Source organism: Pedobacter sp. FW305-3-2-15-E-R2A2 (assembly GCF_038446955.1).
Classification (GTDB): Bacteria; Bacteroidota; Bacteroidia; order Sphingobacteriales; family Sphingobacteriaceae; genus Pedobacter.
This window is the reverse complement of sequence record NZ_CP151803.1, coordinates 4,497,602-4,958,974: the sequence shown is the minus strand read 5'-3', so window position 1 is coordinate 4,958,974 and position 461,373 is coordinate 4,497,602. Positions and strand designations below refer to the sequence as shown.

Genomic DNA, 461,373 nt, shown 5'->3' with positions numbered 1-461,373 from the left:
CGGCCAGCTGTTTCCCAATGCCATTACTTTTGCGGACCTGACCGCAGTGAGTATGGAATCCTCGCTGATTACCCCTTATGTGGACCTGGTGGCGAACAACATGATCACGCCCAATGGGGATGGGGTGAACGATACCTGGGTGGTTAAAAATATAAAACTCTATCCCAATAATGAACTGAAGATTTTCGACAGAGAGGGAAGGGTGGTCTTCAGCATGTTCGGATATGACAACTCCTGGGATGGAATGTTTAACGGCAATCCACTAAAAGAAGACACTTACTATTATATCCTGACCATTGATTCCGGGAAATCCAGAAAAACAGGATTTATCTCCATCGTAAAAGACAAATAATTAGCTAAAAGAATTGATAATGACAAAATTAACAAGGCACAAGGTTTTGCTTACCGGCTTTCTGATGATCAGCCTGCTTACCACCACCATTTCCTTAAAGGCGCAGATTAGGCCAATGGGAAACCAGTACTACGAAAACCAATACCTCAGCAATCCGGCGTTTGCGGGAATCAACCAGGGACTGAACATCAATATCGGATACCGCAATCAATGGAGGTCCATTCCCGGCTCTCCGGTAACTATGGTGGCGACTGCGGATTACCAATACGATAAAGTAGGTGTGGGGCTGTCTGTCTATAATGATAAGGCCGGTCTGATTGGCCGGACGCGTGTGATGGGAACTTATGCCTATCACCTTCCATTGAATGGCGACAGCAGGAACCTGCATTTCGGAATTTCCCTGGGCGTGATGAAAGAGCGCCTGGACATGCAGAACATTATCGCTACTCCTGACGACATGCCGGCAGAGCGCTTTAACCAGCGCAAGGCTTTTGTAGATGGAGATTTCGGGATCGCTTATACCGATCAGCGCTTCACCCTGCAGGCCGCATTGCCCAACTTAAAGAAATTCCTGCAAAAGGACGATCAGAATTCTGTAGATGGATCTACTTACTTTATGGCGGTTTCCTACAAAATAGGAACGGCACTGGATGTGGTATCGATAGAACCAAAGATCAGTTTCAGGGGGGCTAAAGACATTGATAACATCTGGGACCTGGGAACGAACCTTAAACTGGAAAACAACATTCTTTCTTTTATGGGCATGTATCATAGCGACAAGAGCAGCACTTTTGGCATTGGCCTCAGCTATGATAAGTTTCTGATCCAGGGCCTTTATACGAGTCAGCTTGCCGGAGAACGCCAGCGGACAGGAGCTGATTTTGAACTCAATTTAAAGATCAATCTGTTCAACAACCAGAAATAAGAATGCCCTGATAAATTAACCGTAGCCAAAGCTTACCTGTATTGAAAAGTTTCCTTTATTCCGTGTTTTTATGTTTACTGTTTATCGGAAATGCTGCCTCCGGACAACGTCATTTTAGTGTTTTAAATGGAATTCCGACTTTGGCCGTGCTGGATCAAACCAGTATTTCGCAGCCTAAAACGGGGATGCTCATTTACAGTACGGTACAGGAAAAACCATTGATCTATACCGGGATTGCCTGGGAAAGTTTGTGTACGAATACGATCGGAACGGTGACTGCCGGGGATTATTTTATGGTGAAAGAAGGGATTTCCTATTTACCGGTACTGAGTAGTCATCCTGATCAGGCCAGAGAACAAGGGGTCATTTATTATTCCTCCACGAATAAAGCGGCCATGATATATGATGGAGCGGGTTGGACGAAGATTCAGGATCTTCAAAAGAGTAATTTATCAGAAAATAAAGGTTTTGCAGCAGGGAAAGACCTGAAAGCGTTCAAACTTCCGGTGCTGGGCAATGAACCGGCAGCAGCTACGGTAAGTAAAGGTTCGTTTTACATCAATGCGGTATCGCGCTTGATCCGTTATTATGATGGAACCGCCTGGCAGGATTTAAGGTGTGCGGCAGAGGTGCTTACACTTGCCGTAACAGACATTAAGGGGACTACGGCTACGGGAAATGGAAATGCCCTCAGTAATGCGGGTTCAGATTTTAGCATTGTTGGTCTTTGCTGGAGCACGAATGCCAATCCGGATGTTTCACTGGGTACAAAAACAAGTACGGCAGTAACAGGTAGCGGTCTGGGTGTTTTTACCGGAACGATGAAAGACCTGATGCCAAATACGGTTTACCATGTCCGGGCATATGCCACGAATAGCCAGGGAACCGTGTATGGTGAAGACCTGATTTTTAAAACTGTCTTTGATCTTCCAACGATCATTACCCTTCCGATAACGGAGATTTCCAGCATCACTGCTTTCAGTGGCGGAGACATTACGAACGATGGGGGAAGTCCGGTTTCTGCACGTGGAATCCGCTGGAGCGTAAAAGGAGATCCGCTGGATGATAAGGACGCTGTGATGACGAATGATGGTTATGGTGTAGGCCTCTTCCCGAGTTCAATTGTAGGACTGCTGGGAAATACAACTTATTATGTCAGGGCTTATGCGGTAAATACCCAGGGGATTGCTTACGGTAATTTATTGCAATTTACGACACCTCCGGCAGTACCTCCTTTATTGAGTTCTGCTACGGTCAGCGTGACCGATGTAACCAATAACTCGGCAAAAGGAAGTGTAAATATCCTGAATAACGGTGGTGCAGTGGTTACCAGCAAAGGTTTTGCCTGGAGTACTGACCGCATCAGCTGGATTCATGGAACATCGGCCACAGTAAATCCAACGGATGTAGGAGTCTTTATCGCGGATTTGACCAATCTGATACCGGGAACAACGTACTATGCCAAAGGCTATGCCACAAATAGTGCCGGAACTTCTTATACAAGTGAAACGAGTTTTATCACGAATTCCTTAGCGAGAATTACGACAGAAAAAGTGAACTCGGTTACCGGAATCACCGCCTTCGGCGGCGGACTGATCATTCATAATGGAGGTTCGTCGATTAGCCTGCGCGGAATTTGCTGGAGTAAGGAAGCGTTGCCAACGATGGACCTTCCGACAAAAAATGAACAGGTCATGTCGGGAGATGGAATTGGCTATTTTAGTCTTCCAATGACGGGCCTTGTTCCCGGAACAACCTATTATGTCCGCGCTTATGCGGTAAATGATGTGGGCATATCTTACGGAAACCAGGAAGTTTTCAGCACTGCGGATTATCCGGTAGTGCGGACTCTATCTGCAGGTTCTTTCTTTAACAATACCGCAAAAGCAGGAGGTCAGGTGCTTCAGGATGGCGCATCACAGGTGGTAGCCCGTGGAATCTGCTGGAGCACAGAACCGAATCCTTCGATTGGAAATGGCTCGGTGAGTACCAATGGAAATGGTACAGGGATTTTTAGTACGGTATTGACTGGATTGTTACCGAATACGGTCTATCACATGAGGGCTTATGCGACGAATATAGTCGGCACGGCTTATGGAGAGGACAAGACCTTTAGCCTGATTCCCGAGCTGCCTATAGTGAGCACACAAGCGGTTACCGCGATTACCAATATGACGGCAACCGGTGGTGGTATTGTTTCCGCCAACGGCATCGCAGATATTACGGCCAGAGGGATTCATTGGAGCATCACCGGAGATCCGGCAGATGATCCTGCGGCAGGAATGACCAATGATGGTGCTGCCACCGGAACATTCCAGAGTTTCATGAAAAACTTAATGGGAAATACCACCTATTATGTCCGTGCTTATGCAACAAACAGGTTTGGAACTGCCTATGGGGATTTACTGGAATTCCATACCTCAGCACCTCAGCCACCTGTTCTGGCTTCTTCCTCACTTGCTGTTTACAATATTACCTATACCCAGGCTACGGGAGATGTCACGATGCTCAACAATGGAGGGGCAAAGATCCTTTCCAAAGGGATTGCTTACAGTATCGACCGGATCAGTTACCTGAATGCAGAATCGGTTACGGTAAATCCAAATGACATTGGAAACTTCAGAACACAGCTGAGCGGCTTAACACCGGGAACAGTATATTATGCAAAAGGATACGCAACGAATAGCGAAGGCACAGCTTATACCGTGGAAAGAAGTTTCATCACGCCATTAAACATCAGCCTGATGACGCTTCCGGTGACACTCGTTACCAACAGTACTGCAGAGAGTGGCGGTGCCATCCTTGTTTCGGGAAGTGCGGGCGTTACGCATCGTGGTCTGTGCTGGAGTACCAGTCCAAATCCGACTACCTCAGATTTCTTCATCAGTAGCGGATCTGCTTCGGAAAATTTTGTGATCAGAATGACCGGATTAACAGGAAGTACCAAATATTATGTCCGTGCTTATGCAGGCAATAATTCGGTGACCGTTTACGGGAATACAGAAACGTTTGTCACCCCGCCTCCGGGACTGGCAACGGTAAACACAGTGTCGATAGATCAGATTGGCGGCGTAACGGCAATGGGTACCGGAGAACTCTCTGATGAAGGGGGAAGCCCGGTAAGTTCAAGAGGGATTTGCTGGAATACCAGTGCTGATCCAACGATTACCGACGGCGCTAAGGAAAGCGGTTCCGGAAGAGGGACTTTCTCTGCTTTCATGACGGGCTTAACGCCACTTACTAAATACCATGTCCGTGCTTATGCGGTAAATGAGATCGGGGTGGTTTATGGAAATGAACTGATCTTTACAACGGCCACTACAGCGACGCTGACCACTTTACCTGCAACAGCAATTACGGCAAATACGGCAAACAGTGGCGGTAACATCAGCAGTGATGGTGGTACCGCAGTAACCGCGAGCGGGATTTGCTGGAGTACCGCAGGCTTACCGACAATCGAAGATCCGCATACGAGCAGCGGACCTGGAATCGGGAACTTTATTCATGCTTTAAAAGACTTACTTGGAAGTACCAAATATTATATCCGCGCCTATGCGACCAATAGCGCAGGGACCGTTTATGGACAGGTAGAGTCATTTGTAACCGCGCCTCCGGTATTGGCAAGGCTCAACACAACTCCTGCCAGAAGTGGTTTGAAAGGCATTACCGGAATCAGTGGCGGAACGATTCTGCACAATGGAGGAGCGGCAATTACGGACCGTGGTTTGGTATGGAGTACCAGCAGTGGTTTTGATCCTGAAGCCGTAGCTACCCGCAGGATCACAGAACTTGGAAACCAGAGTTTTGCCATGACCATGGAGGATCTTTTACCTGGAATGACGTATTATGTCCGGGCTTTTGCAACGAATAGCGCCGGCATTTCTTATGCCCCTAATGAAGAGCGTTTTACGACTTTTAATCTGCCTTTAGTCAGCACCGCCGCCATTCCACAGGGAACGGTGACGAGTACAGAAGCGTTTGGTGGTGGAAATATTTCTGATAACGGCGGAACTGAAGTTCTGGCGAGCGGTCTTTGCTGGAATACCTCCGTAAATCCGATCCTGACGAATGACCATACTTCAAATGCAATTGGCATGGGCAGCTTTGCCAATAAAATCGGCGAATTGCTGGGAAGTACAAGATATTATGTCCGCGCTTATGCGACAAATGCAGTGGGAACTGCTTACGGAGAAACCGAAAGCTTTACCACACTTCCTCCCGTTCTGGCAACGGTAATTACCGAGGCGGCGGAAGCGACCTCTACCACAACGGCTAAAAGCGGAGGTACGATTTTAACCCATGGTGGTGCGGTTGTAACCACAAGAGGGGTATATTGGAGCGTACAGCCTGATTTTAACCCGGATACCATCAGCCTGAATAAAACGGCAGAAACGGGTTATTTTACGGGAAGCTTTACTGCCCGGTTAAATGGTTTAAAACAACATACCACTTATTATGTACGTGCCTATGTGGTCAATAGTGCCGGCATCGCCTATGGCAATACGGTAAGTTTCATTACCCCTCAGCTTCCGGTATTGACTACCGTATTTGCCCGTCCCACCGGAAGTACTTCAGGCCTTAGCGGTGGTGATATAGCTGATGAGGGCGGTTCAAATGTCTACAACCGGGGTGTGGTATGGTCTGAGTTGCCGGTCTTTAATCCGGATACGGTTTCTGTCAACAGAACGAGCAATGGCAGCAGAGGAGGTGTGTATTCGAGCACACTCAAAAATTTAAAAGCCAATACCACCTATTATGTTCAGGCTTATGCCACCAATGTAGCCGGAACGAATTATGGGAACCTGCTCAGTTTCATCACTGATCCTCCGGTACTGGCTACTTTAAGCACAAGAGCAGCTACCGGAATCGGAGGGATTACGGCATGGTCGGGAGGAGATATTTCCGATAATGGCGGTGCAGCGGTAACGACAAGAGGATTGGTATGGAGTACACAGTCAGGATTCAGACCAGATACTTTAATCGGAAATAAAACCATGCTGCCGGGAACAGGCAATGGAGGTTTTAGCAGCAATATGACTGATTTACAACCTGGCACAACCTATTATGTGAGGGCTTATGCCTTGAACAGTGTAGGTGTAGCCTATGGAAATGAACAGTCCTTTACCACCTTGATCATTCCAACAGTAAGCACCACTGCAGTGGCTGTTTCTTCTGCAGGGATTACGGCAACAGGCGGAGGAACTGTCCTGAGTAACGGAGGGACCCTGGTAACCAATCAGGGAGTGGTATGGAGTACCAGTCCAAATCCTACATTAGGAACACCTCAGCAGACGAGTCATGATAGTGGCACAGAAAACAGCTTCAGAAGTTCCATCACGAAACTGGAGCCGGTAACTTTATATTATGTGCGGGCTTATGCAACCAATAACCAGGGAACGGCGTATGGAAATGAACTGACCTTTACCACACCTGCGATCTTGCCTGCACTGACCACAACTTATATTACCCCTTCTTCGAAATCTTCGGCCACCACAGGTGGAAACATCAGTAAAGATGGGGGCGCAGCGATCACTTCAAGAGGTGTGGTATGGAGTCTGGACCGTAATTTTAATCCGGATGCCGAAACGCAGAAGAGAACAAGCAACGGTACCGGAACAGGAATTTTTACCAGCGAAGTGACCGGCTTAAACTTAAGTATGGCTTACTATGTCCGTGCTTATGCCAGCAATAGCGTCGGAACGGCTTACGGGAATCAGGTTACCGTAACCTTATTCCCAACCGCACCGATCCTGAGCACAAATGAAGCGACTGAGCTGACCGGAACCACAGCTAAAAGCGGTGGGGTCATTACCAGCGATGGAGGTGCCGATGTAACGCTGAAAGGACTCTGCTGGAGTATCCGGACCAATCCTACCATTAATGACAGCAAGACCAATAACGGGATTGGACTGGATCCGTTCAGCGGAACGATGACAGGCCTGTTACCGAATACTTTATACTATGTAAGGGCATACGCACAGAACAAAATCGGGGTTGCCTATGGACTGGAACAACGCTTTCTAACCAATGCCTATCCAACACTGACAGTGACGACAATGGCAACTGATATCAAAGCAACCACTGCAACCAGCGGGGGCGATATTACCGATGATGGAAGAACGCCGATCCTCAGCAGAGGAGTAACCTGGAATACCACAGGCAGTCCGACCATTGCGCTGAGCACCAAGACTGTCGACAATACGACCACCGGCATCGGTAAGTTTGTGGCGCAACTTAAAGGATTGACTGATAAAACTACCTATTATGTACGGGCTTATGCGACAAATGCGGTAGGTACCACTTATGGTAGTGAAGTGGCCTTCAGTAGTCTGGAAGTGATGTTGCCAACGATCCTTACCAATACGGTAAGCGGGATCAGCAGCGTTGCAGCTATAGCTGGCGGTGATATTACTGACGATGGCGGCATGCCGGTAACGGCACGCGGAATTTGCTGGAGCCTGAATCCGAATCCGGTGATACAGGCCGGATCATATCTGCAGCATGCTGCAGGTGGGATCGGGAATTTCTCTATTCCTTTTTCCGGATTAACACCGGGCACCAAATATTATGTCCGTGCTTATGCGACCAATCTGAAGGGAACAATTTATGGGAATGAACTGAGCTTTGTGACTCTTGCTGCGCTTCCTACGGTAAGCATGGTGACGCTGAGCAAACCGACAATGACAGGTACAGACGGATCGGCAAGCGTAACGAAAAACGGAGGAGATGAAGTCACTGACCGTGGTTTCTATTGGAGCAAGCTGGCCAAAACACCGGTCTTGCCTTTGCATCCGGATAGTTTGGTTTCGGTAGGAACAACGGCGCCTTTTAGCATGAGCATCAATGGCCTGACGGAAGGCACGAGGTATTATTTCTGGGCTTATGCCGTCAATGTCGCAGGTACAGGGTTTAGTCCGGCACCTGCCAGCTTTACCACACCAACCTTGCCAACGGTAACAACAAATAAACCAACTTCCATTCTGAGCAATGCTGCCGTTTCCGGTGGTTTTGTAGGTAGTGATGGTGGGATGCCAGTCACCGCAAGAGGGCTTTGCTGGAGTACCGAAACGAATCCGACAACTGCAGTATCCACAAAATCTGTTGATGGTGCGGGGCTTTCCGGATTCACGACGAACATCCAGGGATTGCTTACCGGTACGAAATATTATATCCGCGCCTATGCAACAAATAGCCTGGGTACCAGCTATGGAAACCTGGATAGCTTAACGACATTAGATCTTCCCAAGCTGACGACCAGTCCTGCGACGGAGATTTTAACCGCTTCCGCGGTAAGTGGAGGAGAGATCACTAGTGATGGAGGGGCAGCGGTTACCTCCCGTGGGATTTGCTGGAGTCTGTTGAAAGATCCAACCATCCTGCTGGCAACCAAAACGAACAATGGTGCCGGGAAAGGTGCTTTTGTAAGTAACATGACCGGATTGACCATTGCGACGAAATATTACTTCAGGGCCTATGCGACAAATAGTGTGGGTACTGCCTACGGGGCACTGGATAGTTTAAATACACCTGCAATCCCACCTTCAGTAAGTAATGTCAGGATCGCCAACATGACGGATATTACAGCAGAAGGTTCTGCCGAAGTGACTTCCGATGGAAAGGCTGATGTGATGGAACGCGGCTTGGTTTGGAGTACAAAAAATCCGGTTCCGACGATCAATGATCTGAAGGTGATTGATGCGGGAACAGGGACAGGTAGTTTTACATTGCCGATGAAGGAACTGATAGAGGGCCCAACGTATTATGTCCGTGCTTATGCGACCAATAGTGCGGGTACAGGATATAGCCCGGTTGTGACGAGCTTCAAGATTTGTCTTCCATTTACGATGATCCATAAAGCCGGATTCAATGGCGCACCGGTAGATAAAACAATCAGCTATAAAACGGTAAGCACAAACATTTCAGGAGCTGCACGTTGCTGGATTGCCCAGAATCTGGGTGCTGATCAGCAGGCAACAGCGGTATCCGATGCCAGTCCGGCTGCAGCAGGATGGTACTGGCAGTTTAACCGTTCACAGGGATATGAAATAGAGGGTGCTGTCAGGATTCCTGCGGCAAATGCCTGGACCCCATGGAGAACAGACATTCCTGAAAATTCAGACTGGACTTTAGCGAATGACCCATGTAACCTGCTTTTAGGTGGAGGATGGCGGATTCCCACGCTTACAGAATGGACAACAGCAGATGCAGCTCCTCAAAACTGGGTAAAAGATACAGATGCCTATAACTCTGAACTGAAATTACACGATGCAGGATGGCTGGTCAATACCACTGGTTTACTGGCAGAGGTACGGGGTAAAAGTGGTGCTTACTGGAGCAGTAATCAGATTAGCGCGTCAGGTGCCAGTTCAATGGGCTATTCCTTCCAGATGAACAGTTCAAGCAGTGCAGCGGTAACTGGAAACTATTCCAGCAATTATAAGGCAAATGCCATGACATTACGTTGTCTTCGTGATACCATTGTTTTATCTAAACCCGTATTGAGCGAGGTTAGCATTCCTGTTTCAGAAATGAAGGAAAGTTCTGCTGAAGCGTTTGCTACCGTGGTTTCTGATGGAGGTACAGCGGCAACAGTACGTGGTTTAGTATGGAGTACCACCAATCCACTTCCCACAATCAACGACCAGGTATTGAGTAATGGACAGGGGGTGGGGAGTTTTACCAGCACACTTAGCAGTTTGTCGGAAGGACCAACTTACTATGTTCGTGCTTATGCAACCAATAAAAACGGAACGGGTTATAGTACTGTGGCAACCAGTTTTAAGATTTGTAATCCATTTACGGTACTCCATCAGGCAGGCTTGAACGGGGCACCTGTTAGTAAAACGGTCACTTATGGAACGGTTAGCAGTAACCTTTCCGGAGCAGCGCGTTGCTGGATCACCCAGAACCTGGGTGCTGACCGGCAGGCGATCAGTGTCACTGATGCTACGGAGGCGAGTGCGGGCTGGTATTGGCAGTTTAACAGGCTTCAGGGCTATCAGCATGATGGAACGACACGGACACCATCCAATGCATGGACGCCATGGATTACGCCGATTAGCGAGAACCTGAATTGGCTTCCTGCACAGGACCCTTGTATCTTGTTGCTGGGCTCCGGCTGGAGACTGCCAACAGGATTGGAACTGATCACAGCAGAGGGGGTTCCACAGAACTGGGATACACAGGCCGATACCTATAAGTCTGCATTGAAAATACATGGCGCAGGATATCTCTCTTATTCAGGGGGAGGCACTTTAACCGGGCGCGGTACAAGTGGTTACTATTGGAGCAGTACCATGGGCAATAATGCATCCGTTGGGAAGGGACTTTACAACAATGGTGCGGTAAACGCAGGTGATATCGACAAATCACAGGGACTGGCGGTCCGTTGTATCCGTGATGAGGTGACCTCCACATTGCCATCTGTGAGCAATGTAGACATCCCGGTTTCCGGAATGTCCAGTGCGACTGCGGCAGGAACAGCGACGGTAGCTCCGGAAGGCAGTTCCCCTGTGACGGAACGTGGTTTGGTCTGGAGCAGCAGCGAAATCCTTCCAACGGTAACCAGCAATAAAATTATAGATAGCGGCAAAGGAACAGGAGCGTTTACCGGAGTCATTTCCGGTTTAACGGAAGGACCAACCTATTATGTCCGTGCTTATGCCATCAGCGCTGTGGGAATTGCTTACAGTGCGATAACGAGCAGTTTTAAGATTTGTAATCCATTTACAGCGATTCATAAGGCCGGACTGAACGGAGCTCCGGTCGACAAAACGATTACTTATAAAACGGTAAGCAGCAGTATTACCGGCGCTCCACGTTGCTGGATTACCCAGAATCTGGGGGCATCCGAGCAGGCAGTTTCAGCGACGGATGCCAATCCGGCTGCGGCAGGCTGGTACTGGCAGTTTAACCGCGCTCAGGGTTATGACGTACAGGGGACAGTAAGGACTCCTGCAGCAAATGCCTGGACACCATGGAGAACAGACATTCCTGAAAATTCAGACTGGACCTTAGCGAATGATCCATGTAACCTGCTTTTAGGCGGGGGATGGCGGATTCCAACGCTTACAGAATGGACAACAGCAGATGCTGTTCCTCAATACTGGCTGAAAGATGCAGACGCTTACAATTCGGTATTGAAACTCCACAATGCAGGATGGCTGGTGAATACCACTGGTTTGCTGGCAGAGGTACGGGGTAAAAGTGGATTTTATTGGAGCAGTAATCAGATTGCACCCTCATCAGGACTTAGCTCCCTGGCCAATTCTTTCCAGATGAACAGTTCCAGCAGTGCAGTGGTAACCGGAAACTATTCCACTAATTATAAGGCAAATGGAATGCCTCTGCGCTGTCTTCGCGATGCGGTGGTATTGTCTAAACCGGTATTGACTAATGTGAGCATTCCGGTTTCAGGAATGAAAGAAAGTTCTGCTGAAGGATCTGCTACCGTGGTTTCTGACGGAGGGGCAAGCTTGACTGCTCGTGGTTTGGTATGGAGCACCAGCAACTCCCTGCCTTCACTTAGTGATCAGGTGCTGAGCAATGGTTTAGATACGGGAAGCTTTAAAATTACCCTGATGGGCCTGGCTGAAGGGCCAACTTATTATGTACGTGCTTATGCTACAAACAGCCAGGGTACGGCTTACAGTCCGCAGGTGAATAGTTTTAAGATTTGTAATCCATTTACGGTGATCCATCAGGCAGGCTTGAACGGGGCACCTGTGAGTAAAACGGTCACTTATGGAACGGTTAGCAGTAACCTTTCCGGAGCAGCGCGTTGCTGGATCACCCAGAACCTGGGAGCCGACCGTCAGGCAAGCGGTGCCACTGATGCTACGGAGGCGAGTGCGGGCTGGTATTGGCAGTTTAACAGGCTTCAGGGCTATCAGCATGATGGAACGACACGGACACCATCCAATGCCTGGACGCCATGGATTACGCCGATTAGTGAGAACCTGAATTGGCTTCCTGCACAGGACCCTTGTATCTTGTTGCTGGGTTCCGGCTGGAGACTGCCAACAGGATTGGAATTGATCGCGGCAGAAGCACCTCCACAGAACTGGGATACGCAGGCCGATACGTACAACTCGGCATTGAAAATACATGGTGCAGGATATCTCTCTTATTCAGGGGGAGGCACTTTAACCGGGCGCGGTACAAGTGGTTACTATTGGAGCAGTACCATGGGCAATAATGCATCTGTTGGGAAGGGACTTTACAACAATGGTGCGGTAAACGCAGGTGATATCGACAAATCACAGGGACTGGCGGTCCGTTGTATCCGTGATGAGGTGACCTCCACATTGCCATCTGTGAGCAATGTAGACATCCCGGTTTCCGGAATGTCCAGTGCGACTGCTGCAGGAACAGCGACGGTAGCTCCGGAAGGCAGTTCCCCTGTGACGGAACGTGGTTTGGTCTGGAGCAGCAGCGAAATCCTTCCAACGGTAACCAGCAATAAAATTATAGATAGCGGCAAAGGAACAGGAGCATTTACCGGTGTCATTTCAGGTTTAACGGAAGGACCAACCTATTATGTCCGTGCTTATGCCATCAGCGCTGTGGGAATTGCTTACAGTGCCATAACGAGCAGTTTCAAGATTTGTAATCCATTTACAGCGATTCATAAGGCCGGACTGAACGGAGCTCCGGTCGACAAAACGATTACTTATAAAACGGTAAGCAGCAGCATTACCGGCGCTCCACGTTGCTGGATTACCCAGAATCTGGGGGCATCCGAGCAAGCAGTTTCAGCGACGGATGCCAATCCGGCTGCGGCAGGCTGGTACTGGCAGTTTAACCGCGCTCAGGGTTATGACGTACAGGGGACAGTAAGGACTCCTGCAGCAAATGCCTGGACACCATGGAGAACAGACATTCCTGAAAATTCAGACTGGACCTTAGCGAATGATCCATGTAACCTGCTTTTAGGCGGGGGATGGAGGATTCCAACGCTTACAGAATGGACAACAGCAGATGCTGTTCCTCAATACTGGCTGAAAGATGCAGATGCTTACAATTCGGTATTGAAACTCCACAATGCAGGATGGCTGGTGAATACCACTGGTTTACTGGCAGAGGTACGGGGTAAAAGTGGATTTTATTGGAGCAGTAATCAGATTGCACCCTCATCAGGACTTAGCTCCCTGGCCAATTCTTTCCAGATGAACAGTTCCAGCAGTGCAGTGGTAACCGGAAATTATTCTACTAATTATAAGGCAAATGGAATGCCTCTGCGCTGTCTTCGCGATGCGGTGGTATTGTCTAAACCGGTATTGACCAATGTGAGCATTCCGGTTTCAGGAATGAAGGAAAGTTCTGCTGAAGGATCTGCTACCGTGGTTTCTGACGGAGGGGCAAGCTTGACTGCTCGTGGTTTGGTATGGAGCACCAGCAACTCCCTGCCTTCACTTAGTGATCAGGTGCTGAGCAATGGTTTAGATACGGGAAGCTTTAAAATTACCCTGATGGGCCTGGCTGAAGGGCCAACTTATTATGTACGTGCTTATGCTACAAACAGCCAGGGTACGGCTTACAGTCCACAGGTGAACAGCTTTAAAGTTTGTAATCCTGTTACCGCGATACATGTGGCAGGATTGAACGGGGCACCGGTAAGTAAGACTGTTACTTATGGTGCGGTAAGCAGCAATATTTCCGGAGCCGCGCGCTGCTGGATCACGCAGAACCTGGGTGCTGACCGGCAGGCAAGCAGTGCCACTGATGCTACGGAGGCTAGTGCGGGTTGGTATTGGCAGTTTAACAGGCTTCAGGGCTATCAGCATGATGGAACGACACGTACGCCATCTGCTATCATGGCACCATGGCTTACGCCGATTAGTGAGAACCTGAATTGGCTTCCTGCAAAAGATCCTTGTGTATTGCTGCTAGGGTCCGGTTGGAGGCTGCCAACAGGATTTGAATTGACCACTGCAGAGGCTGTTCCTCAGAACTGGGATACACAGGCAGATACCTACAACTCGGCATTGAAAATACATGGCGCAGGATACCTGGCAGGAGGTACTTTAACCGGGCGTGGTGCGACTGGTTATTATTGGAGCAGTACCATGGGGAACAGCGTATCGGTTGGAAAAGGGCTTTACAACAATGGTGCGGTAAACGCCGGTGATATCGACAAAGCATTAGGAATGGCTGTTCGCTGTGTTCGTGATGAAGTAATCGAAACATTGCCATCGGTGAGCAATGTAGACCTCCCGGTTTCGGGAATGACCAGTGCGACTGCGGCAGGAACTGCTACAGTAAGTCTGGCGGGAACTTCCCCTGTGACGGAACATGGTTTGGTCTGGAGCAGCAGCGAAATCCTTCCAACGGTAACCAGCAATAAAAATATAGATAACGGTAAAGGAACAGGCGAATTTACGGGTGTCCTTTCCGGCTTGGAAGAAGGACCAATCTATTATGTCCGTGCTTATGCCATCAGTGCGGTGGGTACTGTTTACAGTCCTGTAACGAGTAGTTTCAAGATTTGTAATCCATTGACAGTGGTTCATCAGGCAGGTGTAAACGGAGCGGCGGTCGACAAAACGATTACCTATAAAACAGTGAGCAGTAGCATTACCGGATCTCCGCGCTGCTGGATCACCCAGAACCTGGGGGCATCCGAACAGGCAATTTCAGCGACAGACCCGAATCCGGCTGCGGCAGGCTGGTATTGGCAGTTTAACCGTTCGCAAGGTTATGAGTATAATAACGGGACGAAGATTCCTGCAACGACTGGGACGATGCCATGGAAGACGGATATTTCAGACAATTCAGACTGGACAACAGCGAAAGATCCATGTACCTTATTGCTGGGGTCCGGATGGAGAATTCCTACGGCTGCGGAATGGACAGCTGCAGATGCTTCGCCTCAATTCTGGGCGAAAGATGTGGATGTTTACAATTCGGTATTGAAACTGCACAATGCAGGATACCTGAACAATACGGCAGGGGCCTTGATGGATACGCGTGGTAAAACCGGTCTTTACTGGAGTACAAACCAGATGAGCCAAGCTAGCTATGGGCCCTTTGCCCAGCCTTTCGTGATGACCGATATTTCGAGTTTGTTGATGACCACAAATTATGCGCAGACCTATAAATCGAACGGGGGGTCTTTACGCTGTTTGAAATGATAGGAGAATTGGGTCAGGAGCTAAAAGTGATGGACTTATAGGGATCTTCTACCTGCCCTTGTTTGATCACATAAATCCGGTCTGCGAGTCTGGTGGTTTCGGTTTTGTGGGTGATGAGGATGATGGCCATATTGCTTTTAAAACGGGCAAGGAGTTCCAGTGTGAATTTTTCAGTGTTGGTATCCATAAAAGCAGTTGCCTCATCGAGTAACAACAATTGTGGCCTCCGGTAAAGTGCTCTTGCAAGGCCAACAAGTTGTCGCTGACCGGCAGAAAGCTTCAGTTTTCCTTCTCCGATCGGGGTCAGGTAACCTTGGGGCAGGGAATCAAAAAAACGATCCAGGCCTGTATGGATGCAGAATTCTATGATGGAGGAAGGGCTTTGGTGAGGACTGCCCAGTGCAATGTTGTCCATTAGTGTTCCGTTGAAGATTTTCACCTCCTGGGGGACCGTTGCGATGATGTTCCTTAAGGAAGGGGTAGAGATGTGTTTGATGGATTGCTCATTTAAGGCAATCAATCCGGATTGTGGGGTGTAAAGCTTTTGTAATATCGAGAATATCGTGCTTTTTCCAGCGCCACATTCGCCGAGTAAGGCGATGCTTTCCCCTGCCTTTAGACGGAATGATACGTCCCGGAGCAGCGGAGGGCAGCCTGGAAAGGAAAAATTTAGGTTTTTGACCTGAAGTGACTGGAAGTTGATGCTTTGTAATTCGGCCTTCTCCTCTTGTGGATATTCCTGCTTCAGACCGGAAAAATCGTAAATATTTTCTACGATCAGGTTCAGTTGATTGAGCTTCATTCCGATTTGTGAAGAGCGGCAGATTGCGGGGATCAGAGAAATGCTCATGATGATGATCGCGACCATCTCGCCGGTTTTTAGCTCTTGTCTGACCACCAATAAATAAGAAAGTCCAGTGAGTAGGAGGGTAAAAGCGACCGACAGTAATTCTGTGAACATCATGGATTTATTTTCCGATTGCCATAAGTGTTCTTTTTTGTGCTGAAGGCTGTTCTGGAGCGTTTCGGTTTTGGCCAGGAAATGATCTTCTGCATTGTGGCTCTTTATCGCTTCAATGCTCTGAAACATGCTGAGGTATTGTTCTCGCTGAGCTTCATTGGTCCGGCTGAGCTCCGATTGTTTCAGCTTTCCTTTTTTGAAGTTAAAGCCAACAAACAGGAGGAAGGAAAAGCTTATAAAAAGTAGGGCGGCAGCTGCAGTGGAATACCAGGCGAGAAGAATGGTCGTTGATAAGATGAAAAGCAGGTCCATGAAAAGGCGATCTGTCAGGTAAGAAATGATTTTTTGAAGGCCTTTATGTTCAAGGAGACGGGAGAGTAATTCCGGGGTATTGTGGGTATCAAAAAATGATTTTGGCAGATGTAAGACCAGGCGGAGAAATGAGGGCAACACTTTACTGCTGATTCGTTTGTTTTGAGAAAACAACAGTTTTCTGCGGAAATATGCCAGGCCCGAGCGGAGTGTCAGGCTCAGAAATAAAAGTATAAAACCAATAATGAGTTGCTTGTGGTTTCCTGTTGGCAACAGGTCGTCAATTAATATTTGTGAAAAGATGACGATAGAGAACCCGAGTATGGTGATGCATAAGCCAATGAGCATATTGCCAATAATGAGGCTGATTTCAGTTTTTATTAATTTGCTGAGCCATATCCATTTATTTAGATTTTTTCTGGGAAAAGAAAAAAAACCGGTAGGTATTCCGGCAGGGATTGAGGGCGTATTTCTGCTCATGATTCTTACAAAATTCTATCAATCACGATCAAAACACTAAACCACATTGTTTTAATTTAGAGCTATAGGTTTTAAATTAGAAGTTATTTTTTTGTCATTATTGTCCTATGTTATCAGACCTTAGCGCTTCGCTCTGTCCAGCACCGGGAATCATCCTTATCCTCGTGTTTACTGCATTGGTTAGTATCTATGCCTTCTATCACCAAAGGGTCTATTTCTCTTTCATTCTGCATCCTTACAGCATCGCGAGGGGGCGGAAATTTTATACGCTGGTTACCGCTGCCCTGGTTCATAACAACTGGTTTCATTTGACATTTAACCTGGCCATTGTTTACATTCTTGGCGCAATGGTAGAGCGCGAATTTAGCCGTATGGGTGCCTTTGGTCCTGTTAACTTTTTAGCCCTCTATTTCTTTGGTACACTGATCGGTAACCTGGGATCAGTCCTGGTTCACCGGAAAGATTTTTTCTTCCGTAGTGCAGGCGCCTCAACAGGAGCATTGGCCATTTTAGGGAGCTTCTGTATCGTAAATGCCAATGAGAGCTACATTAACCTTCCTTACCTGGGAGAGGTCCTGAATGTTCATTTTATCATCGTCTTCGTTCTGGGTTTAATGTATGAGATCAGGTTCGGGAAAAAAGACCATATTGATCAGTATGCCCATTTATTCGGAGTGTTCTCCGGCATCACCATTACCCTCTTATTTTACCCTGACCTCCTTAAAATTATCAGGGTATTTTAAGGCTAAAGGGTTATCCCTGTTTATGGGTATCATTAGGCGATAATTTTCCAGTTGGAATATATTTACTTCATTATTTATTTTACATTTTATAAAATTAACAGTAATTATTTTGTTTAAATAAACTGAAGATTTGAGGGTAGGCAGTTTTTTTTATATCTGGTCTGATATGATTAGCGTAATTCTTGTTATATTCGTGAAGATTGAAATAAATATGCAGTTTGGTAACGCGATAAGGATACAGAGAGTGATAAAAGGTTACAGTCAGGAATATATGGCGTCGAGGCTTAATATTTCCCAAAATGCCTATTCTAAATTAGAAAGGGAGGAGACGGAATTGAGCGTTCGGAGGATTTATGAAATCGCAGAAATCTTAGAAGTTTCTGTTTATCAATTACTTCCTGATGTAAGGTCGAGCAGTGTAGTGAACCTTTCGGGCCTTGGGAGATTGGTTACAAAAAGCCGCACATTCTTTAACGGTTTATTCGGTTAATCGGTCAATTATTTCATTTACTGGATTTGTTCTTCTGCTCACCATGAGGATTAAGGGCCCGTTATGCTTAAAGGTTAAAATCTTTAATTGCATATCTGAAGGGTTAATTGCCTGAATATATTTCTCTTTATAATTTATATTAAACGTTTAGGCTATAACTTAAAACCAAAAGTTTTAATGGATTAATAAATTACGATTTAATTTTACGGGAATTCCAGTTATGACTTAACGCCAGCATTAAAGAATGGTTGTTGTTACGAAATGTGGAAGGTCATCTTATTAACCCTCAATCATTAACCTCTTGCCATGAAAAATAATATGCTAAACGCCGTCTTTAAGGATTTCAATGACAGTTCAGGTTTTAACCTAACAATGGAATAGAAAGTTAGCCATTAAATTGTCCGTTAAATGAAAACCTAATACGTTGTTTCAATGAATAATTATAAGGAAACCGAAAAGTTGAGAGATAGTCGCAGGACTAAACGTAAACTTTATGATGCAGTTGGAGATATTTTAAAAAACGAGGGCTACAATGGGTTAGGCCCTAATAACATAGCAAGGTACGCCGATGTTCACAAAAAACTGATTTACAGATATTTTGTCGGACCTCAGGAATTGATTGAATCTTATATCCTGGAGAAAGATTACTGGACAAGATCTTATAAAAAGCTTCCTGAAATTGTGGAGGCCAACCGCCATGATTTTGGAAGAAACCTTGCCGGAAATATGCTGGCTGAGAACCTGGAATATTTTTCTGACAGTCCTGAGTTACAAAACATCATTCTATGGGAGATCAATGGAAAAAGTCAGATGATGAGTAAGATCGCCAGGTTCCGGGAAAGTATTAAATCCGAATTGTTTGAGCTGACAGATCCTCATTTTGAGGGTTCATCGGTGAATTTCAGGGCAATAGAGGCGGTGTTGATTTCCGGAATCAATTATCTGGTACTGCATTCAAAGAATAGTGATAGTAATTTCTGCGACCTGGATGTAAGGAAGGAATCCGACAGGAGGGAAGTTGTTAAAGCATTAAAGCAACTTGTCGGATGGGCATTTGATGCCGCTGATAAAAAAGGGTAATATTATTATTATTATTATTATTTTCTGGAGGTTTTAATCTTGATGCGCTCCAGATGCCGTCGGGTGACATTCATATAGGAAGCCAAGGTGTCGTCCTTTACATTCTGGTGGACAACAGGCATAAGCTTGACCATACTCAAATATCGTTTTTCCGCATTTGGAATTCGAAGCATTCGCTCTCTGGAATCCGACAGGAGTTGTTTCTCTTCGAGTAATTTGAAGAAGATCTTGGCGATGTCATTCGATTCCAGTGACATTTTTAAGCAGGAGTGATGGCTAATGGACAACAGCGAACAATCTTCCAGCGATTGGATGTATTCGTTACATGATTCCTGCGAAAAGAAATTATTGGGAATGATAAACTGATCTGGTCCCGCGAACCAGGTGGTAATGGTTTCTTTCTCTCCCATATAATATCCCCTCAACAAGCCTTTTTGAATAAAGAAGATGCGGTCCGGAACTTGTTCTGCACTAATTAGAATTTGATTCACTGATAAACTTAAGGGATTAAAGTCCCTGTTTAACGTCTGAAAGATTTCGTCCGTGACCGGACATAGTGACCCTATCTTTCTTCTCAGTGCAGTATGTATCATAGGGGTTTTTGTTTTATGCAATAACTGTTCTGCGATTTGTAAATCAATATGTGGAAATGTTGTCTTTGTGTACAACATGTCGCCGAAGTAGGGTACCTGTTCTTTCATAATAATTTCAATTCTTTAAGTCTACATACTCAAACTTAAATATCGGTTTTGTGGAAAGTGGTGACATAAAGAATTATTTTTTTAATCTCTTAAGATTACCTTCTCATTGCTTCGTCGACTGCTCAGTGCTAATACCATGTAGCAGATCACATCGTAGTCTATATAAGGATAAATATCTCCCGATGTAAAAATGGCACAAATGGTCCGGCTTCCTGAACAACCAGGTTCGGTATGCCTGACTTTATAATGAGTCGGATTTAAGGAATCCGTTCCTATAAATGAATACCATTGCATAATATCTGTTTTTTTAATCGCCTTTACACTATAATTAACACAGGAGGACCCCTCCTGTGTCAGTTCCCAAAGTTTTAATGTTTGTAATAGTGAGTATGGTTCTTAAATTAAAATTATACTTACTCTTTTCAGGGTTTTCAGCATTTCCCCTTTGCCTGCTTTTGTGGGTGTCCGGCATCTCCCTTAATAAATACCAAGTTAATTAGGAAATGCAGCCTATTGCCGGACAATTGTCACTTTTTTTCTGGACAATTGTCACAATTTTTCCCGACAATTGTCCAAATCGTTAAAAAACCAATAGGAAAGATGTGACGGAAATTAAGCGGTAACTGTTTTGTTAAACAGATAGTTATGACATACGATGTTAACCGACTCCTGTTCACGACCGGAATAGTGTAACCGGACATTGGGGGTTTCCCTGTTGTTCCATAAGGCAGAAATCATTTCAAATTTTAGCTGTTCGGAAATCAGGGGATGGTTATGGCCATCGTCAAAAGCCCGGATGGCACAGATGGCTTCTGTTCCACAACAGGTAGGTTGGGCATAAACTTTTTCATAGTTGTATTTCGTAGTAGGGTCATTGCCCAGGCTTAAGATGTACCAGGATAGCATAGTCATTTGATTTAGTTGGTCCCAAATTCCATTAAGAGTATACCTGCAACTGAGATACAGGTCAGGATGAAGTTTACTTTGAAATGGGTGTTCCACTTCATTCCTCTGAAGATGCCCCCGCAGGGACAAGGATAGCGATCGTAGAAGCCATATACGGCACCGCCAATGTAGATCGTAAACGTAAGCATCAGCAGGGCCGAAAGATACATGCCCAATAAACGGGTATCCGGCAACCACAAAAGTACGATCAGCGCTAACTCTGTAACCGGCAGTGTCCAGAATACTATTTTTCCAATCCATTTGGGAAAAGCCTGACTTCTTAATCCCCGTCTGAACCTTGGTAGATCCCGGAATTTAGAAATGGCCGAATATGCCCATAAGAGAATCAGAATCGCAGTAATGACAAGAATAAAAAAAGGAATAATGTTCATCATCGTATTCAGTTTTCGTATGAATACTAAGTTACGTGTGGAAGGGGGGCATTGATTTGGACAATTGTCACATATTTTGCAGACAATTGTCACATCTTTTACGGACAATTGTCCAGATAAAGCATTAAATAAAGCGGTCTTTTGCTACCTTATTTAATGCTTGATGTGTTTAATTCAGGTCGAGGACGATCTTTCCAAAATGTTTTCCGGCAGCAAGGTATTCAAAGGCTTGCCGGGCTTCCGAAAAAGGAAATACCTGATCTATTACCGGACGAAGGTTTGCTTTTTCAATCGTCTGGTTCATTTGAGAGAAGGTGCTTTTCGATCCGACCAAAACGCCTTTGACCGTGAGTTTTTTCTGTAAAAAGTCAAAGATGCTCAGACTGGTTTCTGCGCCATTTAAAAAACCGATGATGATGATGCGTCCACCAAACCTACAGGCTTGTATCGCATCTTTAAATCCGGTTCCAACCACTTCCAGCACAAGATCTACCCCTCCGAGTGCTTTTACCTTTTCCGGCCAGTCTGGCTGTGTTTTATAATTGAAAACATGGTCGGCACCCATTGATTTTGCCCGCTCGAGTTTCTCCTCTGAACTGGAAGTGATGATGACCCTGGCACCAGCGAGTTTCGCAAACTGCAGGGCAAATATGGAGACACCACCGGTTCCCTGAAGCAGAACGGTTTCACCTCGTTGAAGTCCGCCGGCCTGGTGAAGGGCTTCCCATGCTGTTAAGGCAGCGATAGGGAGGGTTGCGGCTTCCTGAGCAGTTAAGTTAACCGGGCTTTTCACCAGCGCTGTTTCCGGCAGGCAGATATAAGTGGCAAAGACGCCTGAAGTGCCAATTCCCAGCCGGTTTTCCAGGCCTTCAGGCGTTAAATTCCCGGATTGCCATCCTGGGGTAAAATGGGTAGAAACGGTATCTCCCGGGAGAAAGCTGCTGACTGCAGAGCCGATGCGTATTACCGTGCCAGCAGCATCAGAGCCGGGGATATGAGGGAGTTGGTGGCCGAAATCTCCTTTGATCACCATGAGGTCAAGATAATTCAGGGAAATGGCAGTCACTTTAACCAGCACTTCATTTGCTGCTGGTTCCGGCACCTGAGCGGCGGTGATATTCAGGTGATCAATTCCATATTTTTCATTTACAATCAGTGTTTTCATCCTTTTTGATCTTTAATTTCTTCAAAGCTAGGATAGTAATATCTTTGTGTCAAGTATGCACCTTTTGGTATCCTACAGACTAAAAACATACTAATGCTGATTATCAGGTATAAAAATAACTAAAATGACAAAAAAGCTCAATTCAGATCCGGTTTGTCCCGTAGATTATGCTTTTCAGAGGATCGGCGGGAAGTATAAAGGCAGGATCATCTGGTATATCCATACGTTTACTGTTCTTCGTTACGGGGAGCTAAAGAGACGCATTGTGGGGATTACACCGAAGATGCTGACGCAAACCCTGCGCGAACTGGAAGAGGACGGCCTGCTGATCCGGAAGGTGTACAGCGAAGTACCACCAAAGGTCGAATATACATTAACGGAATCGGCAAAGGAACTGATTCCGTTTATAGATCATCTGCGGGAATGGGGTGATAAGCGGATGGGGAATTACAAGGTCATCTGCCAGTAACTGACATCGATCCACTTGTTGAATTTGTATCCAATCTGGCTCAGGTGGGCAACTTTACTGAATCCCAGTCTTTCATGCATCCTTGTACTCTTTTCGTTTGGCATTAAAATTCCTGCCACGATAGAGTGCATTTTCATTTCCCGGAGTTCATCGATCAGCTTACGGTATAAAGCGGTTCCTGTGCCTTTATCCAGGGCTTCAGGATGAAGATAGATGGAGCTGCTCACTGTAAAACGATAGGCGGGGTTTTCTTTCCATTCTGTTGCATAGGCAAAGCCCAGCAGCTTTCCTTCTTTTTCATACACCATGCAAGGGAATTTAGAAAGAACCGGACTAAGTTTATCCGAAAATTCGGTTGCCGTCAATGCCGCTTCGTCGAAAGTGAGGAGCGTGTTTTCCGCATAGTGATTATAGATCTCCCTCATCGGGTTAAGATCGGATGGTGTAAACTGCCGGATCATTTTAAGGAAATTGTTTATTTGATGTTGAGCTCAAAGGTACATAATTTATTTTACTGCTGCCTCTTCATTGATCTGATGAATGATAAGATCCAGATCCATAGTGCTTTGATGTAGGTATTTGACCAGTTCTTTTTGCTCTTCCTGACCGGTTTCCTCTAAAATCAATTCTGTGAGCGCCATAATTGAGGCAACAGGTTTCCGGATTTCATGTGAATTTAGCCAGGAAACAGCCTTTAATTTCTGGTGTTGCTGTACAATAAGATCTTCTTTATGTTTGCTGTCGTCGATGTTGTTTTCTATAGACATATAACCTTCCAGGCCACCTTTTGCATTAAACATGGGAGAAAGATTAAACTGCGACCAGTATTCTTTACCGCCTTTTGCATAGTTGACAAGTTCCCCGCTAAAGAACTCTTTGTTTTTGATCGCTTTACTCAGTGTCTTTACGACTTCCAGATCTGTTTTAGGGCCATATAATAAGGCGCCATGTGTTTTTCCTAAAGCCTCCTGCATGGTATAACCGGTTACCTTTACAAATGCATGGTTTACCCAGGTAATGTTCCCTTCAATATCTGAAACAATAACCAGGTTGTTCATCTTGTCGATGATTTCTGTCATTCGTTTGTTATTGCCCTCCGCCAGTTTTTTTTTCTCCCTTTTTAAAAGGAAGTACAATAAGAAGCCTGTAGCAATCACATAAAAGATGCCTTTTAGGGAAGCGGTATATCTTGCTATTTCAGGAGTAAAATAAGACTCCATAGTTTTTAAGAAGCTATCGCTAAGTGTGATCCATAAAACACCTAATACGATATAAATGATAGGGATTCTATAGTCTCTTGCCTTCAAATTTTTGCTGTTTCATCGAATAAATCGGGATATCCCGCTAAGCTGCAAATGTATTAAAAAAATGAAATTCAGCTTAATTTCTATAAATCTTATTGACAGACGGTTATTGACAAGCGGAAAATCTGCTTTTTGTCAACACAGGACGACCAGTGGTCAATAATATTTCCGGCGGGGCTGGAACATCCGGTAATTCGCCGAAAAATATATTTAATCATTGATTTATAAAAACTATGAAAATTTCAACGTACTGCCTTATCGTTCTGGCAGCATTTTTCACCTTAAATAGCAAAGCACAAATGGAACCGGGAATAAGGCTGAAAGGCGAATATATTCCTTTCTCCAATTATAATCCAAACGGTAATGGCGATTCCAATACCGGGAAGAGTGACATGAGAAGAATTGAAGGTGGGATTGGAATTCCTTTATCGGTAAAGCTGGATTCCCTGGGCAGACCTAAGATCTGGGCGGTGTCGCTTGACGGGTCTTATGCTTCCATCAAAAATCGTGATTTTGAAAAGAGTCTTTTTCCGGATGAGCTGTTAAATGCAAGTATCGGCCTGATGCACCTTCGGCCATTGGGTAAAACCTGGAACATTATGTTCATGGCTTCAGCAGGGGTGTACACGAATATGAAAAAAATAAACTCCTCTGATGTTTTAGCAATGGGAGGGGTGATCTTTATCAAACAATTCAATCCGAGAACGGCTTTAGGATTCGGGCCAATGGTGTCGAATAGTTTTGGTGTACCTATGATCTTACCTGCTATATATTTTACCTGGAAGACAGAGGGGAAATTCCAGGTACTCGTGAATTTCCCTCAGCGGGTTGAGGTAGGAATGAAGGTAAATGAGGCCATCAATCTGAAAGCAGTTGGGGAGATCAGCTCCATGACCGCTGATGTGGACCGTGAAGATAAATTTATGTTGTCTTACCTGCAGGTGGTTACCGGTTTAAGGCCAGAATTTAAAATCGGTAAATCGCTGAGTGTTGAATTGACCGCAGGTTATTCTGTATACCGCTCCATGACTTTTACCAGCAGGAAATTGTCAGACTTTTTTAAAGATAAATCCGACGAAAAAATATCTTATTTTAAGCCTGCACCTTATGGAGCAATAGGTCTAAAATGGAATTTTGGAAAGAAATAATCAAAGGTAATGCCCTCAATTGAAATCAACAGTTCAATTGAGGCATCATTTTTTTATAAAAGCTCAGCAGGATTACACTTATTGCTCCTCTTAAAGCGACAGCAAAAACTACTTTCGGATCCGCAGGAACTCCGCTAAATCCATCTGTATGATCATGATCCTATACCTGGGTAAATGTGTATCGGGAATTCAGAGGGTATATACCGAACAGTATCACCATTATACCAGTCATCCAGACCGGTTATGTTTAGTAATATGTGGTATACATAGTTCTCCGTTTCCTTTTGATAAATGCCAAAATCAGGTAAGTCCTTTTGTATCGCGTCCATTTCTTCTACATAAGAATCGTGAATACGTTCAGTTTCCTGTATAGCTTCTTCTAAGGATAATTTATTCTGATACATCAATACCAGGACGTGGTTACACACTTCAAACTGGTCGTCGGCCATCTCCTTTTCCAATGTGTACCAATCGTTCTGGATAGACATAATCCTACACAATAATGTTCTCAGACGCATGATGACAGGATGTTCTATAATAATCTTTGGTAGCATAAAATTGGTACCGGCTTCAATCATATCTCCGTAAACATACATCGCAATAGTATATTCTCTCAGAAATTGCAATCGTAGCAAACTAGGATAGCGACCTTCGAGACGATAAGGAGCTTCTTCCATTATACCATAAGTTGTGTAGCGGTACAAATTTTTAGCCAGTCGCTCCATCCATTCAGAAGGCATATAAGTCAGGAACTCGTCCCTACATTTTGCAATCTGCCGGTACAGACCAATGTCCATTGGCTTAGGAGTATCCCCCAGCATCACTCCCATGATACGATCTCTTTCTATGGCCATTTTATCTACAGGCCAGCGCTCATAATAATCATCATATAGAGTGAGCCAGGTAAAGAAACGGGCGATCGGCCGGAGATGATCAACGTTGGTAGTGGTAGGCGACATCCATGATGCGCCGTTCGCCAAATTATGCCCTTTGATCTTTTCTGATGCATCCTTTATCATAAAGGTCTTGTAATCCTCAACCAACCACTGCCTTTCTTCTTCGGTAAAATAGTCAGGATGTGCCGGAGCGACATGTGGCCACGGATACTTGAGGCGTGACATATTTAATTTTCGTTTCATATCTTCTATATTGATAGGATTAATTCGTTTTATAAGATTCCATTATGATAGCTTCATGAAGATAAGTTATTGTTGGTTAGGGTGATAGAATCATTTTGTTCATTTTTTTTAGCTGTTTTTCATTCCCGTTCGTTCAGGATTTATGGATTGTGGCAACAAGACCTCGCACCTATGGTGGCAAGCCGCAATAATGATGTTAAGTTTATTGTATTATTGGCTGGTGATGGCATCCCTTTATATGAGGTTGGTCTTCAACAATCAGCAGATAGGAGTCGGGTTGAAGGTGTATCAGAGACAGTTATTGCCCAAAACCTTGCTCTGGACAAAAAAATCTGTGACCCCATCCTTCAGGACTCAATCCTATCCATTGGACAATTAAGAAATGATATCGATAGTTTATTCCAGCAGGAAATGCTTAGCCGGCATTGGGATAAGCCAAAACAGGTAGTATGACGGGGGTTGCTCAAATTTCAGAAACTGTAAATCCTATAGCGCTGACAACCGTGTCTAACTGGATAAATACCTTATAAACTATAATAAAAAAGTCCCTAAATGGAACTTTGCAATAACAGGATGAATAAGAATTATAATTTTAAGTCGTAGCACCTTCATGAATGTTCCTGTTCAATTGCTTATCGGCTGATGAGTTTATTATATACTACTTCTTTCAACAGCTCTTCTCTGCGGTGCCTGGAGATCGGTAACTCATGGCCATCAATGAATATCCGTCCACCGGATACCACATCTATATGCGCAATATTGACCAGGTAAGATTTATGGATCCTGAAAAACTGATCAGCAGGTAAGATCTCTTCCAGGGAGACTAATGTTTGGTGAATAATAAGTTCCTGATCTTTGAATTTTAGCTTTGCATAGTTCTGCATGCCTTCTACATATAGAATATCAGCCCATAGAATTTTCTTAAAGCTGTCTTTCTGGCGAACAAAAAGAAAAGGATCTATGGTAGGTGCCTGTTTTGACAGGCGCTGCATCTGGTGTAGTTGCCTCGCTTTGGTAGCCGCCTGATGAAAGCGCTGAAAGGTGATAGGCTTTAACAGGTAATCGACAATCTGCAACCGGTATCCTTCCAGTGCATGCTCTGAATAAGCCGTAGTAAGAATGGTTAATGGAGGGTTTTCCATGGATTCCAATAGCTCCAGACCCGTGAGGTAAGGCATGTTAATGTCCAGAAACAACAAATCCACAGGGTTACTGTGGATGAAGTCTGATGCTTCCATGGCGGTTGAGCAGGAGCCGGCCACCTGAAGAAAATCCACCTGATCAATAAAATCTATGATCCCTGCTCTTGCGATAGGTTCGTCATCAATGACCAGACATTGCAGGGGTAATTCTGTAGTGGTTTTATTGCTCTGCATAGTTTGCTTTCTTTTCTAAATTAATATGGAGTACAACTTTAAAAATAGTGCCAGTGTTTGTAATTTTCAGTTCGTGATGTTCAGGATAAAGAATCTCCAGGCGTTGACGGACATTTTCCAGGCCAAGTCCGCTATTGCTGCTATTCTTTCTTGTTGGTTGTGTGGAATTTGAATTCTCAATGGTTAAGCTGAGGTTTTCCTCCTCTTGGTTTAATTCCAGGTGCACATAACCTTTTGAAGATGGTAAACGGGACACATGCTTAAATGCATTTTCTACAAATGGAACCAATAAAAGAGGGACAATATCCCTCTTTCCGTTTGCTATATTCCAATCGCATTTGACTTCCAGTTCCTCTCCCCATCGGATTTTCTCTACCGAAACCAGGTCCTTAAGGTACTTTACATCTTTTTCCAGTGTTACCGTTTCCCTGTTACATTCATAGATCTGGTATCTGAGAATATCCGAAAACCTGACGAGCAACACTGAGGCTAAATCCACATCTTTTTTCATCAGGATATGGATATGGTTCAGCACATTAAACATGAGGTGCGGATTGATCTGATCTTGTAAAATCCGGACATGCGCTTCCATGTGTGCCTGTTTTAATAAATTATGCTGCTGTTCGATCTGGTTGTGCCTCTGATAAAATTTGAACCCGCAAACTGATCCTAAAATCAATAAGGAGGCTGGGGAACTTGTGAAAAATAAAAACCAAAAAGAGTTTTGTGATTTTATTAAAGACAAGTCGCTGGGTGTATAATTGGCTCCGTACTTCAGAAATGTCATGTAGTTTACAGCTGCAATGACAAAGGTGAGCAATACAATAACACTGAAACTCTGCATCGCGAACAAAGGTGTTTTCCCCTTTATAAAAGCATTTGGAAGAATCCTGTTACTGAAAATATAAGAAATCAGCATCGCACATCCAATGATTAGCAAGCAAGGGAAAACGACATAAGCTGTAGGATAATCCCGGCTGATTTGTGCAATCAGAGTAATGGTAAGCAGGATCCAGAATCCTGCTATAAAAAAGAAATGTTTGTCAAATACGGGTTTCTTCATGCTGATGAAATAAGCTAGATCAAAGGGTTTAGAAAATCATAAATCCTACACTTGCCTGAAAGGAGTTAGGGCGGGATTTAAATTGTTTACTAACGCTTGATAATCCACCTTCATATCTGAGGTCAAAAGTAAGCTTTCCTACATCAATTCCTGCACCAACCTGGTAACCGATATTTGATTTATCGAATTTCCTGAAAGAATTATCTACCTGTTTGAAAATGGAAGCTTTATCGCTGATGGTATAAGAATAAACACCACCACCAAAGATTCTAACATTTAGCAAATCCATATTGAGTAGCTTGTAACCTACCAATACCGGTACGTCAACGCTCGACCAGCTTACTTTTTTATCGCCACCGAAGAGGTCAGATTCATATTTACTGGATTTTTTAGTGAACAAAAGTTCCCCCTGAACATAAACTTTAGAGATGTCTATCCTGGTGAATGCACCTGCTGAAAAACCTGTCGCATATTTCGAAGAAATACCGGAAGAAGAAATAGGTAATTTACTGAAATTAGCACCTCCTTTAAGACCAATATGAATAGGGCTTTTTTGGGCGGATGCAGCAGTAGCCATCATTGTAAATGCAATCAGAGGTAAAAGAAATTGTTTTTTCATTTTTTTAATGTTTTTGGTGATTCCCTGGAACTACCATTTGTTGAGTAATTTTTATTTGTTGACTGCAAAGGGGCGAATAATCCTTGTTGATGGAAAAAGTATTTGACGAAGGGCATGATCCCGTTGACAGCTGGTAAAATGAAAATGGAAAAATGAGTGTTAAATTCCGGATCCATTTCATGTTAAAAGATTAGAATGGTAGATTGCGGTCGTGACAATGAAAATACATAAACCATTATGGGCAGAAAGGCTGATTCTGTTCTTGATGTTTGCTGCTCTGGTTATTACTCAGGGTTGCAAAAATGAAGCAGCATATCAGACTTATCAATCGCGTACGGGACACCGGTTAAGTATCAAACTTCAGGATGGTTCCAGTGTGATACTGAATTCAAACAGTATCCTTAAAGTTCCTCATGGTGTTCATAAAGACAGTAGAAAGGTCATTTTACTTGGTGCTGCTTTTTTTACTGTTGTGCCAGGTTCCAGATTGCCATTTGTGGTTGAATCCGCTGACTTTAAGGCAAGCACAATGGGGGGCTCTTTTTTTGCAAGGGCTTATCCCCACGAATCCGGCCGGCAAATAGAGGTTACAGCCGGTAAACTGAAAGTGGAGAAATCCTATCACTCCGATACAGATAATAAAGCAGAATTGCTTTTGCCGGGAGAAATGGTGATGCTGAACAGAACCGTAGATCTCATGGAAAAAGAGACATATCCTATTGAAGAACGTCAATCATGGCTGATGGGCAGGCTCAAATTCAATAATGCGGGTTTAAGTAAAGTGATTGAGATCCTTGAAGATTGGTATGGGGTTCCTTTTGAAGTAACTGAGGGAATGAAACTACAGCACAGCTTTTCAGCAGATTTCAGGAACGAACCTCTGGAACGTGTATTAAAAGTATTTTGTTTAAGTGCCCATTGCGATTTTAAACTTGAAGATGGAATGGTTATTCTTGAAGCAAACTGATTTTATTCATGCTTTAGGGAGACCCTGTAAATTTCTACCTCCCCATAAGCATCACAGGATTCCCCGATTACTTTTCTCTTCCCCTGACAGGAAGACTGTACATAGGCCCCGGCTTTAAAATAAGCATTGCGAAATGCCTTTGGATAGCTGAATCTAAGCTGGCCATTGTAATAACAATCGGTTTGGTCTTGCTTCACTTTAAAGGATACCGTAAACCGGGTTCCCAGCTGATAGTTTTCCTCCAGTACCGGGCCTTTTTCGTTGCCCATCTTCACAAATAACTTGTTTTTTTCTAACCTGAAAACGATCACGTCGTCCAGATCATCGTGAATCTGCCCAACCACCATGTGCGGCTTTTTGAGGGGAAGATGAGTGATGCGCTGGTCAATAAACAGGGTGTGCGTACCTATGGAAGAAGACCAGGAAGCATTTTTCTTTCCATCCTCTTTCATCTCTCTTAATTCCGATCTTGGATAGCCAGAGCCGGAGGTCGTTGTTCCTCCTGTATTGGCCCGAAACACGACCGCATCTCCGGAAGCGTTGGTATGAAACCATTGCGGATGCTGGTAAGTATGCAGTTCCGGCTGTTTATATTCGTCAGATCTGCCCGGGGGTTTAATCCCTTCGGGAACGTTTAATTTCCAGTTATTCAGGTTTAATATTTCGGAAGGCAGCTGCTGTGCAAGGGCTGGGGTTGCTGAGCTCAATGCTAAAATCAGTATTAATTTATTTATGTTCATATGCTGTAATTCCAATAACAGATTGATCGTTAGCTGCCGGAGTATCGCCCTGCAATTCAAAGTTTAATTTTTCCGGGTTTTTATAGCTTGGTTTAACCTGGTAAATATGGGTGCCCAAAGCTTTATTGTAAAAAGATTCTACTTTTCCTGACTCGTGGAAATTGCAGTAATCGACCAGGATATTGTCCCAGCGGTATTCCTGAAAGAGAACCGCCCGTCCGCCCTGTCCGGAATAAGAAAAATTGCTGTTGGTCAGGGAGGCCTGTTGCGCACCGATCAGTCTGACTACCGTTCCCTGCTCTCTGTTTTCCACTTCGTTAAAAGTGCAGTGGTCTATTGTTACAAAAGGACCTAAAGTGCTCTCATCATTTCCTCCACGGTAAATATTGATGGCGGCGCCCAGCAGATTCGTGAAAGTACAGTTTTTAATAATGGTATATTCTGCATTGTACATCCCTTTGTCGTCCTTCTCTGCTGCCAGGTCAATGCCTGCGCCCGACATATGGTGGAAGATAGAATTGGTGATCACAAGACTGTCTGCCAGCGTACTTTTGGAGGCTTTGAAACCCGCATTTGTACTTTCATTATAATCGTAAAACTCACAGTCGTCAATGTACAAACGGTAAGGCCTGTTCATGGGCAGGTCTGTAGACCTGATTCCGGCATCAGCGGCAGAGAAACTTTCGTAGGTACCTTTAAAAGCAATACCCTTTGCAATAAGGTCGCCTCCGTTTTCAATACTGATCAGGGCAGACATCGGTTTATACGAAGCATTGACTAAAACAGGTCTGTTTTTCAAACCCGCTGCGGCTATGATGACCAGGGGCTTTGTGATCGAAAGTTCTTCCTGCATCTGATAAAAACCAGGTTCAGTAAGGACAATGGTGTCGCCCGAAATGGCTTGTCTAACCAGCGCCGGCAAAGTATTACACGCATTGGCTTTAACCTGGAAATTCATAGGCTTCCTCTGCATTTTCCCCTGTTCAGGACGATACCAGGAAGCCCCTGTGTTTTCTCTTTTGATCAAAGGCAGTTTCTTTAAGTCGGCTCCATAGTTTTTGTCGTAAGGCAGTTGGAAACCATTGACCTTTATGCTGTTTGTTTTTATTTTTTTGAAGCCCGGGGGCACCTTTCCTTCGAAATGATCATCCAATCCATTTTCGGAAAAGATGATTCCATTTCCGGTATTCGCGTTGCTGTAAATGTCTGATCCTGAACTCAGGATCAGGTTGTTTTTGAAAAGCACGTTTTCAGGGGCAAGTGTTCGCTCTGCGTCTTTACCGGCTCCGAATAAAATGCTGGCACTATTGATAAAAGTATTGCGCTCAATTAACGCATCTTTCACCTGATAATACCTGTTGATCAATGAATTGGGGACGCCATTCAATACGGCAAGCGCGGCCCTGAAATTTGTACCCTGAAGTTCAGAAAATACGTTGTTAAAGACCTTTTGGTTGGGATTGATTACCCGGACACCTCCGGTATAGGGTTTGTTGTTTCCAATGAAGAAATTACCTTCCACCACATTTCCTGAACCATGTCTCAGCACCAGTCCGCCTTCACATTCCAGGAAAGTATTGAAGCTGACGTTATTTTCTCCCGATTTGATCGAGACGATCTCTACTTCTCCATTACATCTTTCAAAAAAATTGCGGACAATATTTGTTCTGGAAGCCGTTAAAGAATATCTGGAAACGCCGATCCGGATCGTCTCTCCGCCATTAGATCCGAAACGCTGACGGCCTTTGAAATAATTGCTATCGATGCGGTGTTCATTTTGCTGACTGCGTTCGTCATCCAGTTCTGCAATAATGACCGGTCCGGCATTGAGTTTATTGACAAAAGTGGAATGATCAATGCGGTTGTGTTTTCCATACAAAGTGAGCCAGCTGTCCGATTTAAACCTTTCCGGCTGACTATAATTCTCGATTACGATTCCGCTGACCCGGCAATTATTGGCCAGAACCTCATTGTTGATGCGGAAGGAAATGACTTCTCTTTTCGGACTATAACCATTCCTGAAATGAAAACCTTTAAATACCAGATAAGATCCGCCCAATTGTACAAATGACCGGCCGGTAAAGGCAACGCCGCCAGGAGTCTCGGGCATAATGAAGATCGGCTTTTTGGCAGTTCCTTTTCCCTGAAGCCGGAGTGCTGCATTGTGCCATTCCTTATTCTTCAATAGGATGATGTCTCCGGGATTTGCTTTAGCTACTGCTGCATTTAAGGCTTCCGGGCTTTCCACGAGTATAGGATTGATGCCCGATTGCAACGCCTTGCCGCTCAGGGGAGCAGCTGCCCATGCTTTCCCCGGGTCAGGAAAAATGCTTAAACTACAGAGCAGAAGAAAAGATAAACTAAGTGTCTTCATTATTTGGAAACTAAAATGTCAAACTTCATGGTGGATAGTGCAGGGGTTGATCCGATGGTTACTTCTTTTGCCCTCATCAACTGGTTCACAAAGCTGCCATCGGCTTTAGGTACGCGAATCCAAATGAGATAAGCGGTACTCAGATTAAAGGTATTGGCGGCCTGATTGGCAACTATGGCATCGAACTTCGCCGTACTGCTTCCGGGAACGAGAATTCCTTCAAAGAATTTATCATCCAGTTCTGTAATGGTATCGCCGGTATAGGCAGCATAGATTTTGTCGGTGGCAGCTGTTCCGGGAATCAACACCCTGAACCGCGTGGCTTTGAGGTCTGCAACATTTGGTTCCCAGATTAAAGCAGCACATTTATAGTTTTTAGCAATGGTCGTTGTATTCCCCGGACTATAAAGAGTAAAGACTGGCGTAGTGCTGGAGCAATAGGTCACAAAATCCAGTTTCTGTTCCTGTCCGCTGATGTTACAACTGCCCAGAATGGTACCACTTTCCCCGATAAAGAAGCTACCTGAAGAAGGAGTGGATGCTGTTCCGTTGGCCATCATGCTCAGGTCCTGGTACAGGGTGTATGCTCTTAATGGAATGGTAATGGTCGCTTCGGCTTTTAATCCGAAATTATCTGTAGCGACGACTTTTAGCTTACCTGCATTTTTACGATAGGTATACTCATAATTCAGTGCATACACTTTTTCATTCTGTGTCAGATCTATCTTAGACACCAATGCAAATGTTCCTTCATAGTCATCATAGATCTCGATCAGTTTTAAGCCGTTTTCGGAACTTGCCTTTCCGGTAATGCTCATTTTTCCGTTATTGTCGGGCAGCAGGCTTAAAGGTGTGTTTTCTAATTTAGGAAGGGGAGGTGTAAAAGCGGTTACTTTAATGAAACTTTCAAAAGAAGTGTTATCCAGGTGTTTCACCATCAGCTTTATGCCCGAGACCATTGTCATTTTTGCATTTCCGAAACTGAGGGTAGGGACATTGAATTTATGGTCATTCCTGCTTTCCGCAGAAGGTGTTCCGATATAAATCAGGGAATCAGGAACGTTGTTCCGGACCAGGTAATAATAAATCAGTTTGATCCCTGCAGGCGATTTCAGTTCCCCGTTGATTTCTGTATCAGGGCTGATCTGTTTGGTCGCCATGTTATAACTGAAATCCTTAGTGCTTAGTGCATCCGGACTGCTGCCCGTCGTTTTATCTTTTTTGCAGCCTTGAAGCAGAATGCCGGTCAAAAGCGCAATGGTTAAAAAGGTATTCTTCATCGTGATTTTGTTAAGGATTAATACCCTGGGTTCTGAATGATTTTTATCTGATCGTTGGCATCCAGTTCCCGTTGAGGAATGGGCAGTAACAATTTTTCTTCGGTCAGGTTGGCCTGCAATTCTGCAAGGGTAAATGCCGGACGGTAGGCTTTATAGTGGGAATCAAACTCTAATGCGTAATGATTTTTGATCACTTTTATTGCCTGTCCGGTTCTCAAAAGATCAAAGAACCGCTGATTTTCAAATGCAAATTCAAATCTTCTTTCGTTTAGCAAAGCCGATAAAAAACGAGGCTCATCTGAGAGTGCATTCGGATTACTTCCATCAAGCGGATATTTATAAAACCCGGTGTTAAAATCGCCGGAAGTATAATCAACAGCACCGGCCCTTTCCCTTACCTGATTGATCAGCATGGTCGCCGCATTTCCAAAGCCTAAGGCTTCCGCTTTCATTAACAGCACATCTGAGAACCGGATAATCGGAAAATCATTCTCTGCGTCGAATTTGACCAGCACCGGAGAGATGAATTTTTTGACGTATAATTTGGAAGAATATTTGGCCATGGTGACTGCCTTTCTACTATCTGCGGCTCCTGTAGCAGGGATTTTATAAGCCAGGTCCAATTCATTGGTTGGGAAATTATAACCGCTTCCATCGCCATTTACGATCGCACTGCCACTGGAGGTTGGGGCAAAATTATTTGCCATCAGATTGCCCAGACCAAAGCCACCGGCTTTAAACCTCACTGCAAAGAGAATCTCTTTATTCATCTCATTATTGATGGAAAAGACATCTGCAAAAGAGGGGAGTAAAGCATGTCCGCTATTGCTGATCACTTCATCCAGTAAAGGGAGCGCTGCAGCGGGTTGTTTAGTACTCAGATATACTTTTGCCAGGAGCGCTTTTGCTGCCCATGAAGTGGCGCGTCCAACCTCAGTATTGCTGGCAGGGGAATAGGATGCCGGGGAAAGCAACTCTTTCGCAGCCATCAGATCTGCGATGATCAATTGATAACATTCTGCTACTGGTGTCCTGGTAATTCTCTTTGATTGTTCCGGATCTACAGGCTCAGTAACGAGGAATACATCGCCATATAGCCTGACGAGGTTAAAATAATGGTAGGCACGTAAAAACAGTGCCTCACCCGCAAGCTGGTTTTTCTGCGGCATACTCATCACCGCTGTTCCTTCTCCCAAACTTGTTTTTCCGGCCGCATAGCTGGCGCCAAGACTTTTCAATACATAATTGACCGACCTGATGTTTTTATAGGTTTGCAGCCAATATTGGTAAACTTTATCATGTGCCGAGTTCAGCGTAAACATGTCCAGTTCATTGAATTCGAAATTGATAGCTGCAGAACTATTGGCTACCCCTTGCTTGGAATTGTCCGTTCTGAGGTCGGTTAACATCCACTCATATTCCAGTGGCTTTTGTAATCCGTAATAACAGCCGGTTAATCCTGCTTTAGTTTCCTCATAATTTCTATAAAAGGCATTCACCCCGATGTTGGAAATGGGATCAATGTTGATGATCTTTTTGCAACCCATTGTGCTCATGATCAGTAAAATTCCTGTTCCGATAGGTATCAGCTTTTTCATCTTAAATGTGCTTAGATTTTTCATAATTAGAAGTTAACATCTATCCCAAAAGTGTAGGTCCTGGAAATCGGGAACGCACCGCGCTGGTATCCGTCCACAAGAGGAGAGGAGTATTGCGAAGAAGTGGCTCTGGCTTCCGGGTTTATGCCCCGGTAGGATTTGCCCATCAGGTACAGTAAATTATCTGCGGAGCTGTATACCCGGATTCCGGTAACCCCTAATTTTTTAGTGAATTTAGAAGGGATGGTATAACCGAGGATCACATTTCTGATGGCGGCATAAGAACCATCTTCGATCACATAATCCGTTAACAGCCAGTTTTCTCCGTTCGTGTAATAAGGGGTTTTGCCATCGCCCGGATTTGCGGCACTGATCCACCTGTTTTTGTTAAAGTTTTCATTGTACCTTCTGGATTCGTTATAATTCGCATCTCCATTGATCAGCTTTACCCCCTGAACGCCCTGAATCAAAATGTTCAGGTCAAAACCTTTGTATTTGAAGGTATTATTGATGCCCCAGGTGAAATCCGGAAAAGGACTTCCCAATGAGGTCCGGTCATTGACATCAATCTTATTATCGCCATTTACATCTACAAATTTCAAACCTCCCGGTGCATAATATTTTGCCAGGGTAGAGGTTTGTCCGCCTGCTTTTGCCTCATCAATTTGTGCCTGCGAAGTCCAGACCCCATTTGTTTTATATCCGAAAAACTGAATCGCCGGCTGTCCGACAATGGCAGCATAGATCTCATTCCTTTCGCCATAGTTGTATTGGAAGGGCTCTCCTCCAAGTTCCAGTAATTTGTTTCTGTTGGCAGAAAAATTCAAAGAAGTAGACCATTGAAAATGATCATTTTTAATGTTATGGGAGCTCAGTTCGATTTCCAGACCCTGGTTTCTGATTCTGCCGGAGTTGTCAAAGTATTCGAAAGATCCGCTGAAAGATTGCGTAGAGCGTTTGTATAGTAGTTTATCGGTGTTTGAATTGTAGTATTCCAGCGTCAGTCCGAAGCGGTCTTTCATAAAGCCAAGGTCTAGTCCTGCGTTGAATTCAAAAGTACGTTCCCAGGTGATGTTTGGATTGGCCAATACATCAGAATTTGGGGCAAGGCCAAGGTTGACTGATCCCGTGCCGCTCCCGAAAGAATAGTTGCCCGGATACAGCAGGTTCTGGAAGGCAAAGCTCTGGATCTTATTGTTTCCGGTAGCTCCGTAACTGGCCCTGATTTTCATGTTGCTGATCCAGGAAATGTTTTTCATAAAGTCTTCTTTTCCGATTCCCCATCCGGCAGATACCGCAGGAAAGGAACCGAATTTTTGTCCTTCTGCGAAATAGGAACTGCCATCCATCCTGAAGCTAACTGCCAGAAGGTATTTGTTCTTATAATCGTAAGTGAAACGACCCAGGTAAGAGATCAGGCCGATGCGGTCTTTTAGTGTATTGGTTAAAGCCTGGTCAATTTGCGCGGCTTGATTCAACGTCTCAAAATTGTCGGTAGGGAAGTTTCTTCCGACCATATTTGATTCTTTAATCTGGGTTTGCTGAGTGGTAAAACCCAATAATCCGCTGAAGCTATGGTTCCCTTTAGTCAGGTTATAGTTCAGTGTGTTTTCCAGCAGGAGGTCAAGATAGGTCCTGGTATACAGTGTGGCTTCATTCACATCGCCATCTTTTCGGGCACTGGATTTGGTGAAAGTATTGTTTTCCTGTTGAGAATAATAACCACCTATTGAACTTTTAAAGATCAGGTTTGGCAGGAATTTGATGCTGATATCGCCTCCGCCAAGCATCCTGTAAGTTTGTTGGTCGCGGTTTTCCCGGGCTGCGATAGACACTGGGGTATTGTTACTCGTGGCAAAAGGCTCCACCGGGCCGGTACTCGTCCAGCTGCTTCCATCGGGCATGGTCCCTGAATATTGCAATCCGTTAAAATGGCGCGCCTGTACAAAATCTCCGGGAAGTATATTTGCCCATTGTGAGTTCTGGCGTACATAAGCCGCCGTAAAGTCATTGTGACGAACGGGGAGGAAGGAGCCAAACCTGAAATAATCTGTGAAATTTACCGCAGGTCTTTGTGTTTTAATATAGGAAGGATTAAAATTGATGCTGAAATCTATTTTCTTGCTCAATGCACCATCGACTTTTGCTTTGACATTGATCCTGCTGTTGTCGCTGTATTTCAGCACCGCTTCATCTTTTTGTCCACTTGCAGAAATGTAATACCGGAGGTCTTTTTTACCGCCGGAAATGCCCAGCTGAATATTTTTGATGCCTGCACTTTGCAGTGCTTCCTGTTGCCAGTCTGTAGGAATGCCACTAATCTGGTCTTCGATGATATATGCCGCTCTTTCCGGACCAGTGATCAGATTTTTTGCATTGGCGGGTACTGTCGGGTCATTTTCCCTCAGGGCAGCCTCGGCAAAAAGCATTTTTGTATAGTCAGTAATGCTCATGATCGGGTTGAGTGCATAGGGTTTTTTAAAGCCATAATAGGACTTCAGGCTATACCTTGGCTTGTCTGAATTTCCGCTTTTAGTGGTGATCAGAATGACCCCATTGGCTGCTCTTGAGCCGTAAATAGCTGCGGAAGCGGCATCCTTCAGTACTTCTATAGATTCCACATCCTGTGGATTTACAAAGGATAAACCATCAGGAACGGGATAACCATCTACCACGACCAAGGGCTGTGAGCCGGCGCTGACCGAGCTAAATCCACGCACCCTGACAATGGGTTCTGCACCGGATTCGGAGCTGACATTCTGGATGGTTACTCCTGCAATTTTTCCGATCAGGGCATTGTCCAGACGGGCGGTTGGGATTTCATCCAGATTTTCATTTTTCAATTTACTCACTGCACCGGTTACTGCCGATTTTTTCTGTGTACCATATCCGATCACGACGACCTCGTTCATGGTGTTTGGAATTTCCTGAAGGATGATCGTGATGCTTTCCTCCTTTTTGACGAGGTAAGCCTGGGGTTGAAAACCGAGGAAGTTAAATAGCAATAGCTTTCCCGTTTCGGCGGTGATGCTAAAGGCTCCTTTGTTATCGGTTACGGCACCTTGTTTGGTGTCTTTTACCGTCACAGATGCACCTGGTAAAGTTTCGCCCGTTGCGGATTTCACCACACCTTGTACTTTTACCTTGCTTTGTGACCATCCTGTGTTTGCGAACAGGAAACAGGAGATCATCAGCATCCCTATGCTTCGTAACAAAACTTTAAAATTCATATTTGGTTAATTTATATTTGGTTCAGGTTGCTCGTTTTATGGACTAATTATAGCCGGTATTCTGTGTCAGATTGCCTTTGCTCAGGTCTATTTCTGTCTGGGGAATAGGAAAGACCAGACGGAAAGCCGGAACGGTGATCGTCGGATTTCCGGTCGCCGATAGGTAAGCATTGAGGATGGAAATGGTATTCGCTTCCTCCATTCTGATCAGGTCATACCAGCGTTGGTTTTCAAAACCAAATTCCAGTTTTCTCTCTTTCAGGATCGCTGCTCTGGCGGTTTCCTTACTATTGAGGACCGTGGCATGATAAGCACTGGCTGAGGCCCTGTTTCTAACTTCATTTAAAGGATCGATCACTTCGTTGTTAGGGGCAGGAAGCAATTCATTAGAGACTTCCGCATACATCAGCAATACATCCGCAAAACGAAGTACTGGAAAATCATTTCCTGCATCTCTTTGAGGAGCGGTAGGATCGAGAAATTTGGTACATAGCCCGTTGGTCGCATTGAAGGTGCTTACTTTCCGGACATCTGTACTTTCAAACAGGGCCTGGTAAGGGGCGGAGGCTTTTACATTTCGGGCATCTCCGTTATTGGAATATTCATAAGAAAATGAATTTCCTTCTCCATTGGCACTTGCTTTATAGCGTACTGCAAAAAGAATCTCTTTGCTCATTTCCGAGGTGTTGCTGAAGATGGCTGCATAAGAAGGATTTAGCTGATAAGTATTGCCTTTGAAATTAACACCTACTAAAGGATCCAGTTGTAACTTCGCGTTTGGATAATCTTTTAAGGTCAGGTACACTTTGGCCAGTAATGCCTGCGATGCGCCTTTAGTTGCTCTGGCCAGTTGATTGTTTGGCCAGGAAACGGGGCAGGAAGCTACTGCAGTCTGCAGGTCTGTTTTCAGCTGATGATAGATTTCCGTTTTAGGAATGCGTTTAAACTTCCCGAAATCATCGTACTTTATGGAGGCAGTCAGTAGTGGAACATCACCATATAACCTCACCAGGTTGAAATACATCAGGGAGCGGATAAATTTAGCTTCCCCTTCAAAGGATTTCTTTTTTGCAGGATCGGTTACGTTGTCCAGGTATTTCAGCACCAGGTTGCAGCGTGCAATCGTATTGTAAGTTCGCTGCCAGTAATCCAGCACAAAGAAATTGGAAGGTGCATCCCTGAAAAACTTGATGGCACCCCAATCGCCCTCCAGGGAAACACCTGAAGTATTGTCGGCCCTGATTTCAGTGAGCTTAAATTCAATGTCGTATACTTTTTGCAGTCCGTCGTAACAGGCGATTACACCTGCTTCTACCTCTTCCGTGTTCCGATAATAATTTTGTTCGGTCAGATTGGAAATTGGTTTTTCATCGAGGAATTTTTTGCAGCTGGTAAAACTTAAAGTCAGGACAACTGCGAGGAATATTTGAGCTCTCATTGGAGTAGGTTTTAATTTAAAAATTAGCGTTAATACCAAAAGTGATGTTTCTTGTAATGGGTGCAGAACCTCTCTGGTAGCCATTTTTTAGTGGATCATCGGTATATTCGTTGACCCCTTCCGGATTGTAGCTGGAATATCCTTTGGCAAATTTGTACCATAGATTTGCAGCGGAAGCATAGATTCTCAGGTTGCTCGCTTTTATCGCGTTCAGCCATTTTGCATTTAGAGTATACCCCAGATTCAGACTGCGCAGGGCGATGAAGGAAGCATCTTCAATGGAATACCTGCTTTCCGTTTTGTACCTGGTCTTTGCCTGTAAATCTGCAGGCAGCGTCAGGTAGGCTGAAGTACCCGTAGCTGAAAACTGTGTTTCATAATAGTTGGGATCTGCATTGAATACACTTGCGCCATGGGAGCCCTGTAACACAAAACTCAGGTCGAAATCTTTGTATTTGACGTTACTGGTTAACCCCCAGGTAAATTTAGGTGTAGGCTGTCCAAGTATCACCCGATCCTGTTCATTTACCACACCGTCTCCGTTCATATCCCTGGCAATGACCCGGTCTGAATGCACATTAGTAGGCCAGAAATTTCCGGCTACCTCAATGTCGCGATCATATTCATAACCATAGAACTGAACCAATGGCTGGCCTACCTGAGCAAGAAAATAATTGAGTCTTTTTGGATCTCCGATACTGATGATGGAATTGCTGTTTCCCAAAGCTTTAACCTTGTTTTTATTGGTCGCTGCATTGGCACTCAGGCTCCATTTAAAATGCTCATTGTCGATGATTTTGGCGCCTAATTCTATCTCTAATCCCTGGTTTTGTACTTCTCCGATATTGGTCCATACTCCGTTACTGCCGGTAATCGTGTTGATGGGCAGAAAGAAAAGCAGGTCTTTGGTGGTAGAACGGTAAGCATCAACAGTTAAGGTAAACCTGTTTTTGAAAAAGGCCATGTCTACTCCGGCATTTAAGCTGAAGCTGCGTTCCCATCCCAGATCCGGATTGTCGTAAAAGCTGGAATTAAAACCCAGGCTTGTCGCATCGCCAAGAATGGCGCCTACGGTATTTACATTGGCAAATGCCCGGTAGTTTCCGATATTGTTATTTCCTGTAGCCCCGTAGCTTGTTCTGATTTTCAGGTCGTTTACAAAAGCCTCTTTATCATAAAAATCTTCATTGCTGACTCTCCAGCCCAGGGACGCAGAGGGGAAATATCCCCATCGGTTATTTGCCCCAAATCTGGAACTGCCATCCCATCTGGAACCTACGGAGATCAGGTATTTGTTGTCGTAAGCATAATTCGCTCTGAAAAGAACGGAAGCCAATGCACTTCTTTCCTCATTAGAGGTTAAGGAGCTCATGGTCCCCGCATTTAAGGTGGGGATTTCATCCGTTGAGAAATTGGTCGCCGCTGCATTGCTGCTGGTTATTTTTGTCGTTTGCGCTGTGAAACCAGCGATCACACTCAGGTCATGTTTACCAAAGCTTTTGGTATAGTTCAGGATGTTTTCATTTAATAAATCAATGGTCTGACTATTGGCAAGACTGCCTTTGGTAGAGGCTTGCGCTACCGCTGCTCCCTGTAAAAAGGGATCTCTTGTGGCCCATGATTTTTGAAAAAAGTCGTTCCGGGAATTGCTGATAAAAGCGCCTCCGGATACTTTTAAAAAAAGGTCTTCTGTGAAGTTATACTGGACATTGGCATTGGCCAGTGTTTTGGAAACGGAAGTGGTATTGTTGATGCCATACAGGTTACTGTATCCGTTGTTATTTGCGGTAGCTGATAAATTAATCCCTTTATAGCGGGGATTGGTTGCGGGGTCGAAAGCCCTTTGATGAACGATATTGCCAACTGGTAGTCCCGTTGCATCAGAAATATTTTGTGTCGCATAAAGCGGAAGCCAGGTTGCGAAGCTTCTCAGCAGGTCATGAACCTTATATACCGGTGCATCCTGTACGGTGTAAGAAGGGGTCAGGCTCAGGCCGATCTTCCATTTTTTATTCGGTGTAATGTCAATGTTCGCTTGTCCGCCGTAGCGTTTGTAATTGTTGGTGGCGATGACTCCTTTATCAAAGAGTGCTTCACCGGAAATGTAATATTTAACCTTCTCTGTTCCTCCGCTGACATTCACCTGTGCATTTTGAAAGGATCCATTTCTGAATACAATATCTTGTGGGTCGGTAGGAACATCGTATTGTTGTGCCGCCAGAAGTTCCGGAGATAAGACGCCGTTGTTAACCGACTTTACATGGTCCGACCATTCGGAAAGGCTGGGGAAGTTTAACCTTCTGTACACCTCTTTGAAACCTGCCGAAGTATTCAGGCCGACTATAGTTTTTCCGTTTTTACCTGATTTGGAGGTGATCAGAATCACGCCATTTGCTCCTCTGGAACCATAAATGGCAGCAGAAGCTGCATCTTTTAAGACCTCAATACTTTCCACGTTATTCATGTCTACGGAGGAAAGGTCGGTTGGAACCGGATAGCCATCAATTACGATGAGTGGATTTGTCCCGGCGGTGATGGAGGCCGCGCCACGGATACGGATTACCGGTGCTGCACCTGCGGTGGCATCGGTAGTTTGGATTTGTACACCTGCCAGTTTCCCCGCCAATGCCTGATCTGCCCTGGATACCGGGATCTGGTTCAGGTTGTCATTACTGAGCCTGGCCACTGCACCGGTGACTGATGATTTCTTTTGTGTTCCATAGCCAATAACCACAACGGTATTCATCGTGTTTTCCTGAGCGGCAAGAACAACCGTAATGGTTTCGTTTTTGCTAACGGGATAAGTTTTTGACTGATAGCCGAGGTAATTGATCAGGAGGTTTTTTCCGGCATCTACGGTAATTGAAAAGGCACCTTTATCATCGGTCACTGTCCCTTGTTTACTATCGGCAACTGTAACGGATGCGCCAGGTAGTATTCCACCCTGTTCATCTTTTACGATGCCCTGGATCGTTACTTTAGTCTGAGAAAATGCCGGTTTCAAAATCAGAAAACAGGAAATGACAAGGAGGAGCATACCTCGTAAGTAAACTTTCGAATTCATATTTAGTCGATTTATATTTGGTTCAGGTTGTCTCTACTTGGTAAAATCCCCATTTACGGTAGAAAACAGATTTTTAGGCATTGTTTAATTACGGGAGGCCGGAGCCTCCCGTATGGTTATTCCGGTTTAAGAAAAGTTTAAACCGCCATTGATGTCGATATTTGTTCCGGTGATGTAACTCGCCTGGTCTGATGCGAGGTATACAATCAGGTCTGCGACTTCCGAAGCTTGTCCTTCTCTTTTCAGTAAGGTTGCATTGGCCACATTTACCCGCACTTCAGGCTTGCTGAAAGTATCATGAAAAGTGGTCGCGATCATTCCTGGTAAAACTGCATTTACGCGGATGTTTTTTGGTCCGAGTTCCTTTGCGAGTGCCCTGGTATAGGTGGTTACCCCACCTTTAGCGGTAGCGTAAGCACTTGCGCCCGGTCCGCCGCCATCTCTTCCGGCAAGGGAAGATAGGTTAATTATGGATGCACCGGAGCCCATGTAAGGGATGGTGGCTTTACTCACCAGGTAAACACTTTTCAGGTTGAGGTCCATCACTGCATCCCAGAAATCTTCATCCAGTTCTGCGGTTGGTTTTCTGGCCACCATTCCTCCTGCAACGTTCACCAGGATATGGATCTCCTCACCGAAGGCAGCCCTTGCCTGTTCGATCAGTTGGGTCACCTCTGCAGATTTCGTCACATCCCCTTTTACGATGATGGCTTCGCCGCCATTTTCTTTGATCAGATTTAAAGTTTCCTCTGCATTGGCCAGGTTGCTCAGGTAATTGATCACCACTTTAGCTCCTTCTGCTGCCAGCTGTAAGGAAACAGCTCTTCCGATATCTCTTGAACCACCGGTTACAATTGCTACTTTATTTTTTAAACGCATATTAAAATATTTATGAATGAATGATTTTTTTAGAAGTAATGTATTTGATGCAGATCCAGGTAATCGGAACCAGAACTGCGGCCAGCACGAAGAAAGAGACATAGCTCGTTTTCGTCATTGCAGGCACTGCCCAGGTTGTGATCAGGGTGCCAACTACTGCTGCGGTACCTCCCATGCCGGCTACCGTGCCTACATTTTTTCCATTGAAATAATCGCTGGGTAAGGTTTGCAGGTTGCCGATCAGGAATTGAAAACCGAAAAGGGTGGTTCCAATTAATACCATCGCCAGTGATGGGTTTGCTTTCAGTCCGTCCAGGTTATAGACGATGGCAATTAGGGAAACCAGCATTATGCCACAGCCCAGCGCCACAGAATTTTTTCTTGCTTTGACCGCCTCGACTCCCCGTTTTACCTGCCAGGAAGAATGGTAACCGCCCAACAGACTGCCGATCGCAGCAAACAGGTAGGGCAGCCAGGTAAAGGCACCGATCTGTTTGATGTCAAAGAGAAACTGCTCTTTCAGGAAAGTCGGCAGCCAGGTCACAAACAGCCACCATACCGGGTCAATAAAGAACCGGGCCATAATGATGCCCCAGGTATTCCTGAATTTCAACAATTCTCTCCAGCTCAGGACTGGAGCCACTTCTACAGAACTGTTGCTTTCCGGATCTGTATCGAGGATATAGTTTCTTTCTTTTTCTGTCAGCCATGGATGTTTTTCGGGAGCTGCTTTATTGATGATCAACCAGGGGATGATCCAGATCAGACCTAAAGCTGCGATGAGGACAAAAGTCATCTTCCAGCCAAAAACGATGTACAGAAAAGCAATGATGGGGGCGGAGACCACCGATCCCAGCGATGCACCTGCGCCAAAGATCCCTTGTGCAATGGCCCTTTCTTTTGCCGGAAACCATTCTGCATTGCTCTTGGTGGCTCCGGGCCAGTTGCCCGCCTCGGAAAAGCCCAGCATAAACCGGAAGATGTTAAAAGACATCAGCGATCTTGCAAAAGAATGCAGGGCAATGGAAATACTCCAACCGATGATCGAAATCGTCATTCCCAATCTGGTTCCTACTGCATCCATCAGTTTACCGGTAAAGGTCTGGCCTAATGCATAAGCGATCATAAAGAAGGTCGTGATCAGTGCGAGTGCATTTTTATTGTCTGCATCCGCAATCCCAAATTCTTTGTAAATGTAGGGCCACATGATATTGATGGCACTTCTGTCGATATAGTTGATCACTGTTGCCAGGGCAATCAGCGCAACGATGTACCACCGTAATCCTTTGATCTTCATAGCCCCAGTCCTTTCAGAAATTCCATGATCTTCGCATTGACCATTGCATGTTCCTCTGCAGGAAATTTCCCATGTAAGCCACCTTTTACGGTGATGAATTCATTTTTTACACCCATTTCGTCGAGTTTCGCCTTCAGGGCGACAGATTGCTCATAGGGAACGATCGGATCGGCATCGCCATGTACGATAAATACAGGCGGACTGCTTTTTTTTACCTGATAAAGGGGAGATACTGATTTAGCAAAGTCTGTATCTTCTGCTTTTGCACCCAGCCAGCTGGTGGCTGACTTACTGGTTTTCAATTTACCATAACCCCAGTCCCAAACATCCGTGATGCCATATTTATCGATAATGGCAGCCACTTTGATGTTTTCTATTCCTTTGCAATTGCCATCAAAAAGATGATCATTTTCCATTAAACCTCCCATCAATGCCAGGTGCCCGCCAGCGGAAGCACCCATGATGACAATTTTGCTGACATCAATATTGAGCGTCTTTGCATGGCTGATCAGGTAAATCAAAGCACAGCGTGTGTCTTCTATAGCTGCAGGAGCGGTGGCAGCAGCGGTCAGCCGATATTCAATATTCGCTACGGCGTAGCCTTTTTTAAAGAAAGGACTGAAGCCGCCCTGAGATTCTTTAGTTCCTTTATTCCAGCCTCCACCATGAATGTTGATGACCAAAGGCGAAGCTGCTCCCCCTGTTGGTGGCAGGTATAAATCCAGTTTTCCTTCCCAGCCGTTTACTTTGGTGTATACGACATTGAGCTGTTCGCTGAATCCTTTAGGATATTGTACTTTCTTAACGGTGGCTGTGTCTTGTGCACTGAGGCTAAATGTGGTCCATAGCAGCGTGCATAGTATCATGAGTTTTTTCATTTGATCAAGGTTTTAGGTTTACAAGAAATCTTCCCGGTGAGGGGAGAATACGTCAATGAGGATTCCCGGTTCAAGGCATACACATCCGTGGATTTCGTGTGGAGGAGCGTAAAAGCCATCTCCCTTTTTCAGAATTCTTTTCTCTTCACCGATCCTCATTTCAAACACACCGCTATCTACATAGGTGACCTGCGAATGGTGGTGCTCATGCAGGACTCCGATGGCTTCTGCTTCAAATTTGGCTTTCACCAACATGATCTTATCGTCGTATCCGTAAACTTGCCTTTTGACCCCGTTCTTTAGGTCCTGCCATTCCACCTGTTCTTCTATTTGAAATAAATTGCTCTGTATCATATTGATTAGTTGATTTTTATGAAGTTTTCTTTGTTGTTGTAATTGATCTGATACTGGTAGGTTTTTCCTTTGACTTTAAAAGAAAGGGAAGCCTGGTTTGGGTTGCTTGTAATGATCTTCAGATCGCTGACCAGACTGTTTGCCCCGGTAGTGGTTTCGCTCACCGGATTGATTTGCCCATGGCTCTCGGTGATGCTGAAAAAGAGCTGATCTTTGCTGTCTGTAGAAGAAAGTATAAAGGCTTTGCTTTCCAGTAGATTGGAGTCCGGATCATTGGCCCCAAGCGATACCAGTTTTAAATTCAGAGGAGCATCTGTAGCAAAATGAACCGTGTAAAAGCGTTTGTTGTTTAAGATGCTGAGGTATCCGCTTTTTTCAGGAACAGCTTGTTCTGCATTGAGCCAGAGGTGTTCATATCCATACTTACTGCCCAGTGGTTTTAACTGATCGGTATGGTTCTTCGTTTTTGGGGAGACATCTACCAGATGTCCTTTATACCAAAAGGGAAGGTCATATTGATGTGCTTTCTCTGAATTCACGCGAAAGATGTCGATCAGCAGGGGCTTTTTAAGCTCCTGAACTTTTAACAAAGCAGTGGTTCTGCTCATTTCCACTCCCGGGTAGGCATGACTTTCTTTGGCACTAAAGACCTGCAGGTCTTTATCGCTTTTAAAATAGCTGACCTGCCCTGAGCTTTGTTGGGCAAGGTCTGCATTGGCTTTGAAGTTGGAGGTCTGGTCTACGGTTAAGGTATTGTGGGCAATGGTTTGTTTGGCCCATGTTTTATTTTCAGGAAGGTAATCACCACCTTTTTTAGATTCTATGTTGATGAACCTTGCAGAACCATAATCAGGGAATATTTCGACGCCATTGTCATAATATAAAAGATTCAGGCGGTCGAAATGTCCATGTCCCATTCCTTGCGAAGCTGCTTTAACGAGTACGGCCTGCTGGTCTTCATTGTTGCCGAACCTCAGGATTCCCAATCCTCCTTCATCTCCGGAAGCACCGTCTTTGATCAGCTGACTTTGGTAGACAAACGGTTTCGATTTTCCTTCGCTAAGGTCTTTGGCAATTTTTAGGCCTGCATCGGAAACGATTACTTCGCCTTGTTGCTCTGCAATGTCTAAAAGCTCTGCTGAAGCTTTGATGTCCGCATAAGCGATGTCTACCCCATATATCAGCTCGGAAGACTCATAGGTTTTACCTTTGATGGCATCGTTGATCGGAAAGAATGTCCCGTCGGTATAGGTGAGCTGTAGTGAGGTTTGAATGGCTTTTGCGAGTAGCTGGTCACGGTATTGGAATATTTTTAATTCCGGTTGATAGTTGTTGATGGTTTTAGCAAAGATGACAAAAGGGAGCAGCGCATATCTTTGGTAATAAGGACCTTCTGTGTAATACCCGTCAGGAGAAAAGAGTTGGTCAATTTGTGCGAGGTAACCTGTTTTTCCGTCTTTTGCAGAACCTTTCAAAGCCATCTGTACATAGTCCGGTTTATTGATGACGTATCCGGTCATACCTACTGCAGCCACATCCCAGGTGGCATGGTTATGGATTTTGTTGAAAGTTTCCGCACAATCTACCGTGAAAAACTTAAGAATAGGTTCAAATAGTTTTGATTCAATGGTTTTTCTATTGCTGACAGATAAGGCGTCATGAACCAGGTCGTAACTTTGAATGGTGTAGACCTGCCAGACAAAATCATTGAGGCTCTGCCAGAAAATTCTTCCTCCCTGGTGGCCTTCTTTTCTCTTTGGGTGCAGAGGCCACTTTTCATATTCTGCAGCGTATTTTAAGAGCATCTGTTCTACGTAGGTGGCATATTTTTTATCTGCGCTGATCTGATAAGCAATTCCGCAATTCAGCATATTGGTATAGTTCTTTTTATGCTGCTCATGACTTTTTCCGCCTCCGGCATCCTTAGGTGTAGGTACTTCAATAGGTTCCAGGATGGCTTTATCGGCATCAGATTTTACTTTCTTCCAGGACTTTTTAAGCAGGGGATAGGTCTGTATACCTTTTCTTAGCGCTTCTGTATTTTGCTTGCTGAGCATGATAGAAGGATGCTCCTGCGAGAAGGAAGGAAGGGTGAAAAAAAGGCAAATAGCGCCCCATACCAACTTTTTTAAGTAGTTCATAATGATTTTAAGAAGATTAAAATTTAAGGCTTATGCCATTTTTTTGAGGGCGTTTTTATTTAGTTACCATGTACAATTTTTTGTGCGGCAAAGCCCGCTTTACTAATCTGGAACATATCATTTAAATGTGCTGCAACTGCATTTTCTGCCGCATCAATATCCTGGTCCTGTATTGCTTTTAAGATTTTGCGATGTTCTTCAATAGCAAGGATGCCACGGTTATCTCCACAGATCTTATTTTCTACGATGCTTTTGATCAGGTCAGGAATAAGAATGAGGATCATCGATTCGATGACCGAATTCTTGGAAGCCTTAGCGATGCAGATGTGAAAGATCATGTCTTCTTCTACAGCATTCTGGCTGGCATTTACTTTTGCCTCATAATCCAGTAAAGCTTCGTTCAGGTTAATCAGGTCCTGCGCTGTTCTTCGCTCTGCGGCAAGCTTTACGGCATCCAGTTCCAGGTAATACCTGGCCTCCAGAAGCGCATTAAAATCTTCTTTATTGAATTTAATGATGTCAGTAATGATGCTGTCCAGGACTTTGATACTTAAGCCGGAAACATAAGTGCCACTTTGAGGGTTGGTTTTCAGGAGTCCATAGAACTCGAGTTTTAAAATGGCTTCACGAACATAACTGCGACCTACACCAAACTTCTCTGCAAGCAGTCTTTCGGCAGGAAGGCGATCTCCGGGCTGAAGTTGTCCGGAAGTAATGAGTTGTTTCAGCTGCCCGATGATCTTATCTACGGGAGTCTCCACCTCTATAGATCTGATCGTTTCTATAAATGATTTCATACGATATATTTGGTTTACCAATTATTGGTTTACCAAATCTATAAAATAAAACCATTAATCAAAAATTATTTGAAGTTCTGGGGGAAAGCGGGGCGTTGGGGATGGCAAAAGTGGAGAGCGGAAGTTTTATGTATGTTTAAAGCTCGGCCTTTTCGGGGATAGGTATGACAATGTTCTTCACCAGAGAATAGTCTTTTTCTTCATAATTCCATTCCAGGGTCATCTTCCATTTTCCTTTTTTTATTCCATCTAATGGAATCTCTAAAATGCCTTCAGGATCGCTCCTGAGGTATTTTATGATTGCAGGATCCTTTATATTATCTCTGTTCACAAAGAAAGCTTTCACTGCAACCTGATGCTCAAAACACATATTAATCTTTGTCATAGAATTGGTAATTAGCACTGGCAGAATTTCAATAGAAAAGCGTAATTAATAAACCATTGAAAGCCCTAAAATGTTTGGAGATTTGATTAATTATCAGTTTGTTATAAGGAGATGTGTAACGTTGTTTTTACCGGATTTGTTTTTAATCGGACTGACATTGGTCGGATAGTGTTATGATAGTGTTGTGATACTGGTCGACTCTTCTCTATGTTTCGTTCGACTCTTCTTCGAGTCGGAGTCGAAGAACACTTGCAAAGACTTCGCACCATATTCGGCCGGAACACAGAGAACGATACAACACTACCATAACACTATCCGACCAGTGTCCTGTCTTCCTTCGTTCCTTGTTCGACTACAACAGTTAACTGAAACGTCCCATGAATGTATCCGGAACGTACCAGGAACGTCTTTTTGCATGAAAAGATGTTACTGGTATATATCCAGGGTATTTCCAGGACGTCTCAGTTAACTGTTATGATCGAAGGAGAATCCTACCGGTTCTTTTGTTGGTTTCGCTGATATTATGTAAATCTTTCCCGAAATGATATAAAATAGTTCCCCGCTCGGGGAGGTACCTTTGTCTTAGAATCTAAACAAGATACGTCATGAAAGAAAATATAGAAACCCTTACCTTGCCCGTTTTAGGAATGACCTGTGCCTCCTGTGCTACGAGTGTCCAATCCATGATTGCTGCGCAGGAAGGGGTGGATCATGCGGAAGTGAATTATGCCACTCAATCTGTCAAAGTAACTTTTCACCCGGATCAGGTACAGCCTGCTGCCTTTCAGAAAGTAGTACAATCTATCGGCTATGACCTGATTCTGGAAAGCGAGGGAGCTAAAGAAAAACAAGAAGAACTGCAAAAGAACAATTATGAATCTTTAAAAAAGAGAATGATTGCTTCTTCGATCCTGGCACTGCCGGTGGTCATTATTGGAATGTTCTTTATGGATATGCCTAATGGCAATTATTATATGCTGGCATTGACCACGCCAATCCTTTTTATTTTTGGACGAAACTTCTTCATCAATGCCTGGAAACAGGCACAGCATGGAAAAGCCAATATGGATACATTGGTGGCCCTAAGTACAGGGATTGCCTATATTTTTAGCGTGTTCAATACTTTTTACCCTGAATTCTGGCATTCCAGAGGACTCCATCCTCACGTATACTTTGAAGCCGCTGCCGTGGTGATTGTCTTTATCATGCTGGGGAAACTGCTCGAAGAAAAAGCAAAATCGAATACTTCTTCCGCCATTAAAAAGCTGGTTGGCTTACAGCCGAAAACAGTGTATCTGGTTACGGAAGATGGAGAAAAGGAAATTCCGGTGTCAGATGTGCGCATCGGGGATCAGCTGATGGTGCGTTCAGGAGAAAAGATTCCTGTGGATGGGATCGTCTACTCGGGCAGTTCATTTGTGGATGAAAGTATGATTACCGGCGAGCCTGTAGCAGTTTCCAAAACGGAGGGCGATAAAGTATTTGCGGGAACGATCAATCAAAAAGGTACGTTCCGTTTTAAAGCAGAAAAGGTAGGCGGGGAAACCATGCTTGCCCAGATTATAAAACTGGTTCAGGATGCACAGGGTTCCAAAGCACCTGTACAAAAACTGGTCGATAAGATTGCTGGGATCTTTGTCCCTATAGTCATGCTGATTGCCGTTTTGACTTTAGGTGCCTGGTTGGTTTTTGGAGGAGAACATGCCTTTACTCATGGTCTTTTAGCAATGGTGACTGTACTCGTGATTGCCTGTCCTTGTGCGTTAGGGCTGGCAACACCTACAGCCATTATGGTCGGAATAGGGAAGGGTGCCGAAAGTGGAATCCTGATCAAAGATGCGGAAGCATTGGAACTGGGATATAAAGTAAATGCAGTGATCCTGGATAAAACAGGGACCATCACAGCAGGGAAACCAGAAGTAACCGCGGTAGAATGGGCTGCAAAACTGCCGGTAGAGAAATCGCAATTGTCGGAAATCCTGATGGCACTGGAGTATGCTTCGGAGCATCCACTTGCCGAAGCCATTGTAAGTCACTTAAAAGAAGCGGGCGTAAAACCGGCACTGATCAGTGACTTTGAAAGCTTAACAGGTAAAGGAGTAGAAGGGATATTCAATGGCAATAAATACTGGGCAGGAAGCCATAAAATTTTAAAGGAGCAAAAGATTGCTGTTGCTAAAGAAATAGAAAGTAAAGTCCTCGCTTTGCAGGAACAGGCACAAACGGTGATTTACCTGGCCAATGCGACACAAGTGTTGGCGATTGTGGCCATCGCAGATCAGATCAAAGCTGGTTCGGCTAAAGCGGTTGCCGCCTTAAAAGATCAGGGCATAACCGTATACATGCTTACCGGCGACAACCAGCAGACCGCGGCCTCTGTGGCTAAACAGGCCGGAATTGAGCATTTCAAAGCCGAAGTTCTGCCTTCAGACAAAGCCGATTTTGTAAAGGAATTGCAAGCGCAGGGGAAAGTCGTTGCCATGGTAGGTGATGGAATCAATGACAGTCAGGCTTTAGCCCAGGCAGACGTTTCAATTGCCATGGGGAAAGGTTCTGATATTGCCATCGATGTGGCGAAAATCACCCTGGTTTCCTCAGACCTGCAGCAGGTTCCTAAAGCATTAAGACTTTCTAAACTAACGGTACGTACGATTCGCCAGAACCTTTTCTGGGCATTTATCTATAACCTGATCGGCATTCCTATTGCTGCGGGTCTGCTTTATCCTTTCAACGGGTTCCTGTTAAACCCAATGATTGCAGGAGCTGCCATGGCTTTGAGTTCTGTATCTGTAGTCGGAAACAGTCTGAGGCTAAAACTCTCAAAATTAAGTTAATCAATCATAATTAAATAATTCAAATGGAAACGTTAAAATTCAAAACTACGATCAAATGTGAAGGCTGTATCGCAACCGTTACCCCGCATTTAAACAACCTTTCTGCAATCTCTAAATGGGAAGTGGACACGACCAGTCCAGACAAAATCCTTACCGTAGAAGGGGATGAATCATTGGATGCCCAGGTGATTAAAGACACCTTGAGCAAAGCCGGGTACGCATCTGAGAAAATATAAGCCATTGACAATTAGTGGTATAATGTCGTAAATTTAAATGGAGAAACCTGAACTTCAGGTTTCTCCTGATTTATTTAGCATCTTTGCAGGGAACACAATAGCCATTTGTTATTCCTAAAATGAAAAGAATTGGAGCTTTAAGTTTTGCCGCATTTTACCTGATGTTAACCACAGGTCTGTTTGTGTGTATGCTCCATTGCTCCGGTCAATCCTTATTTGTTCATAAAAAGACACACCATGCCGCGGCTGAAAACACCGCAGGACATCACGCAAAATCAGGGACATCTGCCAAATCTTGTGCTCAGGATAAGGATTGCAAATGCTGTGATGAACATGGGGAATATGTGATCAAAGAAAACATCAAAAGAACGGCATCAGTACAATTAACTGCGCCTAGTATTTTGCTTAGCCTTATTCAAACTTCTTTTCCTGGTTTAGTTCTTTCGGAAAAGCTGATCAACGCTAAAAAATGGCACCTGGACACCGGGCCGCCACTTTATGTAAAAACACCGCTTTACATTTCGAACAGGGTATTGCTGATTTGATTCAAATCCGATTTTCAGGGAGCTGGGGCCGTTTGCGCGCTGCTGCCATATCTGAATTGAATTTTTAATCAAGCTTGAATACTCATGTTATTACACGTAAAAAATATGGTTTGCGGCCGTTGTATCGTTGCAGTCCGCCAACAAATGGAAAAATTAAATTTCCTGGTTTCTGACATTACTCTGGGAACGGTAGAGATTCATCCCACTCCGGAAGGAATACAGCTGGAAAATATTGGAACCTCATTGAAATTGCTGGGCTTTGAACTGATCGATAAAGAAAAAGATCAGCTCGTAGAGCGGGTAAAAAATGTCATCATTGAGCTCGTTCATCATTCTGATCTTTCCAATCTAGATCAAAGCATGGTCAGTATGATCGCCTCTGGCGTAAACAGGGATTATACCTATCTCAGTCGCCTGTTTTCCGATTCCGAAGGACTGACCATAGAAAAGTTTATCATCTATCAGAAAATTGAAAAAGTGAAGGAGCTGATCGGATATGGAGAAATGAACCTCAATGAGATTTCAGTGAAAATGGGCTATAGCAGTAGTTCGCATCTCTCTGCGCAATTCAAAGCTATTACCGGACTTTCCCCAAGCAAGTTTAAAGCTGCAGGGAGCCTGGGGCGGACGGCGATCGACAAAATTTAAAAAGATATTTTAAGAAAAGAGATGAGAGCAGAAAAAGCACGGGAAAGATCATTCTGATTCCCTGAGTTCAGAATTTTATAAAATAATCCCATAATTATATAAAAATATAAGCTGTTAATTTTCAAACTTTGAACCTTAAATGAAAAGAACTCTGTTAACCATACTTGCTGTCTTCTACCTGGGTGTTTCCAGTGGGGCGACGCTGCACTTCCATTATTGCATGGGGGAGTTGGTGAGCTGGGGTTTAGATCAGCAAAATAAAGACACCTGTGGTCTTTGCGGAATGCCTAAAGGAACACCAAAAGCCAAGGCAAAATCCTGCTGTGAGGATGAAAAACAACAGCCAAAAGTGGATAAATCTCAGAAAGCCAATGTTCCGGTTTATGAGTTTAATGCGGCCTTATCGGCGGTGATCCTACCTGCGTTATTTGTAAATTACCAACCACAGGTTCCGCTTAAAATTACCAGGGAAGCATTGAGCAATGCACCCCCGGACGGCAATAAAATTCCCGTCTTCCTGAAAAACTGTACCTACAGAATATAATACCCTTTTCTTTTGTTTCCTGACGCGTTCGCGTCCTGGTTATGATGTAATCGTAGCCCATTTTTTATTAAATCCATTTTCTTAAATAACCATTATTATGAAATCATTAAGATTCCTATCGGCGGTCGTATTGACCTTCCTGAGCATTGCTGTATTTGCGCAATCTAAAATAGACAGTATTAAAGTGCGTGGTAACTGTACCATGTGTAAAAAGAAGATAGAAACTGCCCTGAAAGTGCCTGGTGTAAGTGCGGCAAACTGGAGCCCGGAAACAAAAGTGTTAAAGGTAAGCTATGATTCTTCTGTCATCACCAATGACCAGATACAACAAAAGGTAGCGGCTACAGGTTACGATACCCAGAAGTTTAAAGCCAGCGATGAAGCGTATAACAAGCTTCATGGATGTTGCCAATATGAGCGTGAAGGAGAAGAAAAACTTCCCGTTAAAGGCCAGAAAAAACACTAGTTCCTGATTGTTGATCTCAGCATCATTAAAATAAAAAAATGGTACATAAAATTATAGAATGGTCAATGCGCAATCGGTTTATTGTGCTGGTGCTTTCTTTGGGGCTTTTTGTCTGGGGCATTTATGCCGTTAAGAAAAATCCCATAGATGCGATTCCTGACCTGTCAGAAAACCAGGTGATTGTATTTACAGAATGGATGGGCCGCTCACCGCAACTGATCGAAGATCAGGTCACCTATCCGCTGGTCACCAATTTGCAGGGGATTCCTAAGATCAAGTATGTTCGTGGTTCCTCCATGTTCGGAATGAGTTTTATCTATGTCATCTTTGAAGACGATGTGGATGTCTATTGGGCAAGAGAAAGGGTATTGGAGCGGATCAGTACGATCTCGAAGACCCTGCCCGATGGTGTTGCCCCTCAGCTGGGGCCGGATGGAACAGGGGTAGGTCATGTGTTGTGGTATACTCTGGATGCCCCGGATATGGACCTTGGAGAACAAAGGGCCATCCAGGACTGGTATGTGAAGTTTGCTTTACAAACGGTTCCCGGAGTGAGTGAAATCGCTTCTTTTGGAGGGTTTCAGAAACAATATCAGATCTCTATAGATCCGAATAAACTGCTTTATTATAAGTTATCTGCCCCGGAGGTGATTGCAGCGGTACGAAGCAATAACAATGAATCCGGAGGGAGGAAGTTTGAGATGAGTGATATGGGCTATATCATTAAAACTTCCGGATACCTCAAATCCATTAAAGAAATCTCAGACATTCCCGTGAAAAACCAGAACGGAACGCCGATCCGGATTTCGGATCTGGCTACGGTCCAGATGACCGGAGAAACGAGGTTGGGAATTTTCGACCAGAACGGAGAAGGAGAACGTGCAGGTGGGATTGTTGTGATGCGTTATGGTGAGAATGCTGCGGAGGTGATAGAGAAGGTAAAAGAAAAAATGAAAGAAGTGTCGAAAGGATTGCCTAAAGGCGTTAAATTCGACATTGTCTACGACCGTGGAGAGTTGATTAGTGAGGCGGTAGATTCCATCACCCATACCCTGATTGAAGAAATGATCGTCGTTTCGATCATTGTCATCATTTTTCTTTTCCACTGGAGAAGTGCATTGAGCATTATCATTCAGATTCCAATTACCATTGCAGCGAGTTTCATCCTGCTGAATGCTTTTGATATTTCCTCCAACATCATGTCGCTGACCGGGATTGCCCTGGCCATTGGTGTCATCGTCGACAATGGGATTATCATGAGTGAAAACGCTTACAAACATCTTGCAGAACGCTATGCGATCTGGGAACAGGATCAACAAAAAACAACTGAATCATGATCAAGTGGATAAAAAATAGATTCCGTAAATCTCCGGATTGGATTACGGAAGAAGATCGCCTTGCGGTGATCACCAAATCCAGTAAACAGGTGTCCAGGGGCGTGTTCTTTGCCACGGTTATCATCATCACCTCTTTCCTTCCGGTGTTTATGCTGACAGGGCAGGAGGGGAAATTATTCCACCCACTGGCCTTCACCAAGACTTTCATCATGATTGTCGATGCCTTACTGGTAATTACCCTTGCACCGGTGCTGATTTCCTTTTTTATGAAGGGCAAATTCAGACCGGACCATGCGAATCCCGTAAACAGGGGCCTGGAAAAGGTGTATGAGCCGGTAATCAGGGTGGTTTTAAATTGGAGAAAAACAACTTTGGCAGTGAATATCATTGCCTTATTGATCACCATTCCTTTATTGAAAAACCTGGGAACAGAATTTATTCCTCCTTTGGATGAACAAAGTATTCTTTTTATGCCGGTCACCTTACCTGATGTTTCCAATGCGGAAGCGAAGCGGATCCTGCAGGTTCAGGATAAGATCATTAAATCGGTTCCGGAAGTGGATAAGGTTTTGGGAAAAGCAGGGCGCGCTAATACCGCAACCGATAATTCCCCGATCAGTATGATCGAAACGATCATTACCCTGAAGCCCAAAAAAGAATGGAGGGAAGGGATCACGAAAAAAGACATCATCAATGAGCTGGATGCCAAACTGCAAATCCCGGGAGTGGTGAATGGCTGGACACAACCGATCATCAACAGGATCAATATGTTGGCTACCGGAATCCGGACAGATGTGGGGATTAAAGTCTTTGGACAAAATCTGGATACCATTGCTTCCGTTTCTGAACGTGTAAAGGCAGCATTGGAAGGTACTGCAGGGGTAAGTGACCTTTTTGTAGAACCCATTACAGGAGGTAAATACCTTTCTATCGATGTGAAACGCGAGGAACTGGCCCGTTATGGATTGAATGTAGATGATGTAAACCAGATCGTGGAAACGGCATTGGGTGGGGCTACGATTGGCAATACGATTGAAGGGCGTCAGCGCTTTTCGATCAGTGTCCGCCTGGCTCAGGAATACAGAAATAGTGTAGAAAGAATCAAGCGGATTCCGGTACAATCCAAAGGATTTGGCGAAGTACCACTTTCGGCAGTTGCTGATGTGAAGTTCGAAGATGGTCCGCCAATGATCAGTTCAGACAATGCCATCCTTCGCGGTGCAGTGATGTTTAATGTGAGGGACAGAGATTTGGGAAGTACTGTTCAGGACGCAATGGAGAAGCTGAACAAAGAAAAAGGGATCCTTCCTGAAGGTTATTTCCTGGAGTGGAGCGGACAGTATGAGAACCTGATCAGGGGTAAACAAACCCTGATGTGGATTGCGCCGGTAGTGCTGGTGATCATTTTCTTCTCTTTATATTTTGCTTTTCATTCCATCAGGGAAGCTTTCCTGAGTCTGATCACCGTTCCTTTTGCCTTAATCGGCGGAGCGTATATGATCTGGTTCTGGGATGTTAACCTTTCCGTTGGGGTCGCAGTGGGCTTTATTGCCCTGTTTGGGATCGCCGTCGAGACGGGAATTGTGATGGTCATCTATCTCAATGATGCCATGCAGCAGCTGATCAAATTAAAAGGAAATTCCAGCGAAACGATTACCAAAGCAGATTTAAGAGAATATGTGATTTTCGGTGCGGCAAGAAGGTTAAGGCCAAAGCTGATGACAGTTTGTGTGTCGCTCTTTGGATTGGTGCCGGTATTATGGGCCACAGGAGTCGGGGTAGACGTGATGCAACCCATCGTATTGCCGATGATTGGAGGGGTATTGACTTCTTCTACACACATCCTGTTGGTGACGCCACTGATCTTTCTGATGTCTAAAGAATACGAATTGAGAAAATATGGAAAATTGGAGGTGCATGATGTACAACATTAAAAGAATCGTATGGCTGATTTGCCTGCTTCCCTTTTATTCGGTGGCGCAGCAAAAACCAGTCCTTTCACTGGATACCATCCTGAACAGGATCAATCAGAATAATTTACTGTTACAGTCTTACGGACTGAAAGCAGAAAGCTATAAACACCTCGGTAAAGCAGCCACCGCATGGATGGCGCCAATGGTTGGGGTAGGGACATTTATGACCCCTTATCCTGGACAGGTGATGATGGACGACCGCGACAAAGGGTCGGTCATGGTTCAGTTTGAGCAGGACATCCCGAATCCGGTGAAGCTAAATGCCAACCGCAAGTTCATCGAGTCTAAAGGCAATGTAGAAAATGCAACGAGGGGAGTCACGCTGAACGAATATAAAGCACAGGCCAAACGACTGTACTTTACCTGGCTTGTTGCCCTTCAAAAGATCTCCATTTTGCAGAAAAATGAGAAGATCATGCAGACGATGAAAAAGATCGAGGAGATCAGGTATCCTTATAACCAGTCGAAATTGGGAAGCGTTTACAAAGCTTCAGCAAAGATTGAAGAAAACAGGAACATGATCCGGATGCAGGAAGGCGATATGGCCAAATCCCGCGCCTGGTTAAACAGCCTGATGAACAATCCCGGAAATATGGACTTTGCCATAGACTCCACTTATCAGCCTCAATATGTACCTGCTGCAATGATTGATACAGGAAGTCTGGCGATGGTAAGAAAGGACATCAAAAAAATGGATTACAGCATTTATTCGATGAAACTGAACATCGAGGCGATGAAGAAACAAAGTCGCCCGGACTTTAAACTCCGCTTCGACCATATGTCGCCATTGACTAAAATGATGCCCAAGGCTTTCAGCATTATGGGGATGGTGAGCATTCCTATTGCGCCATGGTCTTCAAAGATGTATAAATCTGAAGCCAAGGGGATGGCCTATGAGGTGCTGGCGATGGAAAAGGAAAAATCAGCCATGCTGCAGGAAACCCAGGGCATGCTTTATGGGATGCAGTTTGAAATCCAGTCCATGCAAAAGCGGATCGAAGCGATGGAAGACAAGATCATTCCTACGCTTCAGAAAACAATGGATGTAAGTTTCCTCAGCTACCGGGAGAACAAAATGGAGCTGCCGGAGGTGATCGGTACCTGGGAAGCATTGACCATGATGCAGACCAGTGTATTGGACGAGAAACTTAAACTTTATTTAATGATCGTAGATTATGAGAAAGAATTATATCGTTAGGCGCGGAGCTTCGGCCTTCCGGGGGTTTATGATATTGGGAACAGCCGGAATCCTATTGATCAGTGCCTGCAAAGAGAAAAAAGGAGTGCATCATGATCCGGGTGTTGTGAAAATCGACAGCAACCTTTCTCATTTACTGAAGCCTTCCAACGAGCAGGTGGTCTCTGCTTTGCCGGTAATTAAGGCAGAATACGGAGCGAAAATCTTTACCGAAGAAGTTCAGGGAGTCATGAATTATGACGCAAGAAACCAGAACAACATCTCCAGTAAGGTGAGCGGAAGGATAGAGCGTTTATGGGTCAAATACAATTACCAGCCCGTTAAAAAGGGGCAGCTGATCATGGAGATTTATTCGCCGGACCTGGCTGCGGCACAACAGGAACTGCTGTTCATCCACCGGAGCGGGAACGATCCGATGATGCTTGCACAGGGAAAACAGCGCCTGATCCTTTTAGGAATGACCCCTTCAGGGATTAGCAATTTATTAAAAACAGGTAAACCAAGTTACCGGATTCCGGTATACAGCAATACCTCAGGATATATCCTGGAGAAAACAGCAGCAGCTACCGCCTCTTCCCCCTCGGCTCCTTCGGCTGCTGCGTCTTCAGGTGGTGATGGGATGACTGAAATGGGAGGGGCTTCTGCTGCGGCAGCAGCCAGTCCTGCGGCGGTACCTGTGGCTTCACCGGTGTTGTTAAGGGAAGGTCAATATGTAAGTGCAGGTGCTTCATTGTTTACCATTTACAGTTCAGATCGACTGGTGGCAGAGTTTTCACTGAAAGCGGCCTTTGCGGCACATATCAAAAAGGGTAAAAAGTTCATCTTTTACAAAACTGCGGATAAATCGGAAAGTCAGGCTGCAGAGATTGGCCTTATTCAGCCGACTTTTAAAAACGGAGAAAATTTTACCATTGCCAGGGCCTACCTGCTAAATCCGACGATTAAGCCAGGGCAACTGCTGACGGCCAGGATTCCGGTATTATTAAAGGCCTCCTGGTGGCTACCGGAGGCTGCAGTGCTTTCGGTGGGAAATAAACAGGTGGTCTTTAAGAAAGAGGGCAATGTGTTCCTTCCTAAAGTAGTGGATGCCGGCATCACCATCGGGGGAATGGTCCAGATCAATGAAGACATCAGTACCTGGAACATCAGTAAAAATGCCGCTTATCTGGTAGACAGTGAGAGCTTTATTAAAATGACAGAAAACATTCAGCATTAAGGATATGGAACGGAAACTATTTATACAAAAATTCGCCCTGCTTGCCCTGGTTCCATCGGTATTTATTGCCGCCTGCAGCAGTGAAGAAAAGAAAACCGGAGACGGAAAAGCAGCAAAGAAACAGACTTTTACCTGTCCGATGCACCCACAGGTGGTTAAGGACGAAATGTCGACCTGTCCGATTTGTGGGATGGATTTGGTGCCTTTCGAAAAGAACAGCAATGAAAAAGCATTGACAGTAGATGAGAAACGTCAGGCCTTAGCTAATATCACGACCATGGTGATTGGCGTAAATAACCTATCTGGCGCAAAACAACTCAATGGCCGTTTAACCGTAGACCCGGAGCAGAGCAGTTATATCTCCAGTCGCATTGCAGGCCGCATAGAACAGTTATATATCAGGGAAACCGGAGTAGCCGTTAAAAAAGGACAGCCTTTATATCAATTGTACTCTGAACAACTGGCTACTTTACAACAGGAATACCTGATGGCGGTTGCTCAGGAAAAGCAATTTCCAGGAGAAAAGATAGAACAACAGATTGTAGCATCTGCAAAGCAAAAGTTGTTGCTTTATGGGCAGTCTGCCGCGCAGGTACAGCAATTGCAGCAGACACAGAAAAAAAAACCATACATCACCTTCTTTGCTCCTGAAGGTGGCGTGGTAGCAGAACTTTCCGTAAATCAGGGGCAATATGTGACCGAAGGAGGTCCGATTCTTCGACTGGAGGGTTATGGGAATTTATGGGTGGAAGCCGATGTATATCCCAACGAAGCAAAAGGAATCAAAGAAGGGCAGCGGGTAAAGGTGGTGATCCCCGGCTGGGAGGATCAGCCTCAGGAGATGACCATCAGTTTCATCACCCCTGCCTTGCAATCCGGAACACAGCTGACCCAGATTCGCGGGAGCATTCCAAATCCAAATCTTCAATGGCAGCCTGGGGCTCAGGCTAACGTATTTCTACCTTCCGGCAGCAAAAGCGAGGTCCTGACTTTACCGGTAGACGCCGTGATCAGAGATGGAAAAGGAATGCATGTCTGGATTAAAAAAGGAAAGGACAGCTTTGAACCCAAACTGGTGCATACCGGACAGGAGAATTACAATCAGGTGGAAATCACTGCCGGCTTGCAGAATGGCGAGCAGGTGGTGGTTACGGGAGCTTACCTATTGTATAGCGAATACATCCTGAAGAAAGGTAAAAACCCTGTTGAAGGTCTTAAAATAAGTACATAAGTATAAACCATTAAACAAATAAAAATGAAAACAGTTAGAAATTTAGCCTTTACGTTCGCCACAGTAACGCTATTTGCCGCATGTGGAAATACGCAGAAACCTGCAGAAGAATCTCATGAAGGTCATCATCATGAAGCAGAGAAAACGGAAGAGCCTAAAACTGCGATGGGTAGTGTGAGCTTAAAAGACGATAAATTAAATGCAGTTTATCCGCATTATTTAAAGCTGAGTACGGCATTGATCGCAGCTGATGTGGCAGAGGCAAAAGTTGCTGCTCAGGCGGTAGAACTTGGGGTAAAAGCGCTTGAAAATGGAGCTGCTTTACAGGCTTTGACCGCCAAAATCAGCAATGCTGCGGATATTGAAGTTCAGAGAACCGCTTTTGCCGCATTGAGTGCTGATTTTATTGAAAGAGTGAAAGCCTCAGGCGTTAATGCCGGTGAAATATATGTAGAGTATTGTCCGATGGCGATGAACGATAAAGGTGCTTCCTGGTTGAGCAATGAGAAAGACATTAAAAATCCTTATTACGGGGAATCAATGTTGACTTGCGGAGAAGTGAAAGAAACCATTAAATAAGAGGATTGGTAATATTGCGGTCCTAAGGACCGCAATATTATAAAAACAAGGCTTTGTTATCCATCAGGTATTGCAAAGATTCTACAACGATTTGTCTCGGCGGTTTTGGATCAAAGCCCAATTCTTTACGGGCCTTACTGATGTCGAAATTCTGCTGTAAACCAGAGAACATGGAAAGGTCAGTGACCGATAACAGCGGGGCCTGTCCTTTAATTTTACCGTTGATTTCCATCATCCAGGCAATCAGATACAATAAACTTTTTGGAACGGATGCCGGCATTTTGATCTTCAGTTCCGGGTACAATTCTTTAGCAATGGCAGTCACCTCCTGAATGCCCATACATTGTTCATTTGCCAGGATGTAACGTTCTCCGTTTCTTCCTTTTTGTGCGGCCTGATAAAGTCCTTCGGCCACATCTTTAACGTCTACCCAGTTCAGGGTAATTTTGGTGTCTACCGGGATTTCTTTGTTCAGAACGAGTTTTAAAATGCCGTAGGAAACACTTAATGGCGGAAAAGCGGTCTGACCGATCATGGCAGAAGGCATCACCGAAACCAATTCTATACCATGTTTTGCTGACAGTTCAAAGGCCAGTTTTTCTCCGTCATTTTTTGAATTGTAATACCAGTTCCGGCGGTCGGGATTGTAGCCATTGCTTTCCCGGGTCGGAAGCCGGGTATAGTCCAATGCTGCAATAGAACTTACATAGACGATTTTTTTGACGCCTGCTTCTTTTGCCGCCTCAATGCAAAGCCGGGTTCCGTCCATATTCACATTATAGATTTCTTTTACCGGATCTTTAGCCCAGAGTTTAAAAGAAGCACCTACGGAATAAAAGGTATGGACCCCTTCTAGGGCATTGACCATAGATTTTTTATCGGTAATGTCGGCCTTTACCAATTCTGCTTTTAATCCATTAAAAGGAAGGGTATTGGACAAGTCACGCACAGAAGCGCGAACGTTAATTCCTTTATTTAACAGGGTCCTGACCAGGTTATTTCCCAAATGCCCGTTGGCACCGGTAACCAAAGAAAGAGGTGTATTTTCCATTTGTTTATTTTTTATGAAACAAAGGTCGGGCACCCGATTTCTAATCTACTTAACCTGGGTTAGGAAATGAGCTGTCTTCTGATTCTGCTTAAACTTTCCGGCTTGATGCCGATAAAGGAAGCGATAATTTGCAGGGGAACCTGCTGGATCAGTTCAGGAGATTCATTCAAGAGCTTTAAATACCGCTGATCTGCAGGGAGGGTCAGGATATCCCTGGTACGTTGTTCATTGTAAACGATAGACTGGTCATAGATCTTACGGCCGGCCTCTGCCCATTTAGGACTCAGCTGATATAAAAGATCCAGGTCCTTTTTGCTGATCTGAAGCAGGGAGCATGCGGTAATACACTCTACAATTTCCGTAGACCTCGTTTCTGACATAAAGCTGCCAAAAGAAGTGATAAAGCCATTTGGACAGTTAAGGTGACAAGTGATGGCTTCCCCATCATGGTAGTAATAGACCCTGACAAAGCCGGTATTGATAAAATATAAATATTGTGGAATGGTGTTTTCTTCAACCAGCAAGCTTCCTTTTTTTAGCGCTACCGGATGAAAAAGCCGTTCTATCAGCGCCTTGTCTGCATTTTCTGCATTTGCATACTCGGGAAATAGATTTAATATTTTGTGGTAAGGATCTTTCATCTGCTGGTCGGAATTGGTTGATGTGTGTTGCCCCAGGCGGAAAGACTATTGATCACAGGTTCCAGGCTTCTGCCCAGGGGGGATAAGCTGTAGATGGGTAAATGTCCGGAAGTATCATCTGAAATTTTCAGCAGCAGCTGATCTTCTTCCAGCGCTTTCAGCTGCAAAGCTAAAACACGCTCTGTAATACTGGGAATGGCATGTTTTAATTCGCCGTACCGGAGGTCCCTTTCCATTAATTTAACCAGAATCGTGAGTTTCCACCTGCCACTGATCACAGATAAGGTAAAGGCGGCGCTGCAAAATTCATGCAGTGTCTGTTCATTCTCATAGTTCGTGGAACTGGTCTTTCTCATTTGCTTACAATTTTGTAAGTGTCGCTTTCTGCAGTATACAGGGTGTAAATTTGGTTAAAAATATCATGATTTATGACAAATAGCAGTAAAATTAAAGGCTTGCACCATTTGGCGATCCGCGCGAAAGATTTTGATCAGACCTTAAAATTCTATACCGGCGCCCTTGATTTTTCGATTAGCCACACCTGGTCTTTACCGGAGTTTAACATCCGGCAGGCGGCAATGCTGAAATCATCGGATGGAAATACCTTCATCGAGATTTTTGATGGACAGGCGAATGCACCAAGAGAAGGACGGGGGGCTAATGAAGGAGAGGAGGTTCGTACAGGCGCTTTGCTACACCTGGCGATGAGTGTGGAAAATGCGAAGGCAGCCTATGATCGTTGTCTGAATGCAGGGGCAATATCCTGTATTGAACCGATGAGCCTTTCGCTGGGAAATCCTCCGGTAATCGTCAACAACTCCCTGATTTATAGCCCTAATGGAGAGGTGATCGAGTTTATAGAAGGGGCTCCTTTTTAGGGCTTTACATGAAGATTTCTTCATCTTTTTTATACGGAGAAGGCGTACCTTTATCTCAAATCAGGTACTGGTTATTCTATAAAAATAATGAAGCGATTTAAATTCTTTGTGCCTTTCCTCCGGGAAAATGGAAAAATTATATCCAGCTATGTGTTCAGTCTTTTTTTTATTGGATTGATCATTTGGTTCATTAAGCAGCAACGGGGAGAAATACATCAGGTCAAGCAATTGCTGCTGACTGCCCAATGGCTTTGGTTATCCATCGGGATTGCCCTGAGTGTGGTCTATGTTTTTGTCCATGGCATGATGTACCGCTCCTCATTTGCGGCGGTATCGAGTAAGATTTCTATCGCAGATGGTACCCTGCTTTATTTAAAACGTAATTTTGTCAGCGTCTTTTTACCTGCCGGAGGAGTTTCTTCTCTGGCATTCTTTAGCGGGCCCATAGAACAAAAGGGGGTAAGCAAGTCTCAAATTAATTTTGCTTCTTCTATTTACGGTTTTGTAGGCATCTTATCGGTTCTGGTGATCGCCATCCCGGTCTTTATCTATGCAATTTTACAGGGAAGCATCGGATATGGAGAGTGGTTTGGACTGATTGCGGCCATTTTACTCATTGCCGGGATCTATTTTCTTTACCGTTCCGTGATCCATAAAGGAAACCTTTACCGTTTTATCGTTAAATATATTCCGGTCATTGAAGTCTATGCTGCTGAATTCAGGAGCAATAAGATTGAGCGGAAACATTTCATCTCTACCTTTCTTTACAGCAGCCTGATTGAAGTCGTAGGCATTGTTCATATTTACATTGCCATGCTGGCTTTGAACATTCCGGCTTCCTGGATCATAGCCATCATTAGTTACATTGTAGCGGTGGTATTTCTGATCATTTCCCCTTTTTTAAGAGGACTGGGAGCAGTGGAAGCTTCTATGACCTTTATCCTTACCCGTATGGGCTACTCTGCACCGGAAGCGGTATCCATTACTTTTCTTTACCGTTTCATGGAGTTCTGGATTCCGATGGTACTGGGAGCAATGAGTTTTCTTTTCAGAATTAATAAACTGCTAATGCGGGTGGTTCCCGCCTTGTTTCTCCTGCTGCTTGGGGTGGTCAATGTGGTGTCTGTACTTACCCCGGCGATTCATGCAAGGTTAAGGTTTCTAAAAGATTTCATTCCTATGGAAGCGATTACGGCCTCCAATTATTTTGTCCTGGTGGCAGGGCTATTCCTGCTGGTTACCGCGGCATTTATGCTGAAAGGATTGCGGATGGCCTGGTATTTCGGCTTAGCACTCTGTCTGCTTTCCTTTATCGGACACATCACCAAAGCGATAGATTATGAAGAAGCGGGATTTTCCCTGATGGTGATCCTGATCCTTATTGGCTCCAGAAAAGAGTATTATGTGAAACACAATTCGAGGTTAAGGTCTTTTGGTATCCAAACCACCTTGCTGAGTATTTTGGGGATTCTCATTTATGGAACCTTAGGTTTTTATTTTCTGGATAGAAACCATTTCGGGATTGACTTCAGTTGGTCGCAATCCATCCGTTATACTTTAGAGAATTTTGTCCTGATCGGAAGTAATGACCTGGAGCCTTTGGACCACTTTGCCCGGGGTTTTCTGTATTCGATCAACATCAGCGGTTTCCTATCCATCGCCTTTTTAATCTATACCCTCATCCGCCCATACATGCTGAAAAGCGATACGGAAGAAGCTGAATTTGAGCAGGCGAAGCAGCTGTTAAATCAATACGGGAATTCGGCGGTCGACTATTTTAAGACTTATCGGGATAAGCTGATTTATACGAGCGAGACGCTGGAAGGTTTCGTTGCTTACCGCATTGCAGGTAATTTTGCCGTAGTTCTGGAATGTCCGGTATGTGATCCCGCCATCAGAACGGCTTTTATCAAAGATTTTGACCGTTATTGTTTGGAAAGCGGAATGAAAAGCCTGTATTATCGTGTTCCCGAGGAAAGCCTGGAAGATTTTATGGCTACCGGAAAGAAAAAGCTCTTCCTCGGACAGGAGGGCGTCTTAGACCTGACTGGGTTTTCTCTGGATGGAGGAAGTAAAAAATCAATTCGCAATGCGCTGAAGAAAGTGTCAGATCAGGGTTTCCAGAGTCGGATATACAATGCGCCAATTAAGGATGGCCTATTGCAAAAGTTAAAATCTGTTTCAGATGAGTGGCTGGAGGGGACAGAAAGAGAAGAAATTGTCTTTTCCCAGGGCATGTTTAGCTGGGAAGAGCTGAAAGAACAAACGATCATTACGGTAGAAAATGCCGAAGAAAAGATCGTGGCTTTCCTGAATGTCATTCCCGATTATGTCAAAGATGAAAGCACTTACGACCTGATCCGAAAAACTACTGATGCCCCGAACGGAATCATCGATTTCATTATGGTGGCCTTATTTAAACACCTTAAAGAAAATGGATATGCTGCGGTAAACCTGGGTTTTGCGCCGATGTCTGGTTTGATTGATCCTCATAATTTTCCCGAAAGATCTATGAAATTCGCTTATGAAAAGATCCGGTCATTTTCTCATTATAAGGGAATGCGCGCCGCCAAGGAAAAGTTCTCTCCGGAATGGCACAACAGGTACCTGATTTACGACCATGATTTTGATTTATTACAGGTACCTGCGGCATTAACAAAGGTCATTAAACCCTAAAAAGATGAGACGATTTACGACAATATTCCTGTTGCTGCTTCTTTTTTGTGCTCCTGCCTTTTCTAATGAGGTGATTGATCATATTTCTTATGGGAAGTTTGGCAAGATTACAGTCTACCATCCTGAAAATACGCCGACTTCGGTGGTGTTGTTTGTTTCCGGTGATGGGGGCTGGAAAGATGCAGTAGTGGTGATGGCCAAAGATATGGCTGCCGAGGGGGCATTGGTGCTTGGGATTGATGCCCGGCACTATAGTTATTATTTGTCTAAAGTCCCGGCTGCATGTCTTTATCCTGCGGCCGACTTTGAAGAGTTGAGTTTATCCGTTCAGAAGAAATATAAACTGGTTAACTATCACAAACCTGTTTTAATGGGCTATTCTTATGGAGCTGTTCTCGTCTACGGGAGTCTGGTGCAAGCGCCACCCGATACTTTCCGGGGAGCAATAGCCCTGGGTTTTTCTCCGGATATCAATCTTAAAAAAACAATGTGCAAAGGGAACGGGTTGACACAGCATGTGTTAAAAAAAGGATTTTCCTATTATCTGGAAAGTACAAAAAGCCTGACTGCTCCTTTTATCGTCTTAAACGGTGAAAAAGACCTGGCCTGTCCATTTGATGCCTCGGCGACTTTCCTGAAAGGGATGCCGATGACCGAGCTGATTCCCTTACCTAATGTGGGGCATGGCTTTTTAAATCATGCAGACTGGCAACCAGAATTGAAAACTGCTTTTAAAAAAATACTGGCCGCTCCGACATTTACTGAACAAAAGTCCATGGCGCATAAAGCAATGTCGGATAAACAGCTTAAACCTTACACCGGGAACCTGCCTTTAATCTTGATCCCTGCTGCAAAAAAGAACAACCTGCCGTTGGTATTTATGATTTCCGGGGATGGAGGCTGGACGGGATTCGATCAGTCGCTGGCCGAATCTCTGGCGGCTAAAGGGCTTGCCGTACTTGGACTGGATGCACAGAAATATTTCTGGAATGCAAAAACTCCTGAAACCAGTACCCTCGAAATTGCGAAGGCGATACAACATTATAAGGAGGAACTGGGAAAAGAAAGTTTTATTCTGGCAGGTTATTCCTTTGGTGCTTCCATTGTTCCTTTTGTGGCCAATAGGTTATCCCCGGAATTGAAAGCTGATCTGAAAGCCGTGATTTCCCTTTCTCCGGACGTAACGGCCGACTTTGAGATTCACCTGATCGACCTGCTCAATTTTGGCAGTTCGAAAAATAAGTATGATGTTATTGCCGAAATAAAGAAAATAAAACCGGCGGATCAGGTTTCTATCTTCGGAACAGGGGAAGGAAATGCAATCAAAAACAAATTCATAAAGAGCGGATTAAAGGTGCTGACCATTGCCGGAGATCATCATTTCAATAAAGATTACCTTCGCATTTCCAGTGCTTTCTTAAAACAGGTTCCCGAGTAATCCCCCGAAAACCTGTCCTGGTTTTATTTTGACTCTAGTCTGTTGAGCTTTTCACAGATTTCTTCCAGCAGCAAAAATTGTTTGGACTGCGTATCGTAAATCGTTTTGATCTGTTCTTCCAGTAAAAGGTCCATCTTTAAATGGAGCTTGCGAATCTCCATCTCCGCTTTCAGATTGATCAGGTAATCATTTTCTCCTCTCATCCGGTCTTTTTCTTCCTGTCTGTTCTGGCTCATCATAATGATGGGCGCCTGCAAGGCGGCAATGCAGGAAAGGATGAGGTTCATCAGGATGAAAGGATAGGGATCAAAGGCGGCTTTTCCAGAGGCTGAAGAATTATAAATGATCCAGAAGACCAGTACTATTAAAAACCAGATGATGAACACCCAGCTTCCACCGAAACGGGCTACCTTATCTGAAATTTTTTGTCCTTTGCTGATCATTTCCTCAGGGGGATTCAGCAGGTTATTCACAATAAGCTGTTCCTCCTCGATGGTGTCTTTTACGATCTGATGAAGCTTTTTCAGGTGGTCATTTTCATCAGACATGAGCTGATTGATTTCTTTGTTTTCCATTGATGAATAATTATTGTTATTGTCTTTCAACTTTTGATGTTCAAGCTGTGATTTAAAGATAGAGAATGTCAAATTCTTTCGGTAGTGCTGTTAATTTTTTTATTCTCTATTGCATTTTTCATGTTAACTGCTTAATTTTGAGGTAAGAGAGGGTTAATTATAGGAACAGCAAAATTGTTGTCATAATCTTACTCTGCCATTCGCCCGGATGGTAACCTAAATTTTAGAGATCAACGTTGTTTAAACCACCGTGTAACTGATATGCGGCCTGGCCATAGCCGAGTACGGGGTTTATTATAGGGTTTTTTTAGATCGTAGTTTAATTAACCATAAAAAAACTAACGTATGAAAAAAAAATGTGCATTAAAATCTTCTTCGTTCACTTTAAATCAGGATTATGGACAAGTATAAGATTAATGAATGTATGGAAAAGCTAACTTATAATCAGCATAAGCTAATTAAGCGGCTTATTCCCGAAATTATCAAAGCTTCTATCAATACTTTTCACAATTATAGGAAGCTTCAGTTGGGCGATGATAAGGATATTCCTTATGAAACGGTACGGATTCTTGAAGTATTGTTTGGCCTGGAGGTTGGCGAACTTGCGAATTTCGAGGTAAAAGGTAAATCCTGCCGAGCGCTGTTTAAAGAACATCATATTGCTTTGGTACAGCCTCAGGATAGTTATGAGGTAGAGTCTTAGTGAAAACAAAAAAAGGTATCCCCGATAAAGGATACCTTTTTTTGTTTTAATAGGAGCCGCCCTTACTCATCCTTTACGCGCTCATCCGTAAATTCTTAATTTTTTTGATGCTGTCATCCGCTTTGTTATAGCCCTGGGGGAAGTTCTAATTGGTTCAGTATGACAGATGGGGTTGAAAATGAGGTCCGGACAGCTCCAGTATTTTTAGCCTTATTTATTGGCCATTACTGCAAGCGCTAATGCATTAGCTGCAGGAGCAGTTTTCAAACCTTTAGCCCAGATGGTATAGATCTTTCCTTTTTCGATTTTTACTTTTGGAAGGGTCGCTAAAGCGGTTGCAGTACCATTTGCTCTGATCTCAAAATTGATCTCTGCACCTGGTTCAGCAGCGATGAAAGGACTGAACTCTTTAAAGTCTTTCTTCGCAATCAGTGCTTCCGCTTTTCCGGTAATCGCAAGGTCAAGAAGTCCGGCATCAGCACTTAGGTTGATGAAACGAATCTTTGCTTTATCAGCAGCAGGAGCACTAAGGTCATCCTCCACAAAAACAATTGTACTTGCTGTTTTGTCGGTCACAAAAGCAGAATAAGCTTTGTCTTCTTTAAATTCAACCGGAAGTTTTACCAGGATATCTGCTACGCCTTTTTTAGTCACGCTTAATTCTTTTTTACCAGGTTTCGCGATTTTTAGATCAAGTATTGTCGTATTGTAAGCAAATGACGCTGCATTTGCTTTGTCTTTGTCAACGTAAAAATCAAGCTCAGCAACACCAGCCGCGGCATGAACCAAGGTAAGAACTGCTGGTTTTACCACTGGAGGGTAAACTACATCTTTGTCTTTTTTACATGAACTGAAAATCGAGGTTAATGTTAAGGCGCATACTAACGTTTTGGCTATTGGAGAAAAATAATTAGTCATTGTTTTCATTTTTAAGGTTTTTATAAAAATTAGTAATTGGTTAATGGCCATTAACACTTTCTCTATTAAAACGATGCTCTGTAGTAAAACGCAACAGCAGGAATGAAAATAATTTACAAATGCTGAGATCATTGATAATCCAGCCAATATTGGCAACTGATCATTTCCATGAAATCCACAAATTGGCGGATCAGCTCATGAACAATGAAAATAAATTGTTTCTAACCGCAAAATGCCGATTTATAACTAAGATTTATGAAAAAATACCACTGCGTTTTTGTTGTTCTACTTTTTGTTAATAGTCTGACTGCTGTAGCTGGCACTGCTCAGCAATTGCTGATTGAAACGAAAAATAGTTTACTTGTTTTTACCGTCGGCACCAATGGGAAGCTCTATCAAAGCTATTTCGGACAAAAGCCGAGTCACGCTACAGACGCTGAATTGCTGCAGTCTACGCGACATGAGGCTTATATTGGTGCCGGAATGGGCGACCTTTTTGAACCGGCCATCCGCATGGTTCATGCTGATGGAAACCCCTCCCTGGATTTACGCTATGCCGGCCATAAAACAGAGAAGAAAGGAGATGATCTTAACCTTACCACGATTACGCTTAAAGATCCGAAATATCCGGTAGAGGTGGTCCTTCATTTTTCTGCCTATTTCAAAGATGATGTGCTGAAAACCTGGACAGAAATTAAACATCAGGAAAAGAAAGCGGTCATCCTCAGCAATTATGCGTCTTCCATGCTTCATTTTGAAGCTTCAAAATATTGGCTCAGCCAGTTTGACGGAGATTATATGACGGAAATGAGAATGAAAGAAAGTCTGCTGACCAGCGGAATAAAGGTGTTGGATAGCAAATTGGGAACAAGGGCTCATATGTACCGTGCACCAGCTTTTTTCTTGTCTTTCAATAAGCCTTCAGATGAAAATAACGGAGAACTGATCGCTGGTACGCTGGCCTGGTCAGGGAATTTTCAATGTTCCTTTGAAATTGATCAGCAGAATTCTCTAAGGATGATCAATGGCATGAATCCCTGGGCTTCCGAGTATAAATTGCCAGCAGGAAAGCGCTTTGAAACCCCTGCTTTTATTTTTACCTATAGCAATAAAGGAAAAGGCCAGGCCAGTAGAAATCTGCACCGGTGGGCGAGGAAATATGAGATTCCTGGTGGAGAACAACCGCGTTTAACCCTATTGAATAACTGGGAAGCGACCCATATGGATTTTAATCAGGAGGTCCTGGTGGAACTGTTCGATGGTGCAAAACAGCTTGGAGTTGATCTGTTTTTATTGGACGACGGTTGGTTTGGCAACAAGTACCCCAGAGATGCGGATAAAACGGCGTTAGGCGATTGGCAGGTAGATCAAAAGAAACTTCCTGCAGGCTTGGGGCATTTGATTAAAGCTGCGGGAAGCCGGGATCTGAAATTCGGTATCTGGCTGGAACCGGAGATGATCAGTCCTAAAAGTGAGCTGTATGAGCAGCATCCCGAATGGATTTTGAAGCTGCCAAACCGGGAAGAGTCCTATTCCAGAAATCAGCTGGTGCTGGACCTGATCAACCCCAAAGTGCAGGATTTTGTTTTCAATACGGTCAATGACCTGATGCTGAAGAATCCAGACATTGCCTTCATAAAATGGGATTGTAACCGGATGCTGACCAATACCTATTCTCCTTTTCTGAAGGAAAATCAGGGAAATCTGTTTATCGATTATACGAAAAGCCTGTATGCCATTATGGAACGTCTAAGAAAAAAATACCCTCATCTGCCCATCATGCTTTGTGCCGGAGGAGGGGGACGTGTAGATTATGGCGGATTAAAATATTTCACGGAATTCTGGCCCAGCGACAATACCGATGGCCTGGAAAGGGTATTTATTCAATGGGGATACCTGAACTTTTTTCCTTCACTTACCGTATCCAGTCATGTCACTTCAATGGGGAAACAATCGCTGAAGTTCCGTACAGATGTGGCGATGATGGGGAAATTGGGTTATGACATCCGGGTGAAGAACCTGAGTCCGGAAGAAATCCGGTTTAGTGCCTCGGCCGTGAAAAATTATAAAAGAATCAGCGAGGTCATTTGGTTTGGTGATTTATACCGCCTGGTTTCGCCTTATGAAGAAAACAGAGCGGTGTTAATGTACGTAAATGAAGAAAAAAGTAAAGCTGTACTGTTCAGTTACCTCCTCAATTTCAGAAGAAAAGAATACATGGGAAAGGTCCTGTTATCTGGCCTGGACCCGGAAAAAAAATATAAAATCAAGGAGATCAATCTCTTGCCTGATGCAGTCTCCGTACATCCGGATGATGGGAAATCTTATACCGGTGATTACCTCATGAAAATCGGTTTGAACCTGTCTGCGGGAAAGATTATTCCTTTAAGTAGCGCTGTATTTGAACTGATTGCAGAATAAAAAAATATGAAAAAACTCATCAGCTGTTGGTTGATCTCCCTCGCTTTCTCGGGTATCGGAAAAGGGGCCGATGTCAGCATTGTTAAATATGGTGCAACCGGTGATGGAAACACCTTAAACACGGTCGCTATTCAAAAAGCAATCGACGTATGTCATCAGACCGGTGGAGGCAAAGTGCTTTTTCCTGAGGGAAGGTTTCTCTCCGGAACGATTGTCTTAAAAGACAATGTGACCCTTCATCTGGAGAAAAATGCCGTATTGCTGGGCAGTACAGACCTGGCAGATTACAGAAATATGGACCCTTTTACCGAAGGATTAGGGATTGAGGTCGGCTGGGCTTTACTGGTTGCAGTAGATGCGCGGAATATAGGTATTGAAGGCGCGGGAACGATTGACGGGCAGGGCTCAGCCATCAAAGCAAAACACATTTTAACCGATATCCGCCCTGAAGGACAACGCTGGGGCCTGCGGCCTTTTCTAATTCGTATGGTCCGTTGTACCGGACTAAAGGTTACAGGAGTGACGCTTAAGTCTGCAGGCGCCTGGACTTCCCACTATTTTCAAAGTAAAGAGATCCTCATTGAGGGCATTAAGATCGAGAGTATTGGCGTGGCCCATAATGATGGAATCGGGATCGACGGTTGTCAGGAAGTCAGCATTAAAGATTGTGACATTATCAGTGGTGATGATGCATTGGTCTTTAAAACCACTTCCAGCAAAATGGCTTGCAGGAATATTGTCGTTTCTGGCCTGCGTTTAAAGAGTAACCAGGCAGGAATTAAGATCGGAACAGAGTCTATGGCTGCTTTCGAAAACATCAAAATCTCCGGATGCCATATTTACGATACAAAAAATGGAGGGATAAAACTACTATCGGTAGATGGCGCCAGGATCAGTAATGTCGAAATCTCAGACATCAGTATGGAGAACGTGAGGACACCCATGTTGTTTAGGTTGGGGTCCAGGCTCAATGTATTCCGAAAAGGGGAAGTCAGGCAGCAAACAGGCAGTCTTGATCAGGTGACGATCAGGAATGTAAAAGCAATAGCCGCCGATGATGCACAGCTGATGCCACCAACAGGAATTCTGATCACGGGTGTCCCTGGTCATGACATTACCAATCTAACATTAGCGCATATAGAAATTACCCTCGCCGGAGGTGGAACCACAGAAGACGCTAAACAAGTGGTTCCCGAGGCCATCGATCAATATCCGGAGATCAAAACTTTTGGTCCAAAAATCCCTGCCTATGGCTTATGGGCCAGACATGTAAAGGGGCTGAAGGTCATTAACCTGAAGTTTAACCTTAAAAGTAAAGACCTGCGGCCGGCATGTGTTTATGAAGATGTAAAAGGATTGCTTACTCCATAGGAGGCATTCCGAAAGCCACCCATTCTTCTTTGGAAGGACCATAGATTCCGGGAACGGGCAAACCAAGCATCCGCATGATCACTGACATCTGACTGCGATGGTGACTTTCATGGGCAATCAGGACAGAAAGAATTTTTCCTTTTTTCCATTCTTCACCATACATGTTCACCAGGTCGTCAAGATTGGAATCTGTCCATTTTAATCTTACTGTACGCATCAATAAGGTATTGTAATTGATGTAAGTCTCAATCAGCTCAGGAAGGGTTGCCGGAATGGGAAGCTCATGGAGCAGATCGGTCTCAAATAAGCCTGCATTTTTACCCATTTCCGTAAGTGTTTGGGTTATATGCCAGGCCAGACGCTCCAGAGAACGTACATTTTCATGAATTTTAACTGATTTGGTCTCTTCGGTAAGATTGGAAAATATTTTAACGGTACTTGACTCTTCTTCTTTACGCGTGGTCAGGAAATCTTCAATACTGCGGTACATAATTCTCAGGTTTGGTGTGATACGAAGGTGCGAAGATTTCCTCAAACACTCAAATAAGAATTGAATTCTTATGATAAATTCTGCTTTCGTCCCCAAATATCTGCGCTCCTGTACTTTTTATTTTATACGGTATCCGGATTGGTATATTTGTTTAAGAATTATGGAAAAGCAAGGGAAAAATCAGCCTCAAATTAGTCTTTATTGGAAGTGTCAGCTCATCGGCTGGTCGCTGACTTCCTTTTATTGGCTGATCCCAGCGATGTTAAGTAGCCAGTTTTTCAGTCCTTTGGCAGGGCTGATTCATTTTGTGTTTGATGTATGGATTGGAATAGGACTGACTCATGTTTACCGTAACATCTCGAAAAAGAACAAATGGAATCAGCTCCAGACGGGTCAGCTGATCTGGCGCATCGTTCCGGCAGTTGCGCTGATGGCCATCTTGTACATGACCTTAATCTGCGCTAAAATTTCCCTGATCAACAATTACTTTTTCCTGGTAGATGGACTGAATATAGAGAGATCTCTTCCGGAAATGTTCGCTGCATATCGGCAGTTTTTAGCGGATAACGGGCTCACGGTATTCATGACCGGTCTTCGCCTGATCTCCATCTGGGTATTGGCCTATCACCTTTACTTATATGCGCAAAGGGAGATCCAGGCGACAAAAGAAAATGCCCGCCTTGTATTGGCTGCCAAGGAGGTACAACTCAGCAACCTGTCTGCACAACTCAATCCACACTTTTTATTCAACTCTTTAAATAATATCAAAGCATTGGTGATCGATAATCCCAACGCGGCAAGAAGAGGAATTGATCTTTTATCGGAACTCTTACGGACCTCCCTTTATCGGAATCAGGAGCTGTTAATCTCCATAAAAGATGAACTTGGCCTGGTCAAAGATTACCTGGAACTGGAAAAACTCAGGTTTGGAGAACGGATGGAAAGCCAGATCGAACTGGATCCGAAACTGGCAGAAATCCTTATTCCACCACTCTCTATTCATACACTGGTTGAAAATGCGATCAAGCACGGTATTGCAATGGAGAAAAATGGTGGAATAATCCGAATAGGGATCAATGAAACTGATGGGGAACTCCGGATTAGTGTTTTAAATCCGGGAATGCTGGACCCTCAAAAAGGAAGGAAAGGATTGGGACTTCGGAACCTGGAAGAGCGGCTAAGCCTTCAGTATGAAGGAAAAGCGAGCATTGCTTTGATGCCTTTCGACCACAATATTATATTGGCTACCATCTTAATTCCGCTCGCATGAAAACAATGACAGTGCTGGTTATCGACGATGAACGATCTGCAAGAGAAGAGGTTAAACGGGCATTATCCGCTTATCCCTTGTTTAAAATTGTAGGAGAAGCGCAAAATGCAGAGGAAGCAAGACTGGAAATTCAGCTTAAAAAGCCGGACCTGATTTTTTTAGACATCCAGATGCCTGGAGAATCCGGATTTGAATTGCTGGCTTCTTTAGCGGAAGTGCCGGAAGTGATCTTTACCACCGCCTTTGATCAGTATGCGGTTAAAGCTTTTGAGATCAATGCACTGGATTACCTGATGAAGCCAATTCGCGATGAACGTTTTGCGATGGCCATAGCGCGGGTCACTGAAAAAGGGAAAAAACAGGAAGCGGAAAAGCAGACTTTAACCGCAGACCGGACCATTTTTATCAAAGATGGAGAACGCTGTCATTTTGTGAAATTAAGCGAGGTTCATCTCATAGAATCTATGGATAATTATGCCAGACTTTATTTTGGCGCTCAGAAAGCATTCTTAAAAACCTCTTTGAACCAATTGACAGAAAAACTGGAGGAAACGATGTTTTTCAGGATCAGCAGAACCCATATCGTTAACCTGAATTACATTAAAGAAATCTTTCCAATGTCTAAAGGGAAGCTTCGAATTGCTTTGAAAACCGGTGAGCTGCTGGAGGTATCCGACAGACAGTCCGTTAAATTTAAACTGATCAACGGGATTTAATTCACCCCCCGAAACTATAAATTTTATTGTATCAAGATGAAAACAACAATCCATTTAATTTTGGTTTGCATAGGGCTTTTTGCCTATGCTTTCGCGCAGCAGCCTAAGCCTGCTGTTCAAAATAGGGCAAGCGGAGCAGCTGCTCAAGTGTATGACATTCAGGATAGTGTCCTGATCGAGACAAAGGAAGGAATGCAGCTTACTGCCATGGTGGTCCGTAAAAAAGGGGCTGGAAAGCTACAGCCTGCGGCTTTATTTTTTACCATTTATGCCAATCATGATGGCAATCTCGCAGAGGCAAAACGTTCTGCAGATCATGGTTATGTTGGCGTGGTCGTGAATTCCAGGGGTAAAGCCCTGAGTCCGGACGAGATTAATCCTTATGAAAAGGAATCTACAGATGTGAATGGGGCGGTCGACTGGGTCAGTAAACACCCCTGGACCGATGGGCGGGTAGCGATATATGGCGGAAGTTATTCCGGATTTGCGGCATGGGCGGCTACAAAACGTCTGCACCCGGCACTAAAAACAATAGTTCCTTATGTGGCGGCCATCCCTGGGTTTGGCTTGCCAATGGAAAATAATATATTTCTCAACGCCAATTACGGCTGGGGTTTTTATGTCAGCAATAATAAGTACCTGGATGAACACCTTTACTATGATCAGCAACACTGGAGAAATATGCAGCTCAACTGGTACAATAGTGGAGTGGCTTACCGGAAGATTGACAGCATCGAGGGACGGCCAAACCTTTTGCTGCAACGCTGGATTCAACACCCTTCCTATGATGAATACTGGCAGAATATGGTGCCCTGGCAGGAGGAATTCGCGAAAATAAATATTCCGGTCTTGTCGGTTACCGGTTATTATGACGACGGCCAAATCTCGGCATTGCGTTATTTTAAAGAACATTATAAATACAATAAACAGGCAGATCATTACCTCATCATCGGCCCTTATGATCATTTCGGCGCGCAGAAGGGAGGGGTTCCGGTATTGAGGGATTATAAAGTCGATCAGGTAGCCTTGATCAATACCGTTCAGATCACTTACGACTGGTTGGATTATGTACTGAAAGGCGGACCTAAACCCGCTTTGTTAAAGGATAAAATTAATTATGAAGTCATGGGGGCAAACCGATGGAAACATGCCCCATCAATAGAAAAAATGAACAATCAGGTACTCAGGCTCTATTTGAGTACCGAAAAATCGGGAGAAAACCAGTTGCTCCTCCCTGAAAAACCAGGGCAACTGACTTTCTCCGCCCAGACGGTAGATTTTGCAGACCGGAAGCATAGTCATAATAACAATTATTATCCTTACCCTATTGTTGGTAATGAACTGGACAGGAGTACAGGTCTTTATTTTATCTCGGCCCCTTTTAATGAACAGGTTTCTATAGATGGCATATGGAGCGGGATCCTGAAAGCAAGTATCAATAAGAAAGACATGGATATCGGTATGACCTTGTTTGAAGTCATGCCAAACGGAGAATGTTTTCATTTGTCTTACTTTTTAGGGCGGGCCAGCTATGCAAAAGATATGACGCGCAGGAGCCTGCTCAAGGAAGGGGGAATCAACAGCATCCCTTTCTCCAGTGCCCGTATGTTTAGCCGTCATTTAAGTAAAGGAAGTCGCTTGCTCCTGGTACTTGACATCAATAAAAATCCCTTTGCCCAGATCAATTACGGTACAGGCAAGGACGTCAGTGCCGAAAGCATCGCTGATGCAAAGGTTCCTTTAAATATCAAATGGTATAACGATAGTTACGTTGATATTCCCGTCTGGAAATATTAACTGTCCTTGATCTTCAGGTGATCCTGAACCTGATCTAACAGGGGTTGAATGGTCTCTATCGGGAAATCGCCCCTTTTTCCATACGTGATCAGCCGGAGGTACTCTCCCAGAACCAGGCTCTGTCCATACTTGGATTGGGACCAAAGTTGCCTGTTGACCGGGAATTCTGGCTGATCTGATGGCAATGGAAAAGGAATACAATACAGCTTCACATCAGGGAAGAACCGTTTTAAGGACAAAGCGGCCCTGGTAGAAGCATAAGAGTGAGAAATGAAAGTCATGCTTTTCACCTGATCAAAAGCAAATATTTTTCTGGCTTCAGTGACATTTTCAAGGGTGTTTTTAGACTGTATTTCCAGGACAATCTCTTTGTCCGCATATTTCTTTTGAGGAATAAAAGAGAAAATGCTTTCTGATTCCGGTTTATGATGGTAATAGGAGCCTCCGAAGTTAGCCACACCACCTGTGATCAATACTTTATTGACAATCCCGGTGTCGAGAAGATCACAGATCAGATCTGCAATTTCTTTGTGTTTCACATTGGACCCGAAAACAAAAAGAAGGTCTGAAGGAACGATGTCTTCTTTTTGAAAACAAAGGTCGGTTAATACCGATACCAATTCGAGGTCCATAACTGGACAATGTGGGGTTTTTAAAATCTCCCTGTGTAGTTCATTTGGTTCCATATCCTGAATTATTGGTGCGTCAATATGACAAAGGATACCCCCTCCCTATTCCATTTAATGCCTATAAAAATGATTTGTCCCTACAAATTCTGAGTTCCCCCGAACTCCATGTTAATATACCTATGTTTAAGTAAATAAACAAGGAGGCTGCCCATTTCTTTCTTGCGGCTTAACGCTTATTCCTATTGGTACTCAATATCGCGAGATCTGCTGAAGGTTCCGTCATTTTTTTTGTTCATTATTAAACCGGAATATTTCATCCATGAATATTAATAACAAATTGCTATATTTCTTATCACATGTTAATGCGGCTTAATAACTTTATGGAGTACCTTTATACGGCATTAAAGGATTAATAAAGGAGGATAATAAAATGCAATGGATCATCGCTGTCTGGATCTCCAGACAATTTAAAAAGGTATAAAATGAATAAGTACATGCTCTTTCCTGCTTTATTGCTATGGGGTCTGGGCCTTCAGGCTCAGGACTCCCTGAAAATCAGGATCTACCCGGATTATGATAAAGTAGGTAAATTTCATCGTTTCCTCTTTGGAGAGAATTACAGGAAGGAATATGCGCAGGAAACCAAGGTTCCTGTGATTCGTCTTTCACAGATTAAAGGAGGCTTAACGCCGATAAAAAGGGGGGGAGGAAATCAGACACATTCTTTACGCCTGGAGGATAAACAAGGAAAAGAATGGGTGCTGAGAACAGTAGAGAAATATCCGGAAGTCCTTTTACCTGTGGAACTCAGACAGACTTTTGCAAAAGACATTATTAAAGACAATATGTCTGCACAACAACCTTTCTCTGCATTGGTGGTGCCTGTTTTTGCAGATGCAGCAGGAATTCCACATAGCAAGCCCATGATCGGATGGGTGGTTCCGGATGAAGTGCTTGGAGAATATGCAGAAGTCTTCGAAAATAGCTTATGCCTTTTAGAAGAAAGGGAACCCGAAGGGGATACGGACAATACCGAGAAAATGCTGAAGAAGTTAAATGACCATAACGACAACAGTGTAAATGCGGCTTTGTTATTAAAGGCAAAAGCTTTAGATGCCTTGCTTGGCGACTGGGACAGACATGAAGACCAGTGGAGGTGGATTCCTCAAAAGACAGATACGGGACTAAAATATATCGTCGTTCCCAGAGACCGGGATCAGGTATTCTATTTATCCCAGGGATTGATCCCTAAATTTGCACAGGCCTCCTGGTTATTGCCAATGATTCAGGGGTATGAACGGAACCTGCAAAACATCAATTGGTTTTTCTGGGAAGGAAGAAGTACCTATAACCGGATCTTCGGACAGCTTGACGAAGCGCAATGGAATGCAATTGTAAAAGAATTCTGTGCTTCCATGACCGATGAGGTTTTTGAAAAGGCATTGAAAAGATTGCCGGAGCCGGGCTATTCGCTTCGCCATGATCAATTACTGGCTCAATTGAAAGAAAGAAGAACACACCTGCCTGAAATGATGAACACTTATTATCATTTTATCAATAGGATTGTAGACATTCAGGGCAGCAATAAAAATGAACTGGTCAATGTGACGGATAACGGAGAAAAAGGGTTGACCGTTACCATGCATAAGCTGGCTAAAGATGGAAAACAGAAAGATTTGTTTTTCAGCAGGTCATACGATCCGGAGGTGACGAAAGAAATCCGCTTGTATGTGAGGGATGGAAATGATAGCCTGACACTAAACAACAAAAGCTCGGATATTAAACTTCGCATCATCAATGGGGAAGGAAATAAGCATTACAACATCCTGAACTCGAAACGCCGCGTTCCATTTTATGGAATGGAAGAAGGGCTTAGCTATTCGGGAGCGGAGTCGAGATTGAGCAAACACATCAGCAATGATACCAATAATACCCATTACGTAGCCACAGATCTGTATACGAGAAAGATGACTTTACTGAATGCAGGTTTTAATGCAGACGATGGGCTTTCTCTGGGGCTTTCTTTTAAAATGATGAGCCCGGGCTTCAGAAAACTGCCTTTTGGAAATATCCATTCTTTTTCCTTCCTGCATTCTTTTAAAAGTAATGCTTTTAGCTTTAGGTATTCCGGCGAATGGTTCCAGGCATTAGGTAAGGCGGATATCGTTTTACAGGCGACTGCTTTTGCACCTGAAAATTCTCAGAACTTCTTTGGCCTTGGAAATGAAAGTCCTTACCGCAAGGATGGGGAATACATTAAATATTACAGAGCAAGGTTCAGCTTGTATGAACTCGATCCGGCATTGCGCTGGAGGGTAAATAAGAATGTCTGGACCTTTGGCCCTTCATTTCAATATTACCGCTTCAACAAACACGACAATGCAGACCGCTTTATCAGCAACAGCAATTTGCTGCATTCGCCTGACAGTGCGATCATCGATGAAGATAAATTGTATGCCGGTTTGGCGCTGGGCTTTACCCGCAACACGAGAAATAACGATGTCTTGCCTTCTTCGGGTAATTTTATCGAAGCAAGGTTACGCGGTTATACTGGTTTGAACAGTGCTGCGGAATCTTCTGTCCAGCTTCAGGCGAGTTATGCTTTCTATCACCGCATAGGTGGGGGCAGACGCTTTGTTCTGACCGATAGGCTGGGCGGTGGGCTAACCTTTGGTAAGCAAGCCTTTTATCAGTCCAACTTTCTTGGCGGACAAGGGAATATGCTCGGTTTCCGTTCCTTCCGTTATGGCGGACAACATATGTTGTACAATAATCTGGAGCTCAGGGCGAAGGTGGCGAACATTGGTGGCTATATTTTGCCAGGTCAATTCGGCCTGACCGCCTTCTTTGATACAGGAAGAGTCTGGGAAAAGAACGATCATTCCGATGTTTGGCATTACAGTTACGGGGGAGGACTTTACTATGCTCCGGCCATTCTAACCGTCATACAGGCACAATTGGCACATTCAAAAGAGGGATATTACCCTTATATAACGATGAAATTCAGGTACTAAGAAAATTATATTTTATGAAATAACTGAAATGCAATTATTTATAATTACATTTGTACTTTAATTATAATAAAAAATACAATGCAAGAAGGAGTAGTAAAATTTTTTAATGAAACTAAAGGTTTCGGATTCATCGTTCCAAACTCGGGCGAAAGTGAAATCTTTGTTCATTCAACTGGCTTATTAGCCGACATCCGTGAGAACGATAAAGTTTCTTATGATGTTGAAGAAGGCCGTAAAGGTCTTAATGCAGTAAATGTTAAGGTGATTTAAATTTCCTCAATATAAATTGTGAAAACTGCCTTTTTTAAAAAGGCAGTTTTTTTTTGCCCTTTATTTTCCTGGCCCCTTCTAGAAAGGGCCAGGAAACCTGACTTTAAATACCATGCTTATTTTGATTTAAGTTGCGCGATTGCAGGTGCCTTAGCCAGTCCTTTGCTGGAAGACAGGAACATTTGTTCGGCCATTTTCTGATCATGGCCATAAATGTCGTCCCTGAAGTTTAAACGTCCGTTCTGATCTACCCAGGCCGTGAAATAGGTAATGAACACCGGAACCGGTTTTTTCACCCCCACCCAAATTTCTTTGGTAGACTTCATCGCCTTTGCGATTCTGTCTGCGGTCCATTCTTTCTGATCTGTTAAAAGATATTCTGCCAGTTTCACCGGTTGCGACAAACGGATACAACCATGGCTAAATGCCCGCTTCTCTTCTGCGAAGAGTGATTTTGCAGGAGTATCATGGAAATAGATGTCGTAACTGTTGGGGAAGAGGAACTTTACCCGGCCCAAAGAATTGTTATCTCCGGGCTTTTGACGAACCTGAGGTAATCCGTTACTGGTTCCGGTCTGTTCCATGTTTTTACTCGCCAGGTAGCGGCGGTTCCTTTTCATGGCTGGAAGAATTTCCGCTTTTACAATGCTGGCAGGAACATTCCAGTAAGGACTGAATACAATATTTCTCAGCTTATTGCTGAAAATCACCGTTTTATTGGCCGCTTTGCCAACCACAATTCCCATGCTCAGGGCGATTTCTTTATCTTCAAAAACGTGTAGCTGATAATCAGGGATATTGACCAGGATCCGTCTGCCAGCTGGCATTGCCGGCATCCAGCGCATGCGCTCCAGATTGATGAGCAATTTTTCTATGCGTTGTTGAACAGGGACGTTGAGTTCCTTGATCACAGCAGCGTCGATGTTTCCGGTCGCACGGTATCCAAATTGTTGTTGTGCCTGTTTAACGGCGGTCTTTAAGGCCAGATCGAACTCAGGAAGGGTATCACTTAAGCTGGTATCTCCAAGTTCAATGAGCCGTTGTCTGACCAATCTCACCGTCAGACCGGTATCTCCGGCTTTATACTTTTTCTGCTTTCCCAGCTCTATTTTTTCCCATTCTCCTTTTTTCTGCAGGGTATAATAGCGGAGTAATTCCTTTTTAAGGAGTTTATATTGCTGGTTTACAGGTTCCCAATCGTCTATTTTAGTGTCTTTATTTGCCATTAGGGAATCCAGCAGGAGGGTAGCATTCAGCTTTTTCCTTGGAATATGCCATTGTATCACTTCCGGATCTACTTTTCCGGCATAAGCATTGGCCACATAATTGAAAAAATGACGGGTCAACTGCAGATCCAGGCTCGCCAGGCTGCTATCTGCAGTTTTGAAAATGGTATCCTGTTTCATCAGCAATTCCATTTTCTGATGTAGGGCAGAATCGAGCATAGAGCTGTCCTGAAAATCGGCAACATAGTCCTTATTCAGGGTATAGAAAACCCTGGCCTGCTCTGTTAATCCTTTTTCTCCGACCCAGGCAAACTGGAAATTCCTGCTATTGTAAAAGTTTCTGAGGTATTGCGCGGCACTGTCTCCGAGCTGCTGACCGGAGATATAGCGTTCCATCTGCATACTGTCCAGTTCCAGCCTCGTCACGGCATTCTTTGGGGTAATGGTAATGTCTCTCTCTACTTTAGGTATTTTCTTTCTGTTGCAAGCTATAAATGCAATTGGAACGATGAGGAATAACAAAAGCCATTTTTTCATATCACAGCAGTTTTTCTAATTGTTTTTCTGTTTGTTTGTCAATGCTGAGCAGAAATTCGTCGATTCTGATCTTTAATAACTTGGTCATGTTGGCTGTTGGCATTCTTTTCAGAATCATTTTCGCTTTATCACTGCTGTTCAGGTAAGTGCCTTCCTGCTCATTGAAGAATAAGGTGCCTTGTTTAAACACACGTTCCTGACCTAAAAGGTCGTCTTTCATCGAAATAAACTGTAGCGGGTAGATTCTATGGGTTTTCTTTTCGTAAAGAATCCAGAAAAATACTTTGGAAAGATCGGTTTCAAAGTCAAAATTACGTCGTTTAATCTCGACGAGGGAGTTATAAGGGGTATTGAAGAAATATAGTATTTCAAATGTTTCGGACATATTTCTGGGAAATAGCTTTAAGGTAAATTGATTCCAGGCGAATATAGCTTTAAATATTCGGTCTTAAAATCGGATGTCTTCTGTTTTTATTTGTAATAATTTTCATTCCTTTACAATTTCAAACAAAACAGTAACAAAACCAAAGATGAGCGAAGAATTTTATCTTCATATTTTTAATAAACAAAAGGGTGTGGAAGCGGTTCCTTCCAACCAGGTGGTGGCTTCCTGGGCCATTAACCTGATGGACCTGATATATCCGGAACGTTCCACCGCTACGAAATATACGATTGCCGAAATTCAAGGGTTGTTTTCCGGTCTGGAAAGAGAACTGACGCAAATTTTAAATGCCACAAAGGCTTGTAAGAACTGTAATAATGAATTGATTTCCAAAGCTTTTTTTCAAGGTTTGCCGGAGTTGTACCGTAAAATGAATACCGATATCGCTTCCATCTTAAGTGGCGATCCGGCAGCAAAAAGTGAATTTGAAATCATTCGTACTTATCCGGGCTTCCTGGCGATTTCCATGTATCGCATTGCAAATGTTTTGCAGAAGTCTGATGTTCCTTTGATTCCCAGGATTCTTACGGAATATGCGCATTCCCAAACCGGAATAGACATCCATCCGGGAGCGGAAATCGGAGAGTATTTATATATAGATCATGGGACCGGAATCGTAATCGGAGAGACGACGGTGATTGGAGACCATGTTAAATTATATCAGGGCGTTACTTTAGGAGCGCTAAGTGTAGAAAAATACATGGCCAATACCAAGCGTCACCCTACGATAGAAGACCATGTGATCATCTATTCCGGAGCAACGATCCTGGGTGGAGAAACCATTATCGGCGACAATTCCATCATCGGTGGAAACGTATGGCTGACTAAAAGTGTGCCTCCACACTCCACAGTATACCACCAGTCGGCCATTAAAGTGATTGAAACAAAACATAAAGATTAATTATGGGAAATATTATAGAATTCGTCGGAAATACCCCTTTAGTAGAGATTCAGAAGTTACATTCCAATCCTGATGTTAAGATTTATGCGAAGCTGGAAGGCAACAACCCCGGCGGAAGTGTGAAAGACAGAGCTGCTTTAAACATGATCCGTTCTGCGATGGAACGTGGTGATGTTAAAAAAGGAACAAAGTTGATTGAAGCGACGAGTGGAAATACAGGAATCGCATTGGCGATGATTGCCAGCATCTATGACCTGGAAATTGAACTGGTGATGCCTTCAAATTCCACACGGGAACGCACCCTGACGATGGAAGCCTATGGTGCAAAAGTAACCTTACTGGAATCTATAGAGGTTTGTCGCGATTATGCCGAAGAAAAAGGAACACATGAAGGATATTTTCTTTTGAACCAGTTTGCAAACCCTGACAATTACCTGGCACACTATAAAACTACAGGTCCTGAGATCTGGAGAGATACCGATCAGAAAATTACCCATTTTGTGAGTTCTATGGGAACTACGGGAAGTATCATGGGCAATTCCATGTTTCTGAAAGAACAAAATCCGGAGATTCAGATTGTCGGTTGTCAGCCTACAGAAGAATCTTCGATCCCAGGAATCCGCAGGTGGCCAATTGAATACCTTCCTAAAATATTTGACCCTTCAAGAGTAGACCGTGTAATGGATGTTTCTCAAAAAGAGGCGACAGAAATGACCCGTAAACTGGCAAAAACAGAAGGCATTTTTGCTGGAATGAGCAGTGGTGGTGCATTGGCCTGTTCTCTGAAACTGGCTGCAGAGTTGAGTTCCGGAGTGATTGTATTCATTGCCTGTGATAGAGGAGACCGTTACCTGAGCAGCGAATTGTTCGGTTAATCGGCTTAAAAAATTAAGATTGGGCAGCGAGTCCTCACTCCCTATGTGTTGAATTACAATTCCCTCTCTCAAAAATTATAATTACTGCCCAATCTTATCTGTTCCTAAAATTAAACCATCCCTTTTGATGTTTAATGTTAGTACGGCCACATATTGATGTGGTCATATCCTATTAAACGTAATTTTTTTTCCGATATTTCTTGACTGCTCAAATTATAGCTTTTTGTTACACAATGATGAAGCCTGGTAAATGGGTATTTTACTGGTCCCACCACACCCTTGAGGTGAGTGCATCGCCTCCCGGAAGTCTCGAGACCGCTGCTTTATATTGGTCTGGGTTGTTTAAAATCTCTGTAGATAAATAGATCATTCTGCGCGGAATCGTACCATTGGTTACGTTTCCGGGATAGTTGACAGGAGTGAGGCGTGGATATCCTGATCTTTTCCAGTTGAGCCAGGCCTCAATGAAGTTAAAGGTCGTACCTGTGCTGATCCAATACTGCATATTGATCATTTCCAGTGATTTTTCTGTAGAAGACTGATCCAATTTCTGGGCCTTGACATAAGCGTTGACCTTTTCCATCGTAATATTTGCCTGAGGATCTACCTGTGCCAATGATTGCAGTGCCGCTTTAACGCCATTGCTAAAGTGTTCGGTTGCGCTGCCTTTGACCTTCCAGTTTCTTACTGCCGCTTCTGCAAGGAGCAATTCTGTCTCCCCATAAGTCATTAAAAATACCGGCCCCCCGAGTTTTAAATATACGGAAGTTCTGGGGCGGGAATATTTCCCTAAGGGAGCAAGATCAGTCCCATTGCCAGTTCCCCCCGGATATTCCGGATGGTTGCGGATGTCTGTTGTTCCGCCTAAAAGGTCATAACCATTTGGCAGACCTTTCTGAATCAGCGGGTCCGGGTTGCCGGAGAGATTTTGATTGTTGTTATTCGCAAAACCCTCGGCTGGAATCTCTCCTATGACAGATAACCTGGGGTCAGCTGTGTTTCTAAGCTGATCGATCAGCGTCTTGCTCCAGCGCACCTCTCTGTAATCGGAAAGTGTGCGCAAAGCAAGGGAAGTCCCATTCTGACTGTTAAAACTGGAAGCATCCATGCTGATAAAGGTATTGTCGTTGTTGTCCGTAAAAGTACCTCCGGCAGCCGCTTTTTCTGCCCATATTCTGGCTTTCTCCGGATCAACTTTCGTTAGCCTCATGGCGATTCTCAACATTAGGGAGTAGCCAAATTTGCGCCATTTCGTAAGGTCACCTTTGTAAAAGAGATCGGCAGTTACCCCAGGTGCTGCGGGGTCGAGGTTCTTGATTGCGGTTTCCAGGTCTGTTAACATGGAATTGTAAATGTCTTCCTGAGTATCGTAAACAGGATATTTTATCCCCTCTCTTGCTTTTCCTGCCTGGTGATAAGGAACATCACCATAGGTATCGGTAATGCGTTGCAAAATCATAACAAACACAATGTCTCCGATATTAATCAGGTTTTTATAAGCATTGGGATCTTTTTCTCTAGCCAGCCGCTGCATTTCGCGGATGCCGGAAGCTTCCGCATATCCTTCATCAAAAATCCTCCCCTGATAATCTGTGAAATTGGCCACATTGATGTATTTATCCCCGTTATTGTAGTAATAATAGGTAGAGGACAGCAGCTGCATCATGGTGCTCTGGTAAAGCAGCTGATAATATCCCTTATTGGCAAATTTTAGCTGTGCCGTAGGCAGCAGGAAGTTCGGATCAAAATTCTCCGGAGTGGATTTTGTCGGATCGGTATTGATGCGATCCAGTTCTCCTTTGGTACAGCCATAGAAACAACCGATGAAGCAACTTAAGCAAAGAAGAAAGGTCTTTTTCATTTGATCTTTATTTAAATTTAAAATTCAGGTTGATGCCAAAGGTTCTGGTAGAGGGCAATGATGCACCTTCAATCCCCGCATAATTGAGTTTTGGGGAAAACTCAGATTCAGGGTCTATATTTTTAGTGTACTTCAGCAAGGTAAACAGATTTCTTCCGACAAGGTCGATGTTGATCCCGCTAAAGGGCGTATTTCTGATCAGTTTTGCCGGCAGGGCATAACCTAGTGTAGCCTGTCTGAATTTTATAAAACTGCCATTTAAGACAGAAAGTGCAGAGATATTGGTGGCCAGCTGCGGGTAATAATTGTAAGCAGGAACATTGATGGTATTCACACTGCCATCTTCCATCACCCCATCTGCAATGACGCCGGTTTCCCTTCCGGGAAGGGTCGCCTTATTTAGGCCGGAGACATAGGAATAGTTTTCTGTAGCAGAGAGGATTTTATTACCAAATTTAAAGTCGACCAGAAAGGACAGGCTAAAGTTTTTATAAAAGAAGCTATTGCTGAATCCCCCGTAAATCCGGGGAAGGGTAGCGCCCATTGGCTTTAGTTCCCCTCGTTTCGGAACGCCGTCACTTCCAATAATGACCTTCCCGTTCGGGTCTCTTTTATAGTCGTAGGCCATAATCTGTGTAATGGATTTGCCCACCACCATAGCGGTATTGGCATTTAGGGGGCGATAGGTTCCGGTAAGGGAATAGCGGCTGCTGCCATCTATGGATAAAAGTACATTGTGAATGTGACTGAGGTTAAAGCCGGATTTCCATTTAAAGTTTTCTCCGGCAACCGGAATCCCCTGAATGGTGATTTCTGTACCTTCATTTTTCGTTTTCCCCAAGTTGACATAAGCGGAAGTAAATCCGGTAGTGACCGACTGAATCGCACTTACAATCTCATTATGTGTGCTTCTTTGAAACCAGGTCAGGTCCAGATCTAACCGATTGTTAAAGAAGCGGAGGTTGACTCCCGTTTCAAACTCATTTAAGGTAAAGGGCCTTAAATTATAGTTCGGAAGACTGCGGTCGTAATCTCCAAGCGGGGTTCCGTTTACGGAACTTTGTGTCGTATAATAGGTTTGTGTGATATAAGGCTGTGCAGGTTCACCACTGGTTTTGGCAAAGCTGGCCCTGATCTTCCCATAACTCAGCGCTTTCGATTTGAGGAGGTCTGAGAAGATGAAACTTCCGGAAACACCGGGAACAAAAAGCCCTCTGTTATTGCCAGGTAGGGTGGAGTAGACATCGTATCTTCCTGTGGAGGAAAGGTTCAGCAACCTTTTATAGTTCAGGTCAAAGGTATAATAGGCCGATTGTGTGACGAGTCTGGCCAGGGTATAGGTGTCGGTCCTGGTCACAAGGTTAGAAGGAGTATACAGATAAGGGGTATTAAACTGATTCCCCTTGGAGTCAGATAATTCACCTTCCCGGTTCCGGTAATTTGCTCCGACAGAAACGTCCAGGTTCAGGTCTTTCAGGATGTCTTTGTTGACTGCAAGAAGAATGTCACTGTTCAATTCTGAAGTCTGAATCTTCTGAAAAGCGTTCAGCCCACCCTGTCCGTTAATGGAAAATGATGCTCCGGTGGGGATGATGCTCACAATCTGATCATTGCTGATGTCGTAACCTAACCTTCCCTGCAGGTACAGCCAATCTGTAAATTTATACTTCAGGGAAGTAGAGGTAATGAAGCGGTTCCGCTTCGAAAGGTCTCTTCCTCTATTCAGTATAAAGTAAGGATTGGTCTTATACTCATCATCGTTCCACCTCATTTCTCTTCCTGTTATCGGATCATAACCTGGAGATAAGGCAATTTGGTTTGCGCTATTCGCCAGGCTGGCGATTCCATAATTGGGATTTAAGGTTCCGTCGCTCAGGTAAGACCTGTTTTTATTGTTCTCATTGATGTAATTTCCATTGAAAGCAACAGTCAGGTGTTTATTAAGGTCGTAGGAGGTAAAGAGGTTTACTGTTTTCCTGTTCAGGTGTCCGTTTTTCAAAATAGATTGATAATCCAGATTGGCGGCCGACAACCGGAACATGCTTTTTTCGTTTGCCCCGCTCAGGGAAACGGTATTGGTAAAAGCCGGAGCAGTACGGTAGAATTTTTCTATGTTGTCTTTTACCGCACTGTAAGGATATGTTTTCCCGTCAAACTGGATCGTAGGGGCGCCATCGAGTTTTTCGCCCCAACTGGAAGATCCGGAAGCGATGGCTGCAGCAATGTTTCCCGGTCTTCTGTTTTGTGTTCCTTGTCCATAGACGTATTGGAAGTCGGTATTTTTATAGGGGCTGTCGAAAGAAAGATTGGTGTTGTATTCAATACTGCCTGAATTTTTAACTCCTTTTTTTATCGTGATGATGATGACCCCATTTGCCGCACGTGCACCATAGAGTGCAGAGGCGGCTGAGCCTTTTAATACGGTGATCGTTTCTACATCATCGGGATTAATGTTGCTGATTCCATCGCCGTAATCGGCACCACCATACTCATTGACATTCCCTCTTTGTGTGTTGTCTATCGGCACACCATTGACCACAAATAAAGGAGAACCTGCATTCATGCTCGCTGCACCACGCAGTAAAATTCTGGCAGAAGAAGAGGGGCCACCATACACACCGCTGATATTTAATCCTGCAATTTGTCCTTCTAAGCTATAGATCAGATTGGATTCCCTGGCTTTGCTCAGCTCTGCGCCGGAAATGGTAGAAATGGCATAACCGATCTTTCGTTCTTCTTTCCTGATGTCAAGGGCCGTAACCACGACTTCATCCAGTTCATTTGTCTTAGCGATCAGGTTAACCTGAAGTTGAGTTTGCACACCGACAGGGATTTCCTTCTTAAAATAACCGACCTGAGAGGCCTGGACAATGGTGTTGGGGAACACGGGAATGGTAAATTCTCCTTTTGCATCGCTGGTGGTAGAGAAATCACTCCCTTTTACCTTTATGGAGGTGCCGGGAAGCACTTGTCCGCTTTCATTCAGCACTGTTCCTTTAAGCATTCGGGTATTTACCTCAGCATTACGTGGGCGTATGACGATTAAATTGTTGGGCAGAACTTTATAAGTGTAGTTGGAATTGGCCAGGATCTGATCCAGAACCTTTAAAGCATTTTCGTTTTTAACCTGGATGTTAATCTTGTTTACAGGAATTTTGCGTTCACTAAAAATAAAGTGATAAGACGTTTGCTTTTGTATGGCATCAATCACCTTTTTGAAATCCGCTGATTTAAAGCTGAGGCTTACTTTATGCTGTGCTGCGTCTTCAGATTGTGAATAGCCGGATAAAGAGCCAACAAGCGTCAAGAAAATGACCATCCACCCAATTAGCTTCATTATAAATTTATATTTGATATCCCTGGTTCCCGGAACGTATTCCGCTTGCCAAATTAGTAAATATAAACAGTTTTGTCTTGTATTTTATAACGAAATGGTTCAATAAGTTGCAGCGCTTTCAAAGCTTGAGAGATATTTTCCTTTTCAAAGAATCCTGTGAACCTGCTGTTTTTTAAACTTTCATTTTTAAAGACGATCTGCAGGCCATACCATCTGGAAAGGCTGTTAGCGAGCAGGTCAAAAGTTTCATTCTTAAAAACCAGTTTATGGTTCATCCATGAAGTTTCGGTATCATTTAAAGGGATAATGCTGTACAGTGGGGAATCAGCCGCGTTCTTTGCCTGATGCTGAAGGCTGAACTTTTCCGAAGGTTTCAGCAGGATTTGTTTTTCAGGCAGGTCATTTATGCTGACCTGAATGGCGCCTGTGATTAAGGTTGCTTCTGTATGCGGATCATTTTTATAGGCCTTTACGTCGAAAGTCGTTCCGAGGACTTTGATGTTTATCTTTTCCGTATGGATGATAAAAGGATGTTCTGCATCTTTTTTAACGTCAAAGAAGGCTTCTCCGCTCAGGTAAACTTCTCTGTGATCTCCTTTGAATTCGGCAGGGTACTTCAACTGCGTTTCCGAGTTTAAAGTCACGATTGTTCCGTCTGCGAGGGTGATTTTTGAGGTCAGGCGGCTTGGGGTATTTATTTCTTTCCAGACCAATACGGATTCAGCCTGACTGCTTATTTTTTTCGTGTAAAGCTGATATCCTCCAAAGGAGCAGATGCATAAGGCTAAAACGGCTGCAATGCGATACCAATTGCCAAACCTGTTTTTTGAAACCGGGATTTCCAGGGATTCCGGATTTTCTATTCTTGCTTTGATCTTTTCAAAAAGAGGCATTGCATCTTCTTCCTCCACTTCATCGGATTGGAAATAACTGCTTAAAGACTCATATTCCTGCCTGTAGGCTGCATTTCCTTCCAGCAAAAGCATAAATTCTTTATGTTCTTCCATGGAAATCTCATCTGCCAGTTTTTTGCCAAGCAATTCTGTAAATCTTTGATCAGTCATTTTTGTACTGTATTATCTGTGTTGTTTGTATGTTAAATATAAGGTTCCTGTTTTTTCTAAAATTGCCTACAATGGACTAAAAAATAGTGTATTATCCCCAAAAGCATAACCAGATTAACCAGGTCATTGCTGCTGCTTTTTCTGTGATCCAGTTCATGATAGGCAGCAAGAATAATCCGTAGTTTGGTAATTGCCCGGAAAAGCTGGGTTTGTACCGTTCGTGGTGAGATCTTCAGAATTTCAGCGACCTCTTTATACTTCATCCCATTTTCTTTGATCAGCTTGAACACCATTCTAGCCTGAGCAGGAAGGGTATCAATGGCGGTATTCAGTTTTATGTGCAGCTCTTTCCTTTCCAATTCCTTTGAAGGATCGGTATGGTCCTGAAATTGGAATTCCTGCTGCGCTTCGATCTCTACCAGATGAACATTGCTGTATTTTCTGAGGTGCTTTAAAGATTGATTTTTTACGGCAACAAAGAGATAGGTTTCCGGATTAAGAACATGGGTGCTTTCCTTCCGGTTTTGCCAGCATTTCACAAATACTTCTGAAACAATCTCTTCGGCTACTTCTTTCTGCGATACATAATAGACTGAAAACTTCAGCAGCTTAGCTCCTAAGGCGCGGTACAAAGCCTCGAAAGATTTCAGATCATCTTCGACGCAAATCTTTGTCCACAGACCAGATAAGTCAGGCTTTACGATTTTCAAGTGCTTTATTTTAGGCTAATTATCCATCGCAAGATAGGGATTAAAAATAATCTTCAAAAAAAATGAATTCCTTGTAGGCATTTTATTTCCAAATGGGGTCTCTACCATTATACCACCTTATTATGTATTAAGGTAAAACGGTATAGCTAACCAATTATTAAACCTAACCGTATCAATGGAGATGAGAAAACCATTACAACTGACGTGTTTATTACTTTACGCATCGGCCAATCTTTTTGCTGGTGTAAAGTCGGATAAATTAAAGAGCTTCCCGACGCTCAGAATTTCCTCTGATCATGAAATGGCATTCAGATCACATTTTCAGGAAACCATTAAAGGAACTGTAAAAGACGAGGCCGGGGTGACCTTGCCAGGCGTATCGGTAAAGGTCAAAGGATCGCAGCTGGCCACACAAACGAATGTTTCCGGACAATATGGAATCACCGCCAAAGCAGGCGATGTATTGGTGTTTTCTTATGTGGGATATGCGGTGAAAGAAATTACCGTAGGCACTCAGGGAACGATTGACGTGATCCTGAACAGCAATTCGCAAAACCTGGAGACGGTGGTGGTCACCGCCCTGGGTATTAAAAAATCAAGTAGGGCAACAACTTATGCCACACAACAGGTAGAAGGCAGCGAGCTGACCAAGTCCAAAGAAACCAATTTGGTGAACTCTTTGAATGGTAAAGTTGCCGGTCTGACCATTTCCCGCAGTTCATCAGGAGTAGGTGGTTCTGCAAAGGTGATTCTAAGAGGAAACAAATCTGCCGCAGGCAGCAATCAGGCCTTGTATGTGATTGATGGAGTTCCAATGAACAACAATACTTCAGGTGAGCCTATTTCCAATACCGGAGGTGCTTCTACAGGGCAGCCTAACTCTGCGTTTGGAGGAAGTAATTCCTATGATGGAGGCGACCCGATTTCCAATATGAATCCAGAGGATATCGCCAGCGTTTCTATCCTTAAAGGTGCTTCTGCTGCTGCCTTGTATGGTAGCCAGGCTGCAAATGGAGTGATCATTATCACCACTAAATCAGGAGAAGCAGGGAAAGCAAAAGTCAATTTCTCCTCTTCTTTCAGCTTAGATGAGGTGGCTTATACGCCGGAATTTCAAACCACTTACGGACAGAGCACGGCAGGTGCTGCCCAGAGCTGGGGGCCGGCAGTGTCAGGTGTCTCCAACAATAAGAAAGGTTATTTTCAAACTGGAAAGAACTGGACCAATGCGATCAGTCTATCTGCCGGATCTGAAAAGTTGCAGACTTATTTTTCTTATGCAAACACAACGGCTACCGGAATTCAGCCAAAGAATGAGTTGAGCCGTCATAATGTGAATTTAAAAGAAACAGGGAGTTTCTTTGATGATAAGCTAACCGTAACCGGGAACGTAAACTACGTGAAGCAACAGATCAACAACTCTCCAAATGCGGGTCTTTATTTTAACCCATTAACAGGCTTATACCTGTTTCCACAGGGATTAGATCTGGCATCCTACAAAAACAATTTTGAAACATTTGATCCGGGAAGGAACTTAAATACGCAAAACTGGCCTTTTAAAGATGACATTCAGCAAAACCCATGGTGGATTGGAAACAGAAACCAAAATGTACTGAACAGAGATCGCTTAATGTTAAGTGTGAGTGCCAAGTATAAAGTAAATCCCTGGTTAGATGTTCAGGCACGTGGAAGTATGGATAACTATACAGACAAGTATGAACAACGCCTTTATGCAGGAACGTCAACGGTGTTAACCGGTGCAAACGGAGGATTGAACTTTAGAAACAACACCTCTAAACAACAATATGCAGACGTGATTGCCAATATTAATGTTCCTTTGGAAAAGTTTAAAATTTCAGGTACAATAGGTAGCAGTATCCAGGATTTTAATGATCAGGGAACAATCTTTAACTCCGGATCTACAGGACTTAACATTCCAAATAAGTTTGCAATCCAGAATTTTGCAGTATTTGATCCCCTGAGTTCAGGCAATACTGCCAAGCATAAACAACTACGTTCCGTATTTGCCAGTGCAAGTTTTGCGTTCGACAACTGGATCAATTTAGACCTGACAGCCCGTAACGACTGGTCTTCTGCTTTAGCGTTCACCAATAAAATGTCTTTCTTCTATCCATCAGCGGGGATTAACTTCATTATCAATGAGAAATTGGGCTTACCAGAATGGGTGAGTTTTGCCAAGGTTCGCGGTTCTTATGCTGAAGTGGGAAATGATGTGCCGGAATATGTAACCAATATCATGAATTCTTATGGTGCAGGTGGCGCAGTGAATACACCAACTTCATCTTCATTCAATACTTTAAAACCAGAAAACACCAAATCGATTGAATTGGGTACAGAATGGAGGTTTTTAAACAATAGGTTGAATTTTGATTTTACCTATTATAAAACAAATACCAAAAACCAATTCCTGATTGCAAACGCATCACAGGTGTCTTTATTTGATAAATATTACTTTAATGCCGGAGATATCCAAAACCAGGGTGTGGAGGTGATTTTAGGTTATGATGTATTGGGCGAATCTGAACTGAAGTGGAAAACAGGAATCAATTATTCCATGAACAGGAACAAGGTATTGAAACTGGCGCCGAACATTACTGAATTTACTTTAAGTGGTTCTTCAGGAGCAAGTTTTGTATCTAAATTTAAAGAAGGCGGATCTTATGGAGATATCTATGGTTCTTCGTTACAACATGATGCCCAGGGAAGGGTAATGATTGATGCAGGAGGAAATCCAATTGTAAAAGAAGGTGGAAATTCTACTTACCTGGGAAATGCCAATCCAAGATGGCAGCTGGGATGGAACAACAGTTTCAATTATAAGGATTTCTCTTTGAGCTTCCTGTTTGATGGTAAGTTCGGTGGTAAAGTGATGTCTGTAACAGAATCTACAATGGAAGGTTATGGCGTAGCTAAAGTTACCGGAACTGCACGTGATCAGGGCGGCGTTAATGTAAATGGAGTAGATCCTTCAGGAAATCCTGTTTCCAAAGTAGATGCTGCCAAATGGTATAATAAAGTAGGTGGCAGAGATGGTGTTTCGAGTGAGCACATGTACAATGCAACGGTGGTTCGTTTGAGAGAATTGTCTTTCGGCTATACTGTGCCTATGAAACAAGGCTTTATTAAAAGCTTAAAGTTATCCCTTACCGGTAGAAATCTCTTCTATGTGTATAAGAAAGCCCCTTTCGATCCGGAGTTGAGCATGTCTACTGCTAACGGTCTAGCTGGTGTGGATGTTTTCATGCCACCGGCAACAAGAAACTATGGCTTCTCTCTAAATGCTAACTTTTAATCACCTTCTAAGATCAAGAAAATGAAAACGAAATTCAATAGATCAATTCATACCAATAAACTGCGTTTGCTTGGAGCAGTATGCCTGGCCGTCCTGACGACCAGCTCCTGCAAGAAGAACTTTGAGGACATCAATACCAATCCGATCGGAGTTTCCGACAAAGACCTTATTTCTGATTATAATGACCTTAAATTTTTCTTTCAACAGGAACAACGCGCCATTATCAATTTCTCTGGCGGAGGGGACCCCAACTCTTATCAGCTTCAGCAAAACCTGAATGCGGATATTTTCTCCGGCTATTTTATGGCACCAAATGCATTTGGTGGTGGTGGAAATAATACCAATTATTTCATGAAAACAGGTTGGAATGGGGAAGCTTTCAAAGTAGCTTACCTGAATGTAATGGCCAACGTCGTTAAATTGAAAAATAATGGAATAGACCAGGCTTATCCTTCTGTATGGGCGGTATCTCAATTGATAAAGGTGACTGCTATGAGCAGGTTGACCGATATTTATGGCCCCATTCCATACAGCACTGTAGGGTTAAAAACAGATAATCCGTATGATAGCCAAAAGGATATTTATAACAAATTCTTTGCTGAACTTGACGATGCCCAGGCTAAAATTAAAGCTTTCGTTGATGCAGGTAAGCCACTGCCTTTCAAGTTTAATGAATTTGACCTGGTTTATGGCGGCAATTTCGACTCCTGGTTGAAATTCTCCAATTCCCTGCGCCTTCGTCTGGCCCTGCGTATTGTGAAAATTGATGCAGCAAAAGCACGGTTAGAAGCAGAAAAAGCAATGAACCCTACAAATGGAGGTTTGTTGAGTACGCCTTCACAGAATATGTCTGTGAAAGTTACTGGCGCTGGATTCACAAACCCATTGGTGTACATCTCTTCGAAATGGAATGACATCAGAATGGGGGCTGCAATAGAATCTTATTTGTCTGGTTATGCAGATCCAAGATTGCCGAAATACTTTGATAAAGCGACAGGTGCAACTGTAGCTGGTACTTATAAAGGTATTCGCATAGGTTCTGATATGTCCGACAGAGAAACGTATCAAGGCTATTCCGTCATCAATGTAAGTGACGGTTCCAGCCCTTCTTTTTCACTAAGCAGCCCGGTTCAGCTGATGACAGCTGCTGAGGTGTATTTTCTTTGTGCGGAAGCCGCATTAAGGGGATGGTCGGCAGGAGGTTCTGCTCAGAGTTTTTATGAATCCGGAATTAAAACTTCATTTGAACAATGGAAAGCAGGTGATGCAAGCAGCTATATTGGCAATAATACCAATAAGCCTGCCGGATATACCGATCCAAGAAATGCCGCAAACAATGCAACTGCAATTGCAACCACTACTGTAAAATGGAACGAGGCAGCTTCGAATGAAGAGAAACTGGAGAAAATCATTACTCAGAAATGGCTGGCCGTTTTTCCTGAAGGACTGGAAGCCTGGTCTGAATACCGTCGTACCGGTTATCCTAAACTATTTCCTGTAGTAACAAATAGCAGTGGTGGAACCATTGATACAGATATCCAGATTCGCAGACTTCCATATCCTCAGAATGAGTATGATACGAATGCTGCTGAATTGAACAAAGGAATCCAGCTATTGGGAGGCCAGGACAATGGAGGTACCCGATTGTGGTGGGATGTGAAGAAAGGAAATTTTTAGATAACGATTAAAATACTTGTCATGCAGCGTGTACACCATCTGTACCCTTCATCCCCCGTTGTTGGTGCTGCATGACTTGTGTTAAATTTTTGAGCCGTATCCGTACCTTAGGTGCCAATAATGAAACCCATATTTAAAAATCTAATGAAGCTTAAACACCTTTTATGCCTCGGCATTCTGTTTTCTGTGGAGCAAGTCCTTGCTCAAAACCAACTTACCAAATATGTAGACCCATATATTGGTTCTGCTGCACATGGCCATGTCTTTGTAGGGGCCAACGTTCCCTTTGGAGCCGTTCAGCTGGGACCAACCAATGTCTTTGAAGGTTGGGACTGGTGCAGTGGTTATAACTATGCCAGCAACACAATTATTGGTTTTACCCACACCCATTTGAGTGGAACAGGAATCGGGGACCTGAACGATATTCTTGTGATGCCTGCAACAGGGCCTTCACAACTGGATTATGTGTCCACTTTTTCTCATGATAAAGAAGTCGTAAAAGCAGGATATTACCGTGTTATCCTTGATAAATATAAAATTAAAGCGGAGCTGACGAGTTCAGAAAGAGTAGGCTTCCACCGCTATACCTTTCCTAAGCAACAGGAAAATCCACATGTCATGCTGGACCTGAATGCCGGAGTAGGATGGGACAGCCCGGTAGATACTTACGTGAAACAAGTCGATGCCACGACTTTAGTGGGCTACCGCCATTCCAAAGGATGGTCAAATGACCAGCGCCTTTATTTTGCAGTTAAACTTTCTCAGCCCTTAAACAGCCTTTCGCTTTCTGACAGCAGCAGCCTGAGCACAAATGGAAAAGAACTGAAAGGCAAACGGATCAAAGCGGTATTAGGCTTCAAATCCATCAACCAGGAGGTCTTAAAACTTAAAGTAGGTCTTTCTCCGGTGAGTTATGAAAATGCGCTTGCAAACATTACGGCAGAGCTTCCGGGATGGGATTTTGACAAAACAGTTGCCCTTGCAGATCGGAAATGGGAAAAAGAATTGTCCAAAGTGAAAATCAATGCGGATGAGGAAACCAAGAAGACCTTTTATACCGCCATGTACCATACCATGATCGCTCCATCTGTATTTGATGATGCCAATGGCGATTACAGAGGTACCGATAAAAAGATATACCGTAAACCGGGATTTACCAATTATACCACCTTCTCCCTATGGGATACCTACCGCGCTTTTCACCCTTTGTTTACTTTCCTGCATCAGGATAAAGTATCAGATGTAGTCAATTCATTTTTGGCGATCTATAAACAACAAGGCAAACTTCCGGTATGGCACCTGATGGGCAGTGAAACGAATACCATGATCGGTTACCATGCCGTTCCGATTATCGTGGATGCCTACCTGAAAGGGTTCAAAGGCTTTGATGCGAACCTTGCGTATGAAGCGATGAAACATTCTGCGATGCAAAAAGTAGAAGGCATTGAATACGCGCAAAAAATACAATATATCCCATCTGATAAAGTGATTGAATCCGTAGCAAAAGGGCTGGAATATGCCATTGACGACTGGTGTATCGCCCAGATGGCTAAAAAAATGAACAAAACGGAAGACTATAAATATTTTAGTAAAAGAGCAAAACTATACCGTGAATATTTCGACAAACAGAGCCACTTTATGAGGGGTAAACTGGAGAATGGAAACTGGAGGACACCTTTTAACCCAATCGCTTCAAAACACCGTGAGGATGATTACACCGAAGGCAATGCCTGGCAGTATACCTGGCTGGTTCCTCAGGATCCGGAGGGACTGATCGGCCTGTTTGGTGGCGATGCCCCTTTCACGAAAAAACTGGATACCCTGTTTAGCATGAGTTCAGCAATGGATGCGGGCAGTTCCCCGGACATCAGCGGCCTGGTAGGTCAATATGCACAAGGAAATGAGCCGAACCACCATATTCCTTACTTGTATGCTTATGCGGGACAACCCTGGAAAACAGCCAACCTCGTTCGTCAGATTACCGATTCCCTTTATACCAATAAACCGGATGGCTTGTGTGGCAATGAAGATTTAGGACAGATGTCGTCCTGGTATGTGTTTTCTGCGATGGGATTCTATCCGGTTAATCCGGCCAATGGAACTTATGTATTCGGTTCTCCTTTGATCAATGATGCGGTTATCTCCCTTCCGGGAAATAAGAAATTCCACATCAAAGTACAGGGAAACAGCAAAGAAAATAAATACATCCAGAAGGCCCTGTTAAACGGAAAGCCTTATACAAAATCTTATTTACGCCATAAAGACCTGGTAGCAGGAGGGGAGCTGACCCTGTTTATGGGAATTAAACCTTCAGCAACCTGGGGAGTAAACCCGGCAGACCGTCCTCGTTCGGTAGCCATTGAATGATGAATTAATCCTTATTACATAAACCCTATCTAACCAAAAACCTATGAAAATCAACAAAAAAAACATGTTAAACGGCCTTGTAGGCTTAATGACAGCAGGCCTGCTTTTGTCGGCCTGTAAAAAAGACGGACCTGTGGATGGAACAGATGTAACTGCTCCATCTGCAGCAGTCGCCAAAAGCGGCCCGATTAGCGTTTGCTATGTGGAAGTCAACAACAACAACATTCTCAATGTCGGGGCTTACACCCTCAAAACCGGCGGTCAGCAACTCTTTGACCTGGCCATCATCTTTGCGGCAAACATCAATTACGATGCAACGACCAAAAAAGCAGTCTTGTTTAACAATGATAAAGTCACAAAAGTACTGAGCAACAAAGCAACCTATATCAAACCTTTACAGGATAAAGGGATTAAGGTATTGTTGTCCATCCTGGGTAACCATCAGGGCGCAGGCTTCTGTAATTTTACCAGTCGCGCTTCCGCAAAAGATTTTGCACAGCAACTGAGCAATGCCGTAACCACTTATAACCTGGACGGAATTGACTTTGATGATGAATATGCAGAGTACGGCAAAAACGGAACGACTCAGCCCAACGACAGCTCTTTTGTGATGCTGGTGCAGGAGCTTAGAAAACTGATGCCAACAAAACTGATTACTTTTTACTACTATGGACCTGCGGCTTCAAGGGTACAATGGAACGGACAAAGGGTAGGCGATAATGTGAACTATAGCTGGAATGCAAATTATGGCAGTTTCTCTGTTCCTAATGTTCCTCCAATGGGTAAAAACCTGTTAAGTCCTGCTGCAGTATGGATCAATAATACCAGCGCAAGTACTGCCAAATCATTGGCGCAATCTACCAAAAATCAGGGCTACGGGGTTTACCTCACCTATGATCTTCCCGGAACAAATATGGCCACCTACCTATCTTCATTCTCTACGGTACTATACGGGGATAGTGTGAAATTAAGCTCGCCATTACAAAGCTGGCCTTAAAATCATTTGAAAAACTAAATCAACCCTATATCCCTGAGAAATGAAAAACTTAAAAATTTGTTTAATTGGCCTGGCCTTAATGGGCTTTGCAACAGCTTGCAAGAAGAATCCACCTGTAAGCGGTACCGAAGTCGTAACCACCGGAAGTTTAATTGATTACAAGAACAGCAAGCATCAGCTGAGTGTTGGTTATTACCGCACCTGGCGTGATAGTGTAACCGAAAGTGGAAATAAAACGAGCATGCGCCGTTTGCCGGACAGTCTGGATATGGTCATGGTATTTCCGGATTATACTCCGCCAGAAAATGCTTACTGGAATGTGTTGAAAACCAATTATGTCCCTTATTTACATACTAAAGGAACAAAAGTAATCATCACAATCGGAGACCTGAATAGCGCCACCACTACCGGCGGACAAGACTCTACAGGTTATGCTGCATGGGCGAAAACCATCAATGATAAATGGGTAACGGAATACAACCTGGATGGAATCGACATCGACGTAGAGAGCAATCCAACCGGAACTACTTTAGCCAAAAAGGTAGCCGCAGTGAAAGCTTTGTCTAAGTATTTTGGTCCGAGATCAGGTACGGGTAAAAAGTTCATCTATGATACGAACCAAAACCCGACTACTTTCTTCACTTCTATCTATAAGCTGATCGATTATACCTTCCTACAGGCTTATGGAAGAAGTACCAGTAATCTAACCAGCACGTTCAATTTATATGCTCTTTACATCACGCCTGATAAGTTCTTACCTGGATTTTCATTCTACGAAGAGAACGGTGCAAACTGGGGAGATGTATTGTATCCGGATCCAAACTTAACGGGCAGGTGTTATAACTATGCACGCTGGCAACCTACACAGGGGACCAAAGGCGGAGTGTTCTCTTATGCGATAGATCGCGATATTCCATCTAAAACGGACAATATCATTGCTGCGGATTATGCAGTGACAAAACGCTTGATTAAGATCATGAATCCTTAATCAAAATAATTCAGTCAGACCATTATTATGGTCTGACTGAATTTATTACGCTATTGTTTAAAAGGATTCATAATTTGAATGCTTTCTCTGCTGACTTTGAAATGTGGCGTATGGTTATAATCCCTGCTCATCCGATAAGCACCGACACCTTGTGTATCGTTGTCTTTAGTCCATTTAGAAATGTCCAATAACCATTGCGTTGCTTTTGTATCCCCGTCCGGCGGACTATCCTGACCGCCATTCTGATACTTCCATTCATCCCCATTGGTCATGACAATTAATTTATCCTTGCCAAAGGCAGAAAGCAGAGGAGTGAGCTCAGAAACCTTGGAACCTTTCCAGCGACGCGCACCACCTACATAACATTGAAACAAAGCGTAATCATAATTACTTTTGTAAGGCGTATAGATCCGTCCATAGCTCAATGGTTCGCTATCTTTCGTATCCACATCCGTATCAAAAAGAAAAAGAGGTTTTAGGCCTGCATTTGTCAAGTTTCCTGCTTCCGCATTCGGCCCGAAATATCTGGCCACGGCCGTTAATACAGCTACTGCATTTGATGCAGGTGCATCATTGCCAAAAGTGCCTCTTTCAATGTCTACATCTATTCCGTCCCAGCCCATTTGCTGAATGTATTTGTGGTACATCGCCTTTGCCCAATGGTGATAAGTGCTGTTGGCATTGGGCTTGGTGTTGTCAAAGTTTGGAGGAGCAACATAGCCCGGTTCTTTCGTTGCAGGGTCCTTGATCGATCCGTCAAAATAAGCATCGTTTTTAGGGAAAGAACAGTAGACAATTCTTGTACCTTTTGCCTGTAAAGCGCGCCAGTGATCCGGGTTCTGATCATATCCGGCAAAGCCCTCTATAATATCCACACTGTCGGGAACATTGAGCATATTAAAGGAGGCGTCAGGGTCGTTTCCATCCCCAACCAGGTAACCGATAAACAATTTGTGCGGGCTTTTTTTATAAGCCAGTAAGCTGGCGAGTTCCTCCCTGGAAAGTTTTTTTGGACTTTGTCCGACACTGGTTATTTTGCAGGAAAGGAGGCAGATCAAGAGGAATACAGCCGCTGAGAAAGGGCTGAATAGAGGACTTTTCATAAGAGAGTAATTTTGTGTGTTGATTCCTGAAAATTACAGGTTTATCTTCTTTAATCCAAAGATTAAATTGATTTAGCTGAGGTTGTTGAGAGAAGAATAGAAGTAGGCCTACGCTTTGTAAGTTCCAAATAACCGATCCCAGATGCTCGTGTAAAAACCGAAGTTATGGTCAATATCCTGATGGTGCTGGTGATGGAAACTGGAGGTTCCCAGATATTTTAACAGCGGTTTATTACGCAAAGTGGCATTTAAGGGTTCCATCCCCAAATGGCCAATCATACCAAACAGCACATTGATCATCAGGTAAATGATGATCGCATAAAGGTTGAAGGTCCATAATAATAACAACAGGAGCCAGAGGGCTCCAAAGCTGATGGTTTCCAGGGGATGTAAAACAAATAGGTCTATAGGCTTGGGATTTACAGCCTCATGGTGCAATCCGTGTATGGCCTTGTACAACCAGGTTTTATGGATGATATAATGAAAAACATACATCAGGAGGTCCATCGCCAGGAACAGGATCAGGAAATCAATTAAAATGAAGACGGAAACTTCCGTGCTGATCCCAATAAAGGCATTTTTCCATAACCAGTAACCGATATAAGTAACCACGGTATTCAGGAGATTGGTGAGCCCGCAGATCAGCCATTCTTTGCGGCTATAGGTATAAGCAGGAATCGCCAGAGGAGAAAACCTCTGCTGGATGACCCTTCCAGACCATAAAACCAATACCGTAATCAACACGTTTTCCAACAAAAATACCGGCCATAAATAAATGGCCGGTAATTCCAGTAAATAAGTTAATCCATCATTTGTCATCATCCTCAGTTTCCTCCAGTTTTCCTTCTTTATTCCTTTTCAAGGCAACTTTAGGATTGTCCTGGGTTCCGGTAATGCTCAATGGAATTCCAATCAGGCCAAATGGAGGCAAACCGAGTCTGCCACTGATGTTCAGACGGCCATCAAAACTCACCTGACCTTCAAAACGCGGACGGAATCCTGCCACACGCATTTTAAACCTTTCGATGGTAATGATGTTATTTTTGATGGTACTCCTGATGTTGACTTCAGAAAGATCCGGATTGTTTAAACTATCACGACGGGTCGCTTTACTCACGGCATTCATGAATTTAAAGCCCATGAGGCTAATCTTTTTAAGAGAAAGGGTTCCTCCACCTTTTAAGGTTGGGAAAACAGGGAACATGTCTTTATTCAATTTACCTGAAAGCTGATAATCCAGTCCTACAATACCTTTCACTTTGGAGGCCGAAGTAGCGAGTTCACGGAAGAGTTTGATCTCTTTATAAGCCTTGGAAATGTCGAACTCCTTAGCCGAGATATGGTAGTCGAAAATGGCAGACTTAGGACTTAAACTCTTATAGGTAGCATCCATCGTCATTGGGGCATCTACCAGGTTAAAGCTCGTCTGACTCAGGGTCATGGTTCCGTTATTTAATGCCAGTGTTCCTTTTGCATCTTTAACTTTCAATCCATTATAATATACGGCAGCTGCATCCGCTACGACAGATACATTTAAGTTATTCGGAATAATGATGACGCCGCTTCCAGCCGCTGTTTTTCCCGGCTGTGCAGGAGCTGCATTATACACCATGAACTCATCCGCAAAAAGCTGTTTCGTTTGCAGGTTGAAGTTTCCGGTAAGCATGGCCTTGTCCGACAATACATAATTGATAATGTTGCCTAAATGACCATTCATCGTGAAATCTGATTTGCCATAGCTGGCAGTAAAACGCTCAAATTTCATTTTATCCTGAGCAAAAGAGAACAAGCCGTTTTTGATGAAGAAAGATTTAGGAAAGAGGTCTGATTCCAGGGTAAGTTCTTTAACCACCACACGTCCCTTGTTGTTTAGCTTTTGATACCTGCCATTAAGCGCATCGCTTTGCAGGCCTTTAAAGGAGACATCACTAAATACAGAACCTTTAACGTTATACCCTTTGATCGCAAATAACTGATACATTTTTCCGATATCTATCGTGCCTTTAGAGCTGACATTATAGCTCATGTTGTCGAAATTTTTAAGATCTGCTTTTAACATAAAAGGCTGACCCGCCATTTGAAAGGAGATGGGTTTGATGTTCAGTTGCGTCCCTCTCAGGCTTCCGTCTTTGTTAACCAGCGTTCCGTCTACCACAATTTGTTCCAGTGCCTGCTCAAAATGAGCGGTTTTAATCCTTCCGTTTGCCAGCTTAATTGTAGCAGAAGTTACCGGGAACAGTTTTTTAATTTTATTGTAACCACCTTTACTTTGTACGTCCAGGTTCAGTTCTCCACTCAGTTCCAGGTCTTTCAGCGGGTAGAAGTTTTTGATCTCCGCAAAGTTGATCATGGATTTTAACTGTACATCTATAGGGTTGTTTTCTGCGGTCTGCAATTTTGCAAAACCACGGATGTAATTGCTCAGTGCCTGTATGTTAATGTCGCTGATTTCCAGTTTGGTGTTCTTGTAATTGCCGTCCGGATTATGGCCATTCATGCTGAAATTGATCTTATCGATCGCAGCCGGAAGGGAGGCATATTTGAAATAGCCGTTACTTACCGAAGATTTTAAATTGAATTTGGGAATGGTAGCGATCACCGTATCTATTTGTCTGATGCCACTGCGGACTACTTTTTTGGTATACTTGCCATCTGCATCCAGGTCGAGGTTATAATGCCCTCTGATCTGATCTACACCAAAAATCTTTCCCCATTTGCCAAGATCAATTGATGCGCGTGTTTTGATAAAGATTTCCGGTTCTTTGAGTCCGTTTAATTTTACAACCGAGCTGACATGGTCTTTTCCCATATTAAAATACAGGCTATCCATGTTGATCGATAAGCTGTCCATATTTAAACTGGGTAATTTCGTTTGCAGGTTCAGGTATAAATTGCTGATGGACTCTGGCGCCTTTGGATTCGAAATTTGTCCTTCACGGATTTTCATGTTAAAGGACAAGGTGGGCATGGCCTTACTTTTTGCCAGGTATTTTCCAATTAAAGAAGCATTAATCTCTGCATATCCTTTAATATTGGTTTTTTCCATGCGACTTGCAAGGGCAGGAGGCATGGCCGAGAAAATATTGTGCAGGTCTGTTTCTTTTGCCCTGGTTTTAAAGTTGATGTCGTAGCCATCTTTTAGAAAAGAGAAACGGCCGACAAATTCGATGGGCAGGGAGTTGATCTTTAAATCATTTTCATCAAACATCAGATCCAGGGAGCTGGTGTTGATTTTAGTCAGGAGCTTGGCATTGACTTTTTTGTTCAGCAGGTAAGGCGTACCATTATAGTAAAGATTCAGGGTATCGATTGCGGCCTGGCTTTTTAAGTCGAAAATCGCCTTGCTTAAATCTCCTTGTCCGGAATAGTTCAATCCTTTGGCGCTGACCATCATCGGCACAGAGCGGTCGTTATAGGTCAGGTTACTTTTGTTAATGAAGATACCTTCGATCTTTATTCCCGTAGCGCTGCTGTCTGCTTTTTTTGTGGTATCTGTTTTACTTTCATATACATTGTAATTGGCATTTCCTTTTTCATCTACTTCAATATTGATATTGGCCTGGTCGATGAACACCTGATCAATCTTGATCTGATCGGAAAAAACGGTGCGTAAATCTACCCGGAAGGACAATTCTTTGGTAAAGAGCAAGGTGTCCTGCTGAAATGGTACCGCGCCCTTTAACGAAAAGTTATGAAGGCTAAAAGTTAAGGATGGAAAATGCTTAAAAAAGGACAAACTGCTGCTGTCGAATTTAACTTCACCTTTGATGTTTCCATTCACCCATTTTTCCACTTCTTTAGAGATGGTGTTTGGCAGCAGGTAAGGCGTGATAAATAAGAGCAGTACAATAGACGCAATTGTTATTCCGGTAATTTTAAGAACTTTTTTCAAAAGATAATGATGTTAATATTTATAAGGAGCAAAGGTAATTTTTTAAAAGCTAAAAATGCACAGTTATAAAAACGGGAGTGTTACTTCTGTTGGCGGAGACAACTACCTGAACATTTGAATTGTTTTACGGAAACTAAAACCCGATTATTGTATTTATAAAAAGGGCATTCTCAGAATGCCTGAGAACTTAAAGATCAGATCATGAACGAAGACGAAATAAACGGAGCTTTTCCTGAGCTTTCCAATGAAGTGTTGACAAAAATTGATGCGCTTTCAGAAAGTGGAAACGACTGTATGGATGAAGAAGATTTTGATGGCGCTGTAGCCAGCTGGGAAGAGGCATTGGCCCTGATTCCTGAACCACAAAATCATTATATTCAAAGTGTTTGGCTGAATGCCTCGATAGGAGATGCTTATTTCCTGCAAGACGATTTTGAAACTGCATTAACGTACTTTCTGACCGCAAAAAGCAATGTTGAGGAAAACGTATATTCTAACCCTTTTATCATGTTGAGATTAGGAGAATGTTACCTGGAGCAAGCCAACGAGGAGAAAGCAAAAGAGTTCCTTCTTAGGGCTTATCTGCTGGATCCTGAAGAGATCTTTGAAGGGGAAGACGATAAATACCTGGATTTCTTAAGTTCCAATGTAAACCTGAAAGAACAACCTTAAGCTTTTTCTACACCCGGCATCGCTCCCTGTTCAATAAGGCAACTCCTGTTGTTCATGGCCTGATGCCGGGTTCAGGCTGGTGTTTCCAGCGTTTATGGCTCCATAACCAGTAGGAAGGTGCGGCATTCAGGGTTTTTTCCAATATCGCCGCATATCGGTCCGTAATGGTTCCGGATGGGCTTTCCTCAGGTTTTAAATCAATCGGAATAAATTCTATTTCATAATAACCTTTTTTAATAATTTTCATCAAGCCATAAAACACTGGTCTTCCGGTCTTTTGTGCAATTTTTTCTACCCCTAAATGAAAAGAGGTGGGCTGATGGAGGAAATTGACCCAATAATGTGATTCTTCCTTTGGGGGTGCCTGATCATTTGCAAAACAAAATATACTGGTTTCGGCTTCAGTGCTTTTTATAGCACGGAGGGTATTTCTCATTGGAACCATGGTATTTCCATACCTATTTCTCATCTGATAGAACCATTTGTCAAATATCGCATTGCTTAGCGGCTTATAAATGGTGTAAATATGCGACTTTACATGCAGTCCGAGTGCCATCACGGACCATTCCCAATTTCCATAATGCGGGGAACAGAGCACGATGCTTTTGCCCTGATCGAGATAAACATTGATGTTGCTCAGATTTTTAAACTGAACACGTTCAGAAAGTTCCTTTGCAGAAATGGTCCTCATCTTAAAGATCTCTACCATAATTCTGGACAGATGTCTGAAGTAGCCCTTTTCTATGGTTTTTAACCCGGCAACAGTTTTGTCTGGAAATGCATTACGTAAATTCGCGCTGACTACTTTTTTCCGGTAACCAAGTACATGGTAAATGAGGAAATAAACAAAACCTGCAAAAAAATAGAGGATGGAAAGTGGAAGTCTGGATAAACTATTCAGCACAAATATGCCAGCTTTTGAAGCCATTCGGGAGAAGAAATGAAGACGGTCAGGAGCCGTTTCCGGAGATTTACCTTGCTGCTGAATCATGATCTGAAAATTTAACCAGGACTTATCGCTGTTGTGTTGACATGGTAAAAATAAAAAGAGGAGATTTTTTTTACAACAAAACAGCTTCATTATAGCGTCATATTCAGCTTCGGAACAAGTAAATACCTGCTTGAGAACCGCTTGTCCCTATACGCGCTCTAACCAGGCTCTATACACGCTCTATACTCGGTGCAAGCCCGCTTGAAAGCGTGTTAAAGGCGGGTAAGCAGCGACTATAAATCGAGTCATTTTCGGGTATTTCCCTACGCTGCTCCCAACTTGTTATGGAGCAGGAATTTGAAAGACAAAACGGTTATAAGGAGATGATGAAACTGGAACCCAAACCTTCCACAGAATGGAACTGGATTTGCCCATGGTGGAGCATTACAATTTGTTTACATAATGGAAGGCCGATCCCACCACCTGATTTTTTGGTACTGAAGAAAGGGACAAATATACTGTCGGTCATTTCCGTGGGAATTCCACAACCATTATCGGTCACCCTGATGGCTACTTTACCCTTCTCATTGTTTTCGGCAGAGAGTATGATTTTCGGATTGGCCTGATCTTTCAAGGCATCCACCGCATTTAGCAAAAGGTTAATGAGCACCTGCTCCATTAAAGCATGATCTGCTTTGATCAAAAGTTTGGCATCTGCAAGAATCAATTCCAGTTCAATGTTTTTCTGTTGCAGGGTGGGTTGCATCAGCTGATAGATGTTTTCCAGCAACGGTCTCACCTGCAACTGTTCCATAACCGGAGCCGTTGTTTTATTCAGATTTCTATAGGTTTCTGCAAACCTCAATAAGCCCTCACTTCTTCTCTGTATCGTTTCAATTCCCATTTCCAGGTCTTCAAAAACAGCGGTATAAGGTGCGGTTCTTTCTAAAGCGGAAAGCCGGTTTTTAAGCGTTCCGGCCAAAGAGGAGATGGGTGCAATAGAGTTCATGAGCTCATGGGTCAATACACTCAATAATTTTTGCCATGCCTTTGCTTCTGTTTCATCCAACACTTCATTGAGGTTCTGAAAGGCAATCACCTGAAATTTTAAAGATCCGGTTTGAAAGGCCGTCGCAGAAAGCAATACTTTTAAGGTCTGGTCCCCATTTTGAATTCCGGCAATTTTAGACTCCCCGGATTTTAAAGAAATGATCTCCTGATGTAATTTTTCATCCCTCTGACCAAGAGAAGTAATGGTTTTCAAATAAGGAATTTGAAGCATCTCTTTTAGAGATTCATTCATCCAGATCACTTCTCCATTCTCTGTCTGATAGGATAAAATGCCGGTATCGATCAATTCCAGGATCTTCTTTAAATATTGATATTGTGTTTCTTTTTCTCTTGAAAGCTGTTTAAAAGCAGCGTTAATGTCGTTAAACCCTTTTCTGAGCGGTTTCAGTTCCGGGGGAGCATGTTTCACCTCAAAATGAAGGGAAAAATCCTGGTATCGGACAGCTTCTATAAAATGTTCAAATTCCCGGTACATTTTCAATTGTGACCTATAGCCTGATACCATGAGGTAAATGATCAGGATGGACAAAGGGATGAGCCAGGAAAACCATCCTTGTACGAGACAATAAGATGCGGCAGCAAGGGGGATAAACAGGAGTGTGATGCTCCGGATTGTTCGCCAGATCAGGTGCTTAAATATCATATTTGCTCAGCCTGCGGTATAATGCGTTCCTGGTAATGCCAAGTTCTTTTGCTGCCCAGGTAATGTTCCCGCGGTTTTTCTCAATGACCTGCAGGATGGCATTCTTCTCTAATGATTTCAAACTCAGGTCTTCATTGATGGGGATTGCCGTTTCTATAGGAGAGAAGACGAGGTCACTGTCCTTCAATATCGGGCCTTCCGCCATAATGACCGCACGCTCTATGGTATATTGTAGTTCTCTTACATTTCCGGGGAAGGAGTATTGTAAGAGCTTATCCATTGCAGAGGCCTCAAAGTCCATCGCGGATTTAAAGTATTTCTCTGCATAAACCTTACTGAAATGCCTGGCCAGCAGCAATACATCTTTTCCCCGTTTCCTTAGCGGAGGAACAATAATTTCTACGGTATTGATTCTATATATCAGGTCTTTACGGAAACGGTTCTCCATTGCCAGCTCCCGGATCTCTACATTGGTGGCACAGATGAGCCTGATGTCTACAGGAACGGCGTCGTTGCTGCCTATCTTGATCACCTGCCTGTTTTGCAGCACGCTCAATAATTTGGCCTGTTGCTGTAAACTGATGTTCCCGATTTCGTCCAGAAATAAGGTCCCGGTATCTGCAGCTTCGAACCGGCCTGTCCGGTCTTCTCTGGCATCGGTATAGGCGCCCTTTTTATGTCCGAATAGCTCGCTTTCAAAAAGGCCTTCCGTAAGGGAACCGATGTCTACTTTGACGAACGGCTTTTGTGCCCTTAAAGATTGCTGGTAGATGGCCTTCGCAATCAGATCTTTGCCCGTTCCGTTTTCTCCAAGGATGAGAATATTCGCATCGGTGGGGGCAACACGGCTGATTTTATAAAAGATCTCCTGCATGACATCCGATGTGCCGATTAAATCACCGTTGATGCCCTGGCTGTTGTCTATACCTTTTGCTTTGGTTTTTTCTTTTTTATCCAGCGCTTCGGCGATGGTATTCAGTAATTTTTCATTGTACCATGGCTTAACGACAAAGTCGGCAGCCCCGTTTTTTAAAGATTGGATCGCCAGGTCAATGTCTCCGTAAGCAGTAATCATGATGACCTTGGTATCGGCTGCCATCGCCTTTATTTTATTCAGCCAGAAAAAACCTTCATTCCCATTGTGAATGGCGCTTTTGAAATTCATGTCCAAAAGGATGAGGTCGAAGCGCTTTGCAGAGAGTAGAGAAGGAAGTTGCTCTGGGTTCTTTTCCGTGACCACTTCTCCGACTTCGGTATTCAATAAAAGTCTTACTGCGGTGAGCACATCGGGATCATCATCAACCACTAAAATAGATCTGTTTTTCAGCTGCATAAATAAAAATGAATTGCTTTAAAATGGGCGATTACAAGTATAGGATTTAATGGGAGTCTTAGCAATGTTATTTTTTGAAAAAAGAAGCTTTACTACTGTACCGAAACCGAACGGTAATTGTTCGGATGCGAACGGCTAATTCTTATAGCTTTTTGTTTAATTGGCTGATGAACAGTTGTTTGTTTTGTTGGTATGGCTTTTATGAAGGAATTGGAGTAGATTTTTTCTTCTTAAAATAATAACATCTTGGATACAGTTTTACAAAAAAAGCGCTGGAGTTTTAAACGGATTGCCCTCCTGGCAGGAGCCCTTCTGATGGTCGGATTAATGGCTTCAGGATACCTGTTGGGTTCAGGTAAAAGCCGGGTGAAAGTGGAGCTTTCTAACCTGGTCATTGCCGACATCAGGAAAGGCGCCTTTCAGGAGTTTATTCCCGTGAATGGAGTGGTGATGCCCATCACTTCCATTTACCTGGATGCTGCCGAAGGAGGGAGACTGGAAGAGAAGTTTGTCGAAGATGGCGCTTTTCTAAAAAAAGGAGATCCCATTTTAAAACTGTCAAATACGGACCTCGAGCTCAGCCTGGCAAACCAGGAGACGGCGGTATTCAACCTGCTGACTCAAATGCAGATCTCCAGAAACGCCGCGCAACAGAATACGATCGGGAAATTAAACCAGATGGCCGATGTAGAGAGCTCCTGGGAGGAAGCAGAAAGGACTTACCTGATGAACAAAAAGCTATTTGATCAGAAGATGATTGCTGCGCAGGAATTTAAACAAAGTCAGATTGCCTACAATTACCAGGTGAAAAAGAAAAAGCTGACCACACAGATTTTGAAACAGGATTCGACATTGACGAAACAGGAGCTGTATCAAAGTGCACAGTCTTTCCAGCGCACACAAAATGCCCTTGCCGTGATGCGTAAGAAAGTAGAAGACCTCACCGTAAGGGCACCGGTATCGGGACAACTGACTTCCCTGGATGCTGAGATCGGTCAGAATAAAAATAAGGGGGAAAGGCTTGGGCAGATCGATGTGATCAGCGGATTTAAAGTTCGCGCGGAGATTGATGAACATTACATTTCCAGAATCTTCCCGGGTTTACAGGCAGAATTTAGTTTCAACAACAAAAAGACCATGCTAAAGGTGAAGAAGATCTTTACCCAGGTACTCCAGGGGAAGTTTCAGGTAGATATGGAATTTGTTGGGGAAACGCCGGATGGCATTAGAAGAGGACAGACCCTGCAGGTTCGCCTGGCATTGAGCGACGCTACAAACGCACTGTTGCTACCCCGGGGTGGCTTCTACCAGAAAACAGGAGGAAACTGGATTTTCAAATTGAGTAAGGATGGCAAAACTGCCCATCGGACCGACCTTAGGATCGGTCGGCAGAATCCGGATTTTTATGAGTTGAAAGCTGGTCTTGTTTCTGGCGACCGGGTGATTATTTCCGGTTATGAAGCCTATGGCGATATGCAGGAATTAGTCCTGAAAGGAGATTAATACAAGGAAATGAACAAACTGAGTTAAAAAAATATAAAATTGCATAAGCAAGGAAACCACACAAAGAAAGCTGAACCGTGATTAAAATAACTGAACTTAAAAAGATCTATCGCTCTGAGGAGCTGGAAACCACTGCTTTAAATGACCTTTCATTTGAAGTGAAAAAAGGAGAGTTTGTTGCCGTAATGGGACCATCCGGCTGCGGGAAATCCACTTTGCTGAATATTCTCGGCCTGCTGGACGACCTGGATGGAGGTAGCTTTCTCTTCAACGGCACGGAAGTCGCGAAATTTAACGACTATAAACGTTCTGACCTGAGGACAGAAAACATTGGCTTCGTATTCCAAAGTTTCAACCTGATTGATGAACTCACGGTGTTTGAAAACGTAGAGCTGCCCTTGATTTATACCAAGCTGAAAGAGAAAGAAAGAAAAAAGAGAGTAGATGAGGTTTTAGAGCGAATGCAATTGATGCACAGAAGAAATCACTTTCCTCAGCAATTGTCCGGCGGACAGCAGCAAAGGGTTGCCGTAGCACGTGCAGTAGTCAATGAACCCAAGTTGATCCTTGCGGATGAGCCAACGGGAAACCTGGACTCGGTGAATGGCAATGAAGTGATGCAACTGATGACTGACCTGAATGCGCAGGGGACAACCATCATCATGGTGACGCATTCAGAACACGATGCGAAATACAGTCACCGGATCATTAGAATGCTGGACGGACAAGTGGTTACAGAAAACATATTGGCATAAGATGATAAAGCATTATATAAAAATAGCCTTCCGTAACCTTCGGAAAAACATCTTTTATACCTTAATCAGTCTGATCGGTCTGGTGATCTCTATGGGGGCTTTTGTGATCCTGATGAACTATGTAGATTTTGAAAGCCATTATGATGACTTCCATAAAGATAGTGATAAAATATACCGTGCAGAATCCTATTTTACGCTGAATGGGACCGTAGCGGATTCCTGGGCAACAAGTTCTTTCGGCTATGCAGGTGCCATGAAAGCTGAATTTTCTGAGGTAAAGGCGATCACAAGGATCAACTTTAAAGATAATGAACGGATCGTTCGCTATCAGGATAAGATTTACAGGGAACGAATGGTCGTGATTGCAGACAGTAATTTCCTCTCTTTCTTTTCTTTCCCCTTGTTAAAAGGTGATCCTCATAAAGTATTGCTGGAACCGAATACCATTGCCATCTCCGCATCAGCTGCAAAAAAATATTTTGGCGATGCAGACCCTATTGGAAAGGTACTGGACATTACGACGCGAAAAGTAGTATACCACTGTGCCGTTAGTGGTGTTTTTGAAGATTTTCCGCCTCAGTCTCACCTGAAGCTGGACATGATCATTTCTTATGCGAGTACCAGTCAGTTTGAAAGGGATTTCTGGTATATGCATTCTGCTTATACCTATGTAAAAACAGACAGTGAAGCGGATGCCCGGATGATTGAAAAGAAATTCCCGGCCCTCGCAGAAAAGTTCAAGACAGAAGATGCGATGAGGGATAAGCGCTGGGAAATCCATATGGTACCGCTGGCTGATATCCACCTGAACCCTTTAAAGCCAATGGAATTTGAGCTGAAAGGAAGCAAACAGAATGTCCGTTTCATCTTTGTATTTGCCTTGATTATTCTGATTGTAGGATGGGTGAATTTCATCAATATCATGACTTCCAAATCTATAGAACGAGCCGGGGAAATCGGGCTGAGGAAACTGGTGGGCAGCAAAACGAAGCACATGATGATCCAGTTCTTTATAGCGTCTTTTATCATCAATTTCCTGGCGGTTTCGATTTTTCTGATCCTGATGGTCATTGCACTTCCCTTTTTAACGCATTTGTATTATTCCCCAATGTTTAGTCAGTTCTGGCAGCGCCCAATGGTGTGGGGTCTGCTGGTCCTGATTTTCCTGCTGAGTACCCTGATTACCGGTGCAGTTCCGATTCTTGTGCTGAGGAACATCAAGATTGCAGTGGTCTTAAAAAACAGGATGTCTTTCCGGGTGGGAATGGGCAAAGGCCTGCGCCATGGGCTGATCATTTTCCAGTTTACCGCGGCAATTGTACTGGTGGTCTCTACGGTGACCATTAAAAGACAAATGGATTATATGCAGGGGAAAGACCTGGGAGCGGATGTGGCGCAAACCTTGGTTTTTAAAACACCGGCAAAGACGGATAATTATGAAGAGAAGCTGGAAATGATTACCGAGAAGATGAAAACCATTGGAGGCGTAAAGTCGGTCAGCAGATCGAGTGCTGTTCCGGGAGAAATGGTGGATTTCTTTATTGCCAATCAACGGGACAATGACCCGGAAAAGGTTTCGGTGCTGACCGAAATGTTCCGGGTAGATTATGATTTTATCGATGCTTATCAATTGAAAATTGTCAAAGGGCGGAATTTCTCGAAAACTTTTGGGGCGGATAAAGACAATTCCCTGATCCTGACGCAAAGTGCGATGAAGATTTTTGGATTTAAAAACGAAGAAGAGGCTGTGGGTGGTTTTATAAACCTGGAAGGGCAGGGGAACAAGAAGTATCAGGTGATTGGTGTGCTCAAAGATTACCACCACCTCTCCCTGAAGGAAAACTTCCGTCCGGTAGTGTTCCTGATGTTTAGTCCATGGAATTTGCTGGATTTCCAGTATGTATCGGTAAAGGTTCAGGGAGCCAATGCAAAAGCGATTGCCGGAATGCTGGAACAGGAGTATAAGAGCGTTTTTCCGGATTCCTCTTTTGATTCCTTTTTCCTGGATGAATTTTTCAACCGGCAGTATAAGGAAGATGTGACCTATGGGTTGATCATCATGATTTTTACCTGGCTGACGATCTTTATAGTTTGTCTGGGGATCTTAGGCATAGCGAGTCTGATGTTGCTGCGGAGAACAAAAGAAATTGCCATCCGCAAGATTTCGGGTGCAAAGCCATGGCAGATTCTGAAGCTGATCAATATGGAATTTATCCGATGGGTAGGCTTGGCAATTGTGATTGGAACGCCTTTATCCTGGTGGATCATGCACAACTGGCTGGAGAATTTTCCTTACCGTACCGAAGTTGAATGGTGGATATTTGTGCTTGCAGGATTGCTAACGGTGCTCGTTACCGGAATTACCGTGAGCATTCAAACGGTAAAGAGTGCTTTGGAAAACCCGGTGAAAAGCTTAAGGAATGAATAACAGGAATTTAACGGTTGAATTTGTACCTTGTAGGATATAATTCTCACCTATAAAAAAAACAGTTATGAATCAAAAAGAAGTAAACGATGAATACATTAATGCCGTAAATAAAATTGAAACGATTTTAAAATTTGATAAAAGTTTTTATCCCAATGCTACTGATTTTATCAGTCATTTGCTGGCACTGGCCAAAGAAAATCATTTCCAGGTCCTGACTAAAGATGGTTCCAGTCTGGAAGATGCGATCAAAGGATAAAAAGAAATTTGAAAATTTATGGTAAGGATTTCAGTTTACCTCCGACAAGGAGGTAAACAAATCTTTACAAATGAAAAATTATTCAAAATTTGGCTACGGCCTTAGTGTCATCGGAGTTGCCCTTGTCCTGATTTGGATCGGGATCTTTAAATTCACCCATACAGAAGCAGATGCAATTAAAGGGCTTGTAGAGCATAGTTTCCTGATGAGCTGGATGCTGAACATCTCCTCCCTTCAGGGGGTGTCTAATTTTATCGGCGTCTTTGAAATCGGGACCGGACTCTTGTTGATCGGTTCCTTCTGGAATAAAACCCTGGGGAAAATCGGAGGCAGCTTGTCTATCCTCATCTTTCTGACCACAATTTCCTTCCTGTTTACCACACCCGGAGTTTGGCGTTCGGTGGAAGGGGTGCCGATTACGGATTTCTTCATCCTGAAAGACCTGACCCTATTGGGGGTTTCGTTACAGGTGCTGGATCAAAGTCTCTCTAATACCTAAACTATTCACCTGCATAAAAAAATATTTATATAAATAAGTTATAAGTAAATGAATATTCATTTATATTTGAACATTCAATTATAAGGCGATGCGTATCAGAGATGTAAATAAAGTAGAGTTGGTGAAGGAAAAGGCGATCGAGTTGCTCGTTAAGGTCGGTTTCGAGGGATTCACCATGGGTAAATTAGCCAAAGAATGTGGCATTTCAGTAGCGACACTTTACATTTATTACAAAGATAAGGACGACCTGATCCTCCAGGTAGGGATGGAAGAAACGGAACGAATGAGCGCCATGATGCTGGAAGATTTCGACCCCGAAGCCCCTTTTGCCGTTGGCTTGCGGCAACAATGGAAAAACAGGGCAAAATGTATGTTGGGAAATCCGCTGTCCGTGCAGATGATGGAACAACTGCGAACCTCCACCTATCAGGAAAAGATTTTTGAGCGCCTGATTGAAACCTTTAAATCCACTTTGGGCAAATTCATGCACAATGCCGTACAAAGAGGAGAGATAGAAGCAATGCCATTGGAAACCTACTGGTCTGTAGCCTTCGCCCCTTTGTATAACCTGATCCGGTTCCACAATGAAGGACGAAGCATGGGCGGCAGACCATTCGTATTAACCGATGACGTGCTTTGGGGAACCTTTGATCTCGTATTAAAAGCTTTAAAAAAATAACCTAAAATCTAAAACCTATGGAACTGAATATGAACGATATCCTGCTCTTCAAGACAGACATCCGTACCGAAGGAGATAAGCGATTGATCGCTAAAGTGATGCAGGAATATAAAATTGCCAATTGGACCGTAGACCAGGATGATATCGACTGTGTCCTGAGGATCGTCTCCTCCCAATGGAAGCTACATGATGTCATCGACCTGGTAGTCCATAACGGATACCAGTGCGAAGAATTAACTTAATTAAAATTATCCTAATGGAAAAAACACTCCCTAACCCCAATATTAATATAGCTGCCCCTTTTTCGGGCTATCAAAAGCTGGTGATCGCCCTGTTGGCTTTCCTCCAGTTTACCATCGTGCTCGACTTTATGGTCCTGGCACCCCTGGGCGATTTTCTAATGAAATCATTGTCCATCACCCCGAAAGGTTTCGGCCTGGTGGTTTCTGCTTATGCGTTTAGCGCCGGTGCATCGGGAATCCTTGCCGCGGGTTTTGCAGATAAATTTGACCGTAAACAGCTTCTGTTATTCTTTTATACCGGATTCATTATTGGTACTTTATGCTGTGCCATGTCTACTACTTATGAAATGTTGCTTGGTGCAAGAATTGTAACGGGTTTATTCGGTGGCGTAATCGGAGCGATCTCCATGACCATCGTAACCGATCTTTTTGCCGTTCATCAACGTGGTCGTGTGATGGGCTTTGTACAAATGGCCTTTGCAGCCAGTCAGATTCTGGGAATTCCGGTAGGACTTTACCTGGCCAATATCTGGGGATGGCATGCCGCCTTCTTCATGATTGTAGGGCTGGCCATTCTGATCGGCCTGACGATTCTGATTAAGGTGAAACCAATTGACCAGCACCTTGCTGTTCAATCGGATAAAAATGCCTTTTTACACCTATGGCATGCCGTTTCTAACCGATCTTATCAAACCGGTTTTTTGGCTACAGCTTTTCTAAGTGTCGGCGGATTTATGCTGATGCCATTTGGAAGTGCTTACCTGATCAATAACATTAAAATTACCCAGACTGAATTGCCAATGGTATTCATGCTGACCGGAGTGGCCTCTATCATTATGATGCCCCTGATTGGTAAGCTGAGTGATAAAGTAGATAAGTTTATGATCTTTTCTGCAGGATCGGTCCTTGCCGTGGTATTGATCCTGATCTACACCAATCTGAGTCCTGTTCCGCTCTGGGAAGTGGTGGTCTTGAACATGATCCTTTTTATGGGCATCATGAGCCGGATGATTCCGGCAACCACGCTAACGATGAGTATTCCGGACATGAAAGACCGGGGTGCCTTTATGAGTGTGAATGCTTCTTTACAGCAGGTAGCAGGTGGAATAGCTGCCTTATGTGCCGGATTGATCGTTACTCAGGAAACAAAAAGCAGTCCCCTGCAACATTATGACACCCTTGGTCTGGTCGTTTCTGTCATGGTTTTAATCTGTGGAATTTTCGTATACAAAGTGAGTGTAATGGTTAAAAAGAAAGAGCAGCAAAGCTAATTGGAAAGCGTTCAATATGGAACAACGAATGTTCGATATTGAACGCTTTTTTCATAGGACACCCACCTGTTGATGGATTTAGGGATCGTTTAAGGATTTGGCATTGAAATGGTTTTAAAAGGGCTGCTGACCAGTTTACCCATAAATACTTCACCCGATGTTTAAACTCAACTTAAAGATTGCCTTCCGTAATATCTGGAAAAACAGGAGCGCTTCATTTATCAATATTGCCGGATTGGCGTTTGGCCTGGCCGGTTTTATTCTGATTCTATTGTACCTGAATTATGAAACAGGCTATGATAAATGGTCTCCAAAACTGAAGAACGTTTATAAAGTAGGTGTACATTTTCGCGTAGGTGCTGCAGATGAATGGTGGGAAACGATGCCCGCAAGTTTTATTTCTCTGATCAGGGAGAAATCTCCGGATGTGGAGAGCGCGAGCATTACCGGCTGGGGAAATGAAGTCGTTGAACATGATCGTCAGTTTTATTATGAACTCAATGCCAGACAGGCAGACAGTACCTTTTTCAGCACTTTTCCATTTACTTTCCTTCAGGGAGATATCAATACGGTACTCAATCAGCCAAAGAGTGTGGTCGTCAACAAGAAAACCGCATTGCTGTTATTTGGAACGGAGCAGGTATTGGGGAAAACCATAAAGCTGGGTTTAAAGAAAGAAGTTCATACCATTACCGGGGTTTGGGACAATGAAAAGAACCGGACCCATTTCTGGGCAGATGTCATTACCCCCATGTCTATGCCGAAAGACGAGCATTGGGGCAATTTCAGCTACAATTCTTACATCCGGTTAAAAGATGGGGTAGATCCGGATATAGCGCTTCCTAAACTTACCCGATTATTTATGGATGCAAAGGCACGCTGGACGGCCAGGAATGCAAATAAGGTCATAAATACAAAAGGATTACTAACTATAGCTGAAGCACAGGCAATTCTGAATGAAGGAAGGGACAGTAAAACAGAGCTGATCTATGAGCCGGTCGGCAGCGTTTATACGAGTTCTGTTTTCTATGGCAAAAGCAAAACCACCATGATGTATGTTTTGTCGGCACTGGCTATATTTTTGCTCGTTATCGCCTGTATCAATTTCACCAATCTGGCCATTGCCCATGCCGGGAAACGTGCCCGTGAAATTGGGGTAAAGAAAGTATTGGGTGTAGAAAAAAGAATGCTGGTGGTTCAGTTTCTGTTCGAGACTTTTTTACAGACCACCTGTGCTTTTTTATTAGGATTAACACTGGTGGAGTTGCTGCTGCCTTATTTCAATAGCTTATTAGGTACCCAGCTCAGTTTCTTTGCTGCCGGGAATGCATTCATCTTGTTTCTGCAAGTAAGTGTGGTTTTTATTCTGGTGACCCTTTGTGCCGGTTTGTATCCGGCAGTTTATTTTTCCGGATTTTTGCCGGTTAAGGTGTTGAAGGGAAATTTTGACCGTAGTGCCAGAGGGGTGCTCATCAGAAAGGTGCTCGTAGTGACCCAGTTTGTGATTACCTGTACTTTTATCATCTGTTTTGCTGTTATGTTTAGTCAGCTTAAGTTTATGCGAAGCAAAGATGTTGGTTTACAAAGGGCTCAGGTCTTGTCTGTTAATGTACAAACGGATCGGATCAAAGAGATGCCTGCAGATAAATTTGAACAAATCCGCCAAAGGCTGAAACGTATTGAAGGGGTAAAGCAGGTTACGCTTTCCAGTCGTTCTCCCTGGGGCAATGGTGGCAGTTCGGGGGATTTAAATTACCTTGGGCAAAACCTGATGGTACAGGATTATTATGTTGGTTTTGATTATTTTGAAACGCTGGGTGCTGTTTTAAAGAGTGGCAGAGCCTTTTCCAATGCAAATTTTCGGGCAGATACGACTAATGTCGGCTCAGTGGTAAATGAAGCGATGGTAAAAGCGCTGGGCCTCAAAAAACCTATTGGAACCGTTTACGAACGTGGAGGGGTAAACTACCGGATTCTTGGTGTCGTGAAAGATTTTAATGATCAGGGCTTTGAGACTGAAGTAAAACCGTCACATTTTATTGTGAGTGCACGCTGGTATCAATATGGAAACCTGCTGTTAAGTATTCATGCTGAAAATCCTCAGGAAACTTTAAAAAAGATCAGCGAAGAGTGGGCAAAGATCGAACCTGGCTTACCAATAAGATCTCAGTGGCTCGACGATTCTTTTGCTAAAAATATGAAGGATTACCAGCGTCAGGGTGTCTTGATGCAGGTGTTTAGCATCGCCACACTTTGTATTGCCTTACTTGGGCTCTTTGCTTTGGCCACTTATAATGCCAAGGTCAGAACCCGGGAAATTGCAGTCCGAAGGGTTTTGGGCGCTTCTACTTCCGGAATTCTAAAGCTCCTGAATAAAGAGTTTGTAGGATTGGTTGCGCTGGCAAATATGATTGCCTTCGTGATTGCCTATATTTTGATGAACAAATGGCTGAATGGTTTTGCCTACCGCATAGAGGTGCCTGTTCTGTTGTTTGTGCTGACCGGATTCTTATCGCTGTCGCTCACCATCCTTACGGTAAGCTGGCAGGCCTATAAAGCAACGATGACCAATCCTGTCGATGCCCTGAAATATGAATAATTAGAATAACTGGATCGTAGTTGCATTTTGAGCAGCTGTGGGTGTACTCATTTTCTTTTTCAGCAGTTCATTCAGTTTTTTCATCAGCAAATGCGGATCTTCCCAATTGCTGGCTTCTGCAGCAATTTCTGTCGCAGTACGCATTTTATACAGTTTGTTGTCCGCTGATAAACGATGCTGCTGGAACAAGCGGACCAGTTGCTGATCGGATTTACTCTTGGGTTTGCTGCGGATCAGTTTATTCAGGGGATTGATGACCTGCAGACTGATCTCTTTTGCAAAGTAATTGAAGGCGGCTTCAATTCTCGCATGAATGGCTTTATGGTCTCTTAAGCCGCTGTCTTTCTGCAATTGACGAAGTTGAGACTGGAAGCGTAAAGAAAGGTCCTGGAGCGCTTCTTCAGACCTGTTGAGGTTCCCGATCATTGACCTGAGTTCAGCGTCGTTAGACTTCATGATTTCATGGTCTGAGGTCACCGTATTCAAAGACTCGATGACTTCCTGAAAAGAGAACACATTACTGAATAAATAAATGATATACTTTTCTTGTGAGGAAGACAGCAATTCGCTCAGTGCGTCTTCATTGCCTGTATTCATGTAGTTCAGTACTTCAATGTTAGAACGCAGGCTTTCTTTATTGATTTTGGAACGGAGGATGAGTCCGTTTAGGGTACGTACCCTGCTTAAAGCGACATAAACCTGTCCCGAAACAAAAGAGTTTCCGGCATCGATGATGGCGCTGTCAAAGGTTAAACCCTGACTTTTATGGATCGTTACTGCCCAGGCCAGCTTAATCGGGAACTGGTAAAATTCACCTACCTGCTGTTGAACGATGGCCTGATTTTCATTGGCCTTGTATTCAAATGATTGCCAGGAAGCCCTTTCCAAGAGCAGGTCTTCTTCGTCAGGAAAAGAAATGTAGATCTCTTCGCCCGCGATAGATTTCACTTTTCCAATCTTCCCATTATAGAACTTTCTGTTTTCTCCCGTATCGTTTTTAATGAACATCACCTGAGCACCTATTTTTAGTCGCAGGGACTGTTCTACGGGAAGGGTTTGAATATTGAGTGTTCCGTCTACCTGTCCTTCAAAAATATAATCCTGTCCTTCCAGCTCATCCAGTTTCTCATTGTTCACCGCATTGGCTTCCGCATTATGAGAAGTAATGATAATGTGGTTGGATCCTTCTACCTGTTTAAAATCAGGATCAAAGCGCTGGTTCAGGATGGCCAGTCTCGCATCACCGATCTGGTTGTTCCTGATGTCGTTCAGAATGTCTACAAATTCAGGTTCTGTTTGCCGGAAGACCTTTTTAAGTTCGACCTGCAGCAAAGGGTGTTGTTTCACTACAGTGGCTTCGAAGAAATAAGGGGAGGGGTATACTTTACTCAATAGGTCCCAGTCTTCTCTTTTGGTTACCGGAGGCAGCTGGAATAAATCGCCAATCAGCAGGAGTTGCACGCCGCCAAAAGGCGCATCATTTTTTCTAACCATCCTCAGGATGGCATCTACTGCATCAATCACGTCACAGCGGACCATGGATACCTCATCGATGATCATCAGTTCCAGTTCTGTCAGCAGGCTTTTTCTTTCTCTGGAATAATTGAGTTCGGTGAGCAGGGTTTTGATCGAGACCACTCCGGCCTTTAAGTTCGCAAGGTTGACATCCCCCGGGAAAAAGGAACCTGGAGGAAGCTGGAACAGTGAGTTGATCGTTACGCCTTTGGCATTCATCGCTGCTACTCCTGTCGGGGCAACGATAACGGTCTTCTTTGCAGTCGTTTCTTTGATTTTTCTGAGTAAAGTCGTCTTTCCTGTTCCGGCTTTTCCGGTCAGAAAGATGCTTTGATTGGTATATTCAATAAAAGATATGACTTTATCAAAAATTTCAGTAGAAGGGTCCACAGTGCTCATATCTGCAAATTTAGCCTAAATTTTCTAATCAGTAAGGAAGTTATCGCAATGATTTCCCACATTCTGACACAATTGTTTGACTGGCAGGGAATTCATAATGATGGTCGCCGGGAAGGAGCGTAATTTTAAAATTTTTAAGCTTCAGTTCATTTAGTGGTTTAGGGTTTTCATCCATTCCGTAATAACAAAAGATGGGAATATTGATCTTTTCCACTTCGGGGATCACCTTGTATGCCTTATCGTCTCCGGCGAGATTGAGGAGGTCTGCGGTATGGACTTTAAAGGCGCTGCTGGCAAAGGGGGAGAGCAGTTGCAGGGACATGACCCTTCTTTTCGCAGGGAAAGGAAGGCGGTTATATATAAAGGGGACGACATCAGCGCCGAAGGAATAACCGCAGAGGTAGATTTCTGATGCTTTATATTTTCTTCTATACGTTCTTAGCAAGAGCAGGATGTCTTTACTGAGTTGCTGGGGTGTTCTTTGTATCCAGAAGTAGTTTCTGGAATTGAACCCCACTGTATGAAAACCCTTTTCTGAAAATTGCCGGGCCAGCTCATCTTCGAAGTCCAGCCAGCCTCCGTCGCCGGAAAGAATAAAGATCAGTTTTTTTGACGCAGGCTCGGCAGAAGGGTATAGGATGATGGGGAGATCGTAGTCATATCGCTCGAGTCCGGAATGGTTTATTTTTCTATTCCGGAGAAATATCCCGCAACCGGAAAATAAAAACGCTATAACCAAAACGATACCAATTTTCCAGTGCCCCATTCCCTTTTTATCGATTATTTTTTTGCTGCTGCTGATCTCAGATTAAAAATGTAAATTACGAAAAAAACGCCCGAACTCCCGCTGACGAATTCCACATTTTTTGAGTTATCCACAGCAAGTAAAAGTTATCCAGTCCGTATGATTTTAGGAATGAGCGAGTTACGAAAAAGGTGAGATTTTCCATCCGAATGTTGGTAAATTTTATGATCTTCGCACTCCCAAAACGACGGGCCCATCCGCAGTTTTAATTATTATAAACCGTAAAAATTAAAGAAGAACTATGCAAAACACTTGTACTCAAGTATGGAATAACTGTCTCCAAATCATAAAGGATAATATCCCGGCCCAGAGTTACAAGACCTGGTTCGAACCGATATCTGCCCTTAAACTGGATGGAAGCGTTTTAACTGTACAGGTACCTAGTTTATTCTTTTATGAATGGCTTGAGGAGCACTATGTAGCGTTATTGCGCAAAACCGTTAAGCAGCAGCTTGGCACAGAAGGAAGACTGGAGTATAATATTGTGGTGGATAAGTCTACCAATGGGGCTTTACCGTACACCACTAATATGCCATCAAACGGAAGCATGTCTTCCACGAACAGGAAGCAGTCAATGCCTGTTCCGGTAAATGTAAACAGAGATATTAAGAACCCATTTGTGATTCCGGGATTGAAGAAGATGAATGTAGACCCACAACTGAATTCGAACTATACCTTTGATACTTTTGTTGAGGGTGACTGTAACCGCCTTGCCCGTTCGGCAGGACATGCGGTAGCCGCAAAACCAGGAGCCACCTCCTTTAACCCGCTAATGATCTATGGAGCTTCAGGTCTTGGCAAAACTCACCTTGCACAGGCGATCGGAAATGAGATCCGACAGAACCTACCTGATAAGCTGGTGATCTACCTTTCCTGCGAGAAGTTCTGTCAGCAGTTTGTGGAATCATTGAAAAACAATACGATCAATGATTTCGTGAATTTCTACCAGGCTATGGACGTCATCATCATGGATGATATTCACAACTTCGCCGGTAAAGAAAAAACACAGGATATTTTCTTCCACATCTTTAACCATTTACACCAATCAGGCAAGCAGATTATCATTACTTCAGATAAGTCGCCGAAAGACCTTACCGGTCTGGAAGAGCGTTTGCTGAGCCGTTTCAAATGGGGACTTTCTGCGGATCTTCAGATCCCTGAACTGGAAACAAGAATTGCGATCCTTAGAAAGAAAATGTATGCTGACGGAATCGACCTTCCTGATGAGGTGGTGGAATACGTAGCAAACAACATTGACAACAACGTTCGTGAGCTGGAAGGTGCAATGGTTTCCCTATTGGCACAATCCACAATGAACAAAAAAGAAATTGATTTGCAACTGGCTAAATCAATGCTGAAGAACTTCATTAAAAACACAAGTAAAGAAGTTTCTATGGATTATATCCAGAAACTGGTTTGTGATTACTTCGAGGTTCCGGTACACTTATTAAAAGCGCCTACCCGTAAAAGGGAAATCGTTCAGGCCCGCCAGATCTCGATGTATTTGTCGAAAGGGATGACCAAATCTTCCTTGAAAACGATCGGTGCATTCTTTGGGGGTAGAGATCACTCTACAGTGATTTATGCTTGTCAGACGGTAGAAGATCTGATCCAGACAGATAAGACGTTCAGAGCTTATGTAAATGACATTGAGAAGAAACTGAAAATGAGTTAGTCAACTTATCAAAATAACTATAAAAAAGAGGGAATTTCCGATCTGGAAATTCCCTCTTTTTGTTGATGCAGAATATCGGTTTTATGATATTCGAGCTTTTATCGGGATAATTTCTATATTTAACAGATGTCTACATTTGCCGAAAGGATCATCTCATTTAATGAAAGTCTGGAGTTTACCGGAACTTTGCCTGAGGGAATCAGAATCATGAACCCCTTTAAAGAAAGCCCTGTTGCCTTACAATCTTCTTCCACATTTTACCGTAAGTATTACGATGATGAGTTACCCAGGCATCTTATTCTGGGGATTAATCCCGGACGTTTTGGTTCAGGGCTCACCGGGATTTCCTTTACCGATCCTAAGCGGCTGGTGGCCAATTGTCAGATTGATTTTCCAGGACCGATGACCCATGAGCCTTCTTCCGAGTACATTTATGACATGATCAAAGCTTTTGGTGGGGTAGAGGAGTTCTATCAGCAATTCTATATTCATTCCATCTGCCCTTTAGGCTTTACCATTATGGGAGAGAATGGTAAGGAGACCAATTACAACTATTACGACAACAAGGCTTTGCAACAGGCAGTCTATCCTTTTATCGTGAAGAACATTCAGACGCAAATTGCGATGGGCTTTGAAACGGATGTTTGCTTTTGTTTTGGAACGGGAAAAAATGAAGCCTTTTTCAGAAAGCTAAATGAGGAGCATCAGTTTTTTAAGAAAATTGTTGCCCTGGAGCATCCACGATACATCATGCAGTATAAATCTAAGCTGAAACAGGAGTATATTGAAAAATATCTTCAGGCTTTCAGGGAGCTTTAACGAAGTTTAAGACTTTTATTGCTGTAACTCGAGATTTCAGCCAGCATTCTGATGTCTGTAATCATGATCTTCCGGCCTTCGGTATACAGGATGCCCAGTGTTTTAAACTCCTTTAAAATCCGGACCAGGTTCTCTTTGGCGATCCCTGCCATATTGGAAAGGTCACTTCTGGAGATGTTAATCGTGTCTTCACTGCCTTCCTCATTCTTGTATTTTTCCCTCAGTACGATCAGGGTGATGGCCACCCTTTCCCGGGCTGTTCTTTGCGTAAACACAGCGATGTTATTCGTTAAAACGGCATATTCATGGCTCATGTTCTTTAATAAGCGCTGAGACAGGATCACGGAATTGTGCAGTACTTCCAGAAAATCTTCTTTTGGGATAAAGGCGATGATGCAGTCTTCTATGGCTGTAGCAGAATCCGGATAACGGTCTTCAGCGAGGATGGCGTGATATCCAATCAGCTCGGTACTACCCGCTACATAAATGATCTGTTCCCTGCCATCACGGTCTACTTTATACTTTTTTACAATCCCTTTTTGAATGTAAAATATCCCCGAAGGAACGGCGCCTTCTTTAAAGATCACATCGCCCTTATTATAACTTTCTACCGTCATATTGACACAAAGACGGTCATGGTCTTCTGAGGGGATACTTTTCAGGATAGATTGTGATTTAAAGTTCCATTGATCAATTGGAAAAATTCCGGATAGGCTCATATTCTCGTTCTCGGTCCAAAGTTACTTCTATTTTTTTTGCATTCTTCAACTATTAAAGGTCATGTTGCGGTAATAACTTTCTAAAATAATTGATATTTATCAGTTTTTCGATTGACACTAATGCGTGTTTTTTATTTCCGGCGATCTTAAATTTGCAGTCGTAAACTTTAAATGAGTTATGGCAAAATTTCAGATTATAAAAGACTTTGACAACAAGTACCATTTTAACCTAAAGTTGAAATCGGGCGAGATCGTATTGCGGAGTTCGGATCGTACGACTGCAAAAATCGCTTGCGAAAAGCAAATTGACCTGGTTAAGGCAAATTCAAAATTCGCACACCGTTTCAGCCGTCAGTCAGACGAACAGGGTTCTTATTTTATTTTGAAGGATGCGGATAACCAGGTGCTGGGGCGTAGCGGTTATTATACGTATTGGTTGGATATGGAACGTAGCATTGCTGCAATTAGAAGCTATACCCACGATGCAGAGCTGGAAGACTTAAGCAGTCTGACAGTAAAAGAGTCCGATCTGGATCTTGTAGCAGAATAACACCTCAAAACACGATTAAAAAATCATCACTATATTCAAAGCAATACCTGGGCTAATCGCCGAAGTATTGCTTTGTTTTTTTTAAGCCTGTCCTTCTTTTTGTAACTTCTTTGATAGCGATCCTGCTCAAAAACCTGTCTATATGCCCGGTTTGATAACCTGCCCTTTTAGTTGATTAACTGTTGCTATCCCGGATTGTTCGGAACAACCTGTACGGCCTGTGCTTCTGATAAAATATTTATACTTCAGATTTAAGGAATTAATATTTTAAAGGTTTTTTGCGCTTAACTGGTTTTAGAGCAGTAGTTTATGTTTGCCGTCTGAGGCCGGAAAGGGGAAAAGTATGTTTCTTGTTACGCAGGTTTAATCGCTATAAAAATTATTGTTTTTATGGTATTATTGATTATATGAAAGTACTTCAATTCACCGTTCCCGTTGCAAATGAATACTCAATCGTAGTACAGGAGGATATATTGCCTTATTTTTACAACTACCTGCATCGCCATAAAGAAGTACAGATTACATTAATTATAAAAGGGGAAGGAACATTGATTGCAGGAAATTATACACAACCCTGTAAGCCCGGCGACATCTATTTTATAGGCAGTGACCAGCCCCATCTTTTCCGTTCCAATGCCAGTCATTTTGGAGAAAGCTACCGCAATAACATTCATGCCATTCATATCTTTTTTGACCATAAACATAACCTGGCCAGTTTGCTGGAACTTCCGGAGCTGGAACCTGTTAAAAGATTTATAGAGGGGACGGTATTTGGTTTACAGGTGCCTTCGTCGCATGTTTTGCAGGTTTCAGGAATGGTGAAGGAGGTCAGAGACTCAGAAGGACTGGACCGTTTGCTGAACCTGATTAAATTGCTGCAGTCCTGTGCCAGCCATATCAAAGAATGGAAATCCCTGTCTACCGGGTTTTCTAACCACTCTTTTACAGATTCAGAGGGATTGCGGATGAATGATGTATACCAATATACGATTGACCATTATTCCGAAGACATCTCCCTCAATAAGATTGCTTCCATAGCCTGCATTACACCCCATGCATTTTGCAAGTATTTTAAACGACATACCAGAAAAACCTATTTGTCTTTCTTACATGAGATCCGGGTAAATGAAGCTTGTAAAAAGATCATTAGCGGCGATTTTGACTGCATTTCTTCCGTGGCCTATACCACCGGGTTTAACAGCATCATCACTTTTAACCGGGTCTTTAAGAAGATCACTTCTATGGCCCCAAAAGATTACATCAAAAAATATAAGTTTAAAAGTGAGGAAGTGCCGATTAACAAAGCGATAGGTTCTCTGTTCGTCTCTTTTTATATGCTCATCAATAATGATTTGCTCTCTTTGATGTATCTGCTGTAGTCTACATTTGACCATTTCTCAGCTGTCCTCCGGCCTAAGCATGCCCATCTGTTAAATTTCCTTTTTTTATAGAAAAACAGGTATTCCGTATTTGTTTCATTTTTTATCTGATAATAGACAATTTTTGATAAGTAGTAGACAATAATAGCCTATGATTTGTTGGCTTGCAGCACTAAATTTGGTTAACCAGGAAGGCGAACCTCCTTCTAAAGAACCTATTAACTAACCCTAAGCAAGCCGAATTATGAAAAAAGTATTACTTCTTTTTTCTGTGATTTTATTGTGCTATTCCGTAGCCGATGCACAGAACAAAACGATTACCGGAACTGTAACTGCCAAGGAAGACAGGCAGCCTATTCCCGGTGCCTCCATCAAGGTAGAAGGTACAACTATTGGCACAGTAACCAGTGGCAATGGTAAATTTAGTCTCCAGGCACCCGCAAATTCAACGCTTCTCATTAGTTTTATCGGTTACACGGCCCAAAAGGTAAAGGTCGGTACAGAAAATGATTACCAGATCGTTCTGGTAGAAGATTCCAAAAATCTGGAAGAGGTGGTAGTCACCTCATTTGGAATTCAACGGGACAAGAAAACCCTGGGTTATGGCGTCAGTAAGGTCAGTTCGGAAAGTCTGACTAAAGCCCCGACGCCAGATATTACCAATGCACTGGCAGGTAAAGTGGCAGGGGTGCAGATTTCGGGATCCGGTGGAGGATTTACGAGTTCCAACGTCACCATCCGGGGCTTTTCCAGTATCACCAGAAGCAACCAACCTTTATATGTGATTGATGGTGTTCCAATCGATAATGGTGGTGGCGCGAATTCGGTGAACGCTGGTGTGGCGAGTTCCAGCAGGGCTTCAGATGTGAATCCGGAAGATATCGAAAGTATAAGCGTATTGAAAGGAGCAGCAGCAACGGTGCTGTATGGTTCCAGAGCGGCTTCAGGTGTAATCCTCATCACCACTAAAAAAGGAAAACAGGGCAGCAGGAGTGAGGTTTCTTTTACCTCTAATACTTCCTGGGGTACGATCAACAGGTTTCCTGACTATCAGAACGAATATGCACAGGGATCGAAAGGGATTTATGGAAAGGATGCCACACCAGCGCTGATTTATAAATGGGACCCTAAATCCACTTCCTGGGGACCAAGGATTGCCGGGCAGCAGGTGACCGATATCCTCGGAAATACCGTGGCCTTACAGGCCTATCCGGACAATGTCAGAGATATCCTCCAGACACAGCTCGCGCTCGACAATACCATTAACTTTTCCGGAGCCAGCGACAAGTATAATTACCGGGTTTCTTATGGCAACAATACTCAGGATGCACTTGTTCCGGGAAATAAACTTTATAAAAATACCTTCAGTGGAAATCTCGGTGCAACCATCTCCGATAAACTGAAGATGAACACTTCTTTTTCTTATATCAATAATAAATCGAACCGGACGCAGGCTGGAAATCAGGGAGCGAATCCATTGTGGCGTGCCATTTATGCGCCCCGCAGTTATGACATTTCCGGTTTACCGGTAACCGATGCTACGGGTGGACAGATCTGGTATTCCAGTTCGGAAGAAAATCCCTACTGGTCGATAGACCACATCACGACCAGCCAGGAGCTGAACCGCTTTTTCGGAAACCTGAACCTTAAATATGATTTTACCAGCTGGTTACAGGCAGATTTAAAGGTAGGCGTCGATGTATTCAACAATAATTTCACGGGATTTGACGACAAAGGAGTGAGGAGTAATGGAAATACAGCTTCTGCAGGAGCCGGTGGGATCATTGAACGTCAGGACATGACAAGAAACCTCAGCAGCTATTTTACCTTAACGGCAAACAAGACCTTTGGTGATTTTAACCTTTCGGGAACCCTGGGAAATGAGATCCTTTCCAATTATGACAAAACAATCATCGCTACGGGAAAGAGCATTACCATTCCCGGATTTGCCAATCTTAAAAACTTCACCACTTTTAGTGCGGAAGACCGTTTTTTCAAGACCAGGTTAATGGGCTTCTTCGGCGATCTTTCTGTGGGTTATAAATCCTACCTGAACCTGAATGTGAAGGCCCGTAATGACTTCTCGTCTACCTTAAGCAAAAAGAACAGGTCCATTTTTTATCCGGCCGTAGCGGTCAGTTTTGTGCCTACAGAGGCCTTTCCGGAATTAAAAGGAAAAGTCCTGACTTCTGCCAAGATCCGGGCGAATGTTGGGGAGGTGGGAAAAGGCGCAAATGCATATGATGCCTCAACGGTATATGGTACTGCCGGAGCAGCGGATGGATTTAGCTCTACCGCGGTAAATTTCCCTTTTAACAACATGGCGGGATATACCTATGCAAACGCTTCCGGAAATGAAGATATCCTTCCTGAATTTACCAGGGAAATAGAGTTGGGAACAGAGCTGAGCTTTTTCGACAACCGGTTGTCATTGGATTTCTCGGTTTATAAAAGAGATTCCAGAAACCTGATCTTCAATGTGCCTATACCCCCAAGTTCTGGCTTTACCAGTCAGGTTAAAAATGCTGGAAAGCTGTCTACAAAAGGGTTGGAATTCCTGCTAAGTGGGACACCGGTAAAGACCGCAAGTTTTAGCTGGGAGGCCATGCTGAATTTTACCACTTTCAAATCTGTGGTTAAGGAGCTCGCCCCGGGTGTTGCCCTGATCTCTCTGGGAGGTTTTACTTCGCCAAATGTTCAGGCGGTGGCCGGACAACCTTATGGTTTGATCTATTCGAATATGTACCAGCGGGATGCACAGGGCCGCATGATCATTAAAGCCAATGGCTTGCCACAGGCAACAAATGAAGTTGGCGCAGTAGGAAATCCCAACCCTAAATTTACTGCGGGATTAACCAACACCTTCACTTATAAGGATTTTAGCTTCTCCTTCCTGCTCGACTTCAAATACAAAGGGGATGTGCTTTCCAGAACGGTAGGCGATTTAAGAATCAATGGTGTAGCTAAGGAAACTGCCGAATTTGATCGCTTTAATGCGGATGGAACGGTTTCTACACCTTATCTGTTTGAAGGGGTACATGCAGATGGAAGCCCGAATACCACCCGAGTTTCTGCGCAGGATTACTGGGGTTTACAGGGAAAATATGTGGCATGGGAAGGTTATGTGCTCGATGCAACTTTCCTCAAATTGAGAGAAGCGACTTTCAGTTATTCTCTTCCTAAGGCATTACTGGCCAGAACCAAATTCATCAGCCGTTTACAACTGTCTGTTTACGGACGGAACCTGCTCACTTATGCGCCTAATTTCCCACACCTTGATCCGGAACAAAACGTATTGGGAGTTGGAAATGCGAGAGGCCTGGAGTTTGGGATCCAGCCGGTAGCCAGAATTTTTGGGGCCACCTTAAGGGCTACATTTTAATTAACTGATTTTAAGAAATTTTTAAGTAAAAGCCATGAAACTGAATAAAACCATCATATGCACAAGTCTGTTGCTCTTTGGAAGCTTGTTCCATTCCTGTAAAAAATTCTATGATGTAAATGACGATCCTAACAATGTGATTGATGTTCCGGTTGCTCAGTTATTGCCCTCCATTACGGTAAATGTGGGCTACCTGGGTACAAGTGATCTTTTCCGGTATAGCGGTCTGATGATGCAGCAATTTTCGGGTCAGACCACCAATACCTCTCAAACCTTTAAAGAGTATGAACGCTATAACATCAACAATTCGGATGTGAACAATCAGTGGAGCTCGATATTTGCGACACTGCTTGCCGACATTGCAAAAATTATCCCCAAAGCAGAGAAAGAGGGAAGCCCACATTATGCGGGTGTCGCCAAAATATTAAAGGCCTATGTTTATCAGGTCACTGTAGACGGCTGGGGAGATGTCCCTTATAGTGAGGCATCGAAGTTCGCAGAGAACTTATACCCTAAGTACGATGACGATGAGGCCATTTATAAAGACCTGATCAGCACCCTGGATGCAGGTATTGCAGACATTAATGCTCCTGCATCTGTCTTTGAACCAGATAAAAATACCACCATTTATCCCGGCGTATGGGCTACGGTAAAGAACAACTGGATCAAATTTGCCAATACCTTAAAGCTACGTATCTATTTGCATTACAGTCAGAAGGATCCCACTTTTGCCTCCAGTCAGATGACAGCGCTCATCAATAGCGGAGCCCAGTTTATGACTTCAAATTCGGATAATTTTCAAATGAAATTCCTGGCAGAATCGGGACGCCAGAATCCGATTACGAGTATAGAGGGAGGACAGTTCAGAAATGCTTTTTTCCCTAACAGAACGATCGTAGACATGATGAACGTTAAAGCCGATCCACGCAGGCCATCTTATTTTGTTTCTTTTCCTTACAATAGCGGCAATTACAAGGGTGCTTCTGCATTGGACAATTCTTCCGTTGCTTACTCCAGACTGAACACTTTTCTGAAAGGCGATGCGAGTTTGAATTCCATCGTGATCAACCCTGATGGAACGATTACTGACGGTTCGATCACCTGGTCTGGCAACTCACCGGCAAGGCTGCTTACTTTTTCTGAATACAATTTTATCAGAGCCGAGGCTGCGCTGACCTTAAGTGCACCGGGAAGCGCCCAAACCTTTTTTGAAGCAGGGATTCGTTCTTCGATGGCCGAATCGGGCGTAAGTGCTGTCGCCATCGACGCCTATGTTACAGCGAATGGGACATTAACAGGAACGAACGCGCAAAAACTGGAACAAATCATCAATGAGAAGTATGTCGCCAATTTTGGGGTATTGATGGAACCATGGAACGATTGGAGGAGAACCGGTTATCCGGCCATTACTCCGTTACCTATTTCAGTAGCGGTCTATGACAAGATTCCAAGGGTGCTGATCTATCCGCTTTCTGAAAGAAGCAGTAATCCGAATACACCTGCCAGGGCCGATATGTTACAACGAGTGTTCTGGGATACCCGTCCATAATTTTTATCAATGCGAACAGAAATGAAAAGAGTATTCTTATTTATACTGGCAATGGGTATTCAGTTATCCATTGCCCAAACGAAACCAGCATCCCCGGCAGCTGCGGCTTCCGAATCGAGGGCAAAACCTGAAGAAGGAGAAACGGTGAAAACTAAAGGGTCAGTAACGGTGAATGGAAAGGTCATCAATTATACCGCGACGACCGGTTATATGCCCCTTAAAACGGAAGAAGGAAAGCTGAGGGCCAATATCTTCTACATTGCCTATACGAAGGATGATGGAGGGGACCTGACCAGGAGACCGGTCACTTATACCTTTAACGGGGGACCAGGATCGGCTTCTGTCTGGTTACATATGGGGGTAATCGGGCCAAAGAGAATTGTGATGTCGGATAAAGGAGCGGCCCTGACTCCCCCTTATGCTTATACCAATAATGAGTATTCCTGGCTGGATCAAAGTGACCTTGTGTTTATCGATCCGGTAGGAACAGGATTTAGCCGGGCAGCACCAGGCGTGGATAAAAGCGAATTTCAAGGCTATAATGAAGATATCCAGTCGGTGGGAGAGTTTATTAAGCTGTACACCACCCAGAATAAACGCTGGGGTTCTCCTAAATTTCTGGCGGGGGAAAGTTATGGCACAACAAGGGCTGCCGGTTTATCCAGTTACCTGCAAAGTGCGTTTAAAATGTATGTGAATGGAATTGTGCTCATCTCTGCAGTGTTGAACTTTCAGACGATCAATTTCGCCATTGGCAACGACCTTCCTTACCCGCTCTACCTTCCGAGTTATGCGGCAACCTCCTGGTATTACCAGCAGCTGAGTCCGGAAATGCAGGCAAAAGATTTGAAAACGCTGACTGCCGAAGCGGAGGCTTTTGCACTTAATGAATACAGTACGGCATTGATGAAGGGCGACAGGCTGACGGAAGCCGAATATACGTCCGTTGTGCAGAAGCTGAGCAGGTATACCGGTTTGTCGGAAAGCTTTATCAGGCAAACGAATCTTCGGATCAATCTTCCACAATACAATAAAGAGCTGCTTCGTAAAGATGGAAAAACGGTTGGGCGACTGGATTCCCGCTTTACCGGAATTGATTACGACGATACCGGTTCTTCTACCGAATATGATCCGAGCAATACAGGGACGATCTCCGGTCCTTATACCGCCGGAGTATTGAGCTATTTCGGTAAGGAGCTCAATTATACGAACAACCTGACCTATTACATTCTTGGTGGTGGTGTTGGGCGCTGGAACTATAGCAATGTGCAGAATAAATACCTGAACGTTGCGGAATATATGAGACAGGCAATGTCGGTAAATCCATCGATGAAGGTCTGGGTATTGGGCGGTTATTATGATTTTGCAACGCCCTATTTTGCTTCCAAATATGTGATCAACCATATGGGATTGAGACCTGAGCAGGCGAAAAACATCAATTTCACCTATTATGAAGCGGGCCACATGTTGTATATCCATATGCCTTCTTTGAAACAGATGAAAGTGGATGCGGATTCTTTTTATAAAAACACTTTACAAGAAATTAAATAGTTATGAAGATGAGAGAATCTATTCGATGCGCTATTTTAGCCGGATGGTTTGCCGCGACCGCGTTATACAGCAATGCCCAAGGCAGAGGAGGTAGGGAAGCTGCTGCTGTAGCCCCTCCGGTAGTCCCTTCAACAGAAAGTAAAGGAGCTCCCGTTGTGGCGCTTCCACTGGACCCTTCGGGATACATCATTTCGAATTCCCCCAATATCCCTGCGCCGGTATCCACCAAACACAGCATTACCATTAAAGGACAGCTGATCAGTTATACCGCGACTACAGGCTATTTGCAACTGGCTACAGAAGAGGGAAAACCTAAAGCCAATATTTTCTTTGTCGCCTATACTAAAGATGGGGTGGCAGATCAAAGGAAAAGACCGATGACCTACACTTTTAACGGTGGGCCAGGTTCTTCTTCCGTATGGTTGCATATGGGGATCATTGGACCTAAGCGGGTGCTGATGTCGGATAAAGGAGATGTCCTTCCTCCGCCGTATCGGTATGTAGACAATGAATATTCCTGGCTGGACAAAACGGACATGGTTTTTTTGGATCCGGTTACTACAGGATACAGCAGGGCCGTAACAGGAGAAAATGACAAGCAGTTTCATGGTTATGAAGAAGACATTCAAAGTATGGGAGAGGCCATCCGTTTGTATGCGACCAGGTACGACAGGTGGCAGTCGCCGAAATTCCTTGCCGGAGAAAGTTACGGGACAACCCGGGCCGCAGGATTGTCGGAATACCTGCAAAGCAAATATAAGTTTTACCTGAACGGAGTGGTCCTGATCAGCTCGATCCTGAACATGCAAACCGCACGTTTTGATATCGGCAATGACCTGCCTTTTCCGCTGTTCCTGCCTACTTATACCGCAACGGCCTGGTATCATAAAAAATTAGATGCCGACTTGCAGCGGGACCTGAAAACTACGCTGAAAGAAGTAGAGGCATTTGCACTTGGGGAATACCATACGGCACTCATGAAAGGCAGTGAGCTGAGCGAGGCGGAGTACACCGGGATTGTGAATAAACTGAGCCGCTATACCGGGCTCTCCAAAGCTTATATCCGCCAGACCAATCTGCGGATCGACATTCATAAATTTAATAAAGAACTCCGCCGGGGGGATGGGCTCACTGTGGGCCGTCTGGACAGCCGCTTTACAGGTCGCGATTACAATGATGTAGGTGTCGGCCCAGAGTTTGATCCCAGCAATGATGGCACGATCTCCGGTCCATACAGTGCCGCCCTGAATCACTATGTGCGGGCAGAACTGAAATTTAAAAATGACCTGCCTTATGAAATTCTCGGGGGAAGGGTACAGCCATGGAATTATAATAACGTTCAAAACCGCTATTTAAACGTGGCGGAATCGTTAAGGAAAGCCATGGCAGTAAACCCTTACCTGAAAGTGTGGGTGCTCTGTGGTTATTATGACCTTGCCACGCCTTATTTCGCGGCCGGGTATACTTTTAGTACCATGGGATTGCGTCCGGAACAAAAGAAAAATGTAAATTTTACTTTTTATGAAGCGGGGCACATGTTATACGTACATAAACCATCATTAGTGCAGGTAAAGAAAGATGCAGACCGGTTATATGATGAAGTGATGAAAGAAATTAATGCCGCCCCCTTAAATTAGTATTGCTATGAAAAGAACCCATTTTTATTTGTCTTGTCTGCTTTGCCTGAATGTGAGCGGTCTTTCTGCACAAAACATAAGTCCGGATAGTGCCGGAAAAGCTTTAAAAGATTTATCAGCCTTGAAAGCCAAAGTCTTAAAGGAATTCTCTTTTTCCGGGAAACCGGTCGAAGGGATTCAAAGAATGTTACAGCTGGGGATGTGGAAGGAAGCGACCCGGGCAATTGCGGCACATCCAAAACCTTCGGTAGCTTATCAATTGTTGTCGGCAGATTACCTGATCCTGACCAATGAGTTGAAAAAAGCAGAACTGCTGGTAAATGAAGTACACAAGGCACAGCCTAAAAATGAAAAGGCGATTCTTTTAAAAGCATTTCTGGAAATACAGGCCTGGCGATTGCCGCAGGCAGCCGCCTTATGTGAACAGGCGTTAAAAAGTCAGCCTTCAGAGAAACTATGGCTGATGCTGGGCAGAACAAGGTTATTGCAAAAGAATTATAAGGAAGCGATGGAAATCGCGAAAAAGGTGATGACTGCTCATCCTAAAAGTGCAGGTGCTTATTTGCTGGAGGCCGATGTGTATTTCTGGGATCAGCAGCCTGACCTTGCGGTGGCTCCATTAAAGAAATCTCTGGAAATTGATCCTTACAATGCAGATGCCCGGTTTAGCTATGGTTATGCCATCTGGAGAAGGGTAGATGCGAGACAATTGAATGCGATGGCCGCGCAATGGGAGCTGGCGCTGGCCATTAATCCTTTGCATTTTCAAACACATTGGCATTGGGGCAACGGACATACCAATCTGACCTATGCGGATTATGCGGAAAAAGACGATGATATGGTCAGGAAAGCATTGGAAAAAGCAGACGATCAGGTGCGGGGAAATCAGGTGAAAGATGCCATTGAAACCACCAGGGCGGTAGGCAAGCAATATCCAGGTTCTGTGCTGCCATTGATGCACAGGGCTTCGATCTATTATATCGCATTTGATATGAACCGTAAAACCAGACTGGATTCTGCGGAGTCGATTTTCAGAAGCATTTTGTCCAGGAAAAAGCACTATGGACCAGCACACAATGGATTGTCTGCGGTGATTAAGTCTAAACGGATTCCATACCTCGCAGTCTATGATTCGATTTCGAATCAATTGAATACGACAAAGATTACAGATCTTACGAATTTTCAAAAGGTGTTTCCTGATGTGAATTATTATCCGGGAGAAACCGTAAAAGCGATGGCCTGGAACCAGTTGTTTACCGCGGTGGTCTATTTTCCTTTTCTATCTAAACAGGAGAATGCCTTTCGGATTCCGCCATTGCACAATGACCTCGCCATCACGATGAATTCGCCTTCTTTTCGTTACATGACCACTTTTGATAACCGTCAGTGGATGGACATCAGGGGGGTAGGAAGTGGTGCTGCGGCGATAGAATACGTAGAACGCGGCGCCTTTCTGGAGCGAAATGTGATCCTCCATGAATATGTCCACCTTTTTCATGGACGTGTGCTGACAGATGCCGAAAACCGGAAGATCAGGTCGCTGTATTATCAGGCAATGAAAGAGAAAAGAACCCTGGATTATTATTCTCAGAACAATGAGAGCGAATATTTTGCACAAACCTATCCTGCGTATTTTGAACCTGTAAAAGTGCATCCACTGGATTTTAAATCTATGAATACGACCTCTGACCTCAAATCTAAAGATCCTGAAATGTACCGGTTTCTGGATGGGCTGGTGAAAAAGGAGCGGGCTTACCTGGCCGGGGATCAACAGGCGATGGCCAGCAACTGGTCGGAGGTGTACCTGAACCTGAGTACTAAAGTGAAACAACGTAATCCGGTGCTGGCCGCTGCTTACATCGATACGGCATTGGTCTATGACCAGAAATACCTGCCTGCCTATCTGGATTATGCCCAGCTCAGGATAGAGCAAAAAGATTTTAAAGGAGCAGAGGAATGGGTTAAAAAAGCAGAACAGATTGATCCGAAATATGCGCCCATCTATTCTGCTTATGCGGGTTTGGTTGCAGCGAAATTTGCAGCGAATGAAACAGATCAGAAAACTGCGGTTGAGGAACAGGCGGTTTACCTTAAAAAATCCTTCCAGCTGGAAGATGATTATCAGGAACTGGCAAGAGTGAACATGCAATTGCGGGAAATGTATAAACGAAACGGGATGATTCCGGAAGCGATAGCAACTGCTCAGGAATATGGAAAAAGCGGAGCCACGGTCTCCACTTATTTGAGAGACAGGAGGGATGATGCATTGGCTTATGCAGCGGTACTGCAATCCGGATTGGGGTATAAAGAGCCTGTTCTGGTGTTGAAGGAGCTCGTGGAACAAAAGCCCCAGAACTTTGAATACCGGAATATGTATGCAGATGCATTGGCCGTTAACAAACAATATGATGCCGCCATTCAGACGTTGAAAGAGGCACAGCGCATCCTTGCTGCTTCCGGAAATGCCAGGGCAGATTACAACCTCCGGATCGCTGCATTTTATGCCGCTCAGGGTAATAAGACGGACGCTGAAGAATACCTTCAGCCATTTTTAACGGGCAAGACTCCGGTCAGAGATGGGGATAAATTAAGGTATGTGACGCTGCTTGCCGCTACAGGACATCAACAGGAGGGGGAATCGGTATTTAAGGAAATCTCCGCCAAGGGAGAACCTTTTTATATGGCCGATTATTTTTATACCAAAGGCAGGCTGATGGCTGCCGGAGGACAAAAAGCGGAAGCCATCGCTGCCTATGAGCAAGCCATTTCGCTCAATTCTTATCTGTTCCTGGCTTATGCGGAACTGATTCCTGCGTACATCGCCGGAGGTCAGCAGGCAAAAGCCGATGCATTGAAAACAAGCCTTTCCGGATTGAAGATCAAATCAGGTCCGGCTTTTGAAAACCAACACTAACCTTTAACAGCTTAACCAGCTATAGCAATAATGGAAAACCAAACTGAAAATCATGAAATGAAGCGGGAGCTCGGTCTGCTGGATGCCACCATGTTGGTGGTTGGCTCTATGATCGGCTCCGGAATCTTTATCGTTAGTGCCGATATTACCAGAAATGTAGGAAGTGCAGGATGGCTCATCATCATCTGGGGCCTGACGGGAGTAATTACGCTGATGGCCGCGTTGAGCTATGGTGAGCTTTCTGCGATGTACCCAAAAGCGGGGGGACAATATATTTACCTGAGAGAATCCTACAATAAACTGGTGGCTTTTTTATATGGCTGGTCGTTTTTTATGGTCATCCAGACTGGAACGATTGCAGCGGTGGGTGTGGCTTTTGCCAAATTCGCTGCGTATTTATATGAACCGCTTGGAGATCAGCATATTTTATATGAGCTCGGCAGCTTTAAGATCAATGCGGCACAGCTGGTGGCGATTGTGACGATCATATTGTTGACCTGGATCAATAGCAGGGGGGTGAAAAATGGGAAGATTATTCAAACCCTGTTAACGGTGATCAAAATCCTGTCCCTCTTCGGACTGATCATTATGGGTTTACTTTTTGCCTTCAGGTCTGAAGTCTGGAACGCAAACTGGGCGCAGGTATTTACGCCCTTTAACTGGAATCCGGAAACGCAAACTGCAGTCAATATTGGTGGTGCAACGTTGTTCGCTGCCGTGGTTTCTGCAATGGTTGGCTCTTTGTTTTCCAGCGATGCCTGGAACAACGTGACCTTTATTGCAGGAGAAATCCGTAATCCCCGTAAGAATATCGGCCTTAGTCTTTTTCTTGGAACGCTCATCGTTACAGTGATCTATGTGTCTACAAATATCATGTATACGGCAGTATTGTCTATGCAGGAAATTGCAGGGGCTCCCGCAGATCGTGTTGCCGTTGCCGCATCTCAATATATTTTTGGAACCGCAGGGACATTGGTGATCGCGGTGATGATCATGATTTCTACTTTTGGCTGTAACAACGGGTTGATCCTCTCCGGTGCAAGGGTATATTATACGATGGCCCAGGACGGGTTGTTCTTTAAGCAGGCCGCTAAACTCAATAAATTTGAGGTACCCGGCTGGGGCTTATGGGCACAATGCATCTGGGCCTCCGTTTTATGCCTGACAGGCAGGTATGGTGACCTGCTGGACTATGTGATCTTTGTGGTCCTGATTTTTTACATCCTGACCATTGGAGGAATCTTTATTTTAAGACGTAAGTATCCGGATGCGGAGCGTCCTTACAAAGCTTTCGGTTATCCGGTAATTCCTGCTTTATATATGATTTGTGCCGCAGTTTTAAGCGGAGGTCTGTTGTATTATAAAACAAGTACCTGCGGCTGGGGACTGGTGCTGGTACTGATTGGCATTCCTGTTTATTACCTATCCGGAAATGATCGTAAATCTTAATTGATCACACATGAAAACGAGTTTGAAATTGTTAGTGGTTCTGCTGTTGCTTCAGCTGAATGGTTTTGGACAACCTCAAAAAGCCAGCGCCAGAAAGGAAGGAGAAGGACCATGGACCCAACTGATCATTAGAGGGGTAACCCTCATCAACAGTACAGGCGCCCCGGCAATGGGGCCGGTAGACATCGTGGTGGAGGGAAACAAGATTACCGCAATACGTCCTGTAGGTGCTCCGGGACTACCCATTGACCCTGCCAGACGACCAAAGTTAAAAGCTGGAGGGAAGGAATTGCAGGCAGAAGGGATGTACCTGATGCCCGGGTTTATCGACATGCACGCCCATATCGGGGGAGCAGAGAAAGGTTCGGATGCGGACTATGTTTTTAAACTTTGGATGGCACATGGCGTAACGACCATCCGGGAGCCGGGTTGCATGAGCGGACTGGATTGGGTGCTGGACGAAAAGGCCAAAAGTGCGAAGAATGAAATTACTGCTCCGCGGATCATGGCTTATACGGTTTTCGGACAAGGCAGTAAAATGGCCATCTCTACCGCTGCTGAAGCCAGGGCATGGGCCCGCGAAAACGCGAAAAAAGGTGCCGATGGGATCAAGTTCTTTGGCGCTTCCCCGGAGGTGATGTTTGCAGCGATTGACGAAAATAAAAAACTGGGATTAAGGTCGATGGCCCATCATGCACAAACAGATGTGGGACGCTGGAATGCCTTGCATAGCGCGAAGGCAGGGATGACTTCTTTAGAGCATTGGTATGGTTTGCCCGAAGCGATGTTTACGGACCGGACGGTGCAAAACTACTCCCCTGATTATAATTACCAGAATGAACAAGATCGTTTTGGAGAAGCCGGAACTTTATGGAGACAGGCGGCGGCTCCTTTTTCGGAGCGCTGGAAACAGGTAATGAATGAATTGCTGGCCCTGGATTTTACCTTAGATCCTACCTTTAACATTTATGAAGCCAACAGAGACCTGATGCGGGCGAGGACAGTGGAATGGCATGCGGATTATACCATGCCCAAACTCTGGGAGTTTTATAGTCCGAGCCGGAATTCACATGGTTCTTACTGGCATTCCTGGGGAACGGAACAAGAGAACGACTGGAAGGAAAATTACCGGCTCTGGATGTCTTTTATCAATGAGTATAAAAACAAAGGTGGAAGGGTGACCGTAGGAACTGATGCAGGCTTTATCTATGAATTGTTTGGCTTTGCCTATGTCCGGGAAATGGAATTGCTTCGGGAAGCAGGTTTCCACCCGTTGGAAGTGATAAAAGCAGCAACGATGAACGGCGCGCAGGCATTGGGACTGGAGAAAGAGCTCGGAAGTGTAGAGATCGGTAAGCTTGCAGATTTTGTCATTGTGGAAGAAAATCCTTTAAAAAACCTTCAGGTTCTGTATGGCACCGGAGCGATTAAACTGAATGCTAAAAATGAAGTGGTCAGGGTAGGTGGAGTAAAGTATACGATAAAGGATGGAATTGTATACGATGCCAGGAAACTGCTGGAAGAAGTTAAAGGAATGGTAAAAAAAGAGAAAGCGAAGACCGGTTATATTTTCAGTCAGCCTGGGGTACATGTGCATTGATTTTAGTGTTAGTACTTCGATTTAGCATTGGTATTTCCCATTTCCTGAACTTAACATCTTGTTTACATTGGTTCTCTACTTTTGGGGTATGCTTCAAGGTAGTGGAAATAACGAGGAACTTGTCCGGCAGCTAAAGCTGGGCAATGAGGTAGCTTATGATCTTTTATATGAACAATATTGGAAAAAACTCTATATCCATGTCCTGAGCCGGGTTAAAGATGAAGACGCTGCCAAGGATATTGTGCAGAATGTTTTCATCAGCATCTGGGAGCGGAAAGATACTCTGGAGATCAGTACCTCCCTTGAACAGTTTTTATTCGGTGCCGTAAAACTAAAGGTGCTCAATTATTTCAGAACAGAAAAGATAGAAGAGCGGGTAATGGAGTATACGCTTCAAAAACTGGAGCGGGCAACTGTTTCTATTCATGAAATGTCTGATTATCTGGCATTGGAGAAGCTGATTGAAATTGAAATAGAAGAGCTTCCCGAAAAAATGCGGCATGCCTACCTGATGAGACACGCCCATTTGTCTACTGCAGAAATTGCGAAGAAGCTGAACCTTGCTGAGCAAACGGTATCCAATCATATTTCCGAAGCGATGCGGAGACTCCGGAAAAAACTGGGGGATAAATTTCCGGAACGTCTGATTAGTTAACATAAGCTTAACGATTTCTAAAAGTAGTTTCCGGGTTCTGTTGGTACTTGTAATAAAGAAAGCAGGAACTTGGAACCAGATCAGTTTAAAAAATTATTAACGCGTTATGCCGATGGCCTGGCAAATGAGGAGGAAAAACAACTCATCGCTGCCTGGTATGATTCCTATGACCGGGAAAATGAGGTAGATGCATTTTCTGACGCGGCGGAAGAGGAACTGGTCAGGAAAGAAATGCAGCAGGCGATTTTAAATCATAGAAAGCCTCCTGTGATCAGGAAATTTTCTTTCCGGCAATATTATAAATATGCTGCGGTATTGGCCATCGCCATAGCTGCGGTTTTTTTAGGAAAGCCTTTTCTTAAAAAGTCAGTTAAGCCCAATTCAGAACAAGACTTCAAGGTGATCGAGACCTATGCCGGTGAATATAAAAAGGTGACACTGGAAGATTTAACCGTCATTCAGATGAATCCGGGAACACGTTTAAGGATTCCATCGCAATTTGCTAAACTAAAAGACAGAACGGTCTATATGGACCAGGGGCTTGCTTTTTTTGAAGTGGCAAAAGACCCACATCATCCCTTTGTGGTCCATAGCGGAACGATCAAAACCTTGGTACTGGGCACAAAGTTCGCCCTGAGTACCCAAAAGGCGGCGCTTACTGAAGTCAGTGTCAGCGAGGGAAAGGTGAGGGTGAGCAATGGAACTAAAGTTCTGGACGACCTGATTCCGGGGAGAAAGCTCCGTTACAATTCAAAAAATGAACAATGGAAGGTCAGTGATTTTGCCACCAGGGAGCACAATGCCTGGTTTCAGAAAGTCATCAGCCTGAACCATGCTTCCTTTAATGAGCTCGCTAAAATCATACAAATCAATTACGGTGTAAAAATTAGAAGTGGCAATAAAAATACCGCCACTTATGTCTATAACCTGCAAATCAGGTCGACCCGTTCACTAACGGAAACATTGAAGATCATTTGTTCCGTACACCAGAATAAATATAGGAGGACAGGAAATGAAATAGTGATCTACTAAGCCATAAAAAACCGGATCTGAAGCAGATCCGGAGCGATAAATTCAACAGCATAAGCTTGAGACCCTCTGTCTGTTGGATCTTAAAAAGAATCTTATTTATCAATAATGTATCAAATATATGAAAAAACATTTACTGCTATTGCGGAAAATTATGCGTCATACTCTTCTTGTTTACTGCGCTATTATCGCCTGTTCGCAACTGCTATTTGCAGAAAGTTCCAATGGACAGGCTTTAGATAAAAGAATCAATATCTCTTTCAAAAGAGAGAACCTGCTGAACGTTATTGAGCAACTGAGGTTGAAAAGTGGAGTCGACTTTGCTTATGATCCGGCCTACCTCAACCTTCGGAAAATCAAAGTCGGAGAAATGGACTTTGATCAGAAGAAAATCTCTTCCATCCTGATGAGCATTTTCCAGGAAACGGACATTGTTTTTAGAGAAGAAGTGCCCGGCATGATCACTTTGCTCCGCAACCAGGAGCCAGGAAAGATCAGTGGTAAAATTGTGGATGAAAAAGGAGGGCCTTTGCCCGGAGCAACGATCAAAGTTCTGGAGCTGAATGCGGTAGTCCAGAGTAATGTAGACGGGACTTATAGCATTAGCGCGGCCCCTGGGATTTACACACTGGTAGTGAGTTATATTTCTTATGGAAGTGTGACACAGACCAAAGTAAATGTAAAAGCCGGGGAAACGACCAATTTAAATGTTTCTTTAACGGCAGAGCCGGGCACTTTAAATGAAGTGATGGTGGTGGGTTATGGTACTCAGAAAAGAGAAAATCTGACCGGTGCCGTAGATCAGGTGACTTCAAAGATGCTGGAAAACCGTGCGGTTCCAAACCTCGCTCAGGGTTTGCAGGGGATGATCCCGAATTTAAACCTCAGTATTGGTGACGGAAAGCCGATCCAGTCGCCGGCCTATAACATCAGAGGGACTACTTCTATTGGTCAGGGAGGTAATGCCTTGGTACTCATCGATGGCGTCGAAGGAGATCCTTCAAGAATCAACCCCAATGATATTGCCAGTGTTACGGTATTAAAGGATGCGGCTTCCGCTTCAATTTATGGTGCCAGAGGATCTTTTGGTGTTGTTTTAATCACCACAAAAACTCCGGCGAAAGAAAGAACATCCATCAGCTATACCATCTCGCAATCGATCAAGAAGCCGACGACTGTTCCTGACTATGTAACCGATGGTTACACCTTTGCCAGCATGTTTAACGAGTCCTGGTCGGCCTGGAATGATTACTCCCAAACGCCTCAGAACATCAATAAGACCGTAAAATTCTCTCCGGCTTATCTGGAAGAGTTAAAACGCAGGTCGCAGGACCCGAGTTTACCGAAGTATGAAGTAAACAGTAACGGAGAATATGTGTATTATGGCAGTACCGACTGGTATGAGCAATTGTACAAGAGCCATAATATGGCTACAGATCAGAATGTTTCGCTATCCGGTGGAAGTGGAAAGACGGACTTTTACGTTTCAGGAAGGTCATTTACCCAATCGGGACTGTTCCGCTATAATTCCGACGACTACCAGTCTTATAACCTCAGGGCTAAGGGATCGGTCGAGTTATATCCCTGGTTAAAAGTATATAACAACGCGGATTATTCTGCGATTAAATACCACAATCCTGTCAACGTAGGAGAAGGTGGAGGAATCTGGAGAAATATTGCCGATGAAGGGCACAATGTAGCCCCGATGTTTAATCCGGATGGAACCTTAACTTATTCTGCTGCCTATGGTGTAGGAGATATGTATTACGGCAAAAATGGAATAGACATGGACCGGAAAGTATTTCGCAATACCACTGGATTCAGCAGTAATTTCTTTGACAATAAATTCAGGGTAAAGGGTGATTTTACCATTCAGAATACAAACAATAATGAAAGCCGCAGACGTGTTCCGGTTCCTTATAGCAGAAAACCAGGGGTAATCGAATATGTAGGAACCAATTTCAATGACCTTCAGGAGTTGTACAGAACAACGCAATACCTGGCTACCAACATTTACGGAGAGTACGAACCTAAAATAGGAAAGGATCATTATGTGAAAGTCCTTGCGGGTTATAATTATGAGCAATCTACTTATAAGCGTCTGGAGACCGTTCGTAATGGTTTAATCTTTGAAGATGCGAAAGACATCAGCCTTGCATTGGGGCAGTCGATTACTACAGATGGAGGTTATGATCAATGGGCAATCTTAGGCGGTTTTTACCGGTTGAATTATGCGTTTAAGGACCGCTATCTGGTAGAGATGAATGGGCGTTATGATGGTTCTTCCAAGTTTCCATCCAATCAGCGGTATGCATTCTTTCCTTCAGTTTCTGCGGGATGGAGACTAAGTAAGGAGCCTTTCTGGAAAGTAAATCCTAATGCAATTACCGACGTAAAGATCCGCGCATCCTACGGTTCCTTAGGGAACGGTAATATTGGTTCTTATGCTTTTATGGAGAAATTTGGGATCTCGCAATCGGATAGGGTTTTAGGCGGTGTGCGCCCTCAGCAAACGAGCCAACCTGGAGTGCTCCCTGATGGGTTAACCTGGGAAACTTCTACCACACAGAATCTTGGATTGGACATTGCTTTACTGAGCAACCGTTTAAACTTTAGCGGAGATGCTTACATCCGTAAAACAACGGATATGTTTACCGTAGGAATGACCCTTCCTGCAGTATTTGGAATCGGGGTTCCCAGGGGAAACTACGCGGATCTGAAGACAAAAGGTTGGGAAGCGAGTGTTTCCTGGAATGATAAATTTGAGGCTGGGGGTAAACCACTCAATTATTCTGTTCGTTTGACATTATCTGACTATACCGCAAAGATCCTGAAATTCAATAACCCGGAAAGAAGACTGGACGACTATTATGCAGGGCAAACGGTAGGAGAAATCTGGGGATTTGTAACCGATGGCTATTATACCGCCGAGAACATTGCCACTTCACCTAACCAGGTCTTGTATAAATCTTCCAATACCGGAAAGATCCTTCCTGGTGACATCAGATTTGCAGACCTGAACGGAGATGGGGTCATTAATAACGGAGGCAATACGGTCGGAACTCCGGGGGATCGGAAGATCATCGGTAATTCTACGCCACGTTATACTTATGGGATTTCTCTTGGCGCCGATTGGAGTGGTTTTTTCTTCAGTACTTTTTTTCAGGGTGTAGGAAAGATGGACTGGTATCCAGGGTCAGAAAACGGAACTTTCTGGGGACAATACAACCGTCCGTATAATAAAGTACCAAAATCTCAGCTCGGCAATATCTGGTCGCCGGAAAATCCGGATGCTTACTTCCCAAGGTATAGAGGTTATATCGCTCAGAATGGTTCGGCAACACTTACACAGGTGCAAACCAAATACCTTCAGAATGCGGCTTATATCAGGATGAAGAACCTGCAGGTCGGCTATAATGTACCGCCGACATTTATTAAAAGAATAGGGTTGAGCAATTTAAAGATCTTCTTTACGGGAGAAAATCTTTGGTCATGGTCGCCTTTATATAAAATTACCAAAGACCTTGATGTGGAGAATATTGGAAAATCAGACCGCGTATTAGAACCGGATGAGACTAAAAGTTCCGGTAACGGGAACAATTACCCAATTCTGAAAAGCTTCAGTCTGGGCTTATCTGCAACTTTTTAATCAGGACAAATGAACAATATTTTAAAAAATATAGATATGAAAAAATTCTTATTGTGGTTTATTACAGCCGGAATCCTATTTTCAGGGTGTAAAAAATTAGACCAGGTACCAGCATCTACGGCAACCAATGCTGCTGTATTTGGAAATGAGAAAGGTCTGGAATTATACGCAAATTCATTTTATAAGGCGTTACCGAGAGCCTCTGACGCTCATAAAGGAGACGCCATGTCTGATTATGCAGCACGTAGTCAGGCACCCAATTTTTTATTAGAGGGTGCTTTTGGTTCGAGGCAGAGCGATGGCTGGAAATGGGAAAACCTGAGAAACATTAATTTTTTTCTGGAGAATAACAAGGATCCCAAAGTACCTCTTGCGGTAAGAACCCAATACAATGCATTAGCGAGATTTTTCAGGGCCTACTTTTATTACGATAAGGTCAGAAGATTTGGCGACGTACCCTGGATCAACAAAACATTTAAAGTAGATGATCCGGACCTTTATAAGGGAAGGGATACCCGTAGCTTAGTGATGGATTCTGTGTTGGCAGATTTGAATTATGCCTGTGATAACCTGACCAGGGTAACTGATAATTCCCGTTCACTGATCACTAAATATGTCGCCCTGGGTTTTAAATCAAGAATCTGTTTATATGAAGGAACTTACCGTAAATACCATACGGAAGCAGCATTAACAGGGACTGCAAATCAATGGTTAACGGAAGCGGCCGATGCGGCAAAAAAGGTAATCAGCTCAGGCAGCTTTAGCTTGAATACTGCGGGTGGAACGGATATGGCTTATAGAAATCTTTTTATCAGTACTGTGCCGGTAGCGACAGAGGTAATGCTGGCTTCGGTAACCGATGCAAACCTGGCGGTTTACAATGATGCAAACTGGTGGTGGACCAGTGCAACCTATGGTTCCAGAATCAGCTTTACAAGAATGTTCGTGAACACTTACCTTAATATTGATGGTACACCTTTTACGGGCCGTTCGGGATATCAGACGCTTCCATTTAAGGAGGAGGTAAAGGGCAGAGATAAGCGATTGCAGCAAACCATCAGAATGGGGAATTACAAGCGCTTAAACGGTGGTACACCTGAAGCTGCTCCGCCAATATTTTCTTACACTTATACGGGTTATCAGCCGATCAAATGGGTGCTTGATGAGACCGGGTATGATGGTGGTGAAAAGAACATCAATTCTATTTCTTTAATGCGCTATGCAGAAATATTGTTAAACTATGCGGAGGCAAAAGCGGAGTTAGGGGGATTGGATGATGCAGATTGGTTTACAACGATTGGTGCCCTGCGTCAAAGAGCGGGTATTACCGGAGGTTTGGCCTCAAAACCTGTCATTGCAGATACTTATCTGAGGGAGAATTATTTCCCCGATATTTTCGATGCAACGCTTTTGGAGATTCGCAGAGAGCGGGGGATTGAACTTTCCCTGGAAGGGCTTCGTTTTGATGACATTGTGAGGTGGAAAAGAGGGGAACTGATGACTAAGGTCTGGAATGGTTTTTATGTTCCGGCATTGAACGTGCCGATGGACCTCAACGAAGACGGGGTAATGGATGTTTGTTTCTATCAGGTCATGCCTGAGACAAAGGTTAAGGGAGTTACTTATATCAATGTTGCCGCAAAGGTAAACGGACAGGACAATCCTCAACGTTTGTCGAATGATACTTATGGAGAACTCACCTGGCTGGCGGGCACTACACGTATTTTTAAGCAGAGACATTATGTATATCCTATTCCTGAAGCGGATGTATTGTTCAATCCCAACCTTAAGCAGCATCCGGATTGGCTGGGCTTATAATTTATCATCCAATAACATTTCTACAAAAATCACAGATCATGAACATCAAACATTTAATACTATCTACCTTTTTTATAGGGTTGAGCCTGATTGCTTCTGCCCAGCAACTAACCGTTGGCTCCTTTAACCTGCGTTATGACAATGCAGGAGATGAAGGCAACCGCTGGGAAAAGAGGGGCCCTGTAGCGGCCAACCTGATTCGCTTTCATCAGTTCGATATTTTTGGCACCCAGGAGGGATTGAAGAACCAGATCAGCGATCTGGACGGCTTGCTTCCTGAGTTTGTACATTATGGATCCGGGCGTGATGATGGTAAGGATGGCGGAGAACATTCTGCTATTTTCTATCGTAAGGATAAGTTTAAGCTGTTGAATAAAGGCGATTTCTGGCTGTCGGAAACACCAGATAAACCGGGACTGGGTTGGGATGCGACCTGCTGCAACAGGATCTGCAGCTGGGTATACCTGGAGGATGTGAAAAGCAAAAAGAAGTTCTACTATTTTAATGCGCATTTTGACCATCAGGGGAAAATTGCAAGGATAGAAAGCGGAAAGTTGATGCTGAAGAAGATCAAAGAAATCGCAGGTAACAGCCCTGCAATTTTTACAGGAGACTTAAACGGCGGACAAAAAAGTGCCTGGTACCTGACCTTGGCGAATTCTGGCTTGCTAACGGATACCTACACGCAGGTGAAATACCCTTATGTCAATAATTCCTCTTTTAATTCCTGGGGAAAAGATGTTGGAGGGTATGAAATTATTGATCATGTATTCGTGACCAAAGGCATCACTGCAAAGCGATGGGGAATACTGACAGATACCTATCATGGCAAATTTGTTTCGGATCATTTCCCTATTTTGGTGGATGTGAACCTGAAGTAATTCGTCATTCTTTTATAGATTTAGCGGGGTTTTCTGTCGGAGCAGAAAACCCCGTTTTTGTAGAAAGCGTTTGTGGAGAAGTTTAGGACAATTCGCATAACCAATCAATAGAACTTGTTTATGGTAATATACGGGAATATTTTAGCTTAGAATGAATTGTTTTATATGTTTTGTACTGATTAGTAAAAAACTATATCTTTGAGGCTTAGTTTTAAGAAATATGTCTGGAAGGCCAAAAATATTTGAGGAAGAAGAAGTCATCAGTAAAGCTGCGGCCTTGTTCTGGTTAAAAGGATATGAAGCCAGTTCTACAGAGGAATTGCTGTTGGCTATGGGAATCGGAAAGGGGAGTTTTTACCTGGCTTTTAAAGGCGGTAAAAGAGAACTTTTTGAAAAGGTCTTAACGGCGGTAAGCAAACAGGAACTGAAACAGCTCAGGAACAAGCTGGCCATTGCGGAGAATCAGGTAGAGGTGATTAGAAACCTTTTCAGGAGTATCGGCCTTGCCTCAAAAGAAACCAATGAAAAAGGTTGTCTGTTCGGTCATACCATCGCCGACTTTTCCGCCAGAGATCTGGCCTTGACCAATATCGCCGCACAGCATTTACAGCAATTGGAAGAAATCTTTCATCAGGTCATTTTCCAGGCCCGCGAAAAGAACCAGCTAAAGACCAGCGAAGATCCGATGTTGTTGGCCAGCTACCTGATCACGATGTGGAATGGTCTGGGAATTTCCAGAAGGATAGCTTCCCAATCCGGCGCGCTAAGTCCTTTAATTGAAATGCAACTGAAAGTGTTGCTGTAGTTTTTTTATCCTATTGTGTACTAAATGGTACATAATATATTTATCTCCCTGAACCTTATAAATCCAATTCAAAATGATCACTGAAAAAGAAGAAATGCCGCTCCCTCGTTTAATGGTTTTATTATTTGCCGTTGCAGCCGGATTAGCCGTTGCTAATGTATATTATGCACAACCAATGCTCCACCTGATGGCTGCCGAATTTGGGATTCCGAAAGGTTCAGCTGGAATAATTGTAACGGTTACTCAAATCGGATATGGCCTTGGACTGTTGCTGATTGTCCCTTTGGGAGATGTGTTGAACCGACGGAAGCTGATTTCCGGACAAATGCTGCTGTCAGTACTGGCATTGATGATCATTGGTTTTGCTCATGATCGTTTTGTTTTCTTTACCGGAATGGCATTATTGGGTTTGTTTGCAGTAGTGACACAGGTGCTGGTGGCTTATTCGGCTACTTTAGCCGCTCCCTCTGAACGCGGGCGTGTGGTTGGATTGGTGACGAGCGGAATCGTAATCGGCATATTACTGGCGCGTACGGTGTCTGGAACAATGGCCGATCTTGGCGGTTGGCGTTCTGTTTATTTGCTCTCCGCAGGCCTGACTTTAATTTTAACAGGGATACTGATGAAGGTCTTGCCAATAGCCGATCAGAACAAAACATTGACCTCTTATCCGAAATTGCTGATTTCCATGTTCAGGCTATTTGCTACTGAACCTTTGCTGCTGATTCGCTCGCTGATTGCCATGTTTCTTTTTGCTGCTTTTAGCACACTTTGGACAGCCCTGGTATTTCCTTTGAGCGCCCCGCCATTTTCGCTTTCTTCCACCGAAATCGGTTTATTTGGCCTGGTAGGGGTGCTCGGCACACTAGGGGCAACAAAAGCCGGGCAACTTGCGGATCGTGGAAAAGCACAATGGACAACAGGTATGGCGTTATTGCTCTTGCTGCTGTCCTGGCTTTCGATTGGCTTTACAGCGTCCTCCCTCTGGGCATTGGTGCTGGGAATCATTATACTTGACCTTGCTGTTCAGGCCGTTCATGTGACCAATCAGAGTATGATTTATACTTTGCAGCCGGAAGCAAGGAGCAGGATCGTTGCAGGATACATGATCTTTTATTCCATTGGCAGCGGACTGGGCTCCATCACGGCGACTAAAATATTTGCGGCCTCAGGCTGGACCGGAGTCTGTGTTTTGGGTGCAGGCTTTAGTCTCCTGGCATTGTTTTTTTGGTGGCTAACGCGGAAGTATGGTAAGGCTAAGCTTTAGAAAATTCAATATGGTCATGTTCTTCAATAATCCTGACGAGCTTGTCGGCCAGCTTTTTTCCTAAGTCCAGTTTGCTCTTTGAAAAATCTTTCCAGATGAGCTTTATGGGTTCTTTATATTCATGAACGCCAAAGCCGCCTTCCAGAAGGTCGCTGAAAGCGTCCAGATTATGACCGGTTTGCCAGTCCAGATCTTTACTCAATACCTTATCTGTTTCTAAGTAAAATGTAGCTAATTCTGAAAAGTTCTCCCCGTTGATAATGATTGTTTTCTTATCCATTTGATACTGCTGTTAGACCGAACTCAATTGTTTCCTGTCGGAAATACATTTGGGCTTAACAATCCTGATCAGGAAATAGTTTTAGATTTGAATACATTTGTTATTTAATTAATATTTTGTCACCAGCACATGAAATACGAGATCGATACTGTTCATCCATCAGAATATCAAAAGCTAACGGAACTTTGGGAAGCATCTGTTCGGGCAACACATCATTTTCTTAAAGAAGAAGAGATCCTTTTCTTCAAACCACTTATTTTAAATGAATATTTAGCAGCAGTCGAGCTCAGTTGTATCAGAGACAACAGTGGCAAAATTCTGGGTTTTGCAGGGATTTCAGCAGACAAACTGGAAATGCTTTTTATTCATCCTGATGCCCGGGGTATGGGGATTGGAAAAGCGATTTTGAAACATGCAATTGAGGCGTTGAACGTGAGGAAAGTGGATGTGAATGAAGACAATCCCCAAGCGGTCGGATTTTATGAACACCTGCATTTTCAGACCATTAGCCGCTCTGAAATGGATGGGATGGGAAAACCATTTCCAATACTACATATGGAACTGAAATTCCCTTCCTGATTTTACTTCATTTTGTAATGACATGACCATAAGAAAAACACTGCGCCTGCTGCTGACTTTTTATTCCGGCTTCTTTCCGGCAACATTTCTGATTTCTCTGGCCTGCACCGGTCTTTTTATGTATCTGGGGTTGGCTTCACTAACGGTGTTGATCTGGTTTAAGCTTTTTACACTTGGCATCATCATTTATTATATCAGCAGCTATAAGTATAAAGAATTCCTTTACTTTCAAAATCTGGGTATTTCTAAAGTTTTTCTTTGGACCTGTGCGCTGAGTGCTGATCTGCTGATCTTTGCCATGCTCTTCATCTTATCTTTAAAACTGAACTGATGAATAAACTTGAAGTAGACAGCATTCTTCTTGAATATGGCTCCAGAAGAATCTTATCTGATGTTTACCTGAAATGTGAAACGGGAAAGATCAGTGGTTTGCTGGGAAGAAACGGAAATGGGAAAACCAGCCTGATGAACATTATTTTCGGAAGCCTCATTCCCAATAGCAAATCGGTTCGTTTCAACGGAGTGTCCGTTCCAAAGGCTTATGCAACTCCCGGACTGCTGGCCTATCTTCCTCAGTTTAATTTTATTCCTGCGAGTTTAACGTTAAAAAGGGTGTTTGCTGATTTTGATATAGATTACCGCACTTTTGAAACGCATTTTCCAGAATTCAAATCAAGCTACCACAATCGGGTACTCGGGTTATCAGGCGGACAAAGACGCCTGCTTGAGCTGTATGTGATTCTGAAGTCCAAATCGAAATTCCTCCTGTTGGATGAACCTTTTTCTCATTTAAGCCCTTTGATGATCGACGTGATCAAGGAACAACTGGAAGAAGAAAAGAAAAACAAAGGCATCCTGATCACGGATCACTTGTACCGCCATGTGATTGATGCTGCTGATGATCTTTATTTATTGGCAGAAGAAAATGTCCATCTCGTTAAACAAATGGCCGATATCGAACGCTTGGGATATGCTCATTTAGACCGTTAATTCAAATTAATTTTCAGTAGAATTTAAATACCTTAGTGGCATAGTTTATATAGAGATGAATAAAGCCGGCTTATTTCTTATTGTTTTTCTTGGTCTTGCCTCAGGAACATTCGCACAACGATAAAATCAGTATTTTTTTAAAAATAACGGAGTCCGGGTAAAGCTTCGTGACAGTGCTGATTACCTGCGTATTGTGCAGGAACCCGAGCAGGGAAGTAAGTTGTATAAAGTAAATGAATACTATCTGGATGGAACGGACAAGAGCTCGGGCTTTTCTAAGACGATAAATCCGGTGACGTATGAAGGTGCTTACGTTTCCTATCATAAAAACGGAAATGGGGAGGTAATTTTTGAACTATGGATATTTCTAAATTAATTCCATCTGCTGAGGACTTATGTGTTAAATGGAATTATCCGTAAGCTTACAAAGAAAACATAAATAGCATTTTGCTTTTTTAAGAACCATTGGATTTCATAAATAAAAAATGAACCTTTGACCGCATAAAATTCCCTGAAGAAAAGAAAATATGGCAATAGGATTTACCCCGAAATACCTGGAAGAAATTCCTTTAAATGATGGAGGCAGAGCGGCCTTTCTGGTTCGTACGGTTGAAGTGGTTCATAAATTAGGCTGGAAAATCCTCCAGCTTAGTGAGTCGGGAGTCATTGCTTATACAGATAAAGGCGCATTTTCCTGGAATGCAGAGCTAAGGGTAACGATTGAAGAGGAATCCGTACTGCTCGAAAGTGTATCCGTAGGAAGCGAAATGGTAGACTGGGGAAGAAATAAAAAGACCGTAGGACAGTTTTTAGCTGCTTATCATGAACTGGAATCTTTTTCTCCGGAACAACTTGCTCTAAAGTATGAAAGCCTGAAACCTGATTTCGTTGCTCCGGAAGATGATCTTTTAAAGCTGCCCCCGGCAACAACTGCAGAAAGTATTAAAGAGTTCCTGTATGTTTTCAGACCGGTAAAAGGATATGTGGTGACTCCGGTTTTAATGTACCTGAATATTCTGGTCTTTATAATGATGGCCATTGCAGGGGTTAATATTTTTGAACCTGCTACCGAGAGTTTACTCAGCTGGGGTGCTAATTTTCGTCCCTTAACCTTAGGAGGACAATCCTGGAGACTGCTGACAAATTGCTTCCTGCACATCGGGATTTTACACTTGCTGATGAACATGTACGCATTGGTCTATATCGGACTTCTTCTGGAACCTTATCTGGGTAAAGTCCGGTTTATTTCGGCTTATCTGCTCACGGGCATCACGGCAAGTATTGCCAGTTTATGGTGGAATGACTTGACAGTCAGTGCGGGTGCCTCCGGTGCGATTTTTGGAATGTATGGTGTGTTTCTGGCCATGTTGACCACAAACCATATCGAAAAAACAGCACGTAAAGCATTGCTGACCAGTATTGCGGTCTTCGTTGCCTTTAACCTTTTAAATGGGGTTCGGGGAGGAATAGACAATGCAGCTCATATCGGCGGACTGATTGGTGGGTTAATCATTGGTTACGCCTTCCTTCCAAGCCTGAAAAAAGAAGATGATTCCCGGTTGAAATTTGGCACGATTGCATTGATGAGCTTTTTAATATTGACCAGCTCATTTGCTGTTTATAAAAAGATGCCCAATGACTACGGTGCTTATGACCAGAAATTTGCCGTATTTACAGCCCTGGAAGCTAAAGCGCTGGCAGTATATCAATTGCCAACAGATGCACCAAAGGAACAGCTACTGAAAGGACTGAAAGAAAATGGTGTTGACAACTGGCGCAAAAGTTTAAGCATCCTTAAGGAACTGGACGAATTGAATCTTCCTCCGGTATTTCAGGAGCGGAACGTGATGCTTAAAAAATATTGTGAACTGAGGATTAAAAGCTATGATCTCGCTTATAAGGCTATAGCCGAAAATACCGAAAAGTATAAAGACGAAATGATAGGATATAATGTAGAAATCCAAAACCTTTTAAATGAGCTGACTGCTCAGAAATAAAGTCAAAGGGTCGGAATGGAAATTGAGGTTAGATAACTGTTCAGGCTTTGGAGGTTCCTGATTGCATCACCAATGGTATTGTTAAAATAAACATATACCGTTTTTCCCGCTTCATTCCAGTCTTTGATATAACCGGCGTATTCCATTAGAAAATCATCCGTATACCCGCCTTTATAATCTCCGTCTGGCCCATGAAAACGGAGGTACACAAAATCCTGCTCCTGTTCAATCATAGGACTTGCAGCGCCTGGTTTATCATGAAGGACAATGGCCATCCGAAATTTGCGCAACAAGTCGTTGGTTTCTTCCTGATACCAGGAAGGATGACGGAATTCCAGGGCAATTTTCCATTGCTGTTCCGGATCGCCAAGCCGGACATGCTGTAATAAATGCTCCAGTTGAGCCTTCCGGTCGCTTTTGAGACTGGGAGGGAATTGAAGGAGCAGACAGCCTTTCTTCTGGCCTGTTGCTGCAATACATTCCATGAACCGGCTGACCGCCTCAGGATCAAAGGCCAGGTCTTTGCGATGGGTAATTTCTCTCCAGAGCTTAAAGGTAAATATGAAATCATCCGGAACACTTTCTGCCCATTTTCGTACGGTAGCCGCCATCGGGATCTTATAAAAAGAACTGTTAATCTCTATGCTGTTGAATAAAGTTCCGTAAAAGGTTAACCTGCTTTTATCGCGGAATTCTGCAGGATAATGCTGCTTATTGGGGAAAGGAAGGAGCAGGCCACTGGTTCCTGAGAAGTAGCGATTTTGATTCGGAATTCTTGTTGCTTTCATATGGCATATAACAGTTTAAGAGTAGATTGGGTTTTAAAACGTTGTTTTGCAATAAATGTTTAATTTTGGAGTCATGATCCAAAGGAAAAACGAACATTGGTTTAGCATGCTTTTTATATGGAAAGGTTCTGTCTTACCACAACTCCTCCCAAGGTTGCTCATGCTGTTCCTGATGTCAGTAGGAATTGTATGGCTTAAGGGGACCTTGTTTCATTTTAAAATTCCGCTGAGCCCGGCGCCATTTACCCTTTTTGGGATTGCACTGGCCTTATTTCTGGGCTTCAGAAACAATGCGAGCTACGACCGTTTTTGGGAAGCGCGCAAGCTCTGGGGTGCTTTATTGAACGATACCCGCTCGCTTGCCAGACAAGCCATTACCTTTAGCGGTTATCACCGCGATGGTAAAGAGGTGGATACTTTTCTTCGCTATCTGATTGCTTTTACTTATGCTTTAAAACATCAGTTAAGGGGAACAGATGCTGGCGAAGACCTCAGGGAAAGACTCGATCCGGCACTTGCAAAAAGATTAAGCACGGCGATATATAAACCCATTATGTTGATGAAGGAAATGGGACTTTGGGTTCAACAGGCTAAGGAAAGCGGAAAAATTGATACGATCCTTCAGGCCGCGTTCGATGAAAACCTGAATAAACTATCGGATATTGTAGGAGGTTGCGAACGGATTGCTTCTACACCGATTCCTTATACTTATCATATCCTGCTGCACCGCACGGTCTATATTTATTGTTTTCTTTTACCTTTTGGATTTGTAGATAGCCTCAGCTGGTTCACCCCTTTCATTGTCATTTTTATCGCCTATACTTTTGTCGCACTGGAGGCGATTGCAGATGAAATAGAAGAACCTTTTGGGACTGCACCCAATGATCTGGCTTTAAATGCGATGGCGCAAATGATCGAAACAACCTTGCTGGAAATGGGGGGGAAGCACCTTCCTGATTATAGGAAAAAGAGTATTGATGAGATTCTTGACTAAGTTAGTTTTCTGCCGGTTGGATGATCACAAAACGTATAAACGGGAATTCCTTTTTAATGATTTCACGGATGCGTGTGATGGCACCGGTAATGTCTTCCGTGTCCATTTCCGGTTTAAAAACGACCATAATCATCAGTAGAACTTCTTCCGGTGATTGATAAGTGGACATTACATTGGAAACACTGACCACAGTCTGGTCTTGTTCGGTTAACAACCTGATTTTCTCTTTTGTTTCCGGAGCAATGCCTTCACCCATCAGTAAGCTCCGGCTTTCTCTGGCAAGAATTGCAGATACAAAAACCAATAACAGCCCCACCAGAACAGAGGCCAATCCATCCATATAATCCAGATCAAAATTGTGGCCAATCAGCATAAAGACCAAGACGATCAGTAAACCCATAACAGCCGCACCATCTTCAAAGAGCACAAGGAAGCTGGATGGATCTTTACTTTTTATGATGGTCTGCCACCAGTTCATTCCATTTCTGACCTTGTTAAACTCTTTGATCGCAACAGAAAGAGACCAACCCTCAAAAACAATACATAAACCCAGTACGGCATAGTTTACCAATGGATTACTGATGGGTTCCGGTTCGATCATGTGTTGTATTCCCTGGTAAATGGAAATGCCTCCGCCAAGACCAAAAATCAGAATTGACACAATAAAAGACCAAAAGTAAAGCTCTTTCCCGTAGCCAAAGGGCCTGCTGCTATCCGGTGCTTTTTTACTTCTTTTGAGACCATATAACAGTAAAACCTGATTGATCGTATCTACCATGGAATGGATTCCCTCAGAAATCATTGCGGAGCTGTTCGTGAATCCGCCGGCAATAAATTTAGTCACTGCAATGAGCAGGTTCGCAGCCAGGGCACTGTAAATAGAGGCATTGTTTTTAGTCATGGGTAGCTTCCTCCTCAAAATTGTTGAAGTTGCTTAAAGCGGATAATATCGGATCCGCATCACACCGTCTGGTGGTCAGCATGATCACGCCGGCAATTTCCACCAGAAGGTACAGGGCAGTAAAACCAAGAACAAGCTTTAGCTTCTTTTCATGCTTTCCTGAAGAAGAGACCGGAATTGAAGTCATTGATGATGAACAAGGTAAATATGGCGATGATTAGTTCATTAACAAAAAATCTTTTCAATAGTTTAATATTTTTTAGGGAATGACCATCTGCAATATATGCCGGGCAATAACTGAAACTGATGTAATAAAATTTAGCCGCTGATTTGAAGCGGCTAAATTTTATCCAAACCGAATAATTATCGGTTGATTTGTGTAATGACTACCCCAAACTCTTTCAAACGGGCAAACGCTATGGGAGTAGAGATGATGGTTTCTGGAAGGTACAAACCTCCTTTTTCCACTGCATGATATCCTTCCAGTCCTAAAACAGCTTCAGTGGCAAGTAATACCCCCAAAGCAGTCAGGTGAGACTGCCCTTCAGGATCCGAAACTATGGTCCTGATCTTTCCGTGTTCTCCGGATAATAAAGTCCCTTCTATATCAATATAAAGATCGTGAGATGCTTTTTCTCCTTTATTCATTCCTATTGATTTTCCTATAGAAATGTCAAACCTGACGTTTGGTGAATCTGAGATTGCTGCCAGGCTGGGTACATCTAAGGTTCCCATAGGATAAGCATCTATGGAGCTGCCATCACTTAGTTGTAATGATCTCGCATTTTGCGTGGCATCCAGCCATTCCCACTTTCTGTTTCTACGCAGCAGCGCCCTTCCCACAAAGCTGTCCAGTTGGGCTGCAATCATTGGGCCGATCGGATCTTCCGTATCATAAAGACAAGCGGTTTCCATATGATCAATTTTGCTGAATTGCGTTGCAGCTTCCTTGGCAACCAGGGTCAATATTCCTGCCTGCCAGTGATCGGCCAGCACAATCCTGGACTTAGATGCCCTTTGCTGGAGCAGAAAAACGATAGGAGCAAGTTCATCAGCAAGTTTTGTGATGCTGATGTGTGCAATGCCATGAGCAATAGCAGCTTCTATCAACGCATTTTTTGGATCCTGAAGTGCAGCAATGACGAGGTCAATGTCTCCAAAACTGCCCAAATCAAAATCTGTAGTTAAATCCAGATATTTACTTTCTGCATGGCCTAGTCCGATCGCCAGTTGTTCTCCTTTTTCAGGATGCCTTCCGCAAAGTATAAGTTCTATGTTTGCGTATTTCTTTCTGATATGCCCTGCAATATTGCTTCCGACATGTCCGTATCCGCCGGCAATTAAAATTCTTAGTCTCTTTGGTGATTCCATGGGTGTTCTCTTTATGTGTCTTAAACTTTTGTTGAAGTTTATGGTAATTTAAATTAGGTCATTCGACCTATTTTGTCAAATATAGGTCGAATGACCTAATTGTTCGAAAGAATAAAATTACTTTTAGATTTGCATGACAAATGAAGAAAAGAGAAGACAAAATCAATAGCATTGTACAGAACACGATTTCCTTGCTGCAAGAAGAAGGGGCTGGGAATTTATCGATGAGAAAGGTCGCAGAACGTTCAGTGATCACGTTGAGTAATCTTCAATATTATTATAAGGACAAGGATGATCTTTTACTTGCAACGGCGGAGTACTATTTTAAGCGTTGCGAAGAAGAAGTTATAAAGACCTGGGAATCACTAAAAACATCTGAAGCTTTTCCGGAGCAGAAATTTATCCGGCAAATCCTTTCTGTTATTCTGGTAGAAGAAGACCGGAATGACTTTGCAATGTTTCGGGAAATCTGGGCACTTTCCCTGAGAAATAAAGCGCTTGGAGAGGCGGTTCATCGATATTACCACAAGTATGGTGTCTGGCTTGTAGAATTGATCAGCTCTTTCTCTAAACATCCTGAAAAGGTAGTTACGTTATTGCTTCCCTATGTAGAAGGATATTCAATTATGGGAAACGCACTTCCTTTAGATAAAAAAGCGACCATTGATTTATTATCCGGATTGATCGATCAACTAAACAAGGCAACTGATTAATTCGGGGAAGCCGTTTTGATCATTTCAATCTTCACGCCCACTCTTTGCGTAGGCGTGGTTCCATCCTGACGAAGCCATAAAGCGGCAAGGCTTCACATCCCAGGAAAGGTAAAGCAAGAAGAAAAAATATATAGGTAATTCTTATGTGAAATGCTTTTAAGGTATTTAAATTTAAATACACGAATGTTCAGTGTTAAAAAACTGACATCTCCGGGTTAGGGAAATTAAGTTTTTATACCGGCAGAAAAACACGTATAATAGGAGTGATACAATTAGCGTTAGTTATTTTAACATAGAGCATTATTCATGAAAAGATGTTTACCACTGTTCCTTTTAATGATCCTTTTCCCTGGCCTGGCCATTTGTCAGGATGTTTTTAAGGGTGGATCCAAAGAGAAGTTTGAAGAGTCGAGAAAGAAGATAGAGGCTGGAATAACTGAAAAGGAAAAAGACAAACTGGAGGTCGCCATGAGGGTTCTGGCCCTTGCTGTGATTTATGAAAGGGGGGATAAGCCCGCAAACCAAAAGCGGTCTTTTGATGAGGTGGTACGAAAAAGAGTCAACGGAAAATCCCTGTCTGAGGTGTTCAGTCTGGCTGAAAACTTCGTAAAAGAAGACCACCAGCGCAAAATAGAAAAAATGGAGGCTGAAGTAAAAGCGGAAGACCTTAAAAAGCAGAAAACAGATCAGCTAAAAGCTCAGTTAAATGTGTTGCAGGCGAAACCTGTAAAAGCAGATCTTTTGAATGGTCAGTTGATCATTTATTGTGCTTTTACCAATCAGGGCGATCGGGCAATCCTTAATTATACTACCGTAATCGGGTATTCTTCTACAGCAGATGAGAATGATGGCTGGAGTTGCAGCAAAGGATCTTCCGGGACAGATATCTTTAAACCTCAGGAAACGAAAATGTTTAGCTGCAGCTACCCCTTTGAGGCTGCTAAGAAAAACTCTACCGCCATAAAATGGGATCAGATGACTTTCCCCATCACAGATTTCTCTGCCTATAACCTGGTAATGGATTGTTATACCGAAAAGCTGGAGATTGCCGGAACAAGTTATGCTTTGAGCAAGAATGAATTTACAAAAGAAGAAGAGCGGGCCTTAGCAAAAAGTAAACTGGAATTGGATAAACTAAAAGCTGAACAGGTCAGCCTTGATGATTTTATGATCGTCAGGAAGAAATAAATATGACAGATACCGTGATCAATTATCAGTACGCACAGCCCTCTGCGTTACTGAAATCAGCACAACATGAAAGCTTATTGCTTTCCAACTTTAGCGAAGTCCAGAAAGGTTTAGTCGCACCTTGCTTTTTCTGGGGGAAGCTACGTAAACCTTTCCTGGTATCCCGCTGTTTGATTACGCTATCGAATGTCGTACAGTCGGGTTTCAACCTCTCGCCGGCAGAATCGGCTAAGCTTAAAGATCCGATTGTAACTGCCGGAAATGGAAAATTGCGCTTTGAGGGCTTTTCGCATTGCGCAGGCGTTTATGCCCGTGTAGATGTTTTACCTGATGGTTTGGACGGGGAGTTTATTGAAAATGGGACAACCAATGTCGATTTTAATCAACCGATGATCTCGGCATTAGGCGGAATCAGACCGGAAGAACAGGTCATGCTTTCTGTTGGAAGTCAGGACCTGTCTCTACATAAAGAAGGGAATACAGTAGTGGAAAAAAAAGTACCGCTTCCATTGAAATGGATTAAGGGGCTTACGACCGTACAAATTTTTCTGTCTGAATCCGCCATATCACATACCTTTAACAAATTACAGGCGTTACAGTTATTTCAGGGCATTCCTAAAGGTGTGTTGAAAAATGATTATTACCTCGTTAACCGGGGGAACCGTCCTTTGTTTTCTCCTTTGAAATCACCGGGAGCAGTTTGTATCGGTGGCCTTCACCGGTTGCGCTTACTGGAACCATTGTTGCCTTATATAGATAAACTCTGTGTATTTCCTCATCCGGGGATGCAATCGACTACCTGGCAACTTTATTTCGGGCCATTGCGATTCAGTCTCTCTTTATCGAGGGAATCCTGGCGTGGGTTTTCGGGGGAAGGAGCTGCGCTTGAAGCTTTAATTGAAGATGTTCCGGACAGCTGGGTGGATGCAATGGATAAATACAGTTACACCAATCAGGAGTTTAATCCTTCTTTATTGGCGGTAGAAGAAGACCTGGATTTCAGGGAGGTCGGGAACCTGACCGGAAGACTGGCCGCGATGGGATTACTGGGTTTTGATTTGGACGACAATCGTTTTTTTTACCGTCGGCTGCCCTATCGTTTGGATCGGATCATGAGCCTCAATCCGCGAATGAGAGATGCGGAGAAACTGATTCTTGAAGGTAAGGTTCAGATCATCAGTCGCAATGAAGGTAAGGTCGATGCCAGGGTGGAAGGGTCAGGCCTGAAACACACCATCGTCCTTGAAGGAGAGAAAGCAAGATGTACCTGCACCTGGTTTAGCAAGTACCAGGGAGATCGGGGGGCATGTAAACACGTACTTGCCGTTAAAAAAATGATTACGAATATTTAAATTGATAATGATAGAAGCGTACCTCGATATATTGGAAGAAGGCAGGAAAGATTTGCTGATTCCCTTTTTAAAATCATATACTGCTAAAGAAAGACATGCACTTGTTCCGGTCATCAAAAAGGAAGAGCGCCGTTTAGATAAATATGAATTCAGGGGCAATGGTAAATATTCCAGAATAGCCACTGATGAACAGCTCTGGATCTTGTCGGTGAGCACATTTGCCTGCTTTGGATCTGAAGATAGAAAGGCACTGCAGGGCTGGACCTGGCGGGCTTACCAGGATATGGACGAAATTCTGGAATGGCATTGCCCTTCCTGGTTTTCTTCTTTTATTCATGGTTTAAAGGATGAGGAGTTTCTTCCCGTTCCTTATTTGTATGTATTGGATTGGCAGGTAAAAGGATACCTGTCTGCAAGTCCGGAATTACTGGCGGCGATCCTGCCGATGTCGATCTATGTAAAGGACGATAAAATAGCGCATTCTTTTAATTTCCGTCCGCAGGAACTGGAGAAAAATCCCGTTACACTGGAACAGCACATCTGGCATCTTTTCGAATATCCGACCATTGTAAATCGTGTAGAACGCTTTTTAAGCGTGATAGCAGGAGAAAAGGAACAGGAGAAATGGATGGGGGTAATTCAGAGGCTGACTGAAAACCGGCAGATGGACAGAATGCGGGTGTTAAAAGAGAGTTTGCTGACGGTTAACCGCAATTTTAATAAAACGCTGACTGCCTGGTTTGTAGATCTTTTTTTGTTGTTGGATCCGGTAGAAGAAGAATTGATCAGGTTGCAGGATCAGCTTTTCTCTGCATTGTCCAGCGTACAGTCTAAAGCAGTAGGAGCGGTGTTGACTCTTTTTAAAAAGTTATATGCTCATCCTGATTTTCGTACCGCTGATTTTATCGCACAGCTTTCTGTATTGTTTTCTTCTGAAGTGAAATCTGTGGCGAAAACAGCGCTTTCTATTGCAGAGAAGATTGCAGAATCTGCGCCTGATACAAGACAGGATATTTGTATCCAGGCCATAAATATCTTTTTGAGTAAAGATGAAGCCTTACAATTACAGTCCGCGAAATTGATCAGGAAATATGGGGATATGGACAGTGCTGAATTAAAAGAAGCACTTTTTCCTTATACAGAGGCCGTCCTTATGTCGGTCAAGCCTTTATTGCATCCCTGGTTAACAACAGCTGAATCCGGGCTGGTTGATGAGCGGGGAGCGTTAGGGCTTTTGGAGGAGGAGGATCCTTTGCAGTTTCGCCTCATTAGTGCAGATAACCGCATTCCGGAACTGAAAGATATCGAAGACCTTATTTTTCTTGCCGGACAATCGTTGGACAATAATGAACCTTATCATTTTGACCTTTTACCAGCAGCAATACTACAATTTAGTAAGGAAATTACCGGAGAAACCATCGCACAATTGGAGCCGGCCTTTTTGCGTGCTTACAAGGCGAACAGTCAATGGTCTTCCGGATTAGGTTTGTTTGATCGTTTGCTGGCCGCTTTTCTGATCAGCTATAGCGGCTACCTGACCGTACAATTCCCAGAGCATGCTTCCGGACTGACGAAATTAAAGAAGCAGTATTCGATAGGAGATCTTGATCTGGATTCCTGGAACCGTCAGATCGATTGCCATCTGTTTGATCCTTTTAAGATGATCTTCGATTCCGTTTTGGAACAAATAAAAAAAGGTACTTCAATTCCCTTGTTGTCTACTTCTACCCATAGTCCTTCTTATATTGATCCAAAAATACTGGTACAACGGTTCAAAGCCTATCAGGAAGCCGGAGCCGAACCCCATACCATGGATGTGCAGCTGGCCTTGCAACGATGTGCACTAGATGATACTGAGGAGGCTTTAGGAATGGCACAGTCTGAACTGCGCGGAGAGTATAAGGACCTGATGATTTACTTTTTAGATAAAGGAGCCCCCCTTTCCGGGGAGGTTATTCATCCCAACTGGTGGTTAACTGCGACCATACTCCGTAAAGAGGGGCAGTTCCCTCAGGCCCTGAAGGTTAACGCGGAACAGGAAGTTCTTCAGACTTTGGTTAAGGGGGAGTTCGAATGGAAGGCTTCTTTGAATGAATACCTGGCTTATGGAGAATATAATTACGAAACAGGTAAATCTGAGCGTTATAAAGCCTGGAGTCCGGAGATTTTAGTGAAATATCCGGTCCATGCGACCAAAAAAAGAGCGCAATATCTTTTTGTGGAGTATTTCTTTGAGAAAGAACTTCAGGAAGCCTGGGAAACGGATGTCCCGAGGCTGATATTTGCATTTCCCAACCATCCTGACCTCATCCTAAGCAGCCGGATTAATCAATATCTGAAAATCTCTTATGCGGAGAGTGATGGATTGAGGGCGCTGACCAAAATGTTGATGTCGCTCCGTCAGTTGAATGGAGAATTGTCGCCTTTAGGGAATTTAATTGTCGCTGCGGGAATGCTTCATTCCGATAAAACGGTTCGTGGGTATGCCGCGGAACTTTGGTCAGAAAGGGTTGGAGAAAGAAGGATTGCAAGCACGGAAACAGGAAGGATACTTGGATTGCTGCAGCGAATAGAATGGGCACCACTGAAAAGATTAACGGATTTAATGATGAGCAATATGATGGGACTGAGTACTGCACATCATATGGCATTAGAAGAGTTGATTGTGGCTTTACTTTCCCAATTGGAAACAGAACCGATAAAGAACCTTAAAAAGCTATTGGAAATTTACCATGAACTGATTGCTTTAAATGGTTCGACTGCAGATCTGGAGAAGATCCCTCAACTCAAGACCTGGCACATCACCGGCAGTCTGAAAAAAGTAGTCGGAGAGTTACTTAGTAAAAACTAACCGTTAAGAAAGGCCATAGAAAAAGTATCGCTTCTTTTCTATGGCCTTTCTGATGATCATTACCTTTAGCAGCACTGAAGAATCAGCCAGCTGTTTTCAAACTTTTCTTCCTTTAAATCTGCTTCTTTAATCCAGAAGTATAACCTGCCTGAATCTCCCCACATCATTCCACAGTCGTCTTCATTGCTGTCTATCTGCAATAGTAGATTCCAGTTTCCGGAATTGTCCTTTAAGGCTTGTGCTTTGGGGTCCTCATAAGCGGTGGCATCACCACAATAGAATCCATTACTGACGAGTTCGCACTCATATTCCATTCCACCCTGGATGTTGTTGGAATGTCCCAGTACCTTATTGACGTTTCCTTCATTCAGATCTTCATTCAAATTGTAGTAACTGTCATACTCCTCATCACTTAGGTTGACCTCTTCCATAAGGCTGCTTTGGTAGTCAGGCACGTCGGAGGCCGCGCTGTAAGTCAGGGATGCGGAATCAAAAAATGCCCAGTCTTCCAGTTGCTCAGGTTTTTCTTTTCTCTCCAGAGTGCTGACCGGGCCTTTATAGTAGTATACTTTAGACTTGTCTTTATCCTCGGGATCATAACCCCAGGTTTCCTGACTGGAATCATAAAAAAAGTACAGTATGCCTGTTGCAGGTAGTTTACCTTCCAGATCCAGATGATGCAGTTCTTCCAGGTTGATTTGGGCAATAAAAGACATTGGAATGTCTTCACTGGCAAACCAACTGATGTTTTCTGGTAAATCGGGTGATCCTCCGATTTTGGATTGCCCTAAATGGATTTGCGACTCACTTTTTTTATTTAAAGTAATATGAATGCCGTTTTTTATTTTCGGCTCTGCAATTTTCCATATTCTGGATAGGTGATTTTCTTCAAATAGTTGCTTTAACTGTTCTTTATTCATATTGGAGCTGATTGATCTACTAAAAATAAATTTATATAATTTTATCTATAAAAACGATATAGATAAATCGATAAAAAATTTCTGGATAACCAGCATTCCAATTGAGGGTTGGGGAAGGGGAGGGCCGGTTGAACCGGAGAAATTAACGTATCGAAGCATTGATAACATGCTTCGATACTGAATAATTGATGACCTGGATGAGGTCTATAAGTAGAGTTTTACGCCTCAGTAACGGCAGTACTTGATTTTATTTTTAAGTTCTTGAATTGGTATTCAGAAATGATATGTTTCTTTTCACTGATCTGAGTAAATTCAAATTGTTGTTCTTCTTGCAGGGAAAGGTAGGCTTCTTTGGCTTTAAGGTAAGCACAACGGTATAATTCTCCTCCATTTTGTAGTTTTCCGCTCTTCTCATGTTGGTAAGCTGCTTTATATTCGCTCAGCTTATCCTGGAACATGCGTTCTACTCTTCCTAAGGTTGTGGTTTTTGCACTGAATAATAGTTCCCAGTCATCATAACCACCATCTCTTGCTGTGGTTAAATTTAAGGTTAGTGTTTTACTTTTTCCTTCATTGGAAGAACCAATTTTTATTAAACCACCTCTTTTTGATCCGGAGATATAGATATAGCCTGGTTTTAGCTCTCTTAAGGCAGCAGCAATTTTAGTCGTATCGCATTGTGGACAAAAGCCTCCGATAGTTTTTAAGGTATGCGTATCATTTTCGCTGCAGGCAGCAGTGTTACAGGCGATCACCTTGTCCGCCTCAGTCATACTTTTCTGTAGATCTTCTGTGATATCTCCCCCCTCGGCATCGAACAATAGTTCTGATGAGATCTTGTGCTTCTTTAGAAAGGTTTCCTGTTCCTTTGTTAATAGGTGCTTAATTGTCATTTCCAAAATTAGTCATATTTATTGGCTTTAAATTGATTTAGCTTAATCGGGTTTTATTTGGACAATTAATTATTCTTTTGTGTCTTGATTGTCTTATGGAAATATCTGTTGTGATTATGGATTAAGTATGTTGCTGTTGACGTAATATATAAAATAATCTGACCTGGTATTGTTTATGTAAAATAATGTGCCAATATTTGAGCGTAAAGAAAAAACAAATCAATACATATGGCTATTAACTTACAAAAAGGGCAGAGGGAGAATTTAAGTGCCCCAAAATTTACTGTTGGACTTGGATGGGATACGAATAGTTCAAACGGGCATGATTTCGATTTGGATGCTTCAGTTTTTATGCTTGGCGAAGATAAAAGGCTGGTTTCAGATGGACACTTTATCTTTTATAACAATTTGAATTCTCCGGATGGTGCGGTAGAACATACTGGCGATAACCTTACAGGTGCGGGAGATGGTGATGATGAGGCGATTAAGGTTGACCTTACTAAAATAGATGCCAAAGTTTCGGAGCTTTGTATTGTCGTGACGATACATGAAGCACAAGCCCGCAAGCAGAATTTTGGTCAAGTGAAGAATTCATTTGTCCGTATCATTGATCACAATGGTGTTGAGCTGATGAAGTATGAGCTCGAGGAAGATTTCTCTATTGAGACTGCTGTAGAGTTTGGCAGGATTTACCGCAGAAACGGAGAATGGAAATTTGAAGCAGTAGGTGTGGGTATGAATGGTGGATTACAAGACTATCTGAATAAATACCAGTAATCAAAACTGGAATAGAACAAAGGCTGTCCGCTTTTTGAAATACATTTCATTGGCGGACAGTCTTTTTGTTAAATCTTTAGTCCTCCGAACATACTGAATAAGATGATCGAAAGGACAATCACTGTGATCAACACATAAAGTTTATCTTTTTCCAATATAAAGGCGATCAGAGAAAATCCGATCCTCAAAATGGGGGTTGCAATCAAAATGACGACGCCAAGTTGGATAATCTCTTTGGCGCTTCCCTGTCCCAAGCCTTTTAAAATGCCGGTTAAACTGGTATAACCCGCAGGTTCTCCATTAAAAACGGTATAGTGGGGTATACCTGATCCATGTTGGTATAAATACCAGATCCCACCAATTATGGCTACTATTCCGGAAACCAGGACGCCATATCGCAAAACCTGACCGATGAGTTGCTGCATGTCGTAATCGGTCACTCTTTTAATCTTTTCTATCTTCATTTTATTAAAATTTATGATGAATACCATTGTAAATCATGTTGATGGCAATCAGGGTGATGGCGCTGCAAAAGATGATTTTCAGCCATTTTACATTAATTTTCATGAGTAGTTTAGAACCGGTAAAAGCGCCTGCAAGTACACCAATGATTACCGGAAAAGCGATACCAGGGTCGATATATCCTCTTTGAAGATAGACTACAGCACTGGCAGCAGCGGTTACACCTACCATAAAATTACTGGTGGTGGTACTTACCCGAAAGGGGACCCGCATGGCACTATCCATGGCAAGGACTTTTAAGGCACCAGAACCAATTCCCAATAGACCAGAAAGAACTCCCGCTACAGTCATGATAGAAAATCCGCCTGCAACATTCTTTAGTTTATACTCGACGATACCCTCTTTTGTCGGATAGCTGCTATTTAATTTCAACGCATAGGAAAGTTTGCTGCCTTCGGAAAGGGCTGTTTCATGTTTTTTTCGTAGTGTCATGGCCGCGGAAAAAATAAGCATCACACCAAACAGGATGGCTACCATGTTTACAGGCGTATAAATTGCCAGAATAGCGCCAATTACTGCACCGGAGGTCGTGGCAATTTCCAGGAACATCCCAAGTCTGATATTGGTGATGCCTTCTTTTACATAGGCACTGGCTGAGCCTGAAGAGGTCGCTATAGAAGCCACCAGTGCCGCACCAATTGCATAACGGATATCTACATGGAAGCCTAGTGTTAAAAGAGGGATGATGACCACACCTCCGCCCAGACCCGTTAAGGAACCTGCAAGGCCTGCAAGATAAGCACCCAATAAAAGGATGAGGGTAAAGAATAAAATATTCATGATGTTAGTAGTTATTGTCTAAAATGGTTAAAACCAGTTGTTCCGCGAGCTGAGGATTCTTTTGTGCAATGGCTGCAGCCAAAGACTCATGTAAATGCTGACTGCCGGCAAAATTTTTAATGTCTTCGGCATCCCGGAGAGAGAAGAAGTTACGCATCACTGTGCTGAAATTTTCATACAGATCAGAAAGGACATGATTGCCGGAAGACTTTGCAATGCTGATGTGGAAAGCAATGTCTGCTTCTGCGCACTTCTTTTGCTGATTGCCTTCAATGGCTTTCTTGCGTTGCTGTAAATGTTCCTGCATCGTCAGGATGTCCTGATCACTACGATGTTGACAAGCCAGCCGGACGATTTCCTTCTCCAATAAGGAACGTACGCTGTTGATCTCTTCAAAATCTGCCCGTTTTAAACGTTGAGAAAGTGTTTCATCTTTGATTTTCGAGGCAACAAAAGTGCCCGAACCCTGCTGTACCTTCAGAATTCCGGAGATGGCCAGTGTTTTTATCGCTTCACGGATACTGGAGCGTCCGACACCGTAAAATGCCATGAGTTCCGGTTCTGCAGGGATCTTTTCTCCTTTTTTCAATTTCCCGGAAGCGATATCTTTCTGGATTCCAATAATGACTTTATCGGAAAGTTTTATGGTTGTTTTCATATTTAAACATCAGATGTTTCAAAGGTAAGCGATAGATCTTAAACATCTGATGTTTGTGTTGATTTTATGACGTTTTTATTTCAGTGATGGAAAGACTGGTTGCTTTTGCGATGTTATGAATCGGTAAGCTTTTAGAAATACGAAAAGCTGAGTTAAAACGGAGAGTTCAGTTCTTCTTCTCTGACTACGCGGGTGCTCTTTCTCATTTTTCCTTTGATCATCTTATCATGTGTTTCAGCGATCCGATCGTCATCCAGGTATCTGATTTCGTAGTACTCTACCAGCGTTAGCTTATGATTGATCCATTTGTATTTTTCAGAACCCCAGTTTCCAGCACCATTGCGCCAGGCGGCGGAAATGGTTTTGCTTTTTACATCAACAGTAGGTTGTGATAAATCGGATAGTTTTTGATGATAATCAAACTGTTTTGTTTTAGGGTTATACAGGTAGTAATTATTACCATAGTTCGGGCCGGCGCCTCCGGAATGCGAATAAAATTGCAAATCAGGATAACCATCAAAGTTGACATCTATGGGATGAATGATCTGAGTCGTATCGTTAACCAGACCGGGCTCTTTAATCACCTGTATCAGTTTCTTGTCTTTATAGATCTTTATCCCTAAAATAGGTCCTAAAGCATTAGGGAAGGATTGGTCTTCCGGATAGGAACTATGTTTTATCCGGAACTGCAGGCCGTTTATAATTTGAAGTTTTCGCTGTCCGATCCATAAATCATCAATGTATATCCTTCCTGAAGTTACCTGGCCATCAATTGAGATGTGTTCCCCCCAATACCATTCGTCAGTTTCCTTCGTAATGGCGATAAAATCACCTGCATGGAGGTTTTTAAAATGATCGCTCCCAATGGTTCCGGTATGGAATTTCACGTCAACCGGAAGGTATAAGAAAGATTGATATGCTTTTGCTTCCTTCAGTTTAAATGCGCTGAAAGCCTGTTTGTAGCTCAGGTATTTTTTTGCGGTTCTATAACCAAAATCTCCTAAAGGATAACTGTAATAGGTACTTGAATCCACCTTTACAGAATCAGATACCAGTTCAAATTTCTTTGATTTGAGTATAAAGAGGTTTTTACCTGAGTAGAAATTGCTGTCACTTAGTTTATACCTGTAGCTGTCGTCTGAGGAGTAATTGTCAAATGCCTGATTCCATATAAAACCATTGTTGAAATAGGGTCGGACAGGGTTCCAATAGTTTCTTTGCTTTCCTATGTAGAGCTCCATTCCTACAAATTTTCTGACCAATGAGTCACTGTAAGTGATGTGGAAATTATCAGGGGAGTTTTTATTTAGCCAAACCATCTGGATTGGATAATATTCCTTATTATTCGGGTCATTTTTACTGATGACCACTACATATCTGACACCGGTTGTGCTGTCTAAAAGTGGCTTATACTGGTAATTGTAAAAGGTACTGATGTTTAAATCCGGATTGGTGTTTTGTTGATCATAGGGCTTAAAGTAAGCGTTTATAAAAGCACTATCTGTTCGGTAATCAACCTTATAAATTCCGCTCTTTACCTGTGCGCTTACTATAGAACTGAAGAAGAGGAGGGAAATTAACGCTAAACTAATTTTACCATTGAAAACCGGAAAGGAGGATTTAAGCAGAAGCATAGAAAGGGAACAGTATCAAATTTGAAACTGCGAAGATCATCATAATAGAAGAATTACAAGCATCCTATCGGTTACTTCTTTTTGTCTTTCTCTTCCTGGTCCTTTTTAGGAGCAATTCCTCTATCTACATTTAAGGTATATGCGGATTCCGAAGCATCAAAAGCCTGTTTCAATATCTGGGTATTGGGCTGCTCATTTCCTTCGGGAAGGTCAAAGTTTTCATCGAAGCCATTGGAATGGATATCTTTTTGACTTTGCTGATCATCCGATTCTGAGTTTATAGCATCATCTAGCGGGACATTGTCTTCTGGGTTTATAGGCGTAGTCATGGTTTTTTGCTTTAAGTATATTAGAGATAACAAATCATTGCGCTTCTTGTTTCAGAAATAAACAGGATACTGAGCTGCTTATTCAGACTCAGGCCAATGGAATACGAGCAGGAAACCATCAGGATCTCTGACGTATAATGCTTTAAAGCCATAAGAAGTTGTGGATGGCTCCTGCACGTCAACCCCATTTGAGGACAGATAAGTGTATACCTTATCGAGTTCTTTACAGCCAAAATAGATCGACATGTCGTGGCGGTCAAGCCAGGCATTTGCAGTAATCGGTTTCGGACAGCTCTTTTCCCCCCTGGGCTCCAACATAAGTTCAATTCCATTTAACCGAAGTAAAGCCCATTGGAAATCATCTTTTCGCTCCGGTTTATCATCAGTTTGTACGAGATCAAAACCCAGTAGATCGCGGTAAAAGCGAACCGATGCAGGCATATTAAAAACAGACAATAAAGGGGCCGATCCCTCAAGGTTAATCGGTTTGGTTGAGTGGTTGGTATTTGACATAGTAATTCTCCTTATATCTTAATCATCTTGGTGAGCATAAGTTAGTTGAATATTTATAAATTACGAAACAGTAATAAGAAATTCACCTTAATACCTGTCTGTGACATAGCTGTAAAGGAATATTCCTAATTTAGGCCTCCGATAGGAATACGATAAACCCAGAAGAATCATGAGAATTAAAGAATTACATCTGCTGACAAATAATTTAAAAGATACCGCTCAGTTTTATACTCAGGTGCTTGGCGCTACAGTAAAAGCAGAAAATGAGCTGGAGCTTTCTCTGTCATTGGGAGAAACGCTGATTTCTTTTCAAAATTCCTCAGAAGAAAACCCCGTTTATCATCTTGCTTTTGATATTCCAGGAAATAAACTGGAGGAAGCCTATCACTGGTTAAAACAGAGAACAGCGATCTTGCCGGTCACTGCAGAGACAGAATTTGCCGATTTCCAGCTATGGAATGCAAAGTCTTTCTATTTCTATGACAACAATGGAAATCTCCTGGAACTGATCTGTCGTTATGATCTTGACAATGATTCAGATCTTATTTTTGATAGTTCTTCCATTCTATATGTCAGTGAAATCGGATTGGTTTCTGATGATGTTCCCTTTTTAGCGGAAACTCTGATGAACAAATATGGATTAGAGGTCTATTCAAAACAACCTGCCCAAGATAATTTTACGGCATTGGGAGATGAAAACGGCTTGTTAATCATTGTAAATGCAGACAGAAACTGGTTCCCTACGGAAACAAAAGCCAAATCATTCCGGACTAAAATCGTTTTCAATACGGGAACTGATGAAGACCAGGAACTGAGTATAGCTTAATGGTTAAAGAACTTCGCCCTCCAGGGGGAGCGCTACATAAAAGGTAGTTCCGATGCCTACCTGACTTTCAAACCAGATCTTTCCACCCTGAGCCTGTGTATATTCCCTGCAAAGGAAGAGTCCCAGTCCAATCCCTTTCTCATTGGCAGTCCCGTAAGTAGACTGCGCTTTCAGAGAGAAAATTTCCGCTTTGCTTTCTTTGGGAATCCCATTGCCGTTATCCTGAACTTTAATCAGGCAATGCTGATCTGATTTGCTGACACTGAGTTGGATGAGTCCCTCTTCTGGCGTGAATTTAATGGCATTTCCTATGATGTTCCGGACAATCAGCTGAAGCATGTGAACGTCTGACATCACGGCCAATAAAGGGTCAATCTGGTGGGTCAGTCTGATTTTTTTCTCTTTTGATGCCGCTTTCTGAATGCTGATCACCGGTGCAAGCGCTTCGCTCAGGTTGTTGACTTCCAGGTTTACCTTTCCGTCGTTGAGCTGAGCCTTAGACCAGGAAAGCATATTGTCCAGCATTTCCTGAGTGCTGCTCACCGCATTGGTCAGCTTCCTTTCCATCATTTCTTTCTCTTCTTCAGTAAGAATGTCCATTCTGAACAACTCCATATAGCTTTGAATAGAAGCGAGCGGCGAACGTAGATCATGTGAAATGATAGAGAAGAATTTTGTTTTCTCATGGTTCATCTTTTCCAGCATCTGTGCCTTCGCTTCAGCAGATCTTTTTTCCTTATAATAAGCGGTCTTCAGATAATACAGACCTACAAAGATGACGAGGATGTTAATGATATAGGTGGAGGCCATGTCAATAAACATGGCGGCATTGTTGGTATAGGTGCTCTGAATGTCTTCCGGATTTTTATATTCAAAAAAAAGCAAGCCGAGCCCGGTACCTAAAGAGAGGACAGACCATAACCAATATTGTTTCCTGGGGGAAATGATCATAATCAGGAAAAAAGCAAGCGTAAAGGAGAGTAAGGAAGGTCCCCTGACGCCGGCATTAAAGAAATAATTCGTACCCAGCATCAACAAAACCATGACCGAAGAAATGATGACGCTGAATTTGAGCTGCCTCTTGAAACGGGCAAGGTAATAGGTGATACAGAAACCAAGGAATAAAATGGCAAATATCGCTGTTGCTACTTTTAACCCGGTATAATAACTGAAAGGGACATTATATCCAACAATAATAATGGCGATGATACAGATCGAATTAAAGACCTGATTCTCCAGTTTGAATTGCCCTGGGGCGCCAATGAGAAAGTAGATCGCTCTTTTTAAAAGGTTAAGGAAAGTAGGGGTGCCTTCTGGTAGTAGCATGGCGTAAAAATAAGGAAAGTATTGTAGAAAAGAATTCAGCTGAGAGTTAATGATTGAGAAATGAGCAGTAATCTGATATAAATGGTATGAGTCTTGTACCATTAAATCCAGAAGATATGAAAGAAAAAAATGTACCCGCAGTTGAACGCTTAAGCGCATACGAGACCGTACCAGGAATGTTTCTCGTTCTTTCAGAGCAGCTCATGATCCTGACCGCCAGTAATGCTTATTTAAAAGCAAGGGGGGGGAGCAGGGCTGAAATTACCGGGCAGTTTGTCTTTGACGTCTTTCCGCCTGACCCCGCAATTCCTTATGAGTTGGGCTTTGCAGGCTCTCTTCAGGAAGTACTCAGTACGGGTAAACCGCATCAGCTGCCGTTAATACGGCAGGAATTACCCGATCAGGGAAATAAAAACGTTGGAAAGCAACGGTATTGGGATGTCACCCATACGCCCTTTTTTAATGAAGAAGGGGAAATTCAATATATTATTCAACATTGCTTTGACGTTACGGATCTGGTTCAGGCGAAAAAAGGACTGGAACAAGGCGAAAAAGAGCGTTGGGCAAGTGAGAAGCACCTTGGTTTTCTTTTAAATGCCATGCCTCAACAGGTTTGGACAGCTACTGCGGATGGTGTGATCAATTATGTGAATCAGATCTGTTGTTTTGATTTTGGCAAAACGGAGGAGGAACTTAAAAGACTTGGCTGGGAAAGTTTCGTGCACCCGGAAGACCTTCCCGGTTGTTTGAAAGCCTGGAAAAAAGCATTGCAGAGCCAACTGGAATATATGGTAGAATTTCGTCTGCTGATGTGGGACGGACAATATAAATGGTTCCTGGGGAAAGCCATCCCGCTGATGGAAGATGGAAAACTGAGGTTATGGATGGGGACCAATACCAATATTGACCATCAAAAAAGCAATGAACAGAAAAAAGATGAATTTCTGTCTATTGCCAGTCATGAACTTAAAACGCCATTAACCACTATTAAGGCGTTTAACCAGCTCATGAAACGGACCAACGATATCGATAAATTACAGGGTTTCGTGGAAAAGTCTGCCAGTAACATCTTCCGCCTGGAAAAACTCATCAGTGATCTGCTGGATGTGACCAAAATCAATGCGGGTAAAATGAGCTATACGATAAAAGAATTTGACTTCGGTCAAATGCTGCAGGAAAGTGTAGAAAGCGTACAGTATACCTCTCCGAATCATGAATTGATATTGGCGGGAATAGAAAATGTCCTTTATACCGGCGATCGTTTTAGAATTGAGCAGGTGCTGAATAATTTTTTAACCAATGCCGTTAAATACTCTCCGGGAGGAGGGAAGGTCCTGATCAATAGCAAAGTTCAAATGGACAACATCATTGTTTCTGTGCAGGATTTTGGGATTGGAATTGCCAGCAACGATCTTCAGCGGTTATTTGAACGGTACTATAGGGTGGACAATTCTGCTTTGAGGTTTGAAGGTCTTGGTCTGGGGCTGTTTATCTCTTCGGAGATCTTAAAAGGTCATCAAGGCAGTTTTTGGTTAGAGAGTAAACCGGGAGAGGGTTCAACCTTTTATTTCAGGCTTCCGCTGTCGACCACCTCGTCCTTACAACCGATTATTGAAAAACATCTTTTTTATAAGGACGACAGCATAACCGTTTCCTATAATAAACAATACCACCGGCTGGACGTCGACTGGATTGGTTTTCAAAGCTTTGAATCTGTACAGCGTGGCGGAATGCTACTATTGGAAATGTTGAGGGAAAATCAATGCAATAAGATCCTGAATGATAACCGAAATGTTTTGGGCACCTGGTCTGAAGCTTCCGACTGGGCCGGCGAAGTCTGGTTTCCCATGATTGAAAAAGCAGGACTTGAATACTTTGCCTGGATCTATTCGCCAAGTGTATTCAGTCAGCTGTCTGCCAAAAAAAGTGTAGACATTGCCGTTGGGAATGTCGTTACACAATTTTTTACAGATATCAGTTTCGCCGAAGACTGGCTCAATAATAAGTAATTTACTCTCCGGCCAGGGATGGACTTTGAACGGAAACATGCTTTTTTGTATAAGAAGCCAACCAAATTAATGCGGCAAGGGCATAGATACAAAGGACAATGATCGCAGAATTGCTGACTGAATTTCCAGGTCCTTTGGCGATGATGAACAGGGAAAGGATGGACAAACCGATTCCTCCACCCAGAAAGTAAGAGGTGGATGCCAGACTGGAGGCCAGGCCATAATGCTTTGCCGGAATTCCCTGTACCGAAATTACAGACAGGCTGGTATAACAAATGGTCATTCCAAGTCCCGAAACGCAGGCTGCAGAGCACAATAGTAAAATCAGGTTATGGTTCATCAATACAGAGCCAAGAAGGAAGCCTGCTCCACCCACCATCAGCGTCATTCCAAAAACTCCGGTTTGCCATACATTTAGCCTTTTCATCACTGATGGCAGGGCAAACTTAGCAAAGAGCGCAGATAAGAGACTAAAAGGAACAAGCGTCACCCCGGCTTTGGCTGCCGTAAAATGCATGTCTTTTTGTATCAATAAGGACAGGATGAACATATATCCTGTAAAGTAAGCTCCGAGAAGAAGGAATACACCTATGCCGGTAACTGTAGCTTTAGAGCGGAAAAGAGACATATCTATTAAAGGTTCTTTTTGTACTTTTAAGCGGTGCAGGATAATCTTTGTGCCAACAATTACGGCTGTAGCCAGTGCAATCAGCATACCGTAATGTTCGCGTATTGCACCAAGCTCATGAACACTATAGCTTAGCATCAGCAACACAACAACCAATAAGAAACCGGAAATAAGGTCGGGTTTGGATTTGGATTCCTTTACCGGATCAGCCGACAAATAATACCAGGCGAGGATAATGATTGCAGTTAAAACGGGTACGTTAATAAAAAATATCCAATGCCAGCCCCAAAAAGTAGTGATAATTCCACCAAGAGCGAGTCCGCTTCCTGATCCGATCGCCGCAAATGAACTGAATATTCCGATGGCTTTTGCGCGTTCACGAGGTTCTGTAAAAGTATGGGTAACGATAGAAAATGCAGAAGGCATGATTAAAGCAGCACCGATTCCCTGAGCCGCCCGGAAAAAGGCAAGCAGCTCAAAAGATGGAGATAATCCGGCGCCTAAAGAAGTCAGCATAAATAATACCGAACCGGCAATAAAGATATTCTTTTTGCCGATCAGGTCAGAAAGCTTTCCTCCAATGATTAGAAAACCTCCATATAATAGTACATAGAGCGTCTGTAACCATTGTACCTTATCACTGCTTAAGCCATAATCCGATTGTATAGATGGAATCGCCAGGTTGACAATTGCAATGTCAAGGGCTTCTACAAATATACCAACAGAGGCAATGGCGAGGATGAGGTTCTTTCTTTGAATCATATAGTATAATTTTCTTACAAAGGTAAGTGAGGGGAAACAGAGTAAAAATAAGTTCTAATTATTTAGAACAAATGATCATTATTTGTTATTTTCACAGAACAAACGTAATTTTTGATCTTAAATATGGCACTTCAAACAGAACAAGTCGGACAAGCACCTATTGTATTAGACGATAAAGACTATGAAATCCTCAGGCTACTCCAGGAAAATTCGAAGTTAACCATTCGTGAAATTGCCTCAAAAGTACACCTGAGCCCAACGCCAACGCATGAACGGATCAAACGACTTGAAAGGGAAGGGGTGATCAGAAAATATGTAGCCCTGCTCGACAACCGGAAAATCAACAAAGGAATTACTGTTATTGTGCAGATTTCTCTGAAAGAACACAATAAAAGAGCTGCTCAGGAATTTATTGACGCAGTCCTAGATTTTAAGGAAGTCACGGAATGTTATAACATTTCCGGAGATTTTGATTTTATGCTCAAAATTGTAGTAGAAAGCATGGGAAGCTTCCACTATTTTTCTGTAAATAAACTGAGCGAAATCTCCGGAATTGCACAGACCAAAAGCATTTTTGTGATGGATACGATTAAAGAAACGCCACTATTGTTGTAAAATGTGACGCTTTTTAGCTTGCAATTTTATTTGTATTTAATATCTGCGGTCTGCATCAGTGTCTGACCATAATTGGCTAACAGATCGATCACCGGAAGTGCTTGCATTCCTTTTTCACTAAGCTGATAATCTACCCGTGGAGGTTTCTCCCGATAAATGGTCCGGCTAATCATACCCTTTTCTTCCAACTCGCGGAGCTGAGTAATGAGCATCTTATCTGAAATGTGCGCAATGCGGTCTTTTAGTTCCCCATAGCGCAAGGCCTGGGTCCGCAATGATACAATGATCGGAATCTTCCAGACGCCACCAATATGAGCCATGGCAAATTCAACCGGACTATAGTATACTTTGTTTTGGTGGATGAAGTCCTTCATGTGGTAGTGGTTTGTTGTTGTTTTCTTTATAGACGAAAAAGTATATAAAGGCAAAATAAAGAAAAAAAGAGGCAGGTTTGCTTTCAGATAAAACTTAAATTATGAAAACAATTTATGCAGAAAGTTCCATTCATGCCATCGGTGCATTCATTCAGGAACACATAGAACAAAATTGGAAAGTAATCCTTCGAAATCACCCTCTGAAATTACTAAAGGCTTACGAGGAGCTGTCGGAAGCCGCTTATGGGGTATATTTTCAATTGCTACTGGAACCTGTTATCAAAGAGTTGAGAAAGAAAGGCTTCCGAATGCGGCCTAAACTTCCCGGAGATTTAAATATTTCCCGGGAATGGGGGGAAGAAAATTATAGAGAGCGCTGGATATGGACGGCGATCAAATATGCAGATGGTAGAGATTGCGGTACAATTGTAACGGCGATCTTTCATGACCATACGGATTTTCGGATTCCGGAGATGCCCCTGATCCGAACCCTGATGTCAACGGCAAAGAAAGAGGTGATCGATGAGCTTTCTGCTATTTCTCCAGACTTTGCCCGGGCAAAAGATACAAAAACCGAGTACGCAGAGTATCTGGAATATCTTGCCGGGCAATCTGTTCAGGAAAATCTGTCCTGAAATTGATGTTCGGTCGGCTCAGCTAAAAATTCATTGTTGTCTGACTATAAATTGAGGGGTGTTTGGTGTAACAAGAGCGCTGCAAATCAATCTTATAACAGAACCAAACCCCCTGAATTATGAAATTATCAATTACCTTTTTATTGCTTTTAACCGTTTCCGTCTTAAGTGCTCAGGATAAGCTCATCCCCTCGAAAAAGAATGGGACAGAGAAATGGATTAAAAATGAGCAATTTCAAATGAAATGGTACGTCCTGAAAGATACCTCGAAATTTGAAATCGGATCAGTCGACACCAAAATTGCCCTCGGTAAAGAGAAGGTGACCGTGACGACAGCCGTAGCAATGAAACAAATGAAAGGGCAATGGGCAGATACTACCATCGCCTTGCGCAAAAATCTAAAACCCTTATACCATTCTTCTTTTAATGCACAACGTGATATGGCGCTTAATTTCAACGAAGTGGTGACCGGATTTTATAACGATAAAATAAAAAAAACAAAGAACGATATCAATGAGGCAACGGCAGCAGCCTATTTTGATAGCAATTTGTACCCCACGCTTGTCCGTTGGTTACCCTTAAAGGAAGGATATGAACAGGAGATCTCCATTTTTGAATATAATCCATCGGGCAAAAAAGGAGTCATTAGTGCTTTTGTTAAGGAAGTGAAAAGAGGAACCTTTCAGACCCGGAAATCAGGAGTAAGAAAGGTCTGGGTGGTTAGCGTAGCTGATGAGATCTCCAATAATACGTTGAGTACGTATTATATTGATGAACAGGACAGGAAGCTCTGGAAACACGATATCAATGCCGGTCCAAGAAAGATGAGTATGGAAAGGGTGGAGTAATATGACATTCTAAGGGTAATAAATGCGGCAAACTCCTTGGGATTACCAGCTATGGGTGATAATTTTGCTTCATTACAAATCCTATAGAAATGTTAAATTTTGAATTTAAAAACCCAACCAAGATCATTTTTGGAAAAGGTGAAATAGAAAAGATAAGTAGAGAAATTCCAACCGGAGCTAAAGTAATGATGCTTTATGGGGGTGGAAGCATCAAAACCAATGGTGTATATAATCAGGTAATCGATGCATTAAAAGCCTTTGAAGTGATCGAGTTTGCCGGAATCCCTGCAAATCCGGAATATGAAGTATTGATGCAGGCCTTGAAAGTGATTAAAGAAGAAAAGATCACTTATATGCTCGCTGTTGGTGGTGGATCCGTAATTGATGGGGTGAAATTCCTTTCTGCTGCGGCCGTGTATCAGGGAGAACATCCATGGGATATCTTAACAAAGAGCATCAGAACTGAAGTCGGATTGCCTTTTGGTTCGGTGCTGACCTTACCTGCAACAGGTTCAGAAATGAATTCCGGTGCCGTAATCACCCGTGCAGAAACCCAGGAAAAGCTGGCTATGGGTGGACCAGGTTTATTTCCTGAGTTCTCTATCCTTGATCCTGAGGTGGTGAAATCCATTCCGAAACGTCAATTGGTAAATGGCGTAACCGATGCTTTTACCCATGTGTTGGAACAATATATGACTTATCCTGCAGGAGCACATTTGCAGGATCGTTTTTCAGAAAGTATTCTGCAGACGCTGATAGAAGTGGGCCCGAAGGTGATAGAAAACCCTGCAGACTATGAAGCTGCGGCTAATTTTATGTGGAGCTGTACGATGGCGCTGAATGGCCTGATTCAAAAAGGAGTACCTACGGACTGGGCAGTACATGCTATGGGGCATGAGTTGACCGCTTTATTTGGTATTGACCATGCGAGAACACTGGCAATCATTGCGCCAAGTCATTACCGTTATAACTTTGAAGCGAAGAAAGAAAAACTTGCGCAATATGGTCGTCGCGTATGGGGAATCCAGGAAGGTACAGTAGAGGAGATCGCAACGGTTGCCATCGCAAAAACTGAAGATTTTTTCCATGCGATGGAGATTAAAACAACGCTTGGGGAATATACTGATGATTATGAAGGAACGGCAGAGAAAATCTCTAAACGCTTCACAGAAAGAGGATGGTTAGGATTAGGTGAGCATAAAACACTTTCTCCTTCAGATGTAGAAAAAATCGTAGCAATGAGCTATTAATATATTCTGTTAAACAGGGGCACCAGTTCCGGATCTTAATTTTAGGATCTGGAACCGGTGCTTTTTTTTGCCCATGCTATCCGAGGGCTTATCTGTACTTCGGATGTCGGAATCCGAAATAATTCTGGATATTTGCCGGAACAAGCCTTTTTTAATTTATCAATATGGAGTTGTTATTAGTGGAAGATGATCTTCGTGTTTCTGAACTCATTAAACGAGGGCTGGAGGAACAGGGCTACCTGGTTACACTGGCTTACGACGGATTGATGGGAAAGAAATTAATGACCTCCAACCGTTACGATCTGATCATTACGGACATTGTGCTTCCACAGATGAATGGGATTGAGCTGTGTAAAGAAATCAGAATGATCTGGCCTGAAATTCCGGTCATCATGCTCACTGCCCTCGGTACCACAGATGATAAAATCGATGGTTTTGATGCCGGTGCCGATGACTATCTGGTGAAACCTTTTGACTTCCGTGAGCTTCATGCAAGAATAAAAGCCCTGTTGAACCGTTCACAAAGCACTTTGCACGCTCCGGTAGCGAGCGTATTAAAATATGCAGACCTGGAAATGAACCTGCAAACAAATGTAGTGAGCAGGATGGGAATGGAAATCAGCCTTACTCCTAAAGAATTTAAGCTCCTGGAGTATATGCTGCGGAATAAAGAGCGGATTCTGACACGGACGGAGATTGCAGAAAAAGTATGGGATACTCATTTTGATACCGGAACGAACTTCATCGACGTCTATATGAACTACCTTAGAAAGAAAATCGATAAGAACTTTGATCATAAACTAATTCATACCAAAACCGGAATGGGCTTCATTTTCAAAGAAAGCTGATCCTGTAAAACATAAGACCTTGAAAATCCGCTATAAACTCAGCCTTTTATTTACCCTGCTTTTTGCGGTGATCATCTCGGGATTTGCCTTTTTTATTTATTTCTCCTCTGCAGAAAACAGGGAGGAGGAGTATTATAAGCGCCTGAGACAATTGGCGGTGACTAAAACCAATCTGTTGCTGGATGCTAAAGTAGCACCAGGTGTTTTACAAACGATCTATAAAAATTCGCCCGGTTCTTTATTTCAGGAAGAAGTGGCGGTTTATGATACGGATTTTCATCTGTTGTACCATGATGCGGTAAATATTGATAAGATTAAGGAAACCAGGGAGATGATTGCCGAGATTGTCAGCAGGGGAGAGATTCAGTTTAACCAGGGACAACTTCAGGCAGTCGGCTTTTTATATCGGTATAAAGGAGCAGATTATGTGATCACTGCCGCCGCAAAAGACGAATATGGGTTGATAAAGTTGGGTAACCTTCGTTTTATCCTGATTTTATCTGCGATTGGAAGCATGACTCTGACGGTTTTTGCAGGTTACTTTTTTGCAAAACATGCCCTGAAGCCAGTGGCAGAGATGGTTGATGAAGTAGAAGAAATTACGGCTAAAAATCTTGACCTGAGGCTTAAAGTGGAGAACAGTAAAGACGAAGTCGGAGAGCTGGCCATTACGTTTAACCGGATGCTCGACAGAATTGAGAACTCCTTTGATGCCCAGAAAGAATTTGTCTCCCATATCTCTCATGAGCTCAGAACTCCATTGGCTACCGTAATTGCGGAACTGGAAATCTCTCAGAATAAAGAACGAAGTACAGCCGAATACAAAAAAGCGATCGAACTGGCCTTAACGGATGCCCGTAAACTGGCCCGTTTAAGTACTAATTTGCTGAACCTCGCCAATGCGAGCTATGATCCGGCAGAGATCAGCTTTAAGGAAATCCGTCTGGATGAAGTGCTGCTGGACGCAAGAACGGAGGTGATGCACAACCAGCCTGGATACCAGGTGAACATCATCTTTGATCAGGAAGCGGAAGACGATGATTTTATCTCGATCCAGGGGAACGAGCACCTGTTAAAGGTTGCCTTTATCAACCTGATGGAGAACAATTGCAAGTTTTCTGAAAACCAGGAATCTGTGGTCTCCATTTCCTATTATAAAGAAAAAACGATCCTGCGCTTTTCGGATCAGGGGATCGGCATTGCCGAAAAAGACATTGAAAACCTCTTTAAACCTTTTTACAGAGGGAATAATAAAGAATATGCAGAAGGGAATGGCATCGGCCTTGCCCTGACTAAAAAAATTGTTGACCTCCACAACGGAGAAATTCTGCTGACCTCCAAAGAGAAGGAAGGAACTACCTTTATCCTCATTCTAAACCACGTTTAGTAAAATCCAGCCTTTTTCTAATGACTTTCTAATGTCATTCTAATGGTTCCCTAACGGGGATCCGTCAGGGCCTGCCTTACTTTTGCATCACAATAAAAAAACAAACCCTATGGATAAGCCTCCGTGTGATAAGCCATTATTTTTTCAACTTCCCTCCTCAGAATAGTGCTTTGTTGCTGTACCTGAATTGGGACAACAACAAAAGCCATGTTAACTACATTAGACTTCACAACCCGCCTGTTGCTGGCGCTTACTTTGGGCGCAGGAATCGGCATAGAACGCCAATGGCGTCAACGCATTGCAGGTTTACGCACCAATACGCTGGTGTCCCTGGGTGCTGCAATCTTCATTACGCTCGCTGTAAAAATCGGTGGGGATGCCAGTGGCAGAGTTGCCTCCTATATTGTTAGCGGCATCGGATTTCTAGGTGCAGGCGTCATCATGAAGGATGGAACGAATGTGCGCGGACTCAATACCGCAGCCACACTCTGGTGTTCTGCCGCCATCGGCGCGTTGTGTGGAATGGGCTTTATTTCGGAAGCAGCCATCGGCGCCGTCTTTATCGTGATGGCACATCTAATGTTGCGCCCATTGGGCCTGAAGCTTGGTAAAATCTCCATTTTTCATAAAAGCGAATCCTCAGACACAGAATACCTGATCTCCATCAAGTGTAAAGAAACTGTAGAAAATCACATTCGTGTCCTCTTGCTGCAACACTTGGGCAACCATGATAAATTAATGCTGAGGGCATTGACCAGCAGCGATAATGGTGATCCCGCAAATGCGGTCATCACTGCAGAGATCATTGCTGCGGGTAATCAGGACGAGTTGATGGAGAAAATGGTGAGCAGACTAACGATAGAGAGCGAGGTGATGCGGGTGAGCTGGGAATTAACAGGACAACAATCAGAGTTATGAAAACACTAAAAATGAACCATCAGAAAGCGGTCTCAGGCTTCGATGATGTCGCAGTAACCAAATTGAGAAATGCTTCAAGGGGAAATCAGGATTTCTTTTATGCCATGCTGAGCAGCAATAAAGAAGGACTCGGGCCATCCCAAGTTGCAGAAAAGAGAAAGATGTTCGGATTAAATGAAATTCAACATGAAAAAGCACCGGCCTGGTATGTTCAGCTATTTCAAGCCTTTTTAAACCCTTTTATTGCGGTGTTGATGTCTTTGGCCGTCATTTCATTTATCATGGATGTATGGTTGGTTAAAACGCCCGAGCGGGACTATAAAACGGTGATTGTAGTAGGTCTGATGGTGGTGTTAAGTTCATTATTGCGCTTCTGGCAGGAATACAGCAGCAACCGTGCGGCAGAACAATTGAAAAGCATGGTGAAAACTACAGTCAATGTGCTCCGTAAAATAGGGGGGAGGAAGGAGATTGATATTAAAAATATCGTTCCGGGAGATGTGATCTTTTTGAGTGCAGGAGATATGATCCCGGCGGATATCCGCATCATTCAGTCAAAAGATCTGTTTGTAAGTCAGGCGATGCTGACCGGGGAATCTCTTCCTCTGGAAAAGAACGGAGAACTCATCCCGGATGCCGATCATAAGTCTCCTTTGGAATTGGATAACATCTGTTTTATGGGGACCAATGTGCTGAGTGGAACGGCAACGGCTATTGTCGTAACGACCGGCAATCTGACCTATTTCGGTTCTATTGGGAAAGCGATAACCGGAAAACGTGCGGAAACAAGCTTTGATAAAGGAGTCAACAAAGTGAGCTGGCTGCTGATTCGCTTTATGCTGGTGATGGTGCCGCTTATTTTCCTGCTGAACGGATTGAGCAAGGGCGATTGGTTTGAGGCTTTATTGTTCGGAATTGCGGTTGCAGTAGGCCTCACTCCGGAAATGCTGCCTATGATTGTGACGGCAAACCTGGCCAAAGGAGCAAAGAACATGAGCAAACGCAAAGTGATTGTGAAACGGCTGAATGCCATTCAGAATATCGGGGCGATGGATGTGCTTTGTACAGATAAAACAGGGACGCTGACGATGGATAAGATCATTCTGGAAAGGCACTTGAACGTATTTGGTGAAGAAGATGATGAGGTGCTGAAATGGGCCTATTTCAATAGTTTCCATCAGACCGGATTGAAAAATCTGCTTGATCTGGCTGTTTTGGAGCATGTAGAACTCCATGATTACCTGAAGGTGGAAGAAGACTATCTGAAGGTAGATGAGATTCCGTTTGACTTTCAGCGGAGACGCATGAGTGTGATCCTGGAGCAGAAAAACGGAAAACAGCTGCTGATCTGTAAAGGAGCAGTAGAAGAAATGCTTGACCTCTGTTCGCATGCATTCGATCCGGGAGAAGATCGCCGGCTTCACATCGAAAAAGATGGCATTGTCCCTATGGATGAAACCATGAGGAATACCGTGCTCCGCATTTCCCGTAAACTCAATGCAGATGGGCTAAGGGTGCTGCTGGTTGCGATAAAAGAACATGAAGAACGCCCGGCAAACTATACGGTAGGGGATGAGCAAAATATGATCTTAACGGGCTTTATCGGCTTTCTTGATCCGGCAAAGCCCTCCGCTAAACCTGCAATTGAAGGATTGCAGAAACTGGGCGTCAGCATAAAAGTCCTGACTGGTGATAATGATATCGTGACAAGGAAAATCTGCAGGGATGTAGGAATTCCCTTTCAGCAGGTCTTATTGGGCAATGAACTGGAACAGATGAATGATGAGGAGCTTTCTGCCCGGCTTGCGGAGACCAGTATTTTTGCCAAGCTCAGTCCGATTCAGAAATCAAGGATTGTGAAATTGCTGCAGCTGAAAGGTCATACCGTTGGTTTTATGGGCGATGGGATCAATAATGCTGCCGCGCTAAGAGATGCAGATGTGGGCATTTCAGTAGATACGGCTGTAGATATTGCCAAGGAAAGTGCCGATATCATTTTGCTGGAAAAGGACCTGATGGTACTCCGCACAGGGGTGATTTATGGACGCAGGACCTTTGGAAACATCATCAAATACATCAAAATGACTGCCAGTAGCAATTTTGGAAACATGTTCAGCATGCTGGGGGCCAGTGCATTTCTTCCCTTTTTACCCATGTTGCCAATCCACCTGTTGATTCAGAATCTCTTGTACGACATCTCACAGATTTCTATCCCCTGGGACAGAATGGATGAGGATTTCCTGGAGAAACCTCAAAAATGGGATGCCGCAGGAATCAGCCGGTTTATGATGTACATCGGGCCGATCAGCTCCATCTTCGATTATGCCACATTTGCAGTGCTGTTCTTCGTTTTTAAAGCCAATGCCCCGGAACACCAGACCCTGTTCCAGACCGGCTGGTTTGTAGAAGGACTGCTGTCACAAACGCTGATCGTACACCTGATCCGGACCCGGAAAATACCTTTTATTCAAAGCTGGGCAACGACGCCGGTAGTTGCATCAACGACCTTGATTATGCTGGTTGGAATCGCAATTCCTTTTAGTCCTTTTGCCGGAATATTGAAGCTGCAAGCCTTGCCGCTTACCTATTTTCCATGGCTCATTGGCATCCTGACTGGCTATTGTTTACTAACTCAGTATGTGAAAACTTTGTTCATTAAAAAGTTTAATCAGTGGCTATAAGTATTTGAATAAGAATTATTTAAAAATTGTTAAAATAGAGAGTTTAGTCCTTGTAAACATCGATTTATCAGATTTTGCGCTGGAAATTTTCTCTTTCAAACGTAAAAAAACAATACCAATGAAACAGATTTTACTGACCAGCAGTTTCGTGCTGCTCCTGGCTTCCTGTGCCCAAAAAAAAGAGAAAGAACAAGCTGCAAATTATCAGCTCGCTGGTGATACTATACTCCTCTCAGCCAATTCAAACCTGCAGCATAAACTAAAACTGGATACGGTTGCAGAAATCGCCTACCGCATGACACTCAGTAGTGCAGGAACGGTAAAGGCCATTCCAAACTTCTTCGCAGACATCGCAGCGCCATTCTCCGGAAGGGTGGTCAAAGTGTTTCTGAAACTGGGAATGAAGATCGATCCCGGAACTCCGCTTTTTGAAATGGTATCCGCCGAATTTATAGAAACTCAGAAGAATTATTTCGCCGCAAAGTCTGAATTAAAGAAGGCGTTATTGAATTTAAAGCGTCAGCAGGATCTCAAAAAAAATGAGGTGGGTTCAGTTAAAGACTTAGAAGAGGCAGAAGCTTCTTATGAGTTGATTTTAAAGGAATATGAAAATGTAAAAGCTATCCTCCGGATCTACCAGACTGACCCGGATAAATTGGTTCTCGGACAACCATTGATCATCCGTTCTCCCATCAGAGGTGAGGTCATTCAGAATGACCTGGTGACCGGCCATTACCTGAAAAGCGACGAGGCTCCTCATGCAAAAATTGCTGAACTGAACAAAGTCTGGATCGCTGGCCAGGTGAAAGAAAAGGACATCCGGTTTATACATCAGGGCGACGAAACGACGATAGCAGTGGCGGCCTATCCGGGACGAAAGATCAGAGGCAGGGTCTATCGCGTAGAAGATTTGATCGACGAAGAGACAAGAAGCGTGAAGGTCCTGATCGAATGTGAAAATAAGGATTATGCCCTTAAACCGGGGATGTACGTGACGGTTAATTTCAAGGATAGTCCTCAAAATACCGCTGCGGTGCCTGTTAAGTCTGTTTTCCAGATGAACGAAAACAGTTTTGTGTTTCTGCAGACTGCTCCGGGGAAATTTGTGCGCCGGAAAGTCGAAACAGCCGCTGTTGATCAGGGGAAAATGATGATTACATCCGGGCTTAAACCGGGGGAAACGATCGTCACTGAAGGTGGTTTTTACCTGCTGGAAGCGAAATAAAAGCCGAATTAATACAAGTCATAACCATTAAGCGACAAATATATTCTGATGAAAAATATTGTACTTACCGCCATACAAAAACGCTGGCTGATGCTGGCCCTATTCCTCCTCCTGGGAGTCTTTGGTTATTATTCATGGACAAAGCTTGCCCTGGAAGCCTATCCTGATATTGCCGATGTGACTTCCCAGGTCGTGACCCAGGTTCCCGGCCTGGCCGCGGAAGAAGTGGAACAACAAATTACCATCCCCGTGGAAAGAGCTTTGAACGGAATGCCTGGGATGCACGTGATGCGAAGCAAAAGTACTTTTGGACTGTCTATCATCACCATTGTGTTTAACGACGGCACAGACGATTATTTTGCGCGTACGCGTATTCAGGAACGGCTTACCGAAGTACAGCTTCCCTACGGTGCTGCGCCTGGCCTGGACCCGCTGACCTCACCAACAGGCGAAATCTACCGGTATGTGATTGAAAGTAAGGGGCATGATCTCCGGGAGTTGACTGATCTTCAAAACTGGCTGATCATCCCAAAGATCAAACAGGTGTCGGGCGTTGCTGATGTGACCAATTTTGGGGGCATTACGACCCAATATCAGATTGAACTTGATCCTGCAAAGTTGGAACAATACCGGCTGAACATTGATGACGTCGAAGAAACGATTGCTAAAAACAATGCAAATGTGGGGGGTAGCATCCTGAACAGGGGCGAGCAGGGCTATGTGGTTCGTGGAATCGGCCTGCTGAGAAACCTGGAAGACATTGGCCGCATCGTGGTCAGCTCACAAAAGGGAGTTCCTATTCTGCTGAGAGACCTTGGGGAATTAAAATATGGAAAACTGGAACGCAAAGGTGTCCTTGGCTATACCGATCGCAGTCGTGATTATAGTGAAAGCATCCAGGGGATCGTATTGCTTTTGAAAGGAGAAAACCCCTCAGATGTCCTTGCCGGAATCAATAAATCTGTAGATGAACTCAACCATGGTTTGCTTCCTGAAGGCGTAAAGATCCATACTTTTCTGGACCGTACAGATCTGGTCGATACCACGCTGAAGACGGTATCCCATACGCTGATCGAAGGAATGGCGTTGGTGATCATTGTTCTGATCGTTTTCCTGGGCAGCTGGAGAGGTGCATTACTGGTAGCGATTACCATTCCCATTTCATTGCTCATTGCTTTTATCCTGATGAAACTGACGAATATTCCAGCAAATTTGCTTTCTCTGGGGGCGATAGATTTTGGGATCATCGTGGATGGGGCCATCGTGATGATGGAAACGATTCTCAAGAAAAGAGAGGAACATCCGGAGGAGATGCTGGAGGAGCAGTCCATTGCCGATCGCGCTTTTAGCGTCGCAAAACCGATCTTCTTTGCCACCCTGATCATCATCACTGCGTACCTGCCTTTATTTGCTTTTGAGCGGGTAGAAAAGAAGCTGTTTACACCGATGGCATTTACGGTTGGCTATGCTTTGTTTGGCGCACTGGCCGTTGCATTGTTGTTAATTCCCGGCCTCGCATACCTGACTTACCGTAAGCCTAAAAAGTTATATCATAACAAATGGCTGGAGAAATTGAGCCTCGCTTATCACCGCAGAACCAGCAAAATCATGGCGCGGCCGGGCAAGGTTTTTCTCCCTTTGGCATTGGTGCTCGTATCTGGTGTTGTTTTAAGTGTTACTGTAGGAAAGGATTTCTTACCGACTCTTGACGAGGGTTCTATATGGTTGCAGGTTCAGCTTCCTCCGGGGATCACAGTGGAGAAATCCAGGGAGATGAGTGATACGCTTCGTCATCGGACGATGAAACATAAAGAGGTGACCTACATGATGATTCAGGCCGGAAGAAACGACGATGGAACTGACCCATTTACCGCTGCTCACTTTGAATGTTCCGTTGGGATTTTGCCTTATAGCGAGTGGCCCATGGGAAAAACTAAGACAGACCTGATCGCTGAATTGTCTAAAGAATATGAAAGCATGCCCGGCTATACTGTGGGTTTTGCACAGCCGATGATTGATGGGGTGATGGATAAGATTTCGGGGGCACATAGTGAACTGGTCGTAAAGGTTTATGGCGATGACTTTAAGGAAAGCAGGAGAATTGCAGAGGACATCCGGCGAACGCTGAAAACCGTCAAAGGAGCGGTAGACATTGCGATCGATCAGGAACCGCCATTGCCTCAATTGCAGATTCGGGCAGATAGGGAGAAGATCGCTCAGTATGGATTAAATGTAGCCGATGTCGGAAACCTGATCGAGGTGGCAATAGGTGGAAAAGCAATTTCGCAGGTATTCATGGGCAATAAGGTTTATGAACTGACCTGCCGCTATAAAGAAGACAGCCGGGATAGCCCTGAAAAAATCGGGAATCTGATGCTAACAAACAATGAAGGTGCTAAAATTCCTTTGTCACAGGTCGCAGACATCAGGCTGAGTACCGGAGAAAGTACGATCACCAGAGAGACGAACCGTAGGCATCTTACGGTAAAGCTTAACATGAGGGGGACGGATCTATCTTCCTTACTTAAAGAATCTAAGGTGAAAATTGAAAAGAACATTGCGTATGATCATCAGAAATACAGCATCCAGTGGGGCGGGCAGTTTGAAAATCAGAATCGTGCCTATTCCAGGTTGCTGATGATCGTTCCCCTCGCCCTGGCGATCATGTTTTTACTGCTCTATGTCGCCTTCGGGAAGTTTAATCAGGCCGCACTAATTCTGACCATCGTTCCCCTCGCCTTGTTTGGAGGAATGCTGGCTTTAAACCTGAGGGGGATGACGCTCAATGTTTCTTCTGCTGTTGGCTTCATTGCGCTTTTTGGTGTGGCCATACAGAACGGGGTTATCATGATTTCGCATATCAATAGCCTTCGAAAGCGGGGGATGGCGTTGAAAAACGCGGTAATTGAAGGTGCAAAACATCGTTTCCGGCCGGTATTGATGACAGCCACCGTCGCGGTTCTGGGCTTGTTGCCTGCTTCATTGGCTACAGGGATCGGTTCAGATGTGCAACGGCCCCTGGCAACCGTCATCGTTTATGGTTTACTTTTCTCTACGGCCATCACTTTGTATGCCCTTCCAGCGCTTTATTACCTGTTGGAGCGTAAGGCTGAAGCGGATGCTTCATCTGTTAAAATCCAATTATTAACTACTAATTCCAACACCGATGAACTTACTTAATGAATATAAAAATGGGTTTTTAATGCTGCTGTTAACAATTTTTGGCAGCACTGTTCATGCTCAGGTGGACACTGGTTTTTATCAATTAAAACTCTCTTTTCCGGCTTATTTGAAAATGGTAGGGCAAAATAATCTGGGGTATGCTGCTGAGAAGTTTAAAGTGAGTATTGCGGAGGCAGATGCATTGAGTGCAAGAGTTTTTCCTGATCCTGAGTTGAGCTTTGGAGCAGGAGATCATGGACAACGCCGTATGAAAATGGGATACGAAATCAGTTCGGGGCTGAGCTATACGCTGGAAATGGGCGGTAAACGAAAGGCCAGAATTAACCTTGCCAAGAGGGAAGCGGAACTGGCTCAGCTTTTACTCGACGACTATTTCCGAAACCTGAGGACTGATGCGGCTGTGGCTTACCTGAATGCAGTAAAGGAAAAGGCATTGCTGCGGCTAAAAATGAGTTCTTATGGCATGATGAAAAAGCTGAGCAGTTCGGATAGCATTCGCTTAAAGCTGGGTGCCATATCAGGAGTTGACGCCAGACAATCCAGATTGGAGGCCGCATCACAGCTGAACGAAGTTTTTCAACAGGAGGCAGATTGGAAAGCAGCTCTGGCGAACCTGAACATGTGGAGCGGGTCAAAACAACAGGACACCTTTTACGAGCCCGATGTTGATCTGAAAAAGCTCGAAAGGATTTTCAACTTGCAAGAGCTGATCCTGAATGCTCAGAATCGACGTACGGACCTGTTGGTTGCATTAAAAGGTACTGAGGTGTCTAAATGGATGCTTAATCTGGCTAAAGCCAGCAGAACGCTTGATTTGGGCTTGTCTCTTGGTGTCGCTTCAAATTCAGTGGTGGCCAATGCCGTGGCACCTACGCCTTCCTCAACGAATGTCACGATAGGGTTCAGCATTCCTTTGAAGTTTTCCAACCAGAATCCCGGAGCATTGAGGGCTGCCAGGTTTGGCGTTTTGCAGAGCGAAGCCTTATACCGGCAAACGGAACTGCAGATTCAAACTGAGGTGACACAGGCCTATTACAATTACCAGGCCAGCCGAAAGCAGGTCGCACAGTTTTCAGGAGGGATGCTACAGGATGCGCAGAAAGTACTGGATGGCAAGGTATACAACTATAAGCGGGGGGAAACTTCTCTTCTGGAAGTGCTCAATGCCCAGCGAACATTTAATGAGGTTCAGCAGAGTTATCTGGAGATATGGAATGCCTATGGAAATGCTTTGTTGGAACTGGAAAAGGTTGCAGGGATCTGGGATATCGAGTTTTAAATAGGGTTAACGGTAAAAAATAAGAAATGAAAAAGATAAGTATGGTGTGGTTGGGGGTATTCCTGGCCAATGTAGGAATGGCTCAGACAGTTGTAAGACCAGCGCAGGCAGCAGCTGTGGAAGACCTGATAGAAAATAAGAAATCAATAGAACCAGGAAAACTAAGCTTCGGCCTGAAAGCTGGATATTCCCGCTTTACGATTGCCGGGGCAGGAGTAAACGAGTTTTCAACCGGAGGGAAGCCTACTTCTTTAAGTGGCGGATATTACCTGGGGATAGAACTGAGTACAAAAATAAGCCAGCATTGGGGCTTTAAACATGAGCTTTCCCTCCTGCAAAAGGGGGGAGTGTTAAAGATGGAGGAAGAAGCCTACCCGGATTTCGATAGCAAATATCGAAATGTATACCTTGATATTGCCCCTTTTAACCTGACTTTTCAGATGGAAGGATTGCAGTTTTTTTTAGGTCCCTATGCCGGCGTATTATTATCGTCCTCCATTCAGCGAAAAAACGAATCAGGAGAGATTTATACGGATAAAAGCATTTTTGGTGATGCAAAACAGACCGGCGATTACACACAGAAACTGGATGCAGGACTGCTAACCGGACTGGGGTACGAGTTTAAAAATGGCATTAACATACAGGCCAAATATACTCAGGGCCTTGCTCCTTTAATAGAGCATACCGAGAGAAATGAAGGTCAATGGAAGATTTATAACCGGGGCTTTTCAGTTACCCTTGGTTATACACTTTTCGGAAAAAGGTAAGGTCGGCTTTACAAATTACCTGATGCTATATCATGAAAACAATTTCGTTTTATGGCATCAGGTAATTTTTGTTCATTTCTTCAGACGATTTTTTTTGATCACAGCCTGGCGCTTTTTTTTAACAAAAGCAATGGTTACCCCCGCCAATACCGCGATGACCTCATTGGTATAGTCTGTACCCAGAATTAACCTTTCTGCAAATTCAGACGAAGCCTTGATTCTTTCCTTTTCTGCCCCTTTTTTGAAGCCTTTGATGTAATAAGGATCTTTCTCTTCTTTGAAAAATGTGTTTGCTAGCTCCATAACATGATTAAATTAGTCAGGCCTCCCTTGGCCTTTGCTTTTATTCCTGCAATTATTTTCCTTAAAACGACCTCCGGAGCTTCAAAATTGAAATCTCCAGGTACCGCCAGTATTTTCTGTTCCGGTTTTTCGGAAGTCAGAAACACCTTATGATCTATTCTGTTTGATAATCTTATCCTATTGACTGGCTTGAACAGTAGGATTCGGCATCATAAAATCTTTTACATGTCTAATATTTGTAATTAATATTACTTTAACAACATTTAATTAAAAATAAGTATTGTTTTTAATGTTTTATTTGATCCATACATAGCAGTATCTTTGAAGCCATGTTTCATATCTTTTTACATTTTTTGGTACCCGCGATTGTTGCTGTTATTTTTTATAGGAAAACCCTGCTGAAAGCATGGTTGATTATGATGGCTACGATGGCGGTAGACCTGGACCATTTATTGGCCGTACCGATCTATGACCCTAACCGATGCAGCATTGGTTTTCATCCTTTGCATTCTTATTATGCAATAGGAGTGTACGTGATTTTGTTATTCTTCCCTAAGACCAGGTTAGTTGGAATAGGACTGGTGATCCACATGATTCTGGATTACATCGATTGCTTTATGTAAGCTAAATCATAATAACGGAGAAAGCAAACGGGCAATTTTTTCGGGGAACTGCACTCTTGCAGATCTTGCTGCCCAGCTTTTTGGATCAATCGGAACCGAGAAAGTCAGGTCTTCTTCAAAAGCATTTTTTAGCTGTTTGGCAATCCCGCTATCATAAATCACAGTATTCACTTCAAAATTAAGTTCAAAACTGCGTTCGTCCATATTTGCAGTTCCTATAAAGGATAGCTGTTCATCAATGACCATTGTTTTTGCATGAATAAAACCTTTCTGGTATTGGAAAATCTCTACACCGACATCCAGCAATTCCTGATAATAGGAGCGCGCGGCCGCAGCTACCCAGATGGAATCAGACTCAAAAGGAACGAGAAGTTTTACTTTGATCCCGCTTAAAGCTGCTACAAATAAGGCATCCAGGAGACTGATTCCGGGAATGAAATATGGGCTGGTAATTAGAATTTCCTGATCTGCCATTCCTATAGCCTGAATCAGGTTTAGCAGAATGGTGGGGTGGTCGGAGTCCGGTCCACTCGCTGCAATTTGTACTTCTACCTCTCCCTTGAGCTTTTCATGCGTATTAAAAAATGCTTCCTGGATCTCTAAAGTCTCTTCAGAACAGAAATTCCAGTCGGAAATAAACAAATGCTGCAGGTAATGTACACCGGGGCCCATAATTTTTACATGGGTATCCCTCCAAAACAAAGATTTAGGATCATTTGCATCGTTGATATAGCGATCACTGATGTTAATGCCACCCGTAAACCCAATGTTCCCATCCACAATGATGATTTTCCTGTGGTTTCGGTAATTGAGGCGGTTGGCCAGTGCAATAAAAATGATCTGGTAAAAAGGAAAGGCCTGTACACCTGCTGCCTTGAGCTCCGGAACCAACTTTTTCCTGATCGAACGACTTCCAAAATCATCATAAATAAAACGCACCTGTACCCCTTGTTTTGCTTTCTCAATGAGAATATCTTTGATCTCATTTCCGATCTTCTCATCCTCGAAAATGTAATACTCCATGTGAATGTGGTGTTTGGCGTTCCGCAATGCCTGTAATACTTCCGGGAATTTTTGCTCGCCATTTAACAGCAGCTGGACTTCATTTCTTCCTGACAGGCCACTCATATTACTATTCAATAGCAGTTGGGCGAGCTTTCTGTACTTTTTAAGCTCCGGATTCATCTGGTCAATTGTTTTCTCTGAATTCAAGATAATCCTTGCATTGACCCTTTGAGAAATGATGTCGTCAGAAATGATCTTTTTGTTATAAATCTTCCTTACCCGGTAATTGATCCCAAAAGAAAAGTAAATGATCACGCCCACTACCGGCAGAAATACAGCCAGCATCAGGTAGGCCAGGGTCTTGCTCACAGATCGGGTATCGTAGATGATGCGCAGGCAAACTGCGATAATGAAGAGTACATAAACAATTTCAAGGATAAGGATCCATTTCATATCAGCTGCTTTATCTTTTGTTGACCGGGGTTACTTCTACTGTCCATTCATTACCGCTTGCTATCCGATGCTCAGCAGCAAAATTGCCCTGATTAATTGCAAACGACAATTCCAGAAGGCTGTTCAGATAAGCCAAAGGCTTTCCCTGATTTACCGCGCCAAATGTAGCACTATAAGGCATCGTTCCTTCATAAACTTTTTTATCCAGGTGATAAACTGCAATATGAATCAAATCTCCATATTTAATGTCCAGCAGACCGAGCAATTCTGATCCGATATTTGTCCATATGTTTCCATATTGAACATCTAAAACAGGGATATTTCCTTTGATCCTGCCATTTTCCAATAAGGCTTTTTGATAAGAAATAAGAACCACCTGATTTGACAACTGTTTTCCGACCTGTTTAAAACTGATGGTTCCGGCCGCCAGGCGCGCTGCGGTGTAGGCATATACATCTCTGCCATGAAAGGTATAGGATTTTCCGGAATCTTTACGTCTGTTGACCGCCTCATCGATTTCTCTTACCGCTTCAATCCCCAAAGATTCAGCCACCAGCGTAAGTGTTCCATTATCCGGGCTGACAATATAATGTCCGCTTTTTGTTTGCAGGACTACCGATTTTCGTTCGGTTCCCACCCCTGGATCAACTACAGAAACGAAAACCGTACCTTTCGGGTAATAAGGGACGGTTTGCAGCAAACGGTAACTGGCTTCCCATATATTGTATGCGGGGATCTCATGACTGAGGTCGTATAATTTTAAATCTGTAGAAACACCCATTGCCACGCCCTTCATTGCCGAAACGGCACCGTCTTTTAATCCAAAATCGGATTGAAAGACGACGATCTTATTTTGTGCAGAGGCAGTATGACAGAAACTGAGGGCAAATAGTAAATAAACCAGAGGTAGTAATTTGATCTTCATTCCATTTTGTATAACCTGGAATAAATTTACTCGATTTAGGGGAATAAAACCTGGAATAATATGATTATGTCCTGAAATAATCGGTATAAAATACATTTCAGGACATAGATACTTCCGGAACAAACCGGAATGAAGGGTGGTTAATCGTTGATCAGGACGGCTGTTGCGTCAATCTCAATCTGCATCCCATCCAAGGCGAGTCTGGAAACCGGAATGAGGGTGTTTACCGGATATTTCCCGTCAGGCCATACTTTTTTACTTTCCTCGATGAGCACTTTGTGCTTTTCTGAATCATAATTGACGACAAGTGTAGTTAGCTTAACAATATGCTGGTATGCCAATCCCTTACTTTTAAGTGCGATGTCGATGTTTTTGAGGGTATACTTTACCTGAGTCCTGAAATCCGAAGAGAGATTTCCTTTTTCGTCAGTTCCTGCCTGCCCGGCAACAAAGACCAATGTGCTGTTGGCGGGAACAGTGGCTACATGTGAGTATCCATGCGGACGAGGATCGTAAAGTCCCTTCGGGTTGCTGATTTCCTGTGATTTAACCTGAGTTGCCATAATGCTTAAGGTGATGATAAATAGTGCTGATTTGAATTTTTTCATGACTGACTAAAATAATGATGAATGAAAAGGAGCTGAAAGGCAGAAGCTTTTGACCAATACGTATTGTCGTGCACACCTGGACGTTCGATATAATCATGGTCAATTTTCAGGGCCATCAGTTTCTGATGTAAGGCTCTGTTGACTTCCAGAAGAGGATCTTGTAGCCCGCAATCTATGATCAGTTTTAATTCCTGATTTTTGAGCATGTTTACATTATAGTTTACGGTATGTTCCTCCCAGCTTTTTTCATGACCTGCATAGTCTCCAAGACTTTTTTCAATGTCGTAACCTTTTGTCGCTGCTCTGAAATCTACGGCTCCACAAATACTGCCCGCTGCCCCATATAATTCTTTATGACGTATAGCGAGATACAAAGCGCCATGTCCGCCCATGCTCCAGCCATAGATGGCCCTTTTCGTTCTATCTGCAATGGTAGGGTAGGTCTTGTCCGTAAATTGAACGAGTTCTTTGGTAATAAAGCTTTCGTATCTGATTTTTTCATTCAGCGGACTGTCGAAATACCAGCTGTTGTATCCGCCATCGGCAAGGACAATGATCATTTGAAGGGCATCTGCCTGAGCTTTCAGGTCTGGGATATCCAGTTTTAAAGTTCTTTTTGCATCTCCGGTGTAACCGTGCAACAGGTACACTGTAGGGTAGTGCTTCTTTTCTTTAGGCTTTTTAGCTCCCTGCGGACTGATAAAAAGGCAAGTGATGTCTTTCTTCATCGTTTCGCTATACACCTTTAGTGTATCAACTTTTGCGGCAAAAACTGCGTCTGCAAAGAAAATTGCAGTTAAAATAAACAGTAGTCGTTTCATATTCTTTTTGTTTTATGAAACAAAGTACCGCCTCCTTTAACTGCCAAACATGTACATATGTTGAGGAAGGGAAAAAGCTAATTGATTTTAGCCTCATCAAGATCCAGTTGGCTTTCCTGTTTCCTGATTTCTTCGTCGCTGTAACGGTTTTCTTTACGTAATAGGTGTAACTCTTTGCGTTGTACCATATATAAGTCCATTAAAATGGAATTGTAGAATTCCAGTTCTTCCTTTCTTATGGAATCGCATTCCAAAGATTCCAGTCGCTGGTTCTCAATAGAGCGGTCGCTTTCCATTTGTTCCTTCAGGAAACCGACAAGCTCATTCTCCCTGACTTCCTTTGCAAACTTTTCTTCCAGCCTTTTGAGTGAAACCTGTATCAGTCGCAGGCGAATTCCCGCTTCCTGTTCTCCTTCCGGTGGAAAATCATCAATCTCTTTAATCCTGGTCCACTTGATCACTAAAGGTAAAGTCAGCCCCTGAAATACCAGAGTTACCAGGATCACCACGAAGGTGATAAAGAGGATGAGACTCCGATGAGGGAAAGCTGCTCCATTGTTCATTAACAAAGGGATAGAAAGGGCAGAAGCGAGGGATACTACGCCCCTCATACCGGCCCAGCCTACAATAACCGGTCCTTTCCAGAGCGGATTTACCGGGTCAGCTCTTTTCCGGTTGCCCAGCCATGCCGGAACATAAGCGATGAGCATCACATATAATAAGCGGATTACAATGATGACGACGCTAATGATCAATCCATAATTGATGGCCTGACCGATGGAGTAATCACCCAGACTTTCCATAATCACAGGTAGTTCTAAGCCAATCAGAATAAAGACCAGACCATTTAAAACAAATGCGAGCGTTGCCCAGACCCCGACTGCCTGTATCCTGGAATTGCTATGGGCAAAAATTTCATGAGACCTGTAGGAGAGGAATAATCCTCCGCTAACTACCGCCATTACTCCCGAAAAATGGAAGTGTTCTGCTCCGATGTACATAAAATATGGAGTCATAATTGTCAATGCGGCATCAATACTAGGGGTAGTAGGTAGAAAGCGATGCACCACATAGACAAGATGGGCAATCGCCAGTCCGATAACGATCCCCATTCCAGCAGCAAGGAAAAACTGTCCGACTGCCTGCTGCATGGAAAACTGTCCGGAAAGTATTGCTGCAAGCGCAAAGCGGAAGACAATTAAACTGGAAGCGTCATTAATCAGGCTTTCTCCTTCCAGCACAGTGGTCAGCCGTTTTGGGATTTTAATATTTTTCAATACCGAATTTGCAGCGACTGCATCGGGTGGAGAAATGATTCCTCCCAATAAAAAGCCCATGGCCAGGGTAAAACCTGGAATCATCGAGCTGGAGATATAGGCGACGAGGATCGAAGTAAAGAATACAAGGCCAAAAGCCAGCATTCCAATAGGCCTTTTCCATTTCCAAAAGTCATTCCAGGAAGTATACCAGGCAGATTCATAGAGTAGAGGTGGAAGGAAAATCAGAAATATCATTTCCGGTTCAATCTCCACCTTTGGGATCCCCGGAATAAAGCTGATGCCCAATCCGGCGATCACCAGAAATATAGGATAAGATATTTTTAACTTCTGTGCCAGCATAGTGAGCATAAACACTGCAAAAAGAAGGACCAGCACAAGAAAAAGGGTTTCAGTAAACATAGGCATCGGATAAATCAGCCTTGAATATAAGAAAAAATGCGAAGGACCTAAGTCAGTGCGTCATGAAAAATGATGCCTAAAGTATGCCTTTGTCCGCTGTGTAAAGGACTTACGCCGTGTTTCATGTTTACCCTGTAATAACCTTTACTTCCTTTTGCAGGCCGGAAATTGGTGCTGAAGATGAGCATGTCACCTCTTTTTGGGCGAAGCACATTTGCCTTGGACTGCGCTCTTGGAATTTGTTCGGTCAGCACAAACTCACCTCCCGTATAATCTTTCCCGGGTTCATTTAAAAAGAGAACCAGCTGCATAGGGAAATAAATTTCTCCATATAAATCCTGATGAAGGGTGTTAAAACCTCCGGGGCCATATTTAAGAATCAGAACGGTAGGTTTCGTTTGCCCATTTTCATGGCAGGTTTTTTTTAGCTCCTCATGACTTATGGGGAAGGATTTGTCGAGGTGAAGCACTTGCATCCACTGATTGGCAATTGGGGCAAGAAATGGATAAATGCTTTCCCGGATTTCTGTGATCAGGTCGGGGAGCGGATACTGGAAATATTTATATTCACCAAGTCCGAAACGGTAACGTTCCATCGTGATGGTCTTTCTATAAGTATGGTCCGCCTGATATGCCTGAATCAGTTGGTCACATTCTTCTTTAGTCAACATGTTTTTCAAGGTCGTATGACCTTGATCATGCAGTTCATTTGTGGCTTTATCCCAATTGGTGTCTTTCAGTCTTTCTATGATTTTGTTCATGGCCTTTAGTATTGTATATAAGGTATGACAAAAATAGAGTGGGGCATCTTTCCGCAGAACCCGTTTCTTGCGGAAACGTTAAACTGAATACATTTCGGGTAAATCCATCCATCCGCTCACCTTCAGACAAGGACTTAGATTTTCTTCTTCCTGCAATTCCCATTCTTGTAGATAAGTGTTGAATCTGGCGATCTGATATCCATATTCTAACTCCGGGTTTATTACAGTAATCAACTTATACTCATGGTCTTCGGGTAATCTCTCGTTCGTTGAAATCCATTCTTTCATTGTTGTATAATTTATGTAAACCTTTAATGATCAATTGCCTATATAACAACGTGGTATTTATTTTTGTTTGAGAAAATGAATTAAAACTTTAACAAAATGAGTGGTCCTGACTATTTTGTTATGTATTCCAAAGATACTCACAGGCAGTCTCCTGAACCAGATTCAATAGGATTGAAGCGTCACCATCGCTTCATGATAGGCGTTTCTGTATCAGGATTTTTTTTTCGGGACTTTTGCTCCATCTTTTCTGGCTTCAGAAAGGCCAATGGCTACCGCTTGTTCTTTAGAGGTTACCTTTTTTCCGCTACCGGATTTAAGTTTGCCTTCTTTCATTTCATGCATGGCTTTTTCAACTTTTTCTCCGGCTTTTTTTGAATACTTTGCCATGGTTTTTTGAATTTGATTCCTAAAGCTAAAAAACAAATGGGAAAGAAAATGGTTTTTTTACGCCCCCATTTTTTTGATTTTACTTCATGTAACTTGTTTTAAATCAATCTTTTTTGTTGTTTTTTATGAATTATTTCACGAAATTTAATCTGAATTTTTTTTGAATTGAATAGAAATCTGACTATGATAGATGAACCTAAAATAATGGGACTGCAGGATTTCTTCATCGATGGCTTAGAAGAGATATATGACGCAGAAAGAAAATTTACAAAGTGTTCCGCAGCACTTGGTATAGCCGCAGTGAACGAGGAGCTTAAAAGTCTCCTTACTTCACATGCTGTAATTACAGAAAAACACCTTGGGCACCTGGATGCCATTTTAACCAGATTGGCGCATCAGGCAGGAGCTGGAAATTGTGCATTGATTGGCTGTTTAAGTGATAAAGCATCAGAAATGATGCGGCGTACAGAGACAGGTACCGCCTTGAGGGATGTCGCCGTTTTAAACCTCGTTCAGGTCATTCAACACTATAAGATTGCTACTTATGGTAATCTCGTCACTTTAGCCATAGAAACGAAGCATCAGAAAATAACGACTTTGCTGGAAGAATGTCTAAATGATGAAATACAGACAAAGGCCGATTTAACTGAGATCGGAAGACGCTTTATTTATCCAGCTGCTAAAGCCGAAGATTTAAAATAAAAATTTTTCCCGAAAATGATGTAGACATGCAGTTGAAATGTTCTGCATTTCCGTTTTGGTGCAATAGAACGTTTCTTAATCTTCAACAGGTGGTTGATAGGTCCCTGATTGGTCTTCCAGACCTTTTAACAATGTTTTTGAGGCCAATTGACGGCTAACATGAGGTAAACGCATATCAACATGATCTGAAGGGCATTCCGTAATTTGTTGTTAATCAATCCGGCGGGCGCGTATCATACTGACCGCGCCATGCCGGTGATCTATTTTTCAGATTTAAAAGAGACCTGTTCTCGACTGATCGGAGCAAAAAGAATCGAAGGTAAAGATATGATTGTGATTAAAGCCGTTTATAATAGCATACATGTAGGGCGTTTAAATACAGCGCTACCATCGGAAACGAAAATGAACAGGGACGAGTTCTGGGACATCGCATGATCTTTATACTCCAACCTGAGGCTAAAATCTGCTATTTTTTTAGAAGCCCTTTACTAAACATGTCCTGAATCAGGATGTTGGTGAAATCTGTTGCCAAAATCTGGGGGCTATCCGGAGCAGATGTTTTAGTTTGTGCAGAATAAATGAGCTGATCTGCCCCTAATTTGTAAAAATTGGCTTCCAGTATGAAATTGGTGCTGACTGTATAATAGCCAGGCTCGTAAATTCTTCCATAAACGTGTCTGTAATATCCCCAGAATCCGTAATATGGGTATGGTGCAAAGCCAAAAGAAGGAGGGGTGTATTTTTTTTCTTTTCTCCTGTCCAGCAGGGCAATGGTAAAAGTACCATCGTATCCTTTGTCGCTTATTTTTTTCAGGGCTTCCTGTTCGCTTAATCCTTGAAATGCTTTAGGTCCATATTCTGCGTAAGCAGAACCCGCGTTTATTCCATGTGCATTCAGGGCCTTCATCATTGAATTCTCGACTTCTTCCTGCAGAGGCCTGTCCTTCGATCCCATTAATCCAATAACGAGCACTTTCTGATATTGTACAGAAGTTACATCGGGCTTGGTCCAGGAAGAAACAATACTCGTTCTTGGGCTACAGGAACTGAGTAAAATGGCCAATAGAAAAAATATTCCTATTGTGCCAACAGACATTGACTTTTTCATGATTTAAGCTACGTTTTTTTCAAAACAATTCAAAATGCGTTTAGTTCTCATTGTTCATAAAAAAGATAAACCAGATGGTTAACTTAATTGTTTAAACCAACATAGAATTCCCATCGGATATGAACAGGTACCAATCTACTATTGAAACGTTAATATCGCCCGCAGGAATACACCTGAACGGTACAGATGATTTTGATATCCATGTTTACGATGATCGTTTTTACCATCATGTGCTGCGTTATGGGTCTTTAGGCCTTGGAGAATCGTACATGAATGCATGGTGGGACTGTAAAGCGCTGGACACCTTTTTGTATCGGTTATTGACCGTTAACCTGGAGAAACGCATCAAATATCATTTGCTGTGGCAAAGCTTCAAAGCAAAGATTTTCAACCTGCAATCGATTACCAGAGCGGTAGAGGTGGCAAAGAGGCATTATAACATTGGAAATGAGTTGTTCGAAAACATGCTGGACAAATATATGATCTATTCCTGCGCTTATTGGAGCAAAGCAACGACACTGGAGCAAGCTCAGGAACATAAGCTTGACCTGATCTGCAGGAAGTTAAAGCTATCTCCAGGAATGGAAATTCTGGATATTGGATGTGGATGGGGAGGATTTGCGCAGTTTGCTGCCGAAAGATACCAGGTGAAGGTGACCGGCGTCACGATTTCTTCTGAGCAGGCCATGTTAGCTAAAGAACGTTGTAAAGGCCTTCCCGTTCGTATTTTACTGGAAGACTACCGACTGCTGAAAGGAAGTTACGACCGTATTGTGTCCATTGGGATGTTCGAACATGTAGGCTATAAAAATTATGATGCTTTTATGAAGGTGGTAAAACAATGCCTGAGAAAGGAAGGCTTGTTTTTACTTCATTGTATTGGCAATAATGAGAGTGGTGTCCATACGGACCCCTGGATTGACCGGTATATTTTTCCAAATGGAATGATGCCTTCCCCTACACAAATCAGTAAAGCCGCAGAACCTTATTTCGCTTTGCAGGACTGGCATAATTTCGGCCTGGACTATGACCTGACCCTGATGGAATGGTTGAAAAGATTTAAGGCTTCCTGGAATAAGATCAAACACCATTATGATGAGCAATTTTATCGGATGTGGGAATACTACTTATGCATCAGTGCAGCTTCTTTCAGGGCACATAAAAACCATCTTTGGCAAATCATTTATACCCATCCGGATTACCCGGAACGCTATTCAGGGATCCGCTAGAGGCTAATCCAGGAACTGCGTTTTTTTGACGAAGAGTAAGGGGATATGACTGTGATAGGCAAGCTTTTCAGTCAAACTTCTATGAAATAGGCTCTGAAAGAAACTATGTTTTCTTGGAATGGCGATGACGAGCTGAATGTCTTTTTCTTCGGCAAAAGCTGCAATACCTGCCGCGCAATCTTTGTTATTGGTAAAGTGATATTCAGGGTTTTCGTCGTCCCATAATTTATGTAAGGCCTTTTGCTGCGCAATGATATCCGGGCTATAGTGCTCACTTTCATTGTAGTCTACATTGAGGATGAATAGTTTAGCCTGCAAAGCATGAATCAAATTTTTAATGGTCATTACCGGACTGATTTCCGCGACTTCTTTTAAGTCTGTGGCCAGAACAATACGTTTGATGCGCTGTACAGGAGCCTCATAAGGAACTAACAATAAAGGTACTGTACATTCTTTTGCCAGAGACTGACAATTACTGCCAAGCAGTATTTTTTCGATTTTGCGTTTACCGGTAGTCCCCATGACTACCAGTTGAATGTCTTCTTCTTGTACAAAAGTCTCAATGGCGAGCAGCAGAGGGCTTTCATTGGTATGGATGTCTATGGTAATTTGCTGGCCGGCAACGGTCGTCAGGTCATTTTTCAGGTATTCCAGAAAGGCCACACTTTTCTCATGCAGTTGCTGGATGTTGTCGGGTTCGGGAAGTGGAATATCGGAGCTGGCATAGGGAATGTCGTAGGAGTGGTAAAGCATAATTCTTGGAAATCCAATTTGCATCGCCATTGAAACTGCGTAATAGGCGGCATGACTTGCAGTTTCTGAAAAATCCGTCGCCACTAATATGGTTTTCATGATTGCTGGTTTTTAAAACAATACCTATTCGTTTTACAAATCAGGGTATACGCTATAAACAATCAAAACTTCCCGCTGTTTTAAGTATTTACAGTTTGCAACTGCTTTTTTATCAGGTTTTTATTTTTGTTTTATCGAAATCCTCTGAAACAATAGAAATGGTCTGGTGTTATAATGTTTACATCGTTATCTATTTATGTTAAAGCCTGTTGGTTGTTGTTGGATTCCGAGATTGGTTAACATTCTGTTGTGGTCAGCATTCCTCTTTTTCTCTGCCTGCACCGTAAAAAGACCAGTTGTTCCTTCAGAGGTGCCTGGACATACTATGGGCTCAGTTCCCGGGGAAGGACAGACAAAAAGTTTAAAAATCGTCAAGCTTAAAGAAAGTTTAATCAGTAGGGCATTCCAACGTGCATTGAAACTGAGGAAGGAGGATCTGGCAATGGCAGATTGGCTGGACGGTTATTATAAGGATCATGATTACGAACTTATTCTTCAGGACCGCTACTTTCCCGGAAAGCAATTGGGGATCCTGGTGACCTGTCTGGACAGTGTAGTGCGCCATGGCCTGAATCCCGAAATATTCTATACTGCCGAAATTCGAAATTTATGGCAGAAAATGGAAGATATGAAGCCTGAAAATGTCAGGGACGCTTACCTGGACAAAGCAAGAATGGAAGTGCTTCTGGCAGCTTCTCTAATAAAATATAGCCGGGCAATGCAATATGGCATGGTAAAACCGGATAGCCTCTATGCCAATTATTTCATTGCTACAGCAGCCCCCGACAGCAGTATGGCTATTAAAATATTTGCCATCACTAATCTCAAAACTTACCTGGACAGCATTCAGCCCAAATCGCCGCAATACCTTGCTTTACAGAAAGCCCTGCAAATGGGTGCCGGCAATAAAGTGATGAGTAAAGTAGAAGCTGATCTTGTGATCAAAATAAATCTGGAACGTTTAAGGTGGAAAAATAAGCCGATAGCCAAAAAATATGTGTCGGTTAATATTCCCGATTTTACGCTTGATGTGATCGATCAGGGTAAATCAATCCTACAAATGAAAGTTTGCGTGGGAGAGGGGCGAAATAAAGACTATAAAAACCTGCTCAGCAATGATCCGGATACCGGTTTGGTCAAAGATCAGCCCATTGCGAGGGAAACACCTCAGTTGAGTAGCATCATCCATAGTGTTCAGGTAAATCCTATATGGAATATTCCCGCGAGTATCGCCAGAGGGGAAATCTCTAAATATGTCGCATCAGATCCGGATTATCTGAGTGACAATGATATGGACGTTTATAAAGATGGTAAACTCATTTCTGCGGATGCAATAGATTGGGAGCAGGTAGACCATTATTCTTTTAAACAACGACCTGGCGAGCAGAATTCATTGGGAAAGATCAAATTCCTTTTTAATAACAACAGCAGCGTTTATTTGCATGATACTCCTGTTAAGTCTGCTTTTAAAAAAACAAACAGGGCGATCAGTCATGGCTGCGTTCGAGTAGAAAAGCCATTGGAACTCGCATTGGCACTATTTGGAAAAGGAAAAACCTATGATCAGATAAAAAGGGCGATGCAAAACGCCTATCCAAGAGCAAAAAACATCTCTTTACCGGCAAAAATACCAGTTTACCTCCATTACCTCACTGCCTGGGCTGATGCGAAAGGTAATTTACAGCTGAGGAAAGACGTATATGGGCTCGATCGGGTCTTATATAGTTATATGAAAAATCATCAGCTGATTCCCCTGGAAGATCTCAGTTCAGCTAATAACTAACCCCGGCATTGATATCGCCTGCCTCTTTAAAATGACGTTCCAGTGTACGCAAGGTTTTTGACGCGAAGTTTCTTATTTTCACATCTCCGGATACGGCAGCAGATTTAAACAGGTCCAATGCTTTTACGTGATCTTTTACCATCATTTCCATGTAATGCTTGTCGAACGGAGCTCCGGTCATTTTTTTCATTTCTTCCACATGGTTGTTGTCGGCAGTAGGGAGTGAGGTTGGCAGACTCACTTTTTTACTATCAGCAAGTACTTTTAAATCTGCAGCAATCTTGGTATGGTCTTTTACCATCTTTTCTCCAAACTTTTTGATCCTGCTACTGCTGGCATTCTGTTGTGCAATTTTTCCAAGTTCGACTTCCATGATCCCTGCCAGGGCAGCCGTTTTCATAAAGTCATCCGCATCGGCCCCCCTGTTGATTGCCGTGGTATCCGTCATGGTTTGCTCAATGCTGGAATCTGTGACTCCCGAATTGACCTTGTCTGTGTTCCTGCAAGCACTAAAAGCAAGTGCAACCAATGATAAAGAGGTGATTAAGTGTTTCGTTTTCATGGCCTTAGGTTTGTTGTTTAACTGTGCTATAGTACAAATCAGAAACTGAAATGTTTTAAAATTGTTTCCTCTGCTGTTCTTTTTTCAATTGAATAGGAGCAGGAAGTTGCCTCCGCAACGTAATGGCCTGAGGAATGAGGAATTTGGCTCCTGAGTTCAAACTTTTAAATAGGGCAGGTGTTATTAGGGAAACTAAAGGCAAATGAAGAACGGACAAAAAAAGTATTCTTTTTTCTATCGTAATGGCTTAACTATTGTGTTTTTGTCATTGTTTCTGGTTACCCTCTTTGCACAGGCTTTAACTGGTTGGAAAGCACACAATAGAGATCTGGCCGAAAACCATGGCGACCTTTTACCCCTGACAACTTATCTGAAAAGTGGTCATTTCATCTCCGCCACTTTTGAAAATTTCGAGAGTGAATTCCTTCAAATGTCTTTATACGTAATCTTAACTATTGGTTTGCGGCAAATCGGATCTGCGGAGTCAAAATCGCTGGACGAGAAGGAGGAGGTGGACAAGGAGCCAAGAGTACACAAGAATGCTCCCTGGGCTGTTCGAAAGGGAGGATGGATACTGAAACTGTACAGCAACTCGTTAGCGATTTGCTTTTGTCTGTTGTTTTTGATCAGTTGGGGGCTTCATTTGTATGGAAGCTGGCAGGATCATAACGTCGCGCAGGTATTACGGCATCAGTCGGAGGACAGTGTTTTAGAATTTTTGACAATGCCAGAGTTCTGGTTTGAAACTTTTCAAAACTGGCAAAGTGAGTTTCTTTCTGTGGCGTCTATCGTTTTCTTTACCATATACCTGCGTCAAAAAGGATCTCCAGAATCTAAACCTGTTGATGCTGCACATATGGAAACTGGCAAATAATGTGGTTAAGTAACAAATAAACTAAACATCATAGTCGAAAAATATATACTGATGAAAAAGAATACTGAGAATTTTTTTGAAAAGATTTCTACCAGGATTACCAATTGGACCGGAAGCCCTGTCGCCTTTGGAGTTGCTTTTTTTATAGTGATGGCCTGGGTACTTTCCGGACCAATTTTTAATTATTCTGATACCTGGCAACTGGTGATCAATACCGGAACTACGATCATTACGTTTTTGATGGTCTTCCTGATTCAGAAAAGTCAGAATAAAGATTCCAAAGCGATTCAACTTAAGCTAAATGAACTGATTGCTGCAAGCAGACACGCCAGTAACCGGATGGTTGACATTGAGGACCTGACCGAGGCCGAGTTGGATGTTCTTCATAAATATTATCAAAAGATCTCAGACATTTCTGAAGCAGATGAAGACATTCATAAATCTCATTCTATCGATGCTGCGGAAGATCTCCAGCAGGAAAAATCAAAGCGGAGCGCGATCACAAAGACCCGAAAACATGGCTCAGATACAGAAAAATCCGAATCTAAAACTATAAAACCCCTTTCTAAAACGAGAAAGTCGTGATCTGAATGAGGACAGACGTCTGTATTTTTTTGTTTACATAAATGCAATCCTGCTTATTAAGAATCATTCTTGATTTAGCTATTTGCATATTTAGTAATATTTTTATTAATATTAGATCATCAACCATTCAACCAAATATATGAGTGAATTTCAAATCAAGAAATCGTCTGCCGTCTATGATGTCGTTATCGTAGGGTCGGGAGCAGGCGGAGGTATGGCCGGATATGTATTGGCCAATGCCGGGCAAAAAGTGCTGATGCTGGAAGCTGGTGCTTATTTCGACCCACGTATCGACGCACAACAGTTAAAATGGCCATGGGAATCTCCCAGACGTGGCGCATCAACCACCAGACCCTTTGGAGATTTTGATGCCTCTTATGGAGGTTGGGAATTAGACGGGGAGCCTTATACCCAGAAATCAGGAACTGAATTTGCCTGGTTCCGGTCAAGAATGCTTGGTGGAAGAACCAACCACTGGGGAAGAATTTCTTTGAGAATGGGTCCTTTGGATTTCAAATGTAAGGATGGACTAACCGACGACTGGCCTATTACGTATGATGAGCTAAAACCTTTTTATGATAAGGTAGACCGTCTTATTGGAGTTTATGGTACTGTCGAAGGGATCGAAAATGAACCGGATGGGATCTTCCTTCCTCCTCCAAAACCAAGGCTCAACGAACTGTTCATTAAGAAAGCCGGATTAAAGACCGGAGTGAAGGTAATCCCGGGCAGGGGATCTGTTTTGACAGAAGCATTGCCGGGAAATAAAGACCGTGCTCCTTGTTTTTACTGCGGACAATGCGGACGCAGCTGTAAAGTTTACGGAGATTTCTCTTCTTCTTCCTGCCTGGTGATCCCGGCGGTAAAAACAGGAAACCTGACGGTAATTACCAATGCCATGGTGAGAGAAGTCCTGACCGATAAAAATGGTTTGGCTACAGGCGTATCTTATATCAATAAAAAAGACGGAATGGAATACCAGGTGAACGCTAAAACCGTCATCCTTGGTGCCAGTGCCTGTGAATCTGCAAGGATTCTGCTGAACTCGAAATCTGCAGCCCACCCAGGTGGATTGGCCAATGGCAGTGGTATCGTAGGCAAATATTTACACGATTCAACCGGAGCGAGTTTAGGAGGCTTTCTGCCTCAATTAATGGATCGTAAGCGCTATAATGAAGATGGTGTGGGCAGTGTCCATATCTATTCTCCATGGTGGCTGGACAATAAAAAACTGGATTTCCCCCGCGGTTACCATATTGAATACTGGGGTGGAATGGGCATGCCGGCCTATGGATTTGGTGGTGGTACTGCCAAGCTAAACGGAATGGTGCCTGGAAGAGATGGCAAGATGAAAGAAGCAGGTGGTTATGGTGCTTCTTTAAAAGATGATTACAGACGCTTTTATGGTACATCGGTAGGAATGGCCGGCAGGGGAACTGCCATCGCCAGAGAAAGCAATTATTGCGAGATAGATCCTAAAGTGGTGGATAAATACGGAATTCCGGTATTGAGGTTTAACTATAAATGGGCCGACGAGGAAATCAAACAGGCGAAACACATGCAGGAAACTTTCCAATCCATGATGCATGCAATGGGCGCGATCATTACTTCAGATATTCCGGGAGCAGATACCAATTATGGTTTGGAAGCACCGGGTAAAATTATCCATGAGGTAGGGACGATCAGAATGGGAGATGATCCTAAGAAATCAGCCTTGAATAAATGGTGTCAGGCACATGAATGTAAAAATCTGTTCGTTGTGGATGCTGCGCCTTTCGTACAACAAGGAGATAAAAATGCCACATGGACGATTCTTGCCCTCTCTATGAGGACTGCCGAATACATTCTGGAGCAAAAGAAAAAACAAAATATTTAAGCTGTTTAAAACAAAGAAATTATGAACAGACGTGAATCACTGAAAGTCCTCGGAATTACCACCATTAGTACTGCGGTATTGTTGGATGCCTGCAAGCCCGGCGAGGATAAAAAAGTAGCGGAAACTCCGGAAGGAAGCACCCCGGAAGCAGGAAGAGAAGAATGGGAGATTGAAAGAGATAAAAAATTAAAAGCAGAAAAGTTCTTTACGGCACATGAAATGGCCAGTATTGCCCTTCTGGCGGACATCATCATTCCTAAAGATGATAAATCCGGAAGTGCGACGGATGCGAAAGTGCCGGAATTTATTGAGTTTATTGTGAAAGACATGCCGGAACATCAGACCCCAATGAGGGGAGGACTGAGATGGCTGGACCTGCAATGCCTGAACCGCTATGAAAAGTCTTTCAAGGACACTTCCTATGCGCAGAAGATAGAAATGATCGATCAGATTGCTTATCCTAAGAAAGCAAAACCAGGAATGGAGCAAGGGGTAGCCTTCTTCAACCTGATGAGAAACCTTACCGCTTCGGGGTTCTTTACCAGCGAAATAGGCGTAAAGGATATCGGTTATGTTGGTAACGTTCCCAATAAATGGGAAGGGGTGCCTGCAGATGTACTGAAGCAGTACGGAATGGAAGGCGTTTAAAAACGATTATTTTATGAAAAATAGGTATCGGATGATCCGATACCTATTTTTTTTTATCCTTTAAGGACCTTCTGTTTTTCGGTATCAAACTCTTCCTGACTCAGAATACCGGCGTCCAGTAAGTCCTTAAGGTCCAGAAGTGCCTGTTTCTTGATGGCCATCTGGTTTTCCGGAGCCGTACCACCTGAGGCGGTAGCTGTTGTTGCCTGTGCTGTCGGAATCGGAGCAGCAGCAATGTCTTTAGGGCTATACTTTAAAAGTGCTTCCGTAATTTCATTATATCCTTTTATATTGGAATAATCTATCGCTTTCTGTTCTTTAACGTTTACTATAGAAGGATCTGCATGATTTTCCAGCAGAAGTTTAACAATGTCTTTTTTGCCATTGGCAGCAGCATAATGTAATGCCGTATTTCCACTTTCATCAACGATGTTAATAGAAGCGCCATTTTCTATCAATAGCTTAACGAGGCTAAGGTGGCCTTTCTTTACAGCCACATGAAGTAAGGTTTCGCCACCATAACTGTAGCTGTTGTCTAGTGTGAAACTGCTGTCTAAAGAGATGTTCGTGGCACTTTCTACCCAATCAAGGTAAGTGTTCATGGATTCGTCTGCACCGGATAATGGCTTGCTAAAATTGACATCCAGTCCATTTTGCAAAAATAAGCTGACAATTTCTTTCTGGTTATTGCTGCAGGCATACCAGATCGGAGAAAGTCCGTTTTTGGTAGAAACCTTTATATCGGCACCGCGTTGTACCAGGAGTTTGATCAGCATGTTATTGCCCTGATAGCAGGCGAATAACAATGGCGTTTCTCCTCCATGATTGACATGGTTGATTTCTGCGGAATGGTCCAGCAACAACTCCACTATTGCATTGTTTTTTGAGTTTACTGCATAGATCAGCGGGCTGTTTCCAGCTTTGTCTGTGGTATTGGGATCCGCACCCAGTTCCAGCAGTCTTTGCACGATTTCCTTATTTCTAAGGCCTGAAGCGAGCAGTAAAGGTGTTTCTGCTTCGTTATTTTGGATTTCAACTTCCAGTCCTTTTTGTATCAATTGATTGAGTACTTCAATCTGCGCGGTTTTTGCCGTCAGATGCAGGAGGCTATTGCCCTGCAGGTCATTGATGTTGACTTTTGCGCCCTGATCTATTAAATAAATAGCGGTCTGTTTTTGTTTTTGTACACAGGCAAAGAAGAGTGGTGTTTCTCCATTGTGATCCTCGTAATTGATATCAGTTCCGGCTTCAACCAATGATTTTACAATGTCCAGGTAGCCCTGATAAGCCGCATAATGTAAGACTGTTCTTCCCTTCTCATCGGTATAGGCGACATCGACTTCATTGTTTTTAAGCAGTATTTCTGCAATCTTTCTTTTGCCTGCCTCGCAGGCAATTATAAATGACATTGACATTCTTTAGGATTTTTGGTTGGCAAGCAGTATTTCTACTGTTTTTGATTTTAGGTTGTCATTTGAAGCCAGAGACATAGCAGTTTCGTCCTTTCGGTTGGTCAGGTTGGTGTCAGCGCCCTTTTCAATAAGGAGTTTCACTTTTTTATAGGTGTCTTTTGCCGCTTCTTTATCATAATTGACATTGAACGCACATACATAATGTAAGAGCGTATTTCCATCTTCATCTTGTGTATTGATGTCTACCAGGTCCATATTCAGGATGGCTTCCAGGATTTCGAATTGTTTTTCTGCAGCGACTTCCAGTGGTGTTTTTCCCTGACCATACCAGGTGGAACGTTCTAAAAGATTGGCCCCGTCCTCTAAAAGTCTGACCAGAAAAGCGACAGTATCCCGATCAGATCTGTAGATTCTTCTCATGAATTCGAAGAACATGGTTACACCTTCCTTATTTAGCTGGTCAAATTCAGGGCTATCATATTCCCGGAGCTTAAGGTACAATTTCAGATCTGCCTTATGAACTATGGTCCAAAAGAATGCAGACTCGCCTGATTTGTCCTGGTGATTGGGATCGGCGCCATTTTGCAGCAGTAAGTCCAGATATGCTGGTTTATTAAATTCTATTGCTTCTATCAGCGGTGTTTTGTCGACAATATCTTTTGCATTTACATCCAGGCCTTCTTCAATAAGAAATTGAACATAGGCCAATGATTTCTCCGGTTTGATTCTTCCGTTTTTTATCACTGCATGCAGGAAAGTAGTCTCGTAGTTGTTCTTATAATTCAGGTCAAGACCGGCTTCAACGAATTTTTTGATCAGCCATAGTTCTGCCCCTTCTTCAAAAGCATAGCTCAGTAAAGTTTGGTCGGCCACCTCATCTTTTAGGTTTTCCATTTGCCCGAGAAGGTCGTCTAGAAACTGAATGGATTCTTCGTCTTCTTTAAGGTTGGTAATGATGCTTGCAAAAATGGATTTCTTGAAGGAATCGTACTCATAAACATCTGTTCCGATAAGTTTTTGGGAGATGAGCACAGGGACAAGGTCAAAGGCTTTATGGCTGATAATCTGATCCAGAATCTGCGTATGATAATATTCATTGAGGTCAGAAGTAAGGTTTTTATCATTCTCTAGCAGCAGTTTCGCTTCCTGGAAGTTGTTTTGTCTGAATGCTTGTAATAAAGCGGTAGTATCTGGCATATCTATAAATACGTAATTTTTTATAGGGTATCAAAAATCAGGCCGTATCAGCGGAATATTTGGCCCCGTTGATTCGCATCACCTCAACTGAAATGCACCGGGAATGGATGGGTTATTTGTAGGAAGCTGATCATAAAAGTGTTAACTTTGAAATAGGAATGAAAAATGAACCATTAACCCATAGGAAGAAACTACCGTCAGGCTTTTTGCTGACGGTAATTTTACTGTTGAGCTTTTTTATGCTCAGCGGGAATGTGGGTTTTTCTGCGATTCCGGCCCAAAAAACTCCAACCGAGGTTCTGGCTCGCTTCAGGCCGCTTACCCTCGCCGGAATTAATTATTATGATAATGCTGTTGTATTAAAAAAGCTACATTTTCCTTGTTTTGATAAAAGCCAGGTAAATGTCTTGTTTTTCCATCAAAAAATGGCGCTGATCCAACTTAATCAGCTGAAGCAAAAGACCCTTTTGATTGTTCCTGTAACTTCTTTCTACCGGCCTAAGATGATTTCCCAAGGGCTGGATGAAGATGATTTTTCTTTAATGGGATAAAATTATCCCTGATGCCGGACCCGGCATTAAAAAGTTTATCAGCTTCATTTTATTCATTAAAACATGAGATACTTCAAAAAGGCATGGAGGCTGTTGTGCCTTGTGCTACTGGTTGCACTAGCCGTAACAGGGATCGGCCTGGGCGGCGGAGTTCCTATACCTGCCAGCAACAGAAAAGAGAACCCTATCGAAATCACTGTAGAACTACCCGAATCAAAAGAAGACGCTACGGAGGTTGAACAATTTTTTAGGAAAGTGTAAAAGAGAATAAGGTTATAGAATGAAAGAAAGCGTTTTTTTGCTAAAAATGAACGCTTTCTTTTTAACGCAGCTTCCAGGCAGGCTATTCTACTGCTTCCTAAAAACAGGTAGAATTACGTATGAAACTTTTTGATTCATTATTTATATTTGATCAATGTCTTGCTTCATCCCGGCCGGACAAATGGTTTCCGAAAGGCAAACCTATTTTTTGTGGCCTGAAAACCCGAAAAATATATAAGCTTTATTCCCTCATAAAACAGCACATTCTGCGTTGTGAAATGATCAATAGCTGACCGGTGGTTGGTAACTGAACAGAAATATACAAAAATTTTCAAATTAACCGCTCTCATGGATACCCGAAAATTCGCCCATTCAGCTTCCGGCTGGAATACAGCCTGCAGGTCTTTTTCTTCTTTAATTATCTATCCTTTAATAAGTACATGCATTCCGGCTTTACCGACTTGTTTAGGCTATTCTGAGCATAATGAACAATTGCGCCTAAGGTGCGCCTTAAAAAAGTAATTCTAAAACTAAAGCAGATGAACACCTCACAAACGCCTCAGGGATTGTCCTTTGCCATAAACAGCCAGGATCAGAACAATACAATTTACATTACCAACGACCCATTGGTAAACAAACTTACTTTTACGATAGATACCAATGTTAGCCATACTGTTTTTACTCCCGGTAGTCTGGTGGATCCGGATGATGTTGCCAGTACCAAAGCTTCTCTGATCTATCTTGATTTAAGCCCGCTGCAGATTCCTCTTAAAGACTTTAATCAAATTGTTTGCAAGGCGACAGGTTGGGAATTTCAGCATTTTACAAATAGCATCATTGGGATGGCTCCCCTTGCGGAGCTAAGCATCAACGCGTCATCACCATCGGTGGAAATCAGCATCAGGAATCTGATCTTGTCAAACCCGCCATCCGGTTCCAATGTTAATCTTTGGGTCCGGTATTTCCATGTCAGCCCTATAAGTTATCAGAATATTCCTAGTGTGACTTACTTTAAAGTCTCCTTACTGAATGCACCGGAAGATAAAAAGGACCTGCATGAAGCGATAGATTGTGTGCTTGCCTCCCCATCTTTTATTGTAAATACGATAGACGGATATCCCCAGGTGAAGAACAATATTACTTTTGCATTTAAGCCAGGTGCAAATCCAGTTCCTGTAATTGCTGATGCAAATACCACCTTTACCCTTAGTTTTGTATATGCGCCTTCTGAGCCGGGTTGCGGGGCCTTAACCAGTCCTCAATCTGCATTGGATTACATTAAGGTTCAGCAGCAGGACAATGGATCTGTATGGGCCATCACGCCCAATAATGATGCAGAAAATCCGGGCTGGATACTGCAGCCACCCAGTCAGAAACCCATAATAGGTATTGATGCATTGGTTTCCTTCGACGTGGATGACATCATTACCAGGTTTGAACTTGGTTCGACCTTAATGCATGTTCAATACCATAATGTCCCCGGATATAACGACGGGGCTTACAGTATTGTCTTAAATAAAATCCCTCATGTATCGATCACTTCGCTGGAAATTTCACCTAATCCTTCAGTAATCGTCGATGGAACGGCATCTGTTGAGCTCTCCTGGACTGCCAAAGATTACACCTCACTGATGCTGATGCCTTTTTATGAGGATGTGACGCAATTGAATACCTATACCGCTACGTTGGAAAAGTCGGAAATCATCACCCTTGTGGCCACAGGTCCCGGGAGCAGTGCCAATCAGGCCATTTCCAGGGCTACTGCCGATGTATTGCCGGTGATCAATGCTTTTGGTGTAACGCCATCCGAAATTTATTACCATGATTATCCTCATAATTCCAGATTTTTCTGGGATGTAGCAACGAATGAGACGGTGTTGCTGGTAGATGACAGTTCCGGAAATACCGAAATTGTGCCTGCTAAAGGTGCTAAGGTGGTTACTTCCAGTTCAGCTGGAATGTGGTCATTGATTCCTCAGGATAGCGTCAATCCCCATACGCTTGCCCGTCATGTATTGATTCGTTCTTTTAAGATAGAAGCACAAGCCAATGACTGCGGGTTTAATCCTCTGGCGGCAGTCGCTTCTCCTTCAGCAGCCTTTATTGCAGTACTAAATAATACAGCGAATGTCCTAAGTCTGCGAAACCCACTTGATTTTAGTGAGTATGCAACCGCGATTCCGACAGGGGCAGGTCCGGTAGATCAGGTTTTTTCCTATGACGGGCAGTATCTGTTTGTATTAAATAGCGGAGGTTCTGTTACCATTGTTAAAATTGAATGGAAAGACAGCACTGGAATTTATAATTTTTCTGTACTTCAAACGATAGCTATTGAAGGAACACCGGCACGGATAGCCATTTCAAACGACGATAAATACATTTTCGTGACGACCAATCTGATTGGTTCAGGAAAGCTGATTGTTATTGAGAATAAAGCCGGGGATATGTTTGGCGTTAAGCAGGACATCGCGATTACGCAAAATCCTTCAGGAATAGGGCTCGACCCTTGCGGATTGAATGTCTATGTGGCCATGACCGGCGATAATAGCATTGCAGTTATAGGATACAGCGGCATCGACCAGGAATTTAAATACAACAGAAGTATTGGAGGGTTACCCGCTCATCCGGTAGACATCGCAGTGGGAGATCCTCATGGGGGAACCTTGCTCGTGGTTTGTGAGGAAAGTAATGTGCTGGTGGCATTGAATGCAACAGACGATGGTACCTCTCCGGGACAGCACATTGAAATCAGTGGGGCGCCTGTCAGGATTGCTGTAACTCCCAACAGGGCCTATGCTTTTGTGGTCAGCAACGGCTCAAATACGGCTACACTGATTAGTTGTTATTCCGGAGCTGGAAATTGTAAAATCATGGAAAGTGAGGTACCTACGGGAGCGAAACCAGTTTCTGTGACTATGGCTTGCGATGGCACTGCGGCATATGTTTCAAATTCTGATCAGAGTGTGACAAACTTTAACCTGATCAATTATCAACTGCGAAATACTCCGGTAAACGTTGGGAAACAGCCCACAGATGTGGTTGTTTCTGCTGATGGAAAGTTCGCGGTGAGCTGGCATAATGTTTTGTTCATCAGTAATCAACCAACCTATACAAAAGGGATTTTTATTTATGAAACCGATTCCGGAACGGTTTCCACACGGTTGGAAACACAAGATATCATTAAGTGTGTCTTTTCTCCATCCGGGACTTCGGAAGATATGTATGTGATCCAACAGGATGAGCAGGAAATCACCGTCATGGAAACAGGAGGTTTTACTGTAAAATCTACGATTCCAATACCTGCAGGACCAGGCGGAGTAGCACGTTTTCCAATAGAACTGGGGATGTCTGCAGATTGCTTAAACCTGTATGTGATCAGCAAAGATACCAGCGGAAAATACTATTTTCTTGCCTATACCTGCAATGAGACTCAAGGTAGCTATAAGCTGAAGACTGACCTGACTTTATTTACTTCTTCCGCCTCAAATCACATTATTATGCAATATACACCTGATGGTAATTATGTCTTCGTTGGAACTGGATCAGACAAAAAGATACTGACCCTCCAGCTCAGCAGTAATGGGTTGTATAGCTTAAATTCAAACCAGATCAATATGGATCTTCTAGCCCGTACGATGGTGGTCTCGCCAGACAACAATACGCTTTATGTGGTGCTGCAAGAAAATATGAAGTCTTCCATAGTTGTTGTGAACATCAAAGACCTGAAATCAGAAGAATACCAGTTTCCGGCAACGTATGCCACACTGATCAATTTTCAGCAGGGGGTGATTTCTCAGGACGGCAAAAGAATTTTTATTACAGATGCAAACATCGCCGGGATAAGGGTATTGAGTACAACAACCTTGCGTTTGATACAGACCCTTTCCTGGGAGCAGAATATACAGTATCCAATGGGTATTGCCATGCGGCGGGACGATTCCAGATTATTCATCGCTGGTTTTTTCAGCGGCAATATGGCAATGATCAATCAAATCAGTTAATATTTTCATTTATCAATTTTAAACAAATTAGCGCATGAGTTACAATGGTTTTTTTATCAGAGATTATGTTGGCGAACCAATTAATGGTTCAAACTCCTCAAACTGGACGAATTCTCCGGACATTATTTGTACCGGACCAATACCATTATCCGATCCGAAGGTAGTGTCGGATGTCAACAGCTATAAGCAAGGTATACCGCAGGCAAATACACAAACGCCATTGACCAATAACTGGGTGTATTTGCGTGGACTAAACCCGCAATCCGGTCAATTGAAAACTACGCTTTACCTGTATTATGTAGATACCTCTATTGTGCTTTGGCCTCAGAACTGGAAGACGGCAGGTATTGTTGTTGCCGGTAAACAGCAAAACTGGCAAACATTAGACGCGCCCGCCAATACGGATAATGACGGAATTGCAGGTACAATTACTCCTTTTGGTTGGACCCCACCACGCCAGGGCATACATTATTGTCTTGTTGCCTGGGCTGAAAATGGTGATGGTCAATTGATCCCGCCGGATCTTGGGAGTATTGGCAGTGTTTCTGATATGGCAAAATTCATCGTTTCTCATCCTAATGTAGGCTGGAAAAACACAGTGGAGGTCGACGCCACACAACCGACTATGCAGGGAGTAGCCTCCGTAATCGGAGCGCCTGATGGGGGACAATTGATGGTAGGACTACAATGTGTGGATATTCCTACCGACGGTTATATTCAGTTTTCTGTACCCGGACCTGACCAGGACAATACGATCTATTTTCCTAAAACTAAAGTGGCAAAACCTAACTACGGACAAACATTTCTAGTCAATTATCCTCCCGGTTTTGAGACTTCATTAAGCTGGACGTATTACAAAGGGGAAACTGAAGTTCCTGATGGGGCGAATATCATTCCTTTTGTCGGGGAATGGGGCTCTAGTGATGAGTTTATTGAACAGGCAAAGGCTGTTGCTCCGGGACATCTGATTGAGGCACATCATCATGGAACACCTCAGGAGTTTTTGGCCAATGGCGATGTTTTTGCCACCTCGTCCAAAGCAACCAGGACGATTATGCTGATCGGATCTGTTCCTTTCAGGATGACCCATAAAAGCTAGTAAAATGAGAAAGCCTGCAGATTTCTATGTTGCAGGCTTTTTCTGGTAATTGCCGACGCCTTTTACTTGGCCATTCCGGTGTGTAGCGGGAGAGGTGATGCTATGGTATTGGAAAGTTGATACAATCATTAAAAATCAAGAAATTAACAATAAACTTCTATCAAACAACAATGCATTATTGAATGAGCAAATAACGTTTATGAAATCTCAGGTTAAACAGGACTAACGGCCGGAGCTAAAAGATATTTGTTTAATTAATGACTGAGTGATGTAACTCTCAGGACCACACTAGTTCTGTTTGCATTGACTTCAGGGTTAAAACCGACTTTCATTAAAAAATCTCCTGAATAGACCTGACTACTATCAATTGGTGATTTTGTACCCGGATATAGGTTGATTTCTTCTATTTGATATTTCTTGGCCGCATCCAGTCCTTTTAGTTTAATCGGTAATATAACGCCGTTTGTAAAAAGCGTAGCTACATGATAATTAAAAACAATAGCCTGATTTTTTGTCTCATTTACATAGGCAATTGAGGTAATTTTGTTTTCATAAGGATCCTGCAACCGGTACTGTTGTCCATGCCAAACGATATCTTTAAAGCTGTTGTACGTTTGAACTGCTTTTTGGCTAAAAAGTAAATCAGTTTTACTCAATTCATTCACCCTGACATCATAGCCCAGCTTGCCCATCATGGCGACATCAGTTTTAAACTTAACCGGCTGTTTTCCCATATCGGTAATGTGGTTGTCTACCGCAATAGAAGGGAAGTAGTAAGAATATTCCCACTGAATAAAAATACGATCGTAAGCATTGGTATTGTCACTTGGCCAAAATTCAGTGAAGTATTTTAAGGAGGCATAGTCCACTCTGGAACCTCCACCCGCACAAAGCATCATTGGTGTTTTCGGATATTTTTTGCGGATTCTTTCCAATACATTGGTTAGTCCTTTCGTGTATTCGATATAGAAATGGTCTTGGTTTTTTAAAGTCGGGGAGTGTGCGTTGTATATTAATGAATTACAATCCCATTTAATGAAGGCAAGTTCAGGCACTTCTTTAAAAATGTCGTCCACCGTTTTAAATATAAAATCCTGAACCTTTGGATTGGTTAAATCCAGTACCAACTGGTTGCGCATGTAGAACTCTTTTCTATCCGGCTGTCTGATGATCCAGTCCGGATGATTTTCATACAATTCACTTTTCGGATTTACCATTTCCGGCTCCAGCCAGATCCCAAATTTAACCTGATTTGCGGTGGCCTCTTTACCTAAAGAACTGATGCCGTTTTTCAGTTTCTTCTTGTTGTATTGCCAATCCCCAAGACCAGCCGAAGAGCCATTTCTTGGGTATTTATTGCCAAACCATCCATCATCCAACAGAAAAACATCTACACCTAGTTTTTTAGTGTCTTTGGTTAGCTGATTTAATTTTTCGTCGTCAAAATCGAAATAGGTAGTTTCCCAGTTGTTTAAAATGGTGGAACGATCTCCTTTTCCATCAAGCAATTGATAATTCCGGGCCCAATCCTGAAGGTTCCTACTGGCTAAACCTTTTCCGGAAGAGGAATAAGTATATACAAAACGAGGAGTGACAAAGTTTTCTCCCGCTTTTAAAGTGTAGTTGGATGAAAAGTTGTTAATTCCTGCAGTGATTCTCAGGTAGTATTCGTCGAAAGTTTCAAAATCGAGCCTGAAATTTCCTGCCCAGGCTAAAGATCCAGCGATAACCTCACCTTGTTCTTCTGTTGCAGGCTGATCAATAGAGACCATAAAAGAAGAAGAGTGCAATAAATTGGTTCTGGTTCCGAGTTTTGAATCAATAGTTTTAATGCCATGCAGCAGTTGTTGTTCTTCTGATCGCATTTCTCTTACCGCGCCACTGTAATGGTTCTTTAAAAAGAACTTCCGGCCACTTAAGGTAAGATTCGCTGATGCATATTTGTTCAATATCACAATACCTTTTTCCTGATGTTTAATCTCTGTCCATTGCTCGATGACGTCCTCTTTAAAATAGGCCAGATAATATAAGTCGACATTGAATTTATACTTAGCGTCCGTTAAATGTACGATGGTGAGTTTTCGGTTATCGTCTAAATGCTTTTCTTCAACTGCAGTAAAAGTAAGTACTGTTGATTTATTGCCATCGCTATGGGTTATACTTAAACCAGGTTCTAAAAGATTTAACGATCCTGAAGCAATATAGGCTTCCCGTTTATTCAACAGGTCATCAGAGCCTGGTTTGTATTTGTCTAAAGGTCTAATACTTTTATATTCCGCAGGACTTTTGAGCTTTTCACCAAAATAGGTTGACCATAAGCTGTTGTCCTGATCTGTTTCTAATACCAGGACGGTCCTTGTCGTTGTAATTTGAATTGTCTTTTGAGCAAAACTATTCGTCGCAAAAGTTAAGGGAAGTAAAAAAAGAAATTTAAATTTTCTCATTGTGGGTTTTAGTTGTGGCTTATTATATTATGTTTGCTCCGTTAGGAAAGTTGTTTCGTAAATTTAGCAGGAAGTATGCCCGTTAAAATAGAATTGGAGTTCCAAAATAGAAACATTGTTTTGTATGGTTAATCCGTTAGTTATTAGTTATATAGAGTTAGATGAGCGATAGGTCTGTACCACCCGGTAACCAATTATACTTTGATGCCCTGGATGGTTGTTGCAAAAAAATCATTGAAAAAATGGGCGATAAGCCTATAACTGATTGGAGAGTTTCAGATTACAACACCCTCAGTAGCCTGCTAGGTCAGCAAACCAAAGTTTATTTGAGCGAAAATACACTCAAGCGTATTTTTGGCAGATTAAAGACATCTGAACGTTACTATCCTCAAATAGCCACGCGAAATGCGCTTGCCCAATTTATAGGTTATCGGGATTGGCAGGAGTTTGAGCTGGTCTACAGAAGTTCACATCCCATCGCAAAAGCAGAAGAACAGTCGAAAGAAGAAGTTAAAGTCGACGAAAAAAAGCCGATACTAAAGAAGTCTGTTTTTAGGTCTCCGGTAATGGTTGGTTTTTCACTGATAGGGGGATTGTTTCTGATCGGTCTTTTCTTTTACTTCAATAAAGAGCGGGGGTTGAATAGCGTGAAATTGATATGCGAGAACCCTTTTGGCAGTGTGCCGCATACTGCGGTTTTCGCTTTAAAGTCTGATCATTCTTTCGATAGGGAGGAGGAATTCAGACTTGATTGCATGGAGGAAGCACTTCCGGCCACCATTACCGGAAATGATAAAATCACCAGGTTCTTCAAAAATCCAGGTGTAGTTTATGTAACCTTATACCATCATGATAAACCTATAGACACTGTATCTGTTTGTTTACAGACTAAGGGCTGGGTAGCGAATACCGGAAATGATACCTCAAGAGCATATCCTATTGCTGATCTAAGGCCACTCGATCCAAAAAATATAGCCGTTTCTGCAGCGCAATTGGATTCTGCCGGACTGGATACCAAAAAGCCTTTTCTGATCGGTTATAGTAATATCCATGCATCTCCTATTAGTGGTGACAATTTTTCTTTCTCTACGAAGGTTTTTGCGGAACAAAACAGGCCGGGTGTGCAATGCATCGAAACCACCATTATTGTTTTAGGAGAAAAAGACCGGCATCTACTCACGCTGTTTAAGGAAAACTGCGTTGCGTTGTCGAGGTATAGCTTTTCTGAATTGAAGGCAGTAGGTTCGGAAGAGTTTTTGGGAAATTTAGCCTTTAATGCTGCAAATGGTGGAGAAATAGGGCTTACCGTTAAAAATAAAGTAGTTACGGTTACATTAAATGGCAAGGAAGCGCTTCGGACAAAATATCAAAAATCAATTGGAAAAGTGATGGGTGTGAAAATTTTATTCAGCGGTATTGGAAAAGCGGTATCCCCTAAGTTGCAGGATTTGAATACTCAGGCACTTTTTTAAGTAAATCATTATTCTTCCTTTCCGGATTGTTTGTTTTTACAGGAGGCGGAAAATTCACCCAGATCCTGATACAGAAAAGCCGCCTCATATTTTGATGAGGCGGTTTTTTACAAGATATTTAAAGCGGTATTAAAAAGAATAGCGCAGTGTAATTCCATAAGTTCTTGGGTCACCAAGTACGCCGGCATATAAACCCGAATTACCCGCTGCAGCCTGCAATTGTTCGTAATAATTTTTATTTGTGATATTTCTAACCCAGCCTAATACCGAGAATTTATCTGACTTAAACCCTAATCTGGCATTAAGCAATGAATACGCATCCACATTTAACACACGTGAAGGTGTTGGATTTGAAGAATATTGCGAGCGGTAGCTGGCATCGGCAGCTATAAAATATCTACCTGCTGTGTTGGCCAGATTGCCCGGATTGCTGAACTCAGCACCACCGGAAACATTCCATTTAGATACGCCTGGTAATCTGCCTCCGGAAGCATCTTTAAACGCTACCTGTGTGGCCACACCATTAACAAGTTCTGTGTGTCCGGTTTCTTCCAGTGGGAGTGGTGCATTTGTGAATTTTTTATATTTGCCGTCAAGATAAGCTACAGCAGCATTTAAAGTTAAGAATCTTCCTAATTGGTAACTTCCATCCACTTCCAGCCCTTTTACATTCACTTTTTCTGCATTGGCAAGATAGCCTCTGTTTACACCTAATTGCGGTGACTGCACATTGGTTTGGTAATCCTTAATGTCTGTATTGAAAGCGCTAACGTTTATCAATGTGCCTTTAAAAGGTCTGGTTTTAACACCTAATTCATAATGTTGAACATATTCTGGTTTTACGATAGCCACAGACAGGTCTGGTTCTCCATTAGAAGTAGTCGGTAAGCCTCCTACATTGACACCAACTGGTTTATAAGCAGTAGAGAAAGTTCCATAAGCATTTAACTTAGTCGTAGGCCGGTACGACAAGGTAATGTTACCTGATAAATTATTATTGTCAACACTGGTATTGAATTTCTGATTGTTATAAACAGCGCTTTTAAGTGCAAGTAAAGCCGCGTCTGATGTTTGAAGTCCACCATAAGTCACCCTGTTGTAATCAACATCTTTTTTGTCATAAGTGTATCTTAAACCAGGTAAAATATGAAGGTGATCCAGAAATTCCCAATCCACCTGTGCAAATACAGCAGTACTTAATGATTTAATGGTTGAATTGGTTCTGATACCATAGCCGTCTAACAAACCTGGCGTTGAGTATAATGCCTGAGCACCGGTATTACTTGTTTGCACAAATCTCCACTGATCTTTACCTACTTCTTCCGTCTGATCTAACCCTTTCAAATTTTGGCTAAGGGCAAATACACCGATTACTGCGCTTACTTTTTCAGCGATGTTACCAGCATATCTAAGCTCCTGAGAATATTGATCATGGCGTGAGTTTCCCTGAGATTTTGTCAATGCAGATAACTCGGAGAAATCCCTGTCGTTTGTAGGATTCCAATTCCAGAATCTCCAGGCAGTAGTTGAAGTAAGTGTTCCATTGCCGATCTTATAATCGACATTTACGGATATGCCTCCAATTGACTGGTCATGTTTCCAGGGCGTATTGGTATTGATTGTTCTGGAAGCAGGGTCAGCTACCGGTTGTTGATAACCTAAATCAGAAACAATTTTGGCATATTGACGGTAGGCGCTTCTTTCGGTTGCCGTAACGCCTGCAATTACCAGTGGGTAACCTGCGGGGTGCTGGATACTTGCATCACCACTTAGCAATACCTGTAGTTTTTCCGAGGGCGTAAAGTATAACTGACCTTTAAAACCGAGGTTGTTTTGACCACTATACCTACGTTCTTCTTTAGTATTGAAAATTGTACCATCGCGCTGAGTACCGGAAATAGATAATCTTGCCGCAAGATTTTTTGCAACAGCTCCTGAAACCGAGGTTTTTGCTTGTAGAAAATTATAGTTTCCAACGCTCAATTCTACTTTTGCACTTGGTGTTTGAGTTGGTTTTGCAGTAGTGATGTTAAATGCACCTGCAGTCGTATTCTTGCCAAACAATGTTCCTTGTGGGCCACGTAATATTTCTATTCGTTCAATGTCAAGGAAATCGGTAGAAGTAGCGGCGGGACGGGCCTGGTAAACTCCATCTACATAAAAGCCCACTCCGGGGTCAATACCATCGTTTGTCAGGCCAAAAGTTGAACCCAATCCTCTGATATTAAGTGTTGTATTTCTGGCATTTGAGGCATACAACTGTACAGAAGGAACCAGTTCTTTTAAACGATTAACGTTAAAAGCACCTGCATTTTCTGCCGCTTGTCCTCCGATTACAGTAATTGCGATGGGTACATCCTGAAGGACTTCTGAACGTCTTCTTGACGTTACAACGATCTCATCAAGTAGTTCACTTTCAATCAGCACGAGTTCGAAAGGTGTATCCTGAAGCTTTAAAATTTGAAAATCCTGAGACTTGTAGCCAATAGAGCTGACCCGAAGGTAAAATGGAAGATCTTGTCTTGAATCAATACTGAACTTGCCGTCAATATCTGCCATTACCACAATCTTAGTGCCTCTGATCGATACTGTTGCATTTGGTACCGGAGTACCAGTACTACTTTTTATAATACCTGTTATCGGACTTTGAGCAAAAACATAATTTGCCGTAAGTATAAATGAAAGGATAATAAGTAAATGTTTCTTCATCATATTAATATTAAATGGTTTGTGGTTATATGCGACGAGATCTGTCGCGTTATGTTTGTTGCATAGCAAAGCCATAGGGATGTTTTTAGTATCCTGTCGGTTTTAAAAAATGCTATGGGATTTACAGGTGTTTTAGTTTTGTTCAGTGAGGACTGAAAGAAATCAACAACAACAGTTACAATCTAATAGAAAGAGCATTCTTTCTTCAGCTGTTTTTCTTTTCATTTTTATAAAATGCAAGTCTGTTTTCATTGTGTTTTAGATTGTTAAGAGTTGGTTTGATGATACGAAGATAGTATTCTTTTTTGGTATTCAAATAAAATCTATAGATTTTATAGTTTTTATTTGAACAGGTAGTGTAAAGAATGAATGGTCGTGCAGCAGACACCATCATTCATTCCTTTTAAATTACTTGCTTTGTGATGAAAAACAGACTTTTACGCCTTAACTGTTGTTTAATATTACAACATCGAATTAAGCAGATTTTTTCTGATCCAAGTCGCTACATTGACTGTGGGAATATTATTTTGATGGTTAAATGTTTCTAACATCGGCCAGCTAACGCCAGGATTGGTAAATACCAGACGATAGCGACTAAAAACATCTTCAGGATTGTCTTTCAGCTCTTTTTCCAGTTGAGGAATATCTCGTAATTTACGATCGAATTCCGTAGAGAAAAGCCCTTTCAGTTGATTTGCAATCTCTTCAAAAGTCAGCGTATCTCCGGCAATAAAGACCACCTGATCTAATATTTCCGGCTGGTGGAACAAAATTTCAATAGTCAAATTTCCAATATCTTCACAAGAAGTTAAAGTAAGGCTATGCTGCCAGTCTCCCAAAGCACTTACCTTTTTCTCAGCTAGACTGACTACGCCAAAGTCCTCACGAAACAGGAAACTGGTAATCATCCCGGTAGAAACAATAATCCAACGCGTGTTATGTTGTGCCCGAAGTAATGCTCTAACGTCTAGTTGTTCATCAAATGAAGGTTGTGCACTATTACGTCCAATTTTGTCATAATCCACTCCAAATTGCCAGGGAACATATCTTCTAACTCCCGCATCCAGAACTGCTCTTGTAATTTTTACCTGCATTCCATTACCGGTTGAAAATCCGCTGCAACAGATTACGGTATCATACTTTTTAAAAACAGCAATTAAATTTTGAATACTTTCGTTAACCAGGTCAAGAGATTCCACCCTTATATTTACAAACCTCGAATTGTTTTTGACTTTGGCAATACTGTCTGCTAAAGGCTGTACAAGAACACCTATTTGTAGTTGCGGTTCATGGTTTGCCTGATAATCATATAAGCTATTTAACATCGCAAGTCCAACTTCGCCTGCTCCAATAATTAAAAATGATTTTTCCATTGCTTAATTTTTATTTGCAAAGCTAGATCAGGAAGGGACGAAATCCGGTACAAAAATCCGGTGTATAATTACAAAAAAACTACGCGTCTCTATATTCAAGAGGTGTGCGACCGGTTTGCTTTTTATAAAAATTTTGGAAATGAGATGTTTCCTGAAAATGAAGGTTCCAGGCAATTTCTTTTACGCTGTATGTCGTGTGTTTTAGTAAAACATTTGCTTCCTCAATAATCCGTTCGTGAATATGTGTCTGTGTAGTTTTTCCGGTAACTTTTTTTATCGCTTTATTCAGCTGATCTACGGAAGTAAATAATAATTGTGCAAAATAAGCAGGAGATTTATCTTCCAGAGGCATCTCTTTGCTGATATTAAAAAAAGCTTTTCCCAGTATTTTAAAGAAGCGGTCTTCCAGACTTTCCTCTTGAGTCTGAATAAATTCAAGTAGGTTTATATTTAATTTCTGGGTATAATGGATCACATCAAAAACCCTGTTTCGAATCAATTCTTCCTTAAAGAGATAATCAGATTTATATTCATTTTCTATCTCATTGAAAATCCGCAATAATTCCGCGTATTGCTCATTATTTAGGGATTGTGTATAGATATTTCTATCTTTAAAAAGAGGCCAGTTACTCAAAGATAATTTACTTGTTCCACGGAGGAAACTTTCACTGCAGACACAATATTTGCCATCGAAAGTTTTGTCGGTGGTTTCAAAACTGAATCTAATCATTGGATCCGTAAATACGATTGTGTTTCCTGAAACAGGAGTTTTATGGGGGCCAGAATGATAAACCGCTTCACCCTGAAGCAAAGCGATTTTATAAAATGGTTTCCGCTGAAATCGCCCGCATGCCAACAAATCTTTCTGAAGGTCTTCCCACAATAGAAAATCAAAATGCCCGGAAAAGCTGTTCTTTTCCGAAAACGCTCTATTAACATAATGATCGTAAAAAATATTGATGTCGGTATTGTACATTCAAAGAGATTATTGTTGAAGATACAAAGTTAGATTTTAATCTACCTTTATGCTATGAATTGCTTTCTCCATTGCGTGTTCTTTTACTTCAGGCACTTTTAGTCCTTCAGCACGGAATACGGTCAGATCTGTCATGCCTAAGAAACCAAGGAAGGCCTTCAAATAAGGTGCAACAAAGTCATTGGCTTTACCCGGACCTTGTGAATAAACACCACCGGACGACATTGCCACATAAACTTTTTTTCCTGTTACTTTTCCAACAGGACCATTTTCACCATATCCAAAAGTTATTCCTGCCCTGGTAATATGATCAATCCAGGCCTTTAATACCGTAGGGATCGTAAAGTTGATCAGCGGTGCACCAATTACAACGATGTCTGCAGCCAATAACTGTTTAACCATCTCATCAGAAAGGCGAATGGATTCTTTTTCTTCTTCAGTCAGCTGATCTCCGGGAATAAAGAAGGTACGAAGCACAGTGGGATTCAGATGCGGAATGTCCATGTCGACCAGGTTTAATTCTTCCAATGTACTACCTGGATACTTGTCCTGAACTTTTTCGACAATAGCGTTTCCCAGCTTAATGCTGTACGACTCTTTACCTTGTATGCTTGATTTTAAATGAAGGATGTGTTTCATAATAAATTTACTTGTTTTTAATCTTATCAATTAAAAGCAAAAATATGGTTGTCAGGTGATCAAAAGTTGCTACTTACCCAAAGGAAAGCGGTTACATTCAGGTAAGTGACTATCTTTGCTTTATGAAAATCATTGTAAATGAGGTGCTTCCTGATCATGAAGAATGTGCTGGCTCGCTCAAAAACGTAATTGACGCACTGTATGTTATTAATGGGAAATGGAAACTGGCTGTGATTCTTTGTCTGGTGCAATCATCAAAGCGTTTTAACGAGATTCAGCAGGAAGTTACTGGCATATCTCCCAAGGTGTTAGCCAAAGAACTGAAAGATCTGGAATTGAATGACTTTATCACCCGTAAGGTTTATCCAACCACTCCGGTGAGTATTATTTATGAAGCGACTGTATATAGCAGAACCTTAAAAAATGTGATAGCTGAACTAAGTGCCTGGGGTGAACAGCATAGGGAAAAAGTTAAGCAAAGCATGCGAAAACAATCCTGAGCGCGAAAATAAGCCCAACTACTCACCGATTATGTCAGAACATTTGGTCTTGATCCGAAATTGGTGCTGATTTTTGCATTACTGTTAAACAAAAAAACCTTTAAATCATAGATTTAAAGGTTTTTTTGTATGGTTTTGATGACCATGCTGCGGAGAGTGGGGGAGCTGTACCCACGGTTAAAATCCCGCTTTAAAGTATTGTATCGAGGGGTAGAGATTGGTGACTCACCGAATCACTCACCGATCTTAATATTTTTTATAGCTGCAAATGCTGTATAATAAATTTAGGTATAAATATTTTAAAACAAAAATTTTCTCCAACATGATAGGTCGCAGAAATTTTATGCTCAGAAAGTTTGTCTTTTGGACATAATTCATTAAAAACTAATAGAGTGTTTTCCTAAAAAAAAATAACTTTAATCATTATGGGAAGACCAAAAAAACAATCCCCGAAAATTTTATCAAGGATGTACGTCGCAGTACCCGAAGAATCTTCACTGCAGAATAGAAATTTTGATCGTGATGCAAGCGCTACGTGCAGAGAATTCTATCGCCGAGATCTGTCGTAAGCACAGTATTAACTTAATACAAATTTACAGAAATTTTTATTAAGTAGTAGCAATGAAAGCGCAAGAACTAAGAGCAGGAGTAATCGCAGTATTTTTTATAAATTTGTATGATCTTATAATTGGCATAGGTTGACCGAAAACACTGGCATCAACATTCCGAAATGCCCAAGTGATTAAATATTGAAGCTGTAACCTTGCAAAATAATACCGAAATTAAAAAAATGGATAAAAACCGTCCTTCGCTCATAATGAGAATATCAAAAATATTTTTTAAAACAATCATAGGAATTGTAGCCATAATCGCTATCCTACTCATCACGACATTCCTGATTCATCAAGTCAATTCAAGCATCGAAGCTGATAAAATTGAAGATTATGGTCAAAAAATAAAAATTTTTGACGGTACAATGAATATTACAATAGAGGGCCATGATCCAGACACGGTTGTGTTACTCACCGGATTTGGAACGGCAAGCCCAAGATTAGATTTTGAACCATTAATCAGAGAATTAGACAAAAAGTATACAGTGATCACGATTGAACCTTTTGGTTATGGATTGAGTAGTGAAACAAATCGTGAACGCAGTTTGAATAATATGTCGGAAGAAATCCATGAAGTTGTGAAACAATTAAATCTTAATCGTTTTATATTAATGGGGCATTCCATTGCTGGGCTTTACAGCTTAGCATACATTAACAATTATCCAGGTAAAGCAATCGCATTTGTAGGTATTGATACCAGTGTGCCAACACAACCTTGGCCGGGTTATAATTCGGCACCTATGGATTTTTTAGCCAAAGTAGGTGTAATGCGTGCATTTTTAAAGTTTTTTGGAAATGAAAAACCTAAAGAAGAATCAGAAGTACACCGTTTTGAACAAGAACATATGATTACGATGAAAGTAACCGGAAACAATACTTTGCACAGAGAAGCAACTTCATTGAGTAATAGTTTTAAAGATGCTCAAAAATTATCTTTCCCGAAGGATTTACCGGTTTTATTATTTGCAGACGAAAACTCAGCTGTCAAAGGCTGGACAGAACTGCATCAAGCGCAAGCCAACAGCGTGGATAAGGGAAAACTAATCTTATTGCCTGGTTCTCATTATCTACATCATACACAATCTAAACGAATTGTAGCAGAACTTGAGTCTTTTTTAGGAAAATAAAATAATTGATCCCGTCGTAGCGCTTCATTGTTTGAAGTGTATAATAACAGCAATTAAATGTGTATAACATTCACTACTTGGATGATCTCGGTAAATCACACGAAGAAAAAAGTTCACAGTGATCAAGGTGACATGGCTATTCAGGTCCCCAGGGATCGAGATGGTTCTTTCAACCCAATTATTGTTCCCAAACAACATAACATGATTGACGGGTTGAAAAAGTAATCGTATCGCAGCATGCAAAAGCTATGAGTGTGTCTGATATTGAAAACATGATGCGCGATGTTTAGTATACCTTATCGTTTGGATGGTTGTATATCAAATAGATATACGAAATTCGGTGAGTCATTTCAATTTCCAAAACTACTCACCGAATCGCTCACCTACAGGATGGGAAACGGTGCATGTTTTGGGTACCTCTAAAATGCAAAAAGCCTGCTATCGTATGATTTGCAGGCTTTTTGTATGGCTTTGATCACCATTTAGCGGAGAGTGGGGGATTCGAACCCGCGGACCCTTTGACAAGTCAACAGTTTTCAAGACTGCCGCAATCGACCACTCTGCCAACTCTCCGGCGCAAAAGTACAAATCCTAATTGGTTTTCCAAATAAAGATTGAAATATTTTAAAATATTTTGTAAAACTGCCTTTTTCTAGCCTTTAAGGGCAAAAACAACTTGTTTTTCTATTGCGATGATCTTCTTTTTAATGATTTTCTATACTGATTTTAAAAGATAAGCTCCATTTGGATATTACATCGTTCATACGGAGAAGGAATTCCTGTGACTTTTTTGAAACCCAGCTTGTGATAAAGGTTGATTGCCGGTTTCAAAATGGTATTACTTTCCAGGTATAATCTTTTAGCTCCTTCTTCTTTTGCTTTCTGAATTAATGCATTGCCTAACATAAAGCCAATTCCTTTTCCTTTTGCTTCATCTGATACCGCCATCTTGGCCAGTTCAAAGGTATTGTTGTCCATTTTGATCAACGAGCAGGTGCCTATAGGGCTTCCCTGATAGCGTGCAATGAAAATAAAGCCTCCTTTATCCAGTATGTATTCTTTAGGATGGTCCAGCGACTTAAAATCGGCTTCTTCCATTTTAAAATAGGTGGTGATCCAATCCTGATTCAGCTTTTTAAATGCCTGCTGATAGCTGTCATTGTAGGGTACGATCTCTACAGCCTTGCTTTCTCTCAATTTCTTTTCTTCTTCTACTCTTTTTAACATGCTCTTCTGACCAAGTAAAAACTCCCATTCTTCGATGGCTTTCCACAGGTTATACTGACTTTCACCAAGCATATTTTCAACCGCAGAATTTACATCCTCAAATTGGATCTTGGCGCTTTCTTTAATTGCAAGTCCTTTGGCTGTAAGTTTTACGAAGTTTTTACGTGCATCGTCTTTACCCGGACTTTCTTTTGCTATTTTTTGTTTCACCATTTCTTTAACAATGGTGCTTACTGAGGGGTGGGAGTGACCGATCTCCTGTGCGATTTGCGTGATGGACTTTTCAGCTCCGCCAGAAAGTGCATAAACTACAGGAAACCATTTTGCCTGCAGTTCGATTCCGTATAATGCATAAATTTCCCCTGCCTGATCCATCATCAATTCGCTTAATCTGCGGAGGCGACTTCCAATCGCCATCTTCCCAACGGTATTATAAATGTTCATCTATATATTTAATTACGTAATCAATTACGTAAATGTAGTTATAGTTTTTAATAATCAAATAGCTGGCCTTGTTTTTTGACAATTCCACGGTAATATCACCCGGGAAATTGCGCCTTGCCGATCAGACAAAAATGTTTAGTTTTGAAGGTAAAATAGCCCCTATGAATCCAAGAGAAACTTTTTTAGCCGCATGTAGTCAGATCAGTGATGGTCTTGCAGGATTTGGATTTAAAGCGAGCAAGAATGGACAAAGCTTAAAAAAGACGACTATCGATAAGGACATTACTTTTGAGATCTTTTTCCAGTCCAGCTCCTTAAACAGTACTGGTTTTGTGAAGCTGTTACCACATCTTCTTATTTCCTCAAAGCGATTAAAGAAATGGTTAATGGAGCAAAATGATGGCGAATATGGGAATGCAATGATCTATGGAGAACAACTGGGATATATTACTCACTTTAAGGAATGGAAATCATGGAATGTTTCCGGAAACATCCAGGAAACAGCAGTTGCTGAAATCATTGACACGATAAAGACGTATGCGTTACCTATTTTTGACTTGTTTGAAAACACAGAAAAAGCCATCCCATTTTTGGCGCGTAACGGAACGAAATTTAACCCTTATGCTCATAAACACTTAAGTCCGCTGGCTTTCATGCTTTGCCTTGGAAAAGCAGAAGCAGCACAAGAGTTCTTCCTCAATTATCTTGCTGATTCCAGAGGAAAAGGTCTGGTTCTAAATCTTTACAAAGCGCTAGCAGGGGAAGAGCAAATTAATTTGATGCACGCTGAGTTTGCTGAATCAGTTTATGTGAAACTGGCCTTCTTAAATGGCCTCAAAATAAGTAAATAAACGAATCAACATCCTCTTGTCTGATTTGCCCCCTGAATATGTCGTTTTTACACTAGTCTAAACCAGGAATTCGAGCTTAATTTTGAAATGGTAAATGAACCTTAAATAAACCAATCAAAATGAAAAAGAATAAAATAATTTATTGGATTACAACCACCCTGATTTTCCTGTTTGAAGGAGTGATGCCTGCATTGACTTCTCAAACAGAGCTCGCGAAAGAAGGAATCAGACACCTGGGGTATCCTGAGTATTTCGGAGTGATGCTCGTGGTCTTTAAAGTGCTGGGCTCAATAGCCTTGATTATTCCAAAAACGCCTAAGCGTATAAAGGAATGGGCTTATGCGGGATTTGGCTTTGATTTTATTGCCGCCAGTGTAAGTACTTTTGCAGTAGATGGTTTTGGCTTTAACGGATTCTTTCCATTAATTGTGATGGTCATTTTAGCGGTGTCCTACATCTACTATCATAAGATCAGCCATGCGCTTTAAGCAGCAAGCCTACGTCTAAGAATTTTATTCCGGTACAACATCAATTGTACCGGATTTTTATTATTTACCGCCTTTGCTTTCCTTTAAATTTTCAAGGTAGGTTTCTAAAATACTTTTTAAGTAAAGTTCAGGTTTTGGCATCGTAATGATTGCTCCCGGTTCTTTATCTTGAGATTGCTTAATGTAATTGGCTTTTATCTTTCCCCAATCCAGAGAATAGAGCTGAATAAAGGTGTCAACGAATTGTTTGTCTGTATAGTCTTTTGGAAGCTTACTCAGCACGACTTCAATTTTCTCTTCTTTTCTATGTAATACTGCCATGTTAATGTTTTTTTCTTTCCAAAGCTACGAACTAATTTGATTTACACCTTATTATTCCAATTGTTTTCCTGCTTTCAATTGTTTTCCGCTAATTCTGCCAGGTCGGCTCTTATCCCCTTTATTTTTTGTGTTTCAAAATGCTCAATATATGCGGTTCTCGACCTGAATCTTGCGTCTGGATTTTGCACATAGTAGTCAATCGCTTTTAGGATCTTTTTATTTTTCCGTTTGTCTTTCTGTTTGTTTTCGAGATATGTTTTGGTTTCATTGCTGTCGAACCCAAATAAAAGCTCTATATCTACATATACCTGAAGATCCGTTCCTGCACCAAATTTAGCCTCGTAAAGCATATAGATATCCTCCATTTCCATATACTTGTATAACATAAATGCACAAAGGTCTACAGTATAAACTGGTGTGTTTATTTCAGAAGCTTTTAATTCTTCAGTTAACAACCATTTTATCAAGGGTTTGTCCGCTAAGCCATAATCCTGATACAATTCAAAAATCAGGTCTTTTCTTTTCCAGTAATTTGAATCAAAGACTTCATGATAGCTGGTTTTACCATTATGGATAAACCTGAAATCTTCAAGAATGGATATCTCTTTTTCTTCCCGATAGTTGTTAATGACTTTCTTTAATTCCTGCATTATGGTTTATGATGGTCTAAAATTATGCTTTTGAATTTGTGTATTTACTAACAATTATAATTATTTATTAAATATGAATATTTAGCTCTATTTTCGTTAAAAGAATGGCTTCTGCGTTTGGTTAGAGAGGTGATGATTTTTCAATAATTAAGCGCGAGTGATTTATGACCTGATTTAAATGATGAAACTTACTTATTTTAAAGCATTAGTTTTATTACTGAGCCTTGGACCATTAATGACAATGGCCCAATACAACCTACCATTAACCGGACCCATTCTTACTTCGAATCCATTGAAATCTAAAATGGACAACACGGTAGATTCGATGTTCATACCTTTTATGAAGTATCCAAATGCGGTAGGTCTGAGTATTGGGATCATCAAAGACGGAAAAACCTATACTTATGGATATGGCACTACTCAAAAGGAAAAGGGGCAAATTCCTGATGGCAATACTATTTTTGAGGTTGGTTCTATTACTAAAACGTTTACTTCTGCGATATTAGCATATTATGTAAGGAAAGGAAAAATCAGTTTAACAGATCCGATCACTAAATATCTCCCGGATTCTGTGGCTTTAAATCCAGAGCTCCAGAAAATTAGCATCGTAAATTTAAGCAACCATACTTCCGGGTTACCCCGCTTACCAGATAATTTTTTTAATAAAAGCACAGATTATTTAAATCCTTATAAAAACTATACGCGACAGTTGCTTTTTGCCAGTCTTAAAACCTGTAAATTAACTACTGTTCCTGGAGCTGTTTATGCATATTCAAATACAGGCCCCGGTCTGCTGGCACTGATTCTGGAAAAAATCAGTGGAAAAAACTATGAAAAACTTATCAAAGAAATCATCACTGATCCGGTAAAAATGAAGCGTACGTTTCAGCAATTAACACCTGAATTGAACAAGGATTTTGCGAAGGTTTATGGTTTAAGGGGGCTGGAAACTAAAACCTGGGAGTTTGATGCGCTTGCGGGCTGCGGAGCGCTTAAATCTACCGTTAATGATTTACTGATCTATGCAAAGAATAATATGGAAACCGGACATTCTGATTTATCAAAAGCATTTGATCTTACGCATGAAGTTACTTTTTCAAAACAACCTAAGATTGGCTTAGGCTGGCATTTAACACAGTCAGGAGAAGAGGTGTATTATTTTCATGATGGCGCAACCGGTGGGAGCCGGAGTTTTTTGGCAATCAATGTAAAGAAAAAAACTGCAATTGTTTTGCTGTCTAATTCAACCGCTGATATAGCTGGTTTTGCTATCGGAATTTTGCCAAAGATGTTGGACTAACTTAATTAAAATACAGATAAATATGAGTACTAAAGCAACACTTAAAGTTTACCTGCAGGCACTTGGAGGGAAATTTCTTGGACCTCATGCCTACCAAACGGATGATGTCATTATTACACTTAGTTATTCGCAAGGAACCGTCTGTTTGCCTTACCAGTTGCAGAGCAATACAGACGACGGGAATATTGGTGATTTCTTTAGTTTGGGAAGTAGCAGCTGTATGCCTATCCTGCAAATGAATGGAAGTGATGCGCCAAAAGTCAACTACTTAACCTCAGATGTAAACACCATTCACGGAAGTACCGAAATTCAGATCAACGGGGAAGAAGCTGCAATTCTTACCGCTGTGATTCCTAAGCCTCAGGGACAAACGTTAACGATTTCCCAGAGTCTGATGCTTAGTCCCTTGCGGGAATTGTATGAGGTAAACCTGACTGTGCCTGGGCTGGTGCTTAAATCAGATCCACAAGCGGGATTATTAGCGGTGTTTGTAGAAATGATGTGCGGATGCAAAATTACCGAAGGAACCCCTAAATCTTTTTGGCCTCATGAGGATTTTGAAGTATGGGCCGTATTTTCTCTAACCAATGGGAGGGTTTTGAGGGTTCCGCTCCAATTCGACCTTCAGAGCAACAACTCTCTTTTTACCGCGTCTATTGTTCGGGAGCAGCAATTGGAAATTGTACAACTACATTACTATGCGAGACAGAAAAGTACGGGTAATTATGCCGTTTTGACTGCATAGTTAACCTGTTAAAGGTTACTTTCTAATCTTTTAACAGGTCTTTGTTGGCAATAAGATAGTTAAATATCAAACCGTCCAGATCTTCTTTTTGAATTAGGACTTCTCCACTATCGTCTATTTGACGAAGATATAGCCCTTTTTCTAAAGTTTGCCATTTGGGAGCGACTTCATTTACAATTCTATACAAGATTTTTCGTCTGGCTGCCCTGCTTTTTGGGAGATTTTCTCCGGGCCATTGTAAAATGGAGGATTTCAATGCTGCCAAAGTCTCTACCGCCCCAACTTCGGCCAGAATACTGGCTGTTTGTTGGTAGAATTCCCCGGAATAATTAAAATAGAATTCTAACAATCCAGATCCTGTGACGCGGTAAATAATTTGTGAATTAAAAAGAAACAGCAATTTTTGCTCAGTGTTGCTTAACCGACTTATATCGTCACCATTTATTACTTTATTTTCTAATTTGATTCTGGTTTGATGGAGTAAATCTGAAGTATCCTTCAGCTGGAGTATTTCAGGATAACTTAATATCGGATCTCTCGTTAAACCATATTTAATACCTGTATTTTTAAAGAAATCTTTTAACAAGCTAAACTTCTGATTGCAGAATATGCCTTCCTTAACTTTATTTGAGGAACTGCGTGTACGATCGCATTCAAAGCATATTTCAATAAATTCGAAGGCTTTTCCTTCCGAATTTAAAAACAAAATGCCGTTTCTGGGTTCATAACATTTGTATAGATTTGTTATTCTATACTTTACTTTGAAGTTCGGGTCGTAGCCAATATTGTGTAAAATATCGGTTAATTCGTCTGTTTGGCCCGGGTTGAGTAGCTGGCTTTCGTTGACCCGGGAGTAGTCAATATTTTTATTTTTAACAGGAATAAAATCGTCTGCTTTAAAGGATATGAGCTTAATCTCCTTTGCTTTATTAAAGGGATAGATCTTTAAGCGTTGAAGTCGGTTGTATTTATGGGAATTGAAGCATTCATTTGCAAGTTCATGGTGTAGTTCTTCTCTCGGCGTTGGCTCTAAAAATTCGTTTTTTAACTTTTTGTTTTGCCCGGCAGCTTCGAAAACAGACAAGATCGCCATCATAAATATGATCAGTCGCATTTGATTTTTATTTGAAATACAAGATATCAAATTATTTAGAGTAACGAATTCATAGAATAATCCATCATTACCAATATAATATCCATTCTAACTAACCGCGGTTCATTTATGTTTGTATTTGATCAATTGATCTATTTTAATTTCAATTTAAAAAGTACAATTTATGAGATTCTTTACCTGTTTCTTTCTTTTTGTGGCAATGGGGCAGTTGGCCTTTGCGCAGGAAAACCTTTCACTTGCCGGTTCCTGGAATTTCCAGCTGGACCCTTCTGGAAATGGAGAGAAAGAGCGCTGGTATCAACATCAACTTAAAGACAATATCGCGCTTCCCGGCTCTACCGATGAGGGTAAAAAGGGAAGTAAAACCGAAGGAGCCGATTACGGTATTTTATCAAGGGCTTACAAGTATGTTGGAAAGGCATGGTACAGCAGGGAAATCAACATCCCTGCAAACTGGGAGGGAAAAGAGGTAGAGTTGTTTCTGGAAAGGGTGATGTGGGAATCGAAAGTATGGGTTGATGGGAAGCCTTTGACCAGCAGAGATGCACTAGCGGTACCACACCTTCACGCGCTCGGAAAATTAAAGCCGGGTAAACACACTTTAGTATTAAGAATTGACAACGGCATGATCTATAATATCGGCGATAAGGGGCATGTGTATACGGAGTATACACAAAGCATTTGGAACGGCGTTGCAGGGAAAATAGAGTTGCGCGCAAAGGCGAGGACAAAGCTGACGGACCTGCAGGTTTTTCCTGATGCGCCGAACAAAATACTGGAGCTGAAATTGAAGCTTGAAAATCCTGTAATGACGAGCGTGCTGTATACCATTCTGGATTTGCAGACCAATAAAAAGGTATTCAGCAAAGCATTGGCATTGTCTGTCGCAGAAAGACAAACGCATCGTTTACAGCTAAATTTTCCGGTTAAACTATGGGACGAGTTTTCGCCCAATCGCTATCGCGTGACGGCAGAACTGCAAAATAAAAATAAAACAACTGTCGACTTTGGCTTTCGCAGCATCAGCCATTCTGCCTCTAAAGTCCTGATCAATAATGCCCCGGTATTTATGCGTGGAAACCTGGACTGTGTTCATTTCCCACTTACAGGATATCCTTCCTGTGATGTAAAAGAATGGGAAAGGATTTTTAAAATCTATAAATCGTATGGCCTCAACCATGTTCGCTTTCATTCCTGGTGTCCTCCGGAGGCTGCTTTTGAAGCGGCAGATAAACTGGGGATCTATATTCAGGCGGAAACGATCTGGATCGATTGGTGGATGACAGATCCACCTAAAGACCGCCCGGATATGCTGACCCAGGGATTGCCAAAAGGCCTGGGGAAAAATCCTTCGGCGGATAAGTTCGTGCAGGACGAAATGCAGCGTATGCTGGATGCTTACGGAAATCACCCTTCTTTTACCATGCTTTGTATTGGCAATGAGTTGGGGAATTCTGATTTCGACGTGATGCAGGAATGGATCAAAAAGCTAAAAGCAACGGACAGCAGAAGGTTATATGCGGTTTCCACAGCGAGAAAAATTATGCCGGTGGATGATTTTTCTGCTACACATAACATTCCAAATGTGGGTGGTACCTATGGACTGCAGGGCGCACGTTCAGATTACGATCTGGAGAAGAATTATTCCAAAAGTAATATTCCTATCCTAGCTCATGAAGTGGGGCAGTTTCCAATATATCCTTTGTGGTCTGAAATTGATAAATATACCGGAGTACTCAAAGCACGGAACCTGGAAGTCTGTAAAGCCTCGGCCGTTGCCAACGGTTTAGAAAAGCAGGACGAAGTTTTTCATAAAGCCAGCGGCGCATTGCAAAGGGTTTTATACAAGAGTCTAATCGAGAATTTTTACCGTACACCTTCCTGTGCTGGTTTTCAAATGCTGAGCATGCAGGATTATCAGGGGCAGGGAGAAGCGCTGGTGGGTTGGCTGGATGTGTTTTATGATGATAAAGGCAGCACTTCCCCGGAATATTTTAAGCAATACAACAATGCCGTAGTTCCGCTGGCGAGAATTAAAAAGTTCGTTTGGGAAAGTAAAGAAACATTTAACGCTTCCCTCGAACTGGCTAATTATGGAAGCGCTGACCTGATCAACAACTTAAATTGGGAAATAAGAACGGAGAACAATACTGTTCTTGGAACAGGAGTACTCGAATCTGTAACTGTTAAAAGAGGAGAGGTAAAGCAGGTAGGAACCATAAATGTAGCTTTAGAGAAAATTGATAAGGCGACTAAAGCCAGGTTGTTACTGAGTTTGCCTGGAACAACCTACCGCAATGAATGGGATTTGTGGATCTATCCTGAGCGTGCTGCCGAAGCTTCTTCTGCTCAGGTGACCGAAACTGATGTGCTGGATGAAAAAACGATGGAGGCATTGCAAAATGGAAAGACAGTAGTACTCTATGCTGCAAAGCTGGGCAATACGGAAAGCTTCAGGCCCGTGTTTTTTAGCCCTTTATTTTGGTCTAATGTATTTTTTCCTGGTCAGGAAAATACCACATTAGGTGCTTATATCAACGATAAACATCCAGTATACCGAGACTTTCCTACAGCGTCCTGGACAGATTGGCAATGGGAATCTATCAGTAAAGGAGGCCGTGCATTTAAGCTGGCCGGATGGCCGGAATGCATCAAGCCTATGGCACAGCCAATCAGTGATTTTCATCTTAATGAAAAACTGGGCACATTGCTGGAATGTAAAGTTGGGAAAGGAAAACTGCTGATTTGTGGTTATGATGTTCAGGCGGCTAAAAATCCGGTAGCAAAACAATTCAGGTATAGCTTGTTAAATTATGTTAATACAAATGATTTTAACCCAGATATAGAAGTTGATGCCGAAGTACTGAAAAAGAGCTTTCCGTTAATCAATCAAGCGGAAAGCAAGATCCCTGTTCCGGCAGTCTTCGCAGACGCTTTATTGTATGCCAAAGCAACGGAAAGTACGGCAGTATTGAAACGCAATACAATGTATGAACTGCGTGGGACAGAAGGCATCTGGACCTGGGATAATAAAGCGGCCTGGTATGGTAAGAAAATGGAGTTGGAGATCAACCCTCCTCAGGGGGTAATCGGGGAATTGTTTATTCATTTCGCCGATTGGAATAACGAAAGCAGGGATGCTAAAATCTGGATTGAAGGCCGGGAGTTTACTACCGGAAAGCTGGACAAAGAAGGGAAATGGGTAAAACTGTTCGTTATGAGGGAAGATACCAATGATGGAAAACTGAAGGTTCGTATCGAATCTCTTGCAGGAAGTAATGCCATGATCGATGAACTGGTCTTTGTAGAAAGCAAATAATTAATATAATTCAAATTTGATATTTTAACCTAAACCAACAAATGCCACATTTTAAAACTTCGTACCTGTTATCCATCTCCTTCATCTCTGCATTGGGTGGATATCTCTTTGGCTTTGATTTCGCCGTTATTTCGGGAGCATTGCCCTTTTTGCGTGACCAGTTTGGTTTGAACGAATACTGGGAAGGTTTTGCTACCGGGTCACTAGCCCTTGGCGCGATTATCGGCTGTTTAACTGCAGGCAGGGTGGCCGATAAGTATGGTCGCAGGCCGGGGTTATTTCTCGCAGCCCTTATTTTTGGCATTTCTTCATTGGCCATGGCCTTTGCATCTGGTCTGGGTGTTTTTATTACTGCACGTTTTGTGGCTGGAATAGGAGTGGGTATGGCCTCACTATTGTCGCCGATGTATATTGCCGAAGTATCTCCGGCCCAATACCGAGGAAGAATGGTGAGCATCAATCAACTGACCATTGTGCTTGGAATTCTGATCACCAATCTGATCAATTACTCTCTCAGAAATAGCGGCCCTGATGCCTGGAGATGGATGTTTGGCCTGGGTGCAGTTCCCTCTGTGTTATTTATTATGGGGGTTATCTGGTTGCCGGAAAGTCCAAGATGGTTACTCAAGGCCGGAAAGGAACAAAAAGGACTGGATGTTTTAAAGAAAATTGGCGGAGAAGATTTTTCAAATAGTTCGATGGAACTGATTAAGCTTTCTTTGACAGGAAATCAAAAGATCAGTTATAAGGCGGTATTTGAAAAAGCGGTGTTTCCAGCTGTAATGATTGGAATTGTTCTGGCTGTTTTTCAGCAGTTCTGCGGCATCAATGTCGTCTTCAATTACCCATCTAATATTTTCGCCAGTATTGGCGCGTCAAAGGACGATCAGTTATTACAAACGGTTTTTATAGGAGGTGTCAACTTGTTTTTTACGATCCTGGCCATGTTTCTTGTGGACAAGATCGGGAGACGGCCATTGATGTTGTTTGGAGCGGTTGCGCTGGCCATATTATATGTGGTGATTGCGCAGCTACTTGCCGTTCATTCTGCTTTGGTCGGCCTGTTTCTATTGGCGGCAATCGGAACCTATGCCATTTCCCTTGGTCCGGTAACCTGGGTATTGATTTCGGAGATCTTTCCGAATCATGTGAGAGGCGCCGCCTCATCCATTGCGGTATTGTGTTTATGGGCAGCCTACTTTATTCTCACTTTTACCTTTCCGGTATTGGCAAAATGGATTGGAATGCACAATACCTTTTACCTCTATTCGGGGATCTGTATGCTGGGCTTTCTTTTCATCAGGGCAAAGGTCAGGGAGACCAAAGGAAAGACCCTGGAAGAACTGGAATCGGTATTTACACCTCATTAATCAATAACATACCTATTAAGAAGCAATATTATGGAAGTAAAAGCATGGATAGAGAAAGTTATCATCCCCACTTACGAAACAGGTAAAGCAGAGAAGAATCCAATTTTTCTGGATAAGCGGGTTTATCAGGGCAGTACAGGAGCGGTGTATCCAAATCCTGTAATTGAAAAGATCTCCGACGAAAAGACCGATAAGGAATATACAGCAGTATATATAGAAAATGAATTTCTGAAAATCATGGTGCTTCCTGAACTGGGCGGCCGCATCCAAAGGGCTTTTGATAAGGTTCGAAACCGTGATTTTATCTATTATAATCAGGTGATCAAACCCGCTTTGGTTGGCTTAACAGGCCCATGGATTTCCGGTGGTATCGAATTTAACTGGCCGCAACATCATCGCCCAAGTACTTTTGATGCAGTGGATTTTACGATAGAGGAACATGCTGACGGCAGCAAAACGATTTGGGTAAATGAGCTGGAGCTAATGACCAGGACGAAGGGAATGGCAGGTTTCACCTTATACCCCGATAAGGCTTATCTGGAAGTTAAAGGCAAAATATATAACCGTACCCCATTTCCGCAAACCTTTTTGTGGTGGGCAAACCCCGCGGTAAAGGTGAACGACCATTATCAATCTGTTTTCCCACCGGATGTATATGCGGTTTTTGATCATGGAAAAAGAGATGTTTCTGATTTTCCGATCGCTACAGGAACCTATTATAAAAAGGATTATGCGCCCGGAACTGATATCTCCTGTTACAAAAATATTCCGGTCCCTACTTCTTATATGGCGATCCGGTCTGAATATAATTTTATTGGTGGCTATGAACACGATACGGAAGCAGGAATGCTGCATGTAGCGAATCACCATGTTGCACCGGGAAAGAAACAATGGACCTGGGGAAATAGCGATTTCGGACAATCCTGGGACAGAAATCTGACCGATGAGGATGGGCCATATATAGAACTGATGACGGGTGTATTTACTGATAATCAACCTGATTTTTCCTGGTTACAACCAAATGAGGAAAAGACATTTGAACAGTATTTCATGCCTTATGCAAAAGTTGGCGCTGTTAAAAATGCCAGTAAAGAGGCGATGCTGAATGTGGAAATCAATCAAAATAATGTCGACATAAAAGTCTATGCGACATCGGCATTCCCTTCTGCAGTAGTTAAGTTATTTGTAAATGAAGTGCTTGTTGATGCCAGTGTTTTTGACCTTTCTCCTTCTTCAATATTCGAAAAAAGCATTCCGTTAAATACAGTCGTAAGGCAGGAAAGTATCAGTGTACGCGTAGAAAGCGAAGACCATAAGCTCCTGATCAGCTATGAACAGGAAGAAACAGTTCCTAAAGAAATCCCCCCGGCTGCAACAGCGGCAAAAGATCCTGCAGACATTGTTTCTATCGAAGAGTTATACCTGAATGGCTTACATATTGAGCAATATAGACATGCTACTTATGTGGCGACAGATTATTATCTGGAAGCAATAAAGCGGGAGCCATCCGATGTCCGTTGTAACAATGCAATGGGTTTATGGTACATGAGACGTGGACAATTTGCTAAAGCTGAACCTTTTTTCCGCAGGGCGATAAAGACTTTGACACTCAGGAATCCAAATCCTTACGATGGGGAGCCTTATTATAACCTGGGTTGCTCTTTAAAGATGCAGGGGAAACTGGATGAAGCTTATGAAGCAATTTATAAATCCACCTGGAATGCCCCATGGCAGGATGCCGGTTTTTTTGCACTGGCAAGGATTGCATCAGAAAAAGGAGATTTTGAAGATGCCTTATATCTGGTGAATAAATCACTGTCGCGCAATGGACAGGCACATTCGGTACGTCACCTTAAAACGGCTATCCTCCATAAAATGAACAGGGTGGAAGAGGCATTGTCTTTTATAGAAGCATCGCTGTCTATTGATCCTTTTAATTTCGGATGTTTGTACGAAAGATATGTCATACAGATGGAAACTGGAGCGCTAAGCGCTTCGGAGTTGTCGGCGGCCCATTTTGTACAGCAGATGAGGCAAGATGTACACAACTATATAGAATGTGCACTGGACTACAGTCATGCCGGATTATTTGAGGAGGCGATTGCACTGTTATCTGTTTATGTCAGGGAACAGAAAGGAGCCGTGTATCCGATGGTATATTATTATATGGCCTGGTGTTGCCTTGAGATTGGAGATGAGCAGCGTGCAAGCGGATATCTCAGAGAAGGACAGCAGGCGATCCCTGATTTCTGTTTCCCGCATCGTATTGAAGATGTAAACGTGCTGTTATCAGCCATTGCTCTGAATCCCAATGATCCCAAAGCCCATTATTATCTGGGGAATTTTTGGTTTGGTAAGCAGCAATTCCCTGAAGCCATTGCGTGCTGGGAAAATTCTGTTGCTTCAGATCCTGTTTTTCCAACAGCACACCGTAACCTTTCACTGGCTTATCAGAATCAGTTGAAGGATTCGGACCGGGCCTTAATTGAATTGGAGAAAGCTTTCAGCCTGGATATAAAGGATGCCCGGGTATTTATGGAACTCGATCAGTTGTATAAAAAACTGGGATATGATCCGGAACGCCGCCTGGAACTGTTTGAAAAATATCCGGAGCTGGTGGACTACCGTGATGACTTATACCTGGAAAAAGTGACTTTATGTAATCAGTTAAGTCGCTTTGAGGAAGCAAAAGTACTTCTTGCAGGAAGGCAGTTTCATCCTTGGGAAGGGGGAGAAGGAAAAGTCGTAGGCCAATACCTGCTTTGCCACACTGGCCTGGCCAAAAAAGCATTGATGGAAAGTGAATACCAAACTGCATTGGAACTACTTTCGGCTACGGAACAGTACCCGCATAACCTGGGCGAAGGCAAGTTGTATGGCGCACAGGAAAATGACATTCACTATCTGCAGGGCTGCATTTATGAGCAAATGAATTTGGCAGATCAGGCAAAAGAGAAGTTTTTGATGGCTACGAAAGGCCCGAAAGAACCTGTACAGGCCATATTTTATAATGATCCGCAGCCGGATCAGATTTTCTATCAGGGACTTGCCTCGTTAAAGCTCAATGAGGCCGATAAGGCAAGGGAAATCTTTGAACGCTTTATTCAGTTCGGTAAGCAACACCTGAATGATGAGATCAGGATCGACTACTTTGCGGTGTCTCTTCCTGATTTACTGGTGTTTGATCAGGACCTTGATTTAAAGAATTACATCCATTGCAGTTATCTGGTTGGTTTGGGCCATCTCGGTCTTGGCAGTTTTGATGAGGCCAAAAACGTGTTTACTGAAGTACTGAAAATGGATGCAAATCATCAGGGGGCCAGTACTCACCTTCAGCTCTTCCCACTTTTAACATTAAAAACAAATTTATCTATATGAAACAGATCCCTCTAATCACTTTTTTTGTCGCCAGTATATTCCTTTTTAGTTGCCAGTCTACACCAAAAAATAACACCACTGTAGAAAAAAAGGATTCGCTGACAACGACAACCGCAGCAAAAGATTCTTCGGAAGTTAACAACTATAACGAAAACACTGTTGAACTTGTAAAACTCAGACTGACGACAATGCTCAGGGACGATTTATCCAAAAATATCGTTTCGGAAGCCAGCAGGAAATTTATTCTTTTTGAATATGACCTTAATGAGGATGGTAAGAAAGAAATTTTTGTAGGATTAACCGGTCCATATTTCTGTGGTTCGGGTGGCTGTACTTTTCTATTGCTCGATCATGAAGGTCAGCAAATCACTAAATTTACAGTTACAGACTATCCGGTGCTTGTTGCCGGAACCAATACCAAAGGCTGGAAAGACCTGATCCTGAGTAGTGGCGGCAAGAACCATCTGATGAAGTTCAATGGAAGTACCTACCCTTCAAATCCGACGGTTCAACCCGTTTTTGAAGGAATTCCAGGCAATGATTTGCTAAAATTTCCAGGGACTGTGAATGGCGATTTTCCCTGGGTTAACTTCTAATGCCAAACACATAAACAATGAAAGCATCATGACCTCTAAAAAACAATGGGTAGCAATGAGCATTAAAGTACTTGCCGCGCAAACTTAGGGCTCATTCCCATGTGTTTTTTATAGGTTTTATTGAAATGACTCGCATCCGTAAAACCTAACTTTGAAGCAATTTCATTAATGTTATGACGACCATTCTTAAGCAATTGTTCGGCAGCTTTTAGTTTCGTCTGGACGATATGCTGCTGTATCGAAGCGTTGCTGTGTTTTTTGATGTAAATGCTGATGTAATTGGGCGACATTGCAAACTTTTCTGCGATATTTTCGATGCGCATCTTTTCTGCATCCATGGTGTGCAGCCTGATGTAGCTGAGGATTTGATTTAGCTTGTCAAGCTCAGTATTACTTGGGCATTGATGTCCGTATTGAGCGGTGGAGTGACTTCTCGCTACCATCATCATGATCGCTCCAAAAAGTTCCAGAACAACTTCCCGGCTATAGGCACAGGTCTTGGTGAACTCGATCAACAGGATCTGCAATAAGTGCGAAAGATGTTTTTTATCCTGCATGTCAGTGACGAGACTTCCGTTTACCGATGTAGGATTTTGTAATAAAGTCTTAATAACTTCCATCCATTTGGCTGTTTTTCCGCCTTCCAGTTTCTCTATAAAAAGTTGTTCCGTAAATTTCACGAAGATGAAATGGGTGTTTTCACTGATCTCAAAATAATGCGCATCTTCAGGCCTCAACAAAAAGACATCTCCTTCTGTATAAGCGTATGACTTATCATTTAAAACATGATTACCAACTCCTTTTTCTACATATATAAATTCATAAAAGTTATGATTGTGTGTAGGAAATGTCCATTCATCAAGTGTTAACCGAAAGACATTTAAAGAATGATAGCCATTGAAACGTTTCATAGTCGTTGATTAATTATTACAAAAATACAATGAATTTTTACCATTCTGTTTGTGCCCGCGAAAATATCTTTGTGCGAAATAATCATCTAATCAAATGAAATAATCATTATTTCATTTATCAGAATGACTTATTGTTTTTAAAATAACTGACAAAGAAATGAAAAGAAAACTGACAACATTTGTAGCCTTGATGACAGGCCTCATGATCATGGTCTCCTGGACCGTACTCCCTAAGAAAAATAAAAACACTGCAAATTCTAAAACGATCAAATCCCATTGGCCGAACGGTGCACAGCTGGTGATCTCGGTCTCTATGCAATTTGAAACCGGTGGTCAACCGGAAGGCGCTGAAAGCCCTTTCTCAGGTAATCCGTTACCCAAAGGCAATCCTGATCTGGCGGCCGAAAGCTGGTACCGCTATGGTGCCACTGAAGGCATTTACCGCATGCTCGATCTTTGGAAAAAGTACGACATCAAGGTTACTTCACATGTGGTTGGAGCAGCGGCGGTCAGGTATCCTGAAGTAGCAAAAGCAATTGCCTCCGGAGGACATGAGGTGGCGGCACATGGCATGTCCTGGGACAACCAGTGGAACAAAAGTTATGCGGATGAATTACAATTTGTAAAACAGGGAGTAGATGCTGTAGCAGCCATTACCGGGCAGAAAGCGGTAGGGTACAATGCGAATTGGTTACGCCGTAGTCCCAACACCTTGAAAGTGTTGCAGGAATTGGGCTTCTTATATCATATTGATGACCTCAGCAGAGACGAACCTTTCCTCACAAAGGTGAATGGTAAGAATTTCGTAGTGATGCCTTATACCCTTCGCAACAATGATATTGTGAACATTGCAGGCAATCACTGGACTCCGGAAATGTTTCTTTCACAATTGAAAATGGAGTTTGATCAGTTGTATGCGGAAGGGGCTGCAAAAAGACGGATGATGAGCATTAGTTTTCACGATCGCATTGGTGGAACCCCGGCAGTAGTCAAAGCCATGGACGACTTTATTAAATATGCCAAAGAGAAAGAAGGGGTCGTTTTTATGCGTAAAGATGACATTGCTAAAATGGTGATGAACGACCCTGATACTCCTGTTGACAACGCTGAAGCTCAATATAATAAATAGTTATTTTACCTTCGTTTAATTATAAAAAATACACATATGAAAGCAATAGGATTTAAGACATCATTGCCTGTAAGTGATGCAAATAGTTTTATAGAATTTGAAATGGAAAGACCAGTTCCAAAAGGAAAGGATTTGCTGGTTAAAGTTGCCGCAGTGTCGGTTAACCCCGTTGATTTTAAAATACGTCAGAACAGTGCAAAGGATCAGGTGCTGGAGATACCAAAGGTGATCGGTTGGGATGCTGTGGGTACGATAGAAGCAGTAGGCGATGAAGTCAGTTTATTTAAAGTAGGCGATGAAGTTTATTACGCAGGAGATCTCAACAGGGCTGGAAGTAATGCGGAATATCAGCTCGTTGATGAGCGTATTGTAGGTCGTAAGCCTAAGAAACTGAGTATTGAAGAAGCTGCTGCCATGCCATTGACGGCCTTGACAGCCTGGGAAATCATGTTCGACCGTATCCGGATTAATGAAAAAGACAAAGGAAAAACCATATTGATCATCGGTGGTGCCGGCGGTGTCGGTTCTATTGCCATTCAGATCGCTAAAAAAGTAGCCGGTCTTAAGGTCATTACCACGGCAAGCAGGCCAGAAACGGAGGAATGGTGCAGGAAACAGGGCGCAGACTATGTGTTTAATCATAAAGATCTGGTTAATGAAATGCATGCAGCTGGTTTTCAGTCGATGGATTTCATTCTGGATTTTGTAGATGCCAATCTCTACTGGGATATCATGGCTGAACTTATCAAGCCTCAGGGGCATATTGCGTCCATCACCGGATCCGCTACTCCTGTGGCACTGAATAAACTTAAAAATAAAAGTGTAAGCTTCTCCTGGGAGCTGATGTATACTCGATCAATTTTTCAAACTGAAGATATGATTGAGCAACACCATATCCTGAATGAAGTGGCCCGCCTTCTGGATGATGGCGTATTAAAAAGCACGTTAAAAGCAACGCTTTCAGGTCTCTCCGTTGAGAACTTAAAAAAGGCACACCAGCAACTGGAAGATAACACGACGATTGGTAAAGTGGTGATCAAATTTTAATATATAAGCAGCTCTGTTGCTAAAATAGGGCTGCTTATAATATTCATATCTTTCCTGTATGCTTATTGCATTGAAACAGTCCTGATACGTTTCATATATGCTCCGTAATAAGTTTTAATGAATAGATATGTAAAGTCAAAATGTAATACTGGTTTGACTTTACAGCCTGTATAAACAGCGTATACGGGCTGTATATGCAATATGGCCGATCCGGCCCTGAACCCCTAAAATACCCCCTTCAAATTCAAAAAAATAATCTATTGCTTTACGGTTTCCCGTAAGGAAAGCCTGTTGCTACGCTATACTTTTGAAGTGTTAAACAAATAAACATCAGGAGATAGAAAGAGAGACAAATGAGAAGAAAAGGGCGGAATAGGTAAATCATAAATACTCAAAAATAAGGAAATCATGGAATACAAAGTAGTACCATTTATCGCAACGCTGAATCAACAAAAGGAAACGAGTGATGCCGTTGCTGGGCAATTAGAAAAGGTAATAAAACTAGCCAATCTCAAAATACAGGGACAGCATTAATTATTGTCTATGAAGTTAACGTTACTACTCGGATTTTTTTTCTTGAATACCGTCGTCTGTCGCGACGCAAATACAGTATACATCTGCGACAGCCGTACAGGGAAGAAATACCATTACACTGCCGATTGCCGGGGATTGAATAACTGTCAGCATAAGGTTCTAAAAACAACGCTTGAGCGCGCCAAAAGTAAAGGGAAAACATTATGCGGCTGGGAAGATTAATCCTGGGCTAAGTAATGTCGCGGAGCAGTATTTTCTATAAAGAGTTTCAAATTATTAAATAAAAGTTCAAATGGATTTCAAAGATCAGATTGCACAGTTAGCATCTCGCGTAGAGAAGATGTTACCTCAAATACAAACAGAAGAAGCGACAAAAAATGCTTTGGTGATGCCATTTATTCAGATCATGGGATATGATGTTTTCAATCCCTTCGAGGTGAATCCGGAATACATTGCTGATTTGGGAATTAAAAAAGGGGAGAAGGTGGATTACGCGATTATGAAAGATGCGGAACCAACCATATTAATCGAATGTAAACACCATCAGGAGAATTTAGACCCTCATAATTCTCAGTTGTTCCGGTATTTTCATACCACCAAAGCTAAGTTTGGCTTATTAACCAATGGTTTAGTCTACCGTTTTTACACTGACCTTGTTGAAAAGAACAAAATGGATGGTACTCCGTTTTTTGAATTCAAATTAACGGAAATCAAAGACGCAGAAATTGCAGAGTTAAAAAAATTCCACAAGTCTTACTTTGATGTCGAGAGCATTACCAACACGGCCAGTGAGCTAAAATACCTGAACGAATTGAAAAGCCTGCTCCATAAGGAAATTGCAGATCCCTCTGACGGTTTTATCAGCTTCTTTACCAAGCAGGTCTATCCAAAGGTGATCACGGCAAAAGTTAAGGAACAATTTGCGCCGATTATCAAGCGATCTTTTAATCAGCTCATTAGTGATGCAATTAATGAACGCCTGAAATCTGCACTAAATCAGGAAAAAGAGAAAGATGCTTCAGAAGCCATTAAAATTGAAGAGACCATCAATGCCGAACCTGAATCTGGAATTGTAACCACAGAAGAGGAGATCGAAGGATTCTTTATCGTCAAATCTATGCTTAGAGAAACGATCGATTCCAAAAGGATTACCTACAGAGATGCGCTTTCCTATTTCGCGATTCTGCTGGACGACAATAATCGTAAGACCATTTGCCGCTTATACCTGAATACGAAAAAATACCTGGCAGTGCTCGATGAGAATAAGAAAGAAACCAAGTACGAAATACAGTCGCTCGATGATTTATACCGTCATGCAAGCATCTTAAATGGAGTTGTTGCAAGACTGGAAGCTGCAAAAGTCAATGAGCTGAACCAGGCCACAATTAAATAACAGTAATTAAAATTTATAGATTATGAATATAGTTAAGAATCTGGCTTTTCTCAGGGTCACAGGAACATTTGGTTTACTCCTCCTCCTGGCTGCCTGTAATAATGGCAAAAACACAGCATCAGCAGACCCGTTTGCAGATGTGAAATTTAACCCTTATGACCAGGAATTAGGTAATCGAATTGAAGCCTACCATCAAACCAGTGCTCCGAATAATGCCAATTCAAAAAGCGGTAATCCGACCTTATATATTGATTTCTCTTCTGGTATCAATAAAGCATTTGCTGAACCGGGTATTAAAGAAATGATGACCAGCTGTTTCAATACCATTTTAGCTCAGAAGTTTGATGTCTACAAACTCGGCTCAAATGAGGTCAAACTTTTAAACATTGCCAATACCACCGAATTAGGTCAGCAGGTAAGTGACCCCGCCCAATACGCCGACATCTGGGCCCCGATCCAGTTGGCAGTCGAGAAAATTGTAGAAGGCAATAATGACGCGCTATTGATCACTGATTTCGAAGAATGGCAAAAGAACATTGAGGTTACCCGTACCGCTTTTCTAAAAATCCCTTTCTCCAAATGGTTGGAAAAAGGAAATACCATCCATTTCTTTATCGCAGATTATAAAGAAGGTACCGTTGATAAACACCTTTATTTCACTGTTTTTAATTGTGGCAATCCGAATGAATCCAGCATGATTTCCAAACTGGAATCTAAACTGGGGCCATTAACCACAAGGTTTGATTTATCTAACAAATCTTATAAACTGCGTACGGATTACCCGGGCGAGAAGTCAGGCGGCGTATTTTATGACCCAAGCGGTAAAACTGATCATGCAAAGAATGTCCTGGATTTAAAGGATAGTTATGTGAACGGGCTTAAAAAAGGAAATCATTTTGAATTTTATCCTTTAGGTGTAGACTGGAATACCATTGCTAACCTTCATACCAGCTACGCCAGTCAGCATCAGTTTAACGACTTTTTCAGAAAGCTATATATTGATTTAAGTAATCAAGACAGTTATACATTTGGCGATTTTGAGGTAAAAGTCTCCGATGTCAGCGCTGATTTTGAAAATTTCACCAAAACTGAAGAAGCAAAAAAGCACAAACCAAAATTAACCAAAGGAGCCAATGGGGAGGCGAAGTTTGACGATCAGGAAACAGATAAGATTGCATTGGCATGTTATGGTACTGATGGGAAGATAAAAGAACAATGGATTTATAAATCAGTAGCTGCTGTTCCTGTAAATGAGGTTTTCAGCTTCAATAAATCCCTGTTTACCAACACCAAAACATCCGATACTAAAAACGTAGAGTTAGGCGTGTCTTTCGACCCCGGATTCAAACTGAAAAATATTCAAAATCCGGAAGGTTTACTGAGGGTCGACCTGCTATTGAATGCCGCAATGCCTAATCTTATGGGCGAAAAACTCTCCAAATTCCAATGGATGAACGCTAAACGTACAGCGAATACCGCTTTGTATGAGTCAGTAAAAAACACCTTACAAGAGCTTAATCCAGCTCATAAGGTCATTTATTCCTACTACATCAAAACTCAACAATAATTAACCGTAATCTCTAATCAACTATAAAATGGAATCTACATCAGCGTACATCGTCTCTATCGTTACTGCCTTAATTTTTCTGCTACTGGCAGCCATCATTGCCAATGCCATAAAATTTGAGGGTGGCAGTAATCCCAAAGATCCACAGTCACGGAAGACCTGGTTTTGGATTTTAGCGATCCTGAATCCGGCAGTCGGCTTCTTATCAGGCTATTTTGTATTCAAGCCAGACGCAAACATGATGGTCGTAAATAATTATGTAAATGCTTTAAGCATAGGAACCGTAATTGGATTTGTCTTGTATCTCCTGTTGGGATTCATCCTGAGTAAAGTGTTTGCCAACGGTAAAATTGGTCATTGGTTTTAAATTCTAAAAGCATATTTCAATGGATAAATTATTTGTCATCGCAATAGGCGGTACCGGAATGCGTTGTTTGGAATCTTTCACTCACTTATGTGGCATTGGAATGTTTGACAACCAGGAAATAGAAGTATTAACCTTAGATACGGATCAAAACAATGGCAATAAAGGCAGGGTGGAAGAACTCATTACCTTATACAACCAGGTCAAAACATCTGGTGCATCTGTGGGTGGAACACCCAATGCCAATACGTTCTTTTCAGCGAAACTGAACCTGCACCGGTTCTGGACCAATTACTCTGGTCCGGGAAGAGAGAATTATAAAAACATCAGTAAAATTTCCACAGGTACGCCGGAGCAGCAAAAGGCGAATAAACTGATCTCTGATTTATTCCTGGATACCCGATCTGTACAGGAGTTTGCTCTGGAACACGGCTATCGTGCACAAACCCATTTGGGCTCTATGCTGATGTATCATGGAATTGTTGAAGCGGCAAGGAATATCCTAAAAGGAGCTGCAGTACAATCTCAGGAACGGGAGTTAGATGCTTTCATGGGAAAGCTTGAAAAAGCAGGTGCTTCGGCCAGGGTTTTCATTTTCGGATCTGTATTTGGTGGAACCGGAGCATCCTCTATCCCGGTAATTCCCAAAGCGCTTCAGGATTTCGTAAAGATCCGTTCCAATGGAAATTCGAGCATAGATTTCTCTAAGGCAAAGTTTGGCTCCACCTTGCTGACGGAGTATTTTACGTTTAATAAGCCCGATGATCAGCAGAAATCAAATAAAGCGAATAGCATTATTGCAGATTCTTCTTTCTTTCCATTGAATAGTCAGGCCGCACTGCAGTTTTACCAAAGTGATCCCACGGTGCAGAAATGCTATAAATTATTGTACCATATCGGCTGGCCGATTGAAAGTAAAAAGATAGACGGCAACAATGCCTCCAATCAGACAATCACCGGTGGAACGGAACAAAAGAATCCATGTCATATCACAGAGTTGCTCTGCGCCTGTGCTGCCTACGACTTCTTTACCCGTGCCGATGGTTTTAATAGCACAAAGGCGGAATATTTATATAAAGCGGTAGAATTTAAAGACAATTCCTTCAATTTCTCTTTTGATGATTTTATCGGAAAGGAACATAAATCAGGTGAAATATTTGTCAACAAATTAGGGGCATTCTTCTCCCTGGCACACATCTCTTTAACCAAGAACGGTGCTGCTTTTGATGATGCCGGTATCAAGGGGTTTATCAGACAATGTGAAAATCAGAAACTGAATCAGTACAGCACGATTACCGATGTAGAATGTAAAGACATCAACGAGTATTTCAAGCTTTTCGCCTATACTTTTAAAGATGCAAGGTTTGTACCCGGCTGGCTTTACCAGGTAAGGAACTCTGTGGCTCCCGGCCGCTTCCTGTTTGACAGCAAGGCTTTTCCGGACAATCAGACGGAGCTCAAAAAACTAGATGTGGGAACGATCTTCCTTGATGATAAACACCATTGGTCGAAAGGAGGGGTGTTTGGTAACAGATACGACACTTTTGTGGAAAAGCTCATCAATACCGGACCTAAGGATGAACAGAAAGTAAACACCGTAAAAGAGAAATTCCTCGCTCACATTTTTAATGCACTTACCATTTCACAAAACTTCGATATAAACTAAAGGAACATGTCAGATAAAAGAATAAAAGCACTGGCGATAAAAGTTCAGGCTAAAACAGAGCCAAATGGGGTTGAATTTGCCTGGGATAAAATCCCTCAACTGGAAGTTTTTACTAAAAACATTTTAATCCCGGAAATAGCGGTCGACAAAGACGGAAACTCTTCTGTTAATATTGGAACTATCGTTTCCGGAATCCCCTCTGTATTTGCCCGGGCAAACTTATTTAAAAGTGCGCTGGATAACATTCAGGATAAAGACGCTGATGCTGCGGGATTAATGCTGTTTTACAAATCTTTGATCAGTGAATGGAAGGGGTTTATCAGCTGTATCGCATTAAACTACAAGGATATAGAGGTAAATAGAATTCATTTGGCGTACTCGGATGGGCAGCAGCTCATCAATACTGCAAACATCTATGAGCCTATAGGCGCATTTGGAAATATGCTCTTTGAACGGCAGCCCTTGTGGTGCGATCAATCGCTGGCAAATAATACGGATAAGATCCCCTTTATTGATGTCATCTCGTTTAAAGGGAGTGTGGTGGGTGGAACTTCTCCCGACAGCTTTTTATTTACCTCTGTAGCCTATAATATTAGGGAGAAACTGCCCTTTGTCAATGTACAGAACGGAAGATTTATAGATCCTTTAAAATCAGAACTTAATCCCCAGGAATTGTTTACGCTATACGGTTACGCCAAACATATTCTCAAAAATATAGAGCAATTCAGGTCCAATTATGGCGGCCTGGAAGCGTTCATCAGGCCGGAATATGGTAATATGTCGGGCTGCCTGCAATCCTGGATGGAAGAGATGGTTGTTTATCAGGAAAAGAAAGGATATCCGAAACTTGAACATCAGTCTGCACCTGAAGTTGGAGCCTTGTTTAATTATCCTTTCAGCATTCTGTTTAACTATTCTACGGAGTTGTTTGGCTCTGAAGGCATCATTTATAATGAATCGAAAGAGGGCAGCATCAGCTTTGACCCTAAAGACCTGCTGCTGCCAGATACAACGGAGATTGCCCAGATCGATTTTGGTAGAGAAGGAATGGAAACCAGAAACTATCTGAAATCGAAACCTATATTGCTGCTGGCAGCAGAAACTAAAGGGCAACCAAACAATTATGCTTACTTCACTTTACCCTTAACGCCATTGGCCTTAAATGTTTTTGGTGCCACACTGGAGGCATTGGTCGGCATTTCAGAAGCTTCAAATGTAAAGTCGCGAATTACCGCTATTTATGATCCAAATGATAAAAACGGAGAGCGTTTAACTGTCAACCTGAGACTCTATACAGAAACGGGAAATGAGATTGTTAAAGAGGTTATTTATAAGGTCACTTCTACTTCCATAGAAGGGAAGGATATTTTAATGTGGCCTAATTTCATTTCCAAACAATGGAACCGGTATTTTCTCTATTCAGAAATTCCACATAATGATGCCAAGTTTCAGGCAACACCCTTTATTGGTAATGTGGAGGATGATTTCTTCCGGATTGTACTGGATGAAAAAGGAGTTCCGCTGTACCTGGCTAACAACGGCAAAGCAGCCGTAGTTCCCGAGAAATATGGCAATATTAAGGCGCAATTACATGTGGCTTCGAATAATGCAGTAGCTGATAATAAGTATAAATATGAAATTTATGAGAGCAATCAGCCTTTCAAAGGGCTGAAGTTTGCCCATGCAGGAATTGATTGTGGCTTTGGAATCATTCGTTACGATGGATCTGGAAATACACAGTCCTTACCGGTCAATATGCTGAATTCTCCAAGAGCATTGTCTGCGGCATTTTTAGGGGTTGATTTCGGAAGTACTAATTCTTCCATCGCCTATTTTTCTGACCATAGAAATGAAGTTTGTGAAAGTTTAAAGCTGACGAATAAAAGAGTTTCGCTGTTGTCTACTGATGCTAAAAATAACGATAAACGTCCGGCGGTGGAAGATGAGATTTTCTTCTTCCAAAATGACGAGATCCTTAGCAACTCTATTAAATCCGTGCTCACGATCCATGATTCCAGAAGAATTGTAAACGAGGGCAACATCCTGAGCGATTCATTGATGGCGCAGGCAGTAAAAGGCGGATTTCCTTGCTTTGAAAAAAATCTGCCGATTGAAAATGCAGAAGACAACCGGTATATCCTAAGTTACAATAGAATTGGAAGGGCGGAATTGGTTTACAATATGAAATGGTCTTCTCAGCCTATCGATAAGAGTTATAAAACGGCTTATCTAAGTTCTTTACTCTTACATGTGTATGCACAGTTGTTCATCGAAGGTCATGAGCCCCATACTTTAAAATGGTCCTATCCATCCTCCATGGGCAAAGAATTGTTGAGCGAATACCGGGGAATTTGGGACTCACTTAAAGAGATCTCACCGATCGTTGGCAATGTTAAGCTGAAAACCTATCCGCCTTCCGACCTCTCCGATATTGGCGAAACGACTGGCAACAGTACCTGGGCAGCGGCAGCTGCGACATCAAGCTGGGGCAATAGTCAGGTTGAATCTCCCGTGTCAGACTCCGGATGGGGCACAACAGCTTCGGGCGGCGGATGGGGAACGGAAACTCAAGTTCCTGCAGTTGCCACGGGTTGGGGCAATGAAGCTTCAAAAAAAGTTGCGGCTGCAATAAATATCGAGACAGAAACTGCAGCGCTGAGGTTTGATTTTAGAACATTGAGTAATGAAGAGTCACTTTCTGAAGCCTGTGCAGTAGCGAATTACCTGGTCAGGCCAAATGGTGGTTATTCCATTAATCCCGGTGAACTGGTGCTATGTTTTGACATAGGCGGCAGTACTACTGATATTACCGCATTGTGTCAGATGGAGGGTGGAAAGGCAATGATTAAACAAAACTCCATTCGTTTTGCGGCAGAGCGGGTGGCACAGGCAACTAAGTTTTCTCCCAATTTCAAAAACGTTTTGTTGAGGATGTGCGAAAGGAAGAATATCTCCATTCAGGGATTAAATAATGGAAGCAATAAATTTTCTGAAAATACTGCTCCTTATTATTTTGAACAGGTGGTAGACCGTCTGGAGGCCGCGGATTTTGAAACCTTTTATCTTTTAATCGCCGCAGAATGTAAGGAGATGATGAGTATTAATCTATATGTGACGGGATTAATTATGTTTTATGCAGGGCAGCTGGCTTACAAATTAAGAAACGAAATCGTCAAATCAGAGGATGCACCACCGGCAGTTAAAGCCATTCCTCCTAAAATTAAAATTGCTTTTGCAGGCAAAGGATCCAGGATTTTCGATTGGTTTACTGCAGTAGATCCAAAAGCGGCGGACGATTATTATACGCAAATGTTTATCAGAGGGATGGGAGGTGAAAGTGTCGCGAGGGCAACCATTACGCCGATTAATACCAACCCTTTAAAGATCATCGACATCAATTCTCAGCGCGGAACCGATAATGCAGACGTGAAATATGAGGTGTCAAAAGGTTTGGCCATTCCGACGAACATTACGAGCATTTTGGTGCCGACCAATAAACAGGCGATTGAAATACTTGGAGAAGATAATTTCTGTGTAATTACCCCTGCCGGAGAATTCAAATACCTGGAATCCACCAATTCTATCACACCGGAGATGCTGGAACATATCGGGAATCACTTCATCTGTTTGCCTCCGGAAGGAAAACCACATTGCCCGAGGTTTATGGATTTTGCCGATCTGTTCTATAAAGTCTCTTCCAGCATGTTTGGCTTAAAAATGAATGCTGCAGATTTTATGGCCGGATTCCAGGACATGAATATTGAAAATTACATTAAAGGAGAGCCTGGTTTCATCAAAGCGCAAAAGCGGAAACATGACGATCAGAAAGCCTTTGACTATGTGGCGCCGGTCATCATTTTAGAAGGAATGAAATTCTTTGAAAAACATCTGCTTAAAGGAATCCAAAAACAATAGGCCCAATGAAATTCTGTGTATTAGCGAAAATCTCTAAGCGTTCCGTTTCTTTCTGGTATCAATCAGACCGGAACGCTTATGCGCCATTGAGCCTAACGGAATCAAATGAAGTTCCCTTATACTTTTACGTGAATGGCAACGATTTTATTTTTGGAACTGCAGCAAGAGACCGGTTTAACAGACATGATCCGAATGCTTATGGCAACTATTTTGAAATTATAAAGGACCCGGGTAAGCATTTCAGTATTTATGGCAATAAAAAGCCAGTTAAACAGCTTTTCTATTATGGTGTTGAGCAATACCTGTCTCATTTTCTAAATACTGTTTTATATAAAACAGATTCCATTGAATCTTACCGACAGCATTTCCCTCTTCGCTTTTTATTTGATACTGATATTGAAGATAATGAGAAATCGCTGATAGCACACCTGTTTAAAGAAGCTGGTTACTTTAATTTAGAAGGGGTTGATTTCAATAAGGCGCTATTTGGGGTGCTGACTAAAAAAGCAGTTTTACCCAAAGGAAAAGCCGTTTTGTTATTAAGTAGCGTGGATGATGTGCTGTATCTGAAACTCTATAAAGAGCTTATGAATGAGGCGGTTGGCTCTTTTAAACTGGAAGGGCAGGGCGCTGATCCCAGGGTGAAAATTCTGGCAGATATGATTGTGGAATACATCATTGTTCAGAACTCTTATTTATCAATTGATAAAGATGCGGAGATCGCTGCTTTGCTTCCCTTTTGTGTTCGTATGCTGGAAAATATAAATCCGATTATAAAAGGTGATGCGGAATTAACTGATGGAAACAAGTATTGGTTTAGGGTAAATGAGCGAAACCTCAATGACAGGCTTCAATATTATTCAAATGATGGAATGATCTATACTGCGATAGATGATCTTTTGAAATCCGCCGGTTTAGTCGAACAAGAGGTCATCATTCTATTGGGTACAGAGGAAATCAGTACTTCTTATTTCTCAAGTAAGCTGCTCAGGAAATACCCTTATGTGCTGGCGGTAAAAGCTGCGGATATCGGAGATGCGATGAAAACTGTTTTTGCAGAGATTTCTGGTTCAAATTATACGGCTAAATCAAAACCCGCAGTTACGCCACCCGTAATTCCAGTACCGGCACCTGTATTGGCAAGACCTACACTTCCCACACCAAAGCCGCCACCTCCATTGCCACCAAAAAGAGCGCAGCCTGTTTCCGCCCCGCTGGCAAACATTCCCAAATTACCGGAACCAAAACCTGTAATACCCACAAAAGTTAAGGCGGTTAAACTTCCGCCACTTCCACCTAAAAAATAAACAGAAAATGGCTATACAACTAGAAAAAAACAAATCAATATCGATTGCAAAGGAACAACCTGGTTTGAATCGCATCATAGCTGGCTTAGGCTGGGACCCCTCTACAGTTAACGGACATGCTGTAGATCTAGATCTCTCCTTATTTATGTTGGCTGAAGACGGGAAACTGGTCGCAGATGAATATTTTATCTTTTACAACAACGCTTCGAGTCCTGATGGTTCTACGCATTATCCCGGCGACAACAGGGGAGGAGAAGGTGATGGAGATGATGAGGTGATTCATATTGACTTGTCTAAAATAGATCCGAAAATAGAGTTTCTCTATTTTGCAGTCACCATCGATCAGGGGAATGAAAGAGGCCATCATTTCGGTCATGTGCAGAATTCGTATATCAATATCAGAGATGCTTCAGATCAGTCTGTTCTGTGCCAGTATCAGCTAAAAGATCATTTCACAGATGAAGATTCCATCGTCATTGCAGCGATCTCCAGAAATGGAGGAGAATGGAGCGTGGAGGCACTTGGACAGGCCTTTTCCGGAGGCTTAAATACACTAGTAGAATTATACCAATAAAAATATAACTATGAGCAGTTTTAATTTAAGTAAGGGCGACAGGTTCTCCCTTTCCAAGGCAGCGCCTGGACTAACAATTGTAAAAATTGGCATGGGATGGGATCCTAATGATGAACCCGGCGGACCAGAATTTGATCTTGATGTGTCTGCGTTTTCAATCGGTAATGATTTTAAGATCCCTTCGGATTCTTATTTTACTTTCTATGGCCAGATCCGCATGGGAAACAAAATAGAAGACAAAATAGAGAAGGGGCTGTTTAGGCCTCTTACCGAGGATGGGGCGATTACCGGGGCCATTGATGACCCGGATGGTTCCAGAAGTGATGGCGATGATGATGAAGATATGTTTATCGATTTGACAAAAGTTAGCCACAAAATTGAACAGATTATCATTTGCTGTACGATCTGTAAATATCCTCACGACAACAATAAAGACCGCAGAACATTGGATCTGAACTTCGGACAGGTAAATGATTGCTATATCCGTATCGTCGACGAAAGGAGTGGTGATGAGATTCTGCGCTATGATATGAAAGACCAGTATACCAATGAAGATGCTGTGGAGTTCGGACGACTATTCCGTGTGGGGGATACCTGGGAATTTGAAGCCATGGGCAGAGCCCATACCGGGAGCTTGCAAACATTAGTAGATATGTACACCTGATAAATAGAAATTATGGCATTTGATTTAAATAAAAATAATGGCGCTGATCCGGACTCATCGGGTAAAAAATCAGCTTCGTCCAAGTTTGATCTTTCAAAAGGAAAACTGGAAGGTGCGGACGCATCTGTAATCCCTTCAAAGTCGAAAAACGTGATCATTGGTTTAGCCGGATTGCTGATCGTTGGAGGAGGGATTTGGTATTATAACGTTGGCAAAAACACCGAAACAACAGATCCGGTGGCAAACAGCACATCGGTCGAAACGAGGCCTTCAGATACAACGCTTGCGGTGCCAACTGTCGGCGAGCTTGCCAAAGATAGTCCTGCAGCTGTAGAAAATACCCCCGCTGTTCCGGTTGAAAATACGACTGCTGTTCCTGTGCAGACCAGCTCCGTCAGTAACAATTCAATAAAGACAAAGTTAAACCATAAAATTCCGGCAACTTTTGCTCAGGGATCGGCTGCTTTTAATCAGATCGATCAATCCCTGATCAAAGGTATCGTATCTTATTTAACGGAAAACCCGGATGCATCCATCCAGATAAACGGATATGCGAGCAGCGATGGAACTTTGGAAATCAATCAAACCGTGTCTCAGGCGAGAGCCGATGCATTTAAGAAATACCTCATTTCAAAAAATATTGCGGAAGACAGGGTACTGGCATCAGGAAAAGGAATTGAAAATCCGATTGCATCAAATGGTACGAATGCCGGAAGAAAAAAGAACAGAAGAGTGGAGATTATATTCCCATAAATTAAGAAATATCGCCTGTGGCTAAGAGAAGAACCAAGAAAATTACAGCGAAAGGAAGAAGCCTTAAAGAAGTGCTGATTTTATTAGGCATCCTGTTTAGTGCAATACTGTTTATGATAAAAGTGATTACCGGGGGGATGAGCTGGTTTGAAGTCTTTACACCAGTACTTTTGGCATTTTTCATTGTTTTCCTATTGTCGGTGTTAAAGGCAGCCCTTAGAAGAGTATAATTTATCAAAACCTGCAAAGCCTAAAACTTTATGATTCCGTGCTTTTGTAGGTTTTGATAATTTTTCTCTTTTAAGTTGTATTTTAAATAAGCCAGCAATGGTTGCAGTATTCATACCTGGTTGGCGCCAATATCAGCTACATTATAACAATGGCCTAAGTCATTAAATATTTTCAATTACATATTGTTATTTTTACTGCTGATCACAGAGATGCCGTTGAGATGGCTGGTAAAAAGAAGCGGAATATCCTGATCGTGTCCGGTTAAGTTATTTTAGCAGTATTATTGCGTATAAATCAGATGAAATATGTTTACCCTTGAACAGATTAAACAAGCACATAGCAAGGTGAAATCCGGCGCAGACTTTCCTAAATATATTCAGGAAATTAAAATATTAGGGGTTACTGCTTTTGAAACCCGGGTAAAGGATAGCTGCACGGAATATTTCGGAACCCATGGATATAGAACGAGCTCAATACCGATGTATGAGGACCTGATCATAGCGGCCGTTTGTGATAAAGAAAGGTTTGAACATTGCCTCAAAATTCATCAGCATGGAAAGACGGATTATTTTGAATTTTGCAGAGATTGCGCAGCAACAGGAGTGGAGAAGTGGGTGGTTAACCTGGATGAAATGACCTGTATTTATTATAACCTGGCAGGAAATAATGTCTTGATGGAACGCATACCTCAGTAAAAATGCCAACCAATGTTCATTGATCTTGCTGATTAGAAAAGCATGGTTTAAAATAATCTGGTGGAATGAAAAACAAACTCAGAAAAATCATTATTGACAATTCGAAATACCTATATACCGTTACAGATAAATATCACTCAGAAACGGAAACAAATACGCTTACGCTTAAGGTCTTTTTAGAAGGATACAAACAAAGCCCATTAATCATAGATTTTTTAACGTCTGACCATTATTATATGGGGCAGGTTTTAAAATCAGGTATCTCTTTGGAAAACAAAAAGACCGATTCAACGGATATTATCAATATCAATGAACCAGGACTTGTACGTAAATTAATTTTGCAGGGCATTAAAAACGGTTGGACGGGAATAATTAAAATTGACAAGCAAAACGGACTGAGCTATCTGGTCGAATTGGGATATGACGCTGCTTTGGATTTGATGACTTCAAAAAGCTGACAGATTAAATAGCCAGCTTTTTGATCATATCTTAACGAATTGTATGGACGATTACCTTATTTAGGATCAGCCTTTGATTTTACTTCTTTGGTCAGCTCTTGCGCTGCTTCCAGGTGTTTTTTCAAAACCGGTAATTGTTTTAAACTAAATGTCCTCAGGTCAGCGTCCTTGGAATTACTGGCTGCAGTAAAAAGTTCGATGATATTCCGATTGCTTTCTATCATCATTTTAACAAATGCCAGATCTGTTTTAGGTGCGCCTTTTAAGGAAGCCTGAGGAGCCAGCGCTACATTTTTCTGAGTAGAAAGTTTGTCTAATTCCTTTTTAATCTCTGTATGATCGTTGAAAACCAGGAGCGCATAATCCTTAATCTTGTCGTTGGTTGTAGTTTGACGGGTATTGTTACTCACCGTAATCTCTACTTGTTGTAATGCTGCAATGGTACTGATCAGCTCTTTATCTGACATGCTTTCCAGGTTTTGCAGTTTAGCTTTCGCTATTGCATTTGCCTTTTCAATTGCACTAAAGGCGATATTGGTTGCGTTTTCTTTAGAACCGGCTCCTCTGCTCTGATTGATTCCTTGCGACAATCCATCACCACTCGCATTAATTACAGAGCTACTGGGGTTTTTAAGGCCAGCGTTAATGGTGGTTATTTTTGTACGTTTCTTTTTCTCCTCACCGGATGAATTTCTGGAACTGGAACAGGAATAGATCAGACAGGATAACAGGGCTGAAGTTGCAATGATGCGAAGTGAGTTCATGGAGCCTTTTTTGTTCAAAGATAAGCTAAAAAATATGATTTAATACCTCAGGAAGCTGGAGCTGATTCAATATCTGGTCAGAAAGATGAGACCTAAAAGCAAATTGTTAAACGACCAGGGTTTATTTCATCTCAATAATTTCGCTGGCAATTTTACCATCCCAGATATATTTCACACGCTTTTTGCTTTCCTTATATTTTAGTTCTTTCTGGTCAGGATCTATGACCTCTCCATCGATGATGTCTTTGATAATTAAAGAGGCGCCAAGACGATGTTCGGAGGGGAATAGTAATTTCTCTTCGTGGTACAAAACACCGGCATCGCTGACGTTGCTCTTTCCGGGTAAGTTGATGAAATCTTTTCCTGTCCATCCAACATAGTGATGATCGGTAGGAACAGCGCAGGCCTCACCAAAGAAACCAATCCGGTAGATCGCTTGTAAACCCGCTAATCCCATATTGTCCAGTATCTTTCCTTCAGTGAAAGTTTGCTCTCCTTTGGTAATCAGAATTGAGGTCCGGCCAACGGTATGGAGCGCAGGATCCAGGATCTTGATTTCACATAGAGAGAGGTGTTCCTCATCATTTGATCGGTTGGGGTATTTATTGAAGCCGTACATCCATAATTTTCCTTCTTTATCATTATTGGTTCTAAGTGCCAGCAGACCTAACCAAATAAATCCGGAACGTTGTTGTTTCCCAACCATATAGGTTACTTTATGCCAGGGCGCATGAAAATCCTTGATCAATGTATTGTTATAAGCTTCGCTTTTAATGATCACCCTGGATCCGGCAGTCAATGAATCTAATACAACTCCCCTTAAACCAGGATAATCACGTATGTAGGCGACATCAGCAAAGACGCAGGCTGTATCATTTGTTTTTTTGTTCCAGAGATTAAAATTTTCATCAACGGCATAAGCTGCTGCACGCTCTTGAGCCTGTACACTAATCGAAAGCAGGATTAGCAATGCGATAGACACTTGTTTAAACATAGCGCAAAGAAACAAAAAAAAATAATTGAGATTCAATTTATAGGTTCAAACATTCCTATGTAGGTCTGTTTGAGGTGTATCCTAAAACCGGAGAAATCAGATCGTAATTATTCCACTCTTTACGGCATAAATAACCAAGCCTGCAATGTTTTTCGAACCTACTTTTTCGAACAACCTGGTGCGGTAACCCTCCACCGTACGTACACTTAAAAACAATTTATCTGCAATTTCCGTATTGCAATATTCTTCGCAAATGAGCTTAAGCACTTCTATTTCACGTTCGTTTAGCCGGGCATCTTTTTCCTGTAAACGATGCATGAAATTTATCCCCAGCAGCTCTTTGGCCATGGTTGCCGATAGATCATCGTTAAAATAAAAGCCTTTGGTGTGTACGTTTACAATAGCTTCCAGTATCTCTTCCGGTTCGGCATTTTTTGAAAGGTAGCCTGAAGCACCCAAACGCATCGCGTTTAAAATATACTTATCCTCATTATGCATAGAAAGTACCAATATTTTAACGTCTGAAAAATGTTGACGAATATAGGTTATAGCCTGCATGCCATCCATTTCCGGCATTTTAATATCCATCAGAATTACATCGGGTTTATTATTGGTAATTTGAGCAATAAGGTCTTTGCCGTTTGTTGCTTCTATAATTAAATCTAGTTGGGTGTAGTCTTCTAAAGTGAATTTTAAACCTTCACGGAATATTTTATGATCATCAGCGATAGCTAACTTTATTAAGTCCATAGGTTAAAGGTATGGTGATGTCTAAGTAATTTTAAAATTCAAAAACATGGTATAAATATAACCTGCAATAAGTTAATTATCAAGTTTATTGATGTTTAAAGTAATCGTGGTTTGTGTGCCTTTTTCCATTTCTGAATAAGTTTTGATATCGGCTTTGATCAATTGAGATCTGCTTTGCAGGTTTTTTAACCCAAAGCCATGCACTACCGTTTTTTTATTAAATCCGATACCATCGTCTTTGAAGTTTAAGCAAAGCAATTCTGCTTCTTTGTTTAAGGTAATCTCTATTACAGAGGCCTGTGCATGTTTTATGGCATTGCCAAACAATTCCTGCACCATACGGTAAAGCGTAATTTCTACTTCCGGCTTAAAGCGTTCTCCTTTTAAATTTTGACTGTAATTGACCTGCATGCCTGTGTTTTGCTGCACGTAATTACACAGATCTTTCAGAGCATCGGCCAATCCAAAATCTATTAAAACCGGAGGTAAAACATTATGAATGATGTTGCGTATTTCCTGTATACATTCGTCGGTTAATTTACGGGTACAGGCCAGCAAGGCTGATGCATTTTCGGCATTGCCGGATAATTTATCAATGCGGTGCAAATTTAATTTAATGGCCGATAGCACCTGTCCTACACTATCGTGTAGATCAACTGATAAACGTTTGCGTTCGCTTTCCTGTGTTTCAAAAATGGCCCGCAAGAAACTGTTCTGTGCTTCGGCTTGCATTTTACGTTTTTCTTCCTGGTATTTTAGCGTTTTTCGCTGGTAAAGGATGACAAATAAAAACAAAAATACCAGCAGCAAAACTACCACAAGTGTACCAATAATGAGTACTTCGGTTATATCGGTTTCCGGGGTTTGCAAAGTAAGGCAATTGCGAATAAAGAGTTAGCGATTATATTAATGACAGAGTGAATGGTCCAAAAATTTGGAGATAGCGATCCTAGCGACCTCATGAGCATAAATAAAAAAATATTGATACTACAATACGATAAAACTCCGGCACTTATCCAAAACATGGGTTGCTTTTCGAGACGAACAATTTCAACTTGAGCAAGCAATTGCCAGAAATATAACAAAGACAATAAAATTAAGGTTACGCTTAAAATTGTATTTCCAATAGAAGGGAATTTTAATAAACCTTCTATAAAAAAGGCATTAATTAAAATAAGAACTCCGGCTATTCCGGCAAATACTCCGGAGATCCTTTTTAAAGTTAATTTATTAAATGCATTAAAATAGATTAACGCATAAAAAAAGACACTTACCAATAGAAATAAATGAATTAAGGGCGCATTGTTGGCACGCCCTCCAGTGGTAATTAATGTGATGTTTAAGTGCCTCACCAAAAGCAAACTAAAGTCGAATAGCGCCGAAATTATAAAGAAGACAGCAGCAATTTTTTGCAGGTGATTTAAGTGTCTGCGGTTAACGATCGCCGCTGCTATGGGCAAAAGTGCCGACAAGCTTGATAAGTTTTGTAAAAGGAGAGGCGTTGACATGATCGGTTCTTTAACTTGTCATTTTATTTTCCGGACAACCCGCACCGCCGGGACATGGAGAGGCTTGTTCTGCCATCGTATACTTTACGGTATCAAAAGACATGGCCATCATTACCGTTTCTGAGCCTGTCGGAGCCATTGTTGGAACCTGCTCCGGAATTTGATCTATGCCATCTTTGTCGCTGCCTACCAAGATCAGGTGTTTTACACCATAAGCGCCAGCAATCCAACGCAAAAAATTGCTGATGGTAATAAAAATACGTTGAACCCAATTTAGCCTTAATTCATTCGCATAATAGATACGGATGCCCAGGCAATCGGGCTGGTTAAGGATCTGCTGTAAAATCTGATTACCAAAAAAATGTGAAATCGTTTCATTGGGATTCATGATGCGATAATTTGTTGTCCAGGCAGCGGCAATATTTGAATCTATTGGATCGCCTTCAGTACCATCGATCGGGTGTTGTCTGTTTTTAGTTTCCATTTTTATAAGGTTCGTTTAGTATGGTTTATTAAAATTAGAGATTTATCAACTGTATTTCAAAGACTTAGCGTCAATAAGTTGCCTTTTGCCAATAATTGCGTAAAAGCCATATCGCAGCTGCGTACTAATACGCGTGCAGAAACCGTGTCGGCTACCTTGTGTATCATTTGCATTCATTAGAACTTTAATCTGTCAAAAAAAGCGAATCTAAATGAAGGACTTATCATCCTTTGATTGTAGTCAAAAATCCCTAATGAATGAATCATAAATTTTAAAAAAAATGGAAAGTAAAGATGAATCCCTAAAAGTTCCCTGCTGTCCGGAATTATTAAAAGACAGCAATTGCGATGTATTGGTTTTTACGCGCACATTAAATTATCCACTGGCCATAAGAGGGCAGGACAGGCAAACGGCCCTGATGGCCCAGCTATTAATTAGCTTTAGGTTAAGCCGGTGTACCATAGGTAATGTATTGGGTGATCCGGTTTATACAACGACCTTATTGCCCGGCGAAAAAGTACGGTTGGTTACTACCGATAGAAGAAGTCAGTTTACTTACGATGCCAGTACCCAGCTAAGCTACCGTTCTGAACAAATATCAGAAGAACAATACTTTATGAAAGCATCTCAAAGTTATTTTTCTGATATGGAAAACAACCAGTCGGGGCATCAAAGCAGCCAAAATAAAGACCATTGGGACTTTAGCGGCGGCTCGAGTACTAGTATAGATATCAATCCATTTAGTCCGGGTGTGGATAGCAATAGCAATGCTAACAAAAATCACAATGGCTCCTCTACCCTGGATTATTTGAACAGTCAAAGCAGTAATATGCGGGCGTCGGCAAGTCAGGCGGTAAATGCGACACATAAAGCACATTCCATTTCGATTGGCGAGGTGGCCACCAAGGTACATGCCGAAGGCCAGTCGGAAGATCATTTCGAGTCTTCTTCCCGTGAGTTTTCAAATCCTAATGGTTGTCATGCCATCTCGTACTTTTTTTATCGGATGAACAAAAAGCAAGTTGTAAAATTTGAATTGCTAAGTATTGAAAAACTAATTAGCGTTTCGGGATTTACAAATGTTGCTTTCGTAAATCCGACCATCACACCTGCAATGCGGGAAGAAGCCTTAAAAGAGTTAAACAAAGACTTAATTGCAGCCGGTATTTTAGATGATAAAGGCGAAATATCAGCTGCCTACCGTAAGAAATTTGAGTTTTCGATGGAATTCTCTTTACCAACTGCGGGAGTCATTGTAAAAGGCTGTCTGGATGAATGTAATACCTGCGAGCCTGCGGCAAGAGAACGTATCCATTTACAAAATGAACTTTTACGTAAGCAAATAGAACTCCTTGAAAAATCACAGGAGTATCGTTGTTGTCCTAATGATTGTGATGCCGGGGAAGAAGATAGCTAAGCGTTGAGGTTGAAGACAACTTATCTAAAGTAAAAATAGGGGAGTCAGCCGAAAATCCTGTGAAAGAGTAGGCTTTTAAAATAATCAAAACTATGTATATTTCTATGCAAGGCAATTGGACCATACGAGTTACGGCCAAAAATGCAGCCTTTAAACAACAGTTTGTAGTGCAAGGCGCGACAAGCGGAAACGGGACCTATCCAGGTACAGTCGGCGCAGCCGATGTGGTAGTTAATGGTGCCATGTGGACCCTTAATATCCAAAATAATCCGGGTACGGGTTTCCAGAATTCTGATGCCCGGATTAAATTTCCAACCAAAGTAGGGGGAACCTACCAGTTTCAAATTCAATCCAATGATGCGGGGGCCGATCAGGATTTCGATGATTTGATACTGACCTGCATTACACCGGCCGGTTCTCAGGACTTTTTAGCCTATGGTCATGTCAGCACTTACAGCGGCAGCTGTTTATATAATCCCTGCTATCGCAGTCATTTTGTGATTGATCATCCTGATGCTTTAGAAAGGGCATTAAAGAACCCAAGAATACGTGAAATTATTGAAAAATATTATCCTGAGCGCATTCCGCCGGTTATTGTCAACCCAAATCCGCCAGATCCGGGACCTTTTAGACCCATTATGATTAACTTAATGGATGATCGTCAAACACCTGTTCGCATGGCCGATGTATTTAACATCGAAAAGGAAGAAAAGGCCATTGATACCAAAGCAGCCAATAAAAAAGCTACTGAAAATATCTCCCCGGAGAAAACGCTGAAATTTAGTAAAACCATCGAATTGGATTCCAAGGTCAGCAGTGTGTTGGCCGCAGCGCATCGCGATATCGTCGGCATTTTTGACAATGCCCGTTTTGGATGCAGTGTTTCCGATGGTAAAAACATCAGCTTAAATTTCGAAGAATATGACCGTACCACTGCGGAAAAACTTGGAAATCCATATACCGGTACCGGAGAGCGAAGAAATTTAGGCTTTGCTGTTACCGATATGAATGGTAACTATATTTTCCATTATAAACATACACTTAGTGATGTATTCGATGAAGTCTTTACAGACTTTGTTGCCGGGGAGAATGTTGCCATCCAGCGATTGCCGGATTTGATTGTCAGTATTCCTGGAACTACCGTTGGGGCACCTGTTTTGTACGAAAGTGCCTGTTATTTCAACGTAAGCCAAATTAAACGTATTGACATTTGCATCCCTGCATCGGTAATACCGAAACCTTTCAGCTGCTTTAATGGCAATATGATTGGCGCTTTAGGAAATGTAATCATAGGCAGCAACCAAAACAGTACGGCAAGTTTTGCTTTTGCTGCTATGGATAGAAATTCTGCTACTTTACATAACCATTTACATGCCGACGGCCGCATTACGAGCCATAATGTTCTGGCGCATTTGAATATAGATTGTGCCGCATGGGCAGGTATCGTAGATGTAAAAGGTTGTTTGTACAATACACAAAGGAAGGCTACAGACCCTATAATTGCCTTCTATACCATTAGATATAGCAAAAATATGTCGGAACCTTTTAGCTCCTGGAATTACGTAGCCGAGGGTTATATGGGCTATTTATTTCAAGGAATTGGTTTGGATCTATTACCCAAACTGATAGGTACGTACGATACTGTACCGTTAAAAGTTGATGGTGGTCCGGCAATTAAAGTGCCTTATTACTTAAACGTAGAGGCTCAGATTGAAGCAGGGATTCCCTGGATCCCATATGACAAAAACCGACTAATTCAGCTAAATACAAATATTTATCAGGGTACAGCACCCGGAACGGTTTATTTCCGTATGGATGGCTACGATGCTGCCGGAAAACATATTCCAGGTGCTACAGATATGATCGCCATGTTTATCGATAACAATTACCTGGGCTTTAGCTTAGATGATGTCTGGTTTGATGCTGATGGTGTAAACATTGTAAAAGCAGAGTGTAATTTATACCGCATTAAGGAGGCTTTTCTAAACAGTCCGTTAAACGTTAGATTTAAAGCCTGCGAAACTCACCCTAATTCTGTATTTCAGGATCATTATGACCTGTCTATCGGAAAATGCGGTACCTCTGCGGGTTTTGAAGTCAAACGATTGGGGAGTCTGATTCCAGAACCGACCATTTTACATGGTGATAACCCAAATAATAACGATGCACATGGTTGTCCTGGTTTTCGAGGTACGGCAGATGCGGGCAAATTTGGAGATTCCAATTCACACCAGATCACTTTCGTACCCTTACCTGTTCCGGCAGGAAAGTGGCTTGAACCTACTGAAAGTTATGCAACCGTTTCTATTGGTTTATCGGCATCAAAAAGAACAACCAATGGTTATGGAGCAGGTGCAAATGCAGCTCCCTATAGTATAAGCACGGGTGTAGCCATTGAACGTTTACCATAAACAATGTGCAATGACAGCCTATTTGTTTCTAATTTCTGTTCTCGCCGTTTGGCGTGTTACCCATTTAATACAAGCCGAAGATGGTCCTTTTGATGTAATTTATAAACTAAGAAAACTTGCAGGTGAAAGCTTTTTTGGTTCATTAATGGATTGTTTCTTCTGTTTATCTATTTGGGTAGCACTACCACTCGGAATTTATTTCGGCAACGACTGGATGGAGAAAGTACTGTTAACTCTTTCGTTCTCGGCAGCTGCAATATTTTTAGAACAAATTATGATGAAAAAGAATTAGCCTGCTCCAATTGTTGCACCTAAATTAATTTAATCACGCTTAAAAATTAAAACCATGAACTGCTGCGGACAAAAAAGGCAAAGCCTGCAATTTACTTCTGCTAATGATACTGATATACATGAAACAGAAAACGAAAATAATCTGACTACATCGGATCAAAAGCCCGTCTATTTTCGATATACCGGGGATGGCGAATTGCAGGTGAAAGGGGTCTTTAACATCACTTATACATTTTCTTCGTACAGGCCTCAGGTACTGATACACCCAGCTGATGTTTCGGTAATGAGGGGTTATGCAAGTTTAGTAGAGGTCAAAGAAACATAAGCCCATGTAATTACTGACGCAAATTCTGGATTTCGATTCAAACAAAAAGTCTGCATATCGTAAGATAGCAGACTTTTTGTATATCAAAATATATCGGTATCTTTATGTAGTGATATCTCCTTTGGATCGTTTACTAATCCTCTCTATTTCTATTTTTTGTCTCGCTCATTGTTAATTTTTAAGGTGCTAATTGTCTGATTTTACTAAAAATAGTCAAATGAATAGAACAGGTGATACCGGACGGTCCGGCAGTAGCTTGTAAGCAAACTAATATCTTAATGTTATGGAACAAGAATTCGAAATCATACGTGACCAGCAAAAAGAGGTATGGAATAAGTTTTCATCTGGCTGGAAAAAATGGGATGACCTTATGATGGATTTTTTACAACCTGTGGGTGATGAAATTGTCCGCTTGCTTAACCCTCAAAATAATGACATCGTGCTTGATATTGCATCAGGAACAGGCGAGCCTGGATTAACCATCGCTTCCAGGTTGGGCGCCGGAAAAGTAATCCTGACTGACCTCGCAGAAGACATGTTAGAAATTGCCTCTGAAAATGCAGCAAGGAGAAATATTGGAAACATTGATACCCGTGTTTGTGATGTTAGTAAACTCCCATTTGCAGACCACTCTTTTGATGCCATCAGTTGCCGGTTTGGCTTCATGTTCTTCCCCGACATGCAGCTGGCAGCTAAGGAAATGGCAAGGGTGTTGAGGCCAGGAGGAAGAATTGCCACAGCAGTATGGGACATTCCGGAAAAGAACTTCTGGGTGACTGCAATCATGGGAGCAATCAATAAAAACATGGAGCAGCCTGCTGTGCCGCCCGGAGCCCCGGGAATGTTTCGTTGTGCCCAAACGGGTGTCGTGTCTGACCTGTTTCTGAAGGCGGGCTTAACTGATATTTCAGAAGTGGAAATTGCGGGAAAAATGAATTGCAAGACAACGGATGTGTATTGGAACCTGATGACTGATGTAGCAGCTCCTGTTGTTGCGGCATTAAGTAAAGCCGATGAGGCTACGAAAGCTAAAATAAAAGCGGAGGTCTATGATTTAATGGACCAAAAATATGCTGATGGAAATGTGGTGATTGACTCCAGCGCTATTGTCATTTATGCGGAGAAATGGTCCTAGTGTTAAAAGACAGGTTTCAGTAGCGTACTGGAACCTGTCTCTCTGTTATAATTATTACAGTGTTTACCGTTTTGTCGATTTTCTCTTGTTACCGGGCTTTTGTGGGTTCGTGGCGGGTGTCGGTTGAGTGATTTTTCTGATATAGATGTGTTTAACATTAGATTTACCACTTTCTCTTTCATCCACTTCAAAGCGGTTGATGCTTTTTATTAAAGGCAGCAATTTATAGAACCCATAATTTCTGGAATCAAAATCTGGTTTTTTCTTCATCATCAGACTGCCCAGATCTCCAAGGTAAGCCCATCCATCTTCATCTGCCAGATCGGTAATGCTATCTGTAAAGAGTCTGATGATTCCGGGATCAACCTTGTTTAAAGGCTGTGTTTCCGCAGATTTAGTGCCGGTTGCGGTTTGTGACAGGCTATTATCTTCCGAAGGTTGCGACTTAGGTTTCAGGATCTCAATGTAGATGAATTTATCACAGGCAGTAATAAAAGGCGTAAGGGTTTTCTTCTCGCCAATCCCAATTACTTTCATCCCTGCTTCCCGAAGTCTGGTGGCCAATCGGGTAAAGTCACTGTCACTGGAGACAATACAGAAGCCGTCCACTTTTCCTGTATAGAGGATGTCCATTGCATCAATTATCAGTGCACTGTCGCTCGCATTTTTACCGCTGGAATAGCTATACTGCTGAATGGGGGTGATGGCATTTTCCAGTAGTACTTTCTTCCAGCCGGAAACTGTGGGTTTGGTCCAGTCGGCATAGATTCTTTTGAAGGTAGGTGTACCGTATTTGGCAATTTCCTCGAACATCTCTTTTACATTTGCGTAGGGAACATTATCTGCATCTATTAGTACAGCGAGTTTCAGGTCTGTCTCGTTTTTCATAAGCCTTGTCGTAGGATTTTGTTTAAAGATAGATAAACCTGTATCATTTTTAATTGTCGGACTATTTTTTAAAATAGTTACCCACTTTTGATACCTTTTCTACCCAGGCGCCTGAACTGGCTTGAAAAACGTATTCACTTAATCCTACCTCCTTTGCTTTGGGGGCCCAGTCATAGGTATACCCCAAACGTGTCCAGGGATAATGGTAATCTGTAGTAGCTGATAATGTTCGATAATAGGCGAAAACAATGTAATTATTAAACCATGAACTGAAACTCTCAGGACTATTACTACTTAGTGGCGCACTGGCTGTTTTAGTGTTGATCACCCGGCTGCCGGCCGGCCTGTACAAACGTTCGGGGTTTACCCAAACCTCGGCGATGTGCGTATTGCTTCGTTCATTAGCAGGGGGTAGGCCCAACAACTGACAGATACGCATTGTGGTATCACTTGTTGGAGAGAAAGAAGAACCTATGCGTGCTTTCATTTGCTGCGGGATGAATAGCCAGGATTCACCCCATACAGTAGTAATTGAATCACCAACCGGATAGCTGGATGGAAAACGCATAAAACTAGCCATCAAAACATATGGTTTGCCTTTAATTGTTTTCCATTGTAAGGACTTGTTTTCAGGCGTTAATGCCCATAACGTATCAATTATTTCTGAATCATCAGCCACCATTGCATCCAGTATGGCGCTTTGGTACAATTGGTTCATAGAAAGTACAGGTGGTTCCGGCTTTGATGGACTAACATTATCTTTTTTACACCCTACGAGCGTACCAAGCATAAGTAAAGCCCCTAATAAAAAAGGAGAGTAGTTAATTGTTTTTTCTTGCATTAGATTTTTTTTTATGTTTAAGGATTGAATGTTTGAAGATAATATAAAAATATGTTTATAGTATAATGGGTGGGTTTTACCTTCTAACTATAGATCACTAACTATCAACGAAAAAAGAGGTTTATTTTAGTGTATGCGTTGAAATTAACCTTTCTTGCATAGTGGAAGTGCTACATATTCATCTTGTTCATCTTTTTGATATAAAACAGTTTGCTTCGAATTAAAAAATCCTGGCATATAAAATATGATCTTAGAAATAATCGCCATGACAGCTTAAATTTTTCCTGGTGGTATAAGATCATAATTATTATTAAGTTTGAAATATATGAGATAAGTATATAATTCGTTGCATGTCAATTCTTTAGTGATATTTTTTTAAATGAAACAGCCAGGCGATAGGAACAAAGTAACCTCATTAAAGCTGGCTAAGTTCCATATCCCCTGAATATGCTGTAGACAGTCAAGGAAATTATTTAAAAGATAAAATGGCCGATATAAAATTAACAGCATTAATAGGTTCAGGATACAATAGCGAACCAGGTATTTTCTATTTAAAATTTAACGGGCATCAGTTTTGTCAAAGAAAATTAAAGACATGAAGACTTCGAAATTACAAATTGGGCTCATTTTTTTAATCGTAAGCTATTTGACAAATGATAGCCCAAAGGTAGAGGCTGACGCTGCAACTGTTATTTCTGACATATCGAAGAAAAACAGTAGAAATCATAACATAGAAAGAAAAACAGTTATTGATGCTCTGATATTGGATAATGATTCTTTAAATTTTACTGAAATATCGAAGGATGAGTTTCAGTCCTACAAAGGGAAATATAAAACAAGTTGCGTTTTGGATTCCGGACAATTTATCAGTAGTTCAGGTCTTTATGTGATTCAGAACTGCAAGGAAATTTGTGAAACTTACCTCGCAGAAAGGAATACAAATAGAAAAATGTTAATGCCTTCAACCTATGATGCAGGAATATTAAAGATGTTACTTTCTCCATCGTGTAATCAACTAGTCGTTTGTTCATCATATGATGGTCCTGATTATGGAAACTATTATGAATATAGAGCAGAAATTTTTTTATTCAATGTTTCAACAGGAATCGGGTTAAAAGGAATAATACCTTCTCTTAATTATTATACCAAAGACTGGTCAATTAATGATTTGACATGGGTGGATGAGAATACTATAGCTCTTGAACTGTATAATGGAACACGGACGGGTAATGAGGATAATTTGAAATTCAAGTATTTCAAGTCAAATTTAACTGCGAAATAGCAGTTAATAAAACGAATTAATGATTGAAAATAAACAGAAAACTTATGAAAAAGTCAGTAGTAACATTAATTTTTCTATTAACTCAATTAACTGTTTTTGGACAGAACAAATTATTAAAAGATGTTGATAATGACGGCATAATGGATACGGTATATGTTGACTCAACAAAATATACAATCGTTTGTAAATTATCCACAAAAAATTACAATCCAATATTAAGCAAACCTATTGATATTTTGAATTTAATGTCAGGTGTTATTGAAACAAAAAACGGTTTTGAATTTTTTAACGACTGGATGCGTGCGGGTTATAAAAATCAATTTAGATACAACACTAAAACAAAGAAAATACAATTAATTGGTATGAGTAGATATGAATTTGGGAATGCTATTAGCGACGGAAGTGGTGAGTCTAGTGTCAATCTTTTAACTGCAGATTATATTGGAAATTGGAATTATTATGATACGGATAAAGATGAGCTAATTAAAATACCAACTATAAAAACTAAAATGAAGTTTAATTTAATAAATTTAGAAGACTTTGGAGAAGAAATCTATTTCGGTTATGCTAAAAGCTGTACTGAATTATTTCATAAACACAAGAAGATAAAAATGAATAAAAGATAACTACTATCAGGTCGATTATATCGGAGTTATTTGATAATGACATTCCCCTGTGGATTAGGATTGGCTGCTAGCCATGTGCAGGCGTCCATCCACGCACTATCTTTAGGGTAAAGCGCGCTTCGAAGATAAGCCCAAGTGAGTCGCTGTACAGCATGAACACGATTAGGGTTTTCATCTGTAGTCTCAGTTACCAGATACCCCGAAATCCCGCCAAGCATATGTTCTCCACCAAATAAAGTAACCAATGCATTTGCACCGGGACTTAGGTGGTAGGCATCTGTAAACCATTCTGGCCCGATTACGGTCAATTGAGATCTGTCATTGTCGCCTGCAACTATTAGCGTTGGAATATTCATTTCTTTATAACTTTGGTTTAAATGAGGGAAATGTTCTTTAGCAAAACGGCTCAAAGCCTTACCGCCGCGGCCACCAGCACTGAGCAGGACACCAGCCTTTATACGCGGATCAGAAAGATTTTCACTTAAGCTGCCGTCGGCATTTAGCACCCGCGTACCTAGCAACGTTGAAGTGGTTTGGGCTCCAAATGAATGCCCTGCCACTGCGATAAGATTTTTGTTTAACCGGCCTTTAAGACCTAAAACAGAATCTTCAATAAAATCCAATTGGTCAAGAATACGCTTTGCATCATCTACACGGTATCTCCACATGTCTGGCTTCCGGGGATCTTCCAGATATGCTTTGACCGCTTCACTATGACCTGCTTTTGGATTTATACTAAGGGTTCTTGAATCAAGAAAAGTAGGCTGCACCACAATGAAGCCGTTAGCCGCCCAGTAATTGACAAGCGGAGCATAAGCATCCATTGAAGATCCAAAGCCGTGCGAGAAAATAATAACAGGCAAATTGCTGCCGGTTAATGGAGCGGAAACTCGGACCTGCAGTTGATGTTCACGGCCAGGTGCTGACAGTATAATTGGGCTTTGAGAGCAAACTGCTGTTGGAACATTTGTAGGTCCGTTAGTGGAAATATGATTTGACTGATCCATATATTTTATTTTAAGACTTTATTGGTAACTATAATTTTATGAAATTCACATAATGCAAATTTACCCGTGTTATAGTTTAGTTTTGTAATGGGTTTACCGGAGGAAACTGATTTCCTTGAGGAAACCATTATTAAAATGAAAAAAAAGGATAACATAAATCAGGATGCTTGTGCCATCCATCACCGTGCTATACGCGATACCATGGACGTTTTGGCTGGAAAATGGAAGATACCTATCATCGGTTCACTCAGTTTTGGTAAAAAAAGGTTTATGGAACTGATTATGAATATTGAAGGTATAGCGGCAAAAATGCTATCCAAAGAATTACAGGAATTGGAATTAAATGGTTTGATTACGCGGACTGTATTGAATACAAAACCAATAACTGTAGAATACGAACTCACAGCATATGGTTATTCGCTCAAACCTATAATCAATGAAATGGCTTCCTGGGGGATGCAGCATAGGGAGAAAATTATTAAAGAAATTGGTACAAAATAAAATCTCTACCTAATGTCTTGTTCATCGCAATCGATTTAAGTGAATAAATTTAGTTCGTTACGTTATTTTAATCAAGATGTATAAGTATTGAGCATCTTCCAAAGCACTATAAAAAGAAAATCGATCCGGGGTTGTTACTAACTTGTTTTGTGAGTTTTTCAGAAATGTAAGTCTAATCCTTCAATAGCTAATTGTTGATGGTCATATTTGTCAAGATATCAAGTGCGTAGGCGTAATCCGTTACGGCTCTCAATAACCCGGTGGCTTCGTCAGAATTTAATGACTTGTTTTCTAATGTATTACTTAATAATCATACAGTGTTCTTCAAGGATTTTAATTGGTCATTCTGTTCTCTTAATCGCGTCTCGTTTAAAGAATCGCCTTTCACTAAATATTCCTTCAGAATTTTATTGGCCTAAATGCGAAATTGGACGCCTGGTTTTGAATTTATTCTATAACCAACTGAAAAGAGAAGATCCAAATTGTAGTGAATCACCTCTCTTCTTATAGTTCTTGAGCTTCTGTTTGAACTTGTGCAAATTTTGCACAGGTTGATATCTCATCTAATTCTCCAGCTTTATATATTTCTTTCTGATTCCAGGAAATAGCGCCGGGCATGCGCGTTTGATTTCTGTAGCTCCATAATAATGTTTTTATAAAGCCAAATTTATAATCCGCCAAAGGTCACGTCAATATGCACCGCACTGATGAATATCCTTTTGTTCAAAACTTTTCCAGTACATTACTGGTATAATTCATATGGTTATAACAGGGTTCTCAAAATCAATAATAATGGCTCTTATCCGGTGTACGTATTTTATCATGACGGTATGAGAAATCATGTTTATACAATTAATCCTAATGATTATCCATATGCTCAAAATGGATATGTGAATTTAGGCGTGAATTTTTATGCCATAAAGCCATAAAAAAACTTTGAACAATTATCATGTAAAGCGTATTGGAGTTTGTCTTCAATGCGCTTTATTGTTTGGAGGATTTCATTGGAAAGAGGTCAATGGTGTTCTAATAAGTTAGAATAGGCAGCTGACCTTATGTTAATTATTAATACATTCGCAATTCTGAGCGAGCCCAATTATAATAAATTGCATAGGCTTACTTTTGCTTTATCTTTTAGTGATTTTTATTAAAAAAAATAGATGGACTTTTTTTATAACCTACGTTTTAATACAGTTGAGTGGAGAACAAAATTATTACTGGCATTGTTCAAAAATAATTATAAGAAAAAACTATCGTCGTATAAATTTGCCTTTGACAATAAAATTGGGCTGGAAATAGGAGGCCCGAGTGATTTTTTTTCTTCTGATGTATTTCCAATCTATGACTGGGCTAAAGAGATTGACGGATGTAATTTTAGTAGAAATACCATTTGGGAAGGAGCGATAGAGACTAATGAATATAAATATCACCCAAAGAAATCGGGGCGTCAATATATTTTGGACGGTTCTCGTCTAGATGAAATAGCCGATGAGAAATACGATTTTCTATTGTCCTCTCATAATTTAGAACATATCGCAAACCCCTTAAAGGCGGTAAAGGAATGGGTTAGAGTATTGAAACCGGGAGGATTTATATTACTTGTTTTGCCTGATAAGAGATTTACCTTTGACAGAAACAGGCCCTATACATCTTTTTCTCATATATTATCTGATTTTGAGTCAAATATTGGAGAAGATGATTTAACACATTTAAGTGAGATTCTGCAGTTGCACAACTTAAAAATGGATCCTGGTGCGGGGCGGGATTTCGAGGTATTTAAAAAAAGATGCGAAAATAATTTTGAGGTGAGAGGGTTGCACCAGCATGTATTTTCTTTTGACCTTTTGGAAGAGTCGGCTGCGTATTTTAATTTGAGCGCTGTATGTAAATATGATGTTCCGCCATATCACAAAATTTTTCTGGCTCAGAAATAATGCTTTAACTTAATGTAGCTGAACCTAAATAAAAGCATTCATGAATGTATCGTTTTTATTTTTTTGTTCTAAGTTCGTTAAGAATATTTATTGCTATAAATAGACCTTTTTCAGGTCTTTAAATATTTCTGATGATTTCAGTATTAATTGCTTTGGTTAATAGTAAGCTAACACTACAGCACAGTTTCGATTTCCTGTAGCTCTTTCCAACGGTGCGGTAAAAGATCCTGTATTTTTGCTGCCGGATGTTTGTTAATTTTTCTCAGGACATCTACCATCCATACCATGGGATTAATACCTTGTAATTTGCATGTTCCCATGAAAGAATATAGCATGGCACTTCTTTGAGCTGCGTCATGGGAACCGCAGAACAGAAAGTTCTTTCTTCCCAAGGCGATTCCTCTTATACTGCCCTCAATTGGGTTGTTGTCAATTTTTAAGTCGCCGTTTTCTATATACACTGATAGCCGTTTATACCGTTTCATGGTATAAGCAAAGGCTTTGTGAATAGCACTTTTCTCGTTTAGCATCCCGGCATTTTCTTCCAGCCATTGCCCAAAGTGCAACCTGCCCTTATCGGGTCATTTCTTTCTGATTCGAGGAAATAGCGCCGGGCATGCGCCATGCAACATAATAGAGTGATATCCTTGTTTACTGCAAGCGTTTCATAACAGCTGTAGCCGTCACTTTAGAGGTATCCTTTGTAATCTGATAGCAGTTCTTGTGGCACTTGCTGATTGCATTCTGGTTGATATTCGAAGAATACGAGTTTAGCTGGCGGAGCCTGAGCTGCCCAGAAATACCCTCTATGGGTATTCTCGTAACCTGTTCAATATCAGCTTGATGTTTGGTTTCTGGTGAGTCATTTCCTTTTCAAAAATTACTCACCGAATCACCAATCTTATAGGATTTTAGGAGAATTTTGATACCTGATAAAAACGAAAAAGCCTGAAATCTTACGATTCCAGGCTTTTTCTAGGTTCTGATACCTTGGCGGAGAGTGGGGGAATTGTACCCACGGTTAAAATCCCGCTTTAATATGGTTTGGGTGAGGTTTTTGATTATTGACTCACCGAATCACTCACCGATCTTGTTTTCTTTTTAGCTGCAAATGCTACGGAGCTAATTTATAAATAAAATATAATTTTACTATGAATTTGATTCTGATTTTGAGAGGTAATTTAAGTAGGCTAGGCGCTTATAAGATTATATCAAAGGTCTAACTTGATTTTCAGGAATGTCAGTGAGTTTTCCTTAAATTTGAAGTTCGCCTAGTTATATTTGGTAGTTAATCTATGCATTCGATGATAAATAATAGGAAATAACTTGAAAAAATATTTTTACTGGAGTTGAAGATCATTGTGCAGGAAGGCCGTAATGAATTAACGGAGTTGAAAAACAAGTGCGAGAAATAAACGTTTGCATTTCTATAAAGTTATACTATTGTCAAGGTGTTGACCAACAGTTTATTCCAATTTATGATGATTTTTTATTTTCCGATAACTGAGGTTGGATTTTTTTTTTTGATCATTTAATGGGTACATTGACGAAAGTTCTGATTATTTAAAATTAACCAGTCAAAATATGGATGCAAAAAAAGAATACATTGCGGATTTAGCGAAACAATTAATGGCGAGAAAACAAAAGATGACTGGTGCAGCGCTGGCAGTTGATTTAAATAACAAAGGACATTTAACCTATAGTAACGATACTTATGTAGTGGGCGGTGTCGTGGTGTTTACACCCTCATTAAAGCAACTTATAACAGTTTAGCTTCAATTGGGAGACAATCAGAAGCAGATGATGTAGCGCTTGCTTTTACGGATGCGAATGGCAACCCGGCATACGAAAAATAAAATTGATTTTTTGCCGGCTAGGATAGCAGTTAAATTTAGGCTTGGAACACATTTTTAGCCAGCCAGTAACCCTTTAATGGTCTCATTTAATTCATAAAATCTCAAGAGGTCAATTTTGAAAGATTTAGCTGTTTCGATTGCGGGTTTACTGTAGTCGCTTGTAGTGATCATTTGTGCCTTGTCTGCCTTAAATAATAAGCTTGTTCCACCCAGTTCTCTAATTTCTCCGGAACCAACTTTATTTTTTTTAATGTATCTTTTGGCTTGGATAACGGTAAGGAATTTGTCACCCAGAACTGGTGGAGGTGTCCATACCAGGATGTCTGCTCCGTTGTCCCGGGATTGCTTGGTGAGTTCAGTTTCAAGTCCTGACATGGTATAAATGTAAGCGATTAATTCTTCAAATTTTCTGGGCGAAATGGTGTGGACGTATTCAGGATCGATGGTTAAGGCTTTTAATATTTCTTTATTGGTGTTGGACACGATGATCTTTGAACTGCTTGTTGCGATCAGGTAAGGACTTGTTGTAATGAAAGCTTTGATTTGAAGAATGATGTCTTCCAATATTGGATTCAATAGAATGCTGCTTTTATTGATGATTTCGCTGGTGTGCTGAGTTTGCTGTGTCATTTCTTTTACAATCTCTACCAGCATGTGGTCTGTCTTTCGAAAGGTCTCTTCTACAGATAAATCCCCGAAAGATTTTTGTAAATCATCTGTTTTTAATAAAATGAGCTTATCGGTATGGTGATTTAGTTCTTCAATGATATCTACCGCTTGTTTCATCCTGTTCCCTTCAAATTTGAGCGGGAAAGTGCTGATGATGATAAAAGCTTTATTACTTTCTTTGAGTAGAGCAGAGATTAAAGTAATCATGCCGGAAAAAACTCCGCCACCAAAACCGCCCATCAGGACATAAATGTTGTCTGTGGTGATCAGTCTTTTAATGAGGTCTTTGTCTTCATTGAATGCTATTCTTGCAATGTTAGTGTCTGCATTTGTACTCTTTCCAGCAGCGGCTTGTTTTCCGATCAGGAATTTGTTGATCAAAGGACTTGAATTGATCGCATTCTGGTCGGTGTCAAAATAAAATATTTTGTCTTCCCCGAAGCTATTTAAGAGTAATGTATTTGCAATGCTGTTGCCAGCACCACCAAAAGTGAATATTTTGTAGTTTTCCATTTAACCTTCGTTTACGTTTTCAGTTGTATGTATTCCCAGAAGAGTTACTGGATCAATTTTAACTGATGTGTCAAGGCTAGGGAAATAGGCTGAGCGCTTACTGGTCAATATCATTTGCATTAAGTTTTTTGTTGCACTGGTTGATATGCAGGGTTAAGTAAATATAAGTAAAAATAGCTGTAGGGTTTTTAGTGTTGGAGAATTGAAAGGATGTTACTGATGGACTGATAGGATTGCTGAAGATTTAATTGCTGGATTTTTTAAGGATTTAGGAATAGAGGAGGTATCGATACTGGGTTTTATCATTTGAATAGCCAGTCTTAAACTTGATTAAGTATATTTACTGCCATTGCACACAACCTAAGGCCCATGGATTTTGTCACACCATTACCACTAGAACAGCAGTTCAGTGCTGTCATTAACCCAAAAGAAGCTGCTGAAGGTATCCTATTAGCGCTTCGCAATGCGAAAGAGCTGCTGGAAGATGCCGCAGTCTTATTGGAGAATAAACGTTATCCTAGAGTTGTTGCCCTGGCCATTTTGGCTATTGAAGAATATGGTAAAGTGGAGAAAATCAAAGAACTTTTGCTGTCTAAACAAAAGATTGCTTCACTTTGGCGTGAGCTCAGAAGCCATAAATCTAAAAATTATCCATGGATGTTTCCCTTGCTGAAACAGATGGGCGTTAATGATCCGGAACTGATCCGGGATTTTTCTAATCCCAAAAGCAATTGTGTGAAATTCCTGGATGAGCTCAAGCAAATCTCATTTTATACCGAAGCAGTTAAACTGGAAGCGGGTAAAGGTTGCCATTGGTGGCTGCCTTCTGAAATTGTAAGCGATGAAGTGGCTGATTTTTATTACAGGCTGGCAAAGACAATTGTGCTGGATGATGGGATTGTTTGGACTGAAGCTGCATTAACCGTTTACATGGAATATGCTGATTACCAGGATGGCAAGGCTTTTGTTCAGGATATGCCGGCTTATTATGCTGCTTTGTATAAGGCCGAGAACATTACCCGAGAGCGGTATGAAAAAATTCTGCACAACATGGGTATTCCGGGTAAATAGGAAATGAATGACGAAATTTAATTCGAAGTTTTCATTTGACTTTTGGGGTGGTAATCTGATCTCTGTTATCTAAATATCCCAAAACCCGGTGTGTGCGGTCAAAAACCTGAATATTTTTCCACATGACCATTTCTAGCGGTATTAAATCGATATCTTGGATCAACGTTGCTATTTTTATTCCTTCAGATCAGGTATATTTATCGGTTCCAGGTATAACGATTTTCGCTTCATGAATTTAATTGATCTCCAGCAATACATAAGATTCCATATTGGCCAGCTTTCGGCAAACAACGGATCGGCTGATTTTGAAAAGATTTGCCTTTATTACGCCAGACTTCGGATTCACCGCAACATACTTCCGGCAACCGGCCCAGTGCAGGCGGGAGGTGACCAGGGAAGAGATTTTGAGACTTTTCATACTTATCTTTCCAATACTGAAATCGCTCGGTCAAGTTTTTTAGCGGCAGATTCGGCAGGCGCTGTTGCTTTTGCCTGTTCGCTTCAGAAGGATCCTACTAAGAAAAATGGAAAGGTGGTTTCTGATGTGCGGGTCATTACCAGTGGAGGAACCAAGGTGGAACGGGTTTATTTTTTTAGCGGAGAAGATATTCCTGTAGCTGCCCGCCATAAAGTTCAGGAGTATGTCAAAAAAGAATTTGGCATTGCCTTGGAGATTTTTGATGCCCAGGCTTTGGCGATGCAGCTCTGCGATCCGGATTTGTTTTGGATTGCCGCGCAGTTTCTGAACGTATCTTCGGAAGTTTTTCCCGAACGTCTGGAAGAAAATTGGTACGAAGTGTTAAAAAAGGAATACCAGCAAAGAAAGCGCCCGCTCAGTACTTTTCAGGAGTTCGAAGAAGTTAAAGGCGCCATCCGTCATATTTATAAAAAAGACCAGCTGAAAAGTGATTTGACTTTCTGGTTCCCCAAGCTGGATGAGGTCATTTCAAATCCGTTACTGCCATCCCAACTGGTTAGAAAGTCCATCTATGAAAAATTTGTGACCTCATTGGTTGGGCTTGATTTTGTGGAAGGGCAGGAAGAAAATATCGAAAAATATTTCAAAGATTTTGAGGCTTATTTGGCAACGCCAGATTTGGAAGACGCACAGAATTTGCTTTCCTTTTGCAACAACTCCCTGTATCTAAGTCGCCATAAGCTTTCTGAGGATTTTCTTGATGAGATCTCTGGTCGGATGGATACCCTGCTTACTTCCTTACTTAAAGATGCCCATAGCATAGATCATAAGGCAATGTTACTTGAAATCCGAGCGAACTTTATACTGAACGATAGGAGGTCAAATAAGGATATTCTTGACAATTATGACGACTTTATTGATGCATTAGACGAATTACTGGAATGTCTGCAGGAAACGCATTTCTTTCCCATCAGTCAGTTGAGTAACCGTTTGAACGAGTATATCCGTATTTTTTTAAGGCTTGACATCAATTTGGAAGACTTGGAGGAGATTACTGCGGATGTGGATGATGTCTACCTGAAAAAAGGTGGAATGGCCGCCGCAGGAGGAAAGCTTAGGGACCGGGCGGTGATCTATCTCAAGTCCGGACATCATGATAAAGCAATTAAACTATTACATGAATTAAAACTGAAGTGGTTCAATAAGGATACCCAAGAGGGGATGATACTGACTTGTCTGTTGTTGTCGGATACTTATTATAAGATGGACTTGTTGCTGGCTGCGAAGTATTTTGCACTGGTTTCAGCCTATATTGCCCACAAAAGTCGGGAGACGGCATTGTCAGATAAAGTAGTAATGGGGATTAATATGGTAATGAACTGCGACTATGCTAGGGGAGCCTGGTTGTCCTATCTGAGATTGGTACCTATACTCCTGGGTACCCATGAGATGATGACTAAGGATTTTGATTTATTTGAGCACGAAGATAGTTTGCCGCTTCTTTATTATCCTGCTGTTATTTTTGAGAGCGCGCGTAGGTATATCCCCAAGGCCATGCCTATTCTGGATGAAACGATAAATGCCGCCTCTGGTCTAAAAATTCATATTCAAAAATTCCAGGATGATTTCAAAAAAACGCTTGATGATGAACAGTTTAAACTGAAGCTTGCCCAAGAAATACCCGGTTCACCTTTTAATGATCTGGGGATCGATCATGAATTTTTATTTAATGCCAGCGGTTGTGATTGGCATTTCAGTTTTAAAAATGATTTCCTAACGACCGCAATTGCGGAAGAATTCATATGCACCTTTCAAATCCTGCTTTCAGAAGTTTCAGCAATTGATTTTAATTTTTTACCTGGAAAAGCCCGGATCCATTTGGTATGGGTTCAATCGGGAAAGTGCGATATAGAGGAGGTGGAAATTGAAGATGACCTGGCGATGTTGGTTAAATTATCCCGTTTCTCAGGAAAAACACCCGCTGACCGCTCAAAGCATATATTCAATCAAATTGTATGTGCCCAAGCCTTACTGTACCAGCGCTCCATGCTGTCAAAAGAAAACTATGAACCATTGATTGCACCTGTCCTGAAAAACCATGAAATCATTTCAAAAGTAAGCTTTGGCCAATCCTATGAAAATGTATTCCGGGAGTTCTATGACAAGTCCTGGTTTGACGCAAACAGGATGATTGGAGTCTGGACACCTTTTGGTCCTGAGGCTAAGAAAGTCCCGAAAAATACCGCCTTGCGAGAACGAAGGGGAATTTCGCAGGTCTATGATTCCGCTAATGCGATGGAGCGGATACAAAACCGGATCAACAACCTGCAGAAGCCGCTTTCCGTATCCTTGCCCATTTTGATCACTCAAGCTTGGTTCCAGGAGATCATCACGGAATTACGAGCCGACGGCTGGTTGGATTGGCAGATTTTGCATGCACTGGGTCATATCGTGGTGAATCATAAAGCCAAAGCTCACATGGAGGTCAATCTAGCCAAAGCGGAGCAACAACGTAAGCGCCATTTCGATTTACTCAGTAAAGATGAAAAGGAATGGTACCAAGCGGTTGATAAAAGCATTATTACCTTCGATCAGCTCACCGAGAATTTGCAAAATATGGTGCCCCTTGTTGTATTGCAGGCCTTTGGCTTGGAAAATAAATCCTATCGCCCGGATATGCCACTGATCAGAGAGTTTTTAAAGGATCGGTTTCAGTTTTTTGAAGATGGAAAGGAAATTGATTTGTTTTCTTCCGCTAAATAAAGGCCGGTGGGGGAATGAAAATAAGAATAAGCAGTTTCATGCAAAACCTTGCATCAACTCAGAATTAATAAGTTTACGATTGAGCATCAAGCTCCTTATTTACAGAGTGATGCTTTATTTCATAGATTTACGTGTAGAATTTAATTAAGTCTTTGTGTTGGTTTTTTATCAAATTTATAAAGTATGAAGATTGAAGTGAAGCTGCCTCCTGGTAGAATAGATTTATTTTTTATTATTTGAATTCATAAGTTTGTTTTACTAGGAATATCGATAATCTATCTAAATTACAATGACGCAAAAGAAAACATTCTCACAACGTTTTGGCTATAAGTCGGTCAGATCGGAAATTCAAAAAGAAAGCGCAGATGAACCACTCAGAAACTATCTTTGGAATGCTTTACAAATATATTATTTTGAAAATCTTCAGAATTATACTCGTGATAATACCGAAGAGATTAAGTTCTTGTTTACGGGAATTTGGGTATGGCACTATCAAGATCGGATTGATGAAATTCCAGACCGTTCTTCAGCCTTTGTTAGCAAGATCAAAAAAGATATACTAAATGCTGATTTTAATGAAATGTTTGACCTTCTGGAGTTTATTCCCGAACACTATAAGGAAGAGGAATATAATGGCGGTTATGACAACGAAACGAACCGGTCTTTTTACGAATTTGCTAACGACGGTCTTAAAGAGTTTCTTTCCGCTTACCGTTTTGTAGATGGAGTATTGATGGAAATTACATCCGAACAGGAAATTGCGGCCATAGAGGAGGCTATGGATATAACAACATCAGTCACAGTAGTTCACGATCATTTGCGACGGGCCCTCGAACTTTTAACAGATCGTAAGGCTCCTGATTACCGAAATTCAATCAAAGAATCTATTTCGTCAGTAGAATCCATAGCTAAGCTAATTTCAAGTAATTCCAAAGACTCACTTGCAGGTGCATTGGATAAAATTAAGGGAAAAATTAAACTTCACAGGGCTTTGGAGCAGGGATTTAAAAGTATTTATGGATATACAAGTGATGAAGCCGGGATCAGACATGCCCTTACGGACGACTCGGTATGCGATTTTGAAGATGCTAAATTTATGCTCGTAGCCTGTAGTGGTTTTGTCAATTATTTATTGGTTAAAGCTCAAAAAGCCGAAATTTCTTTGGAATTATAAGAGAGATTTCATTTTAGTGGTGAAATAATTTATTTTAGATATTTTTGAAGTTTTGATCACTTTAAATATAAAAATATGCTCTAACTCTAATTCGCAAGTCTTTAGCTTTTTTAGTTAACTAAGCCAACAGATTTGCTGGTCAGTTTATTAGAGAATCAAATGATCAGTTTTATGAGGATATAGCTACATCACTGGATCACTAGTGAACTCGGTTTGTAGCACGAAGGGCCTCAGCTTCAGTAAGCTGTGTTTTGTTTATACTTATTCTAATGGTTATATTCGTTTAGAGGAACAGTTGTCGTTAATCGATTTCTTGGCGTATGCCTAGTTGTTGATCCTCAAATAGCTGTTCAAACCATTAACATTTTAACTATATGAGTTCTGCCGTTCAAATGAGCCTAGGTCTTCCGTTTACATTGGATTTGGATTTGAAAACGCCATTATGGGTCCTCAATGATAAAGTGAAATGTGGTGTTATTTCGCAGGTTGCACTCCCTAAAGGAAAACACATATTGACTGGAGTTGAGCAATATGATGATATTCACAGATTGTTTACCGATGATGGTGCTGTCTTTGAAGTAGAACTCAAATATCAAAAAGGTATTTATCAAATTAAAGGACTTGCCAAGTACCTTTCAACGGTATCGGTTATTAGCGACTTTAAAATAGAAGGTATTGGTCCGTTAGGGTTGTGCTTGAGAAAAGCACAAAAAGGTGCTGTTTATTCACTATTGGCACATTGGTCATTGTCTCAAAAGCCTGCAATGATTGTCTTGCCCACTGGTACAGGTAAAACCGAAACCATGTTTGTAGCAACACTAGCTGACAAAGCAAGCCGAACATTGGTCATTGTTCCGACAATTGATCTGAAATTGCAGACCGCTGAAAAGTTTGCTACCTGGGGCAAACTTCGTGAGTTGGGCGTGATCACTGGAGCGACACGCAACCCCATAGTGTGTGTGCTGACTAAAACCGTTTCCGATACTTCTCAATTGGAAGTAGCGGAGGTCCTAATTTCCACACCGGCTTTAATCGCCAGAGCTTCACCAGAGGTTAAAGCGCAATTAAAAACGATATTTTCGCATGTTTTTTTTGATGAAGCTCATCACATTGAGGCTTCGGAATGGAAAGAGTTAAAGAACCTGTTTAGTGAATCAAAAATCGTTTTATTCACGGCAACCCCTTACCGTAATGATAAGGCGCCAGTTGATGGAAAAATGGTTTATAATTATTCGTTAAAACAAGCATTGATCGACGAGGTTTTTTCCAAGATATCTTTAATATCGGTAGATCAGCGTCATCCCAAACTAAAAGATAAAGCAATCGCGGATGCAGCGATGGCTAGGTTGGCCGAAGACAGGTTGAAAGGTTGGACAAGGCATCGTATGATGGTCCGGACTGAAAAGCAGGCCGATGCCGAAACTTTGTTTACAAACTACCAGGAATGGTTTCCTAACGAACGCATTGTGCTAGTCCATGCGCAGACTAAAGGAAAAAAAATCATCATTGAGAAGATCAAGAATGGTGATTACGATATTGTGATTTGCGTTGACATGCTGAAAGAAGGATTCGATTTTCCTGATTTTAAGATTGCTGCTGTTCACAAGCTACATAAGTCTTTGGGGGTCCTTTTACAATTTATTGGTCGGTTTGCCCGTACACAGTCCGGTTTAGGAGAAGCATCCTTTATCGTTAACTTTGCTGATGAACACTTAACGATCGACCTAGAAAATTTGCTTCAAGAAGGTTCCGGTTGGGAGTTCGTGATCAGTCAGATCGCCGATGCTAAAAAAGCTGATGCAGAGTCATTGCTCGCCTTCCTCCAAGGCTGCCAACCTTTTTCAGGCTTTGATTCGCCTAACATTGAATTGAACCCAAAGTTGGTTTATCCTGCGCTTAGTTGTAAGTGCTTTCGTTGTAATAAAGTGGAATGGAAGCGATTCAAAGAAGTCTTTGACCTCAAAAAATATGCACTTACTCAACCGTACTATAACCTAGAGGAGAATGTATTTTATTTTAGTACGCAAAAGCGGGAAAAAGTAAAATGGGCAAAGACGGATAAGTTAAGGGATCAAACTTGGGACCTTATTGTCATGTACCACGACAAAGACAGTCAGCTCCTTTACGTGGGCTATACTGAAAAACTGTTAGATGTTCCTATGCTCGTTCAAACGATTAGTGGAAGTGAACCACAGATTCTTGATGGTGATTGCGTTTTTCGCGCATTTCATGCAATAAAACGCCTTAGTATTGTACATGCCGGTATATTTAAACCTGCTAGTCACCTGCACCGCTATTCACGGCTCAGTGGGGCCGATGTAACCACGGAGCTTCAAAGATGGAAAGCCGGTCAGCGTTGCCAAAAATCTGATTTTGTGGGAATCGGATTTCGTGGAGGTTTTCCGGTAAGTGTTGGAGCCTCGGTAAAAGGAAAGATATGGAGCCCTGCTAGGATTGGCGATGTGAAACAATGGAAGACCTGGTGTCTTGGTATAGGTCAGCTGATTACAGATGATTCCATCAATTCTAATGAATTATTGGAAAATTCAGCTGAAAAGAAACAGCTAGATGTATATCCTGACGACCTTATTGTGCTTGCGTCGGATTGGTCGGAGGTATTGTATGATCGTATTCATAAACTCAGTTTGGTGCCCAGTGTCACAGGCTCGATCATGCTTTCGGAATGTACAATTATGAATACGGCAGTAAATTCAACTCAGTCGGACTTTATCTTGTCAATTTTTGATCAGCAGATATCATTTTCCATCGTCCTTGGTGGAGAACGAGGCCATAGCGTAACAGGACTGGATGAAACCAAGATTAAGATAGATGGTCTAAAAAGTGACCCGGTGCCCTTAAAAAAGTTCTTTGAAGAGAATCCACCGACGATGTTCCTGTTAAATGGTTCCACGATTTCAGGAAGCATTCATACGAATTATAACTTCTCGCAAATCATGAAGATACCGAAGGAATGTATCGAAATATTGAGCTGGGAGAAAGTAAATTACAAAACAGAATCCTTGTACATGAGAGGTGAAAGAAGAGAAAATTCCGTACAAGAATATATGATGAAACGACTAGTTGAAGCCGGTGCAAAAATCGTCTTCAACGATGATAATTCTGGTGAATCAGCAGATATTGTTGCTGTGTTTCATGAAGATCACCTGATACGCTTTGAAATGATTCATTGTAAATATTCCAAACAAACATCGGGCTCCCGCATAAACGATTTATATGAAGTCTGCGGCCAAGCTATTGTATCACTCCGCTACAAATGGAAACCAGAGGAACTGCTGAAACATATGGAACGACGTGATGGTACTGGCGTACTAAAGGCAAAAAGGTTTTATTACGGCAGTAAAGCGGATGTAGACGGCATTAGAAAAGCGCTCCGGTATACCGATGTTAAATTTGAATTTGCTATAGCTCAGCCTGGCGTAAAAACTCCCGACATCAATGACGATATGATGAATTTCTTGGGGTCAATCTATGCTACTGTAATAGAAATGACCGAAACACAACTTAAATGCTACTTTAATAACTAAATTTATTTAGCACTTATTTTAACATTATGAATTGATTATGTATAGCTCCTTTTGAAGGGGCCATTGGAAAGGCAATAAAAGTGCAGGGGACGGTTTACACTAGCAACCTTCTCCAATCCGCAGTATTTCGGATTAACGATCAGCTTCAAGTAAATTCAAAGTGAGATGATAATAAGGAACGGATCATCAAAATAATTACCCGACAGGAAGTTTTTTACTTTTTCTGGCCGTTCAGGTACTTCTGATTTAACATACTCAATACACCAGTCACCGGCAACAGGCATAATGATCGGTTGAACCAGTTCATTTGTATTCGATTTGTACTGAAGCGGCCAACGCAGTTTCTTTTTGCTTCCCCATTCGTATATTTGTATATATGGAGCAGCGGAAACACTTTGTGTCTGCACTGGTAAAAGTATTTTGTATAGCTTAGGGGAATCGCTATTACCATAACATTTAGTAGCTGGCATTTTCTGAAAACCCATTTTTCGCCAAAATTTCTCTGATATAGCCGGAGCACATTCTAAATAGAGTGCAAGTACTCCCTGTTGCAACAAACGTGCACATAATGCCTCAATAAGATAGCGGCCAACTCCAGACCGACGATATTCAGGTGCAACCGCTGCGACTGCGATATATCCCGTTCTTTTGAAAATATCCCATGTTACAAATCCGATAACGTCATTTGCTAATGTGATCGTCGCAAGGCTGTTTTCAATAGAATGATTAGTCACTATACTGAGATCATGGACGAAACCGGTTCGCTGTTTGTTCTCGGAAATCATCCAGCTTTTTAATTGCTCAATCTGTACTTGATCTGGTTGAAAACTGATTTCATGTGTGATTTGGCTCATCTCTTTTGCTTTTACGTCCGAATTTTAGTGATTCAAATTTCTTCGACACTCTTTCCGATTTCAAACAACTCCGGTTGATGGTCTTAATGATATCTGAAAATGCCGCGCTCTTTACCTAAACAATGGTCTATTTCCAATTTCCTAAAAACAAGTTTGCTTTATAGGTAAGCCTCGATGGCTAAATAAAGCTCCCTATCGGAATAAAGTCTGGTGAGGTAATAAATTTATGCAGCTATCATTATGTTGGAATTAAAACTAAAAAATGGCCCAACTTAAAATTCTCTTTATTTGGTTTTAGAAAGTGATTGTAGCAACAAATGCTAGAGGATTTTTTTATATGATAAAAGCATTAAAGAAAATAATTATTTCCTGGCACTTTGTACTCGCTATTATTTTATCTAGTGTTAAATAATCAGAATCGCTAATACAAACTACATTTGATTTTCCAGATCTTTGTAATTGACCAACTGTACCCAATAAAGACTTCTGTGGATCAAACTTCTTTTTATCGCCAAGCCTGACACTACGAGCTTCCGTAATAACAGATGTGGTTGGATGTGCATTTAGTTTCAAAGGAAATAATCTAGCATCTTCGTGATGAGTCAATAAATATTTATCTGCTGCATCAAAACTTACTTCATTTCCTTGCTTCATTAAAGGGACAAGAATATCTTCTAACTTACCAGTTACATTGCTATTATCGGTGAAAATGAAGGTTCCCAATTTAAGTTTAGAAATGGAATGAGAATCACCGTTGAATTCAAAAGGATCATTTTCAATTTCAGGTAAAGCCGTTTTTACTTCTCTATTTATATAAGAAATCCTGTTGTCAACTCCTTGGTCATCAGCGTCAAAAAAATAAACCAGAGATATACTTGTGTCTGCTGGTAATATTGATATCTCTTCGGCCTCTGTAATAAAGCCTCTAAGTTCTTGCAAAATTCTAATTCTTGAATCAGCCTTACTATCTCCTCCGAGAGAATATAAAAAGATATAATTATCCTCTTTTTTTAGTGTATTTGACGGAAGAAGATTTCTTCTCATCTCCGTTAAATTCAACTGTTCAATATTTGTTTTCGATGCTTCGTTTAGTAATAAGCTATTAAATGGAGGAGGAAATTGTCCAATTTTGGTAGACTCATTACTTTTAAAACCAATAGTTTTTAGGATTCTTTCAATAAAGGCAACATCGTGTGGCCCTTCGCAGAGAACAGAAATAATTTGTACCGGCATTTACCTTATGTCTAAATTTATGGATTCAACTAGTTGTTTTAATTTGTTTCCTTCCAGATACTTGCATAATATTTTTCCATTTTCCTCAGTTAAAGCAAAAGCGGTAAGATCGTCATCTGGATATTCATTTTCAACAAATGCATCTATACATTCTTTACTATGAGTGGAAAGAAATATCTGAACATTAAATTTCTCAGCCATTTCTTGAATGAATTGAGTAAAATCAATTAATAGGCTTTTATGGAGGGCGCTATCTATTTCGTCGATGCATAAAATCCCATCACGGCAGTAGCCAAGCAACAACGCTATTTCAAAGACTCTTTGTAAACCTTCACCATATTTCGTCAAGTCTATTGGCTTTTCTGCATTTTCCGTAGAAACCATAAACCTATTTTCTCCCGCCTCACTTACTAATTCAATGTTTTTTATCGAAGGATCTAGTTTTTTTCTAATAAAATTCTTTACCTCTTCAAAATAACCTTCTTTAACAGCTGATGTATGAGCAGTTTGCAGTAACGAACTATTATACCTATAAGGACTTGTAAAAGCAGATTTACACAATATGCGGGAGGATGTAAAGCGTAATTCAGGTTCTTTATTTGAATAAAGATGCATACTACTTGTGAAGATTGAATCTGCAACAATCGCTTCGGAAATAATTGTTGACAAATAGCCAGTTCTTTCAATGTCTTCTTCTGTAGCTTCGGTTTTAATTTTTAATGACGTTGAGCTATCATTGAATTTCCCTGATAAATCAATATCACTGATGAAATTTTTATCCATCCAAACAGAATGGAACTCATTTGAAAATTTACCTCTATATTTTTCTAAATCGAAGTAGGTGTTTATATCGTTCAATTGCGAGAGAAGATAAAATGCTTCTAACATGGAAGTTTTTCCCATATTATTCCCACCCGCAAAAATGTTAATGCGTTTAATATTGGATACGTCAATGTTTTTCAATTTCCGATATTGCTCAATGTGAAATGTGCTGAATTGATTCTTAACTGCTTCAAAATATTTAGCGGCTTTTTTCTCATTAATTAGAATTAATGCTTGTTGCATCGGAATTAACGCATCTAATTTTAGTTTTACATTATTGATATCTTCATAGTCTGAGGGTGTCATGAATTCATTAAAATTAAAGGCCACTTTTGCTGATCCCTTAATGTTTTCAATGGCATTCCTTAGCTTAGCTTCACCAATTGCATCACTAAAACTATAGGCTTCTGCAATGCTCCTGCTTTCTTCCATTCTATTTATAGCCTTGAAATCTGTAATAAAAGAGGCTACTTCTTTTATTTGCCTATATTGAGTAATGATAGGGTCCTTCTTTAGTTTGACTTCTTCTCCGTTGTCAGTTAGTTCAGTTTCGTCACTTCTTGAAATCCAACTAAAGAAACGTTCTACATTCGCATCTTTAGTTGCACGATATTCTTCGTCGTCCCAGCCAATCCATTCTTTCATTATTGGAGACCCAACAACTGTCTCAAAAATAGTATACATAGGAGGAAGAAACTGATCACCATAGTCACTTTCCTTATATTGCTTAATAAGTGAAAGTGTCCTAATGCTCCGCCTTAATGCAAATTTTGAAATTCCTAGTGAATCACAAACTTCATTTTCTTGTTTGTTATGTGTATATATTAAATCATAAATTAATTGAGCTTCATTGACTGCGTTCCATCTTTTCTTACCACTTATATGATGCAATCCCATAGTTATGAGGTGCTGAACCGGGTCTTCATCTTTAATTTCAACAAGATTGACGTTAGTAAAGTCGTTTTCTACTAACTTTCCTACATCATTTCCTTTTTCAAATTCGTCATATAAGTATTTAAGTGTTGTGATTCTACGGTTACCTTCAAGGACTAAATATTTATCATCAACCTTTTTTACTTGGATCTGATCAATATCTAAAAAGCCGTTAGTAGTAAAGCTGATTATTAGATCTGATATGTTTTCATTATTTTTTCCAGCAATAAAGTTAAAAGTACGTTGTTGAATACGTGTATCCGCCACATCTTCATTCGGAACAGCTTTATAATCTTGTCTATCAATAAATCTATAATTGTTAGGATCTAATAATAAGTCTATAATATGCGTTTTAATTCTTTCACTTTCCATTTTAAAGTTGCTGTTAAGTTTTATTATTTAGTAACTGTAAAGCCAATTTTTGTTGATCAATTCGCACTTGTTGTATCGAAATTAACCTCTTTGATTCATTGGGTAAAACTCAAATCGACAAGATGTTTTAATTCTCAGCGTTTACTAGCAGTAGTATTTTTAATTTAAGATTGCATTTGTTCTAATAACATTAAACAAATATAAATAATAAGAATAGGATTTTAGGAGGCATGGGGAATAGATTCTTGCGGAGAACATTCAGACACGAAAACTAGGTAATTCTTTTTTCTTACAATCTCAGTAAAATGACCAAAAGATCATTTTACAATATCTTTTGGTCGATCAAGCAGACTAAAAAAAGAATAGGGATAATTATAGTTTAAAATTCTCTCTGGTGGATCTTCATCTTCATTTTTAACGTGCTCTATCTCCCTTTCGTTAAAGTATGATTTTAATCTAGAAATAACAATTTTTCTAGATGAATCTAATTTTCTGAGTTGCAGTTCTATGTACTTATTACTGTCAATTAACTTAAATCCTGCACCCCAACACATTTTTAAAGGCTCGTTTTTGTAGTTGCCAATGTTAACAGTTCCTACAGCCATAGATACTAACTTGCTTTCAAAGCTCCTTATAATACTCAATTCCTGATTAATTAGATCAAAATTAGAGCACTTTTCAAGTTTTTTTATAACCTTTTGTAACTCAGAATTATGTTTTAAAACTTGTTTTTCTATAGAACTTTTTCTGATTTTTAATTCTGCTGTGTCTTTAATCATATATCCTAAAAAGCTAACCCAAGGTGAATGTGGGAGGATTTTATGTTTTTTATCCGTCCAATGATAAACATTTCTAGACTTAATACTTTTTCCCCAGAATGACTTTGAATAGGATAACTCTAATTTGGGAGGGAGATGAGGGATTAGGTTTAGTAGTTTAAGATTTTCAAAATATGTTTTAAAGAGTTTATCGCATTCTTCATGTGATCTATGAACAATTACCATATCGTCACAATATCTGAGGTATAAATATTCTTTATTCCATTTCTTACAGTCAAAAATAGACAAGTCTAAATCATGCATAATCAAGTTTACTATTAGCCCAGAAAGTGCACCTCCCTGTGGAATGCCAATTCTTTCAGAAACTAAATCTCCTGATTGAAACTTGGTATCTAATTCAATAGTCCATTCGAAGTGACCGATATTATCCTTCATATGATCCCAATAGCTTTGATTCATATTAAGTGGATATACACTAGAATTGAATGAATAGCAATTTAAATAAGCTTTGAAAACGATTTCTGCGATGGGGTGGATTTCGAGTTTTTCTAATTTTAGTTTTTTCTTGACGGAATTATATTTGCTCAATACTATTTTATGATCTACACAATCAAAAAATTTCTTTATGTCACATTCTGCGACATACAATGGAATTTGAATATTTTCTTTCCTAAAGTTCTGGAGAAATTTTACGGCATCGTTATATGTTGGAACATTAGAAAATGAATTTCTAGATCTAAAAGCAAATGAACAATCTAGGAAAATGTGATCGAATATCTTTGTAAGATACTTATTTGTTAGGCTCAATATAATTTTATCCTCAATTTTGAATTTGGCCAATGGCCTTCGGACTTTATCCGTTTTGCTATATGGCGGTTTTCTGGCTGGAATTATTGAAGGCTCTGCAATTATTAAATTTGGGTTCTGAAATACATATATATTCAGGTTGAAAATAAATCTTCGAAGTCGTTGGTACCACAATGGCGTTGATAAAAAATCTATTTGTTTTGTTGTAAAAAGGCGATGTACATGGTGAACACGATTTTTAATTGATTTTTGGTTTAATTCTATTGTTGATTCAAATGCTTTTCTGTCTGCATATGAAGTAGGGCGTGACCATTCCTTTCGTGGAGGTAACAACTCACATATTGTTTCAATTTCTTGATTTTTTATGGTATCTCTAATGTTATATGCTTGTCCTTTTACATACTTATCTAAGTAAGAATGTTTGTGTATATAAAAAGCGATTTTTGACCTGGCAATTACTAGTTGTTCTAAAACGCTATAGAACTCAAAATAAGTTTCAAAATCTTTCATTAAATTAAAGAGGGCAGCGGCTAAAGGAATTACTTCGATGTTGTGGTTGGTTTTAAACCATGTTTCTCTTGTTAAGGAATAAAAATCCTTACGCATATTGACCAGCGAACTAGCAGGTTGAGTTTTAATTAACTTCTAAATAAAAGTTTCGCTACCCTCGCCATAAATTTATACTTTTATTTCTATAATTATATGATCAGACAATTAAAAGTAGGTTATTACGCACAGCCTTTTGGCACAGACTTCAAAGAATATAGTTTGGAAGCCATTCTTAATAGTTTTGGTGGTGATTTTTTTAAATCAAAACTTGATGAAGCAAGAGCATTATATAGCGCTAGGGAATTTGAAAAATATACTTTATTTAAAGAAACTCTTCCAGCGGTAACTTTTTCAGGAACATTTTTTCCAAGCCGTAGTATTTTAAATTTAAAATCATACAGCTCCCTAATAATTATGGATATTGATAAAGTTGGAGCGAATTTAGATTATATAAAAGATATATTGTCAAATGATCCTTATGTGTTAGCTGTTTGGCTATCTCCATCTGCTGATGGATTTAAGTATTTAATAGTAAATAATCAAAGTAAAGATGATCATAAAAGTGTGTATGCAGCTGCTGTTCATTATTATAGAACGAAATATAATATCGAAGTAGATACGTCTGGTTCCGATATACCCAGGTTGTGTTTTGTTTCACATGATCCTAATATTAAAATTAATTATGATTGCGTGCCTTTTGACCAAATCTATTTGTCTGATGTTATAAAAGAAGTGAAGTCAAAATACAAGGCTATTAAGGTTTTACCGCCGATATTGAAGGCTAACATTAAAAATGATGAATTATCTAAAGCCACTTACAAAAGGATTTATCATTATTTGAAAAAAAGGAAAATGTCTATTACCGATAATCATAATAATTGGATACGAGTAGCTTATGCATTAAGTAACACTTTTAACCATAGCCTTGGCAGGCAGTATTTTTTAGATTTATGCAGATTAGATGGTATGAAACATGATGAAGAGTTGAGTGAAAAGCTGATTAATAATTGTTATTTAAGAGGATTATCTCAAAGTTCATTTGCTACTATACTGTTTTTAGCAAAACAAAGAGGCTTTGATGTTGAGTTCAATAAAAAGAATAAAAACATGAAAACTAAACCTAGCTAGCTTGATTATTCAGTCTTAAATATCTTTCTTAATTAAGGACAGAGTCTAGTCGGAATTTCAAGTGCCGTTAAGACGATAATTAAAAGAATTAAAACTGACAATACCTCCGGTTATGAAAAGCAAATATTTTAAGCCCCGTAAGTTTCTTGACTTTTTCCCTCACCCTTATGATGTAGGCAATATCATAGGACCTTGGCAGAAATATGAAGATAATCACTTCCTAAATAAAATATATGAAATGGAGGAGGATAGCTTTGACAGCTTTTATAGGTGTCATCTTGCCCACACCTTAAAAAACAATACTTGTAACGAAGAGGACTTCTTTTTTAAAGTATGGGAATTTGTTGAGAATAGAATTGACAACTTGAAAAAGAAAGACCCTTTCTCTACTTATCACGACCGATATTTATTTAGGATTGATAAATTACAACAATTTCAGAAGTATCTAAATAGCATAGATCAATGGAATGCAAGACCTGCACATATTATAATTGCTGAAAAAGAAGCGATCATTCAAAAACAAAAGATGGAAATCGAGAAGCTTCAAGTCTGTTTGGATGCACTAAAGGTATACGAAGTCTCTCAAAAAATTTGGATCAAAGAAGGTTATCTAACCACAGTGATTGACTTATTCCAAAAAATAGAAAAGCTGGAAGTGCCTGGTGGTGGAAATCTCTTAAAATACGATCACCAAGTTGCTTATCCTAGAATGATCAGTAGGTATTTCTCTCATGGAGGTAATGATATACCCGTTGAAACTTTGCGTAATTATTACGTTAGCAAAAAGGATGATGAGCCAGTAAAAGGAACTTCGATCCAATCGGAACGGAAGATTTTCAAAATTGTACCTGTAAAGGGTACAAAAAAATAACAACAGGTTCAGGGTTTGCACATGACCACGCTAAACGTCTGGTCATGGTTTCGGGGGCTTTATGGCCCACATTTGCTTCGTAAACTTAATACGGAGGCAATATGCAAATCGAGATTCTAACAAAGGAAGAGCTGTTAAAGTTCAAGACCGAACTTATTCAGGAAATTAAACAGGCCATCAAATCCGAGGATGTGCAACCCAAACAGTGGCTTCGCAGTTCTGAAGTCAGAGATCTGCTAAAGATTTCATCCGGCACGCTTCAAAACTTGCGCATTAAGGGAATACTGCGGTATGAAAAGGTCGGAGGTATTTTCTATTATGCCTACGCGGATATTGTTCAGTTGTTAGGTGAAATCGGGAACTCATGATGGATACAGGAAAACAACTCACGAACTTTCTAAAGTTGGCCAGTAAAAACAATGGCTTTCATCAGTCACACTTTAGCCTTTATTCGGCCATACTCATGTGCTATACTAAAGGTTTGTGCCAAAATCCATTTCGGGTTTCCAGACGGGAATTAATGAAACATTCCGCGATTCATTCATTTGCTACTTATCACAAGTGCCTGAAAGACCTGGTTAGCCATGGATACATCGACTACCAGCCGTCGTATCATCCCAAGCTGGCCAGTCAGGTTACTTTGTTAAGTGATATTAATGCAAATCATGAGGGGTAAGCTCCTTGCAGGTTATGTCCTTTTCCTTCTTCGGGAAAGGGAGCAAGCGGAAGTTGGGCAGTGGCCCTACTTGCTTGCCGTATGCCTTGCAAACGGTGTTTCAAGAACCCTCCAGGGGTTCTTTAGTGTGCTGAAAGCACATTAGTAAAAGAAAAGCGATCCCCAGAGAGGGTGCTAAATAATTGATTATACAGATATACAATGATATAGCTATAAAGATATACTGATATGCAGGAGAGTTTAAGAACAGTAAAATATTCGGCATCAGATGCCATCAAGTTTGAAAAGGTTGCCTTGAAACTATGCAGGTCTAAGCGTTTGGTTTTTACCCAGATGGTTGATTATTTTTATAGAAGTAAGAAAGATCCCAAGGACCTGAACGATGAGCTTTTGAAAAACACCATATTAAAAGGTCAGAAAGAGTACTTCGGTTTTATTAAAACCCAGGAAGCAGAATTACTCATTCCCATTAAACGGGATGTAGCCAGAGTTGTAGACTCTCAAAAGACAATAATGGGCTGTTTCAACAGTCAGGTATTACAATACAATAATGACGCGTTAAAGAACCAGAACCAGCAAGTATTAAGCCTTGCCAGAATTCAGGAATTTATAAAAGGGATTAGTGATAAAGTGGATGAGAAGGAAAAGCTAAAAGTAAAGTTTCTAAGTATCCTGGATACTTATATCAGACTAAGGGATTCTTTTGGGTTGATGACTTCCGGCAAAGATAAAGAGGTGCTGATTGATAATACCCGGAAACAAGTTGCTAAGCTGTAATATGTATATCAATATTACCGATAGTGAAACCTCAAATAATAAAGGGAGCAGTAGTGAGCTTACCTGTTATCTGGAAAAGGAAAACAGGTTGTACAATAAACAAGAACCTGAGTATTGGTTTAATCACAATAGCCAGCATATCGAGCCTTTTGAAGTCAGAAGGGCTATTGATGGTAATATTGCAAAGCTTTGTAAAACTGATGCTAAATTCTTCCTGATCAATATCAGCCCAAGTCAAAAGGAACTAAACTTCCTGAAAGAGCGGTTTGGAGCAGCGGGTGTTAAGGATCAATTGAAAAGGTACGCGGAAAAAGTAATGGATGAATATGCCAGGAATTTTAAACGTACAGGAATTGACAGCGCTAAAGACCTGATGTGGTTCGGTAAGATAGAAAACTACCGTTACTATGGCTATAAAGATAAAGAAGTCTTAGAGGGCGTTAAAAAGCGAGGAGAACGTAAAGAAGGTGAGCAGATGCACATTCAGATCATAGTTAGCCGTAAGGATGCTACCAATAAGATTAAACTGAGTCCTATGAACAATTCTACAGGAAAGAACGAAAAGCATTCCAAAAAACTAGGACAATTTCACCGGGTAGCTTTTAAGCAGTCCGGTGAAACTGTTTTTGATCAGTTCTTTCATTTCGACAGACAACTAAAAGATACCATGGCTTATGCCAATATCCATAAGAATGGAGATCTAAAACAAAAAGAGCAGTTGTGTGCATTGGAATTTGGTGCAGAACGAAATTATCATTCCAAATCCATTGCAAATGATCTGGCAAAAGAGGTGGCAGCAGGTCTTTTCCATTCTACAGCCGATATGTTTCAAAGCATAGGTAGGACTGCTTCCGATTTCTTTGAGATTCTGATGGAGCCAGTGTATAGTCCCGGATTGGATATAAACCCGGTGGAGGAAGCGGAAAAAAGAAGAAGAAAAAAACGGAAAGGTCAAAATCACGATCAGGGCCAAGGACTTAGCCGGTAATGGTGGTGGATTTTACAAAGGCAGTTTTGCCCCACGCGCATTTTCGGCCTGCAAAATCCCTTGCGCTCATTGCCCAATTGGGATTTTGCTCTGGTGTTTACGGAAAAGGTCTCTGCTCTAACGGGCGGTAAGAAGCCTTAACACTCAATGGAGGAGTTCTTTTAAACTTCGGGCTTCCGGATTTTGACTTGCAAGTGTTCCCGGCTCAAAGTCAAACAATTGTTCCATGATGACTACTTTTTCGTAGGGAATATCCTGAACATCATTTATCAGAATTTTCCGGTAATTGTGAAATGTGTTTAAGGAAACGCCCAATAGTTTTGGAAGAATTTGTATTGCTTTGCGGTATTGCCATACGTTTAGGTTGTACAAATATTCATTGATCCTGTATTTGCTAATCTGTTCGTTCATAACATTAGTTTTAAGTGTGTATATGACTTTAGTTTACGGTTGTGGTATTGCTTACATAGAGTACAGTTTGCGTAATGTCAATCAGGTAAATGACCTCTATCAGCTTTTCCAGATACTCTTTTACAATTACCATCGCGCTTCCATCCTCAATGACCTCATCAATGGTTGTCTGACGATAGGCGTATTCAACAATCCGGCTCAACATTAACCGCCATTCGTTCAGGCTTAGAAAATTGAAAAAATCTTTAAAAAAGCAATGGGTGTTTTTAATCTCTTCCTGAGAAAGACTTTTAAAATGGGTGCTTATTAATACGTTGTAATAACGGGTGAGGTCTTTTGTACAAGGTGAGGCATTGGAAGAAGCACAATGAAGCGAGAATTTTGTACCCTTACAAAAGAAGATGTGTCCGGCTTCTAAAAGTTTAAGTAGACATCTGTAATTATAAAAATACTCTTCGCTTTTACCGTGTTGTATGGTGCTGCATGCAGAGCGAATCAGGTCGTGGATTTGTGTGCGGAAGGCTTCTATGTCAATTTCATATCTGCAAAAGTCCGCAATGAAGGTGTGAGGGTTTAAGATCTGCTTATCCGTAAGCTGATTGTACCGAAGGTTTCTTTTGTTGCTCATAATTTTGAAAATTAACTGAGCCCTGGAGATGCAGAAATAGGTGCGGAACTGCATCTCGTGGTTGCATAAAAGTTTCTGAAGCCTTACGTAACACGAGTGTACAGCAGTCCCGCACCTATTTTAGGAATATGCAAATATAGCATATTAGTAAATAGGCTTGGTATTCTGCTGTCTTGCGTTACGGCTTCAGAAATGCAACCGCAAGACCCTTAATGTCTTAATAACTGTTTATTATCGCATATATAATTATTTAATACTCTAAGATAAGGATATAGCTTGTATACTCCAAATAAAAATACTCTTTTTATGGAGTGTATTAAAATGGAGTATTTCCTTTACTTTATTTCATGGCAAACAAGAATCTTTTAACAAGTGAACAAGAATTAAAGAAGATAGGTTTAAGACTTAAAAGCCTTCGTAAATCCAAAGGTTATACAAGTCCAGATACGTTTTCTTATGAAAATAACTTGAATCGTTCTCAGTATGGTAAGTATGAGGCTGGAAGCGCCAATATAACTATTGGCACATTGATCAATATTTTAAATTGCTTCGGTGTGAGCCTGAGTGAGTTTTTCAATGAAGAATATGAAAATCTAAATAAATAGTGGGCTAGGAGCTGAACGCAAATCAAAAAAATGAAAGCATACGATCTCTCAGCTGATTTAAAGGAGTTTATTGAACGATCAACCACAAATATTTTTCTGTCGAAGGCCAGGCAATTTGTTGAACTTTTAGAAACTCCAGATATCGATAAAAATGTGTTTTATTCGGAAGCACATGTAAAGCTTTTAGAGCTTTATTATGCAGGACATAAGTTAGACTTAATTGAATTAAAATATTCTTCTGCTGAAAGTGAGTTCAAGAATGATTTTGAAAACAAGAATGTTAATCTGATTTCTGAGCTTGGATTACAAGAATATTATTGGGAAGTTCATGATCCAGGATATTTAGAAATGAAGGGAAGGCTAGATGAAGAAGCTTCTTTGTCTGACAAAGAAGCTTCACAAGGAATGCTATCTGATGACTTCATGGATATCTATGTGGATTTAAAAAAATCACTATCACAAATTGACAAAATGGAAACAGACGAAGCTATAGAAGATGCTTTTTGGCAATTGAAGTGGGGATTCTCAAATCATTGGGGACATCACTGTATAAACGCATTACGTTATCTTCACTATCTTAATTATGATGGAAAAAAGATGCTTTAGTCTAACTACAATTGTTAGCCAACAACACACGAATATATTTTATAACATTTAATATGTGGACACCAATTTCATTAGGCGAATTAGAAGAATGGATTTTAAGGGGTGAGTTAGAATTAGATGATGAATTATTGAATTTCTGGAACCTGATAAAAATAGAACCCAGAAAATGGCAGGAAAAAGATTATGGAGCTGAAGGGGGTGGTTTTTGGGTGGTTGCAATTTTTGGAAATGAAGTTATTTATTACGACGATATAGAGGATGGCTTTAATGTAGCTGAATATGAAGTCTATGGGCACATTATAGCACGTTGGGCTAATCAGGATGAGCTTAATCATACTGTAATGGAACTTTACGCACGTATTAAACGAAAAAAATAAATTTGCTATAGAACGATGAAATTTGAACCGACATTCAATTATGGTGATACAGATTTAACACTTGACCACAATCTTACATGTTGGAAATTCGGAGAGTTTGTAACGAATCTGATAACGCTGTCATGTGATGCAAAAAGACAAGCTGAAATTATTGGAATAGGTATGACCTGTGATGAGATGGCATTAGAGTTCCATACTTACTTTACGATGTCTTATCATTCCTTCCTCGACAATAATTTATTGACACCAGATCAGGTTAATAAATTAATTGAATTGGATACATTTTTTGAGGAACGTAGCGGCGATAAATCTCCTGAATTTTGGGACGAATTTACGTTGGGTACAAATCCGGAATGGGAAATTGTCCGACAAAGAGCCTCCGAGGTTTTGGAGTCTTTAGGAATGCAAGACTTGGTTGTTGAATTTGACAGAGAAGAGGAATACGAAATGACGAGCAGAGGGAAACGAATAACAATGCAATCAACAAAAACAAGGTTGGTATATCCAAGATTAGACTTATAAAAACTCAGATAAACAAGAAAAGCGGAAATGATCTCCGACCATTCCCGCTTTATAAATTAACGCTCTCATATATAAGGACGCTAAGAAGAGTTAAATATTGTGTGGTCCTATAAATTAAATTACAGCATATTTCTTTTTCAATAGCGCCATATCAGCACCAACTTTAATATCCAGAATTTTTGCATAATGTTGAGTAGTCTGGATATTTGTATGTCCTAGCATTTTTGAAACACTTTCAATAGGAATGCCATTCAGTAGAGTAACAGTTGTTGCAAAAGTATGCCGGGCAATATGAAAGGTTATTGGCTTATCTATGCCGCAGAAATCGGCTATTTCCTTTAGATAGCTATTCATCTTCTGATTACTTAAAACTGGAAACAGCATTCTGGTATTTAAGCAGATCCGGTTATCCTGATATTTACTCAATAGGGCAGAGGCCATTGGCAGTAAGGGAATGCGAGAAGGAGTGTCGGTTTTCTCCCTTTTTATGGAAATCCATTTCTCGCCATCTATGCCGTTGACAATGTCCATCCTTCTCAAATTTTTAACATCTATATAAGCCAGTCCGGTGAAACAGGAAAACAAAAAGATGTCCCTCACATGGGTAAGTCTATCAGTTGCCATCTTTTTATTCGCCATTAATTGTATTTCTTCAGTATTGAGATAAACCCGATCTACTTTTTTGACTTTAGGTTTGTAGTTTAAGAACGGATCAATGTTTAACCAACCATTAGAAAGGCAAATTCGGATAATCTTACCAAAGTTCTTCAGATACTTTACGGCAGAGTTGTTTGCGCATTTACGTACAGAACGGAGGTAATAATCATACTCAGAAATGAAAGTATAATCAACTTTTTTGATTTCAATATCTACGATACCATATTTCCACGTTATGAATTCTATCGTGTGCTTTAATGAGGTCCGATAACGCTCCGCTGTTCCCTTTTTAAACTCACTTCCAATCAATGATTCCATTTTCTGGTTATGATCCTTAAAGACTTCAATTAAGGTCATACACTTTTCCGTCTTGCCCTGGAATTTATTACGCAGCGTTTCGGCAGTAATCATTTCATCTGCTTCCATTAAAAGGCTGTGCGCTTCATAAACTTTGATCTGTAAATGGTCTAAGAAGGTATTCAATGTCTTTATTTCTTCTTTATTACCATTTGCCCTGCCTACACGGGCATTCCATCGAGACGGTTCACAACTACGTCCAGTGGTTACTTCTGATCGGTTACCATTCACAGTAATGCGTAAATAAATAGGGGCAACGCCTTTTTGATAATTCTTTGGCTTCTTCATGTAGAAGAGCAAGCTGAAATTGGTTTTCATAATGTTAAACATTAAAAAGTAAACAAATTTAGCCTTGCAGTGATGGAGAATCAAGATGTTTAGTCTTGTAACCTGCTCAATATCAGTTTGATATTTCATTTCTGGTGAGTCATTTCCTTTCCAAGATTTACTCACCGAATCACTCACCAATCTTATATGAATTAATGAGAATTTTGATACCTGATAAAAACGAAAAAGCCTGCTATCTTACGATTTGCAGGCTTTTTCTTGGTTTTGATACCATAGTGGCGGAGAGTGGGGGATTCGAACCCGCGGACCCTTTGACAAGTCAACAGTTTTCAAGACTGCCGCAATCGACCACTCTGCCAACTCTCCGCGACAAAAGTACAAATACCGCTTGATTCTGCAAATTATGAATCAGATAAATTAACGAAAACTTGATAAGCCCTTAAAGATGAGTTAGAAAAATTTTTTATCTTTCTGAATTATCCCTGTCAGAAAGCGTTTTTTTGAACATATTGAAGTTCGGCCTGATGATTTTCACACTTCTTTTCGATAAATCTACACTTGCATTGAGCTCAAATCCGACCAATAAGATCAAAGAATTCAGATAAAGCCAGATCATCAGGACAATTAAAGTACTGATCGAACCATATACTTTATTGTAGGAACTGAAATTGTTGATGTAAAAAGAGAAACCCCAGATCGTCAAAAATGCGAGGACGGTGGCCAGGCAGGAACCTGCGCTGAAGAATTTCCATTTCTTCGCATGTGCCGGTCCGTATTTGTACAGAATAGAAATCGTCACAAAATACAGAATCCCCAGGAGCGACCATCGTGTCAATTGAATCACGTAGGCAATAAAGTTCCCTTTAATGTTCAACTCACCATCTATATAATTTAAAGCCACTTCTCCAATCGTCATGGCAACGATACATATGATCACCGATAGGGCAATGGCTACCGTCAATAATATTGCAATTAAGCGTTGTTTTACCCAGGTCCTGGTCTCTATGATCAGGGACGACTTATTAAAAGCCATCATAAGGCTATGTACACCATTTGTAGCAAAGAATAAAGACAGGAAGAAACCAAAGGATAACAATCCCCGGTTAGGCTTATTCACGATCTCATTTAAAGTCGTTTCAAAGGCTCTGTAAGCGTCAGCTGGCAGGATGAGCACAATGAAGTCCATCAGTTGCTTCTGGAAGCCTATACGCCTTGGAATAAATGGAATTAAGGTAAAGAGGAAGATGATGGCAGGAAATAGCGCCAACATGAAGTTATAAGCAAGGGAAGAAGCCTTATTGACTAAAGAATCCTTCCCAATCTCTTTGAAAAAAAACGAAGCAACAGTATAAAGCGGTAGCGGGCTGAAACCAGGAAGTACACATACTTTGGTCCAGGCGATAAACAAAGCATAAATCCTGACTTTTAACAATTGCCTATGTACCCACTCCATCTATCAAATTTAATTAAAAAATCCCTTTAACTTTTCCATGAAATTTTCAGGAGGAGAGCAAGGTTTATTTTTCGCCATATCCACAAATACCAGCGTTGTTTTTCCGATGTTGATCAGTTCTTCCGCTTCATTGAACAATTCATACACAAAATGTATGCGGACACCCGGAAGGTCATGAATGGTCGTTTTGATGGTAATCTCCTGATCATATAACGCCGGTTTGATGTATTTGCAATTCAGCTCTAAAACAGGCATCATCACTCCGCTGCTTTCCATGCTGGCATAATCCATCCCAAGGCTGCGAAGCATCTCTACCCTTGCCACCTCATAATACTCGGCGTAATTGCCATAATATACGTATCCCATCTGGTCCGTTTCTCCGTAACGTACCCTAACCTTAGTGCTATGTGTATACATCCTATTTGTAAATGTTGCGTTTGTTTAAAGCTTCTCTGTATTTCTTTGCATTGGTCTCATGTTCCTGAACGGTAACTGCAAAATTATGAAAGCCAGAAAAATCCTCTTTCGCACACATATAAATGTAGTTGTTATTGTCTTTGTTCAATACTGCATCAATCGCATTGATACTAGGCATCATGATCGGTCCCGGAGGCAATCCTGCATATTTGTAGGTATTGTATCTGGACTGCACCTGTAAAAGAGAATTGGTAACTCTTTTTACGGTAAAATCATCATTCGCATAAATCACTGTTGGATCTGCCTGAAGCAGGATTCCCTTGTTCAATCGGTTCAGGTATAAACCTGCAATAATCGGCATCTCTTTGTCGTACAAAGCCTCCGCATCTACAATTGAAGCAAGAATAGAAACCTGGATAGGGCTTAAATTTAATGCCGCTGCTTTCGCCTTGCGCGAGTCATTCCAGAACTTCTCATATTCTTTTTGCATTTTCTCAAAGAACTCGGAAGGGGAGGTATTCCAGTACAACTCGTAAGTGTTCGGAATAAACATCGTATAGCTATTGTCTTTATTGAAGCCATATTTTTCAATCAAGGCTGCTGAATCCAGCAATTTGATGAAAGTAAGCGAGTCAGACTCCAGGCTTTTCGCCAGATATCCGGCAAAATTCTCTTTCTTTCTGATGTTCTGAAACTTCAGCTTTACCGGTTCCTGATTTCCTGCTTTCAGCATATTGATCAAGCCGCGGTTCGTCATTCCTTTAGCAATCTTATAACGTCCCGGTTTCAAAGCACCTTTTAAGTCCATCTTTGCTGCAGCCTGACTAAACGTTCCGATATCCGTCAGGATGTCCTTACGACGAATTTCTTCAAATAAATCATCCAGTGTATGTCCCGTTCTTACATAAAGATATTTCTCTTTTCCTGTCGTATTAGGTGCAAAGTAAACCTTATAGAATTGTAATCCGTAATATCCTCCAATAACCAGCAGGACCAATAATGCCCCTAATATTACCTTAGTTTTTGTTTTAAAGCTTTTCTCGTTTGTCATAAAATGATCGTAAAATTATTTCTTGTTGGATAAGGTAATGTTTACCGGCGTGCCGATTTTAACTTTCGAAACAGAGTCTGTCAGGAAAGGATCCTGTCTGATAATAACGGCATTTGCACTGTCGATAATCTCTCCTTCATAAGTAACCGTACCTAAGGTAAGCATTGCTCCATTTTTTAAAGCAAAAACAGCCTCATCTTTAGTCAGGCCGATTAGGGAAGGAATGTCAACTTCTTCATTTCCTTTTCCATCACCTAATACAAAATCAATTCTGGAACCTTTAGGTAAAGACTCCCCAGCTTTAAGCGGCTGTCCGCCAAACATAGCCTGAAGGACTACATCCCTGCTCACATCAGATCTGTAAGTGGTGTCCCCAAGTTTAAGCCCATAATTCTCAATCAGCGCCTGCGCTTCTCTCAAAGGTTTAAACTCGATATCCGGAAATTTAACATTCGGTGCCAGGGCTACATTTACGGTTAAATAAATCGTTCTGTTGCCTTTTACAAAAGTGTTGGCTTCAGGATCCTGATCAATCACAATTCCCGGAGGCGAATCCATCACAAAAACAGAGTCTACCTCATAACGAAGCCCAAGATCTTCCAGCTTACTTACCGCTTGCGTAAAGGCAAGGCCCTTTAATACCGGGACATTTAATCCCTCGCCATGTTTGGTGTAATATCTTAAACTAAAGAAAGCAGCCAGTACAATCACCACTACAGTTACAATCGCGGCAATAAAGTTGTTTCTAAAGGATTTCGTCTTTAGGTAAGATATGAATTTGCTCATAGGTGTTTTTTTCGTTCTTATTGTATTTCGCCCAAATTTAGACTAAAAAAATATTTTATTGGAATTAAAATAACATCTGCACCAACTAATTTATATTTGTGCATACATTTAACTTATTACTTTTAATAGGTTTTAACACGCTTAAAAATGAAGAAAACATTAGCATTACTAACCGGTGGTACCACAGGTGAGTGGGTCGTATCGGTTAAAAGTGCAGCCACTATCGCCCAAAATCTGGATGCCGACAAGTTTGATGTTTATAAAATTATGCTAACCCAACAAGGTTGGTTTTATGAACCTGCGGACTCCCTGAAAATTGAAGTTGACCGTAACGACTTCTCCCTGAACATTAAAGGTAGAAAAATTACATTTGACGGCGTATTTATTGCGATCCATGGCTCCCCGGGTGAAGATGGGAAATTGCAAGGTTATTTTGATATGATCGGCCTTCCATATACCACTTGTAACGCGCTCACTTCGGCCGTTACCATGAATAAAGGTTATACAAAATCGATTGTGACAGGTATTGAAAACCTTCACGTCGCCAAATCTGTACAGGTTTTTAAAAATACAGGTTATAGCATAGAACAAATTAAGAAAGACCTCAAACTCCCATACTTTGTGAAGCCCAATAACGGGGGAAGCAGCATTGGAATGAGTAAAGTTACCCATGGTGCTGACCTGCAAAAGGCAATTGATAAAGCTTTTAAAGAAGATGATCAGCTGTTGATCGAAGAGTTTATATCCGGCCGGGAGTTTACAGTAGGTGTAGTCAGACTGGATGGAAAAATAAAGGTATTGCCGGTAACGGAAGTGGAAACAGCGAAAGAGTTCTTTGACTTTGAAGCGAAATATACGCCAGGGGTAGCTACAGAAACGACACCGGCCCCAATCAGAGCCGAAACAAAATCAAGAGTAGCCCAGATCGCAGAAATGGTATACCTGAAACTAAACTGTAGTGGTGTGGTGCGTATTGATTTTATCCTGACGGAAGATGAAGGCGATTTTTACTTCATTGAGATTAATACGATTCCAGGACAGACCGCCACAAGCTTTATTCCTCAACAGGTAGCTGCTGCGGGTATGAAATTGAATGATTTTTATACCAAGCTAGTAAAAGAAACCATAGGATAATTACTGAAGTGTAAAAACTGTAATCGCTCTTTTCATCCCCGAATCTTTGCTGAAGGGCAAATATTCGAATGTCTTCCAAGAGGATTTCAGTTTTTTGAATAATTCTGTACTTAATTGGGGAAACCCTCAAAACGCGTTCAATTCGATGGTGTTTAACTATTTTGAGCAGGTTTTCAGAGAAACATAAAACTGATTTAACCGGTTATGTTAGGGGTAAGGCTTTATCGAGCGCTAAAAAAGAAAGCGTGTTGTTCACCACAACACGCTTTCTTTTTTAACAGGAATTGAACTTAAAATCTGTATCCAATGCTTAAGCCAGATCTTAGACCTGCCCATGGGCCATCAAAATCTATTTTGGCACCATTACCGTCGACAGTAGATTTGGTTTTTACCAAAGGAAGGTCACTGAAGTCGTCGTTAAGCGCTTTTCTCAGTTCATCTTGTTCCATTGAGTTTAATGTTTTCTTGCCAGCGATATTTCCGGACGCAAATCCATAATTTGGACCGATTATCCATAAATCAAGCGAGATGGACTTGCTTAAACTCCATTGCGCACCAATTAGAACACCTCCAGTAAAAGTATCCACGCCTCCGCTAAAGTCCATTTTACCTTTAATACTGGTTCCATTTTGTTGGTATTCATAGTTAAAAGGAAGGTCTGCATTGTACCTCGCATACCTCACAAAAGGAGCAACATAAAATCCCTGGAAAACACTTTCTCCAAAATAATACCTGAATTCAGGAGTGATGGAGAAGTTTCCTGTTTTAAAATCTTTAATGCTTTCCCAGGTCTGGTCATCATCAATTCCATTCTTAAGGAGCGTACTGAATGGCATACTTGATTTAGGCATAAACCTAAGCCCAAGCGCCAAAGATGTTTTTCTGCCGATAGCCTGCTCGTACTGAAAAGAATAGTTTTTAAGAGCCAGGGCCGCAACATTCCATTTCACCAGGTGTTTCCCGGTTTCTGAATCTGTGCCGGCCTGTTGGCCATAACTTACATTCCCGGAAAGAACCAGCGCAAGAAAGGCAAATGATAAAATAGTTTTAGTAAAGGTAAAAGTAAAGGTTTTCTTCATACTCATTATCGTTTTTGATTTGTCAAAAGTATATATTATACCTTATACAATAATCACATAATTTTACCCAAAACCATGTCCCTTTTTCCCTTCCCCGCACTTGTCTATACAGTTCTGCCCGGAAGGAACTTAATTTCTCAAAAAAAGATGCGTTCCAGGAAAAGGCCTAGGAAATTTTGCGCTTTTTCAGCGCAAAAGATTCCAGCCTTTGAATGGTAATGCTTCTTTTTAGAAAAGACCTTAATTTCTATAGCAAAATGTATTACACCTTAATCGTCTTCCACCTCCCTTTTTTGAACAGGATATATCCTGCAATGGCAATCCCTGTCTCTGCGACAGGAATCGCAATAAATACCCCTGTCGGTCCCATCTCAAAATGTTTTGCCAATAAGAATGCCAATGGGATCTGAAACAGCCAAAATCCGAAGAAGTTAACCCATGTCGGGGTCCAGGTATCGCCGGCGCCATTAAAAGTGCTGATCAATACCATCCCGATTCCATAAAAGATATAACCAAGACTCATGATCTGTAAAGCATGAAGTGCCACTTCCTGAACGAGTTTGTCGTTGGTAAAGAAGGAGATAAAATAATATCCGCCAATAAATGTAAATGCCATTACCGTGATCATATAAATAACGATGTACTTAGCAGTCTTCATCACCGATTGTTCTGCACGATCCAGGCTTTTTGCACCCAGGTTTTGTCCAACTAATGTTGCTGCAGCATTACTCATGCCCCACGCAGGCAACATAAAGAACATCATCAACCTCAATGCGGTCTGATAACCTGCGGAACCATGATCTCCTCCCGTGGTCGCTACCAGTTGTGCCAGAAAGATCCAGCTGCAGGAAGCGATGATGAATTGAAAGATCCCTGGGGTGGCAATTTTTAACAGTGCTTTTATTTGTTCGAAATGGGGTTTGAAATAGGATAAATGGAGCTTTAACAAACTTTTTCCACTGATCAGGTGATACACCTGATAACAAACACCGATTCCTCTGCCGATGGTGGTCGCGATGGCGGCACCTGTTAATCCAAATGCCGGAATCGGGCCAAAGCCATTAATGAGGACCGGACATAAGATGATATTGGCAATATTGGCAATCCACAAACTCTTCATGGCGATGGCCGCATTTCCTGCACCTCTGAAAATACCGTTGATCAGGAAAAGGAGTACGATGATCACACTTCCGCCCATCATGATTCTTGCAAATGGGGTACCCTGTGCAGCTGTTTCTGCGGAGGCTCCCATGAGCAACAGGATATCTGAAGCATAGATAACACCTAAAATGCTGATGACAATATTAACGGCCACCGCGACGATGATCGCCTGAACACCTGCTTTTGCCGCGGCTTCCGGGTTTTTCTCGCCGATTCTACGGGCTACGACTGCTGTTGCGGCCATACTCATCCCTATTGCCAGAGAGTAAATGATCGTCAATACCGATTCTGTTAATCCTACTGTTTGTATCGCATGACTGCTATTGTGAAGGTGGCCTACAAAATAAAGATCCACGAGCGCAAATACAGATTCCATCGCCATTTCCAACATCATCGGAATGGCGAGAAGGAGCACTGCCCTTCGGATACTGCCTTGAGTGAAATCAAGGTCTTCGCCCTTAAGGGCCTGTTTTAAAAGATTTAAAATTTGAGATAGCTTGCCTGTTGAAGCTGTTTGCTGATTTGACATAAATAGGGGAAAATGGATACAATAAACCGTCGTCAGCATGAATGCTGAATCTTTTAATTGGTGGAAGGAGGGGAGTCCTCGGTCTTAGAACCTTAAACGGACTGCGAATACAATCATCGTATTGCGGTTTAGTTAAGTACCAAATATAGTTTTTTTATGGTTAAATCTTAAAAAAAGAAAATATTTTTTGTTATTCGGAGCAGCTGGGCTGATGCTTCGTTGATCCGACAGGAACATCCTGAAATCAGCTGTTTTTTGTAAAGCTATATCAGGAATAAGACAGCTAAAAGACTGGTATGTCCATTCCTAAAAAGGCTATACAAAAAAACAGTGTATGGAAATAACAGAAACAGAATTTATCATTTCAGAAAGAAGGAGTAAAAATCAGCGTTATGACAAGCGATTAATAGCGCATATTGTGGAGCTCGAAGCCCAAGGCGTTCCCCGTAGAGATCTTATGGAAGAATACGGTATGTCAAGCAGCACGCTTGTAGAATGGCTGGGAAACTCGGGTTTATCGGGTTCAAAACGTAAATCCTATACACCGTCAGAAAGACGTTCGGTAATTCGGGCGGTAGAAAACGGTATGAGCATTCGGGAGGCCCAGGTTTCATATAATATTTCCCATCCAAGTATTATAAGACACTGGATCAAGAAAAATAAGGAAGAAAATGTAGAGATTAGCCTTCTCAAACCTCTAGAAGTGGCCAAAAACACGACAACTGATTCCAGTAGTACAGAACTCGAAGCTTTACAAAAAGCTTTGGCAGAGGCCAATTTGAAAATCCAGGCCCTTGATACTCTGATCGATATTGCAGAAGAACAGCTTAAAATCGACATCAGAAAAAAGTCTGGTGCCAGGCAGTCATCAAAATGAAACAGGACTTCCCAAAACTTGGGATCAGGTTGCTGTGCAGACTGTTTGGCAAAACAAGACATGCGTATTACGACCACCAGTGGCGAGTACAGGATGAGGGTTTAAAAGATGAGATCATTTTGCAGCATGTACTGCGTATTCGGGAAAAGCAAAAGCGAATAGGTACGTTGAAACTGCATTTTATGCTGCAGGAAGTGTTGTCAGCGCACGATATTAAAATTGGAAGGGACTATTTATTTCGCCTAATGCGGGAGCATGGCCTCCATATCAGAACACGAAAAAGGAAAGCGGTGACAACTAATTCAAGGCATTGGATGCGAAAATATAATAACCAGATCAAGGAATTGATCATCCACCGTCCCGAACAGGTCTGGGTAAGTGATATTACTTATATTCAGTTGACAAAACAGTGGGGATATCTAAGCCTTATCACAGATGCCTATTCTAAAAAGATCATGGGATGGGCTTTTAGGACTGATTTATCTGCTCAAGGATGTATAGACGCGCTTGATATGGCTGTCAAAACACGTAAACACCCCCAAGATCAGCTCATACATCATTCTGATCGGGGATCACAATATTGTAGTAAAAACTATGTGGACCTGCTTACCGAAAATCAGGTAGCAATAAGCATGACTGAAAATGGAGACCCTTATGAAAATGCAATAGCAGAACGGGTAAATGGAATATTAAAAGCGGAGTTTGATATGCATAGTTCTAAAGCAAGTTTTAAAGAAACAACAAAGAGAATCAGAGAGAATATTCAAACTTATAACCAACTAAGACCGCATGCAAGCTGTGATTATCTCACACCAGAACAGGCGCATCTTAAACGGGGAATCTTTAAGAAAAGATGGAAGCCTAAAAAGTACAAAACAAAGGAAAATCAAACTTGTATAACCCGATCAGGAATAACAAATTTGAGTGTATAGTCAATTTAAAATTAATTCAATAACCTGTATAGCCATACACGGATAAGACAGTAAATACCTGCTCCCGGCTATACAGGCTCTAACCACGCTCTATCCTCGGTCTATACTCGGTGCAACCACGCTTGAAAGCGTGTTAAAGGCGGGTAAGCAACGTGCAAAAATCGGGTATAAAATGGGGCAAACCCCGGGGAGCCCCGGAGCTGGTATATTGCGGTTAAGAGGAAGATTTAAATGCTGTAAGCCTGAATCATTTCTTCATTCACTTTGCAGCCTTTTCCGGTATTCGTGTCGATCATGACATAGTCGAACCATCCATCGGATGCGATTTTTCCGGTACGCTTATTTTCAATTTCAAATTGTACCCTGCATCCTTTTTCATTAATGGTCAGAATTCCGGTGCGGACGGCAATTACATCTCCAAGGATGAGCGGGCGCTTGAACTCTACATGAGCAGTACGTACTACCCAGCCAAAACCACTTTCCAGAAAAGATTCCATAGGCATTTTATAGAATTGCTCCATCTGGTCATACCTGGCGGCAAGTACATAATCGAAGTATTTGCTGTTGTGTACGTGTTGAAACATATCTATGTCATCCGGACGTACTTTTAATTCGCTTTCAAATATGCTGTATTCGTTCTTTTCCATGTTTTCTTCGTTCTGAGGGCAAAAATAGGGTTTAGATTTTATTTATATTTGCTCCCGCATCGTAAATTAAAAGCAGATGACAATTGTGGGCTCACAACTTGCGAATCATTAAAACTTAAACTATCTTTGCAGCCAATTAATTAATCCATACACACTTTAGTATCATTCAAGAAATGTATTTAAGTAAAGAAAAGAAAGCCGACATTTTCAAAACACACGGCGAAGTAGAAACCAACACGGGTTCTGCAGAAGGTCAGGTAGCGTTATTTACATACCGTATTGCGCACTTAACAGAGCATTTAAAGAAAAATCGTAAAGATTTCTCTACTCAGTTGTCACTACAAAAATTAGTAGGTAAACGTCGCGGTATTTTGGCCTATCTGTACAAAAAAGATATTGGTCGTTACCGTGCTATCATCAAAGCTTTAGGGCTAAGAGATATCATCAAACCTTTAGGTTCGAGAGATAGCAAATAAGCGTTAAAATATCAAGAAAAGCCATTCTAAAGGATGGCTTTTTTACTTTGAAAAATAAAATAAATATATATAAATCAGGTGTGTAGAAAGAGGAAAACACACCACAACACTCTTTAAATGAATGTAATAAAAAAATCGTTCGACTTGGGCGATGGAAGAACAATCGAAATTGAAACAGGGAAATTAGCAAAACAAGCTGATGGTTCTGTAGTTGTTAAAATGGGCGATACTATGTTATTGGCTACTGTAGTATCTACTGTAGGTGCAAAATCTGGTGTTGACTTTTTACCATTATCTGTAGATTATCAGGAGAAATATGCTGCCGCAGGCCGTATTCCCGGAGGATTCTTACGTCGTGAAGCAAGATTATCAGATTATGAAGTTTTAATTTCACGTTTGGTTGACCGCGCTTTACGCCCGATGTTCCCTGAAGATTATCACTCAGATACTCAGGTGATGATCACTTTGATCTCTTCTGACAAAAATATAATGCCTGACTGTTTAGCTGGTTTAGCTGCTTCGGCTGCGATCGCGGTTTCAGATATCCCTTTCAACGGACCAATCTCTGAAGTACGTGTGGCTAAAATTGATGGTAACTTCGTTATCAACCCTTATGTAAGTGATCTTGAGCGTGCAACGATGGAATTCCTTGTTGCAGGTACTGAAAACGACATCGTGATGGTGGAAGGTGAAGCTGATGAGATCTCTGAAGCTGACATGGTAGAAGCAATTGAATTTGCACACAAAGCAATCGTTGTTCAGGTTCAGGCACAAAAAGAATTGGCTGAATTAGTAGGTAAGACCGTTAAACGTACTTATTCTCATGAAGACAGCAATCCTGAATTAAAGGAGCAGGTTTATGCAGCTACTTATGATAAAGTATATGCAATCGCAAAAAGCAACACGAGCAAAGGTGAGCGTGGTGATGCTTTCGGTGCCATCTTAATGGATTTCATCGCTACTTTAGGCGAAGATATCGATGATGTAACCGGATTCTTAGCTAAAAAATATTTCCATGATGTACAATATGATGCCATCCGTAACCTGGTATTAGACGAAGGAATTCGTTTAGATGGTCGTGATGTGCGTACAGTACGTCCGATCTGGAGTGAAGTAGGTTATTTGCCTTCTGCTCACGGATCAGCTGTATTTACACGTGGTGAAACCCAATCATTAACTACCGTTACTTTAGGTTCTAAAGATGATGAGCAAATGATTGATGGTGCTTTCATCAATGGATACAACAAATTCTTATTACACTATAACTTCCCTGGTTTCTCTACTGGTGAGGTTCGTCCGAACAGAGGTGCTGGTCGTCGTGAAATCGGTCATGGTAACTTAGCCATGCGTTCATTGAAGAAAGTATTACCTGGATTGGAAGAAAATCCATATACCATCCGTATCGTTTCTGATATCTTAGAATCTAACGGTTCTTCGTCAATGGCAACTGTTTGTGCGGGTACATTAGCATTAATGGATGCAGGTATTAAAATCAAAGCTCCGGTATCCGGAATTGCAATGGGATTAATCACTGATGAAAAAACTGGTAAATATGCCATCCTTTCAGATATCTTAGGTGATGAAGATCATTTAGGTGATATGGACTTTAAAGTTACTGGTACTGAAAAAGGTATCGTTGCTTGTCAGATGGATTTAAAAATCAATGGTTTGAAATGGGAAGTGTTAACTAACGCACTAAATCAAGCTAAAGAAGCCCGTTTACACATCTTAAACGAAATGAAGAAAACGATCTCTGCACCACGTGAAGACTACAAAGACCACGCGCCACGTATCGTTTCTCTAAGCATTGACAAAGAATTTATTGGCGCTGTAATCGGCCCAGGCGGTAAAATTATCCAGGAAATGCAACGCGAAACCGGCGCATCTATCTCTATCGAAGAAGTAGGTAACAAAGGTATCGTTGAAATCTTTGCTGATAATAAAGCAGCTATTGATGCTGCAGTTAGCCGTATCAATGCCATTGCTGCTAAACCAGACATAGGTGCTACTTATGATGGTAAAGTGAAATCTATCATGCCATTTGGTGCATTCGTAGAGATCATGCCAGGAAAAGACGGATTATTACACATCTCTGAGATCGACTGGACCCGTTTAGAAACGATGGACGGTGTGTTCAAAGAAGGTGACAGGATTCAGGTGAAACTTTTGGATATTGACAAACAAGGAAAAATGAAACTTTCAAGAAAAGCTTTATTGCCTCGCCCAGCAAAACCAGAAGGCACCGCAGAAAACAAACCTGCATAATACAAACATTAAAACCCCGCAATTCGCGGGGTTTTTTGTTTTACAACGGCTTTATTTTTTATATTTACTTCGTTAACATTAAAACCCGTTAATCATGAAACACCTCATTGCTCCATCCTTACTTGCCGCTGATTTTGCGAACCTTCAACGTGATATTGAAATGGTCAATTCGAGTGAAGCAGACTGGTTCCATGTAGATGTGATGGATGGTGTTTTTGTGCCCAATATCTCTTTCGGTTTTCCAGTGATGGAAGCGGTAAAAAAACATGCCACCAAGCCACTGGATGTACATTTGATGATCGTAAATCCCGATCAGTATATCGAACGTTTTGCAGCAGCAGGGGCAACGGTGATCACCGTTCATTATGAAGCGTGTACACACCTTCACAGAACCGTACAGGCGATTCATGCCGCAGGTTGTAAAGCAGGGGTAGCCCTGAATCCACATACTCCGGTAGCCTTGTTAAAAGATATCCTTGCAGACCTGGACCTGGTCTTGGTGATGTCCGTAAATCCGGGCTTCGGCGGACAACAATTTATCCCCAATACCCTGAATAAACTAAGAGAGCTGAAAGCAATGGCAGCTGCCCTGAATCCGGACCTGATCATCGAAGTGGACGGAGGAGTAGGCATCCATAACCTGGGAGATTTAATCCAGGCAGGAGCAAGTGCTTTTGTAGCCGGAAATGCCATCTTCGCAGCAGCATCTCCAAAAGAAATGATTTCAGAATTAAAAAATCTCAATGCAGGTATCCTAAAAGTTTAAATGCTGAAACGCCACCTGTTGCTCTTCATCCTTCTCCTGGGTTTTACAGGGCTGAAGGCGCAACCTTTAATAAAGGTGACGGGAATGGTGACGAATGAACTGCAGCAACCCTTGCAGGAGGTGACCGTGAGGATTCTGGGCCAGGATCAATCGTCTTTAACAGATGAAAAAGGCAACTATACCATTTACGCGGCCAGCACTTCCTTTGTGTTGAAGTATTCCCTGCTGGGCTATAAACCTGTGCTGATCAGCATCCACCATGATAAGGCCGGGCGACTGATTCAGGATGTCAGGCTGAGCGAAAGCAGCAATGAACTGGAACAAGTCAGGATTACAAGCAGACAAAATCAACTCAGTAACAGTAACACCATAAATATTGCCGGAATCCCGGCCATGCCATCTCCCTCGGGGAATTTTGAAGCGATACTTAAGACTTTACCGGGCGTATCTGCAAACAATGAACTGAGTGCTCAGTATAGTGTCAGAGGTGGTAATTTCGACGAAAACCTGGTCTATATAAACGATATAGAAATCAGTCGGCCCATCCTTATCAGAAACGGACAACAGGAAGGGCTGAGCTTCATCAATAGTGATTTACTGAGCAGTGCCCGCTTTTCTGCAGGAGGCTTTGAAGCACGGTATGGGGATAAGCTTTCTTCTGTTCTGGATGTGAAGTACGGAAGGCCTGATAGCAGTCAGACGGTCTTAACTGCAGGGTTGAACGGTGCTTCTTTGAGTACCAAGCTGTTGAGACAACACAGTTTTCTGCTCGCAGGATTGCGCTATAAAAATAATACAGGGATCTTAGGGACTCAGGAGAATAAAGGAAGTTACCGCCCGAGTTTTACGGATGCACAACTGATTTTCCAACAGGAACTCTCTCCGAAGTTCAGCCTTAATTTTTTAGGAAATTTGAATAGTGGAACCTTTAAGCTCATTCCCGAAAGTCGCCAGACTGAGTTCGGGACCTTAAGCAGAACGGTGCGGCTAAATGTCGGTTATGATGGTCAGGAGGTAGACGATTATCAGACATTCGGAGGAGCGATAACCGCCTTGTATACGCCAAAGCCAAATCTGGTGATGAAATGGATCAACAGCTATTTCAATAGCCTGGAAACAGAAAATATACACATTCAGGGCGCCTATTTTTTAAGGGAACTGAGCCCTGATCTTGTGAAACCAGGAACAGGAGGATCTGCCATTGATAAAGGCAGGGGAGGGTATTTTACATTTGCAGACAATAAACTGCGTTCCCAAAGTTTTAGCTCTGAGTTCAAAGGAGATCAGACCTTTAATAACCATACTTTTTCCTGGGGATTGCGCTTCGAATATAAAAGCTATCGCGATCAGCTCAACGAGTACAGCCTGATCGATTCTTCGGGTGTAAACAGTTTTTATGGAGGACCAGCTATTGACGTTAAAAATAAGCTGGATATCCAATATTACAGCGCTTATGTCCAGGACAGTTATAGCCTTTCTCCACATACAGACCTTCAGCTGGGGCTGAGGGCCAACTACAATAGCCTGAGTAGTCAATTGCTGCTTAGTCCGCGTTTACTGCTGGCTTACCGTCCTCAGGGTAACAACAAGATTTTCAGGTGGAGCGCTGGCGTTTACCAGCAAGCGCCGGATTATAGAAGCATCAGGGATTTTGAGGGGCAGCTGAACGGGAATCAAAAGGCCCAAAGGTCTTACAACACCTCTGCAGGAATGGATTATGCTTTTGATGGCTTGGGAACAAGACTGAAATTTAGTACAGAAGCTTATTTTAAATACCAGGACAGGCTGATTCCTTATATGATGGACAATGTACGGATCAAGTACCTGGCCACAGAAATGGCAAAAGGATATACCTATGGGGCAGATTTCAGCATCGGCGGAGAGTTTGTGAAAGACCTGGTTTCTCATTTCAGGCTGTCGGTCATGCAGGCAAGACAGCAGATAGAGAAGGACCCGCAGGGCTTCCTGAAGCGTCCAACCGATCAGCTGGTTAATTTCTCTGCCTATTTTCAGGACCGCTTGCTCAATAGTCCGACGTATAAAGTACACCTTAACCTGCTCTATGGATCAAAATTACCAATCGGTGCACCTTCTTCAGATCGCTATACGGACAATTTTCATGTCCCTGCTTATAAAAGAATAGACATTGGTTTCTCCAAAGACTTCCTGGATGATGCCGCTTTAAGAAAACCCGGATTTCTGGATAAATATTTTAGCTCCTGTGCCCTTTATGCGGAAGTGTTTAACCTTTTGAATATCGACAATACCGTCTCCTACCTTTGGCTAAAGGACCTGAATAACGTTCAATATGCCATACCTAATTATTTAACGGGCAGACGAATCAACCTGAAACTGATCATTAAGTTTAAAAATTCGAAATAATAAACCACAGAAAATATTACATTTACAACTAATAAAAATAACATAAAAATGAGACATAATTTCGGCGCTGGACCCTGTATCCTACCACAGGAAGTTTTCAAGCAAGCATCACAAGCAGTACTTGATTTTAAAGACGGCTTGTCTATTCTGGAGATCTCTCACCGTACACCTGAATTTGAAGGTGTAGTTGAAGAGGCCGGGAAGTTGGTTAAAGAATTGTTAAATGTTCCTGCCGGTTATTCCGTTCTCTTTTTACAAGGTGGTGCGAGTTTGCAATTTGCAATGGTTCCTATGAACCTATTGCCTGAAGGCCAAACAGCCAGTTACCTGGAGACAGGAGTATGGGCAAACAAAGCGATTAAAGAAGTCGCTACTTTTGGAACTGCTAACATTGTAGCTTCCTCAAAATCATCGAACTATACCTTTGTTCCTAAAGACTATAGCATCCCTGAAGATAGTGCTTATTTCCATTGCACCTCGAACAACACCATTTATGGAACAGAGATGTTCAGCCTGCCTGAAACAAAAGTTCCTGTAGTTTGTGACATGTCATCAGACATCATGAGCCGTGTGATTGATGTTGCCCAGTACGACCTGATCTATGCTGGTGCACAAAAAAATATCGGCCCTGCCGGTTTAACCGTAGTGATCGTGAAAGATGAGATCCTGGGTAAAACAGGTAGAAAAATCCCTTCTATGCTGGATTATAAAGTGCATATCGAAGGTGGTTCTATGTACAACACCCCGCCGGTATTCTCTATTTATGTCGCAATGCTGAACCTGAGATGGTTGAAATCTAAAGGTGGCGTAGCGGAAATTGAAAAAGAAAACATTGCCAAAGCGAAAGCTTTATATACAGAGATCGATAGAAATCCATTGTTCAAAGGTACCTGCGCAGTAGAAGACCGTTCCAGAATGAACATCTGCTTCGTAATGGAAAACCCGGAACTGGAAAAACCGTTCTTAAAGTACGCGGAAGAAAATGGAATCGAAGGAATCAAAGGTCACAGAAGTGTGGGCGGTTTCAGAGCTTCGATGTACAATGCGCTTCCTATTACCAGCGTACATACTTTAATTGAATTAATGCAGATTTTTGCTGAAAAACACCAATAAAATATAAATTGATGATTAAGATACTTGCAAACGATGGAATAGATCCCATCGGTAAATCCCTGTTAGAGCAGGCAGGTTTTGTCGTAGATACAGAAACTGTTGCCCAGGATAAATTAGCTGATGCTTTACAGAATTACGATGCGATTACGGTACGTAGCGCAACAAAAGTACGCCAGGAACTGATCGATCAATGTCCAAACCTGAAACTGATCGGTAGAGGTGGAGTAGGAATGGACAATATTGATGTGGATTATGCAAGAGCTAAAGGCCTTGCCGTAATCAATACTCCGGCAGCTTCTTCACTTTCTGTAGCAGAACTGGTATTTGCGCATTTATTCACTGGTGTTCGTTTTTTACAGGACGCCAACAGAAAAATGCCTGTTGAAGGGGATACTAAATTCAATGCGTTAAAAAAGGCGTATGCCAAAGGGGTGGAACTGAGAGGTAAAACAATCGGTATCATCGGTTTCGGCAGAATCGGAAGAGAAACAGCAACAGTAGCTTTAGGCCTGGGAATGAATGTTCTGGCTTATGACCTTTTCCCTTTTGAAGGAAACCTGACCTTAAACCTTCAGGGTGGCATTAAAGTAGACATTCCGGTGAAAACAGTTTCCCTGGAAGAAGTGATCAGCAATAGCGATTTCATCAGTTTACATACGCCATTTGCAGATAAACCAATCTTAGGTGCCGAAGAATTTGAAAAAATGAAAGCCGGTGCGGGTGTGGTGAACTGTTCAAGAGGTGGAACGATAGACGAAGCGGCATTAATCGCTGCGTTAGATAGTGGTAAAGTTGCTTTTGCAGGTTTAGATGTATTCGATAACGAACCTACACCTTCGACTGCGATCTTACAACATGCAAAGATCTCTTTAACACCGCATATCGGTGCGGCAACAAACGAAGCGCAGGAGCGTATCGGTGTTGAACTTGCTACATTAATTATTGAGCATTTTAATAAATAGCTTTTAATGAGGCACCCGAACGAAAAGGGTGCCTCATTTCCCAATCCATCCTATGCCAAATATAAAGCCTTTCTGTGGTTTAAAACCTGCAGTACACCTCCAGTCAAAGGTGGTAACCCGTCCGTTGGAAAACTATGGAACGGGTGAAGCCCGCTTAATTGCGTCCGAAAATAACTGCAGTTTCCTGCACCTTATTAATCCGGAACTGGATAATCCATACCTCAGAGGAACGCGACAGGAGCTGATTTTCAAAAAGATCGCGGAGAATTTCGAAGGCTTTCTGGAGCATCATTACCTCGTAAGAGAAACCCAACCGGCAATTTATGTGTATCAGGTGGAACACGATGGCTTATGTCAGACTGGCATCTGGACGCTTACTCACATCCATGATTACCTGGAAGGAAGGATCAAAAAACACGAATCTACCGTAGAACGCAGGGAAAAATTGCTGGCCGATTATTTACAGCAAACCGGACTGGATGCCAACCCTGTCCTGATTACTTACCATCCTGATCAGGTGATCGATGGGCTGACCGCAAAATATACCGCTTTAACTCCGGACCTCGATTTTACTTTTGCGGATCAAAGTCAGCATCGGGTATGGGCAATCACCGAAACTGCCGATCTGGAGAAAATGGTGACTGCATTTCAGGCCATCCCTTCTGTATATATTGCTGATGGTCACCATCGGGCGGCTTCTATGGCTAAAATGGGCCTCCAGAAGCAAGCTTTGAAAGGGGCTAAGCACGATGGTTCGGAACTCTATAATTACTTCACAACCGTCTATATGAATACTGCTGAGGTGAAAGTGCTGGAATTTAACAGACTGGTGCGGGATCTTGGAACATGGACGGCGGAGCAATTTATGGCAGCGCTGAACGATTGTTTTGAGGTTAAAACATCGAAGCAGCCGGTGAAACCCGGAGCGTTACATGAAATCGGAATGTACTTTAATGGCCAATGGTATGTTTTAAGTCCTAAGCCTTCCATTTATGATGCCAATGATCCGGTTTCGGTCTTGGATGTCAGTATCTTACAGGATTTTATTCTGGAGCCATTGTTGGGAATTAAGGACCCGAGAACGGATGCAAGAATTACTTTTGAGGGTGGAAGAACGGATGTCCTGGCTTTGCAGAATAAAGTGGATAACGGGCTGTATGCCATTGCTTTTACCTTGTTTCCTACTTCTGTAGCGCAAGTGATCGCAGTTGCAGAAGCGGATGGGGTAATGCCTCCGAAGTCTACCTGGGTAGAGCCAAAATTCCTGGTCGGACTGCTGACCAATTATTTCAACTAGCGAAGCGAATTTGTCAGGACCCAATACCGGTAACCGAGTATCGCTTTTTGTAGCGTACTGAGCTTCATTGGGTCCTTTTTATACAGGCTGGGAAGGACCACTTTATTGACCTTCGCCAGCATTTTGAAAAGTGATGTTTTCATCTTAAATCTTCTTCATTTTCTTAAGGAGCACAAAGACCGTTCCGCCAAGTGCCAATATCAAAAATATAATCGCATAAACATACAAGGTTTTGCCTTTTTCTGCTTGCTGTGCTTCCTTTTTCAGGAATTGATTCTGGTCTTGTAATTTCTTGATAGAAAGCATGTAAGCCTGAATTCTGCTGTTGGTGGTATTGGCCGTACTGATCACTTCTTTCACCTCCTGATCTTTATAATCCATCAGTATTTTAAGTTCCTTAAAGATGTTATTGTCGTTGAGTACAATCTGACGCAGGATCTCATTGGAGTTCTTAATGTCTCTTTTGGTTTGAAAACCGAAAATTCCGGTTCTCGCATCTAAACTCTGGTCGTATTGTCCAAAGCGCTCGCTTCGCTCTGCGAGCAATCCGTTGATCTTTAAGCGCTGAATCTGGTAGGCACTGGTGTCACTTTGATAGGCAGCTGCCTGGAGACTAAATCCAAGTAGCAGGAGAAGCAATAAATTTTTGATCATTGTAGGTGTTTCTAAGGACTTAGCAAACTCCATGCCTCAGCTTTAGACTGGAAGTTCGGTTTGACCACCGCCCAGGTCTCACGGAAGAGGAGCGAGCGGCGATAGTCCTCCAGATGCTGCTCATCTGCCCAGTGGCTGATGGTAAAGAATACATTGGGGTCTGCGTTGTCCTGTAGCAATTGAACGGCGCTACAGCCTTTAAATGCGGCAATTCTAGGTTGTACCGTTTTGAAGGTTTCTTTAAACTCTGCGACAAAAGCCGGGGAGAAATGCATTTTTACCAGACGGATCAGCATGAAATTATTTTTTAAGGATGAAATTCAACCCTGACAATATCGCTCAGGTGTAAGCCCAGCAAACCGCTTGCTTTTCCCTTGTTAATGGCGATTTCCAGGTGGTTACTGATGCCAAAAAGACAGAGTTTCTCCCCTTCAGGAACCTCATTGTAATGCCAGCTCAGCTGGGTGATCGTTTCACTTTTTCTGAAGTACAAAGTGAAGTCCCGGTTCCGCTGGATCTTCGTGAACAATTCTTTCGTAATGTTGGTGATGACGTTGGAAAAAGTATCGATATAAATGACGCTTCCACGGATGATATCCCGCTCAATTACAGGGTTTAGCAACATGCGTTCCTCTACACTGTCGGTCGGCATTCCGATGTCCCTTAACCTGCCGCCTTTGGCAAGATGAATGGCCGCTTTTACGAAAATATCTACCAAAGGAAAATGAAGATATTTCAGGTCCTGCATGATGTTCAGCTCTACAATCTCATCCGGCATCTCTTCAAATAATAAAGAAAAAATCCCGTTGTCTGCACCTACAAAATAATGATCTCTGTATTTCAGGGCAATATATCTCGTGTTTTCACTGAACACAGAATCGATACCGATCAGGTGCACAGTACCTTTAGGGAAATAAGGATAGACGTTCTTTAAAACGAAGGCCGCATAAGAAATATTGAAAGACGGAACCTCATGTGTCACATCAACAATATTGGCCGTCGGCAAGATACTCAGGATACTGCCTTTGAGGGCAGCCTGGTAAAAATCTTTCGAACCTAAATCTGTCGTTAATGTAATAATGGCCATTAAAAATTGAATATTTATTCTTAATCTTGCGTAAGCGGCAAATCGCGTACAAATATTCAATTTTTATATCAAAATATACACCTCTATCTAAAAAACAATATTTTGAACGAACTTAAATTAACATTAGAATCGGTAGATCCGCTACAGTTTTGGGGCGCAAACAATGAGCACTACGAGATCATTAAGAATGCTTTTCCGAAACTTAAAGTTGTGGCCAGGGGCAATGAACTGAAAGTATTGGGTGATGAGAAAGAGCTTAAAGTTTTTGAGCAGAAATATACGCTGTTGCTAAATCAGCTGGAGCAGTATAGCACATTAACGGCCAGTGATGTCGAATCTATCCTTCTTTCTAAGAAAGCAAGTCCTGCTTCGGAAAATGGAACAGCTGAAAAGGCCGCTCCTGCCGGAGGTAGTGGTGGAGGTGAAGTGATCGTATTTGGTACCAACGGTTTAATGGTGAAAGCCAGAACAGCCAACCAGAGACGTATGGTAGACAGCATCGTTAAAAACGATGTGCTTTTTGCGATCGGCCCTGCCGGAACAGGAAAAACCTATACTGCGGTGGCACTTGCCGTCAGAGCACTGAAAAATAAAGAAATTAAAAGGATCATTTTAACCAGACCTGCGGTAGAAGCAGGGGAGAGCCTGGGCTTTTTGCCAGGTGACCTGAAGGAAAAAGTAGATCCATACCTTCGTCCCTTATATGATGCCCTGGATGATATGATCCCGGCAGAGAAACTGAAACTTTATCTGGAAAACAGAACCATAGAGATTGCCCCTTTGGCATTCATGCGTGGCAGAACCCTGGATAACTGTTTTGTGATCCTCGATGAGGCCCAGAATTCAACTGACCTTCAGCTGAAAATGTTCCTCACCCGGATGGGGCCATCTGCCAAGTTTATTGTAACCGGCGACATTACCCAGATCGATTTGCCTAAGAAACAAATGTCCGGACTGCACAATGCCCTGAGGATCTTAGACGATATTCCCGGAATTGAAATTATTTACCTGACGGGGGAAGATGTAGTGCGGCATAAACTGGTAAAAAGAATTTTGAAAGCCTACGGCGATATCCAATAATTTAAGAACAAATAACAACAGCTCTTTGGCAAATACCATGACAGCAATTAAAGAAACAAATTTTAGCTTTCCAAAGCAAACCAATTTTTACAAGGGAAAAGTGCGTGACGTATACACGATCAACAATCAGTTTATGGCGATGGTCGTAACCGACAGGATCTCTGCATTTGATGTGGTATTGCCGGAAGCAATTCCTTTCAAAGGACAGGTGCTGAACCAGATTGCAGCGAAATTCCTGAATGCCACGAAAGACATCGTTCCCAACTGGGTGATCGCTGTTCCGGATGAAATGGTGACGATTGGAAGGATCTGTGAGCCTTTTAAGGTGGAAATGGTCGTGAGAGGTTACCTGGCAGGACATGCATGGAGAGAATACAGTGCAGGTAGACGCAGTGTGTGCGGAGTAGCTTTGCCGGAAGGACTGAAAGAAAATGATAAACTGCCTCAGCCCATCATCACCCCAACTACAAAAGCAGCGGTAGGACATGATGAAGACATTTCCAGGGAAGATATTTTAGCCCAGGGAATCGTTTCCATTGAAGATTATACGCAGCTGGAAGCCTATACTTATGCGCTTTATGAGCGTGGTGTACAAATGGCGGCAGAACGTGGACTGATCCTGGTTGATACTAAATATGAATTCGGAAAAGTAGGTGCAGAGATCTTCCTGATTGATGAAATCCATACCCCGGACTCTTCCCGTTATTTTTATGCGGAAGGATATGCAGACAGACAGGCAGCAGATGAGCCGCAGAAACAATTGTCAAAAGAGTTTGTCCGTAAATGGTTAATCGAAAACGGTTTCCAGGGTAAAGACGGACAAAGCATTCCGGTGATGACTCCGGAGATTGTAAACTCCATCTCTGAGCGTTATATCGAGCTTTATGAGCAGATCACTGGTGATACTTTCGTTAAAAATGAAAGCGCAGATGTGGTTAAGCGAATTGAAGAAAATGTAGTCAATTCTTTAAACGGGCTTTTAGCAAACTAAAACCTGTTTTTAAAATCAGCGGTCGTCATTCCTAACCATCGGATGACGACCGTTATATCAACCAACCGAACCGGATTGCATCCTTTCAGAAGGAATTATTCAGTCAATCCTTACTAAAACAGATAAAATTAATTACTTTAGCAACACAAATAAATAAATCAATATCATGAAATTTTCAGTTGACAAGCACGAAAAGTATGTTGTTCTTAAACTTAGAGAATCTAAGTTCACCAACGACAATACCCCTAAGTTAAAATCTGAGTTCATTTTATTGAACGCAGAAGGTTACCATAATATCGTTCTGGATTTATCCGCCGTAAAAGAATGCAATGACTCTCAGGATCTGAGCAGTTTGCTGGTAGGAGACCGTCTATGTAAAAAAGCAAACGGTTTGTTTATCCTTACCGGAATAAATGGCGTTGTTGCTAAAATACTGGAAATGTCGAGCCTGGATCAGTCATTGACCATCGTGTCGAAACTGAAAGAAGCCGAAGACCTGATCTTTATGGAAGAAATTGAGAAAGAATTGTTGGGGAGCGTAGATAAAGGTTAATGAAGTTTGAGGTTACTATTTTAGGTAGCAGCTCTGCTACACCCGTATACAATAGAAATCCAAGTGCCCAGCTTTTAAACTGTAATGAAAAGTTTTACCTGATCGATTGCGGGGAAGGAACCCAGCAGCAATTGATCAAGTATGGTTTTAAAGCAAGTAAAATAGATTTTGTATTCATCAGCCACCTTCACGGAGATCATTATTTCGGATTGATCGGATTGCTTTCGACCATGCATTTGAATGGAAGAATCAAGCCGATTAAGATCTTTGGCCCTGCAGCTTTAATGGAGATTCTGGACCTTCAGTTTAAACATTCTGAAACGGTGCTCCGTTATCCTTTGGAATTTGTACCGATCACTGCAGACGAGCCTCAGCTGATTTTTGAAAACTCAGACCTGACCGTATCTACAATTGTACTCAACCACCGGATTCCATGTACCGGCTTCGTCTTCAAAGAAAAGAAACGATTGCGTAAAGTAATCGTAGAAAAGCTGGAGGAAGAAAATATCCCGTTGGAATATTACCCTTTATTGAAAAGAGGGGTAGACCTGACTTTACCGGATGGAACGGTGCTCCTGAACAAAGATTATACGACGGACTCAGATGAGCCCCGGAAATATGCTTATTGTTCGGATACCCTTTGTGATGGCAGCTATTTCGAAGAGATCAAAGATTGTAACACCCTGTACCACGAAGCAACCTTCTTACATGAAATGCTGGAACGGGCGAATCAAACACATCATACGACGGCTTTACAGGCCGCTGAGACCGCAATAACCACCGGGGCAAAGAAACTGATCATCGGACATTTTTCTTCCAGATACAAGACCTTACAGCCCTTATTAGAGGAAGCCGTCTCGGCTTTTGAAAATACACAGCTGGCTCAGGAAGGAAGTACCTTCCAGATCTGAGCCAGCTCAGGTTAATCCCTGAGTCTCAGCCTTAAATATTCTTTTATTTCCAGCCCCTTCTTTGTCGCACAAATTAGGGGATCATGCTGTGGAATAAAAAATACTTTAGTATTATGTATATACATATGGACATATAAATTATATTTGCAGATAACCAGCAGCCATTCTATAACCGTATGAACACACGAAGAGACTTTATTAAAACAGGCAGTATCCTTGGCGCAGGGATGCTGTTGCCATCTTTGGATGCATTTACCATTGGAAAACCCGATTTTATCAGCAGGCGACCTGCATTATCAGCAAGACATTTTACCAGTGAAGCGGTAGAGGCGACGATTAAAAACATGAAAAAGGCCTTGCCCAATAAGGAGCTGGCCTGGATGTTTGAAAATTGTTTTCCCAATACCCTGGATACGACGGTATACCATGAGCTGAAAAACGGAGTTCCGGACACTTATGTGATTACCGGCGATATTGATGCCATGTGGCTAAGAGACAGTACAGAACAGGTCTGGCCATATGTCCCCCTCGCAGCAAAGGACCCTAAACTCAGACAACTTCTTGCAGGAGTCATCAACAGGCAGGTAAAGTGTATTCTTAAAGATCCTTATGCCAATGCTTTTTACAAGGACGAAACCAAGATCAGCGAATGGAAAGATGACATTACTGCCATGCAACCGGGGATTCATGAGCGGAAATGGGAAATTGATTCGCTTTGTTTTCCAGTCAGACTGGCCTATAAATATTGGAAAACCACTGGCGATGTACAGTGTTTTGGCAAGGATTGGAAAGAATCGGTCCGGCTCACTGTTCAGACTTTCCGGGAGCAACAAAAGAAAACAGGAAAAGGCCCATACTCTTTTCAAAGGAAAACTTCCTGGGCCACAGATGGAGTACCACTGGGCGGATATGGATATCCGGTGAAGCCGGTAGGCCTGATCTGTTCGAGTTTCAGGGCCAGCGATGATGCGGCGATATTCCCCTTTTTGATCCCGGCAAATTTCTTTGCGGTGGTTAGCTTGAGGCAATCGGCGGAAATTCTTTTTAAAGTATACAAAGATGAGACATTGGGGAATGACTGCCTGGCACTTGCGGATGAAGTTGCGGGGGCCATACAAAAATATGGAATTGTAAAACATCCGGATTTTGGAGAGGTCTATGCTTATGAAGTGAACGGTTTTGGAAGTTTTAACATCATGGACGACGCGGGGACGCCGAGTTTATTATCCCTCCCATATCTGAATGCGGTGGAAGCAAATGATCCGGTCTACCAGCGAACGAGAGCGCTGATTCTTTCTGCTGCCAATCCTTTTTTCTTTAAGTCGGCGCGCGCGGAAAGTATTGGAAGTCCTCATTCCGGGATCGATATGATCTGGCCGTTGAGCATCATTACACGTGCACTGACCAGTAACCAGGATGCGGAAATCACAGCGGCCGTAAAAATGCTGATTGATACCCATGCAGGAACGGGCTTTATTCATGAAAGTTTTCATAAAGATGACCCTTCAAACTTTACCAGAAAATGGTTCGCATGGGCAAACACTTTGTTTGCAGAACTGATTCTTCAGATCCAGGAAAAGAAGCGACATCTATGGAAAGAAATTTAAACCAATACCACACCAATATGAAACCAATAAAACTTTATTCCTTTCTTTTACTCCTGCTCCTGTCGGGAGCTTTGTCGGCCCAGACCGTAAAAAACAAAGCGCTCGCAGCCAGGATACTTGCAGATAGCAGATTGGATACCATAGAGAACCGTTCCCTGCGTTTGCTCAGTGGTTTCGCTGCAGGAACTTCTTATGGTGAGATCTGGATCCGGGACCTCAATACGTTTATCATTGGATCGCTGAGGATCCATCCGAAAGAAAAGGTAAAGGATATCCTGCTCTATTTTTTTAAGTTCCAAGGTAAAGACGGAAACATTGTAGATGGCTATATCCCACAGAAAAAGGCGGATAAAAGTTACGACCCGGAACGCTTTATTTATTCCGATCTGGCGCCGGATTTTGCAGCACATAAGAATACGGTAGAAACCGATCAGGAAACTTCGCTGATCCAGGCCATCCGTAAATATGTAGACATCACCGGCGACCGTAGCATAATGACCGAAAAGATTGCCGGGAAGACGGTGACTGAGCGGATAGAAATGGCGATGAATTTCCTGATGAGAGAACGCTGGTCGGCCAAATACGGATTGGTCACAGGGGCAACTACCATGGATTGGGGAGATGTACAACCAGAAGCGGGAAGCAATGGTGTTTTGCTGAATAAGAATACCAAATGGGCAATTGATGTCTATGACAATGCGATGTTCTATATGGCGATCAATGACTTTCTTGCAATTCGCCCCAAAGGAGTTAAAACAGCGCAGGACTGGCGCAAAATCGGGGCATCTTTGAAAAAGAACATCCGCAGGCATTTATGGCTGGCCTCAAAAGGGAAGTACCTTCCTCATATTTATTTAAATGGCAGTCCTTTCAGTAAGGATTTTAAAGAGGAAGAGTTGTTGTATTCCGGAGGGAGCGCCTGCGCCATCTTAGCTGGATTGAATACGCCTGCGGAGATTGCGGTCATTAATAAACAGCTGGTAAATGCAGCTTCAAAGGAGAAACATGCCACGATAGGAATGACGGTTTTTCCACCTTATCCATTGAAAGAATTTCCGAATATGGCACCTTATGTCTATCAGAACGGGGGAGACTGGACCTGGTTTGGCGGTCGTTTTATTCTGGGACTCAGCAAGTATAATTTTATACAGGAGGCCTATACAGAATTAGATCCCATGCTGGAAAGAGTACTTAAAAACAAAGGTTTCTACGAATGGTATGAAGTCCGAACCGGTGAGCCTAAAGGTTCCGGGGATTTTCGCGGTGAGGCAGGGGTATTGCTGGATGCGATTACCGACCTTAGGAAATGGGCGAAAGCAAATCAATAGGCTAATGTGTTCTATAAAAAAAGGCTTCAGGGTATCCTGAAGCCTTTTTCTTAAGTATCGTTCTGTGCTTATTTATCTTTTTTAGCACCGCCACCGAACACAGAGAAGTGAACGTAACGTTTAGGATTTTCTTTTAAGTCGATGATCAGCTTGTCCAGGTTCTGAGAAGCACTGTTCAGGTTGTCATACATTTTTGTATCGTTGATCAACAGGCCTAAAGTACCTTTTCCTTCATTGATCTTGCCTACAATCGCCTGTAAATCGGCCATTGATTTATTCGCATTGTCTATGGTTTGTTTGAAGTTCGCTGCTGCCACCTGATCAGTAATGCTGCCGATGTTGTTCAAAATGCCATTGATCTTTTCGTTGTTGTTCTTCAGGTTTGCGGAGATGGCCTCTACATTCGCAAGGATGGAAGAAATGCGGGTTCCTTCAGAACCTACCAGGTTATCCACTTTTTTTGAAGTTGCTTCCAGTGAAGCCAGGGTAGAAGCAATGCTGTTGAAACTCTTGTCTACATTCTTCTGGAAGTTGGGATTCAGGATGGAGTTTACACTCGTTAAGATAGAATCCATTTTCGCAATGATCAGCTCTGCTTTCTTTTGTACCGGTTGAACGGTTTCCAACAGGCCTTTTGCCACATTCGCGTTTAAAGTATCTCCGTCTTTTGCATATACATTTCCGGTTCCTAAAGCCATTACAATCGCTTTGCCACCTAAAAGGTCAATACTCTCCAGTTTTGCAACACTGTTTTTAGGAATTTCATATTTCCCTTTGATCTTTAAGGTTGCGATAATGGTCCCGTCAGACTGAAGGGTCAGTTTATCTACGCGGCCGATCTGATAACCATTGATCAAAACGGGTTTGGATACACCCAGTCCATCTACATGCGAATACCTGGCATACAATACGGTTTCGCTGGAAAAAATGGCATTGCCTTTTAAAAAGTTGTAGCCAATGATCAACATGGCTATGGAAAAGGCTGCTAGTATGCCTACTTTGGTTTCGTTTGCTATTTTCACGTATGTATGTTTACTTAATTTACTTCTGTTTGTTTTTTATATTTCTTTACCGCATCAAAAATAGCATGTACAATTTCCGATTGTCCGCTGGCAGAATTCATGTAATTCTCCTCTGAAGGATTTGATATAAATCCAATCTCCGTTAACACAGCAGGCATTCCAACCCTTTGTAAAATTAAAATCCCCTGCTCTTTTACTCCTCTGTTTACGCGTTTATTATCGTTGGTGTAGTTGTCCTGAATCAATCTGGCCAATTTCAGGCTTTTATCTCTAAATGTATTTTTAAACAAAGATAGTATAATAAATGTTTCAGGATCGTTGGGATCGTAACCGTCGTAGTTTTGTTTGTAGTTTTTTTCCAGTTTAATATCGGCATTCTCCCTGATGGCCACATCCTGCTCATTCAGGCGGTGTGTACCCGCAACGAAAGTCTCGGTACCACTGGTGGAAGAATTCTTTACATACGCATATCGGGGGATCTTTTTGCCGCGTTTTCCTTTGGTATATCCGGCTACTACTCTTCTGTCGGGCATAGAGTTACAGTGGATAGAAATGAAAATATCTGCTTTGGCGTCATTGGCAATTTCGGCTCTTTTATAGAAGTCGACATCCACATCCGTTTTCCTGGTATACAGTATGCGGACTTCCGGCATCTCTTCTTCAAACTTTTTTCCAAGTCTAAGGGCCACCTGCAGGGCGACATTCTTTTCTACAGAGTAACTGCCTGCGGCTCCGGGTTTACCTCCTCCATGACCGGCATCGATCACGATCGTTTTAACTTTATATCCTTGCGAAAAAGCAAATTCTGAACTTATAAACAATAAAATGGTAAACAAGAATATACTTCTTTTCAATCTCATCAGGCTTAACTCTTTTTTATTTTATCGGTATCTAACTATTATCCTTCTATCTTATGCTGGTAGCTTTGTATGGCTTTCAACAGGCAATTGGTAATTTCTATTTGTCCGGCTTCAGAGTTCATATAATCTTCTTCATCAGGGTTGCTGATAAAGCCGATCTCTGTTAAGATGGCCGGCATTCCTGCTCTGGCCAATACCGCAAGACTTTTTTCCTGCACCCCACGGTTTACCCTTCCTACATTAACATACTCGTCCTGCACAAGTTTTGCCAATTTTAAACTTTGTGTTCTGAACGTATTTTTCATCAAAGATAGTATAATATAGTTTTCCGCATTATTGGGGTCAAAACCTTCATAATTCTCTTTATAGTTATCCTCGAGGAAAATGGCCGCATTCTCTCTCTTGATCACCTCGTCCTGTTCATTGATTCTTCCCATCCCGGAAACAAAGGTTTCTACACCACGGGTAGAGGTGCTTTTCCGATAGGAACTTTCTGTAATGGGAATTCTTTTTCCATTACGTCCTTTTCTATAGCCCGTCACAGTCGTGGAACGGATCATTGGCATATCATTACAGTGAATGGAGATAAAAAGATCTGCTTTTGCGTTGTTCGCAATGGCAATCCGCTCATAAAGCGGAACAAAAACATCAGTAGACCTGGTGTAGATCACTTTTACGTCTTTCATATTGGCTTCTATCGCTGCCCCAAGCCGTAAAGCCGTTTTCAGGGCGACATCTTTTTCTGTCGAATAAGCGCCTCTGGTAGAGCCGTCTTTCCCCCCGTGACCAGCGTCTAATACGATGGTTTTTATTTTATATTCCTGTGTAAATGCTTGATAACTAGTGGTCGTAGCTAATATCAAAGAAATAAATACGATCAAAATTGCATTTGGTCTGAGCAATGGCATATTTTTCATTAATTTTGAACGTTTTGGATTAAACATTAATGCAAAAATAACATTCACACACGAATTTGAAACTTTTAAGCGACATCATTTTTTTAAAACGGCTTGTTTTATTAACAATTGTTAGTATTCCGGCACTTGCATCTTCTGTTTTTTCCTCCACACAACAGGTCGTCCCTCAGGTAGATACCACTAAAAGGAGCAGTATTAAACCCGGACTAAAAAGTAACCCTGCAGATACTTCAAAATCAAGCGATAAGATCGAGTACTCTGCCAAAGATTCTACAAAAGTTGATAAGAAAGAAGGCGTCATTTATTTATATGGTCGTGCAAGGGTGGTATATCAGGGATTGGAGCTGGATGCCGATTATATTACTTACAATACAAAAACCCATCAGATTTTTGCCAGCGGAAAACATGATGCCAAAGGTAAATATGTAGGCCGGCCTATTTTTAAAATGCCCGGACAGGGGAGTTCCCTGGCAGATTCATTACGTTACAACACGGAAACGGCTGCAGGAAAGATTTACGGCGTGTTTACAGAACAGGAAGGTGGCTTTTTCTCCGGTGGACTCGCGAAGAAACAACCGGATGATGAAATTCACAGTAAAGGACAGACTTATAGTACCTGTAATTTACCGCATCCCCATTTCGGGATTCACATCACCAAAGGTATCGTTACCGAAAATCAGATCATTACAGGGCCTGTTTACTTAAAAATTGAAGATATTCCTTTACCCATCGGACTCCCTTTTGCCTTTTTTCCAAAGCCAAATAAGAAATCCTCCGGGATCATTTTACCCAGCCCCGGCGAAGATTATACCAGGGGTTTCTTTTTGAGAGACGGTGGATATTATATGGGTTTTAGTGATTATTTTGATGCCAAACTGATCGGATCAATTTATACTGGTGGTTCTTACGATTTAAACCTGACTTCCACCTATACGAAGAGATATAAATACAATGGAAATATCGCTTTAAGCTATTCCAGTATTGTTACGGGATCGGAGGGGACAAAGAATTTCGGCAGACAGAAGCCTTTTGCAATCAACTGGTCACACAGTCAAAATGCAAATGCGAATCCCGGAAGTACACTTAGTGCCTCGGTAAATATCAGGACCAGTAGTTACAATAGTCTGACTGCAGCCGGTAATACTTACGATCCTGTTGCGCTTTCACAAAGCATTTTAGGGTCCTCCGTGAATTACTCTAAACAACTCTTTGGAGATTTATTTAACCTGTCCCTCGCTGCAAGGGTGAATCAGGATGTGTCCAGAAAAACCGTCGACCTGACCTTGCCGGACATCAATTTAACGATGTCAAGAAATATCTTCCCTTTTGCCTCGCCAAACAGGGTTGGAGATCCAAGGTGGTATGAAAAAATTTCCTTCGGGTATGGCATGATCAGTAGTAATGCGGTAACTTCTGCCGATAGTTTATTATTTAAACGCCAAACCTTGAATAAATTCAGAAACGGGGTGCAACATAATATTCCGATTCAGATGAATTTCAATGTCTTAAAGTATTTCAACTTTGGAACAAGTGTAACCTATAGAGAGACCTGGCATTTTCAGTCGATCAAAAAGACTTTCATCAGACCTACCGGTAGCAGTACCACAGACCTGAGTAGGATTGATACGATTCCAGGATTCAACCGTTATGGAACCTATAGTATTGGTGGTTCAATTGGTACCAAGATTTACTCTACGGCGCAGTTTACGAAACTGGGAAATCTGAAAGCAATCCGACATGTCATGTCACCGAACATTACATTCAACTATCAGCCTGATTTTTCAGATCCGAAGATGGGAAATTATTTGGTCGCGAGATATGCAGATGGCAAGACCGTACCGTCCTCAAAGAGAGCCGATGGGACTTACGATATGGACGTGAATGGAAATGCGCTAAAACCGCTTACCTATGCCCGGCAAGAAGGGTTATTGTATGGTGGAGCGCCGAGTGGCAGATCAGCCAATCTGGGTTTTAGTTTGCAAAATACAGTAGAAGCGAAGGTGGCGGTGCCAAATGATACTACTGGAAAAGGAGAAAAGAAAATTCCCATTATTAATAACCTAAGTATCAGTACCAACTATAATTTTCTTGCAAAAAGATTTAAGCTCAGCCCGATTGGTGTGACAGGTAGTACGCCTTTTACCCCTAAATTTCAGGTAAATTACGGCGCAACCTTTAATCCGTATCTTGTGGAGAGGGATTCTTTGCTTAATGGTAGAAGTACGCAGGTAGCTCCATTTGTGGTGGATAAATATGTATGGCAAAGAGGAAAATTACCCCGTATGACCTCTTTTAACCTGTCATTTGATTATAGCCTGAACCCTGAAGCGCTGAAAAGGAAAAATATCAATCAACAGGATCAGCGTGAACAAAACATTCAGAAAGGAATGACTCCGGAACAGGCGGAAGCAATGGCATTGGTGAGCAGGGATCCAAATGCTTTTGTCGACTTTAAAATTCCATGGAACTTTGCCTTTAGGTATGCCTTTAATTATAACACAAACGATGCGGGAGATCAAGCCAGATATACCAATAGTTTGTCGTTTAACGGAGATGCCAACATTACTCCTAAATGGAAAGTAACTTTTAATTCCGGCTGGGACTTTCAGACGAAAAACTTTACCCAGACCACTTTCGGGATCTATCGTGACCTGCACTGCTGGGACATGAGCTTTAGCTGGGTTCCCTTCGGTACCTATCAGAGTTATTCTGTAGACATCAAGGTGAAAGCTTCTGTCCTGCAGGATCTGAAACTGAGCAAGAGAAAGAACTACTATACGAGATACTAAACCCACTGATATGCTGGCGGAAATTATAACCATAGGCGACGAAATCCTGATTGGTCAGATTGTAGATACCAATTCTGCATGGATGGCCAAACAATTAAACCTGATCGGAATGAAGGTGAAACAGATCACCTCGGTCTCTGACGATGCTGACCATATCATTGAAGCTTTGGAGCAGGCAGAAAAAAGAGCGGACATCATTTTAATTACCGGAGGATTAGGCCCTACAAAGGATGACATTACCAAAGTCACATTGGCAAAATATTTCCATATGGGTTTCAGAAGAGATGCAGAAACCCTGCAGCATGTGACCGAAATCTTTGAGCGCCTTAACCGGCCGATGATCGACCTGAACAGGAAACAAGCGGATGTTCCTGATGGATGTACGGTGATCAAAAACAAAAATGGAACAGCACCATGTATGTGGTTTGAGGAGCATGGAAAGATCTTTGTCTCCATGCCTGGTGTTCCTTTTGAAATGATGTATTTAATGGATGATGAAATCATTCCGAGAATAAAAAAAGCTTTTAAGCTCCCGGTCATTTACCATAAAACGATTCTCACTTCAAATATCGGGGAATCCTTTCTGGCGGTAGAAATAGAAGAAATCGAAGCGGCCTTACCTGCACACATTAAACTGGCATACTTGCCCAGACTGGGACAGGTTCGGTTGAGACTCAGCACCTCCGGAACGGACGAAGCCTTACTGCAGCAGGAAGTAGAAATCTATGCACAGCAGATCATCACCAAAATAAAGAAATACGTCGTTGCAGAAGAAGATATTGCTTTGGAAAAAGCCATTCTGAACTTTATGGAGGCACGAAAACTGACGCTTTCTACAGCAGAGAGTTGTACCGGAGGATACATTGCACACCTGATTACCCAGCATCCGGGATGTTCTTCTGTTTATGAAGGAGGAGCGGTGACGTATTCTTATGAGCTTAAAATGTCCATTCTCGGTGTTCAGCAGGAAACGTTGGCTAAATATGGTGCCGTGAGTGAAGAAACGGTTAAAGAGATGGCTTTGGGGGCAATAAAACATTTTAAAACAGATTATGCAGTAGCTGTTAGCGGTATTGCCGGACCTGATGGTGGTTTGCCTGATAAGCCTGTCGGAACTGTCTGGATAGCAGTGGCTCATGCCAAAGGAGTGGTGTCGAAAGTATTCAGTTTTGGCAACAAAAGAGCACAGAATATTGAACGTTCTGCCAGTGCTGCCTTATCAATGATTTTGAACGAACTCCAGCAACATGAGGATTAAGTGTCCGAAATACTTTACTTTTGTACCTGATACCAATCATAAAATAAAAAATGGCTCAATACGAATTATTGTTACCTAAAATGGGGGAGAGCGTTGCGGAAGCAACCATTATCAAATGGGCGAAACAACCAGGAGATATGATAGAATTGGACGATACAATTTTGGAAATCGCTACTGATAAGGTAGATTCTGAAGTTCCATCACCAATCGCCGGTAAGTTAATCAAACAGTTATTCAAGGAAGATGAAGTGGTGCAGGTAGGTGCAGTGATTGCAATTATCGAAACCGATGCCAATGCCGCTGCAGCACCTGTTGAAACCGCAGCAGCTCAGCCGGAAGCGGAAAGGGTAAGCGAACAGATTCCCGGTACGGAGCAGTTGCCTTCGAACGATGCCGCAACACAGCCGGTTAAGCAAAGTAATTCAGATCGTTTTTACTCACCATTGGTGAAAAATATCGCCGCTCAGGAAAATATTGAGCTGAGCGAATTGGACAGCATTACAGGTACAGGAGCAGAAGGACGTTTAACAAAAGATGACCTCTTAAATTATATTCAACAGAAAACAGGTGGTGTTGCTCCTAAAGCAGCTGTAACAGCTCAGGCAGCAGTTCCTGTAGTCAACAATCAACCAGCGCCTTCTAAGCCGGTACAGCCGGTGGTGAGTGTGAATGGTGGTGATGAAATCATTGAGATGGACAGGATGCGCAAGCTGATTGCCGATCACATGGTGATGAGCAAGCACAATTCTCCACACGTTACTTCTTTCGTGGAAGCCGATGTAACCAATATGGTGATGTGGCGCGAAAAAGTGAAACGCAACTTTGAGAAGCGTGAAAATGAAAAAATCACTTTCACACCGATCTTTATCGAAGCGGTAACTAAAGCAATTAAAGACTTCCCAATGATCAATGTTTCTGTGAACGGAACGCAGATCATCAAGAAAAGAGATATTAATATCGGTATGGCAGCAGCTTTGCCTAGTGGAAACCTGATTGTTCCGGTCATCAAAAATGCAGATCAGCTTAACCTGGTAGGTTTAACGAAATCGGTGAATGACCTGGCCATCCGCGCCCGTAATTCAAAGCTTAAACCAGACGAAACTCAGGGTGGAACATTTACCCTGACCAATGTAGGTTCTTTTGGAAACGTAATGGGAACACCCATTATCAACCAGCCTCAGGTAGCGATCCTTGCCGTTGGTGCGATCAAAAAGAAACCGGCAGTATTGGAGACTGAATTTGGGGATGTCATTGCCATCCGTCACATGATGTTCCTTTCCCTTTCTTACGACCACAGGGTGGTAGATGGTGCCTTAGGCGGATCATTCGTGCGCAGGGTAGCAGATTACCTGGAAAGCTGGGACATCAACAGAGAGATTTAATCTTTTAAAAGAAAATACAGCATACGCAAAAGGCCCCGAAATCCGGGGCCTTTTTGCGATCAAAACAATTTATTATTAATTAAAAAGAACTTCCTCTTCCGTAACCGTCTGGATCTGTTGTTCTGTATAGGTATATCTTCCGGTATGGGCGATAAACACATCTTTCTGCTCCAGTAAATTACGGTTGGCCAATAAGGTTTTTAAGCTTACACTTCCGATTACATACTTGTAATCCTGACGGCTAAAGCGCTCTACAATATTTTCTACCTGTAGTTTTTCTACGGTATATTCATGAACATAACGCAGGTAAACTTCGATGTTTACATTGTCGGTATGGATCAATCCGTTCTGCTGGTGGTATTTTTTGTACTCATAGCGGTAATCGTATCTCAATGCCGCGATGTCTGAAAGCACTGCTGCACCCGTAGGGTGGCCACCTGCACCTTTTCCGAAAAAGAATTGCTTGTCGGCAAAGGCAGCCTGAACAGTTACCCCATTGTATTCGTTCTCTACATTGTATAGGAAATCGTCGGATTTGACAAACTTCGGCAACACATAAGTAACCACTTGTTTCGTGCTGATTTTACGTGCTGTAGGAACGAGTTTGATCTTGAAATTTTTCTCTCTTGCATACCTGATGTCGTTTTCGCTCAGGTTTTGAATGCCGATATTCAGGATCTTATCCGGGTTAATGAACAAGCCATAAGCATGTGCAGTAGCAATGGCCAGTTTGAATTTAGGGTCATAACCACCCACATCCAGAATCGGATCAGTCTCTGCAAAACCAAGGTCTTGTGCCTGCTTTAAAGCGACGCCATATTCCAGGTTTTCATTGAAGATTTTCGAAAGGATATAATTGGAGGAACCGTTAAAGATTCCGCTGATGCCATGCAGCAATTCATTGTCGTAATATTCTTCCAGGTTTCTGATGATGGGAATACTTCCGCATACTGCACCTTCATAGAGTAAAGAGGCACCATATTTCTCCTGCAATTCTACCAGTTCTGCCAGGTGGGTAGCGATCATTTTTTTATTCGCTGAAACCACGTTCTTGCCACTGATCAGGGCACGTTTGGTAATGGTGAAGGCTGCATCTGCATCATCGATCAGCTCGACAATGGTATTGATCTCTTCGTTATTTAAAATCTCGTCGTGATTGGTGGTGAAAAGGTGGGCATCTAAGCTGCGTTTCTTATCCGGGTTTTTGATGGCGATTTTAATGATCTCCAGGTTGAGGTCCTGACCACGAATGATGTCGTGTAATCCCTGACCTACAACTCCAAATCCAAATAAACCAATTTTAAGTTTCTTGCTCATCTAAGTACTATGCTGTTTTATGTAATTTAATTATTTTCTTGTTGGTGCTTTCTTTCAGGAAATTGCCGATCACATTGGTCAGAATGTCTGTCTCAATCAGGAAACCGTCATGGCCATAGGCCGATTTGATGGAGTGAAAGGCAGCATCCGGAATGTGTTTGGCCAGGAATTCCTGTTCAGTGATCGGGAACAATACATCGTTCTCTACACCAATCACCAAAGTGTTTGGTTTTACCGTAGACAAAGCTTCTGTAACACTCTTTCTGCCTCTGCCTACATTGTGGCTGTCCATCGCTTTGCTCAGGTACCAATAGCTGTAAGCATTGAAGCGCTTACATAGTTTTTCTCCCTGGTAGTTCTGGTAAGAAGAAGCACGGAAAGAACCGGTCTTATCGTTTACGCTTTCCAGTTGGGTATCGGTATAAGCATCGTAGCTGCGATAAGACAATAAAGCAATGCTTCTTGCTGTTTTCAAACCTTTTAATCCGCCATCTGGTTTCTGTGCATAGAAACTTCTGTCGGTACTGATGGCCAGACGCTGACTTTCATTGAAAGCAATTCCCCATGGGGAATGAACCGCATTGGTAGCCACCAGGATCAGATTTTCTATGGCTGAACCATCAGTAATAGCCCATTCCAGTGCCTGTTGCCCGCCAAGGGAACCACCGATTAAGACCTTAATGTCTTTAATGCCCAGGTGTTCTGCAAGCAAACGATGCGCAGAAACGAGATCACGGATGGTAAATTCCGGGAAAGACAGGTAATAAGGTAATCCGGTAACCGGATTCTCGCTTAATGGATTGGTGCTTCCATAATGGGAGCCCAATACATTGGCACAAATGATAAAATGTTCTTCCGGATTAAACAGGTCGTTATTACCGAAAAGGCCTTTCCACCAATCCAGCACATCTGAGTTCGCCGTCAAAGCATGACAGGCCCAGATCACATTGTCTTTTTTGGCGTTCAGTTTTCCATAGGTCTGATAAGCAAGCTCTATTTTGCGCAATTTCTTGCCATTTTCGAGCTTGAAAGTCTTGTTATGGGTATATGTGGATATCGTGCTCATTGTTTAGTTTAGGTTGATTGCAGCAAATGCCTGTTCAAAATCTGCTTTAATGTCGTCGATGTGTTCAATTCCTACGGATACACGCAATAGGTTTGGTGTTACTCCTGCAGCAATTTGCTCGCTTTCGCTCAGCTGCTGGTGTGTGGTTGCTGCCGGCTGGATGATCAGCGTTTTCGCATCTCCAACATTCGCCAGGTGGCTGACCAGTTTCAAATTGTCTACCAATGCAGTGGCCTGACTTTTCTCTCCATGAAGCTCGAAAGACAAGACGGCTCCGAATCCATTCTGCAGGTATTTCTTCGCATTTGCATGATATGGACTACTTTCCAGACCTGGATAGTTCACACTTTTTACGGCTTCATGATTTTCCAGCCAGTTGGCCAATGCGAGTGCATTGTCTACATGGCGCTGTACGCGAAGCGAAAGTGTTTCCAGTCCCTGAATCAAGAGGAAAGAGTTGAAAGGGGAGATGGCAGGGCCGAAATCCCTCAAGCCTTCCACACGGGCGCGGATGATGAACTGGATGTTTCCGAATGGACCGCCGATGCCAAAGACATCATTAAAGACCAGTCCGTTATATCCTTCGGAAGGTTCGGTAAATTGTTTGAACTTACCATTGCCCCAGTTGTAATTTCCGCCGTCAACGATTACTCCGCCGATACTCGTTCCATGTCCGCCGATCCATTTAGTGGCCGATTGAACGACCACATGTGCACCATGTTCCAATGGACGGAACAGATATCCGGCAGCACCGAAAGTATTGTCTACGATGAGTGGAAGGTTGTGTTTACCAGCAATAGAGGAGATCTTTTCAAAATCAGCAATGCTGAAAGAAGGATTTCCTATGCTTTCTAAATAAAGTGCTTTGGTGTTGGCATCGATCTTGGCCTCAAAATCTGAAGCATCATCGCCATTGGCAAATTTAACTTCAATGCCTAAACGTTTAAAGGCTACTTTGAACTGGTTGTAAGAACCACCATATAAATGAGAAGAAGACACGAAATTATCTCCGGCTTCCAGAATGTTATTTAAGGCAATGAATTGTGCTGCTTGTCCGGAGCTCACTGCCAGGGCAGCAACACCGCCTTCCAAAGCGGCTACACGTTTCTCAAAAACGTCTGTTGTTGGATTCATGATCCTGGTATAGATATTTCCGAATTCTTTTAAAGCAAAGAGGTTGGCGCCATGTTCTGAGTTTTTGAATCCATAAGAAGTAGTCTGGTAAAGTGGAACGGCTCTTGAACCTGTTGTTGGGTCAATTTCCTGACCTGCGTGTATCTGAAGGGTTTCGAATTTATGATTGGCTGACATATGTTATTCTTTTAAGCGTTTGGTAAATAAGGATTTAGGGAATCTGCTCATGCGGTAATCTTGCATAAGGGGATATAGCTGTTTAGCGTACCTCAATGAGGCCTTCCGGATGGATCAAGAATGCAAAAGGAAGATTTTGTTGATTATCGTATGCAACAGCACATACAAATCGTATGCTGCGGGCAACAATAATTAAAAGAATCTGATGTAATTTTAACTGTTCTCATTGTCTTAATTTATCTCTCCAGATGGCACCATGCCAGCCGGTCAGGAATTGGCACCTTCTCCATTTTGGGAGGGTTGCCAGTGGGTCAAAGAGCCTGTCTCTCGCCACTTCTTTATAAATCAAAACCCAGTTTAGGAGGTAATGACTTGAATAGCTTTCGCTAAGAATAGTTCAAATGTAAAGCTAAGTGACAAAATAACCAAAATTATATTCTGGTTATTTTGTAATTAACTGATAATAAGCGATATAAATTGTTGTTTTAAGATTTGATTTTTGGTGGTATCGTTATTTTTTAAGCCAAAGCCTGATTGAAATCTGCGATAAGATCATCGATATGCTCTAGTCCGACAGAGACCCGAATTAAATTCTGTGGGGTCTTGGTGTCCGGACCTTCTACCGATGCACGGTGTTCGATCAGACTCTCTACACCACCCAGACTGGTCGCCTGGGCAAACAGCTTTACGGTGTTGACTACCTTTCGGGCTTCATCGGCACCACCACGCACAAGGATGGATAACATGCCGCCGAAACCGCTCATTTGTTGTCTGGCAATTTCATATTGAGGATGGTCCGGCAACCCCGGATAAAATACCGCTTCAATTTTCGGGTGCTGCGCTAAATATAAAGCCAGGGCCATTCCGTTTTCGCAATGTCCACGCATCCGGTAGGGAAGGGTTTTGATGCTTCTTAACAATAAAAAGCAATCGAATGGAGAAGGTACCGCTCCGCCGACCTGCTGGATATTTCTGACCTTCTCCCAAAAAGGCGTTTTCTCCGCTGTGATGAGTGCTCCGCCCAGTACATCACTATGACCACCGATATATTTAGTGGAAGAATGCATCACGATGTCTGCACCCAATGCAATCGGATTTTGCAGGCATGGAGAAGCAAAGGTACTGTCGCAGGCCAGGATCAGGTTGTGTTTTTTCGTGATGGCGGCAATGGCAACGAGGTCTGTGATTTTCAGCAAAGGGTTAGATGGGGTTTCTACCCAGATCATCACCGTATTTTCTCTGATGTAACTGGAGATGTTTCCAACATCGGTCAGGTCAATAAAGTCGATGGTTAAGGTGTCTGCAAAAATAGATTGCAACTGTTTTTTAAATCCCCAGTACATGTCGTCAGGAGCAATGATATGGCTTCCTGGTTTTAAGGCCTGAAAAAGAGACATTCCAGCGGTATTGCCGGAAGAGAACGCACAGGCATCTGCGCCATGCTCCAAATCGGTCAGCACCTTCTCGAGTGCAGAGCGGTTAGGATTGCTTACACGGCTATACATATGTCCGCCGGAATAGCCACCGTCTTCATCTCTGAAAAAAGTTGTGGACAAATTAATAGGCGGCGTCACGTCTTTTGTGCTGCTCTCGTACAAATTTCCGGAATGGATCGCTAAAGTTTCTGGTTTCATTTTCAGGAGGATAAATAGTGAATTAAGGCGCTTGGTACAACAATGCTAAAGGTAAAAATTATTCTGTTGAAGTTTTGGCAAGATTTATGTATTAGAGAAGAAAAACAAATTGATATGAAAAGAATATTCCTGATAGCAGCCATTTTATGCAGTTCATTAATGGTTTTGCAAAGTTGTTCACCAAAAGGTGGTGCTGGTCAAACGGTTGTTAAGCGTGGTGATGTAACAGGCAACTGGGTGCTGAACGACATTACTTATGAAGGCATTCCTCAGTCATCTGTAAAAACATTGTTTGGTGAAAGCTCAGCTAGTTGCTTTGTTGGAAGTACCTGGAGATTAACAAATAGTGGTAATGGAAGCTATAGCTTGCCAGGTGGTGCAGCTTGTGCCGCAAAAACACAGACCATTTACTGGTCGGCAAGTGTTCCGGATCAAACTTTCCAGTTCAAGAAATTATATGAAGGTGATAAAGCTAAAAACGTAACTGAAGGTTACAGATTGGTACTTTCTTCTTCCACAAAAGAATCATTGGTGATCAAATCACCAGTAGAATATGGTAATTCAACTGCTTATATCGTGTTAAACTTTACTGCAGCAGCAAAATAGTTTTAGTAAATTTGGTTTAGGTTAAAGAGGACTCAGTGGTGTGGGTCCTCTTTTTTTATATTAAAAAAGGCTACTTTTGCGGCGTTTAAGAAATGCTATGATGCCAGATCTGATTATACTCTGTATAGTCTCCTTTTTTGCCGGATTTATTGATGCCATTGTTGGTGGGGGAGGTTTGCTTCAAACTCCAGCCATCATGATCGTTTTGCCACAATATTCTGTGGCTACCCTTTTCGGGACGACCAAAATTCCTTCGCTCTCCGGAACTGCATTTGCTGCCTGGAAATATTCACAGAATGTAACGCTAAACTGGAAATTGCTGATTTATGTGGCCATGCTGGCTTTTGTCGGGGCAATTCTTGGTGCACATAGCATTACACTGATCGACAATACGGTAATTAAACCGGTGGTGTTTTTTATCCTGATCGCTGTGGCGGTCTATACTTATTTCAATAAGAGCTTCGGCGTTCATCAGGACAAAGACCACAGCATGTTCCAGCAAATGGCCATCGGCCTTTTCTTTGGTTTTGTGATCGGTTTTTACGACGGGCTGATTGGCCCGGGAACAGGCACATTTTTTATCCTTGCTTTTATCGCCCTGCTGGGCTATGATTTTCTGCATGCGAGTGCGAGTGCGAAGCTGATCAATATGGCCACGAACATTGCGGCGATCTGTTATTTCGGAAGTACCGGACATATCTTATATGAGTTTGCCATTCCTATGGCCGTTTGTAATGTCGGAGGATCTTTTCTTGGTACTAAACTGGCCTTGCTGAAAGGCAATAAATTTATCAGGATCTTTTTCCTGCTCGTTGTTTTCGGGACCATCCTGAGGTTTGCCTATGATATTTTTATCAAGGCATAATTAATTTTAAATGAAGAAAAATAAGCTTTTTGTTATTGCAATTATTGCGTTCTCTACGGTTCTTTTAGGTCTTGCTTTTGGCCTGTCTACGATAAAAACAGTAGTTGCCGTGAGAAGACCGGTTAACTTTCCTGCACCTTTTCAAAAGGACCCTGCCTTAACGGTAGAAGGGATCACCCTCGGACAAAAGCTGTTCGATGATGTGTCTTTGTCCAAAAATGGAAAGCTGGCCTGCGCTTCCTGTCATAACCAAACGGATGGCTATTCCAGTGCGGGCATTAAGATCAATGAAGGGGTAAATGATCAAATATTGGGTACCAGAAATACCCCGGCACTGATGAACCTGCAATGGAAACATTCGTATTTCAGAGACGGCAGGGAAACAAAGCTTCAGAATACTGCGGTCAATGCTTTTACGAGCCCTGCAGAAATGGGAGAGACAATGGATAACGTGGTAAAAAAGCTAAACCAATCCCCGATTTACAGGCAACATTTTAAAACGATTTTTGGCATAGATACCATTAAGGCGAAAGACCTTACGGGAGCAATCGAGCAATACCTGCTTTCTTTGGTTTCTGCGAATTCCCGTTATGATCAACTGGTGGTAAAGCAGAAGGATACTTTTAGTCCGGATGAAAAGGAAGGACTTCTTTTATTTAAAGAAAAATGTGCTTCCTGCCATGCGACAGATTTGTTTAGTGATGAATCGTTGAGGAATATAGGAACAGCAGCTGCCGATGATCCGGTAAAGAAATTTAAAGTGCCGAGTTTAAGAAATGTGGAGGTGAGTGGCCCTTACCTTCATGATGGTCGGTTCAGCACGTTGGAAGAGGTGTTGTCGTTTTATGCTTCCGGTGTAAAGAAAGCCCCGGGACTAGATCCTTTGATGCAGCAGCATGGTCAAACAGGAATTCCTTTAACGGCTGCGGAGCAGAAAAAGATCATCTTGTTTTTGAAGACTTTAACTGATCATGCTTTTATCAATAAAACCACGCTTCAGTAAATTGCAGGAATTTATCCCATGGATTGTACATTTATGGATATGTTTAATTGTGAAAATCGAAGAAAAATATTTGAATGATGAGCAAACGTATCTTGTTGAAGTTATTGGGTTTTAATTTAGCATTTGTGTTGATCGCAAATTTAAAGTTATGGTATCAAGGGCAAAGCGATTGGAGAATTCATGCATTCTTGTCTGTTGTTATTTTTTTTGGTGTACCAATGAGTTTGGGGGTGGGGTTCTTTGTTCTGTACATCGCCTATTTCATTGTAGATAAAATCAAACAGATACGTGAGTGGTATACTTATCGAAAGCGGAATTAAAATTAATTAATATGGATTTTAAACCTTTTTTTGCCGGAGTTGGCTTTTTAGTAGCGGCATATCTCATCTATAATAATATTAAAAATGAAAAACCTTCTTCAGAAGGAACAAATTGGGAAGGGCCTACACTTTCTACCTATATAGGTGTATGGGGGAGTGTTATCCTATTTACTATGGTTGGGGTTGGATTCATTTTGAAATCATTGCCGGCTCAGATTTAATTATAGAATTATGAAACTTGATATGTTAATCTGGCATACAAGCAATATCCATCGATACATTTAATATGAAGAGTAAATTCATTGTTGTTGTTACAGTCTTAATAGCTGCACTGGTAGTTTATATATTTCTAAGGAGAAGCGATAGAGAATTACTTGAAGTTATAAAGTGTTGTGTTACAAGTAATACTGGAGTTGTGATTCCTGCAAGGCTATATTCAAGGGTTGCTAGCCCTACTATTGATGGTAAACAGGTCAGATCATCTTCCATGACAAAAAAACAATTTGAAGAGGCAGTTAAAACAATCCGATGATGAAAAATTATACATTATTTTTAGCCTTAATTATCTGCACGCTATTTTCTTGTTCTAGATCTAATACTAAGTTTTTAAAAAAGTTAGAGGATTCTGTTAAATTTTATAGTGACCAAGCAAATAAAAATAAGGTCAAATATTCCACATTCTATTTAAGTAGTATAACCGATTTTGAATGGGACAAGTTTTATATATTCGATGAATATGTGACGAATGAGATGATTAATGAAATAACCGGTCTGACATGGGATGGGGCAAATGTGCCAGGAGGAAATAGGCGTATAGTTTTCATCTATAAAAAAAAAATCGTGCAATATGTAGATTTTGAACCTTATCAATTTCCAGTTTTCTTTTACACTTGTGGAGGCACCGAACAGTATGAATTTAGTAAACAAGATGATTTGTTTGCGGTTTATTACCGTTGTGATAAAAATGGGTGTATATACGTAATGGTACCTGAACGTTGCGCGAAATCCATTATGAGGTTAGACTAAATGAAATGTCACGGGGGCAAGGTTCTATGATTCTTGATTGGAAGGTTGAATCTAATTGATCTTCTTGTAGAAAAACCTAGAAAATGGTTCTCATATGTTTAAAAAAAGGGATTGTTTGAAAAAACAATCCCTTTTTTATATTGATCAAGAACTGATTAGATCTTTGGATTCAAAATTTTGTTAATTCTATCCGCCAGATCTTCATAATGACTTTTAATCAACGGAGTCGTTGCCGTTACCTGAAGTGCTTTTACATTCGCATTCAGTTTTTTCAATTCTGCGCGAACCAATAACCTCATGTCAGAGCTGTTTGGATTGTAAGGCGTGATGCCCATAATCGCATACGAAGATTCTACTACCGGTTTATCCAGTTTCAATAATACCCCTAAACGATCCGCATAAGCTCTTTGTAATGCTCTTTTGAATACATCAGGTGTTTCATTGGCGAAGATCGCTGTGCGAAGGTCAGTCAGCATGTTATTTACCGTATAGGCATTGTTCCCGTTTTTGATCTCATCGTCGATCATTCTGGCAAAGCCATAAGTTTCCAATAGGGAAGTCAACACCTGGTTTTGCATTTCCATAATGCGGTTGTTCACCACACCATAATCCACTCTGGCCATCATCGATTTGTTCAGCAACCAGTTTGGCGTGGTAAATACCTGTTTATTCAGGAAAGCAATGGCTTGTTGTTGTTTTGCTTTTGGGGTATAAGAATAAACTGCGCCTGGCTCGTCTACTGTTTTTACATCTTCCTGAAGTCCGCTGATGTTAGACACCACATGGTTTACATAACGTCTGTACTGACGGATCACTTCATAATATAAGTCATTCGCATCTTCCAGCTCTTTTCCTGGCTCATAAGTCCATTTCTCGATGTTAGGAAGGATTCTTTTCAGGTTCTCTATGCCATAAGTGCTGGCTTTCATGGCATTGTCGCCAAGGTCCTCACTTTGTGCACGCGGATCAATAGAACCTTGTTTTCCATAGAAATAGATCGGATCTTTTGATTTCTTCATGATCATCGCATCCAGTATCTTTTTTTCTTCTTTTACCGATTGCTGAGCAGGGAAATACGTATAACCGAATTTAATGGCAAACTGATCATAAGCACCGATTTTAGGATAGATCTCGGTAATGCCATCACCAGGCTGCGCGATATAGTTGAAACGTGCATAGTCCATGATGGAAGGTGCCGTACCATATTTAGCGGTGAAGGTTTTAGAACGTAAAGAATCTACCGGGAAGGCAGCACTGGAACCGAAATTATGTAATAATCCCAAGGTGTGTCCTACTTCATGAGAAGAAACAAAACGAACCAGCTGGCCCATTTGTGTATCACTGATCTCCGTACCCCTGGCTGCCGGATTAATGGCTGCAGTCTGCACAAAGAACCAGCTTCTCAATAGGGACATCACATTGTGATACCATCCGATATGGCTCTCCATGATCTCTCCTGATCTTGGATCTGCGATCCTTGGACCATAGGCGTTCTCTGTAGAAGAAGCAAAATAACGGATTACCGAATAACGCGCATCTTCTGTACTGAATTCCGGATCTTCCTGTGCAGTAGGGGCTTCTTTAGCGACGATTGCATTTTTAAAACCTGCGGCTTCGAAAGCCGTATTCCAGTCGTTCACCCCCTGAATCAGGAAGGGTACCCATTTTTTAGGCGTTGCAGGATCTATATAATAAACAATCTGTTTTTTAGGCTCTACCAACTCACCGCGGCTGTAAGCAGCCTCATCTTTAGGCTCTAATCTCCAGCGCTGAATGTAAGCAGTAGGGGTAACGCGTTTATCGCTCACACTGAAATCCAGTTGTCTTTCTGTAAAATAACCAATCCGCTTGTTTTCTGTACGGGCTTTCATCGGTTCTTTTGGAAGCAATACCATTGAGGTGTTCAATCCGAAAGTCATGGCGCCAACGCTTTTATCTGCCGGAAGTTCCGGGCTTCTGTAAGTTTTTACTGTTTTTACTTCCACATTCTGAGGGAAGCTTTTTACGGTATCCACGTAAGACCTGGTGTTGTCAATTCCGCTGATTTTGTAGGTCTTTTTCAAGCCTTCAGGAAGAGACATTCCCGGAATATCACCATTGTAAAAATCGGTGATGTCAATCAAAACACCTTTACCATTGCTGCTGAAAGCTTTGATGTCAAAGACGGCAAGGATTGGCAATGCATTGGAGTTTTCCAAAGCCTGCTGTAAGTCGGAATTGGCATCTGCCACGTACGTATAGCTGGGTACTCTGATAAAGATCTGCTTGTCGCGCCTTTCCCATTTCCAAACCTGGTTGTTGATCATCTCTCCGCCATATTGAGCTCTTGATTCTTTCAACGCTACCGGCGTCTGACTAAAACGGGTCACGACCAACATTTCTCTGCCTAACAGGGAATCCGGGATCTCGTAATAATACTTCTGATCTACTTTATAAATATTGAATAATCCGCCATCGGCTTTAGTGCCGGCAGGGATAACTTCTGAAAACTTTTTGAGGTTACTCTTTTTGATTTCCGCTGTTTTTGCTGTCGTATCTTGCTTTGACTTTCCGGCAATACTGCCCGGCCATTTGGTTTTCTGAGCATAACCATCAGCGATGGTAAATGCAGAAAGCATGATCAGAACAGCAGCCTTGGTCAGGCTGCTGTTTTTTGATGATAAAGTGGATCTGAAATTCATTAAAGGATTAAATTGATATTTGATGTGTGTATGTTAGAAAAATTACCAACCCGGGTTTTGTGGGTTTAGATTCGGGTTTACTCCGAGCTCCACCAGTGGAATCGGCATCCAGTAGTTCTTGTCTGTAAATACCCTGCTACCAGATACTTTTGGAGCATAAGTAAAGCTGCCATTGGTCGCTTTAGTAATCGTTACCCCGTTTACCTTTCTGTTTAGTATAGTGGCGGCTTCTTTCCATCGGCGAAGGTCATTGTACCTGTTCTGATCTTCAAAAGCAAGTTCAATCCTTCTTTCATGGCGGATTTTGGCCCTCATTTGTTCCTGAGTTAAGTCTGCTGCGAGTTCCGGCATTTTTACTCTTTTTCTGATGTCATTGATCGCCTGGTACACCGTCGCGTCAGGTCCCACCGCTTCATTTTGAGCTTCGGCATAATTCAACAGGATTTCTGCATAACGAAGGATGATCCAATTCGTGCTGCTGGTGGTATTGGGATCTTTATTGTAATCGAAATCTTCTGCAATAAATTTCCTGGTATAATAACCTGTCGGACTGGCATTGGTGGTTGGCATGTCTTTACCTTTGGTAAACGTTTCTACCGGACGACCTTTAAACGGAGCCGTATTGAACAGGATTGATTTTTCGAAACGTACATCACGACCAGCATAAGGATCTGCGGGATCATAGCCTGAGCCTGTTTCGGTAATCATCTTTCCGTTTTTCATTTCATATTCATTTACGAGTTCCTGAGTAGGGCCGTTGACGCCTCTTCCTCCATATCCCGCCGGACTGTTGTTCTTATCAAAACCATGTTGTCTTTCTCCTTTTAGTCCGTTGTAACGGAATTCAAGGATGACCTCAGGTTTTACGAGTACATTCTTTTTAAGAAAAGGATCATTATAATCCGGCTGCAAGCTAAAGGCGCCTCCATCCATTACTTTTTTAGCTGCGGCAGCTGCCTTTTGCCAGGCAGACAGGTCGTTTGAAGCATTGTTCAGCGGACTTGCAGCCCATAATAAAATACGTGATTTAAACGCTTCTGCTGCAGGCGAAGTGATGCGGCCAAGCTCGTCATTGGCGTAGTTGGCAGGGAGGTCAGCCGCTGCCTTGTCCAGTTCTTCAATGATAAAAGCAATCCCTTCTTTATGGCTTACTTTTGCCGGTTTATCCTGAGCCTCTTCTACCGGCTGCGCATGAAGCAAAATTGGGGCGTCTTTGAAGTTATTAAATACCTGGTAATAGACGTAAGCCCTGAAGAACCGTGCCTGGGCCAGAAATTCTTTTCTTTGTTGTTCGCTAAGCACAGGTGCAGCTGATGCACGCTCCATAAAGTAATTGATCTTCCTGATCTGCGCGTAGCTGTCCTTCCATAAGTTTTTCAATGGAAAGTTGGTGCTGGTAAAATCACCAGTCAGAAAGGTGGAGATCTTACCTTCTTCCACACCGATTACCTGTAGGTCGTCGCTATAGGAAGCGGGAATGTAGGTGGTGGTAAATCCGGTATTCATGAAGGAATAGAACTCATTTAATGACATTTTAATGAGGTCAGGATCATTCCATAAATCAGCTTCTGAAATCAGGTTCATCGGCTTTCTGTCCAGGAAATCTTTCTGACAGGAGCTAAGGCTGAGCAGGCCTGTAAATAAAATAGCAAGTGTATATTTTGAAATATGAAGGTTCATTTTCGTTGATGATTTGATGAATAAATTAAAGGCCTAGACGTAAACCAAAAGAGAAGATTCTTTGCGGTGGATAAGAGTCTGCAAATCCTCCGGAGATTTCCGGATCAAACCTTCTGTTGTTGCTGATGGTGAATAAATTCTGCCCTTGTGCAGTTAGCGTTAGTGAAGAAATTCCAGCCCTGTTGATGATCTCTTTTGGAAGAGAATAAGACAATTGCGCGGTACGAAGCTTGAGGTAGTTTCCATTTTTTACGTAAAATGTAGAAGGATACCTGTTGGCTTCATAATTAGACAGCAGGCGCGGGTAACTCGCATTCTGATGAGTTGGGGTCCACCTGTCCATATGCTGCTCGTAGAAGTTATTTAAGTCCGTTGCCGGAGAATAATTGATGTATACTTCTGTGGAAGCCTGGAAGAAAGCATCTGCGGTGAAATTTTTCCATTTCATGCCCAGTGACAATCCGTAAACTGTAGGAGGGACGATGTATTTAGTTTGTACGCCACGGTCAGGGCTGCCGCTGTAAAGCTCTACGACACCGTCTCCGTTTAAATCGACATACCTGATGTCGCCGGGTTTACCACTTACCGGCGTTCCTCCGGGACTAACCAGGTATTTTGGCCAGTTGTCTGCATCCTGCTGATCTCTGAAAATGCCGTCGGCTTTCAGGATTCTTGATACCCCTACCGGGCGACCTTCCTGACGTAAACCAGGCAGCATGGTGTCGTTTTCGCCATAGTCGATCACGTTACTTTTAGTATAGGTCATGTTTAACCTGGCCGAATAACTCACCTGTCCGATCTTGTTTTGATGAGAAAGAGCAAATTCAAACCCGTAATAACGTTCCTTGCCAAAGTTTTCCAGCGGAGCGGTAAGTCCGAAGGTACTCGGTACATCGTAACCTTTTGAACGGAGGATGTCGTATTTGTATTTATTGTAATAATCTGCTTCGAAACCTAGTAAACCTTTCCATAAGGTGGCATCAATTCCAATGTCAAATGAGTTTACTTTCTCCCAGGTGATATTGGTATTGGGTACAGAGGTATTGGTGATCCTGGTGTAAGGAGCAATGCCGTTGGAAGTTCCAAATACATAACCTGCCGGGAAAAAGGCGTAGTTGTAGAAATAAGTATATAATGAACCGCCGTCATTTCCAAGTTTACCGTAGGAAGAGCGGATCTTCAGCTCATCAATAAACTTAAAGCGATCTTTGATAAAGTCTTCTTCAGACATTACCCATGCTACTGCTAAGGAAGGAAATAAAGCCCTTCTTTTGCCTTTCGGGTAATAAGGAGAACCGTCATATCTGAAATTACCTTCTATAATATAGCGGCTGTTGTAGTTGTATACCAAACGGGCAATGGCACTCTGACGGGCATTTTCCGAAGAATAACCCGTGATTTTCTGAGAATTTACATCGCCAAGAAACAGCTGGTCAATGGTAGAAACAGGGAAATTGCTTCTCGAACCACTCATGCTCTCTGCTTTAGATTCATTTTGTTCGTACAAAGCAAGCGCGCTGATGGAATGTTTGCCAAAAAGCCTTTTGTAATTCAGGGATACCTGAACGTTGAGGTTGCTATTCTGACTGAAGTCCTGGTTTAAGGAAGCTTTTTCAGTTTTATTCTGTTGGGTATATTCCTCTTTGGTTGCGGATAAGGTATACTGCGGGAAAGGAGCCGTAAAACCTTTCGCGAGGGAATTATTCCTGTCAATGGTAACAAGACCTGTAGCAGAAAGGCCTTTAATGAATGGAATTTGTTGTGCTATTTTTAAGGAACCACTGAAAATATTTCTATTGACCTTATTGTAACCACTTTCTTCCATGGCATCGGTTAAAGGATTACCTGCAAAACCGGCAAAGTTATAAAGGCCATTGGCGAAGCGGGCAGGAGTGACCGACCCCAGTGTTGCCATCCTGTTAAAAATGGTTTCTGTATAAGCTGCCGGACCTTTTACATTTTCATTGATGTAATTCAAACCAACAGATACGGTGGTATTGGAAGTAACATCAAGGTCAAAATTACTCACTGCACCATAGCGTTTCATGCCGGCAGTGCTGATCAATCCATCCTGACCGGTATAGGTACCACTGATGAAATAACGGGAATTGTTTCCACCGCCATTCAGGCTGAGGTTGTGTTTCTGGGTAAGTGCAGAACTTTTCAGTACTTCTTTATACCAGTTCGTATTTGGATAACGGTCCGGATCAGATCCGTCTTTAAACTTCTGGATTTCCTCGTCGGTATATTTTGTTCTCGGAGAAGAACCTTTCTCAGCCTTGTCATTGTCGTACATCTCATTGTTCAGCAAGGCATAGTTATAAGAATCAAGGAATTTTGGGGTGCGTGTAGATTGCTGGATCCCTAAATTCGCATTGTAATTCATCGATATTTTATTGGCCTTACCACGTTTGGTGGTGATGAGAATTACCCCATTGGCACCTCTGGCACCGTATACTGAAGCCGAAGCGTCTTTTAAGACACTGATGTTTTCTATCGAATTGTAGTCCAGCTTGTCAATTTCCAAACTCGCTACACCGGGATCTCTGGCCACTCCGTCAATCACGATCAGGGCTTCCCCCATACCGCGGATCTTGATGGAAGAACGGTCACGGTCGGGAGCACCGGAAGCGCTCATAGAGGTCGAAAGACCAGTCACACGCCCCATTAAGGTGTTGGAAATGTTTACTGCCGGTGATTGTGCAAGATCTTCTCCTTTGATCACACCGATGGCACCGGTCACTAATTTCTTTTGTTGTGTACCATATCCTACAACAACCGTTTCGTTTAGTTCTTTAAAACTAACGGTCATGGTGACATTGATTTGTGTCCTTTTGTTGATGGATACTTCTTCTCTTTTGAAACCAAGGTAGGAGAAGAGCAGGGTATGGTCTTCTTCTGCTTTGATCTTATAAAAACCTTCAGTATTGGTGATGGCAATGCCTTTACCTTCTTTGACCACGATGGTTACCCCTGGCAAAGGAAGGTTTTTATCGTCGGTTACCCGCCCTTCAATGGTAATCATTTTAGCAGCAATCCCTTCAGCTGTCAGCTGTTTAAGTCGCTCTTTGACTACAATAATGTTCTTTTCAATACTGTAAGTCAGTGGCTGATATTTGAAGATTTCGGTTAATGCTTCGTCCAGCGTTACATTTTTAAGGTCCAGGGAAAGCGATCTGGAACTCCGGATGACTTCATTATTGAAGATAAAATAATAACCCGTCTGCTTTCTCAGGTCCTGCAGGATGGTTTTTAAGCCGGTATTTTGTCTGGAGATGGTTACTCTCTGACCAAAAGAAGCCGAACTTACCTGAATACCCAAGGTAATCAGGATAATAATGGTTAGTTTCATGATGATGAATACTTTTTTTCTGACTTTAGAATGTAGTCGTACTTTCATAAATTTGAAATGTTTGGGTTTAAGATGAAGATTTGCAATCCCGGTAATTACCGGATACTCTTTAGGGCAAGCCTGAGCATTGACCTTCCCGGCCGCGAACCGGGTTGGTTATTTTCTGACTTACCTGCGATGGTGGTTTAGGTGGCAGGTTTCATGTGGTTTGTTGATTTTGTGGTGGTAATTTGTTCTTGTTTATCTGGTACTTTGAATGAATACTTTTTTATGCTCAATGCCGAACTTCAGGCCTCCGCTACCTTCCAGTACTTTTAAGAAGGTGGATAAATTGCTGTTTCTTGGAATGATACCTGTAAAACGCAGGTCGGGTTTAGCGCCGCTATAAACCAATTCTACATCATACCAGCGTTCTATTTGCTGCATAATTTCGGTGATCGGCATGTCGTTGAATACAAAGGCGTCGTTTTTCCATGCCAGCACCTCGTCGAGGTCTGCGGCTACGATTTTTGCGCCAAGCTTGCTGTTGCCGGTTTTTAGCTGTGCCTGCTCGCCGGGTTTTACGATGCTGGATTCGGAAGCATTGATTCTGTTTAACCGGATGCTGCCTTCGGCGAGTGTGGTATTAATTTGAGGCTCATTTGTATAAGCATTGATGTTAAATTTGGTTCCCAGTACTTCCAGGGCTTGTTGCCCTGAAATCACACGGAAGGGCATCTGCTTATTTTTGCTGACTTCAAAATAGGCTTCGCCGGTAATTTCTACCCTTCTTTCTCCTGCACTGAAATAACTTGGGAAACGGATGGAAGAAATGGCATTGAGCCATACTTTTGTGCCGTCGGGAAGAATGATGCGGTATTGTCCGCCTTTAGGGGTACTGATGGTATTGTACTTCGGTGCTCCGGAATCGGTTTGTGTAGCTTCCGGTTGTTTGTCGAATGCGAGCTGTCCATCGCTGATCCTGGCAATATTTAAACCCTGCTGATGCGCGAAAGTGGCTGTCGTTGCGCCATCTAAAACGAGTTCAGAGCCATCGGCCAGTTTTAGGATGGCTTTGTTTCCTCCGGGCTTAACGTCATTTTTATAAGTCAGAACTTGTATTTTTTCCGGTGCTGCTTTGTCGAGATAGAGAACAGTTGCAAAAGAACCCACCATAAATATTGCGGCAGCTGCGGCGATATAGTACCATTTTGACAATGGTCTTGATGGCAGGGATGAAGCATCAATGTGCTGGTCGATCTTAGAAAGCATGCGGTCATAGACCTGCTTTTCTTCGGTTTCCGTTGCCGAAGGCCATTCCACGGTCTCCGGTTGCTGCGAGCGATACCAGTTCAGGAGCTGTTCCCGCTCCTCCGGACTGGCAGTTCCATTGATGTATTTTTGGATTAATAAGGAAGGATTTTCGTTTTTCATAGTAATGCGCAACTGGGCTAATTACCAGGATGTACTTTGGGAACAGGCTTTACCCTTAGTGCTTTTTAAAATAAATTTAAAAAAGATAGATTTTCTTATTTGATCAGCAAAGAAAGGGCAATGAGGAAGGTTCCGGAATTGTTCAGGTCTCTCTTTATGGTCTTCAATGCTTTGGTCAGGTGAGCTTCCACAGTTTTTTCGGCAATGTCCATCTCGGCGGCAATCTCGGGAATGGTTAGACCATCATTGCGGCTGTATTTAAAAACAAGCCTGCATTTTTCAGGGAGTTGTTCTACAAGACCGTCAATATATTCCTGGAGGAATTTCGCATGGATCTTTTCCTCATCGAGGGCTATAAGCTCAGTTTGGTAGTTTAACATCGCCAGTTCTTCCCTTCTTTTCTGCTGATGGATGCTTTTGAAGACGGAAAATTTAACGGCCGTGGCAAGGTAGGGTTCCAGGGCTTTTATATTCAACTGATCCTTCCTGTTCCAGAGCCCAATGAAGACTTCCTGGACAATTTCTTCTGCCGAAGAATGGTCTTTGGTATAGGTATAGGAGATGGCCAGCAATTTCTTCCAATAGCGGTTGAAGAGTTCCGTAAACGCAACTCTATTGCCCAGCCGGAGTTCTTCCAGCAGTTCCTGATCAGAAAAATTAACGTAAAACCCCATATATCCCGGGGCGAATGTAAAAATAAATCAAACTTATTTTGGTATAAATGAGCTATATGGCCTGATTTGTTACAATTTTGTTAAATAAGGTTAAATAGCATTTGTGCTTCTCGTACAATACCTAATTTCATTTGTATGAACCCAAACAGACTTAAATCTTTTTTCATCTTATTGTTAATTTCTACTTATAGCATCGGGTCTGCGCAAACGCTTAAACAAAAAGAAAGAAACTTAAAAGCATTTTCAGAACTATATGGTTATGTCCGCTTTTTTCATCCTTCGGACGAAGTAACAAAGGTTAACTGGTTTTTCTTTTCATTATATGGTGTTCATCAGGTGATGTCTGCTCAGAATGATCAACAGCTTATTCGCGAACTAAAGGCATTGATGTTGCCAATTGCCCCCTCCGTCATTATTGATAGCGTTCCCATACCTAAGCATAAGACGTTAAGTAAAATCATACCGGAAAAACTATCGGGATATAAGCTTGTAAATTGGGTACATCGTGGTTTAGCTTTACCTTATGATGATTCGTCAATCTATAAAAGTCGAAGAAATAATAGAGATGCGATAGCGCTGAATTATATTGATTATCCTTTATCTACCTTAAAATTAGACGAAACAATTGATGGTCGTTACGAATTGACTGTGGAGGTAACGGCAGATACAACTGATTGTAACCAGGACAATTTATTTATTGCTGCTTTTAATGGTGCGGAACAACTGAAGAATAAATCTAACAGAAACAGAATCACTGGAAAAACGACCCGATACAGATTCCAGGGAAATCTACTCAAGGGGGAGAAGAATGTTAATATTACGTTGAGAGTTCCAAAATATAGGATTGTTAAAATAAACAGACCAAACATTCAGGTTTTTTCCGGAGACAGCAAGAAAACATTTGAATTTAATGCACCGTTCGAAGTCAGGAATGCCCCGGTGAATATCGTTTTAAGTATTGCAGAGGATAAAAGATTTTATTTTACTAAACCTGCCTCAATTTCAGATATTACCTCAGTAAAACTAGGTAAAAACATATATGCCTCCATTCCGGCGGCGCTTTATGCTACAGAAACAGCTACTTATCCTAAAGTAGATTCCATATCACTAATCGCATTCCAAAAAAAGATAAAGGATTATTGGTCGAAAAAGCCGAAAGAATACGGTCAGGAGACTCGGCTTGCGAATCTGGTCATCACTTTATCAGTTCTGAAATTTGCTTTCCCCTATTGGGAGGATACGAAGACTAATCCTGAAAAGTTATTTTCCTTCTTATTTGCCAGAACGATAAAAGATAACAGCAATCAGGATTTTTTAGAATCCCTAAGGTTAATGTCTGCAAAGCTAAACGATGGCCATATGGGAATTAGTTATTCCGGTTCAGATCGGATTGAAGAGAAATCGGTGAATATAGAATCGGAAATGATTGGCCACAAAATCTATGTCAAACGTGTTTTAGATTCTTCGTTAAAATATATATCAGTGGGCAGCGTCATTGATTCGATTGATGGGGAGTCTGCGCAGAAAACATTTTACGCTAAGTACGGCCTTATTTCAGGTTCTCCGCAATGGCGAACTTACAAATCTCTCCTGGGGTTATTTGACGGTTTATCGGATTCAGTGAAGCTGATCATCAATCATAACGGTGTTCGTACTGCGTTCAAATTTCCCAGGTCGGGTCCGTCCCAGGAGTATCGTCCGGTGGCGCTCACCGCACATGTTCCAAAAGACGGTCAACTTTCAGACGGTATTTATTATTTCAACCTCACAGGTGATTCCGTAATGAAAAACATCAACAGTTCCTTATCCCGGTTACAGCATGCAAAGTCAATCATCTTTGATATGAGGGGCTATCCAAAAGATGACATTCGCGCACTTTTTGGTCATTTGCTTAAATGTTCGGAACACACCAAATGGATGCATATTCCAAAACTAAGCCCGGATAACAGCAGAAAAGATTTCGAAAGTACCGGATGGAATCTAGGGCCTAAACCTCCCTACTTTAAGGGCAAGATCATTTTCCTTTCTGATGCCTGTGCACAGAGTCAGTCGGAGAGTATTTTAGGTTATGTTAAGGGCTTAAAATTGGGAACAATTATTGGCAAGGCAACCTCGGGTACGAATGGAGATGTGCAGACCATTAACCTGTTTAATGACTTCCGGGTCTTTTTTACAGGAGCAAAAGTCACAAACGCAGATGGTACTAAAAGTCATTATAAAGGAATAATACCGGATATCATTGTACGTTCTACCCCTTCTGGGTTGAAGAGTGGGAGGGACGAAGTATTGGATAAAGCGCTGGCGTTTGCGAAGAACTAACGTTGGTATTTCCAATTTCTGGACTTCCCTTCGGCAATCCATTCCAGGGCTGTAGCGAGCCTTTTTTGTCTTGTTTCTTCTGTTTTTGCTTCGACAACCCATTCCAGATATTCCTTTTTTTGAGAATAGCTAAACTTGTCAAAATGTTCCTGTGCTGCAGGAGCTTCTGCCAGACTTCTGGCAAAATAATCCGGAATCACGAGTTCTATTTTTGCTGCGGCAGGTTTTTTCTCCAGCTTAATCCCTTCCTTATTCAGGATGACGGCATTTTGGACATAGGTGATGAAAATGCTTTCTTCGGGCAGGTCTGCGATAGAAGTAATGCGGCCCAACTGTCCCATAGCCTGCTCTTTGTCGTCGCTCAACAGGTGATGCGGATCGGGAAGGAGTTTGCTTTTCCAGAAACCAAAAGCACAATGGCTCTTGAAAGCAGCCATGCTACAGACGGTTCCCTTATAGTCAAAATGAGGAAAACTCCATTTCATGGTTTCTATCAATTCCGGACAGGCCAGATGAACGAGCTTCCGGATGTGTTTTAAAATCGGTTGGGCAAAGGCCGCAGCCTGCTCAATATAAGCATCTACTCTAGGGTCGTATTTTTCCATGGCGTATCTTATAAAGGACCATACATATGGCGTACACTAAAAATAGTCAAAATTTAAATTCCTTTATCACAAGGCTTCATTTTTTATGCTAATGCTCTTTTACACAATGCTGACAGCTAAAACCTGTTAAAAAGACGGGTATCTGCTGATTTTATACTACTTTTGTTCATCATTATATCATACTACATGGATGCTAATTCAAAGCTGGCTTTACTTTTAAACGACACGAATCTGTCTGCAGATCTTAAAGCCATTGCCAATAAAGTTCAGAACCAGGAAAGGATCACCTTCGATGAAGGGGTTTACCTTTATGAACATGCCGAACTGGGCTACCTGGGAGTTTTAGCGAACTACATCAGGGAGCAAAAACATGGTGATAAAACCTATTTCAACCGCAATTTTCATATTGAGCCGACCAACGTTTGTGTGTACGACTGTAAGTTCTGTTCTTACTCCCGACTGATTAAACAGCGTGAGGAAGGATGGGAAATGAGCGTAGACGGAATGATGGATGTGCTTAAAAAGTACGATAATGAACCGGTTACCGAGGTTCACATCACCGGAGGTGTAGTCCCTAAGCAAAACCTTGATTTTTACAGCGATTTCTTCAGACGTGCAAAAGCACATCGTCCGGATTTACACATCAAAGCACTGACACCGGTAGAGTATTACTATATCTTCAAAAAGGCAAAACTGACGCATTATGAAGGGATGAAATACCTGCAGGAAGCCGGTCTGGATTCGATGCCGGGAGGTGGTGCAGAAATCTTCCACCCGGAAGTAAGGGAAAAGATTGCACACGATAAATGTAATGCAGAACAATGGCTGGACATTCATGAACAGGCACATAAGCTGGGCATGAAAACCAATGCGACGATGTTATATGGTCATATCGAACAATTCTGGCACCGGGTAGATCATATGGAAAGACTGCGCCAGCAACAGGACAAATCAGGCGGTTTTCAGGCCTTTATCCCGCTGAAGTTCAGAAACCAAAACAACCAGATGGACCATGTGCCGGAAGTTTCTGTAATCGAGGATTTAAGAAATTATGCGATTGCCCGGATTTATCTGGACAATTTCGACCATATCAAAGCCTATTGGGCGATGATCAGCAGACAAACTGCACAACTTTCTTTAAACTTTGGTGTAGATGATATTGATGGTACTTTAGACGATACCACCAAAATCTATTCTATGGCCGGTGCTGAAGAACAACATCCTGCAATGAATACGGAGGAACTGGTGAACCTGATCAAACAGGTGAACCGTAAACCAATAGAAAGAGATACACTTTACAACGTGGTTACCGATTATACGGATTTCGTATTCGAAGGAGCAGCAAAACCACAATATTATAAATTGCCGGTCATCAATTAATGGATAAAGAACTATACATCATCAGACATGGTGAAACCGAACTAAACAAACAAGGTATTGTGCAGGGAAGAGGGATCAACAGCGATCTGAACGATACAGGAAGGGCACAAGCCGAAGCATTTTATGCGAAATATAAAGACGTAGCCTTCGATAAGGTTTATACTTCTGAACTCAAAAGAACCCACCAAACGGTAAAAGGCTTTATTGATGCCGGATTACCATGGACACAGTTGTCGGGCCTGGATGAGCTGGCCTGGGGTACCTGGGAAGGGCAGCCAAACGATGAAAATGCCATGATCGCTTTTAAAAGCATTATGGAGAAATGGACGTCGGGAGATTATGATGCCCGCTTTGAAGGGGGCGAGAGTCCGGCGGATGTGATTATCCGTCAGAAACAGGCTTTGGAAGTGATCAGGAGCGCTGAAAATGAAAAAACCCTTTTAATCTGTATGCATGGGCGTGCAATGCGCTTATTCCTGTGTTTATTAACGGGAAGGCCATTGAGTGAAATGACAGAGTTTCCTCACCTGAATACCACCCTTTATAAAGTTGAAATGACCGGAGATCAGTATGTGATCACCGAGTTTAACAATACGGATCATTTAAAATAGTTCCCTTTGAGTAAGATTAAAATTTCTGCAGTTTCCTATACCAATACCAAGCCTTTTATCTATGGAATTGAACATTCGGAACTGCTGACTAAAATAGATTTAAGTTTAGATATCCCTACAGATTGCGCGGCAAAATTGATCAATAACCAGGTGGATATCGGCCTGATTCCTGTCGCCGCCATTCCAATGGTGCCGAATGCAAACATCGTTGCTGATTATTGCATCGGTTCAGTAGGCGCCGTAAATTCTGTGTTTGTTTTTAGCAAAGTTCCTTTCGGGGAAATCAGGACGGTAAGGCTCGACAGCCATTCCCGGACTTCCAATAACCTGGCAAAGGTCTTGTTGAAATTTCACTGGAAACAGGAAGTGACGTATACGACCGATCCGGAAGCAGAAACAGATGCAATGGTCCTGATTGGCGACCGCACTTTTGGTAAAAAATCGGACTACCCTTATGCCTATGATATGGGAGAGGAGTGGATGAAATTTACCGGATTGCCTTTTGTATATGCCGCATGGGTAGCGAACAAAACAATTCCTGAAACATTTATCGCAGAATTTAACGCGGCATTGGCTTTTGGCCTTTCCCATCGTCAGGAGTTACTGAAAGAATTGCCGGTAATCGCAAATTTTGACCTGGACGACTACCTGATGCATAAACTGGATTTTGAACTGACGGATAAAAAGCGCGAAGCTTTAAGCCTGTTCTTATCCTATATTGAACAGTTATAGGTTTTTATTAAAATTTTCCACAAACCGTATGGATTATGCATTCAGATGCTATCTTTACGGTTTTGTAAATTAAAATACATTTTGGCTAAAGATAAGACTAAAGAAACACCTTTAATGCAACAGTACAACGCGATTAAAGCAAAGTACCCGGGTGCATTACTATTGTTCAGAGTGGGCGACTTCTATGAAACATTTGGTGAAGATGCGGTAAAGACTTCTCAGATTCTGGGAATTGTATTGACAAGAAGGGGAAATGGTCCTGGAGGACATATTGAACTGGCAGGATTTCCTCATCATTCTTTAGACAATTACTTGTCGAAACTGGTTCGCGCCGGACAAAGGGTTGCGATCTGTGACCAGCTGGAAGACCCTAAAACAACCAAAACAATTGTAAAACGTGGTGTGACTGAATTGGTTACCCCAGGTGTTGCTTATAATGATAACATCCTGAGCCAGAAGTCGAACAACTACCTGGCTTCCGTCTATTTTGATAAAGCAGGAATGGGCGTTTCCTTCCTCGATATTTCTACAGGCGAGTTTTATGTAGCTCAGGGAAATGCAGAATATATCGACAAACTTTTGCAGGGTTTTAAACCGAATGAAGTGGTTTTTCAAAAGAGTAAAAGGAAGGAATTCCTGGAGCTTTTCGGCGATAAATTTTATACGTTTCATCTGGATGATTGGGCATTTACCACTGATTATGCGACGGAAACGCTGACGAAACATTTTGAAGTGAACTCTTTAAAAGGTTTTGGGGTAGATAAACTTCAGATCGGGATCATCGCCGCAGGGGTCGTGCTTCATTACCTGAATGAAACAGAACACCGCAATTTAAAACACATTACTTCGATTTCCCGTTTAGAGGAAGATAAATACATGTGGCTGGATCGTTTTACGATCCGTAACCTGGAGCTGGTGAGCTCTGCCAACGACAATGCGGTAACGCTGTTTCAGGTGCTTGACCATACTTCAACGCCAATGGGCGCACGCTTGCTGCACCGCTGGATCATCATGCCACTGAAAGAGCTGAAGCCGATTCAGGAGCGCCTTGGGATGGTAGAGTTCCTGGTAAAAGATGAGGCATTGGTGGAAGAGTTCTTAAACCACATCAAACAGATCGGTGATCTGGAACGCCTGATCTCTAAAGTAGGTTTGTTGAAAGTGGGACCAAGAGAATTGTGTCAGCTTAAAAAGGCCTTGTATCATATCGAGTCGGTAAAGGAAATTGCGACGGCCTCGAATAATCCTTTCTTAATGGCACTTGCCGATCAGCTGGACCCTTGCTTAAGCATCCGCGAAAAGCTGGAAAGGGAATTGCAACAGGATCCTCCGGCATTGCTGATCAAAGGAAATGTGATCGCCGATGGCATCAATGAAGAGTTGGACCGCCTCCGCAAAATCTCCTTCGGTGGAAAAGACTATTTAATAGAAATTCAAAAAAGAGAAGCTGCCATTACCGGCATTCCTTCTCTTAAAGTAGCTTTCAATAATGTCTTCGGATATTACCTGGAAGTGACGCATACACATAAAGATAAAGTGCCTGCCGACTGGATCAGGAAGCAAACCCTGGTGAGTGCGGAGCGTTACATCACGCCTGAGCTAAAGGAATATGAAGAGCAGATCCTGGGTGCGGAAGAAAAGATCATGCAGATCGAGATCCGCCTGTATGGAGAGCTGATGGCCCTGGTGAGCGCTTATATCAAACAAATTCAACTGAATGCTTTCTCTATTGCACAGCTGGATGTCTTGTTGTGTTTTGCACAACTGGCGGTTAAAAATCACTATGTGAAACCGGTGGTGAATAAGACCAAAAATCTGGACATCAAAGGTGGAAGACATCCTGTAATAGAAAAAAGATTACCGGTAGGGGAAGAATACATTACGAATGATGTGTTTCTGGACAATGAAACCCAGCAGATCATCATCATTACCGGACCCAATATGTCGGGTAAGTCGGCAATTCTGAGACAAACAGGATTGATTGTGCTGATGGCACAAATGGGTTGTTTCGTTCCTGCAAAAGCAGCAACGCTCGGCCTGGTGGATAAGATCTTCACGCGTGTGGGTGCCTCGGATAACCTTTCTTCAGGAGAGAGTACATTCATGGTGGAGATGAATGAAACGGCGAGTATCCTGAATAATATTTCCGACAATAGTTTGATTCTATTGGATGAGATTGGCCGTGGAACGAGTACCTATGATGGGATTTCCATTGCCTGGGCGATTGCAGAATTCCTGCATACCCATCCTACGGCAAAGCCAAAAACACTTTTCGCGACACATTACCATGAGTTGAATGAACTGGCCAATACCATGAGCCGCATTAAGAACTTTAATGTTTCGATTAAAGAGGTAGGCAATAAGGTGATTTTTCTTAGAAAACTGGTTCCTGGTGGTAGTGAGCATAGTTTCGGTATTCATGTGGCCAAGATGGCCGGAATGCCGCCTAAGCTGATCAACAGGGCGAATGAGATCCTTAAGAAACTGGAGATCGACAGGACCGAAGGTCAAAGCATCAAAGACAGCATTAAAAAAGTACAGAACCAGGCTTATCAATTGCACATGTTTGCAATAGATGATCCGGTATTGTTGAAAATAAGGGATACCCTGAATAACCTGGATGTAAACGTATTGACCCCGGTTGAAGCTTTGCTTAAACTGGATGAAATACAAAGGATAATCAAAGAATAATGAGGAAGAAAGCCAATCACACCGTTCTCAAAGGAAGATTTAAATCGTTACTTTTTTTAATGGTGCTGATGGTACTGGTGGCTTGTAGCTCCAGAAAGAAAACAGTCAGCACTTCTACTGCGGCAAGGACAGCGACGGCGATGTCAAACCTGAAGAGTAAACCTTTGTACCGTTTCATCAACGACTGGACAGGGGTGAGGTACCGTTTAGGTGGCCTGGACAAACGGGGGATTGATTGCTCGGGTTTCGCCTTCTTATTGCAAAAGAACATCTACGGAAATGAGCTGCCAAGAAGGTCCAGTGACCAGGCAACGGTGATCAGGACCAAGAGCATTAGCCAGCTTAAAGAAGGAGACCTGATCTTTTTCTCTTTTGGCGGTGGCGCGGTAGATCATGTAGGGATTTACCTCAATAACAATTACTTTGTTCATGCATCCACTACACGTGGTGTGGTGGTAGATGACCTGAGCTTACCTGCTTACCAAAGAACAATGGTGAAAGCAGGTTCTATAAAAAACTAAGATATGTCAGCACCAAAACAAGAAGATTCCTTCTGGACAAAATATAAGAAGTTTGCAACGACCGAAATCCTGATGTACCTGATCATGATCATCGGCATCGGACTAGGCATCCTGATCCTTAGCTAGTTTAGCTTATACACGACTTTATCATGGTCTGCAATGTTGACATTGCCCATGAAATTGCTGAATTCCTGGTATTGTGCTGCGGGATAATTCCCATCCTTCAGGTGAAACTTTCTTTTATAAGTCAGTGTTTTTCCTTCAATTTTAAGCTCAGAACTATAGCTGCCAAAAGGACTGATGATCTTTTTATTCTCCGGTTTGGCCTCCATTTTGAAACCTTCAGGAAGTTCATAACGGAGCTCATCTTCATCTGTAAAGCCCCTGTTGATATAGACAGGTAAAGTCCTGTTCTTCACTTCAGGAACGTTGCGGGTCTTATTAAATGCATTTAATTCCAGATAAAAAAGGTCATTACTTTTGGCCGCATATTTCTGTATGTCCAGTTGAACAGATTCCAGGGTATGCGGTGGGGTACCTTTGTCCTGAACAAGTTTAAAATCGTGGAAATTGATATTGTCGATATCGTACTTGTCTTTTAATAGTTTCAGCTGTTCGGCATGCGGTTGTGCCAGCATGTTCTGATAATTGTCGTACTGAGCACCGCTGAAGCTGGTATTTAATTTTCCGGTCACTGTTCCTTCGGCATCGACGTTCAGCTGTGCCTTTCTGACCAATAAATTCATGTCACTGTTCAATGCAGGGGTTTTTAATAATTTCCCTCCCTCAGGAGTACAGGCAAGGACGGTCCGGTCGTCGGTGAAATCTCCAAGAAAACCAAAAGGACTATCGGAACTGGTGCATTCCAGCCATACCGTATCTGTTTTCAGAGGAACTGCCAGGATGATGTGATTGCCTTGTTCCATACTGGCAAAGTCGGGGTCCATGCTCTTTTTGTTTCTTCCTGCATTTACAACACAGTACAAAGATGGAATATCTGCGGCCTTTAAAAGACTTTGGGTATAGTTAACCAATGCTTTGCAATCTCCATAAGAGAGTTGCTGAACTTCTGCAGCGGGCATCGGCTGAAAGCCTCCGATTCCAATCTGTACACTGATGTACCTGGTTTTCTTCTGCATATATTCATAGATTTTCTTTGCTTTCTCACGATCACTGTCTATCCCTTTAACGAGTTCCCTAATTTCGGCAGTGGTTTGCTCCGGAAGGTTTTGCCTGCTTTTGATCAAATCATTATATACCCATTTGCCCAGTTCTTCCCAATTCTGATAGCTTCCTTTATAGCCATAATAACTAAACTGTCTGGCGGCAACTTTTACATAGGTCTGGTAAAGGTCCGGATCAGGTGCAAAGGGCTCAGCTTTAAAAGCAGGTTTATTGCTAACCTGCCAGGTATAACTCGTTGCTTTTTCTGTTTTCAGGACCTCGGGCTTACCGTTATAGTTGTATTCCCTGATCCTGATTTCATCATTTGGTTTGGAGACAAAGGTATACTTGTTCTTTTCTACGGATTGGTCGGCATAAGGATTGGCATACCAGTCGGGGATGATCAGGTTCTGCTTGTTTTTAATTTCATATTCATAAATCACCGTATAGGGGTAGGTGGTAACGATGGGCGAGAAATGCTTTAAGCGGTAATCGATAAACATACTGCCATCGCTAACGGCACTGTGGTCCGTAAAATCACCCTGTGTAAATTTAGCATTTACATTTCCAATGGCATCCAGTACCTGGCCTCTGATGCGCTGAATGCTGCTGCTTTTATCGTAATAAATGGTCAGATCTGCTCTTGGATCGCCGTTTTTATTCCAAACGGTAACGACCTTTTTAACATTTATGATCACCTGATCCGCTGCACGCATATCTACGGTGGTTTCCATTTCCCGGATCACTGCATTGGCCCTGCTCCTCAGACTGGAAGGGACTTTATCAGCTGCATATTCCAGCTGGGAAAAACAAGGTATACTGGTTAATGTCAATAAGCATAGGAATAGATTCCTGATCATAGTTATTTCGCTTTTTTAAAGATGATGTCTGTTTTTTGTGTCTGGATGATCCTGCTGTAAAACTCTTTCAGGGAAAGGTATTCCTCTGATCCATAGATGGGTTTGTTCAGTTGCAATAGCTGGTTAAAGTTCACGATATGGCTATCGAAGCTCGTGGTGGTCATGTACTTTCCTCCATTTTCCGCCAATCCAATATTGAGGTCTTTAGGTTGTCCTGCCAGGATAAAGTCCTCCGGAACGGTCAGCTGAATGCTGCACCTGGTCTCTTTGCCGCTTCCTAAATCTACCGGATAGGTTCTTTCATTCAGGTTGAAAGGATTCTTGCTGATGTTGTCAATGAAGAAAGGGCTGAAGAAAATTTGCGTGGCTGAAGTACCGTTATAAGAGTTGATCTCTATTTCATATTTCTCTACCAGGGGTAGGTTCAGGCTATCTACATTCTTAATCTCATACTTCCCGAAGCTGATCCTGGGCATTTTTTCATCGAGTTTTTCGACATATTCTGCCACGGAGTTGGCAGCAAGAATATCTCTTCTCTTTTTTAATGCGGCATATCCTAAAGTATAGGTCAGCAGTTCTCCTTTTATTTTCCCGTCCTTAGTTAGGGTAGCGACTAAATTGTATCGGGTATATTCTTTCTGACTGGCCTTGAGGTCATACCAGTAAGAAGGTTTTTTCAGGTTGATTACCCTTCCCTGGCCATTGATGCAATGTAAAGGCAGCAAGCCGAAAGGAAGAAGCGGAACGGAGGCGTCCAGCAAATAACTTTGCTCCCCGATATTGACTTTCGCCACGACATAGTTGAAATCAGTGATGACCGGATACAGGGTGTTTACCAATCCATATTCACGGGTAGAAAGGATTACTGCTTCGGCATTAAGGTTGGCGGCGCTAAGGGCTGCAATGAGCGAAAGGTTAATGTCGCCGGTATTTCCGCTATGGGTTTCCAATGCTTTTTTTACAGCAGTTTCGCTGTAGATCCCAATAAAACCGTTGGACTTGATGTTCTTTGCAATGTAGTCGTATACCGCTTGTGCTTTGCTCAGGTCGTCGGTTGTGTTTTTAAGAATTTCAGGCATCAGCTCTTTAAAAGCGTCTTTTTTCTTCATCTGTGATCCGAAAGATTTTTCGGAAAGGAGTTCGTAATCGACGTCTTTCCATGTTTTAGTGACGCTCTTTTTTCCTCCATTCATTAAATGGTAGTCAGACAGCTCAAAGTTAATGGCCGATTTAAAGTTGACTGCTGCTGTCATATAATCTTCCTCAATAAAGGCAGGAACATTCTTCATGATATAGGTCATCTTAGAACAATCAATATTGGTTCCCGAAATCCGCATACATTCTTTTTGAAGTTCTGCATTGCTGGAACTGAGCTTCATTGCGCCCCTGAGCGAGACGTTATAGTTGTATAGCGCAGGGATCGTAGCGATGTATTCACTGTGTAGCTTAGGAATGTTGGATTGAAATTCCCAGGATTTAAAGTTAAAGATTCTGGGGATTCGCATGCGGTAGGTGTATTCAATAATGCTTCCATCCATCAGATTGGGCATGGTAAACTTCGTTGCCGCACTGTATTTGTTTCTTTTCTCCCTGAATATTTTCTTGGGATCAAGCTCCGTTTGTTTGAATATCCCATCTATATAATTAATCGTGACGGCTTTAATGTCCCTGATTTCATCTTGCAGGTCGTCATTGATGCGTTGCGGGATAATGATGTTCCCGCTTTCAAAACCTTGTTTGTTGAAAATTTTAATGCGGACGTGGTACAGGTATTCAATGGCCAGCCGGCCATCAGCATCATTGTAATCCATCACTGCGGTCCCGAATTCCCGGAGCACGATGGCATTGGCATTGCTGTCCAACACGGTGTTTTTTAAGGAGATATCCTCATGACTGATTCCGGCAAATTTGAAATCCTGGGCTATGGATTTCAGGGAACAAACAGTAAAAAATAATATGAGGCAAAAGTATTTCATAAGAGCGTAACTAATTAACCGCCAAGGTAAGGTACTTCTGAAGAAAAAAAAAGAGTCTGCACTATTTTATACAATACTAAATAAGTTCAGGTTTAATGGATGATTTTTACGACTTTTGAAAAGCTACGAAAGTGTTATGAAATGAATTCCCGGGGATTCAAACCTTTAAAAATAGCAACATATACTAATGAAATTAAATTTAAACCGCCCTCTTGCTTTTTTTGATCTGGAAACTACAGGTGTAAATGTAGGTGCAGATCGTATTGTTGAAATTGCCATTTTAAAAGCGATGCCCGATGGGTCGGAGCTGATCAAAACAATGCGCATTAATCCTGAAATGCCGATTCCTCTGGCATCTTCCCTGATTCACGGGATCTATGATAAGGACATCGCGAATGAGCCTGCCTTTAAAGATGTAGCTGCTGAACTTGCAGCGTTCATTGGAGATGCAGACCTTGCAGGGTACAATTCCAACAGATTCGATATTCCGGTATTGCTGGAAGAATTTTTAAGAGCAGGAGTAGATTTTGATATGTCTGACAGGAAATTTGTCGATGTTCAGAATATTTTTCACCAGATGGAACAACGCACGTTACGTGCTGCTTATAAGTTTTATTGCGATAAAGACATTATTAATGCGCATTCTGCCGAAGCAGATATTACCGCTACTTACCATGTGTTGCTTGCTCAGATTGAGCGTTACAGCGACACTGAGTTCGAAGATAAACAAGGTAAGATCTCTAAACCGGTAAAGAATGATGTTGATGCACTGCATACTTTTACCAATATGAATAAGCCGGTAGATTTTGCCGGAAGAATGGTTTTCAATGAGCAGGATCAGGAGATCTTCAACTTTGGTAAACATAAAGGTAAAACGGTAGAACAGGTATTTGATACGGAGCCAAGTTATTATGCATGGATGAAACAGGGAGATTTCCCGCTTTATACCAAGAAAAAATTAGAAGAGATCTGGACCCGCTGGAACAAAAAAAAGGAACAGCTAAAGCAGGAAAAGCAACAGCAGTCGGTGGCTAATAAGCCGAAGGCAAATCCAGGTGCTAATCCTGGTGCCAGGCCTAATCCATCAGCTGCGCCTCAAAAAAAGTCGAAGCCTGCTGTTGATGTGACTAATGATATGTTAGAGCAACTGAAAATGAAGTTTGGAAAATAACATCAATCCTTAAAAAATATAAAGAGGCTGTCAGGATTAAATTCCGGCAACCTCTTTTTTTGTTAAAACAAAATATACTTATGAAGAAGATCTCATTTTTGCTGGTATCAATATGCTGGTCCGGTTTGGTTGCTGCACAACAGGATCTGCCTGTTCCTGCTGAAATTCAGGCTGCGTATGCGAAAGGAACAAGGGCAGTGACCGGTAAACCGGGCCCTAAATATTGGCAGAATACCGCCAATTATGATTTGAAGGTGAACTTTAACCCTTCCAGCAGGGAGCTAAAAGGTGTGGTAGATGTTGTTTATTATAATAATAGTCCGGATACACTGAAACAGCTGTGGTTTAAGCTTTATCCAAATCTGTATAAAAAGGGCGTGGAAAGAAAAACGAAGTTTAACGACCGGGACTTGAATGAAGGTGTAAGCATTCTTTCTATGCAGGCTGATGGCCGCAAGCTTGACCAGCAGGCGATGACGATTGAAGGAACAAATATGCAGGCAGCAATCGCTGCATTGGCTCCGGGGAAACACATTAAGTTGAAAATTGAATACAAATACGACCTGAATAAAGGTTCTCACATGAGAACGGGGCAAGTGGATGAAGGTTCTCATTTTGTAGCTTACTTCTTCCCCCGCATTGCCGTATATGATGATGTGGATGGATGGAACAAATTCCCTTATACTGGAGATGTAGAGTTTTATAATGATTTCTGCAATTTCAAAGGAGAAATCACGGTTCCTAAAAACTTTGTAGTCTGGGCTACGGGGGATTTGCTGAACGCGAAACAGGTGCTGAAGAAGGACATTGCAGAGCGATTGGCCAAAGCAGAAAAGGAAGATGCAGTAATCGATGTGGTTGATGATAAAGACCTGCAGAATAAGGCCGTTACTGCCGACCAGGCTTACAATACCTGGAAATTTGAAGCTAAAAATGTAACGGATTTCGTATTTGCTACGAGTGATCATTACTTGTGGAAGTCGAGCAGCCTGGTGGTGGATTCGCTAACCGGAAGAAGGACGAGGGTAGATGCTGCCTTTAATCCGATTCATAAGGACTATTATGAGGTGATTGATTTTGCCCGTAAAACGGTTCATGCGATGAGCTTTGTTTTTCCTAAATGGCCATATCCCTATGCGCATGAGACGATTTTTGATGGTCTTGACCAGATGGAATATCCAATGATGGTAAATGATAACCCGGTAGAAAAAAGACAGGATGCGATTACACTGACGGTTCATGAAATCTTTCATACGATGTTCCCTTTTTATATGGGAACGAATGAAACGAAATATGCCTGGATGGATGAAGGTTGGGCAACAATCGGCGAGTGGCTGATCGGACCGATGATTGATACGACAATGGTAGATGAATATGGTGTGGCACCAACGGCAATGTCTTCGGGTTCTAAAGACGATGTTCCAATCGTTACGTTAAGTACAGAACTTAAAGGCGTAGGTTCATTCACCAATTCTTATCCTAAGCCAGGTCTGGGTTATCTTTTTGTAAAGGATTATCTGGGCGATGACTTGTTCCATAAAGCTTTACACCACTATATAGGACAATGGCAGGGAAAACACCCGATGCCTTTCGATTTCTTTTACAGCATGAATGAAGGTTCCGGTAAAAACATGGACTGGTTCTGGAAACGTTGGTTCTTTGAAGAAGGTGTAACAGATCTGGGAATTGTTTCTGCGAATAAAGTAGGAGAAGAGTATGAAATCGTGATTGAAAATAAAAGCAATAAACCTTTGCCGATAGATCTTTTACTGACATATGAAGATGGTTCAACGAAACAGATTCATCAGAGTATTGGGGTTTGGGAAAAAGGAGATCAGAAGATTAGTATTAAAGTTACTGGAGATAAAAACCTGAAGAAGATAGAAATGGGAAGCGCTCATGTACCGGATAAAGATAAATCGGATAACGTGTTAAGTTTATAGTTTCAATAGATACTTATTTTAAAGAGGATAGCTTTTAGTTATCCTCTTTTTTGTTTTGACCCATTTGGCCCTGTTAACTTTTTAGATATATTCCGAACTTAGTAAGGCAGGTAAGGGATTAAATAAATCTGTTTTCTTTTTCTTGCATATTTTTTCTATCGTATATATATTTATACTTACATCATTTTTTTGTTTATTATTGAAAATAATATTTTAATTATAAACTTTATTGATTTTTTTATAAAAACATTGTTTTTAAAATAATTGGTAATATATTTTTCTTTTAAATATTTGTCTATAGATTAGACATCGTCAGGCTGTTGATAATCAATGGTTACCAGATCACAGCCGTTTAACGCCAAACTCTAAAACGATGAAAAAAAGATTGTACGCGCTTGCTTTATTTGTGCTGTCTGTTTTATTAGTCCCTTTGAACAGTACAGCGCAGGTTGATTTATTAACCACCGTTACCCAGCCTTTATCCCCTCAGGCGGCAGCACTGGGAAAATATGTAGAAATGCCGGTGGGTTATTACAGTGGGATTCCCGAGGTCAGTGTGCCTTTGTATGAACTGAAAACCAAGGATTTTAGTGTTCCTGTTTCCCTGAGTTACCATGCTTCCGGGGTGAAACCAAGGGAGATTCCCGGATGGGTAGGTGCGGGGTTCAGTTTGAACGCCGGGGGGTCGGTGACCAGGATTGTCCGTGGACTTCCCGGTTTGGGCGCGGCTTATGTTCCCGGTACTTTTCCCGATCGACGCAGAATGCTGAACGTGGAAAACGAAAACAGCATGGCAAAAGTAGATACGGAATGCGATGAGTTTTATTTTAACTTCCTGGGCCTTAGCGGCAGTTTCAGCTTTACCAGTGATGGAAAAGTGTTGATGAAGGATGTAAATAACCTGTATGCGGAATACACGGCAGATAAGTTTAAGTTCATTGATGAAAAGGGAACCGAATATTACTTTGATGTTTCCGAGACCAATACCATGAGCAGTGGATACACCTATTCCAGTGCCTGGTACCTCACCAGGATCCGGCTACCTTTTAAAAATGAAGTGATCGAGTTTAAATATGAGAGTGAAGGAAACAACTGTTACCGGATGAACTATTATCCAACGGAGCAATATGAATTTATACGGTATGAGGACCGTTCCCCTCAGGTCCAGTTTCTTCTGAATCCCGATTGTGACGATGTGATTGGCGTGGCCGGACTTCCCGAACTGATTAAAACCAATAACCTGCTGATCAAATCGATCATTCATAAAACCGATACCCTGAAGTTTTACCGGAACAACAGTTCCCGGACCGATGTTTATAAGATCCGGCTGGACAGCATTAAAATGTTTAACGGAACAACGATGGTCAGCAGGGCGCGGTTTACCTATACCTATAGTGACAGTACCAGCGACAGCCTGGCCAAAAAAATGCTGCTGGACAGTGTGAATATCAACGATGAGCCAGCCTACCGTTTCAGCTATTTTGGTCCGTATATGGGTCGGAAAATGCCCGGGGTAAACAACCTGGGAACCGATTTCTGGGGCTATTATAACGGGGAAGAAAAGAGTTTAAGCCCTCAGAACCAGCCTTTTTTTATCAGGTTTAAAAACCTTCACGGCACGGTGGTTAACCTGGGCTCTGCCTACAACAGCAGCTTCAAAAATCCGGATTATAAATACGCCCGGGTCGGTGCATTGAAAAGTGTCAGTTATCCTACAGGAGGGAAGACTGAGTTCGAATATGAAGGCAATGACTATGCCTATCCTGTTGTCCCGGAATCGGATGAACGTATGGCCATGGCGATGGACTCGCTCAGGCAGCTGGGAAGCTCCAGTAATTACCCCAGCACGAACAACAGTGCTGAATTTATCCTGCACCAAAACCAGACCGCAACTTTTGAAACCAAGCTGGGGATGTCGCCAAATATCAACAGCTGGACCGATTACCAGAATTATGTCTATAATGGTGGATTTGGCGCTTTGAGTATCGCAAGGCTCTATAAGTATAATGAAGGCACAGGTGTTTTTGACCTGCTGAATACCTGGAGTTTCAATCCGGTAACGGGCATCGGCGCTCCAAACCCCGGCATCGGTTTTGGATTTGTTAAACCTAACGGGACGTCTACCCAAAACCCTTCGGTGTCCCTGACTGAAGGAAGGTATAAAATGGAAACGGAAATTCTGGCTTATGGATTCAGTGCGGGCATTAAAGTGACCAACCAGTTTAAATACAAACGGCCCGGCCGGAGTCAGGGACCTTTTAATTACCACATCTATAATGCCGGCGGGCTCCGGATTAAAAAGATCACTTTTACCAGCCCGGTAAACAGTTCCTCTTTTGAAAAGAATTATGACTATAGTTATAAAGGGATCACCTCTGGCGTGTCTGAAATCCCATTTTGTAACCTGACCTCGAAAATTCACTGGGGCGAACAAAGGATCAGGTATTACCCGCCGATAGAGGGGATTTTTGATCCCCAGATCTGTACTTTTTTTCTGCTGAACCAGAGTACGATGGTCCCTTTAGGTAATGGAAAAGGCGGAACGGTAGGTTATGCACAGGTGACCGAAACCATGAATGACGGGCGTAAAACGGTCATGCAGTTTACCAATGGCTACAGCGATGTAAATGCAGATTCCCTGTTCGACGGGTATGAAGATCAGTTTTATTTTACTGCTCTGGGCGACCAATCCGTTTTTGACAGGGCAGGCAATAGTAAATCTTCCTGGCGGGGAAGGATGAAAAGGGTATGGTACCAGGATGGTTCGGGCAAAAAGATGAAGCAGGAGGTACACCGGTTTGCGAATCTGGCCAGCGGCTCCCTGCAGAACACTTCCCTGTTTCTTTCCATCAATGCACTTCCAGGCAGTCCTGATGTGAATTATGGAACCAGCTGGGGAACTTACCATTTTACGCAGGACAAGTTCGTTCCGGTGCTGGACTCGGCCTATTATTTTAACGGCACAGATACCCTGAAAGAGCTCACTAAATACAGCTACCTCAATGCCGGATTTGCAAACCCTTCAGCAATAGTTAAGGTGAATTCTGTAGGAGACAGCAGCATTACCCGTTTTAAATACCCTTATGATTACACGATTTCAGGCACAAGTTCCATTGCCTTTTCCAAAGGCATTAAAAACCTGCAGGATAAACATGTCATCACCAGCCCGATAGAAACTTATGTGGAGGAAAAAACTGCAGGAGGAAGCGGAAAGGTGACCATGGCACAGCTGGTTTCCTATAAACCGGAGCTTCCGGTTCCGGATACGGCATACAGCCTGAACAATACCGCAGGGCTGAACGATTTTAGTCCCGCCGTTTTTACGGTAAGTACGGCCAGTAAGGACAACAGGTATGAGCGCAGGATTCTCTTTGATAAATATGACAGTTATGGCAATGTGGTGGAACAGCGAAAGGAAGGAGAATTGAAGGAAGTGCTGGTCTGGGGTTATCAGAAAAGGTATATCGTGGCCAGGATTACCGGAAGTACTTACGCCACAGTGATGGCACTGGTCGATACCACCGTAATCAATAACCCCTCCGGCGATGCGGCCATGCGTACGGAACTGAATAAAATCCGTACCAGCCTGGCCTCTTCGAACCCTGATGCAGAAGTGACCAGTTATACTTATGCCGTGCTGAAAGGAATGACCAGTATGACTGACCCCAGGGGAGAAACGGTGTATTATGAATATGATGTTTTTGGTCGGTTGAAGCGGACAAAAAACGCGGACAATGACATAAAAGATCACCTGTGGTACCATTATAAACCTTAAATGCGCTCCACCATGAAATACATTTCCATATTCAGGATGCTGTTAATGGTTTTAATGGCTCCTTTATTTACCCTGGCACAGTCTGCCGATCAGAATTATGTAAAAACGGCTAAAGTGCTGGTCAGTGGCATCACCACAGAAGCTGCGCTGAATGCAGTCATCTCCGATAAAACCAAGGCAAGGGTGGGTATTGCCTACCTGGACGGGCTTAGGCGTCCCTTACAGAATGTCCAGTACCAGGGCAGTCCACTAGGAAAGGATATGATCCAGCCTTTTGCCTATGATAATTACGGGCGTGAAGTAAAGAAATATCTTTCCTACACGGATAACGGAACTTCCACCGGTAATTACCGGGCTGCAGCAATCAGCAGTCAGCAATCATTTTACAACAGCCCGCCTTCCGGTGTAATCAGTATTCCCTCAGGATCAGGACAGGTCGCTTATTCGGAAACAAAGTTCGAAGCTTCTCCGCTGGACCGGGTACAGCAGGAAGGCTTTCCGGGAGGAGACTGGAAGATTGGCGGGACGCATACCCTCCGTAAAGGTTATGCTGCAAATGCAGTTAATGATGTGAGAAAATGGGTCGTAACCAGTAATGGTGCTACCGGAAGCAGCTATTATCCCAAGGCGAGGCTGTATGTGGACACCCTGACGGATGAAAACGGGAACAAGACGATGGAGTATAAGGACTACCAGGGAAGGGTAGTGTTAAAACGGCTTCAGAATGGGGGCAGTTTCCTGAATACTTATTACGTCTATGATGAACTCAGCAACCTCCGTTATGTGATTCCACCGGGATTTACGGCAACCAGCTTTGTTGAAAGTGATGCAGGATTTGACCAGTTCATCTATGCTTACCGGTATAACGGAAAAAGACTGGTGACCGAGAAGAAGATCCCGGGGAAAGGCTGGGAGTTCTTGGTGTACAACAAGACGGGCAGGTTGGTGATGAGCCAGGACGCCATGCAGCGGTCCATTTCTCCCCAGCAGTGGACGGTCTTTAAATACGATAATACCGGAAGGCAGGTGATGACCGGGATTTACGACCATACCGGAAGTACGCCCAATACCGCTTACCGCAGTACACAACAGGCCGCTGTGGATGCAGATCCCGATTTGTGGGAAACCCGGATTGCCACAGGGACAGGGTATACGGCAAACACCTATCCTTCGACACTTAGCCAGACCTTACTGATCAGTTATTATAACAATTATACCATCCCGGGGAAGACCAGTACCTATAATGCCACCCAGACGGTCACCAGCCGTACCCAGGGACTGGCTACGGGGAGTAAGGTGAATATCCTGGGTACGTCAACGATGCTGCTGACGGTGAATTATTATGATGAAAGGGGGAGGTTGAAGGAAAGCGTCAGCGATCACCAGCTCGGAGGAACGGACCGGGTGGTGAATACCTGGAACTTTGCTGATGAACTGACGGCCAGTACCCGGACACATACCAGCAGCGGGGGCAGTGTGACCGTTGCCATGCGTTATGAATATGACCACGCCGGAAGGAAAACCAAAACTTATGAAAAGATCAATACCGATGCCGAGGTTTTGCTTTCAGAATTGGGTTATAACGAACTGGGACAGTTGCTCACGAAAAAACTGAATAATGGGTTGCACACGACCACCATGTCCTACAACTCCAGGGGATGGCTGACAGGGAAAAGTGCAGCACTCTTTGCCATGCAGCTGAAATACAACGATGGGACTACACCAAGGTATAACGGAGACATTACCGGGCAGCTCTGGGGAACACCGGGAAGCCTGACGAAGAACTACACATATAATTATGATCAGCTGAACCGGCTGCTATCAGGGATCTCTGGTACAGGAAATGACGAAAAGAACATCAGCTATGATGCGATGGGAAATATCCTGACACTGACCAGGGACAATGGTACCGCCCAGACTTACAGTTATAGCGGAAACAGGCTGAGCAGTGTGAGTGGTGGGGTCAGCAGGACTTACACCTATGATTTAAATGGGAATGTACTAACCGATGGCACCAATACCTTTACCTACAACTACCTGAACCTGCCAAAGACAGTAAGCGGAGGAATGTCAATCACCTATACCTATGATGCCTCAGGAAGAAAACTGAGATCGGTAAATGCCGGGGTAACGAAAGATTATATTGATGGTATTCATTACACTTCAGGGGCGATAGATTTCATTCAGACCGAAGAAGGAAGGGCAAGGAAAAGTGGGGCCAGCTATCTGTATGAATATAACCTTCAGGACCATCTGGGGAATACCCGTCTGAGCTTTGACATCTACAGCGGGGCAGTAAGGGATGTGCAGCATGATGACTATTATCCGTTTGGAAAGACGTTTAACAGCTACCTGCTTGGGGCAAAAAATAATTATCTTTATAATGGCAAGGAACTGCAAGGCGGATTGGAACAGTACGATTACAGTTCACGGCTTTATGACCCGGTAGTTGGACGGTGGAATGTCATTGACCCATTGGCAGAATTAGGACGGAAATGGAGCCCTTATTCGTATGCTATGGGTAATCCTATTCGTTTCATTGACCCAGACGGGATGTGGGCATATGATGCAAATGGTAATTTTACAACCTCTGATTTAGATGAGATTACTTCGGTTTTAAATCGCTTAAAAAATCGTGCATCTGATTTTTCATCACAAGGTAAATGGCAGCCTTTAGATAAATCAACACTATTAAATTATGTAAAAAACACTAAATGTAAGGGCTGTGGTATTGGACAATTGCAAAATAAAACTGGGGCTGTCTTCGAAGAACTTTTTGAAGATTTTATAGATGAGAATTGTACAATGGATAATTTCAGAGTGATCAAAAATCCTCTTAAACTTCAAGGTGATTTTGATTATACTATCCCAGATTTTCTTGGCTTGTCTTACAGTGTCGGTAAAAAAATAGGTGCAAAGATTAGCTCTTTTTACGAAATTGAAAGCTTTTATGAGTTGAAGGCTACCCAAAATAATATTGGTAAAGGTTCTTTTGATGGGCAGTTGAAGGTTCAAATTCAAGCGGCTAAAAGAGCTAAAGTAAGTGAAATTATCATTATTACTACTTATGGAGTAAATTTGAGCCAACAGTTAGTGAACTATGCTAAAAACAATGGTGTCACTATAACTCAATATTGGGCTCAATATCAGATGGTGGGTGGCGAAATGAAAACGAATTACATATCTCCCAAAAAATGAAAATGATTCTATTTTTTTTTATGTTGCAGTCCGCTATTAACTTACAAGAGATGCAAGCAAATTACGAAATACTAGAATGGTCAAAAGCAAATGATCTGAAATTGGCTAAAAATACTCAGTTTTTAATGACCATTTCATACAATTTAGGGCAGGTTTATAAATTGCAAGACCTTTCTTATGTTGTAATTCCAATAAATCCATTTGGAAAAGCACTATTAACCAAAGACAAAAAAGTGTTGGATAGATGGATAACGGACTCTTATTTTCCCACAAATGAAGACATCAATAGCTTCTTTTTTAAGAACGCTGAGAAAATTAAAAAATTACCAGAATTTAAAGATGAACTAATCAGAGAATTAGAGATAGGCATTAATAGTACTGAATCCATATCCCGAACATCTGAGGAAATAGATCAAATTTATAAACAGCTGAAAAATAGAAAGATATTTCCGAAATACAGATTGAATTTCATAGTGCTTGTAGGAGAATATCTTATTAAAAGGCACCCAGATATTAGGGCAGCTTGGGCGCTGTATCGAAATAAGCAGCTCTTGAATCCTGATACACAATTAGCCCTCGTAAGAGTTCTTAATAATCAAAATTGTTATTTTAAACTAGAGAATTTCATTACTGGGAAATGGGGATATAGAGGAATGGAAGATATCGAAGACTCTTACAAACGGCGTTGGTCTGCGCCGAGTGAAATTGAGACAGTAGAAAAATTAAGTGAAATCAATTATGAATAAAATAAACATCCTGTTAATGATATTAATTTTTTCGAATTCTATTTCGAATGCTCAGCCATGGAAAACTATCATAATAAATGACGAAGTGTCGGTTAATTTTCCATCATTGCCAATTAAGAAAGAAATTCAGGGGAAAGAAATGTACTTTTATAGAGCAGAGGATTATGCGTTAATGGTGGGAGTTGCTATAAAGGTCTTTTCAGATTCTTCATCCCAATTGAAACAGCAAAACTCTGGGGAAATTAAGCCAGCTGATACATTTTTAAGTCAAGTCATCAATGGCAAAATTGCTCATGGTAATCAAATATTATTATCAACAAAAACAGTAAAAATCGGAAACCACATTGGAAAAGAGATTGCTTATTTAACAAGTGATAGTAAGGAACGTTTTTGTTTCTTATTGTTAACTAAGGATACTCTATACACTTTTGAATGTTGGTACTTAAAAAAGAATATTAAACCCAATGAGAAAGAGACCTTTTTTAATTCCATCCTAGTAAAGGAATGATAATCGCCAAAAAAGTAAAATTTGTTCAAAATAGACGAGAAATAAAACTAATTTCGGGCCATACAAAAAAGAACCTTTACACTTTCTAGTCCTGTTTCTTATAGACTTTCTATGATAAAGACTATAAGAGTAGAAGGTTTGGATGTGTTAAAAATCTCTATTGCAAAGCCCTGATTATGGTTGGATATCGCCTGTTAATTCTAATGCTTTGATCGCAACCTGTAAGACCTTTAAAAAGGTATATTGGCCTATTGTTTTATTATGATAGGCGCTCTTTATAATGCTAAAATAACTTTGATGTAATATGATTAGAAGTCTTCTTTTTCTTTCTGTGATCCTTGTTTTTTTATTAGCCGCTTGTGGTCATTCAGGTAGTGATCCCTTTATCATTTCAAAGAATGACAGTCTAAGCAAGATTTCTCTGGATGATTCCACAGTGGTGATCGTACCACCTAAAGTGAAATATGCCGCATATACTTTTATCATTGATTCAGCTAATAATTTTTATTTCTATTCTATGCCGGAGGCCACATTCATTTTTTGATGGTGATGAGCCTGAATACATCGGCCTTCAACCCAATCGGGTATTTAGCATTCCAAAAGGCGTTGAGCAGGAATTCTTCGGGAAAAATGTTTTACATCAAAAAAGTTCCAGAAATATAAAAACCATTATGGTTGCTTCTTATAAGGATACGATTAATTCAGCATTTCTGATGCATCTTCTCGAACTTTAAAAAAAAAGTAAAAGACAACAAGATATGGACTACAGTGCGTTTAGCATTGCCTGAGGAACATGAGGTCATTAAATCAAAAATAAATGGTCTGTATTATGAACCCAAATTTTAATACTAGAGCTATTATTGCGAAATTTTATGACCGGAGAATGGTGTCAATTCTGGTCCTCCTAATCTGCTCATCATGCTCCATCTATAAGGAATCAGGCGCTTTTCAATCGAAATACCTTACCTTCTCCCTCCAATACCTTTAAACAACATATCATACTGCGAGAGGAGAGAAAGCTATTGCAGAAAGATATGGAGTTTATCACTTTGGATGATCGAGAGATTATGGACAGATTGTCTTATACAAGAGTAGACCGGGTTGCAGTATTGAAAGCATATTTTTCGTTTCAGGGCTGTAAGCAGACAAGTGATAAGAGCTATGGAACAGATATAGGAAGTTCAAAAAATAAGACTTTGATGGCCAAAGAAAATATTTCATTTTCAGTAGAAGCCTTGTATTCATTGAGTATGATGTTGCTTGGTCATAATGTAGCCATTAGTCCGGTGTTAATTAATACCAGCATGGGCACTGTCAGCAATTGGAACAAAGAAGAGATGAAAGAAATCTTTAATATCTATAAAAAATGGCTGCATAAAATGGAGGAGAGTAATTTTGAAGAGCTTACATGACCCTTAGAAAATTCTAAATATCAATGGTTGATTAGAGAAGATTGGGGAATTACATTGCGACCTTCGTTATAAACTACTGATCTGTATGGGAATCTATGCATGTCGCTTATATGTCAAAACCGTAAATCCATAGCGGAAACCCTGAATTTATGGTTTAAATCTTTATTTTTGTACCTCATGAACAGATTATTCAGGCGTACCTTAGCGTTTTTTTTATTGCTGACCTTATGTCTGCCATCTTCATGTGCTTTGAAACAGGGCATCATCTACTTTTTCTCTGCTTCCGTTTTTGAGCCGTCAGTTGCTGCAGCAACGACAAAAAGTGTTACTCCGATCAGGGTAAAACCGGAAGTTAAAACAGCTGATTGTAAAATGCAGAACAGTTTAAGAGCAGCGGTACAACTAAAATCGAGAACTCAGACAAGCGAAGCCACTATGCTGCCGTTTTTGTTTTTCATCTTACCTGGATTTTTGATTTCTCTTCTTGCCGCCGATAAAAGATTTGCACAGCTTCCGATTCCGTATTCCTGGTTTCGCCGGCCAAAAACGTCTATTTTCCTGCAGCATAGTTTATTGCTCCTATAGGATTTCATTCTTAAAATTAATTGTCCTCCAATATTTAGCGAGGCGAATGAATTCAGTAATAATCTCATAAATATACCCCATGACTTCAATAAAAGATCAAGATAACAATACAAATAAAAAGAGCTGGTTTACAATTTCAAACATGGGTATGGCAGTAGCTGTACTATTTGTACTCACCATTATATTTAGCCCGGAGGCTAAAGGATGGGTCATTCAAAACCTCATGAAAATCGGTTTGGTTCAGGCACCTGCAATACCCAAAAGCTCAGAACCGGAAACAAATGCAGCTGTGGCTGTACCCGGTGGAGAGCAAGTTACTTTTGCGGATGGGAAAGGAAAATCCATCAGCCTTGCGGAATTAAAAGGAAAAGTTGTTTTTGTCAACTTCTGGGCTACCTGGTGTCCTCCATGTATTGCCGAAATGCCATCTATTCAGGCTTTGTATACCAAGTATAAAGACAATGAGCAGGTGGTCTTTATCATGGTTGACGTAGATGGAAAATATAAACAAGCCAGCGATTTTATGAAAAAGAACGGATATACACTTCCTGTTTATTTACCGGAAAGTGAAGTTCCAAAGGAATATTTTGCAGGCTCAATGCCAACTACGGTCATCCTGGATAAATCAGGTAAACTGGCATTTCATCATTTAGGAGCTGCAGATTATAGCGATCCGGAGATTACCGGATTTATTGACAAGCTGATCAAGTAAGCTTAATCAAACATAGAAGGTGCTTTGGATCAATTCCTGAGCACCTTTTTATTTAGGAGCAGTTTTGATGAAATCTATGTTTCTGGTCAGCCCTTTAAACTTTGTCCGCTTCACCGCAGAGTTCTTAAAAATGGCTTTAAACACATCTTCAGTAATGTCCAGCCAATCTTCCTTTTTCATCTGCAGCAGGTGCTCATTGGGCTGAAACTTAGGTTCCGAATGAGGCACTGAAAAACGGTTCCAGGGACAAACATCCTGACAAATATCACAACCAAACATCCAGTTTTCCATCTTATCATTAAAGGATTGCGGAATTTCTTCTCTCAGCTCTATGGTCAGGTAAGAAATACATTTTTTAGCATCGATAATAAAGGGGGATAAGATCGCATCGGTAGGGCAGGCATCGATACATTTGGTACAGGTTCCACAATGGTCTGTTTCAAAAGGCTGATCGTATTCCAGGTCAAGATCTATGATCAGTTCAGCCAGGAAAAAGAAAGAACCGCTCTTTTTATTGATCAGGTTGCTATTTTTACCAATCCAGCCAATGCCTGCACGTTTTGCCCAGGCCCGGTCCATCACCGGAGCGGAATCTACAAAAGCACGTCCGCTAACTTCGCCGATCTCTTCCGAAATAAAGTTAAGCAGTTGAAAGAGCTTATCCTTAATCACGAGGTGATAATCCGTGCCGTAAGCGTATTTCGATATTTTGGGCGCATCAGGATCTGACTGTCTTTCTTCCGGAAAATAATTGAGGGTAAGCGAGATGACTGATTTCGAGTCCTCTACCAATAGCCTTGGATCCAGCCTTTTGTCGAAATGATTTTCCATATAAGCCATTTCCCCATGGTGGTTATTTTCCAGCCATTTCTCTAGCCTGGGGGCTTCTTCTTCCAGAAATCCTGCTTTGGCAATTCCGCATTGCATGAAGCCCAGCCTCAAGGCTTCGGCTTTAATCATCTTGCTGTATTTCGCGGAATTGTTCAACATCGGGTACAAAGATAGGATTTAGCTGGAAAACCTTTTAGGAGATCGGCTGTTGTTATGATAAAGGAACAAAAATTGGAAATCATGGAAGACAATAATCCACAACACAAAGAGGATCCACTAAAGCCGCATGTGCCAATAGAAACGAATTATGCTAAACATCAGGATAATCCCGGTCCTTCACCTCAGGCGGTTAATGAATATGATAAGAATGGAGCCGGCCCGATATTGAAATGGATCATTCCGATATTGGTGCTTGCATTGCTGATCTATTGGTTATTTTTCAGACATCCTTAATTAAGGAAAGACCACTGGAAATATCGGAATGCTGCTACCAGAAAGTAAAAGCATTCCGATGGTTTTTTTTATTTAAGCAACCTCACTTCATAAAGATCCTTACGTCGATCTTTAAGAATCTTTACGGTTCCAAAATGGTGAAGTTCATCCAACAGGTGAAGGTCTACATCGACAACCAGCATCATTTCTGTATTTGGCGTTGTTTCTGCTTTTACCGCATTGGTAGGAAAGGCAAAGTCTGAAGGGGTAAATACAGCCGATTGTGCGAACTGGATGTCCATGTTGTTCACCTTCGGTAAATTACCTACACATCCTGCTATGGCCACATAACATTCGTTTTCAATAGCTCTGGCCTGTGCACATCTTCTTACCCTGGTATAGCCGTTCTGAGTATCTGTAAGGAAGGGTACAAACAGGATTTGCATGCCCTGATCGGCATAAATTCTACTCAGTTCAGGAAATTCCACATCATAGCAGATCAGGATTCCGATCTTTCCACAATCCGTATCAAAGACCTGGATCTTATCGCCACCCACCATTCCATAGTATTTCTGCTCGTTCGGGGTAATGTGGATCTTACGGTATTCTTCCGTTTTTCCGCTTCTATGACATAGATAAGTTGCGTTGTAGAGTTTATTGTTCTCTATAATCGGCATACTTCCCGAAATCACATTTACATTGTAAGAAACTGCATATTCCTGAATTTTATTCACGATTTCTTCCGTCTGTTCTGCCAGTTTACGCATGGCTTCCATTTCCGGGAGGTGATTATAAGGTTGCAATAAAGGCGTGTTAAAAAACTCCGGGAACATGATGAAATCTGATTTGTATCCACTCACAGCGTCTACAAAGAACTCCACCTGTTCATAAAAAGCTTCAATATCCGGGAACAAACGCATTTGCCACTGTACCAGTCCGATTCTGATGGTTTTCGCCGAGCGTGCCGAAGCATCTATTCCCTGGTAGTAAATGTTGTTCCATTCCAGCAGGGTCGCATAATCCTTGGATTCATGATCTCCGGGCAGGTAATTTTTAAGTACTTTCCTGACGTGAAAATCATTGGAGATCTGGAAGGTCAGGGTAGGGTCGAAGATTTCCTTCGCTTTAACCTTATCAATGTATTGTCTGGGGCTCAGGGTTTCCGCATATTCATGGTAGCGTGGGATTCTTCCTCCGGCGATGATGCTTTTCAGGTTCAGGCTTTCGCAAAGCTCTTTTCTCGCTTCATACAACCTTCTGCCCAGTCTTAACCCCCTGAATTCAGGGCTTACAAATATTTCTATCCCATACAATACATCTCCTTCAGCATCGTGGGTAGAGAAGGAGTAATCGCCGGTAATATTTTTATAGGTATGTTTATCGCCATATTCATCGTAGTCTACAATGATTGATAAGGAACAAGCCACCACTTTGTCGTCTACAGCAATGCAGAGCTGACCTTCGGGAAATAATTTAAGTAATCTTTCAATGCTGCTCTTGCTCCATATCTGTCCGCCCAGGGTATCATAAGCCTGTTGCATTGATTCTTTTAAATCATTGTAATCCGCTAAGGTAAGTTTTCTTGTTTCTATATTCATAATCAGCTAAATTTAGCTAATAAGAACAGAAATGATGCCTAAATGGGCGGATTTGTTAAAATAGTTTTCCTGTTTGTCCGGGGAAGTTCTTTTGCAGGTGTTTATAAGCTGCTTCGGTTACTTCCCTTCCGCGTGAAGTACGCATCAGGAATCCTTCCTGTATCAGGAATGGCTCATAAACTTCTTCAATTGTCCCCTCATCCTCGCCAACAGCAGTGGCAATGGTTTTCAGACCTACCGGACCTCCTTTGAATTTATCAATGATGGTCACCAGGATTTTATTGTCCATTTCATCCAGCCCATGCTCATCCACATTTAAGGCCCTTAAGGCATACCTCGCAATCTCTGTATCGATTTGTCCGTTTCCTTTGATCTGTGCAAAATCACGGGTTCTTCTCAACAGCGCATTAGCGATACGGGGCGTCCCTCTGCTTCTGCGGGCAATCTCATAAGCACCTTCTTCGGTGATCGGCGTTTTCAGGATGTCTGATGACCTTAAAACAATGGTGGTTAACAGTTTTGCATCATAATAAGCCAGACGGGAGTTGATGCCGAACCTTGCCCTTAATGGTGCCGTTAATAATCCTGACCTGGTAGTGGCGCCAACCAGGGTAAAAGGGTTGAGGGTAATTTGTACGGAACGGGCATTAGGGCCACTTTCCAGCATGATGTCGATCTTGAAATCCTCCATTGCAGAATACAGGTATTCTTCTACCAACGGGCTCAGGCGGTGAATCTCATCAATAAATAAGATGTCTCCTGATTCCAGATTGGTCAGCAATCCGGCAAGGTCTCCGGGTTTGTCTAAAACCGGTCCGGAGGTGACTTTAATCCCAACTCCCATTTCATTGGCAATGATGTAGGAGAGGGTGGTCTTGCCAAGTCCCGGAGGACCATGCAGTAAAACATGGTCCAAAGGTTCTCCGCGTAACTTTGCAGCCTTTACAAAGATCTTCAGGTTCTCCATGATCTTTTCCTGTCCCGTAAAGTCTTCAAATTCCTGCGGGCGCAATACTTTTTCAATATCACGTTCAAAGGGAGTTAAGCTTTCTGAGTTGGGATCAAGATTTTCGTTCATGGGGTAAAGTTAGTATAAAAGGCTTGTAATTGATATTATTTGCTAAACTTGGACGCTACAACAGCTTCTTTAACGCCCTTGGCATAGTTGTAAAATCCTTCTCCGGATTTCACACCTTTGTTTCCGGCAGTCACCATATTAACCAATAAAGGACATGGTGCATATTTAGGGTTTCCGAATCCGTCATGGAGCACATTTAAAATGGCCAGACAAACATCCAGACCAATGAAATCTGCCAGTTGAAGCGGGCCCATAGGATGTGCCATTCCCAGTTTCATCACGGTATCGATCTCTTCCACACCGGCAACACTTTCATATAAAGTATAGATGGCTTCATTGATCATGGGCATCAGAATTCTGTTGGCCACAAAACCAGGGTAATCGTTCACTTCTACCGGAGCTTTGCTCAGTTTGGTAGAAAGGTCCATCACAATGGCAGTGGTCTCGTCGCTGGTCGCATAACCTCTGATCACCTCTACCAGTTTCATTACCGGAACAGGGTTCATGAAGTGCATGCCAATCACTTTATCACCTCTGTTGGTCACAGAAGCAATCTTAGTGATGGAAATGGAGGAAGTATTGCTGGCCAGGATCGCTTCCGGTTTGGCAAAAGTATCCAGGTCTTTAAAGATCTTTAATTTCAGCTCCAGGTTTTCTGTTGCCGCTTCTACAATCAGGTCTGCATTGGCTACGCCTTCTGCCAGCTGCGTGAAATTGCTGATATTTTTTAAGGTATTCGCTTTGTCGGCCTCCGTAATCGTGCCTTTAGCTACCTGACGGTCCAGATTTTTTCCAATGGTACTGATGGCACGTTCCAAAGCTTCATTATTTACATCAATTAAGTTTACCTCATAGCCAAATTGCGCAAAAGTATGTGCGATTCCATTGCCCATTGTTCCTGAGCCAATCACTGCGATGTTCTTCATTTAAGTTTTTTTATGGTAATCAATTATTATGGTGCTAATCTATTGATAATCCATGAACCATCCACCAACTGGTAGTTCAAACGGTCGTGCAGCCTGCTCGGTCTGCCTTGCCAGAATTCAATATGTGTCGGTTCTACCAGGTATCCTCCCCAATGAAGCGGACGCGGAATTTCTTTGTCTTTATATTCCGTACTCAGCTGTGCGACTTTCTCTTCCAGGGATTCCCGGTTCGGAATGACGCTGCTTTGCGGAGAGGCCGAAGCACCAATCTGACTTCCTGTCGGTCGGGAATGAAAATAGGCGGTAGATTCTTCCGCATCAATTTTACTCACCACACCATCAATTCGAACTTGTCTTTCCAGTTCCGCCCAGAAAAATACGAGTGAAGCCTGCGGGTTTTCCGCCAGATCTTTTCCTTTGTCACTGTCGTAATTCGTGAAGAAGACAAAACCATCTTTGTCAAAACCTTTCAGCAAAACGATGCGTGCCGAGGGCTTGCCATCGGAATTCGCGGTAGCGAGTGTCATGACATTGGGTTCAAAGATTTGTGCGTCTACGGCTTCGGTAAACCATTTTTTAAATTGCAGGATAGGGTTACTTTCCACATCAGTTTCGGCTAGTTCTGCTGAGCGGTATTCCTGTCTTAAATTCTGTAGATTTTCTTTATTCAGCTCCATGTACAAAAATAGGTTTTAGTTTATTTAATTTTATCGCTAAATTTCCGAAATGTTAAGTCGATTAGAGCCATCAGCAGGTAAATTATTAATTTCAGAACCATTCTTAATGGATCCTAATTTTAAGCGTTCTGTAGTTTTTCTTACCGAGCACCAGGAGGAGGGAACCGTAGGTTTCATCCTGAATCAACGCAGTACTTTGCTGCTCAATGATTTAGTGCCTGACTTCACCGGTGATGATTTCCCGGTTTATCTGGGTGGACCGGTAGCGATAGACACCATTCATTTTATCCACAGACGCCATGACCTGATCACAGATGGGGAGGAGATTGCCAAAGGGGTATGTTGGGGTGGTAATTTTGAGACTTTAAAGGTTTTGATCAATAACCATAGCATTAAGGCGGCCGACATCAAGTTCTTTATCGGGTATTCCGGTTGGTCGGGCCCTCAGCTAAAGAATGAAATGAAAGAGAATACCTGGATTGTGTCCGATCAGTTTCAGGCTGATGTGGTATTCTCTAACAATGAAGAGGAACTTTGGAAGGAAGTGATCATCAACCTTGGACCTAAATACGCCCATGTGAGTAATTTCCCCCTGGATCCTAATCTTAATTAATAATTTTCAAGATCTATCGCGCTTTCTTCAATCTTTTTCTTCAGATCGTCTTTGTAAGCCTGCATTTTAGCAGAAAGCTCCGGGCTTGCTGTAGCCAGAATCTGCGCAGCTAGTAAACCTGCATTTTTTGCTGCATTTAGTGCAACAGTAGCTACAGGAATGCCATTTGGCATTTGAAGAATAGAAAGGATAGAATCCCATCCGTCAATAGAGTTGGATGATTTTACAGGAACACCAATCACCGGTAAGGTCGTGATCGAAGCCACCATTCCAGGTAAATGTGCTGCACCACCTGCGCCGGCAATGATCACTTTTAACCCTCTTGATGCTGCATTTTTTGCGTATTCAAACATTCTTTCCGGAGTCCGGTGAGCAGACACAACGGTCATTTCAAATTGGATATCGAATTCTTTTAGGATATCGGCTGCGTCTTTCATGATAGGAAGGTCAGACTTGCTGCCCATAATAATGCCTACTTGTATGCTCATTAGGAAATAACTTTTAGTGTATTTTTGATGTAATTGGCTTTTTCAATTGCTTTCTCGCGGTTGATGTCTACAATGGTAATGTGACCCATTTTGCGGAAAGGCTTGGTGTATTTTTTGCCATAAAGGTGTACGTAGACCCCGTCAATGGCCATGATCTTTTCTAATCCCTGATATTTCGCCACACCATTGTGGTTCTTTTCTCCAAGAAGATTGATCATAACGGCATTGTTGATCGTGCGGGTATCCCCTAAAGGAAGGTTGAAGATCGCACGTAAATGCTGGTCAAATTGAGAAACATAGTTTCCTTCAATCGTCTGGTGTCCGCTATTGTGTGGACGTGGAGCAAGCTCATTCACCAGGATATCTCCGTTTTTGGTGACGAACATTTCTACGGCCAGCAATCCGGTGATATTTAGTGAGGAAGCAATGTTTTTAGCAATGGTCTCTGCTTTCTGCTGAATAGCAACAGGGTAAGTAGAGGGAGAAATCAGGAATTCTACAAGATTTGCTTCTGCATTGAATTCCATCTCTACCATTGGAAATGTTTTCACATCTCCGTTAGGATTTCTGGAAACAATGATGGCTACTTCTTTCTCGAAATCTACCAGTTGTTCGATTAAACATGGAGCATCAAAAGCATTGTCGATATCTGCCAGGTTATTTATTTTCATTACCCCTTTACCATCATAACCATCTTTACGCTGTTTCAGCATGTAAGGAAATGGAAAATGACTGTTGCGCATGTCTTCTTTGGTATTTACCAGTTGGAATGGCGCAGTAGGAATGTTGTTTTCTTTAAAAAATTGTTTCTGAACACCCTTGTCCTGAATCAAACGGATCACCCTGGATTGCGGATAAACCTGTTTGCCTTCTTTTTCCAGTTGTTCCAACGCTTCAATATTTACCTTTTCTATTTCAATAGTAATGATGTCTGCTTTTTTTCCGAAGTTATATACGGTGTCGAAGTCAGTGATAGAACCACATTCAAAGTAGTTTGCGAGGTGTTTACATGGAGCGTCTGTATCCGGATCTAAAATTAAAGTGGTTAAATTATAATTGATGGCCTCTTGTATCAACATCCTGCCCAATTGTCCGCCACCTAATATGCCTAATTTTAAATCACTTATTTGTTTTGCCATATCGATATGAAAAAGTTATGCTTATTTTGCACAAAAATAACAATATAAACGGATTGATGGATGTAGATGCTATAATTATTGGCGCCGGGGCTTGCGGTTTGATGTGTGCGGTTCAAGCGGGCTATTTAGGGAAAAGGGTAATATTGTTGGAGAAAAGCGATAAACCAGGAGCGAAAATTCTGATTTCCGGTGGAGGCAGGTGCAACTATACCAATCTGTTTGCGACTGATGAACAGTTCATTTCCAATAACAAACACTTTTCTAAATCTGCATTTACCCAATGGACGGTAGAAGATACGATCAGCTTTTTTGAAACTTACGGAATCTCAGGAAAAGAGAAAACATTGGGGCAACTTTTTCCTGATGGAAAGAATGCAAAAGACATCGTAGCGGCATTTACCAATATTTGTGAGGACTTTGGCCAGCAGATCATCTGTGATGCACAGGTCAATGAAATAGAACAGACAGCGGCCGGATTTGAGGTTCGCTTTGATAAAGGAAATAAATCGCGCAGTTTAAAAGCACCAAAGTTGGTGATTGCCACAGGTGGATTGCCGATCCCCAAAATGGGCGCTACAGATTTTGCCTTGCGCTTTGCCCGAAAACACGATTTGAAGATCATCGAAACCGCACCGGCACTGGTTCCTTTAACCATCACCGGAAAAGACGAAGACTGGTATGCACAGCTATCCGGAAATTCGGTTTTCTGCGAAGTGAGCAACGACAGAATCTCTTTCGAAGAAAACATCTTGTTTACACACTGGGGGCTGAGTGGACCTGCGATCCTGCAAATCTCTTCCTACTGGAAAAGAGGAGAGGAGATCAATATTGATCTGCTGCCCAGACAAAACATATTGGAGCTGATCGAAGAAGAACGCAAGTCGAATGGCAAACTGATGTTATCGACGCTGTTTAACCGGATCTATCCTAAGAAATTTACCGATGCCATGGCGAAATTCCTGCCGATTGAAAAACAGGTGGCCTCGCTGACAAAAACTGAACTGGAACTCATCCAAAAAACCATCCACCTGTTTAAAGTAAAACCTGCAGGCGATAAGGGTTACGATAAAGCGGAAGTGATGCGTGGAGGAATTGATACGAACGAGTTGTCGTCAAAAACGCTGGAATGTAAACGTATTCCGGGCTTATTTTTTGGCGGGGAATGCGTCGATGTAACAGGATGGCTTGGTGGATATAATTTTCAATGGGCCTGGGCAAATGGTTATGTGATCGCTCAAAATATTTAATACCATAAAATAAAAGAAACAACACGATGGATAAGTATAATAAAATGATCAAAACTGTTTGTCTTTTAGTGGTGCTTATCCTGTTTTCTTTAGTTATTTCTTCTGTTAAGGCTCTGGCGCAGGAGAATTTTAATGTCGTGGTTTCTATCGCTAAAGGAGATTTAAATAAAGATTTGCTGCCAGATTCTGTAGTCGTTACTCAGGATACTACCGCGGATACTTCTCCTTATCGTCTGGAAATATTTTTTGCTAAAAAAGGTGGAGGATATCAACTGAATATCCGCACTGATAAAGCAATTAATGAACAACATCCCAATGGAAAAGACGGATACAGGGACGGATATGGCTTTTCTAAAGTAACCATCAAAAGGGGAGTGATTGATCTGTACTGCCAGTTGATCAGAGGATACTTCATACATAAATTCCGCCATCAAAATGGGAATTTTGAATTGATCGGGTACAATTACAGAACTATGAATCCCCTGGGTGTAAGTTTTGCAGACTTTAACCTGTCTACAGGCGTTTACCTGGAAACGGTGGAATATGATGATCCGGAGCAAAAAGGAACGAAGAACAGGAAAATCATTAAAGTTCGTCCCCTACCAAAATTGCAGGACTTTGTGCCTTATTCAAATGACCTGTATTGATCAGTCAAGGTGTCTAAAAATATTTCTGCTCCAAAAAGGTAATAAATAAAAATGTCCATCTCCTTTTCATCCCCGAATCTTTGCTGAAGGGCAAATATTCGAATGTCTTCAAAGCAAATGGACATTTTTATTTAAAACAAGTATCGCACCATCGCATGATGCCTAAAAATAGGAGTAAAGTAAAATAAGGATAGGTCTGGACGGGTCGAGATTTCGCCTGTGCCGGAGTAATATATCGTGTAATATTTCAAAAAAAAAGAGCATGTTCTGAAAAGACCTGGAAAGATTTTGTCGCCCTTCAGCGTGCAAAAGATTTCAGTCTTTGAAGAATATGCTCTTTTTTTAAAGAACAGCTTAATACCATACAGCCGTTCTCTCTAAGTTCACTTAATCGCAGTTAGGAATGGTATAGGTCCATGTTTCTGCAATTCCGGTTGGAAAGCTATAAATCATTCCCTTACCCATTTCAAACCAAAGCTTGCCACGTAATTTTTCACGGCTACCAATTTCATTCATAGAAAGGCTATCATAGATTCTGCCATTGATGACTACATATTTAATCTTTTCAGAATTTCTAATGTCATTTAAAGGGTTCGCATCCATCACAATAAGATCCGCCAGTTTACCCGTTTCCAATGAACCGATTTCTTTATCCATACCCAGGTATGCCGCACCGTTTAAGGTGGCACTACGGATCGCCTGTAAAGGAGTCATTCCTCCTTGTACCAGCATCCACAATTCCCAGTGTGCACCCAATCCCTGAATCTGTCCATGGGCACCCAGATTTACTTTTGTTCCGCCATCTGCAATTTGTCTAACGGCTTTGGCTACTTCGATATGTCCGTAATCTCCATATTCTGAAGTTGTTCTTCTTCTGGCACGGGCATCAATGATGGCGCGTGGGGTAAAGGCCATGAGCCTTTCATTTTCCCATACATTGGTACGGTCATACCAGTAATTTTCGCCCCACTGGCTGCCATAACTTACAATTAAGGTCGGTGTATAGGCGACACTGGTATTGTTCCAGAAAGACGTTACATCTTTATAGACCGGTGCCATAGGAATGCTGTGTTCAATTCCGGTATGTCCGTCGGCCACCATATTCATATTGGTAAAAAAGGTAGATCCTCCTTCCGGTACAACTTCCATTTTTAATTGTCTGGCTGCTTCCAGGATTTGCTGACGTTGCTCTCTTCTAGGCTGGTTGTATGATTTTACCGAAAATGCACCTACTGCTTTTAACCTTTTGAGGTGAGAAAGGGCATCGTCAAGGCTATTGATCACGACTTTAAAATCTCCGTCTGCTCCGTATAAGATGGAACCTGTAGAATATAAGCGCGGGCCGACCATTCTTCCTGCTTTTAACATTTCCGCCTGACTGAACACCATTTCCGTATTCGAAGAAGGATCATGTGAGGTGGTTACGCCAAAGGCGAGGTTGGCCATGTACGACCAGTCCTGCTGTGGTGAAATCCCATCCGGACTGGTTCTTAAATGCGCGTGTACATCTACGATTCCTGGCATAATGGTTTTTCCGGTCACGTCAATTACCCTGGCCTGATCTGGAATGGTCATTTCTGATGCCCTTCCGATGGCAATGATTTTATTGTTTTCGATCAGGATGGTCCCTTCTTCAATCACGTCATCGCCCTTCATGGTTACGATTCTTGCTCCTTTTAAAGCAAGTAATCCAGTGGGTGCATCGCTTTTAAGTTTCAATCCTATGGAAAGACCTGCGGTATCCGGTTTTCGAACAGCTTGATTTCCTGCATCTGTGAAGTTAAAGGCGCTGCTGATCTCTCTGCTGAAATATTGTTCCCCTAAGGTCCAGAAGAGCTTCTGACTGTCATTGCTCCAGTGGATATAAGTCCCGCCATCGGCCGTAACCCTGGTCAATGGAATCGATTTGTTGGTGGAAGAAAGTTCCAGAGGAGTTCCAACGGTTACCATTGGGGTGATGTATACATTAAATAATTCGGTAAAAGCCATCCACTTGCCATCTGGACTTGGTGTAAACTGAGTTACATAAGTAGAAGTATAGTGTGTTCTTTCATTTCCGCCATTCAGGTCGACACTTTTAAAGGCTCTTTTTCCGCCTTCATTTCCCTGGAAATAGATGCGGGTATCGTCGGTATTGAATTGTGGTTTAATCCCGTTATCAGAAACCAGGGTCTTTGCACCGCCATTGGCCGGCATGATAAAGATGCCCGTTCCTCTGCCATAGGCATAGCCAAGCACATCATTTCCGATGCCTTTTCTGAAAATAATTTTATCGCCTTTATTGGAATAAGAAGGAGAGTAGTAGAAGCCTTTTTCGTCGGTTAGGCTAATGGTTTTTCCTGATTTCAGGTCTGTTCTTTTAATGGCTCCTTTTAGCTCATCATTCCAGGTGGTATAAATCACATATTTTCCATCATTACTGATTTTAGGTTCAAATTCGAAGTCGATGCCATTGCTTACCCTTTCCGGAGTTCCGTTGGGCAATTCCTTTTTATATAGAAATCCGGCTGCATTGAAAACGACCATTTTTCCGTCGGCAGAAGTAGTCAGCTGACGGATCATTTTTACATCGAACTCATTGCTGTAGACGTTGTGTGGAAAATGCAGGGCTTGCTGAACAGTCTGGCTACTGTTTACGCGGAATGGAATCTCGTTTGCCGTGAGTGAGGCAAGGTCTACTTTTTTGATTTTCCCTTTGGCATAGAACACCAGTCCTTTGCCATCCGGAATCCAGGCGTAGTTCGGATAAACACCAAAGATGGCCCAGGTTTCCTGCTGGTCGTGAGAAAGGTCTTCATAAATCGGCCATTCCTCGCCGGTGCGTAAATTTTGAACATACATGACCGATTTTAAGCGGACACGTTTTACATAAGCCATCATTTTACCATCCGGAGATATTTGTGGTCTTGCGGCGCCACCTTGTTGTGCAATCAGGTTGCTGAGCTTTCCCGTGGTCATATCCAGCTGACGGATAGCATAGATCAATCCATTTGGATCTTTACTATATTCGAAATTTGGTCCCGGTGCCATATCTTCACTGAAATAAAGATACCTGCCGTTCGGACTGATGTTGGGCTCTCCGGCATCCTGCTGGTCATTTTTTCTCTTGGTCAGCTGAACCCCTTCACCACCATAAATACTATACATCCACATTTCTCCTGCACCCAGTGAACGTGAACCGGTAAAGTGTTTTCTGGCGACCAGGTATTCACTGTTTGGCATCCAGGTGGCGTTATTCAACAGGCGGAAGGTTTCTTTAGTTACCTGTCTTTTATTGGAACCATCGCGGTTCATGATCCAGATGTTGTCTGCACCATTCTTATCGCTTGTATAGGAAATGTATTTGCCATTTGGGCTGAAACGGGGCTGAATGTCCCAGGCAATGCCTCCGCTAAGTAAGACCGCGGAGCCTCCTGTAATGGGCATGCTGTAAATGTCACCCAACAGATCAAAAACAATATCTTTACCATCCCCGCTAACATCAAGGTTCATCCAGGTGCCTTCATCAGTATCTATACTGAAATTTTTTGTAGGACCCTGGTATTTTTCGATGTCCCATTTCTTTTCCTGGGAACTCTTTTCCTGAGAAAATGCGGAATGAAAAATGAGCAGGAAAAATAGGGGAAGTAATGTTTTCTTCATAGCGGAGTGTCGTATAAATTAGCCCGCAATTTAATAATATCAGTTCATTTTTATAGTTTTGATGAGTAACCTTTTTATGAGTGAAGCCGAGATACTAAAAAGATACTGGGGATTTGATTCTTTCAGACCATTACAGTCAGACATTATCAGTTCCGTTTTAAATGGCCATGATACCCTGGCATTGCTGCCCACTGGAGGAGGGAAATCCCTTTGCTTTCAGATACCTGCATTGGTAAAGGAAGGGATATGCATTGTCATTTCCCCGCTGATTGCCCTGATGAAAGATCAGGTCGAAAACCTGAAAGCGAAAGGAATTGAGGCGGTCGCAATTTATGCAGGAATGGGAAAAAGAGAAATCGACATCCTGCTCGACAATTGCATTTATGGAAAAATAAAGTTTTTATACTTGTCGCCGGAACGATTATTATCAGAAATAGTGCGGGTTCGGATTTCCTATATGAACGTAAACCTGATTGCCGTGGATGAAGCGCATTGTATTTCACAATGGGGTTATGATTTCAGGCCTCCTTATCAGCAGATTGCGGAGATCAGGGACATCCACCCTAAAGTGCCGGTATTGGCACTTACTGCTACTGCAACTCAGTTTGTACGTGCAGACATCATCGAAAAATTAAAATTTACCGCGCCCAAAGTATTTGTTCAGAGTTTTGAACGTAAGAATCTGAGTTATGTGGTGCTGGATAAAGAAGATAAGTATAAAAAGCTGATCGATATCGTCAGGAATGTGAAAGGAACAGGACTGGTTTATGTTCGCAATAGAAGAGAGACCGCAGAAGTGGCTTCTTTCCTGATGAGAAACCAGATTGCTGCGGATTTCTATCATGCGGGCATACCAAGAGAAGAACGTTTCCGGAAGCAGGAAGACTGGAAAAAGAATAAGATCAGGGTGATGGTGGCTACCAATGCCTTCGGAATGGGAATCGATAAAGCGGATGTGCGTTTTGTGGTTCACCTGGATTTGCCGGAGAGTCTGGAAGCCTATTACCAGGAGGCAGGTCGTGCCGGAAGGGACGAACAAAAGGCCTATGCGGTGTTGCTGGCCAATAAATCTGATCAGGTGGCCTTAAAGGCCAAATATGCGGATCATTTTCCAACGGTAGAGGACATTAAAAAAACATACCATTACCTCGGTAATTATTTCCAGCTGGCTTTTGGTGCAGGAGAGGGGTTGACCTTTAATTTTGACCTTGCCGATTTTTGTAAGCGGTTTAATGTTGGAGTCATCAAAACCATGGCTGCCCTGAAGTTTTTAGAACATGATGGCTATCTGACTTTGTCGGAAAATATCTTTTTACCCTCCCGGGTGTTGTTTACGGCTTCGCATGAAGATGTGTATCGTTTTCAAATTGAAAATGCAGGATATGACCCCTTGATAAAGGCAATTTTAAGGTCTTATGGAGGGGCATTTGATCAATATGTGAAAATTGAGGAAAATGAGATTGCTAAAAAAGTAGGATTGTCCTTTAGTACGGCAAGGAAGATGATCAGCAACCTGGAAGAACAGGGATTGTTGTCTTATTTGCCGCAATCTGATCAGCCTCAGCTACAATATATTCGCCCGAGGGTTGATTTTGTCCATATGGATATCGATGTAAAATACATCAAACTGAGAAAAAAGATTCAATTGGATCAGATCAATGCGGTATTGGCCTATACGGGGAACGCCGAATGCCGGAATGTGCAGTTGTTGAGGTATTTCGATGAACCTAATGCCGACAAATGTGGCGTTTGTGATGTTTGTCTGGCGGAAAAGAAAGAGGATGATCTCGACCTGTTGTCAGACCGCATCGACTTTGAGCTGATGAAACTCTTGCAAACGCAGACACAAACGATCGAAGACCTGATAACGGGCCTCAAATCCGGCACTGAAAATCAAAAGCTGGAACGCATCCGCGAATTGCTGGATGCCGGAAAAATTAAAACTGACGGTAAAAACTATTATCTTTAAATTGCAACAAATCAATATACCTATGAAGAAATTAAACCTTATTGTGCTCGCTTTCCCTGTTTTATTGGCAGGATGTACGGCTGAATGTGTGAAAGATTCCGGAATTCAGACGAGTAAAGTGGTGGAGCTGAAAAGCTATGATAAAATCAAAGTGAGCGGAACAATTAAGTTGGTTTTGACACAGGATAGCAGCTATAATGTGAAGATTCAGGCAGATTCAAATGTAATGAGCCACATCAGGTCGAGGGTAAGTGGATCTGAACTGGAGCTTAAACTGGAAGATGGCAGCTATTGCGGAACAGATTCTGTTGTGGTTTATGCGGGGATTGGCGAGCTGACGGAACTCCATACCAGTGGAATGGTACGGGTGATTGGTGAAGGCCCTGTATATGTGAAAGACCTGAAAATGGACCTGAGTGGTAGTTCTGAAGTGAAATTAAACATCAGTGCGAGCAAGGTGACCACAAAAATTGATGGTGTGGGTAAATTGACATTGACTGGCCAAACGGGAACCCATGTGTTAAAAACAAGCGGAACCTCTAAAGTGGAAGCCTTTGATTTTATTGCAGGCATCTATGACATTACCGTTGATGGAACAGGAAAAGCAAACATCAATGTATTGAATGATTTGAAAGTGAAGACCTCGGGATCGAGTGAAATTTATTATAAAGGAAATCCAAAGAATGTGGAGGAGAAAAAATCAGGTGCTGCTAAGCTGGAGAAAGTAAATTAGCCGTAATTGCCGTTTTTTAGCTATTTTAGTCGCCTTATTTAATACATGGAACAAAAAAACGACAAGAAAGTTATCCAGTCATGGGCCTTCTTTGACTGGGCAAATTCTTCTTATAATTTAGTCATCACTTCCACTATCTTTCCTGCTTATTATACGATTATCACCACGACGGCGGCTCATGGGGATCAGGTGACTTTCTTTGGGCTTAAGTTTACAAATACGGCTTTATCGAATTATGCACTTTCCCTGGCTTATCTGATTATGGTGATCCTGTTGCCCATTTTATCGGCCACAGCAGATTACAGAGGGAATAAAAAAATCTTCATGAAGATCTTCACCTATATTGGCGGTATTGCCTGTATGGGATTGTTTTTCTTTAAACTGGAAACGCTGGAGCTGGGAATTGTTTGTTTCATCATTGCTGCAATGGGTTATATCGGTGGGGTGTTGTTCAACAATTCTTACCTGCCCGAGATTGCGACAAAAGATCAGCAGGACCGGGTTAGCGCTCAAGGTTATGCCTATGGCTATGTGGGTAGTGTCTTGCTACAGCTCATTTGTTTTGTTTTTGTCCTGAAACCTGAACTTTTTGGCATCACTGATGGTTCACTACCTGCAAGGCTCTCTTTTCTTTTGGTGGGGATCTGGTGGATTGGTTTTGCGCAGATTTCTTTTAACAGATTGCCGGCGGGGAGTCCTGATTATACGGCAATTAACAAAAATGTAGTGCATAGTGGTTTCGGGGAACTGGTAAAAGTATGGCGGCAGTTGAAAAGTATGAAAGTGATGAAGCGCTTTCTGATTGCCTTTTTCTTTTATTCTATGGGGGTGCAGACAGTGATGCTGGCGGCGGCCGGATTTGGAGAGAAAACTTTACACCTGGGTACCTCAAAATTAATAGCGGTGATCCTGATTATTCAGCTGGTAGCCATTCTGGGTGCAATATGGATGTCTAAACTGGCAAAAAGGATTGGGAATGTGAGTGTGCTGATCCTGGTGGTAGGCATCTGGGTGATGACCTGCATCTATGCTTATTTCATTACCAATGAATATGAGTTTTATGGATTGGCCGCAGTTGTTGGCCTGATTATGGGAGGGATCCAATCTTTATCCAGGTCTACATATTCCAAATTTATTCCTGAAAATACACCCGATACGGCTTCATTTTTCAGCTTTTATGATGTAACAGAAAAACTGGCAGTAGTGATCGGACTTTTTAGTTTTGCTTATATTGAGGAACAAACAGGAAGTATGCGGAATTCTGTTCTTGCATTGGCCTCGTTTTTTGTTTTAGGATTGATATTTTTGCTACTGCTTAGGAAAGTAGCACCAAAAATGGTTAAAGGTTAACCATCATACATTTTTAATAAGACCAATAGATACACATGAAAATAGAATTATTTGTTCCTTGCTTTGTTGATCAGTTATATCCTGAGACAGCATTTAATACGATAAAGCTATTAGAGAAGGCGGGTTGTGAGGTGTTTTATAATTCTGCCCAGACTTGTTGCGGGCAGCCGGCTTATAACGCGGGATACTGGGAACAGGCGAAAGAAACGGGAACGAAATTCCTGAGCGATTTTTCAGAAACAGATTATATTGTAGCCCCTTCGGCTTCCTGTGTAGGGATGGTAAAGAATGGGTTCAGTGATTTGTTTACCAATACCATTGTCCATAATAAATGCAGAAATATACAATCCAATATATTTGAACTTTCGGATTTTCTGGTCAATGTGCTGAAAAGAGATTATTTCGGCGCAGAGTTGGAAGGAAAAGCCGTTTATCATGATTCCTGCAGCGGACTGAGGGAATGTAAGATCAAAGAAGAGCCCAGACTATTATTGTCTAAAGTTCATGGTCTGGAAATGGTAGAAATGAAAGATACCGATATGTGCTGCGGTTTTGGTGGTACGTTTTCCGTGAAATTCGATGCCATTTCTTCTGCTATGGCGGAGCAAAAGGTAAACAATGCGCTGGAACAGGGAGCGGAGTACGTGATTTCCACCGACCTTTCCTGTCTGATGCATTTACAGGGATATATCGATAAAAATAACATTCCTTTAAAAACAATGCATTTGGCTGATGTTTTAGCGAACGGATGGTTAGAATATTAGTTTTAGGCGGGCATTACCTGAATAACCCGGAGAAATATTGAACTATAAACCTTATATTTGCTGTTAGACGATGAGAGCATCTCAAGTTGTTTGCAGTAATATTTTATTACACGTAAAATAAAAGTTATTGTAAATGTTTATAAATCAATTAATTCACTAAAATCATAGTTGTAGATGATTAACATTACATTACCTGACGGCTCCAGTCGTCAGTACGAAAAGGGCACAACTGCCCATCAAATTGCACTCTCTATTTCAGAGGGATTAGCGCGCAACGTTTTAGCAGCCGAAGTTAACGGTGAGATCTGGGATTCTTCAAGAGCGATTGAAGGGGATGCTTCTGTGAAGTTGTTAACCTGGAATGATGCAGCTGGTAAAGCTACTTTCTGGCATTCTTCTGCGCACATTATGGCAGAGGCATTGGAGGCTTTATATCCGGGTACAAAATTCGGTATAGGTCCTGCAATTGAAACCGGTTTCTATTATGATGTAGATTTTGGCGACAGAGAGTTTTCATCAGATGATTTCAAGGCAATTGAAGCCAAGATTTTAGAACTGGCCAAACAGAAAGAAGTTTTTGTTCGGGAAAGCGTTTCTAAAGCGGATGCAATCCAATATTTTACAGAAAAAGGCGATGAGTACAAGCTGGACCTTTTAGAAGGTCTGGAAGATGGAAAAATCACTTTCTATAACCAGGGACAGTTTACTGACCTTTGTCGTGGGCCACACATTCCAAATACCGGTTTTGTTAAAGCGGTGAAACTGATGAACGTGGCTGGTGCTTACTGGCGTGGTGATGAAACAAAAAAACAGTTAACCCGTATTTATGGGGTTACTTTCCCTAAGGCAAGTGAGCTGACTGAGTACCTTCATATGATTGAAGAGGCAAAGAAAAGAGATCACCGTAAATTAGGTAAGGAACTGGAATTATTTGCTTTCTCTGAGAAAGTAGGGATGGGCTTGCCATTGTGGTTACCTAAAGGTGCTGCATTGCGTGAACGTCTGGTTCAGTTTTTAACTAAAGCACAAGGTAAAGCAGGGTACGAACAAGTCGTTACTCCTCATATTGGTCACAAGAACTTGTACATTACTTCAGGTCACTATGAGAAATATGGTAAAGATGCTTTTCAGCCGATCAAAACTCCGCAGGAGGGAGAAGAGTTTTTCCTTAAACCGATGAACTGTCCTCACCATTGTGAGATTTATAAAGTTAAACCACGTTCTTATAAAGACCTTCCTTTGCGTTTTGCAGAGTTTGGAACAGTATATCGTTATGAGCAGAGCGGCGAGCTTCACGGGCTGACAAGAGTTCGTGGCTTTACTCAGGATGATGCCCATTTATTCTGTCGCCCGGACCAGGTAAAAGAAGAGTTCAAGAAAGTGATTGATCTGGTATTGTATGTGTTTAAATCTTTGGGTTTCAACGATTACATTGCACAGGTATCTTTAAGAGACGCAGAGAACAAATCGAAATACATTGGTTCTGATGAAAACTGGCATCTGGCCGAATCGGCGATCATCGAGGCTGCTGCAGAAAAAGGTTTACCTACTGTAGTAGAATATGGTGAAGCGGCATTCTATGGTCCGAAGTTAGACTTTATGGTGAAAGATGCTTTGGGAAGAAAATGGCAGTTGGGAACAATTCAGGTGGACTACAATTTACCGGAGCGTTTTGAACTGGAATATACTGGCAGCGACAACTTAAAACACCGTCCGGTGATGATCCATAGGGCCCCATTTGGTTCCCTGGAACGTTTTATCGCGGTATTGATTGAGCATTGCGCAGGTAATTTCCCATTATGGCTTTCACCTGAACAGTTTATCATTCTGCCGATCTCTGAAAAATATGAAGATTATGCGAAAAAAGTTTCAGATGAACTAAATAATTCCGATATTCGCGGTTTGATTGACTTTCGGGATGAAAAAATCGGACGGAAAATCAGAGACGCAGAGGTTAAAAAAATACCTTATATGCTGATTATCGGTGAAAAAGAGATGGCAGAAGGAAAGGTGTCAGTGCGTAAACATGGTGAGGGAGATTTAGGAGAAATGACTCAGCAGGAGTTTAGTGAATTATTAATCAAAGAAATAACAATTTAAATAGTATATAAATTTGGCATTAGGCAGACCAGGATTTAACAGGGGACCACGTCCTCCTTTTAAGAAAAAAGAAGCAGAACATAATATTAATCAGTTTATCAGAGCTCAGGAGGTTAGATTAGCTGGAGATAATGTTGAACCGGGGATCTATCCTTTGGCAAAAGCTTTAGCCCTTGCCGACGAATTGGAATTGGATCTGGTTGAGATTTCTCCAAATGCAGTGCCTCCGGTATGTAGGATCATTGATTACAGTAAGTTTGTTTACGAGCAGAAGAAAAAGCAGAAAGAGATTAAAGCAAACGCAAAACAGACCGTAATTAAGGAGATCCGTTTTGGTCCTAATACCAACGATCACGATTTTCAGTTCAAACTGAAACACGCGGTTAGTTTCCTGGAGAACGGGGAGAAGGTTAGGGCTTACGTACACTTTAAAGGTAGAGCAATTGTTTACAAAGAGCAGGGAGAGATTCTCTTACTGAAATTTGCACAGGCGCTGGAAGATATCGGTAAAGTGGAGTTATTACCTAAGTTAGAGGGCAAGCGTATGTTTTTAACGCTGGCTCCAAAAGTTGCTAAAAAATAAATAAATTACATAAATAAACACAGGTTATGCCAAAAATGAAAACCAATTCCAGTGCTAAAAAGCGTTTTTCGCTTACTGGAACAGGTAAAATCGCAAGGAAGAATGCCTACAAAAGCCACATCTTAACTAAGATGTCGACTAAACGTAAGCGTAATTTGGGTCACACTTCAATGGTGTCCGCAGCTGATATGGGCAACGTTAAGCGTATGCTTGCCATCGGTAAATAATTAAATTTTTAACCAGGTACCCGGTAGTAAGTTTGCTGTAATACGCAACACCGTTTATCAAAAAACAACACACTATGCCACGTTCGGTAAACGCAGTAGCTTCGAGAAGAAGAAGGAAAAAAGTCCTTAATATGGCCAAAGGCTATTGGGGATCAAGAAGTAAGGTTTTCACCATTGCTAAAAACACGGTTGAAAAAGGTTTGCAATATGCATACCGTGACCGTAAAGTTAAGAAAAGAGAATTCCGTGGATTATGGATTCAACGTATCAACGCTGGAGCACGTCAACACGGTGTTTCTTACTCTCAACTGATCGGTAAATTAGCTGCTAAAAACATCGGTTTAAACCGTAAAGTTTTAGCTGACTTAGCAATGAACCATCCTGAAGCTTTCAAAGCTGTAATTGATGCAGTAAAATAGATCGTAAGATCATTTTAATAAAGAAAAAGGGAGCAATTAGCTCCCTTTTTTTATGCGCGGTATTTTTTGTTAGAAAATATTTTTTATTAGAAGCGGAGGTGTTCTCCGGCTTTTTGCACGTTTTCCTTATCCAGGTTTTCCAGTTGAGGAATTCTTCCCAGGATGGAGACGCCGGAATACGTGGTAATGTAACGCTCCGATTCTTCATTGGCAGGGCCATTGAAAATAAGGCCTTCTACTTCGATTCCCCTTGATTTCAGTACTTCCAGGGTAAGAAGGGTATGGTTAATGCTGCCCAGGTAGTTCTGGGAAACGACCATCACTTTTGCATTTAAGCTTTTAATCAGGTCGAGGATCAGTTCCTGTTCGTTGATGGGAACCATGAGGCCACCTGCACCTTCAATCACCAAATGATTTGTGGTTGCCGGAGCTTTTATTGCTGCTGTTGTCAGCTGTATGCCATCGATCCTGGCGGATAAATGAGGAGAGAGAGGCTGGGTAAGTTTGAACTGTTCCGGATGGATGACCGTTTTCTGGTTGCTGATGAGTTGTGCTACCAACAGGCTGTCGCTATTGTCCAGGTCTCCGGATTGAATGGGTTTCCAGTAATCCGCCTGTAGCTTTTCCGTCAGGATCGCACTCACTATTGTTTTTCCGATACCTGTTCCGATTCCGGTGATAAAATAAGTTTTATTCATGTTGTTTTAATAAGACCAGCTGACTGATCAGGGTTTGAATTTCTTCATTGGTATTATAAGTATGAAGGCAGATCCTTAGTCGCTCGCTTCCTTTAGGGACAGTCGGGCTTAATATTGGACGGACATCCAGTCCTTTTTGCTGAAGGCTTTCTGCCGCAAATTTTGCTTTGACACCACTGTTGTAAAGTATGGTTTGGATGCTGCTTTCGCTTGGTGTATTCGTTATTCCAGCAGTTTCCATAGCCAGGGTATATTGTGTGATCCTTTCGGTAATGATGGGCGTATGGTCTGTTTCTGAGAGTAATTGATAGGCGGCATGAATGCTGACTATGGTATGCAGGGGTGCAGCGGTGGTATAGATAAAGGATCTGGCAAAATTAATGAGGTATTCGCGTAGGACAGGGCTTCCAAGTACAATTGCCCCGTGACAACCTAAAGCTTTTCCAAAGGTCACTACCCTGGCAAATACTTCCTGTTCCAGTCCGAGCTCCTGAACCCTTCCTTTTCCATGCTTTCCGAAAATGCCTAAGGCATGTGCTTCATCGACAATCAGGTTTGCACCGTAGCGCTTACAGCAGGCATTGATGGCTGTTAATGGAGCAAGGTCACCATCCATAGAATAAACACTTTCTACGAGCACATATATATTACCCGTAGCCAGTTTCAGTTTGGCTTCCAGTGCTGCCAGGTCATTGTGTTGGAAGGTATACCTGCTGGCATGGCTCAGGCGGGCTCCGTCGATCAGACTGGCATGAATGAGTTCATCAGAGATGATGGTGTCTCCACGCTGTGCCAGGCTCGAAATCAGGCCAACATTGGCATCGTAACCGGAGTTGAAGATTAAACCGCTTTCGGCATGGTGGAATTCGGCGATCATCGCCTCTGTTTCTTCTGTAAAGACATGGTTTCCGCTGAGTAACCTGGAGCCACCCGAGCCGGTGGTCAGATCGGGAATTTGCAGGAGTAGGTTTTCTATACGTTCCTTCAGTGCGGTTGACCTGGAGAGACCCAGATAGTCGTTAGAGCAAAAGTCGACTGGCAAATGGAGTCTGGATAGTTTTCTCAATGATCCGTTATCCGCTCTAGCCTGTAACCGCTCTTGTATAAACTGCGCTGCTTTGTTCATAGGATTCAAAAATAAAGAAAGCAGGAGGAACCTGCTTTCTTTATTTTGATTTTATGACAAATCACCGTTTCCGGTTGGTTAAGCTGATGTATTCCTCCTTAGTTTTTGTTGAGTTGCGAGATTGATTTCTGCATTTGTGCCATCATACTGCTCAGCGTCTCAATAGAAGGCTCCGGTGTAGGGTCAGGAAGCGTGGAAGAGATAAAAGCTTTGGCTTTCCATATTTCCAGAATTTCATCTGAAGCAATGGTATAAGGATCATAGACCTTATTGTCAGAGATCAGCTTCAATTCTTTGTTTTCTTTAAAGCGGTTTCCTGCTCTCTTATAAACTACGCCTTCGTTTTTGCTGATGATGATATAGGTTTCTCCGGTTTTTACATCATTCCAGTTGTCCAGGTATTCCGCAAGGATGATACTTCCCGACTGGATCGGCAGCATGGAATCTCCTAAAATTTCAAAAGCCCTGAAAGTTCCCTGTTTTAAGAAAGGGAGCGGGAGCTGAAACTTAGGCAGGTCCTTGATGTATTCCGGATCAGAGAACCCATTCAGATAACCGGCACTTGCCTTCACTGGCACCATTTCTATGTTCTCCTTGTCGTCCTTATCTACAGAAATGCTGAGAATTCTAAGGTTTGAACCCTGGCTTTTTGGCTTGGGTTTCCAGTTATCGTTTATATTTTCGTTAATAAACTCATCTATCGTGAGGTCAAAATATTCTGCTATTTTTTTTAGCAAATCATATTTAGGCTCAGCCCTGTCTTCTTCGTACGCTCCGATGAGCGATCTCTTAATACCCATGGCATCAGCGAATTGCTGCTGTGTGTGGCTTTTTTTCTTTCTTAGGTATTTCAGGTTGGAGGAAATATTTGACATAAAATAAAAGTTTAATATTTATTTGTTTTTACTAATATTGTTAGTATTATTGTACCAATAAAGTTAGTAATATTTATTCGAATACCAAATAGCTGTACTAACTAAATTAGTTTATATCATTTAATCCTTTAGTCATGAAGAAATTTGTATATATCGTAACTGATAGAAACCGCAAGAGTTTACATGTTGGAATGAGTTCTGATTTAATTAAGACGCTTGATTTTTATAAGCAGATGCCTAGTTTATTTTTTGATTGCGGCGAGCAGCTGACCAGATTGGTTTATTTCGAAGAGTTCAAGACTGAAGCGCAGGCATTGAGCAGATTTAAAGTCATCAGCAGATTTACCAGGATGCAGAAGGAGCGGATGGTAAGGGCTTGTAATCCGGATTGGATTGATCTGACGATCGGATTGGATTTTGAACATATCATCAGCAGTAAGAAACTGATGAACCAGGTGAATCTTCCCTTTATTCTATCATAGATTTTGAACCGGGACACCCCAACCGTTTGCCGGGGTGTTCCGTTCAAATGATTTTACCAGCCTGGAGCAAAGGTTAACCCAAATACACCGGCTTTAACGTCTTTACGTTGTAGTGGGAACGCGTAATACGGTTCCAGTACAAAATAACCAAATACATTGACCCTTAAGGATACACCAAAACTGATCGCAGGGACGCGCTCATTGGTTACCTGTTCCAGAATGGGCTCGCCTGCCGCATCTACTTTCGGATTTCCCTGGGCATCTATTCCAGGTTGAGTAGTGTAGGTTGGCTGACTTTTAAATACGATCTTATTGCCTTGATTCCAGGCTAATCCTGCATCAAAGAAAAAGTTAAGGTCTGTAAACAGGAACTTAGAAGGGATTTGCGCTAACTTCTTAGGACCTGTAAAAGGCAGACGGACTTCAAAATTGAAAACGGCCACTTTATTTCCTGACAATTGGTTAATGTCAAAATCTCCACTCGTGGAATTACGGCTTTTATAGAATGAATTCGCTTCATAACCTCTGATGAAATAAGGATACCCGATAAATAAAGGATAAAGTCTTTCTCCATCTTTACCGATTCTCATGTAGTTGAAAGTTCTGGCAGCAATGGTAAATGGTTTCAGGCGAACATACTTTCTGGCATCCAGAGATAGGGCGTAAAATTTATAATCACCAAAATATTGCTCTACACCCACACGGTACCTGAATCCATCCAGAGGAGAGGTAATACCCATAATGGAGTTGTCGCCAACAAAGGAGGCATTGGCCTGCATAATTGTAAATGAATTCAGTGAAAAACCCAGCTCTCTGGAAGCTTGTGCAGTAGGAACTTTACTTTTATCTGATCCAAGATAACCTCCGCTGATGCCGCCACCAAGGTCTTCATAATAATTGCTGAAGCGGTCTACGCGATAGCTATAGCGGGAGAAAGCACCACCCAATTCAAAGCGGTGTACTTTATTAAATGGATAAGCACCAAATACCTGCGCTTGCTCTTCAAAAGTACGGATGATATTTGTGCGGTCATTGAATACGTTAACTTTTCCGTTGCGGCCATCCAGTTGTTCAGCCACTACATCTCTGAAACCTGATACATATGGGGAATGGGAAATGGCTGCGCCCCAATTGATTCTGCTCGACTGGTTAATGTAACCTACCAAACCACCGAAATCATAGATCTCCCCATTGATGGCAAGGTTCGCAATGATTTGATTCTTCCCAAGAATATCACTGAAACGTCCGGAAATACCACCTTGCACACCTGTACCAAAACGACTTGTAGAAACACCTACTCCACCACTATTGGCCAGATAATCCAGTTTGAACTTAGGTTTGTAAGGAACCAGTCTCATGGAGTCTGTTGTTGTTTTTTCAAAACGTTCAAAATTCGCAAGGTTGGAGTTGACGATGTCCACACCCAGGTTCTCCATAGGAGGGAGGACTGCAGCATCAAAATTCACCTCGTTTGCATCTACGACTTTTGACCTGAAGTTGCTCAGTGGAGCGTTGTATAAGGTATAGCGTTGTGAACGGTAATAACTGTACACAATATCGTCATTTCTGGAAACGGACATTGCCGGTGAGAATTCCGTGATCCCGCTGATCCCTGTAAAATAGTCTGTCAGCTGTTTTACCTTTTGATCAGAAAGGTTATACTCATACATGTTTCTGAAACCATCTCTGTTGGAAAGGAAGAAAATCCTTTTGCTATCGCCGGAGAACTGTGCATTTAAATTGTTCGCACCAGCAAATACCGGGACATCAGTCAGGGTTTTACTTTCGATATCATAGACCGTCAGGTTGATCGGATGAACGGCGGTATTGGCATTTTGAGACATCGAAGCCCTATCAGAAGAGAAGACGATCTTCTTTCCATCCGGAGCATAATTCGGCGCATAATCAGAATAATTGTCGTTGGTAATCTGAGTCACCTGTTTTGTTTTTAGGTTGTAAGAGAAGATGTCACTCTGGCCTTCCACCATACCGGAAAAGGCAATGTCATCGCCATTGGCGGCCCATGACAAGTTTCCAAACTGAGTTACTTCGCCCATTGGCGCACGAAGGTTTACCTTTCCTGTCGCCACATCAATGATCATCAACTGGTTTCTTCCTTTGCTGAAGATACTGAAAGCAAATTGTTTACTGTCCGGCGACCAGGCGCCTGCAGATTCCAGGAAGTTAAAATCGTCGATATGGGAGTTGGAGACCTGACTGCTGAGCTTTCGGATGATCTTTCCCGTCTTTGCTTCCGCGAGGAAGAGATCGATTCCAAAGAGGTCTTTCTCCGATAAAAAGGCGAGGTATTGACCATCCGGGCTGATTGCCGGGGCCACATTCATATTTCCTGCATTTTTATTGTCTATCACTTTGGTTCCTGTAATTTTTACCTGTGAGCTGTCCGGCTTTAACATCGGACGGTAATGGGCTTCAATCGCGTTTTTCCATAGACCTGAAAGCGTGCGGTCATCATATCCGAAGGTATATCTCAATCCATTTTCATAACCGTATTTGGCTGTGGCCTTGAATAAGGGAACAATAGTGGTATCGCCATAAACGGAACCTACAAAGGTCCAGAAGGCTTGTCCATATCGGTAAGGAAAGTATTTGTTGGAATTGGTCAGGTCTTTTAAAGAGGGGATATCTCTGTTGAGGAGTGCATCTCTCATCCACATGGAGGTAAAAGCATCTACTTTTCCTATGGAAAGGTATTCTGCCATCCCTTCGACCATCCACAATGGGGTCTGGCTAATGCTTTCCAGTCCGATAGAATCCTTTTCGAGTAAAGTATGGTATTGAAAGGCGTGAACGAGCTCATGTCCCAACACATGTCGGGTTTGGTTGTTCAGTTCCATAACCGGCATGATTACCCTATTTTTGAAGGCTTCTGTTACCCCACCTGTACCAATCCCGATTTCTCCGCTCAGGGCCGTTGTGGTCTGGAAATCCGGGTGATTATTGTACAGAATGATTGGGTTCTTTCTTAAAAAGGTATCTCTGAAAATTTCCTGATGCATTTTGTACCAGGTCTCTGCATCCTGTGCAAACTTCTTGATTAGTTTCTCATTTTTAAGATAATAATAGATCTCAAAATGAGGTGTTTGCAAGACTTTGAATTTCTCATTCTTATACCTGACAATGTTTTGTCCGAAAACCTGGGCACGGACAGCAGTTGCAGATACGAGGAGAATAATCAAAACAGGGAGTAATCGTCTAAAGAGAGTAGAGCTCAGATTCATAGCGTGATTATGTTGGTTGTGTTTAAATTTACGCAAAATTGTCTTATTAAGTTTACTGGCTGGCATCAGTTATTTCAAGGAGAACGTCTGGGAGAGGGAATACGCTACAGCAGGGCAATAATTTGAGCAGGAGGCTTTGAGCAAATGCCCCGGACCTTTTGGGGCGGGGCATCGTTATTATATCTGCTTTTATTGGTTGTTCTTTTCCTGCTCTTTTTTGATGCGTTCTTTTTCTTTCTCTTCTTCCCGCTGTTTCTTTCTCAGTTCTCTTTTTTCCTTTCTGGTTAAGGGAACTTCAGCAACAGGCTGTTTAGCTGGTTCAGGAACCTTCTTTTCTTCCGTTTTTATGATGTCTTCTTCCTTCAGTACCGGTTGTTGCTGTTCTTCTACTGCAGGGGTAGCCAGGGCAGTCGAATCTACTGAAAGGCTATCTGAGACTGCAGTGTCTACCCGAATCCTCGGACTTGGACAATTGATCTCTCTGGTAATTTTTACTTTTGATTTAGGGAAGGCACCATAAGTATATCCTGTACTTGGGTCATGGTACACTTTTTCCATAAACTTGGCAAAGATCGGTAAGGCTGTTCTTGATCCTTCTCCGGTTTCTCCGTTTTTGAAATGCGCAGTCCGTTCATCACATCCTACCCAAACACCGGTAACGAGGTCTTTTGTAACGCCCATATACCAGGCATCTACATAGTCAGATGAGGTTCCTGTTTTTCCACCAATCTGATTGTTGTTTTTCCAGAGGTCCCATTCCCAAAGGGCTTGTGAGGTTCCTCCCGGTTCTTCCATTCCCCCTCTGAGCATGTACAGCATCAGCCATGCAATTTCTTCAGAAAGCACTCTTTTTGTTTTCGCTTTAAACTCTTCTATGATGTTATTGTCCTGATCGGTGATTTTTTCAACAAGGATCGGTTCTGTTCTTACGCCTTCATTCAGAAAGGTACTATAGGCCCTTACCATTTCAAATACGGAAACATCATTTGGACCTAAGCTTACGGATGGTACAGATTTCAGCGGACTTTCTATTCCACATTCATGTGCCCATTTTACCACATTTTCTGCGCCAACGGCTTCTGTAACCTGTGCGGTAATGGTGTTTACTGATTTACCCAATGCCCAGCGAAGTGACATTTCGCGATAACTATAATTCCAGTCGGCATTTTTAGGCTCCCAGTATTCCGTTTTGCCATTTTCCTCATATTTGATCTTAACCGGCTTGTCTGTGAATTTATCACATGGGCTCATGCCATCCTGCAATGCCGCAAGGTAGGCGAAAGGCTTAAAGGTAGATCCCGCCTGTCTTTTGCTCTGGTTAACGTGGTCGTATTTAAAGAACTTATGGTCGATCCCACCAACCCAGACTTTGATTTTACCACTGAAAGGGTCCATCGTCATCATTCCGGTATTCATGATTTTTCCATAATAACGGATAGAATCCATGGTAGAGAAGAGGGTATCGCGGTCACCTTTCCAGGTGAAGATTTTCATCTTTTTCTTTTTATTGAAATAGGCAGTCACCGAATCCGGTGTATTGCTGTATTTTTTTTCCAGGAGGGCATAGATCGGTAACTTGCGCATGGCACGATCCGGGTAGTCTACTTTTTTCTTTTCGGAATCTTCCCAAGGATCTTCATTTCCCCAAACACTATAGAATCTTCTCTGGATGGTTTTCATTTGTTCAGCCACAGCTTCTTCTGCATATTTCTGAAGCTTGGAGTCGATGGTGGTATAGATTTTTAATCCATCTTCGTAAAGGTCGTAGTCATTGTCGTCAGCCCATTTCTCCAGGTACTTGTCTACAGCCGCTCTAAGGTAAGAATCACCATCACTTCCTTCATCTACGCGACCTTCCTTAAGTTTAATAGGTGTGTTTTTATAGGTGTTCAGTTCTGCAGCAGTGATGTAGTTGTATTTGTTCATCTGAGCCAGGGCCACATTTCTGCGTTCCAGCGCCTTAGCAGGGTTCTTTATCGGGTTATAAAGGCTTGTACCTTTCAGCATGCCCACAAGTAATGCGGATTCCGGAACTTCCAGCTCATTGGTTTGCTTATCAAAATAAACCCTTGCAGCAGTCTTAATGCCATAGGCATTGTTTCCAAAGGACACGGTATTGAGGTACATGGTGATGATATCGTCCTTAGGATAGTTAGACTCCAGTTTTACCGCAGTCATCCATTCCTTTAATTTGGAGACAATGGTACGGACGACAGGAATATGTTTAATAAACCCCTGTGATTTGTTGTATCTGGTACGGTAAAGGTTTTTGGCAAGCTGTTGTGTGATGGTACTGGCCCCACGTTTATCGCCGGTCGCAGTGGAGAGTCCGCTGGAAAGCAAAGAGCGGAAATCTATCCCCATATGGCTATAGAAACGAACATCTTCTGTAGCTACCAATGCTTTGATGACGCTGGGCGCAATCTCATTGAAACTTACCGGAGTCCGGTTTTCTTTATAATAACGGCCGATTAGTTTTCCATCAGCAGTATAGAGCTCAGAGCCTACACTAAGGGTCGGGGCTTTAATGTCTTTATAGGATGGGGAGTAACCAAATAACCATAAGAAGTTGAGTTGCAACGCGCAAAAGAAGATGATAATGCAAAACAGGAATATGCTTGAATAACGGATATATTTATTGCGAATTTCTTTAAACATGGGATAAAGATCAAAAAAACGTAAAACAGTTTGTGTTAAATTGTGTTAAAACTTGCAGTACAAATTAACGTAATTAATTTACTTAAATTTTATTCTATATTTAAATTAAAGGTCCCAGGGAATAAAGCAGGGTTCATGAGTCTTAAAGAATGGATGTAAAGGAGCTTGACAACTGTCTAAAGGTTAAGTGGTAACCCTTAGTGGTGCTGAATGTTTGATGGGGAAATAAAATTGGAATAATGATTTGGCTTAACTATTTTAGCGTAAATAATATAACTGGATATGGCAAATTTACTTTGGATAGTCTTGGAACTGTTTTTGGGTTTTACACAGCCAAAAGCAAAGGAATCAACTAGTAACCCATTACTAGGGGTAATCGTTGTTTCTGTTTTGTTATTGGTAGTAATCCTTATTTCTCGTCATCACCCGGAATCTACATCCAAAGAGTGGTACGGAAATGCTAATCTTTATTAGCGATAGCAGTCCTTCTTCAGTTGCCTTCGGCTATGTTAGATTTTAGACCGATATTCTTATTATCATTAGGGGAATGAAATGTGTATTGAGTCCCATTGAACAATATGTTGTTGACTTTGTCTTAAAGTTGAGAAAGACAAAGTGCTTAACACAGGCAGATATTGGATGTTGGTAAAACATTTATCAGTCAAGTTGAAAATCCCGGACATAGGGCCAAGTATAATTTAAACCACATTAATGCTTTAGCGGATCATTTCGATATCTCGCCTGCTGATTTCCTGCCAGAAAAGGCTTTTCCTGTTCAAAATTAAACACTGATTTGCCCTGTGACTACCTACCTTAAATAAATCCCAAACGGATTATAGAATGCTTGACTAGATTTTCTATCAATCCTCTCTATAAATGGTAAAATAAAATTGTTTTTAAAGAAAAGTATGAGTAGTTTGATTAACTATGTAGCGCGGGTTGCTTACAGCTAAAGACTATGAGGATGGAAAATTTAAGTATCTCAACATTTATACTGAATAATGTTGAAAAGAAGAAAATTGAAAAGAATGTAAAAAGATATCAGGAATTAGATCTAATTGAATTTTCCCCCTATGATGATCGGTTTGAACTTGAGGGACTGAAAAATATCATCCTAAAGGCCAAAGAAAATGAAGATGACGCTATTTTAATCATTAGAGAGGTAAGCTTCGCAACGAAAGGTTTCGATGTAAAGGATTTTTTTGAGTATATATTTAAAGTTGCAGCGCTGGATATTTCTATACTTTTATTGAACGGGCACCAGTTGGATAACATAACGCATATTCAGGACAAATTGTTTTTTATTCCTCAAATAAAAGAATTCGAAGCGTTTGTTTTATTAAATAGTGTTTTTGACGCTGTATTGGCCATCAAAGATGATTATCCGATTAAAAGTATTGAAGAATTTTTGAATACTCCGATCTTGGTGAAGGCACTTTACAATACATCGGAATTCGAGGACAATAGAAAGGAACATTCAGAAACTAATCGTTGTTTGGCTAATAAAAATAGAGAGCGGATTAATATTATAATTCCGTTTCGCAACGTAGAAAAATATCTGGAAGATTGTTGCCGATCTATCTTAAACCAAAACCATTCAAATTTCAGGGTTTTTTTGATAGATGATTGCTCATCTGATAATTCGGTTCAACAGATCCCTAATCATCCAAATTTTATAGTAGTGAAGAATGATGTCCGAAAATTTGCATTACGGAATATTCATGAAGTTCTGATTGGCTATGATTTTGATGATGAAGATATTGTTGCAATTGTAGATGGAGATGATGCCCTTTTTCAGAAATACTCGTTGGATATCATTAATAATGTTTATGCTGACCATGAAAATTGTTTAGTGAGTTATGGAAGTTTCGTGGAAATGAACGGGTATAAAATTTATAAGAACAGCTATACAGAGAATGAGTTTTTGAATCTCAGAACTTCAGCCTGGAAAGGGTCGCATTTAAAGACTTTTAAGTATAAAGTTTATAAAGAGTTTCTGACACAAGATGCTGATGTCAGTTCGCTTAAAAATAAGGAGGGCATGTTTTATGAGATGACATATGATATGGCGTTAATGTTTCCTATGTTCGAAATTTCCGGATTTGAGAATACGCATCATGTTAGTTATCCGGTTTATTCTTATAGGCTTCACGACAGTAATGAGCATGTGATTAACAGAAATAAGCAATATGAGGTTGAACTGGATATAAGAGCAAAAAGAAAACTTCAGAGATGGTTTTAATGAGTGGGAGTGTAACATGAACTGTGTCAGTTTCAAAAATTAACGCCTCTCAGAATCCTTTATTCTCTTGAAGAATTCTGTCACCAAATTTAATATAAAGTTGTGAAAATGCCGGTCCCCAATTATGGATTGGCATCGTCCATTTCTTACTGATGTTTTTGATGACCAGATACATGAGTTTCATCAGTGCCTGCTCAGAAGAAAAAGCCCCCTTGGTCTTGGTAATTTTGCGGATTTGGCGGTGTACGCCCTCAATCGGATTGGTGGTGTAAATAATCTTACGGATCCCTTGATCGTATTCAAAGAATGCAGAAAGGTTTACCCAGTTGTCCAGCCAGGACTTACAACTCAGGGGATATTTCGTCCCCCATTTCTCTTCGAACTCCAGCAATTTTTCATATCCCAGCTGTTCATTATTCGCCTGATAGATTGGCTTCATATCGGCCATTACTGCCTTTTTATCTTTCTCAGGAACATAGCGCATAGAACAGCGGATCTGGTGAACAATGCAAAGCTGTACCCTGGTCTTTGGAAAGATAGCCTCTACAGCTTCAGGGAAGCCCTTTAGTCCATCAATGCAGGCGATCAGGATATCTTCAACACCACGCGTTTTTAGATCAGTGAGTACCGAAAGCCAGAATTTGGCGCCTTCGTTTTCAGCCGTATAAAGCCCCAAAACATCTTTTTTGCCTTCAATATCCACACCCAGGATATTGTAGATTGCACGGGTTTCCACTACACCATTTACCCTGACCTTAAAGAACATGCAATCCAGGAAGACAAAGGGGTAAACTGCTTCTAAGGGTCTGTTGCGCCATTCCTGCACGGCTGGTAGTACGCTGTCAGTAATGCGTGAGATCTCAGCTGCAGAAATGTCCATGGCGTACATTTCCTGGATATAATCACGCATAGCACGCGTACTCATCCCCATTGCATACATCGAGAGGATGTTCCCTTCCAGTTCTTCTGTAATGATCAGTTGGCGTTTGGGGACAACCTTAGGGTCAAAAGTGCCCAGGCGGTCCCGACCGGTTTCCAATTCAAACTCTCCCGAGCTCAAGCTGCGAACCGTCTTCTTACTTTTCCCGTTCTTACGGTTGGACTGACCGGCTAGCTTACTTTCTGAAATGTGGTGCTCCAGCTCTCCGGTCATCATAGATTCCAGAAAGTGTTTCATCATCGGGGCTAGTACCCCATCCGTGCCAGTCATTTTCTTGCCGGCATATAAGCCAGCTATAGCTTCCTTTTTGAAGCTTTCGAAATCAAAGTCTTCTTGTGTTGCCATAATTATGTCGATAGTTTAAAGTTACACTATTGACACAGTTTGTGAAACACCCTCTAATGAGTTTAAAATCTTCTTAGGTCTCTAATTAATTAGATCTGTTTAATTCTTCCTGATTTGTTTTTTCCCGGGTTTTCTTGTTTTGGATTTTGCCATGTTTAAAATTATAACGGAGTGTTAAAGTGAAATTTTGGCTATTGGAATATTTACGGCCCTGTCTTTCAATGTTGTTTATGTTTGAAATGAATCTTCTTGTTCCCGTCTTAAAAATGTCAGTTCCATCCAAGCTAATTTGTAGCTTTCGTTTATAGGCTTGAAGTGTTATGCCTACATCTTGTGTGAAAAAGGATTGATACTTATTAGTTCCGGAAACTTTTGGTAGATTATATACAGAATTAGAATTTAGAAGCAATTTTTGTCCTTTGAGGATTTCTACCTGGTTATATACAGATAGCCCACCGCTTAAATTGGTGACGCTTTTTACTTGTTCCCGATGTGATGTTAATCCTGTATGGCTCAAAAAGACAGAAGGATATATCTCCCATTTATTAAAAAAAGTATAGTCGGTAGTTATATTTAGACTATAACTTTGCAGATCCAGGAAATTGTCTACTATAGTTTCACGTAAACTGCTTTGGTTATCTAGCAGTGTAACCTCGGCATACATATTTTTGTTGTTATTGTAGTTCATGTTAAAAGTCCATTTTTGTTTGAAAACGTACATAAACGTGAAACTATTACTGAAAAATGGTTGCAGTGATGGATTGCCGTGTGAAAATTCATAAACATTCACATACCATCTAAACGGGTTGACCCATGAAAATCCTGGTCGGGTGATACCTCTATTATACGCTAGGTTGAAGGTGTGGTCGTCGTTGAGTTGATAATTGACGTTGGCGGATGGAAATAATTTGAAATAAGAATTTTTAGTTGCGAGATTGTAAACCTTGCTGTTGCCTTTAGTTTCTGTATTTTCCCCTCTTATGCCTAAAGTAAAGGACCATTTTCCCATCTTTTTTATTCCCTTTAGGTAAATGGCTTGTATGTTTTCCTGGTATCTGAAATTGTCAAATCTATTGTTTTTAGCCTCCCAGTCATTTTGTACATACTGATAAAAAGAGGTGTTATTGTCGTTAGAAATGAAGGTGACCTTTCCGCCAAATGAAAATTTGGCAAATCTGGTAGGTAAATCAATCCCTAAATTTGCGGTTGTGATTTGCATGCTTTGATCGTTTCCTGAAAGAAAGCGATTGCCGGGTTGTTTTAATTCTCCTTTTTCATCAAAAACAAAATTAGAAAAGTCCTGCTTTCGATTAGAACTATTGATGATTTGATCGAAATCAAATGTCATTTTTTTACCAAGTGTATCAAATTTATGAGTGTAATTGATGTTGTATGTTAATACATGGAAAGTCTGCGGATTAAAACCCTTGGTTCGCATTGTAGAGTCGAGCATATCACTTTGATCGTAGACAAAAGAAGAATTTTCATCCTTGTTTTTTTGGCTATTTAAATCGTAATTCATGAATACACCAATAATATTATTTTTGTTGATCTCATACTCAATTGCTCCGGAAGCATTTAAGCCATTCATCTTTAGTTTTTGCTCATTTGTATCTTTCCAGAGGCCATTGCTATAATGAATTTTATTCATGGAGTGTATCCAGTAATTCGTAAGGTTGCCGCCGATATTTGTCGAGATACGCCATTTATTGGAGAAGTAATTAACAGCGGCACCTGCAGAGCCGCTTGCATATTTTGATTGCGAATAGTCTGTATATATGCTGCCTGAAACCCCATTGGTATTTAACTTTTTTAGCACAATATTAATGTAGCCATTCTTACTATCTGCATCAAATTCTGCCGAAGATTCTTGTGCAATTTCTAATTTTTCCATTTGATCGGCAGGGATTGTTTTTAAATAGGCCATTAGTTGTTCTCCTCCCATACGGATCCGCTTGCCGTTAACCATTACCTGGGGTACACCTTTACCGATGATTTCTATGTTGGTTTCGTTCAGGCGGAGCATTGGTGCGATTTTGATTAAATCTATTAGAGAGCCGGCAGATACCACCTGAGGCCTGAAAATTAGTTTTCCTTCTTCAAGTTTGATTCTGGGCTTGGTTTCTTTTATTAATACCTCTTTGAGCATATTTGTTTGGGCATTTTCGGTTATTTTAATGTTCCCCAGGTGTTTGTCTTGATACAGATCGATGAGTTGTTTAAAAATGCTTTTATCAAGAAAACTGACGAGAATTTGATAAGTTCCTTTTTGTAGCTGGAATTTAAAATTCCCATCAATATCCGTAGATCTGGCATCAATGATTTTGGTAGAATCAGAACTACTACTAATAAAAACATTAGCCGAAAAGATAGGTTTGTCTTCTGCGTCTACCAGTCTTCCTTCAACTTTAAACTGAGCTTTTAAGCTAAATGAGAACAATAAAAAAAAAGTGAAGAAGCTGATTAAAGGGAAGCTGGATTTCATATAAGCCGTGCAGGATAAAAGGTGTCTGAAAAATATCCGGTTAATTGTGAATTGTCGTTAAATGAGGTTCTGTTGTTCTATGTTGGATGTCATTAGTAATCTAAAATGCATTTTATTTATTAAAAATAAGAAAATGCGTTTTTTTTGATGGCTTTGTTGCTGATGTGAAAATAGGAAATTATTATTTATAATTTCCCGCCTTAATTTTTCTATTGGCTGCATTTTATGCTTTTTTTTGCTATTTATGACTTAAAATGTAATTTATGGATTTTAGGTTCTGCTTTGTTATTAAAATAATATTAATTAATTATTTTGTTATTCAATAATAACAAATATATTTATATCGTAAATTATTTATTAATCAAACTTAAAATTAGAATCATGAAAAAGAAATTATTGAAAGCCAAAAGCCGTATTGCTTTGAAAGAAGTAGGTCAAATGTTAAGTAAAGAAGATTTACAATTTATTACCGGAGGAATGTCTCTTCTTAGTGGAGCTGGAACCTCAAGTACAAGTGGTCAGGTATGTTGCGACAATACTTGCGTTTGTAAAAAAGTTACAGTTGGCGCTGATTAATTGTCAATTATTTATTCTGATAACAGCTAAGGTTAGTAGATAGTATAAAGTAATTAACCAGTAGTTATTAAGGATTCAATGGGACACCTTAGCTAAAGTGGTGTTCCATTGAGTTAAAATAGCAGTTATTTCAGGATTCAGAAATAACTGACATCAATCATTTCCAGGAGTGCTTTAATTAATTATCGATCGTTTCCGGAGATAGGTTTATTATGCTTTTGTTTCTTTGTGTAAAATGTATTTTCTTGATTGGCAGTGAGTCCTGGTTCAATAAAATAGGATTTGTATTTATTGATTTGAATTATCGATTAATAATTGAGTTTTTTTAGAAGTGGATTCTGTTTTCTTTCAACACGTTATTGAGGTATTATAATACGAAGTTGATTTTTGTTTTTTTAGGATAGAATTTTAATTTAAGTATAATTTAACGGTAAATTATATAGTATATATTTAGTGCTTTATATTTTTGTATGGATATCATTGAGGATTGGAAAAAAACAACTGTTAATTTTAGAGATTTCGACATATGGGAGCATAGAAAGCTGAGTGTTAATTGCACTGACGATGCTGATTTTTTAAACGTATTGAAGGAATACAAATCCCACGAAGCTTCTTTAGAGGAAAAAGAGTTTTTGCGTCAACTCCTGATTTTAAACGAGAAGCGGCCCTTTGATAAAGCTTCTTTTGTATTAGATAACGAAGAGGGCAAGGAAAGAATCATTTCAAAATTTTCTGTTAAGGTGCTTCGGGAATACGGCATGGTATCTATAGAAAATTTGATCAATGAGTTGCAGAATTCTCATAAGCTTAATGAGGAAAACGTAAGAAGTTGCTTGTTTACGGAATTGTGCGGCATAATTTCCAATATATTAAGTCCGGTTGCTCTTTTTGAATACTATGTCTACTTAGATGCATACGAAAAGGAAGATAGTTCACAAAATCAAAAAGAATTCATATTAGATATCGCAAATTCAAATGAATGGATAGAATATTTTTTTGAATCTTACCCCGTTCTACTTTCTGTTTTAAATGGTTTTCTTGTCTTTTTAAAGACAAATGTAAGTTCAGTTCTGGAAAGATTTAAGCAGGATTGGAATGAAATTTCTCGGGATTTATTAAAAGATAATTCACTGTGTATTTTTGAAATAAAGCTGTTTTTAGGTGATCCTCATAAAGAATGGAAGACAAGTGCCCAATTTCAGTTTAAAACAGAAACGGATGAAATTATAGATTTGTATTACAAGCCTAAAAATCTGACAAGTGATGTGTTTTTTAAGTCTTTCATTGATTTTTTAATCTCAATCGGCTTGCCGGAGAGTTTATCATGCAGTTCGGTGATATGCAAAGGGAGTTATGGATGGCAATTAGGGCTGGCATATGATTCTGAATTCGCAGGGGCGGATGTTGGCGAATTTTACTATTTTCAGGGAATAAATACAGCAATAGCATATGTACTAAACATACAGGATTTAATATCCGACAATATTATTGTTCATAAAAATATACCTGTGTTTTTTGATCTTGAAATGTTCCTTCTTCCTCAATATAGGGAGGGAAAAGATTATATTACTAAATCAAATGCTGGTATATTCTTTTTAGAAAGTGTAATTAAAACAGGAATTATACCGTCTTATGGTTTTGAAACATTTAATAACGAAGGTTTTAGTAATAGTGGGATTAGTCAGGTTTCCGGACAGAAGTATAATGTCTATGTCGCTAACAACAACGAGATAGAGTTGTCGAAAGTTAAAGTATCTTCCTCTGATTATAATTTGCCCTCAAGTAACGGTGTTAGAATTCCTATCGATAAATACTGTCTGGATTTTGAGAATGGGCTTAATTATGGTCTTTTGTTTTTAATGCAAAATAAATCGGCTCTTATCGATTTCATAAAATCGAAAACTGAAATAGTTGATCAAATCTCGTCGAGAATACTTGTAAGACTAACTCACGTCTATTCTTCACTACTTAAGGAGTCATATTTCCCTTCTTATATGTCTGACCATTATGAATATATGAAATTATTCGAAATGCTTTGGAGAGGATATGATCATGTGTATGTACCTGGAAGTGTTATTGATAGTGAAATCAAACAATTATGTAATAATGAAGTACCTTATTTCTCAACTAAACCCTCTTCCAGAGATTTGTTGGATGATAAAGGAGAGGTCATAGTAAAAGATTTTTTTCAAAAATCCGGATTTGATTTTGCACTGGAGAGGTTATCAAATCTAGATGAACACATTATTCTTCAGCAGCTGAATATCGTGCGAAGGGCCTTGTTTATTCACAATAATTATTCTCCAAATATAGTGTATGAAAAAAAATCAGTGGAAGAAAGTGGGGCTGGTTATACAAAGGACCCAACAAAAGATATTGGTCAGTTTCTGTTGAATTTAAATCATCCAGGGAAGAACGATGACTATTTTTCTTATATTGATTATACGCTTACAAAAGATGACCTTTGGAATCAAGGTCTGCAAAATTGCGATATTTTTCAAGGATCTGAGGGCTTAGGTATTTATTTTATCGCGTTGTTCAAAACCTATAATGAAGAGAAATACATTCATACCGCAGATCGAATATTTAATCAATCTTTGGAATTTTTCGAACAAAACAAAAAATGGTTTTTAGAAAATCCATCTTCCAAAATTGGTGTTATTAATTTTCCTGTTAGCACCTTATACTTTATAACTATTGCAAATGAAATATTGGGCTATGAACGCTACAAAATAGAGGAAAAGTCTTTCCAGTTTATCCTGGAATATTTTAATCAAAAAATCGGAATGGATTCCAACTATTCCTACTTTTCAGGGTCCACAGGTGCGCTGTTAATTCTAATGCGGTTTTACGAGCGTAGCCAGAATCTTGATATCTATAATTTGTTACTAAAAGCTGGCGATCATTTAATTCATAACAGCCACAGGGAGGGTAATTTGGTTACCTGGCGGAAAAAATTATTCGACAAGTGGGGTGGTTTCGCCCATGGAAATTCCTCTATTTCTTATGCTTTGCTAAAGCTTGCTGACATTACTCAAATGAATAAATATCAAGATCTGGGGATTGGGGCATTGGAATATGATCAAAGTTTGCTGGACTTAGGGAAACTCATATGGCATAAATCAGATGAATTTATCGGTGATATTCATCATTCCTGGGGTAATGGCTCTGCGGGAATTGCATTAAGCAGATTATTAAGCTCTAAATATTATACCAATGAGTTGATGGAGCGAGAGATTGAAATTGCCAGAAAAAATATAGATAATTCTATTCTTGATATTCATAGTAACGACTATTCTATAGGATCTGGTAGTCTGGGGATGTTGGAAATAAGAAAGTTGTTGGATGAAAAATATGATGGTTCTTTTATTATCAACAAGCTAAAGGAAAATTACGATGGTGTTGAAGGATTGAAATGTGGGGGGGCTTATACAAATCCTCTTGTTACAGGCTTGTATTATGGAGTGGCTGGCATTGGATACAATCTACTTAAATCGACCGTTAATCCAACCCTGCCATCATTATTGTTTTTGTAATTCAATGATGAGAAGAATCCTGTTGCAAACCTATCTAAATCTTAAGAAATAATGGTTAAAGAAAATAACTATTTTTTTAAATCTGTAAAACATGTGGATAAGAAAAACTTTGATGAATATTCTAAAACCACAAAACAAATTATTGATTTTTATTACGGAAAACATCCTGAGTTGGATACGAAATATAAATCTAAGCAGCCACTTGAAAGAGATGTTTTTGTTAATTATCAGCACATAAAAGTAGCGCAGTTGGCGTTTCCATTTGAAGTTTATTGCGTTTCTTTTTTGTATGCAATGGAAGAAAGTTATCAAATGGCAATTGAATCATTTTTTCGTTGCCTGGAGATGTTGGATGACACTATCGAATCGGCAATTAATGGGATTTTCATGAAGCTCCAAATTGCACAACTTTATGAACGGTTAAGAAGGTTTGATAAAGCGCTGGAGACTTTAAAGGAAGTGTATACAGCGTTTGTGTCTGATAAAGATCTAGTCAGAGAATTGAATTCTTTTTTTGCATCTTGTTGTGTTTCAATTGGGTTACTCTATTATAGGTATTTTTCAAATAAGAATATTGCAGGTGGACTATTTTGTCAGTCTATTCATCTGAGGTTAAAATATAAATCAAATTATCCTCCATTGGTATGTGAGAACTATCTGGCCAGTGCCTATAGATTTAAAGCGCTTACCTATAACATTAAACCAATAGATATTTATATTGATTTTAAGATCGCTTCTAATTATAGATATAATCTGGTAAAACAGACGGAAGACCTCTTTAACCGATCTGATTTTTTACATCTTTCCTATGATTTTCTATATTTTTTAATTACAGAAAATTATCCGGTTAAGTTTATTAATAAAATTGGCAAGAGTACGTTTAATATCCTGGTTAATTTTGATGACGAAGAGTTGCTCAGTTGTGCGGAAATTTCGGTTAAACTATCTATGGTGTTGTCAAAGTATTACCTTACAATGGAAGATTATAAGAATTTTTTTAAATGGTATTCCCTGCAAATGACGGTGATACGGAAGACCAATTCAGAATTCGATTCTCCAGATGAAAATTCTCAGTATATATACGCAATGTTGAAAAATTAATGTCGGTGGAGTCCAAAAATAGATTTAGAGCATAATAAAAAGATGATAGTTATGAAGGGAGATGCTGAAGATACGTTGGTATGCACAGAATCATTAAATCAATTGTCGGGTATTTTGGCTAGCTATTCAGTCGGTTCGGACCCTTTTTTCGGTGGTGTTGGGATTGCGGCGACATTTTTATTATTTGGATATGAAAATGATGATAGTTTATATTATGATAGAGGCATTGATGCATTAGTTTGTGTACTCAGGGATGTTAAAAGCAACGATTATTTATCGTATCCTTATGATATTCTGGCGATGGGTAATTTTATTGAACTTTTAAATCATGCGAATATTATTGAATTTAAAAGTTCAGATTTTTTCCAAAAATTCGATGAAAGCATTCTCTTTGACAGAAAAAATATAAATGACATCTCTACAGTTTCCGGGCGAATATCGCTTTGCTACTATTTGATCAACAAAATAGCTAATAAAAAGATGAGCGGAAAGAAAACATTGTTTTTGCAAATCATTTTGGAATGTCTGCTGGAAATCACAGTTAAATTACAAAGGAAGTTGAGTAGTTTGGCCGATCATGGTCTGAATTATACTTCAGGATCAGTTACCTTTATATACACCGTCTATTCCTTGGCCAAATATCTGATTGAGAAAAATATCTATAAAGGTATTGCGGGACAAATTTTAATACAAATAGATAGCATGTCTGTTTCAGGTCTAAAGATTGTACTTAATCCCTATGAGCTTATCCTGTTGAGTTTTCTTCAATCCGGTGTCATAGACAAAGAGGTTGTAGAAGGCATTGCCAATGAGGCTAATATTGAGCAGATTAACCTGAAATACAAAATTAATTTACCGGAATTATTTTGTATTTATCTTTTTTTAAGGAATGACCATAAACTATGGGCTAAGTACAGAGAGAAAATTAGAACTCAGCTGTCTGTATTTTTTAAGTTTAATCTTGAAAAACAAACTAAAATCAATAATCCTGGTATTTTGAATGGTTTGTCAATTTTTGTGATCCTATTTGGTTGTTCCAATAAAAAATTCCTTAATCATGTATCCAGATATGCCCATCTGTATAACTTTCATGAATGATGGAAATCAAAATAAACAGATCGACAATAGCTAAACAGGACGGACTAACATGATCCTTGCAAAGTAAATATGGATTTACTTGTTAAATTAACTTACAACCTATGATTTATTTGTCGGCTCAGCCAGCTACATTTTATTTTAAGTGGCAATTAGAAGTTCAACTTTTCAATTTTAGCAGATTAGGCATTAAGAGAGAAGATATCCATGTTTTATTTGGTTATCAGGATTTAAATGAAATTGATCCCCGGATAACAGCTTTTGCCAGTGCCAATACTTTAGCTCAGTTTTTCTTTTATAAAGATACCAGGCCAAAAAATTTATATGAATCTACCATTAGGCCGCATATCATTAAACAGCATTTTGATCGATTTCCTTCATTATCTAATGAGTCGGTTTTCTATCATGATTCAGATATCATTTTTAGAGAGGTACCATCATTTGACTATATGCTGAAGGATGATCTTTGGTATTTTTCTAATACTGACAGCTATATCGGGGTCAATCACTTAAAAAGCTGCGGAGTGGATCTTTTTCACGAAATGTGTGATATTCTTGATGTTGGTAAAGAAAAAATTTCCGCACTAAAAATTTCTGGTGGGGCACAAGGTTTGATAAAGAACACGAATTCATTTTTTTGGGAATGTGTGGAAAGGGATTCTAGTAATTTATATAATTACCTGCATACTCAGATTTATAGACTGGAGAAGGATTACAACAATACTGTTGAAAATTCTAGCGGCCTTTCTTTTGCTAACAAAATCCAGCCATGGTGTGCCGACATGTGGTCATTACTCTGGAATGGTGTGAAATTTGGCCATAAGATAACAGTTGATCCAGAGCTGGATTTTTGCTGGCCCAGTGAAAACATAGGGCGGTGGGAGGAATGCAAAATCTTTCATAATGCCGGTGTTACTGAAGAAAACGCACATATTCTATTTCATAAAGCTGATTTTAATAATAAATCCCCATATAAAACCGATTTCCGTTATGTTGACGCTACGAGGTGTAGCCAAAAATATGTCGAGGAAATAAAAAGCTATATAAACAGCCAACGAATTAAGTTACATGATGTAACGTTTGTTTATATTTCAAGGTCAGAAGAACAATCAGCAAAATTAGAATTTATAACGAAATGGGTATTGCGAAACTTTGATACCAATATTTCTATTATAAATTTGTCAAAATCACCCTTGCTAAATATAGACCTTACTCAAGGGAATGTCAAAATCGAAAGCATTAATGAATATACCTTAGCACAGCTGGAAATCAACGTGTTTTTAGAAAAGCTGGAGAGCAAAATTTTATTAATGCAAGAAATTGATTTTTTTGTTGATATTGATCAGATTGTTGAGGCCGTACAACTTCTTCGTGATGAAATGTGTGAGCTTGTAGTACCTCATTCCGGATCAGTTTTTAATATACTTAACCACAATACCAAAAAGAGATTTTATCAGAATTTTGAGGTATCTACGCTGATTGATGCTAAAGTTGAGACGAATTGTAAACAGTTTTATGGAGGAATCTTTGTCGCCAACCGAACATGGTATTTGAAAATCGGCGGAGAAAATGAGCAGTTCAGTTACTCCTATATTAAAGGGCTTGATCGTGCAGCCAGGACAGCTCTTTATGGTGGTCGTCTGAGAAGTATTGAAGGTCTATTGTTTAATCTATCTGTCTATCATCTGGATGATTTTGCTTTATCGAAAGACTATTTAAATGAGGTTAAGCTGCTCAGTGATACGTTGTAAAACTGAAATCAAAATACTCAACCGGTAACGCTTCTCTTATTGTGGCAGTATTTGTCGTCGATGCTGATTTTCTATCTGGGAAAGTCATTACTCCATGTTTATTTTCTATATTTAAATCAAAGCGGAAATACATGAAAAAAGAGATTGAAAAATACCTGGCTGTTCCGGGCAAGAAAGTTTCATTAAAAGACTATAGAACCAGTTATAACGGCGATCAGGAAAAGGAAGATGGGAAAGAAGAACTGGAAGAAATTAAGGAAAGGCTAAGTAAACTACAGGAAACCCTCTATGCTGCAAATGCTCATTCTGTTCTTATTCTTTTTCAGGCTATGGATGCGGCGGGAAAAGACAGTGCAATCTCGCATGTGATGTCTGGATTAAACCCGCAGGGCTGCCAGGTTTTTAGCTTTAAAACCCCGACGTCAGAAGAATATGAGCATAATTTTTTATGGCGCCACTATAAAGCGTTACCCGAAAGAGGCCGGATCGGTATTCATAACAGGTCACACTATGAAAATGTACTCGTTTGTAAAGTCCATCCTGAATATGTCCTGAGTGAAAATATTCCCGGTTATCAGGACGTCAAAGATATAGATGATAAGTTCTGGAAAAATAGGTATGAAAGTATCCGCAACTTTGAAAAGCACATCTCCGATAACGGAACCGCCATCATCAAAATCTTTCTTAACGTTTCGAAAGATGAGCAAAAGGCCCGTTTCCTTGATCGGATCAATGATCCCGCGAAAAACTGGAAGTTCTCTTCCGCAGATATTACAGAGCGTGGCAGATGGGAGGATTATATGGAAGCTTATGAAATGGCTATAGCAGAAACTTCGACTGAACAAGCACCATGGTACATTGTTCCTGCTGATAAAAAATGGCACGCAAGGTTAGCGATTAGCCAGATTCTTGAAGAACACTTTAACAGATTGGATCTCAAGTTTCCGGTTCTTGAGGAAGCAGAGATGAAAAAACTGGCTGAAATCAAGGAAGAACTTTTAAAAACGTAAAAAGAAGCAATCTATTGGATGGCTGAAATCTTTGCCCTGAAGGGGGCAAATTTTTCTATGCCCTCTCACAGACCGCATCTTTTTCCTGAATAGCATGATGCTTAACTGTCAATTGGAAATGCAACAAGCCATTGGCATTTAGTTCAAAGATTCAAAGTGTTTTATAATATACTTTCGTCGTAATATCTAATAATCCCAGTTCAGGTAACTACTGTGTTTTTTTTAATCGTTTGGTGGGTAGCTTGTGGGTTTTCAGGAAAAAGATGCGTATTATGAGAAGGCATAGAAAGATTTGCCCCCTTCAGGGCAAAGATTTCAGCCATCGAATAAAATGCTTCTTTTTAGGTTAAATAGACGACTTAATAGGCTAGTTTGAATTTGCTCAAGTCCGGAGTTCGCTCACGTTTCCTTTCCAGTTCATATTGATAGATGATGCGTCCTATGTTTCCCATGAAAGGATAGCAAACCGTCTCATATTCGTATTTATTGTCATTATAGATACCATCATCATTAGATTGAACCACGGCAGTCAGGAAGAATTCAATTTTGTTTTTTAAATCTACGATGTAGGCGTTATCGATGATGAAACCATAGGAATCTCCATATTTGTTGAATATTCGGATATTAGGTTCAATGACTGCATCTTTCTCCCTGCCATAATACAGCATTTTTGCGTAGGCGGGCCAGAATTCTGTGACATTATAAGATGGATAAATGCTTTCTGCGGGTAATTTACTCATTTGGGTGTAGATGAGCTTATAATCTTCTGCGGTCAGGTTAAATCTTTCGTTTTCAGGAAATGCTTCGGGGCTGATCAGCTTCCTCATCATGGCCTGCTGATCGGAGATGCTGAAGGCATTTTTATTTTCCAGATTAAAGGGCTTGTTGACCAGCTGTTCGGTACTGTCCATATAACCTTTCCCCATTGTGGTATTGCTGAGCTGAAGGGGGTATTCTTTGGGATCGTATTGTTCCTCCTGGGTGTAAATCAGTTTGTTTTTATAGTAGAATTTGATGGGATTGGTATGTTTTGCCGATTCTCCCGTATCGCCTATGGCCAGTCTGTTTAGTATTCGACTGTCATTGAAACCGTACTTTTTGAGTTTTGCATTGATTTCTGCACGTCCAATGAATTCAAAAAGACGGTTAAATGCGTCATTATCGCTGGTCAGCAGGATCTTTTTGATATAATGTTCTACGGAAGGAAGGCCATCTGCGGAGCTGCTGTCTTTGGATACTTTTGTTTGTCCGGCATAGGCCGAATCTGTGATCATGGTACTTTTGGCATTCAGGTCTTTTACTTTTAGCTTCAGGTCATTGATTTTCTCCAGGGCAAAGATAACTGCGGCAAGTTTTACGGTGCTGGCAGGGTAGAAGTAGCGGTGGTTATCCAGATTGTAGCTATAACTTTTAAAGCTGGGAATGTTTTTATTGTTTCTGTTGACCTGTGTATATAGGAGTTGGACCTGATTCTTTTGCGGGTGATTCAGTATATTGGAAAAGAGCTCCGGATTGTTGCGCATCAATTGTTCAATGAGGACAGTGTCAGGTTGTTGTGCCATGGTATTCAGGCTAAACATCAGGATGAGTAGGGTAGGGATTTTCGTCTTCATCGTTGTGGTATTGTTAATTGTCTTATTGTTAAAAGAATGCTAGTCCTAAGATAGCAAGGAAATGCTAAATAGTATATCAATTGTAAAAGTTTGTTGTTAGCTGGATATTTGAGTACCTTTGCCTCGCTTTTTGGTTCCTGGTGCCAGCACTGGGATTAAAAGGGAATACGGTGTGATTCCGTAACTGTCCCGCAGCTGTAAGCTCCATAACGGTATTCAAATCGAAGCCACTTGTCTGAACTGGAATTTCCGGTGTTGGATTGGGAAGGCAGAATGTCCGGGAGTAAGTCAGAAGACCTGCCAATAGGTGTAATATTTCATAGCTTTCGGGGATTGAAGCTTGGAGTGAGTGCTTGTTTTTTGTATTTCATTTCCTTGATCTAACTGTTTGCTGTGGGTAAATAACTCACAACAAAAATGAGAAGAAACAATTTTACCATTAAAGGTATAAACCCTTGTTTTTTTACTTTTCTGGCCATTAGCTGGCTTGGGGGAATTATGCCTTTAAATTTGCTGGCACAGCGGGATTCGGTAAAATTATCCAGGAAAGACTCCCTGGAGAAAGTCAATCAGTTGAAAGAAGTACAGATCAGGACCGTAAAAATCACCAGACGTCAAACCTCTTCTACTCCCTTACAAATTCTTTCCGGTGCAGACCTGGAAAAGCTGAACAGTCTTTCCGTTGCAGATGCGGTGCGTTTCTTTTCCGGCGTACAGCTTAAAGATTACGGAGGTATTGGTGGATTAAAGACCATCAATGTCCGCAGTATAGGGACCAATCATACCGCGGTATTTTACGATGGGGTCCAGCTTGGAAATGCGCAAAACGGACAGGTAGACCTTGGCAAGTTTTCTTTGGATAATATTGAAGAGATTGAATTGTATAACGGGCAGAAGAGCAATATTTTTCAATCTGCGAAAAGCTTCGCTTCAGCAAGCTCGTTATATCTGAAAGCCAGAACCCCCAGTTTTGAAGATGGCAGGAATAACCGGATTAAAGGGGTTTTCAGAACAGGCTCTTTTGGACTGGTCAACCCATCACTATTGTGGCAGACAAAAATAACCGATCATACTTACAGTACCGTTAGTGCTGAATTTAAGAAAGCCCATGGACGTTATAAGTTCCGTTCTACCAATGGTGCCTGGGACACTACCGGAGTGAGAACCGATGGTGATGTAGAGTCAATGAGATTGGAATTGGGGCTGAATGGAGTTCTTCGGGATAGTAGTAAATGGAGTGTTAAATTTTACGGCTATAAAGACAATCAAGGTTTACCTGGCGCTATTGTAGCTAACGTATGGCATTTTTCTCAGCGTCAATGGGATCGGAATTTCTTTGTACAGTCAGCTTACGAAAAGAACATCGGAAAGTATAGCCTGATGGCTACGGTGAAATATTCAAACGATTATCTACGTTACCTGGATCCGAACATTGTAACAACAGACGGACTTTTGAACAATAAGTACCATCAACAGGAATTTTACCTATCATTGGCAAATAAATTGAAGATTAACAAATTTTGGGACCTGGTTTGGTCAACAGATTATGTTCTCAATGATATGAATGCCAATCTTTACCGCTTTGCCTATCCGACCAGAAACACATTTCTAAATGCACTTGCGACCCAGCTTCATTTTGACAGACTGGACATCCAGGCAAATCTGTTGAGTACTTTAACCTATGATAAGGTGAAAAGCGGGCCCGCATCGGGGAACAGGAATGAGCTTACACCAACTGTAATGGTATCCTGGCAGCCATTTGACCAAAAGGAATTTAGAATCCGTTCTTTTTACAAGAGCATATTCCGGATGCCAACATTTAATGACCTGTACTATACCTTTTATCAGTTTAGGGTCCTTAAGCCGGAGTATACCAAACAATATGATCTCGGTTTTACTTATATAAAAGGATACGAACATCAGGCATTAACCCAGTTTTCTATACAGGCGGATGCTTATTTTAATAAAGTGAAAGATAAAATCGTTGCTGTTCCGGGAACCTCACAGGCCATGTGGAGCATGAGAAACCTTGGAAAGGTAGAAGTGAAAGGTCTGGATGTAAATATGCAGTCTTCCTGGCAGCTCAACAAAGACCTGAGCCTGAATGCCGGCCTCAGCTATACCTACCAGCAGGCGCGGGATTCAGACCCTGCTTCAACGACTTATAAAGAACAGATCCCTTACGTACCTTTACACAACATTACTTTTCTGGCCAGTGCAGCTTATAAAAATTTCGCCTTGAATTACAGTTATCTGTATACCGGCGAGCGTTATGACCAGTCTGCGAATATTGCGGTCAATTATGTACAGCCTTTTTATACACATGATCTCGCCATACATTATAATGCCATGATCCAGAAAAGAAAAATTAAGGTTAGCGCAGAATTGAACAACCTTTTAAACCAACCATATGAGGTAATTACGAATTATCCAATGCCTGGTCGGTCGTATCGTTTTAGCTTGACTTACGATTATTAACATGAAAAAAATCAGATATAAATCTCAAAATGTATTCACGGTCTTACTGTTGGCGGTAATGCTGATGAGTGCTTGCCGTAAAGATCTGCAGGTGCCGAAGGAAGAAAAGGAATATTTATTTTCACCAAGACCTAATGACCCTATTAAAGGGATCTATTTAGTCAACGAGGGGAATATGGGAATGAACAAAGCCTCTCTTGATTTTGTAGACTTTGAAGCCGGACAATATAGAAGGAATATTTATAGCGAAGCCAATCCCTTGCAGGTTAAAGGCCTTGGAGATGTGGGGAATGATGCAGGCGTATATGGTTCCAAACTATACATCGTCGTTAATATTTCTAATAAGGTGGAAGTATTAGATGTAAAAACGGGCAAGCGCATCCAGCAAATTAACATTACCAATTGCCGATACATCACCTTTAATAAAGGTAAAGCCTATGTGAGTGCTTACTTAGGACAGGTAGGTAATCCTGCAGAGCCAAACGGAATTGTCGCAGAAATTGATACGACCACATTGTCGGAAGTCAGAAGGGTGAAAGTGGGACGGCAGCCGGAAGAAATGGCGATTGTTAAAGATAAATTATATATAGCCAACTCTGGAGGGTACAGTCCTGGTAATTATGAACGTACCGTTTCTGTGGTGGATTTAAACTCCTTTACGGAAACAAAACGAATCGATGTCGCCATCAACCTTCACCGCTTAAAAGCAGATAGATTTGGCGACCTGTACGTAACCTCAAGAGGGGATTATCTGGACACTCATTCCAAGTTATTTGTGATCGATACCCAGACAGATCAGGTAAAATTACAATATGATATTGCAGTGAGTAATTTAACGATCAGTAATGACGTTGTCTATTTCTATGGTTCTGAATGGAGTCATAATACCGGAAAGATGACCGTTTCTTATGGGATGTTGGATGTGCTCAGTAAGAAAGTGCTGGATACAAAATTTATTACCGATGGAACGGATAAAAATATTGTAATCCCGTATGGAATTGCTGTTAATCCTTTTACGAAAGAAGTATTTGTAACCGATGCAGGGAATTATGTTTCACCGGGAGTACTGTATTGCTTTAGTCCGGCTGGAGTGAAACAATGGAAGGTGACCACAGGAGATATTCCGGCTCATTTTGCCTTTGTTTACAGGTAAACAGGATTGTTAAAAATCGAGCAATTAAATCATTATAAAATCAAACACAATGAACACTAAACATTATCTGAGTATCACGCTTTTGGCAAGTGTATTATGGTTTGGATGTAAAAAGGACCGGAAAATTGAAACACCAGTTGTTCCTGAAAGTAATCAGTTTGTAACCACTTTAATCGAGTATGTTCCTGCACCGGGACAGTTTATCAATCTGTCTCTGGGCAGTATGGAAGCGGCAAAGAGTATTTTAGGCAAAGAAGGTCTGGTAAGTTTAGGCGCATGGGGCGGATACATTGTTCTTGGATTTGACCATACCGTGCTTAACCGAAAGGATCTTGCAGACCTCATAATAAAAGGAAACGCATCTCCGAATTTTGCGGAACCAGGAATTGTATGGGTGATGAAAGACGACAATAAAAATGGTAAAGCTGATGATACCTGGTATGAGATCGCAGGAAGTGAATTCGGTAAAACAGGGTATTTAAGGAATTACGAAGTGACTTATACAAGACCTGTACCCAGTACAGGTGATGTTACCTGGAAAGACAATCAGGGAAATACAGGAGTGGTAAGTGCCAATACTTTTCACAGCCAATCTTATTATCCGGACTGGCTTAGCAATACGGAACTCACCTTAAAAGGTTCCGTACTTCCTTCTACAAATATCAATATGACGAACCCGGCGATGATTACAAGTACGCCTTTTGCCTCAGGATATGCAGATAATACGGTTGACGGAGATAAAATTGACATTGCTAAAGCAGTAGATAAAGACGGTAAAACTGTGGCCCTATCCGGAATTGATTTTATTAAAATTCAAACCGGTATTCAGGCAAATATGAACGCCGTAGGCGAGCTTTCTACCGAGATTTCCAGTGTCACAGACCTGAGTCTTGTTAAATAAATGTATAAACCTAAACATGATAAAAATACAGAATATGAAACTAAACATTACTTTAAAATCGATTTCACTTGCCACAGTGCTTATGGCTGGTTTTTCTTCTTGTAAGAAGGATAAAATGCCTGATATCGTACCTGGACCTATTTCTACTTTGGGTGTCTATGTCCTGAATGAGGGCGCTTACAATTGGGCTACCTCTACTTCGAACAGCAGCATCAGCTACTATGATATCGCTACAAAAACGTTAGAAAAGGACTATTTTAAGAAGCAAAATGGAATAGATCTTGGGCTAAATGCTAACGATCTTAAACAGTATGGTAGTAAAATGTACTGCTTAGTTACCGGTACAACCACAGCGGCAAAGGATTCCTATATTGAAGTGCTCAATCTGGCTACAGGTAAATCAATCAAACGCATTGCTTTCTCTGATGCTACCGGAGGCTTTATGCCAAGGTTCATTGTTTTCAATAAAAACAAAGCTTATGTCTCAGGATATGATGGAAACATCACCAAAATTGACACCGCAAGTTTAGCAATTGATGCAAGGGTTAAAGTAGGTGGCGCATTAGAAGAACTGGCTATTGTTAATAATAAATTGTACGTGACCAATTCAGTACATCCTTTTTTTCCTTCTGATATAAAATCCAGTGTTTCTGTGGTAGATCTGAATACGTTTACCAAAATTAAAGATATTCCTGTAGGCTTAAATCCATCTAGAATCTCAGCAACGGATAACGGTGATTTATTTGTGATGACCAAAGGTCAATATCAGCCCTTTATCGCAGGCACCATAGATAAATTGAGCAGTGTTACAGATACCAAAGTGAGTAGTGACGATAAATCTGGAGCTACATTCTTAAAAATTACTGAAAAGACAGGATTTGCAATTGGTTACAATCCAGGAATATATTTGAAAGCATTAGATGTTTCTACAGGAGCACTTAAAGCAGATTTGATTACCGACGCAACGACGGTAGTCGCACCTTATGCGGTGACATTGAATCCATTAGATAATACGTTTTTTGTAGCTGATGCAAAGGACTATGCGAATGATGGGATGTTCTTTGCTTTTAGTGCAGCTGGCAAAAATTTATTTTCGTTTTCCACGGGTGTGAATCCTCAGGGAGCTGCATTCAGATACGGCTATAAATAATTGATTTTCATAAAAGCGCTCTCCCTTAAACACACACAAATGAAACCATCATGATCTTACAGACCACACAACGAAGTGTATATCAAGATCATGATAGCTTCATAACCGATAAAAGAACAAATATATACTGATGAAAATTAAACATTATCTCGTTCTTGCGCTTTTAGGTTTTAGCGTGCTAACATCCTGTAAAAAAGATGAAGAAGAAAAACGCGCACCAGCCGTTAAGATGAGCATAACTGATAAAGAGTTAAACGGAAAAGTAAATGAAAAAATCGCCTTCTCTGCAATTATTGAGAACGGTGTAGCTGTGGAACATACCTGGACGCTTGATGGCGTGATCAAGACCACGGAAAGTTCATTTGCGTTTACCCCTCCTAAGTCAGGAATTTATAACGTTACCTATACCGCAAAAGCGGAAGGAGGTACATTTACGTATGTCTATATTTTAAATGTGGGCATACCTACGGTCCCTACCACACCGGGCAGCAGTAGTTTTGTCACCAGGTTATTAGAATATAATCCTGCACCGGGACAGTTTATCAATAAAGCACCTGGAAATCTGGTAAGTGCCGAGGGAATCCTGGGCAAAAAGGGAATGGTGACGCTTGGTGCCTGGGGTGGATATATCGTCCTTGGTTTCGACCATACGGTGATCAACGAAGTCAATAAAGACGATATCATTGTTTATGGAAATCCAATGCCAAACTTTGCTGAGCCTGGCATTATCTGGGTAATGCAAGATGAGAATGGAAACGGATTGGCGGATGATACCTGGTATGAAATCGCCGGTAGTGAATTTAATAAACCTGGCTATAAAAGGGATTACTCCGTTACCTATACCAAGCCAAATCCGGTTACAGCAGACGTTCCATGGAAAGACAGCGATGGCAATACCGGAGTTGTTAAAACCAATACTTTTCACAAACAGTCTTATTTTCCGGAATGGGTAAAGGGGGATGAATATATTTTGAAAGGCTCCAAATTGCCTTCTACAGGGATTAATATGACTGTTCCTACCTACATCACCAGCGCTCCGTTTGCATGGGGTTATGCAGATAATACAGCTGATGGAGATAAGATTGACATTGCAAAAGCAGTAGATAAAGATGGTAAAAACGTGGCTCTTGCCGGAATTGATTTTATCAAGATACAGACCGGAATACAGGCCAATATGGGTTGGTTAGGTGAATTATCTACAGAAGTAATAGGTGTAGAAGACCTAAGCCTTGTAAAAGCAAAATAAACGAATACAAATACACGAAAATCATAAATGAGAATAACAGAATTGAAGGGGATAGCAGCAGCAGTAATTTTATCCGTTGCACTATTTTCTTGTAAGAAAGATAGCGCTCCGGCAGCAGAGCAGGACCTAAACCCGGTAAAAGGTAAGTATGAAGATGGATTTTTTATCATCAATGAGGGATGGTTTGGTCATGGTACCGGATCTGTCAGCTTTTTTGACGCCGCATCTGCGAGTTTGAAGGATAGTATTTTTCAGAAAGAAAATCCTGGAAAGGGATTTGAACCGCTGAGTTCTACAGTGCAGTTTGGAACGATATTTAAAAACAATTTATATGTAGTGAGCAAGGCTAAAGGGCCGGTTGTCGTTGCCGATGCAAAAACGCTGAAAGAAGTGGGACGAATCCCCGGTTCTTCAGAGTACGACTGGCGTGCATTTGTAGGGATTGATGATAACAATGGCCTGTTGAGCAGTACTGATGGGATTTACCTGGTTAACCTTAAAACGTATAAGCCTATGATGCGTCTGTTGGGTACCAAAGGACAAACCGGCGACATGTTAAAAGCAGAAAACTACGTTTATGCACTGTCTCAGTCTGATGGCGCGGTGATCTATAATGTTGCTGATTATTCTGTTGCGAAAAAGATCAAAGGGGTTACCCTTGGTTTTGCCAGAACTCCAAACGGTAAAGTTTGGTATACTGCAGGTAAATATCTCTACCAGTCTGATCCCAAAACTTTAGCAACGGACAGCGTAGAACTTCCATTTACGCCAAATACCACCTGGTCTACCTGGTATGCCTCACCAATCACAGCTTCAAGTACAGAAAATACAGTATTCTTGGTTAAGGCCAATAGCTGGGGTGGAGGAAAAACTTTATACAGGTACATCGCTGGCAATAAGGCCTCCCTGGATCAGCCTTTTGTCACCACTCCTGATAAACAATCTTTTTATAAAAATAACCTGGGCTACTACGCAAAGACGGATGAGCTGGTTACCGGAACTGTTCAGGACGGTTTCGGCGCAAACTACCTCGTGAATAAGCTTTATTTTTACAACGCCAAAACAGGGGTGTTGAATAAAACCATTACTTACGGGGAATACTATTTTCCGGCGATGTTTGTATTTCATTAAGGCCAATAAATGAATGAAAAACGGGGAAATTCCATAACAGGGATTTCCCCGTTTTATTATCCGATAGAAAAAATATAACTTTGCTATATAATTTTAAATGAACATGTCTGAATCTAAATTCAATCCGCGTACGATGATCTTGCTATTGATTATCATCTTTGTCAGCATTATCCGTGTTGCAGCTCCATTTTCCGGTGACTTTAAAGTGATCGCTAATTTCTCTGCAGTAGGAGCTATCGCTTTATTCGGAGGGGCATATTTTAACAACAACCTGAAGGCCTTTGCTTTTCCATTGCTGATTTTATTACTGAGCGATCTTTTCATCGCGAAAACTTCAGGTTATGGATTTTTCTATGGCGGCTGGTATTGGACGTATATCGCGTTTATCCTGATGGTAGTTGTAGGTAAAGTAATGATGAATAAAGTGACGGTATTAAGTTTTATCGGTTCTGCAGTTGTGGCTGTTCTTATCCACTGGATCGTTAGTGACATCAGTGCGATGTATATTCCAGGTTTATACCCGCCTACATTTGCTGGTTACATCGCCTGTTTAACCGCTGCTATTCCATATGAGAAGAGCTTCCTTTACGGAACTGTTGCTTATGGAGCAGTTATGTTTGGTGCTTTTGAAATGCTTAAAGCTAAATATCCATATTTGAGTTTAACGAATAGCAGAATAGCCGCTTAATCCGCTATCCTGTAAATTGAATCCCGGGATTCCCATGAACAATCATGAGGAGCCCGGGATTTTTTTTGCTTTTATCTTTTTTGACGTCTTTTTCAAGAATCCGGATTTAGATTTTTCGATTTAGCATTGTCCAATTGTGTATCCTTTAAATCACTGATCATCAGTGTTTAATCTTCTGTCTGAATATTGTTTTTAACCTAAATTATTTTTGCTAACTTCCATATTGTAACCAATAACTTACATTAAGCTTAATATCTTGAATTATGGGGGCAGACTCAGATATGGCAATTTTGGAAGGGTTAAAAGCAGGTGGGGGACAGCGAAGAATTTTTGAACGGGATTTGTATAAGACCTTCTTTTATTTTATCCATCAGGGCGTAAAAAAATACGGGATGACGGAAGAAGATGCGGCCAGCGCATATTCTGATACCATTATCAGCATCATTGATAACATTGTAAAAGGCAGTTTCGAGGGGCGTTCTGCCCTTAAATCTTATGGCTATAAAATCTTTTCCAACAAATGTGTTGACCTTTTAAGGAAAGATACGACTAATAAAAGAAAGGTAAATCAAGCCATGCCGATGGACAGCCTGGTGTATGAGCTTCCTGATCAGGCGAGAACCGCTGTTCAGCAAATTCTGATGAAGGAAGAGCGGCAGTACCTGATGGAGAAGCTGATTGCGCTGGGAGAAAAATGCAGGCAGGTCTTACTCTTTTTTGAAGATGGATATAGCGATAGAGATATTGCAGGTTTTATGGAATATAACTCCGCTGATGTGGTGAAAACCAGTCGCCTGCGTTGTCTGGAAAGACTCCGGAAGAAAGTTAATGTGGAACAAATCCTAAGATGAACGATTCATTAAATATCATAGAAGCCTATTTTGAAGGTTCAGTCCCTGCAGAGGAGCGCGAGGCCTTTGAAGAACGTTGTGTTAACGATGCTGATTTTGCAGCAGAGGTAGCAGGCTATATTTCTATGAGAGATGCGGTCCGCCAGCAGTTGGAGGCTGAAAAAAGAGCCGAATTCGCCTTGCTTTATGCTGAATTGGCGCCTGTCCGGAATTCAGCGAAAGTCGGTATCCGGATTAAAAAGCTTTCAATTTACTTCGCTGCGGCCTGTATTATGCTCGTGTTTGGCTGGTTCCTGCTCTGGAAAACAGCCCATGTCACCCAGTTATCGGAGGAATATATTGCAGCCAACTTTAGCACACTCGGATTGAATATGGGAGGAGCAGAAACAACAGATCAATTGCAAAAAGGAATTGCGGCTTTCAATGCTAAAAAATATGAGGAAGCGGCACAGATCTTCAGCGCAATGACCGGGCCGGGAAGGATAGAGCCGGAAGCTGTTAAAAATTTAGGGATCACCTACCTCGTTTCCCATAGGTATGAAGAGGCCATTGTCCAGTTCGACCGCCTGTCGGATTATGATTTGTATAGTAACCCCGGTCTTTTCTATAAAGCACTGGTCTTGATGAAAAGGTCTGTTGGCAACGACAGAGAGGCAGCAAAAATGCTCCTGCAGGAAGTGGTTGACCGCAATCTGGCAGGAAATAAAGAAGCAGAAATTTGGTTGCAAAAATTATAAATATCCCTATTTATGAAAAAGAATAAAGAACAACCTGAACGTAAGGATCCTCCCGTTTGGATTAAAAAAGCCAATAGCAAAACCGAGAGGTTATTGGCCAATAGTTATCGGAAAGATCAGATTTTGCTGTATTTCAAAAAGATCCCTACACCAGCAGACATCAATATCATCAAGGTCTCTCTTCGGGAGCGTGGTTTTCTTAATACCGATGGGATTAAGATCAGCACCTGCGGCAATTGTAAAATCCCGGTGCAGCTGTGGTCTGCAAAGGGAATTCATACCATGGTGAATACAGATTCTGTAAAGGCAGGGTCAGGTCCTAAATCAACTACCGTTGGGGAATCTTATTCCCTGAATTTTTTGAATACCATTCCTGAAAGAGATTCAAAGCGAAGCGGGTTAAAGAAGAGAACTGCATTAGCCCTTGATGCCAATAAGGAAGAGATCATTGTGGCGGTATTGGATACCGGTATAGACACAGACCTGATCGATCCTGCCTGTTTATGGCAGGAAACAGCAGGAGCTGCCACTGGCGACTGCTACAAAGAACAGAAAACGGGTTGGAATTTTGTATCCAATAATGCTGATTTTCGGGATGACCATGCCGGTCGGCATGGGACAGTGGTGAGCCAGTACATCATCAATGAATTTAAACAGTCCAGGGAAAACAGACTGAAAATTATGCCGCTTAAAACCCATGATAAGCATGGAGAAGGGGATCTTTTTGGGATCATCTGTGCCATTCATTTTGCTATTGCAAAAGGCGCGCAGCTGATCAATGCCAGCTGGGGGTTTTATTATTACTACGAACTTCCTATCCCTTATTTAAAAACGCTGCTCAGCAATGTGCTGAGGAAACAGGGGATTCTTTTTGTCACCGCCTCCGGAAATAAAATTGATGCAGAAGATGCGCTGGCAAAACAGCTCTATCTCCTGGAACACGGTCTGGTTTTAACGGACAGTCAGTTGCGTAATCTGGCGATTCATAATTTCTATCCTGCTCATTTGAGCACAATTACCAATAGCGTGGTTACGGTAACGACCACAGATGGAACGAGTGTAAGTGCCAGTCAGAATTATTCAAAGGAATATGTAGACCTGGGCGTACTGGCAGATCAGGTTTCAAAAGAAGGGATGCAGTTTAAATTGCCTTTTGAGACCAGCGGACCGGAAGTACTGATCAGTGGCTCTTCTTTTGCAACCGCCATTGCTACAGGGCTCATTGGGGCCAACTGTAGGAAAAGCTTGTATGTGCCCAATATTAAAAAAGCAGATTTTCTTTCGGCGCTTAAACTCCTGTTGAATGAAGACCATAGCGGCAATATTCTGGTCAACAATCCAGGCCTTGCTAAAAAACACATCCGTGACGGGGCTTGTGTTAAATAAAATAATGGATTCATTTCATTGTGTGATTGGTAAGATCATGATGGTTTCATTGAGGATCCCTTTTTTGGTATCGGTTATCTTTTGTTCGACTTTAATGTCAAAGGGGCAATGCCCTTCTGATGCGGAAATTATAACGCATGTAGCTGGCATTCAGGAAAGCATGGCCGATGGTTTTTCTGAAAAGATCAGGCGTTTAAAGGAACTGCAGGCGACATTCATGAAGTGCCATCGAACGAAAAATGCTGCCTATGCTCAGATTATACACCGCATAGGCGATATTTACAGCAAAGCCGGCGACCTGGAGCGGGCCATCATCTATACCAAAGAAGCGGTGGCTGTAAATACAGGGCAAGGGCAAGGTATTGACCCCTCATTTCTCTGCAACAGCTATTTTAACCTTGGCATCTTTTATAAGAAAATTCATTTTTTGAAGGATTCCCATCATTACTTTGAGCGTTGCATTGATGTGGGACGAGGGTATCCTGATAAACGGGCCATCGTTTTTATGGCCTATGAACAAAAAGCCTATGCTTTCTTTCAAACCGGCGATTACCAAAAAAGTATCGAGCAGGCCGATGAGGGAATCTTATTTGCAGAAGCAAATAAAGAAGTACTTGCAATGGCACCGCTTTTGGCACAAAAGGCACAATCGGAAATTGAATCAGGTTTATTTTCCGATGCGGAAGTTTGCATAAAAAAAGCGATCTCTCTATTGGAGAACGAAAATGGGGGAGCAGAACACCTTGCCACCAGTTATTCCGTATATGCAGACCTGCTTCAGAAATCAGGGAAAATCCCTTCTGCCTTAAAGTATTATCATAAATCACTGGAATTGAATAAAGAGGCAGAGAACTGGGAGCAATGTTCCAGGGATCTTCTGGAATTGGGCAGCGTTTACCTTCATGGCTTAAATCAAAGTGGAAAAGCGGTTTACTATTACAATGAAGGCCTGAAAATGGCTGCTAAGAGTGGAGATAGTTACCAGCTCGCAGGCTTGTATTCCAATATCGGGGTGGTATACTGGCGAAATAAGGACTTTCATAAAGCATTGAAATATTATCAGAAAGCATTAAATGTATTGCCCTTAAATTTTAGCGATACGGCGGTAAAAAGCAACCTCAGCAAGGACATGCTAAAATTGGTTTCCAACGACTATTTCGTTTCTACGATCCTCGCCAATAAAGGATCTTCTTTGCTCGGGCTATACCGGAAAGAAAAGAAGAAGAAAACCCTGCTGCTCGCCTTGAAAACGTATGAAATTGCAGATCAGGCAGTCGATATTATGCGCTGGAAACAGGATGGGGAGCAATCCAAGCTCATCTGGCGTAAGAAAACCAAAGAAATGTATGAGGAAGCGATAGAAGTTTGTTTTTACCTTCAAAATATCGAGAAAGCCTATTACTTCTTTGAAAAAAGCAGGGCAGTGCTGCTCAACGACAAGCTTTGTGAACTCATTGCAGAAAATTACATTGCCGAAAAAGACCGCAGGATAGAAAAGCAGTTGCGGGTAAAAACTTATACGTTGAGTATGAGGCTCTTGTCTATGAGCAAAAGTGATGCGCATTACAAAGAGGTCATGGGGAAATGGTACGATTCCCAGAACAATTGGGAAGTATTTATCCGGGGACTGGAACTGAAATATCCAACGTACTATCAATATAAATACGATAACTCTGTATATCCTTATCGGGCAGTGATGACTAAACTTCAGGATCAGAAACAATCTCTGATTGAGTATTTTACCGGTGATTCTATCGTGTATGCTTTATTCTTATCTCCGGGACAACAACAATTGCTGAGGATTCCTTACAGGTCGTACGGAAAGGATACGAAGAACCTGCTGACCCTTTGTGCCGATAAATCATTGTTGAATCAATATTATGATTGTTATGAGACGGTCGCTTATCAATTGTATGATAAACTGATTAAACCTTTAAAGATCCCGGAAGGAAGGGTGATCGTCTCTTTGGATGATCATTTTATTCCTTTTGAAGCTTTGTTGTCAGATTCGCTGGATAAAAGCAGCTTTTTAGCTCGGAAATACATTTTCAGCTATGTTCATTCCATGCGGGTTATGATGAAAAAGATCAATCTCCCTACTGTAGCTGAGCATACCTTTCTCGGCATAGCACCGTCCGCTTACAACCGCAATTTTAAACTTGCTGTCCTTCCCGGTGCGGATCAGTCGCTGGGAAATATTGTACGCTATTTTAAAACCTCCAGGCTCATCATTAACGGCGCAGCCACAAGAGCCGGCTTTTTAGACCACCTGAACAGGTATCAAATCGTACAGATTTATGCCCATGCTGCAGCAGACAGCACAAAGAAAGAACCGGTCTTGTACCTCGCAGATTCTACCGTTTCTCTTTCAGAAATTCAGAAGCTGAGCTTCCCCCATACGGAACTCGTGGTGCTTTCTGCCTGTAATACCGGCGTGGGTTACCATGCCGAAGGAGAAGGGGTCTTTAGTCTGGCCAGGGCATTCATGACCGCCGGTGTGCCCTGTACGGTTACTAACCTATGGCAGGTAGACCATAAAACGACCTATCAGTTAACCGAGTTGTTTTATAAATACCTGCAGAAGGGACTTCCGAAGGATGAAGCATTAAATCAGGCCAAACTTGATTTCCTGCAGGAGAATGATCAACTGTATAACCTGCCTTATTTCTGGGCGGCAACAATAGTTTTGGGAAATACCGATGGAATTCAACACCCGCCGCTCCACATATTTTTGATCACAGGGATGGCAACAATCCTGCTGATGGGATTGACTGTGCTGGATTGTTTGCTGTTGAAACCATAGCCTCGTTCCCTTAAAACAGCCGATGGCCAGGAAAAATAAAAAAACTTTTTAAACCTGTTTCCCTTTGTTCCTCGTTTGCGACTAATGTGTTAATCTATAGATAAATCATCAAATTAATTAACCATTAAAAACCAAAAAAACATGAAAAAGTTACTTATCCCTATTTGTGCAAGTTTGTTCCTGTTGTTTGGAGCTACATCCTCAAAAGCTCAGGAAACAGCTAAAGGTCTGATCATTAACACCAGCTCACAAGCTGAAGTAGATAAAGTGTTGGCCGCCCTTAAAAACGAAGATCCCTCTACTTACCGTTTAACGGTAACGACTAACACAGGAGGCCGTTCCAGCTCTAAAGTATATGGCACTGCGCCAATTGGAAAGATTGCGAAACTGCGTGGTTCGAGCATTGGTACCAGAGGTGGCTTAGCGGCTTCTGATATCATCGTTGTCGTAAAAGTAATTACCAAAGGAAAGGCAATTCAGGATGCAGTTATTTCTCAGTTGAATACCAATTTAACTCAGAAATCAATACAGTCTGTTAAACTGAATGCGGCTAAAGGTAAAGGGCTGTAAATACCAATCATCCCTATTTTGGGGGCGGACTGAGGTCCGCTCTCTTTTAAACTAAGATCATGATCGCTTCATAACCATAATAAAACAATATATACTGATGAAAAATAAACTACTTAAAGGCTTTCTCATTTTTCACCTTTGCATGGTTGTTTTGGGCTCAGGTTTGATGGAAGTCTCCAAAAATCAGATCTATGATGGACTCATATTAAGGTATTGCTCCTGGACGGGCGGAGGTTTTGGTTACAGTTTCTTTTCCCCAAACGTAGGCAATCAAACCGTCGTTAAAGCCTATACCCTTATGGGTAACAAAACGCTTAAACAAGATGCTTTTGGTACCGGGAAAGATATCCTCGATTGTCGCTTTTCTTCTGTCCTTCATACCTTCAGAAACCACAAAGCTTACGAACTGATGTCGAGGGTGGTTGCTTCCTATATTTTTGCCAAATATCCCAATGCAGGACCTACCTATATTTCTATCGGAGAGTACATGCCTCCAACCATGGCTGAATATCGTTTATCAAGGAAAGCAAATCATTTCCGGGAGATTTGCAATGGAACCTATACTTACAAATAAATCCCTGTATCATGAAACCTGTTACCTTTAATCATGCGATACAACTTGCAGTATTGCGCATAGGCGTTGCGATCACCATCCTGGCAAAGATATGGGTAGAATTCGATCAGCTGGAGATGTTGTTTAGTCAGCATGGAATCATTCAGGATGTGTTGACCAAACCCCTGGACATCTCCTATGTCATCTCTTTGCCCAAAGTGATCGATTTTTTCGGAATCCAGAATGAGCACTTGTTTCTGAGCAGCCTTTATGCGGTATTCGGAATTGGAGCTTGTTTTTTGCTGTTTGGTTTCCAGACAAAGATCAGTGCCTTTATCTGCTTACTCATTCATTTGATGGTCTTTAATGGCTATAACCTCCTTGCTTTCGGCTTTGATGGATTTCTATTTACGCTATTGTTTTACACGCTGATCTTTCCGGTGGAAAAGGTCTTTTCCCTGGATCGCCTGATGGGCAGGACAGATCCGTTCATCGCCCCCGATCAGCTCAATTTTTACCTGCGCATCTTACAGATTCACCTGTGCATTGTCTATTTTACCGCTGGGTTTTCAAAGCTTGGCGGACAGGAATGGATGAATGGGACCGCCATTTGGAAGGCCATCAACCAGCCTCAGTTTTATACCGGTTTAACCCCTTTTATCAAGTCGCTGGCCAGTTATCCATGGGTTTCGGCAGCACTGACCTGGGGAACACTGGCCATAGAACTGTTTTTCCCTTTGCTCATCTGGATCCGCTGGCGTAAAATGCAGGCCATCCTTCTACTGGGAATACTCCTCATGCATGTTTTTATCGGCGCGGTGATGGGCTTGCAGATGTTTGCCTGGATCATGATCGTGTTTGACCTCAGTGCTTTTGGAGGCATCTTGTTTAAGTGGTCAAATCAGCTCTTTTTAGCTATATTTGATCGGAAGAGCAATGCTTATGAAGAAGAAATTAGTGGTCTTAACGGGTGCCGGAATTAGTGCAGAAAGCGGATTGAAAACTTTCCGGGATACCGATGGGTTATGGGAAGGTTATAATGTTTACGATGTGGCTACTCCGGAAGCCTGGCGGAAAAATCCGGATCTGGTGCAGGATTTTTACAATCAGCGAAGAAAACAGGTTTTGGCCGCACAGCCCAATGATGCGCACCTTGGACTGGTAGAATTGGAAAAGTATTATGATGTTCAGGTGATTACGCAAAATATAGACGACCTGCACGAAAGGGCTGGTTCTTCCAATGTGATCCACCTGCATGGGGTGATTACGCGTTCCCAATCGGACCTTAATCCGGGGCTAACCTATCCCAT

Annotated in this window: 379 protein-coding genes, 2 tRNA genes and 2 riboswitches (2 of these 383 only partly in view); of the genes, 231 read left to right on the top strand and 150 right to left on the bottom strand. The window is 41.9% G+C overall.

Going from position 1 to position 461,373, the window contains the following annotated elements; translation table 11 throughout:
• The 3 genes in view from AAFF35_RS20010 to AAFF35_RS20000 are tightly spaced (at most 41 nt apart) and all read left to right on the top strand, a layout consistent with a single transcriptional unit that may run on beyond the window.
• A protein-coding gene (locus AAFF35_RS20010; RefSeq protein ID WP_342328308.1) for a gliding motility-associated C-terminal domain-containing protein crosses the window boundary here: on the top strand, positions 1–352 show its final stretch. 410 nt of this gene lie to the left of the window's left edge; 352 of the gene's 762 nt are visible here — the last part of the coding sequence; its start codon lies off the left edge, out of view; its stop codon occupies positions 350–352.
• Between the two features lie 19 nt (positions 353–371).
• Positions 372–1,277 (top strand): PorP/SprF family type IX secretion system membrane protein, encoded by a 906-nt coding sequence (locus AAFF35_RS20005; RefSeq protein WP_342328307.1) that lies wholly within the window; start codon positions 372–374, stop codon positions 1,275–1,277.
• A 41-nt stretch (positions 1,278–1,318) separates the two neighbouring features.
• Complete coding sequence (locus AAFF35_RS20000) at positions 1,319–15,409, top strand: hypothetical protein (RefSeq protein WP_342328306.1); 14,091 nt, start codon at positions 1,319–1,321, stop codon at positions 15,407–15,409.
• 13 nt (positions 15,410–15,422) lie between these two features.
• Here AAFF35_RS20000 and AAFF35_RS19995 read toward each other — a convergent pair whose 3' ends face one another.
• Positions 15,423–17,162, bottom strand: coding sequence for an ATP-binding cassette domain-containing protein (locus tag AAFF35_RS19995; RefSeq protein WP_342328305.1), 1,740 nt, complete (start codon positions 17,160–17,162; stop codon positions 15,423–15,425).
• A 107-nt stretch (positions 17,163–17,269) separates the two neighbouring features.
• Here AAFF35_RS19995 and AAFF35_RS19990 point away from each other — a divergent pair, with 107 nt between their 5' ends.
• Both AAFF35_RS19990 and AAFF35_RS19985 read left to right on the top strand, forming a co-directional pair.
• The gene (locus tag AAFF35_RS19990) at positions 17,270–17,905 is read left to right on the top strand and encodes a rhomboid family intramembrane serine protease (RefSeq protein WP_342328304.1); all 636 of its coding nucleotides are present in this window, start codon (positions 17,270–17,272) and stop codon (positions 17,903–17,905) included.
• A 922-nt stretch (positions 17,906–18,827) separates the two neighbouring features.
• Positions 18,828–19,475, top strand: coding sequence for a TetR/AcrR family transcriptional regulator (locus AAFF35_RS19985; protein ID WP_342328303.1), 648 nt, complete (start codon positions 18,828–18,830; stop codon positions 19,473–19,475).
• 17 nt (positions 19,476–19,492) lie between these two features.
• Here the strand turns inward: AAFF35_RS19985 and AAFF35_RS19980 are convergent, their stop codons facing one another.
• The 5 genes from AAFF35_RS19980 to AAFF35_RS19960 all read right to left on the bottom strand — a co-directional run bounded on the left by AAFF35_RS19980 (position 19,493) and on the right by AAFF35_RS19960 (position 22,678).
• The gene (locus AAFF35_RS19980) at positions 19,493–20,176 is read right to left on the bottom strand and encodes a Crp/Fnr family transcriptional regulator (protein WP_342328302.1); all 684 of its coding nucleotides are present in this window, start codon (positions 20,174–20,176) and stop codon (positions 19,493–19,495) included.
• An 81-nt stretch (positions 20,177–20,257) separates the two neighbouring features.
• Positions 20,258–20,470, bottom strand: coding sequence for a hypothetical protein (locus AAFF35_RS19975; RefSeq protein WP_342328301.1), 213 nt, complete (start codon positions 20,468–20,470; stop codon positions 20,258–20,260).
• A gap of 318 nt (positions 20,471–20,788) precedes the next feature.
• On the bottom strand, positions 20,789–21,088 hold the full coding sequence (locus tag AAFF35_RS19970; protein ID WP_342328300.1) for a hypothetical protein: 300 nt from the start codon (positions 21,086–21,088) through the stop codon (positions 20,789–20,791).
• A 5-nt stretch (positions 21,089–21,093) separates the two neighbouring features.
• Positions 21,094–21,516, bottom strand: a complete 423-nt coding sequence (locus tag AAFF35_RS19965; protein WP_342328299.1) for a MauE/DoxX family redox-associated membrane protein — start codon at positions 21,514–21,516, stop codon at positions 21,094–21,096.
• Between the two features lie 166 nt (positions 21,517–21,682).
• Positions 21,683–22,678 carry an NAD(P)-dependent alcohol dehydrogenase gene (locus AAFF35_RS19960; RefSeq protein WP_342328298.1) on the bottom strand — a complete coding sequence of 332 codons (996 nt, stop codon included), beginning with the start codon at positions 22,676–22,678 and terminating at the stop codon, positions 21,683–21,685.
• A gap of 124 nt (positions 22,679–22,802) precedes the next feature.
• On the opposite strand from AAFF35_RS19960, the gene AAFF35_RS19955 reads away from it, so the two are divergent.
• Complete coding sequence (locus tag AAFF35_RS19955) at positions 22,803–23,147, top strand: helix-turn-helix domain-containing protein (protein ID WP_342328297.1); 345 nt, start codon at positions 22,803–22,805, stop codon at positions 23,145–23,147.
• Here the strand turns inward: AAFF35_RS19955 and AAFF35_RS19950 are convergent.
• Entirely contained in the window at positions 23,126–23,608 is a 483-nt protein-coding gene (locus tag AAFF35_RS19950) for an N-acetyltransferase family protein (protein WP_342328296.1), read from the bottom strand. The genes AAFF35_RS19955 and AAFF35_RS19950 overlap by 22 nt on opposite strands.
• Before the next feature lie 45 nt (positions 23,609–23,653).
• Positions 23,654–24,454, bottom strand: a complete 801-nt coding sequence (locus tag AAFF35_RS19945) for a PAS domain-containing protein (protein WP_342328295.1) — start codon at positions 24,452–24,454, stop codon at positions 23,654–23,656.
• Positions 24,455–24,684: 230 nt separating this feature from the next.
• Between AAFF35_RS19945 and AAFF35_RS19940 the strand changes: the two genes are divergently transcribed.
• The gene (locus AAFF35_RS19940; protein ID WP_342328294.1) at positions 24,685–25,599 is read left to right on the top strand and encodes a DUF6268 family outer membrane beta-barrel protein; all 915 of its coding nucleotides are present in this window, start codon (positions 24,685–24,687) and stop codon (positions 25,597–25,599) included.
• Between the two features lie 152 nt (positions 25,600–25,751).
• Here AAFF35_RS19940 and AAFF35_RS19935 read toward each other — a convergent pair whose 3' ends face one another.
• Positions 25,752–26,618, bottom strand: coding sequence for a terpene synthase family protein (locus tag AAFF35_RS19935; RefSeq protein ID WP_342328293.1), 867 nt, complete (start codon positions 26,616–26,618; stop codon positions 25,752–25,754).
• A 201-nt stretch (positions 26,619–26,819) separates the two neighbouring features.
• Here AAFF35_RS19935 and AAFF35_RS19930 point away from each other — a divergent pair, with 201 nt between their 5' ends.
• Positions 26,820–27,191: a hypothetical protein gene (locus tag AAFF35_RS19930; protein ID WP_342328292.1), complete on the top strand. Its 372-nt coding sequence runs from the start codon at positions 26,820–26,822 to the stop codon at positions 27,189–27,191.
• A gap of 179 nt (positions 27,192–27,370) precedes the next feature.
• On the opposite strand, the gene AAFF35_RS19925 is transcribed toward AAFF35_RS19930, so the two are convergent.
• From AAFF35_RS19925 to AAFF35_RS19915, 3 genes are read right to left on the bottom strand one after another with little or no spacing between them, the layout of a single operon-like run.
• Positions 27,371–28,114, bottom strand: coding sequence for a LytTR family DNA-binding domain-containing protein (locus AAFF35_RS19925; protein WP_342328291.1), 744 nt, complete (start codon positions 28,112–28,114; stop codon positions 27,371–27,373).
• A complete protein-coding gene (locus tag AAFF35_RS19920; protein ID WP_342328290.1) occupies positions 28,101–29,177 on the bottom strand; it encodes a histidine kinase in 1,077 nt (358 codons plus the stop codon). Before AAFF35_RS19920 ends, AAFF35_RS19925 begins: the two co-directional genes overlap by 14 nt.
• Positions 29,178–29,205: 28 nt before the next feature.
• Positions 29,206–29,796, bottom strand: coding sequence for a porin family protein (locus AAFF35_RS19915; protein WP_342328289.1), 591 nt, complete (start codon positions 29,794–29,796; stop codon positions 29,206–29,208).
• 217 nt (positions 29,797–30,013) lie between these two features.
• Between AAFF35_RS19915 and AAFF35_RS19910 the strand changes: the two genes are divergently transcribed.
• The gene (locus AAFF35_RS19910; protein ID WP_342328288.1) at positions 30,014–30,763 is read left to right on the top strand and encodes a FecR domain-containing protein; all 750 of its coding nucleotides are present in this window, start codon (positions 30,014–30,016) and stop codon (positions 30,761–30,763) included.
• A gap of 2 nt (positions 30,764–30,765) precedes the next feature.
• On the opposite strand, the gene AAFF35_RS19905 is transcribed toward AAFF35_RS19910, so the two are convergent.
• The 14 genes from AAFF35_RS19905 to AAFF35_RS19840 form a co-directional block, all read right to left on the bottom strand.
• Complete coding sequence (locus tag AAFF35_RS19905; RefSeq protein ID WP_342328287.1) at positions 30,766–31,503, bottom strand: polysaccharide lyase family 7 protein; 738 nt, start codon at positions 31,501–31,503, stop codon at positions 30,766–30,768.
• Positions 31,490–33,877, bottom strand: coding sequence for a polysaccharide lyase 6 family protein (locus tag AAFF35_RS19900; protein WP_342328286.1), 2,388 nt, complete (start codon positions 33,875–33,877; stop codon positions 31,490–31,492). Before AAFF35_RS19900 ends, AAFF35_RS19905 begins: the two co-directional genes overlap by 14 nt.
• A complete protein-coding gene (locus tag AAFF35_RS19895; RefSeq protein WP_342328285.1) occupies positions 33,877–35,157 on the bottom strand; it encodes a hypothetical protein in 1,281 nt (426 codons plus the stop codon). Before AAFF35_RS19895 ends, AAFF35_RS19900 begins: the two co-directional genes overlap by 1 nt.
• A gap of 17 nt (positions 35,158–35,174) precedes the next feature.
• Positions 35,175–36,755, bottom strand: coding sequence for a RagB/SusD family nutrient uptake outer membrane protein (locus AAFF35_RS19890; protein ID WP_342328284.1), 1,581 nt, complete (start codon positions 36,753–36,755; stop codon positions 35,175–35,177).
• 26 nt (positions 36,756–36,781) lie between these two features.
• Positions 36,782–39,985, bottom strand: a complete 3,204-nt coding sequence (locus tag AAFF35_RS19885; protein ID WP_342328283.1) for a TonB-dependent receptor — start codon at positions 39,983–39,985, stop codon at positions 36,782–36,784.
• A gap of 43 nt (positions 39,986–40,028) precedes the next feature.
• Entirely contained in the window at positions 40,029–41,423 is a 1,395-nt protein-coding gene (locus AAFF35_RS19880; protein ID WP_342328282.1) for a RagB/SusD family nutrient uptake outer membrane protein, read from the bottom strand.
• A gap of 16 nt (positions 41,424–41,439) precedes the next feature.
• On the bottom strand, positions 41,440–44,487 hold the full coding sequence (locus tag AAFF35_RS19875) for a TonB-dependent receptor (protein WP_342328281.1): 3,048 nt from the start codon (positions 44,485–44,487) through the stop codon (positions 41,440–41,442).
• A gap of 126 nt (positions 44,488–44,613) precedes the next feature.
• Positions 44,614–45,366, bottom strand: a complete 753-nt coding sequence (locus AAFF35_RS19870; RefSeq protein ID WP_342328280.1) for a 3-oxoacyl-ACP reductase family protein — start codon at positions 45,364–45,366, stop codon at positions 44,614–44,616.
• 10 nt (positions 45,367–45,376) lie between these two features.
• Positions 45,377–46,663 (bottom strand): MFS transporter, encoded by a 1,287-nt coding sequence (locus AAFF35_RS19865; RefSeq protein ID WP_342328279.1) that lies wholly within the window; start codon positions 46,661–46,663, stop codon positions 45,377–45,379.
• Entirely contained in the window at positions 46,660–47,541 is an 882-nt protein-coding gene (locus AAFF35_RS19860) for an alpha/beta hydrolase (RefSeq protein ID WP_342328278.1), read from the bottom strand. The genes AAFF35_RS19865 and AAFF35_RS19860 overlap by 4 nt, the downstream gene beginning before the upstream one ends.
• An 18-nt stretch (positions 47,542–47,559) precedes the next feature.
• Positions 47,560–47,895 carry a cupin domain-containing protein gene (locus AAFF35_RS19855; protein WP_124583345.1) on the bottom strand — a complete coding sequence of 112 codons (336 nt, stop codon included), beginning with the start codon at positions 47,893–47,895 and terminating at the stop codon, positions 47,560–47,562.
• Between the two features lie 5 nt (positions 47,896–47,900).
• Positions 47,901–50,036 carry a heparinase II/III family protein gene (locus AAFF35_RS19850; protein WP_342328277.1) on the bottom strand — a complete coding sequence of 712 codons (2,136 nt, stop codon included), beginning with the start codon at positions 50,034–50,036 and terminating at the stop codon, positions 47,901–47,903.
• A 59-nt stretch (positions 50,037–50,095) separates the two neighbouring features.
• The gene (locus AAFF35_RS19845; RefSeq protein WP_124583340.1) at positions 50,096–50,833 is read right to left on the bottom strand and encodes a FadR/GntR family transcriptional regulator; all 738 of its coding nucleotides are present in this window, start codon (positions 50,831–50,833) and stop codon (positions 50,096–50,098) included.
• 136 nt (positions 50,834–50,969) lie between these two features.
• Positions 50,970–51,218 (bottom strand): hypothetical protein, encoded by a 249-nt coding sequence (locus tag AAFF35_RS19840; protein ID WP_342328276.1) that lies wholly within the window; start codon positions 51,216–51,218, stop codon positions 50,970–50,972.
• Between the two features lie 605 nt (positions 51,219–51,823).
• Here AAFF35_RS19840 and AAFF35_RS19835 point away from each other — a divergent pair.
• The 12 genes from AAFF35_RS19835 (at position 51,824) to AAFF35_RS19780 (ending at position 64,025) form a co-directional block, all read left to right on the top strand.
• Complete coding sequence (locus tag AAFF35_RS19835; RefSeq protein ID WP_342328275.1) at positions 51,824–54,052, top strand: heavy metal translocating P-type ATPase; 2,229 nt, start codon at positions 51,824–51,826, stop codon at positions 54,050–54,052.
• 23 nt (positions 54,053–54,075) lie between these two features.
• Positions 54,076–54,288: a heavy metal-associated domain-containing protein gene (locus tag AAFF35_RS19830; protein WP_124583334.1), complete on the top strand. Its 213-nt coding sequence runs from the start codon at positions 54,076–54,078 to the stop codon at positions 54,286–54,288.
• A gap of 119 nt (positions 54,289–54,407) precedes the next feature.
• Positions 54,408–54,833, top strand: coding sequence for a hypothetical protein (locus tag AAFF35_RS19825; RefSeq protein WP_342328274.1), 426 nt, complete (start codon positions 54,408–54,410; stop codon positions 54,831–54,833).
• A gap of 84 nt (positions 54,834–54,917) precedes the next feature.
• Complete coding sequence (locus AAFF35_RS19820; protein ID WP_342328273.1) at positions 54,918–55,481, top strand: AraC family transcriptional regulator; 564 nt, start codon at positions 54,918–54,920, stop codon at positions 55,479–55,481.
• A gap of 139 nt (positions 55,482–55,620) precedes the next feature.
• Complete coding sequence (locus AAFF35_RS19815) at positions 55,621–56,025, top strand: hypothetical protein (RefSeq protein ID WP_342328272.1); 405 nt, start codon at positions 55,621–55,623, stop codon at positions 56,023–56,025.
• Between the two features lie 97 nt (positions 56,026–56,122).
• Positions 56,123–56,491: a heavy-metal-associated domain-containing protein gene (locus tag AAFF35_RS19810; RefSeq protein ID WP_342328271.1), complete on the top strand. Its 369-nt coding sequence runs from the start codon at positions 56,123–56,125 to the stop codon at positions 56,489–56,491.
• A 38-nt stretch (positions 56,492–56,529) separates the two neighbouring features.
• Positions 56,530–57,828 carry an efflux RND transporter permease subunit gene (locus AAFF35_RS19805; protein ID WP_342328270.1) on the top strand — a complete coding sequence of 433 codons (1,299 nt, stop codon included), beginning with the start codon at positions 56,530–56,532 and terminating at the stop codon, positions 57,826–57,828.
• The gene (locus AAFF35_RS19800; protein WP_342328269.1) at positions 57,825–59,762 is read left to right on the top strand and encodes an efflux RND transporter permease subunit; all 1,938 of its coding nucleotides are present in this window, start codon (positions 57,825–57,827) and stop codon (positions 59,760–59,762) included. Before AAFF35_RS19805 ends, AAFF35_RS19800 begins: the two co-directional genes overlap by 4 nt.
• Positions 59,746–60,999, top strand: a complete 1,254-nt coding sequence (locus tag AAFF35_RS19795; RefSeq protein WP_342328268.1) for a TolC family protein — start codon at positions 59,746–59,748, stop codon at positions 60,997–60,999. Before AAFF35_RS19800 ends, AAFF35_RS19795 begins: the two co-directional genes overlap by 17 nt.
• Positions 60,977–62,215 (top strand): efflux RND transporter periplasmic adaptor subunit, encoded by a 1,239-nt coding sequence (locus tag AAFF35_RS19790; protein WP_342328267.1) that lies wholly within the window; start codon positions 60,977–60,979, stop codon positions 62,213–62,215. Before AAFF35_RS19795 ends, AAFF35_RS19790 begins: the two co-directional genes overlap by 23 nt.
• A 4-nt stretch (positions 62,216–62,219) precedes the next feature.
• The gene (locus AAFF35_RS19785; protein ID WP_342328266.1) at positions 62,220–63,446 is read left to right on the top strand and encodes an efflux RND transporter periplasmic adaptor subunit; all 1,227 of its coding nucleotides are present in this window, start codon (positions 62,220–62,222) and stop codon (positions 63,444–63,446) included.
• A 24-nt stretch (positions 63,447–63,470) separates the two neighbouring features.
• Entirely contained in the window at positions 63,471–64,025 is a 555-nt protein-coding gene (locus AAFF35_RS19780; protein WP_342328265.1) for a DUF3347 domain-containing protein, read from the top strand.
• A gap of 37 nt (positions 64,026–64,062) precedes the next feature.
• Here the strand turns inward: AAFF35_RS19780 and AAFF35_RS19775 are convergent, their stop codons facing one another.
• The 3 genes from AAFF35_RS19775 to AAFF35_RS19765 are packed head-to-tail and all read right to left on the bottom strand — an operon-like array spanning position 64,063 to position 66,073.
• Positions 64,063–65,076 (bottom strand): NAD-dependent epimerase/dehydratase family protein, encoded by a 1,014-nt coding sequence (locus AAFF35_RS19775; protein ID WP_342328264.1) that lies wholly within the window; start codon positions 65,074–65,076, stop codon positions 64,063–64,065.
• A gap of 59 nt (positions 65,077–65,135) precedes the next feature.
• The gene (locus AAFF35_RS19770; RefSeq protein ID WP_342328263.1) at positions 65,136–65,717 is read right to left on the bottom strand and encodes a Crp/Fnr family transcriptional regulator; all 582 of its coding nucleotides are present in this window, start codon (positions 65,715–65,717) and stop codon (positions 65,136–65,138) included.
• Positions 65,714–66,073 carry a helix-turn-helix domain-containing protein gene (locus tag AAFF35_RS19765; RefSeq protein ID WP_342328262.1) on the bottom strand — a complete coding sequence of 120 codons (360 nt, stop codon included), beginning with the start codon at positions 66,071–66,073 and terminating at the stop codon, positions 65,714–65,716. The genes AAFF35_RS19770 and AAFF35_RS19765 overlap by 4 nt, the downstream gene beginning before the upstream one ends.
• A 72-nt stretch (positions 66,074–66,145) precedes the next feature.
• Between AAFF35_RS19765 and AAFF35_RS19760 the strand changes: the two genes are divergently transcribed.
• From AAFF35_RS19760 to AAFF35_RS19750, 3 genes are all read left to right on the top strand, one after another.
• Positions 66,146–66,595: a VOC family protein gene (locus AAFF35_RS19760; RefSeq protein ID WP_342328261.1), complete on the top strand. Its 450-nt coding sequence runs from the start codon at positions 66,146–66,148 to the stop codon at positions 66,593–66,595.
• An 87-nt stretch (positions 66,596–66,682) separates the two neighbouring features.
• Positions 66,683–69,271, top strand: a complete 2,589-nt coding sequence (locus tag AAFF35_RS19755) for a phosphatidylglycerol lysyltransferase domain-containing protein (RefSeq protein WP_342328260.1) — start codon at positions 66,683–66,685, stop codon at positions 69,269–69,271.
• A 4-nt stretch (positions 69,272–69,275) separates the two neighbouring features.
• Positions 69,276–70,709: an AcvB/VirJ family lysyl-phosphatidylglycerol hydrolase gene (locus tag AAFF35_RS19750; RefSeq protein ID WP_342328259.1), complete on the top strand. Its 1,434-nt coding sequence runs from the start codon at positions 69,276–69,278 to the stop codon at positions 70,707–70,709.
• Between the two features lie 23 nt (positions 70,710–70,732).
• Here AAFF35_RS19750 and AAFF35_RS19745 read toward each other — a convergent pair whose 3' ends face one another.
• The gene (locus AAFF35_RS19745; protein WP_342328258.1) at positions 70,733–71,284 is read right to left on the bottom strand and encodes a DUF1003 domain-containing protein; all 552 of its coding nucleotides are present in this window, start codon (positions 71,282–71,284) and stop codon (positions 70,733–70,735) included.
• 397 nt (positions 71,285–71,681) lie between these two features.
• Here AAFF35_RS19745 and AAFF35_RS19740 point away from each other — a divergent pair, with 397 nt between their 5' ends.
• Entirely contained in the window at positions 71,682–71,987 is a 306-nt protein-coding gene (locus AAFF35_RS19740; RefSeq protein WP_342328257.1) for a hypothetical protein, read from the top strand.
• Between the two features lie 210 nt (positions 71,988–72,197).
• Here the strand turns inward: AAFF35_RS19740 and AAFF35_RS19735 are convergent, their stop codons facing one another.
• A complete protein-coding gene (locus AAFF35_RS19735; protein ID WP_342328256.1) occupies positions 72,198–72,914 on the bottom strand; it encodes a DUF4397 domain-containing protein in 717 nt (238 codons plus the stop codon).
• A gap of 246 nt (positions 72,915–73,160) precedes the next feature.
• On the opposite strand from AAFF35_RS19735, the gene AAFF35_RS19730 reads away from it, so the two are divergent.
• Together AAFF35_RS19730 and AAFF35_RS19725 are read left to right on the top strand one after the other, a co-directional pair.
• Positions 73,161–75,326: an alpha-galactosidase gene (locus AAFF35_RS19730; protein ID WP_342328255.1), complete on the top strand. Its 2,166-nt coding sequence runs from the start codon at positions 73,161–73,163 to the stop codon at positions 75,324–75,326.
• 6 nt (positions 75,327–75,332) lie between these two features.
• Positions 75,333–76,697, top strand: coding sequence for a glycosyl hydrolase family 28 protein (locus tag AAFF35_RS19725; protein ID WP_342328253.1), 1,365 nt, complete (start codon positions 75,333–75,335; stop codon positions 76,695–76,697).
• Here AAFF35_RS19725 and AAFF35_RS19720 read toward each other — a convergent pair.
• Positions 76,687–77,187, bottom strand: a complete 501-nt coding sequence (locus AAFF35_RS19720) for a DinB family protein (RefSeq protein WP_342328252.1) — start codon at positions 77,185–77,187, stop codon at positions 76,687–76,689. The two genes, AAFF35_RS19725 and AAFF35_RS19720, sit on opposite strands and share 11 nt — an antisense overlap.
• Positions 77,188–77,347: 160 nt before the next feature.
• On the opposite strand from AAFF35_RS19720, the gene AAFF35_RS19715 reads away from it, so the two are divergent.
• From AAFF35_RS19715 to AAFF35_RS19705, 3 genes are read left to right on the top strand one after another with little or no spacing between them, the layout of a single operon-like run.
• Positions 77,348–78,457 (top strand): histidine kinase, encoded by a 1,110-nt coding sequence (locus tag AAFF35_RS19715; RefSeq protein ID WP_342328251.1) that lies wholly within the window; start codon positions 77,348–77,350, stop codon positions 78,455–78,457.
• Complete coding sequence (locus AAFF35_RS19710) at positions 78,454–79,173, top strand: LytTR family DNA-binding domain-containing protein (RefSeq protein ID WP_342328250.1); 720 nt, start codon at positions 78,454–78,456, stop codon at positions 79,171–79,173. The genes AAFF35_RS19715 and AAFF35_RS19710 overlap by 4 nt, the downstream gene beginning before the upstream one ends.
• A gap of 36 nt (positions 79,174–79,209) precedes the next feature.
• Positions 79,210–80,970 carry a CocE/NonD family hydrolase gene (locus tag AAFF35_RS19705; RefSeq protein ID WP_342328249.1) on the top strand — a complete coding sequence of 587 codons (1,761 nt, stop codon included), beginning with the start codon at positions 79,210–79,212 and terminating at the stop codon, positions 80,968–80,970.
• Here the strand turns inward: AAFF35_RS19705 and AAFF35_RS19700 are convergent.
• Entirely contained in the window at positions 80,967–81,656 is a 690-nt protein-coding gene (locus tag AAFF35_RS19700) for a YdcF family protein (protein ID WP_342328248.1), read from the bottom strand. The genes AAFF35_RS19705 and AAFF35_RS19700 overlap by 4 nt on opposite strands.
• Positions 81,657–82,081: 425 nt before the next feature.
• Here AAFF35_RS19700 and AAFF35_RS19695 point away from each other — a divergent pair, with 425 nt between their 5' ends.
• The gene (locus AAFF35_RS19695) at positions 82,082–84,613 is read left to right on the top strand and encodes a BamA/TamA family outer membrane protein (RefSeq protein WP_342328246.1); all 2,532 of its coding nucleotides are present in this window, start codon (positions 82,082–82,084) and stop codon (positions 84,611–84,613) included.
• A 78-nt stretch (positions 84,614–84,691) separates the two neighbouring features.
• A complete protein-coding gene (locus tag AAFF35_RS19690) occupies positions 84,692–84,883 on the top strand; it encodes a cold-shock protein (protein WP_062549601.1) in 192 nt (63 codons plus the stop codon).
• A gap of 116 nt (positions 84,884–84,999) precedes the next feature.
• On the opposite strand, the gene AAFF35_RS19685 is transcribed toward AAFF35_RS19690, so the two are convergent.
• Both AAFF35_RS19685 and AAFF35_RS19680 read right to left on the bottom strand, forming a co-directional pair.
• Positions 85,000–86,646 (bottom strand): L,D-transpeptidase family protein, encoded by a 1,647-nt coding sequence (locus AAFF35_RS19685; protein WP_342328244.1) that lies wholly within the window; start codon positions 86,644–86,646, stop codon positions 85,000–85,002.
• Between the two features lies 1 nt (position 86,647).
• Positions 86,648–87,031, bottom strand: a complete 384-nt coding sequence (locus tag AAFF35_RS19680; protein ID WP_342328243.1) for a hypothetical protein — start codon at positions 87,029–87,031, stop codon at positions 86,648–86,650.
• A 145-nt stretch (positions 87,032–87,176) separates the two neighbouring features.
• Here AAFF35_RS19680 and epsC point away from each other — a divergent pair, with 145 nt between their 5' ends.
• Together epsC and cysM are read left to right on the top strand one after the other, a co-directional pair.
• Positions 87,177–87,989, top strand: coding sequence for a serine O-acetyltransferase EpsC (gene epsC, locus AAFF35_RS19675; RefSeq protein ID WP_342328242.1), 813 nt, complete (start codon positions 87,177–87,179; stop codon positions 87,987–87,989).
• A 2-nt stretch (positions 87,990–87,991) separates the two neighbouring features.
• Positions 87,992–88,864 carry a cysteine synthase CysM gene (cysM, locus tag AAFF35_RS19670; RefSeq protein ID WP_342328241.1) on the top strand — a complete coding sequence of 291 codons (873 nt, stop codon included), beginning with the start codon at positions 87,992–87,994 and terminating at the stop codon, positions 88,862–88,864.
• A gap of 259 nt (positions 88,865–89,123) precedes the next feature.
• Here cysM and AAFF35_RS19665 read toward each other — a convergent pair whose 3' ends face one another.
• Genes AAFF35_RS19665 through AAFF35_RS19650 form a run of 4 tightly spaced genes read right to left on the bottom strand, consistent with a single transcriptional unit; the run spans position 89,124 to position 95,836 of the window.
• The gene (locus tag AAFF35_RS19665) at positions 89,124–90,725 is read right to left on the bottom strand and encodes a SusD/RagB family nutrient-binding outer membrane lipoprotein (RefSeq protein WP_342328240.1); all 1,602 of its coding nucleotides are present in this window, start codon (positions 90,723–90,725) and stop codon (positions 89,124–89,126) included.
• Between the two features lie 7 nt (positions 90,726–90,732).
• Complete coding sequence (locus AAFF35_RS19660) at positions 90,733–94,062, bottom strand: SusC/RagA family TonB-linked outer membrane protein (protein ID WP_342328239.1); 3,330 nt, start codon at positions 94,060–94,062, stop codon at positions 90,733–90,735.
• A 53-nt stretch (positions 94,063–94,115) separates the two neighbouring features.
• Positions 94,116–95,126 carry a FecR family protein gene (locus AAFF35_RS19655; RefSeq protein ID WP_342328238.1) on the bottom strand — a complete coding sequence of 337 codons (1,011 nt, stop codon included), beginning with the start codon at positions 95,124–95,126 and terminating at the stop codon, positions 94,116–94,118.
• A gap of 56 nt (positions 95,127–95,182) precedes the next feature.
• A complete protein-coding gene (locus AAFF35_RS19650; protein WP_342328237.1) occupies positions 95,183–95,836 on the bottom strand; it encodes an RNA polymerase sigma-70 factor in 654 nt (217 codons plus the stop codon).
• Between the two features lie 181 nt (positions 95,837–96,017).
• Between AAFF35_RS19650 and AAFF35_RS19645 the strand changes: the two genes are divergently transcribed.
• The 5 genes from AAFF35_RS19645 to AAFF35_RS19625 all read left to right on the top strand — a co-directional run bounded on the left by AAFF35_RS19645 (position 96,018) and on the right by AAFF35_RS19625 (position 105,178).
• Positions 96,018–99,149 (top strand): SusC/RagA family TonB-linked outer membrane protein, encoded by a 3,132-nt coding sequence (locus AAFF35_RS19645; RefSeq protein WP_342328236.1) that lies wholly within the window; start codon positions 96,018–96,020, stop codon positions 99,147–99,149.
• Between the two features lie 21 nt (positions 99,150–99,170).
• Positions 99,171–100,826, top strand: coding sequence for a RagB/SusD family nutrient uptake outer membrane protein (locus tag AAFF35_RS19640; RefSeq protein WP_342328235.1), 1,656 nt, complete (start codon positions 99,171–99,173; stop codon positions 100,824–100,826).
• A gap of 144 nt (positions 100,827–100,970) precedes the next feature.
• Positions 100,971–103,193 carry a GH92 family glycosyl hydrolase gene (locus AAFF35_RS19635; protein ID WP_342328234.1) on the top strand — a complete coding sequence of 741 codons (2,223 nt, stop codon included), beginning with the start codon at positions 100,971–100,973 and terminating at the stop codon, positions 103,191–103,193.
• Positions 103,194–103,236: 43 nt separating this feature from the next.
• On the top strand, positions 103,237–104,190 hold the full coding sequence (locus AAFF35_RS19630; protein ID WP_342328233.1) for an endo-beta-N-acetylglucosaminidase H: 954 nt from the start codon (positions 103,237–103,239) through the stop codon (positions 104,188–104,190).
• Positions 104,191–104,230: 40 nt separating this feature from the next.
• Positions 104,231–105,178, top strand: coding sequence for an endo-beta-N-acetylglucosaminidase family protein (locus tag AAFF35_RS19625; protein WP_342328232.1), 948 nt, complete (start codon positions 104,231–104,233; stop codon positions 105,176–105,178).
• A gap of 50 nt (positions 105,179–105,228) precedes the next feature.
• Here the strand turns inward: AAFF35_RS19625 and AAFF35_RS19620 are convergent, their stop codons facing one another.
• The 3 genes from AAFF35_RS19620 to AAFF35_RS19610 all read right to left on the bottom strand — a co-directional run bounded on the left by AAFF35_RS19620 (position 105,229) and on the right by AAFF35_RS19610 (position 110,173).
• Positions 105,229–106,281 (bottom strand): glycoside hydrolase family 18, encoded by a 1,053-nt coding sequence (locus tag AAFF35_RS19620; protein ID WP_342328231.1) that lies wholly within the window; start codon positions 106,279–106,281, stop codon positions 105,229–105,231.
• Positions 106,282–106,389: 108 nt separating this feature from the next.
• On the bottom strand, positions 106,390–107,103 hold the full coding sequence (locus AAFF35_RS19615; protein ID WP_342328230.1) for a sterol desaturase family protein: 714 nt from the start codon (positions 107,101–107,103) through the stop codon (positions 106,390–106,392).
• The gene (locus tag AAFF35_RS19610; RefSeq protein ID WP_342328229.1) at positions 107,090–110,173 is read right to left on the bottom strand and encodes an AsmA family protein; all 3,084 of its coding nucleotides are present in this window, start codon (positions 110,171–110,173) and stop codon (positions 107,090–107,092) included. Before AAFF35_RS19610 ends, AAFF35_RS19615 begins: the two co-directional genes overlap by 14 nt.
• Before the next feature lie 201 nt (positions 110,174–110,374).
• Here AAFF35_RS19610 and AAFF35_RS19605 point away from each other — a divergent pair, with 201 nt between their 5' ends.
• Positions 110,375–110,845, top strand: coding sequence for a tetratricopeptide repeat protein (locus AAFF35_RS19605; protein WP_342328228.1), 471 nt, complete (start codon positions 110,375–110,377; stop codon positions 110,843–110,845).
• A 52-nt stretch (positions 110,846–110,897) separates the two neighbouring features.
• On the opposite strand, the gene AAFF35_RS19600 is transcribed toward AAFF35_RS19605, so the two are convergent.
• From AAFF35_RS19600 to AAFF35_RS19590, 3 genes are all read right to left on the bottom strand, one after another.
• The gene (locus AAFF35_RS19600; protein ID WP_342328227.1) at positions 110,898–111,836 is read right to left on the bottom strand and encodes a lysophospholipid acyltransferase family protein; all 939 of its coding nucleotides are present in this window, start codon (positions 111,834–111,836) and stop codon (positions 110,898–110,900) included.
• Positions 111,837–112,149: 313 nt separating this feature from the next.
• Positions 112,150–113,490, bottom strand: coding sequence for a HAMP domain-containing sensor histidine kinase (locus tag AAFF35_RS19595; protein WP_342328226.1), 1,341 nt, complete (start codon positions 113,488–113,490; stop codon positions 112,150–112,152).
• Complete coding sequence (locus AAFF35_RS19590; RefSeq protein WP_342328225.1) at positions 113,480–114,823, bottom strand: sigma-54 dependent transcriptional regulator; 1,344 nt, start codon at positions 114,821–114,823, stop codon at positions 113,480–113,482. Before AAFF35_RS19590 ends, AAFF35_RS19595 begins: the two co-directional genes overlap by 11 nt.
• 246 nt (positions 114,824–115,069) lie before the next feature.
• On the opposite strand from AAFF35_RS19590, the gene AAFF35_RS19585 reads away from it, so the two are divergent.
• The 9 genes from AAFF35_RS19585 to AAFF35_RS19545 all read left to right on the top strand — a co-directional run bounded on the left by AAFF35_RS19585 (position 115,070) and on the right by AAFF35_RS19545 (position 125,055).
• Positions 115,070–116,326 (top strand): HlyD family efflux transporter periplasmic adaptor subunit, encoded by a 1,257-nt coding sequence (locus AAFF35_RS19585; protein ID WP_342328224.1) that lies wholly within the window; start codon positions 115,070–115,072, stop codon positions 116,324–116,326.
• 77 nt (positions 116,327–116,403) lie between these two features.
• Complete coding sequence (locus AAFF35_RS19580; protein WP_073236371.1) at positions 116,404–117,081, top strand: ABC transporter ATP-binding protein; 678 nt, start codon at positions 116,404–116,406, stop codon at positions 117,079–117,081.
• A 1-nt stretch (position 117,082) separates the two neighbouring features.
• Positions 117,083–119,509, top strand: coding sequence for an ABC transporter permease (locus AAFF35_RS19575; protein WP_342328223.1), 2,427 nt, complete (start codon positions 117,083–117,085; stop codon positions 119,507–119,509).
• A gap of 64 nt (positions 119,510–119,573) precedes the next feature.
• A complete protein-coding gene (locus AAFF35_RS19570; RefSeq protein ID WP_342328222.1) occupies positions 119,574–119,765 on the top strand; it encodes a hypothetical protein in 192 nt (63 codons plus the stop codon).
• A gap of 70 nt (positions 119,766–119,835) precedes the next feature.
• A complete protein-coding gene (locus AAFF35_RS19565) occupies positions 119,836–120,264 on the top strand; it encodes a DUF417 family protein (protein ID WP_342328221.1) in 429 nt (142 codons plus the stop codon).
• Positions 120,265–120,352: 88 nt separating this feature from the next.
• The gene (locus tag AAFF35_RS19560) at positions 120,353–120,943 is read left to right on the top strand and encodes a TetR/AcrR family transcriptional regulator (RefSeq protein WP_342328220.1); all 591 of its coding nucleotides are present in this window, start codon (positions 120,353–120,355) and stop codon (positions 120,941–120,943) included.
• A gap of 17 nt (positions 120,944–120,960) precedes the next feature.
• Complete coding sequence (locus tag AAFF35_RS19555) at positions 120,961–121,185, top strand: hypothetical protein (RefSeq protein WP_342328219.1); 225 nt, start codon at positions 120,961–120,963, stop codon at positions 121,183–121,185.
• A gap of 14 nt (positions 121,186–121,199) precedes the next feature.
• Entirely contained in the window at positions 121,200–122,456 is a 1,257-nt protein-coding gene (locus tag AAFF35_RS19550; RefSeq protein ID WP_342328218.1) for an MFS transporter, read from the top strand.
• Positions 122,457–122,613: 157 nt separating this feature from the next.
• Positions 122,614–125,055: an ABC transporter permease gene (locus tag AAFF35_RS19545; protein WP_342328217.1), complete on the top strand. Its 2,442-nt coding sequence runs from the start codon at positions 122,614–122,616 to the stop codon at positions 125,053–125,055.
• Here AAFF35_RS19545 and AAFF35_RS19540 read toward each other — a convergent pair whose 3' ends face one another.
• Positions 125,056–126,969 (bottom strand): AAA family ATPase, encoded by a 1,914-nt coding sequence (locus tag AAFF35_RS19540; protein ID WP_342328216.1) that lies wholly within the window; start codon positions 126,967–126,969, stop codon positions 125,056–125,058.
• A gap of 40 nt (positions 126,970–127,009) precedes the next feature.
• The gene (locus tag AAFF35_RS19535; protein WP_342328215.1) at positions 127,010–127,735 is read right to left on the bottom strand and encodes an AcvB/VirJ family lysyl-phosphatidylglycerol hydrolase; all 726 of its coding nucleotides are present in this window, start codon (positions 127,733–127,735) and stop codon (positions 127,010–127,012) included.
• A gap of 280 nt (positions 127,736–128,015) precedes the next feature.
• On the opposite strand from AAFF35_RS19535, the gene dnaA reads away from it, so the two are divergent.
• The gene (gene dnaA, locus AAFF35_RS19530; RefSeq protein WP_074603975.1) at positions 128,016–129,449 is read left to right on the top strand and encodes a chromosomal replication initiator protein DnaA; all 1,434 of its coding nucleotides are present in this window, start codon (positions 128,016–128,018) and stop codon (positions 129,447–129,449) included.
• 126 nt (positions 129,450–129,575) lie between these two features.
• Complete coding sequence (locus AAFF35_RS19525; RefSeq protein ID WP_342328214.1) at positions 129,576–130,268, top strand: uracil-DNA glycosylase family protein; 693 nt, start codon at positions 129,576–129,578, stop codon at positions 130,266–130,268.
• On the opposite strand, the gene AAFF35_RS19520 is transcribed toward AAFF35_RS19525, so the two are convergent.
• The gene (locus tag AAFF35_RS19520) at positions 130,265–130,987 is read right to left on the bottom strand and encodes a Crp/Fnr family transcriptional regulator (RefSeq protein ID WP_342328213.1); all 723 of its coding nucleotides are present in this window, start codon (positions 130,985–130,987) and stop codon (positions 130,265–130,267) included. The genes AAFF35_RS19525 and AAFF35_RS19520 overlap by 4 nt on opposite strands.
• A gap of 178 nt (positions 130,988–131,165) precedes the next feature.
• Between AAFF35_RS19520 and AAFF35_RS19515 the strand changes: the two genes are divergently transcribed.
• The 16 genes from AAFF35_RS19515 to AAFF35_RS19440 all read left to right on the top strand — a co-directional run bounded on the left by AAFF35_RS19515 (position 131,166) and on the right by AAFF35_RS19440 (position 157,102).
• A complete protein-coding gene (locus tag AAFF35_RS19515; RefSeq protein WP_342328212.1) occupies positions 131,166–131,537 on the top strand; it encodes a DUF1508 domain-containing protein in 372 nt (123 codons plus the stop codon).
• Positions 131,538–131,944: 407 nt separating this feature from the next.
• Positions 131,945–132,916 (top strand): AraC family transcriptional regulator, encoded by a 972-nt coding sequence (locus AAFF35_RS19510; RefSeq protein ID WP_342328211.1) that lies wholly within the window; start codon positions 131,945–131,947, stop codon positions 132,914–132,916.
• A 244-nt stretch (positions 132,917–133,160) separates the two neighbouring features.
• The gene (locus tag AAFF35_RS19505; RefSeq protein WP_342328210.1) at positions 133,161–136,298 is read left to right on the top strand and encodes a SusC/RagA family TonB-linked outer membrane protein; all 3,138 of its coding nucleotides are present in this window, start codon (positions 133,161–133,163) and stop codon (positions 136,296–136,298) included.
• 34 nt (positions 136,299–136,332) lie between these two features.
• A complete protein-coding gene (locus tag AAFF35_RS19500; RefSeq protein ID WP_342328209.1) occupies positions 136,333–137,847 on the top strand; it encodes a SusD/RagB family nutrient-binding outer membrane lipoprotein in 1,515 nt (504 codons plus the stop codon).
• Between the two features lie 21 nt (positions 137,848–137,868).
• Positions 137,869–139,398, top strand: a complete 1,530-nt coding sequence (locus tag AAFF35_RS19495) for a hypothetical protein (RefSeq protein ID WP_342328208.1) — start codon at positions 137,869–137,871, stop codon at positions 139,396–139,398.
• Between the two features lie 8 nt (positions 139,399–139,406).
• A complete protein-coding gene (locus AAFF35_RS19490) occupies positions 139,407–141,035 on the top strand; it encodes a carboxypeptidase (protein WP_342328207.1) in 1,629 nt (542 codons plus the stop codon).
• A 7-nt stretch (positions 141,036–141,042) separates the two neighbouring features.
• Positions 141,043–143,949 carry a tetratricopeptide repeat protein gene (locus AAFF35_RS19485; RefSeq protein WP_342328206.1) on the top strand — a complete coding sequence of 969 codons (2,907 nt, stop codon included), beginning with the start codon at positions 141,043–141,045 and terminating at the stop codon, positions 143,947–143,949.
• Between the two features lie 30 nt (positions 143,950–143,979).
• Positions 143,980–145,398: an amino acid permease gene (locus AAFF35_RS19480; RefSeq protein ID WP_342328204.1), complete on the top strand. Its 1,419-nt coding sequence runs from the start codon at positions 143,980–143,982 to the stop codon at positions 145,396–145,398.
• Positions 145,399–145,408: 10 nt separating this feature from the next.
• Positions 145,409–146,998, top strand: a complete 1,590-nt coding sequence (locus AAFF35_RS19475) for an amidohydrolase family protein (protein WP_342328203.1) — start codon at positions 145,409–145,411, stop codon at positions 146,996–146,998.
• A gap of 88 nt (positions 146,999–147,086) precedes the next feature.
• Positions 147,087–147,653, top strand: coding sequence for an RNA polymerase sigma-70 factor (locus AAFF35_RS19470; RefSeq protein ID WP_342328202.1), 567 nt, complete (start codon positions 147,087–147,089; stop codon positions 147,651–147,653).
• A 69-nt stretch (positions 147,654–147,722) separates the two neighbouring features.
• The gene (locus tag AAFF35_RS19465) at positions 147,723–148,685 is read left to right on the top strand and encodes a FecR family protein (RefSeq protein ID WP_342328201.1); all 963 of its coding nucleotides are present in this window, start codon (positions 147,723–147,725) and stop codon (positions 148,683–148,685) included.
• Between the two features lie 118 nt (positions 148,686–148,803).
• Positions 148,804–152,331: a TonB-dependent receptor gene (locus AAFF35_RS19460; RefSeq protein WP_342328200.1), complete on the top strand. Its 3,528-nt coding sequence runs from the start codon at positions 148,804–148,806 to the stop codon at positions 152,329–152,331.
• A gap of 36 nt (positions 152,332–152,367) precedes the next feature.
• Entirely contained in the window at positions 152,368–154,149 is a 1,782-nt protein-coding gene (locus AAFF35_RS19455; RefSeq protein WP_342328199.1) for a RagB/SusD family nutrient uptake outer membrane protein, read from the top strand.
• Positions 154,150–154,187: 38 nt separating this feature from the next.
• Positions 154,188–155,030 carry an endonuclease/exonuclease/phosphatase family protein gene (locus tag AAFF35_RS19450; RefSeq protein WP_342328198.1) on the top strand — a complete coding sequence of 281 codons (843 nt, stop codon included), beginning with the start codon at positions 154,188–154,190 and terminating at the stop codon, positions 155,028–155,030.
• Between the two features lie 220 nt (positions 155,031–155,250).
• Positions 155,251–155,835, top strand: a complete 585-nt coding sequence (locus tag AAFF35_RS19445; protein WP_342328197.1) for a TetR/AcrR family transcriptional regulator — start codon at positions 155,251–155,253, stop codon at positions 155,833–155,835.
• Positions 155,836–155,908: 73 nt separating this feature from the next.
• Complete coding sequence (locus AAFF35_RS19440; protein WP_342328196.1) at positions 155,909–157,102, top strand: MFS transporter; 1,194 nt, start codon at positions 155,909–155,911, stop codon at positions 157,100–157,102.
• Here AAFF35_RS19440 and AAFF35_RS19435 read toward each other — a convergent pair.
• The gene (locus tag AAFF35_RS19435; RefSeq protein ID WP_074603991.1) at positions 157,092–157,382 is read right to left on the bottom strand and encodes a barstar family protein; all 291 of its coding nucleotides are present in this window, start codon (positions 157,380–157,382) and stop codon (positions 157,092–157,094) included. The two genes, AAFF35_RS19440 and AAFF35_RS19435, sit on opposite strands and share 11 nt — an antisense overlap.
• 129 nt (positions 157,383–157,511) lie before the next feature.
• On the opposite strand from AAFF35_RS19435, the gene AAFF35_RS19430 reads away from it, so the two are divergent.
• From AAFF35_RS19430 to AAFF35_RS19410, 5 genes are all read left to right on the top strand, one after another.
• Positions 157,512–157,961 carry a GNAT family N-acetyltransferase gene (locus AAFF35_RS19430; RefSeq protein ID WP_342328194.1) on the top strand — a complete coding sequence of 150 codons (450 nt, stop codon included), beginning with the start codon at positions 157,512–157,514 and terminating at the stop codon, positions 157,959–157,961.
• 22 nt (positions 157,962–157,983) lie between these two features.
• Positions 157,984–158,292, top strand: a complete 309-nt coding sequence (locus AAFF35_RS19425) for a hypothetical protein (protein WP_342328193.1) — start codon at positions 157,984–157,986, stop codon at positions 158,290–158,292.
• Complete coding sequence (locus AAFF35_RS19420) at positions 158,292–158,951, top strand: ATP-binding cassette domain-containing protein (RefSeq protein ID WP_342328192.1); 660 nt, start codon at positions 158,292–158,294, stop codon at positions 158,949–158,951. Before AAFF35_RS19425 ends, AAFF35_RS19420 begins: the two co-directional genes overlap by 1 nt.
• 193 nt (positions 158,952–159,144) lie before the next feature.
• Positions 159,145–159,327, top strand: coding sequence for a hypothetical protein (locus AAFF35_RS19415; RefSeq protein WP_342328191.1), 183 nt, complete (start codon positions 159,145–159,147; stop codon positions 159,325–159,327).
• Between the two features lie 151 nt (positions 159,328–159,478).
• Entirely contained in the window at positions 159,479–160,948 is a 1,470-nt protein-coding gene (locus tag AAFF35_RS19410) for a rhomboid family intramembrane serine protease (RefSeq protein WP_342328190.1), read from the top strand.
• Between the two features lie 2 nt (positions 160,949–160,950).
• Here the strand turns inward: AAFF35_RS19410 and AAFF35_RS19405 are convergent, their stop codons facing one another.
• On the bottom strand, positions 160,951–161,736 hold the full coding sequence (locus AAFF35_RS19405) for a DUF72 domain-containing protein (RefSeq protein ID WP_342328189.1): 786 nt from the start codon (positions 161,734–161,736) through the stop codon (positions 160,951–160,953).
• A 73-nt stretch (positions 161,737–161,809) separates the two neighbouring features.
• Between AAFF35_RS19405 and AAFF35_RS19400 the strand changes: the two genes are divergently transcribed.
• Positions 161,810–162,730 (top strand): bestrophin family ion channel, encoded by a 921-nt coding sequence (locus tag AAFF35_RS19400; protein WP_342328188.1) that lies wholly within the window; start codon positions 161,810–161,812, stop codon positions 162,728–162,730.
• A gap of 1 nt (position 162,731) precedes the next feature.
• Here AAFF35_RS19400 and AAFF35_RS19395 read toward each other — a convergent pair whose 3' ends face one another.
• The 3 genes from AAFF35_RS19395 to AAFF35_RS19385 all read right to left on the bottom strand — a co-directional run bounded on the left by AAFF35_RS19395 (position 162,732) and on the right by AAFF35_RS19385 (position 165,002).
• A complete protein-coding gene (locus AAFF35_RS19395; RefSeq protein WP_342328187.1) occupies positions 162,732–163,631 on the bottom strand; it encodes a cation diffusion facilitator family transporter in 900 nt (299 codons plus the stop codon).
• Positions 163,624–163,818, bottom strand: coding sequence for a hypothetical protein (locus AAFF35_RS19390; protein ID WP_342328186.1), 195 nt, complete (start codon positions 163,816–163,818; stop codon positions 163,624–163,626). The genes AAFF35_RS19395 and AAFF35_RS19390 overlap by 8 nt, the downstream gene beginning before the upstream one ends.
• Positions 163,819–163,994: 176 nt before the next feature.
• Positions 163,995–165,002, bottom strand: a complete 1,008-nt coding sequence (locus tag AAFF35_RS19385; protein ID WP_342328185.1) for a hypothetical protein — start codon at positions 165,000–165,002, stop codon at positions 163,995–163,997.
• Positions 165,003–165,142: 140 nt separating this feature from the next.
• On the opposite strand from AAFF35_RS19385, the gene AAFF35_RS19380 reads away from it, so the two are divergent.
• From AAFF35_RS19380 to AAFF35_RS19365, 4 genes are all read left to right on the top strand, one after another.
• On the top strand, positions 165,143–165,715 hold the full coding sequence (locus AAFF35_RS19380) for a TetR/AcrR family transcriptional regulator (RefSeq protein WP_342328184.1): 573 nt from the start codon (positions 165,143–165,145) through the stop codon (positions 165,713–165,715).
• Between the two features lie 306 nt (positions 165,716–166,021).
• Entirely contained in the window at positions 166,022–166,903 is an 882-nt protein-coding gene (locus tag AAFF35_RS19375) for a hypothetical protein (RefSeq protein WP_342328183.1), read from the top strand.
• A 2-nt stretch (positions 166,904–166,905) separates the two neighbouring features.
• Positions 166,906–168,255, top strand: coding sequence for an SWIM zinc finger family protein (locus AAFF35_RS19370; protein WP_342328182.1), 1,350 nt, complete (start codon positions 166,906–166,908; stop codon positions 168,253–168,255).
• A 7-nt stretch (positions 168,256–168,262) separates the two neighbouring features.
• Entirely contained in the window at positions 168,263–171,106 is a 2,844-nt protein-coding gene (locus AAFF35_RS19365) for a DUF6493 family protein (protein WP_342328181.1), read from the top strand.
• A 65-nt stretch (positions 171,107–171,171) separates the two neighbouring features.
• On the opposite strand, the gene AAFF35_RS19360 is transcribed toward AAFF35_RS19365, so the two are convergent.
• Entirely contained in the window at positions 171,172–172,026 is an 855-nt protein-coding gene (locus AAFF35_RS19360) for a YwqG family protein (RefSeq protein ID WP_342328180.1), read from the bottom strand.
• 218 nt (positions 172,027–172,244) lie between these two features.
• A complete protein-coding gene (locus tag AAFF35_RS19355) occupies positions 172,245–172,919 on the bottom strand; it encodes a hypothetical protein (RefSeq protein ID WP_342328179.1) in 675 nt (224 codons plus the stop codon).
• Positions 172,920–173,147: 228 nt separating this feature from the next.
• Between AAFF35_RS19355 and AAFF35_RS19350 the strand changes: the two genes are divergently transcribed.
• Positions 173,148–173,696 carry a TerD family protein gene (locus AAFF35_RS19350; RefSeq protein WP_342328178.1) on the top strand — a complete coding sequence of 183 codons (549 nt, stop codon included), beginning with the start codon at positions 173,148–173,150 and terminating at the stop codon, positions 173,694–173,696.
• A 68-nt stretch (positions 173,697–173,764) separates the two neighbouring features.
• On the opposite strand, the gene AAFF35_RS19345 is transcribed toward AAFF35_RS19350, so the two are convergent.
• The 6 genes from AAFF35_RS19345 to AAFF35_RS19320 all read right to left on the bottom strand — a co-directional run bounded on the left by AAFF35_RS19345 (position 173,765) and on the right by AAFF35_RS19320 (position 178,132).
• On the bottom strand, positions 173,765–174,160 hold the full coding sequence (locus AAFF35_RS19345; protein ID WP_342328177.1) for a DUF1634 domain-containing protein: 396 nt from the start codon (positions 174,158–174,160) through the stop codon (positions 173,765–173,767).
• Positions 174,161–174,164: 4 nt separating this feature from the next.
• Complete coding sequence (locus AAFF35_RS19340) at positions 174,165–174,998, bottom strand: sulfite exporter TauE/SafE family protein (RefSeq protein ID WP_342328176.1); 834 nt, start codon at positions 174,996–174,998, stop codon at positions 174,165–174,167.
• 4 nt (positions 174,999–175,002) lie between these two features.
• Entirely contained in the window at positions 175,003–175,656 is a 654-nt protein-coding gene (locus AAFF35_RS19335; RefSeq protein WP_342328175.1) for a FadR/GntR family transcriptional regulator, read from the bottom strand.
• A 152-nt stretch (positions 175,657–175,808) separates the two neighbouring features.
• Positions 175,809–177,290: a hypothetical protein gene (locus AAFF35_RS19330; RefSeq protein WP_342328174.1), complete on the bottom strand. Its 1,482-nt coding sequence runs from the start codon at positions 177,288–177,290 to the stop codon at positions 175,809–175,811.
• 71 nt (positions 177,291–177,361) lie between these two features.
• Entirely contained in the window at positions 177,362–177,619 is a 258-nt protein-coding gene (locus AAFF35_RS19325) for a hypothetical protein (RefSeq protein ID WP_342328173.1), read from the bottom strand.
• Positions 177,620–177,697: 78 nt separating this feature from the next.
• The gene (locus AAFF35_RS19320) at positions 177,698–178,132 is read right to left on the bottom strand and encodes a VOC family protein (RefSeq protein WP_342328172.1); all 435 of its coding nucleotides are present in this window, start codon (positions 178,130–178,132) and stop codon (positions 177,698–177,700) included.
• 169 nt (positions 178,133–178,301) lie between these two features.
• On the opposite strand from AAFF35_RS19320, the gene AAFF35_RS19315 reads away from it, so the two are divergent.
• Entirely contained in the window at positions 178,302–178,958 is a 657-nt protein-coding gene (locus tag AAFF35_RS19315) for a hypothetical protein (protein ID WP_342328171.1), read from the top strand.
• Positions 178,959–178,961: 3 nt separating this feature from the next.
• Here AAFF35_RS19315 and AAFF35_RS19310 read toward each other — a convergent pair whose 3' ends face one another.
• Positions 178,962–180,284, bottom strand: coding sequence for a HAMP domain-containing sensor histidine kinase (locus AAFF35_RS19310; protein ID WP_342328170.1), 1,323 nt, complete (start codon positions 180,282–180,284; stop codon positions 178,962–178,964).
• 116 nt (positions 180,285–180,400) lie between these two features.
• On the opposite strand from AAFF35_RS19310, the gene AAFF35_RS19305 reads away from it, so the two are divergent.
• A complete protein-coding gene (locus tag AAFF35_RS19305) occupies positions 180,401–182,293 on the top strand; it encodes a PAS domain-containing sensor histidine kinase (RefSeq protein WP_342328169.1) in 1,893 nt (630 codons plus the stop codon).
• 1 nt (position 182,294) lies between these two features.
• Here AAFF35_RS19305 and AAFF35_RS19300 read toward each other — a convergent pair whose 3' ends face one another.
• The gene (locus AAFF35_RS19300; protein ID WP_342328168.1) at positions 182,295–183,683 is read right to left on the bottom strand and encodes an MFS transporter; all 1,389 of its coding nucleotides are present in this window, start codon (positions 183,681–183,683) and stop codon (positions 182,295–182,297) included.
• A 123-nt stretch (positions 183,684–183,806) separates the two neighbouring features.
• Here AAFF35_RS19300 and AAFF35_RS19295 point away from each other — a divergent pair, with 123 nt between their 5' ends.
• Positions 183,807–184,298, top strand: coding sequence for an Lrp/AsnC family transcriptional regulator (locus tag AAFF35_RS19295; RefSeq protein WP_074604023.1), 492 nt, complete (start codon positions 183,807–183,809; stop codon positions 184,296–184,298).
• A gap of 26 nt (positions 184,299–184,324) precedes the next feature.
• Here AAFF35_RS19295 and AAFF35_RS19290 read toward each other — a convergent pair whose 3' ends face one another.
• On the bottom strand, positions 184,325–184,672 hold the full coding sequence (locus AAFF35_RS19290) for a helix-turn-helix domain-containing protein (RefSeq protein ID WP_342328167.1): 348 nt from the start codon (positions 184,670–184,672) through the stop codon (positions 184,325–184,327).
• A 101-nt stretch (positions 184,673–184,773) separates the two neighbouring features.
• Here AAFF35_RS19290 and AAFF35_RS19285 point away from each other — a divergent pair, with 101 nt between their 5' ends.
• The 11 genes from AAFF35_RS19285 (at position 184,774) to AAFF35_RS19235 (ending at position 199,693) form a co-directional block, all read left to right on the top strand.
• The gene (locus AAFF35_RS19285) at positions 184,774–185,307 is read left to right on the top strand and encodes a DUF6022 family protein (protein WP_342328166.1); all 534 of its coding nucleotides are present in this window, start codon (positions 184,774–184,776) and stop codon (positions 185,305–185,307) included.
• A 119-nt stretch (positions 185,308–185,426) separates the two neighbouring features.
• On the top strand, positions 185,427–186,155 hold the full coding sequence (locus AAFF35_RS19280) for a hypothetical protein (protein WP_342328165.1): 729 nt from the start codon (positions 185,427–185,429) through the stop codon (positions 186,153–186,155).
• Between the two features lie 89 nt (positions 186,156–186,244).
• A complete protein-coding gene (locus AAFF35_RS19275; RefSeq protein WP_342328164.1) occupies positions 186,245–187,405 on the top strand; it encodes an iron-containing alcohol dehydrogenase in 1,161 nt (386 codons plus the stop codon).
• Positions 187,406–187,569: 164 nt separating this feature from the next.
• A complete protein-coding gene (locus AAFF35_RS19270) occupies positions 187,570–188,253 on the top strand; it encodes a response regulator transcription factor (RefSeq protein WP_342328163.1) in 684 nt (227 codons plus the stop codon).
• A 19-nt stretch (positions 188,254–188,272) separates the two neighbouring features.
• A complete protein-coding gene (locus tag AAFF35_RS19265; RefSeq protein ID WP_342328162.1) occupies positions 188,273–189,640 on the top strand; it encodes a HAMP domain-containing sensor histidine kinase in 1,368 nt (455 codons plus the stop codon).
• Between the two features lie 207 nt (positions 189,641–189,847).
• Positions 189,848–190,558, top strand: a complete 711-nt coding sequence (locus AAFF35_RS19260) for an MgtC/SapB family protein (protein ID WP_342328161.1) — start codon at positions 189,848–189,850, stop codon at positions 190,556–190,558.
• Entirely contained in the window at positions 190,555–193,239 is a 2,685-nt protein-coding gene (gene mgtA / locus AAFF35_RS19255; RefSeq protein WP_342328160.1) for a magnesium-translocating P-type ATPase, read from the top strand. The genes AAFF35_RS19260 and mgtA overlap by 4 nt, the downstream gene beginning before the upstream one ends.
• Before the next feature lie 118 nt (positions 193,240–193,357).
• The gene (locus tag AAFF35_RS19250; RefSeq protein ID WP_342328159.1) at positions 193,358–194,464 is read left to right on the top strand and encodes an efflux RND transporter periplasmic adaptor subunit; all 1,107 of its coding nucleotides are present in this window, start codon (positions 193,358–193,360) and stop codon (positions 194,462–194,464) included.
• Between the two features lie 48 nt (positions 194,465–194,512).
• Entirely contained in the window at positions 194,513–197,644 is a 3,132-nt protein-coding gene (locus AAFF35_RS19245; protein ID WP_342328158.1) for a CusA/CzcA family heavy metal efflux RND transporter, read from the top strand.
• Positions 197,631–198,926 carry a TolC family protein gene (locus AAFF35_RS19240; RefSeq protein ID WP_342328157.1) on the top strand — a complete coding sequence of 432 codons (1,296 nt, stop codon included), beginning with the start codon at positions 197,631–197,633 and terminating at the stop codon, positions 198,924–198,926. Before AAFF35_RS19245 ends, AAFF35_RS19240 begins: the two co-directional genes overlap by 14 nt.
• A gap of 26 nt (positions 198,927–198,952) precedes the next feature.
• Positions 198,953–199,693 carry a porin family protein gene (locus AAFF35_RS19235; RefSeq protein WP_342328156.1) on the top strand — a complete coding sequence of 247 codons (741 nt, stop codon included), beginning with the start codon at positions 198,953–198,955 and terminating at the stop codon, positions 199,691–199,693.
• A gap of 72 nt (positions 199,694–199,765) precedes the next feature.
• Here AAFF35_RS19235 and AAFF35_RS19230 read toward each other — a convergent pair whose 3' ends face one another.
• On the bottom strand, positions 199,766–199,996 hold the full coding sequence (locus AAFF35_RS19230) for a hypothetical protein (protein ID WP_342328155.1): 231 nt from the start codon (positions 199,994–199,996) through the stop codon (positions 199,766–199,768).
• Between the two features lie 329 nt (positions 199,997–200,325).
• Between AAFF35_RS19230 and AAFF35_RS19225 the strand changes: the two genes are divergently transcribed.
• A complete protein-coding gene (locus tag AAFF35_RS19225) occupies positions 200,326–200,619 on the top strand; it encodes a DUF6122 family protein (RefSeq protein ID WP_342328154.1) in 294 nt (97 codons plus the stop codon).
• 6 nt (positions 200,620–200,625) lie between these two features.
• On the opposite strand, the gene cls is transcribed toward AAFF35_RS19225, so the two are convergent.
• The 8 genes from cls to AAFF35_RS19185 form a co-directional block, all read right to left on the bottom strand.
• Positions 200,626–202,077, bottom strand: coding sequence for a cardiolipin synthase (gene cls, locus AAFF35_RS19220; RefSeq protein WP_342328153.1), 1,452 nt, complete (start codon positions 202,075–202,077; stop codon positions 200,626–200,628).
• 10 nt (positions 202,078–202,087) lie between these two features.
• Entirely contained in the window at positions 202,088–203,002 is a 915-nt protein-coding gene (locus tag AAFF35_RS19215; RefSeq protein ID WP_342328152.1) for an S-adenosyl-l-methionine hydroxide adenosyltransferase family protein, read from the bottom strand.
• 140 nt (positions 203,003–203,142) lie between these two features.
• Entirely contained in the window at positions 203,143–203,610 is a 468-nt protein-coding gene (locus AAFF35_RS19210; RefSeq protein ID WP_342328151.1) for a RidA family protein, read from the bottom strand.
• Entirely contained in the window at positions 203,607–204,431 is an 825-nt protein-coding gene (locus tag AAFF35_RS19205) for an alpha/beta hydrolase family protein (RefSeq protein WP_342328150.1), read from the bottom strand. The genes AAFF35_RS19210 and AAFF35_RS19205 overlap by 4 nt, the downstream gene beginning before the upstream one ends.
• A gap of 77 nt (positions 204,432–204,508) precedes the next feature.
• A complete protein-coding gene (locus AAFF35_RS19200; protein WP_342328149.1) occupies positions 204,509–206,110 on the bottom strand; it encodes a Na+/H+ antiporter in 1,602 nt (533 codons plus the stop codon).
• 47 nt (positions 206,111–206,157) lie between these two features.
• The gene (locus tag AAFF35_RS19195) at positions 206,158–206,871 is read right to left on the bottom strand and encodes a 2OG-Fe(II) oxygenase (RefSeq protein ID WP_342328148.1); all 714 of its coding nucleotides are present in this window, start codon (positions 206,869–206,871) and stop codon (positions 206,158–206,160) included.
• A 78-nt stretch (positions 206,872–206,949) separates the two neighbouring features.
• On the bottom strand, positions 206,950–207,159 hold the full coding sequence (locus AAFF35_RS19190) for a DUF551 domain-containing protein (protein WP_342328147.1): 210 nt from the start codon (positions 207,157–207,159) through the stop codon (positions 206,950–206,952).
• A 210-nt stretch (positions 207,160–207,369) separates the two neighbouring features.
• A complete protein-coding gene (locus AAFF35_RS19185; RefSeq protein WP_342328146.1) occupies positions 207,370–207,546 on the bottom strand; it encodes a DUF6496 domain-containing protein in 177 nt (58 codons plus the stop codon).
• A 183-nt stretch (positions 207,547–207,729) separates the two neighbouring features.
• Here AAFF35_RS19185 and AAFF35_RS19180 point away from each other — a divergent pair, with 183 nt between their 5' ends.
• Positions 207,730–208,248: a DUF892 family protein gene (locus tag AAFF35_RS19180; RefSeq protein ID WP_342328145.1), complete on the top strand. Its 519-nt coding sequence runs from the start codon at positions 207,730–207,732 to the stop codon at positions 208,246–208,248.
• A gap of 466 nt (positions 208,249–208,714) precedes the next feature.
• Here the strand turns inward: AAFF35_RS19180 and AAFF35_RS19175 are convergent, their stop codons facing one another.
• Positions 208,715–209,356: a hypothetical protein gene (locus AAFF35_RS19175; RefSeq protein ID WP_342328144.1), complete on the bottom strand. Its 642-nt coding sequence runs from the start codon at positions 209,354–209,356 to the stop codon at positions 208,715–208,717.
• Between the two features lie 119 nt (positions 209,357–209,475).
• Here AAFF35_RS19175 and cfa point away from each other — a divergent pair, with 119 nt between their 5' ends.
• Positions 209,476–210,585 carry a cyclopropane fatty acyl phospholipid synthase gene (gene cfa / locus AAFF35_RS19170; protein ID WP_342328143.1) on the top strand — a complete coding sequence of 370 codons (1,110 nt, stop codon included), beginning with the start codon at positions 209,476–209,478 and terminating at the stop codon, positions 210,583–210,585.
• 3 nt (positions 210,586–210,588) lie between these two features.
• Here cfa and AAFF35_RS19165 read toward each other — a convergent pair whose 3' ends face one another.
• Positions 210,589–211,437, bottom strand: coding sequence for a universal stress protein (locus tag AAFF35_RS19165; RefSeq protein WP_342328142.1), 849 nt, complete (start codon positions 211,435–211,437; stop codon positions 210,589–210,591).
• A 247-nt stretch (positions 211,438–211,684) separates the two neighbouring features.
• Between AAFF35_RS19165 and AAFF35_RS19160 the strand changes: the two genes are divergently transcribed.
• Positions 211,685–213,220: a L,D-transpeptidase family protein gene (locus tag AAFF35_RS19160; RefSeq protein WP_342328141.1), complete on the top strand. Its 1,536-nt coding sequence runs from the start codon at positions 211,685–211,687 to the stop codon at positions 213,218–213,220.
• Here AAFF35_RS19160 and AAFF35_RS19155 read toward each other — a convergent pair.
• Entirely contained in the window at positions 213,210–213,782 is a 573-nt protein-coding gene (locus AAFF35_RS19155) for a DUF4142 domain-containing protein (protein WP_342328140.1), read from the bottom strand. The genes AAFF35_RS19160 and AAFF35_RS19155 overlap by 11 nt on opposite strands.
• A 202-nt stretch (positions 213,783–213,984) precedes the next feature.
• On the opposite strand from AAFF35_RS19155, the gene AAFF35_RS19150 reads away from it, so the two are divergent.
• From AAFF35_RS19150 to AAFF35_RS19135, 4 genes are all read left to right on the top strand, one after another.
• The gene (locus AAFF35_RS19150) at positions 213,985–214,656 is read left to right on the top strand and encodes a DUF6766 family protein (protein WP_342328139.1); all 672 of its coding nucleotides are present in this window, start codon (positions 213,985–213,987) and stop codon (positions 214,654–214,656) included.
• A gap of 51 nt (positions 214,657–214,707) precedes the next feature.
• On the top strand, positions 214,708–215,241 hold the full coding sequence (locus AAFF35_RS19145; protein ID WP_342328138.1) for a low affinity iron permease family protein: 534 nt from the start codon (positions 214,708–214,710) through the stop codon (positions 215,239–215,241).
• A gap of 139 nt (positions 215,242–215,380) precedes the next feature.
• A complete protein-coding gene (locus AAFF35_RS19140) occupies positions 215,381–217,117 on the top strand; it encodes a GMC family oxidoreductase (RefSeq protein WP_342328137.1) in 1,737 nt (578 codons plus the stop codon).
• A gap of 21 nt (positions 217,118–217,138) precedes the next feature.
• Positions 217,139–217,765 (top strand): gluconate 2-dehydrogenase subunit 3 family protein, encoded by a 627-nt coding sequence (locus tag AAFF35_RS19135; protein WP_342328136.1) that lies wholly within the window; start codon positions 217,139–217,141, stop codon positions 217,763–217,765.
• Positions 217,766–217,818: 53 nt separating this feature from the next.
• Here the strand turns inward: AAFF35_RS19135 and AAFF35_RS19130 are convergent, their stop codons facing one another.
• A complete protein-coding gene (locus AAFF35_RS19130; protein WP_342328135.1) occupies positions 217,819–219,174 on the bottom strand; it encodes an ankyrin repeat domain-containing protein in 1,356 nt (451 codons plus the stop codon).
• A 9-nt stretch (positions 219,175–219,183) separates the two neighbouring features.
• The gene (locus tag AAFF35_RS19125; RefSeq protein ID WP_342328134.1) at positions 219,184–220,374 is read right to left on the bottom strand and encodes an ankyrin repeat domain-containing protein; all 1,191 of its coding nucleotides are present in this window, start codon (positions 220,372–220,374) and stop codon (positions 219,184–219,186) included.
• Between the two features lie 158 nt (positions 220,375–220,532).
• On the opposite strand from AAFF35_RS19125, the gene AAFF35_RS19120 reads away from it, so the two are divergent.
• From AAFF35_RS19120 to AAFF35_RS19105, 4 genes are all read left to right on the top strand, one after another.
• On the top strand, positions 220,533–220,925 hold the full coding sequence (locus AAFF35_RS19120; RefSeq protein ID WP_342328133.1) for a hypothetical protein: 393 nt from the start codon (positions 220,533–220,535) through the stop codon (positions 220,923–220,925).
• 63 nt (positions 220,926–220,988) lie between these two features.
• On the top strand, positions 220,989–221,186 hold the full coding sequence (locus tag AAFF35_RS19115) for a hypothetical protein (protein WP_342328132.1): 198 nt from the start codon (positions 220,989–220,991) through the stop codon (positions 221,184–221,186).
• Positions 221,187–221,725: 539 nt separating this feature from the next.
• Positions 221,726–225,187, top strand: coding sequence for a hypothetical protein (locus AAFF35_RS19110; RefSeq protein ID WP_342328131.1), 3,462 nt, complete (start codon positions 221,726–221,728; stop codon positions 225,185–225,187).
• Between the two features lie 34 nt (positions 225,188–225,221).
• Positions 225,222–226,286, top strand: coding sequence for a hypothetical protein (locus AAFF35_RS19105; protein WP_342328130.1), 1,065 nt, complete (start codon positions 225,222–225,224; stop codon positions 226,284–226,286).
• A gap of 254 nt (positions 226,287–226,540) precedes the next feature.
• Here the strand turns inward: AAFF35_RS19105 and AAFF35_RS19100 are convergent, their stop codons facing one another.
• Positions 226,541–228,730 carry an alpha-galactosidase gene (locus AAFF35_RS19100; protein WP_342328129.1) on the bottom strand — a complete coding sequence of 730 codons (2,190 nt, stop codon included), beginning with the start codon at positions 228,728–228,730 and terminating at the stop codon, positions 226,541–226,543.
• Positions 228,731–228,891: 161 nt separating this feature from the next.
• Between AAFF35_RS19100 and AAFF35_RS19095 the strand changes: the two genes are divergently transcribed.
• On the top strand, positions 228,892–230,202 hold the full coding sequence (locus AAFF35_RS19095) for a hypothetical protein (protein ID WP_342328128.1): 1,311 nt from the start codon (positions 228,892–228,894) through the stop codon (positions 230,200–230,202).
• A gap of 129 nt (positions 230,203–230,331) precedes the next feature.
• Here AAFF35_RS19095 and AAFF35_RS19090 read toward each other — a convergent pair whose 3' ends face one another.
• The 4 genes from AAFF35_RS19090 to AAFF35_RS19075 form a co-directional block, all read right to left on the bottom strand.
• Positions 230,332–232,914 (bottom strand): TonB-dependent receptor, encoded by a 2,583-nt coding sequence (locus AAFF35_RS19090; protein ID WP_342328127.1) that lies wholly within the window; start codon positions 232,912–232,914, stop codon positions 230,332–230,334.
• 458 nt (positions 232,915–233,372) lie between these two features.
• Entirely contained in the window at positions 233,373–234,284 is a 912-nt protein-coding gene (locus AAFF35_RS19085; protein ID WP_342328126.1) for an aromatic alcohol reductase, read from the bottom strand.
• A 79-nt stretch (positions 234,285–234,363) separates the two neighbouring features.
• Complete coding sequence (locus tag AAFF35_RS19080) at positions 234,364–235,260, bottom strand: helix-turn-helix transcriptional regulator (RefSeq protein WP_342328125.1); 897 nt, start codon at positions 235,258–235,260, stop codon at positions 234,364–234,366.
• Positions 235,261–235,296: 36 nt separating this feature from the next.
• Positions 235,297–235,899, bottom strand: coding sequence for an FMN-dependent NADH-azoreductase (locus AAFF35_RS19075; protein ID WP_342328124.1), 603 nt, complete (start codon positions 235,897–235,899; stop codon positions 235,297–235,299).
• 122 nt (positions 235,900–236,021) lie between these two features.
• Here AAFF35_RS19075 and AAFF35_RS19070 point away from each other — a divergent pair, with 122 nt between their 5' ends.
• Together AAFF35_RS19070 and AAFF35_RS19065 are read left to right on the top strand one after the other, a co-directional pair.
• Positions 236,022–236,399, top strand: coding sequence for a helix-turn-helix domain-containing protein (locus AAFF35_RS19070; RefSeq protein WP_342328123.1), 378 nt, complete (start codon positions 236,022–236,024; stop codon positions 236,397–236,399).
• A 763-nt stretch (positions 236,400–237,162) separates the two neighbouring features.
• On the top strand, positions 237,163–238,137 hold the full coding sequence (locus tag AAFF35_RS19065) for an alpha/beta hydrolase (protein WP_342328122.1): 975 nt from the start codon (positions 237,163–237,165) through the stop codon (positions 238,135–238,137).
• Positions 238,138–238,623: 486 nt separating this feature from the next.
• Here AAFF35_RS19065 and AAFF35_RS19060 read toward each other — a convergent pair.
• Positions 238,624–238,710, bottom strand: a tRNA-Ser gene (locus AAFF35_RS19060).
• 153 nt (positions 238,711–238,863) lie between these two features.
• Positions 238,864–239,808 carry a bifunctional helix-turn-helix transcriptional regulator/GNAT family N-acetyltransferase gene (locus AAFF35_RS19055; protein WP_342328121.1) on the bottom strand — a complete coding sequence of 315 codons (945 nt, stop codon included), beginning with the start codon at positions 239,806–239,808 and terminating at the stop codon, positions 238,864–238,866.
• 161 nt (positions 239,809–239,969) lie between these two features.
• Here AAFF35_RS19055 and AAFF35_RS19050 point away from each other — a divergent pair, with 161 nt between their 5' ends.
• Together AAFF35_RS19050 and AAFF35_RS19045 are read left to right on the top strand one after the other, a co-directional pair.
• The gene (locus AAFF35_RS19050; protein ID WP_342328120.1) at positions 239,970–240,659 is read left to right on the top strand and encodes a hypothetical protein; all 690 of its coding nucleotides are present in this window, start codon (positions 239,970–239,972) and stop codon (positions 240,657–240,659) included.
• A gap of 119 nt (positions 240,660–240,778) precedes the next feature.
• Complete coding sequence (locus AAFF35_RS19045; protein ID WP_342328119.1) at positions 240,779–241,147, top strand: DoxX family protein; 369 nt, start codon at positions 240,779–240,781, stop codon at positions 241,145–241,147.
• Between the two features lie 60 nt (positions 241,148–241,207).
• Here the strand turns inward: AAFF35_RS19045 and AAFF35_RS19040 are convergent, their stop codons facing one another.
• A complete protein-coding gene (locus tag AAFF35_RS19040; protein WP_124582987.1) occupies positions 241,208–241,468 on the bottom strand; it encodes a hypothetical protein in 261 nt (86 codons plus the stop codon).
• A gap of 74 nt (positions 241,469–241,542) precedes the next feature.
• Positions 241,543–242,118 carry a hypothetical protein gene (locus AAFF35_RS19035; RefSeq protein WP_342328118.1) on the bottom strand — a complete coding sequence of 192 codons (576 nt, stop codon included), beginning with the start codon at positions 242,116–242,118 and terminating at the stop codon, positions 241,543–241,545.
• Positions 242,119–242,296: 178 nt separating this feature from the next.
• Between AAFF35_RS19035 and AAFF35_RS19030 the strand changes: the two genes are divergently transcribed.
• Positions 242,297–243,418, top strand: coding sequence for a serine hydrolase domain-containing protein (locus tag AAFF35_RS19030; protein WP_342328117.1), 1,122 nt, complete (start codon positions 242,297–242,299; stop codon positions 243,416–243,418).
• Between the two features lie 22 nt (positions 243,419–243,440).
• Complete coding sequence (locus AAFF35_RS19025; protein WP_342328116.1) at positions 243,441–244,163, top strand: hypothetical protein; 723 nt, start codon at positions 243,441–243,443, stop codon at positions 244,161–244,163.
• A 22-nt stretch (positions 244,164–244,185) separates the two neighbouring features.
• On the opposite strand, the gene AAFF35_RS19020 is transcribed toward AAFF35_RS19025, so the two are convergent.
• Entirely contained in the window at positions 244,186–245,277 is a 1,092-nt protein-coding gene (locus AAFF35_RS19020; protein ID WP_342328115.1) for a hypothetical protein, read from the bottom strand.
• 163 nt (positions 245,278–245,440) lie between these two features.
• On the opposite strand from AAFF35_RS19020, the gene AAFF35_RS19015 reads away from it, so the two are divergent.
• From AAFF35_RS19015 to AAFF35_RS19000, 4 genes are read left to right on the top strand one after another with little or no spacing between them, the layout of a single operon-like run.
• A complete protein-coding gene (locus tag AAFF35_RS19015) occupies positions 245,441–248,596 on the top strand; it encodes a sugar-binding domain-containing protein (protein ID WP_342328114.1) in 3,156 nt (1,051 codons plus the stop codon).
• 41 nt (positions 248,597–248,637) lie between these two features.
• Positions 248,638–249,966, top strand: a complete 1,329-nt coding sequence (locus tag AAFF35_RS19010; protein WP_342328113.1) for a sugar porter family MFS transporter — start codon at positions 248,638–248,640, stop codon at positions 249,964–249,966.
• Between the two features lie 30 nt (positions 249,967–249,996).
• Positions 249,997–253,344, top strand: coding sequence for a DUF5107 domain-containing protein (locus AAFF35_RS19005; RefSeq protein ID WP_342328112.1), 3,348 nt, complete (start codon positions 249,997–249,999; stop codon positions 253,342–253,344).
• On the top strand, positions 253,341–253,940 hold the full coding sequence (locus tag AAFF35_RS19000; RefSeq protein WP_342328111.1) for a hypothetical protein: 600 nt from the start codon (positions 253,341–253,343) through the stop codon (positions 253,938–253,940). Before AAFF35_RS19005 ends, AAFF35_RS19000 begins: the two co-directional genes overlap by 4 nt.
• Before the next feature lie 62 nt (positions 253,941–254,002).
• Here AAFF35_RS19000 and AAFF35_RS18995 read toward each other — a convergent pair whose 3' ends face one another.
• Entirely contained in the window at positions 254,003–254,851 is an 849-nt protein-coding gene (locus tag AAFF35_RS18995; RefSeq protein ID WP_342328110.1) for a helix-turn-helix domain-containing protein, read from the bottom strand.
• A gap of 157 nt (positions 254,852–255,008) precedes the next feature.
• Here AAFF35_RS18995 and AAFF35_RS18990 point away from each other — a divergent pair, with 157 nt between their 5' ends.
• The 15 genes from AAFF35_RS18990 (at position 255,009) to AAFF35_RS18920 (ending at position 271,148) form a co-directional block, all read left to right on the top strand.
• A complete protein-coding gene (locus AAFF35_RS18990; RefSeq protein WP_342328108.1) occupies positions 255,009–255,980 on the top strand; it encodes a polysaccharide deacetylase family protein in 972 nt (323 codons plus the stop codon).
• 36 nt (positions 255,981–256,016) lie between these two features.
• On the top strand, positions 256,017–257,027 hold the full coding sequence (locus AAFF35_RS18985; RefSeq protein ID WP_342328107.1) for a zinc-binding alcohol dehydrogenase family protein: 1,011 nt from the start codon (positions 256,017–256,019) through the stop codon (positions 257,025–257,027).
• Positions 257,028–257,435: 408 nt separating this feature from the next.
• Positions 257,436–257,561, top strand: a complete 126-nt coding sequence (locus AAFF35_RS18980; RefSeq protein ID WP_342328106.1) for a hypothetical protein — start codon at positions 257,436–257,438, stop codon at positions 257,559–257,561.
• Positions 257,562–257,853: 292 nt separating this feature from the next.
• Entirely contained in the window at positions 257,854–258,954 is a 1,101-nt protein-coding gene (locus AAFF35_RS18975; protein ID WP_342328105.1) for a type I restriction endonuclease, read from the top strand.
• Positions 258,955–258,976: 22 nt separating this feature from the next.
• A complete protein-coding gene (locus tag AAFF35_RS18970) occupies positions 258,977–260,521 on the top strand; it encodes a hypothetical protein (RefSeq protein ID WP_342328104.1) in 1,545 nt (514 codons plus the stop codon).
• A 28-nt stretch (positions 260,522–260,549) separates the two neighbouring features.
• The gene (locus AAFF35_RS18965) at positions 260,550–260,888 is read left to right on the top strand and encodes a hypothetical protein (protein WP_342328103.1); all 339 of its coding nucleotides are present in this window, start codon (positions 260,550–260,552) and stop codon (positions 260,886–260,888) included.
• 19 nt (positions 260,889–260,907) lie between these two features.
• Entirely contained in the window at positions 260,908–262,551 is a 1,644-nt protein-coding gene (locus AAFF35_RS18960) for a hypothetical protein (protein ID WP_342328102.1), read from the top strand.
• 6 nt (positions 262,552–262,557) lie between these two features.
• A complete protein-coding gene (locus AAFF35_RS18955; RefSeq protein WP_342328101.1) occupies positions 262,558–266,466 on the top strand; it encodes a hypothetical protein in 3,909 nt (1,302 codons plus the stop codon).
• A gap of 5 nt (positions 266,467–266,471) precedes the next feature.
• Positions 266,472–267,773 carry a hypothetical protein gene (locus AAFF35_RS18950; protein ID WP_342328100.1) on the top strand — a complete coding sequence of 434 codons (1,302 nt, stop codon included), beginning with the start codon at positions 266,472–266,474 and terminating at the stop codon, positions 267,771–267,773.
• A gap of 7 nt (positions 267,774–267,780) precedes the next feature.
• A complete protein-coding gene (locus AAFF35_RS18945; RefSeq protein WP_342328099.1) occupies positions 267,781–268,347 on the top strand; it encodes a TerD family protein in 567 nt (188 codons plus the stop codon).
• Positions 268,348–268,357: 10 nt separating this feature from the next.
• Positions 268,358–269,011: a TerD family protein gene (locus tag AAFF35_RS18940; protein WP_342328098.1), complete on the top strand. Its 654-nt coding sequence runs from the start codon at positions 268,358–268,360 to the stop codon at positions 269,009–269,011.
• A 12-nt stretch (positions 269,012–269,023) separates the two neighbouring features.
• Positions 269,024–269,764, top strand: a complete 741-nt coding sequence (locus AAFF35_RS18935) for an OmpA family protein (RefSeq protein ID WP_342328097.1) — start codon at positions 269,024–269,026, stop codon at positions 269,762–269,764.
• 17 nt (positions 269,765–269,781) lie between these two features.
• Complete coding sequence (locus AAFF35_RS18930) at positions 269,782–269,994, top strand: hypothetical protein (protein WP_342328096.1); 213 nt, start codon at positions 269,782–269,784, stop codon at positions 269,992–269,994.
• 306 nt (positions 269,995–270,300) lie between these two features.
• On the top strand, positions 270,301–270,690 hold the full coding sequence (locus AAFF35_RS18925; protein ID WP_342328095.1) for a DUF1398 family protein: 390 nt from the start codon (positions 270,301–270,303) through the stop codon (positions 270,688–270,690).
• 65 nt (positions 270,691–270,755) lie between these two features.
• Positions 270,756–271,148 (top strand): hypothetical protein, encoded by a 393-nt coding sequence (locus AAFF35_RS18920; RefSeq protein ID WP_342328094.1) that lies wholly within the window; start codon positions 270,756–270,758, stop codon positions 271,146–271,148.
• A 56-nt stretch (positions 271,149–271,204) separates the two neighbouring features.
• On the opposite strand, the gene AAFF35_RS18915 is transcribed toward AAFF35_RS18920, so the two are convergent.
• The 6 genes from AAFF35_RS18915 to AAFF35_RS18890 form a co-directional block, all read right to left on the bottom strand.
• On the bottom strand, positions 271,205–271,912 hold the full coding sequence (locus tag AAFF35_RS18915; RefSeq protein WP_342328093.1) for a DUF4142 domain-containing protein: 708 nt from the start codon (positions 271,910–271,912) through the stop codon (positions 271,205–271,207).
• Positions 271,913–272,033: 121 nt separating this feature from the next.
• On the bottom strand, positions 272,034–272,906 hold the full coding sequence (locus AAFF35_RS18910; protein ID WP_342328092.1) for a hypothetical protein: 873 nt from the start codon (positions 272,904–272,906) through the stop codon (positions 272,034–272,036).
• 96 nt (positions 272,907–273,002) lie between these two features.
• On the bottom strand, positions 273,003–273,656 hold the full coding sequence (locus AAFF35_RS18905) for a response regulator transcription factor (RefSeq protein WP_342328091.1): 654 nt from the start codon (positions 273,654–273,656) through the stop codon (positions 273,003–273,005).
• 72 nt (positions 273,657–273,728) lie between these two features.
• The gene (locus tag AAFF35_RS18900; RefSeq protein ID WP_342328090.1) at positions 273,729–274,526 is read right to left on the bottom strand and encodes a sensor histidine kinase; all 798 of its coding nucleotides are present in this window, start codon (positions 274,524–274,526) and stop codon (positions 273,729–273,731) included.
• The gene (locus AAFF35_RS18895; protein WP_342328089.1) at positions 274,502–275,164 is read right to left on the bottom strand and encodes a hypothetical protein; all 663 of its coding nucleotides are present in this window, start codon (positions 275,162–275,164) and stop codon (positions 274,502–274,504) included. Before AAFF35_RS18895 ends, AAFF35_RS18900 begins: the two co-directional genes overlap by 25 nt.
• Before the next feature lie 10 nt (positions 275,165–275,174).
• On the bottom strand, positions 275,175–275,648 hold the full coding sequence (locus AAFF35_RS18890; protein WP_342328088.1) for a hypothetical protein: 474 nt from the start codon (positions 275,646–275,648) through the stop codon (positions 275,175–275,177).
• Between the two features lie 280 nt (positions 275,649–275,928).
• On the opposite strand from AAFF35_RS18890, the gene AAFF35_RS18885 reads away from it, so the two are divergent.
• The 5 genes from AAFF35_RS18885 to AAFF35_RS18865 all read left to right on the top strand — a co-directional run bounded on the left by AAFF35_RS18885 (position 275,929) and on the right by AAFF35_RS18865 (position 281,227).
• Positions 275,929–277,065: a hypothetical protein gene (locus AAFF35_RS18885; RefSeq protein ID WP_342328087.1), complete on the top strand. Its 1,137-nt coding sequence runs from the start codon at positions 275,929–275,931 to the stop codon at positions 277,063–277,065.
• Between the two features lie 92 nt (positions 277,066–277,157).
• Positions 277,158–279,476: a hypothetical protein gene (locus AAFF35_RS18880; RefSeq protein ID WP_342328086.1), complete on the top strand. Its 2,319-nt coding sequence runs from the start codon at positions 277,158–277,160 to the stop codon at positions 279,474–279,476.
• Between the two features lie 10 nt (positions 279,477–279,486).
• Positions 279,487–279,768 carry a DUF1360 domain-containing protein gene (locus AAFF35_RS18875; RefSeq protein WP_342328085.1) on the top strand — a complete coding sequence of 94 codons (282 nt, stop codon included), beginning with the start codon at positions 279,487–279,489 and terminating at the stop codon, positions 279,766–279,768.
• 54 nt (positions 279,769–279,822) lie between these two features.
• Positions 279,823–280,092, top strand: a complete 270-nt coding sequence (locus tag AAFF35_RS18870; protein ID WP_342328084.1) for a hypothetical protein — start codon at positions 279,823–279,825, stop codon at positions 280,090–280,092.
• Positions 280,093–280,375: 283 nt separating this feature from the next.
• Positions 280,376–281,227, top strand: a complete 852-nt coding sequence (locus tag AAFF35_RS18865; protein WP_342328083.1) for a methyltransferase domain-containing protein — start codon at positions 280,376–280,378, stop codon at positions 281,225–281,227.
• Positions 281,228–281,290: 63 nt separating this feature from the next.
• Here AAFF35_RS18865 and AAFF35_RS18860 read toward each other — a convergent pair whose 3' ends face one another.
• A complete protein-coding gene (locus tag AAFF35_RS18860; RefSeq protein ID WP_342328082.1) occupies positions 281,291–282,115 on the bottom strand; it encodes an NYN domain-containing protein in 825 nt (274 codons plus the stop codon).
• A 61-nt stretch (positions 282,116–282,176) separates the two neighbouring features.
• On the bottom strand, positions 282,177–282,956 hold the full coding sequence (locus AAFF35_RS18855) for a hypothetical protein (RefSeq protein ID WP_342328081.1): 780 nt from the start codon (positions 282,954–282,956) through the stop codon (positions 282,177–282,179).
• A gap of 595 nt (positions 282,957–283,551) precedes the next feature.
• Here AAFF35_RS18855 and AAFF35_RS18850 point away from each other — a divergent pair.
• The gene (locus tag AAFF35_RS18850; protein WP_342328080.1) at positions 283,552–284,238 is read left to right on the top strand and encodes a hypothetical protein; all 687 of its coding nucleotides are present in this window, start codon (positions 283,552–283,554) and stop codon (positions 284,236–284,238) included.
• A gap of 44 nt (positions 284,239–284,282) precedes the next feature.
• Positions 284,283–284,864, top strand: a complete 582-nt coding sequence (locus AAFF35_RS18845; RefSeq protein ID WP_342328079.1) for a hypothetical protein — start codon at positions 284,283–284,285, stop codon at positions 284,862–284,864.
• Between the two features lie 26 nt (positions 284,865–284,890).
• On the opposite strand, the gene AAFF35_RS18840 is transcribed toward AAFF35_RS18845, so the two are convergent.
• Positions 284,891–285,871 carry an alpha/beta fold hydrolase gene (locus AAFF35_RS18840; protein ID WP_342328078.1) on the bottom strand — a complete coding sequence of 327 codons (981 nt, stop codon included), beginning with the start codon at positions 285,869–285,871 and terminating at the stop codon, positions 284,891–284,893.
• 135 nt (positions 285,872–286,006) lie between these two features.
• On the opposite strand from AAFF35_RS18840, the gene AAFF35_RS18835 reads away from it, so the two are divergent.
• Together AAFF35_RS18835 and AAFF35_RS18830 are read left to right on the top strand one after the other, a co-directional pair.
• Entirely contained in the window at positions 286,007–286,372 is a 366-nt protein-coding gene (locus tag AAFF35_RS18835; protein WP_342328077.1) for a helix-turn-helix domain-containing protein, read from the top strand.
• A 1,160-nt stretch (positions 286,373–287,532) separates the two neighbouring features.
• The gene (locus AAFF35_RS18830; protein ID WP_342328076.1) at positions 287,533–288,306 is read left to right on the top strand and encodes a class I SAM-dependent methyltransferase; all 774 of its coding nucleotides are present in this window, start codon (positions 287,533–287,535) and stop codon (positions 288,304–288,306) included.
• Positions 288,307–288,479: 173 nt separating this feature from the next.
• On the opposite strand, the gene AAFF35_RS18825 is transcribed toward AAFF35_RS18830, so the two are convergent.
• Positions 288,480–288,836 (bottom strand): transposase, encoded by a 357-nt coding sequence (locus AAFF35_RS18825; protein WP_342328075.1) that lies wholly within the window; start codon positions 288,834–288,836, stop codon positions 288,480–288,482.
• Between the two features lie 1,054 nt (positions 288,837–289,890).
• On the opposite strand from AAFF35_RS18825, the gene AAFF35_RS18820 reads away from it, so the two are divergent.
• Positions 289,891–290,079: a hypothetical protein gene (locus AAFF35_RS18820; RefSeq protein ID WP_342328074.1), complete on the top strand. Its 189-nt coding sequence runs from the start codon at positions 289,891–289,893 to the stop codon at positions 290,077–290,079.
• A 137-nt stretch (positions 290,080–290,216) separates the two neighbouring features.
• Here AAFF35_RS18820 and AAFF35_RS18815 read toward each other — a convergent pair whose 3' ends face one another.
• Positions 290,217–291,344, bottom strand: a complete 1,128-nt coding sequence (locus tag AAFF35_RS18815; RefSeq protein WP_342328073.1) for a restriction endonuclease — start codon at positions 291,342–291,344, stop codon at positions 290,217–290,219.
• Between the two features lie 369 nt (positions 291,345–291,713).
• Here AAFF35_RS18815 and AAFF35_RS18810 point away from each other — a divergent pair, with 369 nt between their 5' ends.
• The 4 genes from AAFF35_RS18810 (at position 291,714) to AAFF35_RS18795 (ending at position 300,315) form a co-directional block, all read left to right on the top strand.
• Positions 291,714–292,415, top strand: coding sequence for an AbiV family abortive infection protein (locus tag AAFF35_RS18810; protein ID WP_342328072.1), 702 nt, complete (start codon positions 291,714–291,716; stop codon positions 292,413–292,415).
• A 229-nt stretch (positions 292,416–292,644) separates the two neighbouring features.
• Positions 292,645–295,596 (top strand): hypothetical protein, encoded by a 2,952-nt coding sequence (locus tag AAFF35_RS18805; protein WP_342328071.1) that lies wholly within the window; start codon positions 292,645–292,647, stop codon positions 295,594–295,596.
• Between the two features lie 289 nt (positions 295,597–295,885).
• A complete protein-coding gene (locus AAFF35_RS18800; RefSeq protein ID WP_342328070.1) occupies positions 295,886–296,770 on the top strand; it encodes a hypothetical protein in 885 nt (294 codons plus the stop codon).
• Positions 296,771–297,144: 374 nt separating this feature from the next.
• Complete coding sequence (locus AAFF35_RS18795) at positions 297,145–300,315, top strand: DEAD/DEAH box helicase family protein (RefSeq protein ID WP_342328069.1); 3,171 nt, start codon at positions 297,145–297,147, stop codon at positions 300,313–300,315.
• A 155-nt stretch (positions 300,316–300,470) separates the two neighbouring features.
• On the opposite strand, the gene AAFF35_RS18790 is transcribed toward AAFF35_RS18795, so the two are convergent.
• From AAFF35_RS18790 to AAFF35_RS18775, 4 genes are all read right to left on the bottom strand, one after another.
• Positions 300,471–301,169 carry a GNAT family N-acetyltransferase gene (locus tag AAFF35_RS18790; RefSeq protein WP_342328068.1) on the bottom strand — a complete coding sequence of 233 codons (699 nt, stop codon included), beginning with the start codon at positions 301,167–301,169 and terminating at the stop codon, positions 300,471–300,473.
• Between the two features lie 333 nt (positions 301,170–301,502).
• Positions 301,503–302,402 carry a DUF3226 domain-containing protein gene (locus AAFF35_RS18785; protein WP_342328067.1) on the bottom strand — a complete coding sequence of 300 codons (900 nt, stop codon included), beginning with the start codon at positions 302,400–302,402 and terminating at the stop codon, positions 301,503–301,505.
• Positions 302,403–304,529 (bottom strand): AAA family ATPase, encoded by a 2,127-nt coding sequence (locus tag AAFF35_RS18780; protein ID WP_342328066.1) that lies wholly within the window; start codon positions 304,527–304,529, stop codon positions 302,403–302,405.
• A gap of 317 nt (positions 304,530–304,846) precedes the next feature.
• Entirely contained in the window at positions 304,847–306,721 is a 1,875-nt protein-coding gene (locus AAFF35_RS18775; RefSeq protein ID WP_342328065.1) for a reverse transcriptase domain-containing protein, read from the bottom strand.
• Positions 306,722–306,817: 96 nt separating this feature from the next.
• Between AAFF35_RS18775 and AAFF35_RS18770 the strand changes: the two genes are divergently transcribed.
• The 6 genes from AAFF35_RS18770 (at position 306,818) to AAFF35_RS18745 (ending at position 311,104) form a co-directional block, all read left to right on the top strand.
• A complete protein-coding gene (locus AAFF35_RS18770; RefSeq protein WP_342328064.1) occupies positions 306,818–307,792 on the top strand; it encodes a BT4734/BF3469 family protein in 975 nt (324 codons plus the stop codon).
• A 112-nt stretch (positions 307,793–307,904) separates the two neighbouring features.
• Positions 307,905–308,663 carry a hypothetical protein gene (locus AAFF35_RS18765; RefSeq protein ID WP_342328063.1) on the top strand — a complete coding sequence of 253 codons (759 nt, stop codon included), beginning with the start codon at positions 307,905–307,907 and terminating at the stop codon, positions 308,661–308,663.
• Between the two features lie 101 nt (positions 308,664–308,764).
• Positions 308,765–309,031: a helix-turn-helix domain-containing protein gene (locus AAFF35_RS18760; protein ID WP_342328062.1), complete on the top strand. Its 267-nt coding sequence runs from the start codon at positions 308,765–308,767 to the stop codon at positions 309,029–309,031.
• Positions 309,028–309,339, top strand: coding sequence for a hypothetical protein (locus AAFF35_RS18755; RefSeq protein ID WP_342328061.1), 312 nt, complete (start codon positions 309,028–309,030; stop codon positions 309,337–309,339). The genes AAFF35_RS18760 and AAFF35_RS18755 overlap by 4 nt, the downstream gene beginning before the upstream one ends.
• Positions 309,340–309,567: 228 nt before the next feature.
• Complete coding sequence (locus tag AAFF35_RS18750) at positions 309,568–310,116, top strand: BfmA/BtgA family mobilization protein (protein ID WP_342328060.1); 549 nt, start codon at positions 309,568–309,570, stop codon at positions 310,114–310,116.
• A gap of 1 nt (position 310,117) precedes the next feature.
• Positions 310,118–311,104: a DUF5712 family protein gene (locus tag AAFF35_RS18745; protein ID WP_342328059.1), complete on the top strand. Its 987-nt coding sequence runs from the start codon at positions 310,118–310,120 to the stop codon at positions 311,102–311,104.
• 144 nt (positions 311,105–311,248) lie between these two features.
• On the opposite strand, the gene AAFF35_RS18740 is transcribed toward AAFF35_RS18745, so the two are convergent.
• Entirely contained in the window at positions 311,249–311,515 is a 267-nt protein-coding gene (locus AAFF35_RS18740) for a hypothetical protein (protein ID WP_342328058.1), read from the bottom strand.
• A 28-nt stretch (positions 311,516–311,543) separates the two neighbouring features.
• A complete protein-coding gene (locus AAFF35_RS18735) occupies positions 311,544–312,143 on the bottom strand; it encodes a hypothetical protein (protein WP_342328057.1) in 600 nt (199 codons plus the stop codon).
• Between the two features lie 347 nt (positions 312,144–312,490).
• Here AAFF35_RS18735 and AAFF35_RS18730 point away from each other — a divergent pair, with 347 nt between their 5' ends.
• The 4 genes from AAFF35_RS18730 to AAFF35_RS18715 are packed head-to-tail and all read left to right on the top strand — an operon-like array spanning position 312,491 to position 314,253.
• The gene (locus AAFF35_RS18730) at positions 312,491–312,748 is read left to right on the top strand and encodes a helix-turn-helix transcriptional regulator (RefSeq protein ID WP_342328056.1); all 258 of its coding nucleotides are present in this window, start codon (positions 312,491–312,493) and stop codon (positions 312,746–312,748) included.
• A gap of 30 nt (positions 312,749–312,778) precedes the next feature.
• A complete protein-coding gene (locus AAFF35_RS18725; RefSeq protein ID WP_342328055.1) occupies positions 312,779–313,354 on the top strand; it encodes a DUF5063 domain-containing protein in 576 nt (191 codons plus the stop codon).
• Positions 313,355–313,407: 53 nt separating this feature from the next.
• Positions 313,408–313,731 (top strand): hypothetical protein, encoded by a 324-nt coding sequence (locus AAFF35_RS18720; protein WP_342328054.1) that lies wholly within the window; start codon positions 313,408–313,410, stop codon positions 313,729–313,731.
• Positions 313,732–313,746: 15 nt separating this feature from the next.
• A complete protein-coding gene (locus AAFF35_RS18715) occupies positions 313,747–314,253 on the top strand; it encodes a hypothetical protein (RefSeq protein ID WP_342328053.1) in 507 nt (168 codons plus the stop codon).
• Positions 314,254–314,367: 114 nt separating this feature from the next.
• On the opposite strand, the gene AAFF35_RS18710 is transcribed toward AAFF35_RS18715, so the two are convergent.
• The 6 genes from AAFF35_RS18710 to AAFF35_RS18685 form a co-directional block, all read right to left on the bottom strand.
• Complete coding sequence (locus AAFF35_RS18710) at positions 314,368–315,585, bottom strand: site-specific integrase (RefSeq protein WP_342328052.1); 1,218 nt, start codon at positions 315,583–315,585, stop codon at positions 314,368–314,370.
• Positions 315,586–315,831: 246 nt separating this feature from the next.
• A tRNA-Ser gene (locus tag AAFF35_RS18705) sits at positions 315,832–315,921 on the bottom strand.
• 97 nt (positions 315,922–316,018) lie between these two features.
• Positions 316,019–317,008: a YihY/virulence factor BrkB family protein gene (locus tag AAFF35_RS18700; RefSeq protein ID WP_342328051.1), complete on the bottom strand. Its 990-nt coding sequence runs from the start codon at positions 317,006–317,008 to the stop codon at positions 316,019–316,021.
• Positions 317,009–317,017: 9 nt separating this feature from the next.
• Positions 317,018–317,425, bottom strand: coding sequence for a thioesterase family protein (locus AAFF35_RS18695; RefSeq protein WP_124582855.1), 408 nt, complete (start codon positions 317,423–317,425; stop codon positions 317,018–317,020).
• A 1-nt stretch (position 317,426) separates the two neighbouring features.
• Positions 317,427–318,476 carry an endolytic transglycosylase MltG gene (mltG, locus tag AAFF35_RS18690; protein ID WP_342328050.1) on the bottom strand — a complete coding sequence of 350 codons (1,050 nt, stop codon included), beginning with the start codon at positions 318,474–318,476 and terminating at the stop codon, positions 317,427–317,429.
• Between the two features lie 15 nt (positions 318,477–318,491).
• Positions 318,492–319,262, bottom strand: coding sequence for a PASTA domain-containing protein (locus AAFF35_RS18685; RefSeq protein WP_342328049.1), 771 nt, complete (start codon positions 319,260–319,262; stop codon positions 318,492–318,494).
• Positions 319,263–319,409: 147 nt separating this feature from the next.
• Between AAFF35_RS18685 and AAFF35_RS18680 the strand changes: the two genes are divergently transcribed.
• Positions 319,410–320,396, top strand: coding sequence for a D-alanine--D-alanine ligase (locus AAFF35_RS18680; RefSeq protein WP_342328048.1), 987 nt, complete (start codon positions 319,410–319,412; stop codon positions 320,394–320,396).
• 290 nt (positions 320,397–320,686) lie between these two features.
• Here the strand turns inward: AAFF35_RS18680 and AAFF35_RS18675 are convergent, their stop codons facing one another.
• Positions 320,687–321,475, bottom strand: a complete 789-nt coding sequence (locus AAFF35_RS18675; protein ID WP_342328047.1) for a DUF3575 domain-containing protein — start codon at positions 321,473–321,475, stop codon at positions 320,687–320,689.
• A 262-nt stretch (positions 321,476–321,737) separates the two neighbouring features.
• On the bottom strand, positions 321,738–323,165 hold the full coding sequence (locus AAFF35_RS18670; protein ID WP_342328046.1) for an MATE family efflux transporter: 1,428 nt from the start codon (positions 323,163–323,165) through the stop codon (positions 321,738–321,740).
• Between the two features lie 334 nt (positions 323,166–323,499).
• On the opposite strand from AAFF35_RS18670, the gene AAFF35_RS18665 reads away from it, so the two are divergent.
• Positions 323,500–324,042 (top strand): hypothetical protein, encoded by a 543-nt coding sequence (locus tag AAFF35_RS18665; RefSeq protein ID WP_342328045.1) that lies wholly within the window; start codon positions 323,500–323,502, stop codon positions 324,040–324,042.
• Positions 324,039–324,974, top strand: a complete 936-nt coding sequence (locus tag AAFF35_RS18660) for an IS3 family transposase (RefSeq protein ID WP_342328044.1) — start codon at positions 324,039–324,041, stop codon at positions 324,972–324,974. Before AAFF35_RS18665 ends, AAFF35_RS18660 begins: the two co-directional genes overlap by 4 nt.
• 227 nt (positions 324,975–325,201) lie before the next feature.
• Here the strand turns inward: AAFF35_RS18660 and AAFF35_RS18655 are convergent, their stop codons facing one another.
• Positions 325,202–325,621 carry an acyl-CoA thioesterase gene (locus AAFF35_RS18655; protein ID WP_342328043.1) on the bottom strand — a complete coding sequence of 140 codons (420 nt, stop codon included), beginning with the start codon at positions 325,619–325,621 and terminating at the stop codon, positions 325,202–325,204.
• 173 nt (positions 325,622–325,794) lie between these two features.
• Between AAFF35_RS18655 and rpsO the strand changes: the two genes are divergently transcribed.
• From rpsO to AAFF35_RS18620, 7 genes are all read left to right on the top strand, one after another.
• The gene (gene rpsO, locus AAFF35_RS18650; protein ID WP_124582841.1) at positions 325,795–326,097 is read left to right on the top strand and encodes a 30S ribosomal protein S15; all 303 of its coding nucleotides are present in this window, start codon (positions 325,795–325,797) and stop codon (positions 326,095–326,097) included.
• A gap of 117 nt (positions 326,098–326,214) precedes the next feature.
• Positions 326,215–328,362 (top strand): polyribonucleotide nucleotidyltransferase, encoded by a 2,148-nt coding sequence (gene pnp / locus AAFF35_RS18645; protein ID WP_342328042.1) that lies wholly within the window; start codon positions 326,215–326,217, stop codon positions 328,360–328,362.
• Positions 328,363–328,456: 94 nt separating this feature from the next.
• Entirely contained in the window at positions 328,457–329,128 is a 672-nt protein-coding gene (gene rpe, locus AAFF35_RS18640) for a ribulose-phosphate 3-epimerase (protein ID WP_342328041.1), read from the top strand.
• Complete coding sequence (locus tag AAFF35_RS18635) at positions 329,129–331,510, top strand: carboxypeptidase-like regulatory domain-containing protein (protein ID WP_342328040.1); 2,382 nt, start codon at positions 329,129–329,131, stop codon at positions 331,508–331,510. It begins immediately after the preceding gene.
• 48 nt (positions 331,511–331,558) lie between these two features.
• Positions 331,559–332,623 (top strand): 3-phosphoserine/phosphohydroxythreonine transaminase, encoded by a 1,065-nt coding sequence (gene serC, locus AAFF35_RS18630; protein ID WP_342328039.1) that lies wholly within the window; start codon positions 331,559–331,561, stop codon positions 332,621–332,623.
• 11 nt (positions 332,624–332,634) lie between these two features.
• A complete protein-coding gene (locus AAFF35_RS18625; RefSeq protein ID WP_342328038.1) occupies positions 332,635–333,585 on the top strand; it encodes a D-2-hydroxyacid dehydrogenase in 951 nt (316 codons plus the stop codon).
• 52 nt (positions 333,586–333,637) lie between these two features.
• On the top strand, positions 333,638–334,882 hold the full coding sequence (locus tag AAFF35_RS18620) for a DUF1015 domain-containing protein (RefSeq protein ID WP_342328037.1): 1,245 nt from the start codon (positions 333,638–333,640) through the stop codon (positions 334,880–334,882).
• Here AAFF35_RS18620 and AAFF35_RS18615 read toward each other — a convergent pair.
• The 4 genes from AAFF35_RS18615 to AAFF35_RS18600 are packed head-to-tail and all read right to left on the bottom strand — an operon-like array spanning position 334,879 to position 336,623.
• Positions 334,879–335,025 (bottom strand): hypothetical protein, encoded by a 147-nt coding sequence (locus tag AAFF35_RS18615; RefSeq protein ID WP_342328036.1) that lies wholly within the window; start codon positions 335,023–335,025, stop codon positions 334,879–334,881. The two genes, AAFF35_RS18620 and AAFF35_RS18615, sit on opposite strands and share 4 nt — an antisense overlap.
• Position 335,026: 1 nt before the next feature.
• Positions 335,027–335,536 carry a hypothetical protein gene (locus AAFF35_RS18610; protein WP_342328035.1) on the bottom strand — a complete coding sequence of 170 codons (510 nt, stop codon included), beginning with the start codon at positions 335,534–335,536 and terminating at the stop codon, positions 335,027–335,029.
• Between the two features lie 11 nt (positions 335,537–335,547).
• Positions 335,548–335,832 carry an antibiotic biosynthesis monooxygenase family protein gene (locus tag AAFF35_RS18605; protein WP_342328034.1) on the bottom strand — a complete coding sequence of 95 codons (285 nt, stop codon included), beginning with the start codon at positions 335,830–335,832 and terminating at the stop codon, positions 335,548–335,550.
• An 11-nt stretch (positions 335,833–335,843) separates the two neighbouring features.
• Positions 335,844–336,623 carry an SAM-dependent chlorinase/fluorinase gene (locus AAFF35_RS18600; RefSeq protein WP_074604375.1) on the bottom strand — a complete coding sequence of 260 codons (780 nt, stop codon included), beginning with the start codon at positions 336,621–336,623 and terminating at the stop codon, positions 335,844–335,846.
• Between the two features lie 102 nt (positions 336,624–336,725).
• Here AAFF35_RS18600 and AAFF35_RS18595 point away from each other — a divergent pair, with 102 nt between their 5' ends.
• From AAFF35_RS18595 to AAFF35_RS18570, 6 genes are all read left to right on the top strand, one after another.
• On the top strand, positions 336,726–337,703 hold the full coding sequence (locus AAFF35_RS18595) for a PhoH family protein (protein ID WP_342328033.1): 978 nt from the start codon (positions 336,726–336,728) through the stop codon (positions 337,701–337,703).
• Between the two features lie 37 nt (positions 337,704–337,740).
• A complete protein-coding gene (locus tag AAFF35_RS18590) occupies positions 337,741–338,694 on the top strand; it encodes a phosphoribosylaminoimidazolesuccinocarboxamide synthase (protein ID WP_342328032.1) in 954 nt (317 codons plus the stop codon).
• A gap of 166 nt (positions 338,695–338,860) precedes the next feature.
• The gene (locus AAFF35_RS18585; RefSeq protein WP_342328031.1) at positions 338,861–339,247 is read left to right on the top strand and encodes an STAS domain-containing protein; all 387 of its coding nucleotides are present in this window, start codon (positions 338,861–338,863) and stop codon (positions 339,245–339,247) included.
• Positions 339,247–340,158 carry a ribonuclease Z gene (locus AAFF35_RS18580; RefSeq protein WP_342328030.1) on the top strand — a complete coding sequence of 304 codons (912 nt, stop codon included), beginning with the start codon at positions 339,247–339,249 and terminating at the stop codon, positions 340,156–340,158. Before AAFF35_RS18585 ends, AAFF35_RS18580 begins: the two co-directional genes overlap by 1 nt.
• A gap of 176 nt (positions 340,159–340,334) precedes the next feature.
• Positions 340,335–341,765 carry a glycoside hydrolase family 125 protein gene (locus AAFF35_RS18575; protein WP_342328029.1) on the top strand — a complete coding sequence of 477 codons (1,431 nt, stop codon included), beginning with the start codon at positions 340,335–340,337 and terminating at the stop codon, positions 341,763–341,765.
• 17 nt (positions 341,766–341,782) lie between these two features.
• Entirely contained in the window at positions 341,783–343,093 is a 1,311-nt protein-coding gene (locus tag AAFF35_RS18570; protein ID WP_342328028.1) for a hypothetical protein, read from the top strand.
• Between the two features lie 68 nt (positions 343,094–343,161).
• Here AAFF35_RS18570 and AAFF35_RS18565 read toward each other — a convergent pair whose 3' ends face one another.
• Genes AAFF35_RS18565 through AAFF35_RS18555 form a run of 3 tightly spaced genes read right to left on the bottom strand, consistent with a single transcriptional unit; the run spans position 343,162 to position 345,892 of the window.
• Complete coding sequence (locus AAFF35_RS18565; protein ID WP_074604386.1) at positions 343,162–344,115, bottom strand: MlaD family protein; 954 nt, start codon at positions 344,113–344,115, stop codon at positions 343,162–343,164.
• A 14-nt stretch (positions 344,116–344,129) separates the two neighbouring features.
• Positions 344,130–344,975, bottom strand: a complete 846-nt coding sequence (locus AAFF35_RS18560; protein WP_342328027.1) for an N-acetylmuramoyl-L-alanine amidase — start codon at positions 344,973–344,975, stop codon at positions 344,130–344,132.
• A gap of 38 nt (positions 344,976–345,013) precedes the next feature.
• Positions 345,014–345,892, bottom strand: coding sequence for an N-acetylmuramoyl-L-alanine amidase (locus AAFF35_RS18555; protein ID WP_342328025.1), 879 nt, complete (start codon positions 345,890–345,892; stop codon positions 345,014–345,016).
• A gap of 56 nt (positions 345,893–345,948) precedes the next feature.
• On the opposite strand from AAFF35_RS18555, the gene AAFF35_RS18550 reads away from it, so the two are divergent.
• Genes AAFF35_RS18550 through AAFF35_RS18540 form a run of 3 tightly spaced genes read left to right on the top strand, consistent with a single transcriptional unit; the run spans position 345,949 to position 351,321 of the window.
• A complete protein-coding gene (locus AAFF35_RS18550) occupies positions 345,949–348,681 on the top strand; it encodes a putative LPS assembly protein LptD (RefSeq protein WP_342328024.1) in 2,733 nt (910 codons plus the stop codon).
• Between the two features lie 10 nt (positions 348,682–348,691).
• Positions 348,692–349,939 carry a competence/damage-inducible protein A gene (locus AAFF35_RS18545; RefSeq protein WP_342328023.1) on the top strand — a complete coding sequence of 416 codons (1,248 nt, stop codon included), beginning with the start codon at positions 348,692–348,694 and terminating at the stop codon, positions 349,937–349,939.
• Between the two features lie 50 nt (positions 349,940–349,989).
• Positions 349,990–351,321 carry a dihydrolipoamide acetyltransferase family protein gene (locus AAFF35_RS18540; RefSeq protein WP_342328022.1) on the top strand — a complete coding sequence of 444 codons (1,332 nt, stop codon included), beginning with the start codon at positions 349,990–349,992 and terminating at the stop codon, positions 351,319–351,321.
• A gap of 75 nt (positions 351,322–351,396) precedes the next feature.
• On the opposite strand, the gene AAFF35_RS18535 is transcribed toward AAFF35_RS18540, so the two are convergent.
• The 4 genes from AAFF35_RS18535 to AAFF35_RS18520 all read right to left on the bottom strand — a co-directional run bounded on the left by AAFF35_RS18535 (position 351,397) and on the right by AAFF35_RS18520 (position 356,649).
• Positions 351,397–352,638 (bottom strand): homoserine dehydrogenase, encoded by a 1,242-nt coding sequence (locus AAFF35_RS18535; RefSeq protein WP_342328021.1) that lies wholly within the window; start codon positions 352,636–352,638, stop codon positions 351,397–351,399.
• Between the two features lie 7 nt (positions 352,639–352,645).
• Positions 352,646–353,704 carry a homoserine O-acetyltransferase gene (gene metX / locus AAFF35_RS18530; protein ID WP_342328020.1) on the bottom strand — a complete coding sequence of 353 codons (1,059 nt, stop codon included), beginning with the start codon at positions 353,702–353,704 and terminating at the stop codon, positions 352,646–352,648.
• A 3-nt stretch (positions 353,705–353,707) separates the two neighbouring features.
• The gene (locus AAFF35_RS18525) at positions 353,708–355,015 is read right to left on the bottom strand and encodes an O-acetylhomoserine aminocarboxypropyltransferase/cysteine synthase (protein ID WP_342328019.1); all 1,308 of its coding nucleotides are present in this window, start codon (positions 355,013–355,015) and stop codon (positions 353,708–353,710) included.
• A 233-nt stretch (positions 355,016–355,248) separates the two neighbouring features.
• Positions 355,249–355,362: riboswitch (SAM riboswitch) on the bottom strand.
• Between the two features lie 171 nt (positions 355,363–355,533).
• Positions 355,534–356,649: an aminotransferase class I/II-fold pyridoxal phosphate-dependent enzyme gene (locus tag AAFF35_RS18520; RefSeq protein ID WP_342328018.1), complete on the bottom strand. Its 1,116-nt coding sequence runs from the start codon at positions 356,647–356,649 to the stop codon at positions 355,534–355,536.
• A gap of 114 nt (positions 356,650–356,763) precedes the next feature.
• Here AAFF35_RS18520 and AAFF35_RS18515 point away from each other — a divergent pair, with 114 nt between their 5' ends.
• From AAFF35_RS18515 to AAFF35_RS18490, 6 genes are all read left to right on the top strand, one after another.
• Complete coding sequence (locus AAFF35_RS18515) at positions 356,764–357,255, top strand: hypothetical protein (RefSeq protein WP_342328017.1); 492 nt, start codon at positions 356,764–356,766, stop codon at positions 357,253–357,255.
• A gap of 97 nt (positions 357,256–357,352) precedes the next feature.
• Complete coding sequence (locus tag AAFF35_RS18510) at positions 357,353–358,120, top strand: TSUP family transporter (RefSeq protein ID WP_342328016.1); 768 nt, start codon at positions 357,353–357,355, stop codon at positions 358,118–358,120.
• 10 nt (positions 358,121–358,130) lie between these two features.
• Positions 358,131–359,123, top strand: a complete 993-nt coding sequence (locus AAFF35_RS18505) for a cytochrome c peroxidase (protein WP_342328015.1) — start codon at positions 358,131–358,133, stop codon at positions 359,121–359,123.
• Between the two features lie 331 nt (positions 359,124–359,454).
• Positions 359,455–359,664, top strand: a complete 210-nt coding sequence (locus tag AAFF35_RS18500; RefSeq protein WP_342328014.1) for a hypothetical protein — start codon at positions 359,455–359,457, stop codon at positions 359,662–359,664.
• Between the two features lie 65 nt (positions 359,665–359,729).
• Entirely contained in the window at positions 359,730–359,975 is a 246-nt protein-coding gene (locus AAFF35_RS18495; protein WP_342328013.1) for a hypothetical protein, read from the top strand.
• A complete protein-coding gene (locus AAFF35_RS18490) occupies positions 359,972–360,469 on the top strand; it encodes a hypothetical protein (protein WP_342328012.1) in 498 nt (165 codons plus the stop codon). The genes AAFF35_RS18495 and AAFF35_RS18490 overlap by 4 nt, the downstream gene beginning before the upstream one ends.
• Positions 360,470–360,624: 155 nt before the next feature.
• Here the strand turns inward: AAFF35_RS18490 and AAFF35_RS18485 are convergent, their stop codons facing one another.
• The 5 genes from AAFF35_RS18485 to AAFF35_RS18465 form a co-directional block, all read right to left on the bottom strand.
• Positions 360,625–363,150, bottom strand: coding sequence for a zinc-dependent metalloprotease (locus AAFF35_RS18485; protein WP_342328011.1), 2,526 nt, complete (start codon positions 363,148–363,150; stop codon positions 360,625–360,627).
• A 42-nt stretch (positions 363,151–363,192) separates the two neighbouring features.
• A complete protein-coding gene (locus tag AAFF35_RS18480; protein WP_342328010.1) occupies positions 363,193–364,830 on the bottom strand; it encodes a RagB/SusD family nutrient uptake outer membrane protein in 1,638 nt (545 codons plus the stop codon).
• A gap of 25 nt (positions 364,831–364,855) precedes the next feature.
• The gene (locus tag AAFF35_RS18475) at positions 364,856–368,230 is read right to left on the bottom strand and encodes a TonB-dependent receptor (RefSeq protein ID WP_342328009.1); all 3,375 of its coding nucleotides are present in this window, start codon (positions 368,228–368,230) and stop codon (positions 364,856–364,858) included.
• A 192-nt stretch (positions 368,231–368,422) separates the two neighbouring features.
• Entirely contained in the window at positions 368,423–369,595 is a 1,173-nt protein-coding gene (locus AAFF35_RS18470; RefSeq protein ID WP_342328008.1) for a FecR domain-containing protein, read from the bottom strand.
• 95 nt (positions 369,596–369,690) lie between these two features.
• Entirely contained in the window at positions 369,691–370,269 is a 579-nt protein-coding gene (locus AAFF35_RS18465; protein ID WP_342328007.1) for an RNA polymerase sigma-70 factor, read from the bottom strand.
• Positions 370,270–370,404: 135 nt separating this feature from the next.
• Between AAFF35_RS18465 and AAFF35_RS18460 the strand changes: the two genes are divergently transcribed.
• Positions 370,405–372,588 (top strand): S41 family peptidase, encoded by a 2,184-nt coding sequence (locus tag AAFF35_RS18460; protein ID WP_342328006.1) that lies wholly within the window; start codon positions 370,405–370,407, stop codon positions 372,586–372,588.
• Here the strand turns inward: AAFF35_RS18460 and AAFF35_RS18455 are convergent.
• Positions 372,585–373,193: a YdeI/OmpD-associated family protein gene (locus tag AAFF35_RS18455; RefSeq protein WP_342328005.1), complete on the bottom strand. Its 609-nt coding sequence runs from the start codon at positions 373,191–373,193 to the stop codon at positions 372,585–372,587. The two genes, AAFF35_RS18460 and AAFF35_RS18455, sit on opposite strands and share 4 nt — an antisense overlap.
• A 186-nt stretch (positions 373,194–373,379) precedes the next feature.
• On the opposite strand from AAFF35_RS18455, the gene mqnE reads away from it, so the two are divergent.
• The 6 genes from mqnE (at position 373,380) to AAFF35_RS18425 (ending at position 379,254) form a co-directional block, all read left to right on the top strand.
• A complete protein-coding gene (gene mqnE / locus AAFF35_RS18450) occupies positions 373,380–374,573 on the top strand; it encodes an aminofutalosine synthase MqnE (RefSeq protein ID WP_342328004.1) in 1,194 nt (397 codons plus the stop codon).
• A complete protein-coding gene (locus AAFF35_RS18445) occupies positions 374,573–375,184 on the top strand; it encodes a histidine phosphatase family protein (RefSeq protein ID WP_342328003.1) in 612 nt (203 codons plus the stop codon). The genes mqnE and AAFF35_RS18445 overlap by 1 nt, the downstream gene beginning before the upstream one ends.
• A 6-nt stretch (positions 375,185–375,190) precedes the next feature.
• Entirely contained in the window at positions 375,191–375,916 is a 726-nt protein-coding gene (locus AAFF35_RS18440) for a menaquinone biosynthesis protein (RefSeq protein ID WP_342328002.1), read from the top strand.
• An 81-nt stretch (positions 375,917–375,997) separates the two neighbouring features.
• The gene (gene mutS / locus AAFF35_RS18435; protein WP_342328001.1) at positions 375,998–378,607 is read left to right on the top strand and encodes a DNA mismatch repair protein MutS; all 2,610 of its coding nucleotides are present in this window, start codon (positions 375,998–376,000) and stop codon (positions 378,605–378,607) included.
• On the top strand, positions 378,607–379,128 hold the full coding sequence (locus tag AAFF35_RS18430) for an NlpC/P60 family protein (protein ID WP_342328000.1): 522 nt from the start codon (positions 378,607–378,609) through the stop codon (positions 379,126–379,128). Before mutS ends, AAFF35_RS18430 begins: the two co-directional genes overlap by 1 nt.
• 3 nt (positions 379,129–379,131) lie before the next feature.
• A complete protein-coding gene (locus AAFF35_RS18425) occupies positions 379,132–379,254 on the top strand; it encodes a hypothetical protein (protein WP_262502356.1) in 123 nt (40 codons plus the stop codon).
• Here AAFF35_RS18425 and AAFF35_RS18420 read toward each other — a convergent pair.
• Positions 379,251–381,152, bottom strand: coding sequence for a DUF3857 domain-containing protein (locus AAFF35_RS18420; RefSeq protein WP_342327999.1), 1,902 nt, complete (start codon positions 381,150–381,152; stop codon positions 379,251–379,253). The genes AAFF35_RS18425 and AAFF35_RS18420 overlap by 4 nt on opposite strands.
• Before the next feature lie 2 nt (positions 381,153–381,154).
• Complete coding sequence (locus tag AAFF35_RS18415; RefSeq protein ID WP_342327998.1) at positions 381,155–383,128, bottom strand: DUF3857 domain-containing protein; 1,974 nt, start codon at positions 383,126–383,128, stop codon at positions 381,155–381,157.
• Between the two features lie 187 nt (positions 383,129–383,315).
• Between AAFF35_RS18415 and AAFF35_RS18410 the strand changes: the two genes are divergently transcribed.
• From AAFF35_RS18410 to AAFF35_RS18365, 10 genes are all read left to right on the top strand, one after another.
• Positions 383,316–384,299, top strand: coding sequence for an exonuclease domain-containing protein (locus AAFF35_RS18410; protein WP_342327997.1), 984 nt, complete (start codon positions 383,316–383,318; stop codon positions 384,297–384,299).
• A gap of 80 nt (positions 384,300–384,379) precedes the next feature.
• The gene (locus AAFF35_RS18405; RefSeq protein ID WP_342327996.1) at positions 384,380–386,242 is read left to right on the top strand and encodes a M1 family metallopeptidase; all 1,863 of its coding nucleotides are present in this window, start codon (positions 384,380–384,382) and stop codon (positions 386,240–386,242) included.
• A gap of 373 nt (positions 386,243–386,615) precedes the next feature.
• Positions 386,616–390,017, top strand: a complete 3,402-nt coding sequence (locus tag AAFF35_RS18400; RefSeq protein WP_342327995.1) for an RHS repeat domain-containing protein — start codon at positions 386,616–386,618, stop codon at positions 390,015–390,017.
• A 12-nt stretch (positions 390,018–390,029) separates the two neighbouring features.
• Positions 390,030–393,215, top strand: coding sequence for a DUF6443 domain-containing protein (locus AAFF35_RS18395; protein WP_342327994.1), 3,186 nt, complete (start codon positions 390,030–390,032; stop codon positions 393,213–393,215).
• Entirely contained in the window at positions 393,212–393,961 is a 750-nt protein-coding gene (locus AAFF35_RS18390; protein WP_342327993.1) for a hypothetical protein, read from the top strand. The genes AAFF35_RS18395 and AAFF35_RS18390 overlap by 4 nt, the downstream gene beginning before the upstream one ends.
• Complete coding sequence (locus AAFF35_RS18385; RefSeq protein ID WP_342327992.1) at positions 393,954–394,469, top strand: hypothetical protein; 516 nt, start codon at positions 393,954–393,956, stop codon at positions 394,467–394,469. The genes AAFF35_RS18390 and AAFF35_RS18385 overlap by 8 nt, the downstream gene beginning before the upstream one ends.
• A gap of 304 nt (positions 394,470–394,773) precedes the next feature.
• Positions 394,774–395,013 carry a hypothetical protein gene (locus tag AAFF35_RS18380; protein ID WP_342327991.1) on the top strand — a complete coding sequence of 80 codons (240 nt, stop codon included), beginning with the start codon at positions 394,774–394,776 and terminating at the stop codon, positions 395,011–395,013.
• Between the two features lie 523 nt (positions 395,014–395,536).
• A complete protein-coding gene (locus AAFF35_RS18375; RefSeq protein WP_342327990.1) occupies positions 395,537–395,881 on the top strand; it encodes a hypothetical protein in 345 nt (114 codons plus the stop codon).
• A gap of 177 nt (positions 395,882–396,058) precedes the next feature.
• Positions 396,059–396,466 carry a hypothetical protein gene (locus AAFF35_RS18370; protein WP_342327989.1) on the top strand — a complete coding sequence of 136 codons (408 nt, stop codon included), beginning with the start codon at positions 396,059–396,061 and terminating at the stop codon, positions 396,464–396,466.
• Positions 396,467–396,614: 148 nt separating this feature from the next.
• On the top strand, positions 396,615–397,178 hold the full coding sequence (locus AAFF35_RS18365) for a TlpA disulfide reductase family protein (RefSeq protein ID WP_342327988.1): 564 nt from the start codon (positions 396,615–396,617) through the stop codon (positions 397,176–397,178).
• Positions 397,179–397,226: 48 nt separating this feature from the next.
• Here the strand turns inward: AAFF35_RS18365 and queG are convergent, their stop codons facing one another.
• Positions 397,227–398,168: a tRNA epoxyqueuosine(34) reductase QueG gene (queG, locus tag AAFF35_RS18360; RefSeq protein WP_342327987.1), complete on the bottom strand. Its 942-nt coding sequence runs from the start codon at positions 398,166–398,168 to the stop codon at positions 397,227–397,229.
• An 81-nt stretch (positions 398,169–398,249) separates the two neighbouring features.
• Here queG and AAFF35_RS18355 point away from each other — a divergent pair, with 81 nt between their 5' ends.
• A complete protein-coding gene (locus tag AAFF35_RS18355; RefSeq protein WP_342327985.1) occupies positions 398,250–398,462 on the top strand; it encodes a hypothetical protein in 213 nt (70 codons plus the stop codon).
• 68 nt (positions 398,463–398,530) lie between these two features.
• On the opposite strand, the gene AAFF35_RS18350 is transcribed toward AAFF35_RS18355, so the two are convergent.
• From AAFF35_RS18350 to pdxH, 4 genes are read right to left on the bottom strand one after another with little or no spacing between them, the layout of a single operon-like run.
• Positions 398,531–400,039, bottom strand: a complete 1,509-nt coding sequence (locus AAFF35_RS18350; RefSeq protein WP_342327983.1) for a bifunctional GNAT family N-acetyltransferase/carbon-nitrogen hydrolase family protein — start codon at positions 400,037–400,039, stop codon at positions 398,531–398,533.
• Positions 400,040–400,094: 55 nt separating this feature from the next.
• Positions 400,095–401,117, bottom strand: coding sequence for a Holliday junction branch migration DNA helicase RuvB (ruvB, locus tag AAFF35_RS18345; RefSeq protein WP_342327982.1), 1,023 nt, complete (start codon positions 401,115–401,117; stop codon positions 400,095–400,097).
• A gap of 35 nt (positions 401,118–401,152) precedes the next feature.
• Positions 401,153–402,043: a 3-hydroxybutyryl-CoA dehydrogenase gene (locus AAFF35_RS18340; RefSeq protein ID WP_342327981.1), complete on the bottom strand. Its 891-nt coding sequence runs from the start codon at positions 402,041–402,043 to the stop codon at positions 401,153–401,155.
• A gap of 26 nt (positions 402,044–402,069) precedes the next feature.
• Positions 402,070–402,720: a pyridoxamine 5'-phosphate oxidase gene (pdxH, locus tag AAFF35_RS18335; protein WP_342327980.1), complete on the bottom strand. Its 651-nt coding sequence runs from the start codon at positions 402,718–402,720 to the stop codon at positions 402,070–402,072.
• Between the two features lie 106 nt (positions 402,721–402,826).
• Between pdxH and AAFF35_RS18330 the strand changes: the two genes are divergently transcribed.
• The gene (locus tag AAFF35_RS18330) at positions 402,827–403,333 is read left to right on the top strand and encodes a YqgE/AlgH family protein (protein WP_342327979.1); all 507 of its coding nucleotides are present in this window, start codon (positions 402,827–402,829) and stop codon (positions 403,331–403,333) included.
• Here AAFF35_RS18330 and purE read toward each other — a convergent pair.
• Entirely contained in the window at positions 403,330–403,821 is a 492-nt protein-coding gene (purE, locus tag AAFF35_RS18325; RefSeq protein ID WP_073229193.1) for a 5-(carboxyamino)imidazole ribonucleotide mutase, read from the bottom strand. The two genes, AAFF35_RS18330 and purE, sit on opposite strands and share 4 nt — an antisense overlap.
• Positions 403,821–404,960 (bottom strand): 5-(carboxyamino)imidazole ribonucleotide synthase, encoded by a 1,140-nt coding sequence (locus AAFF35_RS18320; protein ID WP_342327978.1) that lies wholly within the window; start codon positions 404,958–404,960, stop codon positions 403,821–403,823. Before AAFF35_RS18320 ends, purE begins: the two co-directional genes overlap by 1 nt.
• 17 nt (positions 404,961–404,977) lie before the next feature.
• Between AAFF35_RS18320 and AAFF35_RS18315 the strand changes: the two genes are divergently transcribed.
• Positions 404,978–406,207 carry an aminoacetone oxidase family FAD-binding enzyme gene (locus tag AAFF35_RS18315; protein WP_342327977.1) on the top strand — a complete coding sequence of 410 codons (1,230 nt, stop codon included), beginning with the start codon at positions 404,978–404,980 and terminating at the stop codon, positions 406,205–406,207.
• A 26-nt stretch (positions 406,208–406,233) separates the two neighbouring features.
• Positions 406,234–406,854 (top strand): hypothetical protein, encoded by a 621-nt coding sequence (locus AAFF35_RS18310; protein ID WP_342327976.1) that lies wholly within the window; start codon positions 406,234–406,236, stop codon positions 406,852–406,854.
• A gap of 387 nt (positions 406,855–407,241) precedes the next feature.
• Here AAFF35_RS18310 and AAFF35_RS18305 read toward each other — a convergent pair whose 3' ends face one another.
• Positions 407,242–410,496: an amidohydrolase family protein gene (locus AAFF35_RS18305; RefSeq protein ID WP_342327975.1), complete on the bottom strand. Its 3,255-nt coding sequence runs from the start codon at positions 410,494–410,496 to the stop codon at positions 407,242–407,244.
• A gap of 61 nt (positions 410,497–410,557) precedes the next feature.
• Between AAFF35_RS18305 and AAFF35_RS18300 the strand changes: the two genes are divergently transcribed.
• The 8 genes from AAFF35_RS18300 to rplT all read left to right on the top strand — a co-directional run bounded on the left by AAFF35_RS18300 (position 410,558) and on the right by rplT (position 418,641).
• Complete coding sequence (locus AAFF35_RS18300) at positions 410,558–412,465, top strand: ATP-dependent DNA helicase RecQ (protein WP_342327974.1); 1,908 nt, start codon at positions 410,558–410,560, stop codon at positions 412,463–412,465.
• A gap of 22 nt (positions 412,466–412,487) precedes the next feature.
• Positions 412,488–413,198, top strand: coding sequence for a head GIN domain-containing protein (locus tag AAFF35_RS18295; protein WP_342327973.1), 711 nt, complete (start codon positions 412,488–412,490; stop codon positions 413,196–413,198).
• A gap of 45 nt (positions 413,199–413,243) precedes the next feature.
• A complete protein-coding gene (locus AAFF35_RS18290; RefSeq protein ID WP_342327972.1) occupies positions 413,244–414,548 on the top strand; it encodes an MFS transporter in 1,305 nt (434 codons plus the stop codon).
• Between the two features lie 35 nt (positions 414,549–414,583).
• Positions 414,584–415,312 (top strand): (Fe-S)-binding protein, encoded by a 729-nt coding sequence (locus AAFF35_RS18285; RefSeq protein WP_342327971.1) that lies wholly within the window; start codon positions 414,584–414,586, stop codon positions 415,310–415,312.
• Positions 415,313–415,486: 174 nt separating this feature from the next.
• Positions 415,487–417,412 (top strand): threonine--tRNA ligase, encoded by a 1,926-nt coding sequence (gene thrS / locus AAFF35_RS18280; protein WP_342327970.1) that lies wholly within the window; start codon positions 415,487–415,489, stop codon positions 417,410–417,412.
• Between the two features lie 13 nt (positions 417,413–417,425).
• The gene (gene infC / locus AAFF35_RS18275) at positions 417,426–417,995 is read left to right on the top strand and encodes a translation initiation factor IF-3 (protein WP_008238148.1); all 570 of its coding nucleotides are present in this window, start codon (positions 417,426–417,428) and stop codon (positions 417,993–417,995) included.
• 26 nt (positions 417,996–418,021) lie between these two features.
• Complete coding sequence (rpmI, locus tag AAFF35_RS18270; protein WP_041887185.1) at positions 418,022–418,222, top strand: 50S ribosomal protein L35; 201 nt, start codon at positions 418,022–418,024, stop codon at positions 418,220–418,222.
• Positions 418,223–418,296: 74 nt separating this feature from the next.
• Complete coding sequence (gene rplT, locus AAFF35_RS18265) at positions 418,297–418,641, top strand: 50S ribosomal protein L20 (RefSeq protein WP_342327968.1); 345 nt, start codon at positions 418,297–418,299, stop codon at positions 418,639–418,641.
• A gap of 86 nt (positions 418,642–418,727) precedes the next feature.
• Here rplT and bioD read toward each other — a convergent pair whose 3' ends face one another.
• From bioD to AAFF35_RS18250, 3 genes are all read right to left on the bottom strand, one after another.
• Entirely contained in the window at positions 418,728–419,339 is a 612-nt protein-coding gene (gene bioD / locus AAFF35_RS18260) for a dethiobiotin synthase (protein WP_342327967.1), read from the bottom strand.
• Positions 419,332–420,465 carry an 8-amino-7-oxononanoate synthase gene (locus tag AAFF35_RS18255; RefSeq protein WP_342327966.1) on the bottom strand — a complete coding sequence of 378 codons (1,134 nt, stop codon included), beginning with the start codon at positions 420,463–420,465 and terminating at the stop codon, positions 419,332–419,334. The genes bioD and AAFF35_RS18255 overlap by 8 nt, the downstream gene beginning before the upstream one ends.
• A 98-nt stretch (positions 420,466–420,563) precedes the next feature.
• The gene (locus tag AAFF35_RS18250) at positions 420,564–421,340 is read right to left on the bottom strand and encodes a LexA family transcriptional regulator (protein WP_342327965.1); all 777 of its coding nucleotides are present in this window, start codon (positions 421,338–421,340) and stop codon (positions 420,564–420,566) included.
• Positions 421,341–421,474: 134 nt separating this feature from the next.
• On the opposite strand from AAFF35_RS18250, the gene AAFF35_RS18245 reads away from it, so the two are divergent.
• The gene (locus tag AAFF35_RS18245; protein ID WP_074604468.1) at positions 421,475–421,822 is read left to right on the top strand and encodes a GIY-YIG nuclease family protein; all 348 of its coding nucleotides are present in this window, start codon (positions 421,475–421,477) and stop codon (positions 421,820–421,822) included.
• Positions 421,823–421,875: 53 nt separating this feature from the next.
• Here AAFF35_RS18245 and AAFF35_RS18240 read toward each other — a convergent pair whose 3' ends face one another.
• Together AAFF35_RS18240 and AAFF35_RS18235 are read right to left on the bottom strand one after the other, a co-directional pair.
• The gene (locus AAFF35_RS18240) at positions 421,876–425,022 is read right to left on the bottom strand and encodes a basic secretory protein-like protein (protein WP_342327962.1); all 3,147 of its coding nucleotides are present in this window, start codon (positions 425,020–425,022) and stop codon (positions 421,876–421,878) included.
• Between the two features lie 231 nt (positions 425,023–425,253).
• Positions 425,254–427,722, bottom strand: a complete 2,469-nt coding sequence (locus AAFF35_RS18235) for a transglycosylase domain-containing protein (RefSeq protein ID WP_342327961.1) — start codon at positions 427,720–427,722, stop codon at positions 425,254–425,256.
• Between the two features lie 964 nt (positions 427,723–428,686).
• Between AAFF35_RS18235 and AAFF35_RS18230 the strand changes: the two genes are divergently transcribed.
• Positions 428,687–429,964 (top strand): glycosyltransferase family A protein, encoded by a 1,278-nt coding sequence (locus AAFF35_RS18230; RefSeq protein WP_342327960.1) that lies wholly within the window; start codon positions 428,687–428,689, stop codon positions 429,962–429,964.
• A gap of 49 nt (positions 429,965–430,013) precedes the next feature.
• Here the strand turns inward: AAFF35_RS18230 and AAFF35_RS18225 are convergent, their stop codons facing one another.
• Both AAFF35_RS18225 and AAFF35_RS18220 read right to left on the bottom strand, forming a co-directional pair.
• Positions 430,014–431,249 (bottom strand): IS256 family transposase, encoded by a 1,236-nt coding sequence (locus tag AAFF35_RS18225; protein ID WP_342327959.1) that lies wholly within the window; start codon positions 431,247–431,249, stop codon positions 430,014–430,016.
• Positions 431,250–431,334: 85 nt separating this feature from the next.
• Positions 431,335–433,734, bottom strand: a complete 2,400-nt coding sequence (locus AAFF35_RS18220; protein WP_342327958.1) for an outer membrane beta-barrel family protein — start codon at positions 433,732–433,734, stop codon at positions 431,335–431,337.
• Between the two features lie 381 nt (positions 433,735–434,115).
• Here AAFF35_RS18220 and AAFF35_RS18215 point away from each other — a divergent pair, with 381 nt between their 5' ends.
• The 6 genes from AAFF35_RS18215 (at position 434,116) to AAFF35_RS18190 (ending at position 442,803) form a co-directional block, all read left to right on the top strand.
• Entirely contained in the window at positions 434,116–434,310 is a 195-nt protein-coding gene (locus AAFF35_RS18215) for a hypothetical protein (RefSeq protein ID WP_342327957.1), read from the top strand.
• A 470-nt stretch (positions 434,311–434,780) separates the two neighbouring features.
• On the top strand, positions 434,781–437,846 hold the full coding sequence (gene lanM / locus AAFF35_RS18210) for a type 2 lanthipeptide synthetase LanM (protein ID WP_342327956.1): 3,066 nt from the start codon (positions 434,781–434,783) through the stop codon (positions 437,844–437,846).
• Positions 437,847–437,897: 51 nt separating this feature from the next.
• Positions 437,898–438,947, top strand: a complete 1,050-nt coding sequence (locus AAFF35_RS18205; RefSeq protein WP_342327955.1) for a hypothetical protein — start codon at positions 437,898–437,900, stop codon at positions 438,945–438,947.
• Positions 438,948–438,998: 51 nt separating this feature from the next.
• Positions 438,999–440,045 (top strand): hypothetical protein, encoded by a 1,047-nt coding sequence (locus AAFF35_RS18200; protein ID WP_342327954.1) that lies wholly within the window; start codon positions 438,999–439,001, stop codon positions 440,043–440,045.
• A 101-nt stretch (positions 440,046–440,146) separates the two neighbouring features.
• Complete coding sequence (locus AAFF35_RS18195; RefSeq protein ID WP_342327953.1) at positions 440,147–441,793, top strand: hypothetical protein; 1,647 nt, start codon at positions 440,147–440,149, stop codon at positions 441,791–441,793.
• A gap of 131 nt (positions 441,794–441,924) precedes the next feature.
• The gene (locus AAFF35_RS18190) at positions 441,925–442,803 is read left to right on the top strand and encodes a polyphosphate kinase 2 family protein (protein WP_342327952.1); all 879 of its coding nucleotides are present in this window, start codon (positions 441,925–441,927) and stop codon (positions 442,801–442,803) included.
• A 359-nt stretch (positions 442,804–443,162) separates the two neighbouring features.
• Here the strand turns inward: AAFF35_RS18190 and AAFF35_RS18185 are convergent, their stop codons facing one another.
• On the bottom strand, positions 443,163–444,416 hold the full coding sequence (locus AAFF35_RS18185; protein ID WP_342327951.1) for a serine hydrolase: 1,254 nt from the start codon (positions 444,414–444,416) through the stop codon (positions 443,163–443,165).
• A 114-nt stretch (positions 444,417–444,530) separates the two neighbouring features.
• Positions 444,531–444,736: riboswitch (cobalamin riboswitch) on the top strand.
• 97 nt (positions 444,737–444,833) lie between these two features.
• Here AAFF35_RS18185 and AAFF35_RS18180 point away from each other — a divergent pair.
• The 15 genes from AAFF35_RS18180 to AAFF35_RS18110 form a co-directional block, all read left to right on the top strand.
• The gene (locus AAFF35_RS18180) at positions 444,834–446,894 is read left to right on the top strand and encodes a TonB-dependent receptor (protein ID WP_342327950.1); all 2,061 of its coding nucleotides are present in this window, start codon (positions 444,834–444,836) and stop codon (positions 446,892–446,894) included.
• A 1-nt stretch (position 446,895) separates the two neighbouring features.
• Positions 446,896–448,047 carry a DUF5074 domain-containing protein gene (locus AAFF35_RS18175; protein ID WP_342327949.1) on the top strand — a complete coding sequence of 384 codons (1,152 nt, stop codon included), beginning with the start codon at positions 446,896–446,898 and terminating at the stop codon, positions 448,045–448,047.
• Between the two features lie 49 nt (positions 448,048–448,096).
• Entirely contained in the window at positions 448,097–448,948 is an 852-nt protein-coding gene (locus AAFF35_RS18170; protein ID WP_342327948.1) for a cell surface protein, read from the top strand.
• 34 nt (positions 448,949–448,982) lie between these two features.
• Positions 448,983–450,098 (top strand): DUF5074 domain-containing protein, encoded by a 1,116-nt coding sequence (locus AAFF35_RS18165; RefSeq protein ID WP_342327947.1) that lies wholly within the window; start codon positions 448,983–448,985, stop codon positions 450,096–450,098.
• A 130-nt stretch (positions 450,099–450,228) separates the two neighbouring features.
• On the top strand, positions 450,229–451,344 hold the full coding sequence (locus tag AAFF35_RS18160) for a PKD domain-containing protein (RefSeq protein WP_342327946.1): 1,116 nt from the start codon (positions 450,229–450,231) through the stop codon (positions 451,342–451,344).
• 27 nt (positions 451,345–451,371) lie between these two features.
• A complete protein-coding gene (locus tag AAFF35_RS18155) occupies positions 451,372–452,475 on the top strand; it encodes a DUF5074 domain-containing protein (protein ID WP_342327945.1) in 1,104 nt (367 codons plus the stop codon).
• A gap of 103 nt (positions 452,476–452,578) precedes the next feature.
• Positions 452,579–453,163, top strand: a complete 585-nt coding sequence (locus AAFF35_RS18150; RefSeq protein WP_342327944.1) for a DUF6580 family putative transport protein — start codon at positions 452,579–452,581, stop codon at positions 453,161–453,163.
• 263 nt (positions 453,164–453,426) lie between these two features.
• The gene (locus AAFF35_RS18145) at positions 453,427–454,014 is read left to right on the top strand and encodes a sigma-70 family RNA polymerase sigma factor (protein WP_342327943.1); all 588 of its coding nucleotides are present in this window, start codon (positions 453,427–453,429) and stop codon (positions 454,012–454,014) included.
• Positions 454,011–454,751 (top strand): hypothetical protein, encoded by a 741-nt coding sequence (locus tag AAFF35_RS18140; RefSeq protein ID WP_342327942.1) that lies wholly within the window; start codon positions 454,011–454,013, stop codon positions 454,749–454,751. The genes AAFF35_RS18145 and AAFF35_RS18140 overlap by 4 nt, the downstream gene beginning before the upstream one ends.
• Positions 454,752–454,763: 12 nt before the next feature.
• A complete protein-coding gene (locus AAFF35_RS18135; protein ID WP_342327941.1) occupies positions 454,764–456,137 on the top strand; it encodes a S8 family serine peptidase in 1,374 nt (457 codons plus the stop codon).
• A 4-nt stretch (positions 456,138–456,141) separates the two neighbouring features.
• Positions 456,142–458,940, top strand: a complete 2,799-nt coding sequence (locus AAFF35_RS18130) for a CHAT domain-containing tetratricopeptide repeat protein (protein WP_342327940.1) — start codon at positions 456,142–456,144, stop codon at positions 458,938–458,940.
• A gap of 141 nt (positions 458,941–459,081) precedes the next feature.
• Positions 459,082–459,510: a hypothetical protein gene (locus AAFF35_RS18125; protein WP_342327939.1), complete on the top strand. Its 429-nt coding sequence runs from the start codon at positions 459,082–459,084 to the stop codon at positions 459,508–459,510.
• Between the two features lie 97 nt (positions 459,511–459,607).
• Positions 459,608–460,084 carry a hypothetical protein gene (locus AAFF35_RS18120; RefSeq protein WP_342327938.1) on the top strand — a complete coding sequence of 159 codons (477 nt, stop codon included), beginning with the start codon at positions 459,608–459,610 and terminating at the stop codon, positions 460,082–460,084.
• Positions 460,085–460,095: 11 nt separating this feature from the next.
• Positions 460,096–461,046, top strand: coding sequence for an HTTM domain-containing protein (locus tag AAFF35_RS18115; RefSeq protein WP_342327937.1), 951 nt, complete (start codon positions 460,096–460,098; stop codon positions 461,044–461,046).
• Positions 461,006–461,373, top strand: partial view of an NAD-dependent deacylase gene (locus AAFF35_RS18110; protein ID WP_342327936.1) — the 5' portion only. The gene runs 316 nt beyond the window's last position; the window shows 368 of its 684 coding nt (coding positions 1–368); the start codon lies at positions 461,006–461,008; the stop codon falls past the right edge of the window. Before AAFF35_RS18115 ends, AAFF35_RS18110 begins: the two co-directional genes overlap by 41 nt.

Bases quoted from the DNA above. Each gene is read 5' to 3' on its own strand.
- AAFF35_RS20005 (WP_342328307.1), top strand. From the start codon at position 372: ATGACAAAATTAACAAGGCACAAGGTTTTGCTTACCGGCTTTCTGATG.
- AAFF35_RS19995 (WP_342328305.1), bottom strand. From the start codon at position 17,162: ATGAGCAGAAATACGCCCTCAATCCCTGCCGGAATACCTACCGGTTTT.
- AAFF35_RS19990 (WP_342328304.1), top strand. From the start codon at position 17,270: ATGTTATCAGACCTTAGCGCTTCGCTCTGTCCAGCACCGGGAATCATC.
- AAFF35_RS19985 (WP_342328303.1), top strand. From the start codon at position 18,828: ATGAATAATTATAAGGAAACCGAAAAGTTGAGAGATAGTCGCAGGACT.
- AAFF35_RS19980 (WP_342328302.1), bottom strand. From the start codon at position 20,176: ATGAAAGAACAGGTACCCTACTTCGGCGACATGTTGTACACAAAGACA.
- AAFF35_RS19975 (WP_342328301.1), bottom strand. From the start codon at position 20,470: ATGCAATGGTATTCATTTATAGGAACGGATTCCTTAAATCCGACTCAT.
- AAFF35_RS19970 (WP_342328300.1), bottom strand. From the start codon at position 21,088: ATGACTATGCTATCCTGGTACATCTTAAGCCTGGGCAATGACCCTACT.
- AAFF35_RS19965 (WP_342328299.1), bottom strand. From the start codon at position 21,516: ATGATGAACATTATTCCTTTTTTTATTCTTGTCATTACTGCGATTCTG.
- AAFF35_RS19960 (WP_342328298.1), bottom strand. From the start codon at position 22,678: ATGAAAACACTGATTGTAAATGAAAAATATGGAATTGATCACCTGAAT.
- AAFF35_RS19955 (WP_342328297.1), top strand. From the start codon at position 22,803: ATGACAAAAAAGCTCAATTCAGATCCGGTTTGTCCCGTAGATTATGCT.
- AAFF35_RS19950 (WP_342328296.1), bottom strand. From the start codon at position 23,608: ATGATCCGGCAGTTTACACCATCCGATCTTAACCCGATGAGGGAGATC.
- AAFF35_RS19940 (WP_342328294.1), top strand. From the start codon at position 24,685: ATGAAAATTTCAACGTACTGCCTTATCGTTCTGGCAGCATTTTTCACC.
- AAFF35_RS19935 (WP_342328293.1), bottom strand. From the start codon at position 26,618: ATGATAAAGGATGCATCAGAAAAGATCAAAGGGCATAATTTGGCGAAC.
- AAFF35_RS19925 (WP_342328291.1), bottom strand. From the start codon at position 28,114: ATGCAGAGCAATAAAACCACTACAGAATTACCCCTGCAATGTCTGGTC.
- AAFF35_RS19920 (WP_342328290.1), bottom strand. From the start codon at position 29,177: ATGAAGAAACCCGTATTTGACAAACATTTCTTTTTTATAGCAGGATTC.
- AAFF35_RS19915 (WP_342328289.1), bottom strand. From the start codon at position 29,796: ATGAAAAAACAATTTCTTTTACCTCTGATTGCATTTACAATGATGGCT.
- AAFF35_RS19910 (WP_342328288.1), top strand. From the start codon at position 30,014: ATGAAAATACATAAACCATTATGGGCAGAAAGGCTGATTCTGTTCTTG.
- AAFF35_RS19905 (WP_342328287.1), bottom strand. From the start codon at position 31,503: ATGAACATAAATAAATTAATACTGATTTTAGCATTGAGCTCAGCAACC.
- AAFF35_RS19900 (WP_342328286.1), bottom strand. From the start codon at position 33,877: ATGAAGACACTTAGTTTATCTTTTCTTCTGCTCTGTAGTTTAAGCATT.
- AAFF35_RS19895 (WP_342328285.1), bottom strand. From the start codon at position 35,157: ATGAAGAATACCTTTTTAACCATTGCGCTTTTGACCGGCATTCTGCTT.
- AAFF35_RS19890 (WP_342328284.1), bottom strand. From the start codon at position 36,755: ATGAAAAAGCTGATACCTATCGGAACAGGAATTTTACTGATCATGAGC.
- AAFF35_RS19885 (WP_342328283.1), bottom strand. From the start codon at position 39,985: ATGAATTTTAAAGTTTTGTTACGAAGCATAGGGATGCTGATGATCTCC.
- AAFF35_RS19880 (WP_342328282.1), bottom strand. From the start codon at position 41,423: ATGAGAGCTCAAATATTCCTCGCAGTTGTCCTGACTTTAAGTTTTACC.
- AAFF35_RS19875 (WP_342328281.1), bottom strand. From the start codon at position 44,487: ATGAATTCGAAAGTTTACTTACGAGGTATGCTCCTCCTTGTCATTTCC.
- AAFF35_RS19870 (WP_342328280.1), bottom strand. From the start codon at position 45,366: ATGCGTTTAAAAAATAAAGTAGCAATTGTAACCGGTGGTTCAAGAGAT.
- AAFF35_RS19865 (WP_342328279.1), bottom strand. From the start codon at position 46,663: ATGAAGATCAAAGGATTACGGTGGTACATCGTTGCGCTGATTGCCCTG.
- AAFF35_RS19860 (WP_342328278.1), bottom strand. From the start codon at position 47,541: ATGAAAAAACTCATGATACTATGCACGCTGCTATGGACCACATTTAGC.
- AAFF35_RS19855 (WP_124583345.1), bottom strand. From the start codon at position 47,895: ATGATACAGAGCAATTTATTTCAAATAGAAGAACAGGTGGAATGGCAG.
- AAFF35_RS19850 (WP_342328277.1), bottom strand. From the start codon at position 50,036: ATGAACTACTTAAAAAAGTTGGTATGGGGCGCTATTTGCCTTTTTTTC.
- AAFF35_RS19845 (WP_124583340.1), bottom strand. From the start codon at position 50,833: ATGAAATCATTTATAGAAACGATCAGATCTATAGAGGTGGAGACTCCC.
- AAFF35_RS19840 (WP_342328276.1), bottom strand. From the start codon at position 51,218: ATGACAAAGATTAATATGTGTTTTGAGCATCAGGTTGCAGTGAAAGCT.
- AAFF35_RS19835 (WP_342328275.1), top strand. From the start codon at position 51,824: ATGAAAGAAAATATAGAAACCCTTACCTTGCCCGTTTTAGGAATGACC.
- AAFF35_RS19830 (WP_124583334.1), top strand. From the start codon at position 54,076: ATGGAAACGTTAAAATTCAAAACTACGATCAAATGTGAAGGCTGTATC.
- AAFF35_RS19825 (WP_342328274.1), top strand. From the start codon at position 54,408: ATGAAAAGAATTGGAGCTTTAAGTTTTGCCGCATTTTACCTGATGTTA.
- AAFF35_RS19820 (WP_342328273.1), top strand. From the start codon at position 54,918: ATGTTATTACACGTAAAAAATATGGTTTGCGGCCGTTGTATCGTTGCA.
- AAFF35_RS19815 (WP_342328272.1), top strand. From the start codon at position 55,621: ATGAAAAGAACTCTGTTAACCATACTTGCTGTCTTCTACCTGGGTGTT.
- AAFF35_RS19810 (WP_342328271.1), top strand. From the start codon at position 56,123: ATGAAATCATTAAGATTCCTATCGGCGGTCGTATTGACCTTCCTGAGC.
- AAFF35_RS19805 (WP_342328270.1), top strand. From the start codon at position 56,530: ATGGTACATAAAATTATAGAATGGTCAATGCGCAATCGGTTTATTGTG.
- AAFF35_RS19800 (WP_342328269.1), top strand. From the start codon at position 57,825: ATGATCAAGTGGATAAAAAATAGATTCCGTAAATCTCCGGATTGGATT.
- AAFF35_RS19795 (WP_342328268.1), top strand. From the start codon at position 59,746: ATGATGTACAACATTAAAAGAATCGTATGGCTGATTTGCCTGCTTCCC.
- AAFF35_RS19790 (WP_342328267.1), top strand. From the start codon at position 60,977: ATGAGAAAGAATTATATCGTTAGGCGCGGAGCTTCGGCCTTCCGGGGG.
- AAFF35_RS19785 (WP_342328266.1), top strand. From the start codon at position 62,220: ATGGAACGGAAACTATTTATACAAAAATTCGCCCTGCTTGCCCTGGTT.
- AAFF35_RS19780 (WP_342328265.1), top strand. From the start codon at position 63,471: ATGAAAACAGTTAGAAATTTAGCCTTTACGTTCGCCACAGTAACGCTA.
- AAFF35_RS19775 (WP_342328264.1), bottom strand. From the start codon at position 65,076: ATGGAAAATACACCTCTTTCTTTGGTTACCGGTGCCAACGGGCATTTG.
- AAFF35_RS19770 (WP_342328263.1), bottom strand. From the start codon at position 65,717: ATGAAAGATCCTTACCACAAAATATTAAATCTATTTCCCGAGTATGCA.
- AAFF35_RS19765 (WP_342328262.1), bottom strand. From the start codon at position 66,073: ATGAGAAAGACCAGTTCCACGAACTATGAGAATGAACAGACACTGCAT.
- AAFF35_RS19760 (WP_342328261.1), top strand. From the start codon at position 66,146: ATGACAAATAGCAGTAAAATTAAAGGCTTGCACCATTTGGCGATCCGC.
- AAFF35_RS19755 (WP_342328260.1), top strand. From the start codon at position 66,683: ATGAAGCGATTTAAATTCTTTGTGCCTTTCCTCCGGGAAAATGGAAAA.
- AAFF35_RS19750 (WP_342328259.1), top strand. From the start codon at position 69,276: ATGAGACGATTTACGACAATATTCCTGTTGCTGCTTCTTTTTTGTGCT.
- AAFF35_RS19745 (WP_342328258.1), bottom strand. From the start codon at position 71,284: ATGGAAAACAAAGAAATCAATCAGCTCATGTCTGATGAAAATGACCAC.
- AAFF35_RS19740 (WP_342328257.1), top strand. From the start codon at position 71,682: ATGGACAAGTATAAGATTAATGAATGTATGGAAAAGCTAACTTATAAT.
- AAFF35_RS19735 (WP_342328256.1), bottom strand. From the start codon at position 72,914: ATGAAAACAATGACTAATTATTTTTCTCCAATAGCCAAAACGTTAGTA.
- AAFF35_RS19730 (WP_342328255.1), top strand. From the start codon at position 73,161: ATGAAAAAATACCACTGCGTTTTTGTTGTTCTACTTTTTGTTAATAGT.
- AAFF35_RS19725 (WP_342328253.1), top strand. From the start codon at position 75,333: ATGAAAAAACTCATCAGCTGTTGGTTGATCTCCCTCGCTTTCTCGGGT.
- AAFF35_RS19720 (WP_342328252.1), bottom strand. From the start codon at position 77,187: ATGTACCGCAGTATTGAAGATTTCCTGACCACGCGTAAAGAAGAAGAG.
- AAFF35_RS19715 (WP_342328251.1), top strand. From the start codon at position 77,348: ATGGAAAAGCAAGGGAAAAATCAGCCTCAAATTAGTCTTTATTGGAAG.
- AAFF35_RS19710 (WP_342328250.1), top strand. From the start codon at position 78,454: ATGAAAACAATGACAGTGCTGGTTATCGACGATGAACGATCTGCAAGA.
- AAFF35_RS19705 (WP_342328249.1), top strand. From the start codon at position 79,210: ATGAAAACAACAATCCATTTAATTTTGGTTTGCATAGGGCTTTTTGCC.
- AAFF35_RS19700 (WP_342328248.1), bottom strand. From the start codon at position 81,656: ATGGAACCAAATGAACTACACAGGGAGATTTTAAAAACCCCACATTGT.
- AAFF35_RS19695 (WP_342328246.1), top strand. From the start codon at position 82,082: ATGAATAAGTACATGCTCTTTCCTGCTTTATTGCTATGGGGTCTGGGC.
- AAFF35_RS19690 (WP_062549601.1), top strand. From the start codon at position 84,692: ATGCAAGAAGGAGTAGTAAAATTTTTTAATGAAACTAAAGGTTTCGGA.
- AAFF35_RS19685 (WP_342328244.1), bottom strand. From the start codon at position 86,646: ATGAAAAAATGGCTTTTGTTATTCCTCATCGTTCCAATTGCATTTATA.
- AAFF35_RS19680 (WP_342328243.1), bottom strand. From the start codon at position 87,031: ATGTCCGAAACATTTGAAATACTATATTTCTTCAATACCCCTTATAAC.
- epsC (WP_342328242.1), top strand. From the start codon at position 87,177: ATGAGCGAAGAATTTTATCTTCATATTTTTAATAAACAAAAGGGTGTG.
- cysM (WP_342328241.1), top strand. From the start codon at position 87,992: ATGGGAAATATTATAGAATTCGTCGGAAATACCCCTTTAGTAGAGATT.
- AAFF35_RS19665 (WP_342328240.1), bottom strand. From the start codon at position 90,725: ATGAAAAAGACCTTTCTTCTTTGCTTAAGTTGCTTCATCGGTTGTTTC.
- AAFF35_RS19660 (WP_342328239.1), bottom strand. From the start codon at position 94,062: ATGAAGCTAATTGGGTGGATGGTCATTTTCTTGACGCTTGTTGGCTCT.
- AAFF35_RS19655 (WP_342328238.1), bottom strand. From the start codon at position 95,126: ATGACTGATCAAAGATTTACAGAATTGCTTGGCAAAAAACTGGCAGAT.
- AAFF35_RS19645 (WP_342328236.1), top strand. From the start codon at position 96,018: ATGAGAAAACCATTACAACTGACGTGTTTATTACTTTACGCATCGGCC.
- AAFF35_RS19640 (WP_342328235.1), top strand. From the start codon at position 99,171: ATGAAAACGAAATTCAATAGATCAATTCATACCAATAAACTGCGTTTG.
- AAFF35_RS19635 (WP_342328234.1), top strand. From the start codon at position 100,971: ATGAAGCTTAAACACCTTTTATGCCTCGGCATTCTGTTTTCTGTGGAG.
- AAFF35_RS19630 (WP_342328233.1), top strand. From the start codon at position 103,237: ATGAAAATCAACAAAAAAAACATGTTAAACGGCCTTGTAGGCTTAATG.
- AAFF35_RS19625 (WP_342328232.1), top strand. From the start codon at position 104,231: ATGAAAAACTTAAAAATTTGTTTAATTGGCCTGGCCTTAATGGGCTTT.
- AAFF35_RS19620 (WP_342328231.1), bottom strand. From the start codon at position 106,281: ATGAAAAGTCCTCTATTCAGCCCTTTCTCAGCGGCTGTATTCCTCTTG.
- AAFF35_RS19615 (WP_342328230.1), bottom strand. From the start codon at position 107,103: ATGATGACAAATGATGGATTAACTTATTTACTGGAATTACCGGCCATT.
- AAFF35_RS19605 (WP_342328228.1), top strand. From the start codon at position 110,375: ATGAACGAAGACGAAATAAACGGAGCTTTTCCTGAGCTTTCCAATGAA.
- AAFF35_RS19600 (WP_342328227.1), bottom strand. From the start codon at position 111,836: ATGATTCAGCAGCAAGGTAAATCTCCGGAAACGGCTCCTGACCGTCTT.
- AAFF35_RS19595 (WP_342328226.1), bottom strand. From the start codon at position 113,490: ATGATATTTAAGCACCTGATCTGGCGAACAATCCGGAGCATCACACTC.
- AAFF35_RS19590 (WP_342328225.1), bottom strand. From the start codon at position 114,823: ATGCAGCTGAAAAACAGATCTATTTTAGTGGTTGATGATGATCCCGAT.
- AAFF35_RS19575 (WP_342328223.1), top strand. From the start codon at position 117,083: ATGATAAAGCATTATATAAAAATAGCCTTCCGTAACCTTCGGAAAAAC.
- AAFF35_RS19570 (WP_342328222.1), top strand. From the start codon at position 119,574: ATGAATCAAAAAGAAGTAAACGATGAATACATTAATGCCGTAAATAAA.
- AAFF35_RS19565 (WP_342328221.1), top strand. From the start codon at position 119,836: ATGAAAAATTATTCAAAATTTGGCTACGGCCTTAGTGTCATCGGAGTT.
- AAFF35_RS19560 (WP_342328220.1), top strand. From the start codon at position 120,353: ATGCGTATCAGAGATGTAAATAAAGTAGAGTTGGTGAAGGAAAAGGCG.
- AAFF35_RS19555 (WP_342328219.1), top strand. From the start codon at position 120,961: ATGGAACTGAATATGAACGATATCCTGCTCTTCAAGACAGACATCCGT.
- AAFF35_RS19550 (WP_342328218.1), top strand. From the start codon at position 121,200: ATGGAAAAAACACTCCCTAACCCCAATATTAATATAGCTGCCCCTTTT.
- AAFF35_RS19545 (WP_342328217.1), top strand. From the start codon at position 122,614: ATGTTTAAACTCAACTTAAAGATTGCCTTCCGTAATATCTGGAAAAAC.
- AAFF35_RS19540 (WP_342328216.1), bottom strand. From the start codon at position 126,969: ATGAGCACTGTGGACCCTTCTACTGAAATTTTTGATAAAGTCATATCT.
- AAFF35_RS19535 (WP_342328215.1), bottom strand. From the start codon at position 127,735: ATGGGGCACTGGAAAATTGGTATCGTTTTGGTTATAGCGTTTTTATTT.
- dnaA (WP_074603975.1), top strand. From the start codon at position 128,016: ATGCAAAACACTTGTACTCAAGTATGGAATAACTGTCTCCAAATCATA.
- AAFF35_RS19525 (WP_342328214.1), top strand. From the start codon at position 129,576: ATGTCTACATTTGCCGAAAGGATCATCTCATTTAATGAAAGTCTGGAG.
- AAFF35_RS19520 (WP_342328213.1), bottom strand. From the start codon at position 130,987: ATGAGCCTATCCGGAATTTTTCCAATTGATCAATGGAACTTTAAATCA.
- AAFF35_RS19515 (WP_342328212.1), top strand. From the start codon at position 131,166: ATGGCAAAATTTCAGATTATAAAAGACTTTGACAACAAGTACCATTTT.
- AAFF35_RS19510 (WP_342328211.1), top strand. From the start codon at position 131,945: ATGAAAGTACTTCAATTCACCGTTCCCGTTGCAAATGAATACTCAATC.
- AAFF35_RS19505 (WP_342328210.1), top strand. From the start codon at position 133,161: ATGAAAAAAGTATTACTTCTTTTTTCTGTGATTTTATTGTGCTATTCC.
- AAFF35_RS19500 (WP_342328209.1), top strand. From the start codon at position 136,333: ATGAAACTGAATAAAACCATCATATGCACAAGTCTGTTGCTCTTTGGA.
- AAFF35_RS19495 (WP_342328208.1), top strand. From the start codon at position 137,869: ATGAAAAGAGTATTCTTATTTATACTGGCAATGGGTATTCAGTTATCC.
- AAFF35_RS19490 (WP_342328207.1), top strand. From the start codon at position 139,407: ATGAGAGAATCTATTCGATGCGCTATTTTAGCCGGATGGTTTGCCGCG.
- AAFF35_RS19485 (WP_342328206.1), top strand. From the start codon at position 141,043: ATGAAAAGAACCCATTTTTATTTGTCTTGTCTGCTTTGCCTGAATGTG.
- AAFF35_RS19480 (WP_342328204.1), top strand. From the start codon at position 143,980: ATGGAAAACCAAACTGAAAATCATGAAATGAAGCGGGAGCTCGGTCTG.
- AAFF35_RS19475 (WP_342328203.1), top strand. From the start codon at position 145,409: ATGAAAACGAGTTTGAAATTGTTAGTGGTTCTGCTGTTGCTTCAGCTG.
- AAFF35_RS19470 (WP_342328202.1), top strand. From the start codon at position 147,087: ATGCTTCAAGGTAGTGGAAATAACGAGGAACTTGTCCGGCAGCTAAAG.
- AAFF35_RS19460 (WP_342328200.1), top strand. From the start codon at position 148,804: ATGAAAAAACATTTACTGCTATTGCGGAAAATTATGCGTCATACTCTT.
- AAFF35_RS19455 (WP_342328199.1), top strand. From the start codon at position 152,368: ATGAAAAAATTCTTATTGTGGTTTATTACAGCCGGAATCCTATTTTCA.
- AAFF35_RS19450 (WP_342328198.1), top strand. From the start codon at position 154,188: ATGAACATCAAACATTTAATACTATCTACCTTTTTTATAGGGTTGAGC.
- AAFF35_RS19445 (WP_342328197.1), top strand. From the start codon at position 155,251: ATGTCTGGAAGGCCAAAAATATTTGAGGAAGAAGAAGTCATCAGTAAA.
- AAFF35_RS19440 (WP_342328196.1), top strand. From the start codon at position 155,909: ATGATCACTGAAAAAGAAGAAATGCCGCTCCCTCGTTTAATGGTTTTA.
- AAFF35_RS19435 (WP_074603991.1), bottom strand. From the start codon at position 157,382: ATGGATAAGAAAACAATCATTATCAACGGGGAGAACTTTTCAGAATTA.
- AAFF35_RS19430 (WP_342328194.1), top strand. From the start codon at position 157,512: ATGAAATACGAGATCGATACTGTTCATCCATCAGAATATCAAAAGCTA.
- AAFF35_RS19425 (WP_342328193.1), top strand. From the start codon at position 157,984: ATGACCATAAGAAAAACACTGCGCCTGCTGCTGACTTTTTATTCCGGC.
- AAFF35_RS19420 (WP_342328192.1), top strand. From the start codon at position 158,292: ATGAATAAACTTGAAGTAGACAGCATTCTTCTTGAATATGGCTCCAGA.
- AAFF35_RS19410 (WP_342328190.1), top strand. From the start codon at position 159,479: ATGGCAATAGGATTTACCCCGAAATACCTGGAAGAAATTCCTTTAAAT.
- AAFF35_RS19405 (WP_342328189.1), bottom strand. From the start codon at position 161,736: ATGAAAGCAACAAGAATTCCGAATCAAAATCGCTACTTCTCAGGAACC.
- AAFF35_RS19400 (WP_342328188.1), top strand. From the start codon at position 161,810: ATGATCCAAAGGAAAAACGAACATTGGTTTAGCATGCTTTTTATATGG.
- AAFF35_RS19395 (WP_342328187.1), bottom strand. From the start codon at position 163,631: ATGACTAAAAACAATGCCTCTATTTACAGTGCCCTGGCTGCGAACCTG.
- AAFF35_RS19390 (WP_342328186.1), bottom strand. From the start codon at position 163,818: ATGACTTCAATTCCGGTCTCTTCTTCAGGAAAGCATGAAAAGAAGCTA.
- AAFF35_RS19385 (WP_342328185.1), bottom strand. From the start codon at position 165,002: ATGGAATCACCAAAGAGACTAAGAATTTTAATTGCCGGCGGATACGGA.
- AAFF35_RS19380 (WP_342328184.1), top strand. From the start codon at position 165,143: ATGAAGAAAAGAGAAGACAAAATCAATAGCATTGTACAGAACACGATT.
- AAFF35_RS19375 (WP_342328183.1), top strand. From the start codon at position 166,022: ATGAAAAGATGTTTACCACTGTTCCTTTTAATGATCCTTTTCCCTGGC.
- AAFF35_RS19370 (WP_342328182.1), top strand. From the start codon at position 166,906: ATGACAGATACCGTGATCAATTATCAGTACGCACAGCCCTCTGCGTTA.
- AAFF35_RS19365 (WP_342328181.1), top strand. From the start codon at position 168,263: ATGATAGAAGCGTACCTCGATATATTGGAAGAAGGCAGGAAAGATTTG.
- AAFF35_RS19360 (WP_342328180.1), bottom strand. From the start codon at position 172,026: ATGAATAAAGAACAGTTAAAGCAACTATTTGAAGAAAATCACCTATCC.
- AAFF35_RS19355 (WP_342328179.1), bottom strand. From the start codon at position 172,919: ATGACAATTAAGCACCTATTAACAAAGGAACAGGAAACCTTTCTAAAG.
- AAFF35_RS19350 (WP_342328178.1), top strand. From the start codon at position 173,148: ATGGCTATTAACTTACAAAAAGGGCAGAGGGAGAATTTAAGTGCCCCA.
- AAFF35_RS19345 (WP_342328177.1), bottom strand. From the start codon at position 174,160: ATGAAGATAGAAAAGATTAAAAGAGTGACCGATTACGACATGCAGCAA.
- AAFF35_RS19340 (WP_342328176.1), bottom strand. From the start codon at position 174,998: ATGAATATTTTATTCTTTACCCTCATCCTTTTATTGGGTGCTTATCTT.
- AAFF35_RS19335 (WP_342328175.1), bottom strand. From the start codon at position 175,656: ATGAAAACAACCATAAAACTTTCCGATAAAGTCATTATTGGAATCCAG.
- AAFF35_RS19330 (WP_342328174.1), bottom strand. From the start codon at position 177,290: ATGCTTCTGCTTAAATCCTCCTTTCCGGTTTTCAATGGTAAAATTAGT.
- AAFF35_RS19325 (WP_342328173.1), bottom strand. From the start codon at position 177,619: ATGACTACGCCTATAAACCCAGAAGACAATGTCCCGCTAGATGATGCT.
- AAFF35_RS19320 (WP_342328172.1), bottom strand. From the start codon at position 178,132: ATGTCAAATACCAACCACTCAACCAAACCGATTAACCTTGAGGGATCG.
- AAFF35_RS19315 (WP_342328171.1), top strand. From the start codon at position 178,302: ATGAGAATTAAAGAATTACATCTGCTGACAAATAATTTAAAAGATACC.
- AAFF35_RS19310 (WP_342328170.1), bottom strand. From the start codon at position 180,284: ATGCTACTACCAGAAGGCACCCCTACTTTCCTTAACCTTTTAAAAAGA.
- AAFF35_RS19305 (WP_342328169.1), top strand. From the start codon at position 180,401: ATGAAAGAAAAAAATGTACCCGCAGTTGAACGCTTAAGCGCATACGAG.
- AAFF35_RS19300 (WP_342328168.1), bottom strand. From the start codon at position 183,683: ATGATTCAAAGAAAGAACCTCATCCTCGCCATTGCCTCTGTTGGTATA.
- AAFF35_RS19295 (WP_074604023.1), top strand. From the start codon at position 183,807: ATGGCACTTCAAACAGAACAAGTCGGACAAGCACCTATTGTATTAGAC.
- AAFF35_RS19290 (WP_342328167.1), bottom strand. From the start codon at position 184,672: ATGAAGGACTTCATCCACCAAAACAAAGTATACTATAGTCCGGTTGAA.
- AAFF35_RS19285 (WP_342328166.1), top strand. From the start codon at position 184,774: ATGAAAACAATTTATGCAGAAAGTTCCATTCATGCCATCGGTGCATTC.
- AAFF35_RS19280 (WP_342328165.1), top strand. From the start codon at position 185,427: ATGAAATTATCAATTACCTTTTTATTGCTTTTAACCGTTTCCGTCTTA.
- AAFF35_RS19275 (WP_342328164.1), top strand. From the start codon at position 186,245: ATGTTAAATTTTGAATTTAAAAACCCAACCAAGATCATTTTTGGAAAA.
- AAFF35_RS19270 (WP_342328163.1), top strand. From the start codon at position 187,570: ATGGAGTTGTTATTAGTGGAAGATGATCTTCGTGTTTCTGAACTCATT.
- AAFF35_RS19260 (WP_342328161.1), top strand. From the start codon at position 189,848: ATGTTAACTACATTAGACTTCACAACCCGCCTGTTGCTGGCGCTTACT.
- mgtA (WP_342328160.1), top strand. From the start codon at position 190,555: ATGAAAACACTAAAAATGAACCATCAGAAAGCGGTCTCAGGCTTCGAT.
- AAFF35_RS19250 (WP_342328159.1), top strand. From the start codon at position 193,358: ATGAAACAGATTTTACTGACCAGCAGTTTCGTGCTGCTCCTGGCTTCC.
- AAFF35_RS19245 (WP_342328158.1), top strand. From the start codon at position 194,513: ATGAAAAATATTGTACTTACCGCCATACAAAAACGCTGGCTGATGCTG.
- AAFF35_RS19240 (WP_342328157.1), top strand. From the start codon at position 197,631: ATGAACTTACTTAATGAATATAAAAATGGGTTTTTAATGCTGCTGTTA.
- AAFF35_RS19235 (WP_342328156.1), top strand. From the start codon at position 198,953: ATGAAAAAGATAAGTATGGTGTGGTTGGGGGTATTCCTGGCCAATGTA.
- AAFF35_RS19230 (WP_342328155.1), bottom strand. From the start codon at position 199,996: ATGGAGCTAGCAAACACATTTTTCAAAGAAGAGAAAGATCCTTATTAC.
- AAFF35_RS19225 (WP_342328154.1), top strand. From the start codon at position 200,326: ATGTTTCATATCTTTTTACATTTTTTGGTACCCGCGATTGTTGCTGTT.
- cls (WP_342328153.1), bottom strand. From the start codon at position 202,077: ATGAAATGGATCCTTATCCTTGAAATTGTTTATGTACTCTTCATTATC.
- AAFF35_RS19215 (WP_342328152.1), bottom strand. From the start codon at position 203,002: ATGAAGATCAAATTACTACCTCTGGTTTATTTACTATTTGCCCTCAGT.
- AAFF35_RS19210 (WP_342328151.1), bottom strand. From the start codon at position 203,610: ATGAAAAAATTCAAATCAGCACTATTTATCATCACCTTAAGCATTATG.
- AAFF35_RS19205 (WP_342328150.1), bottom strand. From the start codon at position 204,431: ATGAAACGACTACTGTTTATTTTAACTGCAATTTTCTTTGCAGACGCA.
- AAFF35_RS19200 (WP_342328149.1), bottom strand. From the start codon at position 206,110: ATGTTTACTGAAACCCTTTTTCTTGTGCTGGTCCTTCTTTTTGCAGTG.
- AAFF35_RS19195 (WP_342328148.1), bottom strand. From the start codon at position 206,871: ATGAACAAAATCATAGAAAGACTGAAAGACACCAATTGGGATAAAGCC.
- AAFF35_RS19190 (WP_342328147.1), bottom strand. From the start codon at position 207,159: ATGAAAGAATGGATTTCAACGAACGAGAGATTACCCGAAGACCATGAG.
- AAFF35_RS19185 (WP_342328146.1), bottom strand. From the start codon at position 207,546: ATGGCAAAGTATTCAAAAAAAGCCGGAGAAAAAGTTGAAAAAGCCATG.
- AAFF35_RS19180 (WP_342328145.1), top strand. From the start codon at position 207,730: ATGATAGATGAACCTAAAATAATGGGACTGCAGGATTTCTTCATCGAT.
- AAFF35_RS19175 (WP_342328144.1), bottom strand. From the start codon at position 209,356: ATGAAAAAGTCAATGTCTGTTGGCACAATAGGAATATTTTTTCTATTG.
- cfa (WP_342328143.1), top strand. From the start codon at position 209,476: ATGAACAGGTACCAATCTACTATTGAAACGTTAATATCGCCCGCAGGA.
- AAFF35_RS19165 (WP_342328142.1), bottom strand. From the start codon at position 211,437: ATGAAAACCATATTAGTGGCGACGGATTTTTCAGAAACTGCAAGTCAT.
- AAFF35_RS19155 (WP_342328140.1), bottom strand. From the start codon at position 213,782: ATGAAAACGAAACACTTAATCACCTCTTTATCATTGGTTGCACTTGCT.
- AAFF35_RS19150 (WP_342328139.1), top strand. From the start codon at position 213,985: ATGAAGAACGGACAAAAAAAGTATTCTTTTTTCTATCGTAATGGCTTA.
- AAFF35_RS19145 (WP_342328138.1), top strand. From the start codon at position 214,708: ATGAAAAAGAATACTGAGAATTTTTTTGAAAAGATTTCTACCAGGATT.
- AAFF35_RS19140 (WP_342328137.1), top strand. From the start codon at position 215,381: ATGAGTGAATTTCAAATCAAGAAATCGTCTGCCGTCTATGATGTCGTT.
- AAFF35_RS19135 (WP_342328136.1), top strand. From the start codon at position 217,139: ATGAACAGACGTGAATCACTGAAAGTCCTCGGAATTACCACCATTAGT.
- AAFF35_RS19130 (WP_342328135.1), bottom strand. From the start codon at position 219,174: ATGTCATTTATAATTGCCTGCGAGGCAGGCAAAAGAAAGATTGCAGAA.
- AAFF35_RS19125 (WP_342328134.1), bottom strand. From the start codon at position 220,374: ATGCCAGATACTACCGCTTTATTACAAGCATTCAGACAAAACAACTTC.
- AAFF35_RS19120 (WP_342328133.1), top strand. From the start codon at position 220,533: ATGAAAAATGAACCATTAACCCATAGGAAGAAACTACCGTCAGGCTTT.
- AAFF35_RS19115 (WP_342328132.1), top strand. From the start codon at position 220,989: ATGAGATACTTCAAAAAGGCATGGAGGCTGTTGTGCCTTGTGCTACTG.
- AAFF35_RS19110 (WP_342328131.1), top strand. From the start codon at position 221,726: ATGAACACCTCACAAACGCCTCAGGGATTGTCCTTTGCCATAAACAGC.
- AAFF35_RS19105 (WP_342328130.1), top strand. From the start codon at position 225,222: ATGAGTTACAATGGTTTTTTTATCAGAGATTATGTTGGCGAACCAATT.
- AAFF35_RS19100 (WP_342328129.1), bottom strand. From the start codon at position 228,730: ATGAGAAAATTTAAATTTCTTTTTTTACTTCCCTTAACTTTTGCGACG.
- AAFF35_RS19095 (WP_342328128.1), top strand. From the start codon at position 228,892: ATGAGCGATAGGTCTGTACCACCCGGTAACCAATTATACTTTGATGCC.
- AAFF35_RS19090 (WP_342328127.1), bottom strand. From the start codon at position 232,914: ATGATGAAGAAACATTTACTTATTATCCTTTCATTTATACTTACGGCA.
- AAFF35_RS19085 (WP_342328126.1), bottom strand. From the start codon at position 234,284: ATGGAAAAATCATTTTTAATTATTGGAGCAGGCGAAGTTGGACTTGCG.
- AAFF35_RS19080 (WP_342328125.1), bottom strand. From the start codon at position 235,260: ATGTACAATACCGACATCAATATTTTTTACGATCATTATGTTAATAGA.
- AAFF35_RS19075 (WP_342328124.1), bottom strand. From the start codon at position 235,899: ATGAAACACATCCTTCATTTAAAATCAAGCATACAAGGTAAAGAGTCG.
- AAFF35_RS19070 (WP_342328123.1), top strand. From the start codon at position 236,022: ATGAAAATCATTGTAAATGAGGTGCTTCCTGATCATGAAGAATGTGCT.
- AAFF35_RS19055 (WP_342328121.1), bottom strand. From the start codon at position 239,808: ATGAACATTTATAATACCGTTGGGAAGATGGCGATTGGAAGTCGCCTC.
- AAFF35_RS19050 (WP_342328120.1), top strand. From the start codon at position 239,970: ATGAATCCAAGAGAAACTTTTTTAGCCGCATGTAGTCAGATCAGTGAT.
- AAFF35_RS19045 (WP_342328119.1), top strand. From the start codon at position 240,779: ATGAAAAAGAATAAAATAATTTATTGGATTACAACCACCCTGATTTTC.
- AAFF35_RS19040 (WP_124582987.1), bottom strand. From the start codon at position 241,468: ATGGCAGTATTACATAGAAAAGAAGAGAAAATTGAAGTCGTGCTGAGT.
- AAFF35_RS19035 (WP_342328118.1), bottom strand. From the start codon at position 242,118: ATGCAGGAATTAAAGAAAGTCATTAACAACTATCGGGAAGAAAAAGAG.
- AAFF35_RS19030 (WP_342328117.1), top strand. From the start codon at position 242,297: ATGATGAAACTTACTTATTTTAAAGCATTAGTTTTATTACTGAGCCTT.
- AAFF35_RS19025 (WP_342328116.1), top strand. From the start codon at position 243,441: ATGAGTACTAAAGCAACACTTAAAGTTTACCTGCAGGCACTTGGAGGG.
- AAFF35_RS19020 (WP_342328115.1), bottom strand. From the start codon at position 245,277: ATGCGACTGATCATATTTATGATGGCGATCTTGTCTGTTTTCGAAGCT.
- AAFF35_RS19015 (WP_342328114.1), top strand. From the start codon at position 245,441: ATGAGATTCTTTACCTGTTTCTTTCTTTTTGTGGCAATGGGGCAGTTG.
- AAFF35_RS19010 (WP_342328113.1), top strand. From the start codon at position 248,638: ATGCCACATTTTAAAACTTCGTACCTGTTATCCATCTCCTTCATCTCT.
- AAFF35_RS19005 (WP_342328112.1), top strand. From the start codon at position 249,997: ATGGAAGTAAAAGCATGGATAGAGAAAGTTATCATCCCCACTTACGAA.
- AAFF35_RS19000 (WP_342328111.1), top strand. From the start codon at position 253,341: ATGAAACAGATCCCTCTAATCACTTTTTTTGTCGCCAGTATATTCCTT.
- AAFF35_RS18995 (WP_342328110.1), bottom strand. From the start codon at position 254,851: ATGAAACGTTTCAATGGCTATCATTCTTTAAATGTCTTTCGGTTAACA.
- AAFF35_RS18990 (WP_342328108.1), top strand. From the start codon at position 255,009: ATGAAAAGAAAACTGACAACATTTGTAGCCTTGATGACAGGCCTCATG.
- AAFF35_RS18985 (WP_342328107.1), top strand. From the start codon at position 256,017: ATGAAAGCAATAGGATTTAAGACATCATTGCCTGTAAGTGATGCAAAT.
- AAFF35_RS18980 (WP_342328106.1), top strand. From the start codon at position 257,436: ATGGAATACAAAGTAGTACCATTTATCGCAACGCTGAATCAACAAAAG.
- AAFF35_RS18975 (WP_342328105.1), top strand. From the start codon at position 257,854: ATGGATTTCAAAGATCAGATTGCACAGTTAGCATCTCGCGTAGAGAAG.
- AAFF35_RS18970 (WP_342328104.1), top strand. From the start codon at position 258,977: ATGAATATAGTTAAGAATCTGGCTTTTCTCAGGGTCACAGGAACATTT.
- AAFF35_RS18965 (WP_342328103.1), top strand. From the start codon at position 260,550: ATGGAATCTACATCAGCGTACATCGTCTCTATCGTTACTGCCTTAATT.
- AAFF35_RS18960 (WP_342328102.1), top strand. From the start codon at position 260,908: ATGGATAAATTATTTGTCATCGCAATAGGCGGTACCGGAATGCGTTGT.
- AAFF35_RS18955 (WP_342328101.1), top strand. From the start codon at position 262,558: ATGTCAGATAAAAGAATAAAAGCACTGGCGATAAAAGTTCAGGCTAAA.
- AAFF35_RS18950 (WP_342328100.1), top strand. From the start codon at position 266,472: ATGAAATTCTGTGTATTAGCGAAAATCTCTAAGCGTTCCGTTTCTTTC.
- AAFF35_RS18945 (WP_342328099.1), top strand. From the start codon at position 267,781: ATGGCTATACAACTAGAAAAAAACAAATCAATATCGATTGCAAAGGAA.
- AAFF35_RS18940 (WP_342328098.1), top strand. From the start codon at position 268,358: ATGAGCAGTTTTAATTTAAGTAAGGGCGACAGGTTCTCCCTTTCCAAG.
- AAFF35_RS18935 (WP_342328097.1), top strand. From the start codon at position 269,024: ATGGCATTTGATTTAAATAAAAATAATGGCGCTGATCCGGACTCATCG.
- AAFF35_RS18925 (WP_342328095.1), top strand. From the start codon at position 270,301: ATGTTTACCCTTGAACAGATTAAACAAGCACATAGCAAGGTGAAATCC.
- AAFF35_RS18920 (WP_342328094.1), top strand. From the start codon at position 270,756: ATGAAAAACAAACTCAGAAAAATCATTATTGACAATTCGAAATACCTA.
- AAFF35_RS18915 (WP_342328093.1), bottom strand. From the start codon at position 271,912: ATGAACTCACTTCGCATCATTGCAACTTCAGCCCTGTTATCCTGTCTG.
- AAFF35_RS18910 (WP_342328092.1), bottom strand. From the start codon at position 272,906: ATGTTTAAACAAGTGTCTATCGCATTGCTAATCCTGCTTTCGATTAGT.
- AAFF35_RS18905 (WP_342328091.1), bottom strand. From the start codon at position 273,656: ATGGACTTAATAAAGTTAGCTATCGCTGATGATCATAAAATATTCCGT.
- AAFF35_RS18895 (WP_342328089.1), bottom strand. From the start codon at position 275,164: ATGTCAACGCCTCTCCTTTTACAAAACTTATCAAGCTTGTCGGCACTT.
- AAFF35_RS18890 (WP_342328088.1), bottom strand. From the start codon at position 275,648: ATGGAAACTAAAAACAGACAACACCCGATCGATGGTACTGAAGGCGAT.
- AAFF35_RS18885 (WP_342328087.1), top strand. From the start codon at position 275,929: ATGGAAAGTAAAGATGAATCCCTAAAAGTTCCCTGCTGTCCGGAATTA.
- AAFF35_RS18880 (WP_342328086.1), top strand. From the start codon at position 277,158: ATGTATATTTCTATGCAAGGCAATTGGACCATACGAGTTACGGCCAAA.
- AAFF35_RS18875 (WP_342328085.1), top strand. From the start codon at position 279,487: ATGACAGCCTATTTGTTTCTAATTTCTGTTCTCGCCGTTTGGCGTGTT.
- AAFF35_RS18870 (WP_342328084.1), top strand. From the start codon at position 279,823: ATGAACTGCTGCGGACAAAAAAGGCAAAGCCTGCAATTTACTTCTGCT.
- AAFF35_RS18865 (WP_342328083.1), top strand. From the start codon at position 280,376: ATGGAACAAGAATTCGAAATCATACGTGACCAGCAAAAAGAGGTATGG.
- AAFF35_RS18860 (WP_342328082.1), bottom strand. From the start codon at position 282,115: ATGAAAAACGAGACAGACCTGAAACTCGCTGTACTAATAGATGCAGAT.
- AAFF35_RS18855 (WP_342328081.1), bottom strand. From the start codon at position 282,956: ATGCAAGAAAAAACAATTAACTACTCTCCTTTTTTATTAGGGGCTTTA.
- AAFF35_RS18850 (WP_342328080.1), top strand. From the start codon at position 283,552: ATGAAGACTTCGAAATTACAAATTGGGCTCATTTTTTTAATCGTAAGC.
- AAFF35_RS18845 (WP_342328079.1), top strand. From the start codon at position 284,283: ATGAAAAAGTCAGTAGTAACATTAATTTTTCTATTAACTCAATTAACT.
- AAFF35_RS18840 (WP_342328078.1), bottom strand. From the start codon at position 285,871: ATGGATCAGTCAAATCATATTTCCACTAACGGACCTACAAATGTTCCA.
- AAFF35_RS18835 (WP_342328077.1), top strand. From the start codon at position 286,007: ATGAAAAAAAAGGATAACATAAATCAGGATGCTTGTGCCATCCATCAC.
- AAFF35_RS18830 (WP_342328076.1), top strand. From the start codon at position 287,533: ATGGACTTTTTTTATAACCTACGTTTTAATACAGTTGAGTGGAGAACA.
- AAFF35_RS18825 (WP_342328075.1), bottom strand. From the start codon at position 288,836: ATGCTAAACGAGAAAAGTGCTATTCACAAAGCCTTTGCTTATACCATG.
- AAFF35_RS18820 (WP_342328074.1), top strand. From the start codon at position 289,891: ATGGATGCAAAAAAAGAATACATTGCGGATTTAGCGAAACAATTAATG.
- AAFF35_RS18815 (WP_342328073.1), bottom strand. From the start codon at position 291,344: ATGGAAAACTACAAAATATTCACTTTTGGTGGTGCTGGCAACAGCATT.
- AAFF35_RS18810 (WP_342328072.1), top strand. From the start codon at position 291,714: ATGGATTTTGTCACACCATTACCACTAGAACAGCAGTTCAGTGCTGTC.
- AAFF35_RS18805 (WP_342328071.1), top strand. From the start codon at position 292,645: ATGAATTTAATTGATCTCCAGCAATACATAAGATTCCATATTGGCCAG.
- AAFF35_RS18800 (WP_342328070.1), top strand. From the start codon at position 295,886: ATGACGCAAAAGAAAACATTCTCACAACGTTTTGGCTATAAGTCGGTC.
- AAFF35_RS18795 (WP_342328069.1), top strand. From the start codon at position 297,145: ATGAGTTCTGCCGTTCAAATGAGCCTAGGTCTTCCGTTTACATTGGAT.
- AAFF35_RS18790 (WP_342328068.1), bottom strand. From the start codon at position 301,169: ATGAGCCAAATCACACATGAAATCAGTTTTCAACCAGATCAAGTACAG.
- AAFF35_RS18785 (WP_342328067.1), bottom strand. From the start codon at position 302,402: ATGCCGGTACAAATTATTTCTGTTCTCTGCGAAGGGCCACACGATGTT.
- AAFF35_RS18780 (WP_342328066.1), bottom strand. From the start codon at position 304,529: ATGGAAAGTGAAAGAATTAAAACGCATATTATAGACTTATTATTAGAT.
- AAFF35_RS18775 (WP_342328065.1), bottom strand. From the start codon at position 306,721: ATGCGTAAGGATTTTTATTCCTTAACAAGAGAAACATGGTTTAAAACC.
- AAFF35_RS18770 (WP_342328064.1), top strand. From the start codon at position 306,818: ATGATCAGACAATTAAAAGTAGGTTATTACGCACAGCCTTTTGGCACA.
- AAFF35_RS18765 (WP_342328063.1), top strand. From the start codon at position 307,905: ATGAAAAGCAAATATTTTAAGCCCCGTAAGTTTCTTGACTTTTTCCCT.
- AAFF35_RS18760 (WP_342328062.1), top strand. From the start codon at position 308,765: ATGCAAATCGAGATTCTAACAAAGGAAGAGCTGTTAAAGTTCAAGACC.
- AAFF35_RS18755 (WP_342328061.1), top strand. From the start codon at position 309,028: ATGATGGATACAGGAAAACAACTCACGAACTTTCTAAAGTTGGCCAGT.
- AAFF35_RS18750 (WP_342328060.1), top strand. From the start codon at position 309,568: ATGCAGGAGAGTTTAAGAACAGTAAAATATTCGGCATCAGATGCCATC.
- AAFF35_RS18745 (WP_342328059.1), top strand. From the start codon at position 310,118: ATGTATATCAATATTACCGATAGTGAAACCTCAAATAATAAAGGGAGC.
- AAFF35_RS18740 (WP_342328058.1), bottom strand. From the start codon at position 311,515: ATGAACGAACAGATTAGCAAATACAGGATCAATGAATATTTGTACAAC.
- AAFF35_RS18735 (WP_342328057.1), bottom strand. From the start codon at position 312,143: ATGAGCAACAAAAGAAACCTTCGGTACAATCAGCTTACGGATAAGCAG.
- AAFF35_RS18730 (WP_342328056.1), top strand. From the start codon at position 312,491: ATGGCAAACAAGAATCTTTTAACAAGTGAACAAGAATTAAAGAAGATA.
- AAFF35_RS18725 (WP_342328055.1), top strand. From the start codon at position 312,779: ATGAAAGCATACGATCTCTCAGCTGATTTAAAGGAGTTTATTGAACGA.
- AAFF35_RS18720 (WP_342328054.1), top strand. From the start codon at position 313,408: ATGTGGACACCAATTTCATTAGGCGAATTAGAAGAATGGATTTTAAGG.
- AAFF35_RS18715 (WP_342328053.1), top strand. From the start codon at position 313,747: ATGAAATTTGAACCGACATTCAATTATGGTGATACAGATTTAACACTT.
- AAFF35_RS18710 (WP_342328052.1), bottom strand. From the start codon at position 315,585: ATGAAAACCAATTTCAGCTTGCTCTTCTACATGAAGAAGCCAAAGAAT.
- AAFF35_RS18700 (WP_342328051.1), bottom strand. From the start codon at position 317,008: ATGGAGTGGGTACATAGGCAATTGTTAAAAGTCAGGATTTATGCTTTG.
- AAFF35_RS18695 (WP_124582855.1), bottom strand. From the start codon at position 317,425: ATGTATACACATAGCACTAAGGTTAGGGTACGTTACGGAGAAACGGAC.
- mltG (WP_342328050.1), bottom strand. From the start codon at position 318,476: ATGACAAACGAGAAAAGCTTTAAAACAAAAACTAAGGTAATATTAGGG.
- AAFF35_RS18685 (WP_342328049.1), bottom strand. From the start codon at position 319,262: ATGAGCAAATTCATATCTTACCTAAAGACGAAATCCTTTAGAAACAAC.
- AAFF35_RS18680 (WP_342328048.1), top strand. From the start codon at position 319,410: ATGAAGAAAACATTAGCATTACTAACCGGTGGTACCACAGGTGAGTGG.
- AAFF35_RS18675 (WP_342328047.1), bottom strand. From the start codon at position 321,475: ATGAAGAAAACCTTTACTTTTACCTTTACTAAAACTATTTTATCATTT.
- AAFF35_RS18670 (WP_342328046.1), bottom strand. From the start codon at position 323,165: ATGTCAAATCAGCAAACAGCTTCAACAGGCAAGCTATCTCAAATTTTA.
- AAFF35_RS18665 (WP_342328045.1), top strand. From the start codon at position 323,500: ATGGAAATAACAGAAACAGAATTTATCATTTCAGAAAGAAGGAGTAAA.
- AAFF35_RS18660 (WP_342328044.1), top strand. From the start codon at position 324,039: ATGAAACAGGACTTCCCAAAACTTGGGATCAGGTTGCTGTGCAGACTG.
- AAFF35_RS18655 (WP_342328043.1), bottom strand. From the start codon at position 325,621: ATGGAAAAGAACGAATACAGCATATTTGAAAGCGAATTAAAAGTACGT.
- rpsO (WP_124582841.1), top strand. From the start codon at position 325,795: ATGTATTTAAGTAAAGAAAAGAAAGCCGACATTTTCAAAACACACGGC.
- pnp (WP_342328042.1), top strand. From the start codon at position 326,215: ATGAATGTAATAAAAAAATCGTTCGACTTGGGCGATGGAAGAACAATC.
- rpe (WP_342328041.1), top strand. From the start codon at position 328,457: ATGAAACACCTCATTGCTCCATCCTTACTTGCCGCTGATTTTGCGAAC.
- AAFF35_RS18635 (WP_342328040.1), top strand. From the start codon at position 329,129: ATGCTGAAACGCCACCTGTTGCTCTTCATCCTTCTCCTGGGTTTTACA.
- serC (WP_342328039.1), top strand. From the start codon at position 331,559: ATGAGACATAATTTCGGCGCTGGACCCTGTATCCTACCACAGGAAGTT.
- AAFF35_RS18625 (WP_342328038.1), top strand. From the start codon at position 332,635: ATGATTAAGATACTTGCAAACGATGGAATAGATCCCATCGGTAAATCC.
- AAFF35_RS18620 (WP_342328037.1), top strand. From the start codon at position 333,638: ATGCCAAATATAAAGCCTTTCTGTGGTTTAAAACCTGCAGTACACCTC.
- AAFF35_RS18615 (WP_342328036.1), bottom strand. From the start codon at position 335,025: ATGAAAACATCACTTTTCAAAATGCTGGCGAAGGTCAATAAAGTGGTC.
- AAFF35_RS18610 (WP_342328035.1), bottom strand. From the start codon at position 335,536: ATGATCAAAAATTTATTGCTTCTCCTGCTACTTGGATTTAGTCTCCAG.
- AAFF35_RS18605 (WP_342328034.1), bottom strand. From the start codon at position 335,832: ATGCTGATCCGTCTGGTAAAAATGCATTTCTCCCCGGCTTTTGTCGCA.
- AAFF35_RS18600 (WP_074604375.1), bottom strand. From the start codon at position 336,623: ATGGCCATTATTACATTAACGACAGATTTAGGTTCGAAAGATTTTTAC.
- AAFF35_RS18590 (WP_342328032.1), top strand. From the start codon at position 337,741: ATGACAGCAATTAAAGAAACAAATTTTAGCTTTCCAAAGCAAACCAAT.
- AAFF35_RS18585 (WP_342328031.1), top strand. From the start codon at position 338,861: ATGAAATTTTCAGTTGACAAGCACGAAAAGTATGTTGTTCTTAAACTT.
- AAFF35_RS18580 (WP_342328030.1), top strand. From the start codon at position 339,247: ATGAAGTTTGAGGTTACTATTTTAGGTAGCAGCTCTGCTACACCCGTA.
- AAFF35_RS18575 (WP_342328029.1), top strand. From the start codon at position 340,335: ATGAACACACGAAGAGACTTTATTAAAACAGGCAGTATCCTTGGCGCA.
- AAFF35_RS18570 (WP_342328028.1), top strand. From the start codon at position 341,783: ATGAAACCAATAAAACTTTATTCCTTTCTTTTACTCCTGCTCCTGTCG.
- AAFF35_RS18560 (WP_342328027.1), bottom strand. From the start codon at position 344,975: ATGAGATTGAAAAGAAGTATATTCTTGTTTACCATTTTATTGTTTATA.
- AAFF35_RS18555 (WP_342328025.1), bottom strand. From the start codon at position 345,892: ATGAAAAATATGCCATTGCTCAGACCAAATGCAATTTTGATCGTATTT.
- AAFF35_RS18545 (WP_342328023.1), top strand. From the start codon at position 348,692: ATGCTGGCGGAAATTATAACCATAGGCGACGAAATCCTGATTGGTCAG.
- AAFF35_RS18540 (WP_342328022.1), top strand. From the start codon at position 349,990: ATGGCTCAATACGAATTATTGTTACCTAAAATGGGGGAGAGCGTTGCG.
- AAFF35_RS18535 (WP_342328021.1), bottom strand. From the start codon at position 352,638: ATGAGCAAGAAACTTAAAATTGGTTTATTTGGATTTGGAGTTGTAGGT.
- metX (WP_342328020.1), bottom strand. From the start codon at position 353,704: ATGAGCACGATATCCACATATACCCATAACAAGACTTTCAAGCTCGAA.
- AAFF35_RS18525 (WP_342328019.1), bottom strand. From the start codon at position 355,015: ATGTCAGCCAATCATAAATTCGAAACCCTTCAGATACACGCAGGTCAG.
- AAFF35_RS18520 (WP_342328018.1), bottom strand. From the start codon at position 356,649: ATGAAACCAGAAACTTTAGCGATCCATTCCGGAAATTTGTACGAGAGC.
- AAFF35_RS18515 (WP_342328017.1), top strand. From the start codon at position 356,764: ATGAAAAGAATATTCCTGATAGCAGCCATTTTATGCAGTTCATTAATG.
- AAFF35_RS18510 (WP_342328016.1), top strand. From the start codon at position 357,353: ATGATGCCAGATCTGATTATACTCTGTATAGTCTCCTTTTTTGCCGGA.
- AAFF35_RS18505 (WP_342328015.1), top strand. From the start codon at position 358,131: ATGAAGAAAAATAAGCTTTTTGTTATTGCAATTATTGCGTTCTCTACG.
- AAFF35_RS18500 (WP_342328014.1), top strand. From the start codon at position 359,455: ATGGATTTTAAACCTTTTTTTGCCGGAGTTGGCTTTTTAGTAGCGGCA.
- AAFF35_RS18495 (WP_342328013.1), top strand. From the start codon at position 359,730: ATGAAGAGTAAATTCATTGTTGTTGTTACAGTCTTAATAGCTGCACTG.
- AAFF35_RS18490 (WP_342328012.1), top strand. From the start codon at position 359,972: ATGATGAAAAATTATACATTATTTTTAGCCTTAATTATCTGCACGCTA.
- AAFF35_RS18485 (WP_342328011.1), bottom strand. From the start codon at position 363,150: ATGAATTTCAGATCCACTTTATCATCAAAAAACAGCAGCCTGACCAAG.
- AAFF35_RS18480 (WP_342328010.1), bottom strand. From the start codon at position 364,830: ATGAACCTTCATATTTCAAAATATACACTTGCTATTTTATTTACAGGC.
- AAFF35_RS18475 (WP_342328009.1), bottom strand. From the start codon at position 368,230: ATGAAAGTACGACTACATTCTAAAGTCAGAAAAAAAGTATTCATCATC.
- AAFF35_RS18470 (WP_342328008.1), bottom strand. From the start codon at position 369,595: ATGAAAAACGAAAATCCTTCCTTATTAATCCAAAAATACATCAATGGA.
- AAFF35_RS18465 (WP_342328007.1), bottom strand. From the start codon at position 370,269: ATGGGGTTTTACGTTAATTTTTCTGATCAGGAACTGCTGGAAGAACTC.
- AAFF35_RS18460 (WP_342328006.1), top strand. From the start codon at position 370,405: ATGAACCCAAACAGACTTAAATCTTTTTTCATCTTATTGTTAATTTCT.
- AAFF35_RS18455 (WP_342328005.1), bottom strand. From the start codon at position 373,193: ATGGAAAAATACGACCCTAGAGTAGATGCTTATATTGAGCAGGCTGCG.
- mqnE (WP_342328004.1), top strand. From the start codon at position 373,380: ATGGATGCTAATTCAAAGCTGGCTTTACTTTTAAACGACACGAATCTG.
- AAFF35_RS18445 (WP_342328003.1), top strand. From the start codon at position 374,573: ATGGATAAAGAACTATACATCATCAGACATGGTGAAACCGAACTAAAC.
- AAFF35_RS18430 (WP_342328000.1), top strand. From the start codon at position 378,607: ATGAGGAAGAAAGCCAATCACACCGTTCTCAAAGGAAGATTTAAATCG.
- AAFF35_RS18425 (WP_262502356.1), top strand. From the start codon at position 379,132: ATGTCAGCACCAAAACAAGAAGATTCCTTCTGGACAAAATATAAGAAG.
- AAFF35_RS18420 (WP_342327999.1), bottom strand. From the start codon at position 381,152: ATGATCAGGAATCTATTCCTATGCTTATTGACATTAACCAGTATACCT.
- AAFF35_RS18415 (WP_342327998.1), bottom strand. From the start codon at position 383,128: ATGAAATACTTTTGCCTCATATTATTTTTTACTGTTTGTTCCCTGAAA.
- AAFF35_RS18410 (WP_342327997.1), top strand. From the start codon at position 383,316: ATGAAATTAAATTTAAACCGCCCTCTTGCTTTTTTTGATCTGGAAACT.
- AAFF35_RS18405 (WP_342327996.1), top strand. From the start codon at position 384,380: ATGAAGAAGATCTCATTTTTGCTGGTATCAATATGCTGGTCCGGTTTG.
- AAFF35_RS18400 (WP_342327995.1), top strand. From the start codon at position 386,616: ATGAAAAAAAGATTGTACGCGCTTGCTTTATTTGTGCTGTCTGTTTTA.
- AAFF35_RS18395 (WP_342327994.1), top strand. From the start codon at position 390,030: ATGAAATACATTTCCATATTCAGGATGCTGTTAATGGTTTTAATGGCT.
- AAFF35_RS18390 (WP_342327993.1), top strand. From the start codon at position 393,212: ATGAAAATGATTCTATTTTTTTTTATGTTGCAGTCCGCTATTAACTTA.
- AAFF35_RS18385 (WP_342327992.1), top strand. From the start codon at position 393,954: ATGAATAAAATAAACATCCTGTTAATGATATTAATTTTTTCGAATTCT.
- AAFF35_RS18380 (WP_342327991.1), top strand. From the start codon at position 394,774: ATGATTAGAAGTCTTCTTTTTCTTTCTGTGATCCTTGTTTTTTTATTA.
- AAFF35_RS18375 (WP_342327990.1), top strand. From the start codon at position 395,537: ATGGACAGATTGTCTTATACAAGAGTAGACCGGGTTGCAGTATTGAAA.
- AAFF35_RS18370 (WP_342327989.1), top strand. From the start codon at position 396,059: ATGAACAGATTATTCAGGCGTACCTTAGCGTTTTTTTTATTGCTGACC.
- AAFF35_RS18365 (WP_342327988.1), top strand. From the start codon at position 396,615: ATGGCAGTAGCTGTACTATTTGTACTCACCATTATATTTAGCCCGGAG.
- queG (WP_342327987.1), bottom strand. From the start codon at position 398,168: ATGTTGAACAATTCCGCGAAATACAGCAAGATGATTAAAGCCGAAGCC.
- AAFF35_RS18355 (WP_342327985.1), top strand. From the start codon at position 398,250: ATGGAAGACAATAATCCACAACACAAAGAGGATCCACTAAAGCCGCAT.
- AAFF35_RS18350 (WP_342327983.1), bottom strand. From the start codon at position 400,039: ATGAATATAGAAACAAGAAAACTTACCTTAGCGGATTACAATGATTTA.
- ruvB (WP_342327982.1), bottom strand. From the start codon at position 401,117: ATGAACGAAAATCTTGATCCCAACTCAGAAAGCTTAACTCCCTTTGAA.
- AAFF35_RS18340 (WP_342327981.1), bottom strand. From the start codon at position 402,043: ATGAAGAACATCGCAGTGATTGGCTCAGGAACAATGGGCAATGGAATC.
- pdxH (WP_342327980.1), bottom strand. From the start codon at position 402,720: ATGGAGCTGAATAAAGAAAATCTACAGAATTTAAGACAGGAATACCGC.
- AAFF35_RS18330 (WP_342327979.1), top strand. From the start codon at position 402,827: ATGGATCCTAATTTTAAGCGTTCTGTAGTTTTTCTTACCGAGCACCAG.
- purE (WP_073229193.1), bottom strand. From the start codon at position 403,821: ATGAGCATACAAGTAGGCATTATTATGGGCAGCAAGTCTGACCTTCCT.
- AAFF35_RS18320 (WP_342327978.1), bottom strand. From the start codon at position 404,960: ATGGCAAAACAAATAAGTGATTTAAAATTAGGCATATTAGGTGGCGGA.
- AAFF35_RS18315 (WP_342327977.1), top strand. From the start codon at position 404,978: ATGCTTATTTTGCACAAAAATAACAATATAAACGGATTGATGGATGTA.
- AAFF35_RS18310 (WP_342327976.1), top strand. From the start codon at position 406,234: ATGGATAAGTATAATAAAATGATCAAAACTGTTTGTCTTTTAGTGGTG.
- AAFF35_RS18305 (WP_342327975.1), bottom strand. From the start codon at position 410,496: ATGAAGAAAACATTACTTCCCCTATTTTTCCTGCTCATTTTTCATTCC.
- AAFF35_RS18300 (WP_342327974.1), top strand. From the start codon at position 410,558: ATGAGTAACCTTTTTATGAGTGAAGCCGAGATACTAAAAAGATACTGG.
- AAFF35_RS18295 (WP_342327973.1), top strand. From the start codon at position 412,488: ATGAAGAAATTAAACCTTATTGTGCTCGCTTTCCCTGTTTTATTGGCA.
- AAFF35_RS18290 (WP_342327972.1), top strand. From the start codon at position 413,244: ATGGAACAAAAAAACGACAAGAAAGTTATCCAGTCATGGGCCTTCTTT.
- AAFF35_RS18285 (WP_342327971.1), top strand. From the start codon at position 414,584: ATGAAAATAGAATTATTTGTTCCTTGCTTTGTTGATCAGTTATATCCT.
- thrS (WP_342327970.1), top strand. From the start codon at position 415,487: ATGATTAACATTACATTACCTGACGGCTCCAGTCGTCAGTACGAAAAG.
- rpmI (WP_041887185.1), top strand. From the start codon at position 418,022: ATGCCAAAAATGAAAACCAATTCCAGTGCTAAAAAGCGTTTTTCGCTT.
- rplT (WP_342327968.1), top strand. From the start codon at position 418,297: ATGCCACGTTCGGTAAACGCAGTAGCTTCGAGAAGAAGAAGGAAAAAA.
- bioD (WP_342327967.1), bottom strand. From the start codon at position 419,339: ATGAATAAAACTTATTTTATCACCGGAATCGGAACAGGTATCGGAAAA.
- AAFF35_RS18255 (WP_342327966.1), bottom strand. From the start codon at position 420,465: ATGAACAAAGCAGCGCAGTTTATACAAGAGCGGTTACAGGCTAGAGCG.
- AAFF35_RS18250 (WP_342327965.1), bottom strand. From the start codon at position 421,340: ATGTCAAATATTTCCTCCAACCTGAAATACCTAAGAAAGAAAAAAAGC.
- AAFF35_RS18245 (WP_074604468.1), top strand. From the start codon at position 421,475: ATGAAGAAATTTGTATATATCGTAACTGATAGAAACCGCAAGAGTTTA.
- AAFF35_RS18235 (WP_342327961.1), bottom strand. From the start codon at position 427,722: ATGTTTAAAGAAATTCGCAATAAATATATCCGTTATTCAAGCATATTC.
- AAFF35_RS18230 (WP_342327960.1), top strand. From the start codon at position 428,687: ATGGAAAATTTAAGTATCTCAACATTTATACTGAATAATGTTGAAAAG.
- AAFF35_RS18225 (WP_342327959.1), bottom strand. From the start codon at position 431,249: ATGGCAACACAAGAAGACTTTGATTTCGAAAGCTTCAAAAAGGAAGCT.
- AAFF35_RS18220 (WP_342327958.1), bottom strand. From the start codon at position 433,734: ATGAAATCCAGCTTCCCTTTAATCAGCTTCTTCACTTTTTTTTTATTG.
- AAFF35_RS18215 (WP_342327957.1), top strand. From the start codon at position 434,116: ATGAAAAAGAAATTATTGAAAGCCAAAAGCCGTATTGCTTTGAAAGAA.
- lanM (WP_342327956.1), top strand. From the start codon at position 434,781: ATGGATATCATTGAGGATTGGAAAAAAACAACTGTTAATTTTAGAGAT.
- AAFF35_RS18205 (WP_342327955.1), top strand. From the start codon at position 437,898: ATGGTTAAAGAAAATAACTATTTTTTTAAATCTGTAAAACATGTGGAT.
- AAFF35_RS18200 (WP_342327954.1), top strand. From the start codon at position 438,999: ATGAAGGGAGATGCTGAAGATACGTTGGTATGCACAGAATCATTAAAT.
- AAFF35_RS18195 (WP_342327953.1), top strand. From the start codon at position 440,147: ATGATTTATTTGTCGGCTCAGCCAGCTACATTTTATTTTAAGTGGCAA.
- AAFF35_RS18190 (WP_342327952.1), top strand. From the start codon at position 441,925: ATGAAAAAAGAGATTGAAAAATACCTGGCTGTTCCGGGCAAGAAAGTT.
- AAFF35_RS18185 (WP_342327951.1), bottom strand. From the start codon at position 444,416: ATGAAGACGAAAATCCCTACCCTACTCATCCTGATGTTTAGCCTGAAT.
- AAFF35_RS18180 (WP_342327950.1), top strand. From the start codon at position 444,834: ATGAGAAGAAACAATTTTACCATTAAAGGTATAAACCCTTGTTTTTTT.
- AAFF35_RS18175 (WP_342327949.1), top strand. From the start codon at position 446,896: ATGAAAAAAATCAGATATAAATCTCAAAATGTATTCACGGTCTTACTG.
- AAFF35_RS18170 (WP_342327948.1), top strand. From the start codon at position 448,097: ATGAACACTAAACATTATCTGAGTATCACGCTTTTGGCAAGTGTATTA.
- AAFF35_RS18165 (WP_342327947.1), top strand. From the start codon at position 448,983: ATGAAACTAAACATTACTTTAAAATCGATTTCACTTGCCACAGTGCTT.
- AAFF35_RS18160 (WP_342327946.1), top strand. From the start codon at position 450,229: ATGAAAATTAAACATTATCTCGTTCTTGCGCTTTTAGGTTTTAGCGTG.
- AAFF35_RS18155 (WP_342327945.1), top strand. From the start codon at position 451,372: ATGAGAATAACAGAATTGAAGGGGATAGCAGCAGCAGTAATTTTATCC.
- AAFF35_RS18150 (WP_342327944.1), top strand. From the start codon at position 452,579: ATGTCTGAATCTAAATTCAATCCGCGTACGATGATCTTGCTATTGATT.
- AAFF35_RS18145 (WP_342327943.1), top strand. From the start codon at position 453,427: ATGGGGGCAGACTCAGATATGGCAATTTTGGAAGGGTTAAAAGCAGGT.
- AAFF35_RS18140 (WP_342327942.1), top strand. From the start codon at position 454,011: ATGAACGATTCATTAAATATCATAGAAGCCTATTTTGAAGGTTCAGTC.
- AAFF35_RS18135 (WP_342327941.1), top strand. From the start codon at position 454,764: ATGAAAAAGAATAAAGAACAACCTGAACGTAAGGATCCTCCCGTTTGG.
- AAFF35_RS18130 (WP_342327940.1), top strand. From the start codon at position 456,142: ATGGATTCATTTCATTGTGTGATTGGTAAGATCATGATGGTTTCATTG.
- AAFF35_RS18125 (WP_342327939.1), top strand. From the start codon at position 459,082: ATGAAAAAGTTACTTATCCCTATTTGTGCAAGTTTGTTCCTGTTGTTT.
- AAFF35_RS18120 (WP_342327938.1), top strand. From the start codon at position 459,608: ATGAAAAATAAACTACTTAAAGGCTTTCTCATTTTTCACCTTTGCATG.
- AAFF35_RS18115 (WP_342327937.1), top strand. From the start codon at position 460,096: ATGAAACCTGTTACCTTTAATCATGCGATACAACTTGCAGTATTGCGC.